This window comes from Dactylosporangium sp. NPDC005555 (genome assembly GCF_040605635.1).
GTDB lineage: Bacteria > Actinomycetota > Actinomycetes > Mycobacteriales > Micromonosporaceae > Dactylosporangium.
The window spans coordinates 1-457,580 of the sequence record NZ_JBEXDG010000001.1 but is presented as its reverse complement, the minus strand read 5'-3'; the positions used below and the strand labels follow the sequence as shown (position 1 = coordinate 457,580).

General features: G+C 71.3%; 419 protein-coding genes, 7 tRNA genes, 1 other RNA gene and 6 pseudogenes (1 of these 433 running past the window's edge). 269 read left to right on the top strand and 164 right to left on the bottom strand.

The genetic code is table 11. The features are described from left to right. The 10 genes from map to truA form a co-directional block, all read left to right on the top strand. Positions 1 to 453, top strand: the 3' portion of a protein-coding gene (gene map, locus ABZS58_RS02165) for a type I methionyl aminopeptidase (RefSeq protein WP_354776626.1). The gene continues 387 nt to the left of window position 1, outside the view; only the last 453 of its 840 coding nucleotides appear in the window; its start codon lies beyond the left edge, outside the window; it ends in the stop codon at positions 451 to 453. Positions 454 to 792: 339 nt separating this feature from the next. Beyond that, entirely contained in the window at positions 793 to 1,317 is a 525-nt protein-coding gene (locus ABZS58_RS02160) for a DUF1707 domain-containing protein (RefSeq protein WP_354776624.1), read from the top strand. 185 nt (positions 1,318 to 1,502) lie between these two features. Next, a complete protein-coding gene (infA, locus tag ABZS58_RS02155) occupies positions 1,503 to 1,724 on the top strand; it encodes a translation initiation factor IF-1 (protein WP_007073013.1) in 222 nt (73 codons plus the stop codon). A 75-nt stretch (positions 1,725 to 1,799) separates the two neighbouring features. Beyond that, a complete protein-coding gene (rpmJ, locus tag ABZS58_RS02150) occupies positions 1,800 to 1,916 on the top strand; it encodes a 50S ribosomal protein L36 (RefSeq protein WP_014687778.1) in 117 nt (38 codons plus the stop codon). Positions 1,917 to 2,094: 178 nt separating this feature from the next. Further along, a complete protein-coding gene (gene rpsM / locus ABZS58_RS02145; RefSeq protein ID WP_354776622.1) occupies positions 2,095 to 2,475 on the top strand; it encodes a 30S ribosomal protein S13 in 381 nt (126 codons plus the stop codon). A gap of 45 nt (positions 2,476 to 2,520) precedes the next feature. Further along, complete coding sequence (gene rpsK / locus ABZS58_RS02140) at positions 2,521 to 2,931, top strand: 30S ribosomal protein S11 (protein ID WP_203845099.1); 411 nt, start codon at positions 2,521 to 2,523, stop codon at positions 2,929 to 2,931. A gap of 15 nt (positions 2,932 to 2,946) precedes the next feature. Further along, complete coding sequence (gene rpsD, locus ABZS58_RS02135; RefSeq protein WP_354776620.1) at positions 2,947 to 3,573, top strand: 30S ribosomal protein S4; 627 nt, start codon at positions 2,947 to 2,949, stop codon at positions 3,571 to 3,573. Positions 3,574 to 3,688: 115 nt separating this feature from the next. After that, positions 3,689 to 4,714 carry a DNA-directed RNA polymerase subunit alpha gene (locus ABZS58_RS02130; RefSeq protein ID WP_354776618.1) on the top strand — a complete coding sequence of 342 codons (1,026 nt, stop codon included), beginning with the start codon at positions 3,689 to 3,691 and terminating at the stop codon, positions 4,712 to 4,714. Positions 4,715 to 4,743: 29 nt separating this feature from the next. Beyond that, positions 4,744 to 5,292 carry a 50S ribosomal protein L17 gene (rplQ, locus tag ABZS58_RS02125; protein ID WP_354776616.1) on the top strand — a complete coding sequence of 183 codons (549 nt, stop codon included), beginning with the start codon at positions 4,744 to 4,746 and terminating at the stop codon, positions 5,290 to 5,292. An 85-nt stretch (positions 5,293 to 5,377) separates the two neighbouring features. Then, positions 5,378 to 6,184 carry a tRNA pseudouridine(38-40) synthase TruA gene (truA, locus tag ABZS58_RS02120; RefSeq protein WP_354776817.1) on the top strand — a complete coding sequence of 269 codons (807 nt, stop codon included), beginning with the start codon at positions 5,378 to 5,380 and terminating at the stop codon, positions 6,182 to 6,184. A 135-nt stretch (positions 6,185 to 6,319) separates the two neighbouring features. Here truA and ABZS58_RS02115 read toward each other — a convergent pair whose 3' ends face one another. Further along, a complete protein-coding gene (locus ABZS58_RS02115; protein ID WP_354776614.1) occupies positions 6,320 to 9,376 on the bottom strand; it encodes a hypothetical protein in 3,057 nt (1,018 codons plus the stop codon). A gap of 137 nt (positions 9,377 to 9,513) precedes the next feature. Here ABZS58_RS02115 and ABZS58_RS02110 point away from each other — a divergent pair, with 137 nt between their 5' ends. The 4 genes from ABZS58_RS02110 to ABZS58_RS02095 all read left to right on the top strand — a co-directional run bounded on the left by ABZS58_RS02110 (position 9,514) and on the right by ABZS58_RS02095 (position 13,079). Beyond that, positions 9,514 to 10,140, top strand: a complete 627-nt coding sequence (locus tag ABZS58_RS02110) for a methyltransferase (RefSeq protein ID WP_354776612.1) — start codon at positions 9,514 to 9,516, stop codon at positions 10,138 to 10,140. 3 nt (positions 10,141 to 10,143) lie between these two features. Further along, positions 10,144 to 11,847, top strand: coding sequence for an ATP-binding cassette domain-containing protein (locus ABZS58_RS02105; RefSeq protein WP_354776610.1), 1,704 nt, complete (start codon positions 10,144 to 10,146; stop codon positions 11,845 to 11,847). A gap of 48 nt (positions 11,848 to 11,895) precedes the next feature. Then, positions 11,896 to 12,699, top strand: a complete 804-nt coding sequence (gene thiD, locus ABZS58_RS02100) for a bifunctional hydroxymethylpyrimidine kinase/phosphomethylpyrimidine kinase (protein ID WP_354776608.1) — start codon at positions 11,896 to 11,898, stop codon at positions 12,697 to 12,699. Between the two features lie 134 nt (positions 12,700 to 12,833). Beyond that, a complete protein-coding gene (locus tag ABZS58_RS02095; RefSeq protein ID WP_354776606.1) occupies positions 12,834 to 13,079 on the top strand; it encodes a DUF2630 family protein in 246 nt (81 codons plus the stop codon). 37 nt (positions 13,080 to 13,116) lie between these two features. Here the strand turns inward: ABZS58_RS02095 and ABZS58_RS02090 are convergent, their stop codons facing one another. From ABZS58_RS02090 to nirB, 3 genes are all read right to left on the bottom strand, one after another. Then, positions 13,117 to 14,226 (bottom strand): uroporphyrinogen-III synthase, encoded by a 1,110-nt coding sequence (locus tag ABZS58_RS02090; RefSeq protein ID WP_354776815.1) that lies wholly within the window; start codon positions 14,224 to 14,226, stop codon positions 13,117 to 13,119. Between the two features lie 195 nt (positions 14,227 to 14,421). Then, on the bottom strand, positions 14,422 to 14,745 hold the full coding sequence (gene nirD / locus ABZS58_RS02085; protein WP_354776604.1) for a nitrite reductase small subunit NirD: 324 nt from the start codon (positions 14,743 to 14,745) through the stop codon (positions 14,422 to 14,424). Continuing rightward, complete coding sequence (gene nirB / locus ABZS58_RS02080; protein ID WP_354776602.1) at positions 14,742 to 17,192, bottom strand: nitrite reductase large subunit NirB; 2,451 nt, start codon at positions 17,190 to 17,192, stop codon at positions 14,742 to 14,744. The genes nirD and nirB overlap by 4 nt, the downstream gene beginning before the upstream one ends. Positions 17,193 to 17,521: 329 nt before the next feature. Between nirB and ABZS58_RS02075 the strand changes: the two genes are divergently transcribed. The 11 genes from ABZS58_RS02075 to tsaE all read left to right on the top strand — a co-directional run bounded on the left by ABZS58_RS02075 (position 17,522) and on the right by tsaE (position 29,473). Then, entirely contained in the window at positions 17,522 to 18,223 is a 702-nt protein-coding gene (locus ABZS58_RS02075; protein WP_354776600.1) for a hypothetical protein, read from the top strand. 129 nt (positions 18,224 to 18,352) lie between these two features. After that, positions 18,353 to 19,702: an MFS transporter gene (locus tag ABZS58_RS02070; protein ID WP_354776598.1), complete on the top strand. Its 1,350-nt coding sequence runs from the start codon at positions 18,353 to 18,355 to the stop codon at positions 19,700 to 19,702. Between the two features lie 161 nt (positions 19,703 to 19,863). Next, positions 19,864 to 20,307 (top strand): 50S ribosomal protein L13, encoded by a 444-nt coding sequence (gene rplM, locus ABZS58_RS02065; protein WP_354776596.1) that lies wholly within the window; start codon positions 19,864 to 19,866, stop codon positions 20,305 to 20,307. 140 nt (positions 20,308 to 20,447) lie between these two features. Further along, the gene (gene rpsI / locus ABZS58_RS02060; protein WP_354776813.1) at positions 20,448 to 20,858 is read left to right on the top strand and encodes a 30S ribosomal protein S9; all 411 of its coding nucleotides are present in this window, start codon (positions 20,448 to 20,450) and stop codon (positions 20,856 to 20,858) included. Between the two features lie 83 nt (positions 20,859 to 20,941). Further along, entirely contained in the window at positions 20,942 to 22,291 is a 1,350-nt protein-coding gene (gene glmM, locus ABZS58_RS02055; protein ID WP_354776594.1) for a phosphoglucosamine mutase, read from the top strand. Between the two features lie 51 nt (positions 22,292 to 22,342). Then, on the top strand, positions 22,343 to 23,101 hold the full coding sequence (locus tag ABZS58_RS02050; RefSeq protein WP_354776592.1) for an SDR family oxidoreductase: 759 nt from the start codon (positions 22,343 to 22,345) through the stop codon (positions 23,099 to 23,101). Positions 23,102 to 23,244: 143 nt separating this feature from the next. Further along, complete coding sequence (gene glmS / locus ABZS58_RS02045) at positions 23,245 to 25,116, top strand: glutamine--fructose-6-phosphate transaminase (isomerizing) (RefSeq protein ID WP_354776590.1); 1,872 nt, start codon at positions 23,245 to 23,247, stop codon at positions 25,114 to 25,116. 94 nt (positions 25,117 to 25,210) lie between these two features. Continuing rightward, the gene (locus ABZS58_RS02040; protein ID WP_354776588.1) at positions 25,211 to 26,644 is read left to right on the top strand and encodes an NAD(P)H-hydrate dehydratase; all 1,434 of its coding nucleotides are present in this window, start codon (positions 25,211 to 25,213) and stop codon (positions 26,642 to 26,644) included. A gap of 33 nt (positions 26,645 to 26,677) precedes the next feature. Beyond that, entirely contained in the window at positions 26,678 to 27,802 is a 1,125-nt protein-coding gene (alr, locus tag ABZS58_RS02035; protein ID WP_354776586.1) for an alanine racemase, read from the top strand. Between the two features lie 85 nt (positions 27,803 to 27,887). Continuing rightward, the gene (locus tag ABZS58_RS02030; RefSeq protein WP_354776584.1) at positions 27,888 to 28,985 is read left to right on the top strand and encodes an alpha/beta hydrolase; all 1,098 of its coding nucleotides are present in this window, start codon (positions 27,888 to 27,890) and stop codon (positions 28,983 to 28,985) included. Next, positions 28,982 to 29,473, top strand: coding sequence for a tRNA (adenosine(37)-N6)-threonylcarbamoyltransferase complex ATPase subunit type 1 TsaE (gene tsaE / locus ABZS58_RS02025; protein ID WP_354776582.1), 492 nt, complete (start codon positions 28,982 to 28,984; stop codon positions 29,471 to 29,473). Before ABZS58_RS02030 ends, tsaE begins: the two co-directional genes overlap by 4 nt. Here tsaE and ABZS58_RS02020 read toward each other — a convergent pair. Next, positions 29,435 to 31,507, bottom strand: coding sequence for an Hsp70 family protein (locus ABZS58_RS02020; RefSeq protein WP_354776580.1), 2,073 nt, complete (start codon positions 31,505 to 31,507; stop codon positions 29,435 to 29,437). The two genes, tsaE and ABZS58_RS02020, sit on opposite strands and share 39 nt — an antisense overlap. Before the next feature lie 124 nt (positions 31,508 to 31,631). Between ABZS58_RS02020 and tsaB the strand changes: the two genes are divergently transcribed. From tsaB to ABZS58_RS01990, 6 genes are all read left to right on the top strand, one after another. Then, positions 31,632 to 32,354, top strand: a complete 723-nt coding sequence (gene tsaB, locus ABZS58_RS02015) for a tRNA (adenosine(37)-N6)-threonylcarbamoyltransferase complex dimerization subunit type 1 TsaB (RefSeq protein ID WP_354776578.1) — start codon at positions 31,632 to 31,634, stop codon at positions 32,352 to 32,354. Next, positions 32,351 to 32,794, top strand: a complete 444-nt coding sequence (gene rimI, locus ABZS58_RS02010) for a ribosomal protein S18-alanine N-acetyltransferase (protein ID WP_354776576.1) — start codon at positions 32,351 to 32,353, stop codon at positions 32,792 to 32,794. The genes tsaB and rimI overlap by 4 nt, the downstream gene beginning before the upstream one ends. After that, positions 32,784 to 33,827, top strand: a complete 1,044-nt coding sequence (gene tsaD / locus ABZS58_RS02005; protein WP_354776574.1) for a tRNA (adenosine(37)-N6)-threonylcarbamoyltransferase complex transferase subunit TsaD — start codon at positions 32,784 to 32,786, stop codon at positions 33,825 to 33,827. The genes rimI and tsaD overlap by 11 nt, the downstream gene beginning before the upstream one ends. Positions 33,828 to 34,018: 191 nt before the next feature. Continuing rightward, entirely contained in the window at positions 34,019 to 34,276 is a 258-nt protein-coding gene (locus ABZS58_RS02000) for a hypothetical protein (protein ID WP_354776811.1), read from the top strand. A 67-nt stretch (positions 34,277 to 34,343) separates the two neighbouring features. Then, positions 34,344 to 36,281, top strand: coding sequence for an ABC transporter ATP-binding protein (locus ABZS58_RS01995; protein WP_354776573.1), 1,938 nt, complete (start codon positions 34,344 to 34,346; stop codon positions 36,279 to 36,281). Then, entirely contained in the window at positions 36,281 to 38,032 is a 1,752-nt protein-coding gene (locus ABZS58_RS01990) for an ABC transporter ATP-binding protein (protein WP_354776571.1), read from the top strand. Before ABZS58_RS01995 ends, ABZS58_RS01990 begins: the two co-directional genes overlap by 1 nt. A gap of 17 nt (positions 38,033 to 38,049) precedes the next feature. Here ABZS58_RS01990 and ABZS58_RS01985 read toward each other — a convergent pair whose 3' ends face one another. After that, the gene (locus tag ABZS58_RS01985) at positions 38,050 to 38,367 is read right to left on the bottom strand and encodes a DUF1707 domain-containing protein (protein WP_354776569.1); all 318 of its coding nucleotides are present in this window, start codon (positions 38,365 to 38,367) and stop codon (positions 38,050 to 38,052) included. Positions 38,368 to 38,369: 2 nt separating this feature from the next. After that, positions 38,370 to 38,849: a Cys-tRNA(Pro) deacylase gene (gene ybaK, locus ABZS58_RS01980; RefSeq protein WP_354776567.1), complete on the bottom strand. Its 480-nt coding sequence runs from the start codon at positions 38,847 to 38,849 to the stop codon at positions 38,370 to 38,372. A gap of 17 nt (positions 38,850 to 38,866) precedes the next feature. Between ybaK and ABZS58_RS01975 the strand changes: the two genes are divergently transcribed. Then, positions 38,867 to 39,613 carry a hypothetical protein gene (locus ABZS58_RS01975; RefSeq protein WP_354776565.1) on the top strand — a complete coding sequence of 249 codons (747 nt, stop codon included), beginning with the start codon at positions 38,867 to 38,869 and terminating at the stop codon, positions 39,611 to 39,613. On the opposite strand, the gene ABZS58_RS01970 is transcribed toward ABZS58_RS01975, so the two are convergent. Beyond that, the gene (locus tag ABZS58_RS01970; RefSeq protein WP_354776563.1) at positions 39,607 to 40,803 is read right to left on the bottom strand and encodes a class I SAM-dependent methyltransferase; all 1,197 of its coding nucleotides are present in this window, start codon (positions 40,801 to 40,803) and stop codon (positions 39,607 to 39,609) included. The two genes, ABZS58_RS01975 and ABZS58_RS01970, sit on opposite strands and share 7 nt — an antisense overlap. Before the next feature lie 3 nt (positions 40,804 to 40,806). Next, positions 40,807 to 41,574 (bottom strand): hypothetical protein, encoded by a 768-nt coding sequence (locus tag ABZS58_RS01965; protein WP_354776561.1) that lies wholly within the window; start codon positions 41,572 to 41,574, stop codon positions 40,807 to 40,809. A 230-nt stretch (positions 41,575 to 41,804) separates the two neighbouring features. Between ABZS58_RS01965 and groES the strand changes: the two genes are divergently transcribed. The 3 genes from groES to ABZS58_RS01950 all read left to right on the top strand — a co-directional run bounded on the left by groES (position 41,805) and on the right by ABZS58_RS01950 (position 45,719). Continuing rightward, the gene (groES, locus tag ABZS58_RS01960; RefSeq protein WP_203845131.1) at positions 41,805 to 42,119 is read left to right on the top strand and encodes a co-chaperone GroES; all 315 of its coding nucleotides are present in this window, start codon (positions 41,805 to 41,807) and stop codon (positions 42,117 to 42,119) included. A 94-nt stretch (positions 42,120 to 42,213) separates the two neighbouring features. Next, positions 42,214 to 43,854: a chaperonin GroEL gene (gene groL, locus ABZS58_RS01955; protein ID WP_354776559.1), complete on the top strand. Its 1,641-nt coding sequence runs from the start codon at positions 42,214 to 42,216 to the stop codon at positions 43,852 to 43,854. Between the two features lie 365 nt (positions 43,855 to 44,219). Beyond that, entirely contained in the window at positions 44,220 to 45,719 is a 1,500-nt protein-coding gene (locus tag ABZS58_RS01950) for a molybdopterin-dependent oxidoreductase (RefSeq protein ID WP_354776557.1), read from the top strand. Between the two features lie 123 nt (positions 45,720 to 45,842). Here ABZS58_RS01950 and ABZS58_RS01945 read toward each other — a convergent pair. Beyond that, a pseudogene (locus ABZS58_RS01945) lies at positions 45,843 to 46,190 on the bottom strand (WhiB family transcriptional regulator); the annotation flags it as partial. A gap of 180 nt (positions 46,191 to 46,370) precedes the next feature. Between ABZS58_RS01945 and ABZS58_RS01940 the strand changes: the two are divergent. Then, positions 46,371 to 47,129, top strand: a complete 759-nt coding sequence (locus ABZS58_RS01940; RefSeq protein WP_354776555.1) for a LuxR C-terminal-related transcriptional regulator — start codon at positions 46,371 to 46,373, stop codon at positions 47,127 to 47,129. Between the two features lie 64 nt (positions 47,130 to 47,193). Here the strand turns inward: ABZS58_RS01940 and ABZS58_RS01935 are convergent, their stop codons facing one another. Beyond that, positions 47,194 to 47,586, bottom strand: coding sequence for a DUF5319 domain-containing protein (locus tag ABZS58_RS01935; protein ID WP_327008183.1), 393 nt, complete (start codon positions 47,584 to 47,586; stop codon positions 47,194 to 47,196). Between the two features lie 155 nt (positions 47,587 to 47,741). Here ABZS58_RS01935 and guaB point away from each other — a divergent pair, with 155 nt between their 5' ends. Beyond that, on the top strand, positions 47,742 to 49,235 hold the full coding sequence (guaB, locus tag ABZS58_RS01930) for an IMP dehydrogenase (protein WP_354776553.1): 1,494 nt from the start codon (positions 47,742 to 47,744) through the stop codon (positions 49,233 to 49,235). 49 nt (positions 49,236 to 49,284) lie between these two features. Further along, positions 49,285 to 50,403: a GuaB3 family IMP dehydrogenase-related protein gene (locus ABZS58_RS01925; RefSeq protein WP_354776551.1), complete on the top strand. Its 1,119-nt coding sequence runs from the start codon at positions 49,285 to 49,287 to the stop codon at positions 50,401 to 50,403. An 82-nt stretch (positions 50,404 to 50,485) separates the two neighbouring features. On the opposite strand, the gene ABZS58_RS01920 is transcribed toward ABZS58_RS01925, so the two are convergent. Continuing rightward, positions 50,486 to 50,899: a roadblock/LC7 domain-containing protein gene (locus ABZS58_RS01920; protein ID WP_354776809.1), complete on the bottom strand. Its 414-nt coding sequence runs from the start codon at positions 50,897 to 50,899 to the stop codon at positions 50,486 to 50,488. 2 nt (positions 50,900 to 50,901) lie between these two features. Then, positions 50,902 to 54,009, bottom strand: coding sequence for a nitrate- and nitrite sensing domain-containing protein (locus ABZS58_RS01915; RefSeq protein ID WP_354776549.1), 3,108 nt, complete (start codon positions 54,007 to 54,009; stop codon positions 50,902 to 50,904). A 202-nt stretch (positions 54,010 to 54,211) separates the two neighbouring features. Between ABZS58_RS01915 and ABZS58_RS01910 the strand changes: the two genes are divergently transcribed. After that, positions 54,212 to 55,468, top strand: coding sequence for an ABC transporter substrate-binding protein (locus ABZS58_RS01910; protein ID WP_354776547.1), 1,257 nt, complete (start codon positions 54,212 to 54,214; stop codon positions 55,466 to 55,468). Here ABZS58_RS01910 and ABZS58_RS01905 read toward each other — a convergent pair. Next, the gene (locus ABZS58_RS01905; RefSeq protein WP_354776545.1) at positions 55,458 to 56,756 is read right to left on the bottom strand and encodes a hypothetical protein; all 1,299 of its coding nucleotides are present in this window, start codon (positions 56,754 to 56,756) and stop codon (positions 55,458 to 55,460) included. The genes ABZS58_RS01910 and ABZS58_RS01905 overlap by 11 nt on opposite strands. Before the next feature lie 117 nt (positions 56,757 to 56,873). On the opposite strand from ABZS58_RS01905, the gene ABZS58_RS01900 reads away from it, so the two are divergent. The 5 genes and pseudogenes from ABZS58_RS01900 (at position 56,874) to ABZS58_RS01880 (ending at position 63,129) form a co-directional block, all read left to right on the top strand. Then, positions 56,874 to 58,556 carry a GMC family oxidoreductase gene (locus ABZS58_RS01900; RefSeq protein WP_354776543.1) on the top strand — a complete coding sequence of 561 codons (1,683 nt, stop codon included), beginning with the start codon at positions 56,874 to 56,876 and terminating at the stop codon, positions 58,554 to 58,556. Between the two features lie 38 nt (positions 58,557 to 58,594). Then, entirely contained in the window at positions 58,595 to 60,148 is a 1,554-nt protein-coding gene (gene guaA, locus ABZS58_RS01895; protein WP_354776542.1) for a glutamine-hydrolyzing GMP synthase, read from the top strand. Positions 60,149 to 60,209: 61 nt separating this feature from the next. Further along, entirely contained in the window at positions 60,210 to 61,145 is a 936-nt protein-coding gene (locus tag ABZS58_RS01890; protein ID WP_354776540.1) for an NUDIX domain-containing protein, read from the top strand. Between the two features lie 266 nt (positions 61,146 to 61,411). Then, positions 61,412 to 61,879 (top strand): annotated as a pseudogene (locus ABZS58_RS01885) (NUDIX domain-containing protein); the annotation flags it as partial. Between the two features lie 290 nt (positions 61,880 to 62,169). Further along, entirely contained in the window at positions 62,170 to 63,129 is a 960-nt protein-coding gene (locus ABZS58_RS01880; protein WP_354776807.1) for a CDP-alcohol phosphatidyltransferase family protein, read from the top strand. A gap of 273 nt (positions 63,130 to 63,402) precedes the next feature. On the opposite strand, the gene ABZS58_RS01875 is transcribed toward ABZS58_RS01880, so the two are convergent. The 3 genes from ABZS58_RS01875 to ABZS58_RS01865 form a co-directional block, all read right to left on the bottom strand. Next, the gene (locus tag ABZS58_RS01875; RefSeq protein ID WP_354776538.1) at positions 63,403 to 64,656 is read right to left on the bottom strand and encodes a phosphatidylserine decarboxylase; all 1,254 of its coding nucleotides are present in this window, start codon (positions 64,654 to 64,656) and stop codon (positions 63,403 to 63,405) included. Positions 64,657 to 64,727: 71 nt separating this feature from the next. After that, the gene (locus tag ABZS58_RS01870) at positions 64,728 to 64,958 is read right to left on the bottom strand and encodes a hypothetical protein (RefSeq protein WP_354776536.1); all 231 of its coding nucleotides are present in this window, start codon (positions 64,956 to 64,958) and stop codon (positions 64,728 to 64,730) included. Beyond that, entirely contained in the window at positions 64,955 to 67,108 is a 2,154-nt protein-coding gene (locus tag ABZS58_RS01865; RefSeq protein WP_354776535.1) for a PspC domain-containing protein, read from the bottom strand. Before ABZS58_RS01865 ends, ABZS58_RS01870 begins: the two co-directional genes overlap by 4 nt. 161 nt (positions 67,109 to 67,269) lie before the next feature. Between ABZS58_RS01865 and ABZS58_RS01860 the strand changes: the two genes are divergently transcribed. The 3 genes from ABZS58_RS01860 to ABZS58_RS01850 all read left to right on the top strand — a co-directional run bounded on the left by ABZS58_RS01860 (position 67,270) and on the right by ABZS58_RS01850 (position 70,385). After that, complete coding sequence (locus tag ABZS58_RS01860) at positions 67,270 to 68,496, top strand: PspC domain-containing protein (RefSeq protein ID WP_354776533.1); 1,227 nt, start codon at positions 67,270 to 67,272, stop codon at positions 68,494 to 68,496. Continuing rightward, positions 68,496 to 69,149 carry a response regulator transcription factor gene (locus ABZS58_RS01855; RefSeq protein WP_354776531.1) on the top strand — a complete coding sequence of 218 codons (654 nt, stop codon included), beginning with the start codon at positions 68,496 to 68,498 and terminating at the stop codon, positions 69,147 to 69,149. Before ABZS58_RS01860 ends, ABZS58_RS01855 begins: the two co-directional genes overlap by 1 nt. 132 nt (positions 69,150 to 69,281) lie before the next feature. Then, positions 69,282 to 70,385, top strand: a complete 1,104-nt coding sequence (locus ABZS58_RS01850) for a thioester domain-containing protein (protein ID WP_354776529.1) — start codon at positions 69,282 to 69,284, stop codon at positions 70,383 to 70,385. Positions 70,386 to 70,409: 24 nt separating this feature from the next. Here ABZS58_RS01850 and ABZS58_RS01845 read toward each other — a convergent pair whose 3' ends face one another. Then, positions 70,410 to 71,126 carry a PIG-L deacetylase family protein gene (locus tag ABZS58_RS01845; protein ID WP_354776527.1) on the bottom strand — a complete coding sequence of 239 codons (717 nt, stop codon included), beginning with the start codon at positions 71,124 to 71,126 and terminating at the stop codon, positions 70,410 to 70,412. Positions 71,127 to 71,151: 25 nt separating this feature from the next. After that, a complete protein-coding gene (locus ABZS58_RS01840) occupies positions 71,152 to 71,517 on the bottom strand; it encodes a chorismate mutase (RefSeq protein ID WP_354776805.1) in 366 nt (121 codons plus the stop codon). Positions 71,518 to 71,675: 158 nt separating this feature from the next. Between ABZS58_RS01840 and pcrA the strand changes: the two genes are divergently transcribed. Then, positions 71,676 to 74,084 carry a DNA helicase PcrA gene (pcrA, locus tag ABZS58_RS01835; RefSeq protein WP_354776525.1) on the top strand — a complete coding sequence of 803 codons (2,409 nt, stop codon included), beginning with the start codon at positions 71,676 to 71,678 and terminating at the stop codon, positions 74,082 to 74,084. 289 nt (positions 74,085 to 74,373) lie between these two features. Here pcrA and ABZS58_RS01830 read toward each other — a convergent pair whose 3' ends face one another. Beyond that, positions 74,374 to 75,051 (bottom strand): M23 family metallopeptidase, encoded by a 678-nt coding sequence (locus ABZS58_RS01830; RefSeq protein WP_354776523.1) that lies wholly within the window; start codon positions 75,049 to 75,051, stop codon positions 74,374 to 74,376. A 245-nt stretch (positions 75,052 to 75,296) separates the two neighbouring features. Here ABZS58_RS01830 and ABZS58_RS01825 point away from each other — a divergent pair, with 245 nt between their 5' ends. The 4 genes from ABZS58_RS01825 (at position 75,297) to ABZS58_RS01810 (ending at position 79,474) form a co-directional block, all read left to right on the top strand. Then, a complete protein-coding gene (locus ABZS58_RS01825) occupies positions 75,297 to 75,704 on the top strand; it encodes a cobalamin B12-binding domain-containing protein (RefSeq protein WP_354776521.1) in 408 nt (135 codons plus the stop codon). A 323-nt stretch (positions 75,705 to 76,027) separates the two neighbouring features. Then, positions 76,028 to 77,203 carry an ADP-forming succinate--CoA ligase subunit beta gene (gene sucC / locus ABZS58_RS01820; protein WP_354776519.1) on the top strand — a complete coding sequence of 392 codons (1,176 nt, stop codon included), beginning with the start codon at positions 76,028 to 76,030 and terminating at the stop codon, positions 77,201 to 77,203. 5 nt (positions 77,204 to 77,208) lie between these two features. After that, a complete protein-coding gene (gene sucD, locus ABZS58_RS01815; RefSeq protein WP_354776517.1) occupies positions 77,209 to 78,096 on the top strand; it encodes a succinate--CoA ligase subunit alpha in 888 nt (295 codons plus the stop codon). A 73-nt stretch (positions 78,097 to 78,169) separates the two neighbouring features. Next, positions 78,170 to 79,474 (top strand): DUF6350 family protein, encoded by a 1,305-nt coding sequence (locus ABZS58_RS01810; RefSeq protein ID WP_354776515.1) that lies wholly within the window; start codon positions 78,170 to 78,172, stop codon positions 79,472 to 79,474. A gap of 86 nt (positions 79,475 to 79,560) precedes the next feature. Here ABZS58_RS01810 and ABZS58_RS01805 read toward each other — a convergent pair whose 3' ends face one another. Then, positions 79,561 to 80,157 carry a DUF4190 domain-containing protein gene (locus ABZS58_RS01805; RefSeq protein ID WP_354776803.1) on the bottom strand — a complete coding sequence of 199 codons (597 nt, stop codon included), beginning with the start codon at positions 80,155 to 80,157 and terminating at the stop codon, positions 79,561 to 79,563. Between the two features lie 202 nt (positions 80,158 to 80,359). Here ABZS58_RS01805 and purN point away from each other — a divergent pair, with 202 nt between their 5' ends. After that, a complete protein-coding gene (gene purN, locus ABZS58_RS01800) occupies positions 80,360 to 80,971 on the top strand; it encodes a phosphoribosylglycinamide formyltransferase (protein ID WP_354776513.1) in 612 nt (203 codons plus the stop codon). Further along, on the top strand, positions 80,964 to 82,496 hold the full coding sequence (gene purH, locus ABZS58_RS01795) for a bifunctional phosphoribosylaminoimidazolecarboxamide formyltransferase/IMP cyclohydrolase (RefSeq protein WP_354776511.1): 1,533 nt from the start codon (positions 80,964 to 80,966) through the stop codon (positions 82,494 to 82,496). The genes purN and purH overlap by 8 nt, the downstream gene beginning before the upstream one ends. Positions 82,497 to 82,540: 44 nt before the next feature. On the opposite strand, the gene ABZS58_RS01790 is transcribed toward purH, so the two are convergent. After that, the gene (locus ABZS58_RS01790; protein ID WP_354776509.1) at positions 82,541 to 83,479 is read right to left on the bottom strand and encodes a hypothetical protein; all 939 of its coding nucleotides are present in this window, start codon (positions 83,477 to 83,479) and stop codon (positions 82,541 to 82,543) included. Positions 83,480 to 83,509: 30 nt separating this feature from the next. Here ABZS58_RS01790 and ABZS58_RS01785 point away from each other — a divergent pair, with 30 nt between their 5' ends. After that, complete coding sequence (locus ABZS58_RS01785) at positions 83,510 to 84,376, top strand: bifunctional methylenetetrahydrofolate dehydrogenase/methenyltetrahydrofolate cyclohydrolase (protein ID WP_354776507.1); 867 nt, start codon at positions 83,510 to 83,512, stop codon at positions 84,374 to 84,376. Between the two features lie 58 nt (positions 84,377 to 84,434). Here the strand turns inward: ABZS58_RS01785 and ABZS58_RS01780 are convergent, their stop codons facing one another. Next, positions 84,435 to 86,015: a hypothetical protein gene (locus tag ABZS58_RS01780; RefSeq protein ID WP_354776505.1), complete on the bottom strand. Its 1,581-nt coding sequence runs from the start codon at positions 86,013 to 86,015 to the stop codon at positions 84,435 to 84,437. Positions 86,016 to 86,036: 21 nt separating this feature from the next. After that, positions 86,037 to 86,633 carry a CGNR zinc finger domain-containing protein gene (locus tag ABZS58_RS01775; protein WP_354776503.1) on the bottom strand — a complete coding sequence of 199 codons (597 nt, stop codon included), beginning with the start codon at positions 86,631 to 86,633 and terminating at the stop codon, positions 86,037 to 86,039. 37 nt (positions 86,634 to 86,670) lie between these two features. Between ABZS58_RS01775 and ABZS58_RS01770 the strand changes: the two genes are divergently transcribed. Together ABZS58_RS01770 and ABZS58_RS01765 are read left to right on the top strand one after the other, a co-directional pair. Further along, entirely contained in the window at positions 86,671 to 87,084 is a 414-nt protein-coding gene (locus ABZS58_RS01770; protein WP_354776501.1) for a hypothetical protein, read from the top strand. Between the two features lie 64 nt (positions 87,085 to 87,148). Then, entirely contained in the window at positions 87,149 to 88,366 is a 1,218-nt protein-coding gene (locus ABZS58_RS01765) for an NADP-dependent isocitrate dehydrogenase (RefSeq protein WP_354776499.1), read from the top strand. A gap of 652 nt (positions 88,367 to 89,018) precedes the next feature. Here the strand turns inward: ABZS58_RS01765 and ABZS58_RS01760 are convergent. Together ABZS58_RS01760 and ABZS58_RS01755 are read right to left on the bottom strand one after the other, a co-directional pair. After that, positions 89,019 to 89,945 carry a glycosyltransferase gene (locus ABZS58_RS01760; protein WP_354776497.1) on the bottom strand — a complete coding sequence of 309 codons (927 nt, stop codon included), beginning with the start codon at positions 89,943 to 89,945 and terminating at the stop codon, positions 89,019 to 89,021. Then, positions 89,942 to 90,865, bottom strand: a complete 924-nt coding sequence (locus tag ABZS58_RS01755; RefSeq protein ID WP_354776495.1) for a sulfotransferase — start codon at positions 90,863 to 90,865, stop codon at positions 89,942 to 89,944. Before ABZS58_RS01755 ends, ABZS58_RS01760 begins: the two co-directional genes overlap by 4 nt. Positions 90,866 to 90,995: 130 nt before the next feature. Here ABZS58_RS01755 and ABZS58_RS01750 point away from each other — a divergent pair, with 130 nt between their 5' ends. Next, positions 90,996 to 91,805 (top strand): WecB/TagA/CpsF family glycosyltransferase, encoded by an 810-nt coding sequence (locus ABZS58_RS01750; protein WP_354776801.1) that lies wholly within the window; start codon positions 90,996 to 90,998, stop codon positions 91,803 to 91,805. 301 nt (positions 91,806 to 92,106) lie between these two features. On the opposite strand, the gene mfd is transcribed toward ABZS58_RS01750, so the two are convergent. Then, positions 92,107 to 95,703, bottom strand: a complete 3,597-nt coding sequence (gene mfd / locus ABZS58_RS01745) for a transcription-repair coupling factor (protein ID WP_354776493.1) — start codon at positions 95,701 to 95,703, stop codon at positions 92,107 to 92,109. Positions 95,704 to 95,929: 226 nt separating this feature from the next. On the opposite strand from mfd, the gene ppc reads away from it, so the two are divergent. From ppc to ABZS58_RS01690, 11 genes are all read left to right on the top strand, one after another. Next, positions 95,930 to 98,755, top strand: coding sequence for a phosphoenolpyruvate carboxylase (gene ppc, locus ABZS58_RS01740; RefSeq protein WP_354776491.1), 2,826 nt, complete (start codon positions 95,930 to 95,932; stop codon positions 98,753 to 98,755). Between the two features lie 45 nt (positions 98,756 to 98,800). After that, complete coding sequence (cysC, locus tag ABZS58_RS01735; RefSeq protein ID WP_354776489.1) at positions 98,801 to 100,351, top strand: adenylyl-sulfate kinase; 1,551 nt, start codon at positions 98,801 to 98,803, stop codon at positions 100,349 to 100,351. An 83-nt stretch (positions 100,352 to 100,434) separates the two neighbouring features. Continuing rightward, positions 100,435 to 102,255 (top strand): GNVR domain-containing protein, encoded by a 1,821-nt coding sequence (locus ABZS58_RS01730; protein ID WP_354776487.1) that lies wholly within the window; start codon positions 100,435 to 100,437, stop codon positions 102,253 to 102,255. A gap of 70 nt (positions 102,256 to 102,325) precedes the next feature. Further along, entirely contained in the window at positions 102,326 to 103,696 is a 1,371-nt protein-coding gene (locus ABZS58_RS01725) for a hypothetical protein (RefSeq protein ID WP_354776486.1), read from the top strand. After that, entirely contained in the window at positions 103,693 to 104,901 is a 1,209-nt protein-coding gene (locus tag ABZS58_RS01720; protein WP_354776484.1) for a hypothetical protein, read from the top strand. Before ABZS58_RS01725 ends, ABZS58_RS01720 begins: the two co-directional genes overlap by 4 nt. 2 nt (positions 104,902 to 104,903) lie before the next feature. Further along, positions 104,904 to 105,791 carry a sulfotransferase domain-containing protein gene (locus ABZS58_RS01715; protein WP_354776482.1) on the top strand — a complete coding sequence of 296 codons (888 nt, stop codon included), beginning with the start codon at positions 104,904 to 104,906 and terminating at the stop codon, positions 105,789 to 105,791. Continuing rightward, the gene (locus tag ABZS58_RS01710; protein ID WP_354776480.1) at positions 105,788 to 107,272 is read left to right on the top strand and encodes a lipopolysaccharide biosynthesis protein; all 1,485 of its coding nucleotides are present in this window, start codon (positions 105,788 to 105,790) and stop codon (positions 107,270 to 107,272) included. Before ABZS58_RS01715 ends, ABZS58_RS01710 begins: the two co-directional genes overlap by 4 nt. Next, complete coding sequence (locus ABZS58_RS01705) at positions 107,269 to 108,015, top strand: methyltransferase domain-containing protein (RefSeq protein ID WP_354776478.1); 747 nt, start codon at positions 107,269 to 107,271, stop codon at positions 108,013 to 108,015. Before ABZS58_RS01710 ends, ABZS58_RS01705 begins: the two co-directional genes overlap by 4 nt. Before the next feature lie 13 nt (positions 108,016 to 108,028). Next, entirely contained in the window at positions 108,029 to 109,102 is a 1,074-nt protein-coding gene (locus tag ABZS58_RS01700) for a glycosyl hydrolase (protein WP_354776476.1), read from the top strand. Between the two features lie 2 nt (positions 109,103 to 109,104). Then, positions 109,105 to 109,788: a hypothetical protein gene (locus ABZS58_RS01695; RefSeq protein WP_354776474.1), complete on the top strand. Its 684-nt coding sequence runs from the start codon at positions 109,105 to 109,107 to the stop codon at positions 109,786 to 109,788. 6 nt (positions 109,789 to 109,794) lie between these two features. Beyond that, a complete protein-coding gene (locus ABZS58_RS01690) occupies positions 109,795 to 110,730 on the top strand; it encodes a MazG family protein (protein ID WP_354776472.1) in 936 nt (311 codons plus the stop codon). Here ABZS58_RS01690 and ABZS58_RS01685 read toward each other — a convergent pair. The 6 genes from ABZS58_RS01685 to ABZS58_RS01660 all read right to left on the bottom strand — a co-directional run bounded on the left by ABZS58_RS01685 (position 110,700) and on the right by ABZS58_RS01660 (position 117,358). Then, positions 110,700 to 111,833 (bottom strand): Fic family protein, encoded by a 1,134-nt coding sequence (locus ABZS58_RS01685; RefSeq protein WP_354776470.1) that lies wholly within the window; start codon positions 111,831 to 111,833, stop codon positions 110,700 to 110,702. The genes ABZS58_RS01690 and ABZS58_RS01685 overlap by 31 nt on opposite strands. 47 nt (positions 111,834 to 111,880) lie before the next feature. Further along, the gene (locus ABZS58_RS01680; RefSeq protein WP_354776468.1) at positions 111,881 to 112,390 is read right to left on the bottom strand and encodes a DUF501 domain-containing protein; all 510 of its coding nucleotides are present in this window, start codon (positions 112,388 to 112,390) and stop codon (positions 111,881 to 111,883) included. A gap of 3 nt (positions 112,391 to 112,393) precedes the next feature. Beyond that, positions 112,394 to 112,933, bottom strand: coding sequence for a septum formation initiator family protein (locus ABZS58_RS01675; RefSeq protein WP_354776466.1), 540 nt, complete (start codon positions 112,931 to 112,933; stop codon positions 112,394 to 112,396). A 68-nt stretch (positions 112,934 to 113,001) separates the two neighbouring features. Beyond that, positions 113,002 to 114,279, bottom strand: coding sequence for a phosphopyruvate hydratase (gene eno / locus ABZS58_RS01670; RefSeq protein WP_354776465.1), 1,278 nt, complete (start codon positions 114,277 to 114,279; stop codon positions 113,002 to 113,004). Between the two features lie 87 nt (positions 114,280 to 114,366). After that, a complete protein-coding gene (locus ABZS58_RS01665) occupies positions 114,367 to 115,980 on the bottom strand; it encodes a DUF885 domain-containing protein (RefSeq protein ID WP_354776463.1) in 1,614 nt (537 codons plus the stop codon). Between the two features lie 10 nt (positions 115,981 to 115,990). Continuing rightward, positions 115,991 to 117,358, bottom strand: coding sequence for a PLP-dependent aminotransferase family protein (locus ABZS58_RS01660; RefSeq protein ID WP_354776462.1), 1,368 nt, complete (start codon positions 117,356 to 117,358; stop codon positions 115,991 to 115,993). A gap of 69 nt (positions 117,359 to 117,427) precedes the next feature. On the opposite strand from ABZS58_RS01660, the gene ABZS58_RS01655 reads away from it, so the two are divergent. Continuing rightward, positions 117,428 to 118,399: a DMT family transporter gene (locus tag ABZS58_RS01655; RefSeq protein ID WP_354776460.1), complete on the top strand. Its 972-nt coding sequence runs from the start codon at positions 117,428 to 117,430 to the stop codon at positions 118,397 to 118,399. Continuing rightward, the gene (locus ABZS58_RS01650; protein ID WP_354776458.1) at positions 118,285 to 119,067 is read left to right on the top strand and encodes a patatin-like phospholipase family protein; all 783 of its coding nucleotides are present in this window, start codon (positions 118,285 to 118,287) and stop codon (positions 119,065 to 119,067) included. Before ABZS58_RS01655 ends, ABZS58_RS01650 begins: the two co-directional genes overlap by 115 nt. A gap of 55 nt (positions 119,068 to 119,122) precedes the next feature. Here the strand turns inward: ABZS58_RS01650 and ABZS58_RS01645 are convergent, their stop codons facing one another. From ABZS58_RS01645 to ABZS58_RS01635, 3 genes are all read right to left on the bottom strand, one after another. After that, positions 119,123 to 120,064, bottom strand: coding sequence for a phosphotransferase (locus ABZS58_RS01645; protein WP_354776456.1), 942 nt, complete (start codon positions 120,062 to 120,064; stop codon positions 119,123 to 119,125). Positions 120,065 to 120,130: 66 nt separating this feature from the next. Further along, the gene (locus ABZS58_RS01640) at positions 120,131 to 120,874 is read right to left on the bottom strand and encodes a hypothetical protein (RefSeq protein ID WP_354776454.1); all 744 of its coding nucleotides are present in this window, start codon (positions 120,872 to 120,874) and stop codon (positions 120,131 to 120,133) included. A 43-nt stretch (positions 120,875 to 120,917) separates the two neighbouring features. After that, positions 120,918 to 121,373 (bottom strand): cellulose binding domain-containing protein, encoded by a 456-nt coding sequence (locus ABZS58_RS01635; protein ID WP_354776452.1) that lies wholly within the window; start codon positions 121,371 to 121,373, stop codon positions 120,918 to 120,920. Positions 121,374 to 121,421: 48 nt separating this feature from the next. On the opposite strand from ABZS58_RS01635, the gene ABZS58_RS01630 reads away from it, so the two are divergent. Then, positions 121,422 to 121,919, top strand: a complete 498-nt coding sequence (locus tag ABZS58_RS01630; protein WP_354776450.1) for an amino-acid N-acetyltransferase — start codon at positions 121,422 to 121,424, stop codon at positions 121,917 to 121,919. Between the two features lie 10 nt (positions 121,920 to 121,929). Beyond that, a complete protein-coding gene (locus ABZS58_RS01625; protein ID WP_354776448.1) occupies positions 121,930 to 122,871 on the top strand; it encodes a Ppx/GppA phosphatase family protein in 942 nt (313 codons plus the stop codon). Between the two features lie 10 nt (positions 122,872 to 122,881). On the opposite strand, the gene ABZS58_RS01620 is transcribed toward ABZS58_RS01625, so the two are convergent. Next, positions 122,882 to 123,304 carry a hypothetical protein gene (locus tag ABZS58_RS01620; RefSeq protein WP_354776446.1) on the bottom strand — a complete coding sequence of 141 codons (423 nt, stop codon included), beginning with the start codon at positions 123,302 to 123,304 and terminating at the stop codon, positions 122,882 to 122,884. Positions 123,305 to 123,434: 130 nt separating this feature from the next. Here ABZS58_RS01620 and ABZS58_RS01615 point away from each other — a divergent pair, with 130 nt between their 5' ends. From ABZS58_RS01615 to ABZS58_RS01570, 10 genes are all read left to right on the top strand, one after another. After that, complete coding sequence (locus tag ABZS58_RS01615) at positions 123,435 to 124,043, top strand: hypothetical protein (RefSeq protein WP_354776445.1); 609 nt, start codon at positions 123,435 to 123,437, stop codon at positions 124,041 to 124,043. A gap of 98 nt (positions 124,044 to 124,141) precedes the next feature. After that, positions 124,142 to 124,465 carry a PadR family transcriptional regulator gene (locus tag ABZS58_RS01610; RefSeq protein WP_354776443.1) on the top strand — a complete coding sequence of 108 codons (324 nt, stop codon included), beginning with the start codon at positions 124,142 to 124,144 and terminating at the stop codon, positions 124,463 to 124,465. Further along, the gene (locus ABZS58_RS01605; protein WP_354776441.1) at positions 124,462 to 125,415 is read left to right on the top strand and encodes a hypothetical protein; all 954 of its coding nucleotides are present in this window, start codon (positions 124,462 to 124,464) and stop codon (positions 125,413 to 125,415) included. Before ABZS58_RS01610 ends, ABZS58_RS01605 begins: the two co-directional genes overlap by 4 nt. 10 nt (positions 125,416 to 125,425) lie before the next feature. Continuing rightward, entirely contained in the window at positions 125,426 to 126,139 is a 714-nt protein-coding gene (locus ABZS58_RS01600) for a uracil-DNA glycosylase (RefSeq protein WP_354776439.1), read from the top strand. Positions 126,140 to 126,158: 19 nt separating this feature from the next. Next, positions 126,159 to 126,878 carry a DUF4129 domain-containing protein gene (locus ABZS58_RS01595; protein ID WP_354776437.1) on the top strand — a complete coding sequence of 240 codons (720 nt, stop codon included), beginning with the start codon at positions 126,159 to 126,161 and terminating at the stop codon, positions 126,876 to 126,878. After that, on the top strand, positions 126,868 to 127,536 hold the full coding sequence (locus ABZS58_RS01590; RefSeq protein ID WP_354776435.1) for a hypothetical protein: 669 nt from the start codon (positions 126,868 to 126,870) through the stop codon (positions 127,534 to 127,536). Before ABZS58_RS01595 ends, ABZS58_RS01590 begins: the two co-directional genes overlap by 11 nt. Beyond that, positions 127,533 to 128,522: a MoxR family ATPase gene (locus ABZS58_RS01585; RefSeq protein WP_354776433.1), complete on the top strand. Its 990-nt coding sequence runs from the start codon at positions 127,533 to 127,535 to the stop codon at positions 128,520 to 128,522. Before ABZS58_RS01590 ends, ABZS58_RS01585 begins: the two co-directional genes overlap by 4 nt. Next, positions 128,515 to 129,891, top strand: a complete 1,377-nt coding sequence (locus ABZS58_RS01580) for a DUF58 domain-containing protein (RefSeq protein WP_354776431.1) — start codon at positions 128,515 to 128,517, stop codon at positions 129,889 to 129,891. Before ABZS58_RS01585 ends, ABZS58_RS01580 begins: the two co-directional genes overlap by 8 nt. Then, positions 129,888 to 130,460, top strand: a complete 573-nt coding sequence (locus ABZS58_RS01575) for a hypothetical protein (RefSeq protein ID WP_354776430.1) — start codon at positions 129,888 to 129,890, stop codon at positions 130,458 to 130,460. The genes ABZS58_RS01580 and ABZS58_RS01575 overlap by 4 nt, the downstream gene beginning before the upstream one ends. 171 nt (positions 130,461 to 130,631) lie before the next feature. Further along, positions 130,632 to 131,993, top strand: a complete 1,362-nt coding sequence (locus ABZS58_RS01570; protein WP_354776428.1) for an NAD(P)/FAD-dependent oxidoreductase — start codon at positions 130,632 to 130,634, stop codon at positions 131,991 to 131,993. Here ABZS58_RS01570 and ABZS58_RS01565 read toward each other — a convergent pair. Continuing rightward, positions 131,990 to 133,702, bottom strand: a complete 1,713-nt coding sequence (locus tag ABZS58_RS01565) for a hypothetical protein (RefSeq protein ID WP_354776426.1) — start codon at positions 133,700 to 133,702, stop codon at positions 131,990 to 131,992. The two genes, ABZS58_RS01570 and ABZS58_RS01565, sit on opposite strands and share 4 nt — an antisense overlap. Positions 133,703 to 133,850: 148 nt before the next feature. Here ABZS58_RS01565 and ABZS58_RS01560 point away from each other — a divergent pair. The 4 genes from ABZS58_RS01560 to ABZS58_RS01545 all read left to right on the top strand — a co-directional run bounded on the left by ABZS58_RS01560 (position 133,851) and on the right by ABZS58_RS01545 (position 137,973). Continuing rightward, positions 133,851 to 133,931, top strand: a tRNA-Leu gene (locus ABZS58_RS01560). A gap of 173 nt (positions 133,932 to 134,104) precedes the next feature. Next, entirely contained in the window at positions 134,105 to 136,738 is a 2,634-nt protein-coding gene (locus ABZS58_RS01555) for a lamin tail domain-containing protein (RefSeq protein WP_354776424.1), read from the top strand. Positions 136,739 to 136,834: 96 nt separating this feature from the next. Continuing rightward, complete coding sequence (locus ABZS58_RS01550) at positions 136,835 to 137,656, top strand: Bax inhibitor-1/YccA family protein (RefSeq protein ID WP_354776422.1); 822 nt, start codon at positions 136,835 to 136,837, stop codon at positions 137,654 to 137,656. After that, on the top strand, positions 137,656 to 137,973 hold the full coding sequence (locus ABZS58_RS01545; RefSeq protein ID WP_354776420.1) for a hypothetical protein: 318 nt from the start codon (positions 137,656 to 137,658) through the stop codon (positions 137,971 to 137,973). The genes ABZS58_RS01550 and ABZS58_RS01545 overlap by 1 nt, the downstream gene beginning before the upstream one ends. An 88-nt stretch (positions 137,974 to 138,061) precedes the next feature. Here the strand turns inward: ABZS58_RS01545 and ABZS58_RS01540 are convergent, their stop codons facing one another. The 3 genes from ABZS58_RS01540 to ABZS58_RS01530 form a co-directional block, all read right to left on the bottom strand. Next, positions 138,062 to 139,309 (bottom strand): acetyl-CoA C-acetyltransferase, encoded by a 1,248-nt coding sequence (locus ABZS58_RS01540; protein ID WP_354776418.1) that lies wholly within the window; start codon positions 139,307 to 139,309, stop codon positions 138,062 to 138,064. 128 nt (positions 139,310 to 139,437) lie between these two features. Beyond that, entirely contained in the window at positions 139,438 to 140,223 is a 786-nt protein-coding gene (locus ABZS58_RS01535; RefSeq protein ID WP_354776416.1) for an SGNH/GDSL hydrolase family protein, read from the bottom strand. Then, the gene (locus tag ABZS58_RS01530) at positions 140,220 to 141,266 is read right to left on the bottom strand and encodes an SGNH/GDSL hydrolase family protein (protein ID WP_354776799.1); all 1,047 of its coding nucleotides are present in this window, start codon (positions 141,264 to 141,266) and stop codon (positions 140,220 to 140,222) included. Before ABZS58_RS01530 ends, ABZS58_RS01535 begins: the two co-directional genes overlap by 4 nt. A gap of 313 nt (positions 141,267 to 141,579) precedes the next feature. Between ABZS58_RS01530 and ABZS58_RS01525 the strand changes: the two genes are divergently transcribed. Both ABZS58_RS01525 and ABZS58_RS01520 read left to right on the top strand, forming a co-directional pair. Continuing rightward, positions 141,580 to 141,930 carry a YkvA family protein gene (locus ABZS58_RS01525; protein WP_354776414.1) on the top strand — a complete coding sequence of 117 codons (351 nt, stop codon included), beginning with the start codon at positions 141,580 to 141,582 and terminating at the stop codon, positions 141,928 to 141,930. Between the two features lie 27 nt (positions 141,931 to 141,957). Beyond that, positions 141,958 to 143,322 carry a cystathionine beta-synthase gene (locus tag ABZS58_RS01520; RefSeq protein ID WP_354776412.1) on the top strand — a complete coding sequence of 455 codons (1,365 nt, stop codon included), beginning with the start codon at positions 141,958 to 141,960 and terminating at the stop codon, positions 143,320 to 143,322. Between the two features lie 59 nt (positions 143,323 to 143,381). On the opposite strand, the gene ABZS58_RS01515 is transcribed toward ABZS58_RS01520, so the two are convergent. After that, positions 143,382 to 145,064, bottom strand: coding sequence for an aminotransferase class V-fold PLP-dependent enzyme (locus ABZS58_RS01515; protein ID WP_354776410.1), 1,683 nt, complete (start codon positions 145,062 to 145,064; stop codon positions 143,382 to 143,384). A 147-nt stretch (positions 145,065 to 145,211) separates the two neighbouring features. Between ABZS58_RS01515 and ABZS58_RS01510 the strand changes: the two genes are divergently transcribed. Beyond that, positions 145,212 to 145,535: a hypothetical protein gene (locus ABZS58_RS01510; RefSeq protein ID WP_354776408.1), complete on the top strand. Its 324-nt coding sequence runs from the start codon at positions 145,212 to 145,214 to the stop codon at positions 145,533 to 145,535. 292 nt (positions 145,536 to 145,827) lie between these two features. On the opposite strand, the gene ABZS58_RS01505 is transcribed toward ABZS58_RS01510, so the two are convergent. Both ABZS58_RS01505 and ABZS58_RS01500 read right to left on the bottom strand, forming a co-directional pair. Next, entirely contained in the window at positions 145,828 to 146,940 is a 1,113-nt protein-coding gene (locus tag ABZS58_RS01505; protein WP_354776406.1) for a hypothetical protein, read from the bottom strand. Positions 146,941 to 147,135: 195 nt separating this feature from the next. Continuing rightward, positions 147,136 to 149,124, bottom strand: coding sequence for an IPT/TIG domain-containing protein (locus ABZS58_RS01500; RefSeq protein WP_354776404.1), 1,989 nt, complete (start codon positions 149,122 to 149,124; stop codon positions 147,136 to 147,138). A gap of 135 nt (positions 149,125 to 149,259) precedes the next feature. Between ABZS58_RS01500 and ABZS58_RS01495 the strand changes: the two genes are divergently transcribed. The 9 genes from ABZS58_RS01495 (at position 149,260) to ABZS58_RS01455 (ending at position 155,776) form a co-directional block, all read left to right on the top strand. Then, the gene (locus ABZS58_RS01495) at positions 149,260 to 149,442 is read left to right on the top strand and encodes a hypothetical protein (protein WP_354776402.1); all 183 of its coding nucleotides are present in this window, start codon (positions 149,260 to 149,262) and stop codon (positions 149,440 to 149,442) included. Positions 149,443 to 149,502: 60 nt separating this feature from the next. Further along, a complete protein-coding gene (locus ABZS58_RS01490) occupies positions 149,503 to 149,997 on the top strand; it encodes a SigE family RNA polymerase sigma factor (RefSeq protein ID WP_354776400.1) in 495 nt (164 codons plus the stop codon). Continuing rightward, a complete protein-coding gene (locus ABZS58_RS01485) occupies positions 149,994 to 151,013 on the top strand; it encodes a hypothetical protein (RefSeq protein ID WP_354776398.1) in 1,020 nt (339 codons plus the stop codon). The genes ABZS58_RS01490 and ABZS58_RS01485 overlap by 4 nt, the downstream gene beginning before the upstream one ends. Before the next feature lie 119 nt (positions 151,014 to 151,132). Further along, positions 151,133 to 152,767, top strand: a complete 1,635-nt coding sequence (locus ABZS58_RS01480) for a recombinase family protein (RefSeq protein WP_354776396.1) — start codon at positions 151,133 to 151,135, stop codon at positions 152,765 to 152,767. A 972-nt stretch (positions 152,768 to 153,739) separates the two neighbouring features. After that, complete coding sequence (locus ABZS58_RS01475) at positions 153,740 to 153,937, top strand: hypothetical protein (RefSeq protein ID WP_354776394.1); 198 nt, start codon at positions 153,740 to 153,742, stop codon at positions 153,935 to 153,937. A gap of 8 nt (positions 153,938 to 153,945) precedes the next feature. Next, a complete protein-coding gene (locus ABZS58_RS01470; RefSeq protein WP_354776392.1) occupies positions 153,946 to 154,389 on the top strand; it encodes a hypothetical protein in 444 nt (147 codons plus the stop codon). After that, positions 154,386 to 154,610 (top strand): hypothetical protein, encoded by a 225-nt coding sequence (locus ABZS58_RS01465; RefSeq protein WP_354776390.1) that lies wholly within the window; start codon positions 154,386 to 154,388, stop codon positions 154,608 to 154,610. Before ABZS58_RS01470 ends, ABZS58_RS01465 begins: the two co-directional genes overlap by 4 nt. Before the next feature lie 396 nt (positions 154,611 to 155,006). Continuing rightward, positions 155,007 to 155,570, top strand: a complete 564-nt coding sequence (locus ABZS58_RS01460; protein ID WP_354776388.1) for a hypothetical protein — start codon at positions 155,007 to 155,009, stop codon at positions 155,568 to 155,570. 2 nt (positions 155,571 to 155,572) lie between these two features. Beyond that, positions 155,573 to 155,776, top strand: a complete 204-nt coding sequence (locus ABZS58_RS01455; protein ID WP_354776386.1) for a hypothetical protein — start codon at positions 155,573 to 155,575, stop codon at positions 155,774 to 155,776. Positions 155,777 to 156,997: 1,221 nt separating this feature from the next. On the opposite strand, the gene ABZS58_RS01450 is transcribed toward ABZS58_RS01455, so the two are convergent. Both ABZS58_RS01450 and ABZS58_RS01445 read right to left on the bottom strand, forming a co-directional pair. Next, complete coding sequence (locus ABZS58_RS01450) at positions 156,998 to 158,404, bottom strand: hypothetical protein (RefSeq protein ID WP_354776384.1); 1,407 nt, start codon at positions 158,402 to 158,404, stop codon at positions 156,998 to 157,000. 91 nt (positions 158,405 to 158,495) lie between these two features. After that, a complete protein-coding gene (locus ABZS58_RS01445; RefSeq protein WP_354776382.1) occupies positions 158,496 to 158,720 on the bottom strand; it encodes a hypothetical protein in 225 nt (74 codons plus the stop codon). Between the two features lie 331 nt (positions 158,721 to 159,051). On the opposite strand from ABZS58_RS01445, the gene ABZS58_RS01440 reads away from it, so the two are divergent. The 3 genes from ABZS58_RS01440 to ABZS58_RS01430 all read left to right on the top strand — a co-directional run bounded on the left by ABZS58_RS01440 (position 159,052) and on the right by ABZS58_RS01430 (position 160,931). Further along, the gene (locus ABZS58_RS01440) at positions 159,052 to 159,594 is read left to right on the top strand and encodes a helix-turn-helix domain-containing protein (RefSeq protein ID WP_354776797.1); all 543 of its coding nucleotides are present in this window, start codon (positions 159,052 to 159,054) and stop codon (positions 159,592 to 159,594) included. Then, the gene (locus tag ABZS58_RS01435) at positions 159,591 to 160,283 is read left to right on the top strand and encodes a DUF2637 domain-containing protein (protein ID WP_354776380.1); all 693 of its coding nucleotides are present in this window, start codon (positions 159,591 to 159,593) and stop codon (positions 160,281 to 160,283) included. The genes ABZS58_RS01440 and ABZS58_RS01435 overlap by 4 nt, the downstream gene beginning before the upstream one ends. A gap of 141 nt (positions 160,284 to 160,424) precedes the next feature. Then, a complete protein-coding gene (locus ABZS58_RS01430) occupies positions 160,425 to 160,931 on the top strand; it encodes a hypothetical protein (RefSeq protein ID WP_354776378.1) in 507 nt (168 codons plus the stop codon). Between the two features lie 174 nt (positions 160,932 to 161,105). Here ABZS58_RS01430 and msrA read toward each other — a convergent pair whose 3' ends face one another. Further along, positions 161,106 to 161,699: a peptide-methionine (S)-S-oxide reductase MsrA gene (gene msrA / locus ABZS58_RS01425; protein ID WP_354776795.1), complete on the bottom strand. Its 594-nt coding sequence runs from the start codon at positions 161,697 to 161,699 to the stop codon at positions 161,106 to 161,108. Between the two features lie 338 nt (positions 161,700 to 162,037). Between msrA and ABZS58_RS01420 the strand changes: the two genes are divergently transcribed. Genes ABZS58_RS01420 through ilvA form a run of 4 tightly spaced genes read left to right on the top strand, consistent with a single transcriptional unit; the run spans position 162,038 to position 166,556 of the window. Continuing rightward, on the top strand, positions 162,038 to 163,180 hold the full coding sequence (locus ABZS58_RS01420; RefSeq protein WP_354776376.1) for a cystathionine gamma-synthase: 1,143 nt from the start codon (positions 162,038 to 162,040) through the stop codon (positions 163,178 to 163,180). Positions 163,181 to 163,219: 39 nt separating this feature from the next. Then, positions 163,220 to 164,617, top strand: a complete 1,398-nt coding sequence (locus ABZS58_RS01415) for an amidase family protein (protein ID WP_354776375.1) — start codon at positions 163,220 to 163,222, stop codon at positions 164,615 to 164,617. Next, the gene (locus ABZS58_RS01410; RefSeq protein WP_354776373.1) at positions 164,614 to 165,333 is read left to right on the top strand and encodes a hypothetical protein; all 720 of its coding nucleotides are present in this window, start codon (positions 164,614 to 164,616) and stop codon (positions 165,331 to 165,333) included. Before ABZS58_RS01415 ends, ABZS58_RS01410 begins: the two co-directional genes overlap by 4 nt. Next, entirely contained in the window at positions 165,330 to 166,556 is a 1,227-nt protein-coding gene (ilvA, locus tag ABZS58_RS01405) for a threonine ammonia-lyase (RefSeq protein ID WP_354776371.1), read from the top strand. The genes ABZS58_RS01410 and ilvA overlap by 4 nt, the downstream gene beginning before the upstream one ends. 116 nt (positions 166,557 to 166,672) lie before the next feature. Here the strand turns inward: ilvA and greA are convergent, their stop codons facing one another. Both greA and ABZS58_RS01395 read right to left on the bottom strand, forming a co-directional pair. Then, on the bottom strand, positions 166,673 to 167,173 hold the full coding sequence (greA, locus tag ABZS58_RS01400) for a transcription elongation factor GreA (protein ID WP_354776369.1): 501 nt from the start codon (positions 167,171 to 167,173) through the stop codon (positions 166,673 to 166,675). 85 nt (positions 167,174 to 167,258) lie between these two features. Next, complete coding sequence (locus ABZS58_RS01395; RefSeq protein WP_354776367.1) at positions 167,259 to 167,675, bottom strand: DUF4307 domain-containing protein; 417 nt, start codon at positions 167,673 to 167,675, stop codon at positions 167,259 to 167,261. A 102-nt stretch (positions 167,676 to 167,777) separates the two neighbouring features. Here ABZS58_RS01395 and mca point away from each other — a divergent pair, with 102 nt between their 5' ends. The 5 genes from mca (at position 167,778) to ABZS58_RS01370 (ending at position 173,485) form a co-directional block, all read left to right on the top strand. Then, positions 167,778 to 168,641 (top strand): mycothiol conjugate amidase Mca, encoded by an 864-nt coding sequence (mca, locus tag ABZS58_RS01390; protein WP_354776366.1) that lies wholly within the window; start codon positions 167,778 to 167,780, stop codon positions 168,639 to 168,641. A gap of 4 nt (positions 168,642 to 168,645) precedes the next feature. Further along, positions 168,646 to 168,885, top strand: a complete 240-nt coding sequence (locus ABZS58_RS01385) for a hypothetical protein (protein ID WP_354776364.1) — start codon at positions 168,646 to 168,648, stop codon at positions 168,883 to 168,885. 186 nt (positions 168,886 to 169,071) lie between these two features. Further along, positions 169,072 to 172,080, top strand: coding sequence for a bifunctional diguanylate cyclase/phosphodiesterase (locus ABZS58_RS01380; protein ID WP_354776362.1), 3,009 nt, complete (start codon positions 169,072 to 169,074; stop codon positions 172,078 to 172,080). Between the two features lie 100 nt (positions 172,081 to 172,180). Further along, entirely contained in the window at positions 172,181 to 172,765 is a 585-nt protein-coding gene (locus ABZS58_RS01375; RefSeq protein WP_354776360.1) for a TIGR03086 family metal-binding protein, read from the top strand. 57 nt (positions 172,766 to 172,822) lie between these two features. Then, a complete protein-coding gene (locus tag ABZS58_RS01370) occupies positions 172,823 to 173,485 on the top strand; it encodes a hypothetical protein (RefSeq protein ID WP_354776358.1) in 663 nt (220 codons plus the stop codon). Positions 173,486 to 173,514: 29 nt separating this feature from the next. On the opposite strand, the gene ABZS58_RS01365 is transcribed toward ABZS58_RS01370, so the two are convergent. Genes ABZS58_RS01365 through trpB form a run of 3 tightly spaced genes read right to left on the bottom strand, consistent with a single transcriptional unit; the run spans position 173,515 to position 176,148 of the window. Beyond that, entirely contained in the window at positions 173,515 to 174,219 is a 705-nt protein-coding gene (locus tag ABZS58_RS01365) for a GntR family transcriptional regulator (protein ID WP_354776793.1), read from the bottom strand. 31 nt (positions 174,220 to 174,250) lie between these two features. After that, on the bottom strand, positions 174,251 to 174,994 hold the full coding sequence (gene trpA, locus ABZS58_RS01360) for a tryptophan synthase subunit alpha (protein WP_354776356.1): 744 nt from the start codon (positions 174,992 to 174,994) through the stop codon (positions 174,251 to 174,253). Beyond that, complete coding sequence (trpB, locus tag ABZS58_RS01355; RefSeq protein WP_354776791.1) at positions 174,991 to 176,148, bottom strand: tryptophan synthase subunit beta; 1,158 nt, start codon at positions 176,146 to 176,148, stop codon at positions 174,991 to 174,993. The genes trpA and trpB overlap by 4 nt, the downstream gene beginning before the upstream one ends. A gap of 204 nt (positions 176,149 to 176,352) precedes the next feature. On the opposite strand from trpB, the gene ABZS58_RS01350 reads away from it, so the two are divergent. After that, positions 176,353 to 176,697: a VOC family protein gene (locus tag ABZS58_RS01350; RefSeq protein ID WP_354776354.1), complete on the top strand. Its 345-nt coding sequence runs from the start codon at positions 176,353 to 176,355 to the stop codon at positions 176,695 to 176,697. A gap of 115 nt (positions 176,698 to 176,812) precedes the next feature. After that, the gene (locus tag ABZS58_RS01345; protein ID WP_354776352.1) at positions 176,813 to 177,322 is read left to right on the top strand and encodes a hypothetical protein; all 510 of its coding nucleotides are present in this window, start codon (positions 176,813 to 176,815) and stop codon (positions 177,320 to 177,322) included. Positions 177,323 to 177,335: 13 nt separating this feature from the next. Here the strand turns inward: ABZS58_RS01345 and ABZS58_RS01340 are convergent, their stop codons facing one another. Continuing rightward, positions 177,336 to 178,814: an ATP-binding protein gene (locus ABZS58_RS01340; RefSeq protein ID WP_354776789.1), complete on the bottom strand. Its 1,479-nt coding sequence runs from the start codon at positions 178,812 to 178,814 to the stop codon at positions 177,336 to 177,338. Positions 178,815 to 178,901: 87 nt separating this feature from the next. Between ABZS58_RS01340 and ABZS58_RS01335 the strand changes: the two genes are divergently transcribed. From ABZS58_RS01335 to purE, 4 genes are all read left to right on the top strand, one after another. After that, positions 178,902 to 180,869 (top strand): thioredoxin domain-containing protein, encoded by a 1,968-nt coding sequence (locus tag ABZS58_RS01335; RefSeq protein ID WP_354776350.1) that lies wholly within the window; start codon positions 178,902 to 178,904, stop codon positions 180,867 to 180,869. Positions 180,870 to 181,026: 157 nt separating this feature from the next. Then, on the top strand, positions 181,027 to 181,584 hold the full coding sequence (locus ABZS58_RS01330) for a hypothetical protein (RefSeq protein WP_354776348.1): 558 nt from the start codon (positions 181,027 to 181,029) through the stop codon (positions 181,582 to 181,584). A 97-nt stretch (positions 181,585 to 181,681) separates the two neighbouring features. Next, on the top strand, positions 181,682 to 182,824 hold the full coding sequence (locus ABZS58_RS01325; RefSeq protein WP_354776346.1) for a 5-(carboxyamino)imidazole ribonucleotide synthase: 1,143 nt from the start codon (positions 181,682 to 181,684) through the stop codon (positions 182,822 to 182,824). Next, positions 182,821 to 183,318 carry a 5-(carboxyamino)imidazole ribonucleotide mutase gene (purE, locus tag ABZS58_RS01320; protein ID WP_354776344.1) on the top strand — a complete coding sequence of 166 codons (498 nt, stop codon included), beginning with the start codon at positions 182,821 to 182,823 and terminating at the stop codon, positions 183,316 to 183,318. The genes ABZS58_RS01325 and purE overlap by 4 nt, the downstream gene beginning before the upstream one ends. A 77-nt stretch (positions 183,319 to 183,395) precedes the next feature. Here purE and ABZS58_RS01315 read toward each other — a convergent pair whose 3' ends face one another. Then, a complete protein-coding gene (locus ABZS58_RS01315; protein WP_354776342.1) occupies positions 183,396 to 186,218 on the bottom strand; it encodes an AbfB domain-containing protein in 2,823 nt (940 codons plus the stop codon). 293 nt (positions 186,219 to 186,511) lie between these two features. Then, on the bottom strand, positions 186,512 to 186,715 hold the full coding sequence (locus tag ABZS58_RS01310) for a cold-shock protein (RefSeq protein WP_327008300.1): 204 nt from the start codon (positions 186,713 to 186,715) through the stop codon (positions 186,512 to 186,514). A 314-nt stretch (positions 186,716 to 187,029) separates the two neighbouring features. Between ABZS58_RS01310 and ABZS58_RS01305 the strand changes: the two genes are divergently transcribed. Then, the gene (locus tag ABZS58_RS01305) at positions 187,030 to 188,154 is read left to right on the top strand and encodes a glycosyltransferase (protein ID WP_354776340.1); all 1,125 of its coding nucleotides are present in this window, start codon (positions 187,030 to 187,032) and stop codon (positions 188,152 to 188,154) included. A 161-nt stretch (positions 188,155 to 188,315) separates the two neighbouring features. Here ABZS58_RS01305 and ABZS58_RS01300 read toward each other — a convergent pair whose 3' ends face one another. The 3 genes from ABZS58_RS01300 to ABZS58_RS01290 form a co-directional block, all read right to left on the bottom strand. Continuing rightward, on the bottom strand, positions 188,316 to 190,250 hold the full coding sequence (locus ABZS58_RS01300; RefSeq protein WP_354776338.1) for a beta-galactosidase: 1,935 nt from the start codon (positions 190,248 to 190,250) through the stop codon (positions 188,316 to 188,318). Between the two features lie 4 nt (positions 190,251 to 190,254). Continuing rightward, positions 190,255 to 190,647 (bottom strand): SRPBCC family protein, encoded by a 393-nt coding sequence (locus ABZS58_RS01295; RefSeq protein WP_354776336.1) that lies wholly within the window; start codon positions 190,645 to 190,647, stop codon positions 190,255 to 190,257. Positions 190,648 to 191,061: 414 nt separating this feature from the next. Continuing rightward, positions 191,062 to 191,135 (bottom strand) — tRNA-Met (locus tag ABZS58_RS01290). 241 nt (positions 191,136 to 191,376) lie between these two features. Here ABZS58_RS01290 and ABZS58_RS01285 point away from each other — a divergent pair. Then, positions 191,377 to 191,511: a hypothetical protein gene (locus ABZS58_RS01285; protein WP_354776334.1), complete on the top strand. Its 135-nt coding sequence runs from the start codon at positions 191,377 to 191,379 to the stop codon at positions 191,509 to 191,511. 305 nt (positions 191,512 to 191,816) lie between these two features. Beyond that, positions 191,817 to 192,602: a hypothetical protein gene (locus ABZS58_RS01280; RefSeq protein WP_354776332.1), complete on the top strand. Its 786-nt coding sequence runs from the start codon at positions 191,817 to 191,819 to the stop codon at positions 192,600 to 192,602. Between the two features lie 135 nt (positions 192,603 to 192,737). Here ABZS58_RS01280 and ABZS58_RS01275 read toward each other — a convergent pair whose 3' ends face one another. Together ABZS58_RS01275 and ABZS58_RS01270 are read right to left on the bottom strand one after the other, a co-directional pair. Beyond that, positions 192,738 to 194,096 (bottom strand): hypothetical protein, encoded by a 1,359-nt coding sequence (locus ABZS58_RS01275; RefSeq protein WP_354776330.1) that lies wholly within the window; start codon positions 194,094 to 194,096, stop codon positions 192,738 to 192,740. After that, entirely contained in the window at positions 194,093 to 195,337 is a 1,245-nt protein-coding gene (locus ABZS58_RS01270) for an MFS transporter (RefSeq protein WP_354776328.1), read from the bottom strand. Before ABZS58_RS01270 ends, ABZS58_RS01275 begins: the two co-directional genes overlap by 4 nt. 321 nt (positions 195,338 to 195,658) lie before the next feature. Here ABZS58_RS01270 and ABZS58_RS01265 point away from each other — a divergent pair, with 321 nt between their 5' ends. The 9 genes from ABZS58_RS01265 (at position 195,659) to ABZS58_RS01225 (ending at position 205,009) form a co-directional block, all read left to right on the top strand. Continuing rightward, on the top strand, positions 195,659 to 196,585 hold the full coding sequence (locus tag ABZS58_RS01265) for an acetaldehyde dehydrogenase (acetylating) (protein ID WP_354776326.1): 927 nt from the start codon (positions 195,659 to 195,661) through the stop codon (positions 196,583 to 196,585). Then, positions 196,582 to 197,598 carry a 4-hydroxy-2-oxovalerate aldolase gene (gene dmpG, locus ABZS58_RS01260; RefSeq protein ID WP_354776324.1) on the top strand — a complete coding sequence of 339 codons (1,017 nt, stop codon included), beginning with the start codon at positions 196,582 to 196,584 and terminating at the stop codon, positions 197,596 to 197,598. The genes ABZS58_RS01265 and dmpG overlap by 4 nt, the downstream gene beginning before the upstream one ends. A 53-nt stretch (positions 197,599 to 197,651) precedes the next feature. Beyond that, the gene (locus ABZS58_RS01255) at positions 197,652 to 198,461 is read left to right on the top strand and encodes a cupin-like domain-containing protein (RefSeq protein ID WP_354776787.1); all 810 of its coding nucleotides are present in this window, start codon (positions 197,652 to 197,654) and stop codon (positions 198,459 to 198,461) included. A gap of 135 nt (positions 198,462 to 198,596) precedes the next feature. Continuing rightward, the gene (locus ABZS58_RS01250) at positions 198,597 to 199,853 is read left to right on the top strand and encodes an aminotransferase class I/II-fold pyridoxal phosphate-dependent enzyme (RefSeq protein ID WP_354776322.1); all 1,257 of its coding nucleotides are present in this window, start codon (positions 198,597 to 198,599) and stop codon (positions 199,851 to 199,853) included. Next, positions 199,850 to 200,704, top strand: coding sequence for an aldolase/citrate lyase family protein (locus ABZS58_RS01245; RefSeq protein WP_354776320.1), 855 nt, complete (start codon positions 199,850 to 199,852; stop codon positions 200,702 to 200,704). The genes ABZS58_RS01250 and ABZS58_RS01245 overlap by 4 nt, the downstream gene beginning before the upstream one ends. Further along, positions 200,701 to 201,657, top strand: a complete 957-nt coding sequence (locus ABZS58_RS01240) for an ornithine cyclodeaminase family protein (RefSeq protein ID WP_354776318.1) — start codon at positions 200,701 to 200,703, stop codon at positions 201,655 to 201,657. The genes ABZS58_RS01245 and ABZS58_RS01240 overlap by 4 nt, the downstream gene beginning before the upstream one ends. Continuing rightward, positions 201,654 to 202,997: a hypothetical protein gene (locus ABZS58_RS01235; RefSeq protein ID WP_354776316.1), complete on the top strand. Its 1,344-nt coding sequence runs from the start codon at positions 201,654 to 201,656 to the stop codon at positions 202,995 to 202,997. Before ABZS58_RS01240 ends, ABZS58_RS01235 begins: the two co-directional genes overlap by 4 nt. Continuing rightward, complete coding sequence (locus ABZS58_RS01230; RefSeq protein ID WP_354776314.1) at positions 202,994 to 203,518, top strand: MaoC family dehydratase; 525 nt, start codon at positions 202,994 to 202,996, stop codon at positions 203,516 to 203,518. Before ABZS58_RS01235 ends, ABZS58_RS01230 begins: the two co-directional genes overlap by 4 nt. A gap of 12 nt (positions 203,519 to 203,530) precedes the next feature. Further along, positions 203,531 to 205,009, top strand: a complete 1,479-nt coding sequence (locus ABZS58_RS01225; protein ID WP_354776312.1) for an aminopeptidase P family protein — start codon at positions 203,531 to 203,533, stop codon at positions 205,007 to 205,009. 38 nt (positions 205,010 to 205,047) lie between these two features. Here ABZS58_RS01225 and ABZS58_RS01220 read toward each other — a convergent pair whose 3' ends face one another. Continuing rightward, the gene (locus tag ABZS58_RS01220; protein WP_354776826.1) at positions 205,048 to 205,842 is read right to left on the bottom strand and encodes a hypothetical protein; all 795 of its coding nucleotides are present in this window, start codon (positions 205,840 to 205,842) and stop codon (positions 205,048 to 205,050) included. On the opposite strand from ABZS58_RS01220, the gene ABZS58_RS01215 reads away from it, so the two are divergent. The 3 genes from ABZS58_RS01215 to ABZS58_RS01205 all read left to right on the top strand — a co-directional run bounded on the left by ABZS58_RS01215 (position 205,739) and on the right by ABZS58_RS01205 (position 211,138). Then, positions 205,739 to 206,536 (top strand): helix-turn-helix domain-containing protein, encoded by a 798-nt coding sequence (locus ABZS58_RS01215; protein WP_354776785.1) that lies wholly within the window; start codon positions 205,739 to 205,741, stop codon positions 206,534 to 206,536. The two genes, ABZS58_RS01220 and ABZS58_RS01215, sit on opposite strands and share 104 nt — an antisense overlap. Positions 206,537 to 206,819: 283 nt before the next feature. After that, complete coding sequence (locus ABZS58_RS01210; RefSeq protein WP_354776310.1) at positions 206,820 to 209,228, top strand: hypothetical protein; 2,409 nt, start codon at positions 206,820 to 206,822, stop codon at positions 209,226 to 209,228. A 200-nt stretch (positions 209,229 to 209,428) separates the two neighbouring features. Beyond that, positions 209,429 to 211,138, top strand: coding sequence for an ATP-binding protein (locus tag ABZS58_RS01205; RefSeq protein ID WP_354776308.1), 1,710 nt, complete (start codon positions 209,429 to 209,431; stop codon positions 211,136 to 211,138). Between the two features lie 65 nt (positions 211,139 to 211,203). Here the strand turns inward: ABZS58_RS01205 and ABZS58_RS01200 are convergent, their stop codons facing one another. Next, positions 211,204 to 212,352 carry an acyl-CoA dehydrogenase family protein gene (locus tag ABZS58_RS01200; protein WP_354776306.1) on the bottom strand — a complete coding sequence of 383 codons (1,149 nt, stop codon included), beginning with the start codon at positions 212,350 to 212,352 and terminating at the stop codon, positions 211,204 to 211,206. Between the two features lie 195 nt (positions 212,353 to 212,547). Between ABZS58_RS01200 and ABZS58_RS01195 the strand changes: the two genes are divergently transcribed. From ABZS58_RS01195 to ABZS58_RS01185, 3 genes are all read left to right on the top strand, one after another. Next, a complete protein-coding gene (locus ABZS58_RS01195; RefSeq protein WP_354776304.1) occupies positions 212,548 to 213,969 on the top strand; it encodes a UDP-glucose/GDP-mannose dehydrogenase family protein in 1,422 nt (473 codons plus the stop codon). A gap of 135 nt (positions 213,970 to 214,104) precedes the next feature. Further along, positions 214,105 to 219,336, top strand: a complete 5,232-nt coding sequence (locus ABZS58_RS01190; protein ID WP_354776302.1) for a hypothetical protein — start codon at positions 214,105 to 214,107, stop codon at positions 219,334 to 219,336. 23 nt (positions 219,337 to 219,359) lie between these two features. Further along, entirely contained in the window at positions 219,360 to 219,743 is a 384-nt protein-coding gene (locus ABZS58_RS01185) for a hypothetical protein (RefSeq protein ID WP_354776300.1), read from the top strand. A 3-nt stretch (positions 219,744 to 219,746) separates the two neighbouring features. Here ABZS58_RS01185 and ABZS58_RS01180 read toward each other — a convergent pair whose 3' ends face one another. Then, positions 219,747 to 221,411 (bottom strand): GDSL-type esterase/lipase family protein, encoded by a 1,665-nt coding sequence (locus ABZS58_RS01180; RefSeq protein ID WP_354776298.1) that lies wholly within the window; start codon positions 221,409 to 221,411, stop codon positions 219,747 to 219,749. A gap of 65 nt (positions 221,412 to 221,476) precedes the next feature. Between ABZS58_RS01180 and ABZS58_RS01175 the strand changes: the two genes are divergently transcribed. The 6 genes from ABZS58_RS01175 (at position 221,477) to ABZS58_RS01150 (ending at position 227,735) form a co-directional block, all read left to right on the top strand. Continuing rightward, on the top strand, positions 221,477 to 222,982 hold the full coding sequence (locus ABZS58_RS01175; RefSeq protein WP_354776296.1) for a glycoside hydrolase family 76 protein: 1,506 nt from the start codon (positions 221,477 to 221,479) through the stop codon (positions 222,980 to 222,982). Between the two features lie 75 nt (positions 222,983 to 223,057). Further along, positions 223,058 to 223,573: an RNA polymerase sigma factor gene (locus ABZS58_RS01170; protein ID WP_354776783.1), complete on the top strand. Its 516-nt coding sequence runs from the start codon at positions 223,058 to 223,060 to the stop codon at positions 223,571 to 223,573. Further along, the gene (locus ABZS58_RS01165) at positions 223,570 to 224,367 is read left to right on the top strand and encodes a hypothetical protein (protein WP_354776294.1); all 798 of its coding nucleotides are present in this window, start codon (positions 223,570 to 223,572) and stop codon (positions 224,365 to 224,367) included. The genes ABZS58_RS01170 and ABZS58_RS01165 overlap by 4 nt, the downstream gene beginning before the upstream one ends. Then, positions 224,364 to 225,242: an ABC transporter ATP-binding protein gene (locus ABZS58_RS01160; protein ID WP_354776292.1), complete on the top strand. Its 879-nt coding sequence runs from the start codon at positions 224,364 to 224,366 to the stop codon at positions 225,240 to 225,242. Before ABZS58_RS01165 ends, ABZS58_RS01160 begins: the two co-directional genes overlap by 4 nt. Further along, positions 225,239 to 226,828, top strand: coding sequence for a hypothetical protein (locus ABZS58_RS01155; protein ID WP_354776290.1), 1,590 nt, complete (start codon positions 225,239 to 225,241; stop codon positions 226,826 to 226,828). Before ABZS58_RS01160 ends, ABZS58_RS01155 begins: the two co-directional genes overlap by 4 nt. A 136-nt stretch (positions 226,829 to 226,964) precedes the next feature. Then, entirely contained in the window at positions 226,965 to 227,735 is a 771-nt protein-coding gene (locus tag ABZS58_RS01150; protein WP_354776288.1) for a hypothetical protein, read from the top strand. 293 nt (positions 227,736 to 228,028) lie between these two features. On the opposite strand, the gene ABZS58_RS01145 is transcribed toward ABZS58_RS01150, so the two are convergent. Continuing rightward, on the bottom strand, positions 228,029 to 229,630 hold the full coding sequence (locus tag ABZS58_RS01145) for an ABC-F family ATP-binding cassette domain-containing protein (RefSeq protein WP_354776286.1): 1,602 nt from the start codon (positions 229,628 to 229,630) through the stop codon (positions 228,029 to 228,031). 207 nt (positions 229,631 to 229,837) lie between these two features. Further along, complete coding sequence (locus ABZS58_RS01140; protein ID WP_354776284.1) at positions 229,838 to 232,804, bottom strand: hypothetical protein; 2,967 nt, start codon at positions 232,802 to 232,804, stop codon at positions 229,838 to 229,840. A 24-nt stretch (positions 232,805 to 232,828) separates the two neighbouring features. Here ABZS58_RS01140 and ABZS58_RS01135 point away from each other — a divergent pair, with 24 nt between their 5' ends. From ABZS58_RS01135 to ABZS58_RS01120, 4 genes and pseudogenes are all read left to right on the top strand, one after another. Next, the gene (locus ABZS58_RS01135) at positions 232,829 to 233,329 is read left to right on the top strand and encodes an acyl-CoA thioesterase (protein ID WP_354776282.1); all 501 of its coding nucleotides are present in this window, start codon (positions 232,829 to 232,831) and stop codon (positions 233,327 to 233,329) included. A gap of 36 nt (positions 233,330 to 233,365) precedes the next feature. After that, positions 233,366 to 233,548: pseudogene (locus ABZS58_RS01130) on the top strand (sigma factor); the annotation flags it as partial. Positions 233,549 to 233,567: 19 nt separating this feature from the next. Continuing rightward, positions 233,568 to 233,891 carry a sigma factor-like helix-turn-helix DNA-binding protein gene (locus tag ABZS58_RS01125; RefSeq protein WP_354776781.1) on the top strand — a complete coding sequence of 108 codons (324 nt, stop codon included), beginning with the start codon at positions 233,568 to 233,570 and terminating at the stop codon, positions 233,889 to 233,891. Between the two features lie 872 nt (positions 233,892 to 234,763). Continuing rightward, the gene (locus ABZS58_RS01120) at positions 234,764 to 236,701 is read left to right on the top strand and encodes an acetoacetate--CoA ligase (protein ID WP_354776280.1); all 1,938 of its coding nucleotides are present in this window, start codon (positions 234,764 to 234,766) and stop codon (positions 236,699 to 236,701) included. Here ABZS58_RS01120 and ABZS58_RS01115 read toward each other — a convergent pair. Continuing rightward, on the bottom strand, positions 236,691 to 237,452 hold the full coding sequence (locus tag ABZS58_RS01115) for a TIGR03089 family protein (RefSeq protein WP_354776278.1): 762 nt from the start codon (positions 237,450 to 237,452) through the stop codon (positions 236,691 to 236,693). The genes ABZS58_RS01120 and ABZS58_RS01115 overlap by 11 nt on opposite strands. A 49-nt stretch (positions 237,453 to 237,501) precedes the next feature. Between ABZS58_RS01115 and ABZS58_RS01110 the strand changes: the two genes are divergently transcribed. The 3 genes from ABZS58_RS01110 (at position 237,502) to ABZS58_RS01100 (ending at position 241,970) form a co-directional block, all read left to right on the top strand. After that, the gene (locus tag ABZS58_RS01110) at positions 237,502 to 239,511 is read left to right on the top strand and encodes an FG-GAP-like repeat-containing protein (protein ID WP_354776277.1); all 2,010 of its coding nucleotides are present in this window, start codon (positions 237,502 to 237,504) and stop codon (positions 239,509 to 239,511) included. A gap of 129 nt (positions 239,512 to 239,640) precedes the next feature. Then, positions 239,641 to 240,786, top strand: coding sequence for a glycosyltransferase family 1 protein (locus tag ABZS58_RS01105; RefSeq protein ID WP_354776275.1), 1,146 nt, complete (start codon positions 239,641 to 239,643; stop codon positions 240,784 to 240,786). 86 nt (positions 240,787 to 240,872) lie between these two features. Continuing rightward, positions 240,873 to 241,970, top strand: a complete 1,098-nt coding sequence (locus ABZS58_RS01100; RefSeq protein WP_354776273.1) for a sugar phosphate nucleotidyltransferase — start codon at positions 240,873 to 240,875, stop codon at positions 241,968 to 241,970. Between the two features lie 260 nt (positions 241,971 to 242,230). Here the strand turns inward: ABZS58_RS01100 and ABZS58_RS01095 are convergent, their stop codons facing one another. From ABZS58_RS01095 to cofD, 3 genes are read right to left on the bottom strand one after another with little or no spacing between them, the layout of a single operon-like run. Next, on the bottom strand, positions 242,231 to 242,779 hold the full coding sequence (locus ABZS58_RS01095) for an NUDIX domain-containing protein (protein ID WP_354776271.1): 549 nt from the start codon (positions 242,777 to 242,779) through the stop codon (positions 242,231 to 242,233). Next, positions 242,776 to 243,987, bottom strand: a complete 1,212-nt coding sequence (locus ABZS58_RS01090; RefSeq protein ID WP_354776269.1) for a coenzyme F420-0:L-glutamate ligase — start codon at positions 243,985 to 243,987, stop codon at positions 242,776 to 242,778. The genes ABZS58_RS01095 and ABZS58_RS01090 overlap by 4 nt, the downstream gene beginning before the upstream one ends. 49 nt (positions 243,988 to 244,036) lie before the next feature. Then, on the bottom strand, positions 244,037 to 244,993 hold the full coding sequence (gene cofD / locus ABZS58_RS01085; protein WP_354776267.1) for a 2-phospho-L-lactate transferase: 957 nt from the start codon (positions 244,991 to 244,993) through the stop codon (positions 244,037 to 244,039). Between the two features lie 117 nt (positions 244,994 to 245,110). On the opposite strand from cofD, the gene ABZS58_RS01080 reads away from it, so the two are divergent. Next, the gene (locus tag ABZS58_RS01080) at positions 245,111 to 246,910 is read left to right on the top strand and encodes a hypothetical protein (RefSeq protein ID WP_354776265.1); all 1,800 of its coding nucleotides are present in this window, start codon (positions 245,111 to 245,113) and stop codon (positions 246,908 to 246,910) included. Between the two features lie 147 nt (positions 246,911 to 247,057). After that, positions 247,058 to 249,568 carry a bifunctional FO biosynthesis protein CofGH gene (locus tag ABZS58_RS01075; protein ID WP_354776263.1) on the top strand — a complete coding sequence of 837 codons (2,511 nt, stop codon included), beginning with the start codon at positions 247,058 to 247,060 and terminating at the stop codon, positions 249,566 to 249,568. Here the strand turns inward: ABZS58_RS01075 and ABZS58_RS01070 are convergent. Then, positions 249,565 to 250,068: a signal peptidase I gene (locus ABZS58_RS01070; protein WP_354776261.1), complete on the bottom strand. Its 504-nt coding sequence runs from the start codon at positions 250,066 to 250,068 to the stop codon at positions 249,565 to 249,567. The two genes, ABZS58_RS01075 and ABZS58_RS01070, sit on opposite strands and share 4 nt — an antisense overlap. Positions 250,069 to 250,458: 390 nt before the next feature. On the opposite strand from ABZS58_RS01070, the gene ABZS58_RS01065 reads away from it, so the two are divergent. Continuing rightward, the gene (locus ABZS58_RS01065; RefSeq protein WP_033364663.1) at positions 250,459 to 250,716 is read left to right on the top strand and encodes a WhiB family transcriptional regulator; all 258 of its coding nucleotides are present in this window, start codon (positions 250,459 to 250,461) and stop codon (positions 250,714 to 250,716) included. A 47-nt stretch (positions 250,717 to 250,763) separates the two neighbouring features. Here ABZS58_RS01065 and ABZS58_RS01060 read toward each other — a convergent pair whose 3' ends face one another. Continuing rightward, complete coding sequence (locus ABZS58_RS01060; protein WP_354776259.1) at positions 250,764 to 251,120, bottom strand: DUF3499 domain-containing protein; 357 nt, start codon at positions 251,118 to 251,120, stop codon at positions 250,764 to 250,766. Between the two features lie 173 nt (positions 251,121 to 251,293). Here ABZS58_RS01060 and ABZS58_RS01055 point away from each other — a divergent pair, with 173 nt between their 5' ends. Continuing rightward, entirely contained in the window at positions 251,294 to 251,743 is a 450-nt protein-coding gene (locus ABZS58_RS01055) for a metallopeptidase family protein (protein ID WP_354776257.1), read from the top strand. A gap of 4 nt (positions 251,744 to 251,747) precedes the next feature. Here the strand turns inward: ABZS58_RS01055 and ABZS58_RS01050 are convergent, their stop codons facing one another. The 4 genes from ABZS58_RS01050 to ABZS58_RS01035 are packed head-to-tail and all read right to left on the bottom strand — an operon-like array spanning position 251,748 to position 255,569. Continuing rightward, complete coding sequence (locus tag ABZS58_RS01050; protein ID WP_354776255.1) at positions 251,748 to 253,094, bottom strand: FAD-dependent oxidoreductase; 1,347 nt, start codon at positions 253,092 to 253,094, stop codon at positions 251,748 to 251,750. Continuing rightward, a complete protein-coding gene (locus ABZS58_RS01045; RefSeq protein ID WP_354776253.1) occupies positions 253,091 to 253,708 on the bottom strand; it encodes a pyridoxamine 5'-phosphate oxidase family protein in 618 nt (205 codons plus the stop codon). Before ABZS58_RS01045 ends, ABZS58_RS01050 begins: the two co-directional genes overlap by 4 nt. Further along, positions 253,693 to 255,072: an aspartate aminotransferase family protein gene (locus ABZS58_RS01040; protein WP_354776251.1), complete on the bottom strand. Its 1,380-nt coding sequence runs from the start codon at positions 255,070 to 255,072 to the stop codon at positions 253,693 to 253,695. The genes ABZS58_RS01045 and ABZS58_RS01040 overlap by 16 nt, the downstream gene beginning before the upstream one ends. Beyond that, positions 255,069 to 255,569, bottom strand: coding sequence for an Lrp/AsnC family transcriptional regulator (locus ABZS58_RS01035; protein ID WP_354776249.1), 501 nt, complete (start codon positions 255,567 to 255,569; stop codon positions 255,069 to 255,071). The genes ABZS58_RS01040 and ABZS58_RS01035 overlap by 4 nt, the downstream gene beginning before the upstream one ends. 229 nt (positions 255,570 to 255,798) lie before the next feature. Between ABZS58_RS01035 and ABZS58_RS01030 the strand changes: the two genes are divergently transcribed. The 6 genes from ABZS58_RS01030 (at position 255,799) to speB (ending at position 262,262) form a co-directional block, all read left to right on the top strand. Then, positions 255,799 to 257,034, top strand: a complete 1,236-nt coding sequence (locus ABZS58_RS01030; protein WP_354776247.1) for a spermidine/putrescine ABC transporter substrate-binding protein — start codon at positions 255,799 to 255,801, stop codon at positions 257,032 to 257,034. Positions 257,035 to 257,126: 92 nt separating this feature from the next. After that, complete coding sequence (locus ABZS58_RS01025) at positions 257,127 to 258,275, top strand: ABC transporter ATP-binding protein (RefSeq protein WP_354776245.1); 1,149 nt, start codon at positions 257,127 to 257,129, stop codon at positions 258,273 to 258,275. Between the two features lie 85 nt (positions 258,276 to 258,360). After that, the gene (locus tag ABZS58_RS01020) at positions 258,361 to 259,266 is read left to right on the top strand and encodes an ABC transporter permease (protein ID WP_354776243.1); all 906 of its coding nucleotides are present in this window, start codon (positions 258,361 to 258,363) and stop codon (positions 259,264 to 259,266) included. After that, positions 259,266 to 260,072 carry an ABC transporter permease gene (locus ABZS58_RS01015; protein WP_354776241.1) on the top strand — a complete coding sequence of 269 codons (807 nt, stop codon included), beginning with the start codon at positions 259,266 to 259,268 and terminating at the stop codon, positions 260,070 to 260,072. Before ABZS58_RS01020 ends, ABZS58_RS01015 begins: the two co-directional genes overlap by 1 nt. Positions 260,073 to 260,076: 4 nt before the next feature. Then, the gene (locus ABZS58_RS01010) at positions 260,077 to 261,273 is read left to right on the top strand and encodes a saccharopine dehydrogenase C-terminal domain-containing protein (RefSeq protein ID WP_354776239.1); all 1,197 of its coding nucleotides are present in this window, start codon (positions 260,077 to 260,079) and stop codon (positions 261,271 to 261,273) included. Then, positions 261,270 to 262,262, top strand: a complete 993-nt coding sequence (speB, locus tag ABZS58_RS01005) for an agmatinase (protein WP_354776237.1) — start codon at positions 261,270 to 261,272, stop codon at positions 262,260 to 262,262. Before ABZS58_RS01010 ends, speB begins: the two co-directional genes overlap by 4 nt. On the opposite strand, the gene ABZS58_RS01000 is transcribed toward speB, so the two are convergent. From ABZS58_RS01000 to ABZS58_RS00980, 5 genes are all read right to left on the bottom strand, one after another. Further along, positions 262,245 to 262,613, bottom strand: a complete 369-nt coding sequence (locus ABZS58_RS01000) for a DUF779 domain-containing protein (RefSeq protein ID WP_354776235.1) — start codon at positions 262,611 to 262,613, stop codon at positions 262,245 to 262,247. The two genes, speB and ABZS58_RS01000, sit on opposite strands and share 18 nt — an antisense overlap. A 3-nt stretch (positions 262,614 to 262,616) precedes the next feature. Continuing rightward, positions 262,617 to 264,140: an aldehyde dehydrogenase gene (gene adh / locus ABZS58_RS00995; RefSeq protein WP_354776233.1), complete on the bottom strand. Its 1,524-nt coding sequence runs from the start codon at positions 264,138 to 264,140 to the stop codon at positions 262,617 to 262,619. A gap of 9 nt (positions 264,141 to 264,149) precedes the next feature. Beyond that, positions 264,150 to 265,424, bottom strand: coding sequence for a GAF domain-containing protein (locus tag ABZS58_RS00990; protein WP_354776231.1), 1,275 nt, complete (start codon positions 265,422 to 265,424; stop codon positions 264,150 to 264,152). A gap of 69 nt (positions 265,425 to 265,493) precedes the next feature. After that, entirely contained in the window at positions 265,494 to 266,774 is a 1,281-nt protein-coding gene (gene gabT, locus ABZS58_RS00985) for a 4-aminobutyrate--2-oxoglutarate transaminase (RefSeq protein ID WP_354776229.1), read from the bottom strand. Beyond that, a complete protein-coding gene (locus ABZS58_RS00980) occupies positions 266,775 to 268,205 on the bottom strand; it encodes a gamma-aminobutyraldehyde dehydrogenase (protein ID WP_354776227.1) in 1,431 nt (476 codons plus the stop codon). Positions 268,206 to 268,321: 116 nt separating this feature from the next. Here ABZS58_RS00980 and ABZS58_RS00975 point away from each other — a divergent pair, with 116 nt between their 5' ends. Then, on the top strand, positions 268,322 to 269,746 hold the full coding sequence (locus ABZS58_RS00975; RefSeq protein WP_354776225.1) for an aldehyde dehydrogenase family protein: 1,425 nt from the start codon (positions 268,322 to 268,324) through the stop codon (positions 269,744 to 269,746). Here ABZS58_RS00975 and ABZS58_RS00970 read toward each other — a convergent pair. Then, positions 269,718 to 270,701, bottom strand: coding sequence for a cation diffusion facilitator family transporter (locus ABZS58_RS00970; RefSeq protein WP_354776223.1), 984 nt, complete (start codon positions 270,699 to 270,701; stop codon positions 269,718 to 269,720). The genes ABZS58_RS00975 and ABZS58_RS00970 overlap by 29 nt on opposite strands. Before the next feature lie 122 nt (positions 270,702 to 270,823). Between ABZS58_RS00970 and ABZS58_RS00965 the strand changes: the two genes are divergently transcribed. The 14 genes from ABZS58_RS00965 (at position 270,824) to ABZS58_RS00900 (ending at position 287,246) form a co-directional block, all read left to right on the top strand. Then, positions 270,824 to 272,194 carry a phosphomannomutase/phosphoglucomutase gene (locus ABZS58_RS00965; RefSeq protein WP_354776221.1) on the top strand — a complete coding sequence of 457 codons (1,371 nt, stop codon included), beginning with the start codon at positions 270,824 to 270,826 and terminating at the stop codon, positions 272,192 to 272,194. A 29-nt stretch (positions 272,195 to 272,223) separates the two neighbouring features. After that, a complete protein-coding gene (locus ABZS58_RS00960) occupies positions 272,224 to 272,409 on the top strand; it encodes a Trm112 family protein (protein ID WP_354776219.1) in 186 nt (61 codons plus the stop codon). Between the two features lie 5 nt (positions 272,410 to 272,414). Next, entirely contained in the window at positions 272,415 to 273,614 is a 1,200-nt protein-coding gene (locus ABZS58_RS00955; RefSeq protein ID WP_354776779.1) for an SIS domain-containing protein, read from the top strand. A gap of 76 nt (positions 273,615 to 273,690) precedes the next feature. After that, a complete protein-coding gene (locus ABZS58_RS00950) occupies positions 273,691 to 274,656 on the top strand; it encodes a cation diffusion facilitator family transporter (protein ID WP_354776217.1) in 966 nt (321 codons plus the stop codon). Between the two features lies 1 nt (position 274,657). After that, positions 274,658 to 275,794 (top strand): mannose-6-phosphate isomerase, class I, encoded by a 1,137-nt coding sequence (gene manA, locus ABZS58_RS00945; RefSeq protein WP_354776215.1) that lies wholly within the window; start codon positions 274,658 to 274,660, stop codon positions 275,792 to 275,794. A 324-nt stretch (positions 275,795 to 276,118) separates the two neighbouring features. Then, complete coding sequence (ahcY, locus tag ABZS58_RS00940) at positions 276,119 to 277,609, top strand: adenosylhomocysteinase (RefSeq protein ID WP_354776213.1); 1,491 nt, start codon at positions 276,119 to 276,121, stop codon at positions 277,607 to 277,609. A 139-nt stretch (positions 277,610 to 277,748) separates the two neighbouring features. Next, positions 277,749 to 278,588: an iron uptake transporter permease EfeU gene (gene efeU / locus ABZS58_RS00935; protein WP_354776211.1), complete on the top strand. Its 840-nt coding sequence runs from the start codon at positions 277,749 to 277,751 to the stop codon at positions 278,586 to 278,588. Positions 278,589 to 278,620: 32 nt separating this feature from the next. Continuing rightward, entirely contained in the window at positions 278,621 to 279,760 is a 1,140-nt protein-coding gene (gene efeO / locus ABZS58_RS00930; RefSeq protein ID WP_354776209.1) for an iron uptake system protein EfeO, read from the top strand. Between the two features lie 32 nt (positions 279,761 to 279,792). Next, positions 279,793 to 281,052: an iron uptake transporter deferrochelatase/peroxidase subunit gene (efeB, locus tag ABZS58_RS00925; protein ID WP_354776207.1), complete on the top strand. Its 1,260-nt coding sequence runs from the start codon at positions 279,793 to 279,795 to the stop codon at positions 281,050 to 281,052. A gap of 285 nt (positions 281,053 to 281,337) precedes the next feature. Continuing rightward, positions 281,338 to 283,095, top strand: coding sequence for an ABC transporter family substrate-binding protein (locus ABZS58_RS00920; RefSeq protein ID WP_354776205.1), 1,758 nt, complete (start codon positions 281,338 to 281,340; stop codon positions 283,093 to 283,095). Between the two features lie 78 nt (positions 283,096 to 283,173). Then, positions 283,174 to 284,160 (top strand): ABC transporter permease, encoded by a 987-nt coding sequence (locus ABZS58_RS00915; RefSeq protein ID WP_354776203.1) that lies wholly within the window; start codon positions 283,174 to 283,176, stop codon positions 284,158 to 284,160. After that, entirely contained in the window at positions 284,153 to 285,064 is a 912-nt protein-coding gene (locus tag ABZS58_RS00910; protein ID WP_354776201.1) for an ABC transporter permease, read from the top strand. The genes ABZS58_RS00915 and ABZS58_RS00910 overlap by 8 nt, the downstream gene beginning before the upstream one ends. Beyond that, positions 285,061 to 286,191 carry an ABC transporter ATP-binding protein gene (locus ABZS58_RS00905; RefSeq protein ID WP_354776199.1) on the top strand — a complete coding sequence of 377 codons (1,131 nt, stop codon included), beginning with the start codon at positions 285,061 to 285,063 and terminating at the stop codon, positions 286,189 to 286,191. Before ABZS58_RS00910 ends, ABZS58_RS00905 begins: the two co-directional genes overlap by 4 nt. Beyond that, positions 286,188 to 287,246, top strand: coding sequence for an oligopeptide/dipeptide ABC transporter ATP-binding protein (locus ABZS58_RS00900; protein WP_354776197.1), 1,059 nt, complete (start codon positions 286,188 to 286,190; stop codon positions 287,244 to 287,246). Before ABZS58_RS00905 ends, ABZS58_RS00900 begins: the two co-directional genes overlap by 4 nt. A 19-nt stretch (positions 287,247 to 287,265) precedes the next feature. Here ABZS58_RS00900 and ABZS58_RS00895 read toward each other — a convergent pair whose 3' ends face one another. Continuing rightward, on the bottom strand, positions 287,266 to 288,222 hold the full coding sequence (locus ABZS58_RS00895; RefSeq protein WP_354776195.1) for an RDD family protein: 957 nt from the start codon (positions 288,220 to 288,222) through the stop codon (positions 287,266 to 287,268). A gap of 83 nt (positions 288,223 to 288,305) precedes the next feature. Here ABZS58_RS00895 and ABZS58_RS00890 point away from each other — a divergent pair, with 83 nt between their 5' ends. Next, a complete protein-coding gene (locus ABZS58_RS00890; protein ID WP_354776193.1) occupies positions 288,306 to 289,301 on the top strand; it encodes a stage II sporulation protein M in 996 nt (331 codons plus the stop codon). On the opposite strand, the gene ABZS58_RS00885 is transcribed toward ABZS58_RS00890, so the two are convergent. From ABZS58_RS00885 to ABZS58_RS00865, 5 genes are read right to left on the bottom strand one after another with little or no spacing between them, the layout of a single operon-like run. After that, a complete protein-coding gene (locus ABZS58_RS00885; RefSeq protein WP_354776191.1) occupies positions 289,298 to 290,644 on the bottom strand; it encodes a DUF58 domain-containing protein in 1,347 nt (448 codons plus the stop codon). The genes ABZS58_RS00890 and ABZS58_RS00885 overlap by 4 nt on opposite strands. Positions 290,645 to 290,681: 37 nt before the next feature. Next, on the bottom strand, positions 290,682 to 291,680 hold the full coding sequence (locus ABZS58_RS00880; RefSeq protein ID WP_354776189.1) for a MoxR family ATPase: 999 nt from the start codon (positions 291,678 to 291,680) through the stop codon (positions 290,682 to 290,684). Positions 291,681 to 291,692: 12 nt separating this feature from the next. Further along, positions 291,693 to 293,033 (bottom strand): DUF4350 domain-containing protein, encoded by a 1,341-nt coding sequence (locus tag ABZS58_RS00875; RefSeq protein WP_354776188.1) that lies wholly within the window; start codon positions 293,031 to 293,033, stop codon positions 291,693 to 291,695. Then, the gene (locus tag ABZS58_RS00870) at positions 293,030 to 293,605 is read right to left on the bottom strand and encodes a DUF4129 domain-containing protein (RefSeq protein WP_354776187.1); all 576 of its coding nucleotides are present in this window, start codon (positions 293,603 to 293,605) and stop codon (positions 293,030 to 293,032) included. The genes ABZS58_RS00875 and ABZS58_RS00870 overlap by 4 nt, the downstream gene beginning before the upstream one ends. Further along, a complete protein-coding gene (locus ABZS58_RS00865; RefSeq protein WP_354776186.1) occupies positions 293,602 to 294,456 on the bottom strand; it encodes a hypothetical protein in 855 nt (284 codons plus the stop codon). The genes ABZS58_RS00870 and ABZS58_RS00865 overlap by 4 nt, the downstream gene beginning before the upstream one ends. A gap of 119 nt (positions 294,457 to 294,575) precedes the next feature. On the opposite strand from ABZS58_RS00865, the gene mtrA reads away from it, so the two are divergent. From mtrA to raiA, 5 genes are all read left to right on the top strand, one after another. Further along, positions 294,576 to 295,265 (top strand): MtrAB system response regulator MtrA, encoded by a 690-nt coding sequence (mtrA, locus tag ABZS58_RS00860; protein ID WP_033364613.1) that lies wholly within the window; start codon positions 294,576 to 294,578, stop codon positions 295,263 to 295,265. A gap of 71 nt (positions 295,266 to 295,336) precedes the next feature. Beyond that, a complete protein-coding gene (gene mtrB / locus ABZS58_RS00855) occupies positions 295,337 to 296,950 on the top strand; it encodes an MtrAB system histidine kinase MtrB (protein ID WP_354776777.1) in 1,614 nt (537 codons plus the stop codon). After that, a complete protein-coding gene (locus ABZS58_RS00850; RefSeq protein WP_354776183.1) occupies positions 296,947 to 298,827 on the top strand; it encodes an LpqB family beta-propeller domain-containing protein in 1,881 nt (626 codons plus the stop codon). Before mtrB ends, ABZS58_RS00850 begins: the two co-directional genes overlap by 4 nt. A 6-nt stretch (positions 298,828 to 298,833) precedes the next feature. After that, positions 298,834 to 299,502 (top strand): ComF family protein, encoded by a 669-nt coding sequence (locus tag ABZS58_RS00845; protein ID WP_354776181.1) that lies wholly within the window; start codon positions 298,834 to 298,836, stop codon positions 299,500 to 299,502. Positions 299,503 to 299,827: 325 nt separating this feature from the next. Further along, positions 299,828 to 300,445 carry a ribosome-associated translation inhibitor RaiA gene (raiA, locus tag ABZS58_RS00840; RefSeq protein WP_354776179.1) on the top strand — a complete coding sequence of 206 codons (618 nt, stop codon included), beginning with the start codon at positions 299,828 to 299,830 and terminating at the stop codon, positions 300,443 to 300,445. Positions 300,446 to 300,486: 41 nt separating this feature from the next. On the opposite strand, the gene ABZS58_RS00835 is transcribed toward raiA, so the two are convergent. From ABZS58_RS00835 to ABZS58_RS00825, 3 genes are read right to left on the bottom strand one after another with little or no spacing between them, the layout of a single operon-like run. Then, positions 300,487 to 301,590 carry a glycerophosphodiester phosphodiesterase gene (locus tag ABZS58_RS00835; RefSeq protein ID WP_354776177.1) on the bottom strand — a complete coding sequence of 368 codons (1,104 nt, stop codon included), beginning with the start codon at positions 301,588 to 301,590 and terminating at the stop codon, positions 300,487 to 300,489. Positions 301,591 to 301,630: 40 nt separating this feature from the next. Beyond that, a complete protein-coding gene (locus ABZS58_RS00830; RefSeq protein ID WP_354776175.1) occupies positions 301,631 to 302,683 on the bottom strand; it encodes a GNAT family N-acetyltransferase in 1,053 nt (350 codons plus the stop codon). Then, positions 302,680 to 303,828 (bottom strand): GNAT family N-acetyltransferase, encoded by a 1,149-nt coding sequence (locus ABZS58_RS00825; RefSeq protein ID WP_354776173.1) that lies wholly within the window; start codon positions 303,826 to 303,828, stop codon positions 302,680 to 302,682. Before ABZS58_RS00825 ends, ABZS58_RS00830 begins: the two co-directional genes overlap by 4 nt. Positions 303,829 to 303,998: 170 nt before the next feature. On the opposite strand from ABZS58_RS00825, the gene secA reads away from it, so the two are divergent. Further along, positions 303,999 to 306,896: a preprotein translocase subunit SecA gene (gene secA / locus ABZS58_RS00820; protein WP_354776171.1), complete on the top strand. Its 2,898-nt coding sequence runs from the start codon at positions 303,999 to 304,001 to the stop codon at positions 306,894 to 306,896. A 791-nt stretch (positions 306,897 to 307,687) separates the two neighbouring features. On the opposite strand, the gene ABZS58_RS00815 is transcribed toward secA, so the two are convergent. Together ABZS58_RS00815 and ABZS58_RS00810 are read right to left on the bottom strand one after the other, a co-directional pair. Continuing rightward, positions 307,688 to 308,326, bottom strand: coding sequence for an Rv3235 family protein (locus tag ABZS58_RS00815; RefSeq protein ID WP_354776169.1), 639 nt, complete (start codon positions 308,324 to 308,326; stop codon positions 307,688 to 307,690). Between the two features lie 591 nt (positions 308,327 to 308,917). Continuing rightward, positions 308,918 to 309,169: a helix-turn-helix domain-containing protein gene (locus tag ABZS58_RS00810; protein WP_354776167.1), complete on the bottom strand. Its 252-nt coding sequence runs from the start codon at positions 309,167 to 309,169 to the stop codon at positions 308,918 to 308,920. A gap of 111 nt (positions 309,170 to 309,280) precedes the next feature. On the opposite strand from ABZS58_RS00810, the gene ABZS58_RS00805 reads away from it, so the two are divergent. Further along, on the top strand, positions 309,281 to 309,787 hold the full coding sequence (locus ABZS58_RS00805) for a hypothetical protein (RefSeq protein WP_354776165.1): 507 nt from the start codon (positions 309,281 to 309,283) through the stop codon (positions 309,785 to 309,787). Here the strand turns inward: ABZS58_RS00805 and ABZS58_RS00800 are convergent. Next, positions 309,784 to 310,635, bottom strand: a complete 852-nt coding sequence (locus ABZS58_RS00800) for a hypothetical protein (RefSeq protein ID WP_354776163.1) — start codon at positions 310,633 to 310,635, stop codon at positions 309,784 to 309,786. The two genes, ABZS58_RS00805 and ABZS58_RS00800, sit on opposite strands and share 4 nt — an antisense overlap. Before the next feature lie 94 nt (positions 310,636 to 310,729). Here ABZS58_RS00800 and pruA point away from each other — a divergent pair, with 94 nt between their 5' ends. Further along, complete coding sequence (gene pruA / locus ABZS58_RS00795; protein WP_354776161.1) at positions 310,730 to 312,349, top strand: L-glutamate gamma-semialdehyde dehydrogenase; 1,620 nt, start codon at positions 310,730 to 310,732, stop codon at positions 312,347 to 312,349. On the opposite strand, the gene ABZS58_RS00790 is transcribed toward pruA, so the two are convergent. Further along, positions 312,346 to 313,935 carry a hypothetical protein gene (locus ABZS58_RS00790; protein ID WP_354776159.1) on the bottom strand — a complete coding sequence of 530 codons (1,590 nt, stop codon included), beginning with the start codon at positions 313,933 to 313,935 and terminating at the stop codon, positions 312,346 to 312,348. The two genes, pruA and ABZS58_RS00790, sit on opposite strands and share 4 nt — an antisense overlap. Positions 313,936 to 313,961: 26 nt before the next feature. On the opposite strand from ABZS58_RS00790, the gene ABZS58_RS00785 reads away from it, so the two are divergent. The 10 genes from ABZS58_RS00785 to ssrA all read left to right on the top strand — a co-directional run bounded on the left by ABZS58_RS00785 (position 313,962) and on the right by ssrA (position 324,884). Further along, entirely contained in the window at positions 313,962 to 314,783 is an 822-nt protein-coding gene (locus ABZS58_RS00785) for a tryptophan 2,3-dioxygenase family protein (RefSeq protein ID WP_354776157.1), read from the top strand. Positions 314,784 to 314,879: 96 nt separating this feature from the next. Continuing rightward, complete coding sequence (locus tag ABZS58_RS00780) at positions 314,880 to 317,402, top strand: protein kinase (protein ID WP_354776156.1); 2,523 nt, start codon at positions 314,880 to 314,882, stop codon at positions 317,400 to 317,402. An 82-nt stretch (positions 317,403 to 317,484) separates the two neighbouring features. After that, positions 317,485 to 318,000: a PadR family transcriptional regulator gene (locus tag ABZS58_RS00775; protein WP_354776154.1), complete on the top strand. Its 516-nt coding sequence runs from the start codon at positions 317,485 to 317,487 to the stop codon at positions 317,998 to 318,000. A 29-nt stretch (positions 318,001 to 318,029) separates the two neighbouring features. Continuing rightward, a complete protein-coding gene (gene prfB, locus ABZS58_RS00770; RefSeq protein WP_354776152.1) occupies positions 318,030 to 319,145 on the top strand; it encodes a peptide chain release factor 2 in 1,116 nt (371 codons plus the stop codon). A gap of 218 nt (positions 319,146 to 319,363) precedes the next feature. Then, positions 319,364 to 320,044 (top strand): cell division ATP-binding protein FtsE, encoded by a 681-nt coding sequence (gene ftsE, locus ABZS58_RS00765; protein WP_033367409.1) that lies wholly within the window; start codon positions 319,364 to 319,366, stop codon positions 320,042 to 320,044. A gap of 60 nt (positions 320,045 to 320,104) precedes the next feature. Continuing rightward, positions 320,105 to 320,980 (top strand): permease-like cell division protein FtsX, encoded by an 876-nt coding sequence (ftsX, locus tag ABZS58_RS00760; RefSeq protein ID WP_354776150.1) that lies wholly within the window; start codon positions 320,105 to 320,107, stop codon positions 320,978 to 320,980. A gap of 146 nt (positions 320,981 to 321,126) precedes the next feature. Beyond that, positions 321,127 to 322,419 carry a M23 family metallopeptidase gene (locus ABZS58_RS00755; protein ID WP_354776148.1) on the top strand — a complete coding sequence of 431 codons (1,293 nt, stop codon included), beginning with the start codon at positions 321,127 to 321,129 and terminating at the stop codon, positions 322,417 to 322,419. A gap of 55 nt (positions 322,420 to 322,474) precedes the next feature. Further along, on the top strand, positions 322,475 to 322,954 hold the full coding sequence (gene smpB, locus ABZS58_RS00750; RefSeq protein WP_354776146.1) for an SsrA-binding protein SmpB: 480 nt from the start codon (positions 322,475 to 322,477) through the stop codon (positions 322,952 to 322,954). A 69-nt stretch (positions 322,955 to 323,023) separates the two neighbouring features. Continuing rightward, positions 323,024 to 324,442: an SRPBCC domain-containing protein gene (locus tag ABZS58_RS00745; RefSeq protein ID WP_354776144.1), complete on the top strand. Its 1,419-nt coding sequence runs from the start codon at positions 323,024 to 323,026 to the stop codon at positions 324,440 to 324,442. Between the two features lie 67 nt (positions 324,443 to 324,509). After that, positions 324,510 to 324,884, top strand: a transfer-messenger RNA (tmRNA) gene (gene ssrA / locus ABZS58_RS00740). Positions 324,885 to 325,500: 616 nt separating this feature from the next. On the opposite strand, the pseudogene ABZS58_RS00735 reads toward ssrA, so the two are convergent. The 4 genes and pseudogenes from ABZS58_RS00735 to ABZS58_RS00720 form a co-directional block, all read right to left on the bottom strand. Next, positions 325,501 to 326,520, bottom strand: a pseudogene (locus ABZS58_RS00735) (recombinase family protein); the annotation flags it as partial. A gap of 217 nt (positions 326,521 to 326,737) precedes the next feature. Continuing rightward, entirely contained in the window at positions 326,738 to 328,672 is a 1,935-nt protein-coding gene (locus tag ABZS58_RS00730) for an FtsK/SpoIIIE domain-containing protein (protein ID WP_354776142.1), read from the bottom strand. Positions 328,673 to 328,722: 50 nt separating this feature from the next. Further along, the gene (locus ABZS58_RS00725) at positions 328,723 to 329,277 is read right to left on the bottom strand and encodes a DUF2637 domain-containing protein (protein ID WP_354776775.1); all 555 of its coding nucleotides are present in this window, start codon (positions 329,275 to 329,277) and stop codon (positions 328,723 to 328,725) included. A 76-nt stretch (positions 329,278 to 329,353) separates the two neighbouring features. Further along, a complete protein-coding gene (locus ABZS58_RS00720) occupies positions 329,354 to 329,521 on the bottom strand; it encodes a hypothetical protein (protein ID WP_354776140.1) in 168 nt (55 codons plus the stop codon). 439 nt (positions 329,522 to 329,960) lie between these two features. Here ABZS58_RS00720 and ABZS58_RS00715 point away from each other — a divergent pair, with 439 nt between their 5' ends. Genes ABZS58_RS00715 through ABZS58_RS00705 form a run of 3 tightly spaced genes read left to right on the top strand, consistent with a single transcriptional unit; the run spans position 329,961 to position 331,648 of the window. After that, positions 329,961 to 330,695 carry a helix-turn-helix transcriptional regulator gene (locus ABZS58_RS00715; RefSeq protein WP_354776138.1) on the top strand — a complete coding sequence of 245 codons (735 nt, stop codon included), beginning with the start codon at positions 329,961 to 329,963 and terminating at the stop codon, positions 330,693 to 330,695. 10 nt (positions 330,696 to 330,705) lie between these two features. Beyond that, positions 330,706 to 331,182 carry an NUDIX domain-containing protein gene (locus tag ABZS58_RS00710; protein ID WP_354776136.1) on the top strand — a complete coding sequence of 159 codons (477 nt, stop codon included), beginning with the start codon at positions 330,706 to 330,708 and terminating at the stop codon, positions 331,180 to 331,182. Then, complete coding sequence (locus ABZS58_RS00705) at positions 331,175 to 331,648, top strand: hypothetical protein (protein ID WP_354776134.1); 474 nt, start codon at positions 331,175 to 331,177, stop codon at positions 331,646 to 331,648. Before ABZS58_RS00710 ends, ABZS58_RS00705 begins: the two co-directional genes overlap by 8 nt. On the opposite strand, the gene ABZS58_RS00700 is transcribed toward ABZS58_RS00705, so the two are convergent. The 3 genes from ABZS58_RS00700 to ABZS58_RS00690 are packed head-to-tail and all read right to left on the bottom strand — an operon-like array spanning position 331,616 to position 332,904. Then, complete coding sequence (locus ABZS58_RS00700) at positions 331,616 to 332,161, bottom strand: HD domain-containing protein (protein WP_354776132.1); 546 nt, start codon at positions 332,159 to 332,161, stop codon at positions 331,616 to 331,618. The genes ABZS58_RS00705 and ABZS58_RS00700 overlap by 33 nt on opposite strands. 24 nt (positions 332,162 to 332,185) lie before the next feature. Next, a complete protein-coding gene (locus tag ABZS58_RS00695; RefSeq protein ID WP_354776130.1) occupies positions 332,186 to 332,662 on the bottom strand; it encodes a GntR family transcriptional regulator in 477 nt (158 codons plus the stop codon). Then, positions 332,662 to 332,904, bottom strand: coding sequence for a hypothetical protein (locus tag ABZS58_RS00690; RefSeq protein WP_354776128.1), 243 nt, complete (start codon positions 332,902 to 332,904; stop codon positions 332,662 to 332,664). The genes ABZS58_RS00695 and ABZS58_RS00690 overlap by 1 nt, the downstream gene beginning before the upstream one ends. 151 nt (positions 332,905 to 333,055) lie before the next feature. Here ABZS58_RS00690 and ABZS58_RS00685 point away from each other — a divergent pair, with 151 nt between their 5' ends. From ABZS58_RS00685 to ABZS58_RS00675, 3 genes are all read left to right on the top strand, one after another. After that, on the top strand, positions 333,056 to 333,784 hold the full coding sequence (locus ABZS58_RS00685; protein ID WP_354776126.1) for an XRE family transcriptional regulator: 729 nt from the start codon (positions 333,056 to 333,058) through the stop codon (positions 333,782 to 333,784). 664 nt (positions 333,785 to 334,448) lie between these two features. Continuing rightward, positions 334,449 to 336,602 (top strand): sensor histidine kinase, encoded by a 2,154-nt coding sequence (locus ABZS58_RS00680; RefSeq protein ID WP_354776124.1) that lies wholly within the window; start codon positions 334,449 to 334,451, stop codon positions 336,600 to 336,602. 18 nt (positions 336,603 to 336,620) lie between these two features. After that, positions 336,621 to 337,322, top strand: coding sequence for a response regulator (locus ABZS58_RS00675; RefSeq protein WP_354776122.1), 702 nt, complete (start codon positions 336,621 to 336,623; stop codon positions 337,320 to 337,322). A gap of 1,027 nt (positions 337,323 to 338,349) precedes the next feature. Here the strand turns inward: ABZS58_RS00675 and ABZS58_RS00670 are convergent. After that, a complete protein-coding gene (locus ABZS58_RS00670; protein ID WP_354776120.1) occupies positions 338,350 to 339,738 on the bottom strand; it encodes a hypothetical protein in 1,389 nt (462 codons plus the stop codon). Positions 339,739 to 340,407: 669 nt separating this feature from the next. On the opposite strand from ABZS58_RS00670, the gene ABZS58_RS00665 reads away from it, so the two are divergent. After that, positions 340,408 to 340,827, top strand: coding sequence for an NUDIX domain-containing protein (locus ABZS58_RS00665; protein ID WP_354776118.1), 420 nt, complete (start codon positions 340,408 to 340,410; stop codon positions 340,825 to 340,827). Positions 340,828 to 341,093: 266 nt separating this feature from the next. Here ABZS58_RS00665 and ABZS58_RS00660 read toward each other — a convergent pair whose 3' ends face one another. Further along, positions 341,094 to 341,255 (bottom strand): hypothetical protein, encoded by a 162-nt coding sequence (locus ABZS58_RS00660; RefSeq protein WP_354776116.1) that lies wholly within the window; start codon positions 341,253 to 341,255, stop codon positions 341,094 to 341,096. Positions 341,256 to 341,696: 441 nt separating this feature from the next. On the opposite strand from ABZS58_RS00660, the gene ABZS58_RS00655 reads away from it, so the two are divergent. From ABZS58_RS00655 to ABZS58_RS00645, 3 genes are all read left to right on the top strand, one after another. Further along, entirely contained in the window at positions 341,697 to 342,311 is a 615-nt protein-coding gene (locus tag ABZS58_RS00655) for a hypothetical protein (protein WP_354776114.1), read from the top strand. A gap of 24 nt (positions 342,312 to 342,335) precedes the next feature. Continuing rightward, positions 342,336 to 344,564 (top strand): NACHT domain-containing protein, encoded by a 2,229-nt coding sequence (locus ABZS58_RS00650; RefSeq protein WP_354776112.1) that lies wholly within the window; start codon positions 342,336 to 342,338, stop codon positions 344,562 to 344,564. A 585-nt stretch (positions 344,565 to 345,149) separates the two neighbouring features. Beyond that, positions 345,150 to 345,521, top strand: coding sequence for a nuclear transport factor 2 family protein (locus ABZS58_RS00645; protein WP_354776110.1), 372 nt, complete (start codon positions 345,150 to 345,152; stop codon positions 345,519 to 345,521). A 394-nt stretch (positions 345,522 to 345,915) separates the two neighbouring features. On the opposite strand, the gene ABZS58_RS00640 is transcribed toward ABZS58_RS00645, so the two are convergent. Together ABZS58_RS00640 and ABZS58_RS00635 are read right to left on the bottom strand one after the other, a co-directional pair. After that, the gene (locus ABZS58_RS00640; RefSeq protein WP_354776108.1) at positions 345,916 to 346,626 is read right to left on the bottom strand and encodes a hypothetical protein; all 711 of its coding nucleotides are present in this window, start codon (positions 346,624 to 346,626) and stop codon (positions 345,916 to 345,918) included. 224 nt (positions 346,627 to 346,850) lie between these two features. Further along, positions 346,851 to 347,606, bottom strand: a complete 756-nt coding sequence (locus ABZS58_RS00635; protein WP_354776106.1) for a hypothetical protein — start codon at positions 347,604 to 347,606, stop codon at positions 346,851 to 346,853. A 508-nt stretch (positions 347,607 to 348,114) separates the two neighbouring features. Between ABZS58_RS00635 and ABZS58_RS00630 the strand changes: the two genes are divergently transcribed. From ABZS58_RS00630 to ABZS58_RS00620, 3 genes are all read left to right on the top strand, one after another. After that, a complete protein-coding gene (locus ABZS58_RS00630; RefSeq protein WP_354776104.1) occupies positions 348,115 to 348,957 on the top strand; it encodes a DUF5937 family protein in 843 nt (280 codons plus the stop codon). Positions 348,958 to 349,037: 80 nt separating this feature from the next. Beyond that, positions 349,038 to 349,550 carry a hypothetical protein gene (locus ABZS58_RS00625; RefSeq protein WP_354776102.1) on the top strand — a complete coding sequence of 171 codons (513 nt, stop codon included), beginning with the start codon at positions 349,038 to 349,040 and terminating at the stop codon, positions 349,548 to 349,550. Positions 349,551 to 349,642: 92 nt separating this feature from the next. Then, positions 349,643 to 349,987 carry a PASTA domain-containing protein gene (locus tag ABZS58_RS00620; RefSeq protein WP_354776100.1) on the top strand — a complete coding sequence of 115 codons (345 nt, stop codon included), beginning with the start codon at positions 349,643 to 349,645 and terminating at the stop codon, positions 349,985 to 349,987. A gap of 58 nt (positions 349,988 to 350,045) precedes the next feature. Here the strand turns inward: ABZS58_RS00620 and ABZS58_RS00615 are convergent, their stop codons facing one another. The 5 genes from ABZS58_RS00615 to ABZS58_RS00595 are packed head-to-tail and all read right to left on the bottom strand — an operon-like array spanning position 350,046 to position 353,688. Next, on the bottom strand, positions 350,046 to 351,332 hold the full coding sequence (locus ABZS58_RS00615) for a hypothetical protein (RefSeq protein ID WP_354776098.1): 1,287 nt from the start codon (positions 351,330 to 351,332) through the stop codon (positions 350,046 to 350,048). After that, on the bottom strand, positions 351,322 to 351,816 hold the full coding sequence (locus ABZS58_RS00610) for a sigma-70 family RNA polymerase sigma factor (protein WP_354776096.1): 495 nt from the start codon (positions 351,814 to 351,816) through the stop codon (positions 351,322 to 351,324). The genes ABZS58_RS00615 and ABZS58_RS00610 overlap by 11 nt, the downstream gene beginning before the upstream one ends. Positions 351,817 to 351,858: 42 nt before the next feature. Further along, positions 351,859 to 352,842 (bottom strand): aldo/keto reductase, encoded by a 984-nt coding sequence (locus ABZS58_RS00605; protein ID WP_354776094.1) that lies wholly within the window; start codon positions 352,840 to 352,842, stop codon positions 351,859 to 351,861. Positions 352,843 to 352,876: 34 nt separating this feature from the next. Continuing rightward, positions 352,877 to 353,086: a hypothetical protein gene (locus ABZS58_RS00600; protein ID WP_354776092.1), complete on the bottom strand. Its 210-nt coding sequence runs from the start codon at positions 353,084 to 353,086 to the stop codon at positions 352,877 to 352,879. Beyond that, entirely contained in the window at positions 353,083 to 353,688 is a 606-nt protein-coding gene (locus tag ABZS58_RS00595; protein ID WP_354776090.1) for a pentapeptide repeat-containing protein, read from the bottom strand. The genes ABZS58_RS00600 and ABZS58_RS00595 overlap by 4 nt, the downstream gene beginning before the upstream one ends. A 254-nt stretch (positions 353,689 to 353,942) precedes the next feature. On the opposite strand from ABZS58_RS00595, the gene ABZS58_RS00590 reads away from it, so the two are divergent. Further along, positions 353,943 to 355,955 carry a glycoside hydrolase family 6 protein gene (locus tag ABZS58_RS00590; protein ID WP_354776088.1) on the top strand — a complete coding sequence of 671 codons (2,013 nt, stop codon included), beginning with the start codon at positions 353,943 to 353,945 and terminating at the stop codon, positions 355,953 to 355,955. A gap of 301 nt (positions 355,956 to 356,256) precedes the next feature. Here ABZS58_RS00590 and ABZS58_RS00585 read toward each other — a convergent pair whose 3' ends face one another. Both ABZS58_RS00585 and ABZS58_RS00580 read right to left on the bottom strand, forming a co-directional pair. Further along, positions 356,257 to 357,036 carry a hypothetical protein gene (locus ABZS58_RS00585; RefSeq protein ID WP_354776086.1) on the bottom strand — a complete coding sequence of 260 codons (780 nt, stop codon included), beginning with the start codon at positions 357,034 to 357,036 and terminating at the stop codon, positions 356,257 to 356,259. Positions 357,037 to 357,054: 18 nt separating this feature from the next. Continuing rightward, complete coding sequence (locus ABZS58_RS00580; RefSeq protein ID WP_354776084.1) at positions 357,055 to 358,605, bottom strand: MFS transporter; 1,551 nt, start codon at positions 358,603 to 358,605, stop codon at positions 357,055 to 357,057. 61 nt (positions 358,606 to 358,666) lie between these two features. On the opposite strand from ABZS58_RS00580, the gene ABZS58_RS00575 reads away from it, so the two are divergent. From ABZS58_RS00575 to ABZS58_RS00560, 4 genes are all read left to right on the top strand, one after another. Continuing rightward, a complete protein-coding gene (locus tag ABZS58_RS00575) occupies positions 358,667 to 359,116 on the top strand; it encodes a MarR family transcriptional regulator (protein ID WP_354776082.1) in 450 nt (149 codons plus the stop codon). Between the two features lie 65 nt (positions 359,117 to 359,181). Then, positions 359,182 to 359,577 (top strand): hypothetical protein, encoded by a 396-nt coding sequence (locus tag ABZS58_RS00570; protein WP_354776080.1) that lies wholly within the window; start codon positions 359,182 to 359,184, stop codon positions 359,575 to 359,577. A gap of 62 nt (positions 359,578 to 359,639) precedes the next feature. Then, positions 359,640 to 360,323, top strand: coding sequence for a response regulator transcription factor (locus ABZS58_RS00565; RefSeq protein ID WP_354776078.1), 684 nt, complete (start codon positions 359,640 to 359,642; stop codon positions 360,321 to 360,323). Next, the gene (locus ABZS58_RS00560) at positions 360,316 to 361,329 is read left to right on the top strand and encodes a HAMP domain-containing sensor histidine kinase (RefSeq protein WP_354776076.1); all 1,014 of its coding nucleotides are present in this window, start codon (positions 360,316 to 360,318) and stop codon (positions 361,327 to 361,329) included. Before ABZS58_RS00565 ends, ABZS58_RS00560 begins: the two co-directional genes overlap by 8 nt. Positions 361,330 to 361,368: 39 nt before the next feature. On the opposite strand, the gene ABZS58_RS00555 is transcribed toward ABZS58_RS00560, so the two are convergent. Continuing rightward, complete coding sequence (locus tag ABZS58_RS00555; protein ID WP_354776074.1) at positions 361,369 to 362,154, bottom strand: S-methyl-5'-thioadenosine phosphorylase; 786 nt, start codon at positions 362,152 to 362,154, stop codon at positions 361,369 to 361,371. Positions 362,155 to 362,455: 301 nt separating this feature from the next. Between ABZS58_RS00555 and ABZS58_RS00550 the strand changes: the two genes are divergently transcribed. The 4 genes from ABZS58_RS00550 to ABZS58_RS00535 all read left to right on the top strand — a co-directional run bounded on the left by ABZS58_RS00550 (position 362,456) and on the right by ABZS58_RS00535 (position 364,029). Further along, complete coding sequence (locus ABZS58_RS00550) at positions 362,456 to 363,010, top strand: YqgE/AlgH family protein (protein WP_344501559.1); 555 nt, start codon at positions 362,456 to 362,458, stop codon at positions 363,008 to 363,010. Between the two features lie 72 nt (positions 363,011 to 363,082). Next, a tRNA-Ala gene (locus ABZS58_RS00545) sits at positions 363,083 to 363,155 on the top strand. A gap of 297 nt (positions 363,156 to 363,452) precedes the next feature. Beyond that, positions 363,453 to 363,737 (top strand): hypothetical protein, encoded by a 285-nt coding sequence (locus ABZS58_RS00540; RefSeq protein WP_354776072.1) that lies wholly within the window; start codon positions 363,453 to 363,455, stop codon positions 363,735 to 363,737. A 1-nt stretch (position 363,738) separates the two neighbouring features. Further along, a complete protein-coding gene (locus ABZS58_RS00535) occupies positions 363,739 to 364,029 on the top strand; it encodes a ribbon-helix-helix domain-containing protein (RefSeq protein ID WP_354776070.1) in 291 nt (96 codons plus the stop codon). Positions 364,030 to 364,505: 476 nt separating this feature from the next. Here ABZS58_RS00535 and ABZS58_RS00530 read toward each other — a convergent pair whose 3' ends face one another. Together ABZS58_RS00530 and ABZS58_RS00525 are read right to left on the bottom strand one after the other, a co-directional pair. After that, a complete protein-coding gene (locus tag ABZS58_RS00530; RefSeq protein WP_354776068.1) occupies positions 364,506 to 364,796 on the bottom strand; it encodes a ribbon-helix-helix protein, CopG family in 291 nt (96 codons plus the stop codon). Then, positions 364,796 to 365,092 carry a hypothetical protein gene (locus ABZS58_RS00525; protein ID WP_354776066.1) on the bottom strand — a complete coding sequence of 99 codons (297 nt, stop codon included), beginning with the start codon at positions 365,090 to 365,092 and terminating at the stop codon, positions 364,796 to 364,798. Before ABZS58_RS00525 ends, ABZS58_RS00530 begins: the two co-directional genes overlap by 1 nt. Before the next feature lie 221 nt (positions 365,093 to 365,313). Between ABZS58_RS00525 and ABZS58_RS00520 the strand changes: the two genes are divergently transcribed. From ABZS58_RS00520 to ABZS58_RS00500, 5 genes are all read left to right on the top strand, one after another. Further along, positions 365,314 to 365,751 carry a hypothetical protein gene (locus tag ABZS58_RS00520; RefSeq protein WP_354776064.1) on the top strand — a complete coding sequence of 146 codons (438 nt, stop codon included), beginning with the start codon at positions 365,314 to 365,316 and terminating at the stop codon, positions 365,749 to 365,751. 179 nt (positions 365,752 to 365,930) lie between these two features. Beyond that, complete coding sequence (locus ABZS58_RS00515; protein ID WP_354776062.1) at positions 365,931 to 366,266, top strand: hypothetical protein; 336 nt, start codon at positions 365,931 to 365,933, stop codon at positions 366,264 to 366,266. 46 nt (positions 366,267 to 366,312) lie between these two features. Beyond that, positions 366,313 to 367,086, top strand: coding sequence for a hypothetical protein (locus ABZS58_RS00510; RefSeq protein ID WP_354776060.1), 774 nt, complete (start codon positions 366,313 to 366,315; stop codon positions 367,084 to 367,086). Positions 367,087 to 367,135: 49 nt separating this feature from the next. Beyond that, positions 367,136 to 367,936, top strand: coding sequence for a hypothetical protein (locus ABZS58_RS00505; RefSeq protein WP_354776059.1), 801 nt, complete (start codon positions 367,136 to 367,138; stop codon positions 367,934 to 367,936). Positions 367,937 to 367,995: 59 nt separating this feature from the next. Continuing rightward, on the top strand, positions 367,996 to 368,595 hold the full coding sequence (locus ABZS58_RS00500; protein ID WP_354776057.1) for a thymidine kinase: 600 nt from the start codon (positions 367,996 to 367,998) through the stop codon (positions 368,593 to 368,595). A 268-nt stretch (positions 368,596 to 368,863) separates the two neighbouring features. Here ABZS58_RS00500 and ABZS58_RS00495 read toward each other — a convergent pair whose 3' ends face one another. Next, positions 368,864 to 371,089, bottom strand: a complete 2,226-nt coding sequence (locus tag ABZS58_RS00495) for an EAL domain-containing protein (protein ID WP_354776055.1) — start codon at positions 371,087 to 371,089, stop codon at positions 368,864 to 368,866. Positions 371,090 to 371,190: 101 nt separating this feature from the next. On the opposite strand from ABZS58_RS00495, the gene ABZS58_RS00490 reads away from it, so the two are divergent. Continuing rightward, positions 371,191 to 372,153 (top strand): hypothetical protein, encoded by a 963-nt coding sequence (locus tag ABZS58_RS00490; RefSeq protein WP_354776053.1) that lies wholly within the window; start codon positions 371,191 to 371,193, stop codon positions 372,151 to 372,153. A 12-nt stretch (positions 372,154 to 372,165) separates the two neighbouring features. Next, positions 372,166 to 372,699 (top strand): hypothetical protein, encoded by a 534-nt coding sequence (locus ABZS58_RS00485; RefSeq protein ID WP_354776051.1) that lies wholly within the window; start codon positions 372,166 to 372,168, stop codon positions 372,697 to 372,699. Here ABZS58_RS00485 and ABZS58_RS00480 read toward each other — a convergent pair. From ABZS58_RS00480 to ABZS58_RS00445, 8 genes are all read right to left on the bottom strand, one after another. Next, positions 372,617 to 373,342 carry an MOSC domain-containing protein gene (locus tag ABZS58_RS00480; protein WP_354776049.1) on the bottom strand — a complete coding sequence of 242 codons (726 nt, stop codon included), beginning with the start codon at positions 373,340 to 373,342 and terminating at the stop codon, positions 372,617 to 372,619. The two genes, ABZS58_RS00485 and ABZS58_RS00480, sit on opposite strands and share 83 nt — an antisense overlap. 2 nt (positions 373,343 to 373,344) lie before the next feature. After that, positions 373,345 to 374,217, bottom strand: coding sequence for a class III extradiol ring-cleavage dioxygenase (locus ABZS58_RS00475; RefSeq protein WP_354776047.1), 873 nt, complete (start codon positions 374,215 to 374,217; stop codon positions 373,345 to 373,347). Positions 374,218 to 374,268: 51 nt separating this feature from the next. After that, complete coding sequence (locus tag ABZS58_RS00470) at positions 374,269 to 374,490, bottom strand: hypothetical protein (RefSeq protein ID WP_354776045.1); 222 nt, start codon at positions 374,488 to 374,490, stop codon at positions 374,269 to 374,271. A 52-nt stretch (positions 374,491 to 374,542) separates the two neighbouring features. Further along, positions 374,543 to 375,205 (bottom strand): phosphotransferase, encoded by a 663-nt coding sequence (locus tag ABZS58_RS00465; protein WP_354776043.1) that lies wholly within the window; start codon positions 375,203 to 375,205, stop codon positions 374,543 to 374,545. Between the two features lie 89 nt (positions 375,206 to 375,294). Then, entirely contained in the window at positions 375,295 to 375,930 is a 636-nt protein-coding gene (locus ABZS58_RS00460) for a response regulator transcription factor (protein ID WP_354776041.1), read from the bottom strand. Between the two features lie 240 nt (positions 375,931 to 376,170). Continuing rightward, the gene (locus tag ABZS58_RS00455; protein ID WP_354776040.1) at positions 376,171 to 376,980 is read right to left on the bottom strand and encodes a M20/M25/M40 family metallo-hydrolase; all 810 of its coding nucleotides are present in this window, start codon (positions 376,978 to 376,980) and stop codon (positions 376,171 to 376,173) included. A gap of 243 nt (positions 376,981 to 377,223) precedes the next feature. Further along, positions 377,224 to 377,748: a hypothetical protein gene (locus tag ABZS58_RS00450; protein WP_354776038.1), complete on the bottom strand. Its 525-nt coding sequence runs from the start codon at positions 377,746 to 377,748 to the stop codon at positions 377,224 to 377,226. A 111-nt stretch (positions 377,749 to 377,859) separates the two neighbouring features. After that, positions 377,860 to 378,423 (bottom strand): hypothetical protein, encoded by a 564-nt coding sequence (locus ABZS58_RS00445; protein ID WP_354776036.1) that lies wholly within the window; start codon positions 378,421 to 378,423, stop codon positions 377,860 to 377,862. A 102-nt stretch (positions 378,424 to 378,525) separates the two neighbouring features. On the opposite strand from ABZS58_RS00445, the gene ABZS58_RS00440 reads away from it, so the two are divergent. Together ABZS58_RS00440 and ABZS58_RS00435 are read left to right on the top strand one after the other, a co-directional pair. Then, positions 378,526 to 378,921 carry an ankyrin repeat domain-containing protein gene (locus ABZS58_RS00440; protein ID WP_354776034.1) on the top strand — a complete coding sequence of 132 codons (396 nt, stop codon included), beginning with the start codon at positions 378,526 to 378,528 and terminating at the stop codon, positions 378,919 to 378,921. Then, positions 378,918 to 379,124, top strand: a complete 207-nt coding sequence (locus ABZS58_RS00435) for an RNA-binding S4 domain-containing protein (RefSeq protein ID WP_354776032.1) — start codon at positions 378,918 to 378,920, stop codon at positions 379,122 to 379,124. Before ABZS58_RS00440 ends, ABZS58_RS00435 begins: the two co-directional genes overlap by 4 nt. Here ABZS58_RS00435 and ABZS58_RS00430 read toward each other — a convergent pair. The 5 genes and pseudogenes from ABZS58_RS00430 to ABZS58_RS00410 all read right to left on the bottom strand — a co-directional run bounded on the left by ABZS58_RS00430 (position 379,117) and on the right by ABZS58_RS00410 (position 382,734). Next, positions 379,117 to 379,821 (bottom strand): acetylxylan esterase, encoded by a 705-nt coding sequence (locus ABZS58_RS00430; RefSeq protein ID WP_354776030.1) that lies wholly within the window; start codon positions 379,819 to 379,821, stop codon positions 379,117 to 379,119. The genes ABZS58_RS00435 and ABZS58_RS00430 overlap by 8 nt on opposite strands. A gap of 118 nt (positions 379,822 to 379,939) precedes the next feature. Further along, positions 379,940 to 380,077 (bottom strand): annotated as a pseudogene (locus ABZS58_RS00425) (acetylxylan esterase); the annotation flags it as partial. Between the two features lie 227 nt (positions 380,078 to 380,304). Continuing rightward, positions 380,305 to 381,051, bottom strand: a complete 747-nt coding sequence (locus ABZS58_RS00420) for a hypothetical protein (protein WP_354776028.1) — start codon at positions 381,049 to 381,051, stop codon at positions 380,305 to 380,307. A gap of 47 nt (positions 381,052 to 381,098) precedes the next feature. Continuing rightward, positions 381,099 to 381,686, bottom strand: coding sequence for a transcriptional regulator (locus tag ABZS58_RS00415; protein ID WP_354776026.1), 588 nt, complete (start codon positions 381,684 to 381,686; stop codon positions 381,099 to 381,101). 43 nt (positions 381,687 to 381,729) lie between these two features. After that, positions 381,730 to 382,734: a LacI family DNA-binding transcriptional regulator gene (locus ABZS58_RS00410; protein ID WP_354776024.1), complete on the bottom strand. Its 1,005-nt coding sequence runs from the start codon at positions 382,732 to 382,734 to the stop codon at positions 381,730 to 381,732. Between the two features lie 239 nt (positions 382,735 to 382,973). Between ABZS58_RS00410 and ABZS58_RS00405 the strand changes: the two genes are divergently transcribed. Next, positions 382,974 to 383,279, top strand: a complete 306-nt coding sequence (locus tag ABZS58_RS00405; protein WP_354776022.1) for a hypothetical protein — start codon at positions 382,974 to 382,976, stop codon at positions 383,277 to 383,279. Between the two features lie 151 nt (positions 383,280 to 383,430). Further along, positions 383,431 to 385,167, top strand: a complete 1,737-nt coding sequence (gene ctaD, locus ABZS58_RS00400) for a cytochrome c oxidase subunit I (RefSeq protein ID WP_354776020.1) — start codon at positions 383,431 to 383,433, stop codon at positions 385,165 to 385,167. A gap of 238 nt (positions 385,168 to 385,405) precedes the next feature. Here the strand turns inward: ctaD and ABZS58_RS00395 are convergent, their stop codons facing one another. The 6 genes and pseudogenes from ABZS58_RS00395 to ABZS58_RS00370 form a co-directional block, all read right to left on the bottom strand. Then, complete coding sequence (locus tag ABZS58_RS00395) at positions 385,406 to 385,618, bottom strand: hypothetical protein (protein ID WP_354776773.1); 213 nt, start codon at positions 385,616 to 385,618, stop codon at positions 385,406 to 385,408. Positions 385,619 to 385,879: 261 nt separating this feature from the next. Then, positions 385,880 to 386,138 (bottom strand): annotated as a pseudogene (locus ABZS58_RS00390) (transposase); the annotation flags it as partial. A 618-nt stretch (positions 386,139 to 386,756) separates the two neighbouring features. Next, a complete protein-coding gene (locus tag ABZS58_RS00385) occupies positions 386,757 to 387,134 on the bottom strand; it encodes an STAS domain-containing protein (protein WP_344501537.1) in 378 nt (125 codons plus the stop codon). Between the two features lie 213 nt (positions 387,135 to 387,347). Then, a complete protein-coding gene (locus ABZS58_RS00380) occupies positions 387,348 to 387,920 on the bottom strand; it encodes an isochorismatase family protein (RefSeq protein ID WP_354776018.1) in 573 nt (190 codons plus the stop codon). Between the two features lie 40 nt (positions 387,921 to 387,960). Continuing rightward, positions 387,961 to 389,247 carry a nicotinate phosphoribosyltransferase gene (locus ABZS58_RS00375; protein WP_354776016.1) on the bottom strand — a complete coding sequence of 429 codons (1,287 nt, stop codon included), beginning with the start codon at positions 389,245 to 389,247 and terminating at the stop codon, positions 387,961 to 387,963. Between the two features lie 14 nt (positions 389,248 to 389,261). Continuing rightward, positions 389,262 to 391,886: a LuxR C-terminal-related transcriptional regulator gene (locus ABZS58_RS00370; protein WP_354776015.1), complete on the bottom strand. Its 2,625-nt coding sequence runs from the start codon at positions 391,884 to 391,886 to the stop codon at positions 389,262 to 389,264. A gap of 160 nt (positions 391,887 to 392,046) precedes the next feature. Between ABZS58_RS00370 and ABZS58_RS00365 the strand changes: the two genes are divergently transcribed. From ABZS58_RS00365 to ABZS58_RS00340, 6 genes are all read left to right on the top strand, one after another. Beyond that, a complete protein-coding gene (locus ABZS58_RS00365) occupies positions 392,047 to 393,540 on the top strand; it encodes a dynamin family protein (RefSeq protein ID WP_354776013.1) in 1,494 nt (497 codons plus the stop codon). A 15-nt stretch (positions 393,541 to 393,555) separates the two neighbouring features. Then, positions 393,556 to 393,852 carry an ATP-dependent Clp protease adapter ClpS gene (clpS, locus tag ABZS58_RS00360; protein WP_354776011.1) on the top strand — a complete coding sequence of 99 codons (297 nt, stop codon included), beginning with the start codon at positions 393,556 to 393,558 and terminating at the stop codon, positions 393,850 to 393,852. Continuing rightward, positions 393,849 to 394,349 carry a DUF2017 domain-containing protein gene (locus tag ABZS58_RS00355; protein ID WP_354776009.1) on the top strand — a complete coding sequence of 167 codons (501 nt, stop codon included), beginning with the start codon at positions 393,849 to 393,851 and terminating at the stop codon, positions 394,347 to 394,349. The genes clpS and ABZS58_RS00355 overlap by 4 nt, the downstream gene beginning before the upstream one ends. A gap of 47 nt (positions 394,350 to 394,396) precedes the next feature. After that, on the top strand, positions 394,397 to 394,888 hold the full coding sequence (locus ABZS58_RS00350; RefSeq protein WP_354776007.1) for a M67 family metallopeptidase: 492 nt from the start codon (positions 394,397 to 394,399) through the stop codon (positions 394,886 to 394,888). Positions 394,889 to 394,966: 78 nt separating this feature from the next. Further along, on the top strand, positions 394,967 to 395,278 hold the full coding sequence (locus ABZS58_RS00345) for a MoaD/ThiS family protein (RefSeq protein WP_354776005.1): 312 nt from the start codon (positions 394,967 to 394,969) through the stop codon (positions 395,276 to 395,278). A 5-nt stretch (positions 395,279 to 395,283) separates the two neighbouring features. Continuing rightward, positions 395,284 to 396,234, top strand: coding sequence for a cysteine synthase (locus tag ABZS58_RS00340; protein WP_354776003.1), 951 nt, complete (start codon positions 395,284 to 395,286; stop codon positions 396,232 to 396,234). 69 nt (positions 396,235 to 396,303) lie between these two features. Here ABZS58_RS00340 and ABZS58_RS00335 read toward each other — a convergent pair whose 3' ends face one another. Beyond that, the gene (locus tag ABZS58_RS00335; protein ID WP_354776001.1) at positions 396,304 to 396,654 is read right to left on the bottom strand and encodes a hypothetical protein; all 351 of its coding nucleotides are present in this window, start codon (positions 396,652 to 396,654) and stop codon (positions 396,304 to 396,306) included. 350 nt (positions 396,655 to 397,004) lie between these two features. Between ABZS58_RS00335 and ABZS58_RS00330 the strand changes: the two genes are divergently transcribed. The 6 genes from ABZS58_RS00330 (at position 397,005) to rdgB (ending at position 402,268) form a co-directional block, all read left to right on the top strand. Continuing rightward, the gene (locus ABZS58_RS00330) at positions 397,005 to 397,757 is read left to right on the top strand and encodes an MBL fold metallo-hydrolase (RefSeq protein ID WP_354775999.1); all 753 of its coding nucleotides are present in this window, start codon (positions 397,005 to 397,007) and stop codon (positions 397,755 to 397,757) included. A 79-nt stretch (positions 397,758 to 397,836) separates the two neighbouring features. Continuing rightward, the gene (locus tag ABZS58_RS00325; RefSeq protein WP_354775997.1) at positions 397,837 to 398,988 is read left to right on the top strand and encodes a glycosyltransferase family 1 protein; all 1,152 of its coding nucleotides are present in this window, start codon (positions 397,837 to 397,839) and stop codon (positions 398,986 to 398,988) included. Then, positions 398,985 to 400,097 (top strand): glycosyltransferase, encoded by a 1,113-nt coding sequence (locus ABZS58_RS00320; RefSeq protein WP_354775995.1) that lies wholly within the window; start codon positions 398,985 to 398,987, stop codon positions 400,095 to 400,097. The genes ABZS58_RS00325 and ABZS58_RS00320 overlap by 4 nt, the downstream gene beginning before the upstream one ends. Before the next feature lie 25 nt (positions 400,098 to 400,122). Next, positions 400,123 to 400,932: an SGNH/GDSL hydrolase family protein gene (locus ABZS58_RS00315; protein ID WP_354775993.1), complete on the top strand. Its 810-nt coding sequence runs from the start codon at positions 400,123 to 400,125 to the stop codon at positions 400,930 to 400,932. 14 nt (positions 400,933 to 400,946) lie between these two features. Then, positions 400,947 to 401,675 carry a ribonuclease PH gene (rph, locus tag ABZS58_RS00310; RefSeq protein WP_354775991.1) on the top strand — a complete coding sequence of 243 codons (729 nt, stop codon included), beginning with the start codon at positions 400,947 to 400,949 and terminating at the stop codon, positions 401,673 to 401,675. After that, positions 401,672 to 402,268 (top strand): RdgB/HAM1 family non-canonical purine NTP pyrophosphatase, encoded by a 597-nt coding sequence (gene rdgB, locus ABZS58_RS00305; RefSeq protein ID WP_354775989.1) that lies wholly within the window; start codon positions 401,672 to 401,674, stop codon positions 402,266 to 402,268. The genes rph and rdgB overlap by 4 nt, the downstream gene beginning before the upstream one ends. Before the next feature lie 371 nt (positions 402,269 to 402,639). Here rdgB and hutH read toward each other — a convergent pair whose 3' ends face one another. Genes hutH through ABZS58_RS00285 form a run of 4 tightly spaced genes read right to left on the bottom strand, consistent with a single transcriptional unit; the run spans position 402,640 to position 407,013 of the window. Next, positions 402,640 to 404,160: a histidine ammonia-lyase gene (gene hutH, locus ABZS58_RS00300; protein ID WP_354775987.1), complete on the bottom strand. Its 1,521-nt coding sequence runs from the start codon at positions 404,158 to 404,160 to the stop codon at positions 402,640 to 402,642. Next, the gene (gene hutI / locus ABZS58_RS00295; protein ID WP_354775985.1) at positions 404,157 to 405,326 is read right to left on the bottom strand and encodes an imidazolonepropionase; all 1,170 of its coding nucleotides are present in this window, start codon (positions 405,324 to 405,326) and stop codon (positions 404,157 to 404,159) included. The genes hutH and hutI overlap by 4 nt, the downstream gene beginning before the upstream one ends. Then, a complete protein-coding gene (locus tag ABZS58_RS00290) occupies positions 405,323 to 405,637 on the bottom strand; it encodes a hypothetical protein (RefSeq protein ID WP_354775983.1) in 315 nt (104 codons plus the stop codon). The genes hutI and ABZS58_RS00290 overlap by 4 nt, the downstream gene beginning before the upstream one ends. Beyond that, entirely contained in the window at positions 405,634 to 407,013 is a 1,380-nt protein-coding gene (locus tag ABZS58_RS00285) for a formimidoylglutamate deiminase (protein WP_354775981.1), read from the bottom strand. The genes ABZS58_RS00290 and ABZS58_RS00285 overlap by 4 nt, the downstream gene beginning before the upstream one ends. Between ABZS58_RS00285 and ABZS58_RS00280 the strand changes: the two genes are divergently transcribed. Beyond that, complete coding sequence (locus ABZS58_RS00280; protein WP_354775979.1) at positions 407,012 to 407,221, top strand: hypothetical protein; 210 nt, start codon at positions 407,012 to 407,014, stop codon at positions 407,219 to 407,221. The two genes, ABZS58_RS00285 and ABZS58_RS00280, sit on opposite strands and share 2 nt — an antisense overlap. On the opposite strand, the gene ABZS58_RS00275 is transcribed toward ABZS58_RS00280, so the two are convergent. From ABZS58_RS00275 to ABZS58_RS00265, 3 genes are read right to left on the bottom strand one after another with little or no spacing between them, the layout of a single operon-like run. Continuing rightward, on the bottom strand, positions 407,190 to 408,395 hold the full coding sequence (locus ABZS58_RS00275; RefSeq protein ID WP_354776771.1) for an allantoate amidohydrolase: 1,206 nt from the start codon (positions 408,393 to 408,395) through the stop codon (positions 407,190 to 407,192). The genes ABZS58_RS00280 and ABZS58_RS00275 overlap by 32 nt on opposite strands. Before the next feature lie 2 nt (positions 408,396 to 408,397). Next, entirely contained in the window at positions 408,398 to 410,047 is a 1,650-nt protein-coding gene (gene hutU, locus ABZS58_RS00270; protein ID WP_354775977.1) for a urocanate hydratase, read from the bottom strand. A gap of 13 nt (positions 410,048 to 410,060) precedes the next feature. Then, positions 410,061 to 410,921, bottom strand: coding sequence for a MurR/RpiR family transcriptional regulator (locus ABZS58_RS00265; RefSeq protein ID WP_354775976.1), 861 nt, complete (start codon positions 410,919 to 410,921; stop codon positions 410,061 to 410,063). 92 nt (positions 410,922 to 411,013) lie between these two features. Here ABZS58_RS00265 and ABZS58_RS00260 point away from each other — a divergent pair, with 92 nt between their 5' ends. Genes ABZS58_RS00260 through ABZS58_RS00250 form a run of 3 tightly spaced genes read left to right on the top strand, consistent with a single transcriptional unit; the run spans position 411,014 to position 413,064 of the window. Then, positions 411,014 to 411,817 (top strand): MOSC N-terminal beta barrel domain-containing protein, encoded by an 804-nt coding sequence (locus tag ABZS58_RS00260; RefSeq protein WP_354775974.1) that lies wholly within the window; start codon positions 411,014 to 411,016, stop codon positions 411,815 to 411,817. 38 nt (positions 411,818 to 411,855) lie between these two features. Beyond that, positions 411,856 to 412,545 carry a hypothetical protein gene (locus ABZS58_RS00255; protein ID WP_354775972.1) on the top strand — a complete coding sequence of 230 codons (690 nt, stop codon included), beginning with the start codon at positions 411,856 to 411,858 and terminating at the stop codon, positions 412,543 to 412,545. A gap of 27 nt (positions 412,546 to 412,572) precedes the next feature. Further along, positions 412,573 to 413,064, top strand: a complete 492-nt coding sequence (locus ABZS58_RS00250) for a hypothetical protein (protein ID WP_354775970.1) — start codon at positions 412,573 to 412,575, stop codon at positions 413,062 to 413,064. A 396-nt stretch (positions 413,065 to 413,460) separates the two neighbouring features. On the opposite strand, the gene ABZS58_RS00245 is transcribed toward ABZS58_RS00250, so the two are convergent. The 6 genes from ABZS58_RS00245 to bcp form a co-directional block, all read right to left on the bottom strand. Further along, positions 413,461 to 414,192 carry a hypothetical protein gene (locus ABZS58_RS00245; protein ID WP_354775968.1) on the bottom strand — a complete coding sequence of 244 codons (732 nt, stop codon included), beginning with the start codon at positions 414,190 to 414,192 and terminating at the stop codon, positions 413,461 to 413,463. Positions 414,193 to 414,240: 48 nt separating this feature from the next. Next, positions 414,241 to 414,313: transfer RNA gene (locus ABZS58_RS00240), tRNA-Leu, on the bottom strand. A 26-nt stretch (positions 414,314 to 414,339) separates the two neighbouring features. Then, positions 414,340 to 415,182, bottom strand: a complete 843-nt coding sequence (locus ABZS58_RS00235; RefSeq protein WP_354775966.1) for a transglutaminase family protein — start codon at positions 415,180 to 415,182, stop codon at positions 414,340 to 414,342. Between the two features lie 168 nt (positions 415,183 to 415,350). Next, positions 415,351 to 416,298, bottom strand: a complete 948-nt coding sequence (locus ABZS58_RS00230) for an alpha-E domain-containing protein (protein ID WP_354775964.1) — start codon at positions 416,296 to 416,298, stop codon at positions 415,351 to 415,353. A gap of 8 nt (positions 416,299 to 416,306) precedes the next feature. After that, positions 416,307 to 417,866 (bottom strand): circularly permuted type 2 ATP-grasp protein, encoded by a 1,560-nt coding sequence (locus tag ABZS58_RS00225; protein WP_354775962.1) that lies wholly within the window; start codon positions 417,864 to 417,866, stop codon positions 416,307 to 416,309. A 66-nt stretch (positions 417,867 to 417,932) separates the two neighbouring features. Continuing rightward, the gene (bcp, locus tag ABZS58_RS00220) at positions 417,933 to 418,406 is read right to left on the bottom strand and encodes a thioredoxin-dependent thiol peroxidase (RefSeq protein WP_354775960.1); all 474 of its coding nucleotides are present in this window, start codon (positions 418,404 to 418,406) and stop codon (positions 417,933 to 417,935) included. Between the two features lie 131 nt (positions 418,407 to 418,537). On the opposite strand from bcp, the gene ABZS58_RS00215 reads away from it, so the two are divergent. The 4 genes from ABZS58_RS00215 to ABZS58_RS00200 all read left to right on the top strand — a co-directional run bounded on the left by ABZS58_RS00215 (position 418,538) and on the right by ABZS58_RS00200 (position 423,414). Beyond that, a complete protein-coding gene (locus ABZS58_RS00215; RefSeq protein ID WP_354775959.1) occupies positions 418,538 to 420,277 on the top strand; it encodes a copper resistance protein CopC in 1,740 nt (579 codons plus the stop codon). Positions 420,278 to 420,877: 600 nt separating this feature from the next. Further along, complete coding sequence (locus tag ABZS58_RS00210) at positions 420,878 to 422,608, top strand: hypothetical protein (protein ID WP_354775957.1); 1,731 nt, start codon at positions 420,878 to 420,880, stop codon at positions 422,606 to 422,608. A 38-nt stretch (positions 422,609 to 422,646) separates the two neighbouring features. After that, complete coding sequence (gene orn, locus ABZS58_RS00205; RefSeq protein WP_354775955.1) at positions 422,647 to 423,285, top strand: oligoribonuclease; 639 nt, start codon at positions 422,647 to 422,649, stop codon at positions 423,283 to 423,285. A gap of 53 nt (positions 423,286 to 423,338) precedes the next feature. Then, positions 423,339 to 423,414: transfer RNA gene (locus ABZS58_RS00200), tRNA-His, on the top strand. Positions 423,415 to 423,781: 367 nt separating this feature from the next. Here the strand turns inward: ABZS58_RS00200 and ABZS58_RS00195 are convergent. Then, complete coding sequence (locus tag ABZS58_RS00195) at positions 423,782 to 424,186, bottom strand: DUF5130 family protein (protein WP_354775953.1); 405 nt, start codon at positions 424,184 to 424,186, stop codon at positions 423,782 to 423,784. Beyond that, positions 424,173 to 424,475, bottom strand: coding sequence for a hypothetical protein (locus ABZS58_RS00190; protein ID WP_354775951.1), 303 nt, complete (start codon positions 424,473 to 424,475; stop codon positions 424,173 to 424,175). The genes ABZS58_RS00195 and ABZS58_RS00190 overlap by 14 nt, the downstream gene beginning before the upstream one ends. Before the next feature lie 115 nt (positions 424,476 to 424,590). Between ABZS58_RS00190 and kynU the strand changes: the two genes are divergently transcribed. Continuing rightward, positions 424,591 to 425,826, top strand: a complete 1,236-nt coding sequence (gene kynU / locus ABZS58_RS00185; RefSeq protein WP_354775949.1) for a kynureninase — start codon at positions 424,591 to 424,593, stop codon at positions 425,824 to 425,826. A gap of 5 nt (positions 425,827 to 425,831) precedes the next feature. Here kynU and ABZS58_RS00180 read toward each other — a convergent pair whose 3' ends face one another. Further along, positions 425,832 to 426,374: an HNH endonuclease gene (locus ABZS58_RS00180; RefSeq protein ID WP_354775947.1), complete on the bottom strand. Its 543-nt coding sequence runs from the start codon at positions 426,372 to 426,374 to the stop codon at positions 425,832 to 425,834. A 208-nt stretch (positions 426,375 to 426,582) separates the two neighbouring features. On the opposite strand from ABZS58_RS00180, the gene ABZS58_RS00175 reads away from it, so the two are divergent. The 5 genes from ABZS58_RS00175 (at position 426,583) to ABZS58_RS00155 (ending at position 432,141) form a co-directional block, all read left to right on the top strand. Next, positions 426,583 to 427,587, top strand: a complete 1,005-nt coding sequence (locus ABZS58_RS00175; protein ID WP_354776769.1) for a mechanosensitive ion channel family protein — start codon at positions 426,583 to 426,585, stop codon at positions 427,585 to 427,587. Between the two features lie 232 nt (positions 427,588 to 427,819). Beyond that, positions 427,820 to 429,289 carry an MFS transporter gene (locus ABZS58_RS00170; RefSeq protein ID WP_354775945.1) on the top strand — a complete coding sequence of 490 codons (1,470 nt, stop codon included), beginning with the start codon at positions 427,820 to 427,822 and terminating at the stop codon, positions 429,287 to 429,289. A 29-nt stretch (positions 429,290 to 429,318) separates the two neighbouring features. Further along, the gene (locus tag ABZS58_RS00165; protein WP_354775943.1) at positions 429,319 to 429,732 is read left to right on the top strand and encodes a globin; all 414 of its coding nucleotides are present in this window, start codon (positions 429,319 to 429,321) and stop codon (positions 429,730 to 429,732) included. 75 nt (positions 429,733 to 429,807) lie between these two features. Then, positions 429,808 to 431,061, top strand: coding sequence for a PKD domain containing protein (locus ABZS58_RS00160; protein WP_354775941.1), 1,254 nt, complete (start codon positions 429,808 to 429,810; stop codon positions 431,059 to 431,061). Positions 431,062 to 431,193: 132 nt separating this feature from the next. Next, positions 431,194 to 432,141, top strand: coding sequence for a hypothetical protein (locus ABZS58_RS00155; protein WP_354775939.1), 948 nt, complete (start codon positions 431,194 to 431,196; stop codon positions 432,139 to 432,141). Between the two features lie 137 nt (positions 432,142 to 432,278). On the opposite strand, the gene pepN is transcribed toward ABZS58_RS00155, so the two are convergent. Next, positions 432,279 to 434,873: an aminopeptidase N gene (gene pepN / locus ABZS58_RS00150; protein ID WP_354776766.1), complete on the bottom strand. Its 2,595-nt coding sequence runs from the start codon at positions 434,871 to 434,873 to the stop codon at positions 432,279 to 432,281. A gap of 160 nt (positions 434,874 to 435,033) precedes the next feature. Between pepN and ABZS58_RS00145 the strand changes: the two genes are divergently transcribed. Genes ABZS58_RS00145 through ABZS58_RS00135 form a run of 3 tightly spaced genes read left to right on the top strand, consistent with a single transcriptional unit; the run spans position 435,034 to position 436,385 of the window. After that, on the top strand, positions 435,034 to 435,663 hold the full coding sequence (locus tag ABZS58_RS00145) for a disulfide bond formation protein DsbA (protein WP_354775938.1): 630 nt from the start codon (positions 435,034 to 435,036) through the stop codon (positions 435,661 to 435,663). Between the two features lie 52 nt (positions 435,664 to 435,715). Then, positions 435,716 to 436,054: a hypothetical protein gene (locus ABZS58_RS00140; protein ID WP_354775936.1), complete on the top strand. Its 339-nt coding sequence runs from the start codon at positions 435,716 to 435,718 to the stop codon at positions 436,052 to 436,054. A 13-nt stretch (positions 436,055 to 436,067) separates the two neighbouring features. Then, a complete protein-coding gene (locus tag ABZS58_RS00135) occupies positions 436,068 to 436,385 on the top strand; it encodes a DUF3817 domain-containing protein (protein ID WP_354776764.1) in 318 nt (105 codons plus the stop codon). On the opposite strand, the gene ABZS58_RS00130 is transcribed toward ABZS58_RS00135, so the two are convergent. Further along, the gene (locus ABZS58_RS00130; RefSeq protein WP_354775934.1) at positions 436,353 to 437,291 is read right to left on the bottom strand and encodes a cation diffusion facilitator family transporter; all 939 of its coding nucleotides are present in this window, start codon (positions 437,289 to 437,291) and stop codon (positions 436,353 to 436,355) included. The two genes, ABZS58_RS00135 and ABZS58_RS00130, sit on opposite strands and share 33 nt — an antisense overlap. A 114-nt stretch (positions 437,292 to 437,405) precedes the next feature. On the opposite strand from ABZS58_RS00130, the gene ABZS58_RS00125 reads away from it, so the two are divergent. From ABZS58_RS00125 to ABZS58_RS00105, 5 genes are all read left to right on the top strand, one after another. Next, positions 437,406 to 437,846: an ATP-binding protein gene (locus tag ABZS58_RS00125; RefSeq protein ID WP_354775932.1), complete on the top strand. Its 441-nt coding sequence runs from the start codon at positions 437,406 to 437,408 to the stop codon at positions 437,844 to 437,846. A gap of 169 nt (positions 437,847 to 438,015) precedes the next feature. Further along, positions 438,016 to 438,204: a hypothetical protein gene (locus tag ABZS58_RS00120; protein WP_354775930.1), complete on the top strand. Its 189-nt coding sequence runs from the start codon at positions 438,016 to 438,018 to the stop codon at positions 438,202 to 438,204. A 17-nt stretch (positions 438,205 to 438,221) separates the two neighbouring features. Then, on the top strand, positions 438,222 to 439,391 hold the full coding sequence (locus ABZS58_RS00115) for a DUF1015 family protein (RefSeq protein WP_354775928.1): 1,170 nt from the start codon (positions 438,222 to 438,224) through the stop codon (positions 439,389 to 439,391). A gap of 56 nt (positions 439,392 to 439,447) precedes the next feature. Continuing rightward, positions 439,448 to 439,636 carry a hypothetical protein gene (locus ABZS58_RS00110; RefSeq protein WP_354775926.1) on the top strand — a complete coding sequence of 63 codons (189 nt, stop codon included), beginning with the start codon at positions 439,448 to 439,450 and terminating at the stop codon, positions 439,634 to 439,636. Positions 439,637 to 439,649: 13 nt separating this feature from the next. Beyond that, positions 439,650 to 440,123, top strand: coding sequence for a ribose-5-phosphate isomerase (locus ABZS58_RS00105; RefSeq protein ID WP_354775924.1), 474 nt, complete (start codon positions 439,650 to 439,652; stop codon positions 440,121 to 440,123). A gap of 140 nt (positions 440,124 to 440,263) precedes the next feature. Here the strand turns inward: ABZS58_RS00105 and ABZS58_RS00100 are convergent, their stop codons facing one another. Continuing rightward, entirely contained in the window at positions 440,264 to 440,611 is a 348-nt protein-coding gene (locus ABZS58_RS00100) for a hypothetical protein (protein WP_354775922.1), read from the bottom strand. A gap of 523 nt (positions 440,612 to 441,134) precedes the next feature. Next, positions 441,135 to 442,361, bottom strand: a complete 1,227-nt coding sequence (locus ABZS58_RS00095; protein ID WP_354775920.1) for a GNAT family N-acetyltransferase — start codon at positions 442,359 to 442,361, stop codon at positions 441,135 to 441,137. A 118-nt stretch (positions 442,362 to 442,479) separates the two neighbouring features. On the opposite strand from ABZS58_RS00095, the gene ABZS58_RS00090 reads away from it, so the two are divergent. Continuing rightward, positions 442,480 to 444,177 (top strand): hypothetical protein, encoded by a 1,698-nt coding sequence (locus ABZS58_RS00090; protein ID WP_354775918.1) that lies wholly within the window; start codon positions 442,480 to 442,482, stop codon positions 444,175 to 444,177. Beyond that, positions 444,174 to 444,905 carry a tyrosine-protein phosphatase gene (locus ABZS58_RS00085; RefSeq protein ID WP_354775916.1) on the top strand — a complete coding sequence of 244 codons (732 nt, stop codon included), beginning with the start codon at positions 444,174 to 444,176 and terminating at the stop codon, positions 444,903 to 444,905. Before ABZS58_RS00090 ends, ABZS58_RS00085 begins: the two co-directional genes overlap by 4 nt. 112 nt (positions 444,906 to 445,017) lie before the next feature. On the opposite strand, the gene ABZS58_RS00080 is transcribed toward ABZS58_RS00085, so the two are convergent. The 6 genes from ABZS58_RS00080 to ABZS58_RS00055 form a co-directional block, all read right to left on the bottom strand. Beyond that, the gene (locus ABZS58_RS00080) at positions 445,018 to 445,440 is read right to left on the bottom strand and encodes a hypothetical protein (RefSeq protein ID WP_354775914.1); all 423 of its coding nucleotides are present in this window, start codon (positions 445,438 to 445,440) and stop codon (positions 445,018 to 445,020) included. A gap of 120 nt (positions 445,441 to 445,560) precedes the next feature. Continuing rightward, positions 445,561 to 445,734 carry a hypothetical protein gene (locus ABZS58_RS00075; protein WP_354775912.1) on the bottom strand — a complete coding sequence of 58 codons (174 nt, stop codon included), beginning with the start codon at positions 445,732 to 445,734 and terminating at the stop codon, positions 445,561 to 445,563. A gap of 90 nt (positions 445,735 to 445,824) precedes the next feature. Continuing rightward, positions 445,825 to 447,021, bottom strand: a complete 1,197-nt coding sequence (locus ABZS58_RS00070; RefSeq protein WP_354775910.1) for a sigma-70 family RNA polymerase sigma factor — start codon at positions 447,019 to 447,021, stop codon at positions 445,825 to 445,827. Next, positions 447,005 to 447,406: a YciI family protein gene (locus tag ABZS58_RS00065; RefSeq protein WP_354776762.1), complete on the bottom strand. Its 402-nt coding sequence runs from the start codon at positions 447,404 to 447,406 to the stop codon at positions 447,005 to 447,007. The genes ABZS58_RS00070 and ABZS58_RS00065 overlap by 17 nt, the downstream gene beginning before the upstream one ends. Before the next feature lie 11 nt (positions 447,407 to 447,417). Further along, the gene (locus ABZS58_RS00060) at positions 447,418 to 448,170 is read right to left on the bottom strand and encodes an alpha/beta hydrolase (RefSeq protein WP_354775908.1); all 753 of its coding nucleotides are present in this window, start codon (positions 448,168 to 448,170) and stop codon (positions 447,418 to 447,420) included. After that, a complete protein-coding gene (locus ABZS58_RS00055) occupies positions 448,170 to 448,817 on the bottom strand; it encodes a DUF2625 family protein (protein WP_354775906.1) in 648 nt (215 codons plus the stop codon). Before ABZS58_RS00055 ends, ABZS58_RS00060 begins: the two co-directional genes overlap by 1 nt. 120 nt (positions 448,818 to 448,937) lie before the next feature. On the opposite strand from ABZS58_RS00055, the gene ABZS58_RS00050 reads away from it, so the two are divergent. Continuing rightward, positions 448,938 to 449,750, top strand: coding sequence for an SDR family oxidoreductase (locus ABZS58_RS00050; protein ID WP_354775904.1), 813 nt, complete (start codon positions 448,938 to 448,940; stop codon positions 449,748 to 449,750). Between the two features lie 299 nt (positions 449,751 to 450,049). Here ABZS58_RS00050 and ABZS58_RS00045 read toward each other — a convergent pair. Continuing rightward, a tRNA-Gly gene (locus ABZS58_RS00045) sits at positions 450,050 to 450,120 on the bottom strand. A 142-nt stretch (positions 450,121 to 450,262) separates the two neighbouring features. Here ABZS58_RS00045 and ABZS58_RS00040 point away from each other — a divergent pair. The 7 genes from ABZS58_RS00040 to ABZS58_RS00010 all read left to right on the top strand — a co-directional run bounded on the left by ABZS58_RS00040 (position 450,263) and on the right by ABZS58_RS00010 (position 456,629). Further along, positions 450,263 to 450,336 (top strand) — tRNA-Pro (locus ABZS58_RS00040). A gap of 74 nt (positions 450,337 to 450,410) precedes the next feature. After that, positions 450,411 to 451,781, top strand: a complete 1,371-nt coding sequence (gene tig / locus ABZS58_RS00035) for a trigger factor (protein WP_354775902.1) — start codon at positions 450,411 to 450,413, stop codon at positions 451,779 to 451,781. 141 nt (positions 451,782 to 451,922) lie between these two features. Further along, entirely contained in the window at positions 451,923 to 452,573 is a 651-nt protein-coding gene (locus ABZS58_RS00030; protein WP_354775900.1) for an ATP-dependent Clp protease proteolytic subunit, read from the top strand. 11 nt (positions 452,574 to 452,584) lie between these two features. Further along, positions 452,585 to 453,244 (top strand): ATP-dependent Clp protease proteolytic subunit, encoded by a 660-nt coding sequence (locus ABZS58_RS00025; RefSeq protein ID WP_354775898.1) that lies wholly within the window; start codon positions 452,585 to 452,587, stop codon positions 453,242 to 453,244. Between the two features lie 247 nt (positions 453,245 to 453,491). Beyond that, the gene (gene clpX / locus ABZS58_RS00020) at positions 453,492 to 454,790 is read left to right on the top strand and encodes an ATP-dependent Clp protease ATP-binding subunit ClpX (RefSeq protein WP_354775896.1); all 1,299 of its coding nucleotides are present in this window, start codon (positions 453,492 to 453,494) and stop codon (positions 454,788 to 454,790) included. Between the two features lie 191 nt (positions 454,791 to 454,981). Then, complete coding sequence (locus ABZS58_RS00015) at positions 454,982 to 455,815, top strand: DMT family transporter (protein WP_354775894.1); 834 nt, start codon at positions 454,982 to 454,984, stop codon at positions 455,813 to 455,815. Between the two features lie 16 nt (positions 455,816 to 455,831). Continuing rightward, positions 455,832 to 456,629, top strand: a complete 798-nt coding sequence (locus tag ABZS58_RS00010; protein WP_354775892.1) for a carbon-nitrogen hydrolase family protein — start codon at positions 455,832 to 455,834, stop codon at positions 456,627 to 456,629. 50 nt (positions 456,630 to 456,679) lie between these two features. Here the strand turns inward: ABZS58_RS00010 and ABZS58_RS00005 are convergent, their stop codons facing one another. Further along, positions 456,680 to 456,892 (bottom strand): hypothetical protein, encoded by a 213-nt coding sequence (locus ABZS58_RS00005; RefSeq protein ID WP_354775890.1) that lies wholly within the window; start codon positions 456,890 to 456,892, stop codon positions 456,680 to 456,682. Positions 456,893 to 457,580: the final 688 nt, after the last annotated feature.

Sequence of the window (457,580 nt, the reverse complement as noted above, 5' to 3'; positions counted from 1 at the left end):
ACGGTGGCCGAGGACGCCATGTGGGCCGGGATCGCCGCCGCCGCCCGCGGCGTCCGCTCCGGCAAGGGCCGCCTCACCGACATCTCCTTCGCGATCCAGTCCGCCGTCCGCAAGGCCGGCCGCTACGGCATCGTCGACGGCTACGGCGGCCACGGCATCGGCAGCGCCATGCACCAGGACCCCTTCGTCGAGAACTCCGGCCGCCCCGGCAAGGGCCCCGCACTGCGCCCCGGCATGGCCCTCGCGATCGAGCCGATGATCACGAAGGGCAAGCCGAAGGTCGCCGAGCTCGACGACGGCTGGACCGTGGTCACGGTCGACGGCTCCGTCGCGGCCCACGTCGAGCACACGATGGCGATCTGCGACGACGGCGTCTGGGTCCTCACCGCTCCCGACGGCGGCCGGTCCCGGCTCGGTGAGCTGGTCACCGCTCGTCAGCAGGTCAGCGCGTAGCTCATCCATGCGGGCTCCGGTCCGTCGTGCTCGACCTCCGTTGCTCCCGTCAGCCGCCGGTCAGGCCGTGGACGGCCTTCCCTCTCCCGCCGCCGGTAGTCGCCCGGACACGACCTCGCGGTCGTGGCAGGCACGCGACCGTCCCGGCCGCGAACACCCGCGGCGAGCCCGTCAGATCGTTCGAGGAGGCTCCGTCGGCCGGCGGGGGTCAGTCCGGGACGGCCGGGGCCACCTCGGGGGTGAGGGCGGGCGGCAGTCGTACCATGGCGGCCGAGGGTGGAAGAGCGGCATGCGCGGATGGGATGCTTCTGTCGGGGAACGCGACTCGGGGAGGATGGCATGGCGGTGGACCGGCGGGAGAACCTGCGCGCAGCCGACGTCGACCGGCAGTTCGTGGCCGAGCGGCTCAAGGCCGCGGTCGACGAGGGACGGTTGTCGCTCGGTGAGTATGACGACCGGCTCAAGGAGACCTACGCCGCCAGGACCTACGGCGACCTCGACGTGATCCTCAGCGACCTGCCCGGCTTCCGCCCGGTCGACGCCTCCGCGGTGGCCCCGGCGAGCGGCTATGCGGCCGGCCCGACGAGCCCGGCGCCGGTCGGTGCGAAGGGCCAGTTCGGCCGGCAGCCGCACTGGCTGCTCGGCATCTGGAGCGGCTGGCTGATCGCGGTCACCGTCAACGTGGTGATCTGGGCGCTGGTCAGCATCTCCAACAACGAGGCCGTCTATTTCTGGCCGATGTGGGTCGCCGGTCCGCTCGGCGCGGTGCTCCTCGCGACCTCGGTCAGCACCTATCTGGCCGGCGGCCCGGACGCCGCCCGGGAGCTCAAGCGCGAGCGCAGGCGGCAGCGCCGCGAGCGTTGAGACCCCGATTTGCTGCATCGCGCTCACCGCGCGTAGACTTGTCCATTGGCGCAAAGCGTCCACTCAGGCATGCCCCCACGCGCTTCTAGTGGCAGGCCTGAGCCGCGGCTGGCGCGGACCCCCCGTGGGGTCCGTGAAAAGGATGCATGCGTCACACCCAACCCGATCGTCAGGTAGCGGAGGACATGCCGAAGAAAGACGGGGCCATCGAGATCGAGGGCCGAGTGATCGAGCCACTCCCGAACGCTATGTTCCGGGTGGAGCTCGCCAATGGCCACAAGGTCTTGGCGCACATCAGCGGGAAGATGCGGCAGCACTACATCCGCATCCTGCCCGAGGACCGAGTGGTCGTCGAGCTGTCGCCTTATGACCTGACTCGCGGGCGCATCGTCTACCGCTACAAGTAAATCGGTGTCGGTTCCCAGGAAACGGTCGGGACTGTCGCTCCCATGTAGGGGTGCGCAGCGAGAGTTAGGCACACCGTGAAGGTCAAGCCGAGCGTCAAGCGGATCTGCAACAACTGCCGGATCATCCGGCGGCACGGCCGGGTCATGGTCATCTGCAGCACTGACCCGCGCCACAAGCAGCGCCAGGGCTGAGCCCAGGCGGCAGATCCACCAGCACCACCAGTTTTAGCCCGTTCCAGCCCCGGGCCACCGCGCGTGATGCGTGCGGAGCGCGTGGGCTGCACCCCCGGTCGGAGGCCGGGGCCCGTCTGTGGGCAGACGGGAGTGGAGCGGGCTCAGACCTCCGCACACGCAAGGAGCACGCCCACCTATGGCACGTCTCGTTGGTGTCGATCTCCCGCGCGAGAAGCGCACCGAGATCGCACTCACCTACATCTTCGGGATCGGTCGCACCCGATCCACCGAGCTGCTGTCCGCCACCGGGATCGATGGCAACAAGCGCGCTCGTGACCTGACCGATGAAGAGATCGTGCAGCTGCGCGACTACATCGAGGCCAATTTCAAGGTCGAAGGGGACCTGCGCCGCGAGGTCCAGGCGGACATCCGCCGCAAGGTTGAGATCGGCTGCTACCAGGGCATCCGGCACCGCAAGGGCCTGCCCGTGCGCGGTCAGCGCACCCGGACCAACGCCCGCACCCGCAAGGGTCCGAAGCGCACGGTCGCCGGCAAGAAGAAGCCGGGCAAGAAGTAGTAGTAGTCGGTCGGGTAGAGAAACCAATCTAGGAGCGCATAGAGAATGCCGCCGAAGGCTCGCGCCGGAGGGACCGCTGTCAAGAAGGTCCGGCGCAAGGAACGCAAGAACGTCGCCCACGGGCAGGCGCACATCAAGAGCACCTTCAACAACACCATCGTGTCGATCACCGACCCGACCGGTGCTGTCATCTCGTGGGCCTCGGCCGGCCAGGTGGGCTTCAAGGGCTCGCGCAAGTCGACGCCGTTCGCCGCGCAGCTGGCCGCCGAGGCCGCCGCTCGCCGCGCGATGGAGCACGGCATGCGCAAGGTCGACGTGTTCGTCAAGGGTCCCGGCTCCGGCCGTGAGACCGCGATCCGCTCCCTGCAGGCCGTCGGCCTCGAGGTCGGGCAGATCTCTGACGTCACGCCGCAGCCGCACAACGGTTGCCGTCCGCCGAAGCGCCGCCGGGTCTAAGGGAAGAGATAGAAGATGGCTCGTTACACAGGTGCCGACTGCCGTCGCTGCCGGCGCGAGAAGATGAAGCTGTTCCTCAAGGGCAGCAAGTGCGACGGGCCGAAATGCCCGTTCGAGTCGCGTCCCTTCCCGCCCGGCCAGCACGGCCGCGGTCGGCCGAAGGAGACCGAGTACCTGCTGCAGCTGCGCGAGAAGCAGAAGGCCCGCCGCATCTACGGCGTCCTCGAGCGTCAGTTCGCCGGCTACTTCGACGAGGCCGTGTCCAAGCCGGGCAAGACCGGTGAGGAGCTGCTCAAGATCCTTGAGTCGCGTCTCGACAACGTGGTCTACCGCGCCGGCCTCGCCACCTCGCGTGACGCGGCTCGCCAGCTGGTGAACCACGGTCACATCCAGGTCAACGGCAAGAAGGTCGACATCGCGTCGTACCGGCTGCGTGAGCACGACATCGTGCAGGTGCGGCCGAAGTCGCGGGAGCTGACCCCGTTCCAGATCGCTCAGGGCCTCGCGGGCAGCAAGACCGTCCCGGCGTGGCTGGAGTTCATCCCCAGCGAGCTCAAGGTCCTGGTGCACAGCCTGCCCGCGCGGCAGGTCATCGACACCCAGGTCCAGGAGCAGCTGATCGTCGAGCTCTACAGCAAGTAGCACGGCTTTACGGAGGCGGGGCGTTCGCGCCCCGTCTTCTTGGGCGCACCGAACGGTGTGCGCTTCTCGGAGCGCGTCAAATAGTGGGCGCGCAACGAACTGGAGGAACCGCAAAGTGCTCATCTCCCAGCGTCCGAGCCTCGCCGAAGAGTCCATCAGCGAGACCCGGTCCAAGTTCACCATCGAGCCGCTCGAGCCCGGCTTCGGCTACACCCTCGGCAACTCGCTGCGTCGCACCCTGCTCAGCTCGATCCCGGGCGCGGCGGTGACCAGCATCAAGATCGACGGTGTCCTGCACGAGTTCACCACCATCCCCGGTGTCAAGGAGGACGTGGTCGAGCTCGTCATGAACGTCAAGGAGCTGTGCGTCAGCTCCGAGCACGACGAGCCGGTCTCGATGTACCTGCGCAAGCAGGGCCCCGGTGACGTCACGGCGGGCGACATCCAGCCCCCGGCCGGCGTCTCCGTGCACAACCCCGACCTGAAGCTGGCCACGCTCAACGGCAAGGGCCGCCTCGACATGGAGCTGACCGTCGAGCGCGGGCGCGGCTACGTGACCGCCAACCAGAACAAGCAGCAGGGCCAGGAGATCGGGCGGATTCCGATCGACTCGATCTACTCGCCGGTTCTGAAGGTCACTTACCGCGTCGAAGCCACCCGTGTCGAGCAGCGCACCGACTTCGACCGGCTCATCATCGACGTCGAGACCAAGGCGTCGCTGACCCCCCGCACCGCGCTGGCCTCGGCCGGCTCGACCCTCGTCGAACTCTTCGGCCTGGCCCGTGAGCTCGACGCGGACGCCGAAGGCATCGACATCGGCCCGTCGCCGCAGGACGCGCAGCTCGCTGCCGACCTGGCGCTGCCGATCGAGGAGCTCGACCTCACCGTCCGCTCGTACAACTGCCTCAAGCGCGAGGGCATCAACTCCGTCGGGGAGCTGATCAGCCGCACGGAAGCAGACCTCCTCGATATAAGGAATTTCGGTCAGAAGTCGATCGACGAGGTCAAGATGAAGCTCGCCGGGATGGGTCTGGGTCTCAAGGACTCCGCCCCGACGTTCGACCCGGCACACGTCGTGGACTCGTTCGCCGATGTTTCCTACGACGACACCGACGACTACCGCGAGACCGAGCAGCTCTAACCGGCTGCTGTCCGATTTGAGGAGCCCCAATGCCCACGCCCACCAAGGGTCCCCGCCTCGGCGGCAGCCCCGCGCATGAAAAGCTGATGCTGGCGAACCTCGCCACGTCGCTGTTCAAGCACGGTCGCATCCAGACCACCGAGACGAAGGCCAAGCGGCTGCGCCCGCTCGCCGAGCAGCTCATCACCAAGGCCAAGCGCGGCGATCTGCACGCGCGCCGTCAAGCGCTCGCCGTGGTGCGCGACAAGGACGTGGTGTTCCAGCTGTTCGACCAGATCGCGCCGCGGTTCGCCACCCGCCCGGGTGGTTACACCCGCATCGTGAAGACCGGCCCGCGCAAGGGTGACGCCGCTCCGATGGCGATCATCGAGCTGGTCGAGGAGCTCGAGGTCGCCGCCGCGCCGGCGCCGCGCAAGGCAGCCGCTCGCAAGGCCGCCAAGGCCGACTCGATCGCGGTCCTCGCCGGCGACGACGCTGACGAGGCCCCCGCCGCCGCGTCGGCGTCCGCCTCGGACGAGGCCGCGTCGGAGTCGGCCGACGAGGCCGCCGCGGACGAGGACGAGCAGAAGAAGGCCTGACCATCGGCTTGAGGTCGGCCTGCAATCGACGGCCCGGCACCCCGCGACGGGGTGCCGGGCCGGCTTCTTTCTGGAGGGTGTGTTGATCCGTGTCCGCCTCGACGTGGCGTACGACGGGACCGGCTTCTCCGGCTGGGCGGTCCAGCCGGCCCGCCGCACCGTCGCCGGGGAGCTGACCACGGTCCTGCTGCGCCTGTTCGGCACCGTCGAGGGTCTGACCGTCGCGGGCCGCACCGACGCCGGCGTCCACGCCACCGGGCAGGTCTGCCACGTCGACGTCCCCGCCGACCGCTGGGAGGCCCTCGCGCCGGCGCTGCTGCGCAAGCTGGCCGGCCTGCTCCCGCCCGACGTGCGGGTCAACGCGGCCGCCGAGGTGCCGCCGGAGTTCGACGCCCGCTTCTCCGCGTTGTCCCGCCGGTACGAGTACCGCGTCACCGACGCCGTGGCGGGCGCCGCACCACTGCGCCGTCACGACACGGTGGCCTGGCCCCGTCCGCTCGACCTCGACGCGCTGAACGCCGCCGCCGCGGGCCTCGTCGGGGAGCACGACTACGCCGCCTTCTGCCGCCGCAAGGAACACGCCACCACGATCCGGGACGTGAACCGCCTCGACTGGCGCCGCGACCCCGACGGCATCCTGGTCGCGACCGTCCAGGCCGACGCCTTCTGCCAGCAGATGGTCCGCAGCCTGGTGGGCGCGCAGCTCTTCGTCGGCGACGGCCGCCGCGAGCCGTCGTGGCCCGCCGGGCTGCTCAGCCGCAAGGTGCGCGCGGACGAGGTGACGGTCGCGCCGGCGTACGGGCTCGCGCTCGTCGAGGTCAGGTACCCGGACGACCCGGCAGAGTTGCGCCGCCGCTCCGAACTGACCCGCCGCCGCCGCGACGCCGACTGATCTGCGGCTGGTCGACGCCTTCCGCCCGAAACCCGGTCCCGAAGTCCGCCGCGATGCCGACCCGCGATGCCGACCCGCGATGCCGACCCGCGCGGTCCTGCCCGTCCCGGCTGCGCCGTCCTGCCTGCCTTCGCCCTAGCTGGCAGGTGCTGAGCCGGGCAGGGACGCGGCAGGGGTGGCGTCCGGCTGGATGATCGCGCGGTCGCCGATGATGCCGTTCTCCAGGTAGGTCTCGACGATGTCGTACGTGATCTGGTTCGGGTATGGGTCGTCGGGCGCGAAGTCCTTCCCGTCGACCCTGGCGATCACGACGAACGCGATGAAGTGGCCGCGGTAGTTCCAGCCGAGCTGGGTGGGTGCGCGGACGATCGCGTCGGTGCCGGTGCCCGCGCCGACGCTCATCCCGGCGAAGCGGCCCTTCTGTCCGTCGACGATGGGCTTGACGCCGTCGAACGCGGTCGCGGCGGCCTTCTCGGTGTCGAGGTTGAAGATCCCGGCGGTGATCAGGTATTCCTCGCTGGGGTTCTTCATCGTCGCCCGCACGACCTCGGAGCAGCCGGCGCCGGCCAGCAGCGTGGCCAGATCGTCGGTGGCCGCGGTCTTGCAGTCGGGCGACGCCTGCGTCTTGAGGATCAGGTACGGCGGCTCGTCCGGGGCCGCGACGATGCTGTTCTGCGGGAAGACCTCGGCCTCGGTGAGCGGGTTGGGGTCCACCTGGCGGCTGCTGATGTCGCGCTTCTTCGGGCCGGCAGGGGTGCTGGAGCGGGCCGACTCGGGCCCGTTCTTCTCGTCCTTGAAGATGAACCAGGAGCCCAGGCCGCATGCGGCGAGCAGGACGATCACGCCGATGACGCTGAGCGCGGCGATCCAGCGGTGCGGGCGGTGCTCGACCCGGCCCGCGTCGGAGCCGGCGGTGCGGGAGTCGGGGCGCCGGTTGTCGGGGCGTCCCGGCGGCCGGCTGCCCTGCGACTTGCCCGGTGGCTTCTGCAGCGACCGCTGGGTCCCGCCGGTGGTGTACTCGTCGCCGCCCCGCCCCCGCCCACGGCGGCCGCTGGTGGTCGACGGCTCGTCGAACGGCAACCCGTCGTCGAGCGGGCGCCGCTGATGCGGTGCCTCGTCCGCCGGGGGTCGCCGCCGGGTGGCGGTGCCGCTCGCCTCGAACGCGGCGCTCGCCGGCTCGTAGCCCGCACCGGCCCGGTCGAAGCCGGGACCGGTGGGCTCGAACCCGCGCCGCCGCGCCGTCCCGGTGTCGTCGCGCCGGGCCGGTCCGTCGTCGAAGCCCCGCCCCCGCCGCCCGGTCCCGGTGTCGTCCCGCCGAGGCCCGGCCAGGTCGTCCCGTCGAAGCGCGCCGGTCTCGTCCCGCCGCGGTCCGGTGGTGTCGTCACGGCGGAGCCCGGAGGTCTCGTCGCGCCGGCGCCCGGCGAGCTCGTCCCGGCGTCCGGCGAGCTCGCCACGGCGCAGCGCGCCGGGGTCGTCCCGCCGCGGCCCGGCCAGGTCGTCGCGGCGCAGGCCGGAAGTGTCGTCGCGGCGTGGGCCGGTGGGGTCGTCGCGACGGAGGTTGGAGGTGTCGTCGGGCGCGCCGGTGTAGAAGCCGCCGCGACGTCCCGAACCCGGACCGCCGGATGAGCCTGGACCGCCGGATGAGCCTGGACCGCCGGATGAGCCTGGACCGCCGAAAGCGTCCCGCCCGCCGGAGGAGTCCCGCCCGCCGGCAGGACCGGAGCCGGCCGGGGCGTCGAAGCCCGACCCGGCGGAAGGACCGAAGCCGGAGCCCGTGGCGGGACCACCGGCAACCCCTGGGCCGGAGCGCTGCCGTCCCACGCCCGTCTCAGGACCGCCCGGCTCGAAGCCGCCGCGACCCCGCCGGGACGTGCCGGTGTCGTCGCGCCGTAACGCGGCCGGGTCCTCGGCGGCGCGGGACCGCCGGCCCGGTGCGGTGTCGGCGCCACCGCCTCGGGATCGACGTCCCGTGCCGGTGTCGTCCCGTGGGGCAGCGCCGGCCGGCTCGTCGAACCGGCTGCGGGCGCCCGTCGACGTGCTCTCGGCCTCCTCCTCCGCCGCGCGGCGGGCCCGGCGGCCGGTCGTGCCGCCGCTGGTCGGGCTGCTGTCGGGGCGCATCGTCGGGAAGATCGGCACGAGCGGCGGCGGCTCGGTCGTGGCCCGGGGCGGCGTGTAGTCCGCGAGGGGTTTGATGATGGGCTCGAGGGCGGGTCCGTGACCGTACGACTCCGAAGGGCGACCTTCCGTGGCGCGCCGGCCACTACCGGTCGGCTCGTCGTCGGTGCGCGCCCTGCGCCGCCCGCCGCGCGACTCGGTGGTCTCGACGGGCGGTGGCGGCTCGATCGCGGCACGTGCCGGCGGCGGCGGGCCCGGACGGCCGAACACCCCGCTCGGCGAGTCACCCCGACCGGCCCGGGGACCCGCGGGCGGCTCGTCGTGGACAGGGCGGAACGCGCCACCGGCGTCACCCTCGCGCAACGGCCGGAACGTCCCGCTCGGCGGCTCCTGCGGCGTCCTGAAGGAACCGCTCGGCGGCTCCTGGGGCGTCCTGAAGGGGCCGCTCGGGGAGTCCTGCGGCGTCCTGAAGGAACCGCTCGGGGATTCCTGGGGGGCCCTGAAGGAACCGCTGGGGGACTCCTGCGGAGCTCTGAACGAGCCGCTCGGCGACTCCCGAGGCGCCCGGAAGGACCCACTGGGGGAGTCGTCGCGCGGTCCGCGGAACGCCCCGCTGGGCGAGTCGTCCCGAGGGCCCCGGAAGACCCCGCTCGGCGAGTCCTCGCCCGGCGGCCGGCGGCGACCACCCTGCCCGTCGCCCGGCGGCGGCGGCACCCGGAACGAGCCGCTCGGGGATTCCTGCGGCGCCCGGGACGTCCCGCTGGGGGAGTCGTCGCGCGGTCCGCGGAACGTCCCGTTGGGGGAGTCGTCGCGCGGTCCGCGGAACACCCCGCTGGGCGAGTCGTCCCGGGGACCCCGGAACACCCCGCTCGGCGAGTCGTCAGGACGCGAACGGCCGCCCCGACCGCCGCGGAGGTCGTCGAAGGCCGGCTCGTCATACGCGGGCGGCGGCGGAGCGCTGAACGGGTCCGGTCCGCTGCCGCGGAGCCCGGCCAACCAGTTGTCGGCCTCGTCCGCCTCGTCCCGGCGGAACGAGTCGGAGCGCCGCTTGCGGCGCTGCTCGTTGCCAGAAGTCATGTCGCACAGGGTAGCCGACCGTCCTGGGTGGTGGCTTGTCGGCGATGTTTCGCACAATCCGAACGAGTGGGCCGCGAGCAGGGCCGTTCACCTGCTTGGGGACAATGTGTTGCGGCAACGGTCAAGGAAGGGGCATCGTGTCCGGCGAGCACTACTTCACCGCCGAGCCCGCAGTGGCGACGGTGCGGCACGACGTCGTGTTCACCGTCGATGACCAGGAGTTCCGCCTGGTCGCGGCGGGCGGCGTGTTCTCGGCCAGCAGGCTGGACCCCGGCACTTCGGTGCTGCTGCAGCGTGCGCCGCTGCCGGACGGGGCGACGACCGGCGACCTCCTGGACCTCGGTTGCGGGTACGGGCCCATCGCGACGGTCCTCTCCCGGAGAGCTCCGGACGCGACGATCTATGCGGTCGACGTGAATCAGCGGGCACTGGAGCTCGCCGAGGAGAACACCGGTCCGAACGTGATCACCGCGCTGCCCGACGACGTGCCGGAGACTGTCGGGTTCGCGCAGATCTGGTCCAACCCGCCGATCCGCATCGGCAAGCCGGAGCTGCACGCGCTGCTGCTGCGCTGGCTGCCGCGGCTCACCCCGGACGGCACGGCGTGGCTGGTCGTGGCCAAGAACCTCGGCGCCGACTCGCTCCAGCGGTGGATCGAAGAGCAGGGGTTCAGCGCCGAGCGGTACGCCAACCACAAGGGCTTCCGGATCTTCAAGGTCCGAAAAGCGGGCGACGCGGGGCCGAACGACGCGCAGAATTCCTGATTCGTGGGATACGTGGACGTGGCAGGGGTCGGGCACACCCTCGCGGATGGTCGGGAACTCTTCGCCGAGGTGTCGTTCCGGGTGGGTGAGGGCGCCAAGGTCGCGCTCGTCGGGCCGAACGGCGCGGGCAAGACGACGCTGCTGAAGATGGTGGCCGGCGACCTGCCGGTGCGCAGCGGCGTGATCGCGCGCTCCGGCGGGCTCGGCGTGATGCGCCAGTTCATCGGCATGATCGGCGACGACCGCACCCTGTACGACCTGGCGCTGCAGCTCGCGCCGACCGGGTTGCGCGCGGCGGGCGAGCGGCTGCACGCCGCCGAGGTCGCGATGCACGCCGAGGGCACGGAGAAGACGCAGCTGCGGTACGCGAACGCCCTCGCCGCATGGGGTGAGGCCGGCGGGTACGACGCCGAGGTCCTCTTCGACACGGTGAGCGTCGCCGCGCTGAACAAGCCCTGGGACGAGACCCGCGACCGGCCGGTGCGCACCCTGTCCGGCGGGCAGCAGAAACGCTTCGCGCTGGAGCTGCTGCTGCGCGGCGACGACGAGGTCCTGCTGCTCGACGAGCCCGACAACTTCCTGGACGTACCGGGGAAGCGCTGGCTGGAGGACCGCCTGCGGGAGTCGTCGAAGTCGGTGCTCTACGTGTCGCACGACCGTGAGCTTCTCGCCAGGTCCGCGGACCGGGTCGTGGCGGTCGAGGGCGGCTCGGCGTGGGTGCACCCCGGTGGGTTCGCGTCCTGGCACGAGGCGCGGGTCGCCCGCCACGAGCGCCTCGACGAGCTGCGCCGCCGCTGGGACGAGGAGCATCAGAAGCTCAAGGACCTCGTCTTCATGTACAAGACGAAGGCCGCCTTCAACGACGGGCTCGCGTCGCGCTATCAGGCGGCGCAGACCCGGCTGAAGAAGTTCGAGGAGGCGGGCCCTCCGCCCACGCCGCCGAAGGACCAGGACATCCGGATGCGGCTGTCCGGTGGTCGTACCGGCAAACGCGCCGTCATGTGCGAGCAGCTGGAGCTGGAAGGGCTCACCTACCCCTTCGACCTGGAGATCTGGTACGGCGACCGGGTCGCGGTCCTGGGTGGCAACGGCACGGGCAAGTCGCACTTCCTGCGGCTGCTGGCCCGCGGCGGCACCGACCCGGACCCGGCGCAGACCCCGATCGGCGTCCAGGTTGACCCGGTCGGTGCGGCGGGCTCCACGGGGCGCGACGAGAACCGCGGGATCGCGCCCGTCGCGCACGGCGGGCAGGTCCGGCTCGGCGCGCGGGTGCGGCCCGGGCACTTCTCGCAGACCCACGACCGGCCCGAGCTGCTCGACAAGACCCTGGTCGAGATCCTGTGGCGGGGCGACGACTGGCGCACCGGGCTGCCGAGGCCACAGGCGATGCCGGCGCTGTCGCGGTACGAGCTGGCGGCGCAGGCGGACCAGCGCTTCGGGACGTTGTCCGGCGGGCAGCAGGCCAGGTTCCTGGTGCTGCTGCTGGAGCTGTCCGGGGCGACGCTGCTGCTGCTCGACGAGCCGACCGACAACCTCGACCTGGCCAGCGCCGAGGCCCTGGAGGAGGGGCTGCGCAGCTTCGACGGGACCGTGATCGCGGTGACGCACGACCGCTGGTTCAGCCGGTCGTTCGACCGTTTCGTGCTGTTCCGCGCGGACGGTGAGGTCGTCGAGGTGCCGGAGCCGGTGTGGGAAGGGCGCGGTTGACGGACGCCGTGTCCGTGGCCGTGCGTCACCGGGTGCTCACATGGGCGGGTGGATCCTGCTGTTGTGCTCACCGTCGGCGCGTCCGACTCGTCCGGTGGTTCCGGAATACAGGCCGACCTGCGCACCCTCGCCGCGATGCGGATGCACGGTGCGTCGGTCGTGACAGCGGTGGTGTCGCGGAACACGCGCGGCACCACCGACGTGTACCCGCAGCCGGCGACCGTCGTGTCGGGGCAGCTCGGCAGCGTCCTGGAGGACCTGCCAGTCACCGCCGTGAAGACCGGCGTGTTCCCCAACCCGGACACGGCGATCGCGGTCGCCGCCCGGGCCAGGTCGGGGGCGCTGCCGAACCTCGTCGTCGACCCGGTCCTGGAGACCACCGGCGGCGGGTCCCGCAAGGGCCTGGCGGCGGCGCTGGAGCGGCTGCTGCCGCACGCGCTGGTCGCCACCCCCAACCGGGAGGAGGCGTCGCTGTTCGTCGGGTGGCAGGTCGTCACGCCCGCGGACATGGCGAAGGCGGCGGCGCAGCTGTCAGCGGGCGGCCCGCGGTACGTGGTGATCACCGGGGGTGACTTCATGGTCGGCGACGACGCGATCGACGTGGTCTGGGCAGACGGATCCGCCCGGCTCCTGCACAGCCCGCGGGTGACGAGCCGCAACACCGACGGCAGCGGCGCGACGTTCGCGACGGCGGTCGCGGCGCGGCTCGCGTTCGGCGACGACCCGGTCGAGGCGGTCACCTGGTCGAAGGGCTTCGTCGGCCGGGCGATCAGCGACGCCTCGGAGTGGCGGATCGGGGCCGGCACCGGGCCGATCGACCAGTTCGGCTGGTCGTCGCTCACCCTGCGGTAGTACTTCGGCGGTCACCAGGTCGGCGGCGTGACCGTGGTGTGGACGATGAGTAGTGCCGCGGCGGTCACCACGGCAGCGGCGTGGGCGATCAGGAGTACCGCGGCGGTCACCGGAGAAGCGGGCATGATTGCGGCATGGACGAGAAGACGTTGATCCACCAGATCTCGGCGCTTGTGGACGACGAGCACAAGCTGAGGACCCAGCTGCAGGCCGGCAAGATCACCGAGGACGAGGAGCACGAGCGGCTCCGCACCATCGAGGAGCAGCTCGACCAGCTCTGGGACCTGCTGCGTCGCCGCCGGGCCGCGAAGCTGCAGGGCGTCGCCCCCGACCAGGTCGAGGCGCACGGGGTCGACGAGGTCGAGCACTACCTGCAGTGACCGGCCGCCCCACCCCGTGTGCCAACGCGAGCCTTGGTCAGTCCACTCGCAGCCGATAGCCGCGCTTGACCACGGTCTGCACGAAGGCGGGCCCGCCGAGTGCGGCCCGTAGCCGTGCGACGGCCATCTCGACCGCGTGCTCGTCGGCGCCGCGGGGAAGTTCGCGCAGCAGCGCCGCCCGGGACAGGACCCGTCCGGGCGACGCTGCGAGCGCCCGCAGCACCGCCATCGGGCCGGGGGCCAGTGGCTTGAGCGTGCCGTCGATGATCGCGGCGTGCCCGCGCAGCGTGACCGCGGCGCCCGCGACATGCAGTGTGGGGGCGCGCTTCGGCAGCTCGTCGACGAGGATGCGCACCAGGGCGCCGAGCCGGGCCCGCTGCGGCGCCGCGACGGGCACGCCGAGGCGCTTGAGCGGCGCGGCCGTCACCGGGCCCACGCACGCGGCGAGGACGTCGGTCCGCAGCGCCTCCAGGACGTCGGGTGCCTCGGCGCCGGCGACCCGGAGCAGCGAGCTGACCGCCGGCGCGGACGTGAACGTCACCGAGTCGACGAGCCGCGAGCAGATCAGGTCGACCAGCCGCCGCAGGGGCGCGGGATCGACGGGCGGCGCCCACCGGTACACGGGGACCTCCACGACGATCGCCCCGGCGTCGCGCAACGCGCTCGTGAACTCCGGGTGCGGCTCGCCGTGCAGCTGCAGCGCGATCCGCCGGCCGGCGATCCCGCCCGGGTAGCCGCCGCCGAGGAGGAAGTCGAGGACCTCGTCGCAGCTCTCCGTGTCCGGGGACCAGGCCTCGATCATGCCGGCGGCGCGGACCGCGCCCTTCGCCTTCGGGCCGCGGGCGATCAGGTACGCGTCGGCGAGCCTCGACCGCAGCGACTCGCCGAGCCCCCAGCCCTCCGCCGCCTCGATCCAGCCACGCAGGCCGATGCCGGTCGTCGCGATCACGATCTCCGGTGGGACCTCGACGCACGAGACGGTCGCGGCCTTCAGCTCGGTGTCGTCGGCGACGGGCACGATCCGCAGCGCCGGCGCGAGCACGACCCGGGCGCCGCGGCGCTCCAGCAGCGCGCTGAGCTCGTCGCGGCGCCGGTCGGCGGTCACCGCGACCGTGAACCCCGCCAACGGAAGGTCCTCACCGGACATCGGCCTGGCCTCCAGAGTGCTGCTCGCGCTCATGCCGTCGCCTCCGCTGCGCTCCGACGCCGGCCTGAGCCAACACTGCGCCCATGGTGAGAGACCTCTCCGCTGCGCTCCGAGGCCCTCACGCCGTCGCCTCCGCTGCGCTCCGACGCCGGCCTGAGCCAATGGTGAGCGGCCCTCCGCTGCGCTCCAGGCCGCTCACGTGACAGCCACTTCGACGACGCCGTCGCGGATGCGGACCGGGTAGACCGGCACGCGGACGCCCGGCTGGTCCAGGCACTCGCCGCTGCGCAGGTCGAACACCTGCTTGTGCATCGGCGAGGCGACCGTCGGCACCTCGCCGCGGCTGCCCACGATGCCGCGGGACAGCACCGCCGCGCCGGAGATCGGGTCGAGGTTGCCGATGGCGTGCACGTCGCCGTCGTGCACCCGGAACAGCGCCACCTGCGCCCCGTCGACCAGGGCGGCGACCCCGCGTTCCGGTTCGAGTCGGGGGTACGGGCAGACCACGGTCCACTTCATGAGCGCACTCCAAGGACGACAGGAACGGGCTGACCGCGTTCGGAAGCGAACGAGATCGTCGGGTCCGGGGTGTCCGGGGCGTTGACGAACGACACGAACCGGGCGAGGCGCTCCGGGTCGTTGATCGTGGCCTGCCACTCGTCGACGTAGGAGCCGACGTGGTGGGCCATCATGGCGTCGAGCTCGGCGGCGATGCCGAGGGAGTCCTCGACGACGACGGCCCGCAGGTAGTCCAGGCCGCCCTCCATGGCCTCGATCCACGCCGAGGTGCGCTGCAGCCGGTCCGCGGTGCGGATGTAGAACATCAGGAACCGGTCGACGAGCGTGATCAGCTCCCCGGTGGTGAGGTCCGCGGCGAGCAGGTCGGCGTGCCTGGGCCGGAAGCCGCCGTTGCCGCCGACGTAGAGGTTCCAGCCGTTGTCGGTGGCGATGATGCCGAAGTCCTTGCCCTTCGCCTCGGCGCACTCGCGGGCGCAGCCGGACACGGCGGACTTGAGCTTGTGCGGCGCGCGCAGCCCGCGGTACCGCAGCTCCAGCTCGACGGCGAGTCCGACGGAGTCCTGCACGCCGTACCGGCACCAGGTCGAACCGACGCAGGACTTCACGGTCCGCAGGGCCTTGCCATAGGCGTGCCCGGACTCGAAGCCCGCCTCGACGAGCCGGTGCCAGATCGCCGGCAGCTGCTCCACGCGGGCGCCGAGCAGGTCGATGCGCTGCCCGCCGGTGATCTTCGTGTACAGGTTGAAATCGCGGGCGACCTCACCGATGACGATCAGCTTGTCGGGCGTGATCTCCCCGCCGGGGATGCGCGGGATCACCGAATAGGTGCCGTTGCGCTGGATGTTGGCGAGGAAGTGGTCGTTGGTGTCCTGCAGCGTCGCCTGCTCGCCGTCCAGGACGTAGTCGTTGTGCAGCGACGCGAGGATCGAGGCGACCGTCGGCTTGCAGATGTCGCAGCCGCGCCCGGTGCCGTGCTCGGCGACGAGCTGCGAGAACGTGCGGATGTCCCGGACCCGGATGATGTCGAAGAGCTCGGCGCGCGACTGGGTGAAGTGCTCGCACAGCGCCTTGCTCGCGGTCACCCCGCCCTCGGCCAGGAGCTGTTTGAGCAGCGGCACGCACGAGCCGCAGCTGGTGCCGGCGCGGGTGCACGCCTTCAGCGCGGCCACGTCGGTGCAGCCCTGCTCGTGGATCGCCGCGGTGACCCGGCCCTTCGTGACCGCGTTGCAGGAGCAGATCTGGGCGTCCTCGGACAGCGCGGCGCGGGGCGCGTCCCCGGCCAGCAGCGCGAGCGGCGATGCCGGCAGCGGCCCGCCGACGCTGGCCCGCAGCGTCGGGTAGGAGCCGGCGTCGCCGACGAGGATGCCGCCGAGCAGGGTCTGCGCGTCGTCGGAGAGGACCAGCTTCGCGTACGTGCCGCGGGAAGGGTCGAGGTAGACGACGTCGAGGAGGTCGGTGCGCAGCGCGTCACCGAAGCTGGCCACGTCGACGCCGAGCAGTTTCAGCTTCGTCGACGTGTCCGCGCCCGGGAACGACGCGTCGCCGCCGAGGAGCCGGTCCGCGACGGTCTCCGCCATCGCGTAGCCGGGCGCGACCAGCCCGTAGCAGCGGCCGTCGATCTCCGCGCACTCGCCGATCGCGTACACGGCCGGGTCGTCGGTCCGGCAGCCGGCGTCGACGACCACCCCGCCGCGCGCCCCCGTGGCGAGGCCCATCGCGCGGGCCAGCTCGTCGCGCGGCCGGATCCCGGCGGCCACCACGACGATGTCCGCCGGGATGTGCGCGCCGTCGGACAGCGTCAGCGCGAGGGTGCCGTTGATGGCCTTCGTCGGGCGGATGGCGGTGGTCGCCGCGCCCAGATGCACCCGGACGCCGAGGTCCTCGACGTACTTGCGCAGGACCGCGCCGCCGGCCTCGTCCACCTGCACCGGCATCAGCCGTGGCGCGAACTCGATCACGTGCGTGCGGAGGCCGAGCAGGCGCAGCGCGTTCGCCGCCTCCAGGCCGAGCAGGCCGCCGCCGATGACCGCGCCGACCTCCCGGCCCTCCGCGTGCGCCCGGATCGCCTCCAGATCGTCCAGGGTCCGGTAGACGAACACGCCGGCCTGGTCGACGCCGGTGATCGGCGGGACGAACGCCGACGAGCCCGTCGCGAGCACCAGCGCGTCGTAGGAGTACGTGCCGCGGGCGGTGGTGACCTTGCGCGCGGCCCGGTCGATCGTCAGGGCCGGCTCGCCGAGGTGCAGGTCGACGCCGTCCGGCACGTCGTACGTGAGGTCCGCCGCGGACGCGCCGTCGAAGAACGCCGACAGCCGCACCCGGTCGTACGCGGACCGGTCCTCCTCGGCGAGGACGGTGATCTCCCAGGAGTCCGCGGTGTCGCGGGCGCGCAGCGCCTCCACGAACCGGTGCCCGACCATGCCGTGGCCGACGACCACGACCTTCACCGGACACCGCCGTTACGCGGGCATGGCGACTTGGTTTCGGCGCTGTTACCGCCGGACTCCGGCGAGACGCCGGGTGGCGAGCTTGCGATGGCGACCGCTTCGGACATGGCCAAAAGGCTGCCGCCGGGCGGTTTCGCTCCAGGGTCCCGAATGTTTCGCGCCTGCTAAGAGCGCCTCACACGACCGGTGAGCGGGAAGTTACCGCATGGCGTCGACGGCGGTCGATCTCTTCGGGCAGGTGAACGGTAGGTCACATCCGCCCGAGATAGGGTTCGGCGATCTGCTCGCAGGGGTAGACAGTAACGGACCCCGATATGAGGAGGAACCAGATGCGCTCGACCGCCAAGGTCACCATCGTGGCCATGACGGCGCTCGGCATGGGGCTCGCCGGGTGCAGTGACGGCGCCGGCACCCCCAGCGCCGGTAGCAGCGGCAAGACCTCGGCCGGCGCCTCGGCGGCGACCTCGTCCGGTGCCTCGTCCGGTGCCCCGGCCGGCACGCCCGGGACCGGTGCCGCGGCGCCGTGCCTGGTCGGCACCTGGAAGGCCACCGGGCTCGACGGCAAGCTCAGCGGACCGGTCACCGGCACCTTCGCCGGTGGCGGCGGCACCCTGCTGACGATCGACTCGGCCGGCAAGGCCCAGGTCGACTTCGGCTCGATGCAGCCGGTCACGTTCGCGTTCACCGTCGCCGGCGGCGACGTGAAGGGCAGCTTCGGCTACGGCGGCAAGGTCAACGGCACCGTCAAGACGCCGGCCGCCGCCACCGGCACCTGGGAGCCGACCGGCACCGTCGACTTCAGCACCCTCACCGTCACCGTGGACCTGACCAGCCCCGCGGCGGTCCGCGTCGCCGACAAGACCTCCATCGCCGACTTCGCCGGCACCGGCACCGCCGACACCGGCGGCGCGGTGGACGCCCAGCCCGTCCTGAAGAAGAGCAGCTACGACTGCTCCGGCGGCACCACCCTCAAGCTCGGCCCGCCGCAGGGCGGCCCCGACACCGGCACCTGGACCTTCTCGAAGGCCTGATCGCACCCCCGAGCAGAAGGCGGCCGTCCGGTTCTCACAACCGGGCGGCCGCCGCCGTGGGGGAAACGTTTCGGCGAGGACAAGAACCGGTGCGAGCGATCGAAACGTGTCGCCCATACCTTGCCCACCATGACTCTCGCCGTGGAAACCACCGAGCCGGGCGCGCAGCCCCCGCGCCCCCGCCGCGGCCGCTGGATCACCGACTGGCGGCCCGAAGACCGCACCTTCTGGGAGGACGGCGGCGCGAAGATCGCCCGTCGCAACCTCGTCGTCTCCATCCTGTCGGAGCACATCGGGTTCTCCATCTGGAGCCTCTGGTCGGTCTTCGTGCTCTTCCTCGGCCCGCAGTACGGCTTCGACCCGGCGCAGAAGTTCCTGCTCACCAGCGCACCCACGCTCGTCGGCGCGGTGCTGCGGCTGCCCTACACCTTCGCGGTCGCCACCTTCGGCGGCCGGAACTGGACCATCTTCAGCGCCCTGATGCTGCTGGTCCCGAGCGTCCTGGCCGGCATCGTGCTGGAGCCCGGCGTCTCCTTCACCACCCTGCTGCTCGTCGCGTCGGTCGCCGGCGTCGGCGGCGGCAACTTCGCCTCCTCGATGGCGAACATCAACGCCTTCTACCCTTCTCGGCTCAAGGGCTGGGCGCTGGGCATCAACGCCGGCGGCGGCAACATCGGCGTCCCCGCCGTGCAGCTCGTCGGCCTGCTCGTGCTCGCCACCGCCGGCGCCGCGCACCCGCGCCTCATCATCCTGATCTACCTGCCGCTGATCGTCGTCGCGGCCGCGCTCGCCGCGATCCACATGGACAACCTCACGCACGCGTCGAACGACCGGCGGGCCATGCGCGACGTCGTCAAGGACCGGCACGCGTGGATCATGTCCCTGCTGTACATCGGCACCTTCGGATCCTTCATCGGCTTCGGCTTCGCGTTCGGCCAGGTGCTCCTGGTGCAGTTCAAGTCCGACTTCGACACCCCAGTGAAGGCGGCCTACCTCACCTTCCTGGGTCCGCTGCTCGGCTCGCTCATCCGCCCCGTCGGCGGCCTGCTCGCCGACCGCTTCGGCGGGGCGAAGATCACCTTCTGGAACTTCGTCGGCATGGCACTCGGCGCGACCGGTGTGCTCATCGCGTCGCGGCAGCACTCCCTGCCGTTGTTCCTGACCGGCTTCATCTGCCTGTTCATCTTCAGCGGCATCGGCAACGGCTCGACGTACAAGATGATCCCGGCGATCTTCCGGGCGAAGTTCCCCCACGACGAGAACCAGTCCCGGCGGCTCGCCACGGCGCTCATCGGCGTGGCCGGGGCGATCGGCGCGGCCGGTGGTGTCCTGGTCAACCTCGCGTTCCGGCAGTCCTTCCTCGCGTACAAGACGGGCGACGGCGCCTACATCGCATTCCTTGCCTTCTACGCCGTCTGTTTCGCCGTCACCTGGTTCGTCTACCTGCGCAAGTCACCCAACCGGTTGGAAGGGGTCTGAGGGGCCGTTTTGACCGCACAACAGCGGCCCGGTATCGTGGAACGCTGTTGTGCGATGACAAGGCGTCCCCACCGTTCGGGTACGCTAGGTGGTCGTGCGCCCCTTAGCGCCGCCATGAGAGCGCACCCCAGAACCGACGACGTGGAAGACAAGGTAGACCTGTGGGTACGTACAGCCCGAAGCCGGGTGAAATCGAGCGCGTGTGGCACGTCATCGACGCGTCGGACGTCGTGCTCGGCCGTCTGGCCACGCACGCCGCCACGCTGCTGCGCGGTAAGCACAAGCCGACGTTCGCCCCGCACGTGGACACCGGCGACTTCGTCATCGTGATCAACGCCGGCAAGGTGGCGCTGACCGGCAACAAGCGGCAGACCAAGATCGCCTACCGGCACTCGGGCTACCCGGGCGGCCTCAAGGCGGTCGGCTACGAGGAGCTGCTGACCAAGAACCCGGAGCGCGCGATCGAGCTGGCCGTCAAGGGCATGCTCCCGCACAACCGCCTCGGTGCCCGGCAGATCCGCAAGCTGAAGGTCTACGCGGGCGCTGAGCACCCGCACGCCGCGCAGCTGCCCCAGCCGTTCGAGATCAAGCAGATCGCGCAGTGAGCGCGGACGAAGGACTGAGCGTGACCGACGAGACCGTCGAGACCATCGACACCGAGGCGCCCGCCGCTGAGCCGGCCCCCGCTGCTGTCGCCACCGTCGAGACCCCCGCGCCCACCGTCGAGACGACGGCCACCGCGAAGGTGCCGACCCGTTCCCGCCGCGCCGGCCAGCCGATCCAGACCGTTGGCCGCCGCAAGGAGGCCATCGTCCGGGTCCGCCTGATCCCCGGCACCGGCAAGTTCCTCCTCAACGGCCGTGAGCTGGAGAACTACTTCCCCAGCAAGGTCCACCAGCAGTCCGTCAAGGAGCCGCTGGTCATCGTCGAGAAGGTCGACCAGTTCGACGTCTTCGCCAACCTGCGTGGCGGCGGCACCACCGGTCAGGCCGGCGGCCTGCGCCTCGCGATCGCCCGCGCGCTCATCGAGAACGACCCCGATGACCGCCCGGCGCTGAAGAAGGCCGGCTTCCTCACCCGTGACGCCCGCGCCACCGAGCGCAAGAAGTACGGTCTGAAGAAGGCCCGCAAGGCCCCGCAGTACTCGAAGCGCTAAAAAAGCTTCTTGGCCGGGTGCACCCTGGAGGTGTACCCGGCCGATTTGCGTTCGCGGCCTTATAGCTCAACGGAGGTATCGCAGTGGGGCGACTCTTCGGCACCGACGGCGTCCGCGGACGCGCCAACGCCGACCTGACTCCCGAGCTGGCCATGGCCGTAGCCATCGCCGCGACCCAGGCGCTGTTCGAACGGGATCACTCCCACGCACCCGTCGCGGTCGTCGGCCGTGACCCGCGGGCCAGCGGCGAGATGCTCGAAGCGGCCGTCGTCGCCGGGCTCACCAGCGCCGGCGCCAACGTGGTCCGGGTCGGCGTCCTGCCCACCCCGGCCGTGGCGTATCTCACCGGCGTCCTCGACGCGGACATCGGCGTGATGCTGTCCGCCTCGCACAACCCGATGCCCGACAACGGGATCAAGCTCTTCGCCGCCGGCGGGCACAAGCTCCCCGACGAGGTCGAGGACGAGATCGAGCGGCTCATCACCGAGGGCAGCAAGACCCGCCCCACCGGCGCCGGCGTCGGCCGCGTCACCGACCTCGCCGACGGTGAGGACCGCTACGTCCGGCACCTGCTGACCTCGCTGCCCGGCCCGCTCGTCGAGCTGAAGGTCGTCGTCGACTGCGCGAACGGTGCCGCTTCGTCCGCCGCTCCCGAGGCGTACCGCCGCGCCGGCGCGCACGTCATCGCGATCAACGCTGACCCCGACGGTCTCAACATCAACGAGGACTGCGGCTCCAACCACCTCGACCAGCTCCGCGCCGCCGTCGTCGAGCACGGCGCCGACCTCGGCATCGCGCACGACGGCGACGCCGACCGGTGCCTCGCCGTCACCGCCGCCGGCGCCGAGGTCGACGGCGACCAGATCATGGCCGTCCTCGCCCTCGCGATGCGCGACGGCGGCCTGCTCAAAGACGACACGCTCGTCGCGACCGTCATGAGCAACCTCGGCCTGAAGATCGCCATGGCCGACGCCGGGATCCGGCTGCTGGAGACCCGCGTCGGCGACCGCTACGTCCTCGACGAGCTCCGCGCGAAGGGCCTGGCCCTCGGCGGCGAGCAGAGCGGCCACATCGTCATGCCGGCGTTCGCGACCACCGGCGACGGCGTCCTGACCGCCCTGCACCTCATGGGCCGTATGACGGGCACCGGCAAGACCCTCGCCGACCTCGCCGCCGTCGTACAGCGGCTGCCGCAGGTCCTGATCAACGTGCCCGTCGGCGACCGGGCCGCGGCCGCGAAGGCCGCCCAGGTCCTCGACGCCGCGAAGCAGGTCGAGGCGGAGCTCGGTGGCGCCGGCCGGGTCCTGCTGCGGCCCTCGGGCACCGAGCAGCTCGTCCGGGTCATGGTCGAGGCGGCCACCCTGGAGATCGCACGCGAGGCCGCGGAGCGCATCGCCGGCATCGTCCGCACGGTCTCACCCGCTTCCTCATGATCTTCCGGATCATGAAAAGGGCGGCGGCTACCGGGGGGTAACGTGCGGCGCATGACTGACGCCCGCACCGTTCTCGTCACCGGCGCCTCCCGCGGCATCGGCAAGGCGACCGCCGTCGCCTTCGCCGCGCAGGGCTGCAACGTCGTGCTCACCTCCCGCGACCAGGAGGCGCTCGACGCCGTCGCGGAGGAGATCCGCGCCGCCCATCCGTCCGCGGGGGTGCTCGCGCACGCCGCACACGCCGCCGAGCCCGACCAGGCGGGCGCCGCCGTCGACGCGGCCATGGCCCGCTTCGGCGCGATCGACGTCCTGGTCAACAACGCCGGCACCAACCCGTACTTCGGGCCGCTCATGGACATCGACCCGGTCCGCGCGGAGAAGACCGTCCGGCTCAACCAGTTCGGGCCCGTGCTGTGGAGCCAGCTGGCCTGGAAGGCGTCCATGTCCAGCCGGGGCGGCGCGATCGTCAACGTCGCCTCCGTCGGCGGCCTGCTCACCGAGCCCGGCATCGGCTACTACAACGCCACCAAGGCCGCGGTCATCCACCTCACCCGGCAGCTCGCCGCCGAACTCGCGCCGGCCGTCCGCGTCAACGGCGTCGCCCCCGGCATCGTGCGCACCAAGCTCGCCCGCGGCCTGTGGGAGAACAACGAGCAGTACCTCAGTGACCACCTCCCGCTCGGGCGCATCGGCGAACCCGACGACATCGCCGACGTGATCACGTTCCTCGGCGGGCCCGCGTCGCGGTGGATGACCGGCCAGACCCTCGTCATCGACGGTGGCGCCCAGATCCGCTCGTCCCTCGCTTGAGAACTCGCCGCGTGCTACCCCTCCGTCGCGCTGGGTAGCACGCGGAACGGGAAGCCGCAATCATCCCACTGTGCGCATCCGTAATGCGCAATCACGACAGTTTCGAGCAGGAGTGGTGCTCGAAGTTCTGCTACGGTACGGGCATGTGCGGAATCGTGGGGTACGCCGGCGCGCGTCCGGCCCTGACCATCGTCCTTGACGGCCTGCGTCGGCTGGAGTACCGCGGCTACGACTCCGCAGGGGTCGCCATCGTCGACGACGTGCTGCGCACCGCCAAGCGCGCCGGCAAGCTCGCCAACCTCGAGAAGGCCCTGCAGAACGAGGAGGGGCTCGACGCCGGCACCACCGGCATCGGCCACACCCGATGGGCGACGCACGGCGGCCCGACCGACCGCAACGCGCACCCGCACCGCTCGGTCGACGGCCGCGTCGCGGTCATCCACAACGGCATCATCGAGAACTTCGCGAAACTGCGCGCCGAGCTGGAGCAGGAGGGCGTCGAGTTCGCCAGCGACACCGACACCGAGTGCGCCGCCCATCTGCTGAGCGCCGAGCTCGACGCCCTCGCCGGCGCGTTCACCGACCCGGCGGAGCGGCTGGCTGAGGCGATGCGGGCCGTCTGCCGCCGCCTCGAAGGCGCGTTCACCCTGCTCGCCGTCGACGCGCAGGCGCCCGGCGCGGTCGTCGGCGCGCGCCGCAACTCGCCGCTCGTCGTCGGGCGCGGCCAGGGGGAGAACTATCTCGCCAGCGACGTGTCGGCGTTCATCGAACACACCCGCGAGGCCGTCGAGCTCGGCCAGGACCAGGTCGTGCTGATCACCGGCGACGCCATCGTGATCACCGACTTCCTCGGCAACCCCGCCGAGGGCAAGGACTTCCACATCAACTGGGACATCTCCGCCGCCGAGAAGGGTGGCTACGAGTACTTCATGCTCAAGGAGATCGCCGAGCAGCCGCACGCCGTCGCCGAGACCCTCCTCGGCCGGCTCAACGAGCAGGGCGACCTGCTGCTCGACGAGGTGCGCCTCACCGACCAGGACCTCCGCGACGTCGACAAGATCATCATCATCGCGTGCGGCACCGCCTACCACGCGGGCATGGTCGCCAAGTACGCCATCGAGCACTGGACCCGCATCCCGTGCGAGGTGGAGCTCGCCAGCGAGTTCCGCTACCGCGACCCGGTCCTGGACCGCTCCACGCTCGTCGTGGCCATCTCCCAGTCCGGGGAGACCATGGACACCCTGATGGCGCTGCGGCACGCGAAGGAGCAGAAGGCGCGCGTCCTCGCCATCTGCAACACCAACGGGTCCACGATCCCGCGCGAGTCCGACGCCGTGCTCTACACCCACGCCGGCCCCGAGATCGCGGTCGCCTCGACGAAGGCGTTCCTGACCCAGCTCGTCGCCTGCTACCTCGTCGGGCTGCACCTCGCGCAGGTCCGCGGCATCAAGTACGCCGACGAGGTCGGCGCGGTCGTCGCCCAGCTGCAGGAGATGCCGCAGAAGGTCGAGCAGGTCCTGGCGATGATGGAGCCGATCCGCAAGCTCGCCCGGGAGCTCGCCGACGCCAAGAGCGTCCTGTTCATCGGCCGGCACGTCAGCTACCCGGTGGCCCTCGAAGGCGCGCTGAAGCTCAAGGAGCTCGCCTACATGCACGCCGAGGGGTTCGCCGCCGGTGAGCTGAAGCACGGGCCGATCGCGCTGATCGACGAGGGCACGCCGGTCGTGTGCGTGGTGCCCTCGCCGAGGGGGCGCGGCGTGCTGCACGACAAGGTCGTCTCCAACATCCAGGAGATCAGGGCCCGCGGCGCCCGGACCATCGTGATCGCCGAGGAGGGCGACACCGCGGTCGAGCCCTACGCCGACCACCTCTTCCACGTGCCCGTCACGCCGACGCTGCTCGCGCCGCTGGTCACGACCGTGCCGCTGCAGGTCCTGGCGTGCGAGATCGCGTCGGCCCGCGGGCATGACGTCGACCAGCCGCGCAACCTCGCGAAGTCGGTCACCGTCGAATAGCCGCCGCCGCGGGTGCTCATCACCCGCAGGATCGCCGCGGGTGTTCGTCGCCGTGGATCGGTCGGTGTGAAAGGCTGAGCGGCGTGATCGTGTCATGAGAGCCGCCTGGCGGGTGGCGCAAGTCCGTGCGGCCGAAGAGGCCCTCATGAAGACCCTGTCCGGCGGTGCGCTCATGCAGCGCGCCGCCGCCGGCCTCGCCAGGCGCTGCGCGCAGACGCTGCCCAGGGTGTACGGCAGCCGCATCCTGCTCCTCGTCGGCCCCGGCAACAACGGCGGCGACGCGCTCTACGCCGGCGCCATGCTCGCCCGCCGCGGCGCGCACGTGACCGGACTGGTCCTCGACCCGGACCGCGTCCACAACGGCGCCGCCTTCGCCCTGCGTGCCGCCGGAGGCTCGCTCACCCGGACCGTGCCGGCCGCCGTGGACCTCGTCGTCGACGGCATCCTCGGCATCGGTGGCCGCGGTGGGCTGCGCGAACCCGCCGCGAGCCAGGTCGCCGAGGTGTCCGGCACGCTGCGCGGCGCACCCGTGATCGCCGTCGACGTGCCCTCCGGCGTCGACGCCGACACCGGCGCCGTCACCGGCATGGCGGTGCACGCCGACATCACCGTCACGTTCGGCGCGCTGAAGCCCGGCCTGCTCGTCGGCGCCGGCGCCGTCCACAGCGGACTCGTCGAGCTCGTCGACATCGGCCTGGGCGAGTTCCTGGACGGCGACCCGGCCTGCTATGTCCCCGACGCCGACGACATCGCCGCCTGGTGGCCCCGTCCGGGCGCGAACGACAACAAGTACAGCCGTGGCGTCGTCGGCGTCGCGACCGGCTCCGACGTCTATCCGGGCGCCGCCGTCCTCTCCGTCTCCGGCGCGCTGGCCGGACCGGCCGGGCTGGTCCGCTACGCGGGCGGCGCCGCCGACGCGGTCCGCGCCCACCACCCGCCCGTCATCGCCTCCGACCGGGTCGCCGACGCCGGCCGCGTCCAGGCCTGGACGTGCGGCAGCGGCCTGGGCACCGATGAGCGCGCGTACGCCGAACTGCGCACCGTCCTCGGCGCGCCCGTCCCCGCCTGCCTCGACGCGGGGGCGCTCACGCTGCTCGTCGACGCCCGTATGTCCGACTGGCTCCGCGACCGTGACGCCCCCACGGTCGTCACCCCGCACGACGGCGAGTTCCAGCGCCTCTCGGGTGGGGCGCCCGGCGACGACCGGGTCGCCGCGGCCCTGCACCTCGCCGACCGGATGGACTCCGTCGTCCTGCTCAAGGGCGACCGGACGATCGTCGCCACCCCCGACGGCCGGGTGTTCGTCAACCCGACCGGCACCGCGGCGCTCGCCACCGGCGGCACCGGCGACGTCCTGGCCGGCCTGCTCGGCTCGCTGCTCGCCGCGGGGCTGCCGGCGGAGCAGGCCGCGGTCGCCGCCGCGTTCGTGCACGGCCTGGCCGGCCGGCTCGCCGCCGCCCGCGGCCCGGTCACCGCCGCCGACGTCGCCGACCACCTCGGCGAGGCCGTCGTCTCCCTGCGCCGCTGACGCCTTCCTGAGGGACCGCTTAGGCTTGGACGCATGTGGCAGGCGCAGGTGCGGATCGACCTCGACGCGGTCCGGCACAACGTGGCGACCCTCCGCGGGCTGCTGCGACCCGGGACCGCCCTGATGAGCGTGGTCAAGGCCGACGCGTATGGGCACGGGATGCTCCCGGTCGCGACCGCCGCCGTGCGGGCCGGCGCGACCTGGCTCGGGGCCGCCACCCTCGACGAGGCGTTGGCCCTGCGCGAGCACGGCATCACCGTGAGGATCCTGTCCTGGCTGCACAGCCCCGGCCGGCCGCTGCGCGAGGCGGTCGACGCGGACATCGACCTCTCCGCGTCCTCGATCGCCGCCCTGGACGAGATCGTCGAAGCCGCGCGGCAGGCGCGCCGGACCGCCGCGGTGCACCTGAAGATCGACACCGGGTTGTCCCGCAACGGCGCGGCCCGGGCCGACTGGCCGGCGCTGGTCACCGCCGCGGCGAAGGCGCAGGCCGGCGGGGACGTCGAGATCGTCGCGATCTGGAGCCACTTCGCCTGCGCCGACGAGCCGGGGCACCCGTCGATCCTGCGGCAGCAGCTCGCGTTCGACGAGGCGCTCGACGTCGCCGCCGGACTCGGGGTCGAGCCGCCACTGCGGCACCTTGCCAACTCCGCCGCCGCGCTCACGCTGCCAGAGAGTCACTTCGAGCTGGTTCGGGTGGGTTTGTCGACCTACGGGTTGTCGCCCATTCCCGGCGCGGCGCCCGATCTGCGGCCGGCGATGAGCGTCCATGCCCGCGTCGCCCTGGTGAAACCCGTCCCGGCCGGTGAGGGCGTCTCCTACGGGCACACGTACAAGATCCTCAAGGACACCAGTCTCGCGTTGGTGCCGGTGGGTTACGCCGACGGCGTGCCCCGGTCCGCGAGCAGCCGTGGCCTCGTCGAGATCGGCGGGAAGATCCGCCGCGTCGTCGGCCGGGTGTGCATGGACCAGATCGTGGTGGACTGCGGTGACGACGACGTGCGCGCGGGTGACGAGGCCGTCCTCTTCGGCGCCGGTACGCGCGGCGAGCCCACCGCCGACGACTGGGCCGCCGCGGCGGGCACCATCAACTACGAGATCGTCACGAGGATGGGCAGCAACCGCACGCCGCGGGTGTACGTGGGGGAGAGCGCATGACGGGTCTGGAGCGCAGCGGAAGGGCCGGTCATCATGGGCTCAGTGTTTGGTCAGGTCGGCGCCGGAGCGCAGCGGAGGTGACGGCATGACGGACACTGAGGTCGAGGCCAAGGGCAGCAGCCGGCGCCGGAAGGTCGGGATCATCGGCGCGATCCTCGGGGTGGCCGCCGCGGGTGTCGCCGCCGGGGTCGCCACCGAGCGGTATCTGGTGCACCGCTCCAAGAGCGCCGACGACGTCTACGCCGATGAGGAGTTCGGCGTCTGGGACTTCGACGAGGAGCTGACCGTCACCACCGACGACGGCATCGACCTGCACGTCGAGGTCGTCGACGGCCCCTCGGAGGACGGTGCCTCGAGCGAGGGCCCGACGCTGGTCTTCGTCCACGGGTTCTGCCTGGACATGGGCACGTTCCACTTCCAGCGCAGGGCGTTGCAGGGCAAGCACCGCATGGTCTTCTACGACCAGCCCGGCCACGGCCGCTCCGGCAAGCTCCGCAAGGGCGAGTACTCCCTCGACGCGCTCGGCGCCGGGCTGCGCGCCGTCCTGCAGGCCACCGCCCCGACCGGCCCGGTCGTCCTGGTCGGCCACTCCATGGGCGGCATGACGATCATGGCGCTCGCCGAGCAGGTGCCGGAGCTGTTCGAGTCGCGCGTCGAGGCGGTCGTGCTCATCTCGACGTCCGCCGGCAAGCTCGACCAGGTCAACTTCGGCCTGCCCGAGGTCGTCGCGAAGTTCCGCCGCCCGCTGCTGCCCGTCGTCGGCATCGCCGGCCCGATCAGCTCCGGCGTCGTCGACCGGGCCCGCCGTGCCTCCACCGATCTCGCGTGGCTGCTGACCCGTCGGTACGGCTTCGGCACCGCCCGGCCGAGTCCGGCGCTCGTCTCGTACGTCGAGAAGATGAACACGACCACGTCGACGGACGTGATCGCGCGATACCTGCGGACCCTCTACACGCACGCGCGGCTGCTCGTCCTCGGGCCGCTGCGGACCGTGCCGGTGCTGCTCGTCTGCGGCGACCGGGACGTGCTCACGCCGCTCACCCACACCCGCGAGATCGCCGCGGTCCTGCCGGAGGCCGAACTGGTCGTCGTCCCCGACGGCGGCCACGTCGTCATGCTCGAGCACGCCGACGAGGTCAACGACGCGATCGAGGCGTTCCTCAAGCGGGTCCTGGCCCGGTGACCGTCACCCTGCCCACGGTCGCCGACACGCACGCCTTCGGCCGGCGGCTCGCCGCGGTGCTGCGCGCCGGCGACCTGGTCCTGCTCACCGGGCCGCTCGGCGCCGGCAAGACCGCGCTCGCCCAGGGCATCGGCGCCGGGCTCGGCGTGCAGGGCGCGGTCACGTCGCCGACGTTCGTGATCGCCCGCGTCCACCGCCCGTCCGTCGCCGGCGGTCCGGCGATGGTCCATGTGGACGCGTACCGGCTCGGCGACGTCAAGGACCCGCTCGGCGAGATCGACGCCCTCGACCTGGACGCCACGCTCGAGGACTCGGTGACGCTCGTCGAATGGGGCGAGGGCCTCGTGGAGCAGCTCGCCGACGACCACCTCGAGCTGTGCCTGACCCGCCACGACGACGACACCCGCACCGTGGATCTGGTGCCGCACGGCGCCGCGTGGGAGACCAGGCTAGGCGGCGGGCTGCAGGACCTCCCACACGTCGACTGACGTGCCCTCGTCGTCGGTGCGGCGGGCCAGCAGGTGGCGACCCTCGTGGCAGAACGCGGTCCGGATCTGGCGGGCCGGGGACAGGTCGGCGCGGAACACCTCGGACTCCGTCTCGACGTCGCGGACGCTGACCGCGCCGTCGTGGACCGCGGCCCGCAGACGGCCGTCGGGGCTGGACATCTCGGTGGCGAACGCGTCCGCGCTGCTGCTGCCGGTGTACCCGGTGAAGCGCCGCGCCAGGTCCTCCCCGACGATCCGGTCGAGGCGCTCACCAGTCGCGAGGTCCCAGACGGTGGCCACGTCGCGGCGGTACCGGCCGACGCTCGCCGCCCCCTCGCCGGTCGCCATCAGGCGCCACTCGCCCTCGTTGACGAGGACCGCGTCGGGGCGGTGCGCGTCGGAGAAGCTGCTGGTCATGCGGCCCGTCAGCACGTCCCAAACGCTGAAGTGCCCCTCGGCGTCCCAGGTGACCAGCGAGAGCTGCCGGCCGGGGCCGAGCGCCACCTGGCCGTGCTCCGGGCGACCCGCGCCGCGCCCCGGGCGCAGCTCCGTGACGAGGGCGCCGCTGTCGATGGAGCGGACCTTCACGTACTCACCGGTGCGCGAACACTCGACGAGCATCCTGCGGTCCGGCATGAGCAGCCAGTCGCCCGTCACCCGCAGGTGGTGGCGCTTCGTGAGCTGGAAGCGCTCCGCCGGCGGGGAGATCCGCGCGTGCGCGGCCGCCGCGCCGGACACGACCATGCCGCCGGGCGGCACCCGGTGCTCCAGCAGGACCCCGCCGGTGCGGCCGGCGGTCAGGTCGAAGACCCGGTCGTCGGCGGTGCGGACCTGCGCGAGCGGCGCACCAGGCTGATACGCCACGCCCTCCTTCGCCAGCCAGCGGATGAGCCGGCCCCGGCCGCCGGGGACCGTCCACGCGAGCGGCTCGACCCGCCACGGTGCCGGGTCCACCGGCAGCGCCCGCCCGTCCCGCCCGCCGATCATCCGCGCGGCGCCCCGCAGCACCGACAGCTCAGGCTCCGGCGGCCGCGTCACCGCCCGCCCCAGCCCCTGCTGCAGCGCCGGGGCGACCCCCGGCAGATGCGCGCAGCCACCGACCAGCACGACCGCCGCGACGTCGGCGGGCACGATCCCGGCCCGCGCGATCACCGCCCGGCAACTGGCGATCAGCCAGCGGTTCGCCGGCTCCGTCAGCTGCTCCAGCAGTTGGCGGCTGATGGTGTACGGCGGTGCGCCCGGCTCGACCTCGTCCGTGGCCTCCGGCGCGTTGGCCAGCCGGTGCTTGAGTCTGCGCACGATGTCCAGCGCGTGGAAGCCGGCCCGCACGCTGACGTCGCCGCCGGCCGCGAACGCGGGCTCGACCCATTCGGCCAGGCGCGCCCGCAGGTCCGCGGCGAGCATCACGTCGAGGTCGCGGCCGCTGCCGGAGCTCTCCTGGCTCAGCGGCACCGGCACGCCGTGCTGCACCTGCGTGAGCGTCGCGCTCCAGGTCGCGCCGAGGTCGCAGACCAGCACGTACCCACCCTCGGGGATCTCCTGCGACGCGAGTGGGTCCAGGGCCGCGGCGGACGGGTCGTGGACCAGCTCCACGTCCGGGAACCCCACGACCGACGCGGCCGACACCAGCACCTCCCGGCGTGGGTCGTGGGTGCGGTACGCCGCCGGTACGGTCACCACCAGCCGGCCGATCGTCCCGTGCAGCCGCCGCGCCTCCTCGACGACCGCGTCGAGCGCGGCCGTGACCAGCTCGCCGCCGTTGACCAGCTGGTCGCCGAGCCAGATCGGGGCGTTCGCGTCGACGGCCCGGCGCACCCCGTCGACGTAGTGCCGCGGATGCTGGTCACGGGCCCGTTCGGCGGCCGCGCCGGCGGACAGACGCGGACGGCCGGGCGCCGGATCGAGGCTCGCCCCGCCCGGCCAGCGGGGTGCGCCGGTGACCGGCTCCCGCACCAGGTGCAGCTGCTCCCGCACGACGACGGCGGCGGACATGGCCCACGAACCCATGTCGACGACCAGGACCGGTTCAGTCATCCGTACTCCCGACGCGCACCGCGTAGATGTCGGCCGATGCTAGGCCCGGTTCGTTGCGGATCGGTTAACTGATCCGGATGACGACCTCCGGGAAGTGTCGGACCCGGTCGGTAGAGTTGGCGCCGTGCTGGTGGTGGTGGTGGACTCCTCGACGCCCGCGGTGACGGCCGCGCTCGTCCGCGTCGGCGACGACCCGTCCGTCACTGTTCTCGCCGAGCGGGTCACCGTCGACGGCAGGGCGCACGGGGAGCTGCTCGCGCCGCAGATCCAGGCGGTCCTGGCCGAGGGCGGTGCGGCACCCGGCGACCTGGCCGCGGTCGTGGCCGGCACCGGGCCGGGGCCGTTCACGGGGCTGCGGGCCGGCATGGTCACCGCGGCCGCGCTCGGGCACGCTCTCGACATCCCCGTCTATGGGGTCTGTTCCCTCGACGGGATCGGCCGTGGTCGTCCCGGGCGGGTGCTCGTCGCGACCGACGCCCGGCGCAAAGAGGTCTATTGGGCCGTCTATGACGACGGCGTCCGGGTCTCAGGTCCGGCGGTCGACAAACCCGCGGCCGTCGTGGCTGCCCTCGGGTTGGGTGCCACTGCTGTCGACGGTGCTGCTGCCGTCGGTGCCGCTGTCGACGGTGCTGCTGCCGTAGGTGCCGCTGCCGGCGATGGCGCGGAGAAGTATGCGGAGGTGCTCGGGCTGCCGGTGCTGCCACCGCTGTATCCGTCCGCGTCGGCCCTCGCCGAGCTGGCTGCCGACCGCATCCTCGCGAAGGCGCCCGGCGAGACCCTGACGCCCCTGTATCTGCGACGGCCCGATGCCGTCGCGCCCGGTGAGCGGAAGCCGGCACTGCCGTGACGGTCGTGCTCACCGAGCTGCGGTGGTTCCACATCGAGCAGTTGCTTCCCATCGAGGACGAGCTGTTCGGTGAGGAGCGGTGGTCCGCCGGCATGTTCTGGAATGAGCTGGCCAGCGGCCACCACTACATCGCCGCCCTCGACGGCGACCGGGTCCTCGGGTATGCGGGCCTCGCCCTCACCCCGCCCGAAGAGGCCTGGATCCAGAACATCGGCGTGCGCAAGGAAGCCCAGCGGCACGGGATCGGCCGGCGGCTCCTCGAAGCGCTGCTCGCCGAGGCGGCCCGGCACGGCACCCGGCAGGTGCTGCTCGAGGTGGCCGTCGACAACCTGCCCGCGCAGAAGCTGTATGCGACGTATGGGTTCGAGGGCGTCGGCGTCCGCAAGGGCTACTACCAGCCGAGCAACACGGATGCGTTGGTGATGAGACGTGAAGACTGAGCCCCTGGTGCTCGGCATCGAGACCTCGTGCGACGAGACCGGCGTCGGCATCGTCCGCGGGCACACGCTGCTCGCCGACGAGGTCGCCTCCAGCGTCGCCGAGCACGCGCGCTTCGGCGGCGTCGTCCCCGAGGTCGCCAGCCGCGCCCACTTCGAGGCGATGGTCCCGACCGTCCAGCGCGCCCTCGACAAGGCCGGGATCACCCTCGCCGACGTCGACGCGGTCGCCGTCACCGCCGGGCCCGGCCTCGCCGGTGCGCTGCTCGTCGGGGTCGCGGCCGCGAAGGCGTATGCGCTCGCCGCCGGCAAGCCCATCTACGGCGTCAACCACCTCGCCGCGCACGTCGCCGTCGACACCTTGGAGCACGGGCCGCTGCCCGAGCCGGCGATCGCGCTGCTCGTCTCCGGCGGGCACTCGTCGCTGCTCAAGGTCGACGACCTCGCCGGCCGCGTCGAGCCGCTCGGCGCCACCATCGACGACGCCGCCGGTGAGGCGTTCGACAAGGTGGCGCGGCTGCTCGGGCTGCCGTTCCCCGGCGGGCCGCCCATCGACCGGGCCGCCCGCGACGGCCAGATCGTCATCCCGTTCCCGCGCGGGCTCACCGCTGCCCGCGACCTCGTCGAGCACCGGTTCGACTTCTCGTTCTCCGGGCTGAAGACCGCCGTCGCCCGCTGGGTCGAGGCCAGGCAGCGCGCCGGCGAGCCCGTCCCCGTCAATGACGTCGCCGCGAGCTTCCAGGAGGCGGTGTGTGACGTGCTGACGCGCAAGGCCGTCGACGCGTGCCTCGCCGGCGGCGTCAGGACCCTCGTCATCGGTGGTGGCGTTGCCGCCAACTCCCGCATCCGGTCGCTCGCCCAGGAGCGCTGCGACAAGCACGGCATCACGCTGCGCGTCCCGCGCCCCGGACTGTGCACCGACAACGGCGCCATGGTCGCCGCGCTCGGCTCGCACCTCGTCGCCGCGGGCGCCGCCCCGGGCCGCCTCGGGCTCCCCACCGACTCCGCCATGCCGATCACCCTCGTCACCGCATGACCTCGCCGCACCGCGTGAACTGGGCCTGGCCGCGCTTCCTGCGTCGGGTCGCGTGGGCGGCTCGGACGGCGTGACCGGGTGGAGCGGTGGGACGGCGTCGCCGGGCCTGCTCGGCGTGGCGGCGGGAGCGGGCGGGCGTCGCGGTGGAGGGGAGAGGACGGAGTGATCCGATGGGAGTAGAGTCCAGCGCCGTGATCGTGCGCATGTGGGAGGTCCGGGCGCACCCGGAGGCGTTCGACGAGCTGCTGTCCTGGGTGTGCGAGGCGATGCTGCCCAAGGTCGAGGTCCACCCGATGCATATGAGCAGCGAGGTGTATTCGTCGACCGACCACCGGCTCGTCGTCATCTCCAAGTGGCGGGGCAGCACCCCGGAGGAGTTCAGCGACCCGCCGTCGCACCTCGTCTCGCGGCGTCCGCAGGCCTGGGACTTCACCGAGGTCGACCGCTGAGCGCACTTCGTCGCCGGCGGAAAATGTAAGGCGCCGGAGGCGTCCACCGGGTTACCGTCGGCTGGCCATGAAACGGTTACCGCTCGATGAGCCCGGTGAGCCCGACAGCAGGTCCGCAGGCCGGTATCTGTTGTGGATCCTGCGCAGTCAGATGCCGACGATCGTCGCCGGCATCGCGCTGGGCATCGTGTGGATGGTCAGTCAGGCGCTCGTGCCGGCCGCGCTCGGCGCGGGGGTCGACGCGCTCACCAGCCACGACCGGACCGCGCTGCTCGGCGCCGGTGGGGCGCTGCTCGGGCTGGGCACCGTCACGGCGATCAGCGGCATCATGCGGCACCGGTTCGCGGTCACCAACTTCCTCGGCGCCGGGTTCCGGACCATGCAGGTCACCGCGCGGCACGCCACCCGCCTCGGGGCGACCCTGCCGACGAAGGTCGCCACCGGCGAGGTCGTCAGCATCGGCACCACCGACTTCGACCACGTCGGCTACGCCATGGACGTCAGCGCCCGCACGGGTGGCGCCGTCGTCGCGATCATCGTCGTCTCCGTCCTGCTGCTCGACGTGTCCGTGCCGCTCGGGCTCGTGGTCGTCATCGGGGTGCCGCTGCTCGTCGGTGTCGTCGGGTTCCTGCTCAAACCGCTCCACCAGCGCCGCCGCGCCCAGCGGGAACTCACCGGCGCGCTCACCGGCCGGGCCGCCGACATCGTCTCCGGGCTGCGGATCCTGCGCGGGATCGGCGGCGAGGACGTCGTCTCCGGCAGGTACCGCACCGAGTCGCAGCAGGTCCGCGCCGCCGGCGTCCGGGTCGCCAAGGTCGAGACGGTCCTCGAAGGCGCGCAGATCCTGCTGCCCGGCCTGTTCGTCGCGCTCGTCACCTGGCTCGGCGCCCGGTTCGCGGTCGCCGGGAAGATCACGCCCGGTGAGCTGGTCGCGTTCTACGCCTACGCCGTGTTCCTCGTGAGTCCGCTGCGGACGCTGACCGAGTTCGCCGAGAAGCTGACCCGTGGCCTGGTCGCCGCCGGCCGCGTCGTGTCCCTCCTGCGCGTCGAGCCCGAGCTGCACGACCCCGCCGAGCCCGCGCCCATCGCCGCCGGCGACCTCGACGACCCCGGCTCCGGCTTCACCGCCGGGCACGGCCGCCTCACCGCGATCGCCGCCGCCCGCTCCGAGGACGCCGCGGCCATCGCCGACCGGATCGGCCTGCTCGACCCGGACTCGGACGCGCGGCTGTCCGGCGTACCGCTGCGGCAGCTGCGAATCGACGACGTCAGATCCCACGTCGTCGTCGCCGACAACGACGACCGCCTCTTCCGCGGCCGCCTCCGCGACGAACTCGCCGCCGCCCGCGACGACGGTGCGGCCCCCGCCACCCGCGACGCCGCCGCGGTCCCCGGCGCCCGCGACGCCGCCGTGCTCGCCGCCACCGACGCTGCTGTTCCTGGCGCCCGCGCCGCCGCCATCCCCTCCCGCGACGCTGCCGTCCTCCCCGCCCGTGATGCCGCCGGCCTCGGCGCCCGTGGCGCTGCCGTTCCCGCCGTCCGTGATGGCGCCGTGGTCGCCGGTCGTGACGCGGACGTCGGTGGGGCTCGCGATGCGGGCGTCCTCGCCGCGCTGGAGACGGCCGCGGCGTCGGACATCGTCGACGCGTTGCCTGACGGGCTGGACGCCGAGATCGCCGAGCGGGGGCGGGACTTCTCCGGAGGGCAGCAGCAGCGGCTCCGGCTGGCCAGGGTCCTCGCGCTCGACCCGCCGGTCCTCGTCCTCGTCGAGCCGACCAGCGCCGTCGACACCCACACCGAGGCCCTCATCGCGCAGCGGCTCCCCGCTGCCCGGGCCGGGCGGACCACCGTCGTGTGCACCACCAGCCCGCTGCTGCTCGACCACGCCGACACCGTCGCGTTCGTCGGGGCCGACGGGCGCGTCGCCGCCACCGGCACGCACCGGGAGCTGCTCGACACGTGCCCCGCGTACGCCGCGACCGTCACCAGGGAGGAGGACGGCTGATGCTGCTGCCGATCGCCAACGGCGCCGACGTCCGCGCGTACCTTCGCAGGCTCGTCCGGGACCACCCGCGGACGCTCGCGCTCGTCGTCGCCCTCCACGTGAGCGCCGCCGTCGCCGGGCTCGTCACGCCCCGCCTGCTCGGCGACCTGGTCGAGAAGACCTCCGCCGGCACCACCACGTGGACCGTCGACCGGATCGCCCTCATCATCACCGGATTCGTCGTCGTCGTGTCGGTGCTGGTCCGCTACGCCAGACTTGCCTCCGCCCGGCTCGGCGAACAGGTCCTGGCGACGCTCCGGGAGGAGTTCGTCGACCGGGTCCTCGCCCTGCCACCGTCCACGGTGGAGCGTGCCGGCACCGGCGACCTGCTGACCCGCGCGTCGCGCGACGTCGAAGGCACCTCCGACACGGTGCGCTTCGCGCTGCCCGAGGTCCTCGTCGGTGTCCTGCAGGTCGTCCTCACGCTCGGCGCCGTCGCGCTCGTGTCACCGCTGCTGCTGGTGCCGGCGGTCGTCGCCGTGCCGATCCTCTGGGGCGGTTCGCGCTGGTACTTCCGTCGCGCGCCCGCCGGTTACCTCGCCGCGAGCGCCGCCTTCGCCGAGCTCACCGACGGCCTCGCCGAAACGGTCGAGGGCGCCCGCACCGTCGACGTCCTGCGCCTGCGGCACCGCCGGGTCCAGCGCACCCAGGAGCACCTGCGCGGCCTGTACGGCAGGAACATGTACACGCTGAAGCTGCGGACCGTCTGGTTCCCGCTGACCGAGTTCGGCTACGCGCTGCCCGGCGCCGTCACGCTCGTCGCCGGCGGGTGGTTCGTCGTCGAGGGGTGGGCCACCGTCGGGCAGGTCACGGCCGCCGTCCTGTACTTCGTCGCGCTCATCGACCCGCTCGACCGGGTCCTGTCGTGGTTCGACCACCTGCAGATCGGCTTCGCGTCCTTCGCCCGCATCGTCGGCGTGCAGTCGGTGCCCCTCGCGAAGCCGGTGGCGGGCGCGTCCCCCACCGACGAGCGGATCGTCGCGAGCGGCGTGCGGTACTCGTACGTCGAAGGCCGCGACGTCCTGCACGGCATCGACCTGGAGATCCAGCCCGGTGAGCGGCTCGCGATCGTCGGGCCCTCCGGCGCGGGCAAGTCCACCCTCGGCCGCCTGCTCGCGGGCATCCACAACCCGGGCGCGGGCACCGTCACCATCGGCGGCGTGCCCCTGTCCGACCTGCCGCTGTCCTCGCTGCGGCGGCACGTCGCGCTGGTCACCCAGGAGCATCACGTCTTCCTCGGCACCGTCCGCGACAACCTCATCCTCGCCCGGCCCGACGCGACCACGGCGGACCTGCGGCACGCCCTCACCACCGTCGACGCCCTCGACTGGGTCGACGCGCTGCCCGGCGGCCTGGACACCACGCTCGGCGAGCCGCCTTTGTCACCGGCGCAGGCGCAGCAGCTCGCGCTGGCCCGCCTCGTGCTCGCCGACCCGCACACCCTCGTGCTGGACGAGGCGACGTCGCTCATCGACCCACGCGCCGCCCGGCACCTCGAACGCTCCCTCGCCGGTGCCCTGCACGGCCGCACCGTGATCGCGATCGCGCACCGGCTCTTCTCCGCGCACGACGCGGACCGGGTCGCCGTCGTCGAGGACGGGCGCGTCACCGAGCTCGGCACGCACGACGAACTTGTCGCCGCCGACGGTGCGTACGCCGCGCTGTGGCACTCCTGGCACGGCGACCGGCAGCCGGCCGCGGACGCCGTCTGACCGGGCCTTCCGGTCCTTCAGTGGAAGGCGGAGTAGACGACGCCGAGCAGGACGGCCGCGATCAGCGCGACCGCGAACACCCACAGCACGTGGCGGTCGTTCGAGTCGGCGGCGGCCGGTGGCGGTGGCAGTGCGGGCAGGTCCCGGGTGGCGGCGCGCAGGTCGTCGAGGGTCTTCGCGGCGAGGACCGTGTCGCAGCGCTCGGAGAACTCGTCCAGCGTGAGGCGACCGGCCTGGGTGTGATGCTGGAGCGCGTCGATGACCTGCCGGCGGTCCTCGTCGGAGGCGCGCATGGTCAGCCGCTCGCGGTGCTCGTCGGAGGCGGACGCGCTCATCGTCAGTGGGTCGCGATGTCGGCGAGGACGGCCCCGGTGACCTGGACCAGGTCGTCGGGGGCGAGCTCGATCTGCAGGCCGCGCCGGCCGCCCGAGACGTACATCGTGGACAGTCCGGTTGCCGACGCGTCGATCACGATCGGCAGCCGGGACCGCTGACCGACCGGCGAGATGCCGCCGGTCACGTAGCCGGTGGCGCGCTCGGCGGCGGCCGGCTCGGCCATCGCGGCGCGTTTGCCGCCCACCACGGCCGCGAGGGCCTTGAGGTCCAGCGCCGCCGAAACGGGCACGACACCGACCGTGAGCTGGCCGTCCACAGTGGTGACGAGGGTCTTGAAGAGGCGGTCGGGCTCGACGCCGAGGGCGGCCGCGGCGGCCTCGCCGTAGGAGGCGGCCCGGGGGTCGACCTCATAGGTGTGCGGGGTGAACGCGATCTTCTGCCGCGCCAACAGTGCGGTCGCCGGGGTGCCCTTGCTCGCCACTGGCCCACAATAGCGAGATGCAGATCGGTGCCGTCCAGATGTACCTGGGCTACGGGCACATCTTCCTGGGCGCCACCAGCGGCCGGGACATGTCCGTCTTCGACGGTGACGGACCGGTCACCGCGACGGACCGGCACGTCCGGGTCGCCGCCCGGCCGCAGGTCGGGCTGGTCAGGGTCCGGCTGTGGCAGGGGGCCGGGCCGCGGGTCGGACGGCTGGTGTTCGACGGCACGCTGGACCTGCCCGACGCGAGGTTCTGCGTGGAGGAGGCGACGGGACTGTCGCGCTTCGTGACGAAGGTCAGCTCGGTGGAGCCCCGGGTGCTCGTCGCCGTCGACGACCCGGGCCACGCTTCGCGGATCGACGTGGTGCTCGAGCCGGAGTTCGTGCCGCGCAGCGCGCAGGTGTGGACCTCCGGCGACCCGCCGTTTCCGAAGCTGACGGTCGCACCGACGGCACCCCGGCACCGGGCGGACGTGTTCGCCGACGCCCTCGCCGGGCACGACTTCCCGCGCCGGCGGCTGGCGGCGGCGCTGACGGTCATGGGGGAGGAGCGGCGGGTCCGGGGGTCGGAGCAGATCGTCGCGTTCTTCATCAACGATGTCGTCGAGTGGCTGCGCTGGCTGCACGAGCGCGTCACGTGGGACATGTGCCGCGAGTCGGGGCGGATGCTGACCGATCAGCTGGGCCGCCGCCCGCCGGAGGACCTCGCCGACGACGTCCTCATCGACCTGCAACGCCGCCTGGGCCAGCAGCTCTACTGAGAAGGGGCAGCGTTGCCAGGGTCTGGGACCCGGCTGAGCAGGAGGACGGCGGGGGCGCCCGCGACCCGGGTCAGGGCGATGATGGCGGCTCGGCTGCCGGAAAGACGCAGTGATCTGCGCAGCTCCTCCACGTCCAGGGCCGAGCCGCGCTTCAGGATGGTGAGCGAGCCGACGTCGAGGGCGCGCAGCGCGGTCCGGAGCCGCTTCAGGGCGATCGGCAGCTGGTCGAGCACCTCGTAGCAGCGCCCGAACGGGGTGGGCACGTAGGTGGGGGTGTGGACGTACGCGATGGTGGGGTCGGCGAGCATGCCGTCGACCGTCTCCGCGAACTCGGCGACGAGATGCGACCGCACCACCGCGCCGTCTGGGTCATACATGAAATTCCCGATATGTCCGACGGGGGCGGCGGTGATCCCGTTGCCGGTGAGGGAAACCACAGACGGTGCCGCGGCCGATCCCGTGGGCGCGCTCTGGAACAGGGTTGCCCGGCGGGGGGCCGCGGCGAGCGGGCCGCACCATGCCGCGGCCTCGACGACGTCGCCGTCGACGGAGACCCATTCACCTTCCGCGCCCGGTGGGAGCAGGGCGTGGTCGATGCCGGGAGCGAGTTTCAGGACCGTCATCGGCACGCGGGCCGCGAGCCCGACGACGAAGTCCCACGGCGGCGAATAGGAGCGGGGGTCGAACACGCGGCGCCCGCCCGTTGTGCGTCGGGCGGGGTCGCAGAACACGGCGTCCACCTCATCGAGGGGGACGCTCATCGCGTCTCGGGCTTCCACCAGTACATCCGCCGCCAGACCCAGAGCGAGGACGTTGGCCGACGCGGTGGCGGCCGTCTCCGGTGAGGCGTCGACCGCGTGCACCCGCAGGCCCGCCCGGGCGAACGCGATCGTGTCGGCCCCGATCCCGCAGCCGAGGTCGGCGACCCGGGTGGCACCCGCGGCGGCGAGCCGGGCCGCCCGCCGGGCCGCGACGGGACCACGGGTCGCCTGCTCCAGGCCCGCGCGGGTGAAGTGCATCACCGCGGCGTCGGCGCCGAACTTCGTGACCGCCTTGCGGCGCAGCGCCACCTGGGTCAGGGCGGCGGCGGCGAGGTCCGGCGGGAAGCCGGCGGCCCGCAGCGCCGACGCGGCCGCCAGAGGGTCGCCTTCCGGCAGGGCCGCCGCGGCCTGGAGCGCCTGTTCGAGCACGCCTCAGGATATGCCGGTGATGCCGCCGGACTTGCCGAGGCTCTTCTTGACCTTGAACGTGTAGCTGTCGCCCGCGTTGGACGAGCCGTGGACCAGCCAGTAGTCGCCCTTGTCCTCCTTGGGCTGGCTCTCCGTCCAGTTCGGCGGGGCCTTCTTGCCGCCGTAGCTGCCGGCGATCGAGTGGCTGGAGTAGCTCGCCATGCGCTGGGTGTTGCCGTTGTACCAGGCGTTGATGAAGCCGCTGACGTAGCTGGAGGGGTCCGAGGGGTACTCGGTTTTCTGGATCACGACGTCGGTGACGGCCTGCGGCTTGCCCAGGTTGTGCTCGTCGACGGTGACCTGCAGCTCGTCGCCGTGGTCGTTGCGCAGGACGCACTCGGAGCCGTTCTTCTTCACGTACTTCCAGTTGGTGTCGGCGCCCTTTTCGATGTACTGGAAGTTGGACACGGCGCCGCTGCCGGAGAGCTGCTTGATCCGGTTCATGTCGTTCTTGGTCCAGGCGCTGACGACGGCCTGGCAGTAGCCCTTCGCGTCACCCGGATAAGCGGGTGCGGCGCTCTTGTCCGTCGCGGGCTGGCTGTTGCCGCCGCTGCCGGCGTCGCTGGAGGCCGCTGCGGAGCCGCCGGGCCCCTCGCCGAACGCGGCCGAGTCGGACGGTCCGGTGCTGCCGGCGGCGGCGGGCGTCTGCGCGCCGTCGTCCTTCTTGCCGCAGGCAGTCAGGGACCCCACGGTCAGGATGGCGACGACCAGCGTGCCGAGCAGCCTCTTCATACCGCCGAGCGTAGATCGCCCGCAGTGTTCCCGCCCCGGTCCGTCGCGTAGCCGACGACGGGTGATTTCGTGGCGTGTTTGGCACTCTCCTTGACGGAGTGCTAGCCAGCGACATAACCTCCGATTAGCACCCTCGACATGAGAGTGCCAGCCAACCGACTGGAGCCGGCACCCGCGACGACGGCTTCACCGGGCACTCGATAGCGTAAGAATCAATACCCCAGGAGGGTATGCCCGTGACTACCGCGACGAAGGTTGCGATCAAGCCGCTCGAGGACCGCATTCTGGTCCAGGCCAACGAGGCTGAGACGACCACCGCCTCGGGCATCGTCATCCCGGACACGGCCAAGGAGAAGCCCCAGGAGGGCACCGTCCAGGCTGTGGGCCCCGGTCGCATCGACGACAAGGGCAACCGGGTCCCGATCGACGTCAAGGTCGGCGACACCGTCATCTACTCGAAGTACGGCGGCACCGAGGTCAAGTGGGGCGGCCAGGAGTATCTCGTGCTCTCCGCCCGTGACGTCCTCGCGGTCATCGAGAAGTGACCCAGACCAAGTAGAGCAGTGGCCACCGCCCCGGACCCGTGCGCAGGAGCGCTTGCGGCCGGGGCGGTGTCGCCTTTGAAGGGACATCACACGCATGGCGAAGATCCTGAGCTTCTCCGACGAGGCGCGCCACCTGCTGGAGCACGGCGTCAACCGCCTGGCCGACACGGTCAAGGTCACGCTCGGCCCGCGCGGGCGCAACGTCGTTCTGGACAAGAAGTTCGGTGCCCCGACCATCACCAACGACGGTGTGACGATCGCGAAAGAGATCGAGCTCACCAACCCTTATGAAAACCTCGGCGCCCAGCTCGTCAAAGAGGTCGCCACCAAGACCAACGACGTCGCCGGCGACGGCACCACCACCGCCACCGTGCTGGCCCAGGCGCTGGTCCGTGAGGGTCTGCGCAACGTGACCGCCGGCACCAACCCGGCGGGCATCAAGCGCGGCATCGACCTGGCGACGGCCGCCGTCGTGAAGGCGCTCAAGGAGAAGGCGACCCCGGTCGCCAGCCACACCGAGATCGCCCAGGTCGCCACGATCTCCGCGCAGGACGCCACCATCGGCGACCTGATCGCCTCGGCGATGGAGCAGGTCGGCCGCGACGGCGTCATCACGGTCGAGGAGGGCTCCACCCTCACGACCGAGCTCGAGGTCACCGAGGGCATGCAGTTCGACAAGGGCTACATCTCCCCGCACTTCGTGACCGACGCCGAGTCGCAGGAGGCGGTGCTCGAGGACGCCTACGTCCTCGTCACCACCCAGAAGATCGGCGCCATCGAGGAGCTGCTGCCGCTGCTGGAGCAGATCATCAAGGACAACAAGCCGCTGCTGATCATCGCCGAGGACGTCGAGGGCCAGGCCCTGTCGACCCTGGTGGTCAACGCCATCCGCAAGACCTTCAAGGTCGTCGCGGTCAAGGCGCCCGGCTTCGGCGACCGCCGCAAGGCGATGCTCCAGGACATCTCGGTCCTCACCGGCGCCGAGCTCGTCGCCCCCGAGCTGGGCTACAAGCTCGAGTCGGTCGGCACCGAGGTCCTCGGCAAGGCCCGCCGCATCGTCGTGGGCAAGGAGCTCACCACGATCGTCGACGGCGCCGGCGAGAAGAGCGAGGTCTCCGCGCGGGTCGAGCAGATCCGTAAGGAGATCGAGGCCTCCGACTCCGACTGGGACAAGGAGAAGCTCAACGAGCGGGTCGCCAAGCTCGCCGGTGGGGTCGCGGTCATCAAGGCCGGCGCCGCCACCGAGGTCGAGATGAAGGAGCGCAAGCACCGCATCGAGGACGCGATCTCCGCGACCAAGGCGGCGGTCCAGGAAGGCATCGTCCCCGGCGGCGGCGCCGCCCTGGCCCAGGTGCTCCCCGTCCTCGACGGTGACCTCGGCCTGACCGGCGAGGAGAAGGTCGGCGTCTCGATCGTTCGCAAGGCGCTCGTCGAGCCGCTGCGCTGGATCGCGCAGAACGCGGGCTTCGACGGCTACGTCGTCGTCGGCAAGGTCACCGCGCTCGACTTCGGCCACGGCCTCGACGCCGCCACCGGCGAATACGTCGACCTGGTCAAGTCCGGCATCGTCGACCCGGTGAAGGTGACGCACAGCGCGGTCTCCAACGCCGCGTCGATCGCCGGTCTGCTGCTCACGACCGAGACCCTGATCGTGGAGAAGCCGGCCGCCGCCGAGCCCGCCGCCGGTGGCGGTCACGGTCACGGTCACGGCCACTCGCACGGCCCCGGCTTCTGATCGGCTCTTCCTTCAGGGCAGGCACCTCGGCCCGCGGCGCGTCCTTCGCGCCGCGGGCTTTGCCGTTTCCCGGAGCTGCGCGGGGTTCTTGATGATCTGGAAGAGTTTGTGCCGCTATGGAGCCTGTTGCGTTTTGGCGGAAAACTGTCTCGTCGACGGTCGTCGCGACCCTCGACGGCTACCGATCGGCCGCGACCGGCTCGCACAGCCGTGTTTTTCTCAGCACGGAACGTGAGACGGCCATTTCGCAACAGGCTCTATGACGACACAGACTCTTCCGATCATGGGAAAAGGGTCCCGGCGGAAGTTCTTAGGGATCGATTACCGCCCTTGGTGCGCGTTGATCCACGGCGCAGACTGGAGCCGTGCTCAGCAAACGGAACGCGGCGCTCGCCGGACTGGCCGCCGCAGGGGTGGCGCTCGGCGTCGCCGAGGTCGTCGCGATCCTGACCGGCGCGTCCACATCGCCGCTGGTGTCCGTCGGCGGGGTCGTCATCGACGCGGTGCCCGCGTCGGTCAAGGACTTCGCCGTCGCCGTGTTCTACACCTACGACAAGCTGGCGCTGCAGGTCGGCACGCTGCTGATCCTCGCCGTCTTCGCCGCCTTCGTCGGAATTCTGGCGATCCGTCGCCTCATGTACGGATATCTCGGTATCGGCCTGTTCGCCCTGGTCGGCGTGGTGGCGGCGGTGACCCGGCATGACGCACCCTGGTATGCGTTCGTGCCGACCCTCGTCGGGGCCGCAGCAGGCGCCGGCGTCCTGCGATGGCTGTTCGTGCGGCCGCCGATCGAGACGTACGACCAGCGCCGCTTCTTCCTGCGAGCGGCCGGCGGCACCCTGGCCGCCGCATTCGTCGCCGGTCTGGCGGCCCGCTGGTGGGCGACCCGTCGTGGCGTCGAGGCCGACCGCGCCGCCGTGCGGATCCCCACCGTGCCCGACACCGCCGCGCCGCTGCCGCCGGAGGTCGACGCGGGCCTGCCCGACCTGGCCCCGTTCGTGACCCCGAACAAGGACTTCTACCTCATCGACACCACGCTCGTCGTGCCGCAGGTGTCCCCGGACGACTGGACGCTGCGCATCCACGGACGGGTCGACAAGCCGCTCACCCTGAACTTCAAGGAGCTGCTCGAGCGGCCCATGATCGAGCGGTACGTGACCCTCGCCTGCGTGTCCAACGACGTCGGCGGCGGGCTGATCGGCAACGCGAAGTGGCAGGGCGTGCGCATCGCCGACCTCCTCGACGAGGTCCGCCCGCAGCGCGGCGCCGACCAGGTGGTGAGCAGGTCCGTCGACGGGTTCACCGCCGGCACCCCGACCGCGCTGCTGCGCGACGGACGGGACGCGATGCTCGCCATCGCGATGAACGGTGAGCCGCTGCCCATCGAGCACGGATTCCCCGTCCGGATGGTGGTCCCCGGCCTGTACGGGTACGTCTCGGCCACGAAATGGCTCGCCGAGCTCGAACTGACGTCGTTCGCCGATTTCGACGCGTACTGGATCAAGCGCGGCTGGTCGCGGGAAGGGCCGATCAAGACCCAGTCGCGGATCGACACCCCGCGCGCGGGCGGCAACCCCGCGGCCGGGCAGGTCACGATCGCCGGGGTCGCCTGGGCACAGCACCGCGGCGTCTCCAAGGTCGAGGTCCGCGTCGACGAGGGCCCCTGGGAGCAGGCGAAGCTCGCCGCCGTGCCGTCGATCGACACGTGGCGGCAGTGGACGCTGCCGTGGACGGCGACGCCAGGCAAGCACCGCATCACGGTGCGGGCCACCGACAACGGCGGCGACACCCAGACAGACGCCTTGGCGCCGCCGGATCCCGACGGCGCCACTGGTTGGCATTCGGTGCAGGTCGAGGTGCGCTGACCCCGACCGTGGTTCCTACCTCGCGGCGGGACGGGAGCGGTCGGCGCCGGCACGGCGGCGCTGGGCCGGCACGTTCGGCGCCGGATGGGTGCGGACCGTGCGCAAGGGGATCAGCGGGGGCGAAGGACGCAGCCCCAGTTTCGCCTCCAGTTGCGGCACGTCGACCGTGGTGCCGCTGCGTCCGGCGCAGTCCTCCCAGCCGACGGCTAGCAGCCGCAGCCGCTCGCCCTCGCTGAAGCCGCCCCATACGCCGTACGGCTCGCGGGTCGCCAGGGCCTGCGCGGCGCACTGTGCGCGGACCGGGCACGCCCGGCAGACGTTCTTCGCCGCCGTCTCACGCCGGCCGCGTGACGCGCCGCGCTCACCGTCCGGGTGGAAGAACTGCGCGCTGTCCCGTCCGCGACACAGACCGAGACGCTGCCAGTCCCACACGTCCGCGATCGGGCCGGGCAGTCGAGTCACATTCGTCATTCGCCCCTCCTTCCTAGCTTGCGGACTGGAATTCGTGCGTCGCACAATCCCTGTACAACGCGCGAGACCGCCGCAGGTAACGGGATGTCGTCGGTCAATTTCTCGTAGGCCAATCGCGGCGAAACCACGTCTAGATCTCGCCATTTCGTGTTTCTCTCTTTGAGAGAGAGGAGCACGACGGTGCGTACGATTTTGGTGTGTGTGCGAACACAGGTCGCGGCACAGACGGTCGCCGCAGCCGCGGCCAGGCTCGGGGTGGCACACGCGGTGCGGACCGCCGTCACGATGGTCGAGGCCCTGGCCCGCCTGAGTGAGCAGCCCGCGGACCTGGTGCTGGCCGACCCGACCCTTGCCCGGCCCGACAGCGCGGAGTTCTCCCGCCGCGTCCTGGCGGTGTCGCCCGGCTCGACGGTGGTCTTCTTCGGCACGGAGGAGCCGCGCGCGGCGGCCGCGGCGATCGCGGCGGGCGCCAGGGCGGTCATCCGCGTCGACACGGCGGACCCGGTCACGACCCTTGCCAAGGCGGTGCTGCTGGTGCTGAGCCAGGTCGGCCGAAGCAACGGCGACCCGGTGCTGCCCGCGCGGGTCGGCTCGCCGGCCCAGCAGGCCGCTGGGGTGCTGCCGGCGGGCCGAGGGCTGCCGGGGGCGGCGAGGACCGCGGTGGGCTTGCCGAACGCGCGCGTCGCGGGTGCGGGCGTGCCGCAGCAGCGCGGCGACATGCCCGGCGAACCGCCGCGGCGGCGCGTCGAACTGACCGAGCGTGAGCTGCAGGTGCTGCGCGGCATGGCCGACGGCAAGAGCAACGCCGAGATCGGCAGGGAGCTCTTCGTCTCCGAGGACACGGTCAAAACGCACGCTCGCCGGCTGTTCCGGAAACTGGGAGCACGCGACCGGGCACACGCCGTAGCGGCGGCCTTCCGTGCCGGGTTGGTGAGCTAGCGTCGCGTGCCATGCCGCGTCGGTACCCCACCCGCGGCAAACCTAAACGAGGGCGCTGACGAACTCAGCCTTCGTTGTCGTCCGTGGCGCTCGCGAGTGCGTCATGGACCCCGTCAGCGTAACCCCGCGCGTATTCCCATGTGACGTAATGGTCCGGGTCGGGGTCGAACGCCGGCTCGTGCACCCGGGGCCGGCCCGACGTGAGCAGGTGCTTCAGGTTTCCCCGCAGCAGGTCCCAGTCGAAGTAATGCGGCTCGTGGCAGTCCTCGCACTCGATGACGAGCCCACGGACGCCGATCGCCGTGAGCAGCGCCTGGTAGATCTCGAGGTCGGCAAGGTCCTCGAGAACGTCCTGGCGCTCGGCGGCGGTCAACGGGTCGTCGGCACCGCTGTCGTCGAGCTCGGCCGAAGGATCGGCCGGGTCACCGGCGAACGGGTCGATGGGCTCTTCGTGCACGCCTCAACGGTAGCCCTAATACCCGCGCGTGTGGGGCTCGGTATGCAGAGCGGTAGTAAGCCAGGGCACGTCCGGCGATGGCGGAGGGGTGCGCCGTCGGGGCGGAAGTACGATGAGACGCACCCGCCGGACGACCGAGAGCTGGGATGCGCTTCATGGATTTCTCGACGCGACCTGACGTGCTGCCTTTGGGCCTGACCTTCGACGACGTGCTGTTGCTGCCGGGCGAGTCCGACGTCGTGCCGAGCGCCGTCGACACGTCCAGCCACGTCACCCGCAACATCACCCTGCGCATCCCGCTGGTCTCCAGCGCTATGGACACGGTGACCGAGGCCCGGATGGCGATCGCCATGGCGCGCCAGGGCGGCATCGGCACGCTGCACCGCAACCTGTCCATCGACGACCAGGCGCAGCAGGTCGACCTGGTGAAGCGGTCCGAGGCCGGCATGGTCACCAACCCGGTGACCTGCTCGCCCGACGACACGCTGGGCGAGGTGGACAAGCTCTGCGGCCGGTATCGCATCTCCGGCGTCCCGGTCGTCGACGCCGCGGGCCAGCTCGTCGGCATCGTCACCAACCGTGACATGCGCTTCGTGTCCGACCCGGCGACGCCCGTCCGCGACATCATGACCGTCGCCCCGCTCTACACCGCGCTGGTCGGGGTCAGCAAGGACGAGGCCCGCGCGCTGCTGCGCAAGCACAAGGTCGAGAAGCTGCCGATCGTCGACAGCTCCGGCAAGCTCCGCGGCCTCATCACGGTCAAGGACTTCTCCAAGAGCGAGAAGTTCCCGCACGCCACGAAGGACGACGCCGGCCGCCTGCGGGTCGCCGCCGCCGTCGGGGTCGGCGACGACTCCTACAAGCGCGCCCGCACCCTCATCGACGCCGGGCTCGACATCGTCATGGTCGACACCGCGCACGGGCACAACCGGCAGGTCGTCGAGATGGTCGTCCGGCTCAAGAAGGAGACCACCGTCGACGTCGTCGGTGGCAACGTCGCCACCTATGCGGGCGCGAAGGCCCTCGCCGAGGCGGGCGCCGACGCGGTCAAGGTCGGCGTCGGACCGGGCTCCATCTGCACCACCCGCGTCGTCGCCGGCGTCGGCGTGCCGCAGATCACCGCCATCATGGAGGCCTCCCGGGCCTGCGCGCCGCTCGGCGTGCCCGTCATCGGCGACGGCGGCATGCAGTATTCCGGCGACATCGCCAAGGCGATCGTGGCCGGCGCCGACACGGTGATGCTCGGCAGCCTCCTCGCCGGCTGCGAGGAGAGCCCCGGCGACCTGATCTTCATCAACGGCAAGCAGTTCAAGTCCTACCGGGGCATGGGCTCGCTCGGCGCGATGCAGTCCCGCGGCCAGGCCCGGTCCTACTCCAAGGACCGCTACTTCCAGGACGACGTCCTGTCCGACGACAAGCTGGTGCCCGAGGGCATCGAGGGCCAGGTCCCCTTCCGCGGTCCTCTCTCCGCGGTCGCCCACCAGCTCGTCGGTGGTCTGCGCTCCGGCATGGGCTTCGTCGGCGCGGCCACCGTCCCCGACATGCACGAGCGGGGCCAGCTCATCCGGATCACCGCGGCCGGGCTCAAGGAGAGCCACCCGCACGACATCCAGATGACCGTCGAGGCACCCAACTACCACTCGCGGTAGACACCCCTGGCCCGCTGCTTCAGGGGCCCAAGCAATGGCAGGAGCCGAAATGCGTGACGTGGTCGAGATCGGGCTGAGCAAGAGCGCCCGGCGTGGCTACCACCTGGACGACATCGCGATCGTCCCGACACGGCGCACCCGTGACGTCGACGACGTGTCGACCAACTGGCAGCTCGACGCGTACCCGTTCAAGATCCCGTGCGTGGCGCACCCCTCCGACGCCATCATGAGCCCCGCGACCGCGGTCGAGCTCGGCCGCCTCGGCGGGCTCGGCGTGCTCAACGTCGAGGGCCTCTGGACCCGGTACACCGACCCGACCAAGATCCTGGAGGAGCTCTCCGGGCTGGAAGACGACCCGCGGGCCACCCGGCGCCTCCAGGAGGTGTATGCGGAGCCCATCAAGCCCGAGCTCATCGGTGAGCGGGTCAAGGAGATCCGCGACGGCGGCGTCACGGTCGCGGTCCGCGTCTCGCCGCAGCACACCCTCGCGCTCGCCCCGGTGATCCTCGACGCGGGCGTCGACCTGCTGGTCATCCAGGGCACCCTCGTCTCCGCCGAGCACGTGTCGACGACCGACGAGCCGCTCAACCTCAAGGAGTTCATCGCCGACCTGGACCTGCCGGTCATCGTCGGCGGCTGCACCAACTACCAGACCGCGCTGCACCTCATGCGCACCGGCGCGGCCGGCGTCATCGTGGGCATCGGCGCCGACGAGTGGTCGACGACCGACCGGGTCCTGGGCATCCGCGTCCCGATGGCCACCGCCATCGCCGACGCCGCCGACGCCCGCCGCGACTACCTCGACGAGACCGGCGGCCGCTACGTGCACATCATCGCCGACGGCAACCTGCAGACGTCCGGCGACATCGCCAAGGCCCTCGGCTGCGGCGCCGACGCGGTCATGGTCGGCGAGCCGCTGTCCCGCAGCACGTCGGCCCCGGCCGGCGGCGCCTGGTGGCACTCCGCCGCCAGCCACCCGAAGCTGCCGCGTGGCTCGTTCGGCTCCGCGGAGGAGTCCCTCGGCACGCTCGACAAGGTGCTGTATGGGCCCTCCGAGGACCCCGACGGCGTGCTCAACCTGTTCGGCGGCCTGCGGCGCGCGATGGCCAAGTGCGGCTACCGCGACCTGAAGGAGTTCCAGAAGGTCGGCCTGCTCCTCGACCGCTGACCGCTCCTGCCCGTTTTCCATGATCCGGAAGACTTTGTTGTCGCCCTGACGGCAAGAAGTCTTCCGGATCATGAGGGCCGGGTCAGCGGGGGAGGGCCTGCTGGAGCTCGGCGCGCAGGGCGGGGGTGAGCATCTCGCCGGCCTGCTTGGCCAGGCGGGCCATCTCGTAGCCGACGACGCCGATGTCGGCGTCGCGGCCGGCGAGCGTGGCGAGGATCGAGCCGTCGCGGATCGTCATGACCAGGAAGAAGCCCTGGCCCATCTCGACCACGGTCTGCTTGACCTCGTCGCCGTCGAAGATGCGGGCGGCGCCGCTGGTGACGCTCACCAGGCCCGACGTCACGGCGGCCAGCTGGTCTGCGCTGTCGCGCGGCAGATGGTCGGACACCGCGACCAGCAGGCCGTCGGAGGACACCACCACCGCGTGCGCGATGCCCGGCACCCGTTCGGTGAAGGCGTTGATCAACCAGCTCAGGTCCCGTGCTTGTTGGCTCAGCGTCACGCCGTGCTCCCTCGATGATCGTTGATCGGCACCGTGGGTACCTCGTCCTCGTTCGCGGCCCGGTGCACGCCACTGTAGAACCGGGTGAGCATGCTGCTGACGCTCGCGGGGTCCGGCTCGGTGTGCGACGCGACCACGAGCGGCTGCGTCACGTCTGGCCTGTTCGCCTGCCCGGTGTCACCCGGCAGCTGGGCGAGCGGCACCCGGATCGGCAGGCCGCTGGCGCTCGTGCCCGCGGTCACCGGGGTGCGCTGCGCCGGGACCACCGGCGCCGACGGAGCCGGCGCGTCGCCCGCGCCGCCCCGCGACCACCAGCGGGTGCCCTTGGCGGGCGGTGCGGCGTTGCCCCGCGCGGCCGCACCGATGATGTCCTCGGCCCGGCTCGGCCCGCGGCGCTGCGAGGTCCCGGCGGGTCCACCGTTCGCGGCCCGCTGCGCCGGAACGGCACCGGCCCCGGCTCCGGCGGCACCCGCGGCGGCGCCCGGCACCGGACCCGCGACAGCACCCGGCACCCCGGACACGGGCACTCCGGAGACAGGCATCCCGGAGACAGGCATCCCGGAGACGGGCACGCCGGACACCGGCGTGCCCGGAACGGCGCCGCCAGGGACACCGTTGGCGGCGCCGTTGGAAGGCAGGCCCGAGACGGGCACCCGCGGAGATCCACCGGACACCGGCACCGCTGACACGGGCACGCCGGACACCGGTGCACCCGACACCGGCACCCCGGAGACAGGCGCTCCGGAAACGGGCGCCCCCGGCACCGGCCCACCCGGAGCGGCGCTGCCCGGGACCGGACCGCCGGAGACCGGTGCGGCCGCGGCGCCGTTGGTGGCGGACGAGGCGACCGGCCAGGTCGGCAGCGCGACGGGCGCCCCCGGCAGCGGCGGCGCGGCGACCGCCGGCACGTCCCCGTCGACCCCGGCACCGTTGGGCCGGCCGGGCAGCGCGGGCAGGACCGCAGTCGGCGCGTCCTCGACGGCGATCACGCCGGGACCCGGACGGCCCTCGCCGTCGGCGGAGATCGGCAGGCGCGACATGCCCGCGATGCGGTTGCCGCTGCCGTGGTAGAGCCCGACACCCTCCGGCGGGGCCGCGAGGAGGCGGGCGGGCAGGGTCACGTAGGCGGTGACACCCTCGTCGGTGGCGTCGAGGCGGACCTGGACGCCGTGCCGCGCGGCGAGGTGGCCGACGACGACGAGACCCATCCGCTCGGACGCGGCGACGTCGATGGCGATCGGGGCCGACACGCGGTCGTTGGCGTCGACGAGGCCGGACTCGGTCATGCCGAGGCCGCGGTCCTCGATGACGATGGTGGCTTCCTTCGTCTGCTTCGCGGGCCAGCCGGCGACGGTGACGACCGTGTCCGGCGGCGAGAACGTCGTGGCGTTCTCCAGCAGCTCGGCGAGCAGGTGCACGATGTCGGCGACGGCGTGCCCGACGACGAAGATGTCGGTCGCGACGTCGTGGCGGATCCGCGCGTACTGCTCGATCTCCGCCATCGCCGCGAGGGTGACGGCGGACAGGGACACCGGCTGCGCCCACCGCCGGGTCGCCTCGCTGCCGGCGAGGACGAGCAGGTTCTCGTCGTTTCGCCGCATGCGGGTGGCGAGGTGGTCGAGGCGGAACAGGTTGGCCAGCTGGTCGGGGTCGGTCTCCGCGGACTCCAGCTGGTCGAGCAGCTGCAGCTGGCGCTCCACCAGGGTCTGCGACCGGCGGGCCAGGTTGACGAACATCGAGTTGACGTTGCGCCGCATGACGGCCTGCTCGACGGCGAGGCTGACCGCGCTGCGGTGCACGGCGGTGAACGCGTCGGCGACCTCACCGATCTCGTCGGTGGATCTGACCCGTGTCGTCGTGTCGACGGTGACGGTCTCACCGCGGGGGAGCGTCCGCAGACGCTGGATGGCCTCGGGGAGGCGGTGCTGCGCCACGTCGAGGGCCTGCGCCCGCAGCTGCCGCAGCGAGCGCGCCATGGACCGGCCGATGAGCCACGACAGCAGCAGCGCGACGAGCATGACGAGCACGATCACCGAGGTGGCGACGATGGCGTCGGTGCGCTGCGAGGCGCTGCGCTGGGCGGCGCCCTCGATCGCGTCCTCGAGCAGCTCCTGCTCGATGGTGCGGATGTAGTCCAGCTCGCTGGTCGCGGCCAGCCACCACTCCTCGGGGGTCACGCCGACGGCGGCGCCCCGGGCGCGGGAGATGACCTGCTGCTGGAGCCGGGCGACGGTGCCGACCGAGGTCTGGCGCAGGTTGCGGTCGTAGAGGGCGAGGTGCCGCGGGCTGGCGGAGCCGCGGAAGCGCTCGACGGCGGCCACCTGCCGGGCCTGGATCTCCGAGAACCTCTCGAAGTCGTCGGGGGCGAACTTGCCCGCGCTCGCGGCGGCGAAGATCCGCCCGCGCAGCTGGTCCTTGAGCTCCTTGGCCTGCGCGAGGTCCATCAGGGAGGAGACCTCGGTGACCGACTGGGAGTCCCCGCCGATGTCCGGCCGGTCGGGGACCAGCTCGAAGAGGTGCTGGATGGTGGAGGAGTACTGGTCGAAGACCGCCTCCTCGCGCAGCCACCGCTGCTTCACGCCCTCCCGCACCAGGAAGAGGTCCGCGAAGTCGGCGCTCACCCTGTTCTGCGACTGGTTGAAGATCGGGTTGGCCAGCAGCGGGCGGGCGGCCTGGGAGAAGGCGGCGAGCGCCGCGTCCGTCGCCGCGTAGTTGGCCGACAGTTCCTGATTGCTCGAAGTCGATCCACTCGTCGCCTGGACGGTGGTCGACTTGGCGAGAACTCCAGCCGTTCGGTCCCTTTCCAGCTGCAGGTAGTGGATCAGATTGGTCAGCTGCCGGCCGACTTTGACCCCTTGGGCGAACTGGTCCAGCTTGGAGGCGTCCTGCACCGAGGCGTTGATCTGCACGCCGGCGATGACGAGGAAGGCGACGGCGGGCAGCACGAGGACGGCCGCCAGCTTGGTCGGCACCCGCCAGTCGCGGACCCGGAACAGCGACGCGCTGCGCCGCTGCGGCTCCCCTGGCCTGCGCCGCCGGTGGCTGTTCACCTTCATGACGACGGCGGGAGCCCTCGATGAAGGTGGCGAAGCGAAGGTCTGCACCCCTCACACCTTTCGCATGCGTCATCGCGCTGCCTGGGCAGCGTGCGAGCTTTATCAAACCAGGGTTGCGACATCTCTCCAACCACGTCATTGTGGTGCAGGTCACATTACGCGAAGCTCGACTCCGGGGTTGAAACGCATCGACCAGACGGGAAGGATACGCACCGTCCGACCAGCCGCGCGTCCCAAGGAGCCACCTGTCGTGCACATCCTCGGCCGCCGGCCCGTTGTGGCCGCGTTCGCGGTGGTCACGGCGCTCCTCCTGACCGCCTGCACGAGCAAGGGCAGCCCCGCGCCGAAGGTCCCGGCGACGGTCGCGATCGGCCTGCTCGTCTCCACGACCGGGCCCAACGCCGCGATCGGCCAGCAGGCCCAGCTCGGCGCGAAGCTGGCCATCGAGCTGGTCAACAACGACTTCAAGGACCTGCCGATCCCCCTGCCGCTGAGCGCCGGCGCCGGCCTCAAGAGCGGCACCAAGCTCACGCTCGTCGTCGGCAACACCGAGAGCGCGCCGGAGAAGGTCGAGAAGGAGGCGTCGCGCCTCGTGCACGACGGCGCCGTCGGCCTGGTCCTCGCCGACACCCTCGACGTCGCCGCGCCCGCCGGCCGCGAGACCGACACCATCGGCGTCGCGCTCGTCGACGCGCTGAGCACCGCGGACACGTTCGTCGACCTCAACCGGGCGGCGCACTTCCGCATCCAGCCGAGCGACCGGCAGGTGGTCTCGACCGCCCTCGCCCTGCTGTACCGGGAGCGCGACACCAGCGACAAGTTCAAGCGGATCATCACCGCCTCGGGCAAGGCCAGCGGCGCCACCGGCGACGAGATCGCCAGCGTGCGCGCCTCGATCGAGGACCTCAGCCTCGCCGCCGGCTACGAGGCCGGCGGCAAGCAGCAGATCACCCTGGGGGCCGACGGCGCCGGCGACAGCGGTTTCGTCGAGAAGGGCGACGCGGTCATCGCGATCGTCACCAGCGCCCAGGAGGCGGGCGCGGCGGTGGAGCTCGCCGGGCGGCTGAAGGGCAAGGCGCCGGTCATCGCGCTCGGCCCGGGCGTCGGCGCGCTCGACGCCGTCAAGGGCAACAACCAGGTGCTGCGGGCCACCGGCTGGTCCGGGGAGTTCGCCGGGCGCAATCCGATCGCGAGGGTCGTCGGCGGCCTCTTCGAGCAGACGTTCCACACCAAGATGACCGACGTCGCGGCGGCCGCGTTCACCGCGACGATGCTGCTCGCCCTGGCGATGAACTCCGTCAGCGACCTGAGCCCGCCGGTGATCCGCAACGCGGTCCAGCAGATGTCGCTGCCGGCCACCCAGACCGTCATGCCGTGGAACGGGATCCGCTTCGACGGCAGCGGCTACAACCAGCTCGCGGCCGGCGTCGTCGAGCAGCACGCCCCCAACGGCTACCTGGTGATCCACCCGGTCGAGCTGGCGGCGACCCCGACGCTCAGCCTGTAGCGAAGAGCTCCCGCAGCTCGTCGGGCCGCTGGTACAGCTCGTTCAGGTCGAGCACCTCGCCACCCGTCGACACGAGTCGGCGGGCGACCAGCGGGTGCTCCCGCCGCCAGCCCTTGCCCAGCAGGGTGGATTCGACCAGCACCGACAGCAGCACGACACCCATCCACGGCGGAGCGGGCTGATCCTGGTCGTCGTGGCCGTCGCCGGTCTCGCCCCGGCGGGCCCGCTCCACGTCGACGGGCCGGCGCAGCAGGGTCCCGGCGAGCTCGGCACGGCCGTCGGGGTCACGGCCGAGGACCGTGCGCACCGCCTGGACGTATTCGCGGGCCTGCCGCTCCACCTCGGCGCCGTACACCTCGACGGGCAGCTCCTCGAAGCGCGTCCAGTCCCCGTCACCGTCGATGACCTCGGCCGCCAGGGCCAGCTCCTCGTCGGCGGTCAGCGTGTCCAGGACGACGGCGTCGCCGGCCAGTCCGGGCCTCGGCACCTCGGTCAGCGCCCGCAGGTCGGCGGCGAGTCCGGGGTGCCGCCGCGGCACCTCGTCGAGCAGCGCGCCGCCGTCGACCGCCGGGGCGCCCCACCGCTCCAGCCGCAGCCGCCAGCCGGCGTGCAGGTCAGCGATCCGCACCGTGACCTCCGCAGACGTTGCCGCAGCGAGGGACCGGTCAGCGATCCGCACCGTGACCTCCGCAGACGTTGCCGTAGCGAGGGACCGGTCGGCGATCCGCACCGGCACCTTCGCCGCGGTGTCACGGGTGATGCTGTGCCGGCCCTCGCTCGCGGCGAACGCGGCGAACGCCGCCTCGACCGTCGCGGCCCGCAGCAGCGCCGCGGCGGCGTCCTCGACGCCGGACAGCCCGCCACCGCCGGCGGCGATCGCGGCCGCGTCACGGACCTGCTCGACGGCGGCCCGCAGCGGCCCGGTCGCGGCGAGGACCTTGGCGCCGTCGGCGGCGAGGAGGTCGCGCACCAGGTCGGGGTGCTTCGTGTCCGGCAGCGCCAGCTCGTGCGCCAGGACGATGCGCAGGTGGTCGGCGGGCAGCCCCCACACCAGGGGCAGCCCGACGTGCAGGACCCCGTCGGCGGCCCGGACCGTGCCGGATCCCGTGAGAGCGACCCTTGGCGGGTGCGTGTCCGCGTACTTCGCCGCCTCGATCACCAGCGAGTGCAGGGCGGCGTGCCTGACGGCGCCCACGGGAACGCTCACGGTGGCGGTGTCAGGGCCGCCGGCACCGCGCAGCAGCCGGCGACCACGCCAGGCGGCCAGGCCGCCGGGAAGTCTCGCCATGGGCCACAGTGTGCCGCACCCGGCGCCGCCACCCGGGGAGGCGCTCCGGGCAAACTGACACCGGCCGATGCCGGACTTGGTACTTCCCAGTAACTTACCCGTGAGTCACCATGAGGCGTGCGATATGACGTGGTGGTCATCGGTTCGGGCTTCGGCGGCAGCGTGACCGCGCTCCGCCTGGCCGAGAAGGGCTACTCGGTCGCGGTCCTGGAGGCCGGGCGGCGCTTCGCCGACGACGAGTTCCCCAAGACGTCGTGGGACGCCAAGCGCTTCCTGTGGGCCCCGGCCCTGCGCTGCTTCGGCGTCCAGCGGCTCACCCTGCTGCGCAACGTGCTGGTGCTGTCCGGCTCCGGCGTCGGTGGCGGGTCGCTGATCTACGCCAACACGCTCTACCGGCCGCTGGAGCAGTTCTACGACGACCCGCAGTGGCGCGGCATCACCGACTGGCGCGCCGAGCTCGCCCCCTTCTACGACCAGGCCGAACGGATGCTCGGCGTCAGCGTCTACCACCGCATGACCCGCGCTGACGTGGCGATCAAGGCGGTCGCGGAAAAGATGGGCGTCGGCGACACCTTCCACCAGACCCCCGTCGGGGTGTACTTCGGCAGGTCGGGCGTCGACCCGTACTTCGGCGGCGCCGGTCCGCTGCGGCACGGCTGCGAGCACTGCGGCGCGTGCATGACCGGCTGCCGGGTCGGCGCGAAGAACACCCTGGTCAAGAACTATCTACACCTGGCGGAGCGGCTCGGCGTCGAGGTCCACCAGTTGACGACGGTGGCGTCGGTACGACCTGAGGACGGCGGCTACCGGGTCGACACCCGGGGCACGGGACGCCGGCGGGACCGGCGGACGTTCCACGCGGCGCAGGTCGTGTTCGCCGCCGGCGCCCTCGGCACGCAGGAACTGCTGCTGCGGATGCGCGCCGACGGCCACCTGCCCGGCGTGTCGGCGCGGGCCGGCACGCTCACCCGCACCAACTCCGAGTCGATCGTCGGCGCCCGCTCCCTGCGCAAGGACGTCGACTTCACCGACGGTGTGGCGATCACCAGCTCGTTCCACCCCGACGCGCACACCCACATCGAGCCGGTCCGCTACGGCCCGGGCTCCAACGCCATGGGCCTGCTGCAGACCGTGCTGACCGACGGCGGGCCGTGGCGGCCGCTGCGCTGGTTCGGCGCGTTCTTCCGGCACCCGATCCGGCACGCCCGGGTGCTGTCCGTGCGGCGCTGGTCGCACCAGACGGTGATCGCGCTGGTCATGCAGTCGCTGGACAACTCGCTCGACGTGCGGCTGCGGCGCGGCTGGACCGGCCGCCGCAAGCTCACCACCTCGCAGGGCCACGGCGAGCCCAACCCGACCTGGATCCCCGCCGGCAACCAGGCCGTGCGCCTGCTCGCCGAGGAGATCGGCGGGATGGCCGGCGGCAGCTGGTCGGAGGTCTTCAACATCCCGATCACCGCGCACATCCTCGGCGGCGCGCCCATCGGCGACTCGCCGGAGCGCGGGGTCGTCGACGCCTACCACCGCGTCTACGGCCACCCCGGCCTGCACGTCGTCGACGGCGCCGCGGTCAGCGCCAACCTCGGCGTCAACCCGTCGCTGACGATCACCGCCCAGGCGGAGCGGGCCATGTCGATGTGGCCCAACCTCGGCGAACCCGACCAGCGCCCACCGCTCGGCGATGCCTACCGCCCGGTGGCCGCCGTGCCGCCGGTGCACCCGGCCGTGCCCGCGACGGCACCCGCGGCGCTGCGGGTCACCGCCGTACACCCGCCGCGAACGAGGCAGGAGCAACCCTGAGGCGCAGGTCACGTCGGGGCGCCGACTAGGCTCGTCGCATGACCACGCCGCCGCCGGTTCTCGTCGTCGACTTCGGTGCCCAATACGCGCAGCTGATCGCCCGCAGGGTGCGCGAGGCGCACGTGTATTCCGAGATCGTCCCGCACTCGATGCCGGTCGCGGACATGCTCGCCAAGCGCCCCGCCGCGATCGTCCTGTCCGGCGGTCCCTCTTCCGTGTATGAGGAGGGCGCCCCGCAGGTCGACCCGGCGCTGTTCGAGGCCGGCGTGCCGGTCTTCGGCATCTGCTACGGCTTCCAGGCGATGGCGGTCGCGCTGCGCGGCGAGGCGAGCCACACGGGCCTGCGCGAGTTCGGCGGCACCCCGCTGAGCATCGCCGAGGGCGGTGGCGTGCTGCTGCGCGGGCTGCCCGACGCGCAGTCGGTGTGGATGAGCCACGGCGACTGCGTCACCGCCGCGCCGGCCGGCTTCACGGTCACCGCGGGCTCGCCGGCCGCGCCGGTCGCCGCGTTCGAGGACGTGTCCCGCCGCCTCGCCGGCGTGCAGTTCCACCCGGAGGTCGCGCACACTCCGCACGGCCAGGAGGTGCTGCGCCGGTTCCTCTACGAGATCGCCGGCATCGAGCCCACCTGGACGTCCAACAACATCATCGACGAGCAGGTCGAGGCGATCCGGGCCCGCGTCGGCGACAAGCGGGTGATCTGCGGCCTGTCCGGCGGGGTGGACTCCGCGGTCGCCGCCGCGCTCGTGCACAAGGCCGTCGGCGACCAGCTGACCTGCGTCTTCGTCGACCATGGCCTGTTGCGTGCCGGCGAGGCCGAGCAGGTCGAGAAGGACTATGTCGCCGCGACCGGTATCACGCTGAAGGTCGTCGACGCCTCCGCGCGCTTCCTCGGTGCCCTCGCGGGTGTGACCGACCCGGAGCAGAAGCGCAAGATCGTCGGCCGGGAGTTCATCCGGGTCTTCGAGCAGGCCGCCCGCGAGCTGGAGGCGGAGGAGCACGTCGAGTTCCTCGTCCAGGGCACGCTCTACCCCGACGTGGTCGAGTCCGGCGGCGGCACCGGCACCGCCAACATCAAGTCGCACCACAACGTCGGCGGGCTCCCCGACGACCTCAAGTTCTCGCTGGTCGAGCCGCTGCGGACGCTCTTCAAGGACGAGGTGCGCGCGATCGGCGCGGCGCTCGGCCTGCCCGAGGAGATCGTCATGCGGCACCCGTTCCCCGGGCCGGGCCTGTGCATCCGGATCATCGGCGCGGTCGACGAGGAGCGGCTGGCCATCCTGCGCGCCGCGGACCTGATCGCCCGCGAGGAGCTCACCGCCGCCGGGCTGGACCGGTCGGTCTGGCAGTTCCCGGTGGTGCTGCTCGCCGACGTGCGCAGCGTCGGCGTCCAGGGCGACGGCCGCACCTACGGTCACCCGATCGTGTTGCGCCCCGTCTCCAGCGACGACGCGATGACCGCCGACTGGTCCCGCCTGCCGCACGAGCTGATCGCGAAGATTTCCACCCGGATAACAAACGAGGTCCGGGAGGTCAACCGGGTGGTCGTGGACGTTACGTCCAAGCCTCCGGGCACCATTGAATGGGAATGAATCCCCCTTCACGGGTCTGTCGCCCTTGCGAGCGGCTGGAATTGCCGGACAATTTATCTCCGTGACTCCAGCGTTACAGCCGCTCCGACGCATCGCGGCATACTGCGTCATCGCCGACTCCGACGAGTTCCTGCTGGTCCGGGCGTCGGCGAAGTCCGGCACGCCCGGAGTCTGGTCGCTGCCCGGCGGTGCCGTCGACCACGGTGAGCAGCCCGTCGACACCGTCGTGCGGGAGACCGCCGCCGAGACGGGCCTGTCCGTGGCCGTGTCCCGGCTGCGCGACGTCCTCGCCGACATGCGGGCGCTGCCCGACCGCGGCGTCACGATCCACACCGACCGCCTCATCTACGAGGTCACGGTGCGGGGCGGCGCGCTGCGCGACCGGGTGGGTCAGCCGACCGACCTGGCCCGCTGGGTCACCCGCGAGGAGGCCGAGCAGCTGCCGCTGCGCCGCTTCACCGCCGACGCGCTCGGCCTGCGCGAGGCCGCCGTCGACCTGCGCCCCGACGGCGTGCCCGAGGTGCCGTCCTTCTACGCGGTGCCCGGCCCCGACGGGCTGCACCGCGCCCAGCGGTTCGCGGCCTACGCCGTGTGCACCGACCGGCGCAGCCGTGTCCTGCTGACCCGCATCTCCGACGGGTATCCGGGCGGTGGCTCCTGGCACCTCCCCGGCGGCGGGACCGACTTCGGCGAGCAGCCCGGCGTCGCGCTGATCCGCGAGCTGGTCGAGGAGACCGGACAGGAGGGCCGGATCGTCGAGCTGCTCGGCGTCGCCTCGCACCGGGACGCGGCCCAGCTCGGTCCGGAGGGGTATCCGATCGACTGGCACGGCGTCCGCGCGTTCTACCGCGTCCACGTGGCCCGCTCCAGCCGCCCCGTGATCCACGACGTCGGCGGGTCGACCGCGGATGCCCGCTGGTTCGACCCCGAGGACCTCGACGAACTGCAGCTGACGGAGGTCACCGAGGAGGCGCTGCGCGGGGCGGGCCTACGCTGAGCGCCATGAGCGCATCCCGGGTGATCACCGTGTACGGCCGCCGGCCCGGAGGCACCGACGACGTCGGGGGACCGATCCGGCACGGCGAGAGCCCCACGACCGCGATGGTCCGGCACTTCGTCGAGCAGGCCGACCTGTCCATCGTCGTGCTGTCGGTGCTCGACGTGCACGCCGTCATCACCCCCGAGCTGCACGAGGACCGGGTGGTCTTCGAGGTCGCCGAGGCGGTCGGCGCGGCCGTCGGCGACTTCACCGAGCGCCCCGACCCCAACGGGCTGCCGACCGGGCAGCGCTTCGCCGCGTACGGCTTCGTCACCGACCCCGCCGACCGGGTCCTGCTCACCCGGATCTCCCCCGGTTACCCGGGCGCGGGCAAATGGCACCTGCCGGGCGGCGGCACCGACCCCGGCGAGCAGCCCGGCGAGGCTCTGCTGCGCGAGCTGGTCGAGGAGACCGCCCAGCACGGCGAGATCACCGAGCTGCTCGGCGTCACCCACCGGCGCAATCCGGGTGCGATCGGCCCGGAGGGGTATCCGATCAACTGGCACGCGGTCCGGGCGCTCTACCGCGTCCTGGTGCCGTCGCCGACGCCACCGAGAGTGACCGAGGCCGCAGGCGGGTCCACCGCGGCGGCCGCCTGGTTCGACCGGGCCGAGCTGCCCGGGCTTCAGGTCACCGAGGTCGTGCAGTGGGCCGCCTCACTTCCGCGACGGGACAGTGATCGTGGTCGTTAAGATAAATTATAGGTGAATTTCGGACTACGCTGAGTAGTCCGATGTCAGCCCTGGAAGAGCATGTTTCTAGGCGGGTTCCTATCTGAGCCATCGCCAAGCGCGACACGATATGCGATGGTGTAGATCGCGAGGCAGTCTCGCGAAGACGGACACAGCGGGGCAAAAGACCCCGGAATGCGACCGTGGGAACCCCGTTCCTGCATGGAGGATCAGTGCCGAGCACACCTTGGCAGCGACGACGCACCACGGACAGTCCGCGCCCCGGAGGCAGCAGACAGTGGGCAGGACGCCTGCGACGCAGCGGTTCGCTCGCGCGCCAGGTGCTCTTCGCCGGGCGGGTCGGTCGCCGCGGTGACGGTAACGTCGCCGGCGCAACCTCGCTGCTCATCCCGCCACCGGCCGAGACCGACGCCCGCCAGGGCAGGGTCCGGCTGCCACGCCTGCGTATGCGTCGTCGTGACGGACTGTCACGTGACGTGGTGTCGGTCGCCCCGGTCAGCCCCGCCGTCCCACCGCTCGCCGCGGGTCCGGACGACGGGCCGGGTCTGAGCATCCCGCTGCTGCCCGGCGAGCGCACCGTCGCCCGGCGCATCCGCTTCGCCCTCGTCAATGCCTGCACCATCAGCAGCCTCGTGCTGGGCCTGTGCGCGATCTTCGTCGCCGTCAACCACGGCGACGTCCGCATCGCGGCCACCCTGCTGATCGCCTGCGTCATCTTCGACGGCATGGACGGCTTCCTGGCCCGCCGCCTCGGCGTCGCCAGCCCGTTCGGCGCGCAGATGGACTCCCTGGCCGACATGTGCTCCTTCGGCCTGGCCGCGCCCGTCGTCGTCTACTCGTGGCTCAACGACTCGGCCCCGGCCGCCGTCCTGATGCCCGCCTGCGCCCTCGTGGCCGCCTGCGCCGCGATCCGCCTGGCCCGCTTCAACGTCTCCCCGAAGGACGGCCGCTTCTTCTGCGGCGTGCCGACCACGATGTGCGCGGCGGTGCTCGCCCTCGCCACGCTCATCGCCCCGGAGATGCCCCCGGTCCTGCGCGTCGCCGGCGTGGCGCTGCTCGGCCTGGCGATGGTGTCCAGCTTCCCGTATGCGAAGCTCGCCCGCCTGGCGAAGCTGCCGCCGTGGCTGTTCGTCCTGCCGGTGGTCGGCGCCCTGGTCGACTTCCGCCTGACGTTCGTCGCCGTGGTCCTGGCGTATCTGGTGAGCGGCCCGATCCTGTGGCTCCGCCAGCGCCACGACGTGACCGCCTGACGCACTTCCCGCACCACCAGCGCCCCGCCTCCGGTGCCCCCGGACGCGGGGCGCTTCCGTTTCGCCTCGCCGCCGCCCCTGACGGCGGCCTCTTCACGATGGGTGAATGCACGGAAATAGGGCTTCTGTCCCCGTATGGGTGCTCCAGCAGAAAGATGACCTCCTGCGGGAGCGCCGTTCCGCGCCGCGCCCGAGGGTGGGCCGAAGGACGGAGCCGGGGACCGGATCCGTCCTTCGGTGCGGTGCGACCTCAGTGCGGGACGAGCTGGTGGGTCAGAGCCAGGTGGCGATGACCGTCGAGCCGCCCACGACGCGGTCGCCCGGGGCCACGGCCGGGGCGGCCTTGTCGGCCGGGAGGTAGACGTCGGTGCGGGAGCCGAAGCGGATCAGGCCGAAGCGCTCGCCCTTGGCCAGCAGCGAGCCGACCGGCGCGCGCTGCACGATGCGGCGGGCGATCAGGCCGGTGCGCTGCACGACCGCGACGGGACCGTGGGCGGTCTCCAGCAGCGTGTACGCCGCGACGTTGTGCTCCGCCTCCGGCTTCATCGCCGCCGCGTAGCCGCCGTCCTCGACGAAGTAGTCGACGACCTTGCCGGCGACGGGGGCACGGTTGACGTGGACGTCCAGGACGGACAGGAAGACCGCGATGCGCAGGAACTCCATGTCGCCGAAGCGCTTGTCGTGCATGCGCTCGACGCCGAGGACCTTGCCGTCGCTGGCGGCCACCACGGCGCTCGCGTCGTCCGGCACGTCGCGCTGCGGGTCGCGGAAGAAGGCGGCGACGGGGGCGGCGGCCAGGGCCGGGACCAGCCACAGCTTCGACTTCGGGCGGGCGGCCTTGGCGAGGGCGGCGAGGCCGAGCGCGATGCCGGCGGCGGCGACACCGTTGGAGTCGATGTTCATGCCCCGGGTGAGGGGGACGCTGGAGGGGCGCAGCGCCGGCAGCAGGTTGTGCGCCGCGGCGTGGTGGGCCGGGGTGTGCCGCAGGCGGTGCACCCGCACGGGCGGCACGTTGCGCAGCACGAGGTCGCTGCCCACGCCATACAGCGCGGCCTGGCGCTCCACCTCGTCGGCGGCGCCGCTCGGCAGGCGGGTCGCCGGGACGACGACGGTGAGGACACCGCCGGAGGTGACGAGCTTGGTGAGGTCGGCGAGGACGCCCCGCGCCTCGTCGGCACCGCCGGACAGCGGCTCGGCCAGGATCACCACGTCGGCCGGCTCGGCCTCGGCGAGGGACTCGACGACCCGGGTCCGGTCGGTGACCCAGCGGCCCTGCCGCTCGACGTGCTCGCGCAGCGCCGCGGCCGCGCCGGTCGAACCGGACACGACGGTCAGCCGGTCGTCGGGCAGCAGCGCGTCGATCGCGGCGGCCAGGGTGGCGGAGCCGGCCGCGGCACCGACCAGGAGGCCGGTCTTGGGTCCGCCGTGACGGGCGAGCTCGGAGGCGAGGACCCGGGCGGCGCGGTCACCGATCTGGATCGGGCGGCGGGACACGCCGGACGCGCCGCCAACGGGAAACTGGGTCATGTCTGAAGGGCTCCTCAAAATGAGACTGGGCCGGCGGGAGACGATCCCCGCCGGCCCAGCATATTCCGTGTCTAGTCGATGTCGTCCGAGTCGGGCGCGGGCGGCCCCGACGACGTCGGAGACCTGTCGGAGCGCAGCGCGCCGAGCAGGCCCAGCAGGCCGAAGACGATCAGGCCGACGGCGACGATCCAGCCGGCGTTGAGGTTGACGTTCACCGCCTGGTTGAAGAGCCAGACGACCACGATGCCGAGGAAGATCAGGCCGAACGTGAGGGAGAGGCCATCGGTGCGGTGCGGCTTCACCGGGTCACCTCCAGGTTGCCGTAGCGCAGATCGAGGTCGAGGTGGAGCTTGCCGCCGCCGGCGCCGTCGGCGCCGAGGTCGGTGAACTGGTTGGTCTGGTTGAACCCGCCGCACTCGCGGCCCAGGATGCGGCAGTCGCCGCCCTCGACCCGGACCTGGATCGTGACGTCCACGTCCGGCGGCAGGATGATCTCCATGTTGCCGCCGTACCGGACGCTGAACCTGATGTCGACGTCCTCACCGGTGAAGTCGACCCGGCTGAGGTCGGCGTGGACGTTGCCGAAGTCGGTGCGGTATTCCTGGTCCAGCTCGCTGACGCTCGTCGGGTTGACGTTGATGTTGTCGTAGTCCTTCGCGGGGCTGCCCTCGACCGTCGACGCCGCCGAGATGGCGAGGGCGAGGCTCAGGACCACCCCCAGCAGGATCATGAGCCGGGCCCGGCCGAACCACGCGCCGACCACCAGGCCGAGCCCGACGATCGCGAGCGGCACCGCGAAGAACGTGCTGACCAGGAAGTTGGCGACGGTCACCTCGAGCGCGGCGAGCACGCCCAGGGCCAGGCAGATCAGCGAGAAGATCACCCGGCCGAGGCGCGACTTCGGCTTCGGCGGCTTCGGCGGTTTCGGTGGCTTCGGGGCGAGCCCCGGATACGGCGTGCCGGGCCCGCCGGTCTGGTAACCGAGCGTCGCCGCATAGGGGCTCTGCCCGCCGAAGGGGCCGTGCGGCGCGAACGGCGGCCGGTACCCCGTCGGCGGCATGGGCGGCATCGGCGGGACCGGCGGCACGATCGGTCGCGCGGCGGGGGCGAACACCGGCTGGGTCGCGGCCGTCTGGTGCCGCTGCCACGCCGGGTGCACCTGCGGCGCCCCGGTCCCCGGTCCGCTGCCGCCGCCGGTGTACGACGGTGCGGCGGCGGCCTGGAACGGCGGCACCGGCGGCGGGAACGGCGCCGTGGGGGCCGCCTGCGGCACGAACGGGCCGGGCGGCGGGCCGAGCCGGTCGCCGAACGGACCGCCCGGCTGGTCCGGCTGCGGGCCGGGCGGCAGGTTGCCCTGCCCGCGGACGAGCAGCGCGACCACGCCGATGACGACGGCCAGGCCGACCGCGGCGGCGCCGACGTTGCGCGACATCACCAGCAGGAACGCCAGCACCGCGCCGACGCCGATCACGATCGCGACCGGTGCCGACGTCGTCGACCGTCCCCGGCCGAGGAGCGCCTCCAGCGGGGAGCCCGTGTCGCCCTCGGCGGGCAGCAGGAGCCAGCCCAGCAGGTACGCGACGATGCTGACCCCGCCGGCGAGTGTCAGCACGGCGAAGATGACCCGCCAGAGGGTCGGGTCGGTGTTCGTGGCCCGCCCGATCGCGGCGCAGACGCCGGCGACGTACCGGCCCTGCTGTGGCCGCACGAGGTTGCTCCGGTTGAACCCGCTGCCGAACGGCGGCACCCCTCCGGCCGCCGTTCCGAACGGGCCCGGTCCGCCGGGTCCCCCTGGTCCGCCCGGCCCCCCGGGCCCGTTCGGTCCCGGACCACCCGCGAACGGCCCGCTTCCCGCGGGGGCGCCGGGCGGTGGCCCGGCCGGACCGGCACCGGCGGGTGCGCCCGGCGGGAAGCCACCGGGCGGGGTGCCACCGGACGGCGGTACATCAGCGGCCGCCGGAGCCTCGAAGACAGCTGTGGTGTCAGGGGCGGGCGGCACGGACACCGGCTCGTCCCGCTCGACCTTGGTCAGATCGAGCCTCGGCCCGGCGGGGACCGTCGGCGCCTCCGCGGCCGGATCGTGCGTGTCGGCGGGCGGCGCACCGGCCGGCGCGGCACTCACCGGCGCCGCGCTCACAGGCACGCCGCTGACCGGCGAGTCATCGGCCGGCGCGCCGCTCACGGAGGCGTCGCTCACGGAGGCGTCGCTGGCGGGCGGCGCACTCACGGGGGCGGGGTCGACCGGATCCGGGCCGGCGGGCGCGGCGCTGACCGGGGCGGCACTCACGGGGGAGGCGCTCACCTGGTCGGACCGGTCGGCGTCGGCGTCGGAGGAGTCGTCAGGGAGGTAGTCCGCCGCGTAGCTGGGCGCTGCGCGTACACCATCCGGCTCTTGATCTTCTGCGGTTGCTTTCACGGCCGCCGGCTCGTCGGCGGCAGGCGGGTTCGTCATGCCACCGATCGTCGCCGACGCGGGGTGCTGTCCGCCTCAGGCATAGACCCTGACGCCACCCTGATTTGCCGGTTCCGGGGTCGCTCGGAGTGGTCCGGGCCGCTGCCGGCGTGTGACGATCTGATGGAACGCATTGCCCAGCACCGACCGAGACGAGCCTCATGACCAGCCCAGTGCCGATCCGCCGCCTCTACCGCGAGCCCGCGGACCGGGTCGTCGCGGGGGTCGCCGCGGGCATCGCCGCGCATCTGGGCGCCTCCGTGGTGCTGGTGCGGGTGGCGTTCGTGGTGCTCGCGGCGTTCAACGGGCTCGGCGCGCTGCTCTACGCCGCGTTCTGGGCGGTGCTGCCGATGCCGCCGCACGTGCAGTCCAGCCGGCGCAACGTCAACCAGCTCTTCTCGTTCCTCGCGCTCGGCGTCGGCATGGTCCTGCTGGTCCTCATGGCGGGGCCCAGCGACGGCATCCAGGCGGTGATCGGCTGGCTCGCCGCGGTCATCGCGCTCGGCGCCGGCATCATCTGGCACCAGGCCGACCCGAAGCGCCGCGAGCGCTGGTCGGCGACGGTCCCCGGGATGCCGTGGCTCGGCGCCGTCATGGACAACAACCGCAAGTCCTACCTCGTGCGGTTCATCGGGGGTGGCCTGCTCGTCGTCGTCGGCATCATCGGCACGTTCGTGGTGGGTGTACCGCTCGCCGGCGCGACGCTCGCCTCGATCGGCTACGGGCTCGGCTTCGCGGCGGTCGCCCTCGCCGGGGTCGGCCTCGCCCTCGCCCCGCTGCTCTACCGCATGTTCACCCAGCTCAGCACCGAGCGCGAGGCGCGGGTGCGGGAGCAGGAGCGGGCCGAGCTCGCCGCGATGGTGCACGACCAGGTGCTGCACACCCTGGCGCTGATCCAGCGCAACGCCGGCGACGTCAAGGAGGTCCATCGCCTCGCCCGCGGGCAGGAGCGGACCCTGCGAAACTGGCTGTACAAGCCGACGGCGTCGCCGACGGAGAAGTTCAGCGCCGCCCTGGAAGAGGCCTCGGCCGAGGTCGAGGACACGTTCGCGATCGCGGTCGAGACCGTCGTCGTCGGTGACGTCGACGTCGACGAGCGGGTCGCGGCGATCGTCGCCGCCGCCCGGGAGGCCCTCGTCAACGCCGCGAAGCACGCCAAGGTCGAGACCGTCTCGCTGTACGCGGAGGTCGAGCCCGACCGCGTCAGCGTGTTCGTCCGCGACCGGGGGATCGGCTTCGAGCTCACCGCCGTCGAGGACGACCGGCACGGCGTCCGCGGCTCGATCCTCGCCCGCATGCGGCGGCACGGGGGCAAGGCGGAGATCCGCAGCACACCGGGCGACGGCACCGAGGTGCGGTTGAGCCTGCCCATCGATACGGAGAAGTGATGACTGACGAGACCCAGCGCCTGCGGGTGTTCCTGGTCGACGACCACGCCATGTTCCGGGCGGGTGTCCGCGCCGAGCTCGGCGCGCACGTCGACGTGATCGGCGAGGCGAGCGGGGTCGCCGAGGCGGTGCAGAAGATCACCGCGCTGGAGCCCGACGTCGTGCTGCTCGACGTGCACATGCCCGACGGCGGCGGCCGTGCGGTCCTCGACGCGATGCGCCGGTCCCGGCCGCAGGTGAAGTTCCTGGCGTTGTCGGTCTCCGACGCCGCCGAGGACGTCATCGGGCTGATCCGCGCCGGGGCACGGGGGTACGTCACCAAGACCATCTCACCGGACGAGCTCGCCGCCGCGATCCGCCGGGTCGCCGAGGGCGACGCCGTGTTCAGCCCGCGCCTGGCCGGGTTCGTGCTCGACGCGTTCGCCGCGCGCCCCGACGCGCCCGTCGCCGATCCGGAGCTCGACCAGCTCACCAACCGCGAGCGCGAGGTGCTCCGGCTGCTGGCGCGCGGGTATGCCTACAAGGAGATCGCGAAGGAGCTCTACATCTCCATCAAGACCGTCGAGACCCATGTATCGAATGTCTTGCGCAAGCTGCAGATGTCCAACCGGTACGAGCTGTCGCGGTGGGCGGCGGATCGCCGCTTGGTTTGATTTTTTTCTTGGTATATCCGGACAAACCAGTGTTACTGGTGTGACTGGTGTTGCTCCGGAGGTGACAGGAGGCCCCTCGGACCGCTACAAACGAGCGTCCCCCTGATTCTCGTCAAAGGTGGTCCAGTCACCGTGTCACACCTTTCCCGTCTGGCCGGTCTGGCCGCAGCGGTGCTCGTCGGGGGTGCCGTCGCTCTCAGTGGAGCCGGCGCCGCACACGCCGACACCGCCACCGGCACTCAGGTCTACCTCGATGACCCGAAGAACGCGATCAAGGTCATCAACTCGAAGGACACCAAGGGCAACCCGAACGGCAACGAGACCGGCGCCCCGCGCCTCGGCCTCAAGGTCGCCGGCGCGTCCGAGCCGGTCCTCGCGTACTGCATCGACTTCGCGCGCGACATCACGCACACCGCGTATGTCGAGGCCGCCTGGTCGAAGAACGAGAACAGCTCGCCCACCGAGGCCGAGCTCGGCCAGGTGCAGTGGGTGCTGACCCACGCCTACCCGACGGTGGGCGCCGAGGCGCTCCTCGCCGCCGCGAAGGGCACCAAGCCGGAAGGCATCAGCGCCGAGCTGCTCAACAAGCTCGTCTACGCCGGCACGCAGAGCGCCGTCTGGACGATCACCGACCCCGACCTGTTCGCGCTCCGCGCGACCAACGACGGCTTCAACACCGGCACCACCGCCGAGCAGTACGCGGTGATCGTCGCGGTCAGCGAGTACCTCGTGAAGGCGTCGAAGAACCCGGCCGCCGACCCGCAGCCGAAGCTCGAGATCAACCCGAACACCCTGTCCGGCGAGGCCGGCAAGAAGATCGGGCCGTTCACCGTCGTGTCCGGCGGTGGCACCGCCACCCTCACGGCGACCGGCGGCAAGCTCGTCGACGCCAACGGCAAGGACGTCACCGAGCTGCCCAACGGTGGCAAGTTCTGGGTCGTCGCCGAGGCGGCCGGCACCGTGTCGATCGACGCCAAGGGCAGCGGCTCCGTGCCGATCGGCCGGATGTTCGTCACGTCCAAAGACCCGAACAAGACCCAGAAGCTGATCCTCGCCGGCGTCGCCGGCACGAAGCTCGAGGCGACGGCCACGGTCACCGTGACCCCGCCCGTGCCGCACCTGCCGCAGACCGGCGTGAAGCTCACCGGCGCGATCACCGCGGGTGTGCTGCTCGTCGCCGGCGGCGTGGCCCTGCTGCTGGTGGTCCGCCGCCGCCGGGTCCGCTTCACCGCGTAGTTCGTGTGTTCTCGGTCTTCCGCACTACGCGGTGTGGAAGACCGAGAACGCCTCGGCCAGCCGGCCTTTGCTCGTTGCGGTTGCCGCCATGCGCGCCCGCAGCATGCCGTCGAGGTCGTCCAGGTGGGACGTCTGCGACACATGGGCCCTCAGGGCTTTGAGTTTCCGCTCGTACGTGTCGGTCACGTCGACCACATGATCGGGGTCCGGTCCACCGGAGTACCAGATCTCGCGGACCGTCCAGGCCGGCAGGCCGAGGTCCTCGAACGTGAACGGGTTGCGCGCGTCCGGGTACACCGCGCAGGTCGTCGCCTCCCCGGCCGCCAGATGATCGGGGTGGCTCGGCCCGGCGATCCGGTCCCAGCGGCGCAACGGTGAGTTCGTCAGGACCCGGTCGGGCCGGAACTGGCGGATCGCGGCGGTGATGTCCCGCCGCAGCTCGATCGACGGGGTGAGGATGCCGTCGCGGTATCCGTCGAGGAACGCGACCTGGCGCACCCCGACCACCGCGGCCGCCGCGCGCTGCTCCGCCTCCCGCAGTGCCGGCAGGAGCATCCGCGGGGTGTCGTCGAAGCCGCCGGCGTCGCCGCGCGTCACCAGCAGATATCCCACCTCGAGTCCGGCGTCGACCCAGCCGGCGACGGTGCCGGCGGCCCCGAAGTCGACGTCGTCGGGGTGGGCGAACACGCACAGGACGCGCTTGACGTCCTGGAGCGGGGTGGCTGATCTCGGGAAGCTCATGCTCCCTGTCTACAGGCTTTCCCTGTTACAGCGGGCCCCGGCCGGCGCGGAGGATCAGCAGGGCGAGCTGGGTGCCGTCGGCGCCGAGCTCCGCGGAGAAGCGCTCCAGGATCTCGCGCTCGCGGGACAGCACCAGGCGGGTGCCACCGGCGGCGACGCGGGTCGCGCCGACCTCGCGGGAGATCGCGGCCCGCTCCTTCCAGAGCGCGACCAGCGCCGCGTCGATCTCGTCGATCCGGTTGCGCAGGCCGGCGATGTGCTCGTCGGCGGCGGGCTGCTGTTCCATGGTGATGGCGGCCATTCTCTCGTCCTTGTCAGCTCTGGCTCTGGTGCCCCGCCCGGGAACGCGAACGCCCCGGGCTCGGGAGCCCGGGGCGTCGGTAGGTTTCAGCGTTCAGGCGCGACCTACGGCTGCCGGACTTCCGGAGCCGTAAAAAAAGTAGGAGCGCACCTGCTCGATCACGTCACCGAGTATGGCACGGTCTTCTCGGCGACGTGAAGTCCTCCGGCGGTTTTCTGTCAGTGGGTCGGCATAGACTCGCCGGTGCGATGCATGCTCTCTTCGATCTTCCCCAGTCCGAGCCGTCCGGCGTGACCGCTCCCGCCCCGGCTCAGCCGTCCCGCCGCCGCGACCCCGAGGCGCTCCTCGAGGGTCTCAACGGTCCGCAGCGCGACGCCGTGACCCACGAGGGCACCCCGCTGCTCATCGTGGCCGGAGCCGGATCGGGCAAGACCAAGGTGCTGACCAGCAGGATCGCCTATCTGCTCGCCGCCCGGCACGTGCACCCCGGCGAGATCATCGCGATCACCTTCACCAACAAGGCCGCGGGCGAGATGAAGGAGCGCGTCGCCAACCTCGTCGGCGGCCGCGCCCGGCTCATGTGGGTGTCCACGTTCCACTCCGCGTGCGTGCGCATCCTGCGCGCCGAGCACGGCCACGCCGGCCTCAAGTCGACGTTCTCGATCTATGACGCCGACGACTCGCGGCGGCTCATGCAGCTCGTCATCCGCGAGCTCGACCTCGACCCGAAGCGCTATCCCGCCCGGGGTCTCGCCGCCCAGGTGTCCAACCTGAAGAACGAGCTGGTCGACCCCGAGACCTTCACGGCCAGGGCGGCCGGCCCCGCGGAGCGCACCCTCGCCGAGGCCTACACGCTCTATCAGCAGCGCCTCACCGAGGCCCACGCGCTCGACTTCGACGACCTCATCATGCGCGTCGTGCACCTGCTGCAGAGCCACCCCGAGGTCGCCGAGACCTATCGCCGCCGCTTCCGCCACGTCCTCGTCGACGAATACCAGGACACCAACCACGCGCAATACATGCTGGTGAAGGAGCTCGTCGGCAAGACCGGCGAGCTGTGCGTCGTCGGCGACGCCGACCAGTCGATCTATGCGTTCCGCGGCGCCACGATCCGTAACATCCTGGAGTTCGAGCGCGACTATCCCGACGCGCGCACCATCCTGCTGGAGCAGAACTACCGCTCCACGCAGACGATCCTGTCCGCCGCCAACGCCGTCATCGGCCGCAACACCGGGCGCAAGGACAAGCGCCTGTGGAGCGACCAGGGCGCCGGCGAGCAGATCGTCGGCTATGTCGCCGACACCGAGCACGCCGAGGCCGACTGGGTCGCCCGCGAGATCGACCGCCTCTCCGACAACGCCGGCGTCCGCCCCGCAGACGTCGCCGTCTTCTACCGCACGAATGCGCAGTCCCGCGTGTTCGAGGAGATGTTCATCCGCTTCGGCCTGCCCTACAAGGTCGTCGGCGGGGTCCGCTTCTATGAGCGCAAGGAGGTCCGCGACGCCCTCGCGTATCTGCGCGCCGTGGTCAACGACGACGACACCGTCAGCGTCCGCCGGATCCTCAACACCCCCCGCCGCGGCATCGGCGACCGCGCCGAGGCCTGCGTCGAGGCCCTCGCCTCCCGCGAGCGCATCTCCTTCGGCGCCGCGCTCCGCCGCGCCGCGGAGGCCCCCGGCATCTCCACCCGCGCCGTCAACGCGATCGGCGACTTCGTCGCGTTGCTGGACGAGCTGCGCACCCTCGCCGAGACCGCGCTGCCCGAGGAGGTCCTGGAGGCGGCGATCGAGCGCTCCGGCTATCTCGGTGAGCTGGAGGAGAGCACCGACCCGCAGGAGGTCGGCCGGGTGGAAAACCTGCAGGAGCTGGTCAGCGTCGCCCGCGAATACACCGAGCGCGCCGAGGCCACCATCGCCGTCGCCGCCGAGCAGGGCGACGCCACCGCCGCCCCGCCCGCGACCGTCGCCGGCTTCCTTGAGCAGGTCTCCCTCGTCGCCGACGCCGACCAGATCCCCACCGACGACCCCGACCACACCGGCGTCGTCACCCTCATGACCCTGCACACCGCCAAGGGCCTCGAGTTCCCGGTCGTCTTCCTCACCGGCCTCGAGGACAGCGTCTTCCCCCACCAGCGCTCGATGAGCGACCGCAAGGAGCTGGAGGAGGAGCGCCGCCTGGCCTATGTCGGCATCACCCGGGCCCGTCAGCGCCTCTACATCTCCCGCGCCGTCACCCGCTCCGCCTGGGGCCAGCCCGCCTACAACCCGCCGTCCCGCTTCCTGGAGGAGCTCCCACCCGAGCTCGTCCGGTGGGAGCGCACCGACGCCGCATATACCAGCTGGTCCGGCGGCGGCGGCCACGGCGGCCGCAACACCGGCCCCGCCCAGTCCCGCACGTCCTCCTTCGTCGGCGGCACCCCGAAGGCGGCGCAGCTCGCGGCGAAGCTCGGCCTGGACGCCTCCAAGCTCTCCACTGCCAGCGAGCTCGCCCGCGACATCCCTTCGCTGTCGGTCGGCGACCGCGTCAACCACCAGCGCTACGGTCTCGGCCGCGTCCTGGCGGTGGAGGGCGCGGGACCACGCGCCCAGGCGCAGGTCGACTTCGGCGACCAGGTGATGTGGATCGTCCTGCGCCACGCCCCCATCGACAAACTCTGACCCGCCCCTGACACCCGCCCACCACCTGCTCGTCGCAAGCCCCGCCCCGCTTCGGGGCATCACCAATGATCCGGAAGAGTTTGTGCCGCCAGAGCAGCAAAAGTCTTCCGGATCACGAGGGCGAGCGACGTGATGCCACGCGCATGCGTGTGAGTCTGCCGCGCAAGCAGGCAGTGCGTCGCGGAGCGGCGCATTGGGGGGCTCCGGGGGTGAGAATCCCCCCGGCGGGACCCGCGCGGAGCGTGGGGCAGCGAGCTATCGCCGAAGGCGACAGGCGGGTAACAGCCAGCTAGCCGTAGATGGCTTCTGTGTGTTTCTGGATGTCTACGCCGTGCTTGCGCATGAAGGCGAGGGGCTCGATCGGCTTGTCGTGCTCGCGGACCTCGAAGTGGAGGTGGGCGCCGAACGAGTGGCCCGTGTTGCCGGTCAGGGCGATCCTGTCGCCCGCCTTCACGAGCTGGCCTTCTTTGCACAGGAGCTTGGAGGCGTGGCCGTACACGGTGACGATGCCGTCGCCGTGGTCGATCATGACGTTGTTGCCGTAGCCGCCGTTCCAGCCGCAGAGGATGACCTTGCCGGCGGCGACGGCGGTGAAGGGGGTGCCTTGCGGGGCGCCCAGGTCGACGCCGGGGTGCAGGCGGCCCCAGCGTTCGCCGTAGAAGGACGTGAGGGTGTAGCGCTGCATCGGCAGGATCCACACGTCGGGGGCGGGCATGTTCGACATGGGGTTGCTGGTGCGCGAGCGGCCGGCGCGGTCGGTGCCGCCTCGGACGCTCACGTCGTCGAAGTTGCCGCTCGCCTCGAGGGAGAGGTCGTTGCGCGGCTCGGGCAGTGCGGTTGAGACGCCCAGGGCGACGATGCCGGCGCCGACGACGGCGGTGGTGAGCACCGCGGCGTAGCGGGTGTGGGCGGCCTGGGCGCGGCGGCGGCCGCGATATGCACGGCCGGGCTGTCGGGCATCGTCCATACGTCCGCACCCCCACCTATTCGTCGCATTTCGGAAATGGCATCGCAATGCTGAACCGCAGGTCACCGTAGCCAATTCGGAATGCGCGCCACAAGCCACGACAGGCGTATCAGTCAATGAGTGCCCTGGCGGTTGGTTGTGCGTAACCCGGGGTGCGCAAGGTCGTTGCGGACGGGGCATGCGGTACCTTCGGCCAAGATGGGCGCCACAACCGAGCGGGCGCCGCAACGGGAAGGATGGTGAGGATGAGCGCGCGGACCCGCGTCGTCATCGCCAAGCCCGGCCTCGACGGGCACGACCGAGGCGTCAAGATCGTCGCCCGGGCACTCCGGGACGCCGGCATGGAGGTCATCTACACGGGCCTGCATCAGACGCCGGAGCAGATCGTGGAGACCGCCATCCAGGAGGACGCCGACGCGGTCGGGCTGTCCGTCCTGTCGGGGGCGCACATGACACTGTTCCGGAAGGTCATCGAGCTGCTCGCCGAGCGCGGCGCCGAGGACATCCTGGTGTTCGGTGGCGGCATCATTCCCGACGACGACCTGCCGGAGCTGGAGCGGCTCGGGGTCAAGAAGATCTTCACGCCGGGCGCGACCACGCAGTCGATCGTGGAATGGGCACACGAACACATCGGGATTGACGCCCGTACATAGGAAATACGAATACAAAGGGGGAGAGGCCGGACGCACCCCTCACACGTCCGGCCTCTCTATCGCACGATGCCCCGCCGCCACCCCTCGACCGACAGGGCATCGGCCGCCTTTGGTGCCGGCCCTACCCGTGCGGGCGGGCCGACACTGCACTCAACGACGGCCCCGGAGGTCGGTTACGCGGGTCCCCCGAAAGTGGAGACGGCTGTGGAATCCGGCACACCCCGCACCCGCCAAGTCGCAGCCTGTTCAGACCTGGTTAGGCTGCGAGCGTTGAGCCGTCCTCGCGATGGGGCAGGCGGCACGGTTGACGGAACGGGACCACTGTGGACCTGTACGAGTACCAGGGGCGCGCCCTCTTCGCCAAGCACGGCTTGCCGGTGCTGGGCGGCGGCGTCGCCGAGACCCCTGAAGAGGCCCGTGCGATCGCCGAGGAACTCGGCGGCCGGGTTGTCATCAAAGCCCAGGTGAAGGTCGGCGGCCGCGGCAAGGCGGGCGGCGTCAAGCTGGCCGAGGGGGCCGACGAGGCCACCAGCCACGCGACAAACATCCTGGGCATGGACATCAAGGGCCACACGGTCCACAAGGTCATGGTCACGACCACGGCCGACATCGCCGAGGAGTACTACTTCTCGTACCTGCTGGACCGGGCGAACCGCACGTTCCTGTGCATCGCCAGCGTCGCCGGCGGCATGGAGATCGAGACCGTCGCGCACGACGCGCCGGAGAAGGTCGCCAAGGTCGCCATCGACGCGGTCAAGGGTGTCGACGAGACCCTCGCCCGCTCGATCGTCGAGCAGGCGCAGTTCCCCGCCGACGTGGCCGACCAGGTCGTGTCGATCGCGGTCAAGCTGTGGCAGGCGTTCCTCGCCGAGGACGCCACGCTGGTCGAGGTCAACCCCCTCGCCAAGACGACCGACGGCACGGTGCTCTGCCTCGACGCGAAGGTGACCCTCGACGAGAACGCGGGCTTCCGTCACGCGGACCACGAGGAGCTCGAGGACAAGGCAGCCGCCGACCCGCTCGAGCAGGCGGCGAAGGCCAAGAATCTCAACTACGTGAAGCTCGACGGCAACGTCGGCATCATCGGCAACGGCGCGGGCCTGGTCATGTCGACGCTCGACGTGGTCGCGTACGCCGGCGAGGGCGTGGGCAGCAAGCCCGCCAACTTCCTCGACATCGGCGGCGGCGCCAGCGCCCAGGTCATGGCCGACGGCCTGGAGATCGTGCTGGGCGACCCCGACGTGAAGAGCGTGTTCGTCAACGTCTTCGGCGGCATCACCGCCTGCGACGCCGTCGCCAACGGCATCGTGCAGGCGTTGCAGCTGCTCAAGGACCGCGGTGAGACGGTCGCGAAGCCGCTCGTGGTCCGCCTCGACGGCAACAACGCCGACGAGGGTCGCCGGATCCTCGACGACGCCGCCAACCCGCTGATCGAGCGGGTCGACACGATGGACGGTGCGGCCCGCCGCGCCGCCGAGCTCGCAGCGAGTGGGGTGTAACGACCATGGCGGTATGGCTGACCGAGTCCAGCAAGATCATCGTCCAGGGCATGACCGGTGCCGAGGGCTCCAAGCACACCCGGCGGATGCTCGCCGCGGGCACGAACGTGGTCGGCGGCGTCAACCCGCGCAAGGCGGGCACGCAGGTCGACTTCGACGGCACGAAGCTGCCGGTGTTCGCCAGCGTCGCCGAGGCGATCGAGCAGACGGGCGCCGACACCAGCGTCATCTTCGTCCCGCCGGCGGGCACGAAGTCGGCGACGCTCGAGGCGATCGACGCGCAGATCCCCCTCGCGGTGGTCATCACCGAGGGCGTGCCGGTGCACGACACGGCCAACTTCTGGGCGCACCTGCAGGCCGTCGGCGGCAAGACCCGGGTCATCGGCCCGAACTGCCCCGGCATCGCCAGCCCCGGCAAGTCCAACGCGGGCATCATCCCGGCCGACATCACCGGCCCCGGCAAGATCGGGCTGGTCAGCAAGTCGGGGACGCTCACGTACCAGATGATGTACGAGCTGCGTGACATCGGCTTCTCCACGTGCATCGGCATCGGCGGCGACCCGGTCATCGGCACGACGCACATCGACGCGCTCGCCGCGTTCGAGGCCGACCCGGAGACCGCGGCGATCGTCATGATCGGCGAGATCGGCGGCGACGCCGAGGAGCGCGCGGCCGACTTCATCAAGGCCAACGTGCGCAAGCCGGTCGTCGGGTACATCGCGGGCTTCACCGCGCCGCCCGGCAAGACCATGGGCCACGCCGGCGCGATCATCTCCGGCTCGGCGGGCACCGCCGACGCGAAGAAGCTCGCCCTGGAGGCCGCCGGCGTCCGCGTCGGCAAGACCCCCACCGAGACCGCCAACCTGATGCGGGACCTCGTCAAGGCGCTGTGACACCACAGATCCATGAAGATTGGGACGGCCGGGGTCAGTGACCGGCCGTCCTGTCTTTGACAGAGTAAGAGCGATGCCCACCACCCCAGAGGAACCAGACGAAGGGGCGCAGACCCGGCTGGCCGATCGGGAGACCGTCCGCCTGCCGATCCAGCGACGCTCCACGCGGGGCCGGCCGACCGGCCGGCGCCCCGCCCGCCGTGCCCCGCTGGTCCTCGCCGCCACCGTCACCACACTGTGGGCGGCCGTCGTGACGCTCGCGCCGACCCTCGTCGTGGTCTGGCTCCTGCACGCCGTGGACAGCTCCGGCGCGTCGCTGACCCAGATCCTGCGCGTCGGCGCGGCGGGCTGGCTGCTCGCGCACTGGGTCCCGCTCGACACCGGGATCGGTCCGCTGTCCCTTGCCCCGCTCGGTCTGACGGCCGTCGCTGTCTGGCGGGTGTACCGCGCCGGTGTGCACACCGCACGTGCCGTCGGGGCCCGGGCCCGCCCGAGCGGTGGGGCCTGGACGCCGTGGCCGGCGGCGCGCGCCACCGGGTGCATCGCCGTCGTGTACGGGCTGCTCGGCGCCATCACCGCGCTCGTCGCAGGCCACAAGGGCGTCGAGGTGTCCGTCGTCGGCGCCGGGTTCACGTTCTTCGGGTTCGGGCTGCTGGCGGGGGGTCTCGGCGCGTTCGTCGAGGCCCGTGGCATCGCCCGGCTCGCCGGCCGGCTACCAGGCGTGATCCGTGACGCGACCCGGACCGGGGCCGTCGCCGCGTTGCTCATCCTGGGCGCCGGCGCGGCCGTCTCGGGGATGGCGGTCGCGGTCAGCGGCGGCGACGCCGGCCAGATCATCGACGACTATCACACCGGCGTGGCCGGGCAGATCGGTCTCGTCGTGCTGTGCGGCTTCTTCAGCCCCGACGTCACCGTGTGGAGCGCCGCGTACCTGATCGGCCCCGGGTTCAACATCGGCGCCGAGACGACGATCAGCGCCGCCGAGGTGTCGATGGGCCGGCTGCCGGCTCTGCCGCTGCTGGCCGGGCTGCCGTCGACCCCGGCGACCGGGTGGGCGCCGCTGCTGCTCGGCCTGCCCCTCGCCGCCGCGCTCATCGCTGGCTGGCTGCTCGCCCGCCGGTCGCTGCGCAACGACCCGGGGCGCGGCTGGGTGCCGCTGCTCGGCGCGGCCGCACTCGCCGGACCGTTCGCGGGGCTGCTGCTCGGGCTGGTGTCGGTCGCGGCGAGCGGGTCGGCCGGCAGCGGCGGGCTGGAGCAGATCGGTCCGCGGGCCGGGGAGGTGGCGTTCGTCGCGATGCTGATGGTGACGATCGGCACGGTCCTGGCCACGGCCGCGACGAAGATCGCGCTCCGGGTCCGGCAGGGCGGCACCACGTAGACCTTCTTCATGATCCGGAAGACTTTTGGTCGCTATGGCGGCAACAAGTCTTCCGGATCATGGCATCCGGGCGATTGCGCCGGGTGTTAGTAGACGAACCAGCCGCTCGCCGCGCCCGCGAAGTAGAGGACCCAGATGGCGATCTCGACGACCACACCGACGGCACCGGTGATGATGCCGGCGAGCGCCATGCCGCCGTTGTTGGCCAGGCCCTGCTTGACCTTCTGCTGGCCGAGGTAACCGAGCACGATCGCCGCGGCGCCGAGCAGGAAGCCGACGTAGCAGCAGGCGAGCGGGATCGACACGATACCGAGGATCATCGAGACGAGGCCGAGCGTGTTCTGCTGCTGCGGCGCGCCGTAGCCGGGCTGCTGGTAGCCGGGGGTGCCGTAGCCGGCGGGCGGGTACGCGCCGCCGGAGGTGGGGTAGCCACCGCCCGACGTCGGATACGGCTGGCCGGACACCGGCGGCTGCTGCGCATACGGGTCCTGGTAGGCCGGCTGCTGCGGCTGCGCGTACGGGTCCTGGTACGCCGGCTGCTGCGGCTGCGCGTAGGGGTCCGGCTGCTGCGGCTGCCCGTACTGCGGCTGCTGCCCGTACTGCGGCTGCTGGCCGTACGGGTCCTGGTACGGCTGCTGCTGCCCGTACGGATCCTGGCCCTGTGGTGGGTAGCCCATTGCGATGGCTCCTAAGGCTGGGGACGTCTGTCGCTGCGTTTCCGCATCAGGGTAGTCCCGAGGGGATACGGAACCTGCGCAGCGTACTGGTCGGGATCAAATCTTCGCAGTGGGAGAACGGCCGAACCTCAGCAACTTGCCGTTTTCATGCGATTATGTCGCCCGGCCCGGCGCTGAGCAGGGCCGACCCGGTCGGTAGAGTTTTACGGTGACCGTTCGGCTTGTGGTGCTCGTGTCCGGTTCCGGCTCCAATCTGCAGGCGCTGCTCGACGCTTCCGTGGACCCTTCCTATGGTGCCTCCGTGGTCGCCGTCGGCGCGGACCGCCCCGACATCGAGGGCCTGGTCAGGGCCGCGAAGCATGAGGTGCCGACCTTCGTGGCGGCGGTGCCTTCCTACCCTTCGCGGGACGAGTGGGACATCGCGTTGACGACCGCCTGCCGTGGGTATGAGCCGGATCTCATCGTCTCGGCCGGGTTCATGAAACTGGTCGGGCCCAGGTTCCTCGAAGCGTTCGAGGGTCGATACGTCAATACGCACAATGCGCTGCTCCCGGCGTTTCCGGGCATGCACGGGCCGCGCGACGCACTCGCCTACGGCGTGAAGCTCGCCGGTGCCACGCTGCACTTCGTCGACAGCGGCGTCGACACCGGGGCGATCATCGCGCAGGTCGCGGTGCCCGTCCTCGACGACGACACCGAGGACACCCTCCTCGAGCGGATCAAGGTGGCCGAGCGCCGCCAGCTGGTCGACACCGTCGGCCGGATGGCCCGCGAAGGCTGGACCGTCAACGAACGAAAGGTCAGGTTGGGTCGTGGCTAACCGCCGTCCCATCAGGCGCGCGCTCATCAGCGTCTACGACAAGACCGGGCTGGAGGACCTCGCGCGCGCCCTCGCCGGCGCCGGCGTCGAGCTCGTCTCCACCGGCTCGACAGCGGCCCGCATCGAGGCGGCCGGACTGCCGGTCACCAAGGTCGAGCAGCTCACCGGATTCCCGGAGACGCTCGACGGCCGGGTGAAGACCCTTCACCCGCGGGTGCACGCGGGGCTGCTCGCCGATCTGCGGCTGGAGTCGCACGCGGCGCAGCTGGCCGAGCTGTCGATCGAGCCGTTCGAGCTGCTCGTGTCCAACCTGTACCCGTTCAGTTCCACGGTGGCGTCGGGTGCTTCCGACGACGAGTGCGTGGAGCAGATCGACATCGGCGGTCCGGCGATGGTACGAGCCGCGGCCAAGAACTTCCCGAGTGTGGCGGTCGTGACGTCGCCTTCGTCGTACGACGGCGTGATCGCTTCTTTGGCCGCAGGCGGCTTCACGCTGGAGGAGCGGCGTGCCCTGGCCGGTGTCGCTTTCGCGCACATCGCCGAGTACGACGTGGCCGTTGCTGCGTGGTTTGCTCGGGACAATTCGGAATTTTCGGGCACGGCGCTGCGTCGTTCCGCGACTCTTCGGTACGGGGAGAACCCGCACCAGACGGCCGCCCTGTACGTCGACCCGGCCGCTGCACCCGGGCTCGCCCAGGCGGAGCAGCTCGGCGGCAAGGAGATGTCGTACAACAACTACGTCGACGCCGACGCCGCCTGGCGCGCCGCCCACGACTTCACCGAGCCGTGCGTCGCGATCATCAAGCACGCCAACCCGTGTGGCATCGCGATCGGCGCCGACGTCGCCGACGCGCACCGCAAGGCGCACGCGTGCGACCCGGTCAGCGCGTTCGGCGGCGTGATCGCCGTCAACGCGCCGGTCACCATCGACCTGGCCAAGCAGATCAGCGAGATCTTCACCGAGGTCGTGGTGGCCCCGGCGTACGAGGAGGGCGCGGTCGCCGTCCTCACCGCCAAGAAGAACCTGCGCGTCCTGCGCGCCCCGGCGTGGGCCCCGGCCGCGGCCGAGTCCCGGCAGATCTCCGGCGGCGTCCTCGTCCAGGCCGCCGACCGGGTCGACGCCGACGGCGACGACCCGGCGAACTGGAAGCTCGTCACCGGCTCGGAGGCGTCGCCCGAGGTCAAGCGCGACCTCGCGTTCGCCTGGCGGGCCGTGCGCGCCGTCAAGTCCAACGCGATCCTGCTCGCCTCCGGCGGCGCGACCGTCGGCGTCGGCATGGGCCAGGTCAACCGGGTCGACTCCGTCCGCCTCGCGGTCTCCCGCGCCGGCGACCGGGCGGCGGGCTCGGTTGCCGCGTCCGACGCGTTCTTCCCGTTCGCCGACGGGCCGCAGGGGCTGATCGAGGCCGGCGTCACCGCCATCGTGCAGCCCGGCGGTTCGATCCGCGACGAGGAGGTCATCGAGGCGGCCCGCGCGGCCGGCGTGACGATGTACCTCACCGGCACGCGGCACTTCTACCACTAGCGGTTTCCTCGTGGGGCCCGGCCTGTTCGCCTTTCGCCGGGCCCTTACGGGGTCGTGATCTTCGCCGGTACGGGCGCGCCGAAGTACGTCGCCACGGCGTCGCTCACCGCGTGGGCGCCCTTGTCGAGGGTGCCGCTCGCGCCCTGCTCGTACATGGCGGCCACTACATATCGCTCGCCCGGTCCCGCGAAACCGACCGTGTGCGTCACCCAGACGGTGCGGCCACCGACCGGCTTCTGCGCCCAGCCGTCCTTGTTGCCCGGATTGAGCCCGCTGCCGGCCGCCCACACGCCCCAGCGCTGGTTGCCCGCGACGTTGCGCAGGGTCTTCGTAAGGTAGGCGCGGTCCGCCGGGTCGAGCTTGTCCAGCACATAGCCCATGAGCGCCTGCAGATCCTCCGCGCTGCACCTCAGGTTGCGCCAGAAGGTGTCGTACCCCGAGACGACGCTGAGCGTGCGCATGCCGTACGTGCTCTGGAACCGGCCGAGCATGCCGGGCCCGTCGTACCTGTTCCACAACGCGGTCGCGGCGTCGTTGTCGGAGCTGATCAGCGCCTTGTCGAGGTTGGCCCGGTCGGTGCCGTCGAGGGTGATCGTGCCCTTGCGGTGCCGCTCCAGCAGGTCCGTGGCGATGGCCAGCTTGATCGTCGACGCGGTCCAGGTGGTGGCGGTCGTGTTGCCCGCCTTCCAGACCGCGCCGGTCTGCCGGTCCCGGATCACGATGCCGAACGTGCCTACCTGCTGCTTCACGAACGCGGCGGCTCTGGCTTCCTTACCGGCCGCGCCGGCGCTCTGGCTCCTCGCCGGTGTCGCGCTCGGGGTCGGCTGATCGCTGCTCGCGACGCTCTGCTGGGTTGTCTGCGGCTGCGGCTGCGGCTGCGACTGAGGCTGCTGCGGCTCGGCGGTTTGCGCCGGTTTGTCGCTTCCACACGCCGCCAGGACGGAGATGGCGAGGAGGGCGACGAACCACTGCCGGACGGACACCCCCGAAACTGTAGTGGCACGATCAAACCTGTGACGGCAACGATGCTCGACGGCAAGGCCACCGCGGCCGCGATCAAGGACGAACTCCGCGGCCGGGTGGAGGCCCTCGCCGCCCGGGGCATCGTCCCGGGCCTCGGCACCGTCCTGGTCGGCGACGATCCGGGCTCACACGCGTACGTGGCCGGCAAGCACCGCGACTGCGCCGAGGTCGGCATCGCCTCCATCCGCCGCGACCTGCCCGCCACCGCCACCCGGTCCGAGGTCGAGGCGGCCGTGGCCGCGCTCAACGCCGATCCCGCGTGCACCGGGTACATCGTCCAGCTGCCGCTGCCCGCGGGCCTGGACGAGCAGCGCGTCCTGGAGCTCGTCGACCCCGCGAAGGACGCCGACGGCCTCCACCCGACCAACCTCGGCCGCCTCGTCCTCGGCATCCCCGCCCCGCTGCCCTGCACGCCCCATGGGATCGTCGAGCTGCTGCGCCGATACGCCATCCCGATCGCCGGCGCCCATGTCGTCGCCATCGGCCGCGGCACCACCGCCGGCCGCCCGCTCGGCCTGATCTTCACCCGCAAGAGCGAAAACGCCACCGTCACCCTCTGCCACACCGGCACCCGCGACCTGGCCACCCACACCCGCGCCGCCGACATCGTCATCGTCGCCGCCGGCTCCGCCGCCCTCCTCACCCCCGACATGGTCAAGCCCGGCGCCACCGTCATCGACGTCGGCGTCACCCGCGTCGTCCAACCCGACGGCAAGGCCCGCCTCGTCGGCGACGTCGCTCCGGAGGTGGCCACCGTCGCCGCGTACCTGGCCCCCATGCCCGGCGGCGTGGGCCCGATGACCAGAGCCATGCTCCTCGCCAACGTCGTAGCCCTCGCCGAACACCACCTCACCTGATCCCCGCGCGCCGCCTCTCCCGGCCTTCCGGCCAGGGGCCGGTCCCGGCCGGGCGCGGTCAGGTGACGCTCAGGAACAGCTCGGTGGTCTTCTCCTCCCTGGTGGCCACGACGGCGTGGGCCGCGGTGGCGGCGATGGAGACCTCGGGGCAGCGGGTCGTGCAGGTGATCGTGCGGTCCTCGGTGGCGCCGCCGTCGGTGGTGCGGGCGCCGATGAGGCGGAGGCGGCCGTCCGTGCCGCGCCACACGACATAGACCTTGTCGGCGGCGGTGGCGGCGGTCAGCGGCTGATACCCGCCGAGGCCCGGCAGGCCCACGTCCCACTTCACGGTGCCGGTGCGGACGTCGACGGCGGTGAGGTGGGCGCGTTCGCCGCTGGGTTCGGCATACAGCAGGAGGTTGCCGGCCGGGACGGCGAGCGGGCCGGCGGTGTCGTGACGGTTGCCGACGGTGCCGGTGACGGCGTCCATGAAGACGGCGCGGCGCGGTGAGGTGCCGGTGATCGTGACGAAGCCGTCGCCGGTGGCGTGGACGCGCAGCTCGTCGGGGTTGCGCTGGATGGTGTGCCAGGACCAGCGCTCGGCGGCGGTGGTGGCGGCGAGGCCGACGGCGACGTCGTCGACGCCCTGGGCGCGGCAGCGCAGGGCCACCGCGACGGTCTCGGCGGTGGTCGCGAGGTCGGTGACGTCGCAGGGCCCGCCGTTGCGGGCGGGGGTCCACCGCCACAGCAGGGTGCCGTTGGTGACGTCGAGGCCGAGCAGGTCGCCGGCGCCGATGCCCGAGCTGGCGAGGACGACCGTCCTGCCCGCGCCGTGGACGGACGCCATCTTCCCGGCCGTGTACCGCTCGGAGAAGCGCACCTGCCCACTGCCGGCGTCCAGAGCGGTGACCAGCACGCCGTCGTCGGTGCCGAAGACCACGACGACGGTGTCGCCGGTCGCGCCGGTCACCAGGCCGGCGGTCTGGGCGGTCAGGTCGGAGCGCAGATAGCGCCAGGCGATGGCGCCGCTGGACAGCCACACGGCCCGCACGCCGTCTTCGGCCCGGACGATCGCCAGCTGGTCGTGGACGCCGACGAGCTGCTCCCCGACATACGGCAGCGGCCAGGTCTGGTCGCCGGCGGCCAGGGGCGGGTCGCCGGCCGTGGTCGAGTCGACGAAGCGCCCCTCCCGCGCATAGTCGACGCCGAAGCCGGCCACGATCACCAGCACGACACCTGCTGCCGCGACCGCGAGCCACGGCCTGGGCGCGGACGGCAACGCGCCGGGACCACCGGCCAGGAGCAGCAGCCAGCCGAGGGTGGCGGCGGCCGCGCCTGCGACGGTGACCGGGCCACCGGGGCCGACACCCGCGCTCGGCTGGACCATCGTGGCGAGCCCGATCGCGACCAGGGTGGCGGCGAGCCCGGCGACGGCGGCGACGGCGGCGGTCAGCCGGAAGCGGCGCGGCTCGGTGCGCGCATAGGCGACGCAGAGCGCGCTGATCAGCGGCCCGAGGAACACGATGCCGGCGATCGTCACGAGGTCGGGGCGGCGGCTGCCGGCCAGGGTCCAGGGCAGCGCGAGGCCGGTGCTGGCGGCGGCGACACCGAGGGCGATGGCGACGAGCCCGGTCCCGCGGGCGAAACGGCTGGCATTCACGAGGAACAGGATGCCGGGTACCTACGACAATTTCACGCGGCGCTTCTGTCGGTAAGCGGCAGACTTCGCGCGGTTCTGGCACGCGAGCGAGCAGAACCGCCGCGACGTGTTCTTGGTGACGTCGAGGAAGTAGGCGTCGCACAGCTCGGCGTCGCACACGCCCAGCCGGTGGGTCTGTCTGGTGCCGACGAGAAAGGCCAGGCTCGTCGCCGACTCCGCTGCCCAGGCGTCGACGACGTTGGCGTCGACGGCGTGGAACGCGAGGACCGCGGCGCCGTGCAGGTTGGGCACCGCGCCGTGGTCGGCGAGCACTCCGTTGAGCGCGGCGGCGGCGCTGTGCAGGTCGCGGGCGATGCACGCGTCCACCGCGACCCGCAGCCGGGCCGCGGCGTCGGTCAGGACGTCGACATCCGCGCCGGCCAGCGGAAACCCCTGCCAGCGCTCGCTCTCGGCCAGGTCGGTGAACGCGGTCCCGATCCGGTCGTCCACGCCGAGGTGACGACCTTGTCGCGGGGTCACCGTGAGGTCGTTGACCAGGGTCAGGCACAGCTCGACGTGCGTCAGCACGTAACTGTCTATCTCGCCTTGACCAGTGATGCCGCCGTCGGTTATCGTCACTGGCATAGCTTAACTTGGCAGTGACGGGAGATCCGAGATGCAGTTCGAGTTCACCGACGCGGGTCGCATCCTGGCCGGCATCGCCCTGCTGTCGATCGTGACGATCGAGGTCGGCGGCTGGTTCCTGACCAAGATCGTGCGCGGCGCCGTGCCGATGACCCCTTTCCAGCAGGCGTTCGCCCGCGCCGGGCACGCGCACGCCGGCGTTCTGGTCACCCTCGGGCTCGTCGGCATCCTCTATGCCGACCTGGCCGGGATCGACGGAGTCCTCGGCTGGATCGCCCGAGGTGGTGTGCTGGCCGCCGCCATCCTCATGTCAGGTGGCTTCTTCGCGTCGTCCGCGGGCAAGGGCCGCACGGCGCCCAACGGCGCCATCGTGATGATCTGGATCGGCGCGTTGTCACTCGCGGCGGGTGTGGTCAGCCTCGGGGTCGGGGTCCTAGGATCGTGATCCGCTCGATGCAGTACGCTCGTACTGCTAAGCGAAGGCAAGCCGCGAGAGGAGCGCCCGGCCGATGGCGAAGATCAAGGTAAACAACCCTGTCGTCGAGCTCGACGGCGACGAGATGACCCGCATCATCTGGAAGCAGATCCGCGAGCAGCTGATCCTGCCGTACCTCGACGTCGACCTGAAGTACTACGACCTGTCGATCGAATACCGTGACGAGACCGACGACCAGGTCACGATCGACGCGGCCAACGCCATCAAGCAGCACGGCGTCGGCGTCAAGTGCGCGACGATCACCCCCGACGAGGCCCGGGTCGAGGAGTTCAAGCTCAAGAAGATGTGGCGTTCGCCGAACGGCACGATCCGCAACATCCTCGGCGGCGTCGTCTTCCGCGAGCCGATCATCATGTCCAACGTCCCGCGGCTCGTCCCGGGCTGGACCAAGCCGATCATCATCGGCCGTCACGCCCACGGCGACCAGTACAAGGCGACCGACTTCGTCGTCCCCGGCCCCGGCAAGGTCACCGTGACCTACACGCCCGAGGACGGCAGCGCGCCGATGGAGTTCGAGGTCGCGAACTTCCCCGGTGGCGGCGTCGCCATGGGTATGTACAACTTCGACGACTCGATCCGCGACTTCGCCCGCGCCTCGCTGCGCTACGGCCTCGACCGCGGCTACCCGGTCTACCTGTCGACGAAGAACACGATCCTGAAGGCGTATGACGGCCGGTTCAAGGACCTGTTCGCCGAGGTTTTCGAGAACGAGTTCAAGGCCGAGTTCGCGGCCGCCGACATCACGTATGAGCACCGCCTCATCGACGACATGGTCGCCGCCGCCCTGAAGTGGGAGGGCGGGTTCGTCTGGGCCTGCAAGAACTACGACGGCGACGTCCAGTCCGACACCGTCGCGCAGGGCTTCGGCTCGCTCGGCCTCATGACCAGCGTCCTGATGACCCCGGACGGCAAGACCGTCGAGGCGGAGGCCGCCCACGGCACCGTCACCCGGCACTACCGGCAGTGGCAGAAGGGCGAGAAGACCTCGACCAACCCGATCGCGTCCATCTTCGCGTGGACGCGCGGCCTCGCCCACCGCGGCAAGGTCGACGGCACCCCCGAGGTCACCGCGTTCGCCAACACGCTGGAGCAGGTCTGCGTCGACACCGTCGAGGCCGGCCAGATGACCAAGGACCTCGCCCTGCTCATCTCCCGCGACGCCCCGTGGCTCACCACCGACGAGTTCATGAACGCCCTCGACCAGAACCTGGCCAAGCGCCTCGCCGCCTAACGCCAGGCTTCGGGCGGCGACCGCCTGAGCACGGACGTCGAACGGTGACCGCTGGCCGGTGGACGCCTGAGACGGACGCCGGACGGTGACCGCTGGCCGGTGAGCGCCTGAGACGGACGCCGGACGGCGAGTTGCTGAGAACAGGCGTCGGATGGCGGTGCTGGACGGCGCCGTCGGATCAGTTGATCGACCATGATGGGCCCGCCGGGGTGTCGCGCACCGACACCCCGGCGGCTCGTAGCACGTCGCGGATCGCGTCGCCGGTGGCTCAGTCGCCGGCGGCGCGAGCCGTCGAACGCCACTCCGGCAACGATTCGGCCAGCGGCGCAAGTCGGCCCAAAGTGCCGGGACGGTCCACATCTTGGACGCCAGGCAGGCGTCGCGGCCACGGATCGGCATCCGGCGCGGTGCCGCCCGTTCGTCGGACGCCGCCGCCGCCGCAACCCTCCGCCGCGTCCGTGTCGGCGACCCGGTCCTGCGTCCGTGAAGCCGTACGGGGTGGCCGGCGGCATCGAGGGCACGGCGCCGCACCGCTGGAGGATCTCGCGGTGCGGCTGGACCGTCGTCGGTGCGTCTCGCCGGAACCCATGACCGCCGGCGGGTGGTGCAGGATCTGCGGTGAGCCGCCCTTGATCGATGCGGTCCTGTGGCGTCAGATGCCGTGGCCGCGGCGGTGGAGGGCGCCCAGGACGCTTTCGACCTTGACGACGCCGGTGACGGCGGCGAGGGCTATGGCGGCGCGGGGTTCGCGCCAGTTGGAGCGCATGGCGGCCTTGGTCCAGAGCCAGGCGTCGCGGCGGTTGCCCGAGGCGGCGGACCAGCAGGCGAGCTGGCCGTAGACGCGGCCGGCGCCGGTGCCCGAGCCGGCGATCTCCGGGTGGCGGGTCATCATCCAGCGCAGGGAGGCCATCTTGGTCGCGTACTCGTAGGCGAACATCGACGTGCGGCCCCACAGGACGCGGACGAGGGGCTCGTCGACGTGGACGATCTCGCCGCGCTTGGCGGCGCGCAGGAGCAGGTCCCAGTCCTCGTTCTGGCTGCCGGGGGCGTCCTCGGCGACCAGGCCCATCTCGTCCTCGGCGAAGACGAAGCGGCGCACCAGGAACGTCGAGGAGTGCAGCATCGACATCCGGGAGCGGACCAGGTCGTCCAGGCCGACCAGTGACGCCCCCGCCAGGCGGGGGGTGAGCCGGTCGCCGAACTCGACCTCGATGGCCGCCGTGCAGAACTCCGCCTGCGGTCGCTGCTGCAGCGCGAGCACCTGACGCCGCAGCTTGGTCGGGGTCCAGGCGTCGTCGTCGTCGCAGAACGCGACCAGATCCGTCTCCAGGGCCACGATGCCGGTGTTGCGGGCGCCGGCGAGGCCGGACTTGCGCAGGTTGGGCAGCACGTCGAGGGGGCGGTCGCCGCCGCGGCACAGCGACGCGTCAGGGTCGTGCTGGTCGAAGACCACGATGGTGCGCACGGGGCCGGGATAGTCCTGCGCGACGATGCCCTCGACGGCGCGGGCGAGCAGCTCGGGGCGGTTCCGCGTCGGCACGACCACGCCCACGCTCGGCCAGTGTCCGGTGGTGTTCATCGGGCACCCCGGTAGCCGTACATGCCGAGCAGCGGCGCGGTGAGTGCGCTGACCACTCTTCGTTGGCGTCCCGGCAGGGCGGTGCGCCATGCGTCGTCGCGGCGGAGCGGGACGGGGCCGACGGTGAAGCGCATCGGGTTGCCCGCGGCGCTGTGGCACGGCCCGAGCTCCGCCGTGCCGCCGTGCAGGAAGTCCATGCCGCCCCGGTCAAGTCCTGAAAAGTCAGAAATTTCGGACAAGACGGTCGACGGGGAGTCGAGCAGCGACTCGTACCGGACCCGCATGACCGGCACCCCGCACCGGTGCAGAACGGAGAGCGCCGTGTTGTGTGCGTTCCACAGCAGGGCGGAACGGCTCGGCGAGTACCGGGTCATCTCCTCCAGGCCGTCGGTCTCGGGCCGGCGCACGGTCTTCGTCCAGGAGTACGCCACCCCCCGGCTGTCCCGCACCACGTGCACGACCCGCAGGTCGATGCTGGGCGCGAACCGCAGGCAGTACGCGAGGGCGGCGTGCTTCGAGGAGTCGACCAGCACCTCCGCGCCGGAGACGACGGCCGCCGCCTCGTACAGCCTCGCGTACCAGTCCGCGTACTCCTCGACGAGCAGCCGGTGCGACTGGCTCATCCGTACGCTCGCCAACCGCGGAATGTGCCGGGTCCGCTCGACCGCGTGCCGCAGCGCGAGCACCCGCCACACGTCGACGTGCTGCCACCCGCCGAACGCCTTCTCCCCGACGGCCTGCCAGAAGTCGCAGGACGAGAAGTGTGCCCCGCAGGCGCAGCGCTCGTCACCGGCGACATCGCGCTCCCACAGGTGGACGACCTCGCCGAGCGGGCACACGCCGGGCAGCTCGCCGAGCAGGCGCTCCAGCAGGGTGGTCCCGCTGCGCCCGAGCCCGCCGAGGAACAGAACGCGTACCAACCGTCCTCCTTGGTCGTTTTGGTAGATATGCCAGCTGTGCTGGCATCTGTTACCTCTAACGACGAATTACGGATGAACGATGCTGCACACCAGAGCGCGCTGGCGGCGGGTCCCTCTCGGCGGCCTTTCCGTGGACCCATTGACCGAGGCAGAAGTCGTCTCCCACGTGCGCTCGGCCCTGGCCCGCGGCGAGGGCGGCTGGATCGTCACGCCCAACGTCGACATCCTGCGGCGCGTCTCCCGCGACCCCCGGCTCCGCGCCCAGTTGTGCGAGGCCGACCTGGTCGTCGCCGACGGCACGCCGCTGGTCTGGGCGGCCCGTCTCGCCGGCTGGAACCTTCCCGCGCGGGTCACGGGCTCCGACCTGATCTGGTCCCTGTCCCGCGCCCTGGCCGCCGACCACCACGGCGTCTTCATCCTCGGCGGGACTCCTTCGGACGGTTCGGGGTTCGCCGGTACGACGGCAGACACCGACTTCGACGACGTGGCCGACCTCGACGGTGCGCACCGGGCCGCGCTGGTGCTCGCCGACACCTTTCCCGGACTGCGGATCGCCGGGACGCTCTGCCCGCCGTTCGGGTTCGACACCGACCCCGACCTGCTCGAAGCGGTGTGCGACGCGGTCATCGCCGCCCAGCCGCAGATGGTGTACGTCGGCATCGGCTTCCCCCGTCAGGAGCACCTGATCCGCCGCCTGCGAGCCGCGCTGCCCGCCACCTGGTTCCTCGGCTGCGGCGCCGCGGTCAACTTCGTCGCAGGCGACATCCAGCGCGCGAACCCCGCGCTGCAGAAGGCCGGCCTCGAATGGCTCGACCGCCTCGCCCGTGAACCCCGCCGCCTGGCCCGCCGCTACCTGCGCGAGGACGCCCCGTTCGCCGCCGCGCTCCTGGCCCGCTCCCTGCACCACCGCCTGACCCACCGCCCTGCCCACCGGGCCTGAACTGTTACCCGCATTTCGCCTTCGGCGATGGCTCGCTGCGCTGTTTCCCGCCGGTCGCCTTCGGCGATGGCTCGCTGCCCCACGCTGCGCGCGGGTCCCGCCGGGGGATTCTCACCCCGGACCCCCAATGCGCCGCTCCGCGCCGCACTGCCAGCGCGTCCCGCGCGGCAGCCTCACACGCGTGCGCGTGGCATTGCGGTGGCCGCCGTCAGCGGTGGCTGCCGCAGCGCGGGAGAGCCCCCGCGAGGCGCGGGAGCCCCCGCGAAGTGCAAGAGCGCCCCGCGGGGCGGAGGCGGTGGGGTCAGGACCTGGTGGTGGCGGGGACCGGGTCGCCGAGGACGGTTTTCAGCAGCTCGGCGGCCCATTCGAGGAGCTGGGTGTCGCGCATCGGCTCGCCGCCGACGCGGCGGGTCGAGGGGCGGGGGAGGGAGACCGTGTCGGCCGCCGCCTTGTAGACCGACTCCGGGTAGAGGCGCTTCAGGCGCATCTGCTTCGAGTCGGCGAGCTGCAGCGGGCCGAAGCGCACGTGCTTGCCCTGCAGCGAGACGTCGACCAGGCCATAGGAGCGGGCGACGAACCGGAAGCGGGCCACGGCCAGCAGGTTCGCCACGGGCAGGGGCGGCTCGCCGTAGCGGTCCTTCATCTCGGCGACGATCTCGTCGAGGGCGACGGCGTCCTTGGCGCCGGCGATCTTGCGGTAGATCTCCAGGCGGAGGCGCTCGGCGCCGATGTATTCCAGCGGCAGGTGGGCGTCGACCGGCAGGTCGATCTTGACGTCGGGCTCCTCCTCCTCGGGGCGTTCGCCCTTGAACTGGGCGACGGCCTCGCCGACCATGCGCACGTAGAGGTCGAAGCCGACGCCCTCGATGTGGCCGGACTGCTCGCCGCCGAGGAGATTGCCGGCGCCGCGGATCTCGAGGTCCTTCATGGCGACATACATGCCGGCGCCGAGCTCCGTGTGCTGGGCGATGGTGGCCAGCCGCTCGTGGGCGTGCTCGGTCAGCGGCTTTTCGGGCGGGTAGAGGAAGTAGGCATACGCCCGCTCGCGGCCGCGCCCGACCCGGCCCCGGATCTGGTGCAGCTGCGACAGGCCGAGCAGGTCGGCGCGCTCCACGATCAGGGTGTTGGCGTTGGGGATGTCGATGCCGCTCTCCACGATCGTGGTGCAGACGAGGACGTCGTATTCCTTCTCCCAGAAGCCGACCATGATCTTCTCGAGGGCGTCCTCGGTCATCTGGCCGTGCGCGACCGCGATCCGCGCCTCGGGCACCAGCTCGCGCAGCCTGCGGGCGGCGCGCTCGATCGACTCGACCCGGTTGTGCAGATAGAAGACCTGGCCGTCGCGGAGCAGCTCGCGGTGGATGGCGGCGGAGATCTGCTTGTCGTCCTGCGCACCGACGAACGTGAGGACCGGGTGCCGCTCCTCCGGCGGGGTCGCGATCGTCGACATCTCGCGGATGCCGGTGATCGCCATCTCCAGGGTGCGGGGGATCGGGGTGGCGGACATGGTGAGCACGTCGACGGAGGCCCGCAGCTGCTTCAGGAACTCCTTGTGCTCCACGCCGAAGCGCTGCTCCTCGTCGACGATGACCAGGCCGAGCTGTTTGAAGCGGGTCGCGGTCTGCAGCAGCCGGTGGGTGCCGATGACGATGTCGACGGTGCCGTCGGTGACCTTCTCCATGGTCAGCTTCGTTTCGGTCGGGGTCTGGAAGCGCGACAGCTGCCGCACCTCGACCGGGAACTGCGAGACCCGCTCGGAGAACGTGTTGAAGTGCTGCTGGGCGAGCAGCGTCGTCGGCACGAGGACCGCGACCTGCTTGCCGTCCTGCACGGCCTTGAAGGCGGCGCGGACCGCGATCTCGGTCTTGCCATAGCCGACGTCGCCGCAGATCAGCCGGTCCATCGGGATCTGCTTCTCCATGTCGCCCTTGACCTCTTCGATCGCGGCGAGCTGGTCGGGGGTCTCCTGATACGGGAACGCGTCCTCCAGCTCCCGCTGCCACGGCGTGTCGGGGCCGAACGCGTGGCCCTGCGAGTTCTGCCGGACGGCATACAGCTGGATGAGCTGCGCGGCGATCTCCCGGACCGCCTTGCGGGCCCGCGACTTGGCCTTCTGCCACTCGGAGCCGCCCATCTTGTGCAGGGTGGGCGTCTCACCGCCGACATAGCGCGACAGCTGGTCGAGCTGGTCGGTCGGCACGAAGAGCCGGTCGCCGGGCTGGCCGCGCTTGGTCGCGGCGTATTCCAGGACGAGATACTCGCGGTCGGCACCGTTCACGGTGCGCTGCACCATTTCGATATACCGCCCGATGCCGTGCTGCTCGTGCACGACATAGTCTCCGGTGCGCAGCTCCAGGGGGTCGATCTGGTTGCGCCGCCGCGAAGGCATCTTGCGCATGTCCTTGGTGGACGCGCCCCGGCCGCCGGAGATGTCGGTGCCGGTGATGATCGCCAGGCGGGCGCCCTCGTCCAGGTAGCCATTGCCGAGCGAGCCGGTGGTGACGGTGACGACGCCCGGCGCGGGTATGTCCAAGATCCCATCCGCCGGCACCACACCCAGGCCGGCGTCGCGGAGCACCTCGACGGCGCGCTGCGCCGGACCGGAGCCCTCGAACACGAGTGCGAGCCGCCACCCGTCGCCGGCGAGCCGCTTCAGGTCGTCGACGACCCGGGCGGTCTCGCCGTGATAGAGCGGCGCGGGCTGCGCCGGCAGCGCGACGGAGATCGCATCGTCGGAGACGACGACCGGAGCGTCCTCACCGAGCCGCCACGGCTCATCGACAACAGCGGACGCGTCCAAAGAGAACGCCCCCAGCGACCACCACGGCAGGCCCAGCGAAGCCGCCGCCGCCCGCACCTCCGACAGGCTCTTGAACGCGGCCGCGCCCAGGTCGATCGGCGCCTTCCCACCGACCGCCGCGGCCGCCCAGCTCGCCTCCAGGAACTCCTCGCTGGTGCGGACCAGGTCGTGCGCGCGGGTGCGGATCCGCTCGGGGTCGCACAGCAGCACGTGCGTGCCGGCGGGCATGGTGTGCAGGACGAGCTCGAGGGAGTCGGTGTCGCCGAGCAGCGCCGGCGCCAGGGACTCCATGCCCTCCACGGGGATGCCGCCGGCGAGCTTGTCCAGCAGCTCCGCCAGCTGTGGATGGTCGGTCGACAGTGCCGCGGCCCGGGCCCGGACCTCGTCGGTGAGCAGCAGTTCCCGGCACGGCGGCGCCCACAGCCGGTCGACCTTGTCGATGGTGCGCTGGTCGGCGACCGCGAACGAGCGGATCTCCTCGACCTCGTCACCCCAGAACTCCACCCGCAGCGGGTGCTCCTCGGTCGGTGGGAACACGTCGAGGATCCCGCCGCGGACCGCGAACTCGCCGCGCTTGGTGACCAGGTCGACGCGCGCATACGCCAGGTGTGCGAGCCGGGCCACCAATGCGTCGAGGTCGGCGGACGCACCCGGCACCAACGCGATCGGCTCCAGGTCGCCGAGGCCCTTGAGCTGCGGCTGGAGCACCGAACGGACCGGGGCGACGACGACCCGCGGCATGCCCGCCGCAGGGGTCGGGTGGGCGAGCCGCCGCAGCACGGCGAGCCGCCGGCCCACCGTGTCGGAGCGTGGGGAGAGCCGCTCGTGCGGCAGCGTCTCCCAGGCCGGATAGACCACGACGTCGGCGGGGTCGAGCAGGCAGCCCAGGGCCGCGGCCAGGTCCTCGGCCTCCCGGCCGGTCGCGGTGACCGCCAGGACGGGCCGCTCGGCCGCGACGACCGCCGTGACGAACGTGCGCAGCGATGGGGGCCCGGTCAGGTCGACCTGGTCGCTGTGCCCGCCCCGGGCCAGGTCACGGACGCGGACGAGCGCTTGGTCCAACAGGGCGGCGGAGGTGAGACCGGCGAGTCTTGACATCGGAGCAACCCATCTGCACGGCAAACAACCCCGCGCCCGGGAAGGGCGGGGGTGTATCGAGCGAGACCCAGCCTATCCCCGAGGTCCGACAAAACCACCGAGGGTGAACCCGAGCCGGAAGCTGAGACGTGACTCACCGGAACGCCACGGTGCGTGGTTGCAGCCGATACGATGCCGGTGAAAACGGACAGCGCCGTCCCAGCCGACTCGTCCGGAGGGATCCAGCATGTCTGCAGAGGCACCCGCGTCCAGCGACACCGACGCCGCGCTGCGCGCCGACATCCGCCGCCTCGGCTCGCTGCTCGGGCAGAGTCTCGTCCGCCAGGACGGCCAGCAGCTGCTCGACCTCGTCGAAGAGGTCCGCGCGCTCGTCCGCAGCGACCCCGAGGCCGCCGCCGAGCGCCTGACCGGCCTCGACGTGGTCGCCGGCACCCAGCTCGCCCGGGCGTTCTCCACCTACTTCCACCTGGCCAACATCACCGAGCAGGTGCACCGTGCCCGCGAGCTGCGCCGCATCCGCGTGCGTGAGGGCGGCTGGCTGGAGCGCGCCGCGAAGCTGATCGCCGACCGTGGCGTCGGGGTGAAGGAGATCAGCTCGATCGCCTCCAAGCTCGCGGTGCGGCCGGTGTTCACCGCCCACCCGACCGAGGCGGCCCGCCGCTCGATCCTGACGAAGCTGCGCGCCGTCGGCGACGAGCTCGACGCCGAGGCCCTGGCCACCGCGCTCGACGGCGCGCTCGAGCCGGACAAGACCCGCGCCGCCCGCACCGACCGCCGCCTCGCGGAGCTGCTCGACCTGCTGTGGCAGACCGACGAGCTGCGGCTGGAGCGGCCCGAGCCGAGCGACGAGGCCCGCAACGCCGTCTACTACCTCGCCGACCTGGCCGGCGGAGCCGCACCGCAGGTGCTCGACGACCTGTACGACACCCTCAAGGACCTCGGGGTGCAGCTGCCCCCGACCGCGCGGCCCCTGAGCTTCGGCTCGTGGATCGGCGGCGACCGCGACGGCAACCCGTTCGTCACCCCCGCCGTCACCCGCGACGTCCTGCTGATCCAGCACGAGTACGGCATCCGCGCCGCCGAGGGCATCATCGACGGCCTGATCGACGAGGTGTCGGTCTCCAAGCGCCTGCGCGGGGTGTCGCTGGACCTGTCCGCGAGCCTCGCCGCCGACCTGGACAACCTGCCGGAGCTGCCGCCCCGCTACCGCCGGGTCAACCTCGAGGAGTCCTACCGGCTGAAGCTGCGCTGCATCCGGCTCAAGCTGCAGCACACCCGCACGCGCCTGGCCACCGGCACGCCGCACAAGCAGGGCCGCGACTACCTCGGCACCGGCGAGCTCATCGCCGACCTGGAGCTGATGCGGGCGTCGCTGGCGCGCAACGGCGGCCAGCTCGCCGCGACCGGCAAGCTCGCCTCGGCGATCCGCACGCTGTCCGCGTTCGGCCTGCAGCTGGCCACCCTCGACGTGCGTGAGCACGCCGACGCCCACCACGAGGTCCTCGCCCAGCTCTACCGGCGCGTCGGCGAGGTCGAATACGCCAACCTGGACCGTGAGTCCCGCCGCCAGCTGCTCATCGACGAGCTCAACGGCCGCCGCCCCCTCGCCACCCGCGACACCGGGCTGACCGACAACGCCCGCAAGACGTTCGACGTGTTCGCCGCGATCCGCGAGGTGCAGGAGCGCTTCGGCCCGGAGGTCGTCGAGACGTACATCATCTCCATGACGCAGGGCATCGACGACGTGCTCGCCGCGGTCGTCCTCGCCCGCGAGTGGGGCCTCGTCGAGGTCAGCGCCGGCGCCGGCTTCGGCGGTGCGTCGATGGAGTCGGCCCGCGCCCGGGTCGGCTTCGCGCCGCTGCTGGAGCAGGCCCGCGAGCTGGAGATGGCCGGCGAGCTGCTGGACGATCTGCTGTCGATCCCGGTGTACCGCGCGATCGTGCGCGCCCGGGGCGACGTGCAGGAGGTCATGCTCGGCTACTCCGACTCCAACAAGGACGCGGGCATCACCACGTCGCAGTGGATGATCCACAAGGCGCAGCGCCAGCTGCGTGACGTCGCCGCCCGGCACGGCGTCCGGCTGCGGCTCTTCCACGGCCGCGGCGGCACCGTCGGCCGCGGCGGCGGCCCGACCCACGAGGCGATCCTGGCCCAGCCGTGGGGCACCCTCGACGGCGCGATCAAGGTCACCGAGCAGGGCGAGGTCATCTCCGACAAGTACACGCTGCCGGCGCTGGCCAGGGAGAACCTCGAGCTGACCCTGGCCGCCGTCCTGCAGAGCGCCCTGCTGCACACCGAGCCCCGGCAGCCCGCCGAGGCCCTCGCGCGCTGGGACGCGGCGATGGAGACGGTGTCGAACGCCGCGTTCACCAACTACCGCGGCCTGGTCGAGAACCCGGACCTGCCCGCGTACTTCTGGGCGGCCACCCCGACCGAGCTGCTCGGCGCGCTCAACATCGGCTCCCGCCCGGCGAAGCGGCCCAACGCCGATGCCGGCCTCGGCGGCCTGCGGGCGATCCCGTGGGTGTTCGGCTGGACGCAGTCGCGGCAGATCGTGCCCGGCTGGTTCGGCGTGGGCAGCGGCCTTGAAGCGGCCCGCGTGGCCGGCCTCGGCGACGTGCTGCGCGAGATGCACGAGAAGTGGCACTTCTTCGGGACCTTCCTGTCCAACGTCGAGATGATGCTGGCCAAGACGGACCTGGAGATCGCCTCGCGGTATGTCGACACGCTGGTGCCCGACCCGCTGAAGCCGGTCTTCGAGGTGATCCGCGCGGAGTACGACAAGACCGTCGCCGAGGTCCTCGCGATCACCGGCGAGTCGGCGCTGCTGGAGCGGCAGCCGGTGCTGGACCGCACGCTGGGCGTCCGCGACAGCTACCTGCAGCCGCTGCACCACCTGCAGGTGTCGCTGCTGGCCCAGTATCGCGCGAGCAAGGCCGCCGACAGCGGTGTCTGGGGCGGCGGGCGGAAGTCCTCGCCGGACCCGGCGCTGGAGCGGGCGCTGCTGACCACGGTCAACGGCATCGCGGCCGGCATGCGCAACACGGGCTGAACCCCCGCTGGGAGAAACGACGGGAAAACTGACAGACTGTCACGCGTGTCTGTGAACGGTGGGGCGGTCGAGGGTTGGGCGTTGCCGGACGAGGTGCTCCGGGACGCCCCGACCTTCACACCCCGCCCGTCGGAGATCGCCGATCTTGAGCTGCTGCTGTCGGAGGCGTATCGGCCGCTGTCCGGCTTCCTCGGCAAGGCCGACCTGACGTCGCTGCGGCGCAACGGCCGGCTCGCCGACGGGACCGCGTGGCCGGTGCCGGTGACCCTGGAGGTCCCGCAGTCGGTGCTCGGCCAGCTCGACGTCGCCGACCCGCGAAAACGGGTGCTGATCCTCGCCGACCTGGAGGGCGCCCCGATCGCCGCGCTGGACACCACCGAGGTGTATCCGACGCGGGAGGGCTTCGGCGGCGCCGCCGGCCGGGTCAAGCGGCTCGGCGACGGCGGGCACGGGGCGTTCCGCCGCATGCGCCGGACCCCGGCGGAGGTGCGCGGCACGCTGCCGCAGGGCCGGATCCTCGGGGTCATCGCCGACCGCCCGCTGCACCGGCCGCAGCTGGCACAGATCGCCCGCGCCGCTCGTACTCTCGCCGCACACCTGCTCGTGCTGGTGCCGGTCGGCAGCCCGGGCCCCGACGGCCTCGCGCCGGAAGCGCTGGTCCGCTGCGTGCTCGCCGCGCGCGACCGGATGCCCCCGTGCACGATCGTGGCGCTGCCGCTGCCGCACCACGGCGGCGACGACATCCGCGCCGCGATGCTGCGCACCCGGGTCGCCGCCGCCTACGGTGTCACCCACCTGCTCGCCTCCAGCGACTCGATGCTGTCCGGCGGCGGCCTGCGGGTCCTCGTGCCCCGGGAGCTCGCCTACGACGGCCGCGACGGGCAGTGGCGCTCCCTGGACGACATCCCGCCGAAGCACCGCCGGCTGCCGCTGACCGCCGCGGAGATCGAGGACCACCTCGACCGGGGCACGATCCTGCCGGAGTGGCACACGCCGCCGGCCGTCGCCCGCGAGCTCGCCCGGGCCCGGCCGCCGCGCCGGCAGCGGGGCCTGGTCGTGTTCTTCACCGGCCTGTCCGGCTCCGGGAAGTCGACGATGGCGACCGGCGTCGCCGACGCGCTGCAGGAGACGGGGGAGCGCACCGTCACCCTGCTCGACGGCGACATCGTGCGCCGCCACCTGTCGGCGGGCCTCACGTTCTCCGCCGCGGACCGCGACACCAACATCAAGCGGATCGGCTGGGTCGCCGCCGAGGTCGGCCGCCACGGAGGGGTGGCGATCTGCTGCCCGATCGCGCCGTATCACGAGGCGCGCGCAGCGGCCCGGGAGTTCGCCCGTAACGCCGGGGCCGGTTTCGTGTTGGTCCATGTGTCGACACCGCTCGCCGAGTGCGAGCGGCGCGACCGAAAAGGGCTCTACGCGAAGGCGCGTGCCGGGCTGATCAAGGGCATGACCGGCATCGACGACCCGTACGAGGCACCGGTCGACGCCGAACTGGCGATCGACACCACGGACCTGTCGTACGGCGAGGCGGTCACGACCGTCCTGCGCTACCTCGGCAACAACGGCTGGCTGGATCCCCGCCCAATTCCGTAAAAGCGGGCACATCTACCCATTACGCCTGAAGTGCCGGAAGCGTTAGCCCCTGGAGAACCTGACGCCGAAGGGGCCGCCGCTTCATGGACGCCAACCGCCAGCTTTCCGCCGATACCGACTCGCCGGGCGTCGACCTGCTCGGCATGGCCCGGCGCCATTGGTGGCTGGTGCTCCTGATGGTCGGCGCCGGTCTCCTCGGCGCCCTGCAGTTCACCGGCATGCAGAAGAAGGTCTACGAGTCCGCGACGTCGGTCCTCGTCTCGCCCCTGGGCAACGGGCAGGACGCGAACTCCACCAGCGGCCGCACCAAGGGCGACATCAACCTCGACAACGAGGCGCAGCTGGTCACCTCGACCACCGTCGCCACCGACGCGCGGGAGCTCATGCGCGCGCCGGAGCAGCCGGACGAGCTGGCCGGCCACGTCCGCGTCGAGGTGCCGCCGAACACCACGTTCCTCGTCATCACGTACTCCGGAAGCGACGCGCGCATCGCCCAGGCCGGGTCGCACGCGTTCGCCGAGGCGTACCTGCGCAACCGCGAGGAGAGCGCGAAGGCCGAGGTCGCCGGGCGGATCGCGATCCTGCAGGACAAGCTCAACCAGCTCAACGCGAGCCTGCTGCAGATCAACACCAAGCTCGCGAACCTCCGGCCGGCGGACCCGAACCGGCCCAACCTGGAGAGCCAGCGCACCACGGCGACCTCGCAGATCAACACCCTCGCGGCTCAGCTCAACCAGCTGCTCACCACCACCGTCAACGCCGGGAAGATCATCCGTGACGCGGACCTGCCGGCCCGGCCGGTGAAGCCCAACCGGCTGCTCAACCTCGCCAGCGGAGCCATGCTCGGCCTGCTGCTCGGCGTCGGCGCGGCCCTGCTCCGCGAGCGGCTGGACCAGCGCGTCCGCCGCCCCTCCGACCTGCCCCGCCGGGTCGACGTCGCGGTCCTCGCCGCGGTCCCCGGCCGGGTCAAGCCCCGCCTCGACGATGTGTTCGCGCCGTTCGGCGCCGGCGGCCGGATCTTCAACCGGCTCCGCAACGAGGTCCTCGCCAGCGTCCCCGCGCCGATGGGCGCCGACGCCCGGGTCGCGCTCGCCGGCCAGGTCGTCGTCGTGGCCGGGGCCAGCCGCGGCGCCGCCTCCACCGTCGTCGCCGCCAACCTCGCGGCCGCCTTCGCCCGCACCGGCGCGGAAACGGTGCTCGTCTGCGCGCACCTCCCCGACAGCCTGGTCGACACGGCCAGCGTCAGCAAGATGCTCGGTGTGCGGTCCGTCCCGGGCCTGTCCGACGTGCTCGCCGGCCGGTTCTCCCTGAGCAGCGCCACCCAGCGCGCGCCGCGGCACCCCAACCTCAGCGTCGTCACCACCGGCGGCACCGCCAGCGCCGGCGGGCTGCTGCAGTCGCAGGCGCTGCGCGACACCCTCGCCACGCTGCGGGAACGGGCCGCCTACGTCGTCGTCGAGGCGCCCTCGACCGCGACCAGCGCCGACGCGCAGAGCCTGGCCAGCCTCGCCGACGCGGCGATCATCGCGGTCGAGCTGCGGCGCACCCGCAACACCGAGGTCGCCGACGCCGCGGACCAGCTGCGCCGGGTCGGCACGCCGCTGCTCGGCGCCGTCGTCCTGCCGCGCCTCGCCGTCACCCGCGGCACCGAGGAGCGCGAGGACCAGCAGCCGACCGTCGCCGACGACATGACCACGGTCCTGGACAAGCTGCCGCCGAAGGAGCCGGAGGAGCCGGTCGTCCCGAAGCGGATCCGCGCCGCGACCGCGACCGTCACCGCGCCGAAGGTCGTCCAGGCACCCCCGTCCGTGCCGTCCGGGCCGAAGCGGCAGACCCGCACCATCTCCGTCACCCGGGTCTCCGCCGAGACGGCCGGTGAGAACGGCGCAGACAAGCGCCGATGAGTGAGCTTGCGAGCGAATCATGTAGCAGGTTCGGGGCAGGCCGACGCCGGAGCGAAGCGGAGGTGGCGGGATGACCGCCCTCGCGAACCATCCCTCGCTGCAGGCGGCACCGGTCACCAGCCTTCGCGCACGGGCGCACCGGCTGCCCGCCTGGCCCGTGACCGGGCTGCTCCTGCTGTACCCGCTCTGGTGGGCCCTGGGCCTCGGCACCCTGATCTTCTTCCTGGTGGCCGTGCCGATGCTGGTGTCGCTCGTGCGGCACCGCGCTTCGGGGCAGCTCGTCAAGCTGCCGCCCGGGTTCCTGCTGTGGCTGCTGTTCCTCGCCGTCGTCGGCCTGGGGCTGTTCAGCCTCGGCGCGGACCCGACCGGCACCGTGCCGGGCACCGCGGCCAGCCGGCTGGTGTCCTACGCGTACCGGCTCGGCGGCTACGTCGCGATGACCGTGATCCTCGTGTACGCCGGCAACGTCGACCGCCGGGAGCTGCCGCAGCGGCGCTTCATCCAGCTGCTCGCGTGGCTGTTCGTCGTCACCGTCGCCGGCGGGCTGCTGGGCATGGCCGCGCCGAGGTTCGAGTTCACCGCGCCGCTGGAGCTGCTGCTGCCGCACCACCTGCGGGAGAACGGCTTCATCCAGTCGCTGGTGCACCCGACCGCCGCGCAGATCATGAACCTGCTCGGCGGGGAGACCCCACGACCCGGCGCTCCCTGGGGGTACACCAACACCTGGGGCAACAACGTCTGCCTGCTCATCGGCTGGTTGCTCGTCGCCGGCTGGTCGCTGACGAGGAGCCGCAAGGTCAAGGTGTTCACCGCCGTGACGCTGCTCGCGGCGATGGCGCCGATCGTCTACTCGCTCAACCGCGGCCTGTGGATCGGGCTCGGCGTCATGGTGCTGTACGTGGCGGTGCGGCTCGCCCTGCGCGGGAAGCTCGCCGCCCTCGGGATGGTCGCCGTCGCCGGTGCGGCCGTCGCCGTCGCGGTCGCCACCACCCCGCTCGGCGACGTGGTCAACGCGCGCCTGGAGGACGGCAAGTCCAACGGGGTCCGGATGTACACCACCGAGAAGGCGCTGACCGGGGTGGTCGAGTCGCCGCTGATCGGCTTCGGCTCCACTCGCAACACCATCGGCGGGCGCAACTCGATCGCGGTCGGGGAGAGCGACGACTGCGCGCGCTGCGGCAACTTCACCATCGGCGGCAACGGCCAGCTGTGGCAGCTCCTCTTCGCGCACGGGCTGCTCGGCACCGTCACCTACCTGTCGTTCTTCGTCGTCGGGCTGTGGCGCTTCCGGCGGGACGCGACACCCGCCGGACTCGCCGCCACCGCCGCGATCGTGTCCAGCTTCGCCGCGATGTTCTGGTACAACGCGCTGGTCACCCCGCTGGCGCTGACCTTCCTCGCGTACGCCGTCCTGTGGCGCAACCGTTTGGAGAGCCGATGAGCCCAGTGAAGACCGCCCCGGCCGCACTGCAGGTCGACGACGAGCGGCTGCGCGCGCAGTACATCGAGGAGGTCCTCGCCCTGCTGTACCCGGGGCAGGGCACCGCCGTCGTGGAATACCTGGTGGTCCCGAACGCCCGCAAGCCGCGGCTGCTGGTGCCCGCCGACGACCGCCGTCTCGCCGCCGCCGCCGTGCGCCGCTACGCCGAGCCGCAGTCAAGGGTGGCGAAGCTCAAGCGCGACGCGGTCGTCGCCGCCCTGCGCACCGGCGCGTCGTCGGTGCTGCTGCGCGACCGGCTGCGGGTCACGCCCGGCGCGGACACCATCGACACCTACCTCCGCCGCGTCCTGGGGACCGAGGTCCGGCTCAGTGTCCACATCGGACCGGCGCGAGCCAACCGCAAACCGGTGCTGCAGCTGCTCACCGGGTCCGGCACCACCATGGCGTTCGCCAAGCTCGGCACCTCGCCGCTGACCCGGACCCTGGTGAAGGCGGAGGGCAACGCCCTCGCGGCCGTGTCGACCGCCGGGCTCAAGGCGCTGCGGGTGCCCGAAGCGCTCCACATCGGACAGTGGGGTGAGCACGAGGTCCTGGTCCAGTCGGCGCTGCCGGTCTGGCGGCCCCGCGTCCCGGTGACCGCGCCCCGGCTCGCCAACGCCATGCGGGAGGTCGCCGCCTGCTGCGGTACCCGGCGTGGACGCCTCGACGACAGCGGCTACTGGACCCGGCTGCGCGGCCGGCTCGACGCCGTCGCCGACCACACCGAGGGCGGCGCGTTGCGGGCCGCGGCCGAGCGCATCACCCGCTTCGCCGGTGACGTCCAGCTCACGTACGGCTCCTGGCACGGCGACTGGGCACCCTGGAACATGGCCGGCCTCGCCGACACGATCCTGGTCTGGGACTGGGAACGCTTCACCCCCGGCGTCCCGATCGGCTACGACGCGCTGCACCACGCGCTGCAGATCGGCATCGGCCGGGCACCGTCGGCGGCCCGGGCCGTCAGCGACCTCATCGACGCCGCGCCCGAGCTGCTGCTGCCGTTCGGCGTGGTGCACCGCCAGGCGGTCGAGGTGACCACCCTGCTCTACCTCATCGACCTGGCCACCCGGTACGTCACCGACCGGCAGGCGGAGGCCGGCGCCCGGCTGGGCGTGCTCGGCAGCTGGCTGCTGCCCGTTCTCGTCGCGCGAGTGGAGGCGCTGTAACCATGCCCGTGCAGGTTCCCGACACGATGAAGCGGATCATCCACTTCGGATCCCGCAACTACGGTCAGCTCACCGCGAGCCGCCGGATGCTGCCGCAGTTCCTGATCTGCGGCGGGCAGCGCTGCGGCACCACGTCGCTCTACCGCGCCCTCGCCGCGCACCCCGCCGTCATCAAGGCCGTGCTGCACAAGGGCGTGCACTACTTCGACGTCGGCTACCACCACGGGCTGCGCTGGTACCGCGGGCACTTCCCGCTGCAGCGGCGGGCCGAGCGGATCGCCGACGAGCTCGGCGTGCCCGCGCAGACGTTCGAGTCCAGCCCGTACTACATGTACCACCCGCACGCCCTCGCCAGGATCGCCGCCGACCTGCCCGGCGTGAAGCTCGTCGTGCTGGTGCGCGACCCGGTCGAGCGCGCCTACTCCCAGCACGCGCACGAGGTCGCCCGCGGCTTCGAGCCGGAGGTGGACTTCGGCCGCGCCCTCGCCCTGGAGCCGGCGCGGCTGGCCGGGCAGCGCGAAATGCTGCTCGACGACCCCAACGCGTACAGCTTCGCCCACCAGCACCACGCCTACCGCGCCCGCGGCGAGTACATCGACTACATCGAGCCGATGGCGCGGCTGCTCGGCCGCGACCGGGTGCACGTCGTGGACAGCACCGAGTTCTTCCTGCGCCCCGAGCCGGTGTACGACGCCGTCCTGGACTTCCTCGGCCTGCCCCGGGTGGACGGGTATCCGGCGTTCGAGCGGCACAACGCGCGCCCGCGCAACCGCCTCGACGACTCGATCGCCCAGGAGCTCGCCGCGCACTACGCTCCCTACGACGAACGCCTCGCGGGCTGGCTCGGGCACCGTCCCTCCTGGCTGTCCACAGCGGACAGTCCGGCGTGACGGCGACCCTCGACAAACCCGCCCCGGGAGCCGGTCTCGAGTCGCCCGGCGGCATGCTGCGCGGCGCCGCCCGGGGAGGGCTGGCCAACCTCGCCGGCACCGTCTGCACCGGCGTCGCCGGGCTCGGCGTCACCTGGCTCGCCGCGCGCGCCCTCGACCCGCACAGCGCGGGCGCGTTCTTCGCCGCCACCGCCGTGTTCGGGCTCGGCGTGACCGTGGCGAAGCTCGGCGTGCAGACGTCGCTGGTGTACTGGCCGGCCCGGATGCGCGCGGTCGGCGACCTGTCCCGGCTGGGCGAGTGCCTGCGCACCGCGCTGCTGCCCCTGGCGGTGGCGGCGCTGGTCATCGCCGGCGGCCTGTGGTTCGCCGCGGACCTGCTGCCCGGCCGGCCCGACCTGGTGCGGACCCTCGCGGTGTTCCTGCCCCTGGCCGCGCTCAGCGACGCGCTGCTCGCCGCCACCCGCGGCCTGCGCGCGATGCGCCCGACCGTGCTGCTCGACCGGGTCATGCGCCCTGCCGTGCAGCTGGTGCTGCTCGCCCTGGTGTGGGCCGCCGGCTGGGGCCCGGACGTGTTCGCCGCGCTGTGGGCCCTGCCCTACCTGCCCGCGGCGCTGCTCGCGGGGGTCGCGCTGACCCGGTTGCGGGGCTCGCTGAAGGTCGGCAGAACCGAGGCCACAGACTTCACCCCGAAGCGGTTCTGGGGATTCACCGCGCCCCGCGCCGTCGCCAGCTTCGCCCAGATGGCGTTGCAGCGCGTCGACGTGCTGCTCGTCGCCGCGCTCGCCGGTCTCGCGCCGGCCGCCATGTACGCCGTGGCCGGCCGCTTCGTGATCCTGGGGCAGTTCGTCAACCAGGGCGTCACCCAGTCCGTGCAGCCGCGCCTGGCGGAGCGGCTCGCCGTGCGGGACCTTGCGGGCGCGAACCTGCTCTACCGCCAGGCGACCGCGTGGGTCGTGCTCGCCTGCTGGCCGCTGTACCTGCTGATGGTCACCTACGCACACCTGTACCTGGACCTGTTCGGCGAGCACTACGAGTCGGGCGTGCCGATCGTGCGGCTCCTCGCGGTCACGATGATGGTCGCCACCGCGTGTGGCATGGTCGACGTCGTCCTCGCCATGGCCGGGCGCACCTGGTGGAACCTTTTCAACGTGGGGCTCGCCCTGGTCGCCATGCTCGGCGTCGACGCGCTGCTGATCCCGCGGCACGGCGCGTTCGGCGCGGCCGTCGGGCTGTGCGCGGCGGTGCTGGTCAACAACCTGGTCCCGCTCGTCCAGGTGGTGCGGGGCCTCGGCCTGCACCCCTTCGGCCGGGCCACGCTGCTGGCCTGCGGGCTGGCCGTGTCGTGTTTCGCCGTGCCGCAGCTGGCCGTGCTGCCGGTCCACGGACTGTTCGTGAAATTCGCCGCCACGGGGGCGGGTGCGGCCGCGTACTGCTACGCGGTCGTGCGTTTGAGGCACGTTCTGATGCAGGGGGAACGATGAGAACTGACTATGCGGAGGTCTTCCAGTCTGATGCGGCGGTCGACAAGTACGAACGGGTCGTCTACGCGCCGGAGACCTACTCGACCGCGGTGAGCGCCAGACAGCGTGCGTTCCTGCGCCGCCTGGTCCGCCGCGAGTTCACCGCCCGCCGGCCCGTCCAGCACGACTTCGCGTGCGGCACCGGCCGGGCGATCAGGCTGCTGCACGGTGTCGTACGAGCGGCGCACGGCTACGACGTGTCCGCCCAGATGCTGGCCAAGGCCCAGGAAGCGGGGGTCTACGCGAAGCTGCACCAGGTCGACGCCGACGGGCCGGTCCCCGATCCGGCCACTGTGGACGGTCCGGCCCTCGTCACCGTGTTCCGGCTGCTGCTCAACGCGCCGAAGGACGTCCGGGACCGGGCGATCGCCTTCGCCGCGAAGATCCTGCCGGAGGCCGACTCGGGCCTGCTGGTCGTGGAGAACCACGGCAACCGGCAGTCGCTGCGGCACCTGCGGCACCGCTCCAACCGCGCCAACGAGTGGTTCGCGGAGCTGCACCACGCCGAGGTCGAGCAGCTCCTCGCGCGGCACGGCTTCGAGGTCGTCGAGCGGCGCGGCTTCGCGCTGTGCCCGGCCGGCGCGTACCGCCGCGAATGGCTGCGCCCGGTCGCCCGGCGCACCGACGACCTCGCCGCCCGCAGCCGCCGCCTGTCCGCAGTGGCCACCGACGTGCTCTACGTGGCGCGGCGGATACCGAAGTAAAGGATTGCTGCGAGTGAAGCGGATCGGGCTCGTCGCCGCCGTCGTGGTCGCCGTCGTGGCGGGTGCGACGGCGGTGACCCTCAGCGTCATGTCCACGAAGGACACCCCGGCACCCCGGCCGTCGCCGACGACCGGGGCGCCGCCGGCACCCGGTGCACCACCGGCGATCGCCACCTCGACCGGCCCGTTCGCGGCCGGTCCCATCGCGCCGCCGGGCCACGGCTCGTATCTCGGCGCGTGGGTCCGGCCCGAGCGTCTCACCGAGTCCGGCCGCCTCTCGGCCATGACGACCTGGGAGAAGACCCTCGGCCGCAAGATGGCGATCGTCAACACGTACCGCCGCTTCGACGAGAACTTCTTCAACGCCTCCGACGAGCAGTTCGCCGCCCGCGGCACGACCCTCATGCTGTCGTGGGCGGGCGGCGACACCCGGCTCATCACCATGGGCCGCTACGACGACCTCATCCGCGAGCGGGCCAAGGAGCTCAAGGCCTTCGGCAAGCCCGTGATGATGCGGTACAGGTGGGAGATGGACCGCCCGAACCTGCGCGCGCAGATGTGGTCCGGCGAGGACTACGTCGCCGCGTGGCGGCACGTGCGCGGCATCTTCACCGAGGAGGGCGCCACCAACGCGTCCTGGGTGTGGTGCCCGACGGTGGAGGGCTTCCAGGGCGGCTACGCGGCCGACTTCTACCCCGGCGACGACCTCGTCGACTGGACCTGCGTCGACGTCTACGCCGGCTCGAAGTACGACACGATCGGCGCGCTGATGCGGGAGTTCCTGCAGTTCTGCGCGGCCCACCCGACGAAGCCCGTGATGATCGGCGAGTTCGGGGTGGCCCGCGCGTGGGGCACCGAGCAGCGTGCGACCTGGCTGCGCGACGCCTCGGCCACCTTCAAGGCCAACCCGCAGATCCGGGCCGTGATGTACTTCGAGTCGGACCCGATCGACAACAAGGGCCCGACGCAGCAGTTCCAGGTGTCGGACGACCCCACCGTCCTCGGCGCCTTCCGCGCGTCCCTCGCCCAGGACCCGCACTACACGCCGATGACCGCCGCCGCAGCCGGCAAGACCAGGAAGAAGTGACCATGTCCCGGTTCCGTGTCCTCGCGCTGGTCGCGGCGCTCGCCGCGACGTCCCTCGCCGGCTGCCGGTCCGACCCGAACGTCGCCGTCTACCTCGGCGACCGCGCCGTCACCATCGCGCAGGTCACCGACGTCGCGGAGAACCTGATCTTCGCCCCCGCCCAGCGCGGCGACGTCACCGGATACGTCCTCGGCTCGATGATCATCGGCGAGGTGGGCGGCCGCCTGGCCGCCTCGCGGGGGCTGACGGTCCGCCACGACACCGACCCGGCCCTCATCGCGCAGTACTACGGGGTTCCCGCCGACGCGCCGATCGTGCCGATCGTCACCGAGGCCCAGGACGTCCTGCTCACCCTCGCCGGCGCCGTCACCCCCGTCGACCCTTCGCGGTCGCAGCAGCGGGCCGCCTTCGACGCGCTGTTCTTCGCCGGCGGCCGGCCGGTCTCCGACCTGTACGTCTTCGAGCAGGTCCAGTACCTGCTGAACCGCGACACGATCGGCCGGATGATCGCCCTGCGCCGGCAGCTCGACGAGGCCGTCGCCGCGTCGGGCATCACCGTCAATCCCCGCTACCAGGGTCTCGCCTACGGCCTGCCGATCACCGTCGAGATCGGCCGGGGCGGCGTGGCCAGGGCCAGTATCCTGGTCCACCTGACCTTCGATGGGGGTCTCGCCGAGGAGGTCTGAGGAATCGTGCCGGGCAGCGTGATCCTGCTGGTGACGTCACCCCGGCTCCCGGCCGGCGTGCTCACCGCCCAGGCGTGGGACGTGGTCCGCGCCCACCCGGTGTTCACCGCCGGTGCCTCTGAGCAGGTGGACGCGCTGCGCGCGGCGGGCGCGACCGTCGCGGTGGTGCCGCCCACCGCCGACGCCCTGCTGGCCGCCCTGGCCGAGCACGGCACGATCGTCTGGCTCGCCGGCCCCGACGGTGACGAGGACCTCGCCCGCTCGCTCGGCCTCCGGCTGGCCCGTGAGCCCGGCCTCGCCGACCTCGAGCTCCTCTACGGCTCCTGGGACCCGCCCGGCGCCCGCGTCCTGGACGCCGTCACCGTCATGGACCGGCTCATGCACCCCGAGACCGGCGACGCCTGGAAACGCGCCCAGACCCACGCTTCGCTGGCGCCGTTCCTCCTCGAGGAGTCCTACGAGCTGTACGACGCCATCCGCGACGACGATCCCGAAGCGGTCCGCGAGGAGCTCGGCGACGTCCTGCTCCAGGTCGTGCTGCACGCCCGCCTCGCGGAGGACACCGCCGGCTTCACCCTCGACGACGTCGCCGGCGACCTCGTCGCCAAGCTCATCCGCCGCAACCCGCACGTCTTCGCCGGCACCGAGGTCGGCGGCATCGACGACATCATCGCCAACTGGGAGCAGATCAAGCAGGCCGAGAAGTCCCGCGCCTCCGCCGTCGACGGCGTCGCCCTCTCCCAGCCGTCCCTCGCCCTCGTCGCGAAACTCCTGCACCGCGTCGCCCGGGCCGGCCTCACCGTCGACTTCACCCCCGCCGACCCCCTCGGCGCCGCCCTCTTCGCCCTGGTCGTCCAGGCGCAGTCGGAAGGCAAGGATGCCGAGGCGGCGCTGCGCACCGCCGCCCTGTCCTACATGGACGCCGTCCGCCGCGCCGAATAGGGATCTCTCAGCGGCGCCGGCCTGCCGATCCCCGCCGCCACGTCGAGGACCGGCCCGGCCGCGACGTAGAACCGCCCCTTGGTCTGCCCGCGCTGCTCCAGCAGCCCGCGCTCCAGCAGCATCCGCAGGTCTCTGGTCGCCTGGTCCGTCGTGAGGCCTTCATCGCGCTGGTACGACGTCCGCCGCACCCGCCCGCCCTCGGCCGCCGCGTACAGCGCGGACGTCGTCCGGCTGGGCAGCCCGAGCGCTTCGAGCCGCTCCCACAACAGCGCCGCGTGATCGAGCCGCTGCCTCACCCGCTGCATCTGCATGTGATGCGCCCGCAGGCAGAACCGCACCCACGGCAGCGTCTCCCCGTGCGGCCGCCACCGCTCCCGCCCCACGTCCCGCAGCGCGTCGTAATAGTCGAACGTGTTGCGCCCGGTGCCGAGCCATTCCTCGATGGACGAGAACTCCGGCGCGAGCACCGCGTCGCGGGCGAGCACCAGGGTGTGCAGGCATCGCGACATCCGCCCGTTGCCGTCCCGCCACGGGTGGATCCGCACCAGATTGAGGTGCGCCATCGCCGCCCGGACGAAGAGCGGCGCGTCCAGGTCGCCGTCCTGCAGCCAGTCCGCCAACTCCCGCATCAGCCCCTGGACGGCGTCGGCGTCGGGTCCGGTGTAGACGACCTCGCCGGTCGAATGGTCGGTGATCCAGATCCCGCCGGGACGGAACCTGCCCGGCCAGCGATCGGGATGATGCTTGAGCAGCATGTAATGCAGGCCGTTGAGCAGCATGTAGTGGTAGCGGAACTCGGCGGAGTGGGCGAGCTGCTGCACATAGGTCAACGCGTCCCGGTAGCCCGTGATCTCGTCCCAGACCGCCGCGTCCGTGTCGAGTGGATCGTCGCCCGAGGCGGCCGCGGCCGCGTCGTCGACGGACACCTCGTATCCCTCGATCGAGTTGGACCCCTTGATGCCGCGGGCGACCAACTGGCGCCGGAGCTGGCCGGTCCACCGATGCGGGGTGGCCACCTGAAACCGCAGAGCCTCGCGCATGCGGTCCAGCTCGTCGAGGACCTCGCGATCCTCAGCGGCAAGTTGTGGAGTCAGGTACAGCATCCGGAAATTATATCGGCAAAGTCATGCGAACATAACGGCTTGCCGGGTCAGGTGGGTGGGGGGACGCAGGGGCCGGCGGCCCACCACTCGGCGGCGCGGGCCAGGGTCTCGTCGCCGAACGGGTTGACGCCCGGGCCGGCGGCCAGGGCGTGGCCGAGGTGGACGTGCAGGCACTTCACGCGGGTCGGCATGCCGCCCGCGGAGACGCCGTCGATCTCGTCGACGTGGCCGACCTGCTCGCGGCGGCGCAGGTAGTCCTCGTGCGCGGCCTCGTAGGCCTTGCGCAGGTCGGGGTCCTCGGCGAGCCGGGCGCCCATCTCGCGCATCAGACCCGACGACTCCAGCCGGCTGCACTCGTGCACGGCGCGCGGGCAGGTCAAATAGAACAGGGTCGGGAAGGGGGTGCCGTCGGGCAGCCTGGGGGTGGTCTCGACCACGTCGGGCAGGCCGCAGGGGCAGCGGTGCGCGACGGCGCGCGTGCCCCGGGGGGTGCGGCCCAGTTGCGCGGCCACCACCGCGAGATCCTCGTCGGTCGCGGGCTCGAATTCCGAAGTCATTGCTCAGTCAGCCGCCTCGACGCTCGACCACAGTTTGCCATACCAGGGACGCGACGACTTCTCGGCGCCGGGGATCGCCGTGGGGTCGGTCTGCTGGCTGCGTGCCGGGTCGACCACCACGTAGGGCTTCTCGCCCGGCAGGACCATGTGCAGCCGCTGACGGGCCTGGCTGATCACGTATTCGTTGTCTTCCCACTTCGCCGCCCGCGCCGCCATCTCGGCGATCTTGGCGGTCTGCCGCTCCTGGCTCTGCTCCAGAGCGGTGATCTCGGCCTGCTGCGCCAGGTAGACCCGGACCGGGTAGGCGTAGGCGAGCAGCAGGACCAGCAGGACCAGGCTCAGGACCACGGCCCGGGCGGTGAAGCGCTTCGGCTGCGGCGCTCGGGTGCGCATGGCGGCGCCGCCGGACGACACGGCCCGGCGGGCGACGGTCGGCCTGGCCGGTGCCCGGCCCGCCCCTCCCGCCCCGGCGCGCTGCGCGCCTCTGGGGCCCGAGGCCCTGGTGGGCGCGGCACGCCCGCCCGGCCTGGTGCGCTGCTGCATGCCCTCCCCCTTGAACCACGGCTGCACGCCCGCGGCCCCCGGAAGAGGGCCGCGGACATGAAACCGGACTAACGGTACCGCGGGAACGCGCCCCGACCGGCGTAGCGCGCCGCGTCGTCGAGCTCGTCCTCGATGCGCAGGAGCTGGTTGTACTTGGCGACCCGCTCGGACCGGGCCGGGGCGCCGGTCTTGATCTGGCCGCTGCCGACCGCGACCGCGAGGTCGGCGATCGTGGTGTCCTCGGTCTCGCCCGAGCGGTGGCTCATCATCGTGCGGAAGCCGGCACGGTGCGCCAGGTCGACGGCGTCGAGCGTCTCGGTGAGCGAGCCGATCTGGTTGACCTTCACCAGCACCGCGTTGGCGGTGTCGGTGGCGATGCCCCGGGCGATGCGCTGCGGGTTGGTGACGAACAGGTCGTCGCCGACGATCTGGATGCGGCCGCCGATCGCGTCGGTCATCGCCTTCCAGCCGTCCCAGTCCTCCTCCGACAGCGGGTCCTCGATGGACACGATCGGGTAGGCGTCGACGAGCTGGGTGTAGTAGGCGATCATCTCGTCGGAGGACTTGGAGCCGCCCTCGAACGCGTAGCCGCCGTCCTTGTAGAACTCGGTCGCGGCCACGTCGAGCGCGAGCACGATGTCGCTGCCGAGGGAGTAGCCCGCCTTCTCGACGGCCTCCGCGATCAGGTCGAGCGCGGCGGCGTTGGTCGGCAGGTTCGGGGCGAAGCCGCCCTCGTCGCCGAGGCCCGTCGACAGGCCCTTCTTCTTCAGGACCGACTTCAGCGAGTGGTAGACCTCGGCGCCGGTGCGCAGCGCCTCGCGGAAGGTCGGGGCGCCGATCGGCGCGATCATGAACTCCTGGACGTCGACGTTGGAGTCGGCGTGGGAGCCACCGTTGAGGATGTTGAGCATCGGCACCGGCAGCAGGTGCGCGTTGGGGCCGCCGAGGTACTTGAAGAGGCTCAGCCCGGCGGAGTCCGCGGCGGCCTTGGCGACCGCGAGGGAGACGCCGAGGATCGCGTTGGCGCCCAGGTTGGACTTCTCCGGGGTGCCGTCGAGGTCGAGCATGGCCTGGTCGATGAGGCGCTGCTCGGTGGCGTCGAAGCCGCGCACGGCCTCGGCGATGCGCTCGTTGACATTCTCCACGGCCTTCTCGACACCCTTGCCGAGGTAGCGCTTCGCGTCGCCGTCGCGCAGCTCGTTGGCCTCGAAGGCGCCGGTGGAGGCACCGGACGGGACGGCCGCGCGGGCCAGGGTGCCGTCGTCGAGGACGACCTCGACCTCGACGGTCGGGTTGCCCCGCGAGTCCAGGATCTCCCGCGCGCCGATTGCTTCAATCGTGGCCACTGTCACTCCTTGCAGACAAAGATTGGTCGGCCGCCACGGTGCGGCACCCTGAGCCTATCGGTTGTGCCGATCATGCGATCGGCGCACCTAGAGGTTGAGCAGGGTCCGCAGGTGACGGGGCGGGGGTGAGCCGTGCGCGAGCATCCGGTCGTGCCAGTCGCGCAGCGTGACGTCCACCGGGCGTTCACCCGCGATCTCCCGTACCTCGGTGTAGCCCACGAAGTACGTCGACAGCTGCGTCGAGGAGAGCAGCGCGCGGCGCCACTTCCCGGCCGCCTCACCCTCCTCCTGGAAGCCGCGGTCCATCATCAGCGCCATCGCCTCCTGCTCGGTCATCCCGTCGCAGTGGACCCGCTGGTCGATGATCGCGTTGATGCTCATCCGCAGCTGCATCTTCAGCTGTTGCAGGCGCACCGGCAGGCCGCCGAAGCCGCGCTCGGCCATGAACTCCTCGGCGTAGACGGCCCAGCCCTCCACGAACGGTCCCGACCAGCCGATCGCCCTGGCACGGGTGCGGCCCCGGAAGCGGCGGGCGTGCGCGAGCTGCAGGAAGTGGCCGGGCGTCGCCTCGTGGACGGTGAGGTCGCGCAGCATGTGGCTGTTGTACTCACGGTAGAACGACGCGACCCGCTCCGCGGCCCAGTCCGACGGGGTGGGTGAGATGCAGTAGAACGTCGGCAGCTCCGCCGGCCCCAGCAGGCCGGGCGGGTCGCAGTAGGCGACGGCGACGCCCCGCGCGTGCTCCGGCATCTCCATGATCACGAGCGGGTCGTCGATGAGGGTGATGAGGTCGTGCTCCCGCACGAACGCGGTGGCCTCCTCGAGCGCCACCTTCGCCAGGTCGACGATCGTGTCGTTGCCGGGCACGTCGGCGGCGGCCAGCGCGAACGCGGCGCGGACCGTGTCGTCGGTCTCGGGGCCGCCGGTCAGCTCGGCCGAGGCCGCGCGCAGCTCGGCGGTCACCCGCTCGAGGTTGGCCTCGGCGCGCCGCAGGACCGTCGCGGCGCCCAGCTCCGTGTCCAGGGTGTGCCACAGCCGGGCCTCCCACAGCCGCCGGCCGAGCCGGGGGTCGCGGTCGGCGGTGTCGACCCGCTCGCGCAGCCACATGGCGAAGGCGTCGAGCTCGGCCGCGGCCCGCTCCTGCAGCGGCCGGACCACGTCCGCCAGACCGGGTGCCTCCTTCAGCAGGTCGCCGAGCTCGTCCCGCACCAGCCGCGCCGTGCCCTGGAACTGGCCGGCCGCGGTCTCCAGATGGACCCGCGGCGACTCGCCGAGCGTCTCGCGGGCGGTCGCGAGCGTGTCGGGGATCGCCGACAGGCGCGCCGCGATCGAGAGCAGCCGCTCCTCCGCGGGCGCGAACGGCCGGGAGATCAGCGCGTCCAGCAGCGTCGCCGGGTTGTGCACGAGCGGGTTCCACTCGTGCTCGCGGATCTCGGTGCGCTCGAACAGCATCCGCTCGACCCGCGCGAGCAGCACCGCGTGGTCGACCTGCTCCTGCGGGTCGAGCAGGTCGAGGTCGACCTGGGTGAGCGCGGCGGAGGCGTCGCGCAGCATGTCGACGTCGCCGGCGATCCCGTCGGCGGACAGGTCGGGCAGCCGGTCGTCGAACCGGTGGTCGCCGGCCGACGCCGCGAGCCGGGGATCCGACTCCAGCAGCGCGTCGGCGATGTGCTCGGCAAGTGGCACGAAGTCATGCGGCATGCGTTCGAACCTATACGAGACCGGCGAGCGTCCTGACCGCTCTCGCGAGCTCGTGCGGGGTGTGCGCGGCGTACCCGAGGACCAGGCCGGGCGGTCCCTTGCGCACCCGCAGCGTCGACAGGGCGACGGGCCCGAGCCCGCAGGCGGCGGCGCGTTGGGACAGGGCCCGGTCGTCGGTCCCCGGCGGCAGCTCCACCACCAGGTGCAGCCCGGCGGCGATCCCGCCGATGCGGGCCCGCGGCAGGTGCCGGCGCAGTGCGGCGACGACCGCGTCGCGGCGCTCCCGGTGCAGCCGGCGGGCCCGGCGCAGGTGCCGGTCGTAGCCGCCGCCGGCGAGGAACTCGGCGAACGCGAGCTGCTGCAGCGCCGGGCCGCCGTTGTCGGCGTCGGCCTTCGCCGCGCACAGCTGCGCCAGCATCGCCTGCGGCGCCGCGAGCCAGCCCAGCCGCAGCCCCGGGGCGAGGACCTTGCTCACCGAGCCGACGAGGGCGACCAGGTCCGGGGCGAGGCCCTGCAGGCAGGCGACGGGCTCGCGGTCGTAGCGGTGCTCGGCGTCGTAGTCGTCCTCGACGATCAGCCCGCCGGACCTGCGCGCCCACGCGATCAGCTCGGTGCGCCGCCGCGGGGCGAGGACCACGCCGGTGGGGAACTGGTGCGCGGGGGTCACCACGACCGCCTTGCACCTGGTGCGGGTGAGGGCGCGCACGTCGAGCCCGTCGCCGTCGACCGGGACCGGGACCACCTCGAGCCCGAGCCGTTGCAGGTGCCCGCGCAGCGCCGACGGGCCGGGGTCCTCCAGCGCGATCCGCCGCACGTCGCCGGCGAGGAGCACCTGCGCGAGGAGGGCCAGGCCCTGGGTCACGCCGGCGGTGACGATCAGCCCGTCGGGGGCGACCAGGGCGGCGCGGACCCGGCCGAGGTAGCCGGACAGCTCCTGGCGCAGCCGGGGCGCGCCGGTCGCGTCGCCGTAGTCGAAGTCGGCGTCCAGGGCGCTGGTCAGGGCCGTCTCGTACGCGCGACGCCAGGCCGTGCGCGGGAACATGCCCAGGTCGGGCACGCCCGGGCGCAGCGGCGCCACCGTCGCGGGCCGGTCCGGCGGGTCGCTGCGGCGGCGCTGCACCGGCACGGTGAGGGCGGCGACGACCGTCCCGGACCCGCGCCGCGTCAGCAGCCGTCCCTCGGCCGTCAGCTGCTCGTACGCGCCGACGACCAGACCTCTGGAGACGCCGAGGTCCGCGGCGAGGTCCCTGGTCGACGGCAGCCGGGTCCCGGGCGCCAGCCGTCCCCGCGTGATCGCCTCCCGCAGCGCGCTGACGAGCTGGTCGCCGACCCGCGGCCGAGTGCGGTCAAGCTCGACCAACGCCTCCCAGACCGACAAAGTGGACCTCCAAACGCGGGGCTCGGTGGCACTGTAGCGTGGACCACTGCCGATCGTAAGTTCGCTGTCATGAACCGGCTGCACACCTTCTACTGCGTGCTGACCTGCGCGATCCTGGGCTCGTCGTTCACCGTCAGCCGATCGCTGGCCGACTATCCGGTCCTGGCCGGGCAGGCGCTGCGCTACACGCTCGCCGCGGTGGCCCTCGCCCTGCTCACCTCGTGGCTGCGCCCGACCGGCCGTGAGCTGCTGCGCCTGGCCGGCGTGGCGGCGACCGGGCTCGTCGGCTTCAATCTGCTGCTCATGTACGCCCTGCGCCACGCCGACCCGGCGGCGGTCGGCACGATCGTGGGCGCCGGTCCGCTGCTCCTCGCCCTGCTCGGCCCCCTGCAGGAGCGCCGCCGCCCGTCGGCGCGGCTGCTGCTGGCCGCCGCGGTCGTGGTCCTCGGCGTGGTCCTCGTCGAGGGCGCCGGGGGCGCCGAGGGCCACAGCCGCATCGACGGCCCCGGCCTCGCCGCCGCCGTCGGGGTGCTGGCCTGCGAGGCCGCGTTCTCGCTCCTCGCCGCGCCGCTGCTGCCGCGCCTCGGGCCGGTGCGGGTGTCGGCGTGGAGCACCGCCCTGGCCGTGCCGATGCTGTTGGTGCTGCTGCCGTTCGGCGGCGTCGTGCGCCTGCCCTCGCCTGGTGAGGCCGCGGCGCTGGCGTTCCTGGGCCTGGTGCTGACCGTGGTGGCGTTCATCTGCTGGTACACGGCCGTCGCCGGGCTCGGCGTCGAGCGGGCCGGCGTCTTCGTCGGCCTCGTGCCGGTCGCCGCGCTGCTCACGGTCGCCGTCGTGGACCGGGTCACGCCCGGCACCTGGCAGCTCGCGGGGGTGCTCGCCGTCGCCGCCGGGCTGGCGATCGGCCTGAGCCGAGCTAAACAGGATCCATGCGACGCACCGCACTCGTCCTCGGCGCCGGCGGCATCACCGGCGTCGCCTGGCAGCTCGGCCTCCTCATCGGCCTCGCCGAGCAGGGCCTCGACCTCACCGGCGCCGACCTGATCATCGGTACCTCGGCCGGCGCGATCACCGGCGCCCTCGTCGCCGCCGGCCACGACCCCCGCGCGGCGGCTGCGATGGAGGCGCCGCTCGGCCCCGGCGACCCCGAGATCCGCGCCGACTGGGGCCGCGGCGCCGTCGCGTTCCAGCTCCTGCGGGACCCCTCGCTGCCGCCGCCGGAGCTGCGCCGGCGGATCGGCGCGATCGCCCTGGAGGCCGAGGTCGGCCCGCCGGAGCCGTGGCTCGCGTCCTTCGCCCGGCGCCTGCCGATCTCCGCGTTCCCCGACCGGCTGCTCGTCACCGCCGTCGACACCGCCACCGGCGAGCCCGTCACCTGGACCGCCGCCTCGGGTGTGCCGCTGGTCCCCGCGGTCGCCGCCAGCTGTGCCGTGCCCTGCCTCTTCCCACCCGTCTCCGTCAACGGCGGCCGCTACATGGACGGCGGCGTCCGCTCCCGCACCAACGCCGACCTGGCCGCCGGCTACGACAGCGTCGTCGTGCTCGCCCCCCGCATCCCCATGCTCGGCCGCGACATCCCCACCACCGGCACCCTCATCGAACCCGACCCGGCCTCCCAGGCCGCCATCGGCGGCAACGTCTTCGACCCCTCCCGCTGGCCCGAAGTCGTCGAAGCGGCCACCCTCCAGGGCCGCAGCGCCGTACTGGCGTGATGTCCGGCCCGTCGACTGCCGTCGTCCGCCGGGCCCGGCGGGCCCCTTCGGAGTGTCAGATGCGGGTGACGACGGAGCGGAGGATCTCCCAGCCTTCGAGGTCGTCGGCGGTGCCGGTGTGGGGGCGGCGGAAGCGGCGCACCTCGACGGCGATGTCGGTCAGGGCCCAGCGCAGCTGGTACAGCATGATCGTGGACGGGCGGGGCAGGACGCCGGTGGCGGCGGCGTAGGCGTTGAAGATCGAGCCGTCGCCCGGCTCGATGAGCCACAGGTCGCGCTCGGGCGGGGAGACCAGGACGGTGTCCCAGTCGATGAGGCGCCAGCCGGTCGGGGTCAGCATGGTGTTGCCCGAGTGGGGTTCGCCGTGGGTGAGGACCGCGCGGACCGGCTCGCCGTGGCTGTCCAGGACCAGCTCGTCGTAGCGGGCGAGGAGGCCGGCCAGGGCCTCGCGGTGGCCGGCGAGGAGTTCCGCGGCCATCCGGGCATACGGGCCGCAGTCGGGGCCGGGGGCCTTGAGCGCCGCCTCGATCTCGCCGCGGCCCGGGACGGCGAAGTCGTCGACGCGCGCGTGCCGGTGCACGATCTCGGGCGCGGTGTGCAGCTGGATGATCATGTCGAGGGTGGCCTGGCGGTGGTCGGGGCCGCGGAACGCGTTCCAGTCGAAGCTCTGGCCGTCGACGAACGGGTACACGGTGATCGCGAACTCGCCGAGCACGAGCAGCGGCGCGCCGGAGCGGGTCGGCACGGGGGCGACCGCGAACGTCCGGCCGATCGCGTGCAGGTCCACCGCGACGCTCAGCGAGGAGGTGAGCCGGCCGACGTCGCCGTCCTGGTCGACGGTGACGAACCAGCGGTAGCCGCCGTCGTCCGCGACCTCCCAGTGGTGGCTGCCGAAGCCGACCGGCCGGTAGCCCAGCGACGCGACGGGAAGTCCCCACTCGCGACGCAGGGCCTCCTCGAGCGTCTCTTCGGTGAGCCCGGCGGGCGGCGTCAGCACGGTTCTGCACGTTACTGCAGCCCCGCCACCTCCGCCGCCCACTCCTACGGAGCAGGACAGGAAAGTTTACTTACCCGCGACCGGCGGGGCGGTGCCTTCGACGATCTGGGCACCCTTCGGGGCGACGAACGCCTGGGCGTCGACCTTCTCGCTGTACTTGCTGAGCTCGACGCCGATCGCCTTGTCGTCGGTGCCGACGCCCTTGAAGCGGGTCAGCAGGCCGCTCTCGGCGACACAGACGTGGAACTCCTTCGCGGTGACGTCGTTCGGGCCCGCGTTGGCGTCCTTCGGGATGCCGGTGACGTCGAGGCAGTCGCTCTTCTGCCCGGCGATGGTCGCGGTGTTCTCGGCGATCTTGACACCCGGTACCAGCGCGGCGGCCGTCATCAGGGCCAGCGCCATCTCCGTGTTGATGAAGCCACCGCCCGCGACGGCGGAGAGGTAGGCGGCCTGGTCGGCGGAGGAGAGCTGACCGGTCTGCACGGCGCTCTTCTGGCACACGACCTTCTGGCCGCTCTTGCCGGTGCAGACCAGCAGCGCGTCCTCGGTGAGGATGAAGCGCCCGTCCTTGCCGATGTAGGCGGCCTTCGGCGGCTGCTGCACCACGGTCGTGGCGGTGCCGTCGTCGGTCTTGTACTCGGCGGTGAAGGTGAGCTGCCCGGACTTGCCCATCCGGTCGGCGAGGTCGGTGATGGCGGAGACATTGTCGACGGTCTGCTTGACCTGGTTGATGAGGCCGCAGCCCAGCGCGCCGGCGCCGAGCGCGGACGCGAGCACGACGGTCAGGACTCGGGAGCCGGCAATTCGCATGCCGCCCAATGTGGGGCCGGTCACCGCGGCTTGCAACGAACTGTCAGCAGGGCGACCCGTTGACGGTGCAGGTGACGGGGTCGCCGGCCTTGCCCTTCGCCTCGAACCCCATCCGGATCGACCCGCCGGGCTCCAGGTAGGTGTTCCACGGCTGGGACCGCAGCGTCAGCCGGTCCGCCTTGTGCTCGGCGGTGGCGCCCCAGGTCGAGGTCAGGTCCACGTCCGGCGGCAGCTGCAGCTGCACCGTCCACCCCTGCAACGGCTGGCTGCCGATGTTGGTGACCGTCACCTCGGCGTTGAAGCCGTCCTTCCACTTGCTGCGGACCGCGTAGCCGGCCTTCACGGCGCCCTTGACCGGTGCGGCACTCGTGTGAGCGCTCGGGGTGACGATCTGGGACTTCTCCACCGTCACCACCCGGGTGGCGGGGTCACGGGTCAGGAACAGGGTGGTCATGGTGACGGCCACGACGGTCGCCACCGCCGCGGTGACGACAAGCACGCGCTCACGTGTCAGATGCCACATCCGCGCGCCACTACCCTGACCGTCATGGAGGTAACCGTCCGGCGGGCCCGGACCGCAGATGTGCGGGGCATCCGGCGGCTGGTCGCCATGTATGTGGCGGACCGGCGGCTGCTGTCGAAGCCCACCGTCGCGCTCTACGAGGCGGTGCAGGAGTTCTGGGTCGCCGAGCGGGACGGTGTGATCGTCGGCTGCGGCGCGCTGCACGTCATGTGGGAGGACCTGGCCGAGGTGCGCACGGTCGCGGTCGACCCGATGACGCGCGGGCACAAGATCGGCCACAGGATCGTGGCGGAGCTGCTCACGGCGGCCCGCGAGATCGGCGTCCGGCGGGTGTTCGTGCTCACCTTCGAGACCCGGTTCTTCGGCTCGTTCGGCTTCGTGCCGATCGACGGCACCCCCGTCACCCACCAGGTCTACGAGGAGCTGCTGCGCTCCTACGACGAGGGCGTCGCGGAGTTCCTCGACCTGGAGCGGGTCAAGCCCAACACCCTCGGCAACCACCGGATGCTGCTGCATTTGTAGGCTTCCGGGCATGAGCATCACCCGGGTCGCCGCGATCGACTGCGGAACGAACTCCGTCCGCCTGCTGATCGCCGACGTCCAGCCGGACGGGTCGCTCGTCGACGTCACCCGGCAGATGCGCATCGTGCGGCTCGGCGAGGGGGTGGACCGCACGGGCCGGCTCGCGGAGGCGGCCATCGAGCGCACCCGCGTCGCCCTGGTCCACTATGCCGCCGAGATCGCCGCCGCCGGCGTGGATCACGCCCGGATGGTGGCGACCAGCGCGAGCCGCGACGCGTCCAACGCCGACGACTTCCGCGACATGGTCACCGCCACGCTCGGCTTCGCCCCGGAGGTCGTCAGCGGCGACGAGGAGGCCCGCCTCACGTTCGCCGGGGCGGTGCAGGGGCTGCGGGCGGAGCCGCCGTTCCTGGTGTTCGACATCGGCGGCGGCTCGACCGAGTTCGTGGTCGGCTCCGCCGACGGTGACGGCGACGGCGTGGACGCCGCGATCAGCGTCGACATCGGCTGCGTCCGGCTCACCGAGCGGCACCTGCACGACCACCCGCCGACGCCGGCGCAGATCGCGGCCGCGGAGAAGGACATCATCGGCGCCGTCGACCGGGCACTGGCGGCGGTCGACGCCGGCCGGGCCCGCACGTTCGTCGGGCTGGCCGGGTCGGTGACCACGGTGACCGCCCTGGCGCTGGGTCTGACCGAATACGTGGCGGAGCACATCCACCGGGCCCGGGTCTCCACCGCCGACGTGGCGAAGGTGACCGCGGACCTGCTCGCGGCCACGCCGGAGGAGCGGCTCGCCAACGCCGTCATGCACCCGGGGCGCGCCGACGTGATCGGTGCCGGCGCGCTGATCCTGCGCATCATCCTGGAGCGGTCCGGCGCCGAGGCGGTCGTCGCCTCCGAGTCGGACATTCTGGACGGTGTCGCGATGTCGTGTATACGTCAGTCCTGATCAGGGGGGATCAGCCGGTGCGGCGCACCTCGGCGCGGGACTGCTCGCGCGGCTCGGCGTCGTCGCGGGACCACCACCAGCCATAGGTGAGCACGCCCTCCGCCGGCATCGTCATGATGATCTTCGCGGGCATGGGTCCCTCGTATGCGCTGAACACGCCCGCGTCGTGCTCGACGAATCGGGTCACACCGGGCAGTTCCAGGCAGGTGACGTGCAGTTCGAGCCGCCCGGCCTCACTCGCCGTGAGGATGGTGTGCTCAACGTGTTGCAGGCCCTTGCTGTCGCTGACCGCCTCGTAATCGAGGGTTATCGCATTGCCGCGCACCACCGAGGTCACCTTGATGCGGGCGACGAACGGTCCCGACTCCAGCCCGTCGCCGCGGCCCCGGTAGACGCCGGGCGCCGAGGCGAGGCGTTTCAACAGATCGGTCACGGCGCACACCGTAATACGAGCGCGCACCTGACTGTGAGCATCACCCGTCTGCGGTTATCGTGAGCCCTCTCCTGCGGGCCTGAACGGCACGATAGGGTGATCTTTGCGGCATATCCCCGAAAGGATCCACATGTCAGACCAGTACCCGCCGCCCGGCGGCTATCCGCCGCCTCCCGGTGGCGGTGACCCGTATGGGCAGCAGCAGCCGCCGCAGTACGGGCAACAGCCGCAGTACGGGCAGCAGCCGCAGTACGGTGGACCCCCGCAGTACGGTGAGCAGCCGCAGTACGGTGGCGCCCCGCAGTATGGCGAGCAGCCGCCGTTCGGCGCGCCCGGTGCCCCCTTCGGTGCCCCGCCGCCACCGCCCCGCCGGGGCAAGGCCGGCAAGGTCATCCTGATCATCGTCGCGGTCCTGGCCGTGCTGTGCGTCGGGTGCGGCGGCGCGATCTGGTACTTCGCCAAGGACAGCTCGACCAACGCCAAGGTCGGCGACTGCCTCGCGGGTGACGAGATCACCGGCACGGACACCAAAGAGGTCGACCTCAACATCGTCAAGTGCACCGACGCCAAGGCGAAGTACAAGGTCATCGGCATCAAGGAGGGCATCGCCCGGGCCGACGCGCTCAAGGAGGGCACGACCGTCTGCGACGACTACGTCGACAAGGGCGCGGAGTCCGTGCTCTGGCAGGGCGCCGACACCACCAAGGGTCAGGCGCTCTGCCTCGGCCCCGCGAAATAGCCGCTCAGGCCTAGCAACGGGCGGTCCCGCGACACGCGGGGCCGCCCGTTGTTTTCTTTACTTGATAGTACTGTGCATTGCGTACTACTCTGCTTCACGTGGACACCACCCAGCTGCTCAAGGGGGTCCTCGACCTGGCCGTGCTCGCGGTCCTGCGGGACGAGGACGGATACGGCTATGACATCCTGCGCCGGCTGCGGTCCGCCGGGCTGGACGAGGTCGGCGACGCCTCCGTGTATGGCACCCTGCGCCGGCTCTTCCAGGCCGGGATGCTCACCACCTACGTGGTCCCCAGCGAGTCGGGACCGCACCGCAAGTACTACGCGCTGAACGCGGCCGGCCGGACCCAGCTCAGCGCCTCCGGGAAGGTGTGGCGGGGCTTCGCCACGACCATGGACCAGCTGATCGGGGAGACGTCGTGACCTCGCCGGGCACCATCGAGATCGACTACTACTACGAGCGGGTGGCCGCGGCCCTCGCCGACCTGCCCCAGGAGGCTCGCGACGAGCTCCTGGAGGACCTGCCGGCGCACTTCGCCGAGGTGATCGCGGAGCAGGGCGGGCCGCTCGTCGACCGGCTCGGCCCGCCGGCCACCTACGCCGCCGAGCTGCGCGCCGCCGCCGGCCTCGACGCCGGCCCGGGCAAGAGCGCCGGCCGGGCGGCGATCGTCGTCTACTACGAGCGCCTCGTCGCGGCGCTGCCGGAGCTCGACCAGCGCGCCGGGCGGGTCATCGGCTACCCGATGGCCACCGACTTCCTGCGCCTGCTGCGCCCGGCCTGGTGGATCGCCCGCGCGGTCGCGATCGTGGTGCTGATCTTCGCCGTCGACATCCTGCCCCGGGACCGCTTCGACGACCCGATCGGCTGGCTGCTCGTCGCGGTCGCGATCGTCGTGTCGATCCGCATCGGCGTCACGGGCGTGCCCCGGGTGCCCCGCTGGGTCGGCCTCGCGGGCACCGCGGTCGCCGTCGTCGGCACCCTGTTCGTGATCGTCAGCTCGCCGAACATGCTGCGGGGGAGCGACCCGCAGGGCTACTACCCGGCCAGCGGCGGGCCGTTCGACGGGGTGACCAACGTCTTCCCCGTGGACGAGCAGGGGCGCTCGCTGGACCACGTCACGCTGTTCGACCAGAACGGCAACCCGATCCAGGTCGGCGACTACTGGCGGTGTGCGACCGGCCCCGAGGAGAAGCCGGCGAGCTACCCGCTGTGCCTGCGCACGGGCCGCCCCGGCGAGACCGCGGAACCCTCGGAGACCGCGTCGCCGTCACCCAGCCCTTCCACGTCGGTGTCGGTCTCGCCCGGTCCTTCCCCGTCCACGTCCATGTCCACGTCCGCGTCCACGTCGGTGTCGCCGAGCCCGTCCCGTTAGTTTTGGGGGCGTGACGGACGACCTTGACCGCCTCGACGCCGAGATCTGCGACTGCCGGCGGTGCCCCCGGCTGGTCGCCTGGCGGGAGGAGGTCGCGGCGACGAAACGCGCCGCCTTCCGCGACGAGGAGTACTGGGGCCGTCCGGTCCCCGGCTTCGGCGCCCACGACGCGCGGCTGGCCATCCTCGGCCTGGCACCCGCCGCGCACGGGGGGAACCGGACCGGTCGCATCTTCACCGGCGACCGGTCCGGTGACGTGCTGTTCGCCGCCATGCACCGGGCCGGCCTCGCCAACCAGCCGACCAGCGTCAGCCGCGACGACGGCCTCACCCTGACGAGCACCCGCATCTTCGCCGCGGTGCGGTGCGCGCCGCCGGACAACAAGCCGACCCCTCTGGAACGCGACACCTGCGCGCCGTACCTGCACCGCGAGCTCGCCCTGATCCGCCCTGAACTGCGGGTCGTCATCGCGCTCGGCGCATTCGCGTGGGCCGCGTTCTGGCCCGCGCTGCGCGCCGTCTACGGTGTAGCACCGGCACGGAAGGTGCCGTTCGGCCACGGCGCCCTGTGGAACGCCGGCGACACCCCGTGGCAGGCCGGCGGCGCCCCCGCGTTGCTCGGTTGTTACCACGTGAGCCAGCAGAACACCTTTACCGGCAGGCTCACGCCAGGAATGCTGGACGAGGTTTTCACCCGTGCGAAGGCACTCGCCGGGATCGGATGACGCTGACCGACGGGATGTCATGGACCGCACCTTCAACCGCTGGTTGCCGGTGCTCGCCGTCGTCGCCGTCCTCGCGATCGCCGCCGCGGCCGCGGCCACCTCCTCCCCGCAGATCAGCAAGGTGCCGGTGCCGGACCTCGCCGCCACCCCGCCGCAGGCGTCCCCGACGTCCGAGATCCTGCCGACCGCCGAGGCGATCGGGTCCGCGGCACCACAGAGCTCCCCGTTCACGCTGCCGGACTGGGTGACGTACACCGCCGGCATCCTGTGCCTGCTCGTCGTCGTGGTCCTCGTCGGCTGGCTCGCCTGGTCGCTGCTGCGCAACGCCGGCCCGAAGCGCAAGGCCCGGCTCTTCGTCGAGCCCAAGCAGCCGACGCCGATGGCGGGCGATGCCGGCGCCGAAGTGCTCGCCGCGGTCGACGCCGGCATCGTCGAACTGTCGGACACCGACACCGATCCACGGCGCGCCGTCATCGCCTGCTGGGTGCGCCTGGAGCGGGCCGCCGCGGCCGCCGGCACTCCGCGGGAGACCGGCGACAGCCCCACCGACCTGGTCACCCGCCTCCTTGCCGGGCACCAGGTCACCCGGCCGACGCTCGAGGGGCTCGCCGTCGTCTACCGCGAGGCCCGGTACGCCACCCATCCCGTCGACGAACGCTCCCGCCGTGGCGCGATCGAGGCGCTGCGGCAGTTGCGCACCGAGCTCGCGCTGCGTGGAGGTGCCGTCAGTGGCGCGTAACCCCGACGAGATGGTCAGCCTCGAGGAGCTCTTCGACGCCGGACGCACCGCCGTCGCCGCCGATCCCCGTCCCGTGCGGCGGCCGTCCCGGCCGTACGACACCCGGTGGTGGATCCGCCGGCTCTTCATCGCGTTCGCGCTCACCACGGTCGGGTGGGGGCTGCTGTACGTGGTGGGCCTGACCGTCTCGTATCCCTTGGTCTTCCTCGGCATCCTGGCGACCGGCATCATCCAGGAGGCGCTGCGGCAGGTCCACGCCGACGAGCTGCCGGTCACCGTCACCGGGCGGGGGCTCACCCCGGTCCGGCCGCCGACCCTGGCGAAGAAGAAGGCCCTGGCCAGGACGCGGCGCACCGGAGAGGTCCTCGACGGCGTCCCCGTCCTCGACGGCCTGCGCCTCGCCGTCGGCCGGTGGGAGGACCGCCTCGTCTGGGGCGAGCGCGACGCGAAGCGCTTCGGCGCACTCGTCGTGCCCCGCATCGCCGACCTGGTCGACACCAGGCTGCGCCAGCGGCACGGCATCACCCTGGCCGGCTCGCCGAGACAGGCCCGGGCACTGCTGGGGGAGGAGCTGTGGACGCTGCTGCACCAGCCGCCGTCGCGCGTGCCGAGCCCAGGGGACGTAGCATCGATCGTCGCGAAGGTGGAGGAGCTATGAAGACGCTCGCACCGGCCGAGGTTGGCCGGATCGCCAAGGTGGTCCTCGACCAGGTCGGCACGGTGGTCGTCGGCAAGCGCGACTCCCTGGAGCTGGTCCTGGCCGGGATCCTCGCCGGCGGGCACGTGCTGCTGGAGGACCTGCCGGGCCTGGCCAAGACGCTGACCGCGCGGTCGTTCGCGCAGACGCTCGGCATCGGCTTCCGCCGCCTGCAGTTCACCCCCGACCTGCTGCCCGCCGACGTGACCGGGTCGTTCCTCTACGACCAGCGCTCGCACGAGTTCACGTTCCGCGCCGGGCCGGTCTTCACCAACCTGCTGCTCGCCGACGAGATCAACCGCACCCCGCCGAAGACGCAGTCGGCGCTGCTGGAGGCGATGCAGGAGCGGCAGGTGTCCGTCGAGGGTGCCACCTACCGGCTCGACCCGCCGTTCCACGTCCTCGCCACCGCCAACCCGATCGAGTACGAGGGCACCTACCCGCTGCCCGAGGCGCAGCTGGACCGCTTCCTGCTCCGGGTGTCCTTCGGATACCCGGAGGCCGACGAGGAGTGGGAGGTGCTGCGCCGCCGGATGAGCCGCCGCCAGGAGGAGGCGGTGATCGAGCCGGTCGTGGACTCCGAGACGCTGCTGGCCATGCAGGGCGCCCTGGAGGACGTCAGCGTCGAGGACTCGATCGGCCGGTACATCGTCTCCCTCGCCGCGGCGACCCGCTCCCACCCGCAGGTCCTCGTCGGCGCCTCACCCCGTGGCTCGCTCGCGCTGCTGCTGCTCGCCCGGGCCGCCGCCGCGCTCAGCGGCCGCGACTACGTCATCCCCGAGGACGTCAAGGCCGTCGCCGTGCCGGCCCTCGCGCACCGCATCACGCTCCTGCCCGAGATGTGGCTCAAGCGCATCGACCCCAGGGCCGTCGTGGGCGAGGTGCTCGCGCAGACCCCGGCACCGGCCAGCGGCGCGCTGCCCACCTACGGCGGAAGGCGTGGCTGAGCGTCGCCCGTCACCGCGCGCAGCCGAGCGGCGCGCGGCAGCACCGCGCGGGGGCGGCGCGCGGTCGCACGCGCGTGCCTTCGAGCCGACCCGCGCCCTCGGCCGGGCGGTCCTCGTCGCCGGCGTGCTGGTCTTCGTCGCCGTCCTCATCGGCCGGTTCGACCTGGTCGTGCTCGCCACGCCGTTCGCCCTCGGCACCGCCCTGTCGCTGCTGCGCCGGCCCGGCCGCGCGCCGACCCTGGAGGTCACCGCCGGCGAGCCCTTCGTGGTCGAGGGCGCCGAGCTCGACGTGAGCGTCGGCGTCGGCAACCCCAACCCGGGCGGCTTCGACCTCGTCGTGGTGCGCCTCACCGTGCCCCGCTGGGTCCGCCTGGAGCACAGCGACCGGCCGTACGCCGTGGGCGTCGACCCGGGCACGATCGCCTCCGTCGACCTGCACGGCCGGGTCCTGCGCTGGGGGCGGCACCCGCTCGGCCCAGTCGACGCGCACGGCTTCGCCGCCGACGGTCTGCTCATCAGCCGCGCGGTACAGGCGCCGGCGCTGCCGATCAAGGCGTATCCGGCGATCGAGCACTTCGACGCCGCCGAGGCCATGCCCCGCGCCGCCGGACATGTCGGCGGCCACCGCTCCCGCCGGCCGGGCGAGGGCGGCGAGCTCGCCGGGGTGCGCCGCTTCGGCTCCGGCGACCGGCTGCGGCGCATCGACTGGCGCGTCTCCCTGCGTACCCGTGAGCTGCACGTCGTCAGCACCCTGTCGGACCGCGACGCCGAGGTCGTCGTCCTGCTCGACGCGCTGCACGAGGCGGGCCGCTCCGGCGGCATCGACGGCCGCGCCTCCGTCCTGGACACCACGGTCCGCGCCGCCGCCGGCATCGCCGAGCACTACCTGCGCCGCGGCGACCGGGTCGCGCTGCTGCAGTACGGCGGCCAGATCCGCCAGCTGCGCCCCGCCAGCGGACGCCGGCACTACATGACGACGCTCGAATGGCTGCTCGACATCGCCCCCGCCCAGGTCGCCGACGAGCCGCCGCCGTCCGTCTTCGGCCCGCACATGGTCCAGCACAACGCGCTCGTCATGGTCCTCACCCCGCTCCTGGACCCCCGCTCCGCGTCGATGCTCGCCAACCTCGCCCGCGCCGGCCGCTTCGTCGTCGCCGTCGACACCCTCACCGAGCCCTCCGCCGCCCTGCGCGGCACCGGCCCGTGGGGCTCCGTCGCCCACCGCCTCTGGCTCCTCGAACGCGACAGCGTCATCGGCCAGCTCCGCGAGCACGGCGTCCCCGTCGTCCCCTGGGGCGGCGCCGGCAGCCTCGACGAGGTCCTGCGCGGCGTCGCCCGCGTCGCCCTGTCCCGGACGGTCACCAAATGATCGAGGAGCTGCAGGACGCCCTGCTCACCCGCCTGGGCCGGGTCAAGGACATGCTCGAACGCGCCGCCGCCGGGCCGATGCTGGTCCGCTTCGCCGTGTTCCTGCTCACGCTCGTCGCGGCCTTCATCTCCTTCCCCGCCGAGGTCATCCTGCGGCCCGCCGCGCTGCTGCCGCTCGCGCTGCTGTCCGCGCTGCCCGCGGTGTTCCCCCGCACCCGGCTGGTCGGCCTGGCGATCCTGCTGTGCGCGTTCGGCTGGCTGCTGGGCACCTACTCCTACGGCGAGGTCGTCACCGTCCCGCGCCTGATCGCCCTGGCCACGGTGCTCTACCTGATGCACTCGCTGGCCGCCCTGGCCGCCGCCCTGCCCTACGACGCCATCGTCTCCCCGGGCGTGATCTTCGCCTGGCTCCTGCGCGCGGTGGCCATCGTCAGCGTCAGCGCCATCGTCAGCGTCCTGCTGCTGGCCGTGGTGAAAGCCGTCATCGGCCCGGTCTTCCTGGCCGCCTCCCTGCTCGGCGTCCTCACCGCCGCCACCCTCGCCTGGCTCATCACCCGCAAAGCCGGCTGAGCTGTCCATCAGCCGTGATCCGGAAGACTTCTTGCCGCTCTGACGACCAAAAGTCTTCCGGATCACGGCAAAGGGGAGCGCAGCGTGACTGCGGTTACAGCTTGCGTAACGGCCGTTACATGTCTGTGGCCTGGCTGAAGATGCGGGGTTTTCGCGGCTAGCGTTGCTGGTGTGGCTGCTAAGCGAATCCTGATTGTCGGTGCCGGGCACGTCGGGCTCTATGCCGCTCTGCGCTTGTCCAAGAAGCTGCACCGGCACGAGGCCGAGGTGACGGTTGTCGACCCTCAGCCGCACATGACGTATCAGCCGTTCCTGCCGGAGTCGGCGGCCGGCAACATCTCCCCGCGGCACACGGTCGTGCCGCTGCGGCGCGAGCTCAAGCGCTGCCACGTGCTCTCCGGCGAGGTCACCCGGATCGAGCACGCCCGCAAGGTGGCGATCGTCCAGCCGATCGTCGGGCCGGCGAGGGAAGTGCCGTACGACCACATCGTCGTGGCGCCCGGGTCGGTGTCCAGGACGCTGCCGATCCCCGGGCTGCGCGAGCACGCGGTCGGCTTCAAGACCATCGGTGAGGCCATCTTCCTGCGCAACAGCGTGCTGGACCGGCTCGACGTGGCGGCGACCACCAGCGACCAGGCGACCCGTAGAAGGGCGCTGACCTTCGTGTTCGTCGGCGGTGGGTACGCCGGGATCGAGGCCCTCGCCGAGATGGAGGACATGGTCCGGGGCGCACTGCGCTACTACCCGGAGATTCCGCAGGAGGACGTGCGGTTCGTGCTCGTCGAGGCGGCCCAGCGCATCCTGCCCGAGGTCGGGCCGGAGATGGGCGCCTACACGGTGGTGCAGCTCACCCGCCGGGCGATCGACATCCGGCTCGGCACCCGGCTCGAGTCGTGCGTCGACGGGATCGTGAAGCTGTCCGACGGCGACGAGTTCGCCGCCGACACGATCGTGTGGACGGCGGGGGTCAAGCCGCACCCGATGCTGGAGGACACGGACCTGCCGCGGACCCAGCGCGGCGCGATCACCTGCGTGCCCACGCTGCAGGTCGTCGACGCCGGCGGCCACGTCGTCGAGGGGGCGTGGAGCGCCGGTGACTGCGCCGCCGTGCCGGACCTCACGTCGAAGGTGCCGGGCACGCTGTGCTCGCCGAGCGCGCAGCACGCGGTCCGCCAGGCCTCGAAGCTCGCCGACAACATCGCCGCCGTCGTGCGCGGCCGCGAGCCGGTCGACTACAAGCACAAGCACGTCGGGTCGGTCGCCGGCCTCGGCCTCTACAAGGGCGTGGCGCACGTCTACGGGGTGAAGGTCCGCGGCCTTCCCGCGTGGTTCATGCACCGGTCGTACCACCTGAGCAGGATCCCCACGCTCAACCGCAAGATCCGGGTGCTGGTCGACTGGACCCTGCAGCTGGTGCTGCGCCGCGAGGTCGTCGCGCTGGGCTCGCTGCACGAGCCGCGCGAGCCGTTCCTGACGGTGGCCCCGCCGATCCCCCTGCACCCCGCGAAGACGGAGAGCAGGAAAGCGGCCTAAGCGCGCCAGACCCAGACGTCCGAGACCCGCTCGCCGGGGCCGAGCAGCCCGTCCATGGTCTGCTTGAGCGCCCCGGCGTGCGGGTGGCGCTGGTCCAGCACGAAGGACGCCGCCTTCCAGTAGGCCACGTCCCGCCGCAGCGCGTCCCGCTCGGCATCGGTGACCGCGGACGCCGTGCCGGACTTCGCGACCCGGGACAGCAGCTGCGACGTCGGCCGGGGGTAGACGCCGACCGCCGCCGCGCCGTCCTTGCCGTACGGCCCGATGAACCAGCCCTGCGGCGTGGCGATCCGCACGTCGGTCGCCGCCGCCCACCGCATCGCGTCCGGGTCGCGGGGGTCGGGCAGCGGCACGGGCACCACGACGCCGTCCTCGGGCGCGTACGTCCGCCAGTACCCCTCGGTGAAGAACCGCGGCACGGGCGCCCGGTCGGTCACCGGCAGCGGCGCCGGGGCGAGGGGCACGAGCGCCGCGACCACCGCGACCGGCACGAGCATCCGCAGCGTCTCCGTCTGCGTGATCGCCGCGTGGACGACCCGCGCCAGGATCACGGCGAGCAACGGGATCGCGGCCAGGGCGAAGCGGGTCGGCAGCGCCGATTCGATCACCGGAAGTCCCGACAGCAGCGCGAACGGCCCCCGCTGCTCGGTGGTCTCGTCGTCCACGACGATCCACGGCCCCAGCGCGAAGAGGCACAGCACGACCGCGGTCACGGCCGACGCGACGACCGCCGGCCGGCGCCACATCCAGACGGTCGCCCCGAGAGCGACGAGCAGCACCGGCGCGCCGAAGAAGGTGGTGTACTCGGCCGGCCCGCTGACCAGGCGCGCGGCGCTGTCGTCGCCGGCCAGGGACAGCGGCGAGATGGCGGCGAAGCTGAACAGGTCGGCGGAGAAGAAACCCGGCTGGAAGACGCCGCCCTTGGCGCTCTGCGGCCCGTTGAACTGCAGCCACAGTGGGTAGGCCAGCAGCGCCGCGGCGAGCCCGGCGCCGATGCCCAGGCCGAGGATGAACGGCGGCGCCACCACCCGCAGCCGCGGCCGGGCCGCGACGACGAACACGAGCGTGAACACCGCGAGGGTCACCGCGGCGAGGAAGAGCACCTCCTCGCCGACGAAGAACTGCGCGACGACGAGGGCGCCGAGCAGCAGCCCGGTCCGCACGGTGCGCCACGTCACCTCCGTCTGGTGGGCGAGGCGCACGACGCACCAGACGATCGGTGGCACCAGCCAGGTGGCCGTCATGTGCAGGTGCGCGTTGGACTGCGACACCATGCCGGGAGCGAACGCGGCGAACGCGGCGCCGATCAGCGCGCCGGCCCGGTGCATCGTCAGGGTGCGGGCGAACAGCAGGTACCAGCCGATCCCCGTCGCGGCGAGGTTGCCGGCGACCAGTACGGCGAACGTGACCGGCGCCCCGAACGCCAGGGTCACCGGCGCGAGCAGCACCCCCATGCCGATGAGCGAGGCGTTCGCGAGGAGATTGACGCCCTCGGGCGCGTTGAGCATGCCCGTCACGAGGGTGAGGTCGCCGCGGTACGCTCGGGTGGCGTAGGCGAGGAACCACTCGTCGAGGGCCTGGTCACTGGGGTTGAGGGCGAGCACCCGCCCGGCCGGCGAGGGCCACAGACGGTGCGCCAGCAGCGCGGCGGCGAGCACGAAGAGCAGCCCCGCACCGGCGTCGATCAGCCAGCGTCTCGGCCCCTGCATCGGTGGACCTTCATTTGTCAAGGTCTCCGGAGGCGCCATCTCAACCTCGTCGGTCAGTGGGGGGCTGCTCACCCGGATGACAGTAACGGCGGTCCCCTTGTCGGTGTTGAGGGTTCGTCGGACGGGCTACCGTGAGACGCGTTTCTACGCCCGGGTGGTGGAACGGCAGACACGGCCGCCTTAAAAGCGGCTGCCGCGAGGCGTGCGGGTTCGAACCCCGCCCCGGGCACTCTTGCTTCGCCGTGCGTTCACGCGCTGGTCGTCCTCGTGGTCGAGGCTCGCGGGAAATACCTTTCCCGCGAAGGGCCGCCCACATTGCGCACTCCATTCCGAGTGTTTCTTGCATTCCTGCCCGCTTTAGCCGGAATCGCCGTCGCGACCACTTCGGCGACCGCGGCGGACGTGCCCACCATCCATATCAACGAGGTTGAGTCCAGCGGCGGCACGCCCGGCGACTGGGTCGAGCTGGTCAACACCGGCCCGGCCGCCGTGGACGTGTCCGGGTGGCTGGTCAAGGACAACGACGACACGCACGTCTTCACCATCGCCGCCGGTACGAGCATCGCGCCCGGCGCCTATCTGGTGGTCGACGTGGACCCGGTGTTCGGGCTCGGTGCCGCCGACTCGGCCCGGCTCTTCGCCGCCGACGGGGTGACGGTGGTCGACTCGTACACCTGGACGGCGCACGCGCCGACGACCTACGGGCGCTGCCCGGACGGCACCGGTGCGTTCGGGACGTCCGCGTCCTCCACCCGCGGCGCGGCCAACGACTGCGCCACCCCCGCGACCAAGGTGCGGATCAACGAGGTCGAGTCCAACGGCGGCACCCCCGGCGACTGGGTCGAGCTGGTCAACACCGGTGTCACCGCCGTCGACCTCGCCGGCTGGCTGGTCAAGGACAACGACGACACGCACGTCTTCACCATCGCCGCCGGTACGAGCATCGCGCCCGGCGGATATCTGGTGGTCGACGTGGATCCGGTGTTCGGGCTCGGTGCCGCCGACTCGGCCCGGCTCTTCGCCGCCGACGGGGTGACGCTGATCGACTCGTACACCTGGAGCGCGCACGCGGCGATCACCTACGGCCGCTGCCCGGACGGCACCGGCGGGTTCGCCGCCACGACGGCCTCGACGCGCGGCGCGGCCAACGCGTGCGCCGGGCAGACGCCCGCCGCGGCCTGGCCGGGCGGCGCCGCCGTCAGCACCGTCGACCGGTCCGGCGTGTTCGGCGGCAACATGAGCGGCCTGGCGTTCCAGGGCAGCTCGGTGCTCTGGGCGGTCAAGAACGGCCCCGGCACGCTGTACCGCCTGACCTGGGACGGCACGGCGTGGACGCCGGCGACCGGCACAGCCCTGCACTACGCGGACGGCACCGGTGACATCGACGCCGAGGGCGTGGTCTGGCGGCCGGACGGCGTCTATGTGTCGACCGAGCGGGACAACTCGGCCAACGGCGTCAGCCGGCCCACGATCGAGCGGTACGACGGCGTCAGCGGCACCGCGAACGCCGAGTGGAACCTCACCGCCGACCTGCCGGCCGTCGCGCCCAACAGCGGTCTCGAGGCGATCACCTGGGTGCCGGACGCGTATCTCACCGCCCGCGGGTTCACCGACCAGCGGACCGGCGCCGCGTACGACCCGGCCGCGTACCCGGGCCACGGCGACGGCCTCTTCCTCGTCGGGCTCGAGGCCAACGGCAGCGTCTACGCCTACGCGCTCGCGCCCGGCGGCGCCTACACGCGGATCGCGACCTTCGCCAGCGGCTTCCCGTCGGTGATGGACCTGGAGTTCGAGCCGGAGACCGGGCACCTGTGGGCGGTCTGCGACGACACCTGCAACGGCCGGGTCGCCACGCTCGGTGTGACCGCCGGCGCGTTCGCCGTCGACGGCCTCTACGAGCGGCCCGCCGGCATGCCGAACCTCAACAACGAGGGCTTCGCGATCGCGCCGCAGGCGGCGTGCGTCGCCGGCGGCAAGCCGGTCGTGTGGTCCGACGACAGCGGCACCGACGGGCACGCCCTGCGCGGCGGCACGATCACCTGCGTCGATCTGGACTCGGACGACGACGGCATCCTGGACGCGGTCGACCCGGCGCCCGCCGACCCTTCGAACGGCACGTTCGCGCTCGGCGCGGTCGCCGGCCGGCTGACCGGCGGTGACAGGGCCGTGACGGTGTCCGCCGGATCCGGAGGATCCGTCCGGTTCGACGTCGGCGCCGGTACGACGCCCGCCGTCGTCCAGCTGACCGGCAGCGACGCGGCGATCCGCCTCGGTGAGGGCTCCTACCAGCTGACCGATGTGGTCGGGGTGGCCACCCTGTCCGGTGCGGCGGCGACCGTCGCGGTGACCTTCCGGTCCGCGCCGATCACGTTCAGCGTCCCGGCCGGCGGCACCCTCGCCTTCACCGCCACGATGACCGGCATCCGGCACACCGGCGCCGTCACCGTCGCGGCGGCGGGCCTGACCTGCCAGGCCGTCGACAATGTCATCGTCGGCACCACCGGCAACGAGCGCCTCACCGGCACCGCCGGCGCCGATCTCATCCTCGGCCGCGGCGGCAACGACGTCGTCACCGGCGGTGGCGGCGCCGACTGCGTCGTGACCGGCCCCGGCAACGACGTGATCACCACCCTCGGCGGCGACGACCGGATCGACGCGGGCGGCGGCAACAACGTCGTCGACGCGGGCGCCGGGACCAACTCGGTGACGGCCGCGTCCGGCAACGACGTGATCACCACCGGCGCCGGCGACGACCGGATCGAGGCCGGCGGCGGCAACAACGTCATCCGCGCCGGCGACGGTGCCAACGTCGTCGTCACCGAGTCCGGCAACGACAGCATCACCACCGGCGCCGGCGACGACCGCGTCGACGCCGGGAACGGCAACAACACCGTCACCACCGGTGCCGGCGACGACGTGATCGGCACCGGCAGCGGCAACGACGCCGTCGACTGCGGCGCCGGATCCGACACCGCGGCCGCCGGTCGCGGCAGCAACACCAACGCGGGCGGTCGCTGCGAGTCGTTCGGCGTGTAGCGCTGCGTGCCCCCGGCAATTCCGAGATCCACTTGTCGGGGGCACACGCGGTACGCTGGTCGTACACATGAATGCGACGCCCCTGGAGGCTGAATCGTGCGCAGTTCGAATCCGGTGCTCAACCGTCTCGGGCAGGCGGCGCGACAGCAACCGTCGCCGCCTCCTGTCTTCGGAGCGCCGCCCGGCTACGGCTATCCCCAGTCCGGCTACGGGGTGCCCCAGCCCCCGGCCGCCACCCGGGCGATGACGATCGACGACGTCGTCGTGCGCACCGTCGCCCTGCTCGCGGTCACCGGCATCTTCGGTGCCCTGGCGTGGGCGTTCATCCCCGAGACCAGCGCCATCCTGCCCATCGCGGTCTTCGGATCGCTGATCGCGGGCCTGGTCCTGGGCCTGGTCATCTCGTTCCGGCAGATCACCAGCCCGGCGCTCATCCTGCCGTATGCCGCTCTGCAGGGTGTCCTGCTCGGTGTCGTCAGCCGCTGGTATGAGCATGCCTTCAGCGGCATCGTCATCCAGGCGGTCATCGGCACCTTCGGCATCTTCGGCATCATGGCGGTGCTCTACAAGCTGCAGGTCCTGCGGGCCACGCCGCGCTTCACGAAGATGGTCATCGGCGCCCTCGTCGGCGTCGTCGTGCTGAGCCTGGCCAACTACCTGTTCTACCTGTTCGGCATCAACCTGGGCCTGCGTGAGTACAGCACCGACGGCAGCGTCGGCTGGCTGCCGATCGTGTTCAGCCTCGTGATCATCGTCGTCGCGGCGCTGACCTTCGTCCTCGACTTCGACGCCGTCGAGCAGGGCGTGCGGCACGGGCTGCCGGACAAGTTCGCGTGGTACTGCGCGTTCGGCATCCTCGTCGGGCTGATCTTCCTGTACTGGGAGATCCTGCGCATGCTCAGCTACCTGCGCCGCTGATGACGCCCACCGACCCGCTCACCGAGACGGTGGACCGGTTGGTCGGGCAGGTCGGACACTGGACGCCGCCCCGGTGGGCGGCGTCCGGTGCGTCCGGGGTCCCGCGCGCCGGCACGGTCCACGACCTGGTCCAGTGGCTCGCGGACCGCTCCGCCGACGCCGAGCACCGGCCGCGCCGGCCGGTGCCCAGGCTGGACAACGACCTCGCCCTGCCGGACCAGCTGCGGGTGGTGGCGGCGGACCTGGCCCGCTTCGGCGGCCCCGTCCTCGCGGGCGAGGCCGTCGAGAAGATCCAGGCCGTGCGCGGGCAGCTCTGACGCTTTTCCGGTGATCCGGAAGACCCTGCGCGCCTGTGGGTGCGTGAGGTCTTCCGGATCACCGGCGTTTCTAGGACAGGCGCTGTTTCTAGGACAGGCGCTCGATGACCATGGCCATGCCCTGGCCGCCGCCGACGCACATGGTCTCCAGGCCGATCGACTTGTCGTGCCAGGTCAGCGAGTTGATCAGGGTGCCGGTGATGCGGGCGCCGGTCATGCCGAACGGGTGGCCGACCGCGATCGCGCCGCCGTTGACGTTGAGCTTGTCGATCGGGATGCCGAGCTGCCGGTAGGACGGGATGACCTGCGCGGCGAACGCCTCGTTGATCTCGACCAGGTCGACGTCGTCGACGCTCATCCCGGCCCGCTTGAGCGCGCTGCGGGACGCCTCGACCGGGCCGATGCCCATGATCTCCGGCGACATGGCGGTGACACCGGTCGACAGGATCCGGGCGAGGGGCGTGATGCCCAGCTCGCGGGCCTTGACGTCGCTCATGATGACGACCGCGGCGGCGCCGTCGTTGAGCGGGCAGCAGTTGCCGGCGGTGATCTTCCCGTCGGGGCGGAACACGGGCTTCAGGCCGGCCACCGCCTCCAGGGTCACCCCGGCGCGCGGGCCGTCGTCGGTGGAGACGACCGTGCCGTCGGGGGTGGTCACCGGCGTGATCTCACGGGCCCAGAAGCCGTTCTTGATCGCTTCCTCGGCGAGGTTCTGTGAGCGGACGCCGAATTCGTCCATGTCGGCCCGGGTGACGCCCTCGAGCTCGGCGAGGTTCTCGGCGGTCTGGCCCATCGCCACGTAGATGTCGGGCAGGGCGCCGTCCTCGCGCGGGTCGTGCCACGGCTCGCCGCCACCCTCGGCGCGCTTGGTGGTGCGCGCGTAGGCGTCGGCGAAGGCCGGGTTCTGCCACGGACCGCCGACGGCGGCCTGCGCGTCGGCCGGCAGGCCGTCGGAGTTGCCGCGGGCGAAGCGTGACACACACTCGACGCCGGCGGAGATGAACACGTCGCCCTCGCCGGCCTTGATCGCGTGGAACGCCATCCGGGTCGTCTGCAGCGAGGAGGCGCAGTAGCGGGTGGTGGTGGCGCCCGGCAGGTGGTCGAACCCGAGCAGGGTGCTGACCACGCGGGCGATGTTGAAGCCCTGCTCGCCGCCGGGCAGACCGCAGCCGAGATACAGGTCTTCGATGTCCCGCGGGTCGAGCTCGGGGACCTTGGCGAGCGCGGCGCGGACGATGGTCGCGGCGAGGTCGTCGGGGCGGAGGTCGCGCAGTGATCCCTTGGCGGCACGGCCGATCGGGGACCGGGCGGTGGCGACGATGACAGCTTCCGGCATACCACCGACGCTACTGCAGGGTAATGAGGCGGGCGAGCGCGTGTGAGAAATCTGCAGATTCAGTGCACGTTCAGTGCAGCTTGTTCCGCGCGGTCTTGTTCCGCGCGGTCTCGTTCAGCGCGTCTCGTTCAGTGCAGGAATCCTCGGACCGCGGCGGCCTCCTCGACGGCGGGCAGCAGTGCGTGCGCCCACACCCTGTAGCCGTCGGCGGAGGGGTGGAATCCGTCGTGGCACAGGGTGCCCGCGTCGGCCCGGAACACCGCGCCGGTGCGCGTGCCCAGGTCGACGACCACCGCACCGGCCGCGCCGGCGGCCGTGGCCTGCTGCTTCGCCACGCCCCGGCTGCGCCAGCCGAGCAACTGCCGCAGGGGTGGCGCGAACGCCCGCAGCGCCCCGAAGTCCGGGCAGGTGCCGACGACCACGGGAATGCCGGCGTCGCGCAGGCGCCGGCAGGCGGATCCGAGATATTCCGCGGCGTCCGAGCCGCGACCGAGGTGCGTCACGTCGTTGGTGCCCACGAGGATGACCGCGACGTCCGGTGCCGGGCCGACCAGGGCCCGCGCCACCTGCGTCGCGAGGTCGGAGGAGCGGGACCCGGCGACGGCGACGCTGGACAGCTCCACCCGCCGCCCCGCCGTGCCCTCCGCGAGCAGCGCCGCCAGCTGGCCGCCGACGGTGTCGGCGACCCGGTCGACGCCCACCCCGAGCGCCGTGGCGTCGCCGAGCAGCACCAGGCGCATCGGCGGCTTGCCCACCGCGCCGACCGACGACCGCATCGCCAGGCGCATGTCGGGCTTCGCATACGAACGGGCCCGCGCGGCCATCGCCTGCGCCGCGAGGACAGCGGCGCCGCCGACCGTGCCGGCGATCACGGTGACCGTGGCCATCCGCGCCAGCCGCTTGATCGTGATCATGTCGACTCCTGAGGGTAGCGGTCCTCGGTGCGGTCGGGCTCCCGCGCCGCCTGCTGTGGCAGACGATGCCACACGCGGTGCCGCAGCTGTGCCCAGCGGCCCGCCGGGCCGTGCTGGTTGCCGGCCACCTGCGCGGCGCTGACCTCGGTGCCGGGACGCTGCGCGGCCTCCGCGGCGGCGCGCTGCAGGGACCGCACGCCCTCGCCGGCCTTCAGCGCCGCGGTCAGCGGCGTCGCCACGTCGGGCTCGGTCAGCGACGCGACCACCGTCGGCAGCACCGCCTGCGCGGCCGCCAGATACCCGGCGCCGGAGGGGTGGAAGCGGTCGAAGCTGAACATCCGGTCCGGCTCGGTGTAGAACAGCTCGCCGAGCAGGTCGCCGAGCGACACGGTCCGGCCGCCGGCCTCGACCACCGCGATCGTCTGCGCCGTGGCCATCTGCCGGCTCCAGTGCCGGGCCAGCCAGCGCAGCGGCGGCTGGATCGGCCGGATCGTGCCCAGGTCGGGGCAGGTGCCGACGACCACCTGGATGCCCTCGGCCCGCAGCCGGCGCACCGCGTCGACCAGGTGCCGCACCGCGAGCGGCACGCTCACCCGGTGCGTGACGTCATTGCCGCCGATGCAGATCACCGCGACGTCGGGGCGGTGCCGCAGCGCCACGTCCACCTGCGGCACCAGCCCGCGCGACTCGCAGCCGACGACGGCGACACAGCGCATCCACACTGGACGCTGCTGCTGCTGGGACAGGCCGGCCGCGACCGCCGCGGCGAACGTCTCGCTGGGCAGCTCCGCGCCGTAACCGGCGGCGGAGGAGTCGCCGAGCACGACCAGGCGGACCGGCTCGCCGGGCAGGTGCGCCCCATAGGTGCCGTCGGCGCGCGGGGGAGGGCTCACGACCTGGGGGATCACACGACGGGCCAGCAGCGCCTGCCCGATGACCACCCCGTACAGCAGCGCGCTCGCACCCGCGATACCGCCGCCGCCGACGGCCGCCGCCGTGGCGATCCGCCGCACCTGCTCCGACCGAAGCTTCAACCCGCCCATCGCCCTTTCCCGCCTCCCGCCGTCTTTCAGCGCATTCTGCTGCGCCTCGGCGAGGCTAACCGCCACTGCGCAAGTATCCGCCTCTCCCGGTAAAGATCCCGATCGTCCTCATCCCGACCGATCGGGCCCGCGGGCCGGCTCCACCCGGACCGGCACCCCACCGGTCCGGATCATCGTCCCAGCCGAGGTGGTCTCCTCCGGTTGCCCGCCGGTAGCAGTCGACAAAACCCTTCGGCGCATGCGTCATTTCTACCGCGCGCCCTTCGTGACAGACACCGTTACATTCATAGCCAGACGAGAGAGGGCGGCGATCATGGCGGACAGCACGCTGCGACGGCGGATGGCGTGGACGGCTCTGCTGAGGGTCTTCAAGCCCGGCACGCCCGGGCTCGGCAAGCGCCTCAGCGCCCTCCCGCGGATGGTGAGGGCGACGGTCAAGGGGGAATACGACGGCGGCACCCGGCTGGCGCTGCTGGCCGCCTCGGCCGTCTACATCATCTCCCCGATCGACGCCGTGCCGGAGCTGTTCCTGCTGGTCCTCGGCGTCGTCGACGACCTGGCGATGGCGACCTACTTCGCCGGTGCCCTGCTCGACGAGCTGGAGCGCTTCCTCGAGTGGGAGAAGCAGCGCGACAACGTGATTCCAGGACACGTCGTCAAGTAGCTCCGGCGGGCGCTATACGCTGGCCGGGTGCGCTATTACGACAACGTCGTCGAATTGGTGGGCGATACGCCCCTCGTCCGGCTCCGCAACGTGACGGACGGGATCTCCGCCACCGTCCTGGCCAAGGTCGAATACCTCAATCCCGGCGGCAGCGTGAAGGACCGCATCGCGCTGCGCATGGTCGAGGACGCCGAGAAGGCCGGCCTGCTCAAGCCCGGAGGCACGATCGTCGAGCCGACCAGCGGCAACACCGGGGTCGGCCTCGCGCTCGTCGCGCAGTTGCGTGGCTACAAGTGTGTCTTCGTCTGCCCTGACAAGGTCAGCGAGGACAAGCAGAACGTGCTTCGGGCGTACGGCGCCGAGGTCGTCGTCTGCCCGACCGCCGTCGCCCCCGAGGACCCGCGGTCCTACTACAACGTCTCCGACCGGCTGGCCCGCGACATCCCCGGCGCGTGGAAGCCCGACCAGTACGCCAACCCGGCCAACCCCCGCTCCCATTACGAGACCACCGGCCCCGAGGTCTGGGAGCAGACGGCGGGCAAGGTCACGCACTTCGTGGCCGGCGTCGGCACCGGCGGCACTATCTCCGGCGTGGGCCGCTACCTCAAGGAGGCCTCCGGCGGCGCCGTCCGCATCGTCGGCGCCGACCCCGAGGGCTCCGTCTACTCCGGTGGCACCGGCCGGCCGTATCTCGTCGAGGGCGTCGGCGAGGACTTCTGGCCCACGACGTACGACCGCGACGTCTGCGACGAGATCGTCGAGGTCTCCGACAAGGAGTCCTTCGACCTGACCCGCCGCCTGGCCCGCGAGGAAGGCCTGCTCGTCGGCGGCTCCTGCGGCATGGCCGTCGCGGCCGCGCTCAAGGTCGCCCGCGAGGCCGCCCCCGACGCCGTCGTGGTCGTGCTCCTCCCCGACGGCGGCCGCGGCTACCTCAGCAAGATCTTCAACGACGACTGGATGGCCCGCTACGGCTTCCTGCGCACCGCCGCCGAGCTCCCCACCGTCGCCGACGTCCTGGTCGGCAAGGACGGGCGCATGCCGCAGATGGTCCACGTGCACCCCAACGAGACCGTCCGCGACGCCATCGACTACATGCGTGAGTACGGCGTCTCCCAGCTCCCCGTGCTGAAGGCCGAGCCCCCGGTGGTGACCGGCGAGGTGGCCGGCTCGATCGCCGAACGTGACCTGCTCGACGCCCTCTTCACCGGCCAGGCCCACCTCCACGACATCGTCGAACGCCACATGGGCGACCCCCTGCCCATGATCGGCGGCGGCCAGCCCGTGAGCGAAGCCGTGGCGCTGCTGGAGAAGGCCGACGCCGCCGTGGTCCTCATCGACGGCAAACCCGCCGGCGTCATCACCCGCCAGGACCTCCTGGCGCATCTGAGCTAGCTGCCCATGATCCGGAAGACTTGTCGTCCGGGCGACAACAAGTCTTCCGGATCATGGCGTTATGCCGACAGCGATATCGCGGGCAGCTCGAACCAGCGCAGGGCCTCGAAGTTGGCGGAGACGACGCCGTCGGGCTGGGCGACCTGGGAGATCTGCGAGACCTCCGCGACGATACGGGCGGCCTCGTCCAGGTAGCCCTCCAGCGCGGACTCCGGGGCCCGCTCGTGCCTGGACGGCCAGCGCAGCTCGCCGTCGGCGTCGTAGCGCAGTTCCGACAGGCGCAGCGGCGGCTCGACCAGGCCGTCCTTGTGCTTCCAGAGTCCGGTGTACGGGTCGAAGCGGTACTGCGGCAGCAGCGCCCAGCCGTTCGTGGCCACGAAGTGCACGGCGTCGATGATGTAGCGCAGGACGGTGTCGGAGATGAAGTAGTTGAAGCTGACCCGCACCCAGCCCGGTTTGATGCCCTCGCAGCCGGCGATGATCTCCTGCTCGAAGCGCTGCGAGCGCTCGATGTCGATGCCGAGGAGGCGGTGGCCGTAAGGGCCGGCGCAGGAGCAGCCGCCGCGGGACTGGATGCCGAACAGGTCGTTGAGCAGCGACACCACGAAGTTGTGGTGCAGGTAGCGGCCGCCGGGGCGCTTCACCACGAACGACACGATCGACAGTCGCGACGCGTCCAGGTTGCCGAGGATCTCGATGTTGGGGTTGGTCTTCCACGAGGTGATCGCCTCGCGCAGGAAGCACTCCTCGAGATCACGGATGGTGTCGGTGCCGACGGCCTGCTTGAGCTGGAAGACCAGGCCGGCCCGGATGGACTCGACGATCGCCGGCGTGCCGCCCTCCTCGCGGTGCGCGGCGTCGGCGATGTAGTGGTGGTCGGTCGGGTTGACGTAGTCGACGGTGCCGCCGCCGGGCACGGTGGGGACGCGGTTGCGCAGCACCTCGCGGCGCACGACGAGGACACCCGGTGTGCCGGGGCCGCCGGCGAACTTGTGCGGCGAGATGAAGACCGCGTCCTTGTACTGGCCGGGGCCCGGGCCGTACATCGCCACATCGACATACGGCGCCGCGGCGGCGAAGTCCCAGAAGGACAGCGCGCCGTGCTCGTGCAGCAGCGCCGAGATCGCGTGCGTGTCGCTCACGATCCCGGTGACGTTGGAGGCCGCGGAGAACGACCCGATCTTCAGCGGCCGGTCGGCGTGCCGCGCGAGCTCCGCCCGCAGGCGCGACAGGTCGATGTGACCGTTGTGATCCTCCGGGATGACGACGACGTCCGCGATGGACTCCCGCCACGGCAACTCGTTGGAGTGATGCTCGAAGGGGCCGATGAACACCACCGGGCGATCGGCGGCCGGGATGTGCGCCGACAGGTTGTAGCGGTCGTCCAGCTCGGCGGGCACCCGCAGGCCCAGGATGTGCACCATCTTGTCGATCGCGGCCGTCGAGCCGGACCCGGTGAAGATGACGACCGTCGCCGCGTCGCCGCCGGCGGCGTCGTTGATGATCTGGCGGGCGTCCTCGCGCAGGCGGGTCGTCTGCAGTCCGGTGCCGGAGGACTCGGTGTGGGTGTTGGCGTACCGCGGCAGTACCTCGTCACGGATGAACCGTTCGATGAAGTCCAGCGCCCGTCCTGACGCTGTGTAGTCGGCGTAGGTGACCCGGCGCGCCCCGTAGGGACCCCACATCACTTGGTCGTCACCGATGACGGCGTCGCGGATGCGCTGCAGCAGGGGGCTGTCCATGGCGCCATTATCGCCCGCCGCCACGCCGTCCCCTTTCGAGTGGTCGCACGTGAATCGCACAGGCTGTCCGCCCACGCGTGGACCCGGACCGTTTACGTTTCGTCCGGAGGTTCTCAGGTGGTTCCGCAGAGTTTGGGGGTAGGGAAGTTGGTCAGTGTCGACCAGTCCGAGCCAACAGACGTCGTCGATCGGCTGCTGTGGCGCGACGCCACCCAGATCCTGAGCCGGCACGCCGAGTCGGACGGTGACGGCCAGTGCATCTGGTGCGGGCGGGAGTGGCCCTGCGCGCCGCGCCGGCTCGCGGAGAACGCGGAGGCCGCGTCGCGGCGGCCGTGGAACGAGGCGTGGACCGCCCGGCACGACCTGTACAGCCTCAGGACGATGCCCGACTGGCGGATCGACCTCGGTGCGCCGCAGCGTTCGCGGGGCGGCTGGCACCGCGCCGGCGGAAACCGGGGAACCTTTCTCTAGCACGTTCGTTGATCTCAGCGGTGACTTCGGCGCACCCGCCAGGTGCCACGGTCACCGCGACACAAAGACCCGCCCGGGCACGGTTGTCGGCATGCCTCCGTCGACTCCGAACGCCTCCGGCCAGGCGGTCCTCCCCAGGGATCGGGCGGGTCTACACGGCAGGCGAGGGCACACGTTTCGTGGTTCCCCCGCATATATCGCGATGGTGTGCCCTCGCCTGCCAAAACCCCTGCACACGCCGGACGGCCCGGTCTCCTCACGGAGGCCGGGCCGTTTCGCGTGTTCGGGGCCGCTACTCCGCGAAGAACGAGAACGCGGTGGTCGCGGTGTGGATGTTCGTGCCTCCCGGCGCGACGACCTTGACCGGGCACACGCCGGAGAAGTTGCCGGAGCCGAGGCCGGCCGCGTCGTCCGCGATGCCGGTGGTCGGCGTCTTGACGCTGATCGAGGTGCCCGCCGCGTTGAGCGCGAAGGCGGTGCCCGCCACGCCGCAGAAGTTCACGCCGGTGGCGCCGGTGAGGGTACCGGTGATCGTGACCGTGGTGGCGGTGTTGATCTTCCCGGACGCCGGGGTCATGGCGGTGACGACGGGCACCGTGACGACGCTCGTGCCGAGGTCGGCGGCATTCCACGTCTTGGTGACACCGTTGTGCGTGATGGACAGGTTGCCGCTGGCCATGCCGGTGGCGGTCTTGCCGACGAACCAGTTGCCGTTCTCGGTGGTGCCCGACGGCGCGGTCGTGAAGAGGGTGCCGTCGGTCTTCTTGTAGACCTTGACCTCGGTCAGCGGCTTGCCGCCCAGGCTGGCGGACAGCGAGTTCGCCGCGCCGCTGAACGTGAAGTTGCTGTCCGCCTTGACGCGGACGTACTGGCCGCCGGTGGAGACGAACCGCTTGATCTGGTCCGAGGAGTTCAGCGCGCTGCTCATGTCGGTGACGACCGGCGCGGTGCTGTCCAGCGCCGGCGGCGCGACGAAGATCAGGCCGGAGAGGGCCTTGGTGAGCGTGCCGCCGCTGTTGGCGAAGTTGATCGCGATCGTCTCGGAGGCGACGCCCGACGTCGGCGCACAGCCGCCGGTGGGGGTCTTGACCGCCAGTGAGGTCGCCGCGGTCACTATGTAGAAGTCGAGACCCTGGCAGTCGGAGTCGGCGCCGAGGTCGACGCTCGCCACCGATCCCTCGTCGAGGGTCGCGCCCGTCAGGCCGGTGACGGTGATGATGATGACCTGCTTCTCCGTGTCCGCGGCGACCTTGCCGCCGGTCGGGGAGGTGATCGTGACCGCGGTGGCGGCCGGAGCGGCGTGGGCCACCGTCGGCAGGGCGATCAACGATGCGGCGCTGAGCAGCGTTGCCGCGGCGGTGCCCGTGCCGGCCAACCTGGCGCGGCGGGAGTGCGCGAAGAACATTGAGCAGGGTCCTCTCAGGTGCTGAACGGCCGACTGTTTCGGGCAGCCGCGCGGGCTTTGCCTGCTCACTCAAAGTAACATTCTGAATGCGCAGAGTTGTGAAAATCGTTCAGGAATCACGGTTTCATCGGCGTCGAAGCGAGCGGCGGCCCGGAGTCACGAGGACTCCGGGCCGCCGGTGCTTTTCGCGATGGATCAGGCCGCCAGCATGAGGTAGTCGGCGACGGTGAAGGTCGAACCGCTGGAAATGATCGACTGGGTGTAGTTGGCGTTGAGCTGGGCGCCGATGGCACCGCTGCTGACGACCGTCACGGTGTAGGTGCCGTTCGGGATCGGCACGCCGGAGTGCAGCGTCAGCGACGGGGTCGCCGCGGTCGCGGTGGCCGCGTTCGACAGGGTCGGCACACCGGCCGAGACGCTGAGGATCCGCGTACCGTTCGGGATGCCCGGACCCGCGATGGACCGCCCGACGTCACCGGCGTTGAAGCCGGCGGCGGCCGAGGTGCTCAGCGTCGCCGAGCCGGCGGTGGTCGCCGCGTCGGCGATGACCCGGTTGGTGTTCAGGGTCATGGCCGTCACGGCCGACGTGGTGTTCTTCGACAGCGTCACGTGCGTCGAGTCCGTGAAGGACAGGATGCTGGTGCCGGTCGGGATGCCCGTGCCGGTCACCGCCATGCCGACGTCCGTCGACGAGAAGGTGCAGGTGGTGCTGCTGGCCGAGCCGACCACGGCTGCGGAGCTCGTGGCGACGGTGCAGCCGGAGAGCGCCCGGGTGGTGTTCGCGTTGGCGAAGCCGTTGCCCTGCGTGTACAGCGTGCAGACGAGTTCGGTGTCGTCCACGACCGTGACGTCGAGGCACTCGGCGACCTGTGCGGTGGTCTTGACCGTGGCGGGCGAGCCGGCCGCCGGGTTGTAGACGCCCCGGACCAGGTAGACGTGCGCCTTGGTGTTGTCGGGCGTCTGACCGCCGGAGGAGTTGCCGCTGAAGTCGAGCGCGGAGAAGCCCACGCCGGTGATGTCGAGGTCGGTGCCCGCGGCCCGGTTGTTCGGCGAGTTCTTCGGCGTCACCGTGATGCCGTTGGTGTAGCTGAAGACGTTCGGCTTCGTGACCGTGCCACCGGCGGTGGTCACGGACAGCGGGAATGGACCGCCGGCGGAGTGCGCCGGGACGGTCGCGGTGAAGGACAGGTTGTCGCCGGCGACCACGATGTTGGTCAGCGGCGAGCCGCCGAGCGTCGCGGTCATGCCGACGCCGCCGGTCGGGATGTTCGTGCCGGTGACGGTGATCGTCGTGCCGCCCTCGGCGGGGCCGGTGGCCGGCGACACGTTGTTGATCGTCGGGACCGGGCCGACGATGTACTGCACACCGGAGCCGGCGATCAGCGGGCTGTTCGCGTTACCGACGGTGTTGCCGCTGTACGCGCAGATGTACCAGTCCTCCGTCGTGAAACCACCCGCGTTGACCACGCCGGACGGGACGGCGACCGACAGCTTGTTCGTCGGTGGTGTGCCGCCCAGGATCTTCACCCCGGCGGCCGGCACCGTGACGACGGTGACGCTGATGGCCGAGAAGGTCGAGGTGCAGCCGCTGTTGTTCTGGAACTGCACGTACACGGAGCCGGTGTTGTAGACCTTGCCGGGGGAGGTCACGGTGATCGTGTTGCCACCGCCGGTCGGGCCGGACGTCACGTTCGGCACGAGGTTGCCGTTGAGCGTGAACGTCTGGTCGCTGGTGTTGAGCAGGGACGAGCCGGCCGCGTTGTAGACGCAGACGAGGTAGTTGGCGGTGACCTGCGACGGGTTGCCGAGCAGCACGAGCGACGCCGGGACCGTCACGTCCAGGACGGTGGCGGAGGTCAGCACGATGTTCGCCGCGGGCACCTCGGTGACACCACCGGTCTGGGTGATCGGGTCCGAGGCGCTGGCCGGCGTCGGGGTCAGGGCGGCGACCCCGCACGCGGTGTTGCTGGCCGACTTCCACTGGAACTGCACGCGCGACGTGTTGGTGAACGTCGCGCCGGCGTCGGTCACGGTGACCACCGTGCCGGCGGGGCCGGTGCTCGGCGAGATCGTCGTGGCAGCGAATGCCGGTGCCCCGGTCGCGACCAGGCCGGCCGCCACGAGTGTCAGAACGGCGCCGATGCGCGCCGCGGCGACACCGCGTTGCTTTGTCTTGACTTGCACTGTGGTTCCTCCGTCAGACACCGCGGGATGGGAGCGATCGATGGGAACGGATCACCTGGAAAACAGGGACACGCATACCGAATCGTCACTCAAAGTATCAGGGAGGTTGCTGAGAGTTACCGCGAACTGCGAAGGTTGCTCACACTTCGCGAGGGCGCCGACTCCGGGCCCGTGTCCGCCGTACGCCCCTGGTTTCCGCCCGGTTCACACGGCGCGGGCCTCGGCACCGCTCGTGTCGGCGCCACGATGACCCTGTGGATGCCCGACACCTCGCCCAAGGGCCACTACACCGGCACCCTGACCCTGATCGGTGCCTGACCCGGGCGTGCAACAGACTCCGTGCGCTGCTTCGTGTAGGGAGGCGAGCAAGGGGGTCGGTTGACATTCGAGGAGTTCGTCGCGGTGCGGCTACCAGCGCTCCTGCGGCAGGCGACGGCGCTGGCCGGGGATCCGCACCTGGCCGAGGACGTCGTGCAGGACGTGCTCATCAAGGCGCAGCCCAGATGGGCGCGGATCTGCGAGCTGGACGTGCCGGAGCGGTACGTCCGCAAGATGATCGTGAACGAGCTGCTGTCGGCGCGCCGCCGGGTCGCCGCCGCGATCCGTCGGGAGCGGGCGCAGCCGCCGGTCCGGGAACAGGAGCAGGACCGGGCGGAGCAGGTCACGCAGCGGGACGCCCTCGTGCGGCTGATCCGCGCGCTCCCGCCCCGGCAACGCATCGTCATCGCGTTGCGCTACTACGAGGACATGGCCGACGGCGACATCGCCGCGCTGATGGGCTGCAGCCTCGCGACGGTGCGCAGCCAGGCATCACGGGCACTCGCCAAGCTGCGATCCGTCGCGGAGCTGCAACCCGTCCAGGAGGAACGATGATCGACAGCGAAGCGATCCGGGCCGCGTTCGGCGCCATCGCCGACGAGGCGCAGTCCCCGGAGCGGATCCGCGCCGGCCTGGCCACCCGGGCGCGGCACCACCGGCAGCGCCGGCTCGTCCTCCGGGTCGCCGGAGCAGGCGTCGCCGTGGGTGCCGCCGGCGTGGGCGTGTGGCGCCTGACGCGGGAGCCGGAAACCGGCTTTCCCGAGGTCGCCGGAGGCCCCGGAGGCGGCTGGCTCAAGGTCCCCCTGCGCTACCGCCCGGCCTGGCTGCCCGGCGGCTACGGGCAGTACCAGCGCTCCATCGTCGTGGTCGGCGACCGGGCGCCCGTCGTGTCGCTGGACTGGCGGCGCGGCACCGACGCGTCGATCTCGCTGATGATCGGATGGCACGACTCGCTCGTTCGGCCCGAGGGGCGGACCGAGACCGTCGACGTGCACGGCGTCGCCGGGCGACTGGTCCAGACGGAGAGCTCCGGCAACGCCGCCTATGTCACCTGGCAGCCGCCCGGCGGGCCGCAGCTGATCGTCGCCGTGCTGGACGAGGACGCGCCCGGGGAGCAGCGGGCGACGGCCCTGCGCGTGGCGCGGTCGGTCCGGCCGGACCAGCGGGAGACCTACGTCGGCCCGCGCCTCGGCTGGCTCCCGGACGATCTGGCCGGCAGACCCTGGCGGCTCAGCCAGGGGTACCAGGGACAGCAGTGGATCCAGGAGATCTCGGCCACCGGCGCCGGGGAGCGGCAGCTCCACCTGCTGATGGGGCCCGACGCGCACAAGGACCTGGCCGACCACACCACGGTCCTGCCGGTGCAGCTGGACGGCCTCGCCGGCTGGTACGCGCCGGACAGCCGGCACCTCTTCCTGACCCTGGACGACGGCGTCCAGGTGCTCCTCGGCCTCGACGCGGTCGACGGCCAGACCGAGGAGCCCGGACAGGTGCCCCCCGAGCTGACCCGGATCATCGAAGCGCTCGACCACGGACCCTGGCCGGACATGACCTGGGTGGGCAGCCGATAGGCGCGTGCTACGCGGGCAGCGAGCCGACGCCGATCGGGCAGGTCATGCCGTTCGGGCCGTGGTTGCAGTAGCCGTACGGGTTCTTAGACTCTGGCGGGCAAGGTAGTATTCTGCTTGCCGTGATCAACGCGAGTCCCGCCACGTACGTCCGCCAGTCCAGCGCCCGCCGGAACAAGTCCGAGGCAAGCCCGGAGACCCAGCGTGCCGCGACCGGGGAGCGGGCCGCCGCTGACCACCCCGGCCGTGAGCTGCGCCGCTATGAGGACATCGGCAAGAGCGGTTACGACACCGACGTGATCCGCCCGGACTATGACCGGCTGATCGAGGACATCAGGGCTGGCCTTGTGACGCACGTCTATGTGTACTACGTCTCTCGGCTGACCCGGCAGGACCCGAAACAGGCGCTCGCCGAGCTGCTGCCGCTGCTGGCCGTTGGCCTGACGATCACCTCGACCACTGAGGGCACGTTCGGCCCGGACAACACGATGGACCTGATCCACCTGCTGCTACGCCTCGACGCTGCCCACAACGAGAGCGCCAACAAGTCGAAGGCTGTTCGGGGCGCAAAGGCCCTCGCCCGCGCCGCCGGGGGTCATGTCGGCTTGGCGCCGTACGGCTTCGCCACCGTCGAACGGATCGAGCAGACGCCCGACGGCCGCCCCGTCGCTATCCGCGCTCTGGTGATCGAGCGGGCCGAGGCACGCGCGCTGCGGTTTGCCGCCCGCGCCGTCCGTTGGGGTCACGCCGTCCACGCCGTTGTCCGCTACTTCGAGCGCCGGGGCGTGGCGACCCGTGGCGCCACCGTCGGCGGCACCCGCGCCGCGTCCGGCTGGTCCGACCGGATGCTTGGGCTCCGGCTGCGTGACCCGCGCATCGCCGGCCTGCCCGCCGTACTGACGGTGGACGCGAAAGGGAACACGACCGGCTATGGCGTGGCGACCGGCGTGCCTGGTGAGCGCGCGCTGCCGGCGCCCGATGGTGCCATCGTCCCGCCCGACGAGTTCTGGGCGCTCCAGAGCGCTCTCAACGGGCGCGGGGGCAATCCGTGGCGCGCTGGCGACACGCCGTCGCTGCTCGCCGGCCTGGGCATCCTGCTCTGCGAGTGCGGGCGCCCGATGAAGTCTCGCCGCTTCAACGCCTCGCCGACCCGCAACTCCTACATGTGCAGCGCACCCGCCGGTCGGCATTCGTGCACGGTGTCGATGGCCACGCTGGACGCCTACGTCCGGTTCCGCATTGGCCGGCTGCTCGACAGCATCGACCCGGCCGACCCTGACGACCAGGACGCCGCCGTTGTGCTCGCCGAGGCCGCCCGCCGCTACGCCGCCGCGAACGTCGACCCGGCCGCCGCCGCTCAGCGCGCGATGGTGGCCGCCGAGCTGGCCGAGGCGTCCGCATCGCTTGACCGGCTGGCCGAGACGCTGGCGACCGCCACGGGCGCCGCCGCGCGGGTGGTCGGGCACCAGGTGACCGCCACAGGCGCTCGCGTGGATGCCCTCACCACGTCGCTCGCCGCGCTCGACGAGGCAACGGCGCCCACGGTCCCGCTGACCGGCTGGACATCCGGTGAGTACGGCGATGAGGGCTCATGGTGGGACTCCGCGCCGATCGCGGACCGTCGCGAGTTCGTGGGTCAGTTCGTCGACCGGATGACCGTCCGCCGCGCCGCCGAGAAGGGTGGCCGGCCGACCCGCTCTGACCCGTGGGGAGCGATCGCTGCGCGCGTGGATCTCGATTGGGCCGCGCCCGCCTGACGCCCGACTCCCCGCAGACCCCCAACCCCGACCACAGACGTAGGAGAGCACCCGTGACGATCGATCTCCCCGCCCGCGCCTATGACCAGGGCTACGCCGATGGCTGGGCGTCCGGCGTTGAGGAAGGCGTACGCCTCGCGCTGGACTGCGAGCGGCTGCGCCTGGCGCGTACGGCGATGCAGGGCAGGTACGACGCTGCCCACATCGAGCAGCGCCGTGCGTGCGGGCAGGTGGGCCGATGCTGCGCGGCTCGCCGACGTGATGGCCCGCCGTGCCGAGGTGCTGCGCCGGCTCGATGCTGCGATGGATGACGACGAGTAGCACTGAACGGCTCCACAGGAGCCCCGTAGAGCCTTCAGAACCGGCAGGCCCACCAACTTGGTACCTGCCCGGTTCTGCATGTCGGCACCGGCCCGCAGGGCTGGCGCGTGATGCCGCCGCGTGTGGGCTGCTGTGCCGGCTGCCGGCCGTGCACCGGGGGGCTGCTGCGGTCAAGTGCTCCAGGTGCTCTCAAGTGCTCTTTTACCCCCCGTTTTCGAGAGTCGCCGAGCGACAGAGCTATTTCCTCTCTATAGGAAAAAAAATAACCAAATCTAGCGGCTGGTCTCGAAAACACCCCTCGAAAGAGCACCCGGACCACTTGCCCGGCCCGCCGCCGGCCCCCCGACAGCGCCGCGCACGGCCCGGCCGCACACATCGGCTTCGCTGGCGTAGTAACCCGGTGCCTCCACCACGCCGCCAGCCGATCGACGGCTCTCCCTGCGCGCCGCCTGGCCAATCCGCACACTTTGCGGTTCCCGGCGCAGTATCCCTGTGGCCAGGAAAAGAAGCGTTTCCCCGGCCCCACCCCGGCCCGCCGTGTATGGCGCGCCGGTCGCGCCACCCGAGCCCTGATCAGCCGGAGTCGACAGAGATGCACCTCTGTCGGCCCCCGTTGACCAGGGCTTTTTCGTCTCAGAGAGGAACGCCAAGATGCTCACCCTCACCCCTCCGGCTGCGGTCGCCACCCGCCCCGCCGAGCCCACGCCGTACCCCGACCTCGCGGACGTGATGACCACGCGCGCCCTCGCGTTGCTGGCGGACGACACTGTGCGCCCGAGCATCCGCGAGCGCCTGGCGGCTCTGCTGCTCACGCAGGCCGCCGCTCTGCGCGAGGGGCTGCCCGCATGACGGCCGCTGTGACGATCGCCGAGATGGCGTTGGCGGATGCAATTGCTCGTGCGCGCCCGCTCGCCGATGCGATCAACGCACTGCCGGATGTGGCACTGCCGCGCGATGCCGGCCCGCCGCTGGCCGAGCTTCGGTCGCTGCGGCAGCTTGCCGTTGGCAACATGTGGTGGCTCGACCTGCCCGACCACGTAACCGAACTGTTCAACGCGGGCCGCGAACGCCACGACGTGACCTGTGCCCGTTGCCGCCGCACGGTGTCGGTCCGGCCCGCCGGGGGTCGAGGCAGGCCGCGCAGCGCGGCATGTGGTCTGCCCGACTGCGCACGCGTTGTGGCATGGCGGAAGTCGCTCGATTTCGTGCGCGCCAACGCGGCCGTGATGGGCACGGACATGCTGTTGGCCGCAGAGCCGCTCATCGAGGGGCTGGAGTTGCTGGCTGCCGGATCGCCGTGATCACCGACGACGACGATCTCAACGAAGAGACCGACCTCGATACTGACGATGCTATATGGCTCCCGGCCTCGACTCTGGCCCGCCTGGTGGGCCGCGACCCGGCCGCCGGCCTGCACGTGGTCTGGTCCGGCGCCAACTCGACGGAAGCCGCCGACATGGCGCGTATTCGCATGGACCTCCGCCGCGTCGAGGCAGAGATGCGCCGCAGCAACAGGTTCTGACCCATCGGTGCCCACATCGGACACCCCTAGACCGCCGGTCGGCTGCCGGGGCGCGGCCCGTCTTGACGGGTACCGCTGCCCGCTCGTAGATGGCAGACCGGCCGGCACCTAACGCCGATGCGCGCGAATGCGGCGGGCGCATCGGTACCGCGCGATCCGTGAGGCGTCTCGGATACCGCGCCACGCTGCCTCGGCGGCCCGGCTGGAGTTTCGCTCCTTCGCCAGCCACCGCCGGGGCGGCACCCCAACGCACAGACTCCCGCGCCGCCCTCGCGACGCCGCGCGGGTACTGGCCTGTCTCGCGAGCAGGCCACGCACCAACCTCCGACCGGGCGACCGCCCGGCCTGCCACCGCGCGCACGGCTGAGCCCTACGCGCTACCGAAGGAATGCCACCATGGCACGCAACACGAACAACACCCCCGACCCTCGCGCCGCCGCGAAGGCCGAGTTGGACGCCGCCGAGACGGCGTACCGCGACGCCGACGACGCTTACGGCGACGCCGAAGACGCGCTGACCGATCTCGAAGCCGCCCCGGCCGAGTACAAGGCAGCCGTTCGCAAGGCGCTGCGCGACGGTACCGACGCCCCGGCCCCGTTCGACACCCTCGCGCATGAAGTCCGCCTGGACGAAGCGCGCAAGACGCTGCGCCGGGCGGAGGTTCTCCGCCGCCGGGCCGACAACGTCGTTACCGCCGCCCGCGCCGCCGCTGCGGTCTACGAAGTGCCCGACGCTATCGAGACCGCCACGGCTGCTGTCACGGCCGCTGTGGACGCGCTGCGGCACCTTGCGGCCCTCCAGCAGACCGCCCGGCGGGATGTCTCGCTTGAGGCCCTCGTGTTCGGGTCGGGGGAAAACGGCGTAGGCATCCTGGCCGCTCTGCCCAACCTGCTGTCCTACCTGGCGAGCGGCACCCGGGACGTGCGTTTCGACCGTGAGCGCATCGCGATCGGCCGCTGACGATGGCCGAGTTCTACGATCCGGCGTTCGCCCGGCTGGTGACTGAGAAGTACATCGGCCGCGACGGGCGCCCGGTGCCGCAGCACGTTCCGGGCCGCGAGCCCTACGAAACGCCCGATGCGCACGCGCGCCGGTTGTACTCGCTGGGCTACACGCTCGCCGACGCCAACGCGCTGGCCGGTATCGCGGGTGACGCCGCCGAGTGAGCACTGCCCGGCCGAGATCGCCCCGCAAGCCTCGCGCGACCAGGTAAGCGCCTGTGTAGGCGCGCTACCTATGAGATGACCTGCGAAAACGTCGCAGCGTGAGCCACAATGTACTTCCTGTGCTCGCTGCGCTAATGGGCCGGTCAGGCGGGCATCCCCCACGGATGACCCGCCCGCCCGGTCGGTGGCGACCCGGTCGACAACGCCGCCCGCCCCGGGCGTATCGAGGCGACCCCGCTGCGTCGACCACGCCCGGCCGACTGCCGCCCGTCGCCTGCCTCGCCGCTCGCCTGCACCACCCATGGCGCACGCGTTGACACGATCGAACGTCAGCCCGCTTGTGCTGTGGGTGGCTATCTCGCCCGGCCCGTTGAAACCCCCCGGCCCCCGCTCGTGATGCTGCTGGTGCTGCTGAGCAGCGTCAGCGCAGCGTTGCCGCTCGCACGCAGCGCACGCGGCGATGCACGTCGGTGAACGCGCGTGACTTCGCGGCTCAGCAAGCACAGCGACGCGCACGCACAGCGCACAGCAAGCACGATCACGAGTTGCAGCAACGCGAACGTTCGTCGTTACGAACGACGACAGCGACGCGACAGCAACGCGACGACGACGCGACAAACCGCGCGACGGTCGCCGCGCCGACCTGGGGGGAGACCCCCTCGACACCAGCCGCTGCCCCGGTAGGTATAGCAACAGCCACCGCGTACGGGACTGGAGTTTGAAGATCATCTCTGAAGGAGAGCGACATGCGCCGCCGCCGCATCATTCCGCCCGGAGCGACCGACCCTGGCCCGTACGCGGGTGGCCTGCCCGCGATCATCTGTTCCCGGTGCCACACGGTCCGCGTGTGGACCGACTATCGGCAGAGCGAGACGACCGGCCGCCGCCCGGTGTGCGCATGGTGCGACCGTGGCGCCGACGCTGCCCGCGAAGCCGCCAGGCTGGCCCGGCCGCTTGGCCCAGGTGGCGACCGATGAACGGCCCAGCCGCCCGAGAGTGCCCCGGCTGCGCCCGGTCGCTCCCGCCGGCCGCATTCGGCCGCGACAAGCGCACGGCGGACGGCTGGCACCGCTTGTGCCGTGCTTGCCGCCGGCGTGCGACCCGCGCCGCGCTGTCGGGCCGTTCCGGTCGGGGCGGACCTCGGCCGAGCTAGGGGCACGGTCACGGAATCCGTCGACCGTGCGGCATCCAGTTGCGACCTGGCACGGAACACCTCGACCGTCAGACAGCCCAGGGAACCGTCTCGACCGGCTTTGTTCGGATGTTCGACCGGTACCTGCCCCCGTAGTTCAGCCGGTGCAGCAGGAGCAAGATGTAGTACTCCTGCGACAGAAGAAGAGAGTCGAATAGCGCGGCCCGCCGCAGTCGTTCCGTCGTCTCCTCCGCTGCTGACGAGGGCCGCTGCGGCTCAGGGTGAATGACGCGATTGCGCAGGTCGCAGACCACGTATGGTCCGTCGGTCGGCCTGTTTGCGACCGTCGGCTGCGGGCCTGGCGCGGCAGCGCCCGTCGCTTGCGCGTTTTTCCTCGCTTGCGCGTCTCTTCTCGCTTTCGCGTCCTGCGTAAAGCTGTGCAACTCGGGCAGGTGGCTCGCGTCGACTTGGGTCGAGATGCCAGCGTTGCTGAGCAATAGTCGCAGTCTGCTGTCGTTGTACTTGATCCTTTTGTACTTGTTCTCGCTCCACCCCTGATCATTAAGCAGCGTGGTCCATATGAGCATTTCCAAGCCCGAGTGCAGCGTCATGATTCGCTGTTCGATCCTGCCGCTCAGATTGCCCTGTACCGCCATCGCCAGCAATGGCAACCATTCGTGGGTTTTAGCCCATTCGTCGGCGAATGCCGCAACTACCTTGTCAATTAGGTCACGTACATCTGCACCCCGGTGGAAGTCGAGCCAGGAACCCCAGATGTTTGCGCCGGGGTCGCAGAAGTGCGACTCCCACTGATCCCACACACGGTTGCCGGCCGAGTCGAAGCCCACGGGTAGCGCAGGCGCCACCCAGCGGCCCGAGCCGAACGAGAGCGCAAACTGGAGCGCTGTAAGTATCTCCCGCGCCTGCTCGATACCGAAGTCCTGGCCGTCCGCCCGCCGAATCTCCATCACGTGAGTGATTGCGATGGCTCGATTCTGCCCAATCACCTCGTGGACCTCGGACAAGTCGCGTCGTGCGTCGATCGTGAGCTGCCAGCCTCCGGTGGTATGAACCCAACGACGCCATTGGGCCCGGTCGTCCCCGTCTCCAGACTCCCGAACCGGCAGGTTGCCCCCCAGTCTTGGCAGATTCATCCAATGCGCCACCACGCGCGAAAGGTTGGAATCTTCCGACGCACTCAGCTCCGCTCCGTGCAGAAAGCCGTGATCGACCGATCGCTGCGCCCCGGCGACTGTCCGGTCGCCGTAGGGCAACGGCACCTGAAGCTCAACTGTCCCCGTGTGCATGGCCACGGGTGGCTCTACCTGCCAGACAAGGTCAAGCTCGGGCGAGCAACGCAACTCGATCACGCCTGGTACCTGCTGGCCCTGAAACCCGACCTTGCCGGCGTAGACGCAAATGGTCTCGCCAGGCTGATTGAGGGGATAGACCGGCTGAATTGCGATCGGGGGCGACAGTGGCGGAATCGATGTCACGCCCATCACTTAAGCACGTGGACGTCGAGTCACACGACTTGATTTGCTGGCTCGCTTGAGCGCCGGGCCGCGTGGGATTCGGCGACCCCGGCTAGTCGATGATGCCCGCGCCCCGCAGGATTGCCCGCACCTCGTCGCGCTCGTCGGCAGCCAGCACCGGCCACGCCTTGACGATGCGCCGTGCGAGCGCCGCCGGAGCGTTCGCCGCCCGCGCGCCGGCCGCCGCGATAGCCGCCCGCTCCCCGGGTGCCAGCGCCGCCGCCCGCGCCCGCCCGCCAAGCTTCCCGCGCCCTGCTGGCGACCCGTCACTCACCATGCGGGCGATGCTACCCGGCTAAGCGCGCTTGCACAGCTAAGCACGCTTAGCTACTGTCGGACTCACCCCGTTAGGCGGTCCCGGGGGAGGCTGCAACCTCGTCCCGGGACCTTGATCCGGAAGGCCCCGGACCCTTGACCATTCTCGCTCACTCGCGCCGGCAGGCTGACGCTGTCCGCGTAGAGACCGCGCTGACCGCCCTTTCCGCGTTCGGCCCCGTCGATAGGAGGCAGGCTCGCGCGCTGCTCTCGATGTGGACCGGCCGCCGCACCCTCACCGCCGCTGACCTCGCCGCCGTGCTGGCGGGGGTGACCCGGTGAGCATCCGCGTCATGACCTGGGTTTGGGACAACTCGCCTGTCGGCGGCACCGAGCGCCTCGTGCTGCTCGCCATCGCTGACTGCGCGGCCGACGACGGCACCAACGCCTGGCCCTCGCTGGGGACCCTGGCGCGCAAGGCACGCCTCGACGAGCGGACGGTGCGTCGCATCATCCGCCGGCTGGAGGAGGGCGGCCACCTGGTCGTCGCGGTCGCCGCCGGCCCCGGCGGCACGAACCGCTACACGGTCGTGATGGGTGGGGGCAATTTGCCCCCCGGACAGGATGCCCCCCGGGCAAACGCGCCGACCCCCCGGGCACCTGCGCCCCCTCCCCCCGGACACAGTTACGCCCCCCGAACGTCCTTTAACGTCCCTAGAACGTCCAAGCGCGCAAGCGCGCGGGAGATCCCCGGAAGCAACAGCAATGGCGCGCCTACGGCGCCCCGTGGCGCTGCGCTGCCGACGCCCCGCGCCGAAGCGTGCCAGCGGCACCCCGGGAGCCCTGCAAGCAACTGCGGCCCGTGCCGCGCCGAGGCCCTTGGAGGTGCCGCGTGAACGCCCGCCGCTTCGCCTCGATCGCCGGAACGATCGCCGTGACGACGATCGCCGCTATCGCGTCGTACGACCACATGCGCGAGCTTGCCGAGCGCGCCGGACAGGCCCCGATCCTCGCCGCACTCTTGCCGCTGTCGGTCGACGGCATGGTGTTGGTCGCGACGCTGGCCCTGGGCGACGGCCGCCGCTCGAAGTGGTCGGCGTGGCTCGCTTTCCTCGTCGGCGTGGCCGCGAGCCTCGCCGCGAACGTCATCGTTGCACCGCCCGGCATCGTGGCGCGCGTCGTGTCCGCCTGGCCCGCCGTCGCGCTGCTGCTGACCGTCGAGGTGCTGGCCCGGTCGGGCCGGACGGCGGTACCGGCCGCCGCCACGACGCCCGTTCTGCCCGCCGTGGCCGAGCCTCATCCGGCGCCGACCGTGGCCGCCGTGGTGTCCGCCCGGCCGCGCCCGGTGCCCGATGCCGTCCCGCCCGGCGTCCGCGTGCTGCCGATCGTCCGCGCCGTGCCGATCGAGGCGGTCAGTGTGGCGGCACCGCCGAAGACGGCCGATCGGGTCGCCGCCGTGCTGGCCGAGGCGCCGTCCGCGACGCCAGCGCAGATCGCGGCCCGCCTGGGCTTGAGTGAGCGGACCGTGCGTCGCTACCTGGGTGCCGACAGGGTGCCGACACGGCGTCGACTGGCGACCGCCTGACCGCCCGCACGTTTACACGCCCACGGACGCCCCGGACCGCCATGAATATCCGCGCACCGATCCGAGCGCCGGCCGGTACAGTGCGCGTCGCTGCCTGGTCGAGGCGGCGTGGCGGTCGTGGCGGGGAACGGAGGCCAGCGAATGGCGGTCGAGCGGGTCTTTCACGTCCGGGACTCGCCGGACGGGCCGGCGGTGACGCTGCGGTGGATCGGTACCACCTGGCTGGAGCGCGGCCCGCAGTACCGCCGCCGCCGGGCCCTGACCGCGTCCGCGGCGGTGCTGGGCACCCTCGGCGGCGCGGCGGCCGTGGTGTGGGTGCTCAGCGGCGCGGCCGCGCACAGCTCATCGCGCGGCGAGGACGTGGTCGGCTACGTGTACGCGGCGCTCGTCGTCCCCGGCGTGTTCTGGGGGCGGCACTGGCTGCGCCACGCGCCCACCCACGAGCGCGACGCCGGGCGCGGGCTCGTCGCCTTCGGGCCGGTGCTCGTAGTGCTCCTGCCGCTGGCGGTCGGCTTCGGGCTGGCCGTCATTCCACGGCTGTTCGGCGAGCAGTACCCGGGAGAGGAGCGAGCCCGCCGCGCAACGCTCGAACTGCGGGGCGTGGACTTCGGCGGTGTCGCTTCTGGTTCCTCCGCCGTACCGTCGTGAAGGAATTTCACGGGCGTCCGCCTGACTACACCGCTTCGGCTGGCACGCTGATGCCGCCCATGCGTTCGAAGATCTCGACCGGCACCGTGACCACCGCTACGGCCGTTGCTGGTCCCCACCACAGCAGCCCCCGGCGCCACTGGCGTCCGGGGGCTGTGTCGTTTCCGCCGCCGGCTACTCGGCGACCCGCGCAACCCCTACCGGGCACGTCATTCCGGTGGGACCAATACCACAATATCCGCTAGGGTTCTTGACGTCCGACAGGTACTGCTGGTGGTAGTCCTCGGCGTAGTAGAACGGCCCGGCCTCGGCGATCTCGGTGGTGATCTCGCCCCGGCCGGTGGCGCGGACCACCGGCGCGAAGGCCTCCCGAGACGCGGCGGCCGCGGCGGCCTGCGCCGGGGTCGTCGTGTAGATCGCCGAGCGGTACTGCGTGCCGACGTCGTTGCCCTGCGCCATGCCCTCGGTGGGGTCGTGGTTCTCCCAGAACGCCTTCAGCAGCGTCTCGTAGGAGACCTTCGACGGGTCGTAGACGACCTGGACGGCCTCGGTGTGCCCGGTCCGGCCCGAGCAGGTCTCCTCATACGTCGGGTTGGCGGTGAACCCGCCCTGGTAGCCGACGGAGGTGGAGTGGACGCCCGGGATGCGCCAGAAGATGCGCTCCACACCCCAGAAACAGCCCATCCCGAAGAAGGCGGTCTCGAGCCCGGCCGGCCAGGGACCGCGCAGCGGGGTGCCGAGCACGGTGTGGGTCGCGGCGACCGGCATCTCGGTGTCGCGGCCGGGCAGGGCGGTCTCGGCGGTGGGCAGGTCGAGCGGCTTGCGGGACCAGGGGAACACGATCAGCTCCTATACGACTTGAGGTGCTCGGGCTCAAGTCTGCCTCGGGAACCGCCCGCCGGCCTTATCAAGCCATTACGGCCGTGACCGTCGAGACCACCCACCCAGGATATCGAAGTGCTCAGGTCCGCCGGGGCGGCGCCGATGCCGTCGGGGAGCATCCGAACCTCCGTCGTTCCGGCCGGCGGGATGGGCTCTGGTGACGCATCAGGGCGGAATCGGCGGCCCGTGATCCGGCTCACCACGTCCCGCACTATGGTCGGTCCATGACGCACGGCTTCGAGACCCTTGCCATCCACGCCGGCCAGGAGCCGGACCCCGCCACCGGAGCGGTCGTCCCGCCGATCTTCCAGACCAGCACGTACGCGCAGGACGCGGTGGGTCACCCCCGGCGCGGCTACGAGTACAGCAGGACCCAGAACCCGACCAGGGACGCGCTGCAGGAGTGCCTCGCCGCGATCGAGGGCGGCCGCCGGGCCCTCGCGTTCGCGTCCGGGCTCGCCGCCGAGGACACGCTGCTGCGCGCCGTGTGCGTGCCCGGCGACCACGTGGTCATCCCCGACGACGCGTACGGCGGCACCTACCGGCTGTTCTCGAAGGTGGCGCAGCGCTGGGGGCTGGACTTCACCCCGGCGTCGATCCACAGCGTCGACGCGGTCCGGGCGGCGATCACCGACCGCACGAAGATCGTCTGGCTGGAGACCCCGACCAACCCGCTGCTCGGCATCGCCGACATCGCCGCCCTGGCCCAGGTCGCGCACGACCGGGGCGCGCTGCTCGTCGTCGACAACACGTTCGCCTCGCCCTACCTGCAGCAGCCGCTGCACCTGGGCGCCGACGTCGTGGTGCACTCGACGACCAAGTACATCGGCGGCCACTCCGACGTCGTCGGCGGCGCGCTCGTCGGCACCGACGACGAGCTGCTGGACCGGCTCGCCTTCCACCAGAACGCGATGGGCGCGGTCTGCGGCCCGTTCGACGCGTGGCTGACGATGCGCGGGATCAAGACCCTCGGCGTGCGCATGGACCGGCACTGCGACAACGCCGAGAAGGTCGTCGAGTTCCTGACCAGGAACAAGGCCGTCAGCCAGGTGCTGTACCCGGGGCTGCCCGAACACCACGGTCACGAGGTCGCGGCGAAGCAGATGCGGCGCTTCGGCGGCATGGTGAGCTTCCGGGCCGCGGGCGGCGAGGAGGCGGCAGTGGACATCTGCAACCGGGCGAAGCTGTTCGTGCTCGGCGAGTCCCTCGGCGGTGTCGAGTCGCTGATCGAGCACCCCGGCCGGATGACCCACGCCAGCGCCGCCGGCTCGCCCCTGGAGGTCCCCGGCGACCTCGTCCGGCTGTCCGTCGGCATCGAGACGATCGACGATCTTCTCGCGGACCTGGAGCAGGCCCTCGCTCGTTGAGACACTAAGCGCCAGCCATCGGCCGGAAGGTGTCTCCTCATGCTGCACCGCTCCACCACCTGGGTCGGCACCACCGCGCGGGAGATCGCCCGCGCGGTGCGCCGCGGTGACACGTCCGCCACCGAGGTCGTCGCCGACCACCTCGACTCGATCCGTGCGTACGACCGGGTCGTCGGCGCGTTCCGGCAGGTCCGGGCCGGCGAGGCGATCGCCGAGGCGGAGATCGTCGACGAGCAGCCGGAGCTGCGCAACCTGCCCCTGGCCGGGGTGCCGATCGCGGTCAAGGAGAACATCGCCGTCACCGGCCTGCCCACGTGGAACGGCTCGGCGGCCGCCCGCGGTCCCGTCGCCGAGCACGATCATGAGGTGGTCCGGCGGCTGCGGGGCGCCGGCGCGATCGTCGTCGGCGTGACCCGCATGCCGGAGCTCGGCATCTGGGCGCTCACCGACGACGCCGACGGGATCACCCGCAACCCGTGGCGCACCGACCGGACCCCCGGCGGCTCGTCGGGCGGGTCGGCCGCCGCGGTCGCCGCCGGCCTGGTGCCGATCGCGCACGGCAACGACGGGCTCGGCTCGATCCGGATCCCCGCCGCCTGCTGCGGGCTCGTCGGCCTCAAACCCGGCCGCGGCGTGGTCCCGGCCGGGATCGGTGCCAACGACTGGCACGGGCTCGCCGAGAACGGCATCCTCGCGACCACCGTCGGCGACGCGTCGCTGGGCTTCTCGGTCATCGCCGGTCGTACCCCGGAAGCGCTGCGGGCACCGGAGAAGCTGCGGATCGCGGTGTCCTCGCGCAGCCCCGCCACCGGGGTGTTCCCGGACGCGGGCGCCCGCAAGGGGCTCAGCGACGCCGCCCGCCTGCTCCTCGGCCTCGGCCACGACGCGGTGCGCGCCGACCCCGTGTATCCGGCGTCGCTCGCCGCGCACGTCCTCGCCACCTGGTTCGCCGGCGCCCACGTCGACGCCGCCGACCTCGACTCCGACCTCAGCCGAGCCCGGTTACAGCCGCGGACCCGGCGGCACGCGCGGCTCGGCGAGCGGGCGCTGCGCCGTGGCCTGGTCAAGGAGGCCGACCGCGACGAGTGGCGGGAACGCTGCCGCAACTGGTTCCTTGGCGGCGGCTTCGACGTCCTCGTCACCCCCGCCCTCGCCGGCCCCCCGCCGCGCGCCGTGCGCTGGTCGGAGCGTTCCTGGTCGGCGAACATGCTGGTCAACGCGCGGTACGCGCCCTACAGCGCGCCGTGGAACTTCGCCGGGTTCCCCGCCGTCGTGATCCCCACCGGGGTCCGCGCGGACGGGCTGCCCGCCGCGGTCCAGCTCGTGGGTCCGCCCGGCGCTGAGCCGCTGCTGCTCGCGCTCGCCGGGCAGGTCGAGCAGGCCGCGCCCTGGCGCCGGCACGCGCCGGGCTGGCCCCGCATGGCGGCCCGGCGGTGACGGTGCGCCAGATCAAGGCGATCTCCAGCTGGGCGACCGCGGCCATGCTGAGCGTCGCCGCGGCGGCGCTCGCCCACCTGTGCGTGGCGTTCGTGCCGCTCGCCGACATCTGGGCCGCGCACCGGCCCGGCAGCGACGCGAGCGCCGTGCGCATCGGCGCGTGGGCGGTGCTGGCCGTCGCGGTAGTGACCGCCTGGGCCGCGTTCGCCGGTTGGGCCGGCCGTGCCCGGTCCAACCTGGCCGCGTTCGGCATCCGTCCGGCATCCGCCGTGCCGTTGCTCGACGTCGCCGTCGGCAGCGTCGGCCGGGCACCGGCGCTGCGCCGCAGGATGACCGTGCTGACCTGGCTGTGGTGGCTCGGCCTGCTGCTCACCCTGGCCGCCGCGGTGCTCGGCGTCCTCGCCGGCCTGGACAACGTGCGCGAGATCGGTGACGTCCGCGACCGGGTCGCCGCCGGAGGGGCCGTCGACCGCGCCCTCGTGTCGCACCTGTTCGGCCGGCAGTTGCTGCTGCGCCTGCCCGGGGCGGTGCTGGGCATCGTCACGGCCGTGTCCGCGCTGCTGCTCATCGCCCGCGTCACCAGCGCGCAGTACGGACGCGTCGCCCGCATCCGTGGCTCCGCCGCACCCCGCGCGGCGCTGCAGGCGCTGCGCTCCACGAACGAGCAATGGACAGTGGTGCTGCCGCTCACGGCGAGTGGCACCATCAGGGAATGACTGAACCGTCCTCGGGGCTCGTGACGCTCGCTGACATCGAAGCGGCGCGTGACCTGCTGTCCGGCGTGATCCGCCGGACGCCGGTCGAGCCCAGCCGGCCCCTCACCGCGAAGCTCGGCGGCCCGGCCTGGCTCAAGTGCGAGAACCTGCAGCGCGCCGGATCGTTCAAGGTCCGCGGCGCGTACGTGCGGATCGCCCGCCTCAGCGCCGACGAACGCCGCCGGGGCGTGGTCGCGGCCAGCGCCGGCAACCACGCGCAGGGCGTCGCCCTCGCCGCGAGCCTGCTCGGCATCGCGAGCACCGTCTTCATGCCGGTCGGCGCGCCGCTGCCCAAGATCGCCGCCACGAAGGGCTACGGCGCCGCGGTCCAGTTCGCGGGCTCCACCGTCGACGGGGCGCTCGACGCCGCCGCCGAGTTCGCGGAGCAGACCGGCGCGGTGCTGATCCACCCCTTCGATCACCCCGACATCATCGCGGGGCAGGGCACCCTCGGCCTGGAGCTCATCGAACAGCTCCCCGACGTGAAGACCATCGTCACCGGCGTGGGCGGCGGCGGGCTCATCTCCGGCGTCGCGGTCGCGGTCAAGTCCCTGCGCCCCGATGTGCGCATCATCGGCGTGCAGGCGGCCGGCGCCGCCGCGTTCCCGGAGTCACTGCGCGCCGGGAAACCGGTCCGCCTCGCCGCGCTGGGCACGATCGCCGACGGCATCGCGGTCGGCCGCCCCGGCGAAATCACCTTCGCCCACGTCAGCAAGCTCGTCGACGAGGTCGTCACGGTCACCGACGAGGACATCTCCCGGGCGCTGCTGATGCTGCTGGAGCGCGGCAAGACCGTCGTCGAGCCGGCCGGCAGCGTCGGCGTCGCGGCGCTGCTCGCCGGTGTCGTCGAGGTCGAGACGCCCGCCGTCGCGGTCCTGTCCGGCGGCAACATCGACCCGATGCTCCTGCTGCGGGTGATCGAGCACGGCCTCGCCGCCGCCGGCCGCTACCTGGCCTTCACCGTCCGCTGCGACGACAAGCCGGGCCACCTGGCGAGGATCCTCGCGCAGATCGCCGCGCACGGCGCCAACGTCGTCGACGTCGCGCACCGCCGGCAGGACCCCCGCCTGCAGCTCGGCGAGGTCGAGATCCACCTGTCCGTGGAGACCCGCGGCTCGGAGCACTCCGACCGGCTCGTCAATGCCCTCCGTTCGGCTGGGTACACGGTGACCTTCGGCGCGTAGAAGATCCCTTGTGACCTTCGGCTTCGGCGCGCGACGAACGGATCGACGCCGAGCTGGCACGACACAGCGCCAGCTCGGCGCGGACCCTCGAAGCGTTGTGACGCCCTGGCCTTCGCTCAGCCGCCGAACGGCTCGAACGAGATGACCTTCACCTTGATCTGTGACCCGTTCGGGGCGGTGTACTTCACCTGGTCACCCTTTGCCGCGCCCAGGATCGCCTTGCCCAGCGCGGACTCGGGGCTGTAGACGGTGAGGTCCGTCGTCGCCGCGATCTCCCGGGAGCCCAGCAGGAACGTCTCGGTGTCGTCCTCGTCGTCGTCGAACTGGATCGTGACGACGGTGCCGGGCGCGACCGCGTTGCTCGTCGGCGCCTCGCCGACGACTGCCTTGCGCAGGAACTCCTTCAGGTACAGGATGCGGCCCTCGGCCTTGCCCTGCTCCTCGCGGGCGGCGTGATAGCCGCCGTTCTCGCGCAGGTCACCCTCTTCGCGGCGTGCGTTGATCTCCGCGGCGATCGCCGGCCGGTTGGCGATGTGCTCGTCCAGCTCGGCCTGCAGGCGGTCAAAAGCTTCCTGCGACAGCCAGGTTGTCCCCTGGTCGCCGTCGGTCGTCGACACTGAAGATCTCCTTACGGGCACGCTCGGTCAAACCACTAACGTACCAGTGAGCCGCATCACCACCGGCATGGAAAATGCTGGGTGCTCAGCGGATGCGCTTCGGCCCGCAGGCGGGGACCTCGACGGTGACCGGCCGGTCGCTGGTGGCCAGCCGGTAGGTGACCAGCGCCTCGGGGCCCTTCGGCACGTCGACTTCCGCCAGGCCGACCTCCTCGCCGCTGGCGGAGCGGGCCCGGACCCGGCAGGTCGCCTCCTTCGCGGCGTCCTTACGGACCACGAACTCGACCGTGATGCCGTCGTCGCTGATCGCGTAGAAACGCTGGACCTGCGGCTCGTACTCCTGCGGCCCGTACTGCTGGAAGAGCTTCACGGCGATGAGCACCCCGGCGACCGCCGCGACGGCGGCGACGAGCACGACCAGCCAGGTGCGGCGTGGCCGGGGCTCCCGGCGGCGGCCGTAGCGGCCCGGCGGGTATTTGGCTGTGGCGTGCGTCTCGGTCACGGGAAGGAGGTCCTCGTCGTTTCGTCGGAGGTACCGACCACAATAGGGTCGTAACCCGGGGCGCCCCCGCGGTGGGGTTGACGGACACCTTGAGGAGAGCTCGTGAGCGAGCAACTGCGATTGATGGCGGTGCACGCGCATCCGGACGACGAGTCGAGCAAGGGCGCGGCCGCGATGGCCCGCTATGCCGCCGAGGGCGTCGAGGTGCTGGTCGTCACGTGCACCGGTGGCGAGCGGGGCAGCGTGCTCAATCCGAAGCTGGACCGGCCCGACGTCTGGGAGAACATCGCGACCATCCGCCGCGCCGAGATGGACCGGGCGCGGGAGATCCTCGGCGTCGACCAGGCGTGGCTGGGCTTCGTCGACTCGGGCTTCCCCGAGGGCGATCCGCTGCCGCCGCTGCCCGAGGGCTGCTTCGGCCTGATGGACCCCGAGGAGGCGGCGGCGCCGCTGGTCGAGCTGATCCGCAGGTTCCGCCCGCACGTGATCACCACCTATGACGAGGAGGGCGGCTATCCGCACCCCGACCACGTCATGACGCACAAGGTCAGCATGGTGGCGTTCGAGGCGGCCGGCGACGCGGCCCGCTATCCGGACAAGGGCGAGCCGTGGCAGCCGCTGAAGCTGTACTACAACATGGGCTGGTCCAAGGTCCGCATGCTCGCCCTGCACGAGGCGATGATCGAGGCCACCGGCGAGTCGCCGTACACGGAGTGGATGCAGCGCTGGGAGGACCGCGACGACAAGGGCGACCGCGTCACCACCCGCGTCCCCTGCGGCGAGTTCTTCGAGGCCCGCGACGACGCCCTGCGCGCGCACGCCACCCAGGTCGACCCGGACGGCTTCTGGTTCGCCGTCCCGCTCAACATCCAGCAGAAGATCTGGCCCACCGAGGACTATGAGCTGGTGAAGTCGCACGTCGACACGCGCACGCCGGAGGACGATCTTTTCGCGGGCGTAAGGTAGGGGTATGCAAGCGTGGCAGTTCCTCGCCGAGAACAACTTCGGTGACACCCGCTCGGGCGGTCTGGCCGGCCCTATGGGGCTGCTCATCATCGTGCTGCTCGCCATCGCGACGGTGTTGTTGATCCGCAACATGACCGCCCGGATCCGCCGGCTCCCCGCCGAGTTCCCGGATCCCGACAAACCCGCCACCTCGTCCGACGGTGGCCACAGCGACGGCGGGACCGAGGCAGAATCGCGCCGCTGACCTCTGTTGTGCCTTTCTTCCGTGCTTTAGCCTTCACGGGGTGCGCGTTCCTTTCGCCGGACGCGTCTCCCTGTTGGGCAGGGAAGGGGGGCAAACGGTGGTCACCCCGTTCGTCCACATATCTGCTCACGCTGCGCAAGCGCGCCACCGCTTAGCGTCATTGTCGTCGGTCGATGCGGTGCATCGATGACACCCGTGCCGGTGCGCCTCACCGCCGCCGTCGCGTCACTCGCGGCCCTCAGCGTGGCCGTGGGCGCGTCGCTGACCGTCGTGTCCACAGGCACCGGGCCGGTCGGCGCGGTCGCGGCGAGCCTCGGCCTCGTGATCGTCGCCCAGCTCGCCCGCCTGAAGGTGCGGGCCGGCGCCGGGCAGGCCGCCTTCGCCTGGGGCGAGGCCGCGATCGTCGTCCTGTGCGTCAACCTGCCGCCCGCGATGATCCCGCTCGTCGTCCTGGCCGGCGCCGCCGTGTCGCACACCGTCCTGCGCGCCGTCGACGCCCGGGCCGGGCGCGTCCGCAGCCTGCGTGACCTGCTCTACACCGTCGCCGCGCTCACCGTCGCCGGCGGGCTCGCCGCCGTCACCACCGCCCTGGTCGCGCCGGTCCACGACGCGCCGCTGACGCCCCGCGGTGTGCTCGCCCTGAGTGCCGGTGCGCTCGTGTACTGCCTCGTGTCGATCGGTCTCACCGCCGCGCACGTCGCCGCCACCCGGGGCGGCCGGCCCGTCGCCGTCGCCCTCGACCTGCTGCGCGCCAAGCTCCTCATGGTCGTCGGCAACATCGCCGTCGGCCTGGTCATCGTCTGGGCCTGCCTCACCGACGCGCTCCTGCTGCTGCTCCTGCCGCCGGTGCTGTGGCTGCTCCAGCAGCTGTACGCCAGCCGCATCGGCGACCGCGAGGAGCGCCGCACCTGGCACGAGTTCGCCGAGGCGACCCGCGACCTCAACCGGCTCGACGTGCGCGGCACCGCCGAGGCCGGCATCGACGGCGCCCGCCGCCTCTTCGGCGTCACTGCCGCACGGCTCGTCCTCGCCGACGGCACCGTCTTCGGCACGCGTGACCCCCTTACCGGCGGCACCACCTCAGCCGCCGGCAATGGTCACGGCGCCACCTCGGCCGACCGCGGCGGCCGCGGTGCCCTCACCGGCGGCGATGGCCGCGGCACCGGTCACGCGGACGGCACCGGGCGCGGCACCGGCCTCACCGGCGGCGGCGGTCACGGCGCCGGCCATGGTGCCGGCCTCACCGACGGTCCTGGTCACGGCGCCGATCACGGCGCTGGTCGCGGCCCTGGTCGCGGTGCGGGCCTCACCGATGGTGCTGGTCACGGCGCCGATCACGGCGCTGGTCGCGGCCCTGGTCGCGGTGCGGGCCTCACCGATGGTGCTGGTCACGGCTCTGGTCACGGTCCTGGTCACGGCGCTGGTCGTGGTGTCGGCCCCGCCGACGGTGCTGGTTACGGCCCTGGTCGCGGTGCGGGTCTCACCGACGGTGCTGGTCACGGTCCTGGTCACGGCGCTGGTCGTGGTGTCGGCCCCGCCGACGGTGCTGGTTACGGCCCTGGTCGCGGTGCGGGCCTCACCGACGGTGCTGGTCACGGCGCTGGTCGTGGTGTCGGCCCCGCCGACGGTGCCGGTCACGGCGGCGGTCGGGGCGCCGGATCGTCGGGGACGGTCGTGCATCCCCTCGCCGTCGGTGCGGTGGCCGTCGGTGAGCTGCACCTGGCCGGTCTCGGCCGGCTGCGCCCCCGCAACCAGCGGATGCTCGACGCGTACGGCGACGCCCTCGCCGCCGCGCTGCACGACGCGATCAGCCAGGACGAGCTGCGCTCGATGAGCGAGCGGACCACCTACGACGCCGTCCGCGACGCGCTGACCGGCCTGTTCAACCGGGCGGCGCTGCTGTCACGGGGCAACGCCATGCTGCGCAGGCTCGGCGTCGACGATCCTGTCGCGATGCTGCTGCTGGACGTCAACGACTTCAAAGAGGTCAACAACGCCCTCGGCCACGCCGCCGGCGACGAGGTGCTCCGCGTGATCGCCGGCCGGGTCGCCGAGGCGGGCAACGCCGGTGACCTGCTCGCCCGGCTCGGCGGCGACGAGTTCGCGCTGCTCATCACCGATCTGGACACCGGCGGCGCCGACCTCGCCCTCGCCGCCGCCGTCGAGCGGGCCCGCAAGCTCGGTGCGCAGATCGCCGTGCCGATGCGCATCGACGGTGTGCTGCTGTCGAAGGAGCCGTCGATCGGTGTGGTCGTCGCCGCCGCCGGTGAGGTCGACCTCACCGAGCTGCTGCGCCGCGCCGACATCGCCATGTACCAGGCGAAGCGCGCCGTGCAGCCGGTCGCCTGGTACGACGCCGGCCGCGACGACGCGAGCACCGACCGTCTCGCGCTGCTCGCCGAGCTGCGGGAGGCGCTGAACGCCGACGAGCAGCTCAGCGTGGAACTGCAGCCGGCGGTGTCCCTCGCCCCCGGCGCCCAGCAGATCACCGGCGTCGAGGCCCTCGTGCGGTGGAAACACCCGCGGCGCGGGCGGCTCGCCCCCGACCAGTTCCTGCCGGTCGTGGAGGCCAGCGAGCTGATGGGCCCGCTGACCAGGTGGGTGCTCGACCGCGCCATCGGCTTGGCGTCCAGCTGGCGCCGTGCCGGGCTGGCCGTCCCGGTGTCGGTCAACATCTCCGCCCGCAGCCTGCTGGAGCGGCAGCTGCCCGAGGCGATCGGCGAACTGCTCGCCCGGCACCGCCTCCCGGCCGAGCTGCTCGTCCTGGAGATCACCGAGACGGTGATGCTGTCCAAGTCGCCCGTCATCGACGATGTCCTCGGCCGGATCAGGCGCCTCGGCGTCCAGCTCGCCGTCGACGACTTCGGCACCGGGTTCTCGTCGTTCACGGTGCTCACGCGGCTGCCCGTACAGGAGGTGAAGATCGACCGGGAGTTCGTCGCCCAGATGATCGACTCACCGAAGGCCGAGGCCATCGTCCGGGCCACCGTCGAGCTCGGGCTGCGGCTCAAGCTGCGCGTCGTCGCCGAGGGCGTCGAGAACCCCGACCAGCGGGCCGCCCTCGCCGCCCTGGGCTGCACGTCCGCGCAGGGCTTCCTGTTCCACCCGCCGCTGCCCGCCGACCGGCTCGCCGCCGTCCTGCGCGAGCGCCGCCAGGTCCAGCGCCGCCACCTCCGCGCCGAGGGCGCCAGCTGAGTCGCGTACACCCGTCGCTCCAGGAAGGCGGCCCATTTAGCGGAATGGAGCATTCCGTTCTGATAGACTGGACGCAGTCACCGAGTTGAGGGAGTGCACGATGAGCGCGAACACCTGGACCGTCCTGGACGAGTCGCACGCGGCGCTGCGGGCGGTGCTCGCGGGGCTGCGCCCGTCGGACCTGCCGCTGGCCACGCCGTGCGAGCGGTGGAACGTCACCCAGGTCCTCCAGCACGCGGCCGGCGACCAGCTCGGCTTCGCGGCGTCGATCACCGGCGAGGGCTGGCCGGCGTTCGACCCGTTCTCCCCGTCGGGGGAGCTGGACGGGGACTTCGAGGCGTTCGTCGCGTTCGTCGAGGCCACGATGCGGGCTTCGGCGGCGGCCTGGGCGACCGTCGCGAGCGACGCCACCGAGGCGCCCACACCGCTGCCGCAGGGCAAGATGGCCGGCTGGCTCGGCGCCGGGGCGTGCGGGCTCGATGCCGCCGTCCACGCCTGGGACGTCGCGGTCGCGACGGGGCAGCCGTCCCCGCTGTCCGACGCCCTCGCGGAGCGGCTGCTGCCGGTCGCGCGCGAGATCGTCGAGCCGCTGCGGGCGTACGGCGCCTATGCCCCGGCGCTGCCGTCCGGTGACGCGGGCGGCCCCGCGGTGACCCTGCTGCGCTACCTGGGTCGCGCCGCCTGACGTGCGGCTCTGCGTGGCGCCCCGACTGTGGGTGACCGCTCCGGTACCGTCGGCGGCATGCGCGGGGAGCGGATGATCGGCGCCGGCTTCGTGGTCGGCGCGGTCGCGGTCGGGGCGTTCGTGGTCCTCGACAGGTATGAGGGTTCGGCACAGTTCGCGGATCTGCCCGGCGACGCCGACGTGCGGCTCGTGGGCAGGTTCACGCCCAGGCAGGTGGAGCGGATCGCGGCGCTGCCGCAGGCGGCGGCGGTCGAGTGCGGCACGACGCTGTTCGGCGTCACGGTCGTCACCTCGCGTGGGGTCCTCAACGGCGTGACGGTCCTGACCGCCGCCAGCCGGCCGGGTCTGCGCTGGTCGGACGTCCGGTCGGGGAGCTACCCGGGGTCGGACTCGCAGGTGCTGATCGACGAGCGGACCGCGGCCGCCCACGACATCCGCCCCGGTGAGCGGGCGACCCTGTCCCGCGGGCAGACCGTCGTCAACGCGACCGTCGTCGGGATCGCCGGCCGGCCCGCGGACACCGCCGTCGGCGCGCAGGCGGCGGTGCTCATGCTCCCGTCGGGGGCGGTCGCGGCGCTGGACGGCGGCGCGTCGTGCGACTCGGTGACGGTGGAGCTGCGGCGCACCCGCGACGCGAGCGCGTTCAGCCGCGAGGCCCACGACCTGCTCTCACCACCGCCGGCCGTCATCTACGACGTGTCCCTGCGCGGCCACGTGTAGCACGGCCTGGAACGGCCGCTGCCGAGCGGTCAGAGCGCGCCGGACCAGGTGAGCGAGAGCCCCGTCGCCGCGCGCGAGGCCCGGATCTCCATCGTGTCGCCGAGGATCACGGCCCGGTCGGCGACGACCGCGGTGTCGTCCAGGGCGTAGGTGACCCGGTCGCTGACGAACACCGGCGTCCCCGCCGCCGCCCGCAGGTGCCCCGCGACGACCTCGTCGAGCACGTCCGGCCGGATCGTCTCGGTGGCCCTCGCGACCGCGACCCCGGCGTCGGCGAGTGCGGCGTACAGCGACGTCGTCGTGAAATCGACGGGCCGCAGCCGCGCGCTCAGCCCTTTGCGGACCCACGACACCTGGTGCACCGCCGGCCGCCCGGCGAACTCCCGGACCCGCTCCAGGCGCAGTGCCGGCGTCCCCAACTGCGCCGCGACCGCCGCCGGTGGCCGGCGCACCCCGCTGTCCAGGACCGCGGTGCGCACCTCGTGCCCCTGCTCGCGGAGGTCGTCGGCGAGACTGCGCAGCGAGCCCAGCCGGTACGCCAGATGCGGCGGCGACACGAACGTGCCCTTACCGGCCTGCTGGACGATGAGGCCTTCGTCGCTGAGGTGCCGCAGGGCCTGCCGCAGCGTCATCAGGGTCACGCCGTAGCGCTGGCTCAGGTCCCTCTGGGCGGGCAGCGCGTCGCCCGGCGCGTAGTGACCGGTGCGGATCTTCTCGGCCAGGTCGGCGGCGATGCTGCGGTACCGCGGCTCGGCGTTGATCGGCTCACCCTTCGTCCATGGCCTCCCGGACCGCGCGGAGGTAGGCCCCGACCTCGGCCGGCGTGGCGCCGTCGAGCACCCGGCGCATGATCGCCGCGCCGATGACGACCCCGTCGGCGAGGCGGGCGGCCTGCGCTGCCTGCGCCGGGGTGGAGATGCCGAATCCTAGCAACACCGGCAGGTCGCAGCGGTCGGCGAGCCGCCGCGCCAGGGCGTGCGCGGACGCGGCCAGGGTCTCCCGCTCGCCCGTGGTGCCCATGACGGTGACCGCGTACACGAAGCCGCGGCTGCGGCGGGCGATCTCGTCGAGCCGCTCGTCGGGCGTGGCCGGGGACGCCAGCAGCACCAGATCCAGATCACGCGACGCCGCGTCGGCGGACACTCCGGCGCATTCCTCGAGCGGCAGGTCGGGCACGATCAGCCCGTCGAGGCCCGCGTCCCGCAGCTTCGCGCAGAAGGCGGGGTCGCGGACGACGAGGTTGGCGTACGTGCTGGCGACGAGCGGCACCGCGCCGGCGACGTCCGGGACGCGGGTCAGGATGCCGCGCAGGGTCGCGCCCCTGGTCAGCGCCGCGTGGGTGGCCTCCTGGATGGTGGCGCCGTCGAGCGTCGGGTCGGAGAACGGCAGCCCGATCTCGATCGCGTCGGCGCCGTTGTCGATGAGCGCCCGCAGGTGGTCGGTCCAGTCGGCGACGGCGCCACCGGTGAGGTACGGCATCAGGATCTTGCGGTCGGAGGGCAGTTTCACAGCAGCTCCCGCAGCGCCGAGATGTCCTTGTCGCCGCGGCCCGACAGGGTCAGCAGCACGGTCGAGCCGGCCGGCAGCGTGCCGTCGGCGGCGGCGCGGATCACCCACGCGACGGCGTGCGCGGATTCCAGGGCCGCCACGATCCCCTCGGTGCGGGCCAGACGGACCACGGCGTCGACCACCTCGGTGTCGCCGACCGTCACGTACCGCGCCCGGCCCAGGTCCCGAAGGTGCACGTGCTCGGGGCCGATGCCCGGGTAGTCGAGGCCGGCCGCGATCGAGTGTGCCTCCAGGACCTGCCCGTCGTCGTCCTGCAGGAACATCGACCGCACCCCGTGCAGCACGCCGAGGCTGCCGCGGCTCGCGCCGGCGCCGCCCTCCGCCTCGACCCCGACCAGCTTGGCGGTGGTGTCGACGAACCCGGCGAACGTGCCGGCCGCGTTGGACCCGCCGCCGACGCACGCGACGACGTAGTCGGGCACGGCGGTGGGCAGGGCGGTGGCGCACTGACGGCGCGCCTCGTCGCCGATGACCCGCTGGAACTCGCGCACCATCCACGGGTAGGGCATCGGCCCGAGCACCGATCCCATGCAGTAGTAGCTGTCCTCGGTCGCGCCGACCCAGTGGCGCATCGCCTCGCTGGTCGCGTCCTTGAGCGTCCTCGCGCCGGTGCGCACCGGCACGACCTCGGCGCCGAGCATCCGCATCCGGAACACGTTGAGCGCCTGCCGCTCGATGTCGCGCTCGCCCATGAACACGGTCGCGGCCAGGCCGAACATCGCCGCCGCCGTCGCGGTCGCCACCCCGTGCTGCCCGGCGCCGGTCTCGGCGATCAGCCGTTTGTGCCCCATCCGGGTCGCGAGCAGCGCCTGGCCGATCACGTTGTTGATTTTGTGCGACCCGGTGTGGGTGAGGTCCTCCCGCTTGAGCAGCAGCGTCACGCCGAGCTCGGCGGACAGCCGCACCGCCGGTGTCAGCGGCGTCGGCCGGCCGACGTGCGTGGCGAGCAGGCCCGCGAGCCGGCCGCGGAACGCCGGGTCGGCCCACGCCTCCCGGAACGCCTCCTCGACCTTCCGGCAGGCGGGGATCAGGGACTCGGGCACGTAACGGCCGCCGTACTCCCCGAACCGGCCCAGCGGTCCCGGATCGTCCATCAGCCGCACGCGTGCCGGCGTGCGGCTCGGCCGGATCAGCAGGTCACCCATGGTCTCTCCCGTTCTGCTGTTCTAGAACTGTTGCGACTGTTCTAGAACAGTGACAGAAGTGTTCGAGGAAGTAAAGCCGGTTTCCGTCACATCACCGGGCCGGCGTTCGTCAGGCTGGTGAGAACGTCAACCTCTGCGAAGGAGAGTGCACCCATGAGTGACGGCTTCGGTCAGATCGTGTACCCGGTCAAGGACATCGCCCAGGCCAAGACGCTGTTCAGCACCCTGCTCGGGGTCGAGCCGTACATGGACTCGCCGTACTACGTCGGGTTCCGCATCGGCGGCCAGGAGATCGGCCTCGACCCCAACGGCGAGCGCAAGGGCATGACCGGGCCGGTCGCGTACACCAAGGTCGACGACCTCGAAGCTGGTCTCAAGGCGCTGATCGACGCGGGCGCGGTGCCGCACGGCGACCCGCAGGAGGTCGGCGGCGGCCGGCGCATCGCCACCGTCAAGGACCCGTCCGGCAACATCCTCGGCCTGCTGCACGACGCCTGACCGCCCTTCTGCGGCCCCGCTCCCGCGCCGCAGGAGCGGGGCTGCGCGTCCGAGCCAGGTGGCGTACTGTCCTGCGTCGATCGAACTCATCGGTCGAGCTGATTCGGGGGAGTCAATGGACGCGTCGACCTACCGTGTGCCACCACAGGTCGCGGCACTCGCCGAGCGGCAGCAGCTCGGCCCGCTCGTCGCGGTGCACAAGGGCGACCACCCGGTGACGGAATGCCTCACCGGCCTCGTCATCTCGGCCGTCCTCTTCGGCGCCGCCGCGGGCATCTCCTGGGTCGTCTCCAACATCGAGTTCCTCCAGTTCAAGCTGCTCGCCCTGGCCGTCGTGCTGCTGGCGATCGCCGGCCTGGCCGCGGCCGGCTACTCGTTCTACCGGCTCTTCGGCGCGTACGTCGTCGTGCACCACTACGCGCAGGGCCTGGTGTGGACCCGCAACCGCAGCGTCGACGCCGCCCCGTTCTCGTGGATCGACGAGATGTACGTGACGCGCAAGGAAACCGCCGTGAAGGCCGCCGGAGTGGTCACCCTCGACGTGATCATCGCCTGGTCCGCCCGCCTCACCCGCGCCGTCACCGCCATGCCCTGGGACACCGTCCGCGCCGCCCGCCGGTCCTGACGTCCTCGCTGGGTCAGGCCGGCCGCCGGTACAGCCGATCGAGCCCGACAAGCGCGATGCGGTCGTCTCCGGCGGCGTCGGCGGTCAACTCGGCGGTGAACCCTGCGCCGCCGTAGAGCGCGAGCACCGTGTCGCCGGTGTCGAATCCCTTGAGCGCCAGCAGGTCCCGGGCCCGGGCCAGCCGGTGCAGGTGATGATGGCCGATGGTCTCGCCCCATTTCGCCTCGCCCAGAGCGACGATGCGTCGCGCGGTGCTGGACTCCTGCGGGGCCAGCGCCACCACGTCGACCTCGATCTGTGACCGGCTCGCCGGATCGCTCACCGTCCCGGGCCCGATCTCTCCCGGCTGCTCGCCGAAGACCTCCGCGCCGGACTCCAGGGCGAACGCCCGGCACAACGCCTCGAAGTGCGGCCCGGCGACCTGCGTGAGAAACGTCTGCCGGGTGGCGGCCCAGACCTGCTCGGCCCGATGGATCTCCAGCTCGGCCCACCGCTTCCGCATGATCGCCTCGTAGAACGTGATCAGCGGCTCGACGATCCGGTAGCGGGATCGTCCCTGCCGGAACAGGTCGGGCTCCCGGCGGATCAGGGCACAGTCCTCCAGCACGTTCAGCGGATGGGTGATCTGGTCCGACCTGCGGCCGATGAAGCTCGCGATGCCGCCGTTCGTGTTGTTGCCGCTGGCGATCGCGGCGAGCACCGAGTGGTAGAGCGCGGGGTCGCGGATGGCCGACTCCTCCGCCAGGAGATACCGCGCTTCCCTGAACAGCGGCGTCTGCGGGTTCAGGACGGTGCGGACGACCCACGGGCCGAAGTCGTCGAGGCCGGTGGGGCCGTCGCCCTGGGTGAACTCATGGCGGTACGCGGGCGTGCCGCCGACCACGGAGTGCACCAGGACGGCGAGCCGGGGGTCGGTGATGCCCCAGAACGCCGCCGAGTCCAGATATCCGAACGGGTGGATGATCAGCTCCAGGCTCGCGCGGCCGCGCAGCGGAGCCTGACCGGACAGCAGTTCGCCCATGACCGACATCGCCGACCCGCACAGGACGAGCCGGGCCGAACTGCCCTCTCCCGAGCCACCCGGACCGAGCTCGCGCTGAATGATCGACGGCAGGGCGGGTGACGATCTGGACAGGAAGGGGAGCTCGTCGATGATCACGGCCGTCGGCCGGTCCCGGAAGCTCCGGAACATGTGCGTGACGGCGTCGTTCCAGTCCCGGAAGGGCGTGTCCGGGAACTCGCCGGTGTGCCGGGTGAGCGCCTCGCTGAACAGGCGGAGCGACTCCGCCTCGGTTGCCTCGGTCGCCGCGAAATACATGCCACCGGTAGCTGCCGCAAGTGCCTGGAGCAGGTAGCTCTTGCCCTGTCGCCGCCGACCGCTCACTACGCCGAGCGCCGCCCCGCCGCGTGTCGCACTCATCGGACTGGCGGCGAACCTGCTCAGTCCTTGCCACTCGCGGTCGCGGGCGAAGAGCTTTGAGGGTTTGTCCATGGTCACGGGTTCATAATACAGAAGTACACTTCCGGGAAGTATACTTCTGTAGCTGCGGCGCCGGGTGATCGTGAGAGTGTAGGAGGCATGGCCAACCGTCTTGCCGACGCGACCTCGCCGTACCTGCAGCAGCACAAGGACAATCCCGTCGACTGGTGGCAGTGGTCGCCGGAGGCGTTCGAGGAGGCGCGGCGCAGGGATGTGCCGGTGCTCATCTCGGTCGGGTATGCGGCGTGCCACTGGTGCCATGTCATGGCGCACGAGTCGTTCGAGCACGAAGGGGTCGCCGCGCTCGTCAACGAGCTGACGGTGCCGGTGAAGGTGGACCGGGAGGAGCGGCCCGACGTCGACGCGGTGTACATGACCGCGACGCAGGCGATGACCGGGCAGGGTGGCTGGCCCATGACGGTGTTCGCCACGCCCGACGGGGAGCCGTTCTACTGCGGCACCTACTTCCCGAGGGACGCGTTCGAGCGGCTCGTCCGAGCGGTGTCCGACGCCTGGAGCACCCAGCGCGACGCGGTGCTCAGACAGAGCGCGGCGGTGGTCGACGCGATCAGGCAGGTCGCCGCGAAGCCGCCCGCGAATCCGATGCACGAGGGTGTCCTGGACGCCGCCGCGCAGAGCCTGGTGAAGGCGTACGACAGGGAGCACGGCGGGTTCGGCGGGGCGCCGAAGTTCCCGCCGCACATGAACCTGCTGTTCCTGCTGCGGCACTACCAGCGCACCCACGACGACGACGTGCTGGGCATCGTCAGGTTCACCGCCGAGCGGATGGCCCGCGGCGGCATGTACGACCAGCTCGCCGGCGGGTTCGCGCGGTATTCGGTCGACGAGACCTGGACCGTGCCGCACTTCGAGAAGATGCTCTACGACAACGCGCTGCTGCTGCGGGTGTACGTGCAGCTCGACCGCATCGCCGGAGGGGGCACCGCGCGGCGCGTCGCGGGGGAGGTCGCCGACTTCCTGCGCCGGGACCTGCACGACGGGCACGGCTTCATCTCGGCGCTGGACGCGGACACCGACGGCGTCGAGGGCCTGACGTACGTGTGGACGCCGGCGCAGATCAACGAGATCCTCGGCGACATCGACGGTGCCTGGGCGCGCTACCTGCTGGAGGTGACGGCCGACGGCACCTTCGAGCACGGCGCCTCCGTGCTGCAGCTGCCGGAGGACCCGCTCAACCTGGAACGCTGGCTGGACATCAAGCGGCGCCTGCGGGAGGCGCGCGACGCCAGGCCGCAGCCCGCCAGGGACGGCAAGATCGTCGCGGCGTGGAACGGGCTCGCCATCACCGCGTTGATCGAGTTCGGCCAGGTGTACGGCGACCGGCAGGCCGTCGAGCTGGCCGTGGACACGGCGCGGTACCTCGCCGGCACCCACATCGTCGACGGCCGGCTCCGCCGGGTCTCCCGGGACGGGGTCGCCGGCACGCCCGCCGGGGTCCTGGAGGACTACGGCGCGGTCGCGGAGGCGTTCTGCGCGGTCCATCAGGCGACCGGCGACGGGTCGTGGCTGACCCTCGCCGGGCAGCTCATCGACGTGGCCCTCGAGCGGTTCGCGGATCCGGCCGGTGGCTTCTTCGACACCGCCGACGACGCGGAGCGGCTGGTCAGCCGGCCCGCCGACGTCACCGACAACGCGACGCCCGCGGGGCTGTCCACGATCGCGGCGGCGCTCGTCACGTACTCCGCGCTCACCGCCGACCCGAAATACCGGGAAGCGGCGGAGCGGACCCTGGCCACGGTCGCCGTGCTCGCGGCCACCCACGGCCGGTTCACCGGATACGCCTGCGCGGTCGGCGAGGCGCTGCTGTCCGGCCCGTACGAGATCGCGATCGCCACCCAGGACCGCCACGACCCGCTCGTCACCGCCGCTTGGTGGCACGCCCCGCCGGGTGCCGTGGTGGTCGCCGGCCCGCCGGACACGCCCGGGGTGCCGCTGCTGGAGAGCCGCGTCCTGCGGGACGGGCGGCCCACGGCCTACATCTGCCGTGACTTCGTCTGTGACGCGCCGGTCACCGAGCTGGAGGACCTGGTCTCCGGCCTCGGCTGAGGTCCGCGGCGGTCCTCGCCGGATCTTTCTCAGGATCTTTCTCAGGAAATCTCTCAAGGATTCTCTCAGGGCGAACGCGCCCTCCTTTGGCATGCCTCGGCAACGGTGTAATCATGTAATCAACGTTGCAGGTGTAGCGGAGTGAGGGAGTAATCAGATGCGACGAGGAGAATGGGGCCGCGGCGGCGGTCCGCGCAGCGAGCCGCCGCCCGCCACCGACGCGCCCGCCTGGATCGGCGGCGCGCTGCCCGAGGGCTGGTTCACCGGACCGGCCGAGATCACCATCGACCGCGACGAGATCACCATCGTCGGCCGGCTCAGCGAGCCGGCGCTCGCCGACGACGCGAGCGAGGCCGACCGGTCCGCCGCCGAGCAGGGCCGCATCGCCGGCTTCCGGGAGACCACCCGCGACCAGCGGATCGGCATCGCTCAGCAGCTGGAGCGGCGCTACCTGCGCAAGGTCGCGTGGGGCGTGCGGGTCGGCGAGACGCGGGAGCTGTTCACCACGTTCTCGGCGCCGGTCATGACCCGCCTGCGCCAGGCGGAGCGGCAGGTCCTCGACACCCTCGTGGACTCCGGCGTGGCCCGGTCCCGCTCCGAGGCCCTGGCCTGGTGCGTGGCCCTCGTCGGCCAGCACGCCGAATCGTGGCTGGCCGAGCTCCGCCAGGCCATGACCCAGGTCGACGAGCTGCGCAAGCAGGGCCCGTCGGTCTGAGCGGCAGCGTTCCAGCGGCCCCGGCGGTGTGATCCGTGCCGGTCGCGGTGCCCGGGGCACGGGTGCCGCGGCCGGTGAACGCTAGGCTCACCAGCCTATGGACTCGCGAACCGGACTCCCCGTCGTGGGCATGGTGGGCGGCGGCCAGCTGGCCCGCATGACCCACCAGGCCGCCATCGCCCTCGGCCAGTCGCTGCGGGTGCTCGCAGTCGCCGCCGACGACGGGGCCGCCCTCGTCGCCGCCGACGTGACCGTCGGGCGGCACGACGACATCGACGCGGTCCGGGCGTTCGCGAAGGGCTGCGACGTGGTCACCTTCGACCACGAGCACGTGCCCGGCGACCTGATCCGCACCCTTGCCGCCGAGGGGGTCACCCTGCTGCCGGGGGCCGACGCGCTGCGGTATGCGCAGAACAAGCGCGACATGCGCACCCGCCTGTCGGAGCTCGGCGTCCCGGTACCCAGGTGGACCGCCGGCGACCTGAAGGCGTTCGGCGACGAGGTCGGCTGGCCGATCATCGTCAAGACCGCCACCGGCGGCTACGACGGGCGCGGCGTCTTCGTCGCCCACTCCGAGAACGACATCCCAGAGCACCCCGACCTCATCGGCGAGGAAAGAGTCGAGCTCAAGCGTGAGCTGGCCGCCGTCGTCGCCCGCTCGCCGCTCGGGCAGGTCGCCGCGTATCCGGTGGTCGAGACCGTGCAGCGGGACGGCATCTGCGTCGAGGTGCTCGCGCCCGCCCCCGGGCTCGACGAGGACGTCGCCGTCGAGGCGCAGCGGCTCGCCATCGACATCGCGACCAGGCTCGGCGTCGTCGGGGTCCTCGCGGTCGAGCTGTTCGAGACGACCAGCGGGAAGATCCTCGTCAACGAGCTGGCGATGCGCCCGCACAACTCCGCGCACTGGACGATCGAGGGCGCCAGGACGTCACAGTTCGAGCAGCACCTGCGGGCCGTGCTCGACTACCCGATGGGCGACACCCGGCTCACCGCCCCGGCCGTCGTGATGGCCAACGTGCTCGGCGGGTCGCCCGATGGTCCCTTCAGTGGCATGTCCATCGACGAGCGGCTGCACCACCTCTTCGCCGAGGAGCCCGGCGCCAAGGTCCACCTGTATGGCAAGCAGGTCCGCCCCGGCCGCAAGATCGGGCACGTGACGGTCCTCGGCGACGACATGGAAGACTGCCGCCGGCGCGCCGCGAAGGCCGCCCGCATCCTCGAAGAAGGGTATGAGCATTGACCGACGTCGGCATCATCATGGGCAGCGACTCGGACTGGCCCGTGATGCGGCTCGCCGCGGAAGCGCTGGACGAGTTCGACATCGCCCATGAGGTGCGGGTCGTGTCCGCGCACCGCACGCCGCACCTGATGCTCGGCTACGCCGGTGACGCCGCGGCCCGCGGGTTGAAGGTCATCATCGCCGGGGCGGGCGGCGCGGCGCACCTGCCCGGCATGGTCGCCTCCGCCACCGCGCTGCCCGTCATCGGGGTGCCGGTGCCGCTGAAGTACCTCGACGGCATGGACTCGCTGATGTCGATCGTGCAGATGCCGGCCGGCATTCCCGTCGCCACCATGGCGATCGGCGGCGCCCGCAACGCCGGGCTGATGGCCGTCCGCATACTCGCCGTCGCCGACCCGGCCCTGCAGGCCAGGGTCCGCGACTTCCAACAGGCCCTGGCGACGATGGTGGCCGAGAAGGACGCCGCCCTCACCGCGAGCCTGAACACGGCCTGAGCACGGCCTGAGCAACAGAACGGCCGCCGGGGACACCGGCGGCCGTTCGTATCAGAAACCGTCCTGCGGCGTCGAGGTCACGGCGCCCAGGGAGCGGCGAGGTTCCAGCTGCTGTCCGCGCCGAGCGCCTGCGGACGCTGGAAGCCGGTCCCGTTCCCGGTCGAGATGAACACCTGCGACTCGAAGTGCCGCAGGTACGCGCCGGGGATGTTGATCGACTCGAAGGTGACGCCGGTGCCGCCGATGCCCGGACGGGCGCAGAACGTCGCGTCCGCCTTGAACAGCGCCGAGTTGTCGTTCACCGCGTTGCGCACCCGGCTGTCGGCGTGCCGCAGGAACTGGCCGGGGAAGTTCACCGACTCGAACGAGTAGCAGGACGAGTCGGCGAGACCGCGCCGGACCGTGTACGTCGCGTCGGCCTTCAGCAGCGCGCCGCTGCCGCCGTTGACGATCTCGGTGTAGGCGAGGCTGTCCGCGTGCCGCAGGTAGCGGTCGGTGAAGCCCCACGTGGTGACCTGCAGCGACCTGCGCACGTCGGTCGGCAGCAGCACCGAGGAGCGCCACAGCGACGGGTTCGCCGTGTTCCAGGTCGCGTCGGCGGCGAAGCCGGCGGCGGTGTCCCAGGCGTTGGGGCCACCGCTGCGGGCCAGGTACACGTCGTCCGCGTAGTGCCGCATGAACGAGCCGGGGAAGTTCAGCGACTCGAACGAGGTGCCGCCCGCGGCGAGACCGGGCCGGCCGCACCAGGTCGCGTCCGCGGCGAAGCTGCCGCCCGTGTTGCCGTCGATGCGGACCCGGTTGCCGGCGTGGCGCAGGTACTGGCCGGGGAAGTTGACCGACTCGAACGAGAAGCACCGCGGGTCGGCCAGGCCGGCCACCGTGCGGAACGACGCGTCCTGCCGCGCCCCGTCCGGGCTCGCCGAGGTGAGCACGTCGGTGCGGGCGAAGGAGTTCGAGTGCCGCAGGTAGCGGTTCGTGAACCCGGCCGTGGTCACCTGGAACGACCGGACGTGCCCGAGGGTCATCGGCACGGCCGCGTTCAGGTTCTTCGACGCGTTGATGAGGTTGGTGTTCGCGGTGCGGTACTGGTTGGTGTCGACCTTCTGGACCCGGCGGTCGTAGGTGAGCAGCCCGTTGTACTCGCCCTCGACGTCGGTGATCTCGGTGTACACGTACGCCGAGAGCCCCCTGGTCGTCATGAGCGACCGGGTGTCGCGGATCATGCCGGTGAGGCGGTCGTTGAGCTGGGCGTTGCTGAACACCTGCTCGTAGGCGAAGAACTGGTTGTTCGGGCTGTACTCGTTTCCGGGGGTGCGAAGGCCGATGCCGCCGAACTCGCCGAGCACCGACACGCGGTTCGCGGACGGCAGCGGCGCGTCCGGGCCGGTGTAGATGTGCCAGTCGATGATGTCGCCGGTGCCGGGGTCGCCCTTGGACGCGCAGCAGTTGTAGCCGCTGTGCGCGTTGACCAGGCGGGTCGGGTCGTAGTTCTTGAGGTCCGTGGTGACCCGGGCGGTGTCGGCGAGGTTCCACTCGCCCCAGCCCTCGTTGAACGGCACGTACGTGATCACGGCGGGGGAGAACCGGTGCTCGTCGATGATCTCGCGGGCCTCGGCCTCGAACTCCGCGATCTGCGCCGGCGTGCGGTTCGCGTCGAACGCCTGCGTCGACGGGATGTCCTGCCACACCAGCAGACCGAGCCGGTCGGCGTGGTAGTACCAGCGTGCGGGCTCGACCTTGATGTGCTTGCGGACCATGTTGAACCCGAGGTCCTTGTGCTTCTGCAGGTCGAAGGCGAGCGCGGCGTCGGTCGGCGCGGTGTAGAGGCCGTCGGGCCAGAAGCCCTGGTCGAGCGTGCCGGCCTGGAAGACGAACTCGCCGTTGAGCGTCGGCCGCAGTACGCCGTTGACCAGCTTCGTGCCGACCTCCCGCATGCCGAAGTAGCTCACGACCTGGTCGACGGTGGCGCCGGAGCTGTTGCGCAGCGACACCCGCAGGTTGTAGAGGAACGGGTCGTCGGGCGACCAGCGCCGGGCGTTCGGGACCGGCACGGTGAACTCGGTGAACCCGCCGGTGCCGCTGCCGACGACGGTCGAGCCGTTCATCGCCTCGGCGAGGACGGTGTGGCCGCTGACGTTGCCGCGGGTGAAGACCCGGACCCGGACGGTGTTGTTGGACAGGTTGGCATACGTGTCGACGGAGTAGATCGACGAGGCGGCGGTCGGCTCCAGCCAGACCGTCTGCCAGATCCCGGACGTCGGCGTGTAGAAGATGCCGCTCGGGTTGTTGGTCTGCTTGCCGACCGGCTGCTTCTCGCCGCGGCCGTCGGTCGGGTCGTAGACCCGGACCACGATCTCGTTGCTGCCCCCGTTGAGCTGCGGGGTGATGTCGGCCTCGAAGCGGTCGTAGCCGCCCTTGTGGGTGGTGACCTGCACACCGTTGACCCAGACGGTGGCCTCGTAGTCCACGGCACCGAAGTGCAGCTGGACGCGGCGGCCGTTCCAGCCGGACGGCACGGTGAACGTGCGCCGGTAGAACATCAGGTCGCGGTTGTCGTTGCGCATGATGCCGGACAGCGCGGACTCGACCGGGAACGGCACCAGGATCCGCTCGGGCAGCGTCTGCCCCAGCGGCGGCGCGGCGTAGCGGTTGACGTTGCCGGCGCCGTCGGTGGCGGGGTTGAGGAACTCCCACTCGCCGTTGAGGGACTGCCAGTCCGGGCGGGTCATCTGCGGCCGAGGGTATTCCGGCAGCGGGTTCGTCGTGGACACCTGCGAGGTCCACGGGGTCGTCAGCGGCGGGGTCTTCGGCACGACGGCGAGGGCGGGCGCACCGGCCGCGACCAGCGCGCCGGAGGCGAGCGTCAGGACCGCGAGGGTACGGGCGAGAAGGTGGCGCATCGAACTCCTTCTGGCGGGAAAGAGCACGCGGAACCGGCGCGAGGCCGGTTGGCGATCGGCCGCGCGCCGGCAGCGAGCGTTGGCGTGTATCGACGGGCTTTGTTGGAGCCCGGGTTCCGGGAACGTAACATGAAACATTCCCGAACGGAACAGCTCAGATGCAACCACAAATCAAACAAAATCCATCGTGGCCGCGCGGCGGGCGGACACGAAAAAAGCTCACGCCACCCGCGTGGCGGATGGCGTGAGCGGTGCGCTGACCGCGGTGGGTCAGGCGGTGGTCAGACGATGAGTCAGACCGGGCGGATGTTGGCGGCCTGGGGGCCCTTGGCGCCCTGGGTCACCTCGAACTCGACCCGCTGGTTCTCCTCGAGGCTGCGGAAGCCACCCGTGGCGATGGCCGAGTAGTGTGCGAAAAGGTCCGCGCCGCCGCCGTCCGGCGTGATGAAGCCGAAGCCCTTCTCGGCGTTGAACCATTTCACGGTGCCGACTGTCATGTACTGCTCCTCGCAGGTTGATGGCGCCCACACCGTGTGGGCACCGCGTCGCTGCGGCTGTTGACCCTCATCCGGAGACAGGGGCCTGGAAACGCAAAAAAGCGCCCAGGGTATTCGATACCCACCCAGGCGCTGGCAAAGTATGCGGAAACCAAAACTGCAACGCTCTCTACATTAGCACGCCAAAAGGCGCCTACCGGCCAGAACGAAGGATCCGGACTCGGACCGATCCGCCCCGCGGGTGTACCGTGACCCCGGAAGGTCCGGCCATGTTCGTCCCCTGGCGCCGAGCCCGCCGACGAAAGGTGGGCGCGGTGAACACGTCCTTCGGTTTGTTGAGCACGTATCCGCCGACCCAGTGCGGCATCGCCGCCTTCGCGGGCGCGCTGAGCACCGCGCTGTCCGCTGCGGCGGGCGTCGACCGGGTCGGTGTCGTGCGGGTCGTCGACTCGCCCACCTTCACCGACCGGCCCGAGGTGATCGCCCACCTGCAGGCCGGGGCCGCCGGCTCGGCCGAGGTCGCCGCCGCCGCGCTCGACCGGCACGACGTGGTGATCGTCAACCATGAGTACGGCATCTACGACGGCACCGACGGCGCCGGCGTGCTCGAGGTGCTGCGCCGGCTCAGGTCGCCCAGCATCACCGTCCTGCACACCGTGCTGCGCCGGCCGACCGCGCACCAGCGGGAGGTCCTGGAGACCGTGGCGGCGCTCGCCGGCGCCGTCGTCGTCACCACCGAGGCGGCCAGGGCGCGGCTGCACGAGACCAGCACGATCGACCCGGCGAAGGTGCACGTCGTGCCGCACGGGGCGCTCGTGCAGCCGGCGATCCGCACGGTCAGCTCGTCCGGCGAGCCGATGGTCCTCACCTGGGGGCTGCTCGGCCCCGGCAAGGGTGTGGAGTGGGCGATCGCCGGGATGCGCGAGGTCCGCCATCTGTCGCCGCGCCCCCGGTATGTGATCTCCGGCCAGACGCACCCGAAGGTCCTCGCCGAGGAGGGCGAGAGCTACCGGCTGGGCCTGTACAAGAAGGTCCGCGCGTTCGGCGTGGCCGACCTCGTCAGGTTCGAGCGCTCCTACGCGGACCCGTCCGCGCTGGCCCGCCTCGTCGACCGCGCCGACGTCGTGGTCCTGCCGTACGACACGACCGAACAGGTCTCCTCCGGGGTGCTGCACGAGGCGGTCGCGGCCGGCAAACCGGTCATCGCCACGCCGTTCCCGCACGCGGCGGACCTGCTCGGCACCGGCGCGGGCGTGCTCGTGCCGCACCGCGACGGCGCCGCGATCGGATCGGCGCTCAAGCGGCTGCTCACCGACCCGGACCTGGTCGCCGGCATGCGCGCCGAGGGGCTGCGCCGCACGGCGGGGGCCGACTGGGCGACCGTCGCGTCGCGGTACGCCGCCCTGGCCGAGGCCCTGCCGGCCGCATCCAAGGCCTGACCCGGCGAACCGCCGGAAAAGGCCCCACGACCGCCCGCGAACGGCTCGTCGACCCGGCCAAGGCCCTGCGCCGGAAGGTCTCAGGGCCGGCCGCGTGGACGACGGAAGCCTCAGGACCGGCCGCCGGACGGTCGGCGAAAGCCTGACGACCGTGCGTGCCGTCACCGTTCCTCGATCACGGCGGCGGCGCCGGCGTCGACGGTGGTGCCCTGCACGTCGACCGGGGTCGCGCCGTGGTTGATCGCAAGGATGAAGGGTGGGCGGCGGACCGCTTCCACGCTCTCCGGGAGGTCGGTGCGTGCGGCCAGCCCGGCGTCGTCGTACACCTGCCGCATCAATCGCCTGAGCGCCTCCTCGGCGAGGCGGGTGGAGACATACCAGGCGCTGCCGCGTCCGTGTGCGTGCCGCGTGACGGCCGGGCCGCCCGGCGCGGGACCGTCGACGTAGTGCAGCACCGTCCGCGCGCCGGTGGGGACCACGGCCTCGGTCCACACGTCGGCGCTGGAGCCGTCGCTGAGCTCGACCCGCTCGCCGGCGCGCAGCGGCAGGAACTCCTCGACGGTGACGCCGAGCAGGTCGCGCAGCGCACCCGGATACGGCCCCTCGGGCACGGCGTCGTCGGCGTCGACGATGCCGGAGAAGTAGGACACCAGCAGGGTCCCGCCGCCGGACACGTAACCGTCGAGGTTCCTCGCCGCGGTGCCGGTCGTCATGTACAGCGTGGGCACCACCACCAGGCGGTAGCGCCCGAGATCGGCCTCCGGGTGGACGAAGTCGGCGGTCAGGTGGTCGCGCCACAGCGCCCCGTAGTAGGCCTCGACCCGCTCGCGGTATGCGAGGTCCACCGACGGCCGCCACTCCAGCTCCAGGGCCCACCACGACTCCCAGTCCCAGACGACGGCGACGTCGGCGGCGACCCGGGTGCCGCGCAGCGCGCCGAGGCCCGCCAGGCGCCCGCCGAGCTCCGTGACCTCGCGCCAGATCCGGGTGCCGGTGCCGCCCTGCGGCAGCATCGCCGAGTGGAACTTCTCGGCGCCGAAGCGCGAGGCCCGCCACTGGAAGAACATGACCCCGTCCGCGCCGCGGGCGACGTGCGCGAGGCTGTTGCGGGCCAGCTCGCCGGGGAGCTTCGCGACGTTGCGCGGCTGCCAGTTGACGGCGCCGGTCGAGTGCTCCATCAGCAGCCACGGCGCGCCGCCGGCGAGGCCGCGGGTCAGGTCCGCGCACATCGCCAGCTCGACGTGCCGGTCGTCGCGGGCGGCGTCCAGGTAGTGGTCGTTGGCGACGATGTCGACCTCGCCCGCCCACTTCCAGTAGTCCAGCCACTTGCAGTTGGCGATCATGAAGTTGGTGGTGATCGGCACGCCGGGGGAGTGCTCGCGCAGGACGTCGCGCTCCCGCCGGTAGTTGCCCAGGTGCGTGTCGGAGCAGAACCGCAGGTAGTCCAGCTGCTGGGCCGGGTTGACGGCGGTCGGCGCGACCCGCGGCGGCTCGATCTGCGCCCAGTCGCCGTAGCGCTGCCCCCAGAACGTGGTGCCCCACGCGGCGTTGAGCCCGGCCAGGTCGCCGTGCCGGTCCCGCAGCCACCCCCGGAAGGCGGCCGCGCACGTGTCGCAGTAGCAGTGCGCGTTGACCCCGGCGTATTCGTTGTGCACGTGCCACAGCGCGACCGCGGGATGCGTGCCGTAGCGCCGGCCGAGCTGCCCGGCGATCGCGGCGGACGCGCGGGCGTAGTCCGGCGAGCTGGGGCAGAAGCTCTGCCGGCCGCCCGTGCCGAGGACGTGCCCGGCCCGGTCGACGAGCCGCGCGCCGGGATAGCGGTGCGCGAACCATGGCGGTGGCGCGGCGGTCGGCGTGCCCAGGTCGACCAGGATCCCGTTGGCGTGCAACAGCTCCAGCACCCGGTCGAGCCAGTCGAACGTGTAACGCCCCTCCTCGGGCTCGCTCAGCGCCCAGCTGAACATGCCGACGCTGACGAGGTTGACGCCGGCGGCCTTCATGAGTTCGACGTCCTGCGCCCAGATTTCTTCCGGCCACTGCTCGGGCGTGTAGTCGCCGCCGTAGGCGATCGCGTCCAGCCCGCGTGGGTAGGTCACGTGCCTAGGCTTCCAGGACGGCCCGGAGCGCGCCGAGGTCGGCCTGGACCGCGGCGCAGTCCCGGTCGAAGTCCTCGTCGGTCATGCCCGGCTGCCGGCGCACGCTGAAGACGACCTCGCTGCCCTCGCCGTTGGCCGTCACCCGCATCGGGTTGTAGAACGTCTGCCCCGACGGGACCGTGACGTGGTGGTCCATGACGCCGAACGGGTTGTCCGGCGCCCAGTCCAGCAGGATCCGGCCCATGTCCGAGTCCGCGACCCACTGGCCGTCGACCTTCTCCACGGACCTCAGCAGGCCTGGTGCCCACTCGGGCAGGTTCTCGGGGTTCGACGCGTACGCGTACACATCGGCGGCGGGACGGTCGATGTTGGTGCTGACGTGCCGCGTCTCCATCATGCCTCGATCCTGCCGCAGTCACGCGGCAGGATCGACCCGGCTTTTCATGATCCGGAAGAGATGTTGTCGCCGGGGAGGGTGGCGCATAATTAGCTACGTCGATGCGTCGAAGAGCCAGTCTGTCGACGAGAAAGCTGCAATCCGGACTTTCCTCTGCGACGACTGCCCGAAAGGTCCGCTTCGCGGCCTAGAACACGCGCCGGTAGAAGCTTGACAAGCCAGAATTCCGAATTACGCGCCACCCTCCGGGGCAGCACAAAGTCTTCCGGATCATGAAAAGCCGGGTCGACGGTCTTGAGGGGGTGTGGGTGGAGCGAAGCTCCCCCGCTGGGGAGCACCGGCTCCGCCGGTGCGCGGATGCGGAAACCGCAAACGCGAAACGCCCCCTGCGTGAGCAGGGGGCGTCAGCGGTTGTAGCGGGGACAGGATTTGAACCTGCGACCTCTGGGTTATGAGCCCAGCGAGCTACCGAGCTGCTCCACCCCGCGTCGGTAAGACCAACCCTACCCGATGGCCGCCACGGGTTTTCCGGCGGGTCGCTCAACCTTCCGCGGGCGGCCGTCGTCTTGACCGCGACGAAAGGAGAGCCCGTGTTCTGGAAACGCGGCTTCGATGGGCTGGACGCCCTCGTCGCGGAGCGTGGCAGTGCCCTGCTCGCCACGGCGGTGCTGCTCACCGGCAGCCGCGCGGCGGGGGAGGACCCTGCTGCAGGGCGCCCTGGAGCGGCTGATGCGCTCATGGGGGCGGGTCCGCGAGGACCGTGAACGATATCTGCGGCGCACGATGTATCACCTCGCCGTCGACCAGTGGCGGGTGCGCCGGCGCAGGCCCGAGGTGACCCTGCACGCCGAGCCGCCCGGCTAGCCCGACGCCGGTACCTTCAGCGCCACCCTCGAACTGTCCGACTACGGCCTCCCGGTCCACGTCGACCGCCCCGCGGACGTCGTCCCGGCGAACTGATCGCGGACCAGCACGTGGCGCCGGCGGGAGTCACCCGCCGGCGCTACGCATCGTGGTATCGCCGTGGCTCGATGGGTTGATCGAGCGGTAATCTTCCGTCGACGTTCGCCACGACGCGATGGGGGTCGGTCTTGCCGCACTGGCACGATGCTGTGTGCGGCGCATCGGACTGGAGCGCGCCGGTGCGGCTCGACATGGGGGCACGGGTCGTGGCTGAACCGGTCGCCCCGCTCACCGTCGACGTGACCGACGGCCTCGGCGTGGTCGAGGTGCTCGGCAACGACGCCGCCAGTGTGCTCTACCTGTCCGGGACGCCGGTCTGGGTGCACGCCTACGACTGTCACGGCAGCGTGGGCGAGCTGGCCGCGCGCGCCGGCGACGCCGGATGGGACGCGTCGCGCCCGGCCGGGCTGAGCGCGCTGCGGGACTGGCTGGCCGAGCCCGGGCTGCTGGTGGAGCGGGGCAGGCGCGGCCGGTGGCCCGTGGACCGGGTGCACGGCCTGCGGATCGAGCCGTTGCTGCCGTTGCTGCGGTTGTTCTGCAGCGGCCGGTACCTGGTGTCGGCGCGGACGATGTCGCCGACCGTCACGGTGTTCGACCGGGTCGACGCCGACTGGTTCGGCTGGTATCCCGGCTACGGTTCCGGGTTCGACGACGAGGAGTACATCCTCGCGACGGACCGCTGGCCGCCGCCGGGCCTCGGCACCGTCGAGGAGCACCGGGCCCGGATCGCCAGGGGCATCCGGCCGGCGCTGGTCGCCGCCGGTCCGCCCGGGGGCGCGGGCCGCTACCTGCTCGACGGGCACCACAAGCTCGCCGCGTACCGCAAGGCCCGGGTCCGTCCGCTGGTCATCGACATCGTCCCGGCCGTCGCGCGGCCGCTGCCGAAGGCGCTCTTCGCGGATCTGCTGCCGGCGCCGGCCCGGGGCGAGTTCCGCCACGCCCTGCGCGACTGGGAGTCCGACGGCCCGCCGCCGGACGGGCACGGCACCTGACCCACCGCCGCGCGTCACCCGACCGTCGCGGCGACCAGGGACACGGCGGTCCGGAATGTCTTGCGCGACGAACATCCTTCCGCGGTCGGTCAAGATCGACGAAGGTCTCGCAGATTCGATCGACTGTCCGGAATGTCAGCCGGCGTAGAAGACGCAGCCGACGCTCGCGCCGCCGGCCATGCTGACCACGCCCGCGTCCGGATCGGCACTGCCGCGGATGAACCCACCGGCGTAGCCGTCCTCGCCGATGGTGTCGCGGTCGCCGAGGTAGATCCCCCAGTTGAGGAACTCGTCCCGCGGCCGACCGTCGGTGAGCTCGCCGATGGGCTCGGCCATCGGGCGGACCCGCTGCTGCAGCACGTACGGGCCGGACATCGCCGCCGTCACCTGCCGCTCCCACGAGGCGTCGTCCGCGCGCCAGCCGGCCACGATGCCGTTGCCGCCGTGCAGCAGCGTCGGCTTGAGGATCAGCTCGGTCCTGGCCGACCGGGCGTAGGCGAGCAGGTCGACCTCGGTGCCGCCGGGGTCGCGGACGACCGGGAGCACGGGCCGGGTCCACGGCAGGAACCGGTCGATGCACGCGCGTTCCGCGGCGTCGAAACTGTCCCGGTGCCGGTCGTCGGACAGCATGGCGAGCGCGCCCTTGCTGCCGTAGAGGTCCGAGTCGAGCCGGCTGCAGAGCCCCACCCGGCCCGCTTCCACCGCGGCCAGCAGCGCCTCGATCTGCGCCGCCGCCACCGGGTCGGTGAGGTCCTCGACCAGGAAGTAGCGCAGGACGACGTCGACCGTCCGGCCGTCGACGCTCACCCGGCCCCGCTCGTGCCGCAGCCGGCCGAGGTCGCAGGCGACCGCCTCGACGCCGTGCCCGGTGAGCAGTCTGGCGAGAATGGCGAGAGCCTTGCCGACGATCGCGAAGTTGGGCGTCGTGTCGGTGACGACGACGAGCGGCGGCCGGCCGGCGGGAAGCGTCTCGGCGAGCAGGCCGAGCGCCATGCACCGCACGGTGTCCCGGAAGCGCAGCCCGTGCAGTTCCACGAAGTCGTGCAGCGGCCGGTACCGCAGCATCGCCCGGTTGAGCTCAGGGTTCTGGTAGCCGCCCAGCGCGCTGGTCAGGTTGAACTCGAGCAGCCGGAAGCCCTCGCCGTCGTGGTGGAGGTCGGCCCGGCCGAGCGGGAGCAGCGGTCCGGTGCGGGCGCTGCGCGAGATGAGCGCGGTCTGCCCCGCGTCCATGCCGACCGCCCGGGCCAGGGCGGCGACGTCCCCTCCGAACAGCCGGTCGGGCAGGGACCGGAGCAGGTCGTAGACGGTGCGCAGGTCGGTGACGACCGATCGGCGCTCGTCGTCGCCGAGGAACGCCGGCGCGGGCAGGAACCGGTCCTGGTAGGTCATGGTGAGCTCGGCGTCGTCGCGGGCCGCCTGCGCCGGATGCCCGGGCGGCCGGTCGGGCGACGCGAGCACCGCGGCGTAGGCGCTCGCGAGCGGGGACCGGCTCATTGCGCCTGCGGGTCGGCGCGGCTGATCCACTGCCGGCGCGCGCCCACCACCAGGACGACCGCGATGCCCGCCATGACGACGGCACCGGCGCCGAACACCGACCGGGTGCCCGCGTAGGCGGCGCCGAAGCCACCGGCCGCGGCGCCGATCGGCAGCCCGCCCCAGGAGATCAGCCGGTACACGCCGTTGACCCGCCCGAGCAGGTGCTGGGGCACCAGGGTCTGACGCAGGACCACCACCACGACGTTCCAGGTGACGGTGCCGCAGGCGAACAGGGCCAGCGCGAGGCCGGCCGCATACGGCGACGGGACCGCGGCCAGGACCGTCTCGCTGCCGACGAGCAGCAGGGCCGTGGCGATCAGCGCGCCCTCCCGGCCGAGCCGGCGGTGCAGGGCGGGCGCGACACGGGAGGCGAGGACCGCGCCCGCGGCCTGGCAGGCGAGCACCACGCCGAAGCCGAACGAGCTCAGGTGCAGCACCTTCGTGCTGTGGATGACCAGCACGGCGAGCATCGCGTTGCCGGCCAGATTGATCAGGCAGGAGAGCAGGGCGAGGCCGCGCAGCAGACTGTGCCGCCACAGCCAGCGTGCCCCGGCGATCATCTCGGCCCACATCCCGGCGGCGGGTGGCTCCCCGGCTCCGGCGGCGGCCGATGTACGGACACCGCGGATGCCCGCGACCAGGGTCGCCGAGACCACGAAGCTGACCGCGTCGACGCCGAACGGCAACGCGGCCGCCGCGCCGAACAGCAGGGCGCCGAGCAGCGGGCCGACGAATCCGGCGCCGGCCTCCTGCACGCCCATGATGCGGGCGTTGGCGGTGGCGAGCACCGGCTTCTCCGCGATGAACGGGACCAGCACCTGCTCGGCGTTGCGGCAGAAGACGTCGCCGGTGCCGAGGACGAACATCGCCACGTACAGCAGCGGCAGCCCGCCCCAGCCGCCGAGGACCGCGGCGGTGAGCACGGCGAGCACGACGGCCCGGACGTAGTCGATCAATACTATCGTGCGGCGGATGTCGAGCCGGTCGACCAGCATGCCGGCGGGCAGGCCGAACAGCACGAACGGCAGGGTGAAGGCGACCGAGGTCGCGCCGATCAGCCGGGGGTCGTCGGTGAGCCGGGTCGCCAGCAGCGGCGCGGCGGCGATCGTGACGCCGTCGCCGATCGAGGAGATCGCGGTGGCCAGCCAGAGTCGGGTGAAGTCACGGCCGAGGCGCGGCCGTTTCTCGGTCGCGACCATCCCACCCCCCGCGCTCCGGCACTGAACGGCGACTCGGTCGAGAGACTACCTTGAATGTCGTGGCGACAGTCTAGTGATCAACCCATACATCCTCGAACTGTCGGATACCCGCGTTGTCGTCCCCGGTTCTGGGTTTTATGGTTGTCCGCAACACCCCGGGTCCATCGAAATCCGTCTGTCAATCGACCTCGTGCCGCAGCTCCGATCCGCGGCCTTCGCCGCGCGGCCCGAGGTCACCGTCGCCGTTTGCACCCACCGGAGTCCGCCCTGAGGACGCTCGGCGACCTGACGCGTCCATCAAGGGTGAGGACAACCACGTTCATGACTACCTGCAACCCAGATGTCGAACGCCCCACGGTCGCGACCATCGCCCGACCGGCGACCGTCGCCGTCATCGGCACCGGCGCCATCGGCCAGGACCTGGTCAGCAAGATCAGCCGGTCATCCGCACTGACCTGTGCGCTGGTGGCCGGCCGCAACCCGGAGTCGGCCGGCCTGCGGCACGCCGAGCTCCTCGGCTGTCCCACCAGCGCCGGCGGCATCGAGGCCGTGCTGTCCGCCGACCGCCCGTTCGACGTGGTGTTCGACGCGACCAGCGCCGCGGCCCACCGCGAGCACTGGCCACGGCTGGAGCCGCTCGGCTCCCTCGTCGTCGACCTGACGCCCAGCAAGGTCGGTGCGATGGTCGTGCCCGCCGTCACCGGCCTCGACGCCGGCGGCAGCCGCAACATCAACCTGGTCAGCTGTGGCGGGCAGGCGGGCGTGCCGATCGCACGCGCCCTCGCCACGGCCTTCCCGGTGTCCTACCTGGAGGTCGTCTCCACCGTCGCGAGCGTCGTCGCGGGGCGCGCGACCCGGCTCAACCTCGACGAATACGTCGCGACCACCGGCCAGGCGGTCACCGCCTTCACCGGCGTGAGCGACGTCAAGGCCATCCTCAACATCAGCCCCGCGGTGCCGCCGGCACCGTTCCGCACCGCCGTGCACGCCCTGATCCCGGGCGCCGACCTCACGCGTGTCCGGGAGGTCGTGGAGTCGGCGGCCGCCGAGGTGCGCCGCTTCGCCCCCGGCTACGAGATCCTCGCGGCGAGCGTGACCGGTGACCGGGTGATGATCTCCCTGCACGTCATCGCGTGCAGCGAGGTGCTGCCGCCGTACGCCGGAAACCTCGACCTCATCAACTCCGCCGCGATCATGGTCGCCGAGCAGCACGCGACCCGGCTCGCCCTGTCGGAGGCGGCGCTGTGACCGGCCCGAAGACCGGGGTGGTGATCTACGACGCGACCCTGCGCGACGGCCAGCACGCCGTGCGCCACCAGCTCGGCGCGACCGCGCTGCGCCGCTACGCGGAGGCGGCCGACGCGGCCCGGATCCCGGTCGTCGAGGTCGGCCACGGCAACGGCCTGGGCGCCTCGTCGCTGCAGGTCGGCATGGCCGCCGTCAGCGACGACGAGATGCTCGCGACCACGCGGGCGGCGCTGCGGCACAGCCGGCTGGCCGCGTTCATGCTGCCCGGCTGGGGCAGCTCCACGGACCTGCGGCGCGCCGTCGCGCACGGCGTCGACATCGTGCGGATCGGCGTGCACGCCACCGAGTCGTCCCTCGCCGAGCGGCACCTGGGGGTGCTGCGCGACGCCGGTGTCGAGGCGCAGTGCGTGCTGATGATGAGCCACCTCGCGAGCCCGGAGGAGCTCGCCGAGCACGCCGGACAGGCCGCCGGCTACGGCGCGCAGGCCGTCGGGATCATGGACTCCGCGGGTCACCTGCTGCCCGCCGACGTCACCGCCCGGATCACGGCGATCGGCGCGGCCACCGGCGGGCGGCCGGTCATCTTCCACGGGCACAACAACCTGGGCATGGCGGTCGCCAACTCCCTGGCCGCGGCGCAGGCGGGTGCCGGGATCATCGACGCCTGCGCCCGGGGCTTCGGCGCCGGCGCCGGCAACACCCAGCTCGAGGTCGTGGTGCCGGTGCTGGAGCGCTGCGGCTTCGACACCGGGATCGACCTCTACGGCCTGCTCGACGCGGCGGACGTCGCCGAGCGCGAGCTGGTGCCGTCGGCGCCGGTGCCGACACCGATGAGCATCGTCAGCGGCCTGGCCGGGGTGTTCTCCGGGTTCAAGCACCGCGTCCTGGAGCTCGCCGGCCCGGCCGGCGTCGACCCGCGCGACGTCTTCTTCGAGCTCGGCCGCCGGCAGGCGGTCGCCGGCCAGGAGGACCTCATCGTCGACGTGGTGGCGCAACTCAAGGAATCCAGATGAGGAGCACGCACATGGCAGTCCCGCAACCGTCGGCCGGTGTGCCGGTGGCCCGCATGTCGTTCGACGAGTTCCGCGCGCTCGGTCCGGGCGGCCTGTTCAAGGCCGACGTCCCCGTGGTGGTCGCCCTGCCCCCCGACGTGCAGGGCCTCGGCCGCGACGGGGTGGCGGCCCGCCTCGCCGACCTGACCGTCACGCTGTTCAGCGAGCCCGACGACAAGCAGCACCCGGGCCGCTGGAGCACCCGCGACATCCGGCTGAGTGACTTCTTCGCCGACGAGACCCTGCTGCACACGCCGGGTACCTGGCACCGGGTGGTGTCGAACATCCGCAACAGCCCCGCCGACGTCAACGCCGTCATCGGCTTCGACGCGAAGGACTTCTTCGGCTACGGCTCATCGCTGTACGCGGCCAACCTGTGGATCAGTCACAAGGGCGTGTTCACGAAGAACCACTTCGACGAGTTCGAGAACTTCAACATCGCGCTCGAGGGGCGCAAGCGCTTCGTCATCGCCCCGCCCGGCTCCCGCGCGTACTACCCGCGCTCGACGCTGCGCGGGCTCGGCGACAAGTCGCACGTGTTCGACCTCGCCAACGCCGACCTCACCCGCTTCCCGAAGGTGGCGCCGAAGCTCGCCGAGCGGCGCGACTTCACGCTCGAGCCGGGGCACATGCTCTACCTGCCGCTGGGCTGGTGGCACCAGGCCGAGTCGCTGGACGACATGAACATCAACGTCAACTTCTGGCTCACGTCGAAGAAGATCCTGCGCCGGCCGCACGTGCTCGGCGTCGCCCTCTACACGTACGCCTACCGCAAGGCCCGCGGCGTGTACAGCTACAAACCGACCGAGGTGAACGCGGGATGAGCCAGCGCAAACGCGTGTACAGCTACAAGCCGACCGAGGTGAACGCCGGATGAGCGGCCAGCGGAGCGGCTCGGGCCGCTCGTCATGTGACAGGTTGGGCTCAGCCCGACGCCGGAGCGCAGCGGAGGTGGCGGGATGAGCGACCGCAAGCGGATCACGCCGACGCACCGGTACCGCAACAACGACAAGCTCATCGGGGTCGGCAACGTCTTCTGGAACGCCTCCGAGGAGCACGGCGTGGCGGGCATCGTGGGCGACCTGCACGACGGGGTCTTCCACATGGCCGACGGCCACGAGTTCGTCAACTTCACCGTCTGCTCCTACCTGGACCTCGACACCCACCCGAAGGTCATCGACGGGGCGGTCGACGCGCTGCGCCGCTTCGGGGTCCTCGATCACTGCATCCCGCGGACCCGTGTGCAGACGCCGGTGCTGCTGGAGCTGGAGGAGTCCCTCGGCGAGCTGTTCGGCGCGACGGTGATCAGCGCTATCTCCACCGCCGCGGCGAGCACCGGCCTGCTGCCGCTGATCGCGTCCGGGCACCTCGGCAACGGCACCCGGCCGCTGATGGTCTTCGACAAGAACGCGCACGTGTCGATGGCCAACGCGAAGCCGTCCTGCGCCGACGAGACCGAGGTCGTCACCTGCCGCCACCACGACCTGGACTTCCTCGAGGACCAGTGCCGCACGTACGAGCGGGTCTGCTACGTCGTGGACGGCTCCGACAGCCTCGGCGGCTACGCGCCGGTCGAGGAGCTGGCGGCGTTGCAGGACAGGTACAACCTCCTGGTCTTCTACGACGACTCGCACTCGCTGTCGGCGTACGGCGAGCGTGGCCTCGGCTACGTCCGCTCGCACACCCCGGCGCTGGACGACCGGACCATCACCGTCGCCACGCTCAGCAAGGGCTTCGGGGCGGGCGGCACGGCGATCCTGCTCAACGGCTTCCCGCACGCGACGCGGCGGCTCATCGAGCGGTTCGCCGGGCCGCTCGGCTACTCGCAGAAGATGAACGCCGCCGCCGTCGGGGCCGCGCTCGCCTCCGCCGAGATCCACCGCACCGCGGAGCTCACCGAGCTGCAGGGGCGGCTGCGGGCCAACATCGCGCTGTTCGACTCGTTGCTGGCCACCGGGCAGGCCGGCAGCTCGTACCCGATCCGGGTGGTCCCGGTCGGCGACGACGTGGTCATCGACGCGGCGCAGCGGGTGTTCCGGGCCGGCTTCTACACCTCGCCGGTGTTCTTCCCGATCGTCGCCCGCGGCAGCGCGGGGCTGCGGGTGATGCTGCGCGCCGGCCAGACCGAGGAGCAGATCACCCGGCTGTGCGCGGTGCTCGTCGAGGCCGGCGCCCAGCCGGCGGGCGCCCAGCCGGCGGGCGCGGTGCACGCATGAGTCCGGCCCCGCCGCGCAGCATCCTGTACACGCCGGCGCTGTCACTGGACCGGGTCGTCAAGGCGTGGTCGTACGACGCCGACGTGCACCTGATCGACCTGGAGGACTCGGTGCCGCCGGCGGCGAAGGCCGACGCCCGGGCGGTGTGCCGCGCCGCGCTGGAGAAGGCGCCCCGGCCCGGCAACGTCGCCGTGCGGGTCAACCAGTTCGACCGCATCGAGGCCGTGCACGACCTGGCCATGCTCGCCGACTGCCCGGTGCTACCCGGGATCGTGATGATGACGATGGTGACCTCCGCCGAGGAGGTCGCCCTGTACCGGTCGATCCTCGCCTCGGCCGGCGCGCACCCGGAGATCTACGTGACCGTCGAGACCGTCGAGGCGGTCACCGCCGCCGACGCGATCGCCCGGGAGGCCGACGGCCTGGTGCTCGGCTCCGCCGACCTGGCCGCCACCCTCGGCGTGGAGATCGGCTGGGAGCCGATGCTGGCGGCCCGGCAGGCGATGGCCCTCGCGTGCGCCCGGCACGACACGGCCTGCGTCGACACCGCCAACTTCCGGCTCGGCGAGGCGGGCGTCCTCGCCGAGGAGAGCGCCCGGGTCCGCGCGCTCGGCTTCCACGGCAAGGCGACCGTGCACCCGGCCGAGCTCGACGTGATCAACCGGACCATGCGGGCGCACCCCGACGTGCGGCACGCCCGGCGGGTCATGGCGGCGGTCGAGGCCGTCGGCGGCGGGATCGCCGTCCTCGACGGCAACATGGTCGGGCCGCCGTTCGTGCGGCTGGCCGGCATGACGGTCGCCCGCGAGGAGGCCTGGGCGGCCCGCTTCGGCGGACGGGCGGACGGGTGAGCGCACCGGTCATGGTCGGTGCCGGCGACATGGCCGGCACCGCGGCGATGCTGCGGGTCGTCGACGCGCTCGGGGAGATGTTCGCCGACCTGGCCGCCGGGCGCACCACGTCACCGGCGCGGACGGTGCTGGAGCACGGCGACGGCCGGGTGCTGCTGGTCAGCCCGGCGCTGTGGGAGCGGCGCGGCGTCGGCAGCGTCAAGGTCACCACGCTCACCCCGGACAACCCGGCGCGCGGGCTGCCGCTCATCCACGGGATCGTCGCGCTCACCGACCTGACGACCGGCCGGATCACCGCGCTGCTCGACGGCGCGGAGCTGACCGCGGTGCGCACCGGCGCGGTCACGGCCCTCGCCACCCGCGCCTGCACCGCGCCGGACACCGGCGAGCTGACCGTCATCGGCGCCGGGGTGCAGGCGCGGGCGCTGATCCGGGCGACGGCGGCGGTCCGCCCCATCCGCCGGATCCGCCTGTACTCCCGGACGAAGGCGCGCGCGGAACGGCTCGCGGACCTGCTCGGCGGGGACTTCGAGGTGACCGTGCACGACACCGCACGGGACGCCGTGACCGGCTCGCCGCTCATCTGCACCGCCACCTCCACCGGCGGCCGCGACTCCGTGATCGAGGCGGGCTGGGTCGCGCCGGGCGCCCACCTCAATGTCATCGGCGGCACCGGACCGGACGTCCTCGAGATCGACCCGGCCCTGTTCGCCGATGGTGTACCGATCGTCGAGGACCGCGCCGTGGCCCTCGACGAGACGGGCGGCGCGGGCGAGGTACGCGCGGCCGTGAAAGCCGGCCTGATCACCGGGGACGACCTGTGCGAGCTGGGCCGGCTCGTCACGGGCGAGGTTGGTTTCGCAGGCCGCACCACGATCCTGCGCACCGTCGGCATGGCGATCGAGGACACCGCCGCCGCGTTCGCCCTCAGCCCGTCAGGAGTGGTCGCATGAACACGTTCGCGGAGTTCGACGGCGGACATCCGTGGTTCGGGCGGCACCAGCTGCGCCCGGCCGCGCCCGCCGGGACGATCCAGCGCATGCTGCGGCACGAGCTGCGCGACACCGGCTGGCCGTACCAACCCATCATGCCGGCAGCGCCCATGACGATCCCCCGATCGTCCTACGCCGAACTGTTCCGCGTCTCCGTCGCGCTGCTGGAGCTGGTGCACCGCACCGCGCTGGAGAGCGCCGAGGAGACGCGGCAGCGGCTGCGGGTGTACCGGATGCCGGCGACCGAGGACCGGCTGTGGATGCGGGACGCGTGGCTGGAGGAGCGGTACGCCGACAGCGTCGCGCGGCCCGACGTCGTCATCGGCCCGGACGGCCCGCAGTTCCTGGAGTTCAACGTCAGCGGCGCGATCGGCGGCGTCGTGGAGACGCAGAGCCGGCTGGAGACGTGGCGGCGGCTGCACGGCGACGGCCTCTACACCTCGCCCTCGCCGTTCGCGGTCCGCGCCGGGATGTTCCGGACCATCGGCGCCGACCTGGACGTCGCGCCGCGGGTGGCGATCGTGGGCAGCGCCCGGGTCGCCGGGGTGGAGTCGCGGTACTTCGAGCTGGAGGCCGAGCATTACAACAGCCACGGGCTGACCGCCCGGTTCTTCGAGCCGGAGGACCTGCACGAGGCGTGGGACGTGGCGCCGCACCTGCGCTACCCGATCGGCCTGCGCGACTTCACCATCGCCGACTGGCTCGACGCCGGGCTCGACACCGGTGCGGTGCAGGAGGCCGTGGACCACGGCTGTCTGCTGGTCGGCACCCAGACGTCGGCGTTCCTGCACCACAAGCTGACCCTGGGCCGGCTGTCGGAGGGGCGGCCCTGGATGTCGGCGGCCGACCGGCGGCTCGTCGACCGGTACGTCCCCTGGACCCGGATCCTCGCCGACCGCAAGACCGACCGGGACGGCCGGCCGATCGACCTGCTGCCGTTCGTGCTGGCGCGGCGGGAGCACCTGGTGCTGAAGGCGGGCATCGGGGAGAGCGGCCTGCAGGTGGTCCTCGGTCGCGACACCACCTCCACCGACTGGGAGGCCGCCGTGCGTACCGCGGCGGCGGAGGAGACCAGCATCGTGCAGGACTTCGTCGAGCCCGGCACCTGCAGGGTGCCACTGGTCATCGACGACGACGCCGACCCCCGCGACGTCGACGTCGCCCCGGTGCTCGGCCCGCTGCTGTTCGGCCGGCGGCCCGCTGGGCTGTTCTGCCGGTTCTACGGCGACGGCTCGACCGGGATCATCTCCGTGCGGGGCCGCATCCCCAGCTCCGACAACGTCGCGGTGGCGATCCGATGAGCCTGCGCAGGATCGGCGACAACGAGTACGCCGAGGAGCACGGCGGCGACTACGAGGACTTCGAGCCGGGGATGGTCATCAGGCACTGGCCGGGCCGGACCCTCTCCGAGGCCGACAACACCTGGCTGACCCTGCTGACGATGAACCAGCACCCGCTGCACTTCGACCAGCACTACGCCGCGGGCGCCGAATACGGCCGGGTCCTGGTCAACAGCGGCATCACCCTGTGCCTCGTCGGCGGGATGACGGTGCAGGCGCTGTCGGCGCGGGCCGTGGCCAACCTCGGCTGGGACCGGGTGCGGCTCAAGGACCCCGTCTTCGTCGGGGACACGCTGTACGCGACCAGCCGGATCCTCGACCGGCGGCTTTCCCGGTCGCGCCCCGGGCAGGGCATCATCACCGTCGAGACGACCGGCACGAAGGCGACCGGGGAGACGGTCATCGTCTTCGAGCGGACGTTCCTCGTCAGGTGTCGGGTATTACCGGGGGTCGATCATCCCGGTCCGGGTCCGGCGGTCTGACAGGATGGCGTGATGGCGAGCGAGCAGCAGGCAGAAGCCGGCCACCGGGACATCCCCAACAGTGCCGAGTTCCGCGAGTTCATCACCTCAGGCTGGGCGGCGTCGCCCACTGCTGGGGCCGCTTCCACCGCGCGGGCGGAGGTCGCCGACCACGCGGCCGCGCGCCGGGCCGCGGTGTCCGAGCGGTTCCCCGGCGAGCGGCTCGTCGTCCCCGCCGGCGGACTGAAGGTGCGCAGCAACGACACCGACTTCACCTTCCGGCCGCACACCGCGTTCGCGCACCTGTCGGGGCTCGGCGCCGGCACCGAGCCCGACAGCGCGCTGATCCTCGAGCCGCGCCCCGGCGGCGGCCACGACGCCGTGCTGTACACGCGGATCCGGGGGTCCCGCGACGGCGTCGAGTTCTACGCCGACTCGCGGTACGGCGAGTTCTGGGTCGGGCCCCGGCCGGCCGCCGCCGACCTTTCGTCGCAGCTGGGTCTGACGGTCCGCGACCTCGAAACCCTTGCCGACGACCTCGGCAAGGACGACGGCGGCCCGGCGCGGGTGGTGCGGGCGACCGACCCGGACATCACGGCCCTGCTCGACGCCGGGCGCACCGACTTCCTCGAGGCCGACGACGAGTTCGCCCGCTTCCTGTCCACGATGCGGATGGTCAAGGACGCGTGGGAGGTCGGCGAGATGCGCCGGGCCGTCGCCGCCACGCACCGGGGCTTCGACGCCGTCATCGCCGCCCTGCCCGAAGCGGTGCGCAAGGGACGCGGCGAGCGCTGGGTGGAGGGCGTCTTCGGCCTGCACTCCCGGCACGAGGGCAACGGCGTCGGCTACGAGTCGATCTGCGCCTCCGGCGACCACGCCACCACCATCCACTGGACGCGTAACACCGGCGACGTCCACGCCGGCGACCTGTTGCTGCTGGACGCCGGGATCGAGCTGGACACGCTGTTCACCGCCGACATCACCCGCACCCTGCCGGTCGACGGCCGCTTCACCGCCGCGCAGCGCCGCGTCTACGACGTGGTCCTCGAGGCCCAGCAGGCAGGCATGGCCGCGGTCCGCCCCGGCAACAGGTTCCGCGACATCCACGCCGCCGCCAACGCGGTCATCGCCCAGCGCCTGCACGAGTGGGGCCTCCTGCCCGACGGCGTCACCGTGGAGCAGACCCTCGACCCCGACAACGGCGGCTGGCACCGCCGCTGGATGGTCCACGGCACGTCCCACCACCTCGGCATGGACGTGCACGACTGCCTCCTCGCACTGCGCGAGGACTACCTCGACGCCGAACTGCGCCCCGGCATGGTCCTCACCGTCGAGCCCGGCCTGTACTTCAAGGCCGACGACCTCCTGGCCCCCGCCGACCTGCGCGGCATCGGCGTCCGCATCGAGGACAACGTCCTGGTCACCGAAACAGGCCACGAGAACCTGTCCGCCGCGATGCCCCGCACCGCCGACGACGTCGAAGCCTGGATGGCCCGCATCCGCACCCCGTGATGCGGCGGCACCGACACCGGTGCCGCCGCACACCGGGATCAGTCGAACAGTTTGTAGACCGCGGCGGGCGCCGTGATGGCGTCGGCCGGCCTGGTGACCGGTGGGACCGCGCCGAAGTCGGCGAACGCCAGCGCCAGCGCCAGCTCCGGGTCGATCGAGGCGCCGTTGACGGTGAAAGCGGTCAGGTGCCCCCGGCCGTCGACGACGGCCGTGAACGGCACGGCCCTGGCCTTGGCGCCGGCCTGCTTCACCACGTCGGCGGACGGGGCGAGCACGCTGTCGGCGGCGGTCATGTCGACCGTGCCGGTGAAGTGGGTGGCGTCGGTGCGCTCAACCTCGGCGAGGCCGTGCTTGAACAGATCGGTGACGCCGAGCTGGGGGGCGCCGGCCTCGTCGACCGGGAGCGTCGCCGTGCTGCTGGCCTTCGTCCTGTCGATGAGCATCCAGGTGTTGCCGGGCATGCCCCACAGCTTGTTGAGTTCCTTGCCGAAGTCGGCCTTGACCCACAGTTCGGGCGCGATGACGGTGTACGCGACGGAGACCGTGACCTGCTCGACAGTGCCGCCCAGGCTCGCGGCCGCGGACTTGGCCGCGGGGTCGATCCGGCCGCTGCCGGACTTGCTGCCCTGCTTGATGGTGAAGCTGTACGCGGTGGCCTCCGTGGCGTGCACGGCCGCGAGAAGCGCCTCTTCGGGCGGCAGGGCGGCGGTGGAGGTGGACGACGACGCGATGGGCCGACCCTCGGCGGGCGTGCCGGACCGGACCTCGGTGGTGCAGCCGGCGAGGCTGCCGGCCGTCAGGGTGAGTGCGAACAGCACCGTTATGTGTTTCATCTGGAACAGTCCTCCGAATCGAGCCGCGCCCCAGGAACCGGGGGCATGGCCGTTCGGACGGTACCGGCGCGGCGCCAGCGCGCATGACCGCGCGCATCGACCGCCGTGCGGACCGCGAACGGTGTCGATCCAGGTCTGGGCCAACCCGTGCGAACGGCGAGCGGTGAGCCCGGTCGCACGCGCTGTCAGATATCCGCACGAGAGGTATCTCAGGCGGTTGAACGGTCTCGTCGCCGCCGCCCACCTGCGCAGTCACCGGGCGGGCGCTGAGGGGCCCGTCGGCGCGGCACCCCGCGAGCTCGCGGATCTCACGGGACTGTCACGCACCGCTGTCCTCAACCATCTGCGCGCCTTGACCGAAGAGGGCGCCGTCGTCGCCGTCGGCGCCGTACGAAGCCCCAATCGGCGCTACCGATGGGGTAGTCGCCTCAAGCCCCTGAGCGGGCGTCCACAGTGGACCGGGGCGCCGGCATTTCATGCGTTCCAAGGGGAAGTCCCTTGGTCGATGAGCGAATCGGTACATCTTTCGACCGTGTCGCCCCTCGCCGTGATCAGCAGCGGCCCGCGCTTGCTGATGGCGAACGCCGAACCGACCAGTGCGTCGAGATACGTGTCACTGCGCGACAGCACGACGGCTTCGGCGTGGACCCGGCCGAGGTCGTCGGTGCCTGTCCCGGTGCGGAGGTCGGTGTAGTTCCACTGCGAGGTGGCGAAAGCCCGACGAAGAGGGATCCGCGAAGAATGGCTTCGGCGGCTGCCTGGAATTGACCCTCGTCACCGGTGTCCACCTCTCGGGCACGCCGTCAGCCATCAGGCATTTCGAGAGACGGCACCTTGCCTGATGTCATCTGTGACCGTCGAAACAATGCTGTGCCGCGCGGTAACCGGACCGATTCTTTTTCGGCGAACTTCTGGAACAGGCCGTTCGTACTTTCCCTTCGCGCTGAAGCTCTCAGTGCGAAAAAGGAGAGTCGCATATGGTCCGCTTCGCACCCCTTCGGGGGCGAGTCCGGCTTCCGTCCGCAATCCTCGCCGGCTGCATCGCCGCAGCCGGCCTTTTCGTGCCCTCCGCCGCCGCCGAGGCGATCGGCTCCAACGGCTTCACCGTCGACGCCTTGCCGGACGGCGGCACGCGGGTGACGCTGCGGCTCGACGAGCCGCTGCCGGTCCGCGACGCGGTGCCGGAACTCGCCGTCGACGGGCGCGTCATCGGGGCGGCGAAAGAATCGGCCGACGGGCTGAGTCTCATCGTGGAGACGACCGACGCCACCGTCACCGACGCGCAACGCGTCGACGTCGCCTGGAACGGCGTGGTGCCCGGATCCAAGGCGTCGCCGCCGAAGTCCGCCGCCGCCCCCACCACACCCAAGGGACTGCTCAAGAAGCAGGTGTACACGGACCCGGCGCAGCCCGGTCCGTTCCAGGTCGAGCGGATCGACTACGACCTCGGTGACACGGCGACGACACTGTCCGGCCTGAGCGACCTGCCGGCCGAGATCCGGGCCGCGGTCTACGCACCGGCCGGCGCGAAGGGCGCCCGCCCGGTCGTGATCTTCCTGCACGGCCGCCACTCGGCCTGCTACAACCCGACCAGCCGGGCGACGAACAACACCAACTGGCCGTGCGCGGCCGGGTTCATCCCGATCGACAGCTATCTCGGGTACACCGAGACCGCGCAGGCCCTCGCCACCCACGGGTACGTGGTCGTGTCGATCAGCGCCAACGGCATCAACGCCAAGGACGCCAGTTTCACCGACGACAACGGGGGCCTGGCCCGCGGGCAGTTGGTCATGGACCACCTGGACCTGCTGGCGCGGTGGACCAAGACCGCGGGTCACCCCCTCGCCGGCCGGCTGGACATGTCGAACGTCGGACTGATGGGGCACTCGCGCGGCGGCGAGGGCGTGGTCGAAGCCGCGCTGCTCAACGCCGAGCGGCAGCACCCGTACGGCATCAGGGCGGTCCTGCCGCTCGCCCCGGTCGACTTCGGCCGGCCGACGTTGCCGGACGTACCGATGGCGGTGCTGCTGCCGTACTGCGACGGTGACGTCTCCAACCAGCAGGGGCAGCACTTCTACGACGACACCCGGTACTCGGTGCAGGACAACGTGCTGCGGTCGTCCCTCATGATCATGGGAGCCGACCACAACTTCTTCAACACCGAGTGGACGCCCGGCGTGTCCGTCGCGCCCTCCAGCGACGACTGGTCGCCGGCCAACGACGAGGTGTGCGGCAGCGCCAGCCCGGCCCGGCTGACCAGCGCCGAGCAGCGTGCCGTCGGCACCGCGTACATGGCCGGCTTCTTCCGGCTCGTGCAGGGCGGCGAGACGGTGTTCCTCCCGCTGTTCGACGGCACGAACGGCACGGTGCCGTCGGCCGGCCGGGCCGTGGTCCACACCCAGGCCCAGCAGCCCGGTTCGCGCCGGCTGGACCTCGCGCCGCTGGAAGGCCCGGCCGGCAACGTCTCGGTCTCCGGCTTCGACCTGGGTGCGTACTGCTACAGCGTGGCCGCGCGGGTGCTCCCCGGGGACACGCCGTGCTCGGCGACCACCGCGACCTCGAAGATCCCGCACTGGACGCCGGCGACGTTCGCCCCGTCGGTGCCGATCAGCCCGGTCCTGCGGCTGCAGTGGAGCGCGGCGTCGGTGTCTCCGGAGGTACGGGTGACCCTCGGTCCGGGGCAGTGGAACGTCAAGAAGTACGACGCGCTCACCTTCCGGGTGGCACGGGACGAGACGGCGGCCGGCGACGTCGACCTCGCGATCACGCTCGTCGACAAGGCGGGCGGCACCGCGACCGTACGGGTCGGCGACGTGAGCCCGGCGCTCACCCCGTTCCCGGCGTCGACGAACACGACCAACGGGATCAGCCGGCTGGGCAAGACCTGGCTGCGCACGGTCCGGCTGCCGATCGCCTCGATGACCGGGGTGGACCTGACCAGCGTCCGTTCCGTGATCGTGCGGCCGGCCACCCCGGCAGGCGGCGCCTACCTGTCCGACATCGCGTTCGACACCCCGGGGGCCGGCGGCGGCGGCGCCACCTCGGCGGTACAGGCAAGCATCGCCGACACGACGGTGTCCGAAGGCAATGGCCCCGGCACCGCGACGATGCGGCTGTCGCTGAGCGGCAAACTCAAGGAGGCGGCGACCGTCCAGGTGCAGACGGCGGCGAGCGGGTCCTCGTCGGCCGGTCAGGTGCCGCTGCTGTCGTTCCCGGTCACCATCCCCAAGGGCGCGAGCGAGGCGACGATCCAGGTGCCGCTCAACGGCAACACGGTCGTCAACACGGCGTCGCTGCGTTACAAGATCACGATCTCGGCACCCACCGGTGTCGTGATCGGTGACGGCTTCGCCTGGCTGACGGTCCTCGACGACGACGCCGCCTGACGCGAAACCCACGCGGTGGGGGCGGCGCGACTCGTCGTCCCCACCGCACCACCCTGCCGATGCACTGGTTGGCGGTACTACCGGCGCGAGGAACCGGCCGCCGCTGCCGGCCCACTCCCACAGCCGCGCAGCGGAGGTTACTTAACACCAAGCTTCGCACATCGCTTGCCAGGTGTGAAGCTAGGTGTGAAGCTGGACCTATGGGCGCTGACAATGTGGCCGAGATCCTTGCCATCCTGCGCCGAATTGGTGGTGAGCCCACACGCATCGAGGCGAAACGGGCCGCCGGAGGGCTGCCGAAGTCCGTTCGCGAGACACTCTCTGCCTTCTCGAACACGGACGGCGGGACGATCCTGTTCGGCGTCGACGAACAGAGCGCGTTCAGCCTCGTCGAACTGCCGAATCCCGCCGCGCTCCGCGACGCGCTGGTGCAGATGTCGCGAGACGACATCACACCTGCACTGCAGATCGGTGCTGAGATCGTCGAGATCGAGGGCAACCGGATCGTGGTCGCTGAAGTACCCCCCGCGCCGGCGGATCGGCGTCCGGTCTACGTCACCACGCAGGGCATCTCCGGAGGCTCATACCTGCGCGGCGGTGACGGCGACCGGCACATGACCGAAGCGGAGATCGCGATGGTCATGGCCGCGCGTACCCAGCCTCGCTATGACCGCGAACCGGTCGACGGAACCTCGTCCGTCGACCTTGACGACGATGCGATCCGCCGCACTTTGCGAAGGGTCCGAGCTGGATACCCGAAACTCGCGCAGGCCGACGATGCCACCGTCTTCTTCCGGCTCGGCATTTCGGCAGGACCCTCTACCGATTCGCCGTTGACGCTGGCGGGCCTTCTCACCTATGGGCAGTTTCCGCAGCAGTTCTTCCCTCAGCTGATGGTCTCGGTGGTCGTGCACAGCCCGGACCCGGCATCCGACATCAGATTCCTCGACAACCAGACAGTGCGAGGTTCCATCCCCGAGATGGTCGAGACCACCCTGTCCGTGCTTCGACGGAACCTTGCTGTCCGCGCGGTCATCAGCGATCGCGGTGGGCGTTTGGATGAGGTCGAGTATCCACTCGAAGCCGTCCGTGAGGCTGTTGTCAACGCGTTGCTGCACCGCGACTACAGTCCGGTGACGCGGGGGACGCAGGTGCAGGTCGAGTTGTTCCCCGACCGGCTCGTCGTGCGGAGTCCGGGCGGTCTCTACGGCGGAGTTCTCGTCGACGAACTGGGAGAGGAGGGCATCTCGTCATCGCGCAATGCCGTCCTGGCCAGTCTTCTGGCGGACACCTACCTTCCGTCGTCGAACGAACTCGTTGCGGAGAACAGGTCTTCGGGAATCCCGGCAATGCTCGCCGTGGCGCGCAGCCGCGGCCTGCCGCGGCCGAACTTCCGCAGCTCCATCTCGAGCTTCGTTGTGACCATGGCCCGCTCGGAGCTGATCAACCCGGAGGTGCGCCGCTGGATTGCGGGACTCCACGCCCAGTTGCCCACGCCAGCACACGAGATCGCCCTGGCGATGCTGCGCGAGAACTACCTCACGAACGAGATGCTGCGGCAGTGGGGAGTCGACCGTATCGCCGCTGGTCAGGTTCTGAGAGACCTTGTCGACCAAGGGCTGGCCGTCAAGGAGGGCGGCCGGCGCTACGCCCGGTACGTGCTCGATCCCGCGGCCGGCAGCCGCGCACGAGAGCCCGACCTCCTTTCTGCGCTGCTCCCCGATGTCGGGGAAGCGCTCAGAAGGAGCGGAGAAGCGACCGCCGGCGAGCTCGTAGCTCTCACGGGACTGTCACGCACCGCAGTCCTCAATCATTTGCGCGCCTTGACCGAAAGGGGCGAAGTCGTCGCCGTCGGCGCGGCACGAAGCCCCAACCGCCGCTACCGATGGGTCGTCGCCTCGAACCCCTGAGCAGACGTCCGCTGCTGACACCATCCGCCCGGCGACAGTCGCCCTGAGCTGCGAAAGGTTGCCGGTCAGCCGTTGAGCAGCTGGCGGGCCATGACGATGCGCTGGACCTGGTTGGTGCCCTCGTAGATCTGGGTGATCTTGGCGTCGCGCATCATGCGTTCCAAGGGGAAGTCCTTGGTGTAGCCGTAGCCGCCGAGGAGCTGGACGGCGTCGGTGGTGATCTGCATGGCGGCGTCGGAGGCGAAGCACTTCGCGGCCGCGCCGAAGTAGGTGAGGTCCTTGTCGCCGCGCTCGGACTTGCCGGCGGCGGCGTAGGTGAGCTGGCGGGCGGCCTCGAGCTTCATGCCCATGTCGGCGAGCATGAACTGGATGCCCTGGAAGTCGGCGATGGCCTTGCCGAACTGCTTGCGCTCCTGGACGTAGCCGAGGGCGAAGTCCAGCGCGCCCTGGGCGATGCCGAGGGCCTGGGCGGCGATCGTGACCCGGGTGTGGTCCAGGGTCTTCATGGCGGTGCCGAAGCCGGTGCCCGGCTCGCCGATGATGCGGTCCGCCGGGATGCGGACGTTGTCGAGATACACCTCGCGGGTCGGTGAGCCCTTGATGCCGAGCTTCCTCTCCGGCGCGCCGAAGCTGACACCGGCGTCGGACTTCTCGACCACGAAGGCGGAGATGCCGCGGGAGCGGGCGGCCGGGTCCGTTACGGCGAACACGGTGTAGTACTCGCTGACGCCGGCGTTGGTGATCCAGCGCTTGACGCCGTTGAGCACCCAGGTGTCGCCGTCGAGGACGGCGCGGGTCTTCATGCCGGCGGCGTCGCTGCCCGCGTCGGGCTCGGAAAGGCAGTAGGAGAACATGGCGTCGCCGGCGGCGACCGCGGGAAGGTAGCGCTGCTTGACGGCGGCCGAGCCGGACAGCAGCACCGGCATGGTGCCGAGCTTGTTGACGGCGGGGATCAGCGACGAGGACGCGCAGGCGCGGGCGACCTCCTCGATGACGATGGCGGTCGCGAGGGCGTCCGCGCCGGCGCCGCCGTATTCCTCGGGGATGTGCGGGGCGTGGAAGTCGGCGGCGCGCAGCGCGTCGTAGGACGCCTGCGGGAACTCGCCCGTCTCGTCGGCGGCGGCGGCGTTCGGCGCCACTTTGCCGTCACAGACCGCGCGCACCGCCTCACGGATCGCGAGATGCTCCTCAGGCAGTTGGTAGACCTCGAACACGCCGCCCCCTCGAAGAAAAATCCTGAACCGCCGTTCAGGGGGTGAGCATACCGACGAGTAACCCAGGAGCTGAAGGCGCGGTCGCCGGGGAGGGACTACTCTCGCCGGAGCAACGTCGGCAACACCCAGCCCTATACGCCACAAATGTCCGCGATGCGGGTATTTATGGAAACGGGAAAGAGCGGAGACACAGGCGTGACCATCGCGTACCCGAGCACCCCACCCGTAGCAGCCGCGCCCTCCGGCGCACCCCGCCCGCGGCTGACATTCCTCGGCACCGGCTATCTTGGCGCGACCTACGCCATCTGCTTCGCCGAACTGGGCTACGAGGTGCTCGGCTTCGACGTCGACGAGGCGAAGATCGCCAAGCTGGCCGGCGGCGACGTGCCGATCCACGAGCCCGGCCTCGACGAGCTGCTCCGCAAGAACCTGTCGGCCGGCCGGCTGCGCTTCACGACCTCCTGGGAGGAGGTCGCCGAGTTCGGCGACGTGCACTTCATCTGCGTCGGCACCCCGCAGCGCCCCGACGGCATGGCCGCCGACCTCTCCCACGTCGAGAGCGCTGTGACCAATCTCGCGCCGCTGCTCAAGCGCAAGGCGCTGATCGCCGGCAAGTCGACCGTCCCGGTCGGCACCGCCGAGTGGATCGAGCAGCTCGTGCGCCGCCACACCCCGGCCGAGCTGGGCGTCGAGGTCGCGTGGAGCCCCGAGTTCCTGCAGGAGGGGGTCGCCGTCGAGGACGTGCTGCGCCCCAACCGGATCATCTTCGGCGTGAAGAGCGAGTGGGCGACCGGCATGCTCTACGCCGCCCACAAGGGCGTGTTCGACCTGGCGCTCACCGAGGACCGCGAGGTCCCGGTCGTCGTCACCGACTTCGCGACCGCCGAGCTGGTCAAGGTCGCCGCCAACGCGTTCCTCGCCACCAAGATCTCGTTCATCAACGCGATGGCCGAGGTCTGCGAGGCCGCCGGCGCCGACGTGACGCAGCTCGCCCGCTCGATCGGCTACGACGCCCGGATCGGCAACAAGTTCCTCCGCGCCGGCGTCGGCTTCGGCGGCGGCTGCCTGCCCAAGGACATCCGCGCGTTCCAGGCCCGCGCCCAGGAGCTCGGCGTCGGCGAGGCGCTGCGCTTCCTGCACGAGGTCGACCTGATCAACCAGCGCCGCCGGCAGAAGATCGTCCAGCTGTCCGCCGAGCTGCTCGGCCGCGGCTACGGCCCGGCCGGCCCGGACCTGGCCGGCACCCGGATCACCGTGCTCGGCGCCACCTTCAAGCCCAACTCCGACGACGTGCGTGATTCGCCGGCGCTGTCGGTGGTGCGCAAGCTGTCCCGCTCCGGCGCCGACGTCACCGTGTACGACCCGGAGGGCATGGACAACGCCCGTAACGACGTCGACGACGTGACCTACGCCAAGACCCTCACCGACGCCGTGACCGGCGCCGACCTGGTCTGTGTGCTCACAGAGTGGGAAGAGTTCCGCAACACCGACCCCAACGCGCTCAACGAGCTCGTCGCGGCCCGCCGGGTCATCGACGGGCGAAACTGTCTCGACCAGTCGGTCTGGGTCGCCGCCGGCTGGGAGTACCGGGGCATGGGGAAGCCCACCGTCGCTTAAGCGCCGGAATCTCCCGAACGGGCGCATCGCTTTCGCGACACGTCGAAACAAGGCATTCTTCCCAGTAGGGCGTGAACAGCCGGGGGTGGCCGCACACGCGGTCACCCCCGGCTGCGGCCCGGGGGGAGGAGTCGCGTGGAGACGTATCCGTGCCCGGCGTGCGGTGGCCCGGCCAGTGAGGCCACCGGATGCCGCGATTGCGGCCGCCCGCACGACCCCGATGCCGCCGCGCTCGCCCTGTTCCAGCGCACCGTCGCGGCGCTGGAGCAGAAGAAACGCGACCTGACCGACAACAACCAGAAGCTGCGCCGCCAGCTCGCGCACGCCTCCGCGCAGCGCGACTCGCTGCGCCGCAAGGTCCGCCAGGCCGTCGACCACGAGCAGCAGGCCAGCCGCGTCCGGCGGCCCCGGCTCGGGCGCGGGCCGAAGATCGAGAGCACCCCGCCGGTCGCCCGGCAGGCCCCGCAGACTCCGCAGCGTGCGGCAGCGCCGGAGCCGGAGGTGTATTCCCCGCGCGCGCCCCAGACAGGTGGGACGCAGGCGCCGGAGCGCCCCAGGATCGCGGCCCTGCCGCAGATGCGCCGCCCGCCCGGCGGCGGCGCCGGCCCGAACCCTCCGGTCGACGAGCCGGAGGCGACCACCTCCAGCATGCAGGCCTCGGTCCTGGCGCTCGGCGGCCTGCTCCTCGCCGGCGCCGCGATCGTCCTCACCACCGACGCGTTCGGCAGCATCGGCACCGTCGGCCGGGTGGTCCTCCTCGCGCTGATCACCGCAGGCGCGCTCGCGCTGCCGCTGATGCTGGTCCGCCGCGGCCTCACCGCCACCGCCGAGACCGTCGCGTCGGTCGCGCTGCTGCTCGTCCTGCTCGACGGCTACGTGCTGCGCTCCGAGGGACTGCTCGGCGTCGACCGGCTCAAGATCAGCCTGTACATGGGCGTCGTCTGCGCCGCGACCGCCGGCATCGCCGCCGTGTACAGCATGCAGAGCCACCTCATCGCGTCGCGGTACGCCACCCTCCTCGCGTTGCAGCCGGTCCTGCCGCTGCTCGCCTTCGACACGATCCGCGGCCCCGCCGGGTGGTCCCTGGCGCTGTCCGGCGTGGCACTGATCAACCTCGGCTTCGGCGTCGCCCTCGGCCAGTCCGTGCGCCGCCGCGTCGAGCAGCGTGCGGCGGATCCCGCTGTACAGCCGGATCCGCCGCCGCACGAGCCGCACACCGTGCAGACCGACCGCTTCGCCGACGCGCTGATGCGGGACGCGGCCTGGCTGCTGTTCGCGATCACGTTCGTCGTGGCGCTGGTGTGCGCCGCCGCCGCGCTCGCCACCACCACGGCCCTCGGCGAGACCGTCCGCGCCGCCGCCGTCACGCTCCTCGCCGCCGCCATCGGCGTCGCCGGGGCCCTGTCCTGGCGGCGCGGCGTCCTGCCCGACATCGCGGCCGGGATCGCCACGGTCGCCGTCATCGCCGCGGTCGCACGGGTCGGCGCCGTCGCGTTCCCCGGCTCCACGCTGCTCTTCCTCGCCCTCGCCGTGGCGCTCGCCGCGGCCGGCGTGCCATTCCTGCCGGGCGACGCCCGCCGCGGCCCCCGCTACGCAGTCTCCGTCGCGGTCGCCGCCACCACGCTGCTGCTCGTCGTCACCGTCCTGCCCGCGCTCGCCGCGCCGCTGGACGCGGCGTGGCCGGTGTGGAAGGCGGACCTCGCGGCCTACCGCACGGACGTCGACGCCGCCGTCGGCGCCGACGGCTGGCAGTCCGTGCTCGCGGTCCTGCTGCTGACCGCCGCCGGTGTCCTCATGCTCAGCGGCCGCACCGAGCCGGTCGACGTGCCGCTCGGCGGCGCGTCCTGGCCAGGGACGCGCCTCGGCGGGATGTTCGGCCGCCGGTCCGCCGAGGTCCGCCCGCAGCCGGGCCCGCCGCCGGGGCTGTGGCCCGGGCCGCTGGGCGGAGCGGAGAGCGGGCCGCGCACCGGCGTCTGGGACGACCCCCGGCCCGAGTCCCCGCCCGGCCCACGCGCGGGGATGACCGGCACGGCGAGCACCGCCAGACCGGCCGAGGTGCGCAGCGGCGCGTTCGTCACCGTCCCGCCGCCGGAACGCTTCCGCCCCGACGTCGCCGTCATCGGCGCCGCCCTGACGCTGCTCATCGCGCCCGCCGCGTTCGGCCTGACCTGGCTGGCGATCCCCGCCCTCGCGGTGTCCGGCGCGGTCATCGCGGGCGCCCTCGCCATGCGGGTCCGCCTGGCCCATACCGCGTGGGTGTGCCTCGGCGCCGCCCTGGTCCTCGGCCTCTACGCGGCCGCCGCCAGCCTCGCCCGGCCGTCGGCGACCGCGCTGACGCTGCTGGTCATCGCCGTCGCCGGGGCCGGCATCGCGCTGCTGCCCCGGCCGCACCGCACCGACACGGAGGGGGAGCACGTCACCCGCCGGGTGGCCGACGCCGCCGCCGGTGGTGCCCTCTTCGCCCTGCCGGGCGCCGCCGCGTCCGGCGCCGCGATCCTCTTCGGCGACCTGCCCGGCGGCGCGACCGTCGTGCTGGTCATGAGCTTCCTCGCGCTCGCCGTGACGCTGGGGTATGCGGCGATCACGCAGGTCGCCCGGGGTTCGCAGAGCACGCCGCTGCTGATCGGCGCGACCGCCGGCGCCGTCGCGGTCGCCGTCGCCGTGCTCCGCGCGGGCGGCGCCACCACGATCGACCTGGTCATCGGCCTGCTCATGGTGATCGCCGCGGCGATGCTGTGGACGGCGCCGCGGATGGACGACCGGCAGACCTTCGGCCCCGACTTCACCGGCGCCGACGCCGCGGCCGCCGCCGTGACGATCGCCGGGATCGGCGCCGTGGCCAGGGCCGTGTCCCTCGCCTCCGACGGCATCGAGGTCGTGACGCTCGCGCTGCTCGTGTTCGCGGTCGCGGTCGCCGCCCGGACCCTGCCCGACGAGTGGCGCCGCGGCCCGGTCGCCGGCGCCGCCACCGTCGGCGTGTGCACCGGCCTGTACGCCGGCACCATGTCCGTCATCGGCGCCGTCGGGGTGATCCGCGCCGCCGACCCGCCGTGGCGGGCCGTCCTCGACGACCGCTGGCTCGCCAACGCCCAGCAGCTCGCGACGTACGGCTGGCAGGTGCCGATCGCCCTGCTGCTGCTCGCCGGGGCCGCCGCGATCGCACTGCCGCAGCCGTACGGCGACGACACCGCCTCCGCGGCGGCCGCCCTCGCCGCCATCGGCGCCCCCGTCGGGCTCGGCCTCGGCTGGCAGGCGCCGATGGTCGTCGGCTGGATCGCCGCGACCGGGATCGCCGCCTGGGCCGCGACCGCGACGAGCTGGCGCGCCGCCTACACGCGGCTCGGCGCGGCCCTGATCGCCGGCATGTTCGCCGCCGGCGCGAGCCTCGTGCGGCCCGGCGCGACCGCCGGCACCCTCGTCGCGCTCGCGCTCAGCGGCGTGTTCGTCGCCGGGCTCGCGCACACCACCGCGGCCCGCCGCGGCAACTCCTCCAGCAACCTCCCAGACGGCCCGCTCACGTTCGTCGGCGGGTGCGGGGTCGCCGCCGCGCTGTTCGCCTTCGCGGGCGCCGCCGCGGCCGCCGCGGGCGGGCTGCACCCGGACCGCGTCAGCACCGTCCTCATCGCCGCGCTCGCGACCAGCGCCGCCGGGCTCGCCGCCGCCGCGACCGGTGCCCAGCAGTTCCCCGGGTACCTGCCGTACGTGACCGTCGGCGTCGCGGGCGGCGCGACCACCACTGCCGTCGTGGCACTGATCGTCGAGCGGGACGGCGCGGTCGTCCACGCCGCCGCCGCGGCGCTGCTCGGGGTCCTCGCCGAGCTGTTGCGGGCCACCTGGCAGCGCAACGTCGAGTGGGTCCCGGCGGCCGGGTTCCGCCCCGACAACGCCGGGCCGTCCACCGGCCGCTGGCGGCAGGTCAGGGCGCCCCGCGGCTACACCCTGGGGGTGGCGGCGGCGGCGGGTCTACCGGCGCTCATCGTCGTCGTGTTCGTCGCGCCATCGGTCTATGCCGCGCTCGCAGGGCCGTACAAGTGGATCCAGAAACCATGGACGGGCACCGCGCAGACCGCGTCGGACCTCGGTGACCTGGCCCGTTTCGCGGGCAGCGGCACCCACGTGCTCGCCGCGGCGCTGCTCACCATCGCCGGCGCGCTGATGGCCGTCGGCCTCGGCGGCTCGGGGCAGGCGGTGGCCGGTCGCGCGGTCGCGATCGTCGTGCCCAGCGCCGCGCTGACCATGCTCATCGCCCCGGCCGCGCTGCACGCGCCGTGGCCGTGGCAGCCGACGGCGGCGCTGCTGGTCGCCACGATCGCCGGGCTCGGGCTGGCCCTGACCGTCCCGCCGGAGGCCGACAGCTCCGACGGCCGGATGCTCATCAGCGCCCGGCGGCTCGTCTTCGTCATCGCCGTCCTCGCCGCCGGGGCCGGCGGCGCGGGCAGCCTCGCCACCAAGCAGCAGACCCTGACCTGGCTCGGCGGCTCGATCGTCGTCGGCGCGGTCGCCGGCATCTGGGGCCGCACCCCGAACGGCCGCATGCTCGGCTGGCACGTCGCCGCCTCGACCGCGCAGGGCTTCGCCCTCGCCGCCGGGCTCGCCGCCGGCCTGCCGCTGCGCCAGTGCGCGTTCCCGCTGCTGATCGTCGCCACGATGCTGCTCGTGCTCGGCGCGGCGCTGCCCCGGCTGCGCCCCAGCAACAGCATCAACCGGGAGGCGATGACCATCGAGGCCGCGGGCTACGCCGGCGCGGTCGTCGCCGTGCTGCTCACTCTCGGCTCCGCCGCGCACACCGCGGCGGCCCTCACCGCCCTCGGCGCGGTCCTGGGCCTGTCCGCCGCCCGGAAGGGCCGCAGCGGGCAGCAGCGGGTCGTGCTCATCATCGCCGCGTCCGTCGCCGAGCTGATCGCGATCTGGCTGCTGCTCATCACGGTCAAGGTGGCGCTGATCGAGGCGTACACGCTGCCGTTCGCCGCGCTCGCGCTCATCACCGGCCTGCTGGAGATCCGCCGCCGGCCGGAGCTGGGCAGCTGGCTCGCCTACGGCCCGGCGCTCGTCGCGGGCTTCGCGCCGAGCCTCGCCCTGGCGATCGCCAACGAGGACTCCCCGCAGCTGCGCCGGGTCCTGCTGATTCTCGGCGGGGTCATCACCGTCGCGATCGGAGCGGCCCGCCAGCAGAAGGCGCCGGTCGCGGTCGGCTCCGCGGTGACGATCATCGCCACCGTCAACGAACTGCTGCGCATCGGCCTGCCCGTCTGGATGCTCCTGCTCCTCTTCGGCGGCACGGGCCTGCTCCTGATCACCCTCGGCGCCACGTACGAGCAGCGCCAGCGCCTCGACCGGCTGCGCGGCGTGTACCGCGGCATGCGCTGAAGCCAGGTGTAACATCGACGTGCGTGAGTGCGGAGATGGTGTGTGACGAGCGTGACTTCGCCTACACGGTGCACGTGGCCGGGTGTGGCGAGATGCGGCGCGCCGGCCAGCTGCGGGCCTGGCGCGAGGACGACGGCGGTCTGCTGGTCCTGCTGACGGTCCACGGGGCCAGCCTGGAGGACGAGTCAGGGGTGGTCGCCGACCAGGTGCGGCTGCGGTTCGTCGGCGAGCAGGTCGACGTCGTCGCGTATGAGCCCGGCTGGTGGGGCGCCGGCTTCGCCTACCTGCGCTCCGTCGGCGGCACCCGCTGGGTGCCGCTCGACGCGCGGGTGCTCGCCGACCGGATCGGGCCCTCCTTCGTCATCGACGACGAGGAGGGCACCGGGTCCGGCTGGGGTGGCGCGTAGGTCTCAGGCGCCTTCGATCTCGAGCTCGTAGATGCGGGTGGCCGGGTCGGTGGTCTGGGTGGGGGCACCGACGACCAGGCGCACGTAGCGGGCGGTCACCGGGGTGATCCGGTGGCTGGTGACGCCGTCGGTGTTGGCCGTGACGGTCACCGCGGTCGTCCACGTCGCGCCGTCGCCGCTCACCTGGATGGTGAAGGCGCGGGTGTTCAGCGCCTGCGCCTCGCCGCCCGAGGAGGCGTGCCGGACCACGAACCGGCGCACCGTCCGGGCGGCGCCGAGGTCGGCCTGCAGGGTGGCGCCGGCGACGCCGCTGCACCACTTGCTGTTGCCGGTGACGACGCCGTCGGTGGCCTTCGCGGCGGCCTCGGCGGCGACGCAGGGGGCGCTGCCGGTGACGGTCGCGCCGCGGGTGAGGTTCGCGCCCGGGTAGGCGCCGCCCTCGTCGGTGATCGCGATGTCGTCGACGTACCCGCGGAAGACCCCGGTGCCGGTCGGGCGGTCGAAGCCGACGTCGACGCGGGTGACCGTGCGGCCGGCGAGCGCGCCGAGACCGACCCGGACCAGGTTCCACTGGTTGAGGACCAGGTGGCCGCCCTCGCCCTGGAACTGCGGGTGGGCGCGGACGCCGTACTGGTCCACGGCGCCGGAGTCGCGCAGCGCCGAGCCGTCGCTGAACTGCAGGTCGACCGCGACGAACGTGCCGGTGGCCTGCTGCGGGTAGATCCAGTACGACAGCGTGCTCGACGCGCCGAGTGGCAGGTCCGCGGCGAAGATCCGCTGGTAGGAGTAGGACTGGGTGGCGGAGGTGTCGTTGCCGGAGTACATCAGCGCGGAGGTGCCGCTGCGGGCCTGTTCGGCGCGCGGGGACGACTCCATCGCGGTCAGGGCGCAGCAGTAGCCGCCGACACCGATCGCCGCGCCGGCGCTGTCCAGCCATGTCGGCGCGGGGTCGCCCGCCTCGAACGGCGCCCGCAGCAGCGGCCAGTCGCGGCCGTCGCCGAGGACGGATTCGAGGGCGGTGTACCAGCGGACGGCCATCTTCGCGTAGCCGGCGTCGTTGGGGTGCAGCGTGTCGTTGAGGTCCGACGCCGCCAGTGTCGACAGGTCGGCCAGTTTCACCCTGGGACCACGGGAGCCGACGAGACCAGGGACAGCCGCGTTGAAGGTGTCGATCCTGGCCTGGATCGTGGCGTCGAGCGCCGGCACGATCTTCGCGACCAGCACGGTGGCGGTGGGGCGCGCCGCGAGGATCTGGTCGATGAGCGAGCCGAGCCGCTGCGGCGCCGTGCTCACCTGGTAGTTCTGGTTCATGTCGTTGGTGCCGATGTGCAGCAGGACGACGTCGGGCTGGTAGGTCGCGAGCCAGCCGTCGACGCTCGCGGCGATCTGCTCGATCCGCCAGCCGGAGTGGCCCTCGTTGTCGGTGTCCGGCAACGTCCCGGACTGCTGCGAGCCGACGAAGTCGACGTTGTAGCCCGCGCCGGCGACCAGGCGGTTGTACAGCGGCGCCCGGTAGCTGGAGCTGGAAGGGCTGCCGACGCCCCAGGTGATCGAGTCGCCGAGCGGCATGACCTTGATCGGCCGGGTGGTGACGGCGGCCTGGACGGGTGCCGCGACCGCGGCCATACAGGCCACCAGGACGGCGGCGAGCACGAGGATCCGGCGCATGCTGGGGCTCCTAGACATTGACGGCTGTGGCGAGTCTGTCGGCCGTGATCCGGTTGTGTCAAGAGTTGACAGAACTGTATGCGTGGGGGATCGTCGATGAAAACCGGATGGCGGTCCGGGCCCTGCTCCCCGTTGCCCGGGAGGCCGCCGTGCGCCTGCTCGTCATCCCCGCGCTGGTCCTGGCCGCCGTGGTGGTCGCACCCTCGCCCGCTTCGGCGGCGACCGTGGTGTGCAACCGCTACTGCGACGGCCGCGACGCCGCGCTCGCCCCCGCCGACCGGCAGACGGTCGGCAGCACCCTGTACGGGCGCCGCTTCACCGTGCATCTCAACGACACCGACGCGATGGCGTGGGCGAGCATCGACAACGGCAAGGCCGGCGACGAGGTGTGGCTGGACCGCTCCTTCGACGGCGGGCGCACCTGGGTCGACAGCCGGCTCGGCTTCGGCACCGTGCCGGCCGGTGCCGCCGGAAGGCGGACCGCGCAGTTCAACGTCGACAACTGGGCGCTGAACGGGGTCGGGGCGCTGCGCGCCTGCGGCAAGGCCGGTGACCGGCCCGAGCTGACCTGCACCGCGTGGACCCGCAGCACGTGGAACGCGTGGGACCGGCGGACCGCCGCCGCCACCGCACTCATGATGCAGTACAACCTCGGCACGGGCCTGTTCGGCAACAACGACTGGTGGACCTCGGCGAACGCGCTCACCGCCGTCATCGACAACAGCCGGCGCTCGGGGATGGGCAGCTACCGGTACGCCATCGCGAACACGTACGACAAGCAGGTCACCGCGAAGCTCGGGCAGTTCCGCAACGAGTACCTCGACGACACCGGCTGGTGGGCGCTCGCCTGGGTGGCCGCCTACGACGCGACCGGCGACAGCCGCTACCTGAACACCGCGCGGGCCGGCGCCGACCACATGTACGCCTACTGGGACACCCGATGCGGCGGCGGGGTCTGGTGGAAGACGGACCGCCTGGTGAAGAACGCGATCGAGAACAGTCTGTACATCCAGCTCAACGCGGCGCTGTCGGCGCGGATCCCGGGCGACACCGTGTACCGCGGGCGGGCGGTCGCGGGCTGGAACTGGTTCCAGAGCACCGGGATGCTCAACGCGTCCAACCTCGTCAACGACGGGATCAGCCTCAGCACCTGCCGCAACAACGGGTCCGTCACCTGGACGTACAACCAGGGCGTGCTGATGAACGCTCTGGTGCAGCTCAACCGGCTCACGGGTGACGCGTCTGCGCTGAGCGTGGCCCGGCGGATCGGGGACGCCGTCACGGCCAGCGGCTACCTGTCTCCCGGTGGCATCCTGCGCGAGCCCAACGAGAGCGACACCTGCTCGGGTGACGGGGTGTCCTTCAAGGGGGCGGCCGTGCGTGGCCTCGGGGTGCTCAATGTCGCCGTCAACGGTGCTTACAACGGCTATCTGCAGCGCAACGCGGACAGCGCGTTCGCCAACGCCCGGGACACGCTGGACGCCTACGGGAGCCACTGGGCGGGGCCGCGGACCGCCACCAACCACAGCTGCCAGCACAGCGCGGTGGATCTGCTCAACGCCGCTCCGTAGTTTTTCCTCCGGGGTGTGAACCGATCGGGTGGCTCGATCCGATGATGGGGTGTGAGGGTTCAATCCGACGCTGATCTGCTCGCCCTGGCCGCCGCCGGGGACAGAGCGGCGTTCGAGGTGTTCTATCGGCGGCACGCCGTCTGGTTGCGATTGCGGCTTCGGTATCGGTGTGCTGACGAAGCTCTGGTGGACGACTGCGTCCAGGAGACGTTCCTGGACGTGTGGCACGGTGGCGCCGCCCGGTATCGCGAGGACGGTGACGTCACCGGCTGGCTGTGGCGGATCGGCTCGCGGCGGCTCGTCGACGCGCTGCGCCGCACCAGCGCCCGCGACCGGCTCGGCCGGCTGCTCACCCGGCTGCGCGGCCGTGACGAGCCCTCCGCTGAAGAGCACGTGCTGCTCGGTGTCGAGCACGGCGACCTCGCCGGTGCCCTGGCGCGCCTCTCGCCGGAGCTGCGTGCCGTCATCCAGGCCACCGTCCTGGACGGGCTCACCACCGCCGAGGCGGCGGTCCTGCTCGGCATCCCGCCCGGCACGGTCAAGACGCGGGCGATGCGCGCCCGCAGGCAACTGCGGCAGGAGCTGGCATGAGCGACTGGCATCTCCAGGATTCCGACCTGCACGGATATGCGGGCGGAGGGCTCGCCGGGCCGCCCCTCTGGTCGGTGGAGTCACACCTCGGCGCGTGCGCGTCGTGCCGTGACCGGCTGGCGTCCTTCGCCGACCCCGAGGCGGTCGACACCGGCTGGGCCCGGCTCGATGCCTCGCTGGACGCGCCCGTGCCCGGCCCGGTCGAGCGGCTCCTGCTGCTCCTCCGCGTGCCCGACCACACGGCCAGGCTGCTCGCCGCGACCCCGGCGCTGCGCCTGTCGTGGCTCGTCGCGATCGCCCTGACCCTCGCGATGACCGCGACGATCGCCCGGCTCGCCGACCCGATCGTGTTCCTCGCCGCCGCGCCGCTGCTGCCGCTGCTCGGCGTGGCCGTGTCGTTCGGGCCCGGCATCGACCCCACCTATGAGATGGCCCTCGTCGCGCCGATCCAGTCGTTCCGGCTGCTCCTGCTGCGCTGCGCCGCCGTCGTCTCCGCCAACACCGCGCTCTGCGCGCTCGCCAGCCTCGCGCTGCCGGACGCCGGGCCCGGCGCCGCCGGCTGGTTCCTGCCGTCGCTCGCGCTGACCGTGCTCGCGCTGCTGCTCGCCCCGCGGTTCGGCACGGTCACCGCGGCCGTCACCGTCGGCGTCGGCTGGACCGCCCTCGTCGCCGGCCTGGCCGGCGCCCTCTTCACCGCCGCCGGCCAGGCCGGCACCGCCCTCGCCGTCGCCCTCGCCGCCGCGCTCCTCGCCCGGCGGGCGGCCACCTTCGACACCACCAGGAGACTCCGATGAGCATCGACGCGATCACGCCCGGCACCGCCGTCGCCGTGCACGCCGACGGCCTGACCCTGCGCTATGGGCGCAAGGCCGCCCTCGACGGCGTCACGCTCGACTTCGGCACCGGCGTCACCGGGCTCCTCGGCCCCAACGGCGCCGGCAAGACCACCCTCCTGCGGATCGTCGCCACCGCGCTGACCCCCGACGCCGGCTCGCTGCGCGTCCTCGGCCACGACCCGTGCACCGGCCCCGGGCGGCTCGCCGTCCGCCGCCGCCTCGGCTACCTGCCGCAGGACCCCGGCTTCCACCCGGGCTTCACCGCGTTCGAGTTCGTCGACTACGTCGCGATCCTCAAGGAGCTGACCCACCGCGGCGACCGGCACGCGGAGGTCCGCCGTGTCCTCGCCGCCGTCGGCCTCGACGACCAGCGCCGCACCCGCATCCGCGCCCTGTCCGGCGGCATGCGCCAGCGGGTCGCGCTCGCCGCCGCCCTCGTCGGCGACCCCGACCTGCTCATCCTCGACGAGCCGACCGTCGGCCTCGACCCGCAGCAGCGGATGCGCTTCCGCGAGCTCTTCGCCGACCTCGGCGAGGACCGGGCCGTGCTGCTGTCCACCCACCAGACCGAGGACGTCATGTCCCTGTGCCGCGAGGTCGTCGTCATCGACCAGGGCACCGTCCGTTTCTCCGGCACCCCCGCGGCGCTCGCCGCCCTCGCCGAGGGCCGGGTCTGGACCAGCGCCACCCGCGAGCCCGGCGCCCTCGCCTCCTGGCGCACCGGCACCGGCCTGCACCGCCACGTCGGCGACCCACCGCCCGGAGCCGAACTGCTCACACCCACCATCGAGGACGGCTATCTCATGCTCGTCGACGTCAGCGGTGCGTCGTGACCATCGTCGCCGCCGCTCCACCCGCTGTTCAGGTGGCGCCGCGCCACCGGGCGATGCTGGCCCTCGCGCGGGTCGAGTCCGTGCGATTCCTCCGCCATCCGCTGACGGTCGCCGCGCTGCTGCTCTTCGTCTCCCCGTGGATCTATGACCTGTTCACCGGCACCACCGACCGCTATCCGGTGCTCCACGACAAGGCCGTCGGCATGCAGCTGCTCGGCCTGTTCGTCCTCGGCGGCGCCGCCCTCGTCGTCGCCAACCTCAACGCGCTGCGCGCCCATCGCCACCACACCGACGCGCTCTACTCCGTCCTCGTCCTGCCCGGCCCGTGGCGCACCGGCGCGTTCCTGCTCGCCCCGCTGCCCTACGCGGCCGCCGTGCTCGTGCTGGTCACGGCCCGCGTCGGCGCTCTGTCCCTCCTGCCCGGCGCCGCCGGCCACGCCGACCCGGCCGAGCTCGTCACGATCCCGGTGCTCGTCGTCCTCTTCGCCGCCGCAGGCGTCCTGCTCGCCGGCCTCATCCGCTCCGCCGTCGTCGCGCCGCTGGCCATGTTCGCGTTCGCCGTCGCCGCCTTCACCGTCCTGGTCGTCGCCGCCGAGGGCAACGCCACCCTGCGCCTGCTGCTCCCCGTGATGTTCGGCGACCTGCCCTTCGCGCTGCCGTCCGACCTCGTCGACCGTCCGGCGCTGCGCCACCTCGCCTACGTGGCCGGCCTCGCGGCCCTCGCCGCCGTCGCCGCCGTCGTCCGCTCCGGCGCCCGCGGCCGGCCCGTCGTCGCCGCCGCGGTGCTCGCCGCGACCCTCACCGCGACCGCCGGCGCCGCCCAGTTCGCCCCCGACGACGCCCGCCGCCGCGCCGCCGTCACCGCCACCGACAACCCCGCCCAGATGCAGACCTGCCACCGCCGCGGCGACGTCACCTACTGCGCCTTCGACGACTTCGCCCCCTGGATCCCCGGCTGGGAGGCGGTCCTGCAGGGCGTCCGCCGCCCCGTCCCCGCCGTCACCGGCCCACCCCTCGCCGTGCGCCAGCGCGTCTGGGCCGCCGGCTATCCGACCGGCAGCTCCATCACCGTCGACCTCACCACCGAGGTCGCCCGCAACACCGCCTGGTCCCGCGCCGCCGACGCCGCGGGCACCCCCGCCGCGATCCCCGTCGGCACCTCCTGGGACGACGACACCTCCGCGGCCGCCTTCGCCGCCGCCGTCGCCCTGCGCCTGCTGACCGGCAGTGCCTTCTCCGCCGACGGCCGCAGCGTCTGCGGCGCCCGCGGCGCCCTCCTCGTCTGGCTCGTCGGCCAGGCCACCCCGGCCACCGCCAAGGGCCTGCACCGCCTCGACGCCCAGAGCTCGGGCAGCCTCGCCTTCACCGAGCCCACCACCTTCATGAACCTCGCTGTCCCCGACCGCGACGCCGCCACCGCCCTCGCCGCCCTGCGCCGCCCTCCGGCCGAGATCGGCGCCCTGGTCGCGGCCCACTGGCAGGAGCTGACCGACCCCGCCACCCCGGCGGACCGCTTCGCCGCCCTCACCGGCGTCCCCATCGCCCCCGAACCCCCACTCGAGGAGCGCTACACATGCACACCCTGACCCCCACCCGCACCCCCACCTGCGGCCCGACTTTTCCTGCGGCCCGGCGCGGTCCGGCTTGTGCTGTGGTCCGGCGGGGTCCGGCTTGTGCTGCGGTCCGGCGAGGACCGGACACGGTTCGAGGGGGGCACCGCCCATGAAACGACTCGCCCTCGTCCCGCCGACGCTGCGCGCGATCCGCCGCGGTCCGGTCCTCGGCGCGATGGCCACCGGTCTCGCGTTCGTCGCCGTCCCCGCGGCGCTGACCGTGACGCTCAGGACCGACAACCTGGCCGTCCTGCTCCGGCTCGGCATGGCCTGCGCCGCCGTCGGCATCGCCTTCCTGTTCGACGACCCCGCGAAGCCGACCACCGCGACCGTCCCCGCCCCGGCCTGGCACAGCCTCGCGATCCGCGCCACCACCGCCGCCGCGGCCATGTCCGCGTGGTGGGCCGCCGCGGTCGCCATCACCCTCACCGGCGCGGAAGACGGCACCGGCGACGCCCTTCCCCTGCCCGGCCTGGCACTCGAAGCGGCCGCCGTCGGCGCGGTCGCCCTGGCCGCCGCCACCCTCGCCTGGCGCCTCACCCCACGCGGCCACGCCAGCCCCGCCGCCGCACCCGCCGTCCTGGTCGTCTTCGCCGCCCTCGCGTTCGCACCGCAACGGGCCGCGGTGTTCGTCAGCGTCGCCGCCCCCGACTGGGATGCCGCCCATCACCGCCTGACACTCCTGCTCGCCGCCTGCCTCGTCGTGGCCGCCGCGGCGGCAGCCCTGCACCCGCCCCGCCGCCCGCCGCCCACACCTCGCCCCACCAGCCAGGCCCACTCATCGGCCCACCGTCCCACCCCGTCGACCGGCTCATCGACTTCCCCGGCAACGGACTCACCAGCTGACCGGCCCACTTCGGCGACTGGCCCACTGGCCTGACCCTCAACCGGCCGCCTGGCGCATCCTTCTCGTGATCCGGAAGACTTGTTGTCGCCAGAGAGCCTGTTGCGTTTTGGCGGAAAACTGTCTCGTCGACGGTCGTCGCGACCCTCGACGGCTACCGATCGGCCGCGACCGGCTCGCACAGCCGTGTTTTTCTCAGCACGGAACGTGAGACGGCCATTTCGCAACAGGCTCCAGAGCAGCAAGAAGTCTTCCGGATCACGAGTGCCGATGGTTGTGGGAGTCGATCCGGGGGCTCCCACTCGCCGTGGTCCGTGAGAACTGGCCGGTCAGGCGGCGGTGACGTGGCCGGCGGAGACCTCCCAGCGCTGGTCGAAGCCGACGTTCCGAGCGAAGTACGCGTCGTGCGTGATCATGACCATGGTGCCGTGGTAGGCGCGCAGGGCTTCCTCGACGACGTCGATGGCTTCGAAGTCGAGGTAGTTGGTGGGTTCGTCGAGGAGGAGGATCTGGGCGCCGGTGTTCACGATGACGGCGAGCAGCAGGCGGCGCAGCTCACCGGCGCTGAGGTCGCGCAGGCGGCGGTCCCATTCGTCGGGGCCGAACAGGTGCGCCTCGAGCAGGGTTTCGGCGTCGTCGACGTACACCGGGACCCGGGAACGAAAGAAGCTCAGCACCGTGCGGTCGTCGCGGCGCAGATGGTCGTGGGTCTGGGGGAGGACGGCGACGTCGGCGCCGGTGCTGACGGTGCCCGCGTCGAGCGGGAGCCGGCCGGACAGGGCGCGCAGCAGGGTTGTCTTGCCCGCGCCGTTGGCGCCGGTGACCAGGACGCGGCCGCGGACGTCCAGGTCGACGTCGTCGAGGATGCGGCGCGAGCCGAGCTTGACCGTGAGGCCGCGGGCGGCCAGGACCGACGCGTCGTCCGGCAACGACGGGAACGCGAGGGTGAGCGGCGGGCGGGTGGTGGGCTCCGCGATCCAGCGTGCGGAGGTCAGCTGGCGGGTCAGCCGGCGCTCGCGGGCCTTGGCCTTCTTGGCGACCTTCTTCGCGTAGCGGCGGATCTTGTCGGAGCCGAGCCCTGACCGTACCGACTCCTCGACGCCGCGGGCCTGGTCCTTGGTGCTGGCGATGTCGGCCTCCAGGCGGCGGCGGAACTTCTCCTGGGCCTCGTGGTCCAGCAGGAGCTTCTGCCAGCGGCGGGTCTTCTCGGCGCGGTAGTCGGTGTAGCCGCCTTCGTACCACTGCGGCGTCGTGTGGATCCCGTCGAGCTCGACGATCCGGGTGACCGTCCGGTCCAGGAACGCCCTGTCGTGCGTGACGACCAGGACGGCGCCGCGGAAGCCCGCGAGGAACTGGCCGAGCCATGCGGTGCCGGCGGCGTCGAGATGGTTCGTCGGCTCGTCGAGGATGAGGACGTCGGGGGTCGCGAGCAGCACCTTGGCGAGCATCAGCCGGGCCTGCTCGCCGCCGCTGACGTCGCGCAGCGGCAGGTCGTCGGGCAGGTGCGCGATGTCGAGCCGCTCCCGGACCTCGGCCCGCCGTTGCGGCGCCGTCCAGCCCTCCAGGGCCAGCCAGCGCTCCTGGACCCGCCCGTATTCGTCGAGGAGTGCGGGCTCGTCCGCCAGCCGCGCCTCGAGTGTGCGCATCCGCCGCGCGAGCCGGTCGGCCTCGCCGTCGCTCAGAAACGCAAGAACAGCAAGATCTGGGTGTTGTACCTGCTGAGCGAAGTACCCGATCCTGCGCCCAGGGGCGAGACCGACGTGCCCGCTGGTCGGCTTCTCCGCACCGGTCAGCAAACGCAGCAGCGTGGTCTTCCCGGCACCGTTGGGCCCGACGAGCCCGAGCCGGTCACCGGCGTTCAGTGTGAGATCGACGCCCTCGAACAGCAGCTCGGCGTCGTAATGCTTGGACAGGGCGACAGCGCGTAGCAAGGTGGCCTCGCAGCGGGAGTGTGAGCGGACGGGAACACGGCCCGGCCGGTCTCCCGGTCAGGCGTTCGGCACGTCCTGCGAATCACACCCCGTCATCCTCTCCCGGCAGGGCCCGACGTCGCCACGGGTTTTCCGCTGGTACGGCGAAAGGGCCGCCCCTCGCAGGTGGCGGCCCTCACGTGGTGCCGTGGTTCAGGTGCGCTTTTCTCAGGTGCGGTCGCGCGGCGGCGCGGACCACGGCGACGTCGGCGGCCCGTCGTCGCCCTCGCCCGCGGCCGTCCGCTCGGCGGCGAGCCGGTCGAGCTCCGCCTGCGCGTTTGCCCGCCGCTCCGCCTCGCCGCGCGCGAACGCGGCCCGGCGTTCCGCCTGCTCGGCGGCGCTCGGCGCGCCCAGGCGGGTGGTCACGTCGGGGTCGACGGGCCCGATCCGGGTCGTCGCCTGCTGGTCCGCGCCCGGCTCCTGGACGGGGTCGGTGGCCCGCATCGGCGTGAACCGGGTCGTCGCCTCGTCGCCGCCGACCATCGGGTGCTCACCGGTCTCGCCCTGCGCCGCGTGCCGGGGCCGCGACGGACGACCGGGGTGCAGCGCTTCGGTCTCCTCCTCGCGTACGCCCCGCCGCCCGGCACTGAACCCGTCGAACGAGGGCCCCGCCAGGATCGACGTCTCCCGCACCACCTCGGACCGCGCCGCCCGCGACGGCAACGCCCCACCACCCCCGGCGACCGGCGGCTGCGCGGCGGGCGCTTCCTGCTGGGCTGCCCCGAGCGGTTCGGTGGCGGGCTCGGCGGCGCTGGGCCGCCCATACCTGGTCTGCGGAATCCCCGAGGGGGGCGCGACCGATTCGGACGCTGGACGCAGGTTTCCCCCGCCGCCACCGTACGGCGCGGGCGGCGTCGCCGGCGCCGTCAACGGCCGCGTCGGCAGCTCGTCGCCCGCCTCCTGCGAGACGGCCTCCCCGCCAAGCCCGGCAGGTGCCCCGGACCACGGCGTGTTCCCCGCCGTCCCATCACCGCCGGCCACCCCGGCCGCCCGCAACGGCGGCGCATGCGTAGCCCCACCCGCAGCCGCCGCGGCCGTGGTCCCAGCGGACGACGGCTGCCCGACCTGCGCCGCCGCGCCCCCGGCACCGGGCGGCGCGGAAGCAGGCCCACCTGCGGGCGGCGCGGACGCAGGCGGCGCCGAGGCGGGGCCACTGAACTGCGGCGCTGTCGCTGCGGTTGAGGCCTGCCCCGACTGCGGCGGCGCGGAAGCGGGCCCACCGGCGGGCGGTGCCGACGCGGGGCCGGCGAACTGCGGCGCCGCCGCGGCCGCCGGGGGCTGCCCGAACTGCGGTGCGGGCGGTGCGGACGCCGGGCCGGAGAACTGCGGCGACGCGGGTCCCGAAGCGGGCTGACCGACCTGGCCGAACTGCGCAGGCGGCGCCGACGCCGGACCCGACACGGGCGGCGCGGAGGCCGGACCGGTCGAAGGCGGCGCGAACGGCGCGGGCGGTGCGAACGGGGCCGGCGGCGCCGACGCGGGTCCGGATGCCAGCGGTGGGGCGGGCGGCGCCGACGCGGGTCCGGTTGCCGGGGCGAACGGTGGCGCGGACGCGGGTCCGGATGCCGGTAGTGCGAACGGCGCCGATGCGGGTCCGGACGCAGGCGGGAACGGCGGCGCGGACGCGGGCTGCCCGAACTGCGGCGCGGGTGGTGCCGACGCCGGGCGGGGTGCGCCGGGCGGAGCGAACGGCGGGGCCTGCGCGGCTCCGGCGGCGGGCCTGAACTGGGTCGTGGAGCCCTGGCCAGGTGCACCACCGGGCGGATACGGCCCAGGCGGCGTGCCAGGAGCCGCCGGCGCGGCCGGAGCGGGCGGTCCTCCCCGCCCGCCGAGCGACGGCGGGAACGGCCCCGGCGGTGGCGTCGGCGCGGCACCGGCGGCCCCGGAAGCGGCGGGCGGCTGCGCACCATAAGACGGCGCGGCGGGCGGCTGAGTGCCATACGACGGTGCACCAGAGGCCGGTGCGGCGGGGGACTGGGCGCCGAACGGCTGGGCTCCCGACGGCTGCGCGGATGTCGGTGCGACAGGAGGCCGTGCGGTGGGTGGCTGTCCGCCGGGCGACTGGGCGGTGGGCGCCTGTGCCGCAGGGGGCTGCGTGATCGAGGACCGGGGGACCGCGGGTTGGGCGGCGGTCGAGTCAGGGGTCAGCCACAACGGGGCCGCCGCGCTGCCTCCCGGAGCCGACACCTGTGCCGGACCGCCCTGCTGGCCAGGACGCACACCGGCCGGAGGCTGGGCGCCGAACTGCCCCGCATGCCCTGCCCCGGACTGTCCGGGCGGCGGGAACGACCCGGCGGGCGGGGACGAAACCGGCGGCGTCGCGGCACCCGCCGCACCGAACGACCCGGCCGCAGACCCGGCCGCGAACGACCCCGGCGCGGACGAGCCCGGCTTCGTGAGGGAACCCGGCGGCGCCGAGACCGGCGGCGCGGAGGTCGGGAACGAGCCAGGGCCGCCGGAGGAAGCGGGCGGCACCGGCTGGGTGGCGTCGGACGGCAGGCCCTGACCGCCGTACGCGGGAAGCACGGAGGTCGAGCCGCCGCCGGGGTAGGGAGGCAGGACCGAGGTCGCGCCCGCGGCGGGGAACTCCGCGGTCTGCGGGGCGTGCGGGGTCCGGCCGGCGAACTGCGGCGGTGCCGCCGGGCCCTGGCCGAGGGGGAACTCGTGCGGGTCGAGGGGCTCGCCGCCGGCCGCGGCGACAGGAGCGGCCGCGGGCCAGGCGCGCCAGCGCTTGACGCTCGCGGCGGCGACCAGCAGGGCCAGGCCCAGGACGGCGGTGGTGCCGTTGACGATCGGCAGCTGCAGGTTGATCTCGAGGCCGGCGAGCTTGTAGTCGGCGGGCAGGCCGTCCAGGGCGCCGAGCGGGTCGATGAAGAGGCTCACGTAGAGGCCGAGCAGCGCCAGTCCGGCGACGATCGGGCCGACGGGGGAGATGCGCAGGGTGGCGATCAGGCCGATGAGGAGGCCGGCGCCGAGGAGGTAGGCGGCGGGCGCGATGAGGTCGACGCTGTCGAAGGCGCCGCGCTCCACCCACTTCGCCACCGTTACGGTGGATTTCTGCTGGCCGAGGGCGATCAGCAGCCACGCGATCGGGGCGATCAACATCCCCGCGATCAGGCTTCCCACGTGTCGCATGGTTCGCACCGTACCGTCTGTCCCATGAAGGAGCACACCGGCCGACCGACCGCCTATTCGAGGGTCACGCTGAGCCGGATCATGACCGCCGTCGACGTGAATCTCTATGGCACGGTCCACGGTGGTGTGATCATGAAGTTCGTCGATGACGTGGCGGGTGCGGCCGCGGCGCGGCACACGGGCGGGACGGCGGTGACGGCGTCGATCGACGAGATCCTGTTCCTGGAGCCGTTGCGCGTCGGGGATCTCGTCCACGCGTACGCACAGGTCAACTGGACGGGGACGACGTCCATGGAGGTCGGGGTCCGGCTCGTCGCGCAGCGCTGGGACGAGGTCGCGGAGCCGGTCGTCGTGGCGACCGCGTATCTGGTGTTCGTGGCCGTGGACGCGGACGGCAAGCCGCGGCCCGTGCCGCCGGTGGTGCCCGACTCGCCGGAGAACGAGGGGCGGTGGCGGGAGGCGGAGATCCGCCGCGAGCACCGCCTGGCCCGCCGCGACGCGATCCAGCGGCACCGTCAGAAGTAACGGGAACATGACACCGCCGTCCGGACAAGAAGGGGTGTGGACCCGGAAGGCAACCTCTTGATCGCGGACGGCTTCACGGCCCTCTACGACCGGCACGCGCGGACGCTGTACCGGTACTGCGCGCGCCGGGTCGGGCCGGACCTCGCCGAGGACGTCGTCGCGCAGACGTTCCTCGTCGCGTACGAGCGCCGGCACGTCTACGAGCAGGACCAGCCGCCGCTGCCGTGGCTGTTCGGCATTGCCACGAACGTGCTCAACCGGCACCGCCGCGACGAGGTGCGCGGCTACCGCGCCCTGGCGAGGACGGGCGTCGACCCGGTGCAGGAGAGTCACGCGACCCGCGCGGAGGAGCGCACCGACGCGCAACGCCGCAGCCGGACGGTGGCCGCGGTCCTGGCGAAGCTGCCAGGCGGCAGCGGGACGTGCTGCTGCTGTTCGCGGTCGCCGACTGTCCTACGCGGAGATCGCCGAGGCGCTGGGCCTGCCGGTCGGCACGGTCCAGTCGGCGCTGCACCGGGCCCGCACCAAGATGCGCAAGGCGTTGGAGGACGAGGACCGATGATTGATGACCTTGAAGCGGTACGGGGGTTCCGCGCCGACCTGGACGAGCCCCGCGACGGCACCCTGGCGGGAGGACGCCTGCGGTTGACCGGCACCACCACCACAAGAGCGAGAAGCAGGAGCTGGGTGCTCGCGACCGCCGGGGCGGCCGTCGCGGTCGCGGTGGTCGTCGGAGGGGCGGCGACGATCAGCAGGGGCGCCGGGCCGGGGCAGGATCAGCCGGTGGCGGCGCCGCCGTCGGGTGCGACCCCGTCCCAGGTGTGGGACCTGCCGATCACCCAGGGGACGAGGGCGCCGATGCGCCCGCCGGTGACCGGCAAGGCCGGCGCCAGTCACGCGAACGCGGTCGCGGCGCTGAACCGGCTCGCCGGGCAGCAGTCCGGTGACCCCGTGACCGTCGGCGCCGGGCAGGTGCTGTACGTCAAGTCCTACAACCTCCAGGAGGGCGCCGAGGCGTATGTCCACGAGCTGTGGGTGGACCCGGCGACCGGGGTGACGCTGCGGATCCGGCGGGCCGGCGAGACCACGGACATCGACCAGATCCTGTCGCAGCCGGAGATCGGCGCGGACATGGTGATGACCGCAGACGGGTTCACGTTCGTGGACTTCGCCACACAGCCGCGGCCCGCGGCGCCCGCCGAGCCGCCGCGCTCCGGACCGAGGCCGGGCGTCACCGGTTCAGCCACCACACCGAAGCGTTGAGCGCGGTGGCGGCACCGAACCCGAGCAGGCCGAGCCACTGCGGGCGGTGGTGGTGCGGCAACGACAGCGTCATACCCGCATCGATTACCCGGCGCCGCCACACGGAAACCCGGCACCCGATGGCGGTGGCCCACACTGAGCGATCGTTCGGGCGTGCAGGAAGATGGTCGGATGGCGAAGGAACTGTGGCGACCCCCGGCAGACGTCCGCGAGCGCACCCGCATCGGTGCCTTCCTGCGGTGGCTGTCGAGCGAGCGGGGCCTGGAGTTCGATGACTACCAGACGCTGTGGCAGTGGTCGGTCGACCACCCGGGCGACTTCTGGCAGGCGATCTGGGACCACTTCGAGGTCGTCGCGCACGAGGCGCCGACCGCGGCGCTGCCCGACGCGCGGATGCCCGGCGCCGACTGGTTCCCCGGCGCCCGCCTCAACTACGCCGAGCACGTGCTGCGGATGCCCGGCGTCGCCGGCGACGACCCGATCGTCATCGCCTATTCGCAGACCCGCGAGCCGGTCACGCTGACCGCCGCCGAGCTGCGCGAACAGGTCCGCCGGGCGCAGGCCACACTGCGGCGGCTCGGCGTCACGCGGGGCGACCGGGTCGCGGCGTACGCGCCGAACATCCCCGAGACGTTCGTGCTCATGCTCGCCACCGCCGGGCTTGGCGCGATCTTCTCCAGCTGCGCGCCCGAGTTCGGCACCCGCTCGGTCGTCGACCGGTGGCAGCAGATCGAGCCGAAGGTCCTCGTCGCCGTCGACGGCTACCGCTACGGCGACAAGGCCGTCGACCGTCGCGCCGAGGTGGCCGCGATCCGGGAGGCGCTGCCGTCCCTCGAGGCGGTCATCGAGATCCCGTACCTCAGCGGAGCCGGCGGAAGTGTGTGGGACGAGACCACGCAGGAGCTGACGTTCGCACCGGTGCCGTTCGGCCACCCGCTCTACGTGCTCTACTCCTCCGGCACCACCGGCCTGCCGAAGCCGATCGTCCACGGCCACGGCGGCATCCTGCTCGAGCACCTCAAGATGCTGGCCCTGCACCACGACCTCGGCCCCGGCGACCGGTTCTTCTGGTTCACCACCACCGGCTGGATGATGTGGAACTACCTGGTGTCCGGCCCGGCCGTCGGCGCCGCGATCGTCCTCGTCGACGGCAACCCCGCCCACCCCGACCTCGGCTGGCTGTGGCGGGTCGCCGCCGAGTCCGGCACCACGTATTTCGGCACGTCAGCGCCGTTCCTGCTGTCCTGCCGCAAGGCGGGGCTGGTGCCGAAGGAGCTCGCGGACCTGTCGGCGCTGCGCGGGGTGGGATCGACCGGCGCGCCGCTGCCCCCCGAGGGTTTCGAGTGGGTGTACGACGCGGTCTCCGCCGACGTGCTGCTCGCCTCGGCGTCCGGCGGGACCGACGTGTGCACCGCGTTCGTCGGTGGGGTGCCGCTGCTGCCGGTACGCGCCGGGGAGATCGCATGCAGGGCACTCGGCGCGAGGGTCGAGGCCTACGCGGCCGACGGCACCCCGGTCATCGGTGAGCTCGGCGAGCTGGTCATCACCGCGCCGATGCCGAGCATGCCGGTCGGGTTCTGGGGCGACACCGACGGATCCCGTTACGCCGACGCGTACTTCGGCACCTATCCGGGCGTGTGGCGGCACGGCGACTGGATCACCATCGACGACACCGGCGCCTGCGTGATCACCGGCCGCTCCGACGCCACCCTCAACCGTGGCGGCGTCCGGCTCGGCACCAGCGAGTTCTACTCCGTCGTGGAGAGCCTGGACTCGGTCGCCGACTCGGTCGTCGTGCACCTGGAGGACCCCGAGGGCGGTGCGGGGGAGCTGCTGCTGTTCGTCGTGCTGCGCCCCGGCGTGACCCTCGACGACGCGCTGCGCGCCACCGTCGCCCGGGAGCTGCGCACGGCGCTGTCCCCACGGCACGTCCCCGACCAGGTTTTCCAGGTGGATGCGGTCCCACGGACGCTGTCGGGCAAGAAGCTGGAGGTGCCGGTGAAAAGGATCCTCACCGGCACACCCGTCGAGCAGGCCGCTGCCAAGGGGGCCCTGGCCAACCCGGAGTCGCTGCGGTACTTCGAGGCGGTGCGGGCCGCTAGACAGTAGGGCCGACGGTGAGGTCGACCTGCTCGGAGGCGCTGCGGGCGGGCAGCTTCGACAGGTCGGTGTTCACGCTGAGCACCACGCTCGCCCCCGCCGACAGCGGCGCGAGCAGCCAGTCGAGCGGATATGGGTAGGCATCAGCGTCGATGAGCACCCGGCCGCCGGTGATCCCCAGCTCGGCGGCCCGGGCGCGGGCGCGCTCCAGCAGCGCGGCGTGCCCGTCGAGCGAGCCGTCGGTCTCGACCAGCGCGCCGGTGTCCGCGGCGACGGGCGCGCCGGGGAAGTGGTCGCCGTGCTGGCGGGCCGAGGCCACGTAGTCCGCCCAGCCGTCCGGGACCTGCCGCATCGGCATGCCCATCGGCGCCAGCCCGAGCACGAAGCAGTCCCCGGCGCTCGCCGGCAGGCCCGCCTCGATCGCCTTCGCCGACGCGAACCCGACGTCGGTGCCGGCCGCGGTCGGCTCCCCGTACGCCACCGTGACCCCGGCCGACCAGGCGCCGAGCAGGACGGCCGCGGTCTGCCAGTGCGGCGGCAGCCAGACGCCGGCGGTGTCGCCCGGGCCGAGGCCGCAGCCGTCGACGAGCAGGTTCGCCGTCTTGGCGACCCAGTTGGCGAGCGTCGCGCCGGACAGCTCGATCCGCTCACCGGTGGCGTCGTCGTAGAACGTCAGCAGCGGAAGTGACGGGTCTCTCCCGACAACTGCCGCAAAGAGTGAAGGAACTGTATTCCCCGTATATCCGGAAAATCCTCCCATAGCATCTCCAATCGGGTGTAGCTAGTGGCGTGCGATGGGGGTATGGGCAATGCGACGATACCGGCGGCTCAAACTGGTCGCCGTCGGCGGCGTCGCCGCCGCCCTGCTCAGCACCGGGGGTGCCACGGCCGACCCGCGCATCCCCTTCCTGCCGCCGCCGCAGGACCTCGCCGAGCCGATCCAGTGGGCCAACCCGGCCGCTCGGGCACCCGGCGGCACCGGGGTCGAGCCGCAGGTCACCCGCATCGCACTGGGCAGCTTCGAGCGGCCCGCCGACGGCGTCGCCGCGCGCGCGGGCGGCCCCGAGGGCGCGCCGGTCACCGAGCGGACCCGCAAGGCGCGGACGCTCACCGTCACCCGCCGGTCCACGGCGCCGTTCAGCGCGGTCGGCGTCACCTGGAGGGAGACCGGGAAGCTCGGCGCGGTCACCGTCGCCGTCCGGCACCACGTCCCCGGCGGCGACTGGAGCACCTGGCGCACGGTCGACGCCGGCGAGGCCGACCGCGACATCGCTCCCGGCTCCGGCCGTCCCGCCCAGCGCGGCGGAGCGGAGCTCGTCTGGACGGGCAAGGCGGACGGCGTACAACTGGAGCTGACGACAACCGGTGGGCCGACGCCGCACGACATCGCCGCCGACCTCATCGACCCGACCGACGCACCCGGCGACATCACGCCGTCCCTTCCTCCGCTCACGGAGAGTCAGCCCGTCGGGCTCCGGCCGTTCATGCCCACCATCCAGCGCCGGGCCGCCTGGGGCGCCAACGAGCAGCAGATGGACTGGAAGCCGCAGTACGCCACCTACGTGAAGGCCGTCGCCCTGCACCACACCGCCACCGGCAACGACTACAGCCCGGAGGAGGTGCCGAAGATCCTGCGGTCGATCTACCAGTATCAGACGGTCAGCCGCGGCTGGGGCGACATCGGCTACAACGTGCTGGCCGACCGCTTCGGCCGGCTCTGGGAGGGCCGCTCCGGCGGGCTGTCCCGGCCCGTCGTCGGCGCCCAGGCCGGTGGGTTCAACACCGGCACCGCGGGCATCGCGATGATCGGCGACTACCGCTACGCGAACGTGCCGCAGGTGGTCCAGGAGGCCGCCGCGCAGTACACCGCCTGGAAACTTTCACTGCATCAGGCCATCGATCCGCGCGGCACGGTCAGCCTCACGGGCGGCGGGTCGACGTCGAGGTACCCGGCCGGCACGACCGTCACCGTGCCCCGCGTCTTCCCGCACCAGCAGACCAACCCGACCGAGTGCCCGGGAGCCAAGGGCGTCGCCGCGCTGCCCTGGATCCGCGACCGGGCCGGCGCCCTGCTCGGCGACCTGGTCAAGCCGGAAGTCGTGCGGACGCTGCTGGCCGCGTACCGGCCCAGCGACGGCACCGTCCGCCTGCAGGGCGTCGCCGAGCCCATCTTCACCAGCGGCCCGAACGAGATCCCCGTCCCCGCCGACTACAACGGCGACGGCAAGGCCGACGTCGCGACCTGGTCGCCGACGACCGGCAACTGGAGCATGCTGCTGACCGGCGAGGGCAGGAAGACCGTCCAGTGGGGTCTGCCCGGTGATGTGCCGGCTCCGGCGGACTTCGACGGCGACGGTACCGCTGAGCTGGCCGTCTTCAGGCCGGCGACCGGCGTCTGGTACATCAAGGGCATCGGCGAGATCCAGCTCGGCCTGCCGGGTGACGTGCCCGTCCCCGCCGACTACACCGGCGACGGGCGCGCCGAGGCCGCGATCTGGCGCCCGTCGACCGGGCTGTGGGCGATCTACGCGCTGCGCGAGTTCAAGGTCGGCGCGCCCGGCCAGGTCGCCGCCCCCGCGGACTACGACGGCAACGGCTCGATCGACGCCGCGACCTGGGATCCGACCACCCAGCAGTTCACCGTCGAGGGTCAGGCCGCCGTCAAGTTCGGTGTTCCGGGTGCCCGTCCTGTCTCCGCGCAGTACGACGGCGACGGCCGCGCCGACCCGGCGGTCTTCCGCGACGGCCGGTACGAGATCCGCGGTGCGGGCAGTTACGACGTCGGTGCGCCGGGCGACATCCCGATGCCGCTGAGCTGAATACTGCAGTTTCCTCGATCGCGAGTCGCGTCGTGGACATCGATCACCCGGGGATCGGGCGTAGGCTTTGCCTGACGTGACGCGTGACGCTCGTTACGCATGGCAAGCCGTGTTCGAAGGAGACGCCCAGTGACCCCCGGCCGTCCGCCCCGTGTGCTCGTCGACGCCACGAGTGTCCCAGCCGACCGAGGCGGTGTCGGGCGCTACGTTGACGGGCTGCTCGGCGCCCTTGCGGCGCTCGACGCGGACCTCGCCGTGGTCTGCCAGCGCACCGACGCCGAGCGTTACGGACGGTTACTGTCCGGTGCGCGGATCATGGCCGCACCGGCCGCCGCGGCCCACCGGCCGGCCCGCCTCGCCTGGGAGCAGACCGGCCTGCCGATGCTCGCCCAGCAGGTCGGCGCCCAGGTGCTGCACTCGCCGTTCTACACGTGCCCGCTGCGGGCCGGCTGCCCCGTCACCGTCACGGTCCACGACGCGACCTTCTTCACCGAGCCGGAGCACTACGACAAGTCCCGCCGCACGTTCTTCCGCTCCGCGATCAAGACGTCGCTGCGCCGCGCCGGCCGGGTCATCGTGCCCAGCAAGGCGACCCGCGACGAGCTGATCCGCCTCCTGGACGCCGACCCGACCCGCATCGACGTCGCCTACCACGGCGTCGACCCCGACGCGTTCCACGCGCCGACCGACGACGAGAAGGCCCGCGTCCGGGCCCGGCTCGGCCTCGGCACGACGGAATACATCGCCTTCCTCGGCGCCAAGGAGCCCCGCAAGAACGTGCCGAGCCTCATCCGCGGCTGGATCTCCGCCGTGCGCGACCGGCCCGACCCGCCCGCGCTGGTCATCGCCGGTGGCCAGGGCCACGACGACGAGATCGACGGCGCCCTCGGCGAGGTCCCCAGCCACCTGCGGCTGCTGCGCCCCGGCTACCTGCGGTATGCGGACCTGCCCGGCTTCCTCGGCGGCGCCGTCGTCGCCGCCTACCCCTCCTTCGGCGAGGGCTTCGGCCTGCCGATCCTGGAGGCCATGGCCTGCGGCGCCCCCGTGCTCACCACCCCGCGCCTGTCCCTGCCCGAGGTGGGCGGCGACGCCGTCGCGTACACCGGCCCCGGCACCGACGAGATCGCCCGCGACCTCGCGGCGCTGCTGGACGACCACGAGCGCCGCAGCGCCCTCGCGAAGGCCGGTGCCGCCCGCGCCAAGGAGTTCACCTGGGAATCCAGCGCCGAGGTCCACCTCGCCGCCTGGGCACGGGCGGCGAGTCCGCGTCTGTAGCGCACTGTCACCCTCAGGCGATATTCGTAGTGGACATGACACCGTCGAGTTGCTGGAAAGCGCCCTCGACTGGGCATGATGGGACTGTGTTCTACGCGGTCATCCCAGCAGGAGGCAGTGGCACGCGGCTCTGGCCGCTGTCGCGAGCCGGCCATCCCAAGTTCCTCCACGCGCTCACCGGCACCCCGTTGTCGCTGCTCCAGGCGACGTATGGACGCCTGAGCGACCTCGCGACCCCGGAGTCCACGTTCGTGGTCACCGGTGTGGCGCACGCGGCGGCGGTGGCCCGGCAACTCCCCGGTCTCCCCGAGGGCAACATCCTCGTCGAGCCCACCCCGCGCGACTCGTGCGCCGCCATCGGCCTCGCCGCGGCGGTCATCGCCCGCCGCGACCCGCACGCCGTCATGGGCGCCTTCGCCGCCGACCAGCTGGTCCGCGACGTCCCGGCCTTCACCGCCGTGCTGCGGGCGGCGATCCGCGGCGCCGAGGACGGCCTGCTGATGACCATCGGCATCACCCCGACCCACCCCGAGACCGGCTACGGCTACCTCCACGTGGGCGAGCCCACCGGCACCGGCGACGTGTGCAAGGTCGCCTCCTTCGAGGAGAAGCCCGCCCTTCCCCTCGCCCAGGCCTACGTCGACTCCGGCGAGTACCTGTGGAACGCCGGCATGTTCGTCTGGCGCGTCGACGTCTTCCTGGATGAGCTGGCCCGCCAGCAGCCCGCCCTGCACGACGGCCTGGTCCGCATCGCCGAGTCCTGGGACACCCCCGCCCGCGAAGAGGTCCTCGCCGACATCTGGCCCAACCTCACCAAGATCTCCGTCGACTTCGGCGTCATGGAGGGTGCGGGCGTCGCCGGCCTGGTCGGCACCGTCCCCGGCAACTTCGGGTGGAACGATGTCGGCGACTTCCACACCCTCGGCGAACTCCTCGAAACCGACACCGCCGGCAACGTCGTCGTCAACCTCGACCCCGCCAGCCCCACCGGCGTCCTCATGCAGGACGCGGAGCGCGTCGTGGTGGTCCCGCAGGCCGGCCGCCTGGTCGCCGTGGTCGGCGTCAGCGACCTGATCGTCGTCGACACCCCCGACGCCCTCCTGGTCTGCCCTCGCTCCCGCGCCCAGGACGTGAAGAAGCTCGTCGACAGCCTGAAGGAACGCGGCTCCGTCGAACTCCTCTGACCCGCGGCCGCCCCTCGTCTCACCGCGGTGATCGAACAGCGAACCCGGCCGCTGTCACAGCCACATCCGCCGTTTCGATCACCGCGGCCCGACGCGCGACGATTCCCTGCGTGGCGGATTCCCTGCGTGGTGGTCAGCTTCTGCTGGACCGGGCGGCCAGCACCTCGGTGGCGCCGGTCGACCATCCGGGGCGAACCGGCCCGATGTCGGCGACTCGGCGTCCGCTGCTTCGGCGGGGCCGGTGGGTGGTTTCTGGGCGGTCAGGTTCGGCGGGCCCAGGCGAGTGCGGGGGCGACCAGGACCTCGGTGGCGTCGGCGAGCGGCGCGGGCAGGTCGTCCGGGGCGAACCAGCCCAGCGCCGATGACTCGGCGCTGACGGTCTCGACGGCGCCGGTGGGTGCGATCGCGGCATACCTGACGTCGTAGTGCAACGCGGGTCCGCCGGCACACTTGACGTGGTGGACGTCGAGCCCGATCGGCGCCTCGCTGATCCTCAGACCGGCGATGCCCGACTCCTCGGTCGCCTCGCGCAGGGCCGCGGCCGCGACGGTCGCGTCGCCGGGCTCGCAGTGCCCGCCGAGCTGGACCCAGCGCTTGATCCTGCCGTGCAGGCACAGCAGGACCCGCTCGGCGGTCGAGTCGACGACCAGGGCGCTCGCCGTGACATGGGCACCCGGGTGCTCCCGCCACACGGTCGACGGGTCCCGCAGCACGAACTCGATGAACCGCCGCCGCGTCTCCTCAGCCTCATCACTCGGAGGCGTCCACTGTGTCAGCACCGCGAGGGCGTCATCGTGCAACGTCGTCATAGTGACGGCAGGCTACCGCGACCGACGACGAGCACACCGAGTGGCATGCCGCCTTCCGGGACGTCGACCCCGGACAGGTCGACCTGATCCACCCCGACCCACGCCGACGCGACCCCGTCAGCGGCCAGCCCCGCCCTGATCCGCTGCACCTCCATGCCCGCCTCCACAGCCCTCCGCAGATCGCCGCCCGGCGCCCACACCAGCAGCGCCCGATCCGCCGCACCCCCCGCATCCGTCGTGAGGCCCGCGGCTGTCACCGGAGCCGGTGCGAGCGCGGCGGGGAGGACGTGAGCGGGGAGGACGTGAGCGGGGAGGACGTGAGGGGGGAGCTCGGGGAAGGCGATGGCCGGGGTGTCGCGGATGTCGGCGGCGGCGCGCAGGCCCTTGGCGACGGCCTCGGCGGTGCCGAGGGAGAACAGGTCGGCGTCGGCGCCACGGATCAGGGCGGCGGCGCCCGTGCCGTGACCGTCGGGGCGGATGGGCAGGCCCCGCACGACCGCGACCGGGACCTGGCCGGTCTTGCCCTTCACGAGGTCGGCGGCGGCGGCGAGCTCGTCGACGACGGCCATCTGGGTCAGCTGGAGCTCGTTGCCATACGGGTCGAGGACGCCCCTGTAGTCCGTCATGGCGTCGATACCGGCGGCGCCGATGGCGACGTCGGTCAGGCCCATCCGCCATGGGCGGCCCATGGTGTCGGTGACGACGACGGCGACCCGCAGGTCGAAGCGCTCGCGGAACTCGTCGCGCAGCCAGCGGGCCGACGCGTCCGGGTCCTTGGGGAGCAGCACGAGCCTGGTCGGCTCCACATTGGACGCGTCGATCCCCGCCGAGGCCAGCACGAAGCCGTGATGCGTCTGCACGATCTGCGTCCCGCCGCGCCGGGCGACCACCCGGGACGTCTCGGCGCGCAGGACCGTCTGGCGGGCCGCCTCGCGGGCGGGCTCCTCGAGCGGCACGTCGACCAGCTGCCCCTCGGACTTGCTGACGATCTTGCTGGTGACGACGAGGATGTCGCCGTCGGCCAGCCACGGCGCGGCCGTCGTGATCAGGGCGGCCAGGTCGTCGCCGGGCCGCACCTCCCCGATGCCGAGCACCGGCCGCACCTCGAACCCCGCCGGCGCGCTCTGGAACCCGGTCGGCGGAGCGGTCGTGCCGTCACCCGGACCGGCACCCGGACCGCTGACAACGCCGCCTTCAGGACCGCTCACGCCGCCGCCTCCATATCACCCCGGCGCCGCCAGGCGCCCCGGACGCCGATCACGCGACACCCGCCACGGACAGAGCCTCCCGGACGATCGCCGAGGTCGCGGGCACGTCGGTCATCCACAGGGGCCGGGCGCGGACGGTCAGGCCGGGCACCTCGACGCCGGCGTCGGTGTCGTCGACGAGCCAGCCGTCCAGCACGCCGCCGGTCGAGCGGGCGCCGAACAGGCCGCCGACGCCGGCCGGGCTGCACTCGACGTCCATCACCGCGAGGCACTTGTCGGCCATGCCGCGCACCGGGGCGGTGCCGATGATGGGGGAGACGCCGACGACCGGGGCGCCGCCGGTGGCGACCGCCTCGCGGACGGCGGGGACGGCCAGGATCGGGGCGATGGAGACGATCGGATTGCTGGGGGCGACCAGCACGACGTCGGCGGCGGCGATGGCGTCGAGGACGCCCGCGGCCGGCTTGGCCGTCTCCGCACCGACGAACACGAAGCGCGACGTCGGAATCTCCGCCCGGTGCCGGATCCACCACTCCTGGAAGTGGATCGCGCGGCTCGCGCCGTCGACCTCGACGACGGCGTGCGTCTCGACCCGGTCGTCGCTGGCGGGGAGCATGCGGATGCCGGGCTTCCAGCGGTCGCAGAGCGCCTCGGTCACGGCGGACAGCGGATAGCCCGCGTCGAGCATGCGGGTGCGCACCAGGTGGGTCGCGATGTCCTTGTCGCCGAGGCCGAACCACGTCGGCTCGGCGCCATAGGCGGCGAGCTCCTCCTTGACGGCCCACGTCTCGCCGACGCGGCCCCAGCCGCGCTCGGGGTCGGCGCCGCCGCCCAGTGTGTACATGACGCTGTCGAGGTCGGGGCAGATCCTCAGCCCGTGCAGGGTCACGTCGTCGCCGACGTTGACCACCGCGGTGACCTCCGCGCCCAACTCCTGCCCCACCGCGCGCACCCCGAGGAGGAAGCGCGCGCCGCCGATCCCACCGGCCAGAACCACGATCCGCATGCTCTTATCCTGCCCCACGGGTACGACAGTTCCCCCGCCCGTCCACGCCACGCGGATTTTCCGTTCGAGGGCTAGGCTGCGAGCGACCGCGTGACCGCTAGATCTTGGGGAGAGCCAGTGAGCACCCAGCCACCCGATCCGACCTCCTCGGCGGCGCCGCACGCGGCATACGCCAGCGGACCGGCCACCTCGTCGTTCCAGCCGCAGCCCCAGCCCCAGCACGCGTATCCCCAGCACGCGCAGCCGCAGCACGCGCCGGCGCCGGCGGCGCCGGTCGACGTGAAGAAGGCCCGCTCGCTGACCCTGCCATATCGCGAGCTGGCGGCGTTCGTGCTGCTCGGTGTGGTCGGGGCGTTCCTGCTCGCCGGGTTCATCCTGCTGCTGACCTCACTGGCCAACGGGTTCCTGAGCAACGCGGGCGGCGCGTTCGGCTCGTTCGTCTCCCTGCAGACGATCCTGCTGCCGATCCTCGCGGTGCTGCTCGCGACCCACATCGACCCGGTGGTGCCGAAGGCGAAGCAGATCGTCCTCATCGCCCTCGTCGAATACGGGGTCGCGGCGCTGTTCGGCCTGATCCTGCTGCTCGCCAGCCTCATCGGCGACCTGGGCACCGAATCCGCCATCCGCGCCAGCACGGCCCTCGCGATCTTCCTGACCCGTCTCGCCGGTCTGGCGCTGCTGGGCCTCGGCCTGTTCCTGGTGATCCGGGTGTATCTCGGTGCCTACGCACCCCCGAAGCCCGCCCCGGGCGTATACGGGCAGCCCGCGTACCCCTACGGTCAGCAGCAGTACCCGCAGCAGCAGTACGCGCAGCACACCGGTTACCAGCCGCAGACCGGTGCGTTCCCGCAGCAGGGCTACCAGCAGCAGCCCGGCCAGCAGCAGCCGCCGACGGGTGGCTGGAGCAACCCGGCCACCGGCTCGGGGCAGGTCGTCCCCGGCGCGCAGCAGGCGTATGGCACGCAGCCGATCAGCTACCCGCCCGCCGCGCAGGCCTCCGGTGCGCCGGCATACCAGCAGCAGGCGTACACCCAGCCGACCACCGGCGCCCCCGCGTTCAACGCCCAGGCCGCCCCCGCGCAGCATCCGCAGGCGACGGGCGCTCCCGCGTTCACCGCCCCGGCGTCGTACACCCCGCAGCCCGCGGCGACGGAGCAGGCCGAGCCGGTCTCCGCCGCGCCCGCCTCGACACCGCCGCTGAGCTCGCCGTTCGCGACCTACACGGCACCCACGGCGCAGCCCGTCTCGGCGCCGCCGGTCACGCCGCCGGTCTCCTCACCGCCGGCCGACGGCGGAGCGACGCCGCCGGGTGGGTTCGCGGCGGCGGGCTGGCCGGGCGGGGTCTCGACCCACCCGACCTCCGGTGCCGCCACCGGCGAGCCCCAGCAGCCGGCGCAGGACACGAGCGACGGCGCCGCCTCCCCGTTCGGCAAGACCGGCACGTTCCCGGCGGCCGAGACCACGGGAGACACCCAGGCGACGACCGCGGACCCGCAGACCCAGGCGGCCCCCGTCAGCATCGCGAAGGCCGACGCCGACCCGGACGCCACCGCGGCGTTCACCCCGGCCGTAACGCACCAGGCGGACGCCGAGGTCCCCGCGGCTGACCCGGACGCCACCGCGGCGTACACGCCGGCCGCCGCGCACCAGGCGGACGCCGAGGTCACGGGGGCCGGCACTGTGGTCCCCGCGGCTGACCCGGATGCCACCACGGCGTTCACCCCGGCCGCCGCGCACCAGGCGGACGCCGAGGTCACCGGGGCCCACACCCCGGCACAGGAAGACGCCGGGGACGTGACCGAGACGCACGCTCAGGCCGCCGACCCGGATGCCACCACGGCGTTCACGTCGCCGGCCGCGGACCACGGGGACGACGACGACACCCAGCGGACCCAGGTGATCCCGCCGAAGCAGTAGAGCAGCGGCAACGCACGAACGCGGGCGCCCGTCGGACGACGGGCGCCCGCTGTGCGGAGCGGACGCAAGGAGAAGAGCGGACGCAAGGAGAACAGTCACATCGGGTGTGAGGGCGCATCCGCCGAGCGGCGGCATACTCTGCAAAGCGTGACGTCTGTAGTCAGAGGTACCGAGAGCAACGCCATGCGCCGGGCGCTGCGCCGTGCGGCGGACGGCCGCGCCCTCGACGTGACCGAGGCCGCCGTGCTCCTGACCGCCCGTGACCAGGCGCTCGACGACCTCCTGGGCATCGCCGGCGCGGTCCGGGACGCAGGGCTGGCCGCCGCGGGCAGGCCGGGCGTCGTCACGTACTCCAGGAAGGTCTTCATCCCGCTGACCCGCCTGTGCCGAGACCGCTGCCACTACTGCACGTTCGCGACGGTCCCGCACCGCCTGCCCAGTGAGTACCTGGAGATCGACGAGGTCCTCGCCATCGCGAGGGAGGGTGCGGCACAGGGCTGCAAGGAGGCCCTGTTCACCCTCGGCGACCGCCCCGAGGACCGCTGGGAGCAGGCCAGGCGCTGGCTCGACGAGCGTGGCTACGACTCGACGCTCGACTACCTGCGCGCCTGCGCGATCGCGGTACTGGAGGAAACCGGCCTGCTGCCGCACCTGAACCCGGGCGTGCTGTCGTGGGCGGAGCTGCAACGGCTCAAGCCGGTCGCGCCGAGCATGGGCATGATGCTGGAGACGACCGCCACCAGGCTGTGGTCGGAGCCGGGCGGCGCCCACTACGGCTCGCCGGACAAGGAGCCCGCGGTCCGCCTGCGGGTCCTGGACGACGCGGGCCGGGTCGGGGTGCCGTTCACGACGGGCATTCTCATCGGCATCGGCGAGACGATCGAGGAGCGCGCCGAGGCGCTGTTCGCGATCCGCAGGACGATGCGGGAGTACGGCCACATCCAGGAGGTCATCGTCCAGAACTTCCGCGCCAAGCCGGACACGGCGATGCGCGGCATGCCCGACGCCGAGCTGCACGAGCTGGCCGCGACGGTCGCCGTGGCGCGCCTCGTGCTGGGCCCGAAGGCCAGGATCCAGGCGCCGCCCAACCTCATCGACGAGGAGCACGGCCTGCTGCTGCGGGCCGGCATCGACGACTGGGGCGGCGTCTCCCCGGTCACCCCCGACCACGTCAACCCCGAGCGCCCCTGGCCGGCGATTCAGGATCTGTCCGACAAGTCCGCCCAGCACGGCTTCCAGCTCAAAGAGCGGCTCACGATCTACCCCGAGTACGCCACGAAGCAGGACCCGTGGCTCGACCCCAGACTCAAGGGCCACGTGGACGCCCTCATGGACCCCGGGACGGGCCTGGCCAAGGAGGACACCAGGCCCACCGGCAGAAGCTGGCAGGAGCCCGACGGCGGCCTGCGGAGCACCGGCCGCACCGACCTGCACGAGGCCATCGACACCGAGGGCCGCACCGACGACCGCCGCGGCGACTTCGACTCCGTCTACGGCGACTGGCAAGAGGTCGCGACCAGAATCAAGACGAACACGCGGACCACAATGGACAGCGACGTCCACAGTGGACTCAAACGGGCAGGATCCGACCCAGGGAGTCTGCTGCTGCCGCAGTACGAGCACGAAGCCCTCGCACTGTTCAACGTGGACGGTGAGGGCCTCGAGGTGCTCACCAGGATCGCCGACGACCTGCGCCGCGAAGCGGTCGGCGACGACATCACGTATGTCATCAACCGGAACATCAACTTCTCCAACGTCTGCTACGTCGGGTGCCGCTTCTGCGCGTTCGCCCAGCGGGAGCGCGACGCCGACGCCTACCGCCTCTCCTACGAGGAGGTCGCCGACCGCGCCGAGGAGGCCTGGCACGCCGGCGCCGGCGAGGTCTGCATGCAGGGCGGCATCGACCCGAAGCTGCCCGTCGGCGCGTACGCCGAGCTGGTGCGCGCGATCAAGGCCAGGGTCCCGGGCATGCACGTGCACGCGTTCAGCCCGATGGAGGTCGTGACGGCCGCCTCGAAGGCCGGCGTGTCGATCCGCGACTGGCTCAGCCAGCTCAAGGAGGCCGGCCTGGACACGATCCCGGGCACCGCCGCGGAGATCCTCGACGACGAGGTCCGGTGGGTGCTCACGAAGGGCAAGCTGCCGACGTCTGCCTGGGTCGAGGTGGTGACCACCGCGCACGAGCTGGGCATCCGTTCGAGCTCGACCATGATGTACGGCCACGTCGACCACCCCGGACACTGGCTCGGCCACTTCCGGGTGCTCGCCGGCATCCAGGACCGCACGGGCGGCTTCACGGAGTTCGTGGCGCTGCCGTTCGTGCACCACAGTGCGCCGATCTACCTCGCCGGCATCGCCCGGCCGGGCCCGACGTGGCGCGACAACCGGGCCGTGCACGCGATGGCCCGGATCCTGCTGCACGGCCGCATCGACAACATCCAGTGCTCCTGGGTGAAGCTCGGCGACGAGGGCACGGTCGCGATGCTCAACGGCGGCGCCAACGACATCGGCGGCACCCTGATGGAGGAGACCATCTCCAGGATGGCGGGCTCCGAGCACGGCTCCGCCCGCACCAGGCAGGAGCTGGAGGCGATCGGCAGAGCGGCCGGCCGTCCGGTCAGGCAGCGGACCACCACCTATGGACAGGTGACCCGCTAGAGCGGCAGCGCCCCGGTGGTGGGCACCATGGCCAGCACCGCGACAAGGCCGCCCAGCACCGCGATCCGCAGCAGTCGGCGGCGGGGCCAGACGACCGCCAGGATCAGCGCGACACCGGCGACCTTGAACGGGTGCGTGCGGACCTGGACGACGGGCCAGCCCACGCTCGGAAGGATGAGGCGGACGGGCCCGATCACCTGTCTTCGCTCGACCGGGCGGGTGTCCGCCTGCTGGTTGGCGTCGCCCTTGACGGTGAACGTGCCGTCCTCCGCCTGGGCGACCACCCGGTGGGTGACGAGCCCGCGCGGGTCGGAATAGGTGACGATCTCGTAGACGGCGAGGGTGGTCGCCTGGGGATCGACGAGGATGACGTCACCGGTGTGCATGGCCGGCGCCATCGACTCGGACGTGACCACATAAGGCTTCCAGCCCAGGCCGATGATCCCGACCGTGAAGAGCACGACGGTCACCGCGGCACCGAGCAGCAGCCGCCTGATCACGACGGTATCCCAGGACGAGCGCAGCGCTCGTGGTTTCCCCGCACATCGGCGTATTTCGGCCGGCGATCGGGCCGGTTGAGCAAACTCGCCGAGAGTCTTCCGGCGCGTCCGGCGTGTCGCCCGTTACCTCCGATGGGGCTGCGTCGGTATGGGTACGGCACGGGGTGCAAGCGATCGCCCGAGCGGGCCTATTTATCAGGTTCGGCTTGACGACGCACGCATTACACGCGTGTAATTTCACGGGGGATGTTCGGGGGGATGACCGAAAGCCGGTCATCTTTCGGACATAAAGAACACCGCGCCGAGGAACAGCAACCTTGTAGGACATGCGCCTTCCGCGTGGGGGGTTGCGCCGGCATCGCCGCCGGCGCGCAAGAAGGAGGCACGCTGATGGACGGCCGACCAGTCGTGGCCGACCTGCTGGGTAACGCTCCGGAGTGGCAAGAACGCGCTTTGTGCTCGCAGACCGACCCGGAGGCATTCTTCCCGGAGAAGGGTGGGTCGACCCGAGAGGCCAAGCGCATCTGCTCGCGCTGTGAGGTGCGGGCGGACTGCCTTGAGTACGCGCTGGGGCACGACGAGCGCTTCGGGATTTGGGGGGGGCTCTCGGAACGGGAGCGTCGCAAGCTCAAACGACGCGCTGCCTAGCAGGTCGCAGGTTTTGTGAGGGGTTCCGGCCGCAGGGCCGGGACCCCTTATGCGTCTGGCGGGATGACCCGCAGGTGACCGCGCCGGCCCTGCTGGTGCGGGTAGTTGGAAGGATCCTCCTTGTGCGGCGCCGGCCGGGCGGCCTCGCGGACCGCCTCGGCGAGCGCGACCAGATCGTCGCTGGACGGCGGCGGGGGACCGTATTCACCCTCGTGCCGGACCAGGTCCCAGCCCCGCGGCGCGGTCAGTCCTCGCGCGTGCGATTCGCAGAGGTCATAGGAGTGAGGCTCGGCGAATGCGGCGAGGGGACCGACAACTGCGGTTGATTCGGCATAAATGTACGTCAACGTCGCAACGGGCTGACGCGGGCATCCGTTGCGCGAGCATCGACGTGGGGTCCTCACGGCCGAACCGTATCGCCCCGCGGGCCCGAGCCCAACCCCGAAGCCTTCCGACACGCCGTGGTGACCACGCCGACACGCACGTCCGGTTGACGAGCGGCCCTCCGGAGTGGCATGGATGATCGCTCGGTGGCGCCGCACCACGCCCGTGGCGGGTGTGGCGCTACGCTGGCAGCGTGGCGAGCCCCGATCGACGACGCAGCGGACCGGGACGGCGTGGCCGCGACCGGCACGGTCGGGGGATGCGCGGCCGGCTGGTGCCCGCCTCCCTGCCGATGTCCCGCACCCGCGCGGAGATGTTCGACGATCTCGTCCTGGACTCCGTCGAGCAGCTGGAGCAGCGCTTCGCCAACGAGCTGGCCGGCGTCGAGTTCGCCGTCGAGGACGTCCCCCCGGACCTCAACGTCTACGACTCCGACGTCCTGGAGGACGGCGAGGTGCCCCTCGCCAGGCTGCTGCCGGGCCGGCCGGGCCGGCACGGCGTGCCGCCGCGCATCGTGCTCTACCGCCGCCCGCTGGAGTTCCGGGCGGCCGACCACGACGACCTCGCCGACCTGGTGCACGACGTGATCCTGGAGCAGGTGGCCAATCTTCTCGGGGTGGCTCCTGAGGACCTGGAGCCGTAGCGCCTCACCCACCGAGCACCCGCGCCATCAGCGCGGCCCGCCGCGACGGCCGTCCGGTCCTGGACTCCGACGCGTCGGCGCCGGTCATCACCCGCAGGCTGGTGTTGACCCCCAGCCACCGCAACGGCTCGGGCTCCCAGCGCGGCGAGCGGTGCCCCACCCAGGGCAGGCCGACCAGCGGCGAGTCGACCTTCATGATCAGGTCGGCGAGTGTACGACCGGCGAGGTTGGACGTCCCCACCCCGTCACCCACGTAGCCGCCCGCCCACGCCAGCCCCGTGACCGGGTCGAGCCCGACGGACGCCATCCAGTCCCGCGCGATCCCCAGCGGCCCGCCCCACGCGTGGGCGACCTCGAAGGAGCCGAGCGCCGGGAAGAGCTCGACCAGGACCCGCCGTAGCTCCGCGAACACCCGCGGCGAGGCGTCGAACGACGGCGCGACCGCCGACCCGAAGTGGTAGGGCGCGCCCCGCCCCCCGAACGCGAGCCGGTCGTCGGCGGTGCGCTGCCCGTAGATGATGAGGTGCCGGTGATCGGAGAACGTCTCCCGGTGCGCGAGTCCGGCCGAGGCCCAGAACGACGCGGGTAACGGCTCCGTCGCGATCATCAGCGAGTAGACCGGCGCGATCGCCCGCCGCATGCCCGGCAGCCGCGGGGTGAAGCCCTCGGTGGCGCGCACCACGATCGGCGCCCGCACCGTCCCGTGTGGAGTGTCGGCGCGCCCGGCGGTGATCGACGAGACCGGCGTCCCCTCGTAGATCCGCACCCCGAGCCGCTCGACGGCGGCCGCCAGCCCCCGCACGAGCTTCGCCGGCTGGATCGCCGCACAGTGCGGCGTGTAGGTCCCGCCGAGCACGTCCGTCGCGCCGACCCGCTCGAAGGCCTCCTCGGAGGAGAGCAGCCGCAGGTCGATGCCGAGCTCCTGCGCCTCGGCGACCTCATGTCGCGCCCGCTCCAGCTGTACCGCCGACCGGGCCAGGACGACGGTGCCGCCCTTGGCGTAGTCGCAGTCGATGCCTTCCGCCGCCGCGACCCGCCCGACCTCGTCCACTGTGGACTCCATCGCGGCGTTGAGCGCGAGCGCGGCGGGCAGGCCGTGCGTGCGGGCGAGCGCCGGCACCGACTTGGGGAACAGCGCCGAGCACCAGCCGCCGTTGCGGCCGCTGGCTCCGAATCCCGCGGTCTCGGCCTCCAGCACCACGATCCGCAGCGCCGGGTCGGCCTTCGCGAGGTAGTACGCCGTCCACAGTCCCGTGTATCCGGCGCCGACGATCACCACGTCGGCGTCGTCGTCGCCGGACAACGGGGCGCGCGGCGGGACCGTACCGAGCGCGGACATCCAGAAACTCATGCTTCCTCCTCGCACTCGATGGGTTCGCCACGTGCAACGCGAAACGGCACTACCCCCGTCCAGGGCTCGAACCCCGCGTCCTCGGGGGAAGTGCTCGGCGGGCCGTCGCTCACCTTGACCGACACTTCGTCCAAGGCCAGGGCGAGCACCAGGGTGGCGGCCAGTTCCTTGCGTGACGGCGGCCGGACGAGCGCCCAGCGGCCGGGCACGATGTGCTCGCTGATCACGGACAGGGCCGGCAGCTTGTCCTCCACGACCGTGCACGAGCCGAGGACCATCACCGACCGGTAGTGCATCGAGGTCTCGAACGCGCTGCGGGCCAGCACCAGGCCGTCCAGCAGCGTGACGGTGAAGCAGCACGGCGCGCCGCCGGCGAGCGTGCGGAAGAGCCGGCTGCCGGTGGAGCCGTGGAAGAGCACCGTCGAGCCGGACCGGCCGTACGCGACGGGGATCGCGTACGGCTGTCCATCGTGGACGATCGAGAGGTGGCCGACCGTCCCCGCGTCGAGAATGCCGTGCAGCACCGCGACGTCGTCGACCTGGAGCTCGGGAAGCCGGCGGACCCGCGTGCGGTCCGTGCCCCGGTCCGTGCCCCGGTCTAGAGGCGTGCCCATGCCTCGGTCAGCACCGAGCGCAGGATCTGCTCGATCTCGATGAAGTGGCTCTCGTCGCAGATCAGCGGCGGCGCCAGCTGGATCACCGGGTCGCCCCGGTCGTCGGCGCGGCAGTAGAGCCCGGCGTCGAAGAGCGCCTTGGACAGGAAGCCGCGCAGCAGCGCCTCGGACTCCTCCTCGTTGAAGGTCTCCTTGGTCTCCTTGTCCTTCACCAGCTCGATGCCGAAGAAGTACCCGTCGCCGCGCACGTCGCCGACGATCGGCAGGTCGTACAGGCGCTCCAGGTAGGACCGGAAGAGCGGCGAGTTGGTCCGCACGTGCGCGTTGAGGTCCTCGCGCTCGAAGATGTCGAGGTTGGCCAGCGCCACGGCCGAGCCGACGGGGTGGCCGCCGTAGGTGATGCCGTGGGCGAACCAGTTGGACCCGGACAGGAACGGCTCCGCGAGGCGCTCCGAGGCGAGCATCGCGCCGAGCGGCACGTAGCCCGAGGTGAGGCCCTTCGCGACGGTGATGATGTCGGGCTGGTAGCCGAAGCGGGTGGCGCCGAAGTACTCGCCGAGCCGGCCGAACGCGCAGATGACCTCGTCGGACACGAGCAGCACGTCATACCGGTCGCAGATCTCGCGGACCCGCTGGAAGTAGCCGGCCGGCGGCGGGAAGCAGCCGCCGGCGTTCTGCACCGGCTCCAGGTAGACCGCGGCGACGGTTTCCGGGCCCTCGAACTCGATCGCCTCGGCGATGCGGTCCGCGGCCCAGATCCCGAACTGCTCCTCGGTCATCGACTGGTCGGGGCGGCGGTAGAAGTTGGTGTTCGGCACCCGGAACGCGCCCGGGACGAGGGGCTCGAACTCCTGCTTGAGCACGGGGATGCCGGTGATCGACAGGGCGCCCATCGACGTGCCGTGGTAGGCGATCGAGCGGGACAGCACCTTGGTCTTCATCGGTTTGCCGGTGTGCTTGAAGTAGGAGCGGGCCAGCTTCCACGCGCTCTCGACGGCCTCGGAGCCGCCGGTGGTGAAGAAGACCCGGTTCAGGTCGCCGGGGGCCAGGTCGGCGAGCCGGTCGGCCAGCTCGATCGCCTTCGGGTGCCCGTAGGACCACAGGGGGAAGTACGCCAGCTCGGAGGCCTGCTTGGCGGCGGCGTCGGCGAGCTCCTGCCGGCCGTGGCCGGTCTGCACCACGAACAGCCCGGCGAGGCCGTCGAGATACCGCTTGCCGTTGCTGTCGTAGATGTATGGGCCGTCGCCGCGGACGATCACCGGCACCGGGGCGTCGGCGTAGGCCGACAGGCGGGTGAAGTGCATCCAGAGGTGGTCACGGGCGGCCTGGTCCAGGCGGGCGGCGTCGGGCTGCTGGTCGGTCATCGGGTCCCCCACGCATAGGTCTGCTTGGCGAGTTTGAGATAGACGAAGGTCTCCGTAGCGGTGACCCCGGGAATGCATCGGATCATGTCGTTGAGCAGGTTGAGCAGGTGCTCGTCGTCGGTGCAGACGAGCTCGACGAGCAGGTCGTAGCCCCCGGCGCAGATCACCACGTAGTCGATCTCCGGCACCGCGGCCAGGGCCTTGGCCACCGGCCGCAGGTCGCCCTCGACCTTGAGGCCGATCATGACCTGGCGGGCGAAGCCGAGGGTCAGCGGATCGGTGACGGCCACGATCTGCATGACGCCGGTGTCCAGCAGCCGCTGCACGCGCTGCCGGACCGCCGCCTCCGACAGGCCCACGACCTTGGCCAAGGCGGCATAGGACATGCGACCATCGCGCTGCAGCTGCTCGATGATCCGCTTGTTGACGTCGTCGAGGACGGGCTCGGTCACGTGTGGATTCTTGCCCAAGGACCCGCTGTTGGCAACTAATTCCATAGCCTGGAAACGAGAGATCTGCGGATTCGTGATCCCCCTGGAACCAGTGCTCCTTCGGGGCAGTGTTTCAGGGGGATGACGACCGTAACCCCACTTTGACCATATGGCGCTTTTCGTTGTGCGGCCCGATCGTGACGACGGAATCCCTTGTCTGTGGTGGCACCGCGTGTCAGGATCGGTCGTCGGTTACCGCCCCCAAGGTTCCGGCCCGAGATCCGTAGGAGCCCTCGTGCGAAACCCCTCTCGCCCGCCGCTCTCGCCCGAAGCGGCCGCTGTCCTCAATGCCACCGGCCTGTCGCGCCGGACCCTGATGCGAGGCCTGTTCGCCGGTGGAGCGTTCATCGCGACGGGCGGCGCCCTCGCCGCGTGCGGCACGAAGCCCGCGAAGAAGTCGGAGGCCGAGAAGGCGGCGTGCACCGCCACCGACGTCTCCGCGACCGAGAAGAAGCTCACCTTCTCCAACTGGCCCCTGTACGTCGACGTCGACGAGAAGGACGAGAAGAAGCGGCCGACGCTCGACGCGTTCGCCGCCAAGACCGGCATCGCCGTCACGTACAACGAAGACGTCAACGACAACAACGAGTTCTTCGGCAAGGTGCGCAACCAGCTGCAGGCCTGCCAGTCGATCGACCGGGACGTCATGGTCCTCACCGACTGGATGGCCTCCCGTGTCGTCGGGCTCGGCTGGGTCCAGGCGTTCGACAACACCAAGACGCCGAACTTCACCAAGAACGCCCTCGCCACGCTGAAGAACCGGCCGTGGGACAAGGACATGAAGTTCGCCGCGCCGTGGCAGTCCGGCCTGACCGGCATGGCCTACAACGCGAAGGCGACCAAAGAGATCCGCACCATCGACGAGCTGCTCACCCGCGCCGACCTCAAGGGCAAGGTGGCGGTGCTGTCGGAGATGCGCGACACCGTCGGGCTGATCCTCATGTCGCAGGGCAAGGACCCGGGCACGGTCACCGACGCCGAGTTCGACGCCGCGCTGGACAAGCTGAAGAAGGCCGTGGACTCGGGCCAGATCCGCAAGTTCACCGGCAACGACTACAAGGAAGACCTGAACAAGGGCGACATCGCCGCCTGCATCGCATGGTCCGGCGACGTGATCCAGCTCAGCGCCGAGAACGAGGACGTCAAGTTCGTCACGCCCGAGTCGGGCCTGATGCTGTGGTCGGACAACATCCTGATCCCGTCGACAGCGACCCACAAGGGCAACGTCGAGCAGCTCATCGACTACTACTACGACCCGGCGGTCGCGGCGGAGCTGGCGGCCTACGTCAACTACATCTGCCCGGTCCAGGGCGCGCAGGACGAGATGCAGAAGCTCGACCCGGACCTGGCCAACAACCCGCTGATCTTCCCGGACGCGGCCACCCTCGCCAAGACCAAGGGCTTCAAGGCCCTGACCGAGGAAGAGGACAAGAAGTTCTCGGCGAAGTTCGAAGCGATCTCGGGAGCCTGATACATGTCCGGTGCGGAGCGGAGCGGAGAACCGGGCATCAGCCAGCTCAGCCTTGAGTCAGGGCGGCGCCGGAGCGCAGCGGAGGTGATGTCGTGACTGAGCAGCGACACGGTGACAGCGGTGCCGACCTCGACCTGGTCGGCGTGACGAAGTCGTTCGGCGCCTTCACGGCCGTCGACGACCTCAGCCTGACGGTGCCCCAGGGATCGTTCTTCGCCCTGCTCGGCGCCTCCGGCTGCGGCAAGACCACGACCCTGCGGATGATCGCCGGGCTCGAGGAGCCGACGACCGGCCGTATCCTGCTCGGCGACCAGGACGTGACCCGGCTGCGGCCCTACAAGCGTCCCGTCAACACGGTGTTCCAGAGCTACGCGCTCTTCCCGCACCTGAGCATCACCGACAACGTCGCGTTCGGCCTGCGCCGGCGCGGCGTCAAAGGCGTCGCCGACCAGGTGGAGCGGATGCTCCGCCTGGTCGACCTCGACGGCTTCGGCAAGCGCAAGCCGTCGCAGCTGTCCGGCGGGCAGCAGCAGCGGGTCGCGCTCGCCCGGGCCCTGATCAACCAGCCGCAGGTGCTGCTGCTCGACGAGCCGCTCGGCGCCCTCGACCTGAAGCTGCGCCGGCAGATGCAGGTCGAGCTCAAGCGGATCCAGACCGAGGTCGGCATCACCTTCGTGCACGTGACCCACGACCAGGAGGAGGCCATGACGATGGCCGACACGGTCGCCGTCATGAACGCCGGGAAGATCGAACAGCTCGGCAGCCCCGTGGAGATGTACGACTTCCCCGGCACCGCGTTCGTCGCCAACTTCCTCGGCCAGTCCAACCTCTTCGCCGGCACCGTCACCGGCCGGTCCGGCGACGACGTCCTGGTCGAGTCGCACGACGCCCGCTTCTCGGTGCCCGCCACCCGGACCCGCGCCGCGGACGGCTCGGTGTGGCTCGGCGTTCGGCCCGAGAAGATGCACCTCGCGGCGGGACTGGACAAGGTCCCGGCGGGGCACCAGTCCGTCACCGGGCTGATCACCGACTCCTCCTACGTCGGCGTCAGCACCCAGTACCTGGTGCGCGCCCCGTGGGGCGACGAGCTCACCGTCTTCGTGCCCAACTCCGGCATCGCCGCCCCGCTGGCGGTGGCCAGCGAGGTGACGGTGCACTGGCGGCCCGAGCACGCGTTCCTGCTGTCGCGTCCCGAAGGGCAGACGGTGGCGCCGGTCGTGGACGCCGAGGCACTCGCATGAGTGGGCCGGAGCGCAGCGGAGTGGCCGCTCATCATGGGCGCAGTGTTGGCTCAGGCCGGCGCCGGAGCGCAGCGGAGGTGACGGCATGAGTGCGCTGGGGCATGTCGGGGCGGGCGCCGCCGGTACACCGGCGAAACTCGAGAAACCGAGGAAACGCTGGCTGCCGTATCTGCTGCTGCTGCCCGGCGGCCTGTGGCTGATCCTGTTCTTCGCGGTGCCGTCGATCCAGCTCTTCGCGACCAGCCTCTACGACCCGAGCGGCTCGCTCGAAGAGGGCTACGCGATGACGTGGCAGTTCAGCAACTACGCCGACGCCGCCAGCGAATACCTGCCGCACTTCCTGCGCTCGCTCGGCTACGCCGCCCTGACCACCGTGATCTGCGTGCTGCTCGGCTACCCGCTGGCCTATGCGATCGCGCTCAAGGGCGGCCGGTGGAAGAACCTGCTGCTGATCTGCGTGATCGCGCCGTTCTTCACCAGCTTCCTGATCCGCACCCTCGCGTGGAAGGTCATCCTGTCGGACAACGGCTGGCTGGTGACGACCCTCAACACGCTGCACGTGCCGCTGCCCGACGGCCGGCTGCTCGCGACCACCCCCGCCGTGATCGCCGGTCTGGTCTACAACTTCCTGCCGTTCATGGTGCTGCCGCTGTACGCCAGCCTGGAGAAGCTCGACCCGCGCCTGCTGGAGGCCGCCGGCGACCTCTACGCCCGGCCGGTCGCCCGCTTCACCAGGGTCGCGCTGCCGCTGTCGATGCCGGGCGTCGTCGCCGGCACGCTGCTCACGTTCATCCCCGCCGCCGGCGACTACATCAACGCGCAGCTGCTCGGCACCAACCGGCAGTACATGATCGGCAACGTCATCCAGTCGAAGTTCCTCAGGGTCGGCGACTACCCGAACGCCGCCGCGCTGTCGTTCACGCTCATGGCCGCGATCCTGGTCCTGGTCTTCGTCTACGTGCGGCGCGCGGGAACGGATGAGGTGCTCTGATGCTGCATCGCCTACGCCGCTCCGTCGCCGACCACTGGGTCATGGCGATCGGCCTGCTCGTGCTGTTCTACCTGTTCGTCCCGATCGGCGTCGTCGCCGCCATGTCGTTCCGCGACGCCGGCCGCAACGCGCCCTACTCGCTGGAGAACTACAAGTTCACCTGGGCGCACTGGGCCGACCCGTTCGGCACCGCCGGCATCGGCGACGCCTTCTGGCTCAGCATCGTCATCGCGGCGCTGGCCACGCTCGGCGCCGTCATCCTCGGCACGCTCATGTCCTTCGCCCTGGCCCGCCACACGTTCCGGGGCCGGGCCGCGACCAACACCCTGATCTTCCTGCCGATGGCGACGCCCGAGATCGTCATGGGCTCCTCGCTGCTGGCGCTGTTCGTCGCCTCGGGCGTGCAGCTCGGCTTCTGGACGATCGTCATCGCCCACATCATGTTCTGCCTGTCCTTCGTGGTCGTCACCGTCAAGGCCCGCCTCGCCGGGCTCGACCCGCGGCTGCAGGAGGCGGCGATGGACCTCTACGCCAACGAGGTGCAGACCTTCCTGCGGGTCACGCTGCCCCTCGTGATGCCCGGCATCGTGGCGGCGGCGCTGCTGTCGTTCTCGCTGTCCTTCGACGACTTCATCGTCACCAACTTCAACTCCGGCAGCACCGTCACGTTCCCGATGTTCGTCTGGGGCGCCTCCCAGCGGGGCATCCCGCCGCAGATCAACGTGATCGGCACCGGCATGTTCGTCATCTCCTTCCTGGTCGTGCTGATCGGCCAGATCCCCAACATGCGTCGGCGAAAGGCGTAACTGCATGCGACTGCTCATCGTCGGCGCCGGCGGCGTTGGCTCCGCCGCCGTGCGCATCGCCGCCCGCCGGGACTTCTTCGAGGCCTGCGTCGTCGCCGACTACTCCCTCGACCGCGCGCGGGCGGCGGTGGCCGACGCCCGCTTCACGGCGGTCCAGGTCGACGCGTCGTCCGCATCCGCCGTCGAGGAGCTGTGCCGCGCCAACCGGATCACGCACGTGCTCAACGCCGTGGATCCCCGCTTCGTCATGCCGATCTTCGAGGGGGCGTTCGCCGCCGGCGCGCACTACCTCGACATGGCGATGTCGCTGTCGAAGCCGCACCCGTCGTCGCCGTACACCGAAACCGGGGTGAAGCTGGGTGACGAGCAGTTCGCCGCCGCCGGGCAGTGGGAGGCCTCGGACCGCCTCGCCCTCGTGGGCATCGGCGTCGAGCCCGGCCTGTCCGACGTCTTCGCCCGGTACGCCGCCGACGAGCTCTTCAGCGAGGTCCACGAGGTCGGCGTCCGCGACGGCGCGAACCTCGTCGTCGACGGCTACGACTTCGCGCCCTCGTTCTCCATCTGGACGACGATCGAGGAGTGCCTGAACCCGCCCGTCGTGTGGGAGCGGGACCGCGGCTGGTTCACCACGGCGCCGTTCTCCGAGCCCGAGGTGTTCGACTTCCCGGCGGGCATCGGGCCCGTCGAGTGCGTCAACGTCGAGCACGAAGAGGTCCTGCTCATCCCGCGCTGGGTCGACTGCCGCCGGGTCACGTTCAAGTACGGCCTCGGCGACGAGTTCATCGACGTGCTCAAGACGCTGCACAAGCTCGGCCTCGACTCGACCAGGAAGGTCCGGGTCGGCGGCGTCGAGGTCGCCCCGCGCGACGTGGTCGCCGCCTGCCTGCCCGACCCGGCCGGGCTCGGCGACCGCATGCACGGCAAGACCTGCGCCGGCACGCTCGTCACCGGCCTGGACAAGTCCGGCGCCGCTCGGAGCGTCTACCTGTACCACGTCGTCGACAACGCCTGGTCGATGGCCGAGTACGGCTCCCAGGCCGTCGTGTGGCAGACGGCGATCAACCCGGTGGTGGCCCTGGAGCTCCTCGCCTCCGGGGCGTGGTCCGGCCGTGGCGTGCTGGGACCGGAGGCGATGCCGCCGAAGCCGTTCCTGGAGTTGCTCACCGCATACGGCTCGCCGTGGGGTATGCAGGAAAAATGACCAGATACGGGCCGATGTACGGACCCGACGTCACGTTCCTCGGCGTGCCCCCGTGCGACCTCGCGGATCTGCCCGCGGCGGACGTGGTCATCATCGGGGCGCCCTTCGACGGCGGCACCTCGCACCGGCCCGGGACGCGCTTCGGCCCGGGCGCCATCCGGCAGGCCTGCTACCTCGCCCACGACGGCTCCCGCCCGTCCCTCGCGCTGCGCGTAGACCCGCTGCAGGACCTGCGGGTCTACGACGCCGGCGACGTCGAGATGTTCTCGGGCGACGCGGCCGGCTCCGTCGCTTCGCTGGAAGACGCGGTCTTCGCGGTCGCCGCCACCGGCGCCGTCCCGGTGATCCTCGGCGGCGACCACACGATCGCCTGGCCGGACGCCACCGGCGTGGCCCGGCACATCGGTCACGGCAGGGTGTCGATGGTCCACTTCGACGCGCACGCCGACACCGGCGACACCGAGTTCGGCTCCCTCGTCGGGCACGGCCAGCCGATGCGCCGGCTCATCGAGTCCGGCGCCGTGCGCGGCGACCGCTTCCTGCAGCTCGGTCTGCGTGGGTACTGGCCGGGCCCGGCCACGCTGGACTGGATGGCCGAGCAGCGGATGCGGTCCTACGAGATGACCGAGATCGTCGCCCGTGGCCTGGACGAGTGCCTCACGGAGGCGTTCACGATCGCGACCGACGACTGCGACGGCGTCTTCCTGTCCGTCGACGTCGACGTGGTCGACCCCGGCATGGCCCCGGGCACCGGCACCCCCGAGCCCGGCGGCCTCACCTCCCGGCAGCTCCTCGACGCGGTCCGCCGCTGCTGCTACGAGCTGCCGGTCGTCGGCGTCGACGTGGTCGAGGTGTCGCCACCGTACGACCACGCCGAGATCACCGCGTACCTCGCCAACCGCGTCGTGCTCGAAGCGCTGTCCGCCATCGCCAGGCGCCGCCGCGGCGACCCCTGGGACCCCCGGCAGCCGCTACTGCAGGGCCGCTAGCTCGGCCTCGGTGAGCAGCCGGGACCGGATCAGGAAGCGGACGCCCTCCGGGGCCTCCAGGGAGAAGCCGCTGCCGCGTCCGGGGACGACGTCGACGGTGAGGTGGGTGTGCTTCCACAGCTCGAACTGCGACTTCGACATCCAGAACGTGATCGGCTCCTCGACGCCCTCGATCCGCAGCGACTCCAGCAGCACGTCCGACGAGCCGGTGCGGAACTCGCCCTCCAGGTAGCACATGGGCGAGCTGCCGTCGCAGCAGCCGCCGGACTGGTGGAACATCAGCGGGCCGTGGGTGCCCCGCAGCGACCGCATGAGCTCGGCCGCCGCGGGCGTGACGTCTACCCGGGACATGGCTTAGAAGAACCCGAGCTTGTTGGGCGAGTAGTTCACCAGGAGGTTCTTCGTCTGCTGGTAGTGCTCCAGCATCATCTTGTGGTTCTCCCGGCCGATGCCGGACTGCTTGTATCCACCGAACGCGGCGTGCGCCGGGTAGGCGTGGTAGCAGTTCGTCCACACGCGACCGGCCTGGATGGCCCGGCCCGCTCGGTAGGCGGTGTTGGTGTCGCGGGTCCAGACGCCGGCGCCCAGGCCGTACAGCGTGTCGTTGGCGATCTTGATGGCGTCGGCGAAGTCGGCGAACGAGGTCACCGACACCACCGGGCCGAAGATCTCCTCCTGGAAGATCCGCATCGCGTTGTCGCCCTCGAAGACGGTCGGCTGCACGTAGTACCCACCGGCGAGCTCACCGCCCAGGTCGGCGCGCTCGCCACCGATGAGGACCTTCGCGCCCTCCTGCCGGCCGATGTCGAGGTACGAGAGGATCTTCTCCAGCTGGTCGTTGGACGCCTGCGCGCCGATCATGGTGTCGGTGTCCAGCGGGTGGCCCTGCTTGATGGCCTTCACCCGGTCGACGGCGGCGCTCATGAAGTCCGCGTAGTGCCCCTGCTGGACGAGCCCGCGCGACGGGCAGGTGCAGACCTCGCCCTGGTTGAGCGCGAACATCGCGAAGCCCTCCAGGGCCTTGTCGAAGAACGCGTCGTCGGAGCTGCTCACGTCGTCGAAGAAGATGTTCGGCGACTTCCCGCCGAGCTCCAGGGTGACCGGTTTGATGTTCTCGCTGGCGTACTGCATGATCAGCCGCCCGGTCGTGGTCTCGCCGGTGAAGGCGACCTTCGCGACCCGCGGGCTGCTGGCGAGGGGCTTGCCGGCCTCGACGCCGAAGCCGTTGACGATGTTGACCACGCCCGGCGGGAGCAGGTCGGCGATCAGGCCCATCAGGACATGGATCGAGGCGGGGGTCTGCTCGGCGGGCTTGAGCACGACCGCGTTGCCGGCGGCCAGGGCCGGCGCCAGCTTCCACGTCGCCATCAGGATCGGGAAGTTCCACGGGATGATCTGCGCGACCACGCCGAGCGGCTCGTGGAAGTGATACGCGACGGTGTCGTCGTCGATCTCGCCGAGGCTGCCCTCCTGGGCCCGGATGGCGCCGGCGAAGTAGCGGAAGTGGTCGATCGCCAGGGGGATGTCGGCGGCGAGGGTCTCCCGGATCGGCTTGCCGTTCTCCCAGGTCTCGGCGACGGCGAGGAGCTCCAGGTTGGCCTCCATCCGGTCCGCGATCCGGTTGAGGATGTTGGCGCGGTCGGCGACGGAGGTGCGGCCCCAGGCGTCGGCGGCGCCGTGCGCGGCGTCGAGGGCGGCCTCGACGTCCTCCGCGGTCCCGCGGGCGATCTCGCAGAACGTCTCGCCGGTCACGGGGGAGGGGTTCTCGAAGTACTGACCGCGGGCGGGCTTGACGTACTCGCCGCCGATCCAGTGGTCGTATCGGGGCTGGAACGTCACCAGTGCCCCGTCCTGGCCGGGTGCTGCGTAACGGGTCATGCGTGGACGCTAGTTACGGGAACGTTGCAACCACGTTGCGTCCGCCGGCGCGTACTCGTCGCCGAGCTGCCGGATCCGGTCCAGCGCCATCGCCGCGCGCGGCGAACCCGGCGGGAGCGCCGTGGCCAGGGCCTCCCACATCCACAGGTCGTCCGAGCCCCAGGGGGTGCGGGTCCACGCGTCGAGGAGCGCGGGGTCGTGGGAGGCGCGCACCGCCGCCCGGAGCTGCCCCTCGACGAGGCGCCGCAGCCGGACGATCCCCGGCGCGTCCGAGCCCGGCAGGAGGGGGCCGTCGTAGGCCCGCATGGCCGCGGGCACGTCGCCGCGTCGCAGCAGCGCCGTCACGTCCTGGAAGTCGCCGGTCACGGGCTCCTGGAGCCGGTAGGGCCGGGATGACAGCAGCGGCCCGAGAATCCGGCGCAACCTGGACAGTTCGGCCCGCACGGTCACCGGGTTGAGCTCGTCGCCGTAGAGCTCCAGGCCGAGCTGGTCGCCGGTGAGCCCCTCCGGGTGCTGCAGCAGCAGCACCAGCAGCTCACTGTGCCGCCGGCCGAGCTTCGAGGACCTTCCGCCCGCGCTCAGCACGCCCTCGTCCCGGCCGAGGGCGGCGAACCGCCCACACCGCACCGACGGCGGCAACGTCGCCAGGTGCGCCTCGGCGGCGCGGGCGGTCGCCTGGACCAGCGCGAGGCTGTGCGGGTTGGCCAGGTGGTCGCCGCCGGTCACGTCGACGGCGCCGAGCAGCAGCCCGGTGCGCGGGTCGTGGATCGGCGCGGCGGAGCACGTCCACGGCTGGGCCCGCCGGCTGAAGTGCTCGGTCGCGAAGATCTGCACGGCGTGGTCGACGGCGACGGCGGTGCCCGGCGCGTTGGTGCCGGCGTGCGCCTCGTCCCAGTGTGCGCCGGCGACGAAGTTCATCGCCTCCGCCTTGCGCATGACGGTGCTGTGCCCCTCGACCCACAGCAGCCGCCCATGCGCGTCGCAGATCGCCATGAGATGGTCGCCGTCCTCGGCGATGCTGCCGAGCAGGTCGCGGAAGAGCGGCAGGGTGTGCCGCAGCGGGTGGGTCGCCCGGTACTCCTCCAGGGAGCTCAGGTCGACGGGTGCGGCGGCGTCGGGATCCAGGTGCGCTGCGGCGCTGCGGCGCCACGAGTCGGCGACCACGCCGCGCACGCCGGTGGCGGCGCCCGCACCCGCCAGGAACGCGTCGTGGGCGGCGCCCATCTGCCGGATCCGCTCCCGCGGGTCGGCGCCGGCGCGCAACGCCAACCAGGGATTCCGCATCGCCCCATAGTGACCCGGGTCACGCATGATCCGCCAGTGCCCCTTTGGTGAGGGGCACCGGCGGATCGTCTAGAGCACCGACTCCACGATGTCCAGCGCGCGGCCGAGGGTGGCGTCGTCCATGACCAGCGGCGGCAGGAAGCGGATCACGTTGCCGTACGTGCCGCAGGTCAGCAGCAGCAGGCCGGCCTCGTGCGCCGCCTTCTGGACCGCCGCGGTCCTCGCCGCGTCCGGGGCCGGCCCGAACGCGCCGGTGGACCCCGGCACGACGATCTCCAGGGCGAGCATGGCGCCCCGCCCGCGGACCTCGCCGATCTCCGGGTGCGCGGCGGCGAGGGATTCCAGGCGCGGTCGCATGACCGACTCGATCCGTCGCGCCGAGGCGGGCAGGTCCAGCTCCCGCATCGTCTCGATCGAGGCCAGGGCCGCCGCGCAGGCGATGGGGTTGCCACCGTACGTGCCGCCGAGACCGCCGACGTGCACGGCGTCCATGACCTCGGCCCGGCCGGTCACCGCCGCGAGCGGCAGTCCGCCGGCGATGCCCTTCGCCGTGGTGATGAGGTCCGGCTCGACCCCCTCGTGCGTGGAGGCGAACCACTCGCCGGTGCGGCAGAAGCCGGTCTGGATCTCGTCGGCGACGAACATCGCCCCGCTGGACCGCGCCCACGCGGCCAGCGCGGGCAGGAACCCCGGTGCCGGGACGATGAAACCGCCCTCGCCCTGGACCGGCTCGATGAGCACGGCGGCGACCTGGTCCGCGCCGACCTGCTTCTCGATCATGCCGATCGCCAGGGCCGCCGCGTCGGGTCCGGAGAGCCCGTCGCGCAGCGGGTAGGACATCGGCACCCGGTAGATCTCGCCGGCGAACGGGCCGAAGCCGTGCTTGTAGGGCATGGCCTTCGCGGTCAGCGCCATCGTGAGGTTGGTGCGGCCGTGGTACGCGTGGTCGAACACCACCACGGCCTGCCGCCCGGTGGCGTGCCGGGCGATCTTCACCGCGTTCTCCACCGCCTCGGCGCCGGAGTTGAACAGCGCGGAGCGCTTCTCGAACGTGCCCGGGGTCAGCGCGTTGAGCTGCTCGCACACCGCGACGTAGCTCTCGTACGGCGCGATCATGAAGCAGGTGTGGGTGAAGCGCTCGACCTGCCGCCGCACCGCCTCGACCACCTTCGGCGCGGCGTTGCCGACGTTGGTGACGGCGATGCCGGCGGCCATGTCGATCCACTCGCGGCCGTCCACGTCGGACAGCGTGCCGCCCGACGCGTGGTCCACGTAGGACGAGATCATGCTGCCGACGCCGCGGGCGACCGCAGAGGTCCTGCGCTGGTGGATGTCCTCGGAGATCGTCATCTACAGCTCGATGTTGTGCATGACGTGCTTGATGCGGGTGTAGTCCTCCAGCCCGTACATGGACAGGTCCTTTCCGTAGCCGGAGGACTTGAAACCGCCGTGCGGCATCTCCGCGACGATCGGGATGTGGGCGTTGACCCACACGCAGCCGAAGTCGAGCCGGCGGGTCATCCGCATCGCCCGGCCGTGGTCCTTGGTCCAGACGGAGGAGGACAGCCCGTACTCCACGCCGTTGGCCCAGCGGACGGCCTCGTCCTCGTCGGTGAAGCGCTGCACGGTGATGACGGGCCCGAAGACCTCGTCCTGGATGATCTCGTCGTCCTGGCGCAGGCCGGACACGACGGTGGGGGAGTAGAAGTACCCCTTGTCGCCGACCCGCGCGCCGCCGGCGTTCAGCTTCGCGTGGTCCGGCAGCCGGTCCAGGAAGCCGGCGACCCGGGCCAGCTGGTTCGCGTTGTTGAGCGGGCCGTAGAGCACGTCCTCGTCGTCGGGCGCGCCGGTCTTCGTCGCGGCGGCCTGCTCGGCGATCGCGGCCACGAAGTCGTCGTAGATGCCGGGGCCGGCGAGCACCCGGGTGGCGGCGGTGCAGTCCTGGCCGGCGTTGAAGTAGCCGGCGACCGCGATCGCCTCGGCCGCGGCGGCGAGGTCGGCGTCGTCGAAGACCACGACCGGCGCCTTGCCACCGAGCTCCAGGTGGGTGCGCTTGAGCATGGGCGCGGCGGCGCCGGCGACCTCACGGCCCGCGCGGACCGAGCCGGTGATCGACACGAACTGCGGGATCGGGTGCGACACGAGGGCCCGGCCGGTGTCCCGGTCGCCGGTGACGACGTTGAGCACGCCCGGCGGCAGGAACTCCGCGGCCAGCTCGGCCAGCAGCAGGGAGGACACCGGGGTGGTGTCCGACGGCTTGAGCACGACGGTGTTGCCCGCGGCGAGCGCCGGCGCGATCTTCCAGATGGCCATCATCAGCGGGTAGTTCCACGGGGTCACCTGCGCGCAGACGCCGATCGGCTCGCGGCGCACATAGCTGGTGTGGCCCTGCATGTACTCCCCGGCGGACTTGCCCTCCAGGACGCGGGCGGCGCCGGCGAAGAACCGGACCTGGTCGACGGCCGGGGGCAGCTCGTCGCTGGTGGTGAGCGCCCGGGGCTTGCCCGTGTTCTGGCATTCGGCGTCGATGAGCTCGGCGGCGCGGTCCTCCATCGCGTCGGCGAGCTTCAGCAGCGCCCGCTGCCGCTCCGCGGGGGTGCTGTCCCGCCAGGACTCGAACGCCCGGCCGGCCGCCTTGACGGCCCGGTCGACGTCGGCCTCGCCGGAGACCGGCGCCGAGGCGAACACCTCACCGGTCGACGGGTCGATCAGGTCCGAGTAACGGCCGTCGGCGGGCGCCACGTAGGCGCCGTCGATGAAGTTCTGCAGTTGCTTGGTCATTGTCCACTCCTTTGAGTGCCGGCAGGCACATCCTTCCACCGATTCCGCAGTGCACAACCCCTTGAGCAACTGTTTCCGCGTCGTGAACAGGCTTCCGGCGGCGTAGGCTGGCAGGTGTGATCCCGTTCTACATCGCCGGCCGACCGGCGACCAGCGACGACGCCGTCGAGATCCGCCACCCGTTCGACGGCCGCGTGGTCGGCAGCACCTCCAACGCCACCCCCGCGCAGGTCGAGGAGGCCGTCGCGGCCGCCTCGGCGGTCCGCGCCGAGGCCGCCGCCCTGCCCGCCAGTGTCCGCGCCGCCGCCCTGGACCACGTGAGCGCCCGGCTCAAGGAGCGCGCCGAGGAGATCGCCCGGCTGATCACCGGGGAGAACGGCAAACCCCTGAAGTGGTCGCGCGGCGAGGTCGGCCGGGCGGTGTCCACGTTCCGCTGGGCCGCCGAGGAGGCCCGCCGCTTCTCCGGCGCCGTGCAGCGCCTCGACACCGACCCCGCCGCGACAGGCAGGATGGCGCTGGTCAAGCGGGTGCCGAAGGGTGCGGTGCTCGGCATCGCGCCGTTCAACTTCCCGCTCAACCTGGTCGCCCACAAGGTCGCCCCGGCGATCGCGGTCGGCGCGCCGATGGTGCTGAAGCCCGCCCCGGCGACCCCGCTCAGCGCGCTGCTGCTCGGCGAGATCCTCGCCGAGACCGACCTGCCGGCTGGCATGTGGTCGGTCGTCCCGATCCCCAACGACCGGGCGCCGGCCCTCGTCGCCGACCCGCGCCTGCCGGTGGTGTCCTTCACCGGCTCCGGCCCGGTCGGCTGGCAGATCCGCGAGGCGGTGCCGCGCAAGCACGTCACCCTGGAGCTCGGCGGCAACGCCGCGGTCCTCGTCTGCGAGGACTGGGACGACCTGGCCTGGGCCGCGACCCGCGTCGCCACATTCTCCAACTACCAGGCCGGGCAGAGCTGCATCGCCGTGCAGCGCGTCTACGTCCACGACCGGCACTTCGACGCGCTCACCGACCAGCTCGTCGCGGCGGTCGAGGCCCAGGTGACCGGCTCGCCGTGGGAGGACGCCACCGACGTCGGCCCGATGATCAGCGAGGCCGCCGCGCAGCGGGTCGAGTCCTGGGTCGCCGAGGCCGTCGCGGCCGGCGCGAAGATGCTGACCGGCGGCACCCGCGACGGCGCCGCCTACGCCCCGACCGTCCTGACCGGGGTGCCCCGCGACGCGAAGGTCGTGTGCGAGGAGGTCTTCGGCCCCGTCCTGGTGCTGGAGCGGGTCGCCTCCGACGAGGCAGGTCTCGCCGCGGTCAACGACTCGCAGTTCGGCCTGCAGGCCGGCGTCTTCACCCGGCGCCTCGACCGCGCCTTCGAGGCGCACCGCGTCCTCGACGTCGGCGGCATCGTCATCGGTGACGTCCCCAGCTACCGCGCCGACCAGATGCCCTACGGCGGCGCCAAGGCCAGCGGCATCGGCCGGGAGGGTCTCGCCAGCGCCATGGCCGACTACACCGAGGAGCGCGTCATGGTGCTGACGGGTCTGCAGCTGTAGGCGCCGCGGAGCCCGGCGGCCTGGCCTCCGTCTCGTGCAGGCGCTGGTCCCAGACGTCGGGCTCCAGGAAGATGAAGCACTCGTCATCCAGGTCCTCTCGGATGCGGGTCTCGGCGCTGTTGATCGCCGCCGACACGTGCGCCACGGTCTCGCCGGCGGCGAAGGCGACCTTGGCCGCGATCAGCAGCTGGTCCGGGCCCAGGTGCATGGTCCGCAGGTGGATCATGCGCTCGACCAGCGGCTCGGCCTCGATCGCGGTCTCGATCCGGCGCAGCGTCTCCTGGTCGGCGGACTCGCCGATCAGCAGGCTGCGCATCCGCGTCGACAGGGTGATCGAGATGATGACCAGCAGGATGCCGATGGCGATGGTGCCGACCGCGTCCCAGCGCCCGTCGCCGGTGACCACGGCGAGGGTGATCCCGACCGTGGCGAAGAGCAGACCGGTCAATGCCCCGAAGTCCTCGGCGATCACCACCGGCAGCTCAGGCGACCGGGTGGTCCGGATGAAGCGCAGCCACGGCAGCCCGCGCCGCTCCGGCTGCGCCTCGTGCACGGCCGTGCGCAGCGAGAAGCCCTCCAGCACGATCGACACCCCGAGCACCGCGAAGGCCCAGATCGGCGACTCGACCGGCTCCGGGGAGTGCAGCTTCTCCCATCCCTCGAACAGGGCGAAGACGCCGCCGACAAGGAAGATGACGAGCGTCACCAGGAAGCCGTAGAAGTAGCGGAAGCGCTGGTAGCCGAAGGGGTGCAGGGGCGAGGCGACCCGCTTCGCCCGTCGCCCGCCGATGAGCAGCAGCAGCTGGTTGGCGGTGTCGGCGACCGAGTGCACGGCCTCCGCCAGCAGCGCCGAGGACCCCGTGAAGAGGAACGCGACGAATTTGCTGACCGCGATGCCGAGATTGGCGGCGAACGCGGCGATGATCGCCCTCTTGGAGCTACCTTCCTCGGCCACGACCATGCTGATACCACACCCGTGACGTGAACTAACACCGGCAACTGCGGACTGACCGGTACGCGGATCGTCGCCGCACTAGGCTTCGACAGAGGACAGCGACCACGACAGGAGCGCGGACTGTGATCGACCTGAGCCGGATCGTCAAGGCCTACGACGTGCGGGGGACGGTGCCCGACCAGCTCAACGAGCCGGTCGCGGAGGCGCTCGGCCGCGCGTTCGTGCAGACGCTGCGTAGCCGGGGGGAGTTCGCGGAGCGCGTGGTGACCGCGCACGACATGCGCGAGTCGGGTCCGGCCCTCGCGGCCGCGTTCGCCGCTGGCGTGCAGGCCGAGGGCGCCGACGTCGTCGAGTCGGGGCTGGGCTCCACGGACCTGCTGTATTTCGCGTCCGGCACGCTCGACCTGCCCGGCGCCATGTTCACCGCCAGTCACAATCCCGCGCAGTACAACGGCATCAAACTCTGCAAGCGGGGCGCGAAGCCGGTCGGTCAGGACTCGGGTCTCACCGAGGTCCGCGAGCGTGCGCAGGCGATCCTGGAGGGCCGCGGCGAGGCGCCGTCCGGCGGGCGGGTCGGCGGGATCGAGCAGCGCGGCATGCTGGCGGGCTATTCGGCCTACCTGCGCGGTCTGGTCGACCTGAGCGGCATCCGGCCGCTGACCGTGGTCGTCGACGCGGGCAACGGCATGGGCGGCTACACGGTGCCGGCCGTGCTCGGCGAGGGCCTGCCGCTGACGATCATCCCGCTGTACTTCGAGCTGGACGGCTCGTTCCCCAACCACGAGGCCAACCCCCTCGAGCCGGCCAACCTGGTCGACCTGCAGGCGAAGGTCCGGCAGACCGGCGCCGACCTGGGCCTGGCCTTCGACGGCGACGCCGACCGGTGCTTCGTCGTCGACGAGCGCGGCGAGGCCGTCTCACCCTCGACGATCACGTCGATGGTCGCGGTGCGGGAGCTGGCGAAGGCCCCGGGCGCCACGATCATCCACAACCTCATCACCTCCCGGGCCGTGCCGGAGATCGTGCGCGAGCACGGCGGCGTCCCGGTGCGCACCCGCGTCGGGCACTCGTTCATCAAGGCCGAGATGGCCACGACGGGCGCGGTGTTCGGCGGCGAGCACTCCGCGCACTACTACTTCCGCGACTTCTGGGGCGCCGACACCGGCATGCTCGCCGCGATGCACACCCTCGCGATGCTCGGCGCCCAGGCCGCCCCGCTCTCGGCGCTGACCAAGGACTACGTCCGCTACGCGGACTCCGGGGAGATCAACTCGACGGTCGCCGACCCGGCCGCGAAGCTGGCCGAGATCCAGGCGGCGTATCCGGTGCCGGTCGACCACCTCGACGGGATCACGCTGGACTTCCCCGACGGCAGCTGGGTCAGTGTCCGCCCGTCCAACACGGAGCCGCTGCTGCGGCTTAACGTTGAGGCGCCGACCGCTGAGCGGATGGCGGAGCTGCGCGATGCGATGCTTGCCGTCATCCGCCGCTGACGATGCTGCCTGAAGGAGTTGGAAGAGTCGTGTCCGTCGACCCCGCCCTGCTTTCCATCCTGCGCTGCCCGGACGAGCACCACGCCGAGCTGACCCTCGACGAGGAGGCGCAGACGCTGACCTGCACGCAATGCGGGCGGATCTTCGAGATCCGGGACGGCATCCCGGTGCTCCTGCTCGACGAGGCCCGTTCCCCCGAGAGTGGTGCCGAGTGAACCCCCTGGAAGGCACCGCGGGCGTCCGCGGGCACCGCGAGATCGACCTGTCGCTGCTCGACGACGCCGCCGCCCTGGAGCGCAGCGACCCGGGCGGCATGCTGCGCGCCACCGCGTCCGCGGGTGCGCAGGTGCGCGAGTCGGCGGCCCTTGCGGCGGAGACCGACCTGAGCGCCCTGGCCGACGAGGGGCGCCCGCGGGCGGTCGTCGTCGCCGGGGTGGGCACCGCCGCCCGCACCGGCGACATCCTGGAGACGGTGGCGGGCCCGCGCTGCCCGGTGCCGGTGCTCGCGCACCGCAGCGCCGGCATCCCCGGCTGGGTCGGCGCCGCCGACGTCGTCATCGCCGTGTCCGCGTCGGGCCGCTCCCCGGAGGCCCTCGCGGCCGCCGAGGCCGCCGGTCGTCGCGGCGCCCGGCTCGTCGCGATCGGCGCCCCCGACACGCAGCTGCACGCGCTCGCCGACCGCTTCCGCGCGCCGTTCATCCCGGTGCCGCGCCGCGCCCCGGCCCGGGCCAGCCTGTGGGGCCTCGCCGTGCCGGTGCTCCTCGCCGGCCGGCAGCTCGGCCTGGTCAAGGTCAACGAGGCGGACTTCGCGGAGACCGCCGCACGCCTGGACGCCGAGGCCGACCGCTGCCGCATGACCCTGGAGTCGTTCGTCAACCCGGGCAAGAGCCTCGCGCTCGACCTGGCGCTGTCCGTGCCGATCGTCTGGGGCTCCTCGCCCCTGGCCAACGTCGCGGCCCGGCGCTTCGGCGACACCCTCGCCGCCAACGCCCGCTACCCGGCAGTCGCCGGCGCCCTCGGCGAGGCGGGCCGCGGCCGGGTCGGCCTGCTCGACGGCGTCTACGGCGGGCTCGCCGAGGCCGGCCGCGACATCTTCGCCGACCCCGCCGACGAGGACGAGTCGGTCACCCGCCTGCGGCTGGTCCTGCTCCGCGACGGGGGCCTCGCCGAGGACGAGGAGGAGGCCGACGGCGAGCCCTCCGCGGTGGAGGAGAAGCGCGCCGAGGCCGTCCAGCAGCTCGCCGAGCGCCGCGGTGTGCGGGTCAGCCTCATCACCGCCGAGGGCGGGTCGGCGCTGGAGAGATTGGCGTCTCTCGTCGCTGTGCCGGACTTCGCTTCGATCTATCTTGGACTCGCACACGGCTTCGACCCGATGGCCGTGCCCGCGGTCTCGGAGATGAAGGAGCTGGTCAGTCCATGAGCGAGCCACGCGAGCGAATCGTGTTGCAGCGTGTTTTGGAGCCTCGTGGCGCCGGTGAGCGAAGCGAGGCGGCGGCATGAGCACAGAGGGCGGGACGAAGGCCGTTGTCGCGGCACTGTTCGCGAACCTCGGCATCGCTGTCACCAAGTTCGTGGCGTTCCTGCTCACCGGGTCGTCTTCGATGCTGGCCGAGTCCATCCACTCCGTCGCCGACTCCGGCAACCAGGGCCTGCTGCTCTTCGGCGGCCGTCAGGCCAAGCGGCGGGCGGACGCCGAGCACCCGTTCGGCTACGGCCGGGAGCGCTACGTCTACGCGTTCGTCGTCGCGGTCGTGCTGTTCTTCGTCGGCGGGATCTTCGCGCTGTACGAGGCCTGGCACAAGATCGGGCACCCGGAGCCGATCGACAAGTGGCAGTGGGTCCCGGTCGTGGTGCTGGTCGCCGCGATCGTCATGGAGAGCCTCTCCTTCCGCACCGCGATCGTCGAGGCGCAGAAGGTCAAGGGCGCCGACGTCACCTGGTGGCAGTTCATCCGCCGGGCGAAGCAGCCGGAGCTGCCCGTCATCCTGCTCGAGGACCTCGCGGCCCTGGTCGGTCTCGTCCTCGCCCTGTTCGGCGTCAGCCTGACCCTGATCACCGGCGACGGCATCTGGGACGGCGTCGGCACCGCCGCGATCGGCGTCCTGCTCATCGTGGTCGCCGCGATCCTCGCGGTGGAGATGAAGGGGCTGCTCGTCGGCGAGGCGGCGTCCCCGGAGCAGATCGCGCAGATCCGGGCCGCCATCGTCGCCGGGCCCGAGGTCGAGTCGCTGATCCACATGCGGACCGTCCACCTGGGCCCCGACGAGCTCCTCGTCGCGGCGAAGATCGCGGTCCGGCACGACGAGACCGCGGCCGAGGTGGCCCGCGGCATCAACGCCGCCGAGTCCAGGATCCGGGCGGCGGTCCCGATCGCCAGGATCATCTACCTGGAGCCGGACATCTACGAGGCGGGGAAGCCGGTCAGGACCGACGAACTGCCGGACACAGCGGAGGCGCACTGACGTGGAGCTGCTCGACAGCCCGATCCGCAGGTACGCGTGGGGGTCGCAGACCGCGATCGCCACGCTGCAGGGGCGTCCCGCGCCGACGGCCGAGCCGGAGGCGGAGCTGTGGATGGGCGCGCACCCGGCGAGCCCGTCCCGCCTCGCCGTCAGCGGCATGCCGCTGACGGACGCGATCGCCGCGGACCCGGCCGGCCTGCTCGGCGCGTCCGGCGTCGAGCGGTTCGGCCCGCGGCTGCCGTTCCTGCTGAAGATCCTCGCGGCGGCGCAGCCGCTGTCGCTGCAGGCGCACCCGACCCTGGCGCAGGCCAGGGAGGCGCACGCGGCCGGCCATCCGTCCTACGTGGACGCCTGGCACAAGCCGGAGATGCTGGTGGCGCTCACCGACTTCGACGCGCTGTGCGGCTTCCGTGACCCGGCGGTCACCGCCGGGGAGCTCGCCGCGCTCGGCGTCGACGGGCTGGAGCAGACGGTCGGCGCACTGCGCCAGGACGACCCGGCCGCCGCCCTGCACGACGCGGTGCGCGGCCTGCTCGGCAAGCCGGACCCGCGGCTGGTGGACGAGGTCGTGGCGGCCTGCGCCGGTCGGCAGGGCCCAGCGTACGAGCTCGCCGGGGAGCTCGCGGCGCAGTATCCGGGCGACGCCGGTGTCATCGTCGCGATGCTGCTCAACCGGGTGCGGCTGCACCCGGGCGAGGCGGTCTGGATGCCGGCCGGCAACCTGCACGCCTACCTGCGCGGCGTCGGCGTGGAGATCATGGCCGCGTCCGACAATGTGCTGCGCGGCGGCCTCACCCCGAAGCACGTCGACGTCGACGAGTTGCTGCGGGTGCTGCGCTTCGAGGTGCTCGACGACCCGGTCACCCGGGCCACCCGGCTCGCGCCCGGCCTGGTCACGTGGCCGGTGCCGGTCGGTGATTTCACCCTGCACCGGGCGGTCCTGGACGCCGGCACGCCGGCGGTCCGGCTGCCCGGCGGCGGGCCGCGGATCGTGCTCTGCGTGCGCGGCGGCGTGCGGGTCGACGACGGCGTGCTGCCGGTCACCCTCGAGGCCGGGCAGGCGGCGTTCGCGCCCGCGACCCGCGGCGAGATCGCCGTGAGCGGCGAGGGCGACGTCTTCCAGGCCGCGACCCCGTAAGCCGCAACCCAAAAGGCGGCGACTTGTCCGGATTCGTCTTGACATTACGAGTGCGCAGGGTAATGTTCTGACTACGCAGGGTTCGGCATTGCGTCCGAGCCCCACGCGGGGGAACCAAACCGGGGGGAAGTGCGGGGCGGTGAGAGCAATCTCACCGCCCCGTGCGCTGTCCAAAGGCCAGTGAACATCCCTAGTGCGCTGACGCGTACCGTAAGAGTCGCGCCGCCTTTGGGGCCCTCGGCCGCGCCCGGTCGATCAGCACGCCGATCAGCGCGGACCGCGACGGGCCCAGACCCAGACCCGGCCCACAGACCAGGAGACTGCATGACCAGCACGCTGCCGCCGCGGACCGACCAGGCAAGCCGTCCGAAGACCGTCGCCGAGGGCGACTTCAAGGTGGCCGATCTTTCCCTGGCGGCCTTCGGGCGCAAGGAGATCCAGCTCGCCGAGCACGAGATGCCCGGTCTGATGGCCGTCCGCCGTGAGTTCGCCGCGTCGCAGCCCCTGCGGGGCGCGCGGATCACCGGCTCGCTGCACATGACGATTCAGACCGCGGTGCTGATCGAGACCCTGACCGCGCTCGGCGCGCAGGTGCGCTGGGCCAGCTGCAACATCTTCTCCACCCAGGACCACGCCGCCGCGGCCATCGCCGTCGGCCCGGAGGGCACGCCGGAGAACCCGTCCGGCGTCCCGGTCTACGCCTGGAAGGGCGAGACCCTGGAGGAGTACTGGTGGTGCACCGAGCAGGTCCTGCTGTGGCCGGACGGCGAGGCGCCCAACATGATCCTCGACGACGGCGGCGACGCCACGCTGCTGGTGCACAAGGGCAAGGAGTTCGAGGGTCTCGGCGCGGTCCCCGCGGTCGACACCGCCGACTCCGAGGAGTATGCCGTCATCCTCGGTCTGCTGCACACGTCCCTCGCGGAGGACAAGGGTCGCTGGACCAAGGTCGCCGACGGCATCAAGGGCGTCACCGAGGAGACCACCACCGGCGTGCACCGTCTCTACGAGATGCACCAGCAGGGCGCGCTGCTCTTCCCGGCGATCAACGTCAACGACTCGGTCACCAAGTCGAAGTTCGACAACAAGTACGGCTGCCGTCACTCGCTCATCGACGGCATCAACCGGGCCACCGATGTGCTGATCGGCGGCAAGGTCGCGGTCGTGTTCGGCTACGGCGACGTGGGCAAGGGCTGCGCGGAGTCGCTGCGCGGCCAGGGCGCCCGGGTCATCGTGACCGAGGTCGACCCGATCTGCGCGCTGCAGGCCGCGATGGACGGCTACCAGGTCGCCACGATCGAGGACGTCGTCTCCACCGCCGACATCTTCATCACTGCGACGGGCTGCCTCGACGTCCTCACCGCCGACCACATGGCGCAGATGAAGCACCAGGCGATCGTCGGCAACATCGGCCACTTCGACAACGAGATCGACATGGCCGGCCTGACCAAGCGCTCCGACGTCAAGCGGATCAACATCAAGCCGCAGGTCGACGAGTGGAAGTTCGACGACGGTCACTCGATCATCGTGCTGTCGGAGGGCCGCCTGCTCAACCTGGGCAACGCGACCGGCCACCCGAGCTTCGTGATGTCCAACAGCTTCACCAACCAGGTCATCGCGCAGATCGAGCTGTTCACCAAGCTCGAGGAGTACCCGGTCGGCGTCTACACGCTGCCGAAGCACCTCGACGAGAAGGTCGCCCGGCTGCACCTGGGCGCCCTCGGCGTCAAGCTCACCGAGCTGACCAAGAAGCAGGCCGAGTACCTCGGTATCCCGGTGGAGGGTCCCTACAAGTCGGACCACTACCGCTACTGATCCCCGCGCGAAAAGGGCCCGGTCGCCACGGCGGCCGGGCCCTTCGCCGTCGCGCCCTTCTACAACTTGTAGAACCCCCCGAGGGGCCGGTAAGGTAACGCTGACCTAAGTAAGGTTCGGCTAACCTGCGGAGCCCAGAATGACTGCCATCTACCTGATCGGCCTTCGCGAAGGGCTTGAGATCACGCTGGTGGTCTCGATTCTCGTCGCGTTCCTGGTCAAGAGTGATCGCAAGCACCTGCTGAAGCACGTCTGGGCGGGAGTGGCCGCCGCCGTGCTGCTCTCCGTCGGCTTCGCCGCCCTCCTCGAAGCGGGCGCGGCGACGCTGACCTTCGAGCAGCAGGAGCTCTTCGAGGCGTGCGCCTCGTTCGCCGCCGTCGTCTTCGTCACCTGGATGATCTTCTGGATGCGCCGCATGGCCCGGCGGATGGCAGCCGAGCTGCGCGGCCGGCTCGAAGAGGCGATCCAGGTCGGCGCCTGGGCGATCGCCGGTATGGCCTTCCTCGCGGTGGTCCGCGAGGGCCTGGAGACCTCGATCCTGTTCTACGCGGCGGCGCAGGGCACCAAGGACTCCGCCGAGCCACTGATCGGCATCACGCTCGGCCTGCTCACCGCGGTCGTGCTCGGCTGGCTGCTCTACGCCAGCGCCGTGCGCATCAACCTGACCCGCTTCTTCACCTGGACCGGCGCGCTGCTCGTGCTCGTCGCCGCCGGGATCTTCAAGTACGGGGTGCACGACCTGCAGGAGAGCGGCGCCCTGCCGGGCATCAACACGCACGCCTACGACGTGACCGGGGTGCTGCGGCCGGACGCGTGGTACGCCGAACTGCTCCGCGGCATGTTCAACATCACGCCGCAGCCGACCGTGCTGGAGACGGTCGCCTGGCTCGGATACGGGATCCCGGTCCTGGTCCTGTTCCTGCTGCCCCTGCTCAGGACCCCGAAGCCGGCGCCCGAGCCGGTCAGCACCTCCGCATGAACCCGAGCACCTCCCCCTTTCGTAGGAGAACCATGCGTAAGTCAACGTTGATCGCGGTGAGCGCGGGCACGGCCGCCGCGCTGAGCCTCGCCGGCTGCGGCGACAACAAGGACGACACCACCGCGGCGGCGGGCGGCAACGGCAAGATCGCCGTCACCGCGACCGACACCGAGTGCAAGGTCGAGAAGACCGAGGTCGCCTCCGGCCCGGTGACGTTCGCGATCAGCAACAAGGGCGCCAAGGTCACCGAGTTCTACGTCTACGCCGGCGGCGACCGGATCATGGGCGAGGTCGAGAACGTGGCGCCCGGCCTGAGCCGCGAGCTCATCGTCGAGCTGCCGGCCGGCACCTACGAGACGGCCTGCAAGCCCGGCATGATCGGCAAGGGCATCCGGGGTGGGTTCAAGGCCACCGGCGACGCCAAGCCGCTCACCGACGACGCGAAGCTCGCCCAGGCGACGCAGGAATACCAGCGCTACGTGAAGAGCCAGACCGGCGCGCTGATCGACAAGACCACCGAGTTCGTCAACGCGGTCAAGGCCGGCGACATCGAGAAGTCCAAGGCGCTGTTCCCGATCGCCCGCACGTACTGGGAGCGCATCGAGCCCGTCGCGGAGAGCTTCGGCGACCTCGACCCGGCGATCGACGCCCGCGAGGCGGACCTCGAAGAGGGCCAGGAGTGGACCGGCTTCCACAAGATCGAGAAGGACCTCTGGGTCGCCAAGGACGTCAGCAAGTCCGGCCCGACCGCCGACAAGCTGCTCGCCGACGTGAAGACGATCGTCGACAAGGCCAACACGGTGCAGCTGTCCCCGCTCAACCTCGCCAACGGCGCCAAGGAACTGCTCGACGAGGTCGCCACCGGCAAGATCACCGGTGAGGAGGACACCTTCTCGCACACGGACCTGTGGGACTTCGCGGCCAACCTCGAAGGCTCCCGCGCCGCGATCGCCGCGCTCCGCCCGGTGATCGAGGAGAAGGACGCCGCCCTCGCGAAGACGCTGGAGGAGAAGTTCACCGCGGCCCAGGCCGAGCTCGACAAGCACCGCAGCGGCGACGGCTGGAAGCTGCACAACGAGCTGTCCGAGGCCGACCTGAAGGCCCTCGCCGACTCGATCAACGCCCTCGCGGAGCCGATCAGCAAGGTCGCCCCGCTGGTCGCCTCGAAGTAACCCTTTCGGACGGACGGAAAGAAGGACGAGTGATGGATCGCCGCAAGATGCTCGGGCTCACCGGCGCGGGTGTCGTCGGCGCCGCGGCCGGTGGCGTGGCGGGAGTGACGCTGATCGACGGCGCCACGCACCCCGCCCTGGCCGCGGACGCGGGCGCGGCGATCCCGTTCTACGGCGAGCACCAGGCCGGCATCGTCACGCCGGCCCAGGACCGCCTGCACTTCGTCGCCTTCGACGTCATCACCGACAAGAAGGCGGAGCTCGTCGAGCTGCTGGAGAAATGGACCATGGCGGCCGCGCGGATGACCGCCGGTCGCGACGCCGGCAGCATCGGCGCGGTCGGCGGCGCCCAGGAGGCCGCCCCCGACGACACGGGCGAGGCGATCGGCCTGCCCCCGTCGGGCCTCACGCTGACGATCGGGTTCGGGCCGACGCTGTTTCGCACCGCCGAGGGCAAGGACCGCTTCGGCATCGCCGACCGGCGGCCCGCGGCGCTTGCCGACCTGCCCCGCTTCGCCAAGGACACGCTCAAGCCGGAGATCTCCGGCGGCGACATCTGCGTCCAGGCGTGCGCGCACGACCCGCAGGTCGCCGTGCACGCGGTGCGCAACCTCGCCCGCATCGGCTTCGGGGTGGTCAGCGTGCGCTGGACGCAGCTGGGCTTCGGGCGGACGTCCTCGACGTCCCGCGGGCAGGTCACCGCGCGGAACCTGTTCGGCTTCAAGGACGGCACCGCCAACCTGAAGGCCGAGGACACCCAGCTGCTGCGGGAGCAGCTGTGGGTGCAGCCTGGTGACGGCGCGGAGTGGATGACCGGTGGCTCGTACGTCGTCACCCGCAAGATCCGTATGCTCATCGAGACGTGGGACCGCACCTCGCTCGGCGAGCAGGAGGCGATCATCGGGCGGAACAAGGGCGAGGGGGCGCCGCACGGCGAGGCGAAGGAGTTCGACGCGCCGCGGTTCGCCGCGACGGGCGCCGACGGGGGGCCGCTCATCGCCGCGGACGCGCACGTGCGCCTGTCGCACCCGGACGCCAACGACGGCGCGCGGCTGCTGCGCCGCGGCTACAACTTCGTCGACGGGTCCGACGGGCTCGGCCGGCTCGACGCCGGGCTGTTCTTCATCGCGTACCAGCGCGACCCGCGCCGCCAGTTCGTGCCCGTGCAGACCCGGCTCGCGCGTCAGGACAGCCTCAACGAGTACATCCGCCATGTGTCAAGTGGTTTGTTCGCCTGTCCTCCGGGCATCCGTGCCGCTGACGACTACTGGGGTCGGGCGCTCTTCGCGTAGATTCGACACATTTGAAGGCGTGTTTCTCGGGTATTTCGGGCGCGAGTCAGCAAGATCTACTTTCACCATCTGTAACTTAGGGGCTTCGGAACGTCCATTTCATCGAGCAAATGGTCTGTCAACAGTCCGCATAACGGGACAGTTACGAATCTCTACATCCTCTATGCAGGTAGCCCAGCGCGTCGTTTCCTTTAGGCACCACAACGCAGCCCGGTTGGCCCACGGTCGTGCCCGCGACCGCGGACTCCATCGTGGCCAGGGCTGTTGTTCCTGACTGGAGGAGACATGCGCACGAGATCGAAGGGGCTCACCAGCCTCATTGCGGTCACGGCGGCTTCGCTGCTCACGTTGACCGCCTGCGGTGGCGGGAGTGACAGCAACAAGGAGACGCCGACGTCCAACGCCGGCTACGCCGACTGCGAGAAGAGCCCGAACACCTGCAACAGCGGCAACACCAAGCCGGGCGGTGAATACATCTTCGGCCTCGAGCAGAGCTTCACCAGCTGGAACATCAACACCGAAGAGGGCAACACGCTCGTCGCGTCGCAGGCCCTGTCGGGTGTCCTCCCGCAGGTCTTCAAGTCCGACCCGGGCGGCACGCTGCAGCTCAACACCGACCTCATGGTCTCGGCCGAGCTCACCAACCAGAACCCGCAGACCGTGGTCTACAAGATCAAGTCTGACGCGGTCTGGAGCGACGGCACGCCCATCAGCGCCGACGACTTCATCATGGGCTGGAAGTGGAACTCCGGTAAGAAGGAGCTCTGCACCGAGTGCACGCCGGCCAGCACGTCCGGCTGGGACATCGTCAAGAGCGTCGTCGGCTCCGACAACGGCAAGACCGTGACCCTCACCTTCGAGGACGGCAAGACCTACGCCGACTGGAAGGGCAACTACTCCACCGACGGCCTCTACCCGTCGCACCTCGCGACCAAGCAGGGCTTCGACCTGAGCAAGCCGGAGGGTGTCAACAGCGCCTCCAACTGGTTCAGCGAGACCGTGCCCACCTGGTCCGGCGGCCCGCTGATCATCGACGCCTTCAACAAGGACCAGTCGCTGGTCCTGAAGAAGAACGACAAGTGGTACGGCAAGGTCAAGCCTTCGCTGGACAAGGTCATCTTCAAGTTCATCATCGACCAGGGCAGCGTCATCCCGGCCCTGAAGAACAAGGAGATCACCGGCATGTCGCCGCAGCCGAACGCGGCGCTGGTGAACGGTGCCGCTGAGACCCCCGGCGTGATCTACCGCATCGGTCACGGGTACCAGTGGGAGCACATCGACCTCAACCTGAAGAACAAGTACCTGGCCGACGTCGCGCTGCGCCAGGCGATCTTCACCGCCATCAACGTCAAGTCGGTCATCGACAAGACCTACGGCGTGTTCGACAAGGCCGCGAAGCCGCTCGGCAGCCACAACTTCTTCCCGGGTGACCCGAACTACAAGGACGTCGTCTCCCCGACGGGCCAGGGCTCCGGTGACATCGAGAAGGCCAAGAAGATCCTGACCGACGCCGGTTACAAGATCGAGGGCGGCAAGCTCATCACGAAGGCCGGCGAGCCCGTCCCGGCGCTGCGCTTCCGTCACACCAAGGGCAACCAGCTGCGCGCCACCACCGCCGAGCTGGTCCAGGCGGCGCTGAAGAACATCGGTGTCGACATCAAGATCGAGGTCACCGAGACGCTGGGCAAGACGCTCTCGACCGCCGACTACGACATGATCATCTTCGCCTGGGTCGGCAGCCCGCTGTACCAGGGCTCGGCCGAGCAGAACTGGGTCACCGGCAACGGCGGCAACTACGGCAACTACTCCAACGCCGAGGTCGACAAGCTGACCAACGAGGGTGCCCGCTCGCTGGACCCCAAGAAGGCCGCCGACCTGATCAACCAGGGTAACGAGATCGTGGCGAAGGAGGCCTACGTCCTCCCGATCGCGCAGAAGCCGACGCTGACGTTCACGTACTCGGACTACGTCAACATCCGCGACAACGCGACGCAGTGGAGCCCGACGTACAACATCCAGGAGTGGGGCCAGAAAGCGGCCTGACGCACCGGATCTACGGGGACCCCGGACGCCGTGTGCGTCCGGGGTCCTCCCGCACCTGCCAATAAGCGGAGGAAACTCATGATCGCCTATGCGGTGCGCCGGCTCCTGATCGGAATTCCGGTGCTCATAGCCGCCTCGATATTCGTGTTCGTCATTGCTTCGTTCTCGGGCAACCCCATCGACGACATGGAAGCGCGGAACCCACCGGTCCCGCTCGAGACCAGACAGCTCGAGGCCAAGCGGCTCGGGCTCGACAAGTCCCTGCCCGAGCGGTACGTCAACTGGCTGGGCAACCTCGTGCTGCACGGCGACTTCGGGCAGTCCACCGAGAAGTCCCTGCACATCGGCGAGCAGCTCGGTGACCGGCTGTGGGTCACGCTGCGGCTGGTCTTCGTGGCCATGCTGCTGGCCGTCCTCCTCGCCGTGCTCTCCGGCGTGCTGAGCGCCGTCAGGCAGTACAGCAAGGTCGACTACGGGTTCACCTTCGTCGGCTTCCTGGCCCTGTCGATCCCGTCGTTCTGGCTCGCGCTGCTGCTCAAGGAGGCCGGCGTCGCGTACAACCAGAGCACCGGCTCCCAGGTCTTCTACACACTCGGCGATCAGGACTACAACCACGACAGCTTCGACACGTGGGGAAAGATCACCGACATCGCGGGACACATGGTCCTGCCCACCATCTCGCTGACGCTGATCACCTACGCGGCCTGGAGCCGCTACCAGCGCAGCGCGATGCTCGAGGTCCTCAACAGCGACTACGTGCGGCTGGCCCGCTCCAAGGGGCTGCGCAGCCGGCAGGTCATGATCCGGCACGCCCTGCGCACCGCGCTGATCCCCCTCGCCACCATCACGGCCGTCGACATCGGCGGGATCTTCGGCGGCGCGGTGATCACCGAGACCGTCTTCAACTGGTCCGGCATGGGCACCTACCTGCTGGATTCCGTCACCCGGCGGGACGTCAACTCACTGCTCGGCTGGCTGCTCGTCTCCGGCATCGTGGTGATCGTCTTCAACGTCATCGCCGACCTGCTCTACGCCGTGCTGGACCCGAGGATCCGCTATGAGTAGCTCACTGGTCACCAAGGCCCCCGAGGCCAGCCCCGTCCTCACCACCCGCCAGCGCAGCCAGGCGGAGCTGGTCCTGCGCCGCTTCCTACGGCACAAGCTCGCCGTCGGCAGCCTCGTGCTGTTCCTGCTCATCGTCCTGTTCGCGTTCGTCGGCCCGCTGCTGTGGAAGTACGACTACTCCTACATCGACGGCCCGAGCTTCTCCCCGCCGTCCGCGGAGTACCCCCTCGGCACCGACCAGGCCGGCCACGACCTGCTCGGGCAGAGTATGCGCGGCACCCAGCAGTCGCTGAAGATCTCGCTGCTGGTCGCGCTGATCGCCACCACCTTCGGCGCATTGTGGGGCGCGATCGCCGGCTTCTACCGCGGCTGGGCCGACGGCCTGCTCATGCGCGTCGCCGACGTGGTGCTCACGCTGCCGAGCATCGCCATCGCCGTGACGCTGTCGGTCAACATCTCCGGCGGCGCCAGCTGGTGGGGCCTCGCCCTGGTGCTGTCGTTCCTCGCCTGGGCCGGCATCTCCCGGGTGGTCCGCGGCGTCGTGCTCTCCCTGCGCGAGCAGGAGTTCGTCGAGGCGGCCAAGGCGATGGGCGCCAGCGACATGCGCATCATCGTGCGGCACCTGCTGCCCAACGCGCTCGGCTCGATCATCGTGGCGGCGACCGTCACGATCGCGACCACGATCCTGGCCGAGACCGCGCTGTCCTTCATCGGCTTCGGCGTGCAGCGCCCCGACACCTCCCTGGGCCTGCTCATCAACGACGCCAAGCTCTCCGTGCAGGACCAGCCGTGGCTGTTCTACTTCCCGGGCCTGTTCATCATCCTCATCGCGCTGACCGTCAACTTCATCGGTGACGGCCTGCGCGACGCGTTCGACCCCCGACAGACACTGGTGCGCCGATGACCTCCATCGAACTGACCCCCCGCTCAGCGTTGTCCAGCGTCACCGACACCGTCCTGGAGGTCGACAACCTCAGCGTCTCGTTCCCCACCGAGGACGGCCTCGTCAAGGCGGTCCGCGGTGTGTCGTACTCGCTGCGGCGCGGCGAGACGCTCGGCATCGTCGGCGAGTCGGGCTCCGGCAAGTCGGTCACGTCGCTCGCCCTCATGGGCCTGCTGCCCGGCTCCGCGAAGATCACCGGCTCGGCCCGCTTCCGCGGCGAGGAGTTGCTGGGCAAGAACGACCGCGAGATGAGCAAGATCCGGGGTAAGAACCTGGCGATGATCTTCCAGGACCCGCTGACCTCGCTCAATCCGGTGTACAGCATCGGCAAGCAGATCGCCGAGGCCGTCCTGGTGCACCACGACGTCAGCAAGCGCACCGCCTGGGACCGGGCGGTGGACCTGCTGAAGGTCGTCGGCATCCCGTTCCCGGAGCAGCGGGTCAACAACTACCCGCACGAGATGTCCGGCGGCATGCGCCAGCGGGTCGTCATCGCCATCGCCATGGCCAACAACCCCGAGGTGATGATCGCCGACGAGCCGACGACCGCGCTCGACGTGACCGTCCAGGCACAGGTCCTGGAGGCCCTGGAGGCGGCCCGCACGGAGATCGGCGCCGCGCTCGTGCTGATCACGCACGACCTGGGCGTCATCGCCGGGCACGCCGACCGGGTCTGCGTCATGTACGCCGGCAAGCTCGTCGAGTCGGGCACCGTCGACGACATCTTCTACCGGCCTCGGATGCCCTACGCCCTCGGCCTGCTCGGCAGCCTGCCCCGCGTCGACGAGGGCCGCGACGCCCGGCTCACCCCGATCGTCGGGACGCCGCCGTCGCTGCTCAACCTGCCGCCGGGCTGCCCGTTCCGCCCCCGCTGCCCCTTGGCCCAGGACGTCTGCGACGAGGTCGAGCCCGACCTGGTGGCGGTCGAGGCCGGCGGCCAGCACGCCGCCGCCTGCCACTTCAGCAACCAGCTCGTCGACACCCAGGCCACCGACGTCTTCGCGGTGACCTCGATCGACGTCGACACCGAAGAGGTCGCGGTCGCCGACACGGAACTCGCCGCCGACACGCCTGAGGAAACCCCATGACGACGATCGACACCACGAAGCCGGCCGCCACGGGGACGGTCATCTCCGCGCGCAACCTGGTCAAGCACTTCCCGGTCCGCTCGCGGGGCATCCTGCGCCGGCGGGTCGGCGAGGTGCACGCCGTCTGCGACGTCTCCTTCGACATCGGCGCCACCGAGACCCTCGGCCTCGTCGGTGAGTCGGGGTGCGGCAAGTCGACGACGGCCCGGCTGCTGCTCAACCTCATCAAGCCGACCAGCGGTGAGATCCACTACCAGGGCAAGGACCTGGCGCGACTGTCCCGGTCGCAGATGCGGCCGCTGCGCCGCGACCTGCAGATCGTGTTCCAGGACCCGTTCGCGTCGCTCGACCCGCGCATGACCGTCTTCGAGATCGTCGCCGAGCCGTTGCGGATCCACGGCCTGTTCTCCGGCGGCCGGGGCGCCGACAGCGGCGCGGCGAAGGTGCGCGAGCTGATGTCGACGGTCGGCCTCAACTCCGAGCACGGCAACCGCTACCCGCACGAGTTCTCCGGCGGGCAGCGCCAGCGCATCGGCATCGCCCGGGCCCTGGCGCTGCGGCCGAAGGTGCTGGTCCTCGACGAGCCGGTGTCGGCGCTGGACGTGTCCATCCAGGCCGGCGTCATCAACCTGCTCGAGGACCTGCAGCACGAGCTGGGGCTGTCCTACCTGTTCGTCTCGCACGACCTGTCGGTGGTCCGGCACATCGCGCACCGCGTCGCGGTGATGTACCTGGGGCACATCGTGGAGACGGCGACCGTCGAGGACCTCTTCACGAAGGCGTCGCATCCCTACACGCAGGCGCTGATCTCGGCGATCCCGCTGCCCGACCCGCGCAAGGAGCGGGTCCGCAAGCGGGTCCTGCTCACCGGCGACGTGCCGAGCCCGGTCGACCCGCCCAGCGGCTGCCGCTTCCGGACCCGGTGCCCGAAGTTCGCGGCCGAGCTCAGCGAGGGCGAGCGCGAGCTGTGCAAGAACGAGGTCCCGGCGCTGACCGACCGCGGTCAGGGCCACCGCAGCGCGTGCCACTACGCCGAGGCGGTCAAGCTGGTCTGACCGGCGCTGCCCCGCGGTGTCAGTACGGCACCGCGGGGCGCAACGGGTCCCGGGCAGGCTGCTGCTCGAACGGGCCGGTCAGCTGCGGCCCGGCGGCCGCGGGCAGGCCCGGCCACACGCTCGCCGACGCCGCCCGCGCCTTGACCAGCTGGGCGGTCGCCCGGCGGTTGCGCTCGGCGATGACGGCCGCCAGATACGCCCAGCCCGGCGCCTCCGGCGGCGGTGGCGGGGTCGTGCACTTCGCGACCTCACGGGCCAGGGCCCGGCCGAGCGCCGTGCGGGACGGCTCGGTGATCTCCCGGTTGCGGGCGAGGAAGTGCCGGACCGCCAGGGCCAGGCTGTCGTCGAGGCCGGTCAGGTCGAGCCGGGTCGCCCATTTGCGCAGCGGCGGCGGCATCGCCGGCACCCAGCCCCAGCTCGCCGGGGTCCGCTCGTGGATGACGATCGTGCCGGCGGCCCAGTCGCCGAGGCGCTTGCCGTCGCGGCCGATCAGCATGGTGCTGAGGCTCGCGATCCAGGTCGCCACCGGCAGCAGCAGGCCGGGCCACTCCAGGGCCAGGCCGAGCAGCGCCCGGGTGAACGCGTGCCGGAAGCGGACCGGGCCGCCGTCGTCGCGGACCACACGCAGCCCCATCGCGGCCTTGCCGGGGGTGCGGCCGCGCAGGACGGTCTCGAAGAACGCCGGATAGCCCAGCGCCGTGACCACCAGCATGACCGTGAAGATGGCCTGGCCGAGCCCGTCGTCGAAGAGCCCGGCGGACATCGCCGCGCGGCGGGCGAACGACGCCAGCATGAACAGCACCATGAACAGCAGGATCTGCCCGAACACGTCGATGATGAGGGCGACCGCCCGCGAGCCGAGCCGGGCGACCCGCACGTCGAGCTCGACGGCCTCACCGCTGACGAGCCGGTCTCCCCGGCCGTCCGGGACCATGGCGACGCTCAGGGGCTGTCGCGAGGGCGTGGCGGTGCTCATGGGGCACAGTGTCCTACAGGGGCGCCGCCTGGGTGCACCCGCGCGGGTGCCCTGGCAGGACACCGTGCGTCTACGCTGCCGTCGTGGACCTGGACGCGTACGTCGCCGAGCACTCCGCCGAGTGGCGGCGGCTGGACCAGCTGGCCCGCCGGCGGCGGGTGACGGCCGCGGAGGCCGACGAGCTGGTCGCGCTCTACCAGCGCGCTGCCACGCACCTGTCGGTCGTGCGCAGCCGGTCGCCCGACCCGGCGCTGGTCGCCCGCCTGTCCGGGCTGGTCCTGGCGGCCCGCAACGCGATCACCGGCGCGCCCGCGTTCTCCTGGTCGACCGTGGGCCGGTTCTTCACGGCGACCTTCCCGCTGGCCGTCTACCGCGCCTGGCCGTGGTGGTCCGCCGTGGCGACGTCGTTCAGCATCCTCACGTTCGCGATCATGGCCTACGTCGTGGCCCACCCGGAGGTCGCGAACCTGTTCATGGACGACGCGGCGATCACGAGGATGGTCCAGAGCGACTTCGTCGGCTACTACAGCGAGTTCCAGTCGCAGAACTCGACGCTGCGCGTCTGGACCAACAACGCGGTGCTGACCGCGGAGTGCCTGGCCGGTGGCGTGCTGCTCATGCCGGTGCTGGTGGTGCTGTTCTACAACGCGTTCAACGTCGGCCTGTCCGGCGGCGTGATGATCGCCTACGGCCGCGGCGACGTCTTCTTCGGCATGATCATCCCGCACGGCCTGCTGGAGCTGACCGCGGTCTTCGTCGGCGCCGGCGTCGGGCTGCGGATCGGCTGGGCGTGGATCGCGCCTGGCCCGCTGCGCACCCGCGGCAGGGCGCTGGTGGAGGCGGCCCGGGAGGGGATGCTGGTCGCGCTCGGTCTCGTGGTGGTGCTGCTGGTCAGCGGCCTGCTGGAGGGCTATCTCACGCCGTCGTCGCTGCCGATGCTGCTCAAGGACCTGATCGGCGTCGTCGTGTGGGCGGCGTTCCTCGCCTACGTGGTGGTCCTCGGCCGGGCGGCGGAACTCGCCGGCGTGTCGACGGACCTGCCGGAGGAGCTCACGGAGGCGTCGGTCCCCGTCGCCTAGAGTCTGCCGCTGGTCTTGAGGGCGAGGTAGTGGTCGGTGACCTTGGACGCGAACACGTCGGCCGGGGCGTCGACCACCTCCACGCCGTGCCGGCGTAGCGCGGCGCTGACCCGCTCCCGCTCGGCGAGCGTCCGCTGGGCGGAGGCGGCCGCGTAGACCTCGGCCGGGCCCGCGTCCGGGCCGAGCTGCGCCATCCGGCTCAGCTCCGGGTCGTGCACCGCGGCGACGACGACCTTGTGCTTGGCGGCGAGCTGCGGCAGGACCGGCAGCAGGCCGTCGCCGAGCGCGCCGGGCTCCAGCGCGGTGAACAGCACCACGAGGGCCCGCTTCCGCTCGCGGCGCAGGACCTCGCCGGCGACGAGGCCGAAGTCGGTCTCGACCAGCGCCGGCTGGAGCGGGGCCATGGCGGTGACGAGACGCCACAGCAGGGTGCTCTTGTCGACGTTGGTCACCGACGCGCGGACCGTGGTGTCGACGGCGAGCAGGTCGACCCGGTCGTCCGCGCGGGCGGCGACGGAGGCGAGCAGCAGCGCGGCATCCATGGCGGCGTCGAGCCGCGGCTCGTCGCCGATGCGGGCCGCCGACGTCCGGCCGGTGTCCAGGACGCAGACGAGCCGCCGGTCACGCTCCGGCCGCCAGGTGCGCACCACCACGTCGGAGCGGCGGGCGCTGCCGCGCCAGTCGATCGAGCGCACGTCGTCGCCGATCACGTACTCGCGCAGCGTGTCGAACTCGGTGCCCTGGCCGCGGCCCCGGGTCACCACCGACCCGTCCAGGACCCGCAGCCTGGCGACCTTCTCCGGCAGGAACCGCCGCGACGCGAACGCCGGGTAGACCCGCAGGCGCCACGGCGGGGTCATGGCGTCCGCGGTGTTGCGGCGGGTCTGCCGGTACGCGAGCCGCAACGGACCATACGAGCGCAGTGTCACGCGGACGGCAGGCCGGTCGCCGCGCCGGGTCGGGGTCAGCGTCGTGGTGAGCCTGACCGCCCGCCCCGGCTCGATCCGGACGTCCTGCTCGGTGGGGTGGGCGCCGGCGGACGGCACCCACGCGTCCCGGACCCGTCCGTCGAACGGCCGGTCGGAGCCGTTGCGGACGGTCAGCTCGACGGTGCCCGAGTCGCCGAGCCACAGCGAGCTCTTCCCGGAGCGGGACAGCGTGATCGCCTTCGGCGGCGCCGCGGCGAGCGCGTCCGCGACGCACCCGGCGGCGACGGTGACGAGCAGGACCGCCGCGCCGAGCCACAGCCCGGCGCGGCCGAGCTGGTCACCGGCGGCGACACCGGCGAGAGAGAGCAGGACCGTGCCACCGACGACGATCGCCGCCGGCCGCCAGGTGATCACGCGCGCGCTCCCTCGGCGGCGGTCATGTCCGCACGGGTCATCGAGGCGCCGGCACGGTCGCCAGGACCGAGTCGAGCACCGCGTCGGCGGTGACGCCCTCCAGCTCCGCCTCGGCCCGCAGCCGCACCCGGTGCCGCAGCGTGGGCCGGGCGAGGGCCTTCACGTCGTCCGGGGTGACGTAGTCGCGGCCGGTCAGCCACGCCCAGGCCTTCGCCGCGGCGAGCAGCGCCGTCGCGCCCCGCGGCGAGGCGCCGAGCTCCAGCGACGGCGACACCCGGGTCGCGCGGCACAGGTCGACCACATACGCGAGGACCCCGTCGGCGACCGCGACCCGCTGCACCGCGGCGCGCCCGGCGGCGAGGTCGGCCGCGGTCGCGACGGCGCTGACCCCGGCCTCCCGCAGCCGCCGCGGGTCGAAGCCCCGGTGGTGGGCGCGGAGCACACCGAGCTCCTCCTCACGGGTCGGCAGCGGCACGGTCAGCTTCAGCAGGAACCGGTCGAGCTGCGCCTCCGGCAGCGGGTAGGTGCCCTCGTACTCGATCGGGTTCTGCGTCGCGGCGACGAGGAACGGGTCCGGCAGGAGGCGGGCCCGGCCTTCGACCGAGACCTGCCGCTCCTCCATGACCTCCAGCAGCGACGCCTGGGTCTTCGGCGGGGTCCGGTTGATCTCGTCGGCGAGCAGCAGGTTGGTGAAGACCGGCCCCTCCCGGAACTCGAACTCGGCGGTGCGCGCGTCGAAGATCAGCGAACCGGTGATGTCGCCGGGCATCAGGTCGGGCGTGAACTGGACGCGTTTCGTGTCCAGGTCCAGCGCCGCGGCGATGGTGCGCACGAGCAGCGTCTTCGCCACGCCCGGCACGCCTTCCAGCAGGACGTGCCCGCGGGCCAGGAGGGCGATCACCATGCCGGACACCACGGCGTCCTGACCGACGACGACCTTGCCGACCTCGGCGCGCAACCGGCCGAGCGCGTCGCGGGCCTGCCGCGGGTCGCCGACCGGCTCAGGTTTTGCCAGCGGGATGGCGGTGTCGGTCACCGTCGGGCTCCTTTACGAGAAATCGGGTTGTTCGGCGATGACGGCCTCGGTGACCGCCTGCGTCAGCGCCTCCAGCTGGACGGCCGCGGCGACCAGCGCCTCGTCGTCCTCGGGCGGGGGACCGAAGAGCGTCTCGCCGACCGCGTCGGAGGGCCAGCCGCTCCACGCGGCGACCGTGGTCACGACCGCCGCCCGGTCGGTGCCGGGCGCCAGGCGGAGCAGCCGGGTCAGCCTGGCCGACGCCGCGGCCCGCAGCGTCGCCAGGGCCTCCCCGCGGGCCCTGGCCCGATGGTAGAGCCGGCCGCGTCCGGTGACCGTCTCACCGGCGCGGACCACGACGGGCAGCGGCTCGGCGACCGGCCCGCCCATCCGGCGCGCTCTGGCCAGCGCGTACAGCAGGAACGCGACGACGAGGAGCGCGGCGGCGACATAGGTCCACGCCGGGAACGCGTCCCACAGCGGGTTCGGCGGCTCGCCGGACCCGGCGCCCTGCTGCTGCTCGTCCTCGGCGGACGTGCTCGGGGCGCCCCGGGTGCGGCTCGCGGTGCTGCTGGGCAGGCCGGGGTCAGGGGTCGGCACGGCGGTCGGCCCGGCCGTGGGTGCCCGGGTCGGCGTCGGCGCCCCGGTGGCCCGGGCCTGCTCCGGCGCCTTCGGCGGCGCCTCGCGGTGGTGCAGGTCGACCCAGATGAGCCGCGGCCTGGTGGTCAGCAGGCCCACGGCGAGCGTCGCGTTGCCGGCCTCGCCGATGCGGTCGTTGCGGAACGGGTCGGCCGAGCCCACGAGCGTCATGGTGGTGAAGCCCCGGCTGAACACGACGAGCGAGCCGTCGTAGCAGCGGGCGAGCTCGTCCTCGGCGGCCGGGTTGACCGGCCCGTAGCGCGTCCGGAGGATTCCGGCCGGGCCGGCCTCGGCCGCCGGCCGGTAGTCGCAGCCCGGCGCGCTCACCGAGCCGGCGAAGGCGCGCCGGCCGACGGTGAGCGGCAACTGGCCGCGCAGCAGCGTCTGGCGGCTCGGCTCGACGGCCACGACCCGGGTCGTGCCCGGCAGCAGCGCCAGCTGCCGCAGGTATTCGGTGTGGACCAGCTGCGGGGTGGTGAGCAGGATCGTGACGTCGCCGCGGTACTGCGGCAGGAACGCGTCGGCGGTGCTGCCGACCCTGGTGACCGTGACGCCGGCGGCGCGCACGCGTTCGGCGAGGGTGCTCGCGCCGATGTCCGCCGTGCTCGTCGGCGACAGGTACGCGGGGTCCTCCTCGTCGGGCTGCTCCCACTGGTACAGCACCAGGCCGGTGATCAGGACGAGCACGACGGCGACCGGTGGGACCACGAGCCGCAGCCAGCGCCGCTGTCTCATGCGCCGACCTCCGCCGCGTACTGCCGCATCAGGGTGTCGTGCTCGGCGGTGGCGGGGACCTGGCCGTACCAGATGTCGGAGAAGATCCCGGTCGCGCCGCGCAGCGCGGGCTCGACCGCCGGCGCCACCACCGACGCGGCGCGCGCGACCTCGGTGACGGTCATGCCCGGCAGGACCTCGACCTCGCGCCGGTCGGCCAGCCCCCGGACGATCGCCCTGAGCCGCTCGCGGACCGCCTCGGCGTAGCGGCCCTCGGCGGCGAGCCGGTCGGCGAGGGTCGCGAACACCCTGGCCGGCAGGTCGGGAAGCGCGTCGCCGGTCTCGGGCTCAGTGGTCCCTTCTGCCGCGGGCGGGTCGGCCGGACGCTGCGCCGTGTCCGGCTCCGCCTTGTCCTTGCGGCGTCGCCAGGGCAGGCGCAGGCGCAGGCGGGGGAGGCGGCGCGGGATCCAGCGGGGATGGAAGTAGTGCAGCATGCCGCCGACGACCGACAGCACCAGCAGGAGGAACACCAGCAGCGGCAGCCCGATCGCCGAGGAGAGCGACTCGAGGAACCCGGCCCAGGCGCGGGTCACCGCCGCACCGCGCCGAGCAGGGCGGTGTGGGCCAGGTCGACGGGGTGGCCGAGCCGGCGGGAGCGGCCGACCGCGACGTCCAGGCCCTCGATCCGCATCCGGGTCTCCAGATAGAGCACCGCGTCGATGCAGGCGAGCGCGGCGTAGACGACGGTGTTCGCCAGGACCCACACCACCATGGTCACGATCTGCGCGGCCGTGGAGCTGTCCGGCACGAACACGTCCAGCAGGGCGGCGGTGCCCAGGCCGATGGCCACCCGGATCGCCGCCCAGCCGCCGTAGCCGCCGAGCCGGATCGCCACGCCGCGCAGCCCGACCGGCGCCAGGGTCAGCGAGCGCGCCAGCGCCGGCCCGGGGGCGACCCGGTCGACGACGAGCGCGGGCGCGGCCAGGCCGATCGCGCCGAAGAAGTAGATCCAGGGCAGCGCGACGACGGCGCTCGGCAGCAGGATCAGGCCGACGAGCAGGGCCAGGCCGATCAGCGCCGGCGCCCGGCGGCCCCATCGGCGCAGCAGCTCACGGGCCGGCGCGGGGGTGCCGAGGAGCGCGGGGCCGACGGCCGCGCCGGTCAGCCCGCCGAGCAGCACCAGCACGATGCCCTCGGTGGTCAGGCCGCAGCAGAAGACCAGCCACCACAGCCCGGTGTCGGTGGCGGCGTCGAACAGGTCGGTGGTGCCCTGCACGCCGGCGGCGGAGCGCAACGGGAACAGCACGGCCTGCTCGCACACGGCCAGCACGAACGCGGCGATCAGGAGCAATCGGGCATTCGCCCGCAGCAGCAGCACCGCCGCGTCGAGCAGCTCACCGAACGTGAGCGGACGCAGAGGGATCACGGGGACGGACTGCTCCACGCGGACACCGTAGTCGCCGGCCGCGAAACGGGCGGTCCTGCCTGCCGGAAAGCCCGAAACTGACCAAGATCGGGCATCGGGTTCCCATCTTCGGGCGTCGAGGTGAAATATTGGACCGCATGAGAGCCCGTGTCCTGGTGGTCGACGACGACCCCGCCCTTGCCGAGATGCTCGGCATCGTCCTGCGCAGCGAAGGTTTCCTCCCGTCCTTCGTCGCGGACGGCGAGCGTGCACTCGGCGCGTTCCGGGACAGTCGGCCCGACATCGTCCTGCTCGACCTGATGTTGCCGGGCATGAGCGGCATCGACGTGTGCCGGTCCATCCGCGCCGAGTCCGGCGTGCCGATCGTGATGCTCACCGCCAAGAGCGACACGGTCGACGTGGTGCTCGGACTCGAGTCCGGCGCCGACGACTACGTCATGAAGCCGTTCAAGCCCAAGGAGCTGGTCGCGCGCATGCGGGCCCGGCTGCGCCGCGGTGAGGACGTCGCCCCCGAGCTGCTGACCATCGGCCCGCCCGGCAACCAGATCACCATCGACGTGCCGGCGCACACCGTCATGCGCGACGGCGAGGAGGTCAAGCTGACCCCGCTCGAGTTCGACCTGCTGGTGGCCCTGGCCCGCAAGCCGCGTCAGGTGTTCACCCGTGAGGTGCTGCTCGAGCAGGTCTGGGGCTACCGGCACGCCGCCGACACCCGCCTGGTCAACGTGCACGTCCAGCGGCTGCGCGCCAAGATCGAGCCCGACCCGGAGAAGCCGGAGATCATCCTCACCGTCCGTGGCGTGGGCTACAAGGCCGGCACAGGCTGATTCCGCCCGTGGTGCGCATCGACCCGATCGTCGTGCAGGTCCGCCGCTTCAGCCGCTTCCGGCCGAAGCGGCTGGTCCCGCACACCGTCAGCCGGCGGCTGCGGCGCTTCTACGCCGCGGCCCGCCGGCAGTGGCGCCGGTCGCTGCAGTTCCGCGTCGTCGGCATCACGCTGCTGCTCTCGGCGATCCTGGTGTCGGCGTTCGGCTACACGGTCGCGTTGCTGATCAGCCAGGGCGTGATGACGACCCAGGTCAACTCCTCGAAGGAGCGCATCGAGCGCGGCGCCAAGGAGGCCGCCCGTCAGCTGGAGGGTTACACGCAGGCCGACGACCCCGGGCTGCCCGGCAAGATGCTGATCGTCGCGACGGACCTGTCCAGCTCGATGGACGTGCCCGACTCCGAGGTCATCATCGTGCGGCGCAACTCGACGCTCGGGGCCGCCTCACCGGACACCGGCGCGGTGTCGGTGATGCAGCTGGACTCGATGCGCAAGCTCCGCGGGTCCGTCGTCGGCACCCGCTCCGGCACGTATCAGCAGATCGAGACCCTCGACGTCGGGCAGGGGCCGACCCGTTTCCTGGTCCTCGGCACCCCGATCGTCACCGGCGGTGATCCGCTGGAGCTGTATTATCTGCTGCCGCTGAAGGCCGAGAACGACCTGGTCGAGTTCGTCGCGCTGGTGGTGACGGCGACCGGCATCGCGCTCGTGGCGCTGCTCGCGCTGATCGCTGCGACCATGACCCGCCTCGTGGTGATGCCCGTGCGGGTCGCGGCCCGCACCGCGCAGCGCCTCTCCGCCGGCCTGCTCGACCAGCGCATGCAGGTCAAGGGCGAGGACGACCTGGCCCGGCTCGCCGCCGCCTTCAACCAGATGGCGGCCAACCTGCAACGGCAGATCGTCCGGCTGGAGGAGATGTCCCGCCTCCAGCGCCGCTTCACCTCCGACGTGTCGCATGAGCTGCGCACCCCGCTGACCACCGTGCGGATGGCCGCGGACCTGCTGTTCGCCTCCCGGGACGACTTCGACCCGGCGGCGGCGCGCAGCGCCGAACTGCTGCAGGCGGAGCTGGACCGCTTCGAGGACCTGCTCACCGACCTGCTGGAGATCAGCCGCTTCGACGCCGGGTTCGCCGCGCTGGACGCCGAGCCGACCGACCTCGCGCCCATCGTGCGCCGGGTCGCGGAGCGGCTGGAGTCGCTCGCCGAGCGCTGCGGCGTACCGTTGCGGGTCGACGCTCCGCAGGGCGGCGCGATCGCCGAGGTCGACCCCCGGCGCGTCGAGCGGGTGCTGCGCAACCTGCTCGGCAACGCGATCGAGCACGGCGAGGGCAAGCCGGTGGTGGTGACCCTGGCCATGGACGACGCCGCCGTGGCGATGACCGTGCGCGACCACGGGGTCGGGCTCAAGACCGGCGAGGAGAAGCTCGTGTTCAACCGCTTCTGGCGGGCCGACCCGTCCCGGGCGCGGCAGACCGGCGGCACCGGCCTCGGGCTGTCGATCAGCCTGGAGGACGCCCGGCTGCACGGCGGCTGGCTGGAGGCGTGGGGCGCGCCCGGCAAGGGCGCCCAGTTCCGCCTGACGCTGCCGGTGCGCTCCGGCGACCGGCTCGTCTCCTCACCGCTGCGCCTGGTGCCCGACGACGCCCGCGCCGACGAGGCCGCGCTGATCGGGGAGACACCGTGACCCGGCTCCGCGGTCTGACCGCCGGGCTGGCCGTGGTCGCGTTGCTGCTCGGCGGGTGCGGGCTGCCCGACCGCAGCGACCCGAAATACGTCGGCCCCGCGGTCAACCCCAGCCGCGCCCAGGCCCGGGCGCTGGAAGCACCGAAGCCGATCGACGCCGCCACCATGTTCGACCTGGTCGGGCTGTATCTGAAGACCTCCGTCGGCGGCAATGTCACCAATCCCGACCAGCCCGAGGCGGTGACGGAGACCCAGGCGCGGATGAAGACCTTCATGACCCCGCAGGCCGCGGAGGCATGGAAGCCGCAGCTGCCCCTGCTCGTGGTCCGGGTCAACTCCATCAGCTACAAGGACGGCAACTCCGGCACCAACACCGTCCTGGCCAGCTTCACCAAGGTCGGCCAGCTCGACCGGGACGGCCAGCTCATTCCGGTGGTCAACGACCCGAGCCAGACCTTCGGGTTCGATTTCGTCGGCGAGCTGGTCGGCGGGAAGCTGCGGCTGTCCAGCGTGCCTGGCAACATGCTGTTGAGCATGGCCGGCCTCGACGAGCTGTACGAGCAGCGGCCCATCTATTTCTGGGAGACGGGGGTCGAGGCGCCGAAGCTGGTGCCCGACCTGCGCTACATGCCGAAGGTGCTGCCGCCGTCGAAACAGGTCGCCGAGGTCGTGCAGTGGCTCGTCGACGGGCCGTCGAAGTGGCTGGGCGAGGTCGTGGAGAAGCTGCCGTCCGACATCGAGACGAAGGACGGCCCGACGCTGCGGGACGACGACAGTGTCGTGGTCAACCTCAGCTCGAAGGCGCGCGGCAAGAACCCCGACGACCTGCGCAAGCTGGCGAGCCAGATCCGCTGGTCGCTCGCCGGGCATCCGGAGGTCACGCTGACCTACGAGAACGCCAAGGACACCACGAACGACTCCGGCGGCTACGTGAGCGACAACGCCGCCGTCGTGGCGGAGTCCGTCGACCAGGTGAAGTTCGCGGTTCTCGAGGGGGCGGTCCGCCAGTTCGACTCCCCGGCCGACCCGCCCGTGCTGTTCGGCCAGAGCGAGGCGAACAAGGACGTCGTGTCCGCGACCATCAACCGGTCCCGGACGAGGGCGGCGCTGGTCCGCAAGGTCGGCACCGGCGCCGCCGCCAGGCAGCAGCTCGTCGTCAACGCCGGCGCGTCGGAGCCGAAATACGTCGACAGCACGGTCCCGCACAGCGCCGCGCTGAGCCGCCCGGCCTGGATCAGCCGGCCCGTGCAGCGGTTCCTGGTCGCCGACGGCCTCCACCTGTGGGCGGTCACCCCGCCCGGCACCGCCGGCGAGCCGGCCCAGGCCGCGATCGTGCGCGGCCCCAACGACAGCGAGCTCACCAATGTCTCGGCCTTCGCGGTGTCGCCCGACGGGCGGCGGATCGCGTTGATCGTCGACGGCCGCGCCATGATCGCGGCACTGAAGATCGACAACGGCAAGCTGAGCCTCGGCGTGCAGCACGTGGTGCCCACCTCGCTCGGCGACAGCCGGGCCATCGGGTGGGTCACGGAGACCACGCTCGCGATCGGCGGCAAGCCGCACGTCGACAACGACGCCCCCGCCTCCGGCTACTCCCTGGTCTGGACCAGCATCGACGGCACCGGCGAGAAGCCGCTGCCGCGGCGCGCGCCGGACACCACCAGCGCCCTCACCGTCACCGAGCTCTCGACGCGGGTCAACGACCCGACCAAGACCCTGGAGCAGCTGCTGATCCTGTTCGAGGCCAACCAGCGCAGCTGGGTGGTTTACAACGACAACGTCAACCTGATCAAGCAGACCGAGCCCGGCCCGACACCCACGACGTCGGCGACGCAACAGCCGGAGAAGCTCCCGCTGTCGCCGTTCTACGCGGACTGACGACCCGTGCTGCTCGCCGACCTGCTCGACCTGGTGCTGCCCGCGACCTGCGCCGGCTGCGACGAACCGGCGACCGGGGTGCTCTGCGCGCCGTGCCGCGAGGCCCTGGCCGCCGCCCTGCCGGGGCGCACCCGGCCGGTGCCCGAGCCGCCCGGGCTGCCACCCGTGTTCGCCCTTGCCGCGTATGCCGGCTCGGTGCGGCGGATGCTCATCCAGTACAAGGAGCGCAACCGGCACGAGCTGACGCCGGTGCTGGGCGGGCTGCTCGCGAGGGTCGTCGCGGCGTCCGTGCCGCCCGGGCCGATCACGTTGGTGCCGGTGCCGGCCACGTCCGCGGCGGCCCGCCGGCGCTTCGGCGACCACATCGACCGGCTCGCGGCCGATGCGGCCTCGACGCTGCGGAGAAGGGGCGTCGAGGTGGACGTGGCCGGGCTGCTGCGGGCGCTGCCGAAGCGGGAGGACTCCGTCGAGCTGTCGGCCGCCGGGCGGGCCGCCACCGCCCGGGAGGCGTTCGCGGTGCGCGGCCGGCGGCCCGCGGTGCGCGGCACCGTGGTCCTCGTCGACGACATCATCACCACCGGGTCGACCCTCGCGGCGTCGGCCGCTCGCCTCGCCGCCGCCGGGGTCCGCGTCGACCGGATCGCCGTTCTGGCCGCTACGCAGCGTGCCGTGTAGCTCACGACCTTCGTGCCGTTTTGAGCGGAACGTTACTTCCTGCGCCACTCGGGGTAATCCACGAGGAGGGTTTCAGGAGTTGATCGGAGACTTCTTGTGAACCGGGGGTGACTAGCGGCTGTCCTCGGTTTAACGTCGAGAGACGACCTCACCGGCGTTCGCGAGCGCCGGTTCGGAAGGGAGGACCCTGCCCCATCCGTTTCGGTCGCGTGCCGTGTGGGCCTCAAGCCTCTGGGAGGCGCGATCCGGCCGAGCAGTCCGGACAACAAAACCCGAACCCAAACCCAAACCCGTTCCTTTGTGATACCCGTGGGGGAGGCCAGGAGTGGACATCGTCGTCAAGGGCCGCAACGTCGAGGTGCCCGAACATTATCGGCAGCACGTCGCGGACAAGCTGCAGAAGGTCGAGCGATACGACCACAAGCTCATCCGCGTCGACGTCGAGTTGTTTCACGAGCGCAATCCGCGCCAATCCGATCACTGCCAGCGAGTCGAGATCACGTGCGTGTCCCGCGGACCGGTGATCCGGGCGGAGGCCTGCGCCGCCGACTTCTACAGCGCGCTGGACGCCGCCATCGCCAAGCTGGACAGCAGGCTGAGCCGGGCCGCCGACCGCCGGCGCGTCCATCGGGGCCGGCACGCGCCGGTCTCCGTCGCCGCGGCGACCGCGTCGCTGGCGTTCACCCAGCCCGAGCGGGCCAGTGTCGCCACGCTCGCCGACGTCGAGTCCTTCGAGCTGGTCGAGGAGCAGAACGACCAGCCGTGGCACATCGTCCGGGAGAAGGAACACCCCGGCGAGCCGATGACCGTGGACGACGCGCTGTTCCACATGGAGCTGCTCGGCCACGACTTCTACCTGTTCAACGACAAGGAGTCGGGCCGACCGAGCGTGGTCTACCGCCGCAAGGCGTATGACTACGGGGTCATGAGCCTCGGCGCGTGAACTGAGATGGCGGGCCGGGGTCACCGGCCCGCCCCTGCTCTCTAGAGGTCGCGGGCCAGGACCGCGGTGTCGGGGTAGTCGGCGAACACGCCGTCCAGCCCGGCCGCGAGGAAGGTCCTGATCTCGCCGATCACGTCGCCCCATGCGTTGGGGTCGGTGCCCTTGCGCAGGTTGAGCGGCAGGAACTGGTTCTCGTTGCGGAACGTCCAGGAGTGCACCTTCAGCCCGCGCGCGTGGGCGTCGGCGATCAGCGGGGTCGGCGCGAGCAGGTTGCCGGCCGCGTCCCGCGCGATGACCAGGTTCTTCGTCGCGCCGACGCCGTTGGTGAAGGTCTTCAGCCAGTCCAGCCCGGCGGGCTTCGCAAGGTCCGCCCAGGTGCGCGGGTCGCCGGTGCTGCGGAAGTCGAACGGCGAGCCGGCCGCGTCGAGCAGCACGACCGACGGGGTGTCGACCAGGCCGCGCAGCTTCTTGATGCTGGTCGGCTCGAACGACTGCAGGAAGACGTGCGCGTCGCGCCCGGCGAGGCCGTTGCGCTTGAGCACCCGCGCCAGCAGCGGCTCCAGCGCGAGGCCGATCGACGTGAAGTACGTCGGGTGCTTCGTCTCCGGGTAGACGCCGATCTTGCGGCCGGCGGTGCGCTCGGAGGAGCGGGCGAGGTCGATGACCTCCTGCAGCGTCGGGATCTGGAAGAGCCCGTCGTAGATCGTGTTGTGCGTGCGGACCGCGGGCAGCCGCTCGACCGCGCGCAGCGTCTTGAGCTCCGCGAGCGTGAAGTCCTCGGTGAACCAGCCGGTGACGCTGACCCCGTCGATGGTCTTCGTGGTCCTGCGGGCCGCGAACTGCGGCTTCGACGACACGTCGGTGGTGCCCGAGATCTCGTTCTCGTGGCGGGCGACCAGCTGGCCGTCCTTGGTGGGGACGAGGTCCGGCTCGATGAAGTCCGCGCCCATGGCGATCGCCAGGCGGTACGCGGCCAGGGTGTGCTCGGGCCGGTGGCCGCTCGCCCCGCGGTGCCCGATGACGAGCGGGCGGGACTGGTGCGGCGGCTTGGTGGTGTGGGCGGCCGCGGGGCTGACGAGGGTCTGTGGGAGGACCGCGGCCCCGGCGGCCACGCCCATGCCGGAGATCACTGCACGACGACGCATGCCCTGACTGTCGCGGTCGCACGGCAACGTCGGATGACGCCTAGGTGGCCGCCGGGCGCAACTTGGCGAACTGGAGGTTGTCGATCCGGGTGCCGTCCGGCCCGGGCAGCCGGCTGCGCTGCAGGCCCTCGCGGTGGTAGCCGGCGGCCTCCAGGACCCGCTGCGACGCGATGTTGTCGGTCGCGGTGCCGGCGATCATCCTCGCCATCCCGATCTCGAAGCCCCAGTCGGTGACGAGCCGCGCCGCGCGGGCCGCGTGGCCCTTGCCGCGGGCCCCGGGCGCGAGGCTGTAGCCGATCATGGCCTCGCGCAGGAGCGGCTCGGAGTGGTACAGCGCGATCTCGCCGAGGTAGGTGCCGTCGGCGGCGTCGCGGATCGTCATCTCCGCCCGCAGCCCGGCGATCCATTTCGACACCGACTCGGCGCACTGGCGGGTCACGACGGCCGGGTCAATCGGGGTGCCGACGACCGACCTGCCGCTGACGTCCGGGTGGCTGCGCAGCTCGTACGTGCTGGGCCCGTCGTCCTCCGTGAGGGCGCGCAGCGTGATCACGCCGTCGGTCAGCTCGCCGCCCGCCAGGTCCGGCAGCGCCCGGGCGCTGCGCCCCGGCGGGTCGCCGGCGGTCCGGGCCCACACGACCATGTCCGCCCAGGTGCCGTCGGCGGTGCGGGCCGAGCCCCGGGCGATGCCTTCGCGGGTGTAGCCGCCGGCCACGGCGACCCGCTGGCTCGCACCGTTGGTCAGCGCCGTCACCAGGTACACCCGCCGCAGCCCCTGCTCGAACAGCCTGCCGCTGAACTGCTCCAGCGCCGCCGAGGCGACCCCCTGGCGGCGGGCCCACGGCGCGACCCAGTAGCCGACCTCGGCGATGCCGTCGCCGCGCGGGGTCGATCCGATCGCGCCGAGCACCCGGTCCGTTTCCGCGTCGACGATCGCGGGGTCCCCGGGTTTGTTCCGGAAGAACGCCAGGGCGTCGTCGCGGGTGTACGGCTGAGGCAGGAACGGCAGGTAGCGGGCGATGACGGGGTCGGCGCACGCCTCGGCGACGGCGTCCGCGTCGTCGTCGCGCCACGGCCTGAGCGTGGCCGTCATTTCAGGTCCTGCCTGAGCAGCGTCGCCACCCAGCCGTCCAGGCGCATGCCGCGTTGCTCGCAGCTGTCCCGCTGCACGCCTTCGACCACGAAGCCCACCTTCTCCGCGACTCTCCTCGATCCGATGTTGCCGACGTGCGCGCGCCAGACGATCCGGCCCAGGCCGAGCCGGTCGAACCCGAAGCCGCAGATCGCGCGCGCCGCCTCGGTCATGAAGCCCTTGCCCCGGATCCACGGCGCCGAGGAGAAGCCCAGCTCCGCGGTGACCGGGTCGGCCGGGTTGATCCGCAGGTCGATGGTGCCGGCGAAGCGGTCGTCGGGGTCCGCGAGCACGAACCCGACGCCCGTGCCGTGCAGCCAGCCGTTCGGGTACCGGTGCTGGATGAAGTCCAGGCCCTGCTCCGGGCCGTAGTCCAGCGGGACCGACGTCCACTGGACGGTCTCCGGGTCGCGGAACGTCTCCACCAGGTCGTCCAGGTCGCTGTCGCGGGCCAGCCGCAGCGTGCCGGGCCCGGCCGGCAGACGGGTCGGGGGGCTGCAGAACGTGTGGGCGCGCAGCGCGCCGGGCCCGCCGGTGCCGACCCACGGCGGGGCGGTGTCGCAGACCTCGCCGGGCAGCATCACGCCGTGCCAGCCGTCGACGAACCCGCCCTCCTTCGCCGGTAGCAGCGCCCGGACCACGCCGTCGAACGTGAAGCCGATCCGCTCCGCGGTGAGCTTCGACGCGTGGTTGCCGACCTCCGCGCGCCAGACCAGCTTCGTCAGTCCCAGCACCTCGAACGCCCAGTGCGCGACGGCCCGCCCGGCCCGCTCGGCGACCCGCCGGCCGCGCGCCCAGGGCGCCACCCAGGTGCCGAGCTCGGCGTGCCTGTTGCGCAGGTCGAGGGTGACGAGACCGGCGGAGGCGAGCAGTTCACCCGTGCGGGCGTCGAACACCCCCAGCGGCGCGGACGTCTGCGCGGCCCAGGCGGCCCGTGACATCTCCCGCACGTAGGCGACCGCCTGCTCGCGCAGGTAGGGCACGGGGACCATGGTCCAACGCTGGATCAGGGGATCCTGGCAGGCGCGGAAGACGTCTTCGGCGTCGTCCTCCTGCCAGGCGCGCAGGACGAGCCCGTCGCCGGTGGTCAGTTCGATCGGCTCCATGTCCGCCGATCCTGCCCCAAATGTGTCTGCTGTCGGCGGATATTCTTCGCACCGTCGTGCTTTTTATGCCTATTTGTCCGTTAGTGTCCGTAGAGTGGGTGGGCGGGGGCGGCAGTTTGGGCGGAAGGCCGCCTACGATGGGTCGCAGACGTTTAAGGGAGCGCTGACCCGTGTCGATTTTCGAGAAGATCCTCCGCGCCGGCGAAGGTCGCCAGGTGCGGCGGTTGAAGGCCGTTGCCGATGCCGTCAACTCGCTGGAAGAGGAGTACACCGACCTCTCCGACGAGGAGCTGGCCGACATGACGAACCAGTTCAAGGAGCGGCTCGCCGACGGTCAGACGCTGGACGACATCCTGCCCGAGGCGTTCGCGGTGGCCCGCGAGGCGGCCTCCCGGGTGCTCGGTCAGCGTCACTACGACGTGCAGGTCATGGGTGGTGCCGCCCTGCACTACGGCAACATCGCCGAGATGAAGACCGGTGAGGGCAAGACGCTCACCTGTGTGCTCCCCGCCTATCTCAACGCGCTCTCCGGCAAGGGCGTGCACGTCATCACCACCAACGACTACCTCGCCCAGCGTGACGCCGAGTGGATGGGCCGTGTGCACCAGTTCCTCGGCCTCACCGTCGGCACGGTGCTGCCCAACCAGCCGTCCTCGGCGCACCGCACCGCGTATGACTGCGACATCACGTATGGCACCAACAACGAGTTCGGCTTCGACTACCTGCGCGACAACATGGCGTGGTCGCGCGACGAGCTCGTCCAGCGGGGCCACAACTTCGCGATCGTCGACGAGGTCGACTCGATCCTCATCGACGAGGCCCGCACCCCGCTGATCATCGCGGGCCCCGCCGAGCAGTCCGCGCGGTGGTATCAGGAGTTCTCCCGCGTCGTCGGCCGCATGAAGCGCGGCAAGGACGGCGAGGGTGACTACGAGGTCGACGAGTCCAAGCGCACGATCTCCGTCACCGAGCGCGGCGTCGGCAAGGTCGAGGACCAGCTCGGCATCGACAACCTCTACGAGTCGGTCAACACCCCGCTGGTCGGCTACCTGAACAACGCCATCAAGGCCAAGGAGCTCTACAAGCTCGACAAGGACTACGTCGTCAACGACGGCGAGGTCCTCATCGTCGACGAGTTCACCGGCCGCATCCTGCACGGCCGCCGCTACAACGAGGGCATGCACCAGGCCATCGAGGCCAAAGAGGGCGTGGAGATCAAGCAGGAGAACCAGACCCTCGCGTCGATCACCCTGCAGAACTTCTTCCGCCTGTATTCCAAGCTGTCGGGCATGACGGGCACCGCCCAGACCGAGGCCGCCGAGTTCAACAAGGTCTACGGTGTCGGCGTCATCTCCATCCCGACGCACCGCTCCATGGTCCGCGTCGACCACCCCGATGTGATCTACAAGTCGGAGAAGGCGAAGTACAACGCCGTCGTCGACGACATCGTCGAGCGGCACGCCCTCGGCCAGCCCATCCTCGTCGGCACCGTCTCCGTCGAGAAGTCCGAGCTGCTGTCGCAGCTGCTGCGCAAGCGGGGCGTCGCGCACGCTGTCCTCAACGCGAAGTTCCACGCCAAAGAGGCCGAGATCATCGCGCAGGCCGGCCGCAAGGGCGCCGTCACCGTCGCCACCAACATGGCCGGCCGCGGCACCGACATCCTCCTCGGCGGCAACGCGGAATACCTCGCCGCCGCCGAGCTGCGCCAGCGTGGCCTGTCGGAAGAGGAAGGCCTCGACGAATACACGGCGGCGTTCGAGGACGCCCTGCCCCGCTGGGAGAAGCTCGTCGAGGACGAGTCCGACGAGGTCACCGACGTCGGCGGGCTGTATGTGCTGGGCACCGAGCGGCACGAGTCCCGGCGCATCGACAACCAGCTCCGCGGCCGCTCCGGCCGTCAGGGCGACCCGGGCGAGTCCCGGTTCTACCTGTCGCTGCAGGACGAGCTGATGCGCCGCTTCCGGGCCAGCGCCGTCGAGGCCGTCATGGACCGCTTCAACATCCCGGAGGACGTGCCCATCGAGTCCAAGATGGTCACCCGCCAGATCAAGAGCGCCCAGACCCAGATCGAGGCGCAGAACGCCGAGATCCGCAAGAACGTCCTCAAGTACGACGAGGTCCTCAACAAGCAGCGCAAGGTCATCTACGCCGAGCGCAAGCGCGTCCTGGACGGCGAGGACCTCAGCGAACAGGTCCGCAACATGATCGACGGGGTCGTCGGCGACTACGTCACCGCCGCCACCTCCCTCGGCGAGACCGCGGAGGACTGGGACCTCGAGCAGCTGTGGACCAACCTCAAGCAGCTCTACCCGGTCGGCGTCACCATCGAGGACCTCGAGGAGGAAGCCGGCGGCTCCCTGGACCCCGAGTTCCTCAAGAACCAGCTCATCGACGACGCCCACGCCGCCTACGACCGCCGCGAGGAGGAGCTCGGCGCCGAGGCCGTCCGCGAGCTGGAGCGCCAGGTCCTGCTCAACGTCATCGACCGCAAGTGGCGCGAGCACCTCTACGAGATGGACTACCTGCAGGAAGGCATCACGCTGCGGGCCTATGCGCAACGCGACCCGGTGGTCGAGTATCAGCGCGAGGGCTTCGACATGTTCCAGCAGATGCAGGAAGGCATCAAGGAAGAGGCCGTCGGCTTCCTCTTCAACCTGGAGGTCCAGGTCGAGGAGGCTCCCGCACCGACGCTGGACGTCGCCTCCGCCGCCGCGACCGGCGCCAACGTCCCGCTGCCCGAGCCGCACGTCGAGATCCGCGCCAAGGGTCTCGGCGGCAACCGGGCGCCGCGCGCGCTGCAGTACTCCGCCCCGACCATCGACGGCGAGGCGGGCGTCCACATCGAGCAGCAGGAGGAAGCCCCCGCCCTCGGCCTCGGCGGCGCCGCCCGCAGCGCTCCGCCGTCCCCGGCCACCGGCGGCGTGCGCCGCTCCGGCCCGCCGGCCCCCTCCCGCAAGCCCTCCCCGGGCCAGGCCGTCGCCAGCAACGGCCCGTCCCGCAACGCCCCTTGCCCGTGCGGCTCAGGCAAGAAGTACAAGCGCTGCCACGGAGCCCCTGGCGGCGCCTGACAGTCCTTCCTACGAACGCCCGCCGCTCTGGCCTTTGCACCTCGAGCGGCGGGCGTTCGCCATTTCCTCGCTGTCGAACGTTGCCGGGCGTCAGGACGAGCGCCGGCCCGATCGACGCAGCGCCGCTGGGTTTCGCTGTCCTCCGTGCTCCTCATCTCGATCTGGACCGGCCGCTATCCCTCCAGGCGGTCGACGCAGATCCAGCGTCGGCTGCAGGGTGAAGCTCACCGCGCGTTGGGCCGGCCGAGCCGGTCGAGGTTGCGCGCCAGACATTCGGATGGCACTGACTGCCGGGCGCGACCGGGAGATCCGCCGTCGTGTGGGGCCGGTGACCGGCATCGCCGCCCGGAGCGGCCGACCATCTGCGCCGGCCAGCCCACGCGTCACGGGCCAGAGCACGGCACACGCGGGAAGTGGGAGCCGGTGAGGCCCGGTGCGCCCGCCGTCCCACTGGACAGAGGACGCACCGGGGGTTCTGGGCAGTGGGAGCCGTGGTGCTGGTCCCGCTGGTGGGAGCTGATGAGACCTGGTGCGCCCGCCGTCCCGCCGGACAGAGGGCGCACCGGGGGTTTTGGGCAGTGGGAGCACTGGTGCGGGTCTCACTGGTGGGAGCTGATGAGGCCCGGTGCGCCCGCCGTCCCGCCGGACAGAGGGCGCACCGGGGGTTGGGCAGCGGGAGCTCTGGTGCGGGTCCCGCCGGCCGGTCGGACCCGTCCTGCCCCGTGACGGGACGGGTTGCTGGTGGGGCCGGTGCCGCCCGCCGCCCTCCCTCGGTGGGCGGCACCGGGGCTTCAGACCACCTGGACCAGGGTGCACTGCCAGGTGGGTTGGCCGGGGGTCCGGCGGGCGGAGCGTTCCAGGCGGACGGCCATCGCCCAGACGGCGGGGCCCTGTTCGAGGATGGCGACGAGTTCGGCGATGCCGGGCAGGGGCTCGGTGACCAGCATGCGGCGCACGCGAACCAGGTTGCCTTGGCGGGCGGCGTGGGACGGGGGCATGCGGACCCGGACGGTGCGGCGGATCAGCTGGTCGGTGACGGCGCCACAGTGTTTCGGGTGGGTCATCTGGCGGAGGTGGGCGGCGGGGCGGTAGCCGTTGAGGATCTCGACGCACATGCCGACGAACCGTTGGGCGGCCGCGGCCGGCGGTGGCAGCGTGGGTGCGGCGGCCGGTGGGGGTGTGCGGGCCGGCCTCGCGGGGGCGGGTGCCACGCCGGGGAACGCCAGCCAGTCGCCCGGCAGGAAGTCCATGCCGGCCGGGGGCTGGGTGGGGCGCCGGACCTGGGTCTCCTCGCACGGCGGGTCCAGCGGTGGCGCCGGTCGCGCCACGACGGCCGGGCCGGTGAGCCGCGACCTCGCCTCGACGCCTGCCGCGGCTTTGACGATGCCGGCCGTGCCCGTGGTGGCGGTGTCCACAGTGGCGGTGTCCACAGTCCCGGTGCGCGTCGCCGCGGCGCGGGTGGTGGCGGAGCGTGCCGCGGCAGTGCGTCCCTTGGCGGTGCGGGTGCCGCGTGTGGCCGCACCAACGTCGGCAGTCGCATTGGCAGCGGCAGCTCGGGTGGCGGGGCGGGTGGTGGCGTTACGAACGATGGCGGTGCCTGCCGTGGTGACGCCCACGGCGGTGGCCGGAGCGATGGAACCCGCGGCGGTGGCCGGAGTGACGGTGCCCGCGGGGGTCGCCGGAGTGACGGAGCTCGCGGCAGGGGTGGGAGTGGCGGCGTCCGCGGTCGCGGTGGCGGGAATGGTGCTGCCCTCGGATGTGGCAGTGGTCGTGGTCGCGGCGTTGCTGCCGGGACCCGCGGCGGGGCGGGGTGGAGTAGGTCTGGTGGTGGGATGACGACGGCGCGGGCGAGCCGGAGTCGTGGTGGGCGCCATGACTGATCCCCCGATCCTTGCGTTTGCCTACGTTTGCCTCCTCCGTTCTAAGACTCGCTCAGAGCTGAGTCAAGGCAAACGTAAGCAAACGCAAGATCAACTAGACCGGAAAGAGATGATAAAAGCGGTAAAACAGACTCCGTCGCTTTACGCGAACCCGCCGTCCGCGGAGTCGTCGTCCGAGCGGTCGACCAAGGGGTTGATGCGGACCCACTCGGCGGTCTCGGCGTACTTGCGCTCGATGTATTCCTCCAGCTTGGACCGCTCGATCCGCCACTGGCCCCGCCCACCGACCTTGATCGCGGGGAGTTCGCCGCTGCGGACCATGTGGTAGACCTGCGAGGTCGACACGTTCAACTGCTCGGCGACGTCGGCCATGAGCAGGAATCGCGGCTCCATCGCCTCAGTTTGCCACCGTTCGCCCCCGACAGGCTGCGACGGTCCCGAAAGAAGGAGACACGCGGGGCGTTTCCGTGTCAAAAGCCGGAGCAAGGGTGTAGGACAGGTGTCGTGACGAGTGACCTCACCCGCGTGTACCTGCCCGCGACCCTGGCCCAGCTGGCCGTCCTGCGGGAGAGCGGCGAGCTGCCCCCGCCGGCCGAGGCGCACGCCGTCACGCCGGCCCTGCGGGAGTGGTATGCGGAAGGCGACGAGGAGGAGCTCGAATACGTCGCGTTCACCCGCGCCGCGCAGAGCGCCCTGCGACTGTTGCGACACGACCCGAAGGCGCCCCGGAGAAGGGTCGTGCTCTGCGTGGACCTTCCGGGGAGCACGCTGAAGATGGCCGGCCTGGACCTCGGCTCGAGCCAGGTCGAGGTGTCGGGCAAGGTGCCGCTGCGGGCGGTCGCGGCGATCCACGTCGACGGCGGCGACGCCGAGGCTGAGGTGTCAGCCGCGGCGGACGTCGTGGAGGAGGCGGCGGCGGGCGACCCGGATGCCCAGTTCACCGTCGACGGCGCCGAGGATCACGAGCTGGAGTGGTTCGACCCGTCGGAACTGGACCAACTCGTAGGCTAAGGCCGGCGCATGGTCCGGCCGACCAGGATCATCGCGACGAAGGCGCCGGCGAAGAGCACGATCATGCCGTGGTTGACCTGCTCCGGCAGCCGGCTGTAGATGATCTGCGCGTCGAAGGAGCTGTAGTCCTCGACGATCGCCGTGAGCGGCAGCCGGCCGAGCCAGCCCAGCAGCGTCGCCACGAGGGTGAGGACGCCCGCGGCGGCGCCGGCCGCCGGGTACACGGGCCACGGCAGGGCGAGACCGGTGCGCCGCAGGAACAGGAACGCCACCACGCCGGCCAGGACGCCGCTCAGGACGGACGTGGTCAGCTGCAGGCGCGAGGCCGCCTCGGCCATCGTGCCGACGGTCTCCTGGTTGCCGAAGAGGTCGACGAGGTCGTTCTGGAAGTAGGCGGCGACCAGCCCGAGCGCGGTCGCGGCCACCCCGCCGGCGATCCCGGCGATGACCGCCTCCAGGAAGCGGATCGCCGCCGCCGCGCCACCGAGGGCGCCCGTCACCGCGACCACCGCGGCCACGTACGGGACGGCCGGGCCATGGTGGTACGCCACCAGCATCCCGCCCATCGAGAGCAGGCCGACGGCCAGTCCGGCGGCGGCGCCGGACAGCAGGGGGCGCCATGGCAGCATCCCCACGGCGACGACTCCGGCGGCGGCGCCGGCCAGGATCGTCGCGAGCAGGACGCTCGGCAGCACCAGCGCGGCCAGGGTGGTGACGAGGAAGTCGCTCGCCGCGTTGGCGACCACGCTGTACGTCGACCAGAGCGTCAACGCGAGCAGCGCGAGCGCGACGACGACGACCGTGTACGGCCGGCGGTCCAAAGAAGAGGAGACGACCCGGTTTGCCACGAGCAGCAGCGTACGCGGCAGCGACCCTAATGACCGTTCAGGGACCCGTGGGAGGATGGAGAGGATCCCGCCAACGATGATGTGGAGTGCCGTGATGGATGGCTTGTTCGCCGTGCCCGACCCGACCAACGAGCCGATCCGCGGCTATGCGCCCGGGTCGGCGGAGCGGGAGAGCCTGCAGCGCCGGCTGGCCGAGCTGGCCGGTGAGCGGTTCGAGCTGACGATGACGATCGACGGCAGGCAGCGGATGGCCGCCGGCGACCCGATCGACGTGGTGCAGCCGCACAATCACCGGCACGTGCTGGGGGTCACGCACAACGCGACCACGAAGGACGCCGCCGACGCCGTCGACGCGGCGAAGCGGGCCGCGCCGGCGTGGCGCGACCTGCCGTTCAGCGAGCGGGCCGCCGTGTTCCTGCGCGCCGCCGACCTGCTCGCCGGGCCGTGGCGGGACACGCTCAACGCGGCGACCATGCTCGGGCAGAGCAAGACCGCCATCCAGGCCGAGATCGACGCGGCCTGCGAGCTGATCGACTTCCTGCGGTTCAACGTCCATTTCGCCCAGCAGATCCTGGCGGAGCAGCCGAAGTCGTCGCCCGGCGTGTGGAACAGGTTCGACCACCGGCCCCTGGAGGGCTTCGTCTACGCGATCACCCCGTTCAACTTCACCGCGATCGCCGGCAACCTGCCGTCCGCGCCCGCCCTGATGGGCAACACCGTGCTGTGGAAGCCGTCGCCGACACAGCAGCTGGCGGCGCACCTCACGATGCGGCTGTTCGAGGCGGCCGGCCTGCCCGCCGGCGTGATCAACCTGGTGACCGGCGACGGCCTGGCCACGTCCGAGGTCGCCCTGGCCGACCGCGACCTGGCGGGCATCCACTTCACCGGCTCGACCGCGGTGTTCCGCACGCTCAACCGGATCGTCGCGGAGCGGGAGTTCCGCTCCTACCCGCGCATCGTCGGCGAGACCGGCGGCAAGGACTTCGTGATCGCCCACCCGTCCGCCGACCCGGCCGCGCTGACGACGGCGCTGATCCGCGGCGCGTTCGAGTATCAGGGTCAGAAGTGCTCGGCCGCGTCCCGCGCCTACGTCCCGGCCAGCATCTGGGCGAAGATCAAGGAGCAGCTGACGGCAACCGCCGACGAGCTCACCTACGGCGATGTCACCGACTTCGGCAACTTCGGCGGCGCGGTGATCGACCGGCGGGCGTTCGACCGGCACGCGCAGGCCCTCGACCGGATCAAGAACTCGCCCTCATGCAGCGTCGTCGCCGGCGGCACGACCGACGACAGCGAGGGCTTCTTCGTCCGCCCGACCGTCGTGGAGGCCACCGACCCCACGCACGAGGTGTTCACCACCGAATACTTCGGGCCCATCCTCGGCGTGCACGTCTACCCCGACGCCGACTACGACGCGGTCGTCACCCAGGCGGAGTCGGTCGCGCCGTACGCGCTCACCGGCTCGATCTTCGCCACCGACCGCACGGCGATCGAGCGGGCGTCCCACGCGCTGCGCTTCGCCGCCGGCAACTTCTACGTCAACGACAAGCCCACCGGCGCGGTCGTCGGGCAGCAGCCCTTCGGCGGCGGGCGCGCGTCGGGCACCAACGACAAGGCCGGCTCCTGGCACAACCTGCTGCGGTGGACGTCGCCCCGCACGATCAAGGAGACGTTCGTGCCGCCGACCGACCACCGCTACCCCCACCAGGGCTAAACGCGGACGGGTGCGACCGCGACGATCTTGTCCAGGGTGAAGGCCCGGTCGTCGCGGCGCAGCCGGCACCACGCGTCGATGGTGCCGCCGGACAGGTGCGCGTTGTCGATGACCCGCTCGGAGGCGCGGCCCTGCGCGTCGACGTAGCGGATCCACACCGGCGAGCCGTCCTCGACCGCGGTCGCGAGCAGCCGGGCCTGTTCCGGGCGCAGCTGCGGCGCCTTCTGCCGGATCATCTCCAAGGGGTCGGGTCTGCGCTGCGATGGCACGAGCAGCCGCGCCGCCAGCTCCGAAGGATCCACGGTGGGCCGGACGGCGGGCCGCGCGTGGTCGACCCTGGCGCGGTGCAGCCGGACCGGCCCGGCACCGGCGTCGCGGGCCGGACGGTAACCGGCGGCGCGCAACGCGGCCAGGGTGTCGACCGGCGACAGTGCGGATCCGGCGACGGTCGGCGCGACCCGGTGCAGCTTCAGCGGCGCCAGCACCTCGGCGCCGACGATGTCGTCGAGCAGCGCCGTGTCCTCGCTGACGATCACGCTGCCGACGCCCCGCACGTGCAGCTCGTCCGCCGGCGGGGCAGGCAGCAGCCGCTGCGCGACCTCGGACAGGCTCCGGCCGTCGGCGAGCGCCCGGCCGATCGGGCTGAGCGCACCGGACGCGCACACACCGAGCAGGGTGGCCTCCGCGACGATGTCCCGCACCGCTGACCCGAGATCCTCCAGGGACCTCGTCGGCAGCGGCGCCGTCCACCGTACGAGCGGCGCCAACGACACCACGTCGGCGACGGCGGTGTCCGGGGGCAGCTCGTGCATCGCCCGGACGACGACCTGCCGCAGCGGCGCGCCGGACCACCATGCCTTCAGCAGCCTGGCGAGCCGGTCCGCGGGCGCCCGGCCGGCCCAGTCGTCATAGGACGCCGCCGGCACGAAACGCACCCCGTCCGCCCCGAGCAGCCGCGCGGCGACCGCGAGGTCCGTCAGCAGCGCCACCGTCGGCTCGGGCAGCCCCGTCGCGAAGGCCAGGCGGCGCTGCTCACGGACCGCGACCCCACCCGCACGCTGCCGGCTCAGCGGGCGCGCCGCCGCGGCGTCCACCAGCACCGGCAGCTGCTCGAGCAGCAGGGTCGCCGCCTGTACCGCGGCATCCCGCACCGCCGTCCGGTCGGCGGGCAGCAGTGTGGGCGCCGGCGGCACCGGCTTGAACGCCTCCTGCTCGACAGCGGCGGGCAGGTGCGCGGCGGTGAACAGCGCCGTGTCGTCCTCCGCCGGCCATACGAGGGCCCGCTGGAGCAGCACCTGCAGCGTCGCGTCGAGGGCCGGGTCGTCCGCGGCGACGCCGAGCCGGTCGGCGAGCTCCGGCAGCGGCACCGGACCACCCCCGGACATGGCCTCGAGGACCTGCACCGCAGGCAGCGGCAGCCGGGCGACCACCTCGTCGATCCCGGTCCTGGCGGACAGCCGCGCGGCCAGTTGCACCAGGTCCTCCGGCGGCGGCGCGCCGAGCGCGTCCGGACGGCGGCGCAGCACCGCGCCCAGCTCGTCCTCCGCCAACCGTCCCAGCCAGCTGACCAGTGCACCTCTCGTCACGAGTGGTGACCTTATAGGTTTGGGAGGTGACCAACCCATCGCCCGGCAACGCCGACGAGCTCTGGCAGGACGCGCATTTCGGGGAGCAGGGCGGCCGCCTCACGTACGGTGACTACCTGCAACTGTCCGGTCTGCTCGACGCACAGGTCCCCGAGTCGGATCCCGCCGCGCACGACGAGCTCCTCTTCATCACCATCCATCAGGTGTACGAGCTGTGGTTCAAGCTCATCCTCCACGAGCTCACCGACGCCCGGGACCGCCTGATGGTCGGCGAGACCTATCTGCCCCGCGTGCGCCTGGAGCGCTGCCTCGCCATCCAGCGGGTCCTGGTCGGACAGGTCGACGTGATCGACACGATGACCCCGCAGGACTTCCTGCGCTTCCGCAACAAGCTGTCCCCGGCGTCGGGGTTCCAGTCCGCGCAGTTCCGGGAGATCGAGTTCCTCTCCGGGATGAAGGATCCGACGTACCTGCAGCGCTTCCGCGGCCTGTCCGATCTTGAAACCTCCCGGCTGAACCGCCGGCTCGACGAGCCCAGCGTCTGGGAGGCGTTCCTGATCAGCCTGGAGAAGGCCGGCTTCGCCGTCGCGACCAAGGAGGACCGCATCGAGTCGCTGCTCACCATCTCCCGCGACCGGGAGCACCACGGCCGCTTCTGGGACCTCGCGGAGACGATGGTCGCCCACGACCAGGCGTGGTCGCTGTGGCGGGCCCGGCACGTCCTCATGGCCGAGCGCCAGATCGGCACCAAGGCCGGCACGGGCGGCAGCGCCGGCGGCGCCTACCTGCGGTCCCGGGTCGAGCTGCGCTTCTACCCGGAGCTGTGGGAGCTGCGCTCGCACATGTAGCGGCACTACTCCCTTCTTTGTGCCAACCGACCCACCCGGTCCGTCGCGGGGCATCGACGCGGGCCTACCGTCCTAGGTGATGGGGAGGGGTCCGCGATGAAAACGAAGACCTTGCTCGGCAACCGGTACCGGCTCGAGTCCGAGGTCGCCCGGGGTGCCATCGGCGCGGTCTGGCGGTCGTACGACGAGCAGACCGGCCAGTGGGTCGCGGTCAAGGTCATGCGCTCCGAGGCCGCCGAGGTGCCCGAGCTCGTCGACGGGTTCCTCGGCGAGGCCGAGCTGCTCGCCGGCCTGGACCACCCGTCGGTCATCCGGGTCCACAACCTGATCACCGGCAAGGGCCTGCTCGCCATCGCCATGGAGCTCGTCACCGGCCCTGACCTGCGCCGCCGGCTGCGCTCCGACGGGCCGCTGCCGCCCGCCGCCGCGGCCGAGGTCGTCGCGCAGGTCGCCGACGCGCTCGCCTACGTCCACGCCGCCGGCATCGTCCACGGCGACGTCAAGCCCGGCAACCTGCTCGTCCCGCTCGACGGCGGCCCGGTGCGCCTCGCCGACTTCGGCGTCGCCCGCCGCCTCGACCAACCGGCGGGCCCGACCCACGCCACGCCCGAGTACGTGGCGCCCGAGGTCGTCGCCGGTGGACTGCCCAGCCCCGCCTCCGACGTCTACGCGCTCGGTGTCGTGCTCTTCGAGCTGATCTGCGGTCGCAGCCCGTACCGTGGCGGATCCCCCAACGACGTCCTGCGCCGGCACGCCGACTGTGTGCCCGTGCCGCCGCCCGGGATGCCCGCGGCGCTGTGGCCGATCATCGAGGCCTGCATGGAGCTCGACCCGCGCATGCGCCCGGCGGCCGCGTCGATCGTGGGGCGGCTGCGGGTCGCGGAGGGCGCCCTCGACGGCTTCGAGCCGCTGCCGCGCCTGCCCGCCGAGGCGGTCACCTTCTGGGTCCGCTCCGCAGAGCAGACCGCGCCGATGTCCACGCCGGTCCGCCGCGTCGACTGGGTGCCGCTGCCGACCGCGCCGACCTCACCGGCCGCGGCGTCGGCGGCGCTGATGATGGCCGTGCCGATCAAGGACCTGCCGACGGAGCCCAACGGGCTGCCGCTCGCCGAGATGCCCACCCTGGCCCAGGGGCCCTTCGTCGTCCCAGCCGTTCCGGTCGTCCCAGCCGTTCCGGTCGCTCCGGCCGTTCCCGTCGCTCCTGCCGGGGCGGCGGAAGAGTCGCCGACCGAGGTCATCGTGCCTGCTGTGGAGCCGCCGACCGAGGTCATCGTGCCCGCCGTGGAGCCGCCGACCGCGGAGGTCGTCCTCGCCGAGCCGGTGAGCGGCGCGTCCGGTGGTGCTCTCGCCGCGCTGCAGCACGCGCTCGCCACGCCGGCCGCCACCTCCGCTCCGGCCGGGGCCGTCCTTCCGGCCGAGACCGCCGCTTCCGACGAGGTCACCGCTCCTGCCGGAGCTGTCCCTCCGGGCGAGGCTCCGGCTCCGGGCGAGGCTCCGGCTCCGGACGAGGTCGCTGCTGCGGCCCAGGCCGTCTCGGCCGAGGTTGCCGCTTCCGACGAGGTCACCGCTCTGGCCGAGGTCACCGCTTCGGACGAGGTCGTCGCCGTCGGTGAGGGAGTGGTGGCTCAGCAGGACCGTCCGGGTGAGGTGGAAGGCGACGGGCCCGCGCTGGTGACCGATGTGCCGCTCTGGGGCGGCGACCCGCCGGACGGGGACGCCGCGCCGGTCGTGGAGGAGGCCGCGGCACCCGCCCCGGACGCGTTCACGGTCGTGCTCACGCCTGGCATCCCGCAGCAGCGGGCCGAGACCCCCGGCGCCGTCCTGGCAGGGACCGATCCCGGCGGGGACGCCCGCGTGGCCGCCTCCGCCGCCGAGCCCACCCCGGCCCCGGCCGAGGAGAAGTCCACCGACGTCGTCGTGCACGCGGCGTGGCCCGTGCTGCCCGGGGCCGGCAACATCCCGGCGCCGATGGCCGCCGACCCGGTCTTCGCCGGACCCGCGGTGGTCGCCGACGCACCGGCCGACCCGTGGGACGCCGCCGAGGAGCCCCGGACCGAGGTGCTGGCTTCCGCCGTACCGACGCCGCCGCGGACTTCTGAGCAGACCCCTGAGCCGGCCGTCGCGCCCGACGTGCTGCCCTGGCTGCGCGCCTCCACGGACGAGCCGGGGGAGGAGGGTGCCGGCGACGGCGCGACCGGCCTGTCCGCCGACGCCCCGGCCCGGCGATCCGACCGGAAGGTCCTGGCACTGGTCGGCGGGGCCGTGCTGCTGCTCGTCCTGCTCGGCGTCGGCGTGGTGCTGATGGCCGGCGCGTCCGACGGTGGCAGGCCCACGCCGGTGAACGTGACCACGCCCGCCGGCGGGCCGAGCGCCGGACCGTCGCCTTCCACGGGTCCTTCGGCGGGTCCTTCCGAGGCGCCTTCGGGGGGAGCTTCCGGAGAGGCTTCCGAGGCGCCTCCGGTGGAGGGTTCCACCGCGCCGGGCGAGACCGGGAAACCGCCCACGAAGCGTCCGTCGACGGTGCCGTCGGCGACCCGGAGCCTTCCCGGTATCGGTGATCCGCTGCCGCCGTTCCCGACGATGCCGTCCTTTCCGCCGCCCCCGAAGTTTCCGTCCTAACTCGACAGTCGCGACGCGACAGTCGACAGTGGATTTGTCGAAATCCTGGACTGGGCCCGAGAAAGATGACAGCGTAGGGCGCATGGCGGAAAACGGAGTCAACGCGACCGCGGCGGCCCTGCTCGGTCTGCTGCACGAGGGGCCGATGACCGGCGGGCAGCTCATGGCCGCCGCGCAGCGACGCCTGGGCGCCTACTGGTCGATGACGCGAAGCCAGGTCTATCGCGAGCTCCCGGCGCTCGCCGCCGCCGGTTATGTCAAGCTCGGCAAGCCGGGCGCGCGGTCGAGTCAGCCCTATGCGATCACGCCGGCCGGGAAGCGCGCATTCACCCGCTGGCTGTCGGAGCCCGCCGGTCGTGAGGCGCTGCGCAATCCCGTCGCATTGCGTGTCGCGTTCGGCGTGCAGCAGACGGGCGCACAACTGCAGCAGGTCTATGCGCACGCCGCCGAATACCACAATGCGGCGCTGACCGAGGCGCGGGAAATGGCCAAAGAGGCGAAGAAGTCCGGCGACGAGTTCTTTGCCGCGTCGCTGGAGTTCGCCGTCGGATATCACAAGGCGGCCCTCGCCTGGCTCAAGGGCGCGCCCAGCAAATAGCCGGGCGGGCTTCGGCGTAGTCTTTGAGGGTGACCGCTCTCGACCACGCCGAATCGCTCAAGCACCTTGATGTCGTCCTGCGCAACATCGAGGCCGTCATCGACCTCAACCGGCTCCGCAAGGAGAAGGCCGAGCTCGAAGAGGCCGCCGCCGTGCCAAACCTGTGGGACGACCAGGTCGCCGCGCAGAAGGTCACGTCCCGTTTGTCCTATGTGCAGGGCGAGATCGGCAAGCTGGAGCGGCTGCGGGCCAAGCTCGACGACGCCGTGGTGCTGCTGGAGCTCTCCCAGGCCGAGGACGACGCCGGCTCGCTCGGCGAGGTCGCCGACGAGATCACCGCGCTGACGAAGTCGATCGAGGACCTCGAGGTCCGCACCCTCCTGTCGGGCGAGTATGACGCCCGCGAGGCCCTCATCACGATCCGCGCGGGCGCCGGCGGCGTCGACGCCGCGGACTTCGCCGACATGCTCCTGCGGATGTATCTGCGGTGGGCCGAGCGGCACGGCTACGCCACCGACGTCTACGACACCTCATACGCGGAGGAGGCCGGGATCAAGTCGGCCACGTTCGCTGTGAAGGCGCCGTATGCCTACGGGACGCTGTCCGTCGAGTCCGGCACGCACCGCCTGGTGCGGATCAGCCCGTTCGACAACCAGGGGCGCCGGCAGACGTCGTTCGCCGCGCTGGAGGTCGTGCCGGTGGTCGAGCAGACCGACGAGGTCGAGATCCCCGACGACGACCTGCGCGTCGATGTGTACCGTTCCAGCGGCCCCGGTGGTCAGGGCGTCAACACGACCGACTCCGCGGTGCGCCTGACCCACCTGCCCACCGGCATCGTGGTGTCGTGCCAGAACGAGCGCTCGCAGATCCAGAACAAGGCGACCGCGATGAACGTGCTGAAGGCCAAGCTCCTCGCCGTGAAGCGGGCCGAGGAGAAGGCGACCATGAATGAGCTGCGCGGCGACGTCCAGGGCTCCTGGGGCGACCAGATGCGGTCCTATGTCCTGCACCCGTACCAGATGGTGAAGGACCTCCGGACGGAGCACGAGACGGGCAACCCGTCCGCGGTCTTCGACGGCGACCTCGACGGCTTCATCGACGCCGGCATCCGGTGGCGGAAGCAGCGGGAGCTCAACCCCGCGTGACCCGTCCGGGAGTGCATGATCATCGCATTGGAGTGCGGCGATCACCTTCGGTGAACTTCAGGTGTGGGCCGTGAGTGAGGCGTACGTCACACTCGCGGCCGGAATCCAGCGCTGCCCTGCACTTCGGGTCAGCTCTTCGGGTTCGCATTTAGGGCAAACGCCGCGCGACGCACTTCGTGTACTTGGCGTGGATGTCACACCGCGTAGACTCACGTCCCGTGATTCGGCTTGACCACGTGACGAAGACGTATCCGAAGGCGTCCCGCCCCTCACTCGACGATGTTTCCGTCAACATCGAAAAGGGCGAGTTCGTCTTCTTCATCGGACCCTCCGGCTCAGGCAAGTCCACGATCATCAAGCTGCTGCTGCATGAGGTCACGCCCAACAAGGGCAAGGTCGTCGTCAACGAGCGCGACGTGACCTCGATGCGCTCGTGGCGCATCCCGGCGTTCCGCCGGCAGATCGGCTGCGTGTTCCAGGACTTCCGCCTCCTGCCCAACCGCACCGCGTATGAGAACGTCGCCTTCGCCCTCGAGGTCATCGGCAAGTCGAAGGGCGTCGCTCGCCGCGTCGTCCCCGAGGTGCTCGAGCTCGTCGGCCTGGGCGGCAAGGAGCACCGCTACCCCCACGAGCTGTCCGGTGGTGAGCAGCAGCGTGTCGCCGTGGCCCGCGCGTTCGTCAACCGGCCGCTGATCCTCCTCGCCGACGAGCCGACCGGAAACCTCGACCCGGACACGTCGATCGAGATCATGCGCCTGCTCGACCGGATCAACCGGACCGGGACCACGGTCGTCATGGTCACCCATGACTCCAACATCGTGAACCAGATGCGCCGGCGGGTCGTCGAGATCGAGAGCGGCCGGATCGTGCGGGACCAGCCGCGTGGTGTCTACGGCTGACACGTTCCGCCGTAGTCCACTCCTGACTTTGCCGGGTCCGCTGGGAAGGAACCCCACCCGATGCGCTTGAAGTACGTCCTGTCCGAGGTCCTGACCGGGCTCTGGCGAAACGTCACCATGACCATCGCGATGATCATCACGATGACGGTGTCGCTGACCATGCTCGGCGCGAGCCTCCTGCTGTTCTTCCAGGTCAACAAGATGGAGGACTTCTTCTACCAGCGGGTAGAGGTGTCCATCTTCCTGAGGGCCGACGTCACCGACGAGCAGCGCGCCAACATCGAAGGCGCACTCAAGGGCAGTGCTCTCGTCAAGGACGTGAAGCACGAGACCCAGGACCAGGCATGGGAGCGGTTCAAGACGCAGTTCCGTGACGCGCCCGACCTGGTGAACGCGACGAAGAAGGAGTCGCTGCCCGAGTCGTACCGCGTGAAGCTGAAGGACCCGACCAAGGTCAAGGACCTTCAGGACGAGATCCGGTCCCAGCAGGGCATCAGCGACATCGTCGACCAGCAGGAGCTGCTGAAGAAGGTCTTCGAGCTGCTCGGCGCCCTGCAGACCCTCGCGCTGACCGTCGCCATCATCCAGGGCGCCGCGGCGTTGCTCCTGGTGGCCAACACCATCCAGGTGGCCGCCTACAGCAAGCGCCGTGAGGTCGCGGTCATGAAGCTCGTCGGCGCGTCGAACTGGTTCATCCAGTTGCCCTTCGTCCTGGAGGCGGTCTTTGCCGGTCTGCTCGGCGCGCTGCTGGCGTTCGGCGGCTTGGTGGCGGCGAAGTTCTTCTTCATCGACGGGTCGCTCAAGGCCCTGGCCAATGTGCTGCTGCCGATCGACTGGGGCAGCATCTGGCTGATGCTGCCGGTCCTCGCCGGCGCCGGCGGCCTGGTCAGCGCGGTCACCGCCTGGGTCACCCTGCGGTTCTACGTGCGGGTCTGAGGTTCTTCGTTCGAAAGGGGGCGGGCCATCCGGTCCGCCCCCTTTCGTGTGTCCGCGCCACGCCACACCCTCCTGTTTCACCTGAAATCCGGACTTATGCGCCTTTAGCTGCGTACGGTAACCCTCAAGTGGTACTGGAGGGTTATGTGAACCGGATCAGGATCGTCTGCGCCATCGCCGCTGTCGTGCTGCTCGGCAGCGGCACGGCCGGGCACGCCGACGCCCGCGACGACAAGGCACGCATCGACCGCCAGATCCAGGAGACGCAGGCGACGCTCGAAGCCGCCACCGACAAGGCGCGGCAGGCCGCCGCCGACCATGCCGCCGCGACCGCCGCACTGCCCGGCGCGGAGGAGGCCCTCGAGGTCGCCAAGGGCCGGGTCATCGCCGCGGACGCCGCCGCCCGGCAGGCCCAGCGCGACCGTGACGCCGCGGACGCCGTGGTCGATGCCGCCGACACCGAGTACGACGGCGCCAAGGCCGATGTCGAGGAGGGCCGCGAGCACGTGTCCGCGTTCGTCGCGGCGGCGTACAAGGGCAGCGGCTTCGCCATGTTCAACTCGATCCTCGAGTCGGGCTCGCCGAACGACCTCGCGCTGCGCATCTCCTACCTCGACCGGGTCGCCGCCGAGAACCAGCGCGCACTCGACGAGCTGACCATCGCCAGGATGGCCGCCAAGCAGCGCTCCGACGTCGCCGAGCTGGCCCGCGACAAGGCCCGCCAGGCGGCCGAACAGACCCGTCAGGCGCTGCAGGACAGTATGGCCGCGCAGACGGGCGCCGAGCAGGCCGCCGCCGACGTCAAGATCCTGATCGACAAGAGCGCCCAGGCCGAGGCCGTCGCCAGCTCCGAGCGCACCGCCGTCCTCGCCCGCTACCAGCAGCTCAAGGTCGACAGCGACCGGGTCGCCGCGGAGCTGCGGGCCGCCGCGGCGGCGGAGGCTGCGGCCGCGGCGAAGGCGGCCAAGGCGGCCGGCAGGCCGAGCACCGGCGGCGCGCCGCTCACGACCGCGCTCCCGCCGAAGACCGGGGCCTTCTTCCTGATGCCCGTGCACGGCTGGAAGTCCAGCAACTACGGCATGCGCTTCGACCCGGTCTACAAGGTGTACCAGCTGCACGCCGGCATCGACGTCGCGGCCGGCGGCGGGCAGCCGATCCTCGCCGCCGCCGACGGCAAGGTGGTCCGGGCCGGCTGGGCGGGCGGCAACGGCAACTACACCTGCGTGTCCCACGGCCTCTATCAGGGCAAGGGGCTGGCCACCTGCTACGCGCACCAGTCGCAGATCCTCGTCCGCGTCGGGCAGGCTGTGCACCGCGGTGAGGTCATCGGCCGGGTCGGCACCACCGGCGCCTCGACCGGCTACCACCTGCACTTCGAGGTGCGCCTCAACGGCAGCCCCGTGCAGCCGCTGTCCTGGCTGCCCGGTTGCTTGTGCTAACCCGGTTGCTCAACGCGATACGCTGATACTCCTGTCAAGATTGCTGGAGGGGTCGATGCCGCGCGAAAAGGGACGCAAGGTCGTCGCGTCCAACCGGAAGGCGCGCCACGACTTCGAGATCCTCGAGACGCTCGAAGCCGGCATCGCGCTGACCGGCACCGAGGTCAAGTCGCTGCGGGCCGGCCGCTGCTCGCTCGTCGACGCCTTCGGGCAGATCTCCGACGGCGAGGTGTTCCTCCATGCGATGCACATCCCTGAGTACACGATGGGCACCTGGACCAACCACCCTCCCCGTCGCGTCCGGAAGTTGCTGCTGAAGCGCCAGGAGATCGACCGCATCGGCACGAAGGTCCGCGAGAGCGGCCTGACCCTGGTGCCGCTCTCGGTCTACTTCTCCGACGGGTGGGCCAAGGTGGAAATCGGCATCGCCCGCGGTAAGAAGTCCTACGACAAGCGCCAGACCCTGGCGAAACGTGACGCCGAGCGGGAGATCTCTCGCGTCATGGGCAGTCGCAACAAGGGCAGATCCGAGTAAATCGACCCCGCTGGCTGAGTAATGCCCGACGGGCGGGCGAGCAATGCGTACAGGCCATATAGTCCGTGCGTGACCGAGATTCGGGTCGATGTCGACCTCGAGCACCCGCCCTCCGCGGTGTGGCGCGCGCTCACCGAGGCCCACCTCGTCACCGACTGGCTGCCGACGACCCGCTTCATGATCCGCGAGGACGGCACGTTCACGTTTCAGGCGGCCGCGCTCGCCGGTCTCGAGGACCCGATCGAGGGCGAGATCGTCACCACCGAGGCGCCGCACCGCATCGTCATGCGCTGGTCCGGGGAAAACCTGCACACGGTCGTCGCGGTCGTCCTCGACGAGGTTGCCGGTGGGGGGACCAGGCTGGCCTTCACGCAGAGCGGGTTCCTGGGCCCGCAGGGGACGATGCGGCGCAGGACACTGCGCGGGACGTTCCAGCGGCTGTTCGAGGGCCCGCTCGCGGCGACCCTGGCGAAGCAGGCCGCGCCGCCCGCGTCTTCTGCCGCCGCCACGCTCGCCGATCCGGCGACGGTGGTCCGGCGCAACGACGGCGGGCCGTTCAACCGGCTGCCGCGCCAGCCCAACGCGCCGAGCCGCTCCGCGCCGGGGCTCAGCTCGCAGCGGCCCTCCACCGCGGGGCCGCGGCCGACGACGACCATGCCGGGCTTCGCCGCCGCAGTCCTGGGCGCCAAGGCGACCGGCGTCGCCGCGGTGCCCGCTCCGCCGCTGATTCCCGCCGCCCGCACCAGTGACCCATTGCCCGGCGCCGCGAGTCATCGGTCGACGCGGCCGGGGGCCGGCATCCGGGGGCTGGGCACGTTCGGTACCGGCGCCGCATCGGCATTTTTCGCTCTTGTACGCCGCAGCTGGCGCCGCCTGGTCACCGCGCGTGACTGGTCCGCGGACAGGCGCAGTCAGGCCGTCGCCGCCGCAGCCGCGGTCCTGCTGCTCCTGGCCATGATCGCCCTGCTCGTCGGCAAGGCCACCGCGCCGCACCCGGCCAAGCCACCGCGCACCGGCGGCGGTGTCGAAGGTCCACTCCAGGCCACGTTCCCGGCCGCGCCCGCCGAACGATCGCCGCGCCCTGCCCTGGTCTCGGCGAGCTCCGCGCCCGCTGTCGTCCCGTCCGGCTCGGCCGCCCCCGCGTCGAGCACCGCCGCGCCGCAGCTCACCGCGCGCACCCGTGCCGAGGACCTCACCCTGACCTCCTACCGGGTGACCATCACCATCGCCAACCCGGCGACCGCCCCGGCCACCGACTGGACCGTCGCCGTCACCCTGCCCCTGCTCGACCTCACGGTCCGCAACGTCGACGGCGCCGTCATGACCCGCACCGGCCTACAAGTGATCTTCACCCCTGTGGACAGCACCCGCACCGTCCCCGGCGGCGCCTCCGTCAGCCTCCGCTTCGAGGTCCAGGGCCTGGGCGTGCGCAACACCCCCCTCGACTGCACCATCGACGCCCGCCCGTGCACCCAGATATCGGGATGAAAAGCTGGCCGGGACGAGCTACTCTGGATCAGTCGCTCGTGGGAGCGGCAGCCAACACCACCCGCGCGGGGGTGACTGGTTTCGACTTTGTGCGCCGCGTTAGGGGAAGCGAGCCGAGGAAGCCGACGTTGTCTCGTGAATCAGTCGTCGGAAAAGTATAAGCGCCAATTACAAGCGCTCCGATCTCGCTCTCGCTGCCTAAGCAAGAGTCGTAGATCTGTCGGTCCGGGTTCGCCTTCGACCCGATCGCCGGCATCAGCTAGAAGGCTGGCCAACCGAGTCCTGTCGCGGGGCTCGTGCGGCGAGATTAATCGCGACTGGACCCGTCATACCGACTCGCTCGCGTGATCGGTAGGGCCGAGTAGAGACACAGCGAGCTGCGCTCGGAGAAGCCCTAGCAAAGCAACGAAGGACCCGGGTTCGATTCCCGGCACCTCCACCATGGAGGGCGTAATCGAACCCGCGCCAGCAAGAGCGGCGCGGAGGAGATCGCCATCAGAGGCGGGGTCACCGACATCGGTGGCCCCGCCTCTGGCTATCTCGGCCAGCGGCTTGACCTGGGCGCCGAGGTCATCGGACGCCACGAACGGCCCCTGGTCGTCGGCGTCGAGGTAGGCCTTGTCGAAGAACGTCCGGTTGAGCGCCTGCCGCGCCTTGACCCCGGCCTGGCGGTACAGCTCCTGCGGGTCGCGCAGGAGATCGAGCAGTTCCTGCATCGTCTCATGCGCCGCGCCAGTGTCCGGTGCCTCTTCGAGCTGGCGGGCGAGCCTTGACCGCTCGTCGCGGATGGTGCGGAGACGCTGGGCGATCTTGTCTTGCGGCCAGTCAGGGTCGCCGACGAGGTCGAGGAAGCGATCCTCCTGGGTGTTCAGCTTGGCGAGTTGTGCGCTCGTCTTCTGCCGGATGCTCTCGCGGGTCGAGGTCGACTGGTTCAGCACGTCGCCGACCCGCACGGCGATCCGGGCGCTGAGTTCGGCCGGGAGCATCACCGTGGCGTAATTGTCGATCATTGCGGCTTCGACCTTGGCGGTCGGCAGGTACGGCAGGTCGCAGAGGTGCTTCTGGCGTCCCTGGCAGAAGTAGTAGAAGTACAGGCTGCCGGTGTGGCTCTTGCCCCTCATGATCATGAGCCGCCGCTGGCACCGGTGACACCAGACGACGCCCTTCAGGTAGTGGTTGTGGGTGCGCTCCCGGGTGCCGCCGGCCCTGCGGAGGTCGAGCATCTTCTGCACCTCCGCGAAGAGTTCCTCACTGACAAGTGGCTCGTGCCGTCCCCGGTACTCCTGGCTCTTGTTGGTGACGAGGCCGAGGTAGTACCGCTCGCGGAGCAGGTTGCCGAGTGAGTTGATCGAGATCGGCGTGCCGACCGGGAACCGCTTCGTCGGCCTCGTCCTGAGACCCGCGTCGGTCAACGCCTCGATCAGCGCGTGGAATCCGTAGTCGCCCGTCGCGTACAGTTCGAACGCCATACGGACGAGCGGGCCGCGCTCCGGATCGACGTTCACTGTCCGAACTTCGCGACCCTCGAACGTCTCTCGTGCGTTCAGGTAGCCGATCGGCGCCTTGCTGACGGTGCCGCCCCGCGCGATCTTCTGGCCCATCTTGTACGCGATGTCGGCGCCGGCTGACCGGGACTGGTATTCGTTGACGCCGTCGAGGACGGTGGCGACCAGGTCGCCGATAGCGGTGTCCTCGGTGTAGTCCATGACCGAGATCAGCGTTGCGCCGGCTCTGCGGAGGTCGCGCTTGGTGATGGCCGCGTCGATGCTGTTGCGGTGCAGCCGGGAGCGGGCGTAGACGATCACGTAGTCGATGCCGCCCTCGGCCTTGAGCCGCGCCATCATCGCCTGGAACTCCGGGCGCTTGTCGGCCGTCGTCGCCGAGCGGCCCGGCTCGATGAACTCGGCCTCGATGTCTGCGTCGAGCTGTGCGGCGCGGGCCAGGATGGCGGCACGCTGTGCGGGCAGCGAGATGCCCTCGGGGTCGTAATCGGTGTTGACCTGACCGGCCGACGAGACGCGCAGGTAGCTGAACGCGCGCTTGCGGGTGGTCGTCGGCCGGTCATGCTGGCGAGTCATCTCAGTCCTCCGGTTTGGTCTGCTTCCGTTCTTCGGCCATCAGCACGAGCGCTCTGATGAGCAGGTCTTCATCGACGTGCACGAGCCGTCGCTTCCTGGGCTTGCGTCGGTGCGCGGGCGCCTCCTCCCTTTGTGTGCTGGACGTCCGTCCGTCGTCCGTCCGCGCGTCTCAGGGCGCAGACGCGTGCGCGTGGCGGACGGACGTCCGTGCGGACGTTTAGTCGGCGCGCCAGCGTCCGCGGCTGACTTGCCGGGCGGTGCCTTGTTCGGCGCGGGTTTGGAGTCGGTCGTAGATCCATGTGCGGCCCATTCCGGTGAAGTGCATGAGTTCGGGGACGCTGAGGCCGTCGCTGGGTGCGTCGCGGAGCGCCATGGTGAGGGTGACTTCGGGGTCGATGACTTCGCCCTCGATGACTGGCTCGTCGTCGGGCTCCTGTGTCGCGGCTTCGGACAGGGCGTCGAGGGTGGGTCGGGTGTCGGCGTATCGGGTTGCGGTGTCTTGGACGTTGTCGTCGGTGACGAGGTATGCGCGGGCGCGTCGGGGTTGGTTGTGGCCGTCGGCGAGGAGGTAGAACTTGCCGGGTGCGTCGAGGGTGTGGGCGTGCCAGCCGGCGCTGAGCATGCCGTTGTCGAGGATGAGGTCGACGTCGCGGCGTTCCCTGACGCGGAGGCAGATGCGGACGCTCATCTGCGACCGCAGTGCGCCGCCACCCATGGACTTCTGCGTCGGGCGTTGATTGGCGGCGAGGAGGGTTACGGCGACGGCGCGGCCGCGCCGGGCGATGGACTCCGCGGACTCGATGGCTTCTGGGGCTTGGTCGACGAGTTCGGCGTACTCGTCGACCACGATGACGAGCGCGGGCGCCTGCGGTATTGGTCTCCAGGCGCGGGAGCCGTCGCGGCTCTGTGCATCACCGCGGGCGTTGAGGATGCGGACGCCATCGCGGAGGAGCGCTGCCGCTTCGGCGGGCGTGGTGGCAAGCCTGGCGAGGCAGGATGCCCAGGGTCGGAGTTCCATGCCGCCCTTGAGGTCGATGCCCCAGAGGACCACGTCGGGGCAGGCGGCGAGGTTACCGAGGATGTTGTTGAGCCCGCCGCTCTTGCCCGAGTCGGTGGTGCCGCCGATGAGCACGTGCTTGCGCAGCAACGAGACTCGGACCGGTGTGGCGTCTTCGAACACGCCGAGTTCGATGGGGTCGGCGACCGATTGGACGCTCGGGCCGCGCCAGGGGATCGCCCCCGCGTGGGGGTCCTGGGCGAGAACCCGAACGATCGCGCGCCCGGCATGTGCTGGGTCTGCTTCGACGCGTACGGCACCGGTGCGGGTGCCGAGGCCGGATTCGATGGCTGGGACGCGGCTGATGACGTCGGCGACGGTCTGGCCGTTGCTGAGTTTGATGCGGGCGCGCCATCCCCAGACGTCGACCACGGCGGACATGACCCGTGACCCGGCGAGGCCTATGCTCTCGGCGATGTCCGGCCATGCCTGGATGGCGCGGTCGACGCGGACGCGTGCCCTGCGGCGTCGGTGTGCCCACCACGGCACGGCTCCGGTCAGAGTGCCGACGACGAGCAGTGTCGGGAGCGGGTCGTGCCACGGGCCGACCGCGACTGCGGCGGCGAGCCATCCGCCCGCGCATGCGGTCGCTGTCGCGGCGTAGACCCGTTCCTCTACGCGTTCGCCGCGAGTTACGACGCGAACTATTACGGCGGCTGCGCCGCCAACGACCCACGGCCAGGTGTTCGGATGACTGAGATGCAGGAACATCCCGAGGCCGAACAGGGTCAGGGCGGCCGTGAGCGGTGCGAGTTCGCTGCGGTAGCGGAACAGCAGCCTGGCGAGGTCGGCGAGGATGCTCGACTCGTCGGCGACGAGTATCAACGGTTGGCTGTGCTGCCGTCGCCATGACCGGTGTCGCCGGCTGTATGCCCTCACTGCTGCACCTCGTCGCGGAGGTATGCCAGGGGGTCGGTGTCGCCGTCGCGGTGCGCGTCGAGGGTGGCGCGGGCGGCTGCGAGGAGGTTCGCGTACTCCGTGCGGACGACGGTCCAGCAGCGTTGCCTGCCGCTCGATCTCGGCCAGAAGCACGGGGACGTCGGCGATGGAGGTCCAGAGCGCGACGCGCGTGCCACGATGGAGCGCGGCGTCCACGTGGGCGAGGACGGCGTCGCGGTCAACGGTGGGTCTTGGTGCCTCGGGCATCAGTTGGTGTGCGCCTCCTTCCGTTCGGGTGCTTGAGATTCCGCGGCGAGCTGCCGCCGCAGGGCGGTTGCTCGCGGTCCGGAGATGCGCAGCGCGGTGCGGAGCGCGTCGCGGCTGATGGGCCGGCCGTTGTTCGCGGCGCGGTGCTTGGTGTCGGCGTCACGGGCCGCCGTGAGGAGTTCGTCCTCGGTCCGGACCGTTGGCTTCTGGGCCGGACCCGAGTCCGGACGGGGGTCCGGACTGTCCTCGGGGGTCCGGACCGCGTGCCGGTGGGCGGTCAGGCCGAGGCCGGCCGCCGGTACGGCGCCGACGGCCACCACGACGGGCCAGGTCACGGTGATGAGACCGGCCGCCGCCGCGTGGTAGGCGGCGTTGCCGACGATGCTGGTGGTGATGGCGCCGATCGCGTTGGCGCGGGCGAACCGGACCGCGCGGCGCGGGTTGGTGCCGGACAGCCACACCCGGGCGGCTGTCATGGCGTAGGCGTCGATGGTGACGGGCAGAAGGATCGCCAGCCGGTCGGGCCAGCCGCTGAGCACTGCGAGGCCACGCAGGCCGGTGAAGCGGCGACGGCCGCGGACGTTGCGGCGATGAGCATTCCGGCGACCACCCAGCCGTCGCGTTGTCTGGTCATACGTCCAGCCCGGCGATGTAGCGGATGGCGGCTCCGGTCAGCCGGCCGATGTGGGGTCCGAGCGTGGACGTGGAGAGGAAGTAGCCGAACAGGGCGCAGACGGCGATGTGCCAGAGGGGCAGCCGGGCGTAGCGCCAGAGCAGGTACACGAGCAGTCCGAGCAACAGGACGGCTGAGACCGAGACGAACAGTGTGGGCTCCTTCTGGTCAGGCGTTCGGGGTGTTGGTGGACGGTCCGGGGTGCCGATGGATGCGGCCGGTGTGCCGTCGCTGCCAGCGGACCCGAGAGCGGCATTTCTTGCAGTAGGTGGAGTTGTCCCGGTCGAGCTGCGCGCCGCACGGGCACTGGCGTTCCCCATCGAGCGGGCCGGGAGAGGCAACTTCGTAGCTCCTTTCGGTAGGTCACCGGCCCTCCTCACTGATCTTGCACATGATGTACATGTGCAAGTCTAGAGCGAAGCGGAAGGCCGGTGAAAGTTCGTTGTGCTTCGATGCCATGAGCATGCGGCTAGGGCACGGGACGTGATCGGGTCATGGCTGGACGTGTTGAAGATGTCTCGCCTAAGGTGGGCATCTGCCGGGACGTCCTGCGACGGGGAAACGATGCCGAACGAACGTCTGCGATCAGCGCTGCTGGAACGCGGCCTCACGCCGACGAATCTCGCCGACGTGCTCGACGTCGACCCCAAGAGCGTCGAGCGGTGGATCAGCGGACGGCTGCCGTACCGCCGTCACCGCTACGCGGTCGCGGCGCACCTCGGCGTGGACGAAGCCTATCTCTGGCCGGACGCGCTGACCCGTGACCAGGTCGCGAACGCTTCCGAGAGCGAGATCATCAACATCTACCCGGCGCGGTGGACGGTGCCGTCGGACATGTGGCGGATGTTCTTCGACAACGCCGAACGCGAGATCGGTGTCCTCGCCTACAGCGGCCTGTTCATCCCCGAAGACGCCGGTATCCAGCGCATTTTCCGCCGTAAGGCAGCGGATGGCGCGTCCATCCGCATCCTCATCGGTGATCCGGACAGTGCCGAAGTCGTCCAGCGCGGCATCGACGAGGGCATCGACATGGACATGGCCGCCCGCTGCCGCAACGCCATCGTTCTCTACCGGCCACTCCGCAACATCGACGGCATCGAGTTCCGGCTGCACAACACGATCCTCTACAACTCGATCTACCGAGCCGACGACCAGGTCCTCGTCAACATCCACATCTACGGCACGCCCGCCTCCAACGCCCCGGTCCTGCACCTGCGGCACGTCAACGGCGGCGACATGGTCGGCACGTACGTGGAGAGCTTCGACCGGGTCTGGAACGCCGCCACACCATTGGAGTGAGGTCCCTGCTTTGGCTCGCCGTATCGACTATTTCGACGACCCTGCCGCGCCGCCGGCGAACAGCGTCGTGCCGTCCGCGAACGTCGTCGTGGTCAACGATGCTGGTGATCTGCTATTGATCCGGCGGACGGACAACGACAACTGGGCGTTGCCGGGCGGGGCGATGGACCCGGGGGAGTCGATGACGGACTGCGCGGTGCGGGAAACCCTTGAGGAGACCGGGATCCACGTCGAGGTGACCGGCCTCGTCGGGATCTTCACCGATCCTCGGCACGTCATCCTGTACACCAGTAACGGCGAGGCCCGGCAGGAGTTCTCGATCGTCTACACGGCCCGTCCTGTAGGTGGGACGCCGACGCCGAGCTCGGAGTCGCGAGAGGTCCATTGGGTCGCGCCGGCCGACGTCGAAGGGCTCCAGATGGACCGGTCGATGCGGATGCGGATCTCGCACTACCTCACCGGCAACGGGAAGTCGCACCTTGGATAGCGACTGGGTCGCCACCGCCGCTGACATCTTCTCCGCCCTCGGCACCGTCGGCGCGTTTGTCGTCGGGTTCGTGCTGTTGCGCAGGGAGCAGAACCGCGAGGCCGAACGCGCCGAGGACGAACGACGCGGCCAGGCCGCCCGGATCAGCGCGTGGGTCGAGGCGTACCGCAAACCAGACGGCACCCGCGAACTGGCGTTCCACATCCACAACGCCAGCGACATGCCCATCTACGAGGTCGAACTCCCCATGCCGGATGCCTCAGGCGATGACCGAGACGTCGAGTTCATCGGGATGGTCCCGCCCGGCCAGACCATCCGCCGGCCCGCCCCGGTCGCGTGGCTGCGCTCGTACGTCAACCCGGAGCCGATCGAGATCGAGTTCCTGGACAGCGCCGGCCGCCGGTGGACCCGCAACGAACAGGGCTCCCTCGCCTCAGCTGTTGAGAGCCGCCCCGACCCGCTGTAACGACGCCTCCAGCAGCGGGCGCGCCTCGGTCAGCGAACGGGTGACCAGGTGGCCGTCGCCGTAGCGTCCGAACGCCTCGTTGAGCCGCTCGTCCAGGTCGACGCGGGTGCCGGTCGGGCTGGTGGTCATGTCGCAGAACGTCAAAGCGTCCAGCACGAGGTCCGCGGGGCTCGGGAACTCCGCGGCGAGGATGTCGCCGAGGTCGCGGTTGCGGGCCTCGATCAGCGCGCAGGAATGGTTGGCGACGAGGCGGATAAGCCGCTCGTCGGCGTGCTCGACATCGCGGAGGTACCGCGCACCGTCGATCGGGTGGAAGCCGACCTTGTTGAGGTCGGGGGCGTAGCCGATGTCATGCAGCCAGGCCGCGCTGATCAGCAGCTCGGCATCATCGCCGACGACCTGGGCGACGATCTCCGCAGTGTGCCCCACACCCTGAACGTGCGCCCACCGCGTCGGCAACGGCTCGGCCAGCAACCGGCCCGCAAGGTCCCTCGCCCATCGGACATGTTCCACATGTCCGAGACTAGTTGCGAACGATCACCGCGGCTTTACGAAGCGACCCTTGCCCTGCACCGACACCGTGACGTCCTGCAGCGCCGCAAGCGCCTGCCGAGCGGTGCCCCTCGCGACGCCGTATTGCGCCACCAGGGCGGACTCGCTCGGCAGCAGCGCACCGGCCGCCAGCTCCCCGGACTCGATCTGCGCGCGCAGATCGGCGGCGATCCGCCGGTACTGCGGGCTTGCCTGCGAGGGACGCTCGCCGGGGGCGTTGGCCAACCGCCCCCGCCCCGGTTGCGTGGTGATCAGCCCGTCCTCGGCGAGCTGGTCAAGCGCCCGGCGGACCGTATTGCGGGCGACACGGTACTCGGCGACCAACGCGGCCTCGGACGGTAGGACGGCCCCTGGCTGGAACTCGCCCGAGGCGAACCGGGCACGCAGTGCCTCCGTGATGCCCTTGTAGGCACCCCAAGCCGTTGCCCGCATGACGCCCTTCCTGCCGTATCGATCGCCCATCAGTCTCCCAGGGTGACGCCTCTCCCTGCCGCGTCCGTCAGCAGCCCCGCAAGCTGCCCCGCAACGTCGGGCGCCATGGGACCGATCTCGACATGCGCGGAACCTGCCTGGTCCACTGTCGTGCGCAGGTCCGGGAACGCCCGCCCGACGTCGAAGCCGGCCTCCTCCAGCGCCACCGCCAACGCATCCGCCGCACGTTGCGCCGCCTCATGCCCTGCCATGCCCGTCTCGCTTCCGTCCACGCGACATCGCACCTGGGCGGGCCGTGCGGCCAAGGCGTGCCGTCCCTCGTCAGCCTTCCCGGTACGCCCTGAACCAGGAACCGCATCCGAGGGACGTCTAGGGACTTCTTGACTAGAATCGGCTGCACTCGATGGCTCGCAGGAGGTCACCGTGCGACATCCACTGACTCGCGCACTCGCCAGCGCCGGCCTCGACGCCCTCGACGTCGCCACCCGCCTCCAGGTCGACCCGAAGACCGTCGACCGCTGGTTCAAAGGCCGCATCCCGTACCCCCGCTACCGCAACGAACTGTCCCGCATGACTGGGTGGGCCGTGGCTGACCTCTGGCCCGACTCAGTCCCTCGGGAACCGCAGCCCGCCTCGGACGAGGTCCGGATGACCTACGCCCATCGCAGCCTGGTCCCACTCGATACGTGGCGTTCGGTCTTCCGCCGCGCCACTGAGGCGATCGGCATCGTCGCGTACAGCGCCCTGTTCCTCTTGGAGGATCCGATCGTCCTCCGCACCCTCGCCACGAAGGCCAAGGCAGGCGTGCCGATCCGTATCGCACTGGGCGACGTCAACAGCCGCCACGTAGAAGCCCGAGGTATCGAGGAGCAGATCGGCGACCTGATGTCCGCCCGCATCCGCAACGCCCTTGTCCTTATCAAGCCGCTCCAACGCCTCCCACACATGGAAGTCCGCCTTCACGACACCGTCCTCTACGACTCGATCTACCGTGCCGACAGCGAGGCACTAGTCAACATCCACATCCACGGCGTTCCAGCCGCCCATGCCCCAGTCATGCACCTGCGACTCCACCAATCAGACGGCTTGACCGCCAGCTACATGACTGCCATCGAACGCGTCTGGTTCACCGCTACCGCCTACGCCGACTAGCCTTCCTGGCCCGACGCGCTTGCCGAAGCTGCCGCTCACCTAACTGGACAGCGTGGTTACACCAGACTCTCCGAAACTCCATCATGTGCTCACCTCCGTGAAGCTTCTTCGGGTCCAGTGCACGCTCAACGCGCTCAACGTATGCCTCGAAGTACTCAGCGAACCGGGCAACCTCCTCGCCAGTTAGCGCAGCAGCGTACCCAACTGCCAGGTCATCTAGTACATGCTCACGAAGCCGCGGACTCACGATGTGCAACGTCAAATAGTACGAAGCCTGCGTCGCAACCGTGTACTTAACCGCCCATGTAACGCAAGTACTGCATTCAGTACCAGACGTTCCAACCTGATCCGCCGTATCTGTCATGCCAGCACAGCGTTCCGTAGGCCGGCGCGATCGAGTTGCGTGCATGGTCAACTCATGCTCCTGTCAGTACGGCGCCGAGGCAGCCGAGCCATCGTTGGAGCTTCCAGCGTTGTCCAGGTGCTATCTACGTACGACCACATAGCCTCAGACGTCCTGGGACGCCTTGCACGTCCAGAAAGGTTAAGCTCGGCCAGCCTACGGCATCGGATCACAGGGCAACTGCCTACCGATCGTACATATTTCGGCAGTACGATCTTTGAGATTGAGTGAGTGCACCGATCATCAGACAGGACGGCCGCAGTGGATCACCATCTCCGATTCGCCCCAGAAATCTTGGCTCGGCTGGGCGAGGAGCTCGTCCCCCATGCGGACCTCGGCGTAATGGAGCTAGTCAGGAACGCTTACGACGCCGACGCGAACGTATGTTCCATCGAGCTGAAGGATGCAGCCAAGCCAGGTGGGGTACTGGTTGTGTCGGACGATGGTGACGGTATGACCGCAGACCAGCTCGCCGCAGGGTTCCTGCTGATCGGCAAGTCAAGCAAGTCCATATCCACCGTTACCGCGAAAAGACGCCGAAAGGTGGGCGAGAAGGGCCTAGGTAGGCTGGCTGCGCTTCGACTCGGTACTCATGTCGTCATCACAAGTGTGTCGCGTGAGCAGCCAAATATTGAACACATACTTGAGATTGACTGGAACCAAGTCGATTCATCGGAGGCTGTTGAGGACGTCGCACTGCAAATTCGTACGCAGCGGACTGGCAGGACGCATGGCACCGTTGTAAGAATTACAGGACTTAGGACGGGGCTGGGTCAAACCGAAGCAACGAGGCTAGCGCGGTCGCTCCTTCTGCTCACGGGTCCGTTCAAGGGCGGCACGGCTTTTGCGGTTCAGTGCGACGCTCCTGGCTATTTGCAGCTTTCTGAGCTTATTAAGCAAGATCTGTTCGAACAATACGAGTATAAGCTCGTGGCGACGCTCGACAGCAATGGTCAAGCTTCCGCGACTCTGTTCAATTGGCGGAATGAAGCCGAGTTTCGAGGCACTCATGAGGACATCGCTAGGAAGGGCAGACGCGGTGGAAGATCGGGTGAAGTAGTGCCGCGATTCTTTTCGCCTGAGGCGACCTTTGAACTCTGGATGTTCAATTTAAATCCGGCTGCCTCGAAAGAAGTGCGACGTGCGCAGCAAGACACGGATGCCATCAAGAAATGGCTGAGGCAGGTCGGAGGTGTCCATCTTTATCATCGCAAGCTAAGAGTGCAGCCGTATGGCGACGTTAACAACGATTGGCTCGGAATGAATTTGTCCCGAGCCGCCAGTCCAGAAATGAGACCGTCTACCAATACCTCGGTAGGTCGCATACTAGTCGACGATCCGAACGATGTGTTGAAGCCAAAAACCGATCGTAGCGGTTTTGTTGACACCGTTGAATTCTTGGATCTTCAGGAATTCGCCCGGAAGGCGATGGATTGGGCGGCGGAACAGCGCTTGGGCCAACGAGAGCAGCGTCGCGTCGGTGCGTCGGCAAAAGCTCGCGATCGTTCAGAAGAAGCTGAAACGCGGTTCAACAACCTTCTGAATGTAATCCGCCCTAGCGATCCCGATACTCCAGCATTGATCGGCGCCTCCGATCCAGTCGTACTGGAGGAACTGACAAACGAGGCAACTGCAGTCTTCGAAACGCAGAAAGAGGAGATCGTGGCACTGCGCGAGGATCTCCTTCTCTACCGTTCGCTTGCGACTGTGGGAACCAGTACTGCAGTTTTCGCTCACGAGGCTCTGCGGCCTGCTGCTCGTATTATCAACGAGGTCAAGACCGTTGCACGTCGCATTAAAAAGCAACTTTCTGACGACGCGGTATATGGACATGATTTTGACGAGCCAATTCAAGTGTGTCTCGATAGCGCAAAAACACTTGAAACGTTCGCAAAGCTGCCTTTGAGCTTGCTGGAAAAGCAGAAGCGCGAAGTTAGCGATATTGAGATAGACAAGGCATGCCGGTCAATCGTCAGCGTGTTTGGGAAGTATCTTGAAGAAAGGTCCATAGATACCGAGTTCGACCTAGCCGCAGACGGCTATGTCGTGCGTACCACAGTAGCTGACATTGAGTCCATACTATCGAACCTTCTGGCGAATGCGGCACATGCCTTCACCCGAGAGGATGCACCAGCTCGGCCTCGCCTGATCAGGATCAGAACTCGTTCACAAGATCAGCCAAACGGTCCGCGCATAATGATTACAGTCGACGACTCAGGACCAGGCATTGAAGGCATTGCGCTAGCAAGTATCTGGCTTCCTGGGAAAACGACGCGCGATAACGGAACTGGCTTGGGCTTAACAATCGTTCGAGACATAGTCGCTGACCTCAAGGGCAGCAATGAGGCCCGGCCTCGCGGAGAGTTGGGCGGCGCACGTATAATTATTGGACTTCCGGCTCGCAAGGTCGACTAATCGAATGAGGTTTTAGCAGTGGCTCTTACCCTCGCTGAGGGCTCCAACATCTTGGTTGCTGACGATGACCCTCGTGACGCGCAGAGTGTTCGTCGGCCATTGGAAGATGCTGGTTTTAGGACGGCCGCCGTATCAGACTTCAGCAAGTTCGTCGACGCAGATGAGTTTCTAAGATCACTCATAGAGGAGTTCGATGCACTGGTATGTGATCACGTCTTGAGTGGTCGTGGTCCTGCGTCGTTCACTGGTGCAGAGGTGGTAAGCAAGGCGAATAAGATGGAGCGCCCGCTCCCCGCCGTGCTCATTAGCAGTCATGTTAACACTGATCAGACAGGATCGATTCGACAATGGCGTGCCGGGATTCCCGCTGTTGTTGACAAGAGCGATTACTCGGACACCATTGTGGAAGCACTCGACTACACTATTGCTGAGCTGTCGGGCAAAGTAGCACGTGAGCGCCGTACCTTTGCGACGCCGATTGAAGTGCTTGATGTTAGGTCGGCCGGTGAGTTTCCTGCGGCCCGTGTTGTTGTTGTTGGTTGGAAGATCGAGACCACGGTGTGGATGCCCTTGAAACCAATTCTTGATGCTGGCATCGATCCGGCAGGTCTCTCAGGCCGCTGGCTGGAAGCGGAAGTCAACTGCCATGCGAAAGATGCCGCGGATCTTTATTATGAGAACGTCGTTCTAGCTCCCGATCTTCCACAGGGATGGATGTAATGATCTATCAGGAAACTGATCCAAGCCAGCCACCGGATGTGCTTGATGTGACGATTCTGGATGTTGGGCACGGAAATGCGGCAATAGTTCGTGACGGTCGCCGCTGCTCAGTTATTGACGCTGCCCCAGGTGATCTGGTATTTACCGAATTGGATGCTATGGATTGTGAGCACATCGATCACGTAATCATATCTCACTCCGATAAGGACCATGCAGGAGGTGGGCCTCGGCTCATCCTCGATGATGTGCGAACTGTCGGAACCGTGTGGTTCAATCCGGACAACGAGAAAGATACGAAGATTTGGGAACGACTGCTTCGTGCCGTTCACACGCGTAAACGCCGTGGAGGGCTCGACGGCCACCAAATAATACACACGGAGATTCCAAGCAGTCTCACATGTGGTCGGGCAGAGTTGGAGGTTCGTCATCCGAGTATCCTAATGGCCGGCACCGGACCGACCTCCCGAAGCGTTGTGCTCAAAAGATCATTGGATACCAATACTTTATCTGTCGTAATTCGGGTGCGGTTGGCTGGCGTACCTGCTGTGCTCCTTGCTGCTGACATGGATGGCATCTCTCTCGCACACGTTCGCGAGAACGGACACGACCTGGATGCTCCAGTCTTGGTTTTTCCGCACCATGGGGGATTACCTGGAACGTCCAATCCGGAGGAGTTCGCAACTGAGCTCGCGGCTCTCGTGCATCCGCAGCTTGTTGTTTTCTCGATCAAGAGTGCATCGAGACCAGCAAACCCTCATCCTGGCATCGTTAAGGGTGTTCGCAGTGGGGCGCCTGCTGCTCACATAGCTTGCACGCAGGTCTCTGTGCATTGCCACGACCGGAATTCGAGACTTCCGGCCGCACATCTTTCGCGTAGATCGGCCGATGGAAAAAGGCGTGGCAGGTGTTGTGCTGGTACGGTCACGGTGACATATACGGACGATGGCTTAAAGTTTGATCCGCCATTGGCATCGCATATAGAATTTGTCGGCCTAAATATTGGTTCTCCTCTGTGCAGGCGGGAAAACTAGCCGGCTTGCCCGAGGGAACTATCATTGCGTGAGCTGTGGGCCTCTAGACCGCGTGGCATACTGTAGGTTTCAGGTAGCGGCAGCTGCAGCAGCATGGTGGTTGTCAAATGGCGAGTCCGAAGACGGTCATCAAGCCACTTGGTAACGGACTCTTGTCGGAGCTGTTGCGCTAAGAACTCGCACTCTTTTTCGTCGCCGTGCAACGGCTTTACAATTATCAAATGGTTTTCGATAGCAACCGTACCGAGCGAGGCTGCCACCACGGAAGTCGAGAGTCGAGGACCTGGTCTCCGCGTTGGCGCCGATGTTCGCCGGATGAGAACAAAGGGCGCCTGGTGGGTTCGCCCAGTGAATCGGCGGGTTGGCGTCGATGTGATTGTCTGTCCAACTGCAGCGGATCGTACGCAGAGATAGTTGAGAGCTGGGCCCTCTTCTTTGTGGCGATGTGGGACAACGTCCCCCACGCTAATTGATGCTATGGAGCCCAGGGTGGATGCGGTGCCCTTATTACCGGAGTCTGCTTGCCAAAGCGTTTTTAATTTCCGGTGTGTTGTTGGTCGATCTTTCACTTTAAGATGCGCTATGAAGACGTCTACGTCTGTCCAGGTATCGAATAGCCCGACGATATCGACGTCTAGGAGGTCTGCGAGGCCATCAACTTCGGACCGCCATTTGCCGTAACGGCTGCCTGATCTAAGCACGTCCGGAAGGATTGCGGCGACTCGGGTACCCGGTCTGCAGAACTTGAGGACGTCTAGGGTGAAAGGTGCCGCCTGCGAGACGAGCCCTTCACCCCAGGATTGTTTAGGAGATACAATTCTGGCGTATGGAGGGTTTAGAAGGACCAGGCGTGCCTCTGAATATCCCGCCTCAAGGCTAAGGCCATCGCCTGGTTGAATATTCGGCAACTGGCTATTGCTTGGGAATAGCTGAGGCCCTGTCATTAATTGCAGGGCTAGACGTAGTCTGTCTGCGGAAAGTTCGGCGAGAATTGGAATCAATTCTCTGCCGTAGAAGTGTTCTGCAACAAAGTTTGCGGTCTTCAGCGGCGGCCAGGTTTTGGGCAGGACCTCCAGTGCGGCGAGGAGCAAGTCGCCGGCTCCACAGGCAGGATCAAGCACGCCGGTTCCGCTAGCAATTAGTCGCTTATAGCGGGCAGCTAATCTGGCCCGCAGCGTTGAGCTCGTAAAGAACGTACTGCTGGTTCGCCGTGCTTTGAGCGGAACAGTTTGCCTAAGACGTTGGTATGCAAGCCCGTCTAGGTGCGCCTTAATGTCGTCGCCACGCTTTTCCATGCCCGATGCTGCCTGCGATAACGCCTCGACAAGCTCTTGCTTGTAGGCGGCAAGGCCTGAGAAGGCGTCGGCTCGGACGTCGGGTTGCATCTGGACAGCATAGCGGGGCGGATCATACCCTGATCCGCGCCAGCGCGTTGTGTCCTTGTGGGCGGCTGCATCGCCCTGGGGATCAGGGAACTTCGGGACTGCAGTGGCAGTCGTGCGCGTGCGATCGAGGCGGTCATGCCATGGCCGTTCCGTCGCCCCAACGCCCCTGCTCACGCAGGGGGCGTTTCACCGTCCGGGTTCGGATTCCCCGCGCAGTTGCCGGCAGCCCAAGGCGGGGTTCTACCTCGCATCGCCATGGTTCGCTCCGCTCCGCGCTACGGGGCGCCACGTCTCGAAATCGGTGCAGCGCTACAGTAGCGGGCCAGCGGCCTGCGCCATCCCCAGGTGGGGCGTTCGGCGCTGGCGTGCTCCGGCAGGCTTCGTGTGCTGTCCATTGCACCCCTGCTGACCTCCAGCGCTCAAAGGTCTGTGGCTGGCTCGCCAATATGTGTCTATGTCGGCCGGAGGATCGGAGATCGCTCGGCCGGGTAGGGTCTGCCGACTTCTGCGATGGTGCTGAATCAGACTAGGGGGTACGACAGTCTTCGGGGCAGCGGAGGCGCTGCCTCCACCGCTTTGACTACCACGTGCTTGCCGAACCCTCAGCTATCGCCCCAAGTGCCGCACCTACGGCATGTTGACCCTGCCGCGCCGTCGGCGAACAGTGTCGTGCCGTCCGCGAACGTCGTCGTGGTGGACGAGTCGGGGTCGCTGCTGCTGATCCGGCGGACGGACAACGACAACTGGGCGTTGCCGGGCGGGGCGATGGACCCGGGGGAGTCGATGACGGACTGCGCGGTGCGGGAAACCCTTGAGGAGACCGGGATCCACGTCGAGGTGACCGGCCTCGTCGGCATCTACACCGATCCGCGGCACGTGATCCTGTACACGAGCAACGGTGAAGCTCGGCAGGAGTTCTCCATCGTGTACACGGCCCGCCCGATCGGCGGCACGCCGACGCCGAGTTCGGAGTCACGGGAGGTGCACTGGGTCGCGCCGTCTTTGGTGGATGGGCTGCAGATGCACCAGTCGATGCGGTTGCGGATCTCGCACTACCTCGCGGGGAACGGGAAGCCGCACCTTGGGTAGCGACTGGGTCAACGCCGCAGCGAGCGTCTTCTCCGCCGTCGGCACCGTCGGTGCGTTCGTCGTCGGGTTCGTGCTGCTACGCAGGGAGCAGAACCGCGAGGCCGAACGTGCCGAGGACGAACGACGTGGCCAGGCCGCTCGGATCAGCGCTTGGGCCCGCGCCTGCCGTGTGGCTGCGCTCCTACGTCAACCCGGAACCGATCGAGATCGAGTTCCTGGACAGCGCCGGTCGCAGATGGACCCGCAACGAGCAGGGCTCCCTCGCGTCAGCGGTAGAGAGCCGCCCCGACGCGCTGTAACGACGCCTCCAGCAGTGGGCGCGCCTCGGTGAGCGACCGCGTGACGAGGTGACCGTCGCCGTAGCGCTGGAACGCCTCGTTGAGCCGCTCGTTCAGGTCGACGCGCGCGCCGGTCGGGCTGGTGGTCATGTCGCAGAACGTCAACGCGTCCAGCACGAGGTCCGCAGGGCTCGGAAACTCCTCGGCGAGGACGTCGCGGATCGCACTGGGTCTCGCCTGTCATCGAAGGACTCTCGGCGACGTTTTGGTGGGCCCAGAGGGCGACTGTTACGCAGTTGACTCGGTGTCTCCAACAGGTCTCATCGGGCTCATCGGGCAGAATGAACCGTGCGGTGTTCGGCACGCAACGGATGAGGGCCAGGTCGGTCGTGATGGCGGCGGGGAGCCAGCCGGCCGCGCCCTTGGGACGTGCGAGGGCCTCTTCCAGTTGGGGTGCTCTCGCGCTGAGCGATCTTCTTGGAGAGGCGGTCCAAGTCACAACGGAGGTTGGGACAGGCCGCGAACCGACCGATCTGCATGCGCCAGGGCCTGTGGTCGTATCCTTGGTCAAGGCCGCTAGCTAGGAGCGATGTGTTGCAACGTGAGAACGGCTTGGCGGTCGCCTTGGTGGACTTCGACAACATAGTCCCGGGTGTCAGTGACTCAATCGACATTGAAGACGGCATGCGCGTCATCACCCGCACATTGCGCTTCGTTATTGCAAAGCACTGGGCCGAAGTTACTGAGTTGAGAACTCGGATGTATGGCGGGTGGCTGAGAAAGAGTGGCCTTGAAACTCGCAATGCCACCTGGATCGCTCCCCGGCTCAGTGACTTCCGGAGCACCGTGAATGGGCTCTTCATCGATCCTGAAATCGCGTATGCGACTCTCTGGAATCCCCGACCTATCAGAGGCACCTTTCGTTTTTCTTCCGACAGGGAGCCAGATGACCCAGATCGGGCGCATCAGAAGATGGTTGACAGTATGATCATTTCCGATGTTATAAATCTTGCTGTCTTAGATGTTCCAGTCATCATTATGACCGACGACGACGATGTTGTTCCGGGTGTCATGGCATATCGTGACATCGCTGCCGCTGGAGCCATCATGTGGCTGAGACGTAGACCGGCAGGAGCGTCGTGCAACGACGAGTCGTTGCGGCGTCAAGGTGTGGTCATTGAAACGTATGCTGCGGGCGGAGTGTGAGGAATCATGAACGATATTCGACAGGTGGAGCGAGACATCGCCACCTTCATGGATCCCGGAACTACACTGGAGTCGCGCGCAGAAGGCGATGGAGTTATCCTTCGGTGGCAATCCTACGGCAATGTAGAACAGATCCTGCTACGCGTAGAGGGCAATGCTCTGCGCGTGCAGCACCGGGGGCGATGGGTGCCATATGCTGAATTTCTTGGAGAGCTAGCAGATCTTAGGAATCTTGCTAATAACATGGCGCGAACGATTCCAAGCGCGGAGGCCGAGCCTTACGTTGAAGCCGAAGCGTCCTACGCCAGCGAAGACAGTCAGACTGCGTACAGACAATCTGCGAAAGTTCTAGTCGACGACCTCGCTAAGCCTTCTGGCTCTGGAACCCGCGTTGTCTTTATCACTGGCGATGCAGGAGCCGGTAAGACGCGTATGCTCGAAGAACTTACGAGACGCACAGCAAATGACTATCTTGCAGGCTCCAGCGCATACCTCTATCTAAATGTGAATGCGCAGGGGCGCGGGCTGGCCCGACTTAACGAAGCTCTTGCTACCGAGTTGCAGGACTTGCGCGCCAAGCTGACCTATCATTCGGTGGCGCGTTTGGTGCGCGTGGGAAAACTCCGACTGATCGTTGACGGATTTGATGAACTCATCGGCGGTCAGGGCTCATACGAAGAGGCGTTTGGGTCACTGGCGGGATTCATTGAGGAACTTAACGGATCGGGATCGGTCGTAGCGGCCGCCCGAAGCGTCTACTACGAACAAGAATTTTTGACGCGCGCCAATTCGAGTTCCGAGCTTGGGGTTCTGACGTGGCAACTTGTCCCAGTCGAGATGATTTCCTGGGACAAGGAACAGCGAGACTCGTACATAGATCAGGTTTCGACGTTGCGGCGTCTGACTCGTAAAGACGCGGCCTCACTGCACGATTCTGTTGTAAGCGCTTTGACGGAGGCGGATAAGGCTGAACAGGGTCTTCTGAATAAGCCGCTATTTGTTGCTGCAACCTGCGACTTGATCCTTGATAACGAACTTAGAGAGGGCGGCTCGCTGCTCGAACGTCTTGTCGCGGGCTATGTTCAGCGGGAGGTTACACAGAAGCTGATTGGTCATGATGGCCCGATGCTGACTACGGAGCAGTACGACCAGCTTCTCGAAGAGTTTGCAATCGAGATGTGGCGGCAGAGAGCGCGAGAGCTGAACCGAACAACAATTCGTGAGATTGTTTCTCTCTTCGCGCAGGTGCACGGCCTGGCAGAGACGGTGCAGGAAAACCTGGTCGATGCAGCGTCTAGTAGGGCTATGCTACGTAAGGGATCCAAGCCGAACACGATTTCATTCGAACACGACCTCTTCTTTAGTCATTATCTGGGCACTTATGTTGCTCAGGCAGTCAAACGCGGCGCACGTGACATCCGTAGCCTGCTTCGACGTGCAAACCTTCCAATCGAGGCAGCCCGTTCGGCAGTTCGACGTCTAGAAATCTCGCGAGCGGTTGCACCCGCAATGCTAGACCTCCTCGTTGCCGCAAGAGACAGTGATGATCCATTTTCGCCGATGGCGGACCAGAATGCTGGAGTTATTGCCGCAGAAGTAGTACGAGCTGTTTCAGGTTCGCCGGGAGATCGGCTTCGAATCAATGGATTCACTTTTGGAGACGCTGACCTAGTTCAACTCAAGGCTGAGCGTGTTGATTTTAGCGATAGTAACTTCATCCAGTCTGATCTGCGTGGCGCGAGTTTCGATGATTGCACCTTTGAAAGTGGATTTTTCTCCAATGTGGTGATAGACGGAAAGACAAAGATTGCGACTGCAATCGATGTTTCATTGTTTCAAGGCCTTCGAGTTGCATCGCCTGCTGGCATGGCGCAACTATATGACCCTCTCGGAATCGCGGATGCTTTGCGAAAGCACGGGGCAACCCTAAAAGGCGAGGGGCCTGTGATTCGGCAGGTTCCGGAAGGAGTCGTGGCGACTGTTGAAAAGGCTGCTCGATACTTCTCTAGGAGCAACCTACTGCGAGATAAGCATGACGACGGTCCCGAGTTTACGAAGGACTCCGCATGGGATCTGATTGTCAACGCTGCGGTCGAAAGCAAGCTCTTGCGTCAAGAGACTCGCGCTGCTGCCGGAAATAGTAATCTCTTCTATCGTCGCCTGTTTCGGCCGGAAGAGCTTATGGCGGGACTTAATCCAACCAGCCCGGTGTCTCCGTCAATTCGCGAATTTTGGGAGATCTTATCGATATAGCGCTCCGTATCTACTCGCGGGGGTTCATGCATATTGCTGGCAACATTAAATTGCAGTAGCCGGCCGGTCATCTCGCGCTTGCGTGGTTCAAGTAAGCGACTGTTAGCTCCACCTCTGGACGCCCCCCTGCTGACGCAGGGGGCGTCCGCCGTTGGAGGTGTCGTATTCCCCGCGCACCGGCTCCGCCGGTGCTCCCCGGTGGGGGAGCTTCGCTCCACCCACACCCCTCAAAACCGCAGCGGGGCGCTCTGATCGCCACAGGTCCTCTCGACGGGGGGTCATGCTGGCTTCCGTCTCGCCCTTGCCGTTGCCCTGGCATGGCTGGGTGTGCTTTCGAATGCTCCACCTGGGGTCAGCCTATCGATGGGGTCTGACAGTTTCGGGGCCGTTGGGGCGTTGTGGATGCGCTGCCACTGGGTCGCGCCGGCTGACGTCGAAGGGCTTCAGGTGCACCGGTCCGTCCTTGTGGTTTGACCGGTTATCCGGCGCCCCTGGTGGGTAGGAGTGCACCCGTTATGTCCCGACGGTCGTGTCTTCGGGACGTCAGGAGACGTAGGACCGCGATCGCAGTGAGGGGGTACGAACATGCAGGAGGACCGTTTGCATCGCGAGTTGACCGGTGCCGTGGCCGAGCTGCGGACCGCCTTTATCGAGCACAACCGGGACAAGGTCGCAGCGCTCGTCACCGACAACCATGTCTCGATCATGTCCTACGCCCGCTTCGACGGGCGCATACAGCTGCTCGACCACTTCAACGACTTCGCCTTCCGGAGCCTCCCGACGGACGACCTGACCACAACGCCGCTCGGCCCCGACGCGGCGCTCGTCAGCTTCCGCAGCACGGTCGAAGGCACCTACGCAGACAAGCCCGTGCCCCGCGATGTGCTCGTCGGAGAGGTCTGGCTGCGCCAGGACGGGAACTGGCGTGAGGCGACCTATCAGGAGACTCCGCTCTAGGGACATCGCGGCCGCGAAACCATTGCCGGCTTGTGCGGCGACGCCGTCCCGCGCCGTTTCACGTTCGGGCTGAGCGCCGATGCCTTGTTACGCACAGCGCGACGAAGGCTCAGGTAGCCGGGGTTCAAGCGTGGGGGAGCTTCGCTCCACCCACGCCCCCTCAAAACCGTCGTCCCGGTCGACTGGCTGCGAAGACCGCCCAACGCCTTGCGCCCCGGCACTCGACGATTCCTGACAGCGGAACGTGGGCGCTGGTGGCTACCTATGTGGCTGTTCGCCACGTTTCGTGTTGTCGGTTCAAGTAGGTCGCCGTTAGCTCCACGCTTGGAGATCGGTTCGGCGGCTCCTTCGGACGGGTGGACTGCCGAACTCGCTTGGCCAGCAACGCAGGCGGCTACCGCGGGTCCTGTTCGCGCTGGCTTACTGCCCACGCGACGACGTCCAGCCATTCGAGCTCTATGTCGGTCAACTCACCGCGCCCGCACTCGGCGATCATCGCCCGGGCTGCTGGTGTCAGCAGCCACCGGTCGAACGTTTCGGCGTAACTGTCGTCAGGGTTGTCCAGGACCGTGTCGACAAGTTGCCAGCGGGCGTCGGGCGTACCGATTGTCTCCCAGTACGTCAGGTATGGGCTGACGTCGAGCCCGATCTCGGCGGTGGCCTCCAGAACCCGGCGGGCAGTGTGACCGCCGGTCGGCCGATGGCGCAGGACGTCGACGAACCAGGCCCGGCAGAACGATTCGACGGCGGCGCGTTCCCGCTCGGTCAGATCCGGCCAGCGGTGGTTCAGGCCGGTGGTGATGCTGAAGTCCCTGATGCCTTTCATGAAGTCGCTTGGCATGGCGCGGAGTATCGCCGGCATGAAGTGTGTCGTCAGGTCCCAGTCGTCTGATTGGTTCGGCCAGTAGCGGTCCACCAACTGCTCGTCGAGGTCGCGGGGAGCGGTCCGGCAGAACGCCTCGTACTCGGCCTGGTCGATGCAGTGCCCGACGCACATCTGCGGGTGGGCCGGTTTCGGCCGATGCGCGAACGCGTCGAACAACTCCTCGAAGGTGGCGTTGAGGTCGGCTGACCAGTCGGCGGATGGTATGGGCGGGTGCGGCACCCGGACACAGTACGCGGAGATCGGCAGATCACAGCGGGTTCAAGTAGGTCAGTGTCACGCCCAGATGCTCGGCGGCGTCTCGCGCTACGTGGCGCCGCGTCTCTGGATTGATGCAGTGCTGCGGCGACTGATGCCTTCAGAACCCGGCGGGCAGTTCGATCGCCGGCCGGGCGATGGCTCAGGACGTCGGCGAACCAGCGCGGAGGCCGCAGGTGATGGTCGTGTCAGTTCCGCCCGCGGCTGCCGACCTGCTCCTGCTCGTCTGAGGGCTCCGGGCGGCCCTCGTCGATGATGCTCATGACGGTGAGCGCAATGGCTCGGACTCCGAATGCCACCGCGGTGAACACGCCCAGCTGGATCGGATCGATCCCGGCGTCGCTGTCGACCAGGATGGACGGATCCGTCGTCACCACGTTGGCGATCCGGTACTGCGCGATCGTCAAACAGATCGCCAGCAGCGTGACGGCAGTCGCGATGGCGGACCGGCGGGTGGCCCCGGTGCCCAGCCACGCCGAGATGCCGGTCGCGACGCCGAGCCCGGCGGTGATCACCAGGGAGTCGACGATGTCGATCGACAAGGCCGATCCGGTGCGCCCGGCGAGTGCCGCCTGCAGGCTCATCACGCCCAACAGCAGACCGACCGCCGCTCCTGCGCCGACTGTCCGCATTGGATGAGGGTCCTTGGCGACCAACCACAAGACGCCAGCCGTGAACGCGACCGCGAGCACAGTCAGGATCATGCTCGGGGCCAGGAAGAAATGGACCTGGTAGTCACTCATGTGGATGGCGGTGGCGGCGACGAAGAGCATGTCGTCGCGCGCGGTCTCGACCAGTGCCCACGACGCCACCAGCACCAGCAGGAGACGGTTGCGCACCGTCCGCCGCTGGTCGGTCATCCGGACCAGGCAGAACACGGCCAGCAGACAACCGACACCATTGCCGAGGAGAGCGCCGAGGACGAACCAGATCTGGTAGTCCATAGCGTGCTCGGCCTCCTCGCGGACGCGACTCGTGGTGCGGATGAGAAACGCCGCGGGCAATCGGGCTTGTCCGATCTGCCAGCAGCGCGCATACCGTACCGTGCCACCGCCACCTCATCGAGGCCCGAGGTGCAACGCGCCGGTGCCGGGCCTGATCACGTACGCGGGTTCAAGTAGTCCAGCGTCAGCTCCACCTCTGGACGCCGTTGGAGGTGTCGTATTCCCCGCGCACCGGCTCCGCCGGTGCTCCCCGAGGGGGGAGTTTCGCTCCACCCACACCCCCTTGGACAGCCGCCGGTGCCGTCGGCGTGCGGCTTTCCGACTCTTCCGACGCGGTCTGGGCTGCGGATTCATCGGTATCGTGGTCTGGGTGATCGAGCTGTTGTTCGAGCCGGGGGACCTGGCCCGGATTCGGTTTGCGCGGTCGCCGATGCATGAGCTGGTGAGCAGTGTGCGGGTCGGTGGTCATGCCGAGCGGGCTCGGATGCATGGGCCTTGGGTTCGGTCGGTGCGTGGGGTTGTGTCGGGGTTGCGGCTGGAGATGCTGCGGGCGTTGCTCGGGGATCGGCGGTACATTCCGGAATTTCTGATGCCGGCGCCGGAGCGGATGGACACGCGGTTCGCCGACGAGGTCGCCCTGGTGCGCAGCACGCCTGAGGGGGAAGTGCGGGCGCAGCTCGATCTGCTGCGGGGGAGTGGGGCGCTGCCGGGGGCGCTGGTCGCGCTCTACGAGGACCCGGAGCGGCAGCTCGGGAGGTTGGCGGCTGAGGTACAGGCGTACTGGCAGGCCGCGGTCGAGCCGGTCTGGTCGCGGCTAGCGGGGGTGGTCGACGCGGAGGTCGGGCACCGGGCGGATCAGCTGACCTCCGGCGGCATCGTGCGGGTGCTGGGGAACCTGCATCCGGACCTGGAGTACGACGAGGACGCGCTGCGGATCCTCTGGCCCACGTGGGAGTCGCGGAACCGGCTCGACGGAGCGGGGTTGCTGCTGGTGCCGTGTGTGTTCGCCTGGCCGTCGCTGCTGGTGGACACGAGCCCGCGGCGGCCGGCGCTCATCTACGGGCCGCGCGGGGTCGGGCAGGTGTGGGACAGCTCGGCGCGGGCGTCGGCGCCGCCGGTCGCTGACCTGCTCGGGCGCAGCCGGGCGGCGCTGCTGGCGACGCTCGACCTTCCGCTGTCCACCACGCAGGTCGCCCGGGACCTGGGGCTGAGCGCGGCGTCGGTCAGCGAGCACCTGTCCGTCCTGCGCCGCTCGGGCCTCGTCGCGTCCCGCAGGTCGGGGCGGCAGGTGCTGTACCAGCGCACGGCCCTCGGCACCGATCTGCTGGGAGGCGCGTCGACGATTCGGTGACAACCGAATCGTGGAGCCGCCGCACCGGTCGAGCCCACCATGTCCGGGACAAGCACATCGGACCTGAGGGGAGACACCACATGCGCGTGGTGAGGGCACTTGTTCTGGCGGCGGCGATCGTGGCGGTGACAGGAGGGACGGCGGCCGCGTCCGGCCCGGGCGGCGGCGGATGGGAGCCGACGAGCACGCCGCCGTTCGTCATCCCGGCTGGGGACGTCTGCTCGTTCGAGGTCAAGGGCGACATCGTCCGGGACCGCGAGAAGATGCGGACGCCCGCCACCTATCCGGACGGTTCGCCGAAGGTCCAGGACTTCGCCGGCGTGCTGGTCATCCGCTACACCAACACGAGCAACCACAAGTCGGTGGTCCGCGACGCCACCGGCACCATCCGCGTGTACCACCTGCCGGACGGCACCCGGATCTCGCAGCTGAACGGCCACAACGCCCTGCCGATCAAGGCGTCCAACGTCGGGTTCCCCGGCGGCGACTACATCACCCACGGCGACTTCGTCGTCATCCGGCACCCGGACGGCAGCCGCGAGGTCCCCGTCCAGCTCGGCACGATGGAGAACCTCTGCGAGACCCTCGCCTAGGAGCATCGGCTGGGCGGTCAGCGGCGCGTCAGGGGCGCGTCAGGGTGGGTGGCCACACTCGTGTCATCACACAGGGCACGAGGAGGTACACGATGCGTCATCCATTCCGGGCCGGGTTGTTCGCGGCGGTCGTCGCCGCAGGGGCGCTGGCCGTCGCGCCGGCCGCGTACGCGGGCGCCGCGGCTCCCACCGATCCCGCGCCGCCGGCGCTGTACGTGCTCGTTCCGGGTGTCCAGGGCGAGACGCCCGACGACGCGAAGGGCGCCCTGATCCGGGCGGGCCTGACCGTCGGCACGGTCACCGGGGTCGAGGACTGCGTGAACCTGGGCCGGGTCGTCAAGCAGGACCCGGCGGCGAAGACCCTGGTCCTGCGCGGTTCCGCGGTCAACCTGACCGTCGGCAAGGCCCCCGCGAAGGGCTGCGAGGTCACCCGGTAACCGCAGGTCAGCAACACCTGAGCCGACCCCGGGACGCAGTTCGGACGTCCCGGGGTCCTCATGGTCCCGGAGCCCGATGCCGGCGGCGGGACCACAGCAGCCAGCCGAGACCCGCGACGGTGAGCGCGGCCGCGGCCGTGGCGAGGCTCAGCCACACCGGCCAGGGGCCGCGGGACGCGCCGCCGGCGTCCGCCACCCGCGCCCCCGGCAGCAGCGCGGTCGCGGCCTGCAGGTCGTAGGTGTCGGAGCCGTCGGCGGTGGTGAGCGGTCGCAGGTCCGGTCCGCTGATCGTGCGGTGCCCGGTGGCGCCGCCCTGGGTGACCAGCGGCCGGTCCGGGGCCGCCCAGCCGACCAGCGCGATCTGCTCCGCGGTGGCGATCCGCTCCGGTGGGTTGCGCTCCGCCGGGTCGACCGGCAGGAAGGTGAGCGTGCAGTCGAGCTTGCCGGAGCCCACGTTGTCGGCGACGGCGATCCACCGGCCGTCCGGCGACCACGCGCCGGACCCGGCGATGACGACCCCGAACCCGACCTCGGTGAGCTCGGTGGGGGCGCCGCCGCCGTCGAGGTCGACGATCCGGACCGGCCGTCGCGGCTCGACCTCCGTCTCGGGGACGCCCTGCACGGCGATCCGCCGGCCGTCGGGCGAGAACGCGGCGGTCGTCGCGGGCGTCGGAAGCGCGGTCGAGGCACCGGTGGTGATGTCGAGGACGGCGGAGTCCGTGTCGCCGGTCAGGTACGCGAGGCGGGTGCCGTCCGGCGACCAGGCCAAGGGGCGGACGATCCCTGTCGCGCCGGCGCGGTAGGTGCTGGTCCGGCCGGTGCGCAGGTCCACGACGGCGACGTCGGCGCGCGGGTCGACGCTGCCGACCGCGATCCGCGACCCGTCGGGCGCGAGCAGCACCGGGGCGTCCTGCCAGGTGCCGAACTCGGCCGGGCCGCCGCGCCGTTCGGCCTCGTCGAGCCGCCGGTACGTGTGGCCGTCGGTGCTCAGGACGACCGTCTGCAGGGTGTGCAGCCAACGCGGCCCGTTGGTGCCCTGCACGTACGCGAGGAGGGCCGGCCCGGCGGGCGCGTCCGACACCGCCGCGGTCAGCAGCGACAGGCCCGCGAGGCGGGTCGGCAGCACCGTCCCGCCGGTGGGGGCCGCCGGCTGCGCCAGCAGCCCGGGACCGAGTGCCGCCGCTGCCAGTACACCCAGAACGCCGAAAGCACTGAGCAGCGGACGCCACCGGCTGGGCCGCCTCGCCTTCTCCAGGAGGAACGCCAGCTCGGGGGGGTCGACGTGGACCTCGTCGGCGAGGGACCGGACGGCCGCGCCGATACGGGCCCGCGGGTCAGGCGACATCGAGGTCCTCCTTGATCGCGGTCAGCGCCCGGTGCAGCAGCGACTTGACCGTGCCGGGGCGGCAGCCGAGCGCCGCGGCGATCTGTGCCTCCGGCAGGTCGAGGTAGAACCGCATGAAGACCGCGGCGCGCTGCCGCGGCGACAGTTTGTGCAGCGCGGCGCGGACGACCTCGGTGTCACCGTCGGGGTGGGTGACCGGCTCGGTGGTGACGGTCGCGTGGCGGCGCTCCAGCCTGCGGCGGCGCACCCATGACGTGCACCGGGACACGACCGCCCGGCGCAGGAACGGCACCGGCTCGCGGACCTGGTCGCCGCGGCGGAACCACTCGATGAACGCCTCCTGCGCGACGTCCTCGGCGGCGGCGAGGCTGCCCGTCGTCAGGTACGCCAGCCGGACGAGCGGCGGATAGTGTACGTCGTACACCTCCCGGAAGGCCTCGGGGTCGAGCCCAGGGCCTCCCGGGACGGGATCGTCAGACACCACGGTCACAATCGTGCAGGCGCACGGGTGGCCGCGTCGGTTCCGTCATCGCCCCATGAGTTTTTCCACGTCGGCGAGCTCGGACGCGGTGAGCGGCCCGTGGGCGAGCGCGCCGGCGTTCTCCTCCACCTGGGCGACCGTGCGGCAGCCGGGGATCGGGACGGTCCGGCCGCTGTACGCCCACAGCCACGCGAGCGCACCCTGGGCGAGGGTGCGGCCGCCGGACGTCAGCACGTCGCGGACCGCGTCGATCCTGTTCAGGAACTCCGCCGCCGGCCGCCCGTCGCTGAAGTAGGTCATCCATTCGGGGCTGAGCCCGCGGATGTCGTCCTCGGGCAGCTTCGACTCGGCGGTGTACTTGCCGCTGAGCAGCCCCATCGCGAGCGGCCCGCGGATGATCACGCCCAGGTCGTGCGCGTCGGCGACCGGGATGACCCCGAACGACCCGCGCAGCACCGAAAGGTCCGCCTGGATCGTGGCGCAGTGCACGCCGGCCTCGGCGAAGGCGGTCGCCCGCTCCGGGAAGTCGGTGCTCCAGCCGTACGCGCGGATGAGGCCGTCCTCGACGAGCTGCTCGAGCGCCGGGATCAGCGCCAGTGCCCGCGGGATCGGCAGGTCGTTGATGTGCAGCTGATACAGGTCGATGAAGTCCGTCCCGAGCCGCCGCAGCGACTCGCGGACGGCCCGCCCGAGCCCTTCGGGCGAGCCGTCGTCGGGCCCCACGCGCTTGGTCCGCTCGTCGAACGTGCCGCCGAACTTCGTCGCGATGACCGCCTCGTCCCGCCGGCCCTTCAGGGCCTTCTCCAGGATCCTCTCGCTGTGCCCAGCGCCGTAGACGTTGGCGGTGTCGAAGAACGTGACGCCAAGGTCGAGCGCCCTGCGGATCGCGCGGATCGACTCGTCGTCGTCGACCTCGCCCCAGCCGAGCGGCCGGTCCCCGGCCCAGAACGGCCCACCGATCGCCCAGCAGCCGATCCCCAGTGCGCTGACCTCGATGCCGCTGCGGCCCAGTTTCCTCGTTTCCGTCATGCTTTTCAGGCTGCCAGCTGGAGCGCGCTCCAGGTCAACGGTCGTGTGTCTCCTGGCAATTCCAGGTGACGGCCACCGGCTGCGTGGTCATGTCGCCGTTCCTGCCGGACACGTAGCCGGCGACGACCGTCCCGTCGTCGCTGAGCACCCCGACGTTGAGCGACGCGGTCCGCTCGTCGAACCCGTCCGGCAGCGGGAAAGCGCGATGGCGGGAAGGCGGCGGTTGCGGGGGAGCGGCGGTCAAGCGGGGCGGACGTCCAGGCCCAGGGCGATCGCGATCATCGTTGCCTGGTCGGCGGTGATGATGGCCTGGCGGAGCTCGATGGTTGTGGGGTCGAGGCCGGAGAGGTCGCTGCCGCGCAGGTCGCAGCGGGTGAGGTCGGCCTTCTGCAGGGAGGCGCCGGACAGGTCGACGTCGCGGAAGGTGCCGCCCTCGCAGTTGGCGGCGCTCAGGTCCGCCTCGCGCATGCGCACGCCGGTGAACTCCGCGCTGCCGAGCCTCGCGGCGGGCATGGCGACGAAGGACCAGTCGCCCTCGTCGACCTTCAGCAGCTCGAACGTGCAGCGGTCGAAGGTGCTGCCGACGAGTTTGCAGCGGGTGAAGGTGGCGTCGAAGAAGTTGCAGCCGACGAACCGGCAGTTGAGGAACGCGACGTCGGTCTGCGTGGAGCAGTTGAACCGGACGTTGGTGAACGTGCACTCGGTGAAGACCGACCGCTCGTTGGTGGCCTCGCACATGTCGACGTCGACGAACGCCACCCCCGAATGCTCCAGCCCGACCGCGTTGTGATCGGTCCAGTCCTCGTCGTAGATCGTCGTGTGGGTCGCGATGCTCCGCCCGGCCATGCCCTGCCTCCTCGACTCGTCCGACCAGCTTCTCACCCGGGTACGACAGAAACCGGCTTCGAAACGATCGACGGTGGACCTCCGGTGGCCGTGGAAGGCCTGGCCGGGCGCCGGTCCACAACGAAAGTTTCAGACCGTTTTCCGTCTTCGCACGAGGTAGACGGCATGCCGATGAGGGGCCTCCTTGACGCGGTACTGCGCCCGTACGGACCGTCATCACGCACAACCGCAGTTCACCGATGTAAGGAGACTCGATGAGGCGCAAGCTCGCCCTCATATCGGCTGTCGCGCTGGCGGCAACCGGCGGTGCTGTCCTGATCGCCAACCAGGCGTTCGCGGCGGCCGGATGTTCGGCCAAGTACACGATCACCAACCAGTGGCCCGGCGGCTTCGGTGCCCAGGTCGACGTCACGAACCTCGGCGACCCGCTCACCAGCTGGAACGTCGGCTGGGACTTCGGCAACGCGTCCCAGACGATCTCGCAGATCTGGAACGCCAACAAGACGCAGTCGGGCGTGCACGTCAACGCCACGAGCCTGAGCTACAACGGCGGCATCGCCACCGGCGGCGTGATCTCGTTCGGGTTCAACGGCAGCTGGAGCGGTGCCAACCCCGCCGGCACCAACTTCACGGTGAACGGCGTGGCCTGCACCGGCGGCACCACCACCAGCCCGACCCCGTCGGCGTCGCCGTCCACGTCGCAGAACCCGACGGCGCCGACCGTGTCGCTGACGAGCCCGTCGTCCGGCGCCTCGTTCACCGCGCCCGCCACGGTGAGCCTGGCCGCGACCGCGACCGCCCCCGGCAGCACCGTCAGCAAGGTCGAGTTCTACAACGGCGCGACGCTGCTGGGCACCGACACCACCTCGCCGTACACCTACAGCTGGGCGAACGTCGCCGCCGGCTCGTACTCGCTGAGCGCCAAGGTGTTCAACGCCGCGAACGCGACCGCCACCAGCACCGCGGTGCCGATCACGGTGACGACCGGCGGCACGAACCCGGGCCACGTCGACAACCCGTACGTCGGCGCCAAGGTCTACGTGAACCCGGACTGGTCGGCGAAGGCCACGGCCGAGGCCGGCGGTAGCCGGATCGCCAACCAGCCGACCGGTGTCTGGCTCGACACGATCGCCGCCATCGCGGCGCCGGCCGGCTCGGGCTACACCACGAGCATGCGCAAGCACCTCGACAACGCGCTCGCCCAGGGCGCCACGCTCGCGCAGTTCGTGATCTACAACCTGCCCGGCCGTGACTGCGCGGCGCTGGCGTCCAACGGTGAGCTCGGCCCGACAGAGATCGCCCGTTACCGGACCGAGTACATCGACCCGATCGCCGCGATCGAGGCCGACCCGAAGTACGCGTCGATCCGGATCGTCAACATCATCGAGATCGACTCGCTGCCGAACATCGTCACCAACGCGGGCGGCGAGGCCGGCGCGACCGCGGCCTGCGCGGTCATGAAGGCCAACGGCAACTACTCCACCGGCATCCAGTACGCCCTGAGCAAGCTGCGTGCGGCCGGCAGCAACACGTACAACTACATCGACGCCGCCCACCACGGCTGGCTCGGCTGGGACAGCAACTTCGGCCCCGCCGCGCAGCTGTTCGCCACCACGGTGCAGGGTGCGACCGGTGGCTTCAGCACGGTTGACGGCTTCATCACCAACACCGCGAACTACTCGGCGCTGACCGAGCCGTTCGTCACCATCGGCGCCACCGTCGGCGGTCAGTCGGTCCGGCAGTCCAAGTGGGTCGACTGGAACTTCTACACCGACGAGCTCACCTTCGCTCAGGCGTTCCGCACCAAGCTGGTCTCGCTCGGCTTCAACGCCAACATCGGCATGCTGATCGACACCTCCCGCAACGGCTGGGGCGGCACCGCCCGTCCGACCGCGGCGAGCACCTCGACCGACATGAACACCTGGGTCAACGCGTCCCGTATCGACCGTCGTATCCACGCCGGCAACTGGTGCAACCAGAGCGGCGCAGGCCTCGGCGAGCGTCCGAAGGCCGCCCCGGCCTCCGGCATCGACGCGTACGTCTGGATCAAGCCCCCGGGCGAGTCCGACGGCTCCAGCTCGCTGGTCCCCACCGGCCCGAACAACCCGGGCGGCAAGGGCTTCGACGGGATGTGCGACCCGACCTACACCGGTAACGGCCGCAACGGCAACAGCATGAGCGGCGCCCTGCCCAACGCCCCGGTCTCCGGCGCGTGGTTCTCGGCCCAGTTCCAGCAGCTCATGACGAACGCCTACCCGGCGCTGTAAAGCAGCACGAAACTCGCAAGACCGGAGGGCCCCCGACACGGCGTCGAGGGCCCTCCGGCCGCGGATCAGCTCGACCAGCGCGCGCGTGCCCTCGGTGGTGCTGCCGCGCGGGTCGTTGTTGTACATGGCGGAGATGTCCAGGAACGCGCCGTCGAAGCCGAAGCGCCGGTACAGCCGGACGATCTGCTGCGCGAGGTGCCGCCGCCACGGCTCGTACGACGGGTTGATCAGCGCGCCCCAGCTGTGGTCGAAGTGCCGGGAGGCGTCCCAGTCGACCGAGCCGATCGGCATGTGCCCGCCGTCAGCCCGGCTCCGCCGAACGGCCCCCGCACCAGTTGAGCATGCGATCGGCCTCGATGCCGTCGATCGCGACCGTCCACGTGCGCCCGTCCGTCATGGCGAATTCCAGGTGCGTGGCGTCGGCGAACCGGGCCGAGTTCACCTTGATCGCCGGGATCTCCCGCGCGCCGTAGCCGGTGATGAGCGCGTCGTACTCGGGACGGGTCCGCGCGCCCGCCCGGGCCGTGCACGCGACGTCCTTGCGGCTCTCCCGCCCGAACAGGCCGGTGGTGCGCAGCCGGTAGTGCAACAGGCCGTCATTGTGCACGACCAGCTCGCGGCCGCCGGTGCTGGCGGCGACCCGGGTGCCCGTGGCGTGCACCGGGTCCGGGTCGACCGAGGAGCCGACGTTGGCGATCGCGCCGTCGCACAGCGCGAACAGCGCCGCGACCGTGCCGACCGTGACGGCGGCCCGCGCGGCGACCCGGTTGCGCAGGCCGAGGTGGGCGGCGACGGTCAGGGCCGCGACGGCGGCCAGGGCCACCGGCGCCCACCGGCCCGGCCGCTCCAGCGGGATGAAGTGCACGAAGCGCCACGACGCGAGCCCGACGGTCAGCAGCCCGGTCGCGACGACCACCAGGGTCAGTCCACCGAGGACGGTGAGGACGAGCGCGGTCCAGCGCCGGGACATCGGACGCGCCGGTCCGGGGCCCGCGTCCGGCGGCCCCGCATCCGGCGCCGGGATCGCCGTGGAAGGTGGCTCGGGCTCGGGTGGGGGCGGCGCCCCCCGGCGTGCCGTCATGCCCGCAATCGTCGACGGTCAGCCCGTCGGTGACAAGACCCTCTGCTCGTCCACAGTGGATCTGCGCGCGGTGAAGGCGAGCAGCAGCAGTACGCCACCCGCCAATGCGACAAGAGCACCGGTGACGGCCGTGATGTGCATGGCGGTCACGAACGCGTCGTCGGCCGCGGCGGCCAGGTCGGGGCGGTGCAACTGCTCCGCGACCGCGCGGGTGTGCTCGGCCGACGGGCCGGCGGCGGCGCGGGCCGCCGGCGGCAACCCGGCCAGGGCCGGCGCGATCCGGTCGCGGTAGGTGCTCGCCAGGATCGTGCCGAGCAGCGCGATGCCCAGGACGCTGCCGACCTGCCGGACGGTGTTGTTGACCGCGGACCCGGCGCCCATCCGGTCCAGTGGCAGCACCGCGATCACGGCGGCGACGGTCGGCGCGATCACCATGCCCATCGCGATGCCGCTGACCAACCCGACGACGCAGAACCACAGCAGCGGCGTGTCCAGGTCGAACGTGAGGTTGGCCAGGAAGCTCGCGCCGACCACCAGCAGCGCGCCGCCGCTGACGAGGCCGACGCCGTAGCGCTTCGCCAGCCGCGCGCCGAGCCCGGAGCCGGCGGCGACACCGATCGCGCCGGGCAGGAACGCCAGGCCGGTCTCCAGGGCCGACATGCCGCGGGCGCCCTGCAGGTAGAAGTTGCCGTAGAACATCTGGCCGGTGATGCCGAAGAACAGGGCGGCGAGGGCGAGGTTGCCGGCGCTGAAGCGGCCGTTGCGGAACAGGCGGGGGTCGAACGACGGCTCCGCCGAGCGCCACTCCACGGCCGTGAACAGCGCGAGGACCGCGACACCGCCGAGCACCGGCGCCCACACCTGCCACCTGGTCCAGCCGGTGTCCTGGCCGGCCTCGATCAGGCCGTACGCCAGCAGCGCCAACCCGGCGGTGGACAGCAGCAGACCGAGCGGGTCGGGACGGCGGCGGGACCCGAGCTTCGGGTCGGGCACCACGAGCAGCACGCCGGCCAGGGCGATCCCGACGACCGGCAGGTTGACCAGGAACACCGACCCCCACCAGAAGTGGTCGACGAGCACCCCGCCGAGCAGCGGGCCGAGCGCGACGCCGACGCCGCTGGACGCGGACCAGACCGCGATCGCGCCGGCGCGCCGCTCAGCCGGGAACGTCGCGCCGATGATGGCCATCGAGGTCGGCATCATCATCGCCCCGCCGAGCCCCATCAGGCCGCGGGCGAGGATCAGGCCGGTCGCGTCGCCGGCCCACGCGGCCCAGACGGACGCCGCGCCGAAGATCGCGAGGCCGGCGGCGAGGACCGTGCGGTGCCCGTAGCGGTCGCCGAGCGCGCCGGCGGCGAACAGGGCGGTGGCGAACAGCAGTGCGTAGGACCCGACGGCCCACTGCAGCTCACCGGGGGTGGCGCCGAGACCGGTGCGCGGGTCGGCGATGCGTTCCAGGGCGATGCCGAGGATGGTCGTGTCGATCCAGATGAGCACGGCGGCGAAGACGAGCACCGACAGCACGCGGCGTTGCTGGGGTAGGTTGATTGACAGGTCCCTGACGGTCATGGTTTCACTGTGGCAAGAGCGTCAGGTTCCTGTCAATGATGGCGCGGCGCACAATGGTCGCGTGAGTACCGAAGAAGCCTGCTCCACGTTTCTCGTCCGGCACGCGTGGCTGAGCCTGCGCGGCGTGGTCGCCGAGGCCCTCGTGGAGCACGACCTCTCCGTCGCGCAGTTCGCGTCCCTGCTCCTGCTGCGCGAGTCGCCCGGCATGTCCGTCGCCGACGTCGCCCGCAAGGTCTCCACCGCCCGCCAGTCGGCCAACGAGATGCTCGGCGGCCTGGAGCGGGCCGGCCTGGTCGAGCGCCGCCAGCACCCCACCGACCGGCGCTCGCAGCAGATCATGCTGACGCCCGCGGGCCTGGAGCGGCTGGAGGCCGCGCTGCCGACCGTGCAGGCCGTCGAGGCCCGCCTCTCCGCCGGCTTCAACCCGTCGGAGCTGGCGGCCGTGTCCGCGTGGCTGCACCGCATGGCGGCCGCCTCATCCGGGATAAATGAGGAAATTCCGACGCTTTGACCTGGACATTTTGTGCTCCAGGTCACACCATGGAGGGACTGACGTAACCGGTGGAGGTGCGTCCCATGGAACTGCTCGGTGGCATTCAACGGGTGGAGCACGCGATACAGACCCCGGCCGGAGACCCGGCCTGGGGACAGACGGTCAGTCAGGCCGTCGCACAGCTCAAGGCGGCGTTCGCCGCCCACGTCGAGGAGACCGAGGGCCCGTCCGGGCTCTACGCCGGTGTCCTCGGCGACGCGCCCCGGCTCGCGCGGGGGCTCTATGGGCTCGTCGGCGACCACGAGACCGTCTGGGAGGCCCTGGACGACCTCGAAGGACATCTCGGCTCACGGGGCACCCGCCACGAGGTGGTCCGCCAGGACGCGGCCCGCCTCATCAGGGAGGTCTGGCAGCACCGGCAGCGCGGCGCCGACCTGCTCTACGAGGCGTACGACACCGATCTGGGCGGGGAGACCTGACGGTTCCCTTACGACGCCTCTAGAAGCGTGCTGCGCCGTGCGGCGCGCTCTACGCTCGGGCGATGGGGCAGCGTGTACTGGTCGTCGACGACGACCCGACCGTCAGCGACGTCGTGCGGCGATACCTGGAACGCGAAGGGTTCACCGTCGAACTCGCCGGCGACGGGCAGCGGGCGCTCGACGCGTACGCCGCCGAACGCCCCGACCTCGTCGTGCTCGACCTCATGCTGCCCGGCATCGACGGGCTCGAGGTCTGCCGCCGCCTGCGCGCGCAGGACCGCACCCTGCCGGTCATCATGCTGACCGCGCTCGGCGAGGAGTCCGACCGCGTCCTGGGCCTCGAAATCGGCGCCGACGACTACGTCACCAAGCCGTTCTCACCCCGGGAGCTGGTCCTGCGGGTGCGGTCCGTGCTGCGGCGCGTCGTCCCGGTCGCGGTCGCCGTGGAGATGTTCGTCGACGGCGACCTCAGCGTCGACGCCGCCCGGCGCATCGCCACCCTCCGCGGCCAGGCGCTGGCGCTGACCGTGCGCGAGTTCGACCTGCTGGTGTTCCTGATGCGCAACCCGGGCCGGGTGCTGCGCCGCGCCGAGCTGCTCCAGCAGGTGTGGGGCTGGACGTTCGGTGACCAGTCGACCGTCACCGTCCACATGCGACGCCTCCGGGAGAAGGTCGAGGACGACCCGGCCGAGCCTCGGCGGATCCTCACCGTGTGGGGCGTCGGGTACCGGTACGAATATGCGTGACGTCCTCTTCACCTTCCTGATGGCGCTCGGCGGCTCCCTGACCGTCGCCGTCGCCGGGCTGCTGGTGCTGCGGGGGCCGCTGCGCGGCCGCTCCGTCACCGCGCACATCGTCGTGCTGCTGCTCGTCACCGTCCTCAGCGTGCTCGCCGGCATCCTCGGCGCCGCCATGGAGATGTTCATCTCCGACCACGACCTGCACGTGCTGCTCATCGTCGTCGGCACCGCCGCCACCATCAGCCTCGCCGCCGGGCTCTGGGCCGGTCGGCGCCTCGCCAGGGCCAGCATGTGGGCGGCCGAGGCGCGCGAGCGGGAGCGGGAGGCCGAGGCGCGGCGCCGGGAGCTCGTCGCGTGGGTCTCCCACGACCTGAGGACGCCCCTGGCCGGTCTGCGGGCCATGACCGAGGCCCTGGAGGACGGCGTCGTCTCCGACCCCGCCACGGTCGCCGAGTACCACCACCGGATCAGCGCCGAGACCGACCGGATGGCGGCCCTCGTCGATGACCTCTTCGAGCTGTCCCGCATCAACGCCGGGGCGCTGCGGCTGACCCTGTCCGACGTCCCCCTCGGCGACGTGGTCTCCGATGCGATCGCCTCCGCGACGCCGCTGGCCGACGCCGCCGGGATCCAGCTGATGGCCTCGTCCGGCGGGTGGCCGACCGTTCAGGGCTCCGTCCCGGAACTCTCCCGGGTGGTCGGCAACCTCATCCGCAACGCCATCCGGTACACACCGCCGGACGGCACCGTGGTCGTCTCCGGCGGTCAGGACGCCTCCGGCGGCTGGCTCGCGGTCAGCGACACGTGCGGCGGCATCCCGGAGCCGGACCTGCCGCGCGTGTTCGACGTGGCGTTCCGCGGTACACCTGCCAGAACGCCGACCCGGGACGCCGGTGGGGGACTCGGGCTCGCGATCGTCCGAGGCCTCGTCGAGGCGCACCACGGCGACGTGGCCGTCACCAACGACGGTGACGGCTGCCGCTTCGTCGTGCGCCTGCCGGCCAGCGCCTGATGCCGTCCAGCGCGTGCCGCTTCGTCGTGCGTCTGCCGGCTAGGGCCTGATGCCGTCCAGCGCGTGCTGGCAGGAGTCGTCGGGGTGCTCGGGCAGGGCCGGGATCACGTCCAGCAGCACCGTCCGCAGGCGCGCCGTGTTAGCCGCGAACACCTCGAACACCTCCTCCATCGTCACCCCGTGGTCACCCTCGACACCCGCGTCGAGGTCCGTGACCAGCGCGATCGACGTGTAGCACAGCGCCAGCTCCCGGGCCAGGACGGCCTCGGGGTGCCCGGTCATGTTCACGACGGCACCACCCATCGCCGTGTACCACCGCGACTCCGCCCGCGTCGAGAACCGCGGCCCCTCGACGACGACCATCGTGCCGTCCCCGGCCTCGATCCCGTGCCCGGCCGCGATCCTCTGCACGGTGGCCCGGCCCGTCGCGCAGTACGGATCCGCGAAGTTCACGTGGACGCCGCCCGTGTCGTAGTAGGTCTGGACCCGCCCCGACGTCCTGTCGATCAGCTGATCCGGCACCACGAACGTGCCCGGCCCCAGCTCGGGCCGCAGCCCGCCGACCGCGCACGGCGCCAGGACCTGCCGCACCCCGATCTCCCGCAACGCCCAGAGATTGGCCCGGTAGGGAATCTTGTGCGGCGGGAACCGGTGGTCCCGGCCGTGCCTGGGCAGGAAGGCGGTGCGCCGCCCGCCGACCGTCGCCACCGTCACCGGATCTGACGGCGCGCCGTACGGCGTGTCGAGCACATGTTCCTCGGCGTCGTCCAGCAGGGCATACAGCCCGGAACCACCGATGACGGCAACGTCGGCGAGTGAGGTCACGCGACAGACCCTAACCGCGAGCGGCGGGTCAGGCTAATGTGCGAGACATGACGCTCGCACCCCGCCTCGCGACGATCGCGGTTCTCAACCGCGCGGCCGGTCATGTTGGCTGGTGGAGCTGATGTCTTCATACGGCGACCTCGGCGGGATGGAGCAAAACCCATCCGGCCGGCCCGACCGCCCCGATCCAACGGGTGGGATGTCCGGTGGAATGTTCGGAGCGCCGACCGGGCGGGGATCACCAAGACCGGGTAGCTCCAGCACCGGGCGGGGCACGTCGAAAAAGCGTCGAGGGAGGGCGATGGAGTCGTTGACCGGCCGGCTGCTGGTGGCGACGCCCGCGCTCCGCGACCCCAACTTCGAACGCACCGTCGTCCTCGTCGTGGCCCACGAGGAGGGCGGCGCCCTCGGCGTCGTGCTCAACCGCGCCACCGAGGTCCAGGTCGCCGACGTCCTCGGCGGCTGGGGCGCCCTCGCCGGCGAGCCCCCGGTCGTCTTCGAGGGCGGCCCCGTGCAGCCCGAGGCCGCCATCTGCCTCGCCCGCACCCGCCCCGGCGTCGAGGACCTCGCCGGCTTCAACCGCGTCTCTGGCGCCGTCGGCACCGTGGACCTCTCCGGCGACCCCGACCTCCTCGTCGCCGGCGTCGTCGGCGTCCGCGTCTTCGCCGGCTACGCGGGCTGGTCCCCGGGCCAGCTCGAGCGCGAGATCGAGAGCGGCTCCTGGTTCGTCTTCGACGCCCTGCCCAGCGACGCCTTCGCCCCCCGCCCCGACGACCTCTGGCACATGGTCCTGCGCCGCCAGGGCGGCCTGATGGCCGCGGTCGCCCACTACCCGGCGGACCCGACGCAGAACTAGATACCCGTTGTGAGACCCCCCGCGGAGTTGTGTACTATTCCGTGAGTGCCCGCGAGACCGGGGCACGAAGATGGGGACGTGGCGCAGCTGGTAGCGCACCACACTGGCAGTGTGGGGGTCAGGGGTTCGAGTCCCCTCGTCTCCACTCCATCAATCGGCGCTTCCTGCTCATCGGCGGGGGCGCCGATTCGCGTTGGTGATTCCGTCATTTTCCCGCGCACGGCTTCGCCGCGCTCCCCGGAGGGGGAGCTTCGCTCCGCCCACACCCCTCAAACCCCGTCGCGGGGTGCTCTGGGTTGCAGTCCTTGCCCTTGTGCGTTTGGCGCGTGTACGGATGCGCCTCTCGCAGTGCGAGCCTGGTTGCGGTAGGCACGGGTTGGGCTTGGGCGGGGTCGCTGAGCTGCTCCTGTCCGGCCTGTATTACATGCAATACAGTGGTGCTATGAGCGAAGTCCTGTGGCGGATGCCGCAGCCCGACGAGCGTCCGCAAGCGGACCTCGGCGACGGGCTCACAGTGGCGGACGTCGCCGAGGCGCTGGAGCGGCCAGCTACGTTGCAATTTCAGCAGCGCGGTGAGTTGCAGCGCGCCTACATCGCTCCCGCCGCCGACGGGCGGCTCGTGTCGATCCTGTTGTTCCGCAATGACGACTCGTTCGTCTGGCGGGTCCGGGCGGCGCGTCTGGCCAGTGCGGCCGAGGCGGAAATTTGGAGCAGGAGGGGCGACTGAGATGACGCAGGTTCCGGACTTCAGGGCGATGACGCAGGACGAACTGGCAACGTGGTTCATGAACAACGACGCGAGCGCGCTGTTCGCGTCTGGCAACCGCACCCACGACACGGCGGTGCAGGTCGACACCGAGGATCAGCCGACGAGTCAGCTCGTCTCCTTGCGGATTCCGAGCGACGTCGTCGCGCGGATCGACGCGGCGGCCGGCCGTGATCGGGAGGGTCGCTCAGGGATCATCCGGCAGGCACTTTCCGAGTGGCTGGAGCGTCATGGCGAAGCGGAAGCTGCATAAGGTCGGTCACTCATCGACGAAATTGACCGGCTCGGCTGGGCGATGCCACCGGGCTCCGCTGAACCCGGCCCGGCGTGCCAGATCCGTGCCAGATCGGTCGGGTGTTCATGGGGAACCGCGGGGAGTAGTGGTCGGTCGATGTCATGTGCGCTGGTCACGTCGTTGCAGGTCGTGTGTGGTGGTGAGCCCGGTTCTGGCAGTGTGGGAGTCAGGGGTTCGAGTCCCCTCGTCTCCACTCCATCAATCGGCGCTTCCTGCTCATCGGCGGGGGCGCCGATTCGCGTTGGTGATGTCGTCATTCTCCGCGCACCGGCTCCGCCGGTGCTCCCCGGTGGGGGAGCTTCGCTCCACCCACACCCCCTCAAAACCGTCTCGGGGCCCGACCTCGTTCGAAGAGTTCTGGGCTTTCGTTTTGGCGTTGATGCTTGGTGAGCCTGCGTCCGACTTGAGCCGGGGGCCGGTTCCGGGGTTAGGGGTTATGCGGCCTCGGTGGTGTCGGGGTGGCGGGCGAGCCATTCCGCTACGGCGGTTCTGATGATGCCGGAGCGGCCTTCGCGGTCGCGGCCGGCGGCGGCGTCGAGGGCGTCAACCATGGCGGCCGGCATCTTGAGCGACACCATTCTGCCCATCGGGACGCCTGTCTCATCGACCTGTACGAACTGGCCTTCAATCGGCCGGCCAGTGCCGACGAGGCCGCTCGTGTCGTTGCCGGCGAACCATTCGGCGACCTGGTCGTCCGTCATGTTGTTCAGATCAGGCTGTTCCATCACGCTGCTCCCGTCTGCCTGGCCCATTGATCGATCTCTTCAAGCGTTGCCAACCGTGCGAAGCGGATCCGCCACACGAACGAGCCGTCGTCGCGGATCAACAGGATACGAATGAGCCGCGACATTCCCCGGCTTGGAGCGGTCACGGCAAGCCGCAACTCGCTGAGCTCGACCCGGTGCTGCTCGCCCTCGGCCCGCACCAGTGCCTCGGCCAGGTCGGCAGCGGTCAGGCCGTCCCGCAGGTCGGCCTCGGGCCGCCCGCCCGCTGTCGGCATGCGCCAGAGGATCTCGCTCACGTATTAAGAGTAATACGCTTAAGACGTTCAGCAGCTCGTTCGGCCGCCGTCGTGCCACATCCGTGCCACATCAGACGGTCAACCGCAGGAACTGGCAGGGAGCGCCGGTCCGGCGGGTCGAGGTTCAGAGGTCGTGAACTCGTAGGTCGATGATGGGTGCGAGTCCAGACCTGACAGTGTGGGGAAGCGTCTCACTACTGCGATGCGTCCGGGAGACATGCGTGTACGTGCCGAGGCCCCAGGACCGGCGCAAGAGGCGCGTCACCCGCCTGGTCATTGCGGTCGTCTTCACCGTCGCGGGTCTTGTCTTCGGCTGGGTCGCTGTCGACGAGGCGAGAGGCGGTGTGGTCGACGCCGAGGTGGTCGGCATCAGCTACAACGGCGCTGGCCGGCGGGTCTATGACGTCCGGTTCGAGGTGGCCGGCCGGGTCTGCTCGTCGCGGGTGGACTCCGGCTCCAAGCCGAAGCCGCGCGACGTCCGCATCGGTGGGATCTCGCGGCTGCGGTACCCGGCGTCGGACCCATGCCGGAAGGTGCGTGAGACGATCGCCGCCGGGCCCGGCCCGATGCCTTTCATCGCGGCGGTCGTCGCGCTCGGCTTTTGGGTGGGCGTGTGGCGTCTCCGGCCGAGCCGACCCACCGCCGACCGATCCAACTAAAAGACGTTTTGGTCAACAGTCGCCCTGCCGTCGTGCCAGATCGCCCGGTCGCAGGGGCCGGCGGGGGAGTAGCGGTCCGACGAAGCCGGATGGGAAAGCAGTGTCAAGGGGGCGGTGGGACGGGTCACGTCGTGCCGTCCCGTGTTGCGACCTTCGCGGTGACGAGGCATGTTTGAGTCATGTCCGTCGTTGCGCCGTCCAGCCGTCTGCGGCGTGGCGTGCGGCGGCTCACGCTGGCGTTGTGTGCGTTGATTCTCGGGGCCGGGTTCACCCCGGCGCTGCCGCTGTCCATTGTGGATCGTCCGGCGCCGGCCGTGGCCACCGCCGCGCAGGCGGCCGTTGTAGCACCGGCACGTCCGTCGGTCGTGCGACTGCCGGCCGCGATCCGGACCGCCCCGGAATTTCCGCAGGCCGTCGGTGGCGCCGTCGGTACCATGGGCGCGGTTGCGGTTGTTCTTGAAGGTGCCACCGTGGGCGCCGCCGCCGGACGTGCGCCACCCCGGATCCTGGCCTGAGACGCAGTCCCCCTCTCGCCGCTCGATCCCCCCTCGAGGTGCATCCATGGACGCCGCTCTGCAGGACCTTGCCCACGGCATGCGCGAGGCCCTGGCCATCTGGGCCGCGCTGCTCGCCGCCGTCGTCGTCACGTTCGTCATCCTCACGTTGCTGTCCAAGCGCCAGGAGCGCCGCGACGTCGCGCCCGGCCCGTCGTGGTGGGCGCGGCTGCGCAAGGCGGTCCGCGACCCGGAGGCCGCCCGGGAGCGGCAGCTCGCGGTCGAGCAGCGCAACGCCGAGCTGCGGGAGCTGCAGCGGTTCAGCGACGAGCTTGCCGTCGCCGCTTCCAGGACCACGGTGATGGCGGGCCGCCGCCGCGAGGAGTGGGAGGCCGCGCAGCGCACGCAGGACGCGGCCTGGCGGGCGTTCGAGGAGGCCGAGCAGGCGGTCAGGCGGCTGGAGCGGGCGCAGGCGTTCCCGCTCACCGAGGACGACCCGGAGACCCGCCGTCAGCACATGGTGCGCATGGTCAACGCCGCGCACCGCGACGGTGAGCTGTCGGCCGCGCACCTCGCCGACGCGCTCATGCACCGCAACGGCTGGGACCCCGCCGAGCACCCGTTCGCCCAGCAGCTGCGCATGCGCAGGATCATCCGGGATCGGCTGTTCCGCACGTACCAGCAGGCGTCGACCCTCGAGCGGGAGACCGCTGCCGCCGCCGACCTGGCCGCCTCGTCGAAGCGCAGCCTGGACGACGAGTCCTTCAGCGCGACCCTCCAGGTGCGCACCGCCGCGCCTTCTTCGGTGCGGTTTCAGCGTTCCAGGCCGGCCCTGCAGTAACGGGTGGGACGCTTCGTAACGGTGGCGTCACAATCCAGGGGGGCCGGTCATGGGCATTGAGTTGTCGATCATCGCGGGGCTCTGCTACGCCTCGTCCAGCGTCAATGCGACCGGCGCCGACCACCATCCGGTCACCGAGGAGGAGACCGAACTCTTCGGCCTGTCCGGCGACGCCCTCACCGAGGCCGTCGCGGCGTGCCTGGGCGAGGCGCCGGACCTCGCGCAGCTCGACGGCTTCCTGCACCGCTCGCACGACTGGTCTCCGGTCACCACGACCCTGGTCGTGCAGAGCGCCTCCGTCACCGGTGTCGGCTCGATGCCGGTCAGCCTGCCGCTGACCGGCGGCGGCGCCCGCCTCACCTGCTCGGCGACCCACCTGTGGTCCCCGGCCGGCGGTGTCAGCCCCACCGAGCCGGTCCGCTACGGCATCACGTTCCCGGCCGGCGGCGCCGCGCTGAACTACGCCCACGACTGGGGCACCGGCACCGCCGAGTCCGCGAGCGTCGACCTGCCGCCGGGCGCCGCGGGCGACGAGGTGGTCGCGCTGGGCATGAACCTCGGCGTCCGCGTCGTCTACGACGCCTACCTGTCCGGCGAGATCGCCGTGCACTACCGCGACGGGCACCAGGGCCACCGGTACTGGGCCCTCGATGTCGGCACCGTCATGGCGGCGGCCGGGCTGCTCAACGGGCGGCACTTCGCGGAGAACCTGAACATCCGCTACCACGCCAGCACCCGTGTCGTGCACGCCGACGCCGACGGCAACCTCAGCACCCTCGCCGGCCCCGGCATCCGCACCGGCGCCGACCTGGCGCTCACCGGCGCCGACCTGGCGCTCACCGGCGCCTAGCCTGCTGCTTTTGCGACACCTGTGCGAGTGATGCCGGTCTACGGGGTAGCGTGTCCGCCGTGGATCTGACCGTCATCCTGGGGCCGATGAAGAGTGGCAAGTCGCTTGAGCTGGTGAGCCTGCTGTCGCCGTTGCAGTTCACCGACGTGCGGCACAAGGTGTTCCAGAGCGCCAGGCACGTCCGCGACGCGGGCGTCGTCTCGCGCAGCGGCGCGGCCCTCGCGACCGTGAAGGCGAGCTCGCTGACCGCCGCGCTGGATGACGACGTCGACGTGGTCGGCATCGACGAGGTGCACATGTTCGCGATGGCCGACATGGCGGTCGTGCGGGCGCTGCTGGAGCGCGGCACCAGGGTCGTCGCCGCCGGCATCGACCTGGACCACCGCGGCGAGCTGTTCGCGCCGGTCCGGGCGCTGCTGGAGCTGGGCCCCGCCTCGGTGACCTACCGGCGGGCGGTCTGCGATGTGTGCCGCGGCTTCAGCGCCGTCTACACACAGGTCCTGGAGCACGGCGAGCCGATGCTGCGCGAGCTGGCACCGTCGACCGCGCTGCCCGACGACGGCACGTACACCTACGAGGCCCGCTGCCGCACCTGCGTGGTCCTGCCCACCACCGCCGCCCGCACCCTCCCCCGCCAGCAGACCACCGCCGCCGCCTGACCCGCCCCGCCGCGATGCCCCGCCATGATCCGGAAGACCTTTTGTCGCCAGAGCAGCAAAAAGTCTTCCGGATCACGGGGGCGGGGGACGGGCGGCGGGGACCACGGTGATGCCACGCGCACGCGTGTGAGCCTGCCGCGCGGAACGCGCTGGCAGTGCGTCGCGGAGCGGCGCATTGGGGGGCTCCGGGGGTGAGAATCCCCCCGGCGGGACCCGCGCGAAGCGTGGGGCAGCGAGCTATCGCCGAAGGCGAAATGCGGGAAACAGCTCAGGCTGCGATAGCGGCCATGGCGAACGGCTGCGCGACCGGGCGGCCGAAGTGGTAGCCCTGGGCGAAGCGGTACCCGAGCCGGTAGAGCTCCTGTGCCTGCTCGGCGGTCTCGACGCCCTCGGCGATCGCGTCGAGGTTGAGCCCGTCGCTGACGTTGATGAGCGCGGTCGCGATCACCGAGTGCCGGCCGGCCATCGTGATGTCGTCGACGAAGGACTTGTCGACCTTCAGGATGTCGACCGGGCACGTCTGGAGCAGGCCGAGTGACGAGTGTCCGGTGCCGAAGTCGTCCAGCGCGATCCGCACGCCGAGCTCGTGCACGGCGTCGAGGGCCTCGATCGCCCGGCCGCCGCCGAAGACCGCGGTCTCGGTCACCTCGATCGCCAGCCGGGCGGCCGGGAAGCCGGTCGCCGCCAGTACCGCGGCGACGACCTCCGGGAAGTCGGGCTCGGCGAGCTGCCGGGCCGAGACGTTGACGGAGACCTTGCCGGGCGCGGCGTCGCCGAGGACGTCCAGCCACGCCGCCCCCTGTGAGCAGGCCTCCAGCAGGATCCAGGCGCCGAGCTCGACGATCTGGCCGTTCTGCTCGGCGACGGGGATGAAGTCGGCGGGGCTCATGAACCCGAGCGTCGGATGGTGCCAGCGGATGAGGGCCTCCACGCCGGCGATCCGGCCGTGCGGGAGGGTCACGATCGGCTGGTACACCAGCTGGAACTGACCCTGGTCGAGGGCCTCGCGCAGCTGCGCGCCGAGCAGGGCGTGCGCCGAGGCGCGCTGGTCGAGTTCGGGTCTGAAGCGCTGCTGGCGGGACTTGTCCTCCTTGGCCGCGTACATCGCGACGTCGGCGCGGCGCAGCAGCTCGAAGGGGTCGCGGGTGCCGGCTGCGTCGGCGACGCCGATGCTCGCCTGGACGAGCAGGTGCTGGTCGCCGGCGAACACCGGCTCCTGCAGGGCGGTGGCGAGCTCGGTGACCATCGCGTCCGCGGCCACGGGACCGGTGCCGGGCATGAGGACCGCGAACTCGTCGCCGCCGAGCCGGGCCACGACGTCGCCGGGGCGCAGGACCCCGACGAGCCGCCTGCCGACGGCGGCGAGCAGCTGGTCGCCGATGGCATGGCCGAGCCCGTCGTTGATCCGTTTGAAGTCGTCGAGGTCGATGAACGCGACCTGCGGCGGGTTGCCGGCGTCGAGCTCGTCGCGGATCAGCTCCTCCAGGAACCGCCGGTTGGGCAGTCCGGTGAGATCGTCGCGCATGACCAGGTCGCTGAGCTGGTCGGCCTGGTCCTGCACCTTGCCGACCAGGCCGGCGATGCGCACGACCACGAGCAGGAAGACGGCGCCGGCGACGGCCCCGATGGCGAACCAGTCGATGTTCCGGCCGCCGAGCGCGCCCTGCAGGAGCAGCAGTCCGGGCGCGATCATCGAGCTGACGGCGAGGACGGTGAGGCGGCGCCGGGACAGGGCGGTGTCGGCGGTGCCGGTGGGTTCGTCCATGCCGCGCATCGACGGATGTAGCGCGGCGCCCGCGAGCAGCACGTACGACGTGAGCCAGCCGACCTGGAGGTAGCCGCCGGGCGTCGCGTCGTAGGTCGACATGACGGAGTACGTGACGTCGGTGCTGAACATCACCAGCATGCTGGACACGAGCAGCCAGTAGCTGCCGGTCTTCGCGGCGCGGCCGGCGAGGAGCCGGGCGAGCAGCACGAGCAGGATCACGTCGGCGGTCGGGTAGGCCAGGGAGCACAGCCGTTGCACGGTCGACACGCCACCGGTTTCGGCGATGGGGCGCATGACGAACACCCAGAACAGCAGGCCGGCGCCGGCCGCGGCGATGCACGCGTCGATCAGGCCGGCGAGGTCGCGGCCGTGCCGCCGCAGCATCATCCACAGCCCGGTGGCGAGGGCCGGGTACGCGCCGAGGTAGAACACGTCGGCGGGGGACGGGAACGGGACCTCGTGCAGCACGTTGACGAAGATGCCGTAGGTGACGTCGCCGAGGACCCAGACGGCGAGCCCGGCGGCGAACCAGTACCAGAGCGCGCGCCGCGGTGGCCGGTTGCGCCGGACACCGATCAGCACCATGGTGACCGCGCCGAAGCCGACGGTCTCGTATCCGATGTTCGCGACGTAGCCGGTCTTGGGCAGCAGCGGATAGGTGGCCGCGCACAGGCCACCGATCAGCAGCCAGACCAGCCACAGCCGTCTGGCGACCCAAGTCTCCACGGGTTGGTTATCGGCAGCGCTTCAGGTGCGGTTGAGAGCTCTGGCAGATAATACGTATTACCCTCTTGTGCTCCGCGCTGGGCTTTCCGAAACTCGGTCACATGCCACCTGTAACCCGCCGCCAGGTGCTGGCAGGTGCCGCCGGTTTCGCCGGCGCACTCGCCATCCCCAGCATCGCGTCCGCCGCCCCCGCCGGATTCCCCACCTACAAGTACCTCGGTCAGCCGCTGCCCGCGAGCCTGGCCTACAACCCCACCGGGGAACTCATCTTCCCCTGTATCCGCGGCATGTACGACAAGATCAGCGGTGCCCGCGGCCGCTACTACCTCTACTACGCGCCCCACGACGCGCCCGGCGGGATCTGCCTCGCCTACGGCAACTCGCTGTCCGGTCCGTTCACCGAGCACCCGGCGAACCCGATCATCAGCCGCACCTGGTCGCCGCACTACTCGGTCAGCCACGTCTCGTCGCCGCACGTCGTGTGGAACGCCTCGACCAAGCAGTTCTTCATGTATTACCACGGCGAGAACACCACGACCCGGCTGGCGATCTCCAGCGACGGCATCAACTTCACCTACTACGGCACCGTGCTCACCACGGCGATGGTGCCCGGCACCAGCGAGACCACCTACGCGCGGGTGTTCGAGCACCGCATCGCCGCGCTCGGCAACAAGTACGTCATGGTCTTCATGGGCCTCAAGAGCGGCCGGCGGATCTTCTGGGGCTGGTCCAACGACGGCAAGTCCTGGCAGTTCGACCCCAACCCGCTGGTCTCGCCCGCCGCCGACGGGCAGACCGACCTGAGCGGCCCGCATCTGCTGTACCGCAACAACACCACCTATGTCGTCTACCACGGCTCGTCGGGCGACATGTTCCTCACCGAGGTCGGCAACAACTTCGACAAAGAGGTCCACCTCGGCGTCTTCCACTACGCGCTGACCGGCGCGCCGGACAACAACCGCTCCGCGGCGCCGTCCTTCGGCACCGACGGCGGCGTGCAGTACATGTTCTACGAGGCGGGCCAGCGCTCGGGCACGAAGATAGCGGTGGCGCGCGCCGTCTGATACAAACCGGGCATGCTTGCCTGGGGCGTCGATTTCACCACCGCAGAGTTACGAACCGGGGTCCGGCAGACCGACGGGTTCACCTGTGGACCCACCGTCGCCATGGTGGCGTCGGCTCTGCTGGACCCCATGTACGCGGACGGCGTCGCCGACTACGGCGCCGAGCAGCACCGCATCCACACCGCCGCCAACCGGGTGTGGCCGAGGAAGCTGGGCACCACGCCGTGGGGCGTCGCCGCGACGATCTCCCACCACACCGCCGAGCTCGGCGTCCGGTACGGCTGGCGGCTCTTCCACGGCCGCCGCGACCGGCTCGCCGACGTCGCCGCCGCCGTCGACACCGGCTGGCCGGTCGCGATGCTCGTCGGCAAGGGCGTGCCCCGGCACTGGGTGCTGATCACCGCGCACCCGCGGGAGACGGTGCTGCGCTGCTTCGAGCCGGGCTCGGGTCAGGTCCGCGAGGTCACGATCGAGGAGATCCAGCAGCACCGGATTCCCCGGCTGGGCTTCCCGCGGGCGTACGCGCTGGTGCTGCCGACAGGTTGAGGCGGGTCCGCACCTTCTCCTTGGTGCGCTCGGGCAACTCGTCGGCGGCCAGGAGCCGGGGCAGCAGCGCCGGCTCGGCCGTCAGCGCCCGGAACGCGACGCCGACCGTGACGTCGTGCGCGGGGGAGTGCACGACCTCGACCGGGTCGCCGGCGCGGATCGTGCCCGGCCGCACGACGCGCAGGTAGGCGCCGGGCAGCGCCCGCTGTGTGAACCGCTTGATCCAGCCCCGCTCGTCGAGCCAGGCGGCGAAGGTGCGGCACGGGATCCGCGGCGCGGACACCTCCAGCAGCAGCTCGTCGCCGATGCGCCAGCGCTCGCCGATCCGGGCGCCGGTGACGTCGAGCCCGGACGTCGTCAGGTTCTCCCCGAAGACGCCGCCGGGCAGCTCCCGCCGCAGCTCGGCCTCCCACCGGTCGAGGTCTTCCCGCGCGTACGCGTAGACCGCCTGGTCCGGGCCGCCGTGATGGCGCACGTCGCAGACCACGTCGCCGGCCACGCCCGTCTCCTGGGTGCCGCGCGGGCCGGGCACCGTCACGAGCACCGGACCGTCGATCGGTCGCTTGTCGATGCCCGTGGTCGGGACGTCCGAGTGTGCGGTCGGGGCGGCGGTGCCGGCGTTGACGGAGATCAGGTATGCCACGCTCAGACGCTAGCGTCCGCCTGTACCGACCGTTTCGACAGTCCCATGAAGTAGCCGTCGATCACCGAGGTCGCGGGCGCGTCCGGGCGGTCGGCGGCACCGAGCGTGACGAACAGTGGCGTGTAGTGCTCGACCGTCGGGTGGGCGAAGGGCATGCCCGGCGCCTGGCTCGCGTACCGCGCCAGCGTGTCGACGTCGCCCTTGGCGAGGGCCTCGGCCGCCCACGCGTCGAAGTCGGCGGACCAGCCGGGCCGGCCCCCGGTGCCGAGCCAGTGCTCGCGGCGCAGGAACGGCAGGCCGTGCGTCATGAAGCCGGAGCCGACGATCAGCACGCCCTCGTCGCGCAGCGGGCGCAGGCGGCGGCCGAGCTCCAGCAACCGGTCCGGGTCGTGGGTGGGCAGGCTCAGCTGCAGCACGGGGACGTCGCCCAAGGGGTACATCACCATGAGCGGCACCCAGGCGCCGTGATCGAGGCCGCGGTTGCGGTGCTCGTGGACCGGCTCCGAGTCGGGCATCGCGGCGGCGACCCGCTGGGCGAGCGCCGACGCGTCCGGGGTGGCGTACTGCAACTGGTAGAAGTGCGGGGCGAAGCCGCCGAAGTCGTAGACCAGCGGCGTGCCGGCCGCCGAGCCGGAGACGCTCAGCGGTGCGGACTCCCAGTGCGCGCTGACGATGAGGATCGCCTTCGGCTTGGGCAGGCCGGCGGCCCAGTCGGACAGCTCCCGCATCCACGGGCCGTCCTCCAGCAGCGGCGGGGCGCCGTGGCTGAGGTAGATGCTGGGCAACGCGCCGTCGGCGGGCGTCCAGACGCGCTGGTCCCGGCTGGCCGGGATCGCGGTGGCGAGGTGTCGGTCCAGCTCGGGCAGCGCACTCATGCATTGAATGTAGCCAGTAGTTGAGCGTTCAACAAGGCCGTGGGGTCGAGTCTAGGGTGCGATGGCCGTCTCAGCGGCGCGGAGCAGGGCGTCGGCGACCGCTGGGGTTTCCTCGGCGCCGTACACGAGCAGCAGCTGTCGCTCGGGTCCGCCGCGGCCGTCCGTGGCGGTGGCGTGCTCCACGACGACGCGGGTGGTGGTCAGCTGGTCGCCGACGGCGACGTCCATCTCGGCCACGCCGATGTCGACCTGCCGGACGAAGAGTTCCTCCATGGCAAAAAGCGTGCCGCCCGCTCGGGGGCCGGGCGTCGCCTGCAAGGAGTGATCAGTGATGGGCTCTGGACAGGGTCGTCACGAGCATCGCGGCCTCGTGCAGGTGGGACTGCTCGGCCGGGGTCAGGGCCGGGTCGGCGCCCCGCCGGCGCACCGCGGCCTCCAGCTGCGACAGCGGGTTGTCCCGCGTGCAGGACAGGAGCACGTCGAGGAACACCTCGGCCCGCTCCGCGAACTCGTTGCCCGGCTCGATCGCCACCTGGGCGACGATCAGGGCGCTCATCGCCACGTCGAGCTCCGGCGGGCCCTCGGTGCTGTTGCGCCAGTCGATGACGACCGGGCCGCCCTCGGTCATCACCACATTCTCCGGGTGGAGGTCGAGGTGCAGGATCCTGGTGCCGGGGTCCTTCGCCGACCGCACGCGCACCTTGTGCAGCCGCTCCAGGAGGTCGGCGAGGACGGTCCCGCCGTCGCGCAGGTCGAGCGAGCCGTCGGCGAGCGCCTGCAGCATCGTCGGCCCTTCGAGCCGCTCCAGGATGAGGTCGGCGCCGCTCGCCTCATAGACCCTCGGCACGGGGTAGCCATGATCGGCGACATACCGCATGACGGCGGCCTCGGCGGTCGTGTCGCCGCCGAGCCGGTAACGCCGCAGCACCCGCCGCTCGTCGAGGGCGTAGACGTCCGCGTCGCGACCGCTCGCCAGGAGTGCCGTCATGCCCTTCACCCTACTGGTTGCCCCTTACAACCACCGGCCCGTGCCTCGGGGCGTCGCCCGGTTCTGTCGCCCGGTCCTGTCGTCCGGTTCTAGAGCCAGCCGTTCTCGTCGGCGAGTCTGACGGCCTCGGCGCGGGTGCGGGCGCCGGTCTTGCCGATCGCCGCCGACAGATGGTTGCGCACCGTGCCCTCCGACAGGCCGAGCTGCCCCGCGACGTCGGCGGCGGTGCCGCCCTCCCTGGCCGCCCGCAGCACGTCGGCCTCCCGGGGCGTCAGCGGGCTGTCGCCGCTGGCGAGGGTCTCCGCGGCCAGGGCCGGGTCCACCACCCGCAGCCCGGAGGCGATGCGCCGCACGGCGTCGGCGAGCTGCCGGGCCGGGGTGTCCTTGACCACGAAGCCGGACGCCCCGGCGGCCATCGCCCGTCGCAGGTACCCTGGCCGCCCGAACGTCGTCACCATCAGCACCTTGCACCCGGGCATCGCGCTGCGCAGCGCCGCGGCCGCCGCGATCCCGTCGATGCCGGGCATCTCCACGTCCAGGAGCGCCACGTCGGGGCGGTGCTCCCGCGCCGCCGCGACGACCTCGTCACCCCGCCCCACCTCCGCCACGACGCTGAGGTCAGGCTCCAGGTCGAGCAGCGCCGCCAGGGCCCCCCGGACGAGCGCCTGGTCATCCGCGATCAGCAACCGTATCGGCGTCGAACCCACGCACGGATGCTGCCACATGCTGTTACCCGCTGTTTCCCGCATTTCGCCTTCGGCGATAGCTCGCTGCCCCACGCTGCGCGCGGGTCCCGCCGGGGGGATTCTCACCCCCGGAGCCCCCCAATGCGCCGCTCCGCGACGCACTGCCAGCGCGTCCCGCGCGGCAGGCTCACACGCGTGCGCGTGGCATCCGTCGGCCAGCCGGATGTGTTGCCAAGAGAACAGTGATCTGAGTCACTGGCCGTGGCCGCGGCCAGTGACTCAGCCTGCCAGGCGGGTGATCGTTCTGACGGCGGCGGCCGTCACCCTGGCGGCGAAGTCCAGGTCGAGGCTGTCCAGGGTGTCGGTGGGCTGGTGGTAGTCCGGGTTGCGGTACTCGGCCGTGTCGGTCACCAGCAGGGAGCGGCGGCCCGAGGCCCAGTACGGCACGTGGTCGCTGCGCAGCACGACGTCCATCGCCTCGACCGGGATGATGAGGGGGAACGTGGGCAGGTTCGGGGCGGCCGCGGAGGCGAACGCGTCGGCGAGGCCGGCCGAGGCGGGGTCGGCGACCAGCGCGATGAAGTCGCCGACCGTCGGCGGGTCGAGCAGGAACGACGGCGCCGCCTGGGTCGGCGACGTGCGGCCGATCATCTCGAAGACGATCGACTCGGTGCCCGGGGTGATCTGCCCGACGTGGGCGGTGCTGCCCTGGAAGCCGTCCTCCTCGCCGCCGAAGAGGCAGAAGCGGATCGTGCGCGCCGGCAGGTCCAGGTCGCGCAGCGCGCGGGCGGCCTCCAGGACGCCGGCCACGCCACTGGCGTTGTCGTCCGCGCCGGGGGTGTCCTCGACGGTGTCCCAGTGCGCGCACAGCTCGACCGCGTCGTCGGAGGTGCCGCCCTCGATCTCGGCGACGAGGTTCACGTCGTGCAGTTCGCCGCCGTACCGCTCGACCCGCACGACGAGACCAAGGCTGCTGAGCTCGTCGGTGATGTACCGGAGGGCGGCGGGCACGCCGGGCAGGTCGCCGCAGCGCGGCCCGTTGGCGACGAGCGCGGCGACGTGGCCGCGGAGACGATCGGCGGAGATCATGCGCACCAGAATATTGAACCGGATATGGAACAGCCCCCGAGGTTCCCGCGCTGACTGCGCGTGGGCCGGCTGGACTGACACCGGAAAGCCTCGGGGGCTGGGAAACTGCCTCGTATTCGCCGTGCCGCCATCCGAGCGGCCGCACGAAGTGCGAGTCCAGAGGACGGCGGCTAGCTGACAGTCACCTCATGAGTCCCATTGCTACACAACGTTGGACCACCTCCTTTCCCATGTACGACCAACCTAGCCACGCGCGTCGAGCGCCTGCAACGGTTTTTCGGGAGCAAGGTGGTTGTCTTCGGCCTCGAGCCGCTTGATGAGCCGCCGGACGATGATCAACGGCACGATGCCGAAGACGCCGAAGGAGATGTCCAGCACCGTCCACCAGCCCGGGATGCCGCGGACCGGCCCGGCGAACAGCGCCAGGGGCACCACGCCGACGCACGCGATCATGCCGAACTCGATCACCCAGATGTTGCGCACCGGGTCGCGCAGCGGCCCCCAGAAGGCGACCGCGATCACCAGGTGCGCGAAGGCCAGCCAGTCGGTGCCGTACATGATGAACGGATAACGGTCGTTGGTCTCGGTGATGCCCTGGTCGACCCGCGCGATCCAGGCGACGAGGGCGTCGGGCGCGACGTCGATCCGGTCGAGGACCGACCGGAGCCAGTGCACCTCGTGCTCGAGCGGGAACGCGGTCACCCCGCTGGCGACCAGGCCGATCAGGAACAGCACGAGCCAGATGCGGATCTTCCGCCGCGTGGTCATGGCCGCAGCGTAGGCCGCTTTCTCAGGAGGGAGTGACCCTCGTCACGAGATCTGCACAACACGGTCACGCCGGCTCCCCAGGGGGTAGGAGCCGGCGTGGCCGAAGGGGGTTCAGTACCCGCCGCCGCTGTCCCCGGTGGCGGCCTGGGCCTTCTTCCCCTCGGGCGTGAAGGCGAACCACGTGCCGCCCACGCCCTGGCCCTTGGTCTCGCCGACCTTCGTGTCACCGGCGAACCGGTACGCGGGCCAGCTGTTGATCGTCAGCTGCAGTGAACCGTCGGCGCGGGTGACCTTGCCGATGAGCTTCTGGTCGACGCCCTCGATCTTCATGTTCTCCACGTACGGCACGTACGGCCACTTCGCCAGGCAGTCCGCCTCGCAGTTGGACTTCGGCGGCTTCGGGGTGTCCTTCTCGAAGCGGTAGAGGGTCCAGCCCTTCCAGTCGGTCACCACTCTGCCGAGCGTGGCGTCGTCGCGGACCTTGACCCCGGCGACGTTGGCGGCGGCGGACGGCGCGGCGGACGTCGCTGCGGGGGCCGGCGCACCGGTGCCGGCGGCGGGGGCCTCGGCGCCGGTCGCGGCCTGGTCCTGCTTGGTCAGATCGATCGAGTCGCAGCCGGTCAGCGACAGGGCGGCCACGGCGGCCACGGCGAGGGTGAGGACGATCTTTCGCATGTCGGGGTCTCCTGGTTCGCAGCGTTTGCCCGGTGACACGGCGGTGGCCGCGCGAGGGTTCGGCGTCCGGCGGTCGGCTGGCCGACAGCTACGATCTGGCACGTGAGTGAACCGATCGACCCGGACGTGCTGGAGTTCGCGCACCGCATGTTCGACCTGGCGCGCGCCGGGGCGGCCGACGAGCTCGCCGCGAACGTCGATGCGGGCCTGCCGGTGAACCTGACCAACGACAAGGGCGACACGCTGCTGATGCTTGCCGCGTATCACAACCACCCGCCGGCGGTCGCCGCGCTGCTCGCCCGAGGCGCCGACACCGGCCGGGCCAACGACCGCGGTCAGACGGCGCTCGCCGCCGCCGTGTTCCGCCGGTCCGAGGAGTCGGTGCTGGCGCTGCTGGCCGCCGGCGCCGACCCGGCGGCGGGCGGTCCGTCGGCCCTGGAGACCGCCCGCTTCTTCGACCTGCCCGAGATGCTGACCCTGCTGGAGCGAGCCCGATGAGAGACGTCCAGATCCGCGGCGACATGATCCGGCTGGGGCAGTTCCTGAAGCTCGCCGACGTCCTGGAGACCGGAGGCGAGGGCAAGGACCTCATCGCCTACGGCGAGGTCACCGTCAACGGCGAGGTCGACACGCGCCGCGGCCGTCAGCTGCACCGCGGCGACGTCGTGCACACCCTGGGCGAGTCCTACAGGGTCACCTGAGCAGCGCGTTCGCGAACGCGACGGACCGGGCGGCGAAGTGGCCCTGGCCGCCGTCGTGGCCGTCCCACTCGTAGAGCTCCATATCCTTGGTGCCGGGGATCGCGTTGTACGCCGCGAACACCGTCGACGGCGGGCACGTCAGGTCCATCAGGGCCGCCGACACCAGCGCGGGCGCGGTGATCCTGGCGGCGAAGTGCACCCCGTCGACGTAGTCCACTGTGGACAGGGCGAGCGCGGCCCGTGACGGGTTCAGCCGGCAGAAGGCGGCGAACTCCGCGTAGGGGGCGCGGTCGGTGATCGTCACCGCGCGGCGGATGTCGCACAGGAACGGCACGCCGGCGATGACGCCCTGGACGTCGGTCAGCCCGGCCGCCGCGAGGGCCAGGCCGCCGCCCTGGCTGATGCCGCTGACCAGCACATCGGACGCGAACGGCAGTGCGCGGGCGGTCTCGACGGCGCGCACCGCGTCGGTGATCAGGCGGCGGTAGTAGTACGTGCCGCGGTCCAGTACGCCGCGGGTGAGGAAGCCCGGCGCCTGCGGGCCGCCCGAGCCGTCCGGGTCGGGCGTGTCGCCGGTCCGCCACCCCCCGCCCTGCCCGCGGGTGTCCATCACCAGGTGGGCGTAGCCGGCCGCCGACCAGAGCAGCCAGTCGTGCGGGTAGCCGCGGCCGCCGCCGTACCCCACGAACTCCACCATCACCGGGAGCGGTCCGGTCACCCCGGCGGGCCGGCTCAGCCACGCCTTGACCGGCCTGACCGCCGAAGCCCGTGAACGTCACATCGGTCGTCTCGACGGCGCGCAGGCCCGTGTCGGCGGGGGTGAGCACCGCGGGCGCGGCCAGGTCGCGCGCCTCCTCCAGGGTCGCGGTCCAGAACGCGTCGAAGTCGGCGGGCTCGGGTGTCGCGGAGCGGTGGAGCCGCAGCTCGGCGAGGGGCAGGTCGAAGAGCGCCATGCCGGCGACCCTATTACCAGGAACTTCCCAGCGCGATTACGGGTGCGACTCAGGTCCGGCCCGCATATTTGTTCATGTGACCGGCGCCGGAAAAAACCGGAAGCCTCCCTGGATGGTCCACCCGGCGCACGGTCACGCCAAACGTTTCACGACATGTTGCTGCAGCTGGGGTGCTCAGCGGGGAGCAACGCCAAACGTTCCACATCATCTTGCCGCGGCTGGGGTGGTCAGCGGGGGGCAACGGTGATGCGATCGAGGTCGGGGCACCATCTGCCGGTGGTGTTCCCGGCCTCGATCGTGTTCTGGCCCGCTTCGAGGCGCACGGTCAGCGTGACGGTCGCGACCCGGTCCCACCCGCCGCTGGCGGGGAACCTGACCTGCTGCCAGTTGCCGCGGCCGGCCCGCAGCCAGCACGAGCGGTCCTCGGTGGACAGATAGGCGACGGTGACGGTGGCCTCGCCGGAGCGTTGCGCGGTGACCCCGGTGAACTCCAGGACCCGGTTGTTGCCGACGCCGGTGACGGCCCGCCCGCCGGACGCCGAGGAGACCTCACGCACCGTCATCTGACCGGGCCGCCGGTTTGTGACGGCTTCTGCTTCGACGGTTTTCGCGTCGGTACCGGTCGGGCTCGCCGACGCCCGCGGCGTGGTTGAACCTGACGCCGGGGGAGCGGCGGACGCGGACGGCGGTGCCGTGACACTCGGCGACGTCCTGGGACTGGGCCGGGCACTCGTGGACCGCGCGGCGGCGGCCGTCGGCCCCGCGGTGCCGGCGGCCCCGGTCGGTGCGACCGGTCCCAGCCGGTCGGCCGGCGTCCGCGCCTCGGGCCGCTCGCCGGCGCCGCCCACCATGACCCGCAGCGCGACCGCCACGAGCGCCACCACGACCAGCACCGCGACGAACACGAAGCGTGGCTGGCCGCCGATGCCCGCCCTGCGCCTTCCGGTGTACGCGGACGGGCCCGGCTCGATCATGCCCGGCACGCTAGCGAATTCGTCGCGGCAGGGCCATCACAGGGCCGTCAGGCGTCGGGAGACCGACCGGCGGCCACTGGTACACACGCGGCGACGGCCTCCTCGATCGATGTCAGGTGCGGCAGCCCGGCCGGTGCGGACCCCCAGCCCGGACCGGCCGCGGCGAACCGGGTGCCCGGGAACCGGCCCGCGAGGGCGAGCAGCGTGGCCGGGTCGGCCGTGCCCGGCTGCTGCGACCAGACGATCGCGGTGCCGGGCACGGTCCGGTGCACCGCGGCCCGCAGCGCGCTCCACGGCACCTCCGCGCCGAGCAGGAACGTGCCGATCCGCCGCTCGAACAGGGCCGCGGACAGGGCGCGCAGCGGCAGCGAGTGCGCCTCCCGGGGCGCGCACGCCAGCAGGACGTGGTTGGTCCTGATGTCGTCGTGCCGCGGCGCGCTGACGAGATCGAGACCGTGCGCGACGCCCTGGCTCAGGGCGTGCTCGACGGCGACGTCACCGGTCACCTGGTGCAGCGCCGGGACGCACACCGCCGTCCAGATCTCCATCACGCCGTGCTCGTCCATCAGCTCCCGGACGGTGCGCGCGACCGTGCCGGTGTCGAACGACCGGGCCGCCTCCAGGAGTTGTCGCATATTGAGTTGTTCGTCGCGGAGGCGGTGTTTGGATGCATCGTTTTCACGCGGACTGCCGCCGGACGAGGGTGGTGGGCAGCACCGGGGACGGCTCCGGGTTGTCGCCGTTCATCAGTGCCAGGAGCTGCCGGGCGGCGGCCGCGCCGATCTCCTCGACCGGTTGCTTGATCGTGGTGAGGGGCGGCTGGGTGAAGGCGGCGAGGGGCAGGTCGTCGAAGCCGATGACCGCGACGTCCTCCGGGACCCGCCGGCCGGCCTGCCGCAGCGCGTGCAGCGCCCCGACGGCCATCAGGTCCGACGCGGCGAACACCGCGTCGAGGGTCGGCCGGTGGTCGAGCAGCCGGGTCATGGCGTGCACGCCGGCGGGGCGGGTGAAGTCCCCGTAGGCGATCGGTCCCGGCTCCAGGCCGGCCCGCTCGAGGCCCTCCCGGAAGCCGGCGAGCCGGTCGACGCCGGCGGAGACGTCCGGCGGGCCGGCGATCGTGACGATGCGTTTGCGGCCCGTACGCGCGAGGTGCTCGACGGCCTGGCGGGCGCCGCCCTTGTTGTCGGCGTCCACGTAGGGCAGCGTGCTGGTCTGCAGCGGCCGGCCGATGAGCGTGACCGGCACGCCGAGGGCGGGCAGCGTCACGACCAGGGGATGGCTGCTGCGGCAGTAGATCAGCAGGACCCCGTCGATGTGGCCGCTGCTGAGGTACCGCTGCAGTGACGCCGGTCGTTCCCCGGCGGCGAGCAGCATGGGCATGTCCCGTTCGGCGAACGCCGCGCTGGCACCGGCCAGGACGCGGGAGTAGAACGGATCGGCGAACAGTCGTGCGTTGGGCTCGCAGACGACGGCGGCGACCGACCGGGGGCGACGATCGACGGCGCGGGCGGCGCGCTGCCGGACGTAGCCGAGCCGGTCGACGGCGTCTCTGACCTGTTGACGTGCGGTGGGGCTGACTCGGGCGGAGCCGTTGAGCACGCGGGAGGCGGTGGCGGAAGAAACACCGGCAAGCGCGGCGACATGGGCGAGGGTGGGGTGTTCGGCAGCGGCGGTAATCGACATCGCGACCTCCTCGGATAGCAAGGCGTCGATATTGGGAGCGCTTCCATGCCGAGCGTCGTACACGGTTTCCGCACTGTCAACACGAGATTGCCGTCAGGTTTCACCACCGGGGTTTCCACTGTAAATTTCACCGGGTTTTCACGCCGGGGGTCCACCCGGTCCGGTCCGCGGCCTCTGGTGCGCCGCGCGGCGATCTCCTAGCCTGCTGGCATCAACCCCCTTCAGTCGGGAGATCCGCGATGCGCGACTGGATTGCCGTCATCATTGCCGTCCTGGGCGTCCTGCTGGTACTGGCCGGCGCGACCCTGATCCTGCTCCGCGCGCTGCCCGCCCGGACCCCGGTCGCCGCCGTCCCGGACGACGACTCCGTCACTTCGCCCCCGGCCCCCGTCACCGCTCGGATAGCCAGTGCCTGGAAGGAGCCGACGCCCGCGGACCGGCTGATCTTCTGGGGGGTCGTCCTGCTGGTGCTCGCGGCCATCGCCGCCGGCGCGATCACGTTCAACCTCGGCGCGGCGGGCGGTGCCACACCGGTCACCCGCTAGGTCTTGTGCCCCCTGCGACTTTGTGTCGGACCGGGAGACTATCCTGCCTCCGAGGTGATGTGTTGATCGCGCGGCGGGCGTCCGTGTTGATCTCACGCTCGCCTCGCGGAGCTGGCTCGCCAGCGGGTTCAACAGCCTCAGGAGGCCTTTCGTGACCACCGTTGCACCAAAGCCGATCGTCACCAGGCCTTGGCCGGTGCACAAGCCGGTCAAGGGCTCGGCGTTCGCTCGGCTGTTGCGCACGACGGACGCCAAGCAGATCGGCCTGATGTATCTCATCACGTCGTTCGTGTTCTTCATGATCGGCGGGTTCATGGCGCTGCTCATGCGCGCCGAGCTGGCCCGGCCGGGGCTGCAGTTCCTGTCCCCCGAGCAGTACAACCAGCTGTTCACGATGCACGGCACGATCATGCTGCTGTTCTTCGCGACGCCGATCGTGTTCGCCTTCGCGAACTACATCACGCCGCTGCAGATCGGCGCGCCCGACGTCTCGTTCCCCCGGCTCAACGCGTTCGCCTACTGGCTCTACGCGTTCGGTGGCTCGATCACCCTGATCGGCTTCATCACGCCGGGCGGCGCCGCGGACTTCGGCTGGTTCGCCTATGCCCCGCTCAACAGCATCATCCACTCGCCCGGCGTCGGCGCCGACCTGTGGATCGTCGGCCTGGTCCTCTCCGGCCTCGGCACCATCCTCGGCGCCGTCAACATGATCACCACGATCCTGACGCTGCGCGCGCCGGGCATGACCATGTTCCGCATGCCGATGTTCACGTGGAACATTCTGGTCACCAGCGTCCTGGTCATCATGGTCTTCCCGATCCTGGCCGCCGCCCTGCTCGCCCTGGAGGCCGACCGCCGCCTCGGCGCCCACGTCTATGACGCGGAGACCGGCGGCGCGATGCTCTGGCAGCACCTGTTCTGGTTCTTCGGCCACCCCGAGGTCTACATCGTGGCGCTGCCGTTCTTCGGCATCATCACGGAGGTCATCCCGGTCTTCAGCCGCAAGCCCGTCTTCGGCTACAAGGGCCTCGTCGGCGCCACCATCGCGATCGGCGCCCTGTCGATGAGCGTGTGGGCCCACCACATGTTCGCGACCGGCCAGGTCCTCATGCCGTTCTTCTCGTTCCTGAGCTTCGTCATCGCCGTCCCGACCGGCATGAAGTTCTTCAACTGGATCGGCACCATGTGGCGAGGCCAGATCACCTTCGAGACACCGATGCTCTTCGCCATCGGCTTCCTGGTGACCTTCCTCTTCGGCGGCCTCTCCGGCGTCCTGCTCGCGAGCCCCCCGATCGACTTCCACGTGTCCGACACGTATTTCGTGGTCGCCCACTTCCACTACGTGCTCTTCGGCACCATCGTCTTCGCCGTCTATTCGGGCATCTACTTCTGGTTCCCGAAGATGACCGGCCGCATGCTCGACGACCGCCTCGGCAAGGTCCACTTCTGGCTCACCACGATCGGCTTCCACACCACCTTCCTGGTGCAGCACTGGCTCGGCACGCAGGGCATGCCCCGCCGCTACGCCGACTACCTCGAGTCCGACGGCTTCACCACGCTCAACACCATCTCGACCATCGGCTCCTTCATCACCGGCCTCTCCACCCTCCCCTTCATCTGGAACGTGTGGAAGTCCTACAAGGCCGGCCGCGTCGTCGAGGTCAACGACCCCTGGGGCCACGGCATGTCCCTGGAGTGGGCCACCTCCTGCCCACCCCCGCTGCGCAACTTCGACTCGATGCCCCGCATCCGCTCGGAGCGCCCGGCCTTCGACGCCCGCTTCCCAGCCCACGCCCCTGGCCACTCCCTCGACGCCCCACCCACCGGCGGCGCCCGCCCTCTCAGCCACGAGGCCGACGGCGGCGCCACCTACGAGGAACAGCGCTAACCCCGCACCCGCGGTTCCTCCCCGCACTACCCAGAGCGGCCCCGCCCCCGATCAGCCTGATCCTCCAGGCCGACGGGGCGGGGCCGCTCCGCTTTCCTCGCCCCTTCCGCCGCGCTCCGCACTGTCAGGTCGCGCGCGGGGCCGCGCTGCTTTTCCCTCGCCCCTTCCGCCGGGTGTCGGGTTGTGCGCGGGGCCGCTCAGCTTCTTCCTCGCCCCTCACCGCCGCGGCCCCGCACTGTCAGGCCGTGCGCGGGGGAGTGCACGACGTCGATCGGATCGCAGGCGCGGATCGTGCCCGGTCCCAGCGCCCGGTCCCAGCGCCCGGTCCCAGCGCCCGCGGGCAGGCACCGGCTCGGCCAGGTCGGTGAACCGCCTGATCCAGCCCTTCCCCGTCGAGCCGGCCCGCGAACGTACGGCACGGCATCCGCGGCGACGCCACCTCCAGCAGCACCTCGCCCCCGGTCCGCCGCACCCACCAGGTCCCGCCGCGCCGCGCTGGTCGCCGCACCTCCCGTCACGCGAGTTGCCGCACCTCCCACCGCGCCGTGCGGTTTGCCGTACTTCCCGTCGTGCCCTGGCGTGCTCGCGTCGTGCCCTGGCTGGCTCGCGCGGTTTCCGCCCGGCTGGGGCTGCCCGGCCGGAGCGGGGCTGCTGCTTTTTTCCGGGCTGTCTGTCGCATCCGGCACCTCCCGCCGCGCGGGTCGACACCCCCCAGCAGATACGCCGTCGCCACCACCGACACCAGGGCCTGTCCGTCGCGGCGGCGATGCCGTGCCTGCCCTGCAGCAGCGTCGGGATCGCCAGCTCCACCGTGCCGGCGCAGGCGTCCCAGTCCCGGCGCGGGCGTCCCCGTCCCGGCGCCGGTAGTCGTTGCGCTGATTGACGCGGTCGTCGCCGCGTTCGCCGTAGCCGGCACCGCACAATGCGTCAGCCTCCGCCGACATGAGCGCCTCGGCGAACGTCTTCACCATCGTCATGTGGTCGAGCCCGCCGGGCCGAAGATCACCGCCTGAACCGTGGTACTTCCCGGTCCAGCCATCGACGCTGGACACTTCCCCATGATCCGGAAGACTTTGTGTCGTTATATAGCAGCACAAAGTCTTCCGGATCATCAAGAACCCGCTGAAGCTGCGCCCCCCGGTGCTTCCGACACGGGCTGCCGGTCCGGTGCGTCCGGTCCGGAACAGGGTGGTTCCCACGAACGGGTGAGCAGGGTGTCCGACGGGGCGGACCGTCGCGGGTGCTGCGCCGGGACAGTCGGGCCGCCGGGGCTCCGCCCGCGGTAGGGAGCGGCAACTCGGCCGTTGCTGGGGACGGAGTTGTCGGATTCATCCTTTTGGGCGAATGGTGCGGGAGGGTCGGCGTAGTCCTCCGACCTTCCGTGCGGCGGACAGTCTGGGCGAGACAGATCCCCGAGGGTGACTGCGGGTGATCGCAAAGAGACGCACAGGAAGTTGGTCTCAGCAGCGCTCAGCGGGCCGCTCCCGGCCGCGATCGGCCTCCGGATGTCCTGGGGAGCAAGTGGCGCTGTCAGGCGCGGACCTTGGACGTACGGGGTCCAAGGTCCGGGTCGTCGCCGGGCCGGGGCATCAGGCCGGCTGGGTGACGCCGCGCTCGCGGGGCTGGGGGAGCCGGCCGGAGACTGTGCCCGGCGGGATCGGGACCCCGAGGATGTCGCTGACGCCGACCACCGCGAACAGCCGCGCGATGAACGGGTTGGGGCGGCGGATGTGCAGCTTGACGCCCATGCTGTGGCAGATGCGCTTGGCGACCACGAGGGTGCCGATGCCGGTGGAGTCGAGGAACGTGACGCCGGCGAGGTCGATGACGAGCGTGTCGATGTTGCCGTCGAGCACTGAACTCACCGCTGTGCGAAGCTCCTGAGCGGTCTCATAGTCGATTTCGCCGCTCAAGGTCAGCAGGGCTTCCCGCTGATCCGAGGGGCGGGTTTCGATCGACAACTTCACGTGACCCTCCTGGTGCTGAGTCGTCCACCATGGACGACCCTTCGAGGTCCCGCAAGCGTAGCGAAGTCTTTCCCGTTTCGCCACGCTCCGTGTAGGTGGTCCTTACGTTGTGACGTGAGAAGTCCTCACATCGGGTGCGGAACCGCTTGCCGGGATGACGGTACACGTCGGTTGTTACACGGCAAGTCCAGTTACGTGCCATCCACCGGATGGTCAGGTTGACGATACGACCGGTTCACCTACGAGGGTGACCCCGGCCGCGCGCAGCTCAGCAAGGGCGGAGTCCACGGTGGGGCGGGCGACGCCCGCGGTGAGGTTCAGCAGCACGGATGTAACAAATCCGGCCCGCGCGGCATCGATCGCGGTCGCTCGGACGCAGTGGTCGGTGGCGATGCCCACGACGTCGACCGAAGTCACCGAACGGTCCCGGAGCCAGGTGGCCAGATCGACGCCGGACGAGCTTCCCTGGAAGCCGGAGTAGGCCGCCGTGTATTCACCTTTGGTGAACACCGCCTCGACACGCGACACGTCCAGTAACGGGTGGAGGTCGACGCCGCCGGTGCCGACCACGCAGTGCACGGGCCACGTGGTGACGTAGTCCGGCGGGTCGCCGAAGTGCCCGGCGGGGTTGATGTGGTGGTCCTGGGTGGCCACCACGTGGTCCCAGGAGCCGGCGGTCACCGCGGCGGAGATCGCGGCCGCGACACCCGCGCCGCCGCCGACGGCGAGGGAGCCGCCCTCGCAGAAGTCGTTCTGCACGTCAACGATGATCAAAGCGCGGGTCATGCGGATCCCCCAAGCGTCTGGACGCGGATCGAAGCGCGGGTCATGCGGAGCCACCGAGCATCTGGACGGGCACCGCCGGGTCGCCGGCGGACAGCTTCAGCCCCTCCCAGGGGATCGAGATGAGGCACTGGCGCAGGTGCTCGCGGGAGGCGGCGAGGTCGGGCAGGTCGGGCACGATCGCGCCGTCGCGCACGAAGGCCCGCTGCAGGGGCCGGTCGTTGGGCTCCGCCACGGGGCTGCCCATGGACACCACGACCTCCTCGGTCGCGGTGCCGGTCGGCTTGTGCCGGCGGACGGCGGTCTTGCGGCCGCCGACGGTGCCCTTGTTCTCGGAGCGCTTGACCACGGGGCGGCCGTCGACCTCGACCAGCTTGTACACCAGGCCGGCGGTCGGGGCGCCGGAGCCGACCACGACGGCGGTGCCCGCGCCGTACGCGTCGACGGGCTCGGCGGCAAGGGCGGCGATCGCATACTCGTCGAGGTCGCCGGAGACGATGATCTGCGTCTCGGTCGCGCCGAGGGAGTCCAGCAGGGCGCGAGAGTGCGCGGCGAGGACGGACAGGTCGCCGGAGTCGATGCGCACGGCGCGCAGGTCCGGGCCGGCGACCTCGATCGCGTTGCGGATGCCCTGGGCGATGTCATACGTGTCGACCAGCAGCGTCGTCTGCTTGCCGAGGGTGGCGACCTGCGACGCGAACGCGGCCTGCTCGGTGTCGTGCAGCAGGGTGAAGGCGTGCGCGGCGGTGCCGGTCGTCGGGATGCCGTAGCGCCGGCCCGCCTCCAGGTTGGAGGTGTAGGCGAAGCCCGCCAGGTAGGCGGCGCGGGCCGCGGCGACGGCCGCCTCCTCATGGGTGCGGCGGGAGCCCATCTCGATCACGGAGCGGCCGCGGGCGGCGGTGACCATCCGGGCGGCCCCGGCGGCGATCGCGCTGTCATGGTTGAGGATCGACAGGATCAGCGTCTCCAGGACCACGCACTCGGCGAACGTGCCGCTGACCGTGAGGATCGGCGAGCCGGGAAAGAACAGCTCACCCTCGGCGTAGCCGTCGATGTCGCCGCTGAAGCGGTACGCCGAAAGCCACTCGCCCGTCGAAGAGGCGACGATCCCGCGGTCGACCAGGAAAGCGACGTCCTCCGAAGTGAACCGGAAGGAGGCCAGATGGTCGACCAGCCGCCCCGTGCCGGCCACGACGCCGTAGCGCCGCCCCGTCGGCAGGCGGCGCGCGAACACCTCGAAGACGCAGTGGCGCGACGCGGACCCGTCGCGCAGCGCCGCCGACAGCATCGTCAGCTCGTAATGGTCGGTCAGCAGCGCGCTAGAGGTCACGCCGTCAAGACTATTCACTCCTCCGGAGGCAGCGAGCGCAGGGCCGCGGCCAGTTCTGCTCTTCCCGTCACACCGAGCTTCGCGTAGACCCGCATGAGGTGGTTGTCGACGGTACGGGAGGACAGGTACAGCTGATCGGCGATCTCCTTCGAGGGGACCCCCGCGGCGGCGAGACGGGCGATCTGCCGCTCCCGCCCTGTCAGCATCGGCTGTGGGACGACCAGCGCCGGCGTCGCCGCCGTAGGGCAGAGGATCCGCAGCTCGGCGAGGCGCTGCGCGGCCCGCGGCGTCTGCGGCGACCGGATGCCGCGCAGCAGGGTGACGGCACCGGCGGCCGCCTCCGCGGCGTACAGGTTGAGCTCCTGGTCGGCGAGCTCCTCGGCGACCGCGAGCAGGCTGCCGCCGTCCTCACCGGCGATCGCGCGGATGTGCCAGGCCATCGCCGGGGCGGTCCGGCCCTCGACGGTGTGCGACAGCGCGTCGAGCCGGTCGCAGACCTCGCCCGCGAAGCCCAGCCGGCCCAGGTGGTACAACGCGAACAACTCGTGCGCGGCGAAACCGTCGCTGCGGGTGCGGGCCGCGAGCAGGCGCAGCACCTCCGCCGCGGTCGGCAGGTCACCGGAGGCGACCGCCACCCACGCCCGGGCCTCCTCCAGCCACGGGTACAGCACCTCCATGGAGCGGTAGTGCGAGTGCTCGGCGATGGCGAACGCCTCGGTCGCGCCGGCCGCGTCCCCGGTGAGGGCCGCGATGTGGGCCCGCTCGGCATGGGCGAGCGCGACGAAGACCTTGCCGGTGGCCAGGGCGGCGCAGGCCTGCGCCGCGGCGCGGGCCGCCTCGGTCAGCCGGCCGCGGAGGCGGGCCGCCTGCGCGCGGACGATCTGCAGATAGCCGGAGCCCATGTTGAAGTTGCCGGCGTCGGCCATGCCGGCGAACTCGGCGGCGACGATCGCGTCGACGGCGTCGAGGTCGGCGGCGAGGATCATCGCGGTGCCGCGGGCGAGCTCGATGCCGAGCTGGAAGTAGGGCAGCTCGACCCGCCACTGCGCCGACTCGGCGTCGACCGCGGTCAACGCCTTGACGGTCTGCACAGGTGTGCCGCGCATCGCCTGCAGCTGCGCCATGTTGCTGCGGGCGAGTGCCCGCGGCCCGGGGGCGCTGGCGGCGCTGTCGAGGACCTGACGGGCGAGGGTGAGCGCCTGGGCGTAGTTGCCGCGGTGCAGCCGCATCGTCGACTCCACGGCCAGCACCAGGGAACGTTCCCGCAGGTCGTTGAGCTGATACGCCTGGCGGTCGATGTCGTCGACGGTGTCCGGGTCGCCGAGGCCCCACTGGGCGGTGATGTGCCGGATCGCCAGCCACCGGCTGCGCTGGGACTCCTCGACGGTCTGGTCCTCGTTGGCGTCGAGGATGGCCACGGCGTCCTCGGGCATGTTGACGAACATGAGGATCGTGGCGAGGGTCTCCGCGGCGTCGAACCCGCCGCCGGCGGCGAGCGCGGCCCTGCCCAGCCGCATCGCCAGGGCCATGTCATAGGTGGCGAACGCGAGCCGGCACGCCATCAGCAGCTGCTGCGGGTCGCGGGCGGTGTCGCTGTCCAGCCGCCACACCGCGACGCGGAGCAGGTCGTCGCGGCGCCGGGCACCGCTGCTCTCCACGAGCGTGGCCAGGTCGGCGAGCAGCCGGCGGACCCGGGTGACCGGGCAGCGGCGGCGCACGACCTCGCCGTACAGGGGATGCGCCAGGCGGACCGTGGTGCGGCGGTCCTCCACGACGACGCGGATCAGCTGCCGCTCCTCGGCGGTCTCCACCGTGTTGAGGTCGGTGGCGCTGACCAGCAGCGGCAGGCCGATCGGCTCGCCGAACGCGACCAGCTCCAGCACCGCCCGCTCCTGCGGGGTGAGCTTGCCGATGCGGGCGTCGACGACCTCGGTCAGCGTCGGGGCGAGGTCGACCTTGCCCGTCCAGCGCTGCATGCCGTAGCTCTCGATGATCTCGCCACTGGCGTGCGCGGCGATGACCAGCTCGCGCAGCAGCAGCGCGTTGCCCTGCGACAGCTGCTGGAGCCGGTCGACGGAGGCCGAGTCGACGGGGCCGCCGAGCACCTGCTGGAGCAGGTCGGAGGTCTCCTGCAGGGTCAGCGGGGTCAGCTCGATCCGCTCGACCAGGTCGTCCTTCCACAGCGCGCTGATCGGGTCGTGGACCGGCTCGCCGGTGCGCACCGTGCCGATCACCGTCGCGTTCTCGGACCGGGCGACGTAGTACACGAGCGCGGCCGACAGCGGGTCGAGCAGGTGCGCGTCGTCGATGGCCACGACGATCGGCCGGCCGGCCGCCTGCCGGTGCAGCGCGTCGACGGCCCACCGCAGCAGGCCCGCCGGCGAGCCGCCCGAGGGCTGGTCCGGCGGCAGCACCTGGGCCAGGCCGCCGAGCGGGAGACCCGCCGTGGCGGCGTTCGCCGTCGCCGTCCAGACCGCGAGCCGGTCCTGGTCAAGGGCGTTGACACCCTCTCTCAGCAATCGGCTCTTGCCGATGCCTGGCGGGCCGCCGAGAATGAGGCCGCGACCGGTTGAGCCGGTGGCTGCCTCGGCGAGACGGACCAGTTCAGCGTTTCGACCGACAAAGCTCCAGGGGGGCACCGTCGCAGCATATCGATAGGTCGATTACTGCGCGTACCCGCGGAAGCGCGAACTTGAGTAGTGGCTTCGAGCTCAGTTGAGTAGCAGGAGTACTGCCTCCGTAAGTGGCTGTTCACGTAGCGTTCCGATGCTTACCCGGCCGTGCACAAGGAGGTCGCACATGGGGTCTGGGATCATGCAGGCGCCGCTGATCGATCTGACAGTCACGACGCCCGGGGGTCCAGTGTCCGCGATGCCGGTCCGCGGCAGCAGGAGCCATCGGCAGCCGGAGCCCCGCTCCGCATCCGGGGCGCGCAGCTACGCGGTGATCGCCGGCTCGCCCCGCAGCGGCAAGACGGCCCTGCTCAACGCGCTGATCCGGCGCGCCGAGCCGGCCCCGGCCGGCGACGCCTGGCTCGTCTTCCGCCACGGCGAGAAGCCCGAGACCCGCGCGTTCGTCCCCGGCCACCGGGAGCCCCGCACCGTCATCGGCGCCTTCGTGCCCACCCGGCGCGACCCGCGTCCCGGCCCGAGCCGGCCGGCCCGCCGCATCGAGATCACCCACCCCGCGAGCCTGCTCAAACGCGTCGCGTTGGTCGACACGCCCGGCAGCGGGGGCCTGGACGCCGCCAACGCCGAGATCATCCTCGACGCCGCCGAGCGGGGCCTCGGGCTGCTGTTCGTCGTCGACGCCGCCGCCCCGCTGCCGCGCGCCGACCTGGACCTGCTCGCCGCCGCCGCGGACCGGGTCGACCGGATCGCGTTCGTGCTGACCCGCATCGACCAGCACGACGCCTGGCCCGAGATGCTGGTCGCCAACCGGGCGCTGCTCGCCTCGCGCGGCCAGCGGCTCGCCGCCGCCCCCTGGTTCCCGGTGTCGCTGGACCCCGAGGCCGTCTTCGGCGTCGCCGAGCTGCGCCACGAGCTGGAGACCTGGGCCGAGGCCCGGCCCGCGCCGGCCGGGGTCGCCGCCGCGACCGTCTCCGGCGCCGGCGACGAGTGGCAGGAGATCCTGGAGCGCGAGATCGCCAACCGGCGGGTCGCCGCCGTGCAGCGGGTCTCCATCGACCTGGCGACCATCCATGTGCGGTGCGTGCAGGAGCTCGGCTCCGGCAAGGGCTGCCCGGAGCTGCCGCACGTGCTCGACCGCGAGCTGCACGCGCTGTCCGTGCGCACCACCCGCCAGCTGTGCGCCGACACGCGCGAGGTGATCGGTGCCGTCTTCGCCGAGCTGCTGGACGCCGCGCCCGACGCGGTCGTCCTGGCCAGGGTCGCCGCCGCGGCCCGCCGGACGGTCGACTCGCTGCGCGACGACGACCGCGACCGGGACCACGCGCTGCTGCTGACCGCCACCTCGGCGGTGGCCACGGTGGCGGGTGCGACGGCCGTGGACAACCTCTCCGCCGTCGGTGGCGCTGAGCCCGCCGACCAGGTGCTTCCGTCGCTGGGCATCGCCCTCAACGCCAGCTGCTACGCGCTGTGGCAGCCGAAGGTCGCCCCGGGCGGCCCGCCCAAGCCCGCCGACAAGAAGGACTGCCGCCGGTGGCTGCAGCACGCGCTGCGCGAGATCGAGGTCGAGGTGGGCCACGAGCTGGGCGAGCGCTACGCCGGACTGCGCCAGGCGCTGACAATCATCGGTGGGGACGCGGTCGACCATGGCGTGCTGCTCGCTTGATGGCACCATGTTGGTATGGCGGCGCCGCAGGTCGTACCGATCGAAGAGACCCGTCTCGAGGCTGATGAGGTGCCCGAGACCGACCGTCCGTGGGTGACCGTGGTCTGGAACGATCCGGTCAATCTCATGAGCTACGTGACCTGGGTCCTGCAGAAACTGTTCGGATTCAGCAAGGAGAAGGCTGAGCGCCTGATGCTCGACGTGCACCACAAGGGCAAGGCGATCGTGTCGAGCGGTCCCCGCGAGAAGATGGAGCACGACGCCTCCCGGCTGCAGGCCTACGGGCTGTGGGCGACGGTGGACAAGTCATGACGATGTTCGTCCGCAGCGGGACCGTGTGCGTCGCGCGCTTCGGCCCGGCCGAGGCCGCGGTGCTCAACGAGGTCATGCTCGAGGTCATCACGCTGCTGTCGGAGGGCTTCGACCGCACCGATCCGGTGATCGTGCGGCTCTTCCCCGACATGTACCGCGACGACGCCGGCGCCTCCGAGGAGCTGCGGCGATACCTGGAGGACGACCTCCGCTCGGCGAAGCTGGAGCAGGCCGCGCTGCTGCTGGACGTGCTGCCCGTGGAGGGCGGCGAGGTGGCCCTCGACGAGGAGCAGGCCGAGGCGTGGCTGCGCGCCCTGACCGACGTCCGCCTGACCCTGGGCTCCCGGCTCGGCATCGACGACGACGACGTCGACATCGAGGAGGAGCTCGACGAGGCGATCCTGAAGGACCCCACGTCGGCCAGGGTCGGGCAGCTGTCGGTGTACCAGTACCTGACCTATCTCCAGGAAAGTCTGGTGGGTGCCCTCATGGGGTGAGGTCGGTCACGAGCGATCGGCGCTCGGGTTTCGGTAGGCTGTCGGACGTGCTGACCATCGACGCCGCGATCCTCGACGCGATCGTTGCGCACGCCCGCCGGGACCATCCCGACGAGGCGTGCGGGATCGTCGCGGGTCCGCTCGGCTCGGACACGCCGGCCAGGCACGTGCCGATGGAGAATGCCGCCCGCTCGATGACGTTCTACGAGTTCGACTCGAAGGAGCAGCTGCGGCTGTGGCGCGAGATGGACGACGCGGACGAGGAGCCGGTGGTCGTCTACCACTCGCACACCGCCACCGAGGCCTATCCGTCGCGGACGGACGTGTCCTTCGCGGGTGAGCCGAATGCGCACTATCTGCTGGTTTCGACCCGCGACCCGGAGCAGACCGAGATCAGGTCGTTCCGCATCGTGGACGGAGCCGTCACCGAAGAGCCGGTTCAGGTAGTTAATGCAGTCGTGGACTCACACGCCGTCCAGTCATATCTCTTCGGGCAGAGCCCGACGACCGTCGACTACGAGTGTCGCGCAGGCAGCTGACCGCCATCTGCCGTCGGCACCGCATCCAGTCGAGTCCAGTCGTCCTGTTCGCACGCTCGTACACAAGAGGAAATGATCATGGCTATCGAGGTTCGCATCCCGACCATCCTGCGCAGCTACACCGGCGGTGCCAAGACCGTCGAGGGCGCCGGCGACACCATCGCCGACCTGCTCGCCGACCTGGACACCCGGCACTCGGGCATCAAGGCCCGCCTGCTGACCCCGGAGGGCGCCCTGCACCGCTTCGTCAACGTCTACATCAACGACGAGGACGTCCGCTTCCTGGGCGCCCTGGACGCGAAGCTCAACGACGGCGACTCGGTGACGATCCTGCCCGCCGTCGCGGGTGGCGCGTTCGCGTTCGCGGCCGCCCACGCCCTGCGGGGCTGATCTTCGTGGCGCGCTACGAGTCGGTGCTCGAGGCGTGCGGAAACACGCCGCTCATCGGGTTGCCCAGGTTGTCCCCGAGTCCCGAGGTCCGCTTGTGGGCCAAGCTCGAGGACCGCAACCCGACGGGCAGCGTGAAGGACCGGGTCGCGTTGTGGATGGTGAAGGCGGCCGAGGAAGCGGGCCGCCTCCGCCCCGGCGACACGATCATCGAGCCGACCAGCGGCAACACCGGCATCGCCCTGGCGATGGTGGCGAAGCTGCGCGGTTACCGGCTGGTCTGCGTCATGCCCGAGAACGTCTCGTCCGAGCGCACGACGCTGCTGCGGATGTACGGTGCGGAGATCATCTTCTCGGAGGCGGCCGGCGGGTCCAACCGGGCCGTGGTCGTGGCCAAGGAGATCGCCGCGGAGCACCCCGACTGGGTGATGCTCTACCAGTACGGCAACGAGGCCAACGCCCGGGCGCACTACGAGTCGACCGGTCCGGAGATCCTCCGGGACATGCCGACCATCACGCACTTCGTGGCCGGTCTCGGCACCACGGGCACGCTCATGGGCATCGGGCGCTACCTTCGCGAGAAGGTCGAGGACATCGAGATCATCGCCGCCGAGCCGCGTTATGGCGAGCTGGTCTACGGGCTGCGCAACCTCGACGAGGGCTACGTCCCAGAGCTGTACGACGCGAAGGTCCTCACCCGGCGGTTCTCCGTCGGCACCCGTGACTCGGTGCTGCGCACCCGGCAGCTGGTCGAGGTCGAGGGCATGTTCGTGGGCTTCTCCGCCGGCGCGGTGCTGCACGCCGCGCTCGCCGTCGCGCACCAGGCGCTCAAGGCGGGCAAGCGGGCCGACGTGGTGTTCCTGGTCGCCGACGGCGGCTGGAAGTACCTGTCGACCGGCGCCTACGGTGGCACCCTCGCCGAGGCGGAGTCCGCGCTCGACGGCCAGCTCTGGGCCTGACGCGGCCCGGCCGCCGCGGTTCTCGCCGGCACGGTGTCGAGCGGCGGCCCGGCCGCCGCTCGACAGACCTCAGAGCCCGGTCACGATCCAGCCGAGCAGCAGGCTCACCGACGCCGCACCCAGCAGCGCGAACGGCAGCCGCCGCTTGTGCACGCTGGCGAACGCGGCGATCGTGCACACCAGCCCGATCAGCCCGATGACGGTGACGGTCGGCGCGTACCAGGCCCGGGACGCGCTGACCAACCCGACGAACGCCCGCAGCGCCACCGCCATCCCGCCCAGCCCGAGCGCCGCCGCCCAGCCGCACACGGCGGCCAGGTGCCGCGGCTCCGGCGCGGGGTCCCGCTCGGTCGGCAGCCGGAAGGCATCGGGGAGATGCCGGCGCAGCCGTCTGGTCGTCCTGGACACGTCGACGGGCACGTCCACTCCTGGGGTCGTTTGGTGGCTTACGAATCCCAACGACCCGGCGCACTCCGCGTCACGCAACCCTGTCACGTTGGCGACATCTGCCGTCCGATCGTTCAGCCTTGCCTGTCAGTCCGGCGTAGGCTGCGCCTCGTGACGGACTTGCCCATCGGCAGCAACCGGCCGGGCAACCCCCGCCGGTGCAGTCCGTCCGCACCCGGTAGCTGTGGCGGTGCCGTCATCCGGCATCACAGGCCCACGAACTATCCTCACGTGACCGGCGTGATCCACACTGGCGCGCCAGCCATGGTCAGCGCGACCAGAGCGATGGGAGACAGCGTCTTGGCGTTGTTGGTAGGGGAAGCATGAGGCTCACCGTTCTCGGCTGCGCCGGCAGCTTCCCGGGTCCCGAGGCGCCCTGCTCGGCGTATCTCGTGGAGGCCGACGGATTCCGGCTCCTCATCGACTTCGGCCCCGGCTCGATGTCGACACTGCAGCGCTTCTCCGGCCTGTACAACGTCGACGCCATCCTGCTGACGCACCTACACTGCGATCACATGCTCGACGCGTGCTCCTACATCGTGGCCCGGCGCTACGCACCGTCCGGCCCCCTGCCGCCGCTGCCGGTCTACGCCCCGGTCGCCGCCCCGGAGCGCATCTCCGCGGCGTACGGCGGGGAGAACGAACCCATGGCGATCAGCGACGTCTACACGTTCTACTCGCTGCAGCCGGGCAGCTTCCCGATCGGCCCGCTCCACGTCACCGTCGACCGGGTCAACCACCCGATAGAGACCTATGGCGTGCGCATCGAGCACGGCGGGCGGGTCATCACGTACTCCGCCGACACCGCCGCCTGCGACCAGCTGATCCGGCTGGCCCAGGGCGCGGACCTGTTCCTGTGCGAGGCCAGCTACCTCGACGGCGCCGACAACCCGCCGGACCTGCACCTCACCGGGCGCGAGGCGGCCGAGCACGCCACCAAGGCCGAGGTCGGCAAGCTCCTGCTGACCCACCTGGTGCCGGCGTGGGGGAGCGAGGCGCTCACCCTGGAGGCCGCCAGGGCCGCCTTCGACGGGCCGATCGACATCGTCAGGCCGGGCGCGAGGTACGACATTTAGGCCGTGTATTTAGGCAGGGTTTGCCGATTCGTCAGTCGATGGTGGCCGCACGCACGGTCTTCGCCCCCATGGTGACGGCATGCGGATCGCGATCGTCACCGAATCGTTCCCGCCCGATGTGAACGGCGTCGCCCACTCCGTCGTCCGGGTCGCCGAGCACCTCGTCGCGCGTGGCCACGAGCCCCTCGTGATCGCCCCCCAGCCCTCCTCCGGGGCGCGGTCGGTCACCGGCGCTTTCCCGTACGAGATCATCCGGGTCCCCTCGGTCGCCACCCCCGGCTACGGGACCTTCCGCCTCGGGCTGCCCAGCCGCCGCCTCGCCGCCGCGTTACGCGCCCATCGCACCGACCTGGTCCACCTCGCCAGCCCATTCGTGCTCGGCGCGCGCGGCATGACCGTCGCCGCGTCGCTCGGGCTGCCGACCGTCGCGGTGTACCAGACGGACGTGCCCGCCTACGCCCGCCTGTACTACCACTCCGGCCTCGGCGAGCAGGCCGCGTGGCGGTGGCTGCGCCGCATCCACAACGCCGCCGACCGGACCCTCGCACCGTCGACGGCGGCCGCCACCGCCCTGCACAGCCACGGCATCGAACGGGTCTGGCTGTGGCGCCGCGGCGTCGACGCCGCCCGCTTCGACCCCGGCCGCCGCAGTCCCGCCCTCCGCCGGGCGCTGCTCGGCACCGACCGGTCCGTGCTGGTCGGCTACGTCGGCCGGCTCGCCGTGGAGAAGCGGGTCGACCTGCTCGCGCCGCTGAGCCGCATCCCCGGCGTCCGCGTCGTGGTCGTCGGCGACGGCCCCGCCCGCCCGGCGCTGGAGCGCGCCATGCCCGGCGCGGTCTTCCTGGGCGAGCGCCGGGGCGACCAGCTCGCCCGCCTCTATGCCAGCCTCGACGTCTTCGCGCACACCGGACCGTTCGAGACGTTCGGGCAGACCGTCCAAGAGGCCCTGGCGTCAGGTGTACCGGTGGTCGCGCCGGCCCAGGGCGGCCCCCTCGACCTGGTCGACGACAAGCGCACGGGGCTGCTCGTGCCGCCCTGCGACGCCGCCGCGCTCACCGACGCCGTCGCCGGCCTCGTCGCCGACCCCGAGCGGCGGCAGTCGATGGGGCTCGCCGCCCGGGTCGCCGTCGCCTCCCGCAGCTGGTCCGCCGTCGGCGACGAGCTGATCCGGCACTACGCCGACGTGCTGTCCCGGTCCGGAGCGACGGCCGTGCCGGCGGTGAGCGCGTGAGGATCGTCCGCCTGGCGAACTTCGTCATGCCCCGGTCCGGCGGCCTGCGGACCGCCCTGCGCGCCCTCGGCGAGGGCTATGTCGCCGCCGGGCACGAGTCGATCCTGATCGTGCCCGGCGAGGAGCACTCCGACGTGTCCGACGCGCAGGGCCGGGTGATCACGCTGCCCGGCCCCGTCGTGCCCGGCACCGGCGGCTACCGGGTCCTCATCCACCGGCGCCGGCTCGCCAAGCTCCTCGACCGGCTCCAGCCGGACCGGCTCGAGGTCTCCGACCGCTTCACGCTGCGCTGGACCGGCCGGTGGGCGCGCGATCGGGGCATCCCCGCCGTCATGGTGTCCCATGAGAGCCTCGCCGGGCTGCTCAGCTTCGCCGGCCCGGTCGGCGCCGCCTGCGCGGACCTGCTCAACGCCCGCAGCCACCGCGCCTACGACCAGATCCTGTGCACCACCGCCTGGGCCGCGGCCGAGTTCGACCGGATCGGCGCGGGCAACCTCGTCCGCGTCCCCCTCGGCGTCGACCTCGGTCTCTTCCACCCCTCGCGGGCGTCGCCGGCGCTGCGGGAGCGGTACGCGACCCCGGACCAGGTGCTGCTCGTGCACTGCGGGCGGCTGTCGACCGAGAAGCGCCCCGAACGATCCGTCGAGGCCCTCATCGCCCTGCGCGCCCGCGGTGTCGACGCGGTGCTGGTGGTCGCCGGCGACGGCCCGCTGCGCCCCCGGCTGCAGGAGCAGGCCCGCGGGCACGCCGTGCACTTCATGGAGTTCGTCGCCGACCGCACCGCCGTCGCGGGACTCCTCGCCACCGCGGACGTGGTCCTGGCGCCCGGCCCGATCGAGACGTTCGGGCTGGCCGCCCTGGAGGCCCTCGCCTGCGGGACCCCCGTCGTGGTCTCCTCGGCCTCCGCCCTGCCCGAGGTCGTCGGCGACGCCGGAGCAGCCGTCCTCTCCGATTTCGCGGCAGGTGTACTGGAGGTGCTCGCCCGACCGGCGGACGAGCGAAGGGCCGCCGCCCGCACCCGGGCCACCACCTTCTCGTGGCCGGCCTCGGTCGCCGGCTTCCTCACCGCGCACGGCGCCGCGGCTCCCGTCGTGGCGGGTGTGCCGTGACGCGATGTGTCCCTGGGGGTGTGTCGTGACGGTTTTCGTGGCGCTCGGCGACTCGACCACCGTCGGCTTCGGTGACCGGATGCCCGACGGGTCCTGGCGCGGCTGGGCACCGATCCTCGCCGCCGCGATCGGCGCCCGCCTGCACAACATCGCCCGCAGCGGCGCGCAGACCACCGACGTCGTCACCGAGCAGCTGCCGCACGCCCTCGACCTGCGCCCCGACGTCGCCGCCGTGCTCGTCGGCACCAACGACACGCTGCGCAGCCCCTTCGACCCTTCCCGGGTCGCGGTGAACCTGGAACGCGCCGTGTCCGCCCTGCGCGCCCACGGCGCCGAGGTCCTCACCATCCGGCTGCCCGACCCCGGGCGCATGTTCGGGCTGCCCGGCCCGCTCGCCCGTCCCCTCGCCCGCCGGATGCGCGACCTCAACGCCGCGGCCGACCTCGTCGCCGCCCGGCACGACACGGTGCACTTCGACGCGGCGGCCGATCCCGACTCGTACGACCGCCGCATGTGGAGCGTCGACCGGCTCCACCCGAGCGAGCGCGGCCACCGCTTCCTCGCCTGCTCGTTCTTCGACCTGCTCACCGCCCGCCTCGGGGCCGGCATCGGCACCCGCCCGGACCCGTCGCCGAGCAGCCCGCCGCCGACGCGCTCCGCGCAGGCGTGGTGGATGGCGACCCAGGGCACCCGCTGGATGATCCGCCGCTCGACGGACCTGCTGCCGGGACTGCTCGGCCTCGCGTACGGCGAACTGCGCCGGCCCTCCGACCTGTCCGCCGACCTCTCCGCCGACCTGGCCCCGGGGCTGTCGCTGCCGGACAGGGTGGCTTGACTAGGCTGGACCGCATGGCTCGACCGGATGCTCGCGCAGCAGATCAACTTCGACCCGTATCGATCACCCGCCAGTGGAGCATGCACCCGGAGGGGTCCGTGCTCGTCGAGTTCGGCAACACCCGGGTGCTCTGCACGGCCAGCGTCACCGAGGGGGTGCCGCGCTGGCGCAAGGGCTCCGGCCTCGGCTGGCTCACGGCCGAATACGCGATGCTGCCCCGCGCCACCACCACCCGCAACGACCGGGAGAGCGTCAAGGGCAAGATCGGCGGGCGCACCCACGAGATCTCCCGCCTCATCGGCCGCAGCCTCCGCGCCTGCATCGACCTCAAGGCCCTCGGCGAGAACTCGATCGTCCTGGACTGCGACGTCCTGCAGGCCGACGGCGGCACCCGCACCGCCGCCATCACCGGCGCCTACGTCGCACTGCACGACGCCGTGGCGTATCTGGCCGCCAACAAGAAACTCGCCGGCAAGCCCGCGCAGGTCCTGCACCGCTCCGTCGCCGCCGTCAGCGTCGGCATCATCGCCGGCGAGCCGCGCCTGGACCTCTGCTACGAGGAAGACGTCATCGCCGACGTCGACATGAACGTCGTCTGCACCGGCACCGGTGACTTCGTCGAGGTCCAGGGCACCGGCGAGCAGGCTGTCTTCTCCCGTGCCGAGCTCGACCTCCTCGTCGACCTGGGCGCCCTCGGCTGCGCCGAGCTCACCACCCTGCAGCAGAAGGCGATCGCCGGATGAGGCTGCTGCTCGCGACCCGCAACAAGAAGAAGCTCGTCGAGCTGCGCCGGGTCCTCGCCGAGTCGGCCCCGCACGTCGAGCTCGTCGGCCTCGACGACGTGCCGGCGTATCCCGAGTCGCCGGAGACCGGCCTCACCTTCGAGGACAACGCCCTGCTCAAGGCCCGCGAGGCGGCCACCGTCACCGGCCTGCCCAGCGTCGGCGACGACTCCGGCCTGGCCGTCGACGCCCTCAACGGCATGCCCGGCGTCTTCAGCGCCCGTTGGTCAGGCCTGCCCAGCGGCACCCCCGACCGCGACGGCGCCAACCTCCGCCTGGTCCTAGCCCAGGTCGGCGACGTCCCCGACGAGCACCTGGGCGCCGCCTTCGTCTGCGCCGCCGCCCTCGTCTGGCCCGACGGCCGCGAGCAGGTCTTCCACGGCGAGATGCGCGGCCGGCTGATCAGGACCCCGCGGGGCGACGGCGGCTTCGGCTACGACCCCGTCTTCGTCGCCGACGGCCACGACCTGACCACCGCCGAACTCGCCCCCGCCGAGAAGGACGCCATCAGCCACCGCGGCAAGGCCTTCCGCGCCCTGGCCGCGACTCTCTGACCTTCCCCACCGGCCGCCGGCCCTCGACCGCCGGCCGGTGGGCGCCGGGCGTCGGGCGTCGGCCCTTGACCACACGGCCCTTAACCATCCCGGCATTTGACTGGTTGGCCCTCGACGGTTGGCCCTCGTCGGTCGGGTCTCGTCGGTCGGGTCTCGGCCGGCGGCCCTCGTCGGTCGGCTCTTGACCGGCGGTCCTCGTTGGTCGGCGGCGGCTCTCTGCGGCTGGCCGGGCCTCCGCGGTCGGCGGCGGACCGCCGCGGCTGGGCGGCGGCTGCCCCTCGGCTCTGACGCGGTCAGACCTCGGTCTGATCGACAGGAACTGCGCTCTCGGCCAGTCCCTGTCGATCAGGCCGAACCCGTCACGGCGTGACTCAGGCCAGGGTGCCGACCTCCCGTTCGATGGCGGTCAGCAGGTCGCGGCCCGAGACCGTGGAGCGGACGGCCTCCAGGACGGGGGCGAGGAACACGTCCGGTCCGGGCTGGCCCGCGTGCTCCTCGACCGCCGCCATCGCGATCCGCCCCGCCACCGACGGTGTGAGGGGAGCGCGCAGTTGCAGACCTCGTACCGCGGACAAGAGCTCCACCGCGAGAATGCTGCACAGGTTGTCCAGCACGGTGCGCAGCTTGCGGGTCGCGGCCCAGCCCATCGAGACGTGATCCTCCTGCATGCCCGACGTCGGCAGCGAGTCGACGCTGGCCGGGGACGCGAGCCGCCGGTTCTCCGCGACGATGCCGGCCGCCGTGTACTGCGCGATCATCAGCCCCGAGTTCACCCCCGCGTCGGGGGTCAGGAAAGGCGGCAGGTCCCGGGACCGGCACACGTCGAGCATCCGGTCGACACGCCGCTCGGCGATCGCGCCCACCTCCGCCGCCGCGATCGCGAGGTAGTCCGCGGCGAACCCGAGCGGCGCGCCGTGGAAGTTGCCGGTCGACTCGACCCGGCCGTCGGTGAGCACGACCGGGTTGTCGACGATCGACAGCAGCTCCCGGGCGGCGACGGTCGCCGCGAAGTCGAGCGTGTCCCGTGCGGCGCCCGCGACCTGCGGGGCGCAGCGCATCGAGTACGCGTCCTGCACGGCGTGCTCGAGGTCGTCGCGGTGCGAGTCCATGATCGGCGAGTCCTGCAGCAGCCGGTGCAGGTTGGCGGCGGAGGCGGCCTGCCCGGGATGCGGCCGGATCGTGTGCAGCTCGGGCATGAACGGCCGGTCCGAGCCGAGCATCGCCTCGATCGACAGCGCGGCGGTGACGTCGGCCATCGTGAACAGGTGCGCCGCGTCGGCGATCGCCAGCAGCAGCATGCCGAGCATGCCGTCGGTGCCGTTGATCAGCGCGAGGCCTTCCTTCGACGACAGGGCGATCGGGCTGACCCCCGCGTCGACGGCGCTGATCCGGGTGCCGTCCTTGGCGAGGACCCAGCCCTCGCCGATGAGGACCAGTGCGCAGTGGGCCAGGGGCGCGAGGTCCCCGGACGCGCCGAGTGAGCCGTGCTGCGGCACCCACGGCGTGATGTCCGCGTTCAGCAGGTCGGCCAGGCCCGCGGCGATCTCCGGCCGTACACCCGAACGACCCATGGCAAGGGAGCGGATCCGCAGCAGCATCATCGCCCTGACCACTTCCCGCGGCATGGGCGCGCCGATGCCGGCCGCGTGCGAGCGGATCAGCGCGTGCTGCAGCTCGGCGCGGCGTTCCGGGGCGATGAACGTGTTGGCCAGCGCGCCGAACCCGGTGGACACGCCGTACACCGGCCGGCCGTCACGCTCGATGGCGTCGACGATCGACCGGCTGGCGCGCATCGCGTCGAGCGCGTCCTGCGCGAGGGTCACCCGCGCGTTGCCCCGCGCGACCGCGATGAGGTCGGCGGGGGTGATGCCTGAGGCGGTGACGGTGATCAAACCAGCTCCCCATTGAGCATGACGGTGGATACGAGGGGCACACCCGGCCGGTACGCCAGATGCAGATACGAAGGCGCGTCGAGGATCACGAGGTCGCCACGCGAGCCGACCCGCAACTGCCCGACGTCGTCCCGGCGCAGCGCCGCGGCGCCGCCGGAGGTGGCCGCGAGCACCGCTTCCGCCGGCGTCATCGCCATCTCCCGGACCGCGAGAGCCACACAGAACGGCATCGACGTCGTATACGACGACCCGGGGTTGCAGTCCGTGGCGAGCGCGACCGTCGCCCCGGCGTCGAGCAGCGCACGCGCGGGTGGATACGGCGACCGCGTCGAGAACTCCGCCCCGGGCAGCAGCGTCGCCACGGTCGCGGACCCGGCGAGCGCCGCGATGTCCGCCGGCGTCAGGTGCGTGCAGTGGTCCGCGGACGCCGCCCCGAGCTCGACGGCCAACTGTACCCCTGGCCCGGCCGTCAACTGGTTGGCGTGGATCCGGGTGCCGAGCCCCGCCGCCGCGCCGACGGTCAGGATGGCGCGCGAGTGGTCCGCGTCGAACGCGCCCCGCTCGCAGAACACGTCCACCCACCGCGCCCCGGCGGCCCTGGCCGCGGTCAGCATCGGCCCGCAGACGAGACTCACGTAGTCGTCGGTCCGCCCCGCGTATTCGGCCGGCACCACGTGCGCGCCGAGAAACGTCGTCTCGGCAGTGAACTCCCGCGCGACCCGCAACGACCGCGCCTCGTCCGCGACGGTCAGCCCGTACCCCGACTTGATCTCCATCGTGGTGGTGCCCTGCCGCAACGCCTCACCCCGCAACCGGGCCACGTTGGTCCGCAGCTGCTCGTCGCCGGCCGCTCTGGTCGCCCCGACGGTCGTGCGGATGCCGCCGCCCGTGTACGCCTCGCCCGCCATCCTCGCCGCGAACTCCGCCGCCCGGTCCCCGGCGAACACCAGGTGCGCGTGACTGTCGACGAACCCTGGCAGCACCGCACCCCCGCCAGCGTCGACCCTGGCGTCGGCGGCCGGCGCGTCCACGGCCCGCCCGATCCACGCGACCTTCCGGTCATCGACGACGATCGCCGCCTGCCGCCGGATGCCCAGTGGCCCCTCACCCTGCCCCGGCACACACGTGACGAGCTCGCCGATGTTGGTGACCAGGATCGCTCTCATCGCACCCCGCCCCTGGTGTACGACCCTGCGCCAACCTCAGCGACGACGCCGCTTCCCGGCAGACAGGCAATGAGCGCATCGCTGCCATCAAGGGCGGCGCCGCTCCCCGGCGCACGGGTGGCGAGCGTGGTGTCACCGTCGGGGGTGGCGCTGTTCTGCGGCTTGCGGGTGGCGGGCGTGGTGCCGCTGCCGGGGGCGGCGCTGCCCCCCGGCACACGGGTGGTGAGCGTGGTGTCGCTGGTGGGGGTGGCGCTGTTCTGCGGCGTGCGGATGGTGAGGGTGCCGATGGTGGTGGCCCGGATCGCCGTCATCGCGGGTGCCTGCCGGAGAGTGCTGACCGGTCGATGGCGTGCAGGGCGGCGGTCAGCGCGGCGCCGACGTCGGGGACGGTGAGGTGGACGCCGTCGCGGACGATGACTCGGCCGTCGGCGACGACGTGGCGGACGTCGGCGGCGGTCGCGGCGAACATCACCGCGGCGGGGTCGCAGCCGGCGGTGCGGGGTGAGGTCAGGGAGATCGTGACGAGGTCGGCGCGGGCACCCGCCGTGATGCCGCCGGCGTCGGTCCAGCCGAGGGAGGCGTGGCCGGTGGCGGTCGCGGCGGTGACCAGGTCGGCGCCGGTGAAGTGGCCGCGGTGCTCGGTGTGCAGCCGCTCGTGCATCTCGACGCCGCGGGCCTCCTCGAACGGGTCGATCACCGCGTGGCTGTCGCTGCCGAGCGACAGCGGGCTGCCCGCGTCGACGAGGGCCCACGCGTGGCCGATGCCGTCGGCGAGGTCGCGCTCGGTGGTGGGGCAGAAGCACACGCCGGTGCCGGTGTCGCCGAGCTCGGCCCGGTCGGTGTCGGTGAGGTGGGTGGCGTGGACGGCGGTCACCCTCGGGCCTGTCAGTCCCCGGTCGGCGAGCAGCTCCGTCGGGGTGCGCCCGTGGACGGCCAGACAGGCGTCGTTCTCGGCGCGCTGCTCCGACAGGTGCACGTGCGTCGGCACGTCCTCGGTGAGCCGCGCGAACTCACCCAGCGCGTCCGCCGGCACTGCCCGCACGCTGTGCGCGGCGGCGCCGATCTTCGCGTGCGGCTGAGCCTTGAGCCGCGCCACGCGCTCCGCCCACCCGTCGACGCCGGTGTCGCCGAAGCGCGACTGGACCCCTTCGAGCGGCCTTCCGTCGACGCTCGAGGTCAGGTACAGCGTGTCGAGCAGCGTGATCCGGATGCCCGCCTCGCCCGCTGCGGCGATCAACGCCTCGCCCATCGCGTTGGGGTCGTCGTACGCCGTCCCACCCGGTCCGTGGTGCAGGTAGTGGAACTCGCCGACGCACGTGATGCCGGCCAGGGCCATCTCGGCGTACACGGCCCGGGCGAGACGGTGATAGGCGTCGGGGTCGAGGGCGGCGGCCACCGAGTACATCTGCTCGCGCCACGTCCAGAACGTGCCCCGTCCACCATGGGTCCGCCCGCGCAACGCCCGGTGGAACGCATGCGAATGCGCGTTGGCGAACCCTGGCAGCGTCACCCCCGGCAACCGGACCGCATCGAGCCCGTCGCCCGCGGTGCCGGGCGTGACCGTGGCGAACCTGCCGTCCACCACCTCGATCAGCACATCGGCCGCGACCCCACCGGGCAACCACGCCCACGCGCAGTGAAACCGCAGCACCCCCGCGCCCCCGCCGGAGCCCGCACCCGGCGACATGGCCGAAGCGACCGGCGGCCCCGAAGCCGAGGCGGCCGACGGCCCCGAAGCCGAAACGGCCGACGGCCCCGAAGCCGAAACGGCCGGCGGGCCCGAAGCGGAAACGGAAGCAGCCGGCGGACCCGAAGCCGAAGCCGAAGCGGCCGGCGGGCCCGAAGCCGAGTCCGAAGGACGGGTCATCGGCACAGCCGGGCGAGCAGGTCGGTGAGCTTCTCGACGCCGACCGCGCAGTCCGCATCCGACGCCGACTCCTGCGGCGCGTGCGAGATCCCGGTCGGGTTGCGCACGAACAGCATGCCGGTGTCGACGTGCTTGGACAGGACGCCCGCGTCGTGGCCGGCGCCGGTCGCCAGGACGGGGGCGCCGAGCTCCAGCGCCGCGAGCCGGCTCACGTCGCCGGTGAACGCGACCTCGCCCGTGACCGACTCCGGTGAGAGGGTGACGTGGGTGCCGTCGTGGCGGGCGCGCTCCTCGGCCCGGTGCTGGATCGCGGCGACGAGCCGGTCGAGGGTGTCGGCGTCGGAGGCCCTCGCGTCGAGCCAGGCCGAGGCGCGGGCGGCGATCGCGTTGGTCGCGTTGGGCGCGACGTCGACCCGGCCGACGGTCGCGTGGGCGCCGTGCGCCCGGGCGGTCTCGTCGGCGGCGAGGACGGTGTGGGCGAGGGTCAGCATCGGGTCGTGCCGGTCGCGCATCCTGGTGGTGCCGGCGTGGTTGGCCTCGCCCGAGAAGTCGAGCCGGTAGCGCCCGTGCGGCCAGATCCCGCTCGCCACCCCGACGGGCGCGTCGAGCACGTCGAGGGCGCGGCCCTGCTCGACATGAAGCTCGACGAAGGCGCCGATGCGGGCGAGCCGCGCGGGGTCGGGGCCGAGCGCGTCGACGTCGAGGCCGGCCTTGCCCATGGCCTCGGCCAGGTAGGTGCCGTCGCGGTCGCGCAGCCGCAGCGCCTGCGCCGGGTCGAACGCGCCGGTGAGCAGCCGCGAGCCCAGGCACGGCACGCCGAAGCGGGCGCCCTCCTCCTCGGTGAAGACCACCACGGCCAGGGGCCGGGACGGGGTCACGCCCCGCTCGCGGAGCCGGTCGACGGCGAGCAGCCCGGAGACGACGCCGAGCGGCCCGTCATAGCCACCGCCGTGCGGCACCGAGTCGAGGTGGCTGCCGGTGACGACGGCACCCTCGCCCTCGGGGGAGCCCCACCATGCCCACAGGTTGCCGTTGCGGTCGACCTCCACCTCGAGGTCGCGGTCGAGGGCCTCCTCGACGAACCACTCCCGGCAGACCATGTCGGCGTCGGTCCACGAGTGCCGCAGATAGCCACCGTCGCCGCCGGCCATGCCGATGGGGCTGAGCGACCCCCACAGTGCGGCGAACCGTTCCCCCGTCATCGTCATGCTGTCTCTCCCATCGGCACCCGGAGCCCGGTCCGCCCGGCGACCTCGGCGGCTTCGTCATAGCCGGCGTCGACGTGCCGCAGCACGCCCATCGCCGGGTCATTGGTGAGCACCCTGGCCAGCTTCTGCGCCGCGAGCTCGGTGCCGTCGGCGACGGACACCTGCCCCGCGTGCAGCGACCGGCCGATGCCGACGCCACCACCGTGGTGGATCGACACCCACGACGCGCCGGAGGCCGTGTTGACCAGCGCGTTGAGCAGTGGCCAGTCGGCGATCGCGTCGGAGCCGTCGCGCATCGCCTCGGTCTCCCGGTAGGGCGAGGCGACGGACCCGGTGTCGAGGTGGTCGCGGCCGATCACCAGCGGCGCGTCGACGGTGCCGTCGGCGACCATCTCGTTGAACCTCAGGCCGGCCTTGTCCCGCTCGCCCTGCCCGAGCCAGCAGATCCTGGCGGGCAGTCCCTGGAACGCGACCCGCTCGCCGGCCATGCGGATCCAGCGGTGCAGCGAGTCGTTGTCGGGGAAGAGGTCGAGCACGGCCCGGTCGGTGGCGGCGATGTCGGCCGGGTTGCCCGACAGGGCGGCCCAGCGGAACGGCCCCTTCCCCTCGCAGAACAGCGGCCGGATGTAGGCGGGCACGAACCCGGGGAACGCGAACGCCCGGTCGAACCCGCCCAGCTGCGCCTCGCCGCGGATCGAGTTGCCGTAGTCGAAGACCTCGGAGCCCCGGTCGAGGAACCCGACCATGGCCTCGACGTGCCGGGCCATCGAGTGCCGGGCCCGCTCGGTGAACTCCTCGGGCTTCTTCGCCGCGTAGTCGGCGGCGTCGCCGGGCTCGATCCCGATCGGCACATAGGACAGCGGGTCGTGCGCGGATGTCTGGTCGGTGACGATGTCGACCGGCACGCCCAGGCGCAGCAGCTCGGGCAGCAGCAGCGCGGCGTTGCCGACGACGCCGACCGACAGCGCCCGGCGGGCGGTCTGCGCCTCGGCCGCGAGCCGCACCCCCTCTTCGAGCGAGTCGGCGACGACGTCGAGATAGCGGGTCGCGACCCGCCGCTCCAGGCGTGCCCGGTCGACGTCGACGATCAGGCAGGCCCCACCGTTCATGGTGACGGCGAGGGGCTGGGCGCCGCCCATGCCGCCGCAGCCGGCGGTGAGCGTCAGCGTGCCGGCGAGGGTGCCGCCGAAGTGCTTCTCCGCCACCGCGGCGAACGTCTCATAAGTGCCCTGCAGGATGCCCTGGGTGCCGATGTAGATCCACGAGCCGGCGGTCATCTGCCCATACATGGTGAGGCCGAGCGCCTCGAGCCGCCGGAACTCGGGCCAGGTCGCCCAGTCGCCGACCAGGTTGGAGTTGGCGATCAGCACCCGCGGCGCCCACTCGTGGGTCTGCAGCACGCCGACGGGGCGGCCGGACTGCACCAGCATCGTCTCGTCGGGCGCGAGGGTGGTGAGGGTGCGCACCAGCGCCCGGAACGACGGCCAGTCGCGCGCGGCCTTGCCCGTGCCGCCATAGACGACCAGGTCCTGCGGCCGCTCGGCGACGTCGGGGTCGAGATTGTTCATCAGCATGCGCAGCGCGGCTTCCTGCTGCCAGCCGCGGGCCGTCAGCTTGGTGCCGCGAGGGGCACGGACCGTCTCCATGGGACTCCTCGGGTTAGGGCAGGAAGACCTGGCGGGTGGCGGCGGACCGCTCGAACGACTCGAGGCGGGCCTGGGTCTCCGTCGGCGCGGCGTCGCACATGGCCTGCAGCAGCATCGTCATCATCGCCGTCGGCGCGCTGTGGGAGTCGAACACCAGCCGCGACCCGACGGCCGCGGGCAGGACGAGGTCGGACTCGGCCGCGGCCGGGCTGACCGGCGAGTCGGTGACGGTCACGACCGTGAGACCCGCTGCGCGTGCCTCGCGCAGCGCGTCGACCGCCTCGCGCGGATACCGGGGCAGCACAAACGCCAGCATGGCAACTGCGCCCGCCGCGCGTGCCTGATCCAGCCGATCCGCCAGCAGACTGCCGTGCTCGTGCAGCGGGCGCACGTCGGGGTGGACCTTCGCGGCGAAATAGCTGAACGCGGTGGCCAGCGCGCGGGCGGCCCGCATGCCGAACACGGGCAGCGGCCGGCTGCCGATCAGCAGCTTGCCCGCCGCGGCGAGCGGCGCCGGATCGGCGAGCGCGTCGGCGAGTCGCTGCAGATTGGCGATCTCGGCGGCCAGGGCCTGCTGGAACTGGTTGGTGTCGGCCTCGACCGGCTCGTCGTCGCGGGGCGGGCGGTGCTGATAGCCGTCGAAGGTGACCCTGATCTCGTCGCGGAGCGCGTGATAGCCGTCGAAGCCCAGCGCGGTGGCGAACCTGGTGACCGACGGCTGGCTCACCCCGGCGAGCGACGCCACGTCGCCGCTGGAGAGATAGCCCGCCTGGCCGGCGTTGTCGACCAGGCAGCGGGCGATGCGCCGCTGGGCGGGCGTGAGGCGCTGCCCGTCGAACAGCTCCAGCAGCCGTCGCTCCATCTCCGTGGTCATGCCTCGAATGTAAGACTCGTTTCAGAGCTCAGTCAAGCGCATCAAGTCATTCAAAGTGTTGCCCAACCCGGGCCCCGGCGTGCGAGGCTGACATGGTGCGGCTGACGTATCTGGCTACGTATCCCATCAAGAGCTGCTACCGGGTGGAGGCGGACTCCGCCCAGGTGGAGCCCTGGGGGCTGGCGGGCGACCGCCGCTGGCTCGTCGTCGACGACCACGCGAAGCTGGTCACCCAGCGCGACACCCCGCCGCTCGGCAGGATCCGGCCCGAGCCGCGCGACGGCGGCCTCCTGCTGCGCGCGCCCGGCATGCAGGAGCTCTGGGTCCCGTTCCCCGGCGGCAGCACCGTCGACGTCAAACACTTCTTCCTGTGGATCGCGGCCACCCCCGCCGGTACACACGCGGACCAATGGATCTCGGAGGTGATCGGCCGTCCGGTCACGCTCGTCCATCTCGACGACCCGACCCGCCGGCCGGTGGAGCCGGACTTCAGCGAGCCCGGCGACACGGTCAGCTTCGCCGACGGCTTCCCGCTGCTGCTGGCCAATGCCGCCTCGCTCGACGCCGTCAACGACTGGCTGGTCGAGGACGGCGACGACCCGGTCGAGATGACCCGCTTCCGGCCCAACGTCGTCGTCAGCGGCGCGCCCGCCTGGGCCGAGGACGGCTGGATCGGCGGCCGGATCGTCATCGGCGACGTGCCGTTCCGCGTGCCGAAGGCGTGCAGCCGCTGCGTCATGACCACCCTCGACCCCGAGACCGGGGAGAAGGGTCGCCAGCCGCTGCGCGTCCTCGGCAAGCGCCGACGCTTCCCGGAAGGCCTGCTGTTCGGCGTCAACCTCATCCCGGACCACGAGGGCAAGATCGCCGTGGGTGACGAGGTGATCGTGGCATAACGGGCCCGGCGGGGCGGGTGACGCGTCATGATCAAGGGGTGACACCCCTGCGGGTCCGGCCCCACCTCGCCGAGATCCTCGACCGGACCGCGCACGTGGTGCTGACGTTCAGCGTGCTCGGCAACCTGCTGCCCGAGCCCGAGGCGGTCGCCAGGCAGGTCCGCGAGATGCTGCTCGACACGGGCCATCAGATGTCGATCCTGGTCGGCGCCGGCGACAACCCGTTCGACATGCTCGCCGAGGCGTACACCGCCGGCGAGGACCTCGGCAGGCGCGCCGAGCAGCTCGTCCACGACGCGGAGCTCGACGCCGCCGGCCGGGCGCCCATCACGGCGGGCGCGCCCGAACTGCTCGACGCGTGCCGCGCCACCGGCCGCGCCGTCACCGTCTACGCGCCGCACAGCGAGTCGTCGGTGGGGCGGTTCCTGCACCTGCACGGCCTGCGTGCCCTGGTCGGGCCGGCGCTGGGGCGCGGCTTCGCGATGCGGCATCCCGCGATCCGCACGATGGCTCCGGTACTGGAGGCGATCGGCGCCCACCCGGGGGAGACGGCGGTGGTGTGCGCCACGTTCTCCGCCATGTCCGCGACGCAACGGGCCGGCGCCCACGCCATCGGCGTCGAACGCATCCGCGAGCCCCGCAAGATGCTGCACGGCGGCGAGGGCAGCAACGCCGTCGTCCAGTCGCTGACCCACCTCGCCGAAGCGGTCAGGGCACGCGCCGTCTGAGCCGGCGCCTCTGGTAGAACAACGCGCGTGTCATTTCTGCTGTGGTCGGGACAAGCCGTCGGGCACCGCCGCGCCGCCGTCGGAGCGCTCGTCGGGGTGGCCTGCGCCGCGGGCGCGGTGACGCTGTTCCCGGACCACCCGTTCGACCGCCCGAAGACCCTGGCGGCCGCCGTGCTGCTGTCGGTCGCCGCGGTCGCCGCCATGGTCTGGGCCGCGGCGATGGCGCACGTCGGCGTCCAGATCAGCATGTACAACGTGCGCATCCGCCACGGTCTGCTGCCGATGCCACCGATCACGGTGCCGCTGCGCATGGTCAACAGCCTGCGCGCCGTCGACGTGCGGCCGAGCCTCGCCCAGCGCTGGGGGTGGACCTGGATTCCCGGCCGTGGGAGGGCCGTCATCGTGCGGCCAGGGCCCGCGCTGCTGTTCGACTTCGCCGGTCGCGAGTTCACGGTCAGCGTCGACGACCCCGAGGTGGCCGAGGCGGCGCTCAACCGGATGCGCAGCTCCGCGCGCTGAGACCGGGAATTGGTGAAGCCCGGGGAGTATCCATCCCCGGGCCTCGGTTTGCCGCCCAATTGCACACACCGGCACGTTTAAGGTCGCAGATCAGCTTGACAGCGTCGCGCTCTGCGATTGAGCTATCGGGCCGTGGTTGGAGGCCCGAACGGGAGTTGAACCCGTAGCCTCGACGTTAAGGTCTGCGATCGGTCGATCCGGTGTTGGGCGGCGAATGCTCAGACTGGAGCGAGAAGTTGAGTTTGTGTTTCGGCTCCCGCGGCCGCCTCTGCCATTGGGCTACACCGCCACGAGTGGCGGCAGGAGGAATCGAACCTCCACATTGACACCGCGCGCACCTGTCAAACTGAGCCTCAGGTTCAGCCTGCGCTCCTTGCGCACCGCCGATCCTAGCCGTCAGCCGAAGAGGAAGCGAAACACTTTCTCGCCGGCCTCCTGCTGCACGACCTCCGCGGCGTTGGCCTCCTCGCGGGCGAACTTCACCGCGGACTGGAGCTTCTCGACCCGCTCGACCAGCTCGTTGACCCGCTGCGCGGGCAGCGCGCCGGAGAACTTCAAGGTCTTCCAGTAGCCGATGACGACGTCCTCGTAATACACCTCGACCTGCGCCGGGTGCTTCTCGGTCGCCTCCGCCTTCACGTGGTTGCGCGGGATCTTCTTGGTGCGGGTGGTCTGCGTCGGCTCGGTCGCGTAGCAGTCCGCGGAGGCGTCATAGGCCCACGACTCCGACGCGTCCAGCACCGGCAGCTTCCGCACGAACGTCAGCAGGTCCACCAGCTGCTTCTCCAGGAACAGCAGATAGGACACCGGGACGTCGCGCAGCAGCGGCGTGCCGTCGACGACGACGTCGGCGCGCGCGACGCAGTTGGTCCAGTCCTTCGTCGCGGTCACGTCGAAGAGCCGGGTCAGGATAGTGGCGGTCTGCCGCATGATCTCGTCGGCCTTGACCTGCACCCGGGTGGACTCGGGCGGCAGCTGCTCGCCCTCCTCGTCCTTCGGACGATAGGTCCGTGCGATGCCGGCCAGCAGTGCGGGCTTCTGCAGCACGTGGTGCGCGTCGGTGAGTTCCTGGAAGGAGCGCGACTTGACGCCCTTCTCCACCGCGATGATCTGATTGAGCTTCGTCATAATGCGCAGAGTGTACGAGCCGGGTACGACGAAAATCATCTGAAAAAGTGGGGCCGGTGAGAGTCGAACTCACACTGGCACGGACCTAAACCGTGTGCCTCTGCCATTGGGCTACGGCCCCAACCTCGTGACCGGCCATCACTTTACTCAGGCCAGGCGAGTGATCTCCACCGTGACCCCGAGGTGTTCGCTCGGCGCGCCGTGATAGACCCCGCGCAGCGGCGGGACGTCGTCGTAGTCGCGGCCGCGGGCCACCACCACGTGCCGCGGGCCGACGGGGACCCCGTTCGTGGGATCGAACCCGGTCCATTCGCCGGCCCACCATTCGACCCAGGCGTGGCTCTGCCCGGCGACGGTCTCGCCGACCTCGGCCTCGACCTTCGGGTGCAGGTAGCCCGAGACGTACCGGGCCGGCACGCCCCTCGCCCGCAGCAGGCCCACCGTCAGGTGCGCGATGTCCTGGCACACGCCCTTGCGCAGCTTCCACGCCTCCTGCGCGCTCGTCTGCACGCCGGTGGACCCCGGGACGTAGGCGACGTTCTCCCGTACCCAATGCGACAAGGCCTCGGCGGATGCCTGCGGCGACCTGCCGGCGATCGCGTCCCACGCCTCGTCGACGAGTGCCTCGTCGACGGCGGTCAGCGGGCTCTCCGTCAGCAGCTCCGCGTGCGTGTCGAGCACGGCGGGCGTGGCGAGCTCCGGCCAGGTCAGGTTGACGACCGGCAGCGGCGGCGGGGACACCTCGACCAGGCTGCTCGACACGACCCGCAGCTGCTGGTGCGGCCGGTGCAGGTCGAACGCGGTGACCTGGGTCGCCCAGTAGTCGTAGTAGCGGTAGGTGGTGGCACCAGGCGTCACCTCGACCTGGCTGAACAGCGTCGTCTGCCACGGCAGCGTCATCGGCGTCAGCCGCGCCTCGTTGTAGGAGGCCGAGACGTTGCCCGCGTACCGGTAGCCGGTGACATGCCTGATCTTGAGACGCCAGCTCATGCCGCCACCTCCGCTGCGCTCCGGCGTCGGCCTGAGTCGATGCTGTTACATGATGAGCGGCCCGAGCCGCTTCGCTGGCCGCTCATGCCGCCACCTCCGCTGCGCTCCGGCGTCGGCCTGAGCCGGAACTGTCACACGATGAGCGGCCCGAGCCGCTTCGCTGGCCGCTCATGATCCACCCCATGCGACGGTGCCCCAGGTGACGGGCGTGGACTGCGGGAAGTAGCGGGCCGTGATCGCCGCGCTGGCCGTGGCGCAGGTCTGCTGCAACGCCCGCAGGTGCTGCGACAGCTCGGCCAGCAGGGTGGTGGTGTCGGCGTACTCGAGGCGCGTCCTGATCTGCCCGATGGGCCGCCGGGCCGCGTCGGTCACGCCGGCCCGCTCCGTCGTCGGCGCCAGATCGCGCAGGCACTGCTCGGCGGTGCCCAGCGCGTGCAGCGCGGACCGCGGGAACAGCCGGTCGAGCAGCAGGAACTCCGTCACCCGCTGCGGGTCGAACGTGCCGCCGTGGGTGCGCAGGAACGCCTCGTCGGCGCCGCAGGAGCGCAGCACGGTCCGCCAGCCGGTGACCTCGTCGGTCGTGTTGGTCTGGATCGACAGCAGCCGGGCGGTCATGTCGACGCGCTCCAGGCTGCGTCCGAGCACCAGGAACCGCCACCCGTCGTCGCGGCTCATCGTGGATTCGGCGAGCCCGGCCAGTACCGCGGCACGCTCCCGCACGTAGCTCAGGAACACGGTCGGTCCGAGCCGTTCGGCGGCGACCCGGCGTGAGGCGAGGGTGTGCCACGTGACGTTGAGGCATTCCCACATCTCGCTGGAGATCGTCTCACGTACCCCGCGCGCGTTGTCCCGTGCGGCCACGATCGCGCCGGAGATGGCGCTGGGGTCCTCGGCGTCGAACGCGAGCAGCTCGAGGACGTCGCCGGTGGTGATCCGGCGGTCCTGCGGCGCGGGAGCACCGAGCACCGACATCAATGTCCGGCACGCGGCGTCCTCGTCGGCCCACGGGTCCTCCAGGAGTCGGCCGAGGAACGCGTCGAGGATTCGGGCGGTGTCGTCGGCGCGCTCGATGTAGCGCCCGATCCAGAACAGGGACTCCGCGATACGGCTGAGCACGGCCCCTCCTACTGCTGTCCGGCGAGCTGGGCGGCGACCGGTCCGCTGTCGCGGGGTCCGCCGGCCTCACGTGGCTCCGGCACGACCTTTGCGCGTGGTGCCACCGGCGCCGGGTCGGAGTGGTGCGCGAGCACCCAGGTGTCCTTCGAGCCGCCGCCCTGGCTGGAGTTGACGACGAGCGCGCCCTCCGGCAGCGCGACGCGGGTCAGGCCGCCGGGCAGCAGCCAGATCTCGTTGCCGTCGTTGACCGCGAACGGCCGCAGGTCGATGTGGCGCGGCGCGACCCGGTCCCCGAGCAGCGTCGGCGACGTCGACAGCGCCACGGGCCGCTGCGCGATCCAGCCCCGCGGGTCCTTCTCGACCAGTTTCCTGAGGCCCGTCAGCGTCTCCTCCGACGCCTGCGGGCCGATCACGATGCCCTTGCCGCCGGCGCCGTCGACCGGCTTCAGCACGAGCTGGTCGAGCCGGCCGAGCACGTCGTGCAGGACGTCCGGGTCGCGGTCGTCCAACCGGTACGTCTCGACGTTGTCGATGAGTGGCTCTTCCGACAGGTAGTACCGGATCAGGTCCGGCACGTACGTGTAGACGAGCTTGTCGTCGGCGACGCCGTTGCCGACCGCGTTGGCGAGCGTGACCTGGCCGGCGCGGGCCGCGTTGACGATGCCCGGGCAGCCGATCACCGAGTCGGGGCGGAAGTGCAGCGGGTCCATGAAGTCGTCGTCGACCCGCCGGTACACCACGTGCACCGGGCGTTCGCCCTGCGTGGTGCGCATCCGGACGCGGTTGCCGCTGCAGACCAGGTCGCGGCCCTCGACGAGCTCGACGCCCATGAGCCGGGCGAGCAGCGCGTGCTCGAAATACGCGGCGTTGTAGACGCCGGGGGTCAGCACGACGACCGTGGGGTCCTCGACACCCTCCGGCGCCGCCGCCCGCAGCGCCGCCAGGAGCCGTGCCGGGTAGTCGTCGACCGGCCTGACCCGCGCCTCGGCGAAGAGCGCCGGCATGGTGTGGGTCAGGGCGCGCCGGTTCTCGATCACGTAGGACACCCCGGACGGGATGCGCAGGTTGTCCTCCAGGACGCGGAACCTGCCCTCCTCGTCCCGGATCAGGTCGACGCCGCTGATGTGCACCCGCACGCCGTTGGCCGGCTCGATGCCATACGCCTGGCGGTGGAAGTGCGCGCTGGTGGTGATGAGTTTGCGGGGCACGACGCCGTCGTTGAACACCCGACCGGCGCCGTAGATGTCGGCGAGGAACGCCTCCAGGGCCTTGACCCGCTGCTGGACGGCGGCCGTCAGCAGGTCCCACTCGTGGGCGTCGAGGATGCGGGGGATCAGGTCCAGCGGGAAGGGCCGCTCCTCGCCCGCATAGGCGAACGTCACCCCCCGGTCGGTGAAGACCCGGGCCAGCTGGTCGGCACGGAACCGCAGATCGGCCGGGGCGAGCGGCTGTAGCGCGGCGAACAACGAGCGATACGGCGAGCGCGGCTGACCGGGGCGCTCGAACATCTCGTCCCACGCTTCGAACATGGCCCCGGACATCGAGTAGTCGTCGAAGATGTCCGCCATGACGAGAGCCTAGGCACGATCGGTTTCAGCCGCATTACCGATGTGTTCTGCCCGCCGATCTTGCCGTCAGTCCAGGCCGAGGTCCCTCCGGAGCTTCGCCACGTGCCCTGTCGCCTTCACGTTGTAGAGAGCGCGCTCGATGTGACCCTTCTCGTCGACGATGAAGGTCGAGCGGATCACGCCCAGCACGGTGCGCCCGTAGTTCTGCTTCTCGCCGAACGCGCCATAGGCCTTCAGCACCGCCCGGTCGGGGTCGGACACGAGCGGGAACGTGATCGCGTCGCGCTCGCGGAACTGCGCCAGCTTGGCCGGTGAGTCCGGCGAGATGCCGATGACCTCATAGCCGGCGGCCTGTAAGGAGGCGAGATTGTCACGGAAGTCGCACGCCTGCTTGGTGCACCCGGGGGTCATGGCCGCCGGATAGGCATAGAGGACGACCTTGCGCCCTCGGAGGTCGGCGAGCGACAGGGGCTCGTCGCGATCTGTCTGCAACGTGAACTCGGGGGCCGTGTCACCCGGCTCCAGGCGTGTCGTCGTCATGGACCGGGACTCTATCGCGTGGCTGTGACATCCACGGCGGCGGATAGCATTACGTCCCCGCGTCGTGACGGATCGTATAAACTCGACCCCCGCGGCGGCATCGATCGGAAAACCGCGAAATCATGGGGTCCATGACCCGCCGCGCATGGTCCATCCCCCTGGCGACGCTCTTCGGGGCGCTGCTGATCCTGGTGCTGCCCGCCCCGCCCGCGAGCGCGCACGCGATCATCGAGCGCACCGCCCCGGTCGCCGGGACCGTCGTGGACCAGATGCCCGGCGAGATCACGCTCACCTTCAGCGAGCCGGTGCGGATCGTCGCCGACAAGATCCGTGTCATCGCGCCCGACGGCTCGCGCGCCGACACCGGCAAGCCCGTCGCCCGCGACACCGAGCTCGTCATCCCGGTCAGGTCCGGCGGGCCCAAGGGCACCTATCTCGTCAGCTACCGGGTCATCTCCGCCGACAGCCACCCCGTGAGCGGCGGCTACAGCTTCTCCTACGGCCAGGTCTCCGCCACCCCAAACACGAACGACGCCGGCGCAGACGTCAAGACCGACGCCGTGGTGAAGAACGCGATGTCCGTCGCGCGGTTCATCGGTTTCGCCGGCCTGGTCCTGCTGGTCGGCCCGGCCCTGGTGCTCTTCGCTCTCTGGCCCCGCCGGCTCTCCGCCCGCGACCCGGGCAGGCTGGCGCTGACCGGCACCGGGCTGCTCGCGTTCAGCGCCCTGCTGGAGTTGTACCTGCAGATTCCGTACACCTCGGGCACCTCGATCTTCGACGTGTCCTCGACGGCCGCGCGGGAGGTGCTCGGCACCCCGTTCGGTGCCGCGCACCTGATCCGCGTCGCGGTCGCGGTCGCCGTCGCGGTGCTGCTGCGCCCTCTCATCGCCGGGCGCGCCGGCAAGATCGACCAGACGCTGCTGATCATCCTCGGCATCGTCGGTCTCGCCACCTGGCCGATCTCCGGCCACCCGAGCGCCTCGCCGGTGCCGACGCTCACCGTCGTCGCCGACGTCGCGCACCTCGCGTCGATGGCGGTGTGGCTCGGCGGCCTCGTCATGCTGTTCGGGTTCCTGCTGCGCCGCGCCGACACCCGCGAGCTGACGGCCATCGTGCCGGTCTGGTCCGGTTGGGCGCTGCTGGCCATCACCGTGCTCGTCCTCGCGGGCACCGCCCAGGCCCTCGTCGAGATCGGCACGCTGGACGCGCTGACCGGCACGGCGTATGGCCAGCTGGTCATGGTCAAGGTCGGGCTGCTGGCGATCATCCTGGGAATCGCGGCCTATTCCCGCAGCATCACCAACCGGCGCTTCACGCCCGCCCCCGTTCCGGACCCGTCCGAGGACCCCGACGATGGATACGACTCCTTCGATGACACCGAGGAGGAGGTGGCGGACCCGCCGGCGGAGCCCGCGGACCGGGCCAGGCTGCGGCGCGCGGTGCTGATCGAGGTGCTGGTGGCCGTCGTCGTGCTCGGGTTCACTTCGGTACTGGTGCAGACGAGCCCCGCACGCAGCGTGCAGGCCGGTGACAACGCCGCCGAGGGCCCCTTCACGACGACGGTCACGACCAACCTGGTGAAGCTCGAGGTCGACGTCTCGCCCGGGAAGGTCGGCCCCAACACCGTCCACCTGTATGCCTTCAAGGCCGACGGCTCGGGCCAGCCGCAGACGGTCGTGGAGTGGAAGGCGACCGCGGCGCTCCCGGCCAAGGGCATCGAGCCGATCGTCCTGCCGACCCTGCCCATCACCCCCGACCACGCCACCGGCTCGGTGACGCTGACGCCGGCGGGGACCTGGGAGCTGAAGTTCACCGTCCGCGTCGACGAGCTCAACCAGACAACGATCGCCGTCCAGGTCCCCATCCGCTGACCCCCGCAGCCCGCCGCCGCCCGCTCCGCTCCCGGGCTGCGCGGACGATCCCCGGACACTCCCCGGCGTTCCGGCGGGATACGGCGGGCCGGCCGCTCGTTCCGCTTTCCGGGCGGTGCGTGGGCGGTGCGTGGGGGCGTGGGGCGTGGGCGGTGCATGGGCGGTGCGTGGGCGTGGGGCGTGGGGCGTGTCCACGTTGGCGGTGTGCGAGTGGCGCCGTCCTCACCCCACACGACACCCCGAAGATCGCCGCCCGAACCGTGGTACTTCCCGGTCCAGCCATCGACACCGGCCTCTTTCCCATGATCCGGAAGACTATGTGTCGCCAGAGCAGCACAAACTCTTCCGGATCATCAAGAACCCCGTCGAGGATCCGCGCGCGGCCTTGGTTTCGCTGGACGGTCGAGGGGAGCGTCCCTGCGTGAGGGCGGGTCGTCCTGTTGATCGCAGTGGTTTGTCGGGGTGGCTCGGTGTCTGGGTTGTGTGGGGGCTGGAGTGGGGAATTCTTTGCCGATCAGGGGGTTTGGTCGAAACAAGCTAATTCGAGCGCTTTTTGGCGGTATTGTCGGCTTCGGATTGCTGGGGGAAGGGGCCGCTGCCATGGTCGTGCGTCTGGTTCGGGCAGGTGTCGGCGTGCTGCTGCTGCTCATCGCGGTGCCGCTGGCGATTGCCGGTGGCGGACTCTGGGTGGCCATGGAGCATCGTGCCGCCGATGACACGTTCACGGCGCGGCTGGAGCGGTTGCGTTCCGGTGGGCGTGCTGTGGTCGTGCCTGACGTCGACGCGTTGCTGCGAGCCGATGCGCCGTTCGCGCGGGGTGGGCAGACGACGCTCAGCCTGTCGGCGGTCGGCTCCAGCGGCCCCCTGTTCGTGGGGCTGGCGCCGGACGAGGCCGTGCAGGAGTACCTCGACGGCCTCGTCCAGGCTCGCGTCTCGCGGGTCAGGCTGGCGCGCGGGCCGCTGCCGGTGGAGCTCACCGAGGTCGAGACCCGCGCCGCGGCGGCCACGGCCGCGCGGCCCGGCAGTGCCGCCGGACAGGTGCCGGGCAGCGGGCCGGCCGTGGCAGGTCCCGGGACCGCCGGCCCCGCTGTTCCTGGCGACCCGAACGCCGGGGCCCAGACCGATCCGAACGCCGGCGGTCAGGCCGACCCCGATGCGGGCGCCCAGACCGATCCGAACGCGGGCGGTCAGGCCGATCCCAGCACCGGTGGTCAGGCCGACCCGAATGCGACGGCCGGGCAGGCCGACCCGAACGCCGCGACCGGTGGGCCGGCCGACCCGAACGCCGCCGCGGGCGGCCCGGGCGCCGGTGACCCGAACGCCACGAGCAGCGCGACCGGCGCGACAGCGACCGGCGGCGGGAGTGCGGTGCCGCTGGCGGCGCCGGGGACGCAGGCGTTCTGGCTGGCGAAGGGTGTCACCGTCGGCGGGGCGGCGGAGCTGACCTGGTCGCCGTCGGCGATGCGGGGGCGGCACCTGGCCCTCGTCGTCATGAACGCGGACGGCACCGCCGGGATCAACGCCACGGTGACCGCCCGGCTCGCGCCGGCGTGGATCGGGCCGACGGCCGGCGGGCTGCTCATGCTCGGCGCGGCGTTGTTCCTGCTGGCGGTGCTGATCCTCGCGTGGCCGACGCGGCGCGCCGCGGAGCGGCTCGTGCTGCCGACGGTGCCGTCCCAGCCGACGAAGAGCCGGGTGAGCCTGCGCCGCAACCTGTCGACGCTGTCCGAGCCGATCGCGGCCCTGCTCAACCCCGTCGTCCCGAAGGAAACTCCGAAGGACACCAAGAAGAACACCACGAACGACACCGGCAGCCAGGCCGCCACGAAGGACGCCGCGAGCGGTGACGCCGTGCAGGACGCCACAAGCAAGGACGCTGCAAGCAAGGATGCCGCGAGCGGTGACGCCGTGCAGGACGCCGCAGGCCAGGACGTCGAGAACCACGACGGACGCGACGCGCACGTCGTCACGGTCGCGGTGACGATCGAGGCGACCGAGATCACCGTCGGCGAGGACGAGACCAAGGCCACAGCCGCGGACGACGGCAGGCCGGAGGTCGGGCCCGCCGCTGTCGAGGGCGGGAGCGCCGCGGTACACGCGGCGCGGCAGACGACGGGTCAGACCGAGCTGGACCGGCCCGCACCCGCCGGCGCGATCGATGACGAGGACCTGGCGCTGCCGCCGCTGCCGAAGCTGCCACCGATCGAGCTGCAGTTCACCTGGGCGCCGGTGGCGGTCGAGGAGGAGCCCGATCAGCAGGCTGACCAGCAGGAAAAGGCGGCTACAGCCAGCTGGCGGGCAGCCCGCCCGGCGGTCACGACCGAAGGATAAAGGTAACGAGGAGTCAGGGAGTGTGAGAAGTCGGCCAGATGAACACTAGGCTGTGGGGCGTGGGTGATCTTTTGGTCTGGATCGACTGTGAGATGACGGGGCTCGATCTGGGGAAGGACGCGCTGATCGAAGTGGCGGCGCTGGTCACGGACCCGGATCTCAACGTGCTGGGCGAGGGCGTCGACGTGGTGATCCACGCGGAGGACGCGCTGCTGGACGGCATGCTCGACGTGGTGCGCGACATGCACGCCAAGTCGGGGCTCACCGAGGCGGTGCGGGCCTCGGCCGTCACCGTGGCGGAGGCCGAGGACCTCGTCATGGACTACATCACCACCCACGTGCCGGATCCGCGCACGGCGCCGCTGTGCGGCAACTCGATCGCCACGGACCGGGGGTTCCTGGCGCGGGACATGCCGCGGCTGGACAACCACCTGCACTACCGGATGATCGACGTCTCCTCGATCAAGGAGCTGTGCCGCCGGTGGTATCCGCGGGTGTACTTCGGTCAGCCGCCGAAGGGCCTCGCGCACCGGGCCCTCGCGGACATCCGGGAGAGCATCCGGGAGCTGGAGTATTACCGCCGGACCCTGTTCGTCCCGCTGCCGGGACCGGACGTGGAGGCGGCCAAGGCGATCGGCGCGGAGCTGAGCCGGGAAACCGACACCCGGACGCGCTAACCCAGTCGACGAATCCCCGTGCCCATGCCCTATTATTGGCGAGCACGTTCATGGTGGCTGTAGCTCAGTTGGCAGAGCACCGGGTTGTGGTCCCGGGTGTCGTGGGTTCAAATCCCATCAGTCACCCCATGCGGTAGTTGAGCCCTGGTCCTAGGACCAGGGCTCAACTCGTTGCAGGGGCCGGGAGCCGGCGCCGCTGGACGAGAGAGTCCCGAGGCAGAGGCCAGCGCCTGTGCGGCCGCGATGGTCGACGTGCCCAGCCGGGAGTGCCCGGACCAGGACCGGAGGCACGCCGGCCGCCATACCCGCGAACGGGTCCGGCAGCGGCGCATCGACCGCGCTCCTGGCGGACAAGGTCTTCCGGATCACCGGTCGCTCGCCGGATCCTGGAGAACGAAACGGATCGTGGAGAACGAAACGGATCGTGGGGAGAACGAAACGGCGCGCCGCTCCACGTGCGGGAGGCGGCGCGCCGTCGGAAAGCGCGAGCGGTGCGTCAGTGGCGGCCGGCGTGGTCGGCCAGCTGGGAGAGGCCGGCGACCAGACCGCCGGCGAGGTCGCCGCCGCCGAAGGCCGCGGCCATCGACAGAGCGGCCAGCTTGGCCGCGCGGTCGGGGAGCCGGCGGCGTGCCTCGCCGCCGGTGATGATCTCCAGGGTGCGCTGGTTGGGCGACACCGCGATGAGGACCGAGTGCGCCGGGTCGGCGAGCTGGCCGTGCAGCTGCTCGGCGTGGCCGCGCATCGGGTCGGTGAGGTCGCCCACGTAGATGCTGAAGGTGAGGCCGGTCGACGAGTCGGCCAGGCGCAGCGCCTCGTCGAGGCGGAGCAGCTGGCGCGTGGTGAACGGGCCGTTCAGGACGTCGGGCTGGCCGATCAGGCCAGCTCCGTTACCACCGGTCACTTGCGCCTCCCATGACGTGCGGCTGCGCCCGGTCGCCGGACCATTCGGTCACGGCGGGCGCGCCGGCGGTCAGCTCGGCCCGCCGCGCACCGGTGAGCTCGCGGCCCGCCGCCGGCTCGGTCACCTGCTCGGGCACGGACAGGAACCAGACCGGCGTGAAGTCGAACGGCCTGCCGGGCCGGTAGCGCTTGTTGCGCCGGGCACCGCCGGCGTAGCCGGCGCCCGCGATGAGCACGATGATCGCGACCGGGATGCCGGCGAAGATCAGCGTCGTCTCGATGATGGACAAGCTCAACGCCCCCAGGCGTCGAAGGGACTAAAAGACCTGCTTCACGTTAGCGGGCCATGATGACCAGCGCGTTGCCGGGGGTGCCGCCGATCTTCGAGAAGATACGGTCAGGTGCATGGACCTCAGCCGCCGGTATGCCGAAACACGTGACGCACAGGACCCGATCGGTCACTTCCGCACGCGTTTCCACATCCCGGACGAGCGTCTGGTGTACCTCGACGGCAACTCGCTCGGCCGGCTGCCGCTCACGACGCGTGACCGGCTGCGCGACGCGATCGAGCAGGAGTGGGGCGGCGAGCTGATCCGCGGCTGGGACAGGTGGATCGACCTGGCCGGACAGGTCGGCGACGTGATCGCCGAAGGCGTCCTGGGCGTCGGCAGGGGCGAGGTCATCCTGTCCGATTCGTCCACGGTCAACCTGTTCAAGCTGGCGTCGGCGGCCCTGGACGCCCGCCCGGACAGGAGCGTCATCGTCACCGACGACGACAACTTCCCCACCGACCGTTACGTCCTGGAGGGGCTGGCCAAGGCGCGGGGACTGCGACTGCGCACGGTGGAGACCGACATCGACGCCGGGATCGACCCCGCGCGGATCGCCGAAAGTCTCGACGACGACGTCGCCCTCGTGTGCCTTTCGCACGTGGCGTACCGGTCGGGCGCGCTCGCCGACATGGTGGCGATCACCACTGCCGCGCACCGGGTGGGGGCCCTCACACTGTGGGATCTGTGCCACTCCGCGGGGTCGGTGCCGGTGCCCCTGCGTGAGTCCGGCGCGGACCTGGCGGTCGGGTGCACGTACAAGTACCTCAACGCGGGACCCGGCGCGCCCGCGTTCCTGTACGTCCGGGCCGGCCTGCAGACGGAGCTGCGGCAGCCGATCTGGGGCTGGTTCGGCCAGCGCGACCAGTTCGCCATGGGTGCGGGCTACGACCCTGTCGAGTCGATCGAGCGGTTCCAGGTCGGCACGCCGCCGGTCCTGGGTGTCTACGCGGTGCTCGAGGGTGCCCGGATCACCGCCGAGGCCGGCCTACCGAGGCTGTACGCCAAGAGTGCCGAGCTTTCGCAGTACGCCATCCGGCTCGGCGAAGGGCTCGACCTGGCCTCTCCGGCGGACCCGGCGCGGCGCGGCTCGCACGTGACCTTCCACCACCCGCAGGCGTGGCAGATCTGCCAGGCGCTGAAAGCGCAAGGGGTCATCCCCGACTTCCGCACCCCGCAGCGGCTGCGGCTCGGGCTGGCGCCGCTCTACACCCGCTTCGTGGACGTGTGGGACGGCATGGCGCGGCTCCGCGACATCATCGCCACCGGTTCCTACCGCGAGTTCGCGGCGGAGCCGGGGCGGGTGACGTGAGGCCGTCACGCGGCCAGTTGCTGGCCGTCCATCGGCATGTCGAGCCAGTCGGCCCAGCGCGGGTCGGGGGTGCGGTGGCCGAGGACCCGCCACGCGACGCCCTTGGGCGCATGGGGGCTGGCAAGCAAACGCCAGCCGAGTTCGGCTGGCGTTTTGTCACCTTTGGTGTGGTTGCAGCGGGCGCAGGCGGCGACGACGTTCTCCCAGGCGTGCCGCCCACCGCGGCTGCGTGGCATCACGTGGTCGATGGTCTCGGCGGGCCCGCGGCAGTAGGCGCACCGCCAGCCGTCGCGGGCGAAGATGCCCCGGCGCGACAGGCCTATGTGGGTGCGATAGGGGACCCGGACGTAGCGGGTGAGCCGGACCACGGAGGGGACCGGGAGCTCGTTCATCGCACTGTGCAGGATGCCCTCACCGTCGGCGACGCAGACCGCCTTCGAAGTGAGGACCAGAATTGTGGCACGTCTGACAGACACGACACACAGCGGCTCGTAGGTGGCATTCAGAACCAGCGCACCCGATACTCGTGCGGGTCGTATGTCAGGCATCGCCGTCCCCCTAGTGCGTGAAGGAAACTCCCTGGAGAAGGTCTGTGTGACGGGCCACCGAGGTGGGGGTCCGTGGGCTAATCGTCCCTGATAGATCCTCGGATTGCACGTACTATTTGCGGCCGGTGGGTGAACCTTCGGCCGAACCCTTGAGTGTTTGTCCCGATTAGTGGGGAGTTCCTTGTTGAGTAGCGCGCTCGTCCTGTCGCTGAAGCAGGCGCCAGATCCCGTCCCGAGCTGCTCGAACAACGACTTCTGCCAGTTCGTGTACGACCAGACCAAGATCACCTGGCTGGCCGAGAGCAGCTACTGGGTGCTGGTCAAGCCGCTCACCATCGTCGTGATCATCATCCTGGCGCTCCTGATCCGGGCGATCATCCATCGGGCCATCGACCGCCTGATCCGGCACACGGTGTCGGAGAGCGAGTCCGGCGGCTCGCTGCTGCGCCCGCTGCGCCGGCGGCTGCCCAACTCGCTCACCGCGCCCTGGGAGCGGCGCAACCAGCGGGCCCGCGCGCTCGGCTCGGTGCTGCGCAGCATCGCCTCGGCGGTAGTGTTCAGCATCTCCGCCATGCTCGTGCTCGGCGAGATCGGCCTCAACCTCGGACCGCTGCTGGCCAGCGCCGGCATCGCCGGCCTGGCGATAGGTTTCGGCGCCCAGAACCTCGTGAAGGACTTCATCGCCGGCTTGTTCATGCTCCTGGAGGACCAGTACGGCATCGGCGACGTGGTCGACATCGGCGAGACCGTCGGCACCGTCGAGGCGGTCGGCCTCCGGATCACCACGATCCGGGACGCGGCCGGCGTCGTCTGGTACGTGCGCAACGGCGAGATCGTGCGGGTCGGCAACAAGAGCCAGGGCTGGGCCGTGGTCAACATCGACGTGCCGGTCGGCTTCGTCGCCGTCGACCAGGCGACCGCGGTGCTGCGCGAGGCGGCCGCGGCCGTCGCGGACGACCCGGCCTTCGTCGACGACTTCATCGACCCGCCGACCGTGCTGGGCGTCGAGCAGCTCACCGTCGAGGGCGCGGTGCTGCGCACGACGGTGAAGACGTCGACCGAGGCGCAGTGGCGGGTCGGCCGGGAGCTGCGGCGCCGGCTCACCGAGGCCCTGGAGAAGGCCGGGATCGCCGCACAGATCAACGCCTCGCGGATGTTCATCCGCCCGCCCGCGGACACCGGCGCGGAATCCGATCAGGCAGGTCCGACCTAAGTCTGACCCTTAGGTGTGTTTGCCCGATCTTGCGGGCACTTGCGACCAGCCCTGCGGGTAGGGTCGCGCATCGGGTGGCTATTCGGTTATCGTCCGTTCGTTCAGGTGCATCGCTGCACAATGTCCCGGTCCGGCGTCGTTCGACCCCTCCCGACGTCGGAGCAGACCGGTTCGGCCGCGCCCGCGAACGCTCGACGCCGCTGTCGTGACCGATGGAAAGGGGGCTCCGCCGGTGTCCGATCCCGACGAGTCCGCCGAGCGCCCGGCCGGCGTGCGGGAGGTCCTCCGCGACCGTGAATACCTGGCGGTCTTCACCGCCAGCACGCTGTCGTGGTTCGGGGACAGCGCCGCCCGGGCCGCGGTCATCGCGCTCGTCTACATGCGCACCGAGTCGCCTATCGCGTCGGCGGCGGCGTTCGCGATCAGCTACCTGCCCTGGCTCGGCATCGGCGCGGTCCTCGCCGCGATCAGCGAGCGGCACTCGTATCGCAAGATCATGATCCTGTCGGACCTGGCCCGGATGACCATCATGACCGCGCTCGCGGTCTTCGGCGGCCTGCCGGTCGGCGCGCTCATCGGGCTGCTGTTCATCAGCGCGCTGCTGAGCCCCCCGTTCGACAGTGCCCGCTCGGCCCTGCTGCCGCGGCTCCTGCGGGGCGAGCAGTATGTCACCGCGCTGACCCTGCAGCGCACGTCCGGCCAGTTCGCCCTGATCGCGGGCTATGCCGTGGGTGCCGCCCTGACCGCGGTCGACGCGCGGTACGCGCTGCTGCTCAACGCCGCCAGCTTCGGCGCGTCGGCGCTGCTGCTGGCCGTGTGGGTGAAGGAGCGGGTCCCGAGCCTCACCGCCGACAAGCGCAGCAACCTGGTGCGGGAGGCCGCCGAGGGGTACACGGTCGTGTTCCGCTCACCGGTGATGCGCTCGATCGCGCTGGTCGTCTTCTGCGGCGTCTGCTTCGGTGTGGTCCCCGAGGGCCTCGCCGCGGCCTGGACCGCCGACCTGGCCGGCGGCCCCAACGCCGTCTATCTCGGCATGATCATGGTCGCCGCGGCGATCGGCTTCGTCGCCGGCAGCGTCGTGATGACGTGGCTGGTGTCACCGCAGCGGCGCATCGCGTTCATCCGGCCGTTCGCGCTGCTCACACCGCTGGTGCTGGTGCCGGCCCTGTTCGACCTCAACATCTACGGGGTCGTGCTGATGACCCTGATCTCCGGTGCCGCGCTGTCCGGCACCCTCCCGGCCACGAACGGGCTGTTCGTGCAGGTGCTGCCGCCGGCGTACCGGGCCCGCGCGTTCGGCGTGATGCAGAGCGGCGTGCACCTCATCCAGGGCGGCTCGATCCTCTTCACCGGCTGGCTCGCCAGTCACTACCCGTTGCCGCAGGTCGTCGGGTATTTCGCGATCTTCGGCGTGATCGCCATGGCGGTCATCGTCACCACCTGGCCGGCGCACGCCACGATCGCCGACGCGATCGCGGCCAACAAGGTCCGGGTCGCCGCCGAGGAGCACGCCGCCCCGCCCGGTGGAGGTGAGGACTTCGGCGAGGTCACCATCGACCTGGGCCGCGCGCCCCTCGCCGCGCGCCGCCCCCGCCCGTCGCCCGGGCCGGTCCAGCGCCGGGTGCCGGTCGCCGACCCGCCGGAGCGCACGGTCGACCTCAGCGAGCGCACAACAGATCTCGGTGCGCTCCCGCCGCGCTAGCTCAGCCGCGGGCGCGGCATAGTTGACGGGTGACGTCCTCCCCGAACTTCTACGAGCTCGTCGGCGGCGAGCCGACGTTCCGCAAGCTGGTCGACGAGTTCTACGCCGGCGTGGCCGACGACCCGATCCTGCGGCCGCTGTATCCGGAAGAGGACCTCGGGCCGGCCAACGAGCGGTTCCGGCTGTTCCTGATCCAGTACTGGGGCGGCCCGAGCACGTATTCGGAGGCTCGCGGCCACCCGCGGCTGCGGATGCGGCACGCGCCGTTCGTGATCGGGCCCGCCGAGCGCGACGCGTGGCTGGGGCAGATGCGCCGGGCCGTCGACGCGATCGCCCTGGAGCCCGAGTCCGAGGCCGTGCTGTGGGAATACCTGGAACGCGCCGCCCACTTCATGGTCAACGCGTCCGGTCCAGATGACCAAATCGGACACATCGTGTCTTAGGTAACTTTCCTTCGTTAGCGGTGTATGCGCCCCATGTTGGGCGCTTCCCCGGGTACTGACGAAGGAGCCGCACGTATGCGCCGACGATTGATCGCCGCCGCCGCTACCGCACTGGCCGCGATCGCGGTCGCCATCCCCGCCTCGGCGGCGCTCAACCACGCCTCGACCGTGTCGACCAACCCCGTCGACAACACGCCGAACGTCCTGGACGGCGAGGTGCGCGCGTTCGCCCTCGTCGGGGACGTCGTCGTGGTCGGCGGCGACTTCACCACCGTCGTCCCGGCAGGTAAGAGCGCGAAGCTCAAGCGCAAGAACATCTTCGCGTACCGGGTGACGACCGGCGAGATTCTGCCGTTCGCCCCGGAGGCCGACGACGTGGTCCTGACGCTCGCCGCCGGGCCGAACAACACCGTCTACGCGGGCGGGGCCTTCCAGAAGATCGGCGGCGGCGCGCAGCGGGGCCTCGCCCAGCTCAGCCTCACCGACGGCAAGCGCGTCCCGGCCTTCACCGGCTCGATCAACTGGGGGGACACGCGCAGCATCGTGGCGTACGGGCCGTGGCTGTTCGCGGCCGGCTCGTTCACCGAGATCGGCGGGCAGAAGCGTGCCGGGCTGGCCCGCCTCAACGCCACCAGCGGCTGGGCCGACACGACCTTCGACGCGAAGCTCGCCGCGCCCAACCTGACCCGGGTCAAGCTCGAGGACCTGGCGATCAGCCCCGACGGCAACCGGCTCGCCGCGGTCGGCGCCGTCGAGCAGGCGTTCGGCCAGTACCGCGCCCAGGTCGTCGTGATCGAGAACGCGGTGAACCAGGCCCGGCTCGCCGACTGGTACACCGACGTCTACACCAAGCCGTGCCGCGCCGGCTTCGAGACCTACCTGCGGGGCATCGACTTCGACCCGACCGGCACCTACGCGACGATCGTCACGACCGGCCGCAAGTGGGGCGACCACCTGATGTGCGACACCGCCGCCCGCTTCGACCTGCGCGGCACCGGGCTGCACAAGCCGCTCTGGACCAACTGGACCGGCGGAGACTCGCTGTACTCGGTCGCGGACACCGGCGCCGCGGTCTACGTCGGCGGCCACCAGCGCTGGATGGACAACCCGTTCGGCAAGGAGAACGCCGGCAAGGGCGCGGTCGCCCGGCCCGGCATCGCCGCGATCAGCCCGCTCACCGGCAAGGCCACCGCGTTCAACCCGAAGCGCGAGCCGCGCGGGGTCGGCGCCAGGGCGCTCCTGGCGACCCCGTACGGCCTGCTCGTCGGCTCCGACACGGAGAAGATCGGCGGCGAGTGGCACGCCCGCGTCGCGATGCTGCCTGTCTGACCATGCTCTCCGGAAAGGCCCCCGTCACTGCGACGGGGGCCTTTCCGCGCTCCGGGGTCGGCCGATGTGTCGATGCACTTCGTGACACCGGCGAATAGGTTGGACGCAGGGACGCGCACGGAGGGAGACCGGATGGCGTCGCAGGGCTATCGGGACTGGCTCGCGGCGGGTCAGCCGTACACGCTGATCCGCCCGGCCAAGGCGGTCCAGCGCACATTGCGCGGATACGGCCTCACCGTCTACGACTACCCCAACGAGGAGCACCAGAAGGCCAACACCCCCGAGGACCACACGCCGTACTCGGTGACCGGCTGGCCGGGCACCAACAAGCGGTGGAGGGCGCGGGCCCTGGACGTCATGCCGCGCTCCGGCTCCGCCACGCACCGCAAGGAGAACGCCGACATCGCGCGGCAGCTCATCAAGGACCGTGACGCCGGGCACCCGGGCGCCATGTGGATCAAGTACATCAACTGGACCGACGAAAAGGGCAACTGCAACCAGGAGCGGTGGACCGACGCCGCCAGCCCGTTGCGGCGGACCACCAGGTCGTCGTCGGACGACGGCCACATCCACATCTCGGGCCGGTCCGACGCCGACGACGACGACCGGGCCGACGAATACGACCCGATCGGACGCCTGCAAGGAAGGGACTACAGCGTGGCCGACTCACAGCTCATCGCCAACGCGGAGCGCGGCATCACCGCGCTCGTCGCCGGCACCGACGTCATCCAGTTCGACTTCCCGTGGAGCGACCAGGCCGGCCAGGGGTTCCCCAACCCGCTGCGGCAGATGGCCGTGAAGCTCGACGCGCTCATCGCCGCGGCCGCCGCCGACGAGACCCGGGACGTGGCGGCGGTCGCCGCCATCAACAGCCTCATCGCCTCGATCCAGACCGGCGGCGCGTCCATCTCGGCGGAGCCGATCATCGCCGCGATCGAGGCGGTGCGGGCCCAGACCCACGCCGAGGTCGTCAAGCTGCAGGAGGAGCTCGCCGCGGCCCGTGCCGAGAACGCGAACCTCGTCGCGGCGCTCAAGGTCGCCAACGCCGGCCGGCAGCCCGACGGCCTGTCCGCGGAATAGCTTCTCGCAGCGAACGGCCCGGCCCGAGGAGCAGCCCGGCAGCGCGCGGAGTCTTCTCGGGGTCATGAGGGGTGGACAGGACGAAGGACGGGCACGCTCGGAGTGAGCGAGGCCCGTCCTTCGGGGCGGAACGACGGTCAGCCTGCGGCGGCTGCGTCCTTGGCACGGGCCTTCAGGGCGCGGACGATGCCGTCGCGGCCCTCGCCGACCAGGCGGCGCAGCGGGGCAGGGCGGCCGGGCTCGGCGAGCCACGCCTCGGTGCGCGCCACCGTGTCGTCGCTGACCTGGAACGACGGGTAGCCGAGCTCGGCGAACTCCGCGGCCGGCTCCGAGTCGCGGTGCTCCCACACGGTCGTGACGGCGTCGAAGAACGTGGGCAGGAACGGGGCGGTCAAGGACACCTGGGCCGAGTGCTGGAAGCCCTGCAGGAGCGAGCGCTGCAGCCAGTTGGGCAGGTGGTGGTCCTCGACGAGGCGGCGCCACGTCTCCGCCTTCGACGCGGCGGTCGGGACGAGGGCGCGGGCCAGGGCCGCCTGGCGTTCGCCGCTCGCGGTCCGGTCGCGGTCGAGCTCGGTCTCGATCTGGGCCGGGTCGGCCGCGCCGTTGGCGATGAGGGCGTGCAGGATGCCCCAGCGCAGGTCGGCCTGGATGGTCAGGCCGGAGGGGACGTCCACGTCGTCGAGCCAGCCGGTCAGGACCGCGAGGTCTTCCGGTGTACGAGCGGCCGCCGCGAACGAGCGGGCCCACGCGAGCTGGAAGCCGCTGCCGGGTGCCGCGTCGCGCAGCGCCGTGCGGGCGGTGGCGGACAGGGCCCGCCAGCCCTCCGAGGCCCAGGCCGGGTCGGCGTAGAAGACGAGCGCCGACTGGGCCTGCCGGATCGTGGCGGTGACCAGGTTGATGTCGCGCTCGGCGGGCAGGCCGGACGCGATCAGCTTGATGTAGTCGCGCACGGCGAGCTCGGCGTCGCGGACCATGTCCCACGCCGCGGTCCACACCAGGGCGCGGGCGAGGGAGTTGTCCATGCCGAGGATGTGATCGGCGACGGTGTCCATCGAGCGCGGGTCGAGGCGCAACTTCGCGTAGGTGAGGTCGTCGTCGTTGAGCAGCAGGACGTCGGCGGCGCGGCGGCCGGTCAGAGTGGTGATCTCGGTGCGCTCGCCGTCGACGTCGGCCTCGATGAGCTCGCGGCGGACCAGGCCGGCGTCGGTCACGTCGTACAGGCCGATGCCGATGCGGTGGGTGCGCAGCGTCGGGTAGGCGGCGGGCGCCTCCTGCACGACGACGACCTGCTCATACGTGCCGTCGGCGGCGATGGTCAGCTCGGGGCGCAGGGTGTTGACCTGGGCGGTCTCCAGCCACTGCGCGGCGAACTTGCGCAGCTCCTTGCCCGAGGCCGTCTCCAGCGCCGACAGCAGGTCGTCGAAGGTCGCGTTGCCCCACTGGTGCTGCTCGAAGTAGGCGCGGAGCCCTGTCAGGAAGGGGTCGATCCCCACGTACGCCACGAGCTGCTTGACGACGCTGGCGCCCTTGGCATACGTGATGCCGTCGAAGTTGACCTCGACCGCCTCGACGTCCGGCATCTCGCAGTAGACGGGGTGGGTGGAGGACAGCTGGTCCTGCCGGTAGCCCCAGTTCTTGCGGATGGACAGGAACGTCGTCCACGCGTCGGTGAAGCGGGTCGCGCGGGTGTTGCACCAGTGGCTGGCCCACTCCGCGAACGACTCGTTGAGCCACAGGTCGTCCCACCAGCGCATCGTGACGAGGTCGCCGAACCACATGTGGGCGAGCTCGTGCAGGATCGTGTTGGCGCGCTGCTCGTATTCGAAGTCGGTGACGGGGGAGCGGAAGATGTAGTGCTGCTCGGCGTGCACGACGCAGCCGAAGTTCTCCATCGCTCCGGCGTTGAACTCCGGCGAGTAGACCTGGTCGTACTTCGGCAGCGGATACCGGATGCCGAACTCCTCGTGGAAGAAGTCGAAGCCCTGCTTGGTGATGAGCAGGATGTCGTCGGCGTCCAGATACTGCTTCATCGACTGGCGGCAGAACACGCCCAGGTCGATGCCGTCGTGGCTGTCGCGGACCTCGTGATACGGCCCGGCGCAGACCGCCGTGACGTAGGTGCTCATCCGCGGTGTGGGCGGGAAGTGCACGGTGAGGCCGTCGCGCCGCTCCGGCGGCATGTTGGAGATGACCTTCCAGTGCGCCGGCGCGGTCACGTGGAACGTGAAGCTGGCCTTGAGATCGGGCTGGTCGAAGCAGGCGTAGACCCGCTGCGCGTCGGTCGTCTCGAACTGGCTGTAGAGATACACCTCCTTGTCGACCGGGTCGACGCTGCGGTGCAGCCCCTGGCCGGTCGTCGAGTAGGTGCCCTCGGCCTCGACGACCAGGACGTTGTCGGCGGCGAGGCCGGGCAGGCGCAGCCCGGTCTGCGGGGACCAGCCGGAGGTGTCGAGGTCGGCGCCGTTGAGCGTCGCGCGCAGCACCGTCGTCACGGCGAGCTCGATGAACGTGTCGGCGCCCGGCTCGGTGCAGGTGAAGCGCACCTCGGTCGTGGTCCGGAACGTGCCCTCGCCCGGGTAGCCGGCGCCGTCCGTCAGGTCGAGACTGATGTCGTACGCCGCAACGTCGAGCAGTCGGGCCCGGTCGACCGCCTCAACCTGGCGTAGGTTGCGTACACCGGCCACGTGTCGTCTCCTGTCGTTCGCTGTGGCCGTCCCCGTCGACGGCGCCATCCCTGAGTCTTCCACGTCCATGGCGGACAACGGAGGAGTGGCTCAGGTCACCCGCAGCCCGGCTGGCACCCGGGGTATGCGAGGCGTAAGGATCGAATCGGTTTCCCGATGCTTTCGGTAGTGTTGCTGTCGTGCTCGCTTGAAGTGAGGTGTCGCCGCCATGGCGGAAGAGCGCATCATCGCAGACATGTGGTTCGACCCGCGGTGCCCGTGGGCCTGGATCACCTCCCGCTGGCTGCTCGAGGTGGAGCAGGTTCGCCCAGTTGACGTGCGGTTCCATGTCATGAGCCTGTCGATCCTCAACGAGGGCCGCGACGATCTCCCCGAGCGATACAAAGAGGGTCTGGCCAAGGGTTGGGGCCCGGTCCGGATCGCGATCGCGGCCGAGCAGAAGTTCGGCAACGACGTGCTGCGCCCGCTGTACACGGCGCTGGGCAACCGGCTGCACCTCGAGCGGCAGGAGCTCAGCGCGGAGCTGTACGAGAGCGCGCTGGTCGAGGCGGGCCTGCCGGCGCAGCTCGCGGAGTACGCCGACTCCACCGAGTTCGACGAGCAGCTGCGGGAGAGCCACCTCGCCGGGATGAACCCGGTGGGCATGGACGTCGGCACGCCCGTCATCCACGTGCCCGGCCCTGACGGCAAGCTGATCGCGTTCTTCGGGCCGGTCGTCACCCCGCGCCCGAAGGGTGAGGCGGCCGGGCGGCTCTGGGACGGCACGCTGCTGGTCGCCGGCACGCCGGGCTTCTACGAGATCAAGCGCACCCGCGACGTGGGCCCGGTCTTCGACTGACGAGCTAGCGGTAGGCTGCCTACCTGTGCGGCGGTTCCTGACTCCCCGGTGGGTGCTCTGGCATGTCCTGGCGCTCGCCGGGGTGGCCGTGTGCCTGCTCGCTGGGCGCTGGCAGTATCAGCGCGCCACGGCCGGTAACATGCTGAGCTGGGCGTATACCGTCCAGTGGCCGCTTTTCGCGCTGTTCGTGGTGTTTCTGTGGGTGCGGGCCGTCCGGGACGTTCTCGGGCCGAGGCCGGTGAAGACGCAGGAGCCCCTGCGCCCGAGGGCCGCGCCCACGGCTCCGGCTCCGGCCGCCGCTGCCGACGACCCGCAGCTGGCCGAGTACAACCGCATGCTGGCCTGGCTGGCGGCCGATCCCGACCGCCGCCCCCGCGACTTCCCCGGATGAGGTTCCCGTGCAGTTGAAGAGTGCGCTCACGCGCTTCCGGATCATCGCCTGGATCGTCGGCGTGCTGCTGGTCGTGCTCACCGTCGGCACCGTGCTGAAGTACACGACCGACGACGACACGATCGTGGCCATGGTCGGCCCGGCGCACGGCTTCCTGTACATGGCCTACCTGGTCCTCGCGGCCGACCTGGCCCGCCGCGCGAAGTGGAAGCTCGGCTTCACCGTGCTCGTGCTGCTCGCCGGCACGGTGCCGTTCCTGTCGTTCGTCGCCGAGCGGATCGTGACCCGGCGCGTCCAGTCAGCCCGTCCCCTTGTAGGAAGCACCGTGTGAGTCGACGCAGTGCACGGCGTCGAGCGTGTGGTCGACCTGGAGCGTGGTGTGCTCGATCGCGTAGCGCTCCCGCAGCCGCTGCTCGATCGCCTCGCGGACCGCGTGACAGTCGCCGGACGGCGCCACCAGCACGTGCGCGGACAGCGCCGGATAGCCGGAGGTGACCTGCCAGACGTGCAGGTCGTGCAGCTCCACCACACCCGGCACGCCGACCAGCTCGCGGCCGACCTCCGCGGGGTCCATCCCGGCCGGCGCCGCCTCCAGGAAGATCCGGCCCGAGTCGCGGACCAGGCCCACCCCTGAGCGCACCATGAGCGCCGCGACGACCAGCGAGGCGATCGCGTCCGCCCGGTTGAAGCCGGTGAGCAGCACGACCAGGCCCGAGATCGCGGCCGCGACGAACGCGAACAGGTCCGTCAGCACGTGCTGGAACGCGCCCTCCACGTTGAGGCTGGACCGGTCGGCCCGGCCGAGGATCCACACCACCAGCAGGTTGACCGCGACGCCCACCAGTGCGGTGACCAGGACCGCCCCGCCGCCGACCGTGGGCGGGTGGATGAGCCGGGTCACCGACTCGTAGCCGATCCACACCGCGAGCAGCAGCAGCGTCAGCCCGTTGGCCTGCGCGGAGAGGATCTCCGCCCGCTTCAGCCCGAACGTGAAGCCGCCCGACGGGGGCCGGGCCGCGAGCCGGGTCGCGAATAGCGCGAGGGCGATCGCGGCGGCGTCCGACAGCATGTGCGCGGCGTCGGACAGCAGCGCGAGGGAGTCGACCACCAGGCCGACGGTCACCTCGACCGCCATGAAGCCGGTGATCAGCACCAGGGCGAGCACCAGCAGCCGCCGGTCGGCGTCGGCCGAAGGGGCGTGGTGGTGGTCGTGGCGGTGGTCGTGGTCGTGACCCATGTCCGACATCTTATGCGTACTTCGCTATATGACGGCAGTCGTTTCTGCCACCGTATGCCGGGGCACTAGTTCAGTACGACGTTGCAGTGACCAGAAAGGGGCAGGGCTGTGGGCATGGAGATCCGGCTGACGCTGTCGTTGCCACGCGATCGGTCCACCGTCCCCTTGACCCGCCGGGTCCTCGACGCCGCGCTGGGCGTGTTCTCCGTCACCCGGGACTGCCGCGACGACATCGGGCTCGCCGTCGGGGAGGCCTGCGCCAACGCCGTGCAGCACGCCGACCTCGGCGCCGACTATCAGGTGACGGTCACCATCCACGAGGACCGCTGCGTGATCGACGTCCTCGACGACGGCATCGGCATGTCCTCCATGGACACCGACATGGACACCGACCCCACTGATGCCGCAGAGGCCGCGGTGGACGCCGAGAGCGGCCGCGGGCTGAGGATCATCCACGCGCTCGCCGACATGGTCGAGCTCCGCCGCCGTCAGCCCCACGGGGTGGCGCTGCGGATCGTGAAGATGCTGACGAGGGTGACCCCGGCGACCGCCTGAAACACACCGTCCTTGATCTGACCTCACCCTCGCTGGTGATTTCTGGACAGAACCGTGCCGTCGAATCTCCCGCGGGTCTGCAATGGATGCGCACAGCCGGTGCGACTCCGGCACATCTGGGCAGCGTTGCACAGTGTGCAACGTCACCCGCGAAAGCCGGAGGGGCACCATGACCACGCCGACCACCACGACCCGCTGGATGGTGCAGGACCGCGCCTGGAAGCAGGACCTGCCCGACCTGCCCGACGACGTCATCGCGCTGCTCGCCCCGCCGGTCGTGGTCAGCGCGTCCACGTCCACGATCGAGCACCGCACTTCGGGACGCGCCGTCCCCCGTGGCGTGCCACAGCCCGTCTGACATATACCGTTTCGGGCATGACGGTTGCGTACCCGATCGCCCACGCCTGGCTCTCCACCGGAGGCACCGGCGCGCAGAACTACGACGAGTTCGCCGACGACGCGGAGATCACCGCCATCATCGCGGCGAACCCGTCCAGCGCGCTCGCCATCGAGATGCCCCACCGGGCGCCGGACAACGTCGGCCGCTCGTTCCGGGACAGCCTCCCCGACGCCGTGAGCCGCCTGCAGGCCGCGAAGGACGACGGGCACTACACGTCCGCCGACGACGTGGTCGTGCTCTACCGGATCACCGCACCCGACGGCGCCCGCGCCTACGGGCTGTGGTGCATGGTCGCCACCGACCAGATCTCCACCAGCGCCGACGAGCCCGGCGCCGTGATCCGCAACGAGGACGTCTTCATCGAGAAGGTCCGCGAGCGGGTCGCCCTGGCCGAGGCGACGTCGCATCTGCTGTCGCCGGTCCTGCTGCTGCAGACCGCACACGGGGACGCGCTGCACGCCGCCCTGGCCCACGCGGTCGCCGCCGCCGGCACGCCCGCGGTGACCGACACCGACCCGGCCGGCCGCAGCCACGAGATCTGGGCCGTGGGCGCCGGCACGACCCGCGACCGGCTGCTCGCCCTCGCCGGCGGCGGTGAGCTCGTCGTCGCCGACGGCAACCACCGCAGCCTCGCCGCGCAGACCGCCGGCTACCCGCGCTTCCTCGCCGTGGTCACCACGCCCGAGTCGGTGGCGATCCAGCCGTACAACCGCCTGGTCTCCGAACTGCCCGCCGACGCCTCCTTCGGCGGCTCGTCGATCGACGGCGCCGCTGAGGTCCCCGCGTCCGGTGGTCGCATCCACCTGTACACCCGTGACGGCGCCTGGTCCGTCGAGCTGCCGCGCGACGCCGACGGTGACGTGATCGACAACCTCGACCACGCCCTCGTCGAGCGCCGCCTCTTCGCCGAGACCCTCGGCCTGGACCCCGGCGACAAGCGCATCACCTATGTCGGCGGCGACTACCCGGCGTCGTGGCTGCGTGACGAGGTCGACGCGGGCCGCGCCGAGCTGGCCGTGCTCATCGCTCCCGTGACCGTCGACGACTTCGTCGCGGTGAACCTCGCCCGGCAGAAGATGCCCCGCAAGAGCACCTGGTTCACCCCGAAGGCACGCGCCGGGCTGGTCGTCGCCCAACTGTCGTAGCTTCACCCGATCGTGGTAGACACTAGGCCGCTTCGTCTACGGCCTGGGGTGTGCACATGCGGATCTTCATCGCGGCCATGGTGGCCGCCTTCGGTATCGGCGCCTTCGCCGCCGCCGCCCTCGTCTGGGACCGGCGGCGGCACTGGCGCCTCACCGGGGGCGCCACCGCCGGATGGGTCTCCGGGCTGGTCTTCGTGGGTCTCGCGTTGGTGGTGGGTTCCTGCCTGGGCCTGATCCAGTTCTGACAGACTTCCCGGTATGCGCGTCTATCTAGGTTCGGACCACGCCGGCTATGAGCTGAAGGTGCACCTCGCCGGCGCCCTGCAGCTGCAGGGTTACGAGGTCGTCGATGTCGGCCCGGCGAAGTTCGACCCCGACGACGACTATCCCGTCTTCTGCTTCCACACCGGCGCCCGCGTCGTCGCCGACCCCGGCAGCCTCGGCGTCGTCATCGGCGGCTCGGGCAACGGGGAGCAGATCGCGGCCAACAAGGTCCCCGGCGTCAGGGCCGCCCTCGCGTGGAACCTGGACACGGCCCGTCTCGGCCGCGAGCACAACGACGCGAACATCGTCGCGGTCGGCGCCCGGCAGCACACCCTCGACGAGGCCACGTCGCTGGTCACGGCGTTCCTGTCGACGGCCTTCTCGGGCAACGAGCGGCATGCCCGCCGGATCGCGCAGGTCCTGGAGTACGACACGACCCGCGTCCTCCCGCCGCTTCCCGACGCCTGATCGCCCGTTGCCGACCGGCTGACCTGGCTGCCGTCGCGGCCACATCAGCTCAGGTGCGGGCGGTGGCCCGAGCGTCCGTTCGCGTGGCGCCGGGTCGGGTGCGGAGGCGGTGGCCCGGGCGTCCGTCGCGTGGCGCCGGGTCAGGTGCGGGGGCGGTGGCCCGGGCGGGTGAGCTCCTCGCGGGGCACCCAGCCCCGGCGGATGATCTGCAGGTCACGGTCGGCGGCCGCGAGGTCGTCGTCGGTGGGCCGGGCCGCGTCGCGGGCGCGCATGGCCGCGGAGACGCTCACCTGGGACGCGCCGCCGCCGACGAGGCCGCGCAGGCCCCGCTCCGACACCACCTCGTCGTGATGGTGGTGATGGTGGTTGTCGTGGTGGTGGTGATGGTCGGGATCGCGGTCGTGGTCGTCCTTGCCGTGACCCGCCGCGTGCCCGGCCGGCGGGTGATCGGCGTCCGGCGGCTCGGGGTCGTGGACGTTGGCTGTCATGGCGAACGCACCCGACAGCTCCGCCAACTGCGCGGGACTCGGCGGCGCGGGGCTGGTCGGCGCGGCACTCGGGACCGGCGCTGTGCTCGGGGCCGGCACTGTGCTCGGGAGCGCTGCGGCGCTCGGGAGCGGCGCAACGCTCGGGGCCGCTGTGATGTCCGGGAGCTTCTCCGTGGCCGGGCCGGGTGAACCGCCGGGGGGCTCGTCCGCCGCGGGCCCGGGTGGCCCGGCCGGGGCAGCCGGGGGCGGCGCCGGTGCGGCCGGAGGGCCCTGGGCGGGCTGGGTGCTGACCGGCGGATGGATCGGTGGCCGGGGCACCGGTGGATGAGGCTTGACCACGGGGGTCTCCTCGATGTGCGCTTCCTGCACCAGCTCGTCCACTGCCGCATTGTCCGACGGGGTGGGCGTCTCCGGTGCCGACGGGTCCGCGGCGGACGGCTGGTGATGCCGCATGCGGCGCCGCCGGCGCTGGATCCCACCCACATCACAGACCCTACCCGCTCCACGCCCCCCGGCGGAGGGATCAGAAGATCTCGATCGATGACGGGGTGACGTGCCAGCCGAAGGCGGTGCTGGTGGCGGCCACCGCGCCGGGGCGGTGCTCCTGGACGCGGCCGGTCGCGGCGAGCGCGCCGAGCTTCGTGCCGCCGAGGTACGCCGCACCCAGCTCCGTCACGTCGCAGGTCAGGTCGGCCGGGGCGTCGGTCGGCGAGCAGTTGACCAGGGCCCCGCCGGCGCCGGCACGCAGCCGCCAGCGGCCCGCGTTGGCGGGCAGGAGCGCGTCGGTGACCTCGAGGACGACGTCGACGGGCGCCGCGTACTTCCGCGATGTGAGCGCGCGGGGCAGGTCGACGATGCGGACCCAGAGGCCGTCGCCGACCTTGCCGCCGAGGCGGCGGGGCTCCTCGACCAGGTGGAAGATCTCCTCGTCGACGCCGGAGAGGCCCTTGACGACGGAGCGGGTCAGGTCGACGCCGAGCAGGAAGCGCCACAGCGCCGCCGCCGCGTCGGGGGTGACGGCGACCAGCTCGACGACGTTGACCTCGCCCTTCGGGCCGTTGTCGTCCCAGTCGTTCTTGATGCGGTACTGCGTGTACCCCTGCACGATGCCGCTCTGGTCGCTGTACAGGACGGCGCGGGTCGCGGTGTGTCCCTCGCGCCGCTTCTCGGGGTCGCTCGTGAGGTGCGTCCACCACGTCTCGTCGCGGCTGGACCACCCGGGGCGTCCGGCGAGCGCACGGTCGTACACCTCGGACAGCTCCTTGCGCGCCTCGGACGGCACCGCCGCACGCAACGTGCCGGTCCCGGTGCCGGCGGTGCCGCGGATCGCGACCTCACGGCGGTCGGCGCGCAGGGTGACGTTCTGTGAGGCGAGACCGTAGCCGAACCGCTGGTAGATGCGCCCCTCCGACGCCCACAGCACGGCGACCGCCTCCGGCACCCCGGTCAGCTGCCCGGTCATCATGCGGCGCAGGAGGCCCTTGCGGGTGTGCGTCGCGGCGACCGACACGCCGGTGACGTGGGCGGCGGGGATCACGGCACCCGGCACGGTGAGATCCCGGGTGAAGACGCCGGCGGTGCCGACGATCTGGCCGTCGAGCTCCGCCAGGGTGTACCGCGCGGGATCGATGACCGTGCGGATCGTGTCGGTCGGATCGGGGTCGCCCGGGACGTTGAACGCTGTCCGGATCACCCGGCTGAACGCGTCGAGATCGGCGGGGGTCGCGGCACGCAGCGTGTAGACGGTCACGCAGTCGTGTCTACCTCGTGACCTCCGTTGAACGCGACCGATTTCGCACGCTGGTTACTCTCGGAAGTGATTGCAGCGGTATCCGGGGGCGGAAACTTCATCTGGGGGGAGTCGCACGATGACGCAGGGTGCGTTGCTGGACCTCGTGTGTGGTCCGGCGAGCCCTTTGCCGGAGACGTTCCAGCGCTACCGGCTCGTCGCCCACCTGGGCTCGGGCGGCCAGGCGGACGTCTACCGAGCGGTGCGCATCTGCGGTGGGGTGACGTCCGCGCCGATGACCGTGAAGGTGTTCCGCATCGACCCGCAGCGCCCGATCGCCGACGAGCTGCGGTCCTGGGACAAGGGCGACGCCGCGCTCATGGACCTCAACAACCGCGGCGTCGGCGGCATCTGCCGGCGCGCCGACGGCTTCTACGGGCCGCCGCCGCACCGGCCGGGGGAGCGCGCGGCGCCGGGCGACGCCGTGCCGTACCAGGTCTACGACTATCTGCACGGGGTCAATCTGCGCGAGTACATCGCGCAACGCTCCGGCATCGCGCCCGGCGGCCGACGGCTCAACGCCGTCGCCGCGCTCAAGACCCTCGGGTCGGTCCTGCAGGCGCTGCACCACCCGCAGCAGTCCGGCGCGACGGCCGTCCTGCACATGGACGTCAAGCCGTCCAACCTCATGGTCCTCGCGACCGGCGAGGTGCGCCTGATCGACTTCACCGGCGCCCGCTACTTCCGCGAGGAGGAGATCACCCAGATCGCCTACACCCCGGAGTCCGGCGGCCCGGAGGCGTTCGGCGGCGTCAAGCACGTCGGCCCCGCGTATGACGTGCACGGCTACGGCGCGGTCGCGTACTTCATGGTCACCGGCGCCTACCCGCGCGTCGACGGCCGCACCGACCAGCGCAACCCGCACGAGGCGTCCCCGCCGCAGTGGAACGTGCTGCGCCGCCACCCGCTGCTGGAGCGCATCCCGGCGCTGCGCGACCACCTGCACGCGCCGCTCGCCGACCGCCCGTCCGAGCGCCCCGACACCCGCGAGCTGCCCTCGTGGCTCGCGCACCTGGCGGAGCTCGTCCGCCGGTCAGGCCTGCCCGACGTCGGCTGCGACTGGGTCGAGCCCGAGGCCTCGGAGACGTCCCGCGCCATCGGCCGAGCCAGGCCGTCGGTCACGGGGACGGAGACCGACGCGTACCAGCGGATCGAACGCCTGGAGAGGGAGCTGGTCGCCCTGCGCTCCGCCACCTCCGCCATCTCGGCCCCGACCGCCTTCCACACCTCGGTGCCGGTCTCCGCGCCGCCCGTCTCCGCGCCGCCCGTGTCGGGCGTGCCCGTCTCGCCCGGCGCCACGGGGGTCGCCGTCTCCGACGCCGGGGTGCCGCAGATGCGCGGCCGGGCGAAGGTCATCCACCGTCCCGCCCCCGACCCGACCGGCATGATGCCCGTCGAGCCCGAGAACGACCGCCCCGTGTACCGCCCGGAGCCAGGCGAACGCGCCCGCACCCTCAAGATCGGCTGGGAGCTGACCGGCACCGGCGCGTTCATCGCCTTCATCTGCTGGGGACTGTGGGCCCTGGACAGCGACGGCAGCCTCAGCGGCCCGTTCTTCGCCTTCCTGGTCGTGCTCGCCGTCGCCGTCGGTGTGTTCGCCCTGACCCGCCTCGTCGGCCGCCTCGTCCTGGAGCAACGCTTCGGCCGGGTCCGCCGCAGCGCCAAGGGCGCCCACGCGCTGACGGGCCTCTTCCTCGCCGCCGCGGGCATCGCCTACCTGCGCGAGGTCGGCTGGTTCATGCAGTTCTGGACCTGGCTGACGGGCCTGTCCGGGTGAGACGCTGGCGCCGCCGCGGTCGTGCCCCGCACACCCTGGAAGGGCTCATCAACTTCCGCGACCTCGGCGGCCTGCCCACGACCGGCGGCGGCGCGGTCCGCCCCGGTCGCCTCTTCCGCAGCGACTCGCTCGCGTACGCCACGCAGGCCGACGTCACCCACCTGGTCGACGACCTGAGGGTGGCCACGGTCATCGACCTGCGCGGCGAGTTCGAGGTGACCCACCTGGGCCGCGGTGCCTTCGCGAGCGCCCCCGTCTCCTACGTCTCGGCCCCGATCGCCGACGTCAGCGGCGCCGAGGACCTGGTCGGCCACTACGTCGCCATGCTCACCGAGAAGGGCGATGTGCTGGCGGGGACGGTCCGCCTCCTGTCCTCGACCTCCGCCCTGCCGGCCGTCTTCCACTGCGAGGCAGGCTGCGACCGCACGGGCGTCCTGGCCGCTGTGGTGCTGAGCCTGCTCGGCGTGCCGGACGAGGCCATCGCCGCGGACTACGCGGCCACCGCGACCGCGATGCCGCGGATCCACGAGCGGGTCTCCGAGGTCGTCGACCGCCTAGGCCTTCCACCCCGCCCCGCTTCCGTCCTGGACTGGACCCCGCAGGCCGCGATGATGCTGCGCATGCTGGAGCTGGCGAAGGACCGGTGGGGCTCGATCCAGGACTGGGCTCACACGTACGGCCTGAAGGACGACGACCTGTCCGCCCTGCGAGCGGCACTGGTCGCCTGACGCCCGGCGGGCAGGAGCGACGAAGGCCTCGACGCGGTCGGTTGCCGATACGCGTGTCCGGTGCCGGACCCCGCCTCGCACGTTCGTCTGCGGACGCTGTCCGGCCGCTGCGTCACGCGGCGCGCCAGCGGGCGCGGTCCTCACCCGCCTTGCGGGTGCAGCGCATCAGTTTGCCGGTGGAGGTGTGGCCGGTCGCGCCTTCGGGGGAGCAGAACGCACCCGCGTGGACGATGTTGCCGCCGCCTCCTGCCGGGGCGGTCGTCTTCGGGGCGGCGGGTTTCGTCGTGGGTTTCGTCGCGGCTGTCGTCTTCGGTGCGGGCGCTGCGGTGGCCGGGAGCGACGCCGGCGCGGCCGTCACGACAGCCGACGCGGACGGTGAGGGCGACGGGGACGGCGATGAGGACGGAGACGGAGACGGTGACGCGGATGCGGAGCCGGCAGCGCCGAGAGGCTGCGCGTCAGGCTTGGCGGTGGAACCGCAGCCGACGAGGGTGAGCAGGATGATCACGGCGGCGGTCAGGCGGCGACGGCTCATGGGGTGATCCTGCGCTGTGGGTGGCGGGCGGCTGATCGGCTGTGCGGGTGGCATGGAGATCACGTTCAGTCAGGTGTGCGGCACGTTCGGACACCCGTCGATCGTTCCGGCGTCCGGGGGTCACAGATCCGGGGAGGATGCCGCGCTGGTCCAGCGGACCGGGAAGACCCCGAGACGGGCCTCGTGGACCGGGTCGCCGGAGGCCTCGTGGTCGGGATGCTTCGCGCAGCGGACCGGGACGTCGCCGGTGGCGGTCGGGGTCAGCTTCACAGCGGTGCAGGTGATGATCTCCATGAGCCGGAACCCTAGTCGAACACGCGTTCGAAATCAGCTCGATCATGGAATTGACCAGGGAGAACGTCCGCTACGTGCCGCAACGTCCGATCATTGGCATGCGGTGGCGCGGGCATGCAGGTACCGGCGCAGCGGCAAACTCCCGGTGAGCTCCGCGGCCCTGATGTAGGCCTCCCTGGCGAAGGCCGGCGAGCCGGACATCTCCAGCAGGTGGCCCCGGACCGCGTGGAAGCGGTGATCACCGTGCAGGGAGGACAGCGACGACAGCAGGGCCAGGCCCGCGGCCGGGCCGGTGGCCATCGTGACCGCGACAGCGTGGTTCAGCGCGACCATCGGGTTGTCGGTGAGGGTGAGCAGCACCTCGTACAACGCGACGATCTGCGGCCAGTCGGTCTCCGCCGCGGAGGGGGCCTCGTCGTGCAGGGCCGCGATCGCCGCCTGCAGCTGATACGGGCCGACGGGTCCGCGGGGCAGCGCCGCCGTGACGAGGGCGACGCCCTCGGCGATCGCCGCGGCGTCCCACAGGGTGCGGTCCTGCGCGTCCATGGGCACGGGGGTGCCGTCCGGCGCGGTGCGGGCGGCCCGGCGCGCGTCGGTGAGCAGCATCAGCGCGAGCAGCCCGGCGACCTCGTTGCCGAAGGAGTCGGGGGGCAGCAGCCGGTGCACGAGCCGGGTCAGCCGGATCGCCTCCGCGGCCAGGTCGGGCCGGTGCAGGTCGGAGCCGGCGGTGGCGGCGTACCCCTCGTTGAACATCAGGTAGAGCACGTGCAGGACGGCCCCGGAGAAGGCGTCCGGCAGGGCGAACGGCACCCCGCTCGCCTTGATGCGCTGCTTCGCCCGGGTGATGCGACGGGCCATGGTCGCCTCGGGCACCAGGAAGGCCCGCGCGACCTCGGCGGTGCTCAGGCCCCCGACGGCCCGCAGGGTCAGGGCGATCTGGTCGGGCGGGCTCAGCGACGGGTGGCAGCACATCGCGAGCAGGATGAGGCTGTCGTCGGCGCCGGCGGCCGACGGTGGTGGCGGCACCCATTCCGCCTCGCGGCGCATCCTGGCGGACTCGCTGCGCAGCAGGTCCGTCAGCCGGCGGGACGCGACGGTGATCAGCCAGCCGCGCGGCGAGTCGGGGACGCCGTCGGCCTGCCACTGCGCGGCGGCCGCGATGAGGGCCTCCTGGACGGCGTCCTCGGCGTGGTCGAAGTGCCCGTAGCGGCGCACGAGCGCACCGAGGACCTGCGGCGCCAGCGAGCGCAGCAGGTCCTCGAGGGACTGCTCAGAGACCGATCTCATCGGCGGAGTCGATGATCGGCCGCACGTCGGCGTACGCGGTCGTGGCCACCGACGACGGCGCCGGGCATTCGCCGAGCCGGGCGGCGATCTCGGTGGCCCGGTCGAAGCTGTCGACGTCGACGATCCAGTAGCCCGCGAGGACCTCCTGCGTCTCCGCGTAGGGCCCGTCGGTGACCAGGGCGGGCACGCCGCCGATCCGGCGGGTGTGCACCGGCGCGCCGAGCGCGCGGGTCTCGACCAGCTCGCCGGACGCCTCGAGGTCCTGGTTGAACTTCGTCATGAACGCGCCCATCGCGGCGAAGTCCTCGCCGGTCCAGACGGGGTCGTTGCCGGGCTTGCCGGCCATCTCGTCGTAGTCCCGCTGCGACGCGTACGTCAGGATCATGTACTTCACGGTCACTCCTCTCGAACGGCACCGTCCATCGGTGACGCCGGAGACGTCGGAGCGGGTGTGCCGTCCCGGACAGCGTCGCCGAGAAACTTCATCACGGTCTCGCCGAACCGCGACGGGGCGGTGCTGTGGACGCGGTGCCCGACCGCCAGGGTCACGAGGTCACATCGCGGGATGAGCGCCGCCACCTCGGCGAGCCGCGCCGGCGCGACATGGCTGGTGGGGCCGCCGGACAGCAGCAGGGTCTGCGCCGTGATGCGCGGCAGCGCTTCCCACCAGCCGGGATGTGCCTGCCGCAGCTGCGCGATCGCTGAGGTGAGGGCCAGCCGGTCGTACCGGCGGCGAGGATCGGCCGTGCCGATGGACAGCAGCAGCAACCGGCCCAGCGGCAGCCGGCCCTCGTCGTGCCGCGGCGGCGCCGGCGGGTCCTCGAGCACCAGCCGCGTGACGCGTTCCGGCTGCTCCTGCGCGACCAGCGTCGCCGCGAACCCGCCGAGCGAATGCCCGACGAGCGTCACCGCATCGAGACGGAGCCCATCGAGCAGCGCGATGACATCGTCGCGGTGGGATTTCAGCGTGTACGGGCGGGAGCGCGGGCTCCTGGCATGGCCGCGCAGGTCCGGTGCCACGACCCGGTATCCGGCGGCGACCAGCGCCGGGGTGAACCTGTCCCAGGTGGCGCCGCTGCTGCCCCCGCCGTGCAGCAGGACCACGGCGGGCGCGTCGCGTGGCCCCTCGTCGCGGTGGTGCAGGTCCACTACGTGCCGAACTGGTCGGCGAAGTCGTGCAGGGAGCTCACCAGGCGGGTCATCGGGATCGGCCGCCGGCTGATCTCGGCGATGTCCTTGCCCTCGGCGGTGAACAGCGGCGGCAGCGTGTGCAGCCCGGCGTCGAACGGGACCGCGGCCACCTCGTCCTGCCAGCCGGGCCAGCGCCAGCTGAGGTAGAACTGGTCGATCGCGCCGCTGAGCATGCCGTACAGCCAGTCGGTGTACCCGAGGCCGAGGTCCTCCCAGCCGAGGGTGTCGGGCGCGAAGTAGTGGATCGACGGCGACGGTCCGTCACCCTGCCGCCACACGAACTCGCCGCCCATCACGTCCTGCGCGACGACGAGACCGGCGCCGGTGAACCCGGCGTTGACCGCGTGGATGTCCGGCAGCCGCCGCTCGGGATGCCCCGAGCCCAGGATCCGCAGCCAGCCGTCGTCGACGACCAGCCCGCCCGACAGGTACACCAGCGAACCCAGCCACGACTTGGTGGTGACCTGGAGTCGTTGCAGGCAGGAAGCCGCCCGATCGGGATCTGTCGGCAGGACCTCCACCGCGAACGGTGACCCGCTGACCGCCGCCTCGACCTCGGCCCAAGCCGACCGGTCCTCGGAGATCAGCTCGGCGAGCGAGCGCATGCCGCAACTGTACGACGATGTTCCCGGACGTACACGAACGACGGATTTCCGCGGTGAATGACGGTCACTCACGTTTCTCGCCCTGTTCCGGCGCGGATACTCAGAGTCACTATGTCGAACATGACTCGCCGCTGGTTGATCACCGGATGCTCCACGGGCCTTGGTCGCGCCCTCGCCGAGGCCGTCGCCGCCTCCGGTCAACAGGTCCTCGCCACCGCCCGCCGCCCGTCGACCCTCGAAGACCTCCGGGACGCCCACCCACGCACGCTCGCCACGTGCGCGCTCGACGTCCGCGACCCGGACGACTGCCACAACGCGGTGCACGCCGCGGTGGCCCGCTTCGGCGGCATCGACGTCCTGGTGAACAACGCCGGCTACGGCCACTTCGGCGCCGTCGAGGAGGTCACGGACGATGAGCTTTCCGCCCAGTTCGCCACGAACCTGTTCGCCCCCTGGCGCCTGACCCGCATGGTCCTGCCCCTGATGCGCGCCCAGGGCCACGGCGACGTCGTCATGGTCTCCTCGACGGCGGGCCGCCTGGCGCACCCGGGCCTCGGCGCCTACACGGCCGCCAAGTACGCCCTTGAAGGCATGGTCGAGACCCTGTCCCAGGAACTCGCCGGCACCGGCGTTCACGTCGTCGCCGTCGAGCCCGGCATGTTCGCCACCGAATGGGGCAGCACGCTCACCGAGTCCCGCCACATCGACGCGTACCACGACGTCACCGCCCCCATGCTCGCCGGCTCCCGCGCCATGAAGGAACTGCCGATGGCGAACCCACCGTCGCTGTTCGCCTCGGAGGTGCTGCGCCTCATCGCCTCGGACGAACGCCCCACCAGACTCCCGATCGGCGCCGACGCCTGGCAGGCACTCCTGGACGCCGCCCAGCGCGAGCACACCGCCCTTCTGAACGCCCGCCCCGTATCTGTCTGACCTGCCCTTTTCACGGTTCGGCTGCGGTACGGACGGTGCCCCGGAAGCGCTCTGCCAGCCGTGGCCCGCGACAACCCGGCGGATCGCTGGTCTCCTAACCCCAGCGATCCACCGGGTAGTTCGCGGGCCAGGGTCGTCACGGTGACCGCGCAACCTGTCACGGAAGTGTCGGCCGGGCGAACGTCCGCAACAGCGTTCAAGCGGCGGAACCCGGGCTCCGGCACCGCGATGGGCCAAGGGTGAGACGCAAGATCGCAGAGGTGAGACCAGAGCGGCTCTGACCTGCAAGAAGAGTGAAGAGCGGGCGATGAGAATCGAACTCACACCGTCAGTTTGGAAGACTGAAGCTCTGCCATTGAGCTACGCCCGCGTGCGCCCGGTCGTCCCGGGTGCGCCTCCAAGCGTACCGAATCCTGTCCCGAAGGACAGACGGCGGGTCCATGCAGTGCGACACCGCCATACCGAGCGGCGGACTGTCGGACCCAACGCATACACTTGCCGACGCACAGCACCGGGGTGTAGCGCAGTTTGGTAGCGCACTCGCTTTGGGAGCGAGGGGCCGTGGGTTCAAATCCCGCCACCCCGACCGGGACACACCAGGCAGCCGCCAGTCCACCCAGCCGTTGGAGCGGCTGACCGCGACCCATGAGGAGAAGTTCTGTGAAGAGCACCGTCGAGACCCTGAGCCCGACGCGCGTGCGGCTCGAAATCGAGGTGCCGTTCGCCGAGCTGGAGCCCAGCTTGAAGAAGGCCTACCGGGAGATCGGCTCGCAGGTCGTGATTCCCGGGTTCCGCCGCGGCAAGGTGCCGACCGCCGTGATCGACCAGAGGGTCGGTCGGGGCGCGGTGCTCAACGAGGCGGTGCAGGAGGTCATTCCGACGCAGATTCTGGCCGCGGTCCGCGAGCACGAGGTGAAGACGCTGGGCCGGCCCGAGGTGGAGATCACCGAGTTCGCGGATGGGCAGCCGCTCAAGTTCACCGCCGAGGTGGACGTGCGGCCGGAGATCGTGCTGCCGGACCTGTCGGCGATCGAGGTGACGGTCGACGCGCTCGTGGTGAGCGAGGACGACGTCGACGAGCAGCTCAAGGGGCTGCGCGACCGGTTCGCGACGCTGAAGACGGTGGAGCGGTCGGCGCTGGTCGGCGACTTCGTGCAGATCGACCTGGTCGCGACCGTGGACGGCGAGGAGGTGCCGGGCGGCTCCGCCAACAACATCTCCCACGAGGTCGGCAGCGGCCAGCTGGTGCCCGGTCTGGATGACGTGCTGGTGGGGATGTCGGCCGGTGAGTCGACGACCTTCACCACGCAGTTGGTCGGTGGCGACTTCGAGGGGCGCGACGCCGAGGTGTCGGTGTCGGTGAAGTCGGTCAAGGACAAGCAGCTGCCGCCGGTCGACGACGAGTTCGCGCAGCTGGCGAGCGAGTTCGACACGCTCGAGGAGCTCAAGGGCGACCTGCGCACGCGGCTGAGCCGGGTGAAGCGGATGGAGCAGCTCTACTCGGCCCGTGACCTGGCGCTGAAGGCCGTCATCGAGGCCACCGAGGTCCCCGCGCCGGAGGGCGTGGTCAAGGATGAGGTGGAGTCGCGCAAGGAGTCGATGAACGACCAGCTCCAGCGCATCGGTGCGTCGTTCGAGGACTACCTCTCCACCGAGGGCAAGACCGAGGAGGAGATGGACGCCGAGCTCAACGAGGCGGCCACCGAGGGCGTGAAGGTGCAGCTGGTGCTCGACACCCTGGCCGACGCCGAGGACATCCAGGTCAGCGACGACGAGTTCGGGCACGAGATCGTGCACCGGGCGCAGCGCGCGGGCGTCGGTCCGCAGCAGTATTACGACCAGCTGGTCCAGGCCGGTGTCGCCGGCGCGGTCTTCGGTGACGTGCGGCGGGGCAAGGCGCTGGGTCTGGTCCTCGAGCGGGTGAAGATCGTCGACTCGGAGGGCACCGCGCTGGCGCTGGACGACCTGCGTGGGCCGGCCGACGACCACGAGGGCCACGACCACGGCGACCACGAGGGTCACAACCACTGACCTGAGCGACCGGGCCCGGCGGAGACGTTACGGGCCCGGTCGACCACGGTGCGCTCATAGCGAAATGCGGTGAGCATGGGAAGCTCCCGCTCCCAACACCGGTTAGGGTCGGCAAGTACAAGACTCTTGCGAAGGGCTGCCATGACCGACCTGCATATTCCAGCGTCGCCAGTCAGTCCCGCGCCCGCGGGGCGCGGTCGGGGCGCGGACACGAGCCTGACGCTCGACGACTCGGTGTTCAACCGGCTGCTCAAGGAACGGATCATCTTCCTGGGTAGCGAAGTCAACGACCAGGTCGCCAACCGGATCTGTGCCCAGATGCTCCTCCTCGCCGCCGAGGACGAGGAGCGCGACATCTGGCTCTACATCAACTCGCCCGGTGGCTCCGTCTACTCGGGCATGGCGATCTACGACATCATGCAGTTCGTCACCAACGACGTGGCGACGGTCGCGATGGGCATGGCGGCGTCGATGGGCCAGCTGCTGCTGTGCGCCGGCGCGCCGGGCAAGCGGATGGCGCTGCCGCACGCGCGGATCATGATGCACCAGCCTTCGGGTGGCATCGGTGGCACGGCCTCGGACATCGCGATCCAGGCCGAGCAGATGCTCTACACCAAGCGGATGTTCCAGGAGCGGGTCTCGTTCCACACGAGTCAGAGCCTGGAGCAGATCGAGTCCGACTCCGACCGCGACCGCTGGTTCACCGCCGAAGAGGCGCGCGACTACGGCTTCATCGACAAGGTGATCACCGGGGCCCAGCAGGCTCCGGAAGGCGCCGGAACCCTGGCTTGAGGAGCGAAGCGATGACCGACCTGAGCCTGCCCCCGGCGATGCGCGAGGTGCACAACCGTTACATCCTCCCGTCCTACGTGGAGCGCACGTCGTATGGGATCAAGGAGACCAACCCGTACAACAAGCTGTTCGAGGACCGGATCATCTTCCTCGGCGTGCAGATCGACGACGCGTCGGCCAACGACGTGATGGCGCAGCTGCTGACGCTGGAGAGCAACGAGCCGGACCGCGACATCATCATGTACATCAACTCGCCCGGTGGCTCGTTCACGGCCATGACGGCGATCTACGACACGATGCTGTATGTGCGGCCGGACATCCAGACGGTCTGCCTCGGCCAGGCCGCCAGCGCGGCCGCGGTGCTGCTCGCCGCCGGCACGCCCGGCAAGCGGCTCGCCCTGCCGAACTCGCGGATCATCATCCACCAGCCGGCCACCGAGGGCGGCTACGGTCAGGGGTCCGACATCGAGATCCAGGCCCGCGAGATCATGCGGATGCGCACGAATCTCGAGGAGATGGTGTCCCGGCACACCGGGCAGACGATCGAGAAGGTCCGCAAGGACATCGACCGGGACAAGATCCTGACGGCCGACGAGGCCAAGGAGTACGGTCTGGTCGACAACATCCTCGTCAGCCGCAAGAAATCGGCGCTGGTCGCTTCCGGGGCGTAGCCCACGCGATCCACGGTCGGCCCGCCTCACCTCACGGTCTGGCGGGCCGATGTGGCCCTCCGGAAAGACACCACCGCTCAGGGGGTCGGAATACTGCCGACCACCAGGTAACGTCGAGGCAGCACCGAGCAACACGCAACGAAGCAAGACGCAAGCGACAGCGCGGCACCATGCGCGCGGCGCCGAGAGCGGCGAAGGCACGACGCGATCCGGGCAGTCAGTCCGGCCGAAGGCAGGGAGATCGTAGGTGGCACGGATCGGCGACGGCGGCGACCTACTGAAATGTTCCTTCTGCGGCAAGTCGCAGAAGCAGGTGAAGAAGCTGATCGCAGGACCCGGCGTCTACATCTGCGACGAATGCATCGATCTCTGCAACGAGATCATCGAGGAAGAGCTCGCGGAGTCGGGTGACGTCAAGTTCGACGAGCTGCCCAAGCCGATGGAGATCTGCGCCTTCCTCGATCAATACGTGGTCGGTCAGGACCAGGCCAAGAAGGCCCTCGCGGTGGCGGTCTACAACCACTACAAGCGGGTCCAGGCGGAGTCCGGCGGCAGCTCGGGCAGCGACGGCGTGGAGCTGGCGAAGTCCAACATCCTGCTGATCGGCCCGACGGGCTGCGGCAAGACGCACCTGGCACAGACGCTCGCCCGGATGCTCAACGTGCCGTTCGCGATCGCGGACGCCACGGCGCTGACGGAGGCCGGCTATGTCGGTGAGGACGTCGAGAACATCCTGCTGAAGCTGATCCAGGCCGCGGACTACGACATCCGTCGCGCCGAGACCGGCATCGTCTACATCGACGAGGTCGACAAGATCGCCCGCAAGTCGGAGAACCCGAGCATCACCCGGGACGTGTCCGGCGAGGGCGTGCAGCAGGCGCTGCTGAAGATCATCGAGGGCACGGTCGCCAACGTGCCGCCGCAGGGCGGCCGCAAGCACCCGCACCAGGAGTTCATCCAGATCGACACGTCCAACGTGCTGTTCATCTGCGGTGGCGCCTTCGCGGGACTCGACCGGATCGTCCAGGCCCGCGTCGGCAAGGGCGGCACCGGCTTCGGCGCCAACCTGCGCTCGATCACCGACCGCACCATGGACGACAGCTTCGGCGACGTGATGCCGGAGGACATGCTGAAGTTCGGGCTCATCCCCGAGTTCATCGGCCGTCTCCCCGTCATCACCAGCGTGAAGAGCCTCGACCGCGACGCGCTGGTCAAGATCCTCACGGAGCCGCGCAACGCGCTCGTCCGGCAGTATCAGCGGCTGTTCGAGCTCGACGGCGTCGAGCTGGAGTTCAACGCCGAGGCCCTCGAGTCGATCGCCGACCAGGCGATCCTCCGCGGCACCGGCGCCCGCGGGCTCCGCGCGATCATGGAGGAGGTCCTCCTCAGCGTGATGTACGAGGTGCCCAGCAACCCCAACATCGCCCGTGTCCTGATCACCCGCGAGGTGGTCCTCGAGAAGGTCATACCGACCATCGTCCCGCGCGACCTCGCCGCCCACCGGGCCGGCCGCCGCCGCGCGGACCGCGAGGAGAAGTCGGCCTGAGGCCGGGGCCACAGCCGGAGCAGTCACCACACGCCGTCCACCCCCACCGGGTGGGCGGCGTGTCGCATGTCGCATTGGCTGCCGCGGTACCGACGGATCCCAGCTCAACATGAGGAAACCCTGGCTGAGCGACGGATTGGCGACGGAAAACGCGGTGGCGGGTCGCTGAGGCAACCCATATCGTTGCCGACGTGTTGTCACTCATCTTCGCCGCCACGTCCGCGCTCATCTGGGGTGCGGGTGACTTCGCCGGCGGCAAGGCGAGTCAGCGCACCAACTCGTTCGGCATCGCGCTCGTCGCCGAGCTGGCCGGCATCCCGCTCGTCGTCGGCTGGCTGCTCGTCACCCGGCCGGGCATGCCGGCCGTCGCCGACCTCGTCTGGGGCGCCGTGGCGGGCGTGGTCGGTGTAGCCGGACTCGTCGTCTTCTACCGGGGGCTCGCCGGTGGCGCCATGTCCGTCGTCGCACCGCTGACCGCGACGACGACCGCCGCCGTGCCGCTGCTGCTCGGCCTCCTCCTCGACCGCCGCCCGTCGGCGCTCGCCCTGACCGGCGCGGTGCTCGCGGTCGCGGCCATCACGCTCGTCAGCGCCGGGCCGACCGGCGGCGTCAGGATCTCCAGGAGCGTGATCGTCGCCGCGCTCGGCGCCGGGCTGCTGTTCGGCGGGTACTTCACGCTGATCGCGCAGACGTCGCACGAGTCCGGGATGTGGCCGCTGCTGTCCGGGCGGGTCGTCGCGGTGATCGGCCTCCTCGCCGCGATGCGCGTCATGCGGGTGCCGCTGAAGATGGACCGCTCGTCCGTCGCGCTCGCGAGCACCGCGGGCGTGTTCGACGTGACCGCCAACGCGTTCTACCTCATCGCCGTCCGCGGGGGGATGCTGAGCATCACGGCGCCGATCGCGTCGCTGTACCCGGTGAGCACCGTCTTCCTCGCGATGGTCGTCGACCGGGAGCGGATGCGGCCGCTGCAGATCACCGGGCTCGGTCTCGCCGCCGCGGCCCTCGTGCTGACCGCCGCCTGATCGATAGGCTGAGGGTATGCGCGTAGCGGTGTGTCAGCTCAACGCCCGTGACGACCGGGCCGAGAACCTGAGGGTGGCCAGGACCCTGCTGGAGCGTGCCGCGGCGGGCGGCGCGGATCTGGCGGTGCTCCCGGAGTACGTGGACTACCTCGGCCGCGCTGACGGGGCGCCGAAGCCCGAGCCGATCGACGGAGAGTTCGCGGCCTTCTTCGCCGACGCGGCGAGGGAGCTCGGGATCTGGGTGCACGCCGGCTCGTTCCACGAGATCGGACCGGACCCCGCGCACACGTACAACACGACGCTCGTCTTCGACCGCCAGGGGGGGCTCGCCGGCACGTATCGCAAGATCCACCTGTATGACGTCGAGATCCCCGGCCGGGTCTCCTATCAGGAGTCCGCGACCGTCGCGCCCGGCACGCAGACCACGCTGGTCCCGATCGACGGGGCCGTCGTCGGCTTGTCGATCTGCTACGACCTGAGGTTTCCCGAGTTGTACCGGCAGCTGGCCGTCGACGGAGCGACCGTCCTCGTGGTGCCTGCCGCGTTCATGTTGCACACCGGACGGGACCACTGGGAGCCACTGCTGCGCGCCCGGGCGATCGAGAACCAGTGCTATGTGCTCGCCGCCGGGCAGGTCGGCAACCACGACCCGGACCGGACCTGCTTCGGGCGCAGCATGGTGATCGACCCGTGGGGGAGCGTCATCGCCCTGGCGCCGGATGTCGTGGGCGTCACGTTCGCGGATCTCGACTTCGCGCGCCTGGGGGAGATCCGGGCCACGCTGCCGAGCCTGGCGAACCGCCGGCTCGTCTGATCGGGTCCGCCTACCTGCCGTGTCACGCGCCCCGTCAGGCACTCGCTTCGTCAGGCCTGGCGGGCGCTGAGGATGCCGAAGACGGTGATGCCCACGATCGCGGCGCCCGTGATGAGCAGCACGGTCCGCATTCTCGACGGTCCGCGGAGCGCCAGCCGATAGGTGGCGACGACCAGGACCAACGCCACGACGACGCCGATGACGAGCTGCCACAACGGGAAGAGCATCTCCAGCAGCGCGTCCGCACGGGGGCTAGGCATCATGCCGTCATCCTCCCTGTTCCGGGAGACCGGCGCACGGCCGATTTGACGCAGGTTCGCCATTCCCCGTACGGTTCTCCAGGTCCGAGGGACTGGTCGGAAACGACCGGTTCGCCGGACTTCTGCTTGGGTGGTGCGGTAACAACCGGTCTCGACCGGATTTGCGAACGCGAAGCCGGCCAGGTAGGTTGATCCAGCCGGCAGGGAGCCGGGCGGGTGAGAGCCGAGAGGCTCGAGCCGGCCGGTCCAGCCGGAATTCCCAGCACGACACCACACCGGAAACGGTGCGGCTGGCGTGTGCGGGAAACGTTCCAGAAGGTCGACAAGCGGATAACGCGAGCTTGACAGGACGGAACGGACTGGTAAAGTAATAAAGTCGGCAGGGAGCCGGGCGGGCAAGCGAGCGTAATGCTCCAGTGCCGGTCGGTCCTACCGAATCTCCCGAAACAAGATCACCGGAAACGGTGCTGTTGTTATGCTCGGGAAAGCCGCTTGAAGTTGAATTGCCCGGAAATACGGACTTGACAACGGCGAGCGACCTGGTAAAGTAGAGAAGTTGCCCCGGATGAAGCAAACTTCACTAAGTGAGCTTCAGCGGTGTGTGTTGGTTGTTTGAGAACTCAACAGGGTGCTTGTTAAGCCAGTGCCAATTGATTGACCCCGTGCCGCGGTCTTTGGATCGTGGGCGGAG

Bases quoted from the DNA above. Each gene is read 5' to 3' on its own strand.
- groL (WP_354776559.1), top strand. From the start codon at position 42,214: ATGGCGAAGATCCTGAGCTTCTCCGACGAGGCGCGCCACCTGCTGGAG.
- ABZS58_RS01385 (WP_354776364.1), top strand. From the start codon at position 168,646: ATGCAAGCGTGGCAGTTCCTCGCCGAGAACAACTTCGGTGACACCCGC.
- ABZS58_RS00130 (WP_354775934.1), bottom strand. From the start codon at position 437,291: ATGGGTCACGACCACGACCACCGCCACGACCACCACCACGCCCCTTCG.
- ABZS58_RS01515 (WP_354776410.1), bottom strand. From the start codon at position 145,064: ATGGACAGCCCCCTGCTGCAGCGCATCCGCGACGCCGTCATCGGTGAC.
- ABZS58_RS00670 (WP_354776120.1), bottom strand. From the start codon at position 339,738: ATGCAACCCGACGTCCGAGCCGACGCCTTCTCAGGCCTTGCCGCCTAC.
- ABZS58_RS00565 (WP_354776078.1), top strand. From the start codon at position 359,640: ATGGGGCAGCGTGTACTGGTCGTCGACGACGACCCGACCGTCAGCGAC.
- sucD (WP_354776517.1), top strand. From the start codon at position 77,209: ATGGCGGTATGGCTGACCGAGTCCAGCAAGATCATCGTCCAGGGCATG.
- ABZS58_RS00280 (WP_354775979.1), top strand. From the start codon at position 407,012: ATGGCCGAAGCGACCGGCGGCCCCGAAGCCGAGGCGGCCGACGGCCCC.
- ABZS58_RS00160 (WP_354775941.1), top strand. From the start codon at position 429,808: ATGCGCCGACGATTGATCGCCGCCGCCGCTACCGCACTGGCCGCGATC.
- ABZS58_RS02040 (WP_354776588.1), top strand. From the start codon at position 25,211: ATGAGAGCCGCCTGGCGGGTGGCGCAAGTCCGTGCGGCCGAAGAGGCC.
- ABZS58_RS01825 (WP_354776521.1), top strand. From the start codon at position 75,297: ATGAGCGCGCGGACCCGCGTCGTCATCGCCAAGCCCGGCCTCGACGGG.
- ABZS58_RS00810 (WP_354776167.1), bottom strand. From the start codon at position 309,169: ATGGAGCCGCGATTCCTGCTCATGGCCGACGTCGCCGAGCAGTTGAAC.
- ABZS58_RS00275 (WP_354776771.1), bottom strand. From the start codon at position 408,395: ATGACGGGGGAACGGTTCGCCGCACTGTGGGGGTCGCTCAGCCCCATC.
- ABZS58_RS00460 (WP_354776041.1), bottom strand. From the start codon at position 375,930: ATGTGGCAGCATCCGTGCGTGGGTTCGACGCCGATACGGTTGCTGATC.
- ABZS58_RS01905 (WP_354776545.1), bottom strand. From the start codon at position 56,756: ATGGCGAGACTTCCCGGCGGCCTGGCCGCCTGGCGTGGTCGCCGGCTG.
- ABZS58_RS00560 (WP_354776076.1), top strand. From the start codon at position 360,316: ATGCGTGACGTCCTCTTCACCTTCCTGATGGCGCTCGGCGGCTCCCTG.
- ABZS58_RS00050 (WP_354775904.1), top strand. From the start codon at position 448,938: ATGACTCGCCGCTGGTTGATCACCGGATGCTCCACGGGCCTTGGTCGC.
- rdgB (WP_354775989.1), top strand. From the start codon at position 401,672: ATGAGGCTGCTGCTCGCGACCCGCAACAAGAAGAAGCTCGTCGAGCTG.
- ABZS58_RS00285 (WP_354775981.1), bottom strand. From the start codon at position 407,013: ATGTCGCCGGGTGCGGGCTCCGGCGGGGGCGCGGGGGTGCTGCGGTTT.
- infA (WP_007073013.1), top strand. From the start codon at position 1,503: ATGCCGAAGAAAGACGGGGCCATCGAGATCGAGGGCCGAGTGATCGAG.
- ABZS58_RS01015 (WP_354776241.1), top strand. From the start codon at position 259,266: ATGCTGCATCGCCTACGCCGCTCCGTCGCCGACCACTGGGTCATGGCG.
- ABZS58_RS01230 (WP_354776314.1), top strand. From the start codon at position 202,994: ATGAGCCTGCGCAGGATCGGCGACAACGAGTACGCCGAGGAGCACGGC.
- ABZS58_RS00660 (WP_354776116.1), bottom strand. From the start codon at position 341,255: ATGACCACCAGCCCGACCGGCGCGCGCGTCGACCTGAACGAGCGGCTC.
- ABZS58_RS00470 (WP_354776045.1), bottom strand. From the start codon at position 374,490: ATGGAGGAACTCTTCGTCCGGCAGGTCGACATCGGCGTGGCCGAGATG.
- kynU (WP_354775949.1), top strand. From the start codon at position 424,591: ATGGACCTCAGCCGCCGGTATGCCGAAACACGTGACGCACAGGACCCG.
- ABZS58_RS00635 (WP_354776106.1), bottom strand. From the start codon at position 347,606: ATGGACTACCAGATCTGGTTCGTCCTCGGCGCTCTCCTCGGCAATGGT.
- ABZS58_RS00105 (WP_354775924.1), top strand. From the start codon at position 439,650: ATGCGCGTCTATCTAGGTTCGGACCACGCCGGCTATGAGCTGAAGGTG.
- ABZS58_RS01270 (WP_354776328.1), bottom strand. From the start codon at position 195,337: ATGGTCGCGACCGAGAAACGGCCGCGCCTCGGCCGTGACTTCACCCGA.
- ABZS58_RS01995 (WP_354776573.1), top strand. From the start codon at position 34,344: ATGAAACGGTTACCGCTCGATGAGCCCGGTGAGCCCGACAGCAGGTCC.
- ABZS58_RS01985 (WP_354776569.1), bottom strand. From the start codon at position 38,367: ATGAGCGCGTCCGCCTCCGACGAGCACCGCGAGCGGCTGACCATGCGC.
- ABZS58_RS00030 (WP_354775900.1), top strand. From the start codon at position 451,923: ATGACCGACCTGCATATTCCAGCGTCGCCAGTCAGTCCCGCGCCCGCG.
- ABZS58_RS00990 (WP_354776231.1), bottom strand. From the start codon at position 265,424: ATGCGGAATCCCTGGTTGGCGTTGCGCGCCGGCGCCGACCCGCGGGAG.
- ABZS58_RS00330 (WP_354775999.1), top strand. From the start codon at position 397,005: ATGAGGCTCACCGTTCTCGGCTGCGCCGGCAGCTTCCCGGGTCCCGAG.
- ABZS58_RS01770 (WP_354776501.1), top strand. From the start codon at position 86,671: ATGCAGTTCGAGTTCACCGACGCGGGTCGCATCCTGGCCGGCATCGCC.
- ABZS58_RS00920 (WP_354776205.1), top strand. From the start codon at position 281,338: ATGCGCACGAGATCGAAGGGGCTCACCAGCCTCATTGCGGTCACGGCG.
- ABZS58_RS02050 (WP_354776592.1), top strand. From the start codon at position 22,343: ATGACTGACGCCCGCACCGTTCTCGTCACCGGCGCCTCCCGCGGCATC.
- ABZS58_RS01685 (WP_354776470.1), bottom strand. From the start codon at position 111,833: ATGCTGTACCTGACTCCACAACTTGCCGCTGAGGATCGCGAGGTCCTC.
- pcrA (WP_354776525.1), top strand. From the start codon at position 71,676: ATGCATGCTCTCTTCGATCTTCCCCAGTCCGAGCCGTCCGGCGTGACC.
- ABZS58_RS01585 (WP_354776433.1), top strand. From the start codon at position 127,533: ATGAAGACGCTCGCACCGGCCGAGGTTGGCCGGATCGCCAAGGTGGTC.
- ABZS58_RS01065 (WP_033364663.1), top strand. From the start codon at position 250,459: ATGGACGGCCGACCAGTCGTGGCCGACCTGCTGGGTAACGCTCCGGAG.
- ABZS58_RS01655 (WP_354776460.1), top strand. From the start codon at position 117,428: ATGAACCGGCTGCACACCTTCTACTGCGTGCTGACCTGCGCGATCCTG.
- ABZS58_RS01535 (WP_354776416.1), bottom strand. From the start codon at position 140,223: ATGATCACGATCAAGCGGCTGGCGCGGATGGCCACGGTCACCGTGATC.
- ahcY (WP_354776213.1), top strand. From the start codon at position 276,119: ATGACCAGCACGCTGCCGCCGCGGACCGACCAGGCAAGCCGTCCGAAG.
- ABZS58_RS01245 (WP_354776320.1), top strand. From the start codon at position 199,850: ATGAGTCCGGCCCCGCCGCGCAGCATCCTGTACACGCCGGCGCTGTCA.
- ABZS58_RS00110 (WP_354775926.1), top strand. From the start codon at position 439,448: ATGCGGATCTTCATCGCGGCCATGGTGGCCGCCTTCGGTATCGGCGCC.
- ABZS58_RS00465 (WP_354776043.1), bottom strand. From the start codon at position 375,205: ATGACGGCACTCCTGGCGAGCGGTCGCGACGCGGACGTCTACGCCCTC.
- ABZS58_RS01625 (WP_354776448.1), top strand. From the start codon at position 121,930: ATGAGCATCACCCGGGTCGCCGCGATCGACTGCGGAACGAACTCCGTC.
- ABZS58_RS01295 (WP_354776336.1), bottom strand. From the start codon at position 190,647: ATGATGGAGACGCGGCACGTCAGCACCAACATCGACCGTCCCGCCGCC.
- ABZS58_RS01035 (WP_354776249.1), bottom strand. From the start codon at position 255,569: ATGGAATTAGTTGCCAACAGCGGGTCCTTGGGCAAGAATCCACACGTG.
- mtrA (WP_033364613.1), top strand. From the start codon at position 294,576: ATGAGAGCCCGTGTCCTGGTGGTCGACGACGACCCCGCCCTTGCCGAG.
- rpsD (WP_354776620.1), top strand. From the start codon at position 2,947: ATGGCTCGTTACACAGGTGCCGACTGCCGTCGCTGCCGGCGCGAGAAG.
- ABZS58_RS01925 (WP_354776551.1), top strand. From the start codon at position 49,285: ATGCGTGACGTGGTCGAGATCGGGCTGAGCAAGAGCGCCCGGCGTGGC.
- ABZS58_RS00435 (WP_354776032.1), top strand. From the start codon at position 378,918: ATGAGAGACGTCCAGATCCGCGGCGACATGATCCGGCTGGGGCAGTTC.
- ABZS58_RS02115 (WP_354776614.1), bottom strand. From the start codon at position 9,376: ATGACTTCTGGCAACGAGCAGCGCCGCAAGCGGCGCTCCGACTCGTTC.
- ABZS58_RS00075 (WP_354775912.1), bottom strand. From the start codon at position 445,734: ATGGAGATCATCACCTGCACCGCTGTGAAGCTGACCCCGACCGCCACC.
- ABZS58_RS01715 (WP_354776482.1), top strand. From the start codon at position 104,904: ATGCCCGTGCAGGTTCCCGACACGATGAAGCGGATCATCCACTTCGGA.
- ABZS58_RS01045 (WP_354776253.1), bottom strand. From the start codon at position 253,708: ATGGGCACGCCTCTAGACCGGGGCACGGACCGGGGCACGGACCGCACG.
- ABZS58_RS00055 (WP_354775906.1), bottom strand. From the start codon at position 448,817: ATGCGCTCGCTCGCCGAGCTGATCTCCGAGGACCGGTCGGCTTGGGCC.
- ABZS58_RS01845 (WP_354776527.1), bottom strand. From the start codon at position 71,126: ATGAGCTTCCCGAGATCAGCCACCCCGCTCCAGGACGTCAAGCGCGTC.
- ABZS58_RS01965 (WP_354776561.1), bottom strand. From the start codon at position 41,574: ATGAAGAGGCTGCTCGGCACGCTGGTCGTCGCCATCCTGACCGTGGGG.
- ABZS58_RS00005 (WP_354775890.1), bottom strand. From the start codon at position 456,892: ATGATGCCTAGCCCCCGTGCGGACGCGCTGCTGGAGATGCTCTTCCCG.
- ABZS58_RS01730 (WP_354776487.1), top strand. From the start codon at position 100,435: ATGGACGCCAACCGCCAGCTTTCCGCCGATACCGACTCGCCGGGCGTC.
- ABZS58_RS00625 (WP_354776102.1), top strand. From the start codon at position 349,038: ATGCGCGTGGTGAGGGCACTTGTTCTGGCGGCGGCGATCGTGGCGGTG.
- ABZS58_RS00980 (WP_354776227.1), bottom strand. From the start codon at position 268,205: ATGACCAAGCAACTGCAGAACTTCATCGACGGCGCCTACGTGGCGCCC.
- ABZS58_RS00415 (WP_354776026.1), bottom strand. From the start codon at position 381,686: ATGCGACAACTCCTGGAGGCGGCCCGGTCGTTCGACACCGGCACGGTC.
- ABZS58_RS00910 (WP_354776201.1), top strand. From the start codon at position 284,153: ATGAGTAGCTCACTGGTCACCAAGGCCCCCGAGGCCAGCCCCGTCCTC.
- ABZS58_RS00325 (WP_354775997.1), top strand. From the start codon at position 397,837: ATGCGGATCGCGATCGTCACCGAATCGTTCCCGCCCGATGTGAACGGC.
- cofD (WP_354776267.1), bottom strand. From the start codon at position 244,993: ATGCGGATCGTGGTTCTGGCCGGTGGGATCGGCGGCGCGCGCTTCCTC.
- ABZS58_RS00420 (WP_354776028.1), bottom strand. From the start codon at position 381,051: ATGATCGAGCCGGGCCCGTCCGCGTACACCGGAAGGCGCAGGGCGGGC.
- ABZS58_RS01120 (WP_354776280.1), top strand. From the start codon at position 234,764: ATGGCGAAGGAACTGTGGCGACCCCCGGCAGACGTCCGCGAGCGCACC.
- ABZS58_RS02020 (WP_354776580.1), bottom strand. From the start codon at position 31,507: ATGACTGAACCGGTCCTGGTCGTCGACATGGGTTCGTGGGCCATGTCC.
- ABZS58_RS00535 (WP_354776070.1), top strand. From the start codon at position 363,739: ATGACGCAGGTTCCGGACTTCAGGGCGATGACGCAGGACGAACTGGCA.
- ABZS58_RS00410 (WP_354776024.1), bottom strand. From the start codon at position 382,734: ATGTCGATTACCGCCGCTGCCGAACACCCCACCCTCGCCCATGTCGCC.
- efeB (WP_354776207.1), top strand. From the start codon at position 279,793: ATGGATCGCCGCAAGATGCTCGGGCTCACCGGCGCGGGTGTCGTCGGC.
- ABZS58_RS01440 (WP_354776797.1), top strand. From the start codon at position 159,052: ATGACCTGGGTTTGGGACAACTCGCCTGTCGGCGGCACCGAGCGCCTC.
- ABZS58_RS00010 (WP_354775892.1), top strand. From the start codon at position 455,832: ATGCGCGTAGCGGTGTGTCAGCTCAACGCCCGTGACGACCGGGCCGAG.
- ABZS58_RS00515 (WP_354776062.1), top strand. From the start codon at position 365,931: ATGTCCGTCGTTGCGCCGTCCAGCCGTCTGCGGCGTGGCGTGCGGCGG.
- pepN (WP_354776766.1), bottom strand. From the start codon at position 434,873: ATGGCGCCGTCGACGGGGACGGCCACAGCGAACGACAGGAGACGACAC.
- ABZS58_RS01335 (WP_354776350.1), top strand. From the start codon at position 178,902: ATGGCCAACCGTCTTGCCGACGCGACCTCGCCGTACCTGCAGCAGCAC.
- trpB (WP_354776791.1), bottom strand. From the start codon at position 176,148: ATGGACGATCCGGGACCGCTGGGCCGGTTCGGGGAGTACGGCGGCCGT.
- ABZS58_RS01975 (WP_354776565.1), top strand. From the start codon at position 38,867: ATGCAGATCGGTGCCGTCCAGATGTACCTGGGCTACGGGCACATCTTC.
- ABZS58_RS00775 (WP_354776154.1), top strand. From the start codon at position 317,485: ATGGCGGAAAACGGAGTCAACGCGACCGCGGCGGCCCTGCTCGGTCTG.
- ABZS58_RS00550 (WP_344501559.1), top strand. From the start codon at position 362,456: ATGGAGTCGTTGACCGGCCGGCTGCTGGTGGCGACGCCCGCGCTCCGC.
- guaA (WP_354776542.1), top strand. From the start codon at position 58,595: ATGACCACGCCGCCGCCGGTTCTCGTCGTCGACTTCGGTGCCCAATAC.
- ABZS58_RS00835 (WP_354776177.1), bottom strand. From the start codon at position 301,590: ATGCGTCGTCGTGCAGTGATCTCCGGCATGGGCGTGGCCGCCGGGGCC.
- ABZS58_RS00145 (WP_354775938.1), top strand. From the start codon at position 435,034: ATGGCGGAAGAGCGCATCATCGCAGACATGTGGTTCGACCCGCGGTGC.
- ABZS58_RS01160 (WP_354776292.1), top strand. From the start codon at position 224,364: ATGAGCATCGACGCGATCACGCCCGGCACCGCCGTCGCCGTGCACGCC.
- ABZS58_RS01095 (WP_354776271.1), bottom strand. From the start codon at position 242,779: ATGACGACGTTGCACGATGACGCCCTCGCGGTGCTGACACAGTGGACG.
- ABZS58_RS00830 (WP_354776175.1), bottom strand. From the start codon at position 302,683: ATGACGGCCACGCTCAGGCCGTGGCGCGACGACGACGCGGACGCCGTC.
- ABZS58_RS01455 (WP_354776386.1), top strand. From the start codon at position 155,573: ATGGCCGAGTTCTACGATCCGGCGTTCGCCCGGCTGGTGACTGAGAAG.
- ABZS58_RS01430 (WP_354776378.1), top strand. From the start codon at position 160,425: ATGGCGGTCGAGCGGGTCTTTCACGTCCGGGACTCGCCGGACGGGCCG.
- ABZS58_RS00090 (WP_354775918.1), top strand. From the start codon at position 442,480: ATGACGCAGGGTGCGTTGCTGGACCTCGTGTGTGGTCCGGCGAGCCCT.
- ABZS58_RS01725 (WP_354776486.1), top strand. From the start codon at position 102,326: ATGACCGCCCTCGCGAACCATCCCTCGCTGCAGGCGGCACCGGTCACC.
- ABZS58_RS00080 (WP_354775914.1), bottom strand. From the start codon at position 445,440: ATGAGCCGTCGCCGCCTGACCGCCGCCGTGATCATCCTGCTCACCCTC.
- ABZS58_RS00490 (WP_354776053.1), top strand. From the start codon at position 371,191: ATGCCACCTGTAACCCGCCGCCAGGTGCTGGCAGGTGCCGCCGGTTTC.
- ABZS58_RS01380 (WP_354776362.1), top strand. From the start codon at position 169,072: ATGACACCCGTGCCGGTGCGCCTCACCGCCGCCGTCGCGTCACTCGCG.
- ABZS58_RS01830 (WP_354776523.1), bottom strand. From the start codon at position 75,051: ATGGACGATGCCCGACAGCCCGGCCGTGCATATCGCGGCCGCCGCCGC.
- guaB (WP_354776553.1), top strand. From the start codon at position 47,742: ATGGATTTCTCGACGCGACCTGACGTGCTGCCTTTGGGCCTGACCTTC.
- ABZS58_RS01265 (WP_354776326.1), top strand. From the start codon at position 195,659: ATGACTACCTGCAACCCAGATGTCGAACGCCCCACGGTCGCGACCATC.
- speB (WP_354776237.1), top strand. From the start codon at position 261,270: ATGACCAGATACGGGCCGATGTACGGACCCGACGTCACGTTCCTCGGC.
- ABZS58_RS01375 (WP_354776360.1), top strand. From the start codon at position 172,181: ATGAGCGCGAACACCTGGACCGTCCTGGACGAGTCGCACGCGGCGCTG.
- ABZS58_RS00125 (WP_354775932.1), top strand. From the start codon at position 437,406: ATGGAGATCCGGCTGACGCTGTCGTTGCCACGCGATCGGTCCACCGTC.
- efeO (WP_354776209.1), top strand. From the start codon at position 278,621: ATGCGTAAGTCAACGTTGATCGCGGTGAGCGCGGGCACGGCCGCCGCG.
- ABZS58_RS01665 (WP_354776463.1), bottom strand. From the start codon at position 115,980: ATGCCGCATGACTTCGTGCCACTTGCCGAGCACATCGCCGACGCGCTG.
- ABZS58_RS01165 (WP_354776294.1), top strand. From the start codon at position 223,570: ATGAGCGACTGGCATCTCCAGGATTCCGACCTGCACGGATATGCGGGC.
- ABZS58_RS01855 (WP_354776531.1), top strand. From the start codon at position 68,496: ATGACTGACGAGACCCAGCGCCTGCGGGTGTTCCTGGTCGACGACCAC.
- ABZS58_RS01865 (WP_354776535.1), bottom strand. From the start codon at position 67,108: ATGACGAACCCGCCTGCCGCCGACGAGCCGGCGGCCGTGAAAGCAACC.
- ABZS58_RS01180 (WP_354776298.1), bottom strand. From the start codon at position 221,411: ATGCGCCGGATCCTCGTGCTCGCCGCCGTCCTGGTGGCCTGTATGGCC.
- ABZS58_RS01115 (WP_354776278.1), bottom strand. From the start codon at position 237,452: ATGGGAGGATTTTCCGGATATACGGGGAATACAGTTCCTTCACTCTTT.
- efeU (WP_354776211.1), top strand. From the start codon at position 277,749: ATGACTGCCATCTACCTGATCGGCCTTCGCGAAGGGCTTGAGATCACG.
- ppc (WP_354776491.1), top strand. From the start codon at position 95,930: ATGTCTGCAGAGGCACCCGCGTCCAGCGACACCGACGCCGCGCTGCGC.
- ABZS58_RS00695 (WP_354776130.1), bottom strand. From the start codon at position 332,662: ATGGGCGATCGATACGGCAGGAAGGGCGTCATGCGGGCAACGGCTTGG.
- rpsM (WP_354776622.1), top strand. From the start codon at position 2,095: ATGGCACGTCTCGTTGGTGTCGATCTCCCGCGCGAGAAGCGCACCGAG.
- ABZS58_RS00455 (WP_354776040.1), bottom strand. From the start codon at position 376,980: ATGATCTCCGCCGATCGTCTCCGCGGCCACGTCGCCGCGCTCGTCGCC.
- ABZS58_RS00260 (WP_354775974.1), top strand. From the start codon at position 411,014: ATGGTGCGGCTGACGTATCTGGCTACGTATCCCATCAAGAGCTGCTAC.
- ABZS58_RS00510 (WP_354776060.1), top strand. From the start codon at position 366,313: ATGGACGCCGCTCTGCAGGACCTTGCCCACGGCATGCGCGAGGCCCTG.
- ABZS58_RS00475 (WP_354776047.1), bottom strand. From the start codon at position 374,217: ATGAGTGCGCTGCCCGAGCTGGACCGACACCTCGCCACCGCGATCCCG.
- pruA (WP_354776161.1), top strand. From the start codon at position 310,730: ATGGATGGCTTGTTCGCCGTGCCCGACCCGACCAACGAGCCGATCCGC.
- ABZS58_RS01875 (WP_354776538.1), bottom strand. From the start codon at position 64,656: ATGACCCAGTTTCCCGTTGGCGGCGCGTCCGGCGTGTCCCGCCGCCCG.
- ABZS58_RS01615 (WP_354776445.1), top strand. From the start codon at position 123,435: ATGTCAGACCAGTACCCGCCGCCCGGCGGCTATCCGCCGCCTCCCGGT.
- ABZS58_RS01810 (WP_354776515.1), top strand. From the start codon at position 78,170: ATGCCCACCACCCCAGAGGAACCAGACGAAGGGGCGCAGACCCGGCTG.
- ABZS58_RS00155 (WP_354775939.1), top strand. From the start codon at position 431,194: ATGGCGTCGCAGGGCTATCGGGACTGGCTCGCGGCGGGTCAGCCGTAC.
- ABZS58_RS00485 (WP_354776051.1), top strand. From the start codon at position 372,166: ATGCTTGCCTGGGGCGTCGATTTCACCACCGCAGAGTTACGAACCGGG.
- ABZS58_RS01650 (WP_354776458.1), top strand. From the start codon at position 118,285: ATGCGACGCACCGCACTCGTCCTCGGCGCCGGCGGCATCACCGGCGTC.
- ABZS58_RS00115 (WP_354775928.1), top strand. From the start codon at position 438,222: ATGACGGTTGCGTACCCGATCGCCCACGCCTGGCTCTCCACCGGAGGC.
- rpsK (WP_203845099.1), top strand. From the start codon at position 2,521: ATGCCGCCGAAGGCTCGCGCCGGAGGGACCGCTGTCAAGAAGGTCCGG.
- ABZS58_RS00645 (WP_354776110.1), top strand. From the start codon at position 345,150: ATGCAGGAGGACCGTTTGCATCGCGAGTTGACCGGTGCCGTGGCCGAG.
- ABZS58_RS00505 (WP_354776059.1), top strand. From the start codon at position 367,136: ATGGGCATTGAGTTGTCGATCATCGCGGGGCTCTGCTACGCCTCGTCC.
- ABZS58_RS01140 (WP_354776284.1), bottom strand. From the start codon at position 232,804: ATGCGACACGTGGGAAGCCTGATCGCGGGGATGTTGATCGCCCCGATC.
- nirD (WP_354776604.1), bottom strand. From the start codon at position 14,745: ATGAAGTGGACCGTGGTCTGCCCGTACCCCCGACTCGAACCGGAACGC.
- ABZS58_RS01530 (WP_354776799.1), bottom strand. From the start codon at position 141,266: ATGGGCGGGTTGAAGCTTCGGTCGGAGCAGGTGCGGCGGATCGCCACG.
- ABZS58_RS00915 (WP_354776203.1), top strand. From the start codon at position 283,174: ATGATCGCCTATGCGGTGCGCCGGCTCCTGATCGGAATTCCGGTGCTC.
- ABZS58_RS01235 (WP_354776316.1), top strand. From the start codon at position 201,654: ATGAACACGTTCGCGGAGTTCGACGGCGGACATCCGTGGTTCGGGCGG.
- ABZS58_RS00430 (WP_354776030.1), bottom strand. From the start codon at position 379,821: ATGGTGGAGTTCGTGGGGTACGGCGGCGGCCGCGGCTACCCGCACGAC.
- ABZS58_RS01695 (WP_354776474.1), top strand. From the start codon at position 109,105: ATGTCCCGGTTCCGTGTCCTCGCGCTGGTCGCGGCGCTCGCCGCGACG.
- glmS (WP_354776590.1), top strand. From the start codon at position 23,245: ATGTGCGGAATCGTGGGGTACGCCGGCGCGCGTCCGGCCCTGACCATC.
- ABZS58_RS01215 (WP_354776785.1), top strand. From the start codon at position 205,739: ATGGGCCGACCCTCGGCGGGCGTGCCGGACCGGACCTCGGTGGTGCAG.
- clpS (WP_354776011.1), top strand. From the start codon at position 393,556: ATGGCGGCGCCGCAGGTCGTACCGATCGAAGAGACCCGTCTCGAGGCT.
- ABZS58_RS00380 (WP_354776018.1), bottom strand. From the start codon at position 387,920: ATGACCCGCGCTTTGATCATCGTTGACGTGCAGAACGACTTCTGCGAG.
- ABZS58_RS00120 (WP_354775930.1), top strand. From the start codon at position 438,016: ATGACCACGCCGACCACCACGACCCGCTGGATGGTGCAGGACCGCGCC.
- ABZS58_RS02160 (WP_354776624.1), top strand. From the start codon at position 793: ATGGCGGTGGACCGGCGGGAGAACCTGCGCGCAGCCGACGTCGACCGG.
- ABZS58_RS00100 (WP_354775922.1), bottom strand. From the start codon at position 440,611: ATGACAGCCAACGTCCACGACCCCGAGCCGCCGGACGCCGATCACCCG.
- ABZS58_RS01255 (WP_354776787.1), top strand. From the start codon at position 197,652: ATGTCGTTCGACGAGTTCCGCGCGCTCGGTCCGGGCGGCCTGTTCAAG.
- bcp (WP_354775960.1), bottom strand. From the start codon at position 418,406: ATGACGACGACACGCCTGGAGCCGGGTGACACGGCCCCCGAGTTCACG.
- groES (WP_203845131.1), top strand. From the start codon at position 41,805: ATGCCCGTGACTACCGCGACGAAGGTTGCGATCAAGCCGCTCGAGGAC.
- ABZS58_RS01575 (WP_354776430.1), top strand. From the start codon at position 129,888: ATGATCGAGGAGCTGCAGGACGCCCTGCTCACCCGCCTGGGCCGGGTC.
- ABZS58_RS01680 (WP_354776468.1), bottom strand. From the start codon at position 112,390: ATGACTTCGGAATTCGAGCCCGCGACCGACGAGGATCTCGCGGTGGTG.
- ABZS58_RS00875 (WP_354776188.1), bottom strand. From the start codon at position 293,033: ATGAGACAGCGGCGCTGGCTGCGGCTCGTGGTCCCACCGGTCGCCGTC.
- mfd (WP_354776493.1), bottom strand. From the start codon at position 95,703: ATGTCAAGACTCGCCGGTCTCACCTCCGCCGCCCTGTTGGACCAAGCG.
- ABZS58_RS01760 (WP_354776497.1), bottom strand. From the start codon at position 89,945: ATGAACACCACCGGACACTGGCCGAGCGTGGGCGTGGTCGTGCCGACG.
- ABZS58_RS00235 (WP_354775966.1), bottom strand. From the start codon at position 415,182: ATGAGCTGGCGTCTCAAGATCAGGCATGTCACCGGCTACCGGTACGCG.
- ABZS58_RS01205 (WP_354776308.1), top strand. From the start codon at position 209,429: ATGGGCGCTGACAATGTGGCCGAGATCCTTGCCATCCTGCGCCGAATT.
- ABZS58_RS01250 (WP_354776322.1), top strand. From the start codon at position 198,597: ATGAGCGACCGCAAGCGGATCACGCCGACGCACCGGTACCGCAACAAC.
- ABZS58_RS01860 (WP_354776533.1), top strand. From the start codon at position 67,270: ATGACCAGCCCAGTGCCGATCCGCCGCCTCTACCGCGAGCCCGCGGAC.
- ABZS58_RS00210 (WP_354775957.1), top strand. From the start codon at position 420,878: ATGGTCGTGCGTCTGGTTCGGGCAGGTGTCGGCGTGCTGCTGCTGCTC.
- ABZS58_RS00345 (WP_354776005.1), top strand. From the start codon at position 394,967: ATGGCTATCGAGGTTCGCATCCCGACCATCCTGCGCAGCTACACCGGC.
- msrA (WP_354776795.1), bottom strand. From the start codon at position 161,699: ATGCCGGTCGCCGCGACCCACACCGTGCTCGGCACCCCGCTGCGCGGT.
- ABZS58_RS02095 (WP_354776606.1), top strand. From the start codon at position 12,834: ATGGACGAGAAGACGTTGATCCACCAGATCTCGGCGCTTGTGGACGAC.
- ABZS58_RS01150 (WP_354776288.1), top strand. From the start codon at position 226,965: ATGAAACGACTCGCCCTCGTCCCGCCGACGCTGCGCGCGATCCGCCGC.
- hutI (WP_354775985.1), bottom strand. From the start codon at position 405,326: ATGAGAGCGATCCTGGTCACCAACATCGGCGAGCTCGTCACGTGTGTG.
- ABZS58_RS01370 (WP_354776358.1), top strand. From the start codon at position 172,823: ATGCGCGGGGAGCGGATGATCGGCGCCGGCTTCGTGGTCGGCGCGGTC.
- ABZS58_RS00595 (WP_354776090.1), bottom strand. From the start codon at position 353,688: ATGGCCGGGCGGAGCATCGCGACCCACACGACGATCTACGACGAGGAC.
- ABZS58_RS01485 (WP_354776398.1), top strand. From the start codon at position 149,994: ATGATCGACAGCGAAGCGATCCGGGCCGCGTTCGGCGCCATCGCCGAC.
- ABZS58_RS00585 (WP_354776086.1), bottom strand. From the start codon at position 357,036: ATGACGGCACGCCGGGGGGCGCCGCCCCCACCCGAGCCCGAGCCACCT.
- ABZS58_RS01315 (WP_354776342.1), bottom strand. From the start codon at position 186,218: ATGCGCCACCTTCTCGCCCGTACCCTCGCGGTCCTGACGCTCGCCTCC.
- ABZS58_RS01720 (WP_354776484.1), top strand. From the start codon at position 103,693: ATGAGCCCAGTGAAGACCGCCCCGGCCGCACTGCAGGTCGACGACGAG.
- ABZS58_RS02090 (WP_354776815.1), bottom strand. From the start codon at position 14,226: ATGTCCGGTGAGGACCTTCCGTTGGCGGGGTTCACGGTCGCGGTGACC.
- ABZS58_RS01505 (WP_354776406.1), bottom strand. From the start codon at position 146,940: ATGTTCTTCGCGCACTCCCGCCGCGCCAGGTTGGCCGGCACGGGCACC.
- ABZS58_RS01225 (WP_354776312.1), top strand. From the start codon at position 203,531: ATGGCGAGCGAGCAGCAGGCAGAAGCCGGCCACCGGGACATCCCCAAC.
- rplQ (WP_354776616.1), top strand. From the start codon at position 4,744: ATGCCCACGCCCACCAAGGGTCCCCGCCTCGGCGGCAGCCCCGCGCAT.
- ABZS58_RS00780 (WP_354776156.1), top strand. From the start codon at position 314,880: ATGAAAACGAAGACCTTGCTCGGCAACCGGTACCGGCTCGAGTCCGAG.
- ABZS58_RS00355 (WP_354776009.1), top strand. From the start codon at position 393,849: ATGACGATGTTCGTCCGCAGCGGGACCGTGTGCGTCGCGCGCTTCGGC.
- ABZS58_RS01220 (WP_354776826.1), bottom strand. From the start codon at position 205,842: ATGAAACACATAACGGTGCTGTTCGCACTCACCCTGACGGCCGGCAGC.
- ABZS58_RS02070 (WP_354776598.1), top strand. From the start codon at position 18,353: ATGACTCTCGCCGTGGAAACCACCGAGCCGGGCGCGCAGCCCCCGCGC.
- ABZS58_RS01640 (WP_354776454.1), bottom strand. From the start codon at position 120,874: ATGCGAATTGCCGGCTCCCGAGTCCTGACCGTCGTGCTCGCGTCCGCG.
- ABZS58_RS01310 (WP_327008300.1), bottom strand. From the start codon at position 186,715: ATGACAGTCGGCACCGTGAAATGGTTCAACGCCGAGAAGGGCTTCGGC.
- ABZS58_RS01475 (WP_354776394.1), top strand. From the start codon at position 153,740: ATGCTCACCCTCACCCCTCCGGCTGCGGTCGCCACCCGCCCCGCCGAG.
- ABZS58_RS01525 (WP_354776414.1), top strand. From the start codon at position 141,580: ATGGCGGACAGCACGCTGCGACGGCGGATGGCGTGGACGGCTCTGCTG.
- ABZS58_RS01040 (WP_354776251.1), bottom strand. From the start codon at position 255,072: ATGACCGACCAGCAGCCCGACGCCGCCCGCCTGGACCAGGCCGCCCGT.
- ilvA (WP_354776371.1), top strand. From the start codon at position 165,330: ATGACTGAACCGTCCTCGGGGCTCGTGACGCTCGCTGACATCGAAGCG.
- ftsX (WP_354776150.1), top strand. From the start codon at position 320,105: ATGCGCTTGAAGTACGTCCTGTCCGAGGTCCTGACCGGGCTCTGGCGA.
- ABZS58_RS01705 (WP_354776478.1), top strand. From the start codon at position 107,269: ATGAGAACTGACTATGCGGAGGTCTTCCAGTCTGATGCGGCGGTCGAC.
- ABZS58_RS01275 (WP_354776330.1), bottom strand. From the start codon at position 194,096: ATGAGCCGGTCCCCGCTCGCGAGCGCCTACGCCGCGGTGCTCGCGTCG.
- ABZS58_RS00025 (WP_354775898.1), top strand. From the start codon at position 452,585: ATGACCGACCTGAGCCTGCCCCCGGCGATGCGCGAGGTGCACAACCGT.
- ABZS58_RS00620 (WP_354776100.1), top strand. From the start codon at position 349,643: ATGCGTCATCCATTCCGGGCCGGGTTGTTCGCGGCGGTCGTCGCCGCA.
- ABZS58_RS00825 (WP_354776173.1), bottom strand. From the start codon at position 303,828: ATGGAGCCGATCGAACTGACCACCGGCGACGGGCTCGTCCTGCGCGCC.
- hutU (WP_354775977.1), bottom strand. From the start codon at position 410,047: ATGGAGACGGTCCGTGCCCCTCGCGGCACCAAGCTGACGGCCCGCGGC.
- ABZS58_RS00540 (WP_354776072.1), top strand. From the start codon at position 363,453: ATGAGCGAAGTCCTGTGGCGGATGCCGCAGCCCGACGAGCGTCCGCAA.
- ABZS58_RS01210 (WP_354776310.1), top strand. From the start codon at position 206,820: ATGGTCCGCTTCGCACCCCTTCGGGGGCGAGTCCGGCTTCCGTCCGCA.
- ABZS58_RS01285 (WP_354776334.1), top strand. From the start codon at position 191,377: ATGCGCTCATGGGGGCGGGTCCGCGAGGACCGTGAACGATATCTGCGG.
- smpB (WP_354776146.1), top strand. From the start codon at position 322,475: ATGCCGCGCGAAAAGGGACGCAAGGTCGTCGCGTCCAACCGGAAGGCG.
- orn (WP_354775955.1), top strand. From the start codon at position 422,647: ATGAACACTAGGCTGTGGGGCGTGGGTGATCTTTTGGTCTGGATCGAC.
- ABZS58_RS00605 (WP_354776094.1), bottom strand. From the start codon at position 352,842: ATGACGGAAACGAGGAAACTGGGCCGCAGCGGCATCGAGGTCAGCGCA.
- ABZS58_RS00570 (WP_354776080.1), top strand. From the start codon at position 359,182: ATGGAACTGCTCGGTGGCATTCAACGGGTGGAGCACGCGATACAGACC.
- ABZS58_RS00895 (WP_354776195.1), bottom strand. From the start codon at position 288,222: ATGAGCACCGCCACGCCCTCGCGACAGCCCCTGAGCGTCGCCATGGTC.
- ABZS58_RS01340 (WP_354776789.1), bottom strand. From the start codon at position 178,814: ATGGACAAACCCTCAAAGCTCTTCGCCCGCGACCGCGAGTGGCAAGGA.
- ABZS58_RS00290 (WP_354775983.1), bottom strand. From the start codon at position 405,637: ATGACGGCGATCCGGGCCACCACCATCGGCACCCTCACCATCCGCACG.
- ABZS58_RS00580 (WP_354776084.1), bottom strand. From the start codon at position 358,605: ATGACCGTCAGGGACCTGTCAATCAACCTACCCCAGCAACGCCGCGTG.
- ABZS58_RS01000 (WP_354776235.1), bottom strand. From the start codon at position 262,613: ATGTCCCGGGTAGACGTCACGCCCGCGGCGGCCGAGCTCATGCGGTCG.
- ABZS58_RS01765 (WP_354776499.1), top strand. From the start codon at position 87,149: ATGGCGAAGATCAAGGTAAACAACCCTGTCGTCGAGCTCGACGGCGAC.
- ABZS58_RS02030 (WP_354776584.1), top strand. From the start codon at position 27,888: ATGACGGACACTGAGGTCGAGGCCAAGGGCAGCAGCCGGCGCCGGAAG.
- ABZS58_RS01460 (WP_354776388.1), top strand. From the start codon at position 155,007: ATGGCACGCAACACGAACAACACCCCCGACCCTCGCGCCGCCGCGAAG.
- ABZS58_RS00405 (WP_354776022.1), top strand. From the start codon at position 382,974: ATGCGCGACTGGATTGCCGTCATCATTGCCGTCCTGGGCGTCCTGCTG.
- ABZS58_RS02075 (WP_354776600.1), top strand. From the start codon at position 17,522: ATGCGCTCGACCGCCAAGGTCACCATCGTGGCCATGACGGCGCTCGGC.
- ABZS58_RS01595 (WP_354776437.1), top strand. From the start codon at position 126,159: ATGGACCGCACCTTCAACCGCTGGTTGCCGGTGCTCGCCGTCGTCGCC.
- ABZS58_RS00615 (WP_354776098.1), bottom strand. From the start codon at position 351,332: ATGTCGCCTGACCCGCGGGCCCGTATCGGCGCGGCCGTCCGGTCCCTC.
- ABZS58_RS00950 (WP_354776217.1), top strand. From the start codon at position 273,691: ATGAGCACAGAGGGCGGGACGAAGGCCGTTGTCGCGGCACTGTTCGCG.
- ABZS58_RS01350 (WP_354776354.1), top strand. From the start codon at position 176,353: ATGAGTGACGGCTTCGGTCAGATCGTGTACCCGGTCAAGGACATCGCC.
- ABZS58_RS00590 (WP_354776088.1), top strand. From the start codon at position 353,943: ATGAGGCGCAAGCTCGCCCTCATATCGGCTGTCGCGCTGGCGGCAACC.
- ABZS58_RS01990 (WP_354776571.1), top strand. From the start codon at position 36,281: ATGCTGCTGCCGATCGCCAACGGCGCCGACGTCCGCGCGTACCTTCGC.
- alr (WP_354776586.1), top strand. From the start codon at position 26,678: ATGTGGCAGGCGCAGGTGCGGATCGACCTCGACGCGGTCCGGCACAAC.
- ABZS58_RS01110 (WP_354776277.1), top strand. From the start codon at position 237,502: ATGCGACGATACCGGCGGCTCAAACTGGTCGCCGTCGGCGGCGTCGCC.
- ABZS58_RS01345 (WP_354776352.1), top strand. From the start codon at position 176,813: ATGGACGCGTCGACCTACCGTGTGCCACCACAGGTCGCGGCACTCGCC.
- ABZS58_RS01050 (WP_354776255.1), bottom strand. From the start codon at position 253,094: ATGAGTTTCTGGATGTCCGCGCTCGGTACGGTCCCGCCGCGCGCCCCG.
- ABZS58_RS00245 (WP_354775968.1), bottom strand. From the start codon at position 414,192: ATGACGAAGCTCAATCAGATCATCGCGGTGGAGAAGGGCGTCAAGTCG.
- ABZS58_RS01675 (WP_354776466.1), bottom strand. From the start codon at position 112,933: ATGCAGCAGCGCACCAGGCCGGGCGGGCGTGCCGCGCCCACCAGGGCC.
- ABZS58_RS01325 (WP_354776346.1), top strand. From the start codon at position 181,682: ATGGACTCGCGAACCGGACTCCCCGTCGTGGGCATGGTGGGCGGCGGC.
- ABZS58_RS01630 (WP_354776450.1), top strand. From the start codon at position 121,422: ATGGAGGTAACCGTCCGGCGGGCCCGGACCGCAGATGTGCGGGGCATC.
- ABZS58_RS00900 (WP_354776197.1), top strand. From the start codon at position 286,188: ATGACGACGATCGACACCACGAAGCCGGCCGCCACGGGGACGGTCATC.
- ABZS58_RS00530 (WP_354776068.1), bottom strand. From the start codon at position 364,796: ATGGAACAGCCTGATCTGAACAACATGACGGACGACCAGGTCGCCGAA.
- ABZS58_RS01330 (WP_354776348.1), top strand. From the start codon at position 181,027: ATGCGACGAGGAGAATGGGGCCGCGGCGGCGGTCCGCGCAGCGAGCCG.
- ABZS58_RS00065 (WP_354776762.1), bottom strand. From the start codon at position 447,406: ATGATCCTGACGTACGCGTCGCAGCGGGACTACGACGAGATGGCCGGC.
- rph (WP_354775991.1), top strand. From the start codon at position 400,947: ATGGCTCGACCGGATGCTCGCGCAGCAGATCAACTTCGACCCGTATCG.
- ABZS58_RS00070 (WP_354775910.1), bottom strand. From the start codon at position 447,021: ATGAGATCGGTCTCTGAGCAGTCCCTCGAGGACCTGCTGCGCTCGCTG.
- ABZS58_RS00225 (WP_354775962.1), bottom strand. From the start codon at position 417,866: ATGGCGGACATCTTCGACGACTACTCGATGTCCGGGGCCATGTTCGAA.
- ABZS58_RS00445 (WP_354776036.1), bottom strand. From the start codon at position 378,423: ATGCGAAAGATCGTCCTCACCCTCGCCGTGGCCGCCGTGGCCGCCCTG.
- ABZS58_RS01135 (WP_354776282.1), top strand. From the start codon at position 232,829: ATGAAGGAGCACACCGGCCGACCGACCGCCTATTCGAGGGTCACGCTG.
- ABZS58_RS00450 (WP_354776038.1), bottom strand. From the start codon at position 377,748: ATGACCACGCGGCGGAAGATCCGCATCTGGCTCGTGCTGTTCCTGATC.
- ABZS58_RS00365 (WP_354776013.1), top strand. From the start codon at position 392,047: ATGGGGTCTGGGATCATGCAGGCGCCGCTGATCGATCTGACAGTCACG.
- adh (WP_354776233.1), bottom strand. From the start codon at position 264,140: ATGACCCGTTACGCAGCACCCGGCCAGGACGGGGCACTGGTGACGTTC.
- ABZS58_RS00180 (WP_354775947.1), bottom strand. From the start codon at position 426,374: ATGCCTGACATACGACCCGCACGAGTATCGGGTGCGCTGGTTCTGAAT.
- ABZS58_RS01565 (WP_354776426.1), bottom strand. From the start codon at position 133,702: ATGCAGGGGCCGAGACGCTGGCTGATCGACGCCGGTGCGGGGCTGCTC.
- ABZS58_RS00265 (WP_354775976.1), bottom strand. From the start codon at position 410,921: ATGACCACGGAGATGGAGCGACGGCTGCTGGAGCTGTTCGACGGGCAG.
- ABZS58_RS01545 (WP_354776420.1), top strand. From the start codon at position 137,656: ATGACGCCCACCGACCCGCTCACCGAGACGGTGGACCGGTTGGTCGGG.
- ABZS58_RS00715 (WP_354776138.1), top strand. From the start codon at position 329,961: ATGCCGAACGAACGTCTGCGATCAGCGCTGCTGGAACGCGGCCTCACG.
- ABZS58_RS01420 (WP_354776376.1), top strand. From the start codon at position 162,038: ATGACGCACGGCTTCGAGACCCTTGCCATCCACGCCGGCCAGGAGCCG.
- ABZS58_RS00215 (WP_354775959.1), top strand. From the start codon at position 418,538: ATGACCCGCCGCGCATGGTCCATCCCCCTGGCGACGCTCTTCGGGGCG.
- ABZS58_RS01445 (WP_354776382.1), bottom strand. From the start codon at position 158,720: ATGGTGAGTGACGGGTCGCCAGCAGGGCGCGGGAAGCTTGGCGGGCGG.
- ABZS58_RS01415 (WP_354776375.1), top strand. From the start codon at position 163,220: ATGCTGCACCGCTCCACCACCTGGGTCGGCACCACCGCGCGGGAGATC.
- gabT (WP_354776229.1), bottom strand. From the start codon at position 266,774: ATGACGATCTCCGAGGACATCCACCAGCGCAGGACCTCTGCGGTCGCC.
- ABZS58_RS01540 (WP_354776418.1), bottom strand. From the start codon at position 139,309: ATGCCGGAAGCTGTCATCGTCGCCACCGCCCGGTCCCCGATCGGCCGT.
- ABZS58_RS00905 (WP_354776199.1), top strand. From the start codon at position 285,061: ATGACCTCCATCGAACTGACCCCCCGCTCAGCGTTGTCCAGCGTCACC.
- ABZS58_RS01020 (WP_354776243.1), top strand. From the start codon at position 258,361: ATGAGTGCGCTGGGGCATGTCGGGGCGGGCGCCGCCGGTACACCGGCG.
- ABZS58_RS01010 (WP_354776239.1), top strand. From the start codon at position 260,077: ATGCGACTGCTCATCGTCGGCGCCGGCGGCGTTGGCTCCGCCGCCGTG.